Origin of the sequence: Microbacterium sp. NPDC091382 (assembly GCF_044757025.1) — a bacterium.
Lineage (GTDB): Bacteria > Actinomycetota > Actinomycetes > Actinomycetales > Microbacteriaceae > Microbacterium.
This window is the reverse complement of record NZ_JBIVUD010000001.1, coordinates 1,179,139-1,534,149: the sequence shown is the minus strand read 5'-3', so window position 1 is coordinate 1,534,149 and position 355,011 is coordinate 1,179,139. Positions and strand designations below refer to the sequence as shown.

The following is a 355,011-nucleotide window of genomic DNA, read 5'->3' as shown; positions in this document are numbered from 1 at the left end:
CGAGGTTATTTGGCATTTGACAAGTGCACGCTGTTGAGTTCTCAAGGATCGGATGCTCCCACACCACCCCCGCAAGGGCTTCGTAGTGAGGCAACGTCACACTCTTCGCTCGACTCCCGAACGAGACGGCACGCAACGATCGGAAGATCGTTGTCGGGCTCATCACCACGGGGCTTCGAGGTGGAGTACCCATCCTAGACCACAAGGTCTTGTTCTCTCTAGGAGAGGTTTGGGATGGAGGTGGTTCTCCGCTTGAGGGGGCCGGAGGCCTTTCGGTCTCTCGCTCTTCCCTGTGGGGCGAACAAGTAATAAGTTACGCGGCTCCTGCGGGTCGGGCAAATCACGCTCGCATCCCGGGCGTGTCGCCCGGGTTTCCGCAGGAGACGGCAGAGGCCGCCCGCCCCTCGTCGGGGTGGGCGGCCTCTGCAGACGTCGGTGATCAGGAGACGAATACGCCGGCCATCGTCTTCTTGCCGCGCCGAAGGACGGAGACCCCGCCGGGCAGGGACCCCGTGATGACGTGCGCTTCGTCGATGACCTTGACGCCGTCGACGGACACACCGCCCTGAGAGATCGCTCTACGGGCTTCGCTCGCGCTCGAGACCAGACCGGTGTCCAGGAGCGCCTGCACTACCGGGGTCTCCCCCACGGTCTCGACATGCGGCAGCTCCTCCAAAGCGGATCGCAGCGTGGGTGCGTCCAGGGACGTGAGATCGCCCTGGCCGAACAGCGCATCGGACGCAGCGGCGACCGCGGTCGCGGCATCCACTCCGTGCACCGTCGTCGTGACCTCCATCGCGAGACGACGCTGCGCTGCGCGGCGGAAGGGCTCGGCGGCGACGAGGCTCTCGTACTCCTCGATCTCGGCGCGCGTGAGGAAGGTGAACACCTTCAAGCGAGCGATCACGTCGGCGTCATCCGTGTTCAGCCAGAACTGGTACATCCGGTACGGGCTGCACATGTCGGCATCCAGCCACACCGCGTTGCCCTCGCTCTTGCCGAACTTCGTGCCGTCGCTGTTGGTGATCAGCGGTGTGCCGATCGCGTGCACGGACTCCCCCTCGACGCGATGGATCAGATCCGTGCCGCTCGTCAGGTTGCCCCACTGGTCGCTGCCCCCGGTCTGCAGGACGCATCCGTACTGGCGGTACAGCTCGAGGAAGTCCATCCCCTGCAGGATCTGGTAGCTGAACTCGGTGTAGCTGATGCCCGCGTCGGAGTTGAGGCGCGCGGCGACGGCATCCTTCTTCAGCATCGTGCCGACCCGGTAGTGCTTGCCGACCTCCCGGAGGAAGTCGATCGCGCTCATCGGCGCCGTCCAGTCGAGGTTGTTGACCAGTCGAGCTGCATTCTCGCCCTCGAAACTCAGGAACCGTTCGACCTGACCGCGCAGTCGCTCCACCCACTCCGTCACCGTCTCGCGGGTGTTGAGTGTGCGCTCCGCTGTCGGCCGGGGATCGCCGATCAGGCCGGTCGACCCGCCGACCAAGCCGAGCGGCTTGTGGCCGGCGAGCTGCAGACGCCGCAGCAGCAGGAGCTGCACGAGGTTGCCGAGGTGCAGGCTCGGAGCCGTCGGGTCGAAGCCGCAGTAATACGTGATCGGGTCCCCGGAGAGCAGGTCGCGAAGCGAGGCTTCGTCCGTCGACACGTGCACGAGGCCACGCCACACGATCTCATCCCACACGTTGCCGAAGGACGGGTCGTTGGCGGGCGCGAGCGCCGTCAGATCAGCACTCGATACGGATTCAGACACGTCTTCCAGGCTACCAGCGGGGCTTCGGCCGATCAGTCCGCCGCTACCTCGTCGTAGAGACCGATGACGTTGCCCTCGGAATCGCGGAGGTACACCCAGCGCGAACGCTCATCCAGGGGTTGGATCTCCCCCATCTGCTCTCCGCCCGCGGCAACGGCGAGAGCGATCGTGTCCTCGATGCGGTCGACGGTGAAGACGACGGTCGGATGCGGCAGTACGCCCCGGATGTGGAGGTCGCCGTTCGCGCCCTCACCATCGGGCTGCACGATCGTGCCCATGTCATCGCCCCACGGGGTGTAGTCGAAGCCGAGGACGTCCTTGTAGAAGGCCTGCGCACGCAGGATGTCGTCGACGGGGATCTCGAAGTGCTCCATTTTCGCCATGATCAGAGACAAGCAGTGGGCCCGGCTGACGGCAAGCGTCAGGTCGCCGTGCCCCACCACAGGAGGAAGGCCGCGCCCAGGGCCGTCGCCCAACTGACGAGGCTGCCGATGAGGAAGTATTCGGCACGGGTTCCGAGGTCGGTGTCGCGGGAGATCTCGGGGAATCGGACGATCCCCTTCGCCGCGAGGACGGCGGCGAGGAGCGTGAATGCCCCGGTGACCGTGAGCGCGAACACGAGGACGCGCTCGAGCGGACCGATCAGGCGTCCCCCCTTGAGGACAGTCGGGCCGTCGGCGGTGACCTCCCCGCCGCGCAGTGCGGACCGGACGACGACATTGCCCGACTCCGTCAGGAACGTCAGTGCACCGAGCACGAAGACGCCGACGTCGAGGCTCACCGCGCCGAGCGGGGAGTCTCCCGGCCACATCGCTCCGAGCGGTCCCTGATCCGGACGCACGCCCGTGAGGGCGACCGAGCCGAGCGCCACGAGCGCGACGGCGATCAGCGGCCACAGTCCTGCGCGATCACCCGACGACCCGGGTGTGGCGACCACCCAGATCGCGGCGACCCCGGTGCCCATGAAGGCCCAGACAGCGGCATCCGCTCCCGCCGATCCGAGGAGGACGACCAGGAAGGCTGTGACGTACAGCGCGGCCTTCGCTCGAGACGGCGCATGCCGTCGGATCAGGTCCGCTAACCCGACGGCGAGCAGAACGATGCCGGCACCGATCACGACGCATCCTTCGAGAGTTCGGTGAAGCCTGCGACCAGGGCTGCGGAGCCCGCGGCCGAGAGCGCCTGGGACACGGCGGGCTGGGTGATCCCCTCGGCGTCCGCCAACTGCCGCTGTGTCCGGCCGAGGCACCTGCCGTACGTGAGCCGACGGGTCCGCTCACTCATGGCGGACACCAGTTCGTCGCGCGTGAGGAGGTAGGCATTGGCATAGGCGATGCGTTCGGTCATGGCGGCATCCTGTCCCGCTTCGGCCGCGATCCGTGTACGCGCGTGCGGCACGGTGCGGTCCTGCAGCCGGTGAGCGTCGTCGATCGCGGCGCGCGCCGCCCACCATCCCGGCCCATCGGTGATGGTTTCGTCGATGGGCTCGATCGCGCCGACTCCGAGACCGAATCGAAGCTCGATCCCTTCGGGGAGATGGAGTTGGATGAGCAACAGCGAGGTCAGCGCCCTGGAGAGGTCGGGGTAGACCGCCTGGAATTCGTCGCCGACGGTCGGGCTGAGGGGGGATGCCGCAACACGGTGGTCCGTGTGCGCCTGGTGCGACGAGCCGACGATCGCCCGCTGCGCGCCCGCACGGTCCGGAAGAGAACGAGACCCGACGATGTCGGCGATGACGGCGACGCGGGGAGACATGAGGGAATGCTACGACGCTGATGACCGACAATCAATAAGCCGTTTGCTTATTCAATCCGAAATATAAGCAGGGAAGATCACACCCGCAGGTCGCGAGCGAGATCCTGCACCCGCGACACCAGCGCTGCGCGCTGCTCCCCCACCCGCTCAGGAGCGGTGCCGCCGACACCGTCCCGGCTCGCAACCGAACCCTCGACCGTCAGGACCTCCCGCACTGCCGGCACGAGATGCGGCGACACGTCCGCCAGAAGCGCATCATCCGCATCCTCGAGCCCGATCCCCCGCTGCTCGCAGATCTGCACCAAGGCTCCGGAGATCTCGTGGGCGTCGCGGAACGGAACACCCTGCTTGACCAGCCAGTCGGCGACATCGGTCGCCAACGAGAAGCCCTCCGGGGCGGATGCCGCCATCCGATCGGTGTCGAAACGGAGAGTCGCGATCATCCCCGCGAACGCCGGGAGCAGGACCTCGAGCGTGGTCACCGAATCGAAGATCGGCTCCTTGTCCTCCTGCAGATCGCGGTTGTACGCGAGCGGGAGGGCCTTCAGCGTGGCGAGCAGGCCGGTGAGGTTGCCGATGAGGCGTCCGGACTTACCGCGGGCGAGCTCGGCGATGTCGGGGTTCTTCTTCTGGGGCATGATGCTCGACCCCGTCGAGAAGCCGTCGTCGAGGCGCACGAAGGAGAACTCCCGCGTGTTCCAGATGATGATGTCCTCCGCGAAGCGGGAGATGTCGACACCGATCATCGCGGCGATGAAGGCGAACTCCGCCACCACGTCGCGCGCGGATGTGCCGTCCATGGAGTTCTCGGCCGGTCGCGCCAGCCCGAGATCGTTCGCCACAGCGTGGGCGTCGAGTCCGAAAGTCGCACCCGCGAGCGCTCCCCCGCCGTAGGGCGAGACCGACGCGCGAGCCGTCCAATCCCGCAGTCGCTCGAGGTCGCGGACGAGTGGCCACGCGTGAGCCTGGAGGTGGTGCGCGAGAAGAACGGGCTGAGCGTGCTGGAGGTGCGTCCGCCCCGGCATGATCGCCAGAGGGTGCGCCTCGGCCTGCGCGACGATCGCGTCGACGACGCGGACGATGTCGCGTGCGATCACCCGGGAGTGGTCGAGGAGGAACAGTCGCACCAGGGTCGCGATCTGATCGTTGCGGCTCCGGCCCGCGCGCAGCTTGCCACCCAGCTCCGGGCCGACCTCACGGATGAGGGCCGCCTCCAGTGCGCCGTGCACGTCCTCGTCCGATTCAGTGGCGACGAGGTCACCCGACCGCACGGCGTCGCCGAGCGCGTCGAGCCCGGCGTGCATCCGGCTCTCCTCTTCCGCCGTGAGGTATCCGGCGGCGGAGAGCGCACGAGCGTGGGCGTGGGAACCGGCCAGGTCGTAGTGGGCCAGAGCCCAGTCGAAATGGGTGGATCGACTCAGCTGGACGAGCTCCGGAGACGGGCCGGTGGCGAAGCGCCCGCCCCACAGCGCACCCTGATTCGTCGCGTCGCTCTTGCTCTCACTCACGAGACCACCCTATCGGCGGGGTCGAGGTGCCAACCGGGCACCAGCTTGCGCGAGAGGAAGGCCAACGCCCGTTCCAGCGGGCCCTGGCCGTTCAGGAGCGCCCACGACGTGCAGAAGACGATCGCCCCCAAGCAGAACCACCAGAAGGGGTCGAGGTCGCGGAACGCCTGCAGGTCCGTCGTGTCATCGAACACGCCGAGCGCGACCACCGCCCAGACGACGACCTGCCCCACGTAGGCGGTCAGTGGCATGGAGCCGACGGCGCGCAGCGGCGCGACGAGCCACGTGAACGGGGTGCGACACAAGAGGAGGCAGGCTCCGATGACCGCCAGAGCGAATCCTCCGGACCCGATGACCTCCGCGAGACCGCCGCTGTGAGCCTGGGCGGAGAACACCGCCTCCCCGTAAGTGCCCGGCAACGCCGTGCCGGACGCCTCGGCAACGATCGAGACGAGCCCGCCGACGACCGCGGCGGCCACTCCCGCCGCGAGGATCGTGACCTGCACCGTCGTGCTGCGCAGATCGGTGCGCCCGACGGCGATGCCTGCCACGATGAACGCGATCCACAGCGGGAAGGGGTACGCCCACCCCGTGAACAGGAACAGGTCCCGCCCCGATTCACCGTCCCAGACCGCGAGCGCATCGAGGAACGGCAGGAGCCACGGCATCACGAGCGCGACGGAGGCAGCGATCACCCAGAGCATCCGGATCGACGAAGCGAGGAGCGGGATCGCGAGGAGGAAGAGGATGCCGTAGGCCTGGAGGATGACGTAGATCGGCACCCCGGTCTGCGTGAGGAGGACCCCGATCAGCCAGAGCGCGACGGCGCGGACGGCGAGGCGTCTGCGGCTCACCCCGAGCCGTGCACCGCGATGCGGCATCCGCCCGCCGGTCATGAGCGCGATGGAGACGCCGGCGAGCGTGGCGAAGAGGATCGACGATCGCCCGTTGACGAGGTCGGCCCAGGTCGACGGCTCCGTCAGCGAGACGGGTTCTTCGATCGTGAGCAGGTGCGCGGCGAGCATGCCGAAGACGGCGAGTGCCCGCGCGAGGTCCAGGCCGTGGAGCCTGGCGGGGCCGTTCCAGCTGCGCCAGGCGCGGGTCAGCTCTGCCGCAGCAGCCACACCAGCAGCGCCTTCTGCGCGTGCAGGCGGTTCTCCGCCTCGTCCCAGACGACGCTCTGCGGCCCGTCGATGACCTCGGCGTCCACCTCGTACCCGCGATCGGCGGGGAGACAGTGGATGAAGATCGCGTCGTCCTGAGCGAGCGACATCGTCTCCTGCGTGACCTTGTACGAACCGAGGTCCCGCAGGCGTGCGATCTTCTCCTCTTCCTTCCCCATCGACACCCACGTGTCGGTGACGATCACGTCCGCGCCGGCGGCCGCCTCGTTCGGGTCGGTGTAGAGCGTGAGGGAACCGCCCGTCTCCGCGGCACGGCGGTCTGCGTCGGCGACGACGTCCTCGCGGGGTGCGTAGTCGTCGGGTGAGGCGATGCGCACGTGCATGCCGGCCGTGACGCCGGCGAGCGCGTAGGAGTGCGCCATGTTCGAGAGTCCGTCGCCGAAGAACGCGAGGGTCAGACCCTTCAGCTGCCCCTTGTGCTCGCGGATCGTGAGCAGGTCGGCAAGCAGCTGGCACGGGTGGAAGTCGTCGCTCAGGGCGTTGACGACGGGCACGCGCGTGCCCTTCGCCATCTCCTCGAGCCCTGTCTGCGCGTACGTGCGCCAGACGATCGCGGCGACCTGGCGCTCGAGCACACGCGCGGTGTCGGAGGGGGTCTCCTTGCCGCCGAGCTGACTGTTCGCGGTCGAGATGATGAGCGGGGAACCGCCCAGGTCGGCGATGCCGACGGCGAAGGACACCCGCGTACGCGTCGACGACTTGTCGAAGATGACGGCGACGGTCTGCGGACCCGCGAGCGGCTTCTCCTTCCAGCGGTCGGCCTTCAGCTCGACGGCGAGGTCGAGGATCTCGGCCTGTTCGGCGGGGGTCAGGTCGTCGTCGCGGAGCAGGTGGCGGGTCATGCAGAGGCCTCCGGTGTGTCGTGGGTCGTGTCGTCGAGCAAGAGGGCGTCCTCGACGGTGGCGAGGGCGCGGGCGAAGAGCGTCTGGAACTCATCGATCTCGACGTCGCCGATCGTGAGGGCCGGGGCGAGGCGGATCGTCGAGTCGTTGGCGGCGTTGATGATCAGCCCGTGCTGCTGGGCCGCGGCGACGACCGCACCCGCGACGGGATACCGGAGGGCGACGCCGATCAGCAGTCCCTGGCCGCGGCATCCCGCCACCAGGTCGGACCCGATCGCGGTCACCGCGTCGCGGACCTGCCGACCGCGCTCGGTGGCCGCCTCGACGAGGCCTGCGCTCTCGATCTCGTCGAGCACCGCCGAGGCGACGGCGGTTGCCAGCGGGTTGCCGCCGAACGTGGAGCCGTGGGTGCCGGGGTAGAAGAGGTCGCTCGCGGCGCCGAAGGTGATGAGCGCGCCGATCGGGATGCCGTTGCCGATCCCCTTGGCGACGGTGATGGCGTCGGGGGTGATCCCGGTGTGTTGGAACGCGAACCACGCCCCGGTGCGCCCGGCACCGGTCTGGATCTCGTCGATGATCAGCAGCGCGCCGTGCCGGCGGGTGATCTCCCGGGCCGCAGCGAGATACCCCTCGGGCAGTTCCAGGACTCCCGCTTCGCCCTTGATCGGTTCGACGAACAGCGCCGCGACGCGATCGTCGATCGCCTCCTCGAGCGCGTCGATCGTGGAGTCGAGGAACTCGACGCCGGGGACCATCGGCTCGAACGGCTGCTGCATGGCGGGCTTGCCGGTGAGGGCGAGGGTCCCCATCGTGCGGCCATGGAAGGCGTTCTTCAGCGCGAGGATGCGGGGCCTGTCCGTGCCGCCGTGGAGACGGGCGAGCTTGAAGGCCGCCTCGTTCGCCTCGGCACCGGAGTTGCCGAAGTAGACCCGGCCGGACTCGCCCGTCCCGGCGAGTCGCTTCAGTCGTGCCGCCAGACCCAGCTGGGGCGGCGTGGCGAAGTAGTTCGAGACGTGTCCCAGCGTGGCCGCCTGGTCGGCGACGGCTTGGACGAACACGGGGTGGGCGTGGCCGAGGGAGATCACGGCGATGCCGCCGAGGAAATCGAGGTAGCGGGTGCCCTCGTCATCCCACAGGTGCGCGCCTTCGCCGCGCACGAGCAGCGCGAATCGGTCCCCCGAGTTGAGGACGAGGTCGCGAGACGCGTCGTCCTTCCAGCTCACCGTCGTCTGCACGGTCATCCCGCCACCACCTCTGTTCCGATTCCGCGTTCTGTGAAGAGCTCGACGAGCACCGAGTGGGGCTGACGGCCGTCGATGATGGCCGCGCGGTCGACGCCGCCGTCGACCGCATCGAGGCACGCCTGCATCTTGGGGATCATCCCCGACTCGAGGCTCGGAAGCATCGTGCGCAGCTCCGTCGCGGTCAGGTGCGAGACGAGGGAGTCGCGGTTGGGCCAGTCGGCGTAGAGGCCCGCGACGTCGGTGAGGATGACGAGCTTGACCGCGCCGAGAGCCACGGCGAGCGCGGCAGCCGCAGCATCCGCGTTCACGTTCAGGGAGCTGCCGGGCTGATCGACATCCGGCGCGATCGAGGAGACGACGGGCACCCGGTCGGCGGCGAGATGGTCGAGGATCGCCGTCGGGTCGACTCCCACGACGTCGCCGACGTGCCCGAGATCGTGTTCGGCTCCATCGACGACGACGCCCCGTCGACGCCCCTCGAAGAGGCCCGCGTCCTCGCCTGACATCCCGGTGGCGAACGAGCCGTGCGCGTTGATCCGCGAGACGAGCTGCGGGTTGATCTGGCCCGCGAGCACCATGCGGACGACGCCGATCGCCTCGGTGCTCGTCACGCGGTAGCCGCCTTTGAACTCGCTCGGGATGTCGAGCCGGTCGAGCATCTTCGAGATCTGCGGCCCGCCGCCGTGCACGACGACGGGCTTCACCCCGACGTGGTGCAGATAGGCGATGTCCTCCGCGAACGCAGTCTGCAGCTCCTCGCTGACCATCGCGTTGCCGCCGTACTTGATGACGACGATCTGGTCGCGGAAGCGCTTGAGCCAGGGGAGGGATTCGACGAGGACTGCGGCTTTGCCGGCGGCCTCTTCGGGCGTGGTCTGCTGGATGTCGGTCATGACGAGTAGGCGCTGTTCTCGTGGACGTAGTCGTGCGTGAGGTCGTTGGTGAGGATGGTCGCCGCGGCCTGCCCGACCCGCAGGTCGACGAGGATGTGCGTCGCGCGCGGAGTCAGGTCGACCTCTTCGCGGGGGCGATCGGGGCCGCCCGCCGTGCAGACCCGGACCCCGTTGAAGGACACATCGACGTCGTAGGGGTCGAAGGCCGCGTCGGTCGTCCCGATCGCGGCGAGCACGCGTCCCCAGTTGGGGTCGTTGCCGAAAATGGCGGCCTTGAAGAGGTTGTTCCGCGCAATCGACCGGCCGACCGTGACGGCCTCGTCCTCGCTTGCGGCGCCGACGATCTCGATCGTGATGTCGTGGCTGGCGCCCTCGGCGTCGCCCTGCAGCTGTGCCGCGAGGTCGAGGCAGAGCTCCGTGAGGGCGAGCGCGAACGAGGCCGGCTCGGGACGGATGCCGCTGGCTCCGCTCGCGAGCAGCGTCACCTGGTCGTTCGTCGACATGCACCCGTCGGAATCGAGCCGGTCGAAGCTCACCCGAGTGGCCTGCCGCAAGGCGGCGTCGGCAGCGACGGCATCCAGGTCCGCATCCGTCGTGATGACGACGAGCATCGTGGCGAGGCCCGGCGCGAGCATGCCGGCCCCCTTGGCCATACCGCCGATCGTCCAGCCGTCGCGAGAGACGACGGCCCGCTTCGGCCGCGAGTCGGTGGTCATGATGGCGAGGGATGCCGCGTCTCCCCCGTCGGCGGAGAGGGCGGCGACACCCTTCTCGACACCGTCGAGGACCTTGCCTCGGAAGACCTCGTCACCGGTGCCGATGAGGCCGGTCGAGCAGACGAGCACGTCACCTGCGCCGATGCCGAGCAGCTCGGCGGCCTTCTCGGCGGTCTGGTGCGTGGTCTGGAATCCGAAGGTTCCGGTGAAGCAGTTCGCTCCGCCGGAGTTCAGGACGATCGCTTCGACGACGCCGTCGCCGATGACCTGCTGGGACCACAGGATCGGGTTGGCCTTGGCCCGGTTGGTCGTGAAGACGGCCGCTCCGACCTTCTTGGGTCCGCGATTCACGACGACGGCGACGTCGCTCGCGCCTGTCGACTTGAGGCCTGCGGCGACGCCCGCCGCCTCGAATCCCTGTGCTGCCGTGACGCTCACGGTGCCACTCCGTTCACACTCAGAGCCGTCGTCTCGGGGAGACCGAGGGCGATGTTCATCGATTGGATCGCGGCACCGGCGGTGCCCTTGACGAGGTTGTCCACGGCCGCGACGACGACGACGCGGCCGGCGGCCCGGTCGATCGCGAGACCGAGGAGGGCCGCGTTGGCGCCGAGGACGTCCGCCGTCCGGGGGAAGGATCCCTCGGGAAGCAGGTGTACGAACGGCTCGTCGGCGTACGCCGACTCCCACGCGTCCCGGATCTGCGCGTCGGTGACGCCCGGCGCGATGGGAGCGGTCGAGGTGGCGAGGATGCCGCGGGCCATGGGGACGAGCACCGGCGTGAACGAGATGCGGATGTCGGCCGTGGCCGGGGCCGCGGCGGCGAGCGCCTGCCTGATCTCGGGGATGTGCCGGTGGGTGCCGCCGACGGCGTACGGGTTGGCGGTACCGAGGATCTCCGACGCGAGGAGGTTCGTCTTGAGGCTCTTGCCCGCTCCGGAGGGTCCGACGGCAAGCACACTCACGATGTCGCCCGCATCGATGACGCCGGCCGCGAGGCCCGGGGCGAGGCTCAACGAGACAGTGGAGGCGTTACAGCCGGGTGCCGCGATGCGCCTGGCGCCGACGAGGGCGTCGCGTTGCTTCGCGCTCCCGACGGGGAGCTCGGGCACGCCGTAGGCCCACGGCTCGGAGAAAGCACCGCCGTAGAACGCGTCCCATGCGTCGGCATCCGTGAGGCGGTGGTCCGCCCCGGCGTCGATGACGAGCGGAACGCTCTCCAGCATCTCGGTGTACTGCGCCGACTGCCCGTGCGGCAGGGCCAGGAACACGATGTCGTGGCCCGCGAGGACCTCGGGGGTCGTGTCCTGCAGTGTCAGGTGCGCGAGCGAGCGCAGATGCGGCTGGTGGTCGATGAGCGGCTGTCCGGCGTTCGAGTGCGCCGTGACGGTGCGGATCTCGACGTCGGGGTGCGATGCGAGGAGGCGGAGGATCTCTCCGCCCGCATAGCCGGAAGCGCCGGAGACGGCGACCGAGAAGGTCATGAGTCAACCTTATTGTCTGGGGTGAACGGAGCCGGAGACGGCGACACCTGCGGCTCGATCCGACCTGCGCGGAGAGCGGGAGGGGTCGCCTAAAGTCGGCGGTCGCCCAGACGTCGACGCGCGCGGACCACCGTCGAAACGGTGAGGGTCACGGGCGAGGACATACCGCGACGGTATCGCCGCGGCATCCGTCGTCGCAAATCGACCTCACCGCTGGGCGCGCAGCGCCTCGATCAGCGCCAGCTCTTCGGCGCGCTCGAGCCCCGCCGTGCGGGAGCGGGCGAGACCGCGTCGGCGTTCGTCTTCCAGGACACAGGCGATGGTTTCGGCGAGTGGACGGATGCGGCCGCCCGCCGCACGGTACGCCGCGCCGCTGCGCGTCGCGAACCCCGGCATGTCGGCCGGCAGCCACAGAGGCAGCGACCGCGGTCCCGCCCAGTGGGCGACCCCGTGGCGCTCGAGCCAGTCGGCGGGCGCAGTCACCACCTCGCCGGTGTGGCCCGCGCCCTCCCTCGCGAGGGTCAGGACCTCGGCGAGCGGGTGGGAGTGGCCGACCGCGTCGACGGTTCCGTCGAACCCGCGCGCGCCCGAGGCGACGACGAAGGACACCAGATCGTCCACGTCGATCACCTGGGCTCGAAAACCCGTCGTCTCGGGGACGAGCACCGCCTCTGCGACCGCTGCCGCGAACCGCGCCGGCCAGTAGCCGAAGCGGTCCGTCCTGTCGCCCGGACCGACGATGAGCCCGGGCCGGATCACCGAGGCACGGGCGCCGAGGGCCGCTGCCGCGCGCTCGGCGGCCACCTTGGCGCGCGCGTAGTCGTAGGGGTCCGCGTCACTCAGGGGCTCGACGAGCGCCGCCCGCTCGTCGGCGCCCGTCCGGGTCGCGTCCGCGTAGACCGACACGCTCGAGATGTAGGTCGCGTGCGCCGCGCGATCGCCGAGAGCGGCTGCCGCCTGAGCGACATGCGCGGGCTCGGAGGAGACGTCGACGACCTCGTCCCATTCGGTCGCGGCCAGCGCGAAGTACGCCCCCGGACGGTCCCGCTCGGTGACGACGAGATCCGCGCCGGCGGGGGCTGATCTCGTGCCGCGCGCCGTCACGGTCACGCGAGCGCCCCGCTCCAGCCACGCCTCGGCGATCCGGCGGCCGACCCACCCGGTGCCGCCGAGGACGAGGATGCGGTCGGTCATGAGGGAAGCGCCCGGATCCTCTGGAGCAGTTCCGGCCCGGACCGGTCGAGGGTCCGTCCGCCGAGGTGGACGCCCAGCACGGCGAGGCCGCCGCCGACCACCACCCCCGTGGCGAGCGTCGGCCAGCCCCACGCCGCGGGACCCTGGACCATACCCGTGACGGCGAGGAGGAGAACGGGAAGCGACAGCACCGCGATGACCGCCCAAACGACGAACACCAGGAGACTGCCCACGAAGGTCTGTCCCGGAACGCTCTTGAACGGGCTGTCCCCCGGCGCGGCGACGGGCGCGATGATCATCGCGGACGTCACGGCCGCCACCCCGTACCCGGTGAGCAGGACTCCGAGGGCGGTGCCGAGGACGAGCGGGAGACGCCCGGCATCCGCACTCAGGACGCTGGTGACGACCGAGAGGACGACCACCAGTGGGATGCCGAGACACGCCGCTCCCAGGAGCCGGCCGAGACGGTCGTCGCTACCCCGAACGCCGGTCGCGAGCACCGTCGCGTACGCCGTCCCGTCGTAGGAGACGTCGCTGTAGCAGGCGATGGCCAGCACGAATGCCACGAGCACCGGCGACGCTGCGAAGAGGAAGCCGTCGACGCCGCTCACGAAGGCGAACAGGATCGGGAAGACCGGGACCACGAGGAGCTGGCGGAGGTACCGCGGGTCGCGAAGCCACGCACTGAGCGAGCGCGCCCAGGTCGCGCCGACACCACCGGTCGGCATGACCCCGAACAGTCCGAGCTTGCCCGCGGCGACCTGCCGGCTCGCCTGGCGCGGCGGGGAGGACGTGGCGCTCGCGACGATGCGCGCCCAGGCCCACCACAGGGCGACGAGACTGGCGAGCGCGATCGCGATGCGGGCGAGGGCGAGGAGCCCGTCGCCGGCAGCGAGTGCGGGCGCCACCGCCCATGCGGCTCCGAGCGGCGTCCACGGCAGGACCGCCGCCGCGGCTCCGAGCCGCGCACCGAGCGATCCGTCGCCACCGTCGAGCAGGGTCAGGATGCCGGTGGTGATCGGCCCCGCGAGCATCACGACGACGAGGACGAGCGTCCCGATCAGCTCACGCCCGCGGCGGTTGCCGCCGACGCCACCGGAGAGCTCCCCGACCAGGCGGGAGGCGACGACGCAGATGGCCACCCCGATGAGCACCGACGGGATCCCCGCCAGGGCGGCCAGGGGCCAGCGCACCCAGAGGATGAGGGAGATCAGTGCCACGAGGGTCGACACGATGCCGGGGATGCCGGTGGCGCCCGTTCCGGCGAGCGCGAGCATCGTCTGGCGACGGCTGAACGGGTAGGGCGCGAGGCGGCGCGCGTCGATGGACGTGTCCATCCCCGCCACGACGATCGGCCCGACGACCCACCCGAGCACGAGCGCGCTGCCGCCGACGATACTCACCGCCGCCGAGACTTCGAGCGATCCGAACAGGCTCAGCGACACGATCCCAGCGGTGAGCGAGACCAGGATGCCGAGCCCCCACAGCGCACCGGCGATGAACCCGACCAGCTGCCACGGACGTCGGGCGAGGGTGTTGAAGAGGGCCCGATATCGGAGCTTCAGGACTGTCGCAACCACTGCGGCCCCTCGCTCGTGTGGCGGCCGCCGACGAGGTCGACGAAGCGGTCCTGCAGGCTCTGTCCTGCGCGGACCTCGTCGACCGTACCGGCGGCGAGGACGCGTCCGGCCGCGATGACGGCGACGTGATCGCACATGCGCTGGACGAGGTCCATCGAGTGGCTCGAGACGATGACCGATCCGCCGGATGCGGTGTAGCTGCGCAGGACGTCCTCGATGTTCGCTGCGGAGACAGGGTCGACAGATTCGAATGGCTCGTCGAGGACGAGGAGGCGGGGCGCGTGCACCAGTGCACAGGCCAGCGCGACCTTCTTGGTCATGCCGGCCGAGTAGTCCGCGACGATCGTCCCGGCCGCGGGACGCAGGTCCATGAGATCCAGGAGGTCCGAGACGCGCGGTGCGATCTCGGGGCGGGGGAGCCCGAACATCATGGCCGTGTAGGTGATGAGCTGCTCACCGGTGAGGCGGTCGAAGAGGCGGATGCCGTCGGACAGGTTTCCGATGACCCGTTTCGCGGCGACCGGGTCTCGCCATACGTCGATCCCGTGCACCCAGGCGCCGCCCGCGTCAGGACGTAGCAAGCCGGTCGCCATCGACAGCGTGGTCGTCTTGCCGGCCCCGTTCGGGCCCACGAGGCCGTAGAACGAGCCGGACGGCACGACCAGATCGATGCCGGCGACCGCCGGGACCGATCCGAAGTGCTTGACGAGGCCGGAGAGATGGAGGGCGGGGACGCTCTGTTGCTCGCTCACCCGGCGAGCCTAGCGAAGGGCCGTGTCGCGATGTCGACCCCACCTGCCAGGGTGAGGGGATGCTGCGCACGCTCGCCGTCTCCGGTTACCGGTCCCTCCGCGACATCGTCCTGCCCCTCGAAGAGCTCACGGTCGTGACGGGCCCCAATGGCTCGGGCAAGTCCAACCTCTACCGCGCGCTGCGCCTGTTGGCATCCGCTGCGCGCGGCGACCTCGTCGGTGCCGTTGCGCGCGAGGGCGGTCTGCCGTCCCTGCTGTGGGCGGGCCCGGAGGACGGCGGCGATCAGGGCACCGTGCGTCGGGGCCCGATCGCCGTGCAACTCGGCTTCGCGTCGGACGAGCTCGGATACCTCGTGGATCTCGGCATCCCTCAGATCTCCCAGGAGAGCGTCTTCGCCCGCGATCCCGAGATCAAGCGGGAGCAGGTCTTCGCCGGTCCCTTGGCCAAGCCGGCGACCCTTCTGATCGACCGGCTCCGGACGCAGACTCGGGTGAGGGACGGATCGTGGGTGAGCCTCGATCAGAAGCTCGCTCCGTTCGAGAGCATCATCACCGACCTCGCCGACGGCGACACCGCTCCGGAACTGCTCGGGCTCCGGAGAAGCATGAACAGCTGGCGCTTCTACGACCACTTCCGGGTGGACGCGGATGCCCCGGCTCGACGTCCGCAGGTCGGCACGCGCTCGCCCCTCCTCGCCCACGACGGGTCGAACCTCGCGGCGGTCTGGGCGACGGTGCACGACATGGGCTTCGGACACCAGCTCGATCGCGCCGTCGACGAGGCGTTCCCGGGCACCCGGGTACGCGTCGAGGCGGCCGACGGCGTCCTGCGACTCACGGTAAGGCAGCCGGGACTGCTCCGGCCCCTGGACGCAGCCGAGCTGTCGGACGGAACTCTCCGGTACCTGCTCCTGTGCGCGGCGCTCCTGCCGGCCAGGCCGGCACCCCTCACGGTTCTCAACGAGCCCGAATCGAGCCTTCACCCGAGCCTGCTGGAGCCGCTGGCGCATCTCGTGCGAGCGGCTTCCGAGCAGACGCAGGTCATCCTGGTGTCGCACGCGTCTGGGATCGTCGACGCGATCCCCGATGTGAACCGGGTCTCTCTCGAGCGGCACGGCAACGGCACAGCCATCGAGGGCCGGGGCCGGCTCGACGGCCCGCCGTGGAACTGGGGCAAGCGCTGAGACCGGGCACGGCGAGCCCCGGACGGCCGACACCGGCCATCCGGGCAGCCGGCTCAGTCGCGGATCGCTGCTCCGTGCCGCTCGGCCGCGACCGCGACGCCGGCGAGCTTCGCATCCGTCGCCTCCGCCGCGGTCAGCGTGCGGTCGTCGGCGCGGAAGCGCAGGGCGAATGTGAGGCTCTTGGACCCGTCGGGCAGGCCGGCGCCCCGGTAGTCGTCGACGAGGCGGATGTCCTCGAGGAGGGGGCCGGCCCCGTCGGTGAGCGCGTCGCGCACCTCGCCGGCAGCGAGGTCGGTAGGCACGACGAGCGAGACGTCCTGCGTCGCCGCCGGATAGGTCGCGAGTGAGGCCGCCGCGTCCGGTGCGGGCGTGAGCGCCAGCACCGCGTCGAGGTCGAGCTCGGCGACGAAGACGCGACCGTGCAGGTCCGCGGCCTCGGCGACGGCCGGGAGCAGTTCGCCGACGTAACCGACCTCGGACTCCCCGGCGAAGAGTGAACCGGCGCGTCCAGGATGGAGCGCCGAACGCTGCGACTGACGTACCTCGATCGCGACCCCGGCCGCGGCGGCGACCGTCTGGACCGCACCGAGCGCGTCCGCGAGGTCGAAGGCGACCGCCGGCTGGCCGGGACGCTTCACCAGGGAGTTGCCGTGCAGCAGGACGGCGACGTGCCGCGGCTGCGGGGGAATCGATGCGTGCAGCGCGGCCAGGGTCGCCTCATCGGGCAGCTGCGCGAGCGGCGGCACGGTGGCGGTGCCGTACTCGACGCCGTCGACCGGTGCGAACACCGTGCCGGTCTCGAAGAGGGCGATGTCGGTGAACCCGCGCGACACGTTCCGGTGCGCGATCTGCAGGAGGCCGGGAAGAAGAGAACGACGCAGGAAAGGTGCCTGACCGTCGAGAGGGTTCGCGAGACGGATCGACGGGACGTGCTCCCCCGACGGCGAGCCGTGAAGGTCGTTCTGGTCCTCCGTCGTGAACGGGAACGCGACGACCTCGACATGCCCGGCGGCAGCCAGGGCGTTCGCGACGCGACGGCGTCCCCGCTGGAGGGCGGTCAGCCCGCGCCCGGAGGGAGGAGTCGGCAGGATCGAGGGGATCCGGTCGAGCCCGTGCAGACGCGCGACCTCCTCCGCGAGCGTCCAGCGGTCGGTGAGGTCGGGGCGCCAGGACGGCGGGATGACCTCCCAGCCGCCCTCACCGTCGATGACCTCGCACCCGATGGTCTCGAGCGCGCCGACGATCTCGTCGCGCGTGTACTCCACGCCGATGAGGCCCCCAACGAACTCGTCGGGGAGCTCGACCGACGGGACGAACACCTCAGCGAACAGCGCGCCGCCCGTGGTCGTGTCGAGCGTGCCGCCCGCGAGCTCCACCATCAGATCGGCGACGCGACGCGCGGCGACGAATGGGATGAGCGGGTCGACGCCACGCTCGAAGCGACGGGACGCCTCACTGGGCAGCTTGTGCCGACGGGCGGTGCGCGCAATCGACACCGGGTCGAAGATGGCCGCCTCGATCAGGACGTTGCGCGTGGCATCCCCCATCTCGGTCTTGCCGCCGCCCATGACACCGGCGAGGCCGATGGGGCCGGACTCGTCGGTGATGAGCAGATCCTCGGCGCGGAGCGTGCGCTCCTTGCCGTCGAGGGTCGTGAGCTTCTCCCCCGCCGCCGCGCGGCGCACCGTGATTCCGCCGGTGAGCGTGTCGAGGTCGTAGCCGTGGATCGGGTTGCCGAGCTCCAGCATCACGTAGTTGGTGATGTCGATCAGGATGCCGAGGGAGCGGATGCCGGCGAGCGACAGGCGCGCGGTCATCCAGGGCGGCGTCGGCCGAGACGGGTCGACGTCGCGGACGATGCGCACGACGAACTCGCTCGCGCCGGGCGTGCCGTGGATGGGCGCCGCGTCGTCGACGGCGATGTCGAACCCACCGGTGGGCTGCTCGAGCTCCTCGAAGGGGCGCAGACCGGGGTCGGTGAACGATCCGCCCGTCGCATGCGCGTACTCGCGCGCCGCGCCGCGGATCGAGAGCGCATACCCGCGGTCGGGCGTGACGTTGATGTCGACGGCGACGTCATCGAGGCCGAGGAGGGCGATCGCGTCGGTCCCCACCTCGGGGTCGAGGCCGAGTTCCATCAGGCGCAGGATGCCGGAGTGCTCGTCGCCGAGGCCGAGCTCCTTCGCCGAGGCGATCATGCCGTCGGAGACGTGCCCGTACGTCTTGCGCGCAGCGATCGGGAACGGGCCGGGGAGGACGGCACCCGGCAGCGTCACGACGACCTTGTCGCCTTCGAAGAAGTTGCCGGCGCCGCAGACGATGCCGCGGACCCCGCCGTTCGCCTCGCCGACGTCGACCTGGCACCACCGGATGGTCTTGCCGTTGGACTGCGGCTCGGCCTCGAACGAGACGACACGTCCGACGACGATCGGGCCCGTGAGGTCGAACGCGTGCACGTCCTCCTCTTCGAATCCGACGGAGACGAAGGAGGCGAGGACGTCCTCGGGGGTCGTGCCTTCGGCGACCTCGACGTACTCGCCGAGCCAAGAGAGCGGGACGCGCATCAGACCACCATTCCGAACTGCTCGCTGAAGCGGACATCGCCCTCGGCCATGTCGCGCATGTCCTGCACGTCGCTGCGGAACATCAGGGTCCGCTCGATTCCCATACCGAACGCGAAGCCCGAGTAGACCTCGGGGTCGATTCCGGCCGCGCGCAGGACATTGGGGTTGACCATGCCGCATCCGCCCCACTCGATCCAGCGCGCACCGCCCGGGAAGGTGGGGTGCCACAGGTCGAGCTCGGCGGAGGGCTCGGTGAAGGGGAAGTAGTTGGTGCGGAACCGGGTCTTCGCCTCGGCGCCGAAGAGGACCTTCGCGGCGTGGTCGAGTGTGCCCTTGAGGTGCGCCATCGTGATGCCCTTGTCGATCACGAGGCCCTCGAACTGCGTGAAGGCGGGGAGGTGCGTCGCATCGAACTCGTCGGTGCGGTAGACCCGTCCCGGGCAGAGGATGTAGATCGGCACGTCGCGCTCGAGCATCGAGCGGACCTGCACCGGGCTCGTGTGCGTGCGCATGACGAGGTGGCGGGCAACGGGGTCGACGAAGAAGGTGTCCTGCATCTGCCGCGCCGGGTGGTCCGGCGCGAAGTTGAGGGCATCGAAGTTGAACCACTCGTGCTCGAGTTCGGGTCCCTCCGCGATCTCCCAGCCCATGCCGACGAACAGGTCGGCGATCTCCTCCTGCAGGAGCGAGATGGGATGCCGCGCCCCGACGCGCCCGCGCGGGGCGATCGACGTGATGTCGACGCGCTCGGCCTCGAGCTTCGCCGCGGTCTCGGCGGCGGCGAGCTCGGCTTCGCGGGCGGCGAGGGCCTGGTTGACGCGTCCGCGAGCCTGGCCGACCAGCTTGCCCAGGGCGGCCTTCTGGTCGTTCGGGACGTTGCGCAGCTGCGCGTTCAGACCGGCGAGGGGTGACCCCTCCGCGGTGTGAGCCGATCGCGCCGCCTTGAGGGCGGCGGTGTCGGGTGCGGCGGCGAAGGCTGCCAGCGCGTCAGCGACGGCGGCATCCACCGCCTCGGGGGTGATCTCGGGTGCGTCGGACACGAGAGACGAGTCTACCGGCGGGCCGGAGTGCGGCCCGCCGGTGAGTCGTCAGACGGCGCGGCCCGTGCCCGCGTCCTTCGAACTCGCCTTCAACTGAGTGGCGATGAGCTCGGTGTCGGTGGTCTCCTGAAGAGGCCGGGCCGGCGCCGCGCCAGGGGTGCTCGGCGATCGCCGGAGCCGCTTCTCGACGAGCTTCGCCACACCGGACAGCGCAAGACACAGACCGATGTAGATCACGGCGGCGACGATCGTCGCCTGCACGATCGGGCGGTCGAGCGAGTTCTGAGAGCCGAGGTACTTCGCGTAGAAGAGGAGCTCCTCGTACGTGATGATGAACCCGAGCGCCGTGTCTTTGAGGGTGACGACCAGCTGAGCGATGATCACGGGCATCATCGCGCGGATCGCCTGCGGCAGGAGCACGAGACGCATGACGCCGGCCTTGCGTAGACCGAGCGCGTATCCCGCCTCCGACTGACCCCGTGGCAGCGACTCGACGCCGGCACGGATCACCTCGGCGAGCACTGAACCGTTGTAGACGATGAGGGCGATGACGACGACCCAGTACCCCTCGATACGAACGCCGATCACCGGCATCCCGTAGTAGAGGAGGAACATCGTCACGAGCACCGGCACCGCACGCAGGAACTCGACGACGGCGGCGACCGGGACACGAACCCAGGCGTGATCCGACAGACGCCCGATCGCGAGGATGAATCCGAGCGCAAGAGCACCGACGGCAGCGACGGCGAAGGCCGCCAGCGTCCGACCTGCCGCCATCAGGAACTGCTCCCAGATGCGCGTGTAGGTGAAAGCATTCCACTTCTCCGCCGAGAACTGTCCGGTCACGGCGAGGCGCCAAACAAGGAAGCCGATGATGGCCGCCACCACGAGGACAACGACCACACCGATGATGCGGTTACGTGCGATCGCGCGGGGACCGGGGACGTCGTAGAGGACGCTGCTGCTCATCGCGCCACCTTCCATCGGTTCTCGAGTGTTCGCTGACCCCACGAGAGAAGCAGGACGAGGGCGACGAAGATGACCATGACGCAGATGATCACCACGAGTTGGTTCTCGCCTCGTTCGCTCAGCCAGTCGCGGGCCGACCCGAGGTTCATGACCGAGAACCCGGCGGCGACGGTCGTGTTCTTCAGAAGGGCGATGAAGACGCTCATCATCGGGGGGATGACGGAACGGAACGCCTGAGGGAGGACGACGAGGGACATGACCTGCCCGAAGGTCAACCCCAGCGCGCGAGCGGCTTCCGCCTGCCCCACGGGCACGGTGTTGATTCCCGACCGAACCGTTTCTGCGACATAGGTGGCCGTGTAGATCCCCAGGGCGGCGACGGCGAACGCCACCTGAACGCCTCCGCTCGACCTGATGTCGAGCAGAGGCGGAAGCGTGAAGGCGAAGCCGAAGAAGACGAGCGTGAGGGGGGTGTTGCGGATGGTGTTGACGTACGCCGTGCCGACCGCGCGCGCGATGGGCACGGGCGAGACTCGCATCGCTCCCACGATGATCCCGAGGATCAGCGCGATAAGCCCTCCTCCGAAGAACAACACCAGCGTGCCCCGGAGGGCCTCGCCCCAGAAGTCGAGGTTGTCGGTGATGACGCCCATGCGGTCCTTTCGAACGTCTACAGAAGGGAAACCCCGGGAGGCGGATCGACGCCGCCTCCCGGGGTGGGAGGTCAGTCGACCTGCGGCTGCGTGGCCTTTACGCCGGCCGGCTCGAGGTACTTCTCGTAGAGCGCGGTCCACACGTCGCCGCCGTCTGTGAACAGCTTGTTGATGTGATCCTTCAGAACGGTGTCGCCGTCGGCGAGGCCGACGCCGTAGCGCTCCTCGCTGAAGGGCTCACCGGCGAGCTTGAGCTTGTCCTTGTCCTCTGCGACGTAGCCGGCGAGGATCGCCTCGTCCGTCGTGATGGCGTCGACCTGACCGTTGAGGAGCTGCTCGACGCACTCGGAGTAGGTCTGACGCTCGGTGACCTCACCGTTGTACTCGTCGCGGATGCGCTGCAGCGGCGTGGAGCCCGTCACGGAGCACGTGACCTTATCCTTCAGGTCGTCGGGACCGTTGATCGAGTCGTCGTCGGCGGCGACCAACAGGCCCTGGCCCGTGATGAAGTACGGTCCCGCGAAGTCGATGACCTCGTCGCGGGCAGGCGTCATCGAATAGGTGCCCACGTAGTAGTCGATGTTGCCGTTGACGATCTCCTGCTCGCGGTTGGCGGAGGGGATCGTCTGGAAATCGATCTGGTCCTCGTCGAAGCCGAGGGATGCCGCGATCCACCGAGCGATGTCGACGTCGAAGCCCGTGCGCTCACCCGAGACAGCATCTTCGTAGCCGAGGCCCGGCTGGTCGCTCTTGACGCCGACGACGATCTTGTCGGCCTTCGAGGCGCGGTCGAACGTCGGGCTGCCGTCGAGCTTCACGTCGCTCGCGACCTCCCAGAGGCCCTCCGTGTTGTCGTCGCCGCCGGCGGCGCCGCCGGGGCTGGCGGGGCTGCCGCTGTTGCAGCCTGCGAGTGCGAGTGCCGCGATCGCGATGCCGGCGAAGGCGCCGGCGAGTCGTGTCTTACGCATGTGATCCTCCTGGTTTCGTGTCGTTCGTCGTTCGTCGCGCCGGTGCAGGGCGCGGACGTCTCAATGGGTGATGAGCTTGGACAGGAAGTCCTTCGCGCGGTCGCTCTTCGGGTTCGTGAAGAACTCCTGCGGAGCCGCCTCCTCGACGATCTGTCCGTCGGCCATGAAGACCACACGGTCCGCCGCCTTACGGGCGAAGCCCATCTCGTGGGTGACGACGATCATCGTCATCCCGTCCTGCGCGAGGCCGACCATGACGTCGAGGACCTCGTTGATCATCTCGGGGTCGAGGGCAGAGGTCGGCTCGTCGAAGAGCATGACCTTCGGCTTCATCGCAAGAGCGCGGGCGATCGCGACGCGCTGCTGCTGACCACCCGAGAGCTGGGCCGGGAGCTTGTCGGCCTGGTGGCCGACGCCCACGCGGTCGAGCAGCTCACGGGCGAGCTTCTCGGCATCCGCCTTCTTCATGCCCTTGACCTTGATCGGGCCGAGGGTGACGTTCTCGAGGATCGTCAGATGCGAGAAGAGGTTGAAGGACTGGAAGACCATGCCGACATCGGCACGGAGCGCGGCGAGCGCCTTGCCCTCGGCCGGGAGGTCGGCGCCGTCGATCGTGATCGAGCCGCTCGTGATCGTCTCGAGGCGGTTGATCGTGCGGCAGAGCGTCGACTTGCCAGACCCGGACGGGCCGACGACGACGACGACCTCGCCTCGGTTGACCGACAGGTCGATGTCGGTGAGGGCCTGGAAATCGCCGTAGTGCTTCTGCACGTTCGTCAGGACGACGAGCGGCTCGCCTCGGCGGACGTCGATGTTCGACGTGCGCGGCGCAGGGTCGGCAGCAGGAGTGGTCATGATCCGACCCTACGGGGCGGGACCGCCCGGAACCGCTCTGGCTGCGCGGGGTTTACAGTTCCGTAATGATTCGGGCTCAGTTGCCCGAACGCTGCGCGAACGCTGATTCGTACAGGCATACGCTCGCCGCCGTCGCGAGATTCAGCGACTCCGCCCGGCCGTAGATCGGGAGCCGGAGCGACAGGTCGACGAGGGCCAGCGCGTCATCGTCGAGGCCGCGGGCTTCATTGCCGAAGACCCAGGCGGTCGGTTCGGCGAGCGTCGCGCGGTGAGCGACGAAGTCCTCTCCCCCGACATCGGCGGCGACGATCCGCAGGCCCGCCGAGCGGGCGCGACCCGCAGCATCCGCCAGTTCGATGCCGACAGCTACGGGAAGGTGGAAAAGCGAACCGGTGGTCGCGCGGACGACCTTGGGATTGAAGGGATCGACGGTACGACCCGTGAGGATGACGGCGTCGGCACCGACGGCATCCGCTGCTCGGATGATCGTGCCGAGGTTGCCGGGGTCGCGCACCTCCTCGCAGATCACGATGAGCTTCGGGTCGTCGGCGAAGATGTCTCGCACCGACGTCGGCAGCTGCCGGGCCACCGCGATGATGCCCTGCGGGGTGACCGTGTCGGCCATCGCCTCGATGACGGCCTCACTCGCGAACTCGACCTCGACGTCCGCGTCGGATGCCGCATCGCGAATGTCCTGGTGCTTCTCCCATGCCGACGGAGTCGCATACAGCTCGATGAGCGTGTCGGGCCGCCACACGAGGGCCTCTCGCGCAGCCTGCGGACCTTCGAGGAGGTACAGCCCGGTCTCTTGCCGGGCTGCGCGCTTGGTCAGCTTCGCAACGGCGCGGACACGCGGCGATCGGGGGTTCTCGAGCACGTTCTCAGTGTAGGGCGCGGGTACGGCGGGTACGCGAAAGGGCGCCCTCCGAAGAGGACGCCCTTTCTGAAAGGTGACGCGATCAGGCCTTGGGGGCGTTGACGTCAGCCGGCAGCGCAGCCTTGGCGGTCGCGACGAGCGACGCGAAGACGGCGGGCTCGTTCACCGCGAGCTCGGCGAGCATACGACGGTCGACCTGGACACCCGCGAGGCCGAGGCCCTGGATGAAGCGGTTGTACGTGACACCGTTCTGACGGGCAGCGGCGTTGATGCGCTGGATCCAGAGGCGACGGAAGTCGCCCTTGCGCTTGCGCCGGTCGCGGTATGCATAGACGAGCGAGTGGGTGACCTGCTCCTTCGCCTTGCGGTACAGGCGCGAACGCTGTCCGCGGTAACCGGAGGCGCGCTCGAGGATGACGCGACGCTTCTTGTGGGCGTTGACAGCCCGCTTGACTCTAGCCATTTCTTCTACTTCCTAATGTGCGTCGGCGATCAGAGGCCGAGGAGCTTCTTGGCGACCTTGGCGTCACCCTTGGCCAGGACCTGCTCCTGGTCGAGGCGACGGGTACGACGGGTCGCCTTGCCCTCGAGGTTGTGGCGGAGGTTGGCCTGCTGCTTCATCAGCTTGCCGCTGCCCGTGACCTTGAAACGCTTCTTGGCACCCGAGTGGGTCTTCTGCTTCGGCATATCTCTTCCTTCGTTGGGTGTCCCGCGAACGGGAGTCTGTGTGCGCTTACTCCGCCGGGGCGGGAGCGGGGGTCTTCTCGTCGGTCTGACCGGTGCGCGCATCACGCGCCGCCTGCTTCGACGCCGCGCGAACGGCGTTCTGCTCGGTCTTGACCTCGGACTTGTTCTTGTGGGGCGCAACGACCATGACCATGTTGCGACCGTCGATCGTGGGGTTGGATTCCACGGTGCCGAACTCGGCGACATCCTCGGCGAACTTGCGGAGGAGACGGACGCCCTGCTCGGGACGCGACTGCTCGCGACCGCGGAAGAGGATCATCGCCTTCACCTTGTCGCCCGCCTGGAGGAATCCCTCGGCGCGCTTGAGCTTGGTGATGTAGTCGTGCGCCTCGATCTTCAGACGGAACCGGACCTCCTTGAGGACGGTGTTCGCCTGATTGCGCCGCGCTTCCTTGGCCTTCTGCGCAGCCTCGTATTTGAACTTGCCGTAATCCATGATCTTGACCACGGGGGGCTTCGAGTTCGGGGCTACCTCGACGAGATCGAGGTCGGCCTCCTGGGCCAGGCGCATGGCCACCTCGATGCGGACGACGCCGACCTGCTCACCCGCGGGTCCGACGAGGCGGACCTCGGGAACGCGGATGCGGTCATTGGTGCGGGGATCGCTGATGCGGAACTCCTCTTCGTGCGGTGGACGGCCTCCGGAGACACGGAAAATGTGTCGCCGGGCGGAAGATCGTCACGTCCACCCCGCACGATGCGCACATCGGCGTTCTGTTCTGCACCCTGGACAACCTCGGCGGCCGAGGCGGAGTGCGAGACCCGGTAGCCTGGAGCGGCAAGCGCGGGTGGGATGTGATCCTCTTTCGACACGGAGCAGAACACTCCGGTGCCCGCAGAAGTCTAGCAGAGAGCAGCACGTGAGCACTATTCCGGCCGACCACAGCGATCACGACCCCGAGCGCCTCTCGCGCTGGGAGGAACAGGAACGGGTCGCGCAGTCCGCCACCCGGGACATCGCGGACGTTCCCGCGGTCGAGGTGATCACGACCACCTCGGTCCACCTCATGAGCGCAGCAGCCGTCAAACTCGGCCTCGCCGACGACCCCGATCAGCAGAAGGACCTCGACGAGGCCCGCAAGCTCATCAACGCCCTCGCCGGTCTGATCACCGCCGCCGCCCCCGAGGTCAGCGACATGCACGCCCGGTCGCTCCGAGACGGCCTGCGGACACTCCAGCTCGCCTTCCGCGAAGCGTCCTCGATCCCCGACCCGATCGGCAAGGGGCCGGGCGAGAAGTGGACAGGACCCGTCAACTGAGACGCTGAGAGGGGGATGCCGGGCGGCATCCCCCTCCCCCGTTCCCGCGCATGCGCATCAGGCGCGAACGAGTTTGACCGTCAGCGAGTCGACGAGGACCGCGACACGGTCGTCGGTCGCCCATCGCGAGGCGAGGCGCTGGAGGATGGCGTCGAGCGCCGTCTGATCGAGACCGCTCACGAGGTGCAGGCTCACTACGAGCTCGGGGCCGCGCAATCGGGACTGGGGGTCCCCCGTGGTCACCGACAGATCCACCACCCCGAGCTCCGTGCCGATCGACTCCTGCAAGCCGGCGAAGACCTCGGGCGAGACGTGCGGCGGCTCCCACGCCTGGCCCTGTCCGATCGCCCAGACCGCCGGTCGACGGAGGACGAACTCCGTGTCGCTCCCCGGGTCGATGACGATGAGGTCCGTGTCGTCGGCCGCCGCCGACAACGCCGTCCGGACGCCGTCGGCGGGGACCGGACGGGCGGAGGCATCCCATCGAGACATCGTCGCGACCGACGTGAACACGGGTAGCACACGGCGCCCGTCGGGAGCCGCGACCGTCACGATGGACAGCTCCTGCGTTTTGTCCACGGTGAGTCCCGTCGGACCGACACCCTCGTCACCCTTATCTGCGACGAGAGGGATCAGCAGGCGCGCCGCACGGTAGGCGTCGACGACTGCTGCCGCCGAGCCCTCGCCGGCGTGGAACGCGGTCAGCGCTGCGTGCAGGGCAGGATCGGCACTACCGTCGTCACCGCTGTGCGGGTTCGCTTGGAAGCTGCGCCCCTCCCAGGGGACACCAGCCGAATCGGCCGCGTGGCCGGAGTGCGGGTCAGTGTCCGGCGACATCCAGCGCCTCGGCCAGCGTGAACGCCCCGGCATAGAGAGCCTTGCCCACGATCGCTCCCTCGACGCCGAGCGGGACGAGTTCACGCAACGCCGCGATGTCGTCGAGGCTCGAGATGCCACCCGAGGCGACGACGGGCTTGTCGGTGCGGACGGCGACCTCGCGCAGCAGCTCGATGTTCGGGCCTTGGAGCGTGCCGTCCTTCGTGACATCGGTCAGCACGTAACGGCTGCATCCGGCGTCCTCGAGACGGTCGAGGACCTGCCAGAGGTCGCCGCCGTCGCGGGTCCAGCCCCGCGCGGCCAGCGTCGTGCCGCGCACGTCGAGACCGACGGCGATCGCCTCGCCGTAGCGCAGGATGACGTCGGCGGCCCACTCCGGGTTCTCCAGGGCCGCCGTGCCGAGGTTGATGCGGGTCGCACCCGAGTCGAGCGCGGCGTCGAGCGATTCGTCGTCGCGAATGCCCCCGGAGAGCTCGACCTTCACACCGCGGAGGGACTTGATCACTTTGCGCATGAGGGACGCGTTCGTGCCGCGGCCGAAAGCCGCGTCGAGGTCGACGAGGTGGATCCACTCCGCACCCTGTCGCGCCCACTCCTGGGCGGCATCGACGGGGTCCCCGTAGCTCGTCTCGGTTCCGGCCTCACCCTGCGTCAGTCGGACGGCCTTGCCGTCGGCGACGTCGACAGCGGGCAGCAGGGTCAGTTCGGGCGTGGATGCGAATTCGTTCATGGCTCCGGGTGGGACAGTGTGCTCGCCGGGCGCGCGCACAAGGGGACAGATTACTCCGACGCGGGCAGCGAGGAGATCCAGTTCGACAGCAGACGGATGCCGGCGGCCCCCGACTTCTCGGGGTGGAACTGCGTCGCGGACAGCGGACCGTTCTCGACGGCGGCGAGGAAGGGCCGCCCGTAGTCGCACCAGGTCAGCACCGGCTCGCGGAACGGCTTGATCACATCGAGCGTCCAGTCCTGCGCGCCGTAGGAGTGGACGAAGTAGAAGCGCTCGTCCTCGAGACCCGCGAAGAGGGTAGAGCCCTCGCCCGAACGAACGGTGTTCCAGCCCATGTGCGGCAGGACCGGAGCCTGGAGCTCGGTGACCGAACCCGGCCACTCCCCCAGACCCTCCGTGTCCACGCCGCGCTCGACGCCGAGTTCGAACATGACCTGCATCCCGACGCAGATGCCGAGCACCGGCATCCCGCCTGCCAGGCGGCGGCCGATGAGTTCGTCACCGCGGCTGGCGCGCAACGCCGACATGACAGCGGAGAAGGCTCCGACACCCGGAACGAGCAACCCGGCGGCGTCGGCGATCAGGCCGCGGTCTTTGGTCAGGCGGGCGTCCGCACCCGCCTCGACGAGGGCCTTGACGGCGGAGTGGACGTTACCCGATCCGTAGTCGAGTACCGCGACCAGCGGCGGTGTCGTCACAGCGCGCCCTTCGTGCTCGGGATGCCCCGGACGAGCGGATCGAGCGCCTTGGCCTGCCGGAACGCGCGGGCGAACGCCTTGTACTCCGCTTCGGCGATGTGGTGCGGATCGCGACCGGCGACGAGCGTGACGTGGACGGTCAGTCCCGCGTGGAAGGCGATCGCTTCGAAGGTGTGCCGGACGAGCGAGCCCGTGAAGTGACCCCCGATGAGATGGAACTCGTATCCCTCCGGCTCACCCGAGTGAACGAGGTACGGGCGACCGCTGATGTCGACGACCGCCTGCGCGAGCGCCTCGTCGAGGGGCACGAGGGCATCCCCGTATCGGGAGATCCCCGCTTTGTCGCCGAGCGCCTGCCTGATGGCCTGCCCCAGAACGATCGCGGTGTCCTCGACGGTGTGGTGCGCGTCGATGTGCGTGTCGCCGGTCGCTGTGACGGTCAGGTCCACGAGCGAGTGCTTGGCGAAGGCGGTGAGCAGGTGGTCGAAGAACGGCACCGTCGTGTCGATCGTGCTCTGGCCGGTGCCGTCGAGATCGAGCTCGAGCTCGATGGTCGACTCGCTGGTCGCCCGCCGGAGGGAGGCGGTGCGGGACGCGGGAGTGCTCATGCGTCGAGTCTATCGACGCACGGCTTGCGCCCCGCGCCCGTGACGACGCCGTCCGACTCAGAGCGAGGCGAGTGCCTCGAGGAACGCGGTGGACTCCTCTTCGCTGCCGGCGGAGACCCGCAGCGTGTGAGGCAGACCGACATCGCGGACGAGGATGCCACGGTCGTACAGACCCCGCCACGTCGCCTGCGGGTCCTTCACACCGCCGAAGAGGACGAAGTTCGACCAGCTCTCGTACGGCGAGTAGCCGAGCGCGGACAGCGTCGCCGAGATGCGGTCGCGCTGGGCGACGATGTCGTCCACCATCCCCAGCATCGTGGGGGCGTGACGAAGCGCGGCAGTCGCCGCCGCTTGCGTGAGCGCGCTCAGGTGGTACGGCAGGCGGACGAGCCGCAGCGCGTCGATGACCGCGGGATCGGCGGCGAGATACCCCACGCGCGCCCCGGCGAACGCGAACGCCTTGCTCATCGTCCGGGAGACGACGAGGCGCTCGCGCCCAGGGAGGAGGGTGAGCGCGGACGGCTCCTCACGCGGAGCGAACTCCTGGTATGCCTCGTCGACGATGACGATCCCGCGGGACGCCTCGTAGACGGCCTCGACGACGTCGAGCGAGAGCGGCGTACCGGTCGGGTTGTTCGGTGCGCACAAGAAGACGACGTCGGGCTGCGCACGGTCGATCTGCTCGGCGGCATCCGTTGCCGTCAGCGTGAAGTCCTCACCCCGCGTCCCGCTCACGTACGTCGCACCCGTTGCGCCGGTGAGCAGCGGGTACATCGAGTAGGTTGGCGTGAAGCCGAAAGCGGTGCGTCCCGGGCCGGCGAATGCCTGCAGGATGTGGTGGAGCACCTCGTTCGACCCGTTCGCCGCCCAGATCTGCTCCGCCTCGAGTCCGTGACCGAGGTAGTCGGCGAATCCTTCACGGAGCCCGGTGAACTCCCGGTCGGGATATCGATTGATGTCGCGGAGCGCCTGTGCGACGGCATCGAGGATGTCGTCGGCGACGTCCTCGGGGACCGGATGGGTGTTCTCGTTGACGTTCAGTGTCACGGGGAGCGACGCCTGCGGAGCTCCATAAGGGATCTGTCCCCGCAGGTCGTCACGAAGGGGTAGGTCGTCGAGACTCGCACTCACCCCGCCATCGTAGGGCGTCGCGACGGTCTACTCGGTCGCCTGAGCCGTGTACGTCGCGGGGATGGCGAGCGACTGCCCTGCGTCCACCACGGACGACGGCAGCGCGTTCAACCGCACGATGTCGTCGATGACGTCACGGGGGTCGCTCTCGGGGGCGACGTCCCGCGCGATCGTCCACAGAGAGTCGCCGGGGTGGACAGTCACCGTCTTGAACGTGCCCGCCGCAGACCCCGCCGCGCCGCTGGCGAGCGCGCCACCGCCGGAGAGGATGCCGACCCCCAGCGCCACGACGACCGGCAGCGCAGCGAGCGTCGCCACGACGCGGCGACCACGCGTCGTGAGACGCAGTCGCGTGCGGACGATGGGGCGGGCAGGTGCGGGGGTGATGGTGGTGATCGAGTTCATGGTGTCCTCCTCGGGGTGGCCCCGGTCAGATGAGATCTTCGCCCCCGCCCGTCGGCCGGGACGAGCGGGTGCGAAGTTCTCTTCCGAATCTATCTTCGATGTTCGTACACTGTCAAGAGAGCGGTTATCCGCAGATCGATCGAAGACGACACGCGGTCGGCTGCGGCACGATCTCATCGACACCGGATACGGTTTCGATGACCAGAGCCCATCACCAACCTCCGACATTCGAAGGCGAGTGCCCCCGGCCGGACGTTCAGAACCCGCGAAACAGGCGGAGAAGACGGGCCGCGAAAGGAACCACATGAGCGACAAGCCGCAGACCCGCCGGCGCAAGAGCCTCAGCGACAAGCAGCTCGCGATCCTCGAGGTCATCCAGCGCTCCATCGCCCGCTACGGGTACCCGCCGAGCATGCGTGAGATCGGGGACGCGGTCGGCCTGAAGTCGCTTTCGAGCGTCACTCACCAGCTCAACCAGCTCGAGCTCAGCGGATACCTTCGGCGCGATCCCGGCAAGACCCGCGCGATGGAAGTCCTCATCGATCTCCCGGGCGCCGCTGGTGAGAACCCGGCCGACGCCGCTCCGGCTGTCGGCGACGCCGCCATGGTGCCGCTCGTGGGCCGCATCGCCGCAGGGGTGCCGATCACCGCCGAGCAGCAGGTGGAGGAGATCTTCCCGCTTCCCCGTCAGCTCGTCGGCAAGGGAGACCTGTTCATGCTGAAGGTCTCGGGCGACTCCATGATCGACGCCGCGATCTGCGACGGCGACTGGGTCGTCGTGCGGTCGCAGGCCGATGCCTCCAACGGCGAGATCGTCGCGGCGATGCTCGACGGCGAAGCCACGGTCAAGACGTTCCGACAGCGCGACGGTCACACGTGGCTCCTGCCTCGCAACTCGGCCTTCGAGCCGATCCTCGGTGACGACGCCGTCGTGCTCGGGAAGGTGGTCGCGGTCCTCAGAGCCGTGTGATCCACAGCCCGTGTGATCCTCGAACGGCCCACCGCGTAGCGTGAGGGCATGACGACGATCGCCCCCTACGGTTCGTGGACCTCGCCCCTGTCCGCTGTGGACGCTTCGGCTGCGGCGGCGCGCTACGACGGTGCACGCTTCGCGGGGGACGAGATCTGGTGGGGCGAGACGCTCCCGGACCAGGGCGGCCGCTGCAGCGTGCGTCGGTCGGCCGGGGGCGCGGTCGAAGACCTGCTGCCCGCCCCCTGGAGCGCCCGTTCCCGCGTGCACGAGTACGGCGGCGGGGCGTGGACGACGGACGACGACGGCCGCCTGTTCTTCGTGGAGAAGACCGATCAGCGGATCTGGTCGATGCGGCCCGGCGAACAGCCCCTCCCTCTGACCCCCGAGGATCCGGCCGCCCGTCACGGCGGCCTGCGCTGGCAGAGCGGGATGCTGCTGGCCGTCCGCGAAGTGTACGACGGCGGCGCGGTGCCGCGACGTTCGATCGTCGCCGTCGCCCTCGACGGCGGTTCACCCCGCGAGCTCGTGGCGGGAAGCGACTTCCTCGCGCAGCCCGCGCTCTCCCCCGACGGGCTCCGGCTCGCGTGGGTGGCTTGGAACCACCCCGACATGCCGTGGGACCGCACCGAGATCCGCGTCGGCGACCTCGCGGATGGCGTCATCACGACCTGGCACCCCGTCACCTCCGGTGACACGGCGGCGCTCCAGCCGGAATGGGATGCCGCGGGTCGCCTCTTCTACGTGGACGACGCGACCGGGCGATGGAACATCCGGCGGTGGGAGGCGGCATCCGACCGTCCTGCCGTGCCGATCGCACCGGCGGATGCCGACACGGGCGGCGGACTGTGGGTCCTCGGCGCCAAGTGGTATGCCCTGCGCGGGGACGGCGACATCGTGGCCATCCGGACGAACGGCTCCGACGAGGTGGTCCGAATCGGCGCCGACGGCATCGTCCGGCCCGCCGACGTCCCCCCGCGGTCACGCGCCGTCATCGAGGACGTGCGCGGCTCCCGGGTCCTGGTCTCGGGAGCCGCCCCCGGAACGACGGGGATATGGGAGGTCGCGGCGGACGGCGAGAATTCGCTCGTCGTCGGCACCCCGTCCGGCCTCGGCGACGAGTGGGTCCCGGTCGCCCGCCCGTTCACTGTCTCGGGGGTGCACGGCGACGTTCACGCCTTCGACTACCCACCCACCAACCCGGGATTCGCCGCTCCTGACGGCGAACGTCCGCCGTACGTCGTCTACGTCCACGGGGGTCCGACCGCCCACACGAGCGGCGTCCCCGACAGCCGGATCACCTTCTTCACGAGCCGGGGCATCGGCATCCTGGAGGTGAACTACGGCGGCTCCACCGGCTACGGCCGCGCCTACCGTGATCGGCTCCGCGGGCAGTGGGGCATCGTCGATCGCGACGACGTCGCTGCGGCGGCGTCCGGCCTCGCCTCCGAGGGACGAGCGGATGCCGCGCGTCTGGCCATCGCCGGCGGATCCGCCGGCGGGTGGACGGTCCTGGCTGCCCTGGTCGGCACCGACGTGTTCGGTGCCGGGATCTCGCGATACGGCGTCGGCGACGCACGTCTCCTCGCGACCGACACGCATGATTTCGAGGCGCGATACCTCGACGGCCTCATCGGACCGCTCCCCGAGGCCGAGTCGCTGTACCTGGACCGGTCCCCGCTCAGCCACACGGAAGGCTTCCGCGTGCCGGTGCTGCTCCTGCAGGGCGCCGAGGACGCGGTCGTGCCGCCCACACAGGCCGAGGCGATCCGTGACGCCCTCGCCGAACGGGGTGTGCCCCACGCCTATGTGCTCTACGAGGGCGAAGGCCACGGCTTCCGACGCGCGGAGACCGTCGCCCATGCCCTCGAGACGGAACTCGCCTTCCTCGGCCGGGTGTTCGGGTTCGAGACGCCCGGCGTGCCGAGGATCACCCTCGACTGAACGCCGGGCCGGTCACCGGGCGTACGGCGCCAGCTCCGCAGCCAGACGCTCGGACACGTGCGCGTGGACGGCAGTACCGCCCTCTTCGTGACGGGTGGACAGGATGTGACCCGACTCGTGGACCGCGCTCACCAGATCACCGCGGTCGTACGGCACGAGCGCGTGGACCTCGACGGCCGGAAGTGGCAGCGCATCCTCGATCGTGGCGCGCAGCTCCGCGATCCCCTCGCCTGTGCGGGACGAGACGAAGTGCGCCTTCGGCTCGAGGCCCCGGAGGACGAGACGCGTATCCGGATCGATGAGGTCGGCTTTGTTGAACACCACGATCTCGTTCGTGGAGCGCGCGCCCACGTCACCCATGACGTCGCGGACCGTCGCCAGCTGTGCGGCCGGATCAGGATGGGATCCGTCGACGACGTGGACGATGACGTCGGCGTCGCCGACCTCCTCGAGCGTCGAGCGGAACGCCTCGACGAGCTGGTGCGGGAGGTTCCGCACGAAGCCGACCGTGTCGGTGAGCGTATACACGCGACCGTCAGCAGCCTGCGCACGGCGGACCGTGGCGTCCAGTGTCGCGAAGAGTGCGTTCTCCACGAGCACACCGGCGCTGGTCAGCTTGTTGAGCAGACTCGACTTGCCGGCGTTCGTGTACCCCGCGATCGCGACGGAGGGGATCGTGTTGCGCTTGCGCTCGGCACGCTTGGCCTCACGGGCGGGCTTGTAGTCGCGGATCTGACGTCGCAGCATCGCCATACGGGTCCGGATGCGGCGGCGATCCAGCTCGATCTTCGTCTCACCCGGACCGCGGGAACCCATGCCCGCGCCGCCTGCACCCACCTGGCCACCCGCCTGCCGGCTCATCGAATCACCCCAGCCGCGCAACCGCGGAAGGAGGTATTCCAGCTGGGCGAGCTCGACCTGCGCCTTGCCCTCACGGCTCTTGGCATGCTGGCTGAAGATGTCGAGGATGACGGTGGTGCGGTCGATGACCTTGACCTTGACGACGTCCTCGAGCGCGCGCCGCTGGCTGGGGGCGAGCTCGGTGTCGGCGATGACCGTGTCGGCGCCCACGGCGACGACGAGATCGCGGAGCTCCGACGCCTTGCCGCGGCCGATGTAGGTGGCGGGATCGGGATGCGGGCGCCGCTGAAGCACACCATCGAGGACGACGGCGCCGGCGGTCTCGGCGAGTGCGGCGAGCTCGCGGAGCGAGTTCTCGGCGTCCTCCGTCGATCCCTGCGGGTACACGCCCACGAGGACGACGTTCTCCAGGCGGAGCTGACGGTACTCGACCTCGGTGACGTCCTCGAGTTCGGTGGACAGCCCGGGGACACGGCGGAGCGCCGCGCGCTCCTCACGATCCCACTGGTCGCCGTCCGTGTCGCCGTAGGCGACGGTGCTCTCGTCCTGCAGCGCCTGTGCGGCGCCGAACACGCGCACCCCCGAACGCGACTCGGCTCGCGCGAGCACGCGGTCGACCGGATCCACCGGCTCGTCCGTCGCGGCAGGGGTGGTGGTGTCTGTCATGTGTTCCTTTCGCGGCCTCGCGGCCATCCGTGCACTCTAGCTTCCCGCGGCTCGCACCGCCTCCGCTACGCTCGTCGCATGGGGAGCGACCATTACTTCAGCGCGTCCCCGTCCAGCTCCGAGAACCTCCGTCGCATCCGTGTGTCCCTCGCCGGTCGCGACGTCGAGGTGACGACGGCGGGCGGGGTGTTCAGTCCCGACCATGTGGACGGCGGGACGGCGGTGCTTCTGGCGAACACTCCCCCGCCCCCGGCGGGCGGTCATCTGCTGGATCTCGGATGCGGCTGGGGCCCCATCGCGCTGTCGCTCGCCATCGACGCCCCTCACGCAACGGTCTGGGCCGTCGACGTCAACGAGCGAGCACTCGACCTCGTCCGCCGCAACGCCGCGGAACTCGGCCTCGACAATGTCAACGCTGTGCTCCCCCAGGATGTTCCAGAGGACGTGTCGTTCCGCACGATCCGGTCCAATCCGCCCATCCGCGTCGGCAAGGACGTCCTCCACGGGCTTCTCGAGACCTGGATCCCGCGACTGGCCGAGCGCAGCGACGCCTGGCTCGTCGTGCAGCGCAACCTCGGTTCCGACTCGCTGCAGCGGTGGCTCGCGGCATCCCTGGACCGCGGCTACTCCGTCACGCGCGCGGCGACCGGTCGCGGCTTCCGGGTGTTGAAGGTGCGGCGGCACGGCACGCCTGCGACGGGGACGATCCCCGTCATCTGACGCGCGTCAGGCGAGTGCGATCTCGCCCGAGAAGACGAGCGACGCGGGACCCGAGAGCAGGACCCGTTCGCCGGCATCGGTCCGGACGACGCGGACGCCGAGGCGCCCGCCGGGAACGTCGACGGTCCAACGGTCCGGCGCGCCGGGACCGGCCCAGTGCCGGACGGCGAGAGCGGATGCCGCTACCCCGGTTCCGCACGAGAGCGTCTCGCCGACGCCTCGCTCGAACACCCGCATCCGGATCGCACCGACGCCGTCCGTCACGAGAGGCTCCTCGGGGACGACGAACTCGACGTTCGCGCCGGCCGAGGGTGCCGGATCGAGGATCGGCTGAACGGTCAGGTCGACCCCCTCGAGTTCGTCGACGCTCGACAGAGCGACGACGACGTGGGGGTTCCCGACGTCGATGCCCAGCCCGGGGCGCGCGACCTTCACACCGTGGGCGCGCACGAGAACCTCGTCGGACGTCGGGCGCCACAGGCCGAGGTCGACCTCGAACCCGTTGTCGGCGAGCGTCACGGCCTTCGTGCCGGCGCGTGTGCCGATGCGCAGCGTCTCGCCGGCGGCGAGCGTCGCGTAACCCGCGCTCAGGAGGTATTTGACGAACACGCGGACCCCGTTGCCGCACATCTCCGCGATCGAGCCGTCGGCGTTCCGATAATCCATGAACCACTCGGCGTCGGGGGTGTCGGCACCTGCATCGATGGCGGCCGAACGAACGACCCGCAGCAGCCCGTCCGCTCCGATCCCGAAGCGACGGTCGGTGAGCGCGGCGATCTGCTCGCCGGTCAGGCGGAGCGAGCCGTCGGGGTCGGCGACCACGACGAAGTCGTTGCCCGTCCCGTGGCCTTTCGTGAATGCGATCGTCGACACCCGCCCAGTCTAGGCGCGGGTCGATGCCGCTTCGCCGGTCAGCGCGCCTGTCGCGCTGACCGGAGCCCGGCGTCCATGAGATCCAGCGACCACGCGACGCTCGCGTCCACGTCGACGTCGATCCGGAAGCCGCGCGCGGCGTCCAAGACGGCGAATCCGTGAAGGACGCTGCGCAGCATGCGGATGGCATGAACGTGCTCCTGGCGTGGCAGACCGTACCGGTCCAACACCCCGGCGAGAGCATCGAGACTGTCATGGAGCGCGATCGCGAGCGGATCGTCGTCACCGGTCGGTTCCGCGGCGCTCGTGGCTGCATACCGGCCGGGATGAACCGTGACGTATCGCCGGAACTGTGCGGCGACGTCGGTGAGAGACGGTGCACCGCCCTGCGTCGATCGCGCGTCGCGGAACAGCGCCGCGAGCTCTTGCGCCGCCAGGGTCGCCACCCGGTGGATGAGATCGGGCAACCCACCGGGGACGTGCTTGTAGAGCGACGGCGGGCGCACACCGACCCGCTCCGCCAGCGCCGTCATCGTGAGGGCGGAGAGTCCCTGCTCGTCGATCAGCTCGGCCGCGGCGCGGGTGACGGCATCGACGTCGAGGCCCGCCCTAGGCATCCGCCGCTCCCGTCCGGGCCTGGAGTGCCGAGCGGAGGAACGGGACCGCCAGCTCGAGGACTTCCTCGGGGCGTTCGACGTGCGGGTAGTGTCCGGCCCCGTCGATGACCGCCAGCCGACCGATACCCGAGGGGAGCGCGGCGACGATTCCCTCGCCCTCCGCGCGCGGGTCCGCCCAGTCCGGGTCGGCGGTTCCCATGACCACGAGGACCGGCACGGTCACGTGGGGAAGCTGCTCCCCCGCGTCGGTGGGACTCGTCTTCCCCATCGCCCGGAGGCCGGCCATCCGCGCGGGGTCCTCGAGCCGTCGGGCGATGTGCGCCTGCTCCTGCGTCCAGTCCGCGGGCTTGAGCGGAATGGCGAGGTCGAGGTAGCGCAGCCACGCGGTCACGCTCCCGCGGAGCATCATCGTCATCAACCGCGTCATGCCCCGCCGGTGTCGGGCGCGCCGGATCAGTCCGACCGGATCGACCTTCTGCGTGCGCGTGAACGGGGCGAGCTCGATGACGCCGACGACATCCTGAGGGGCTCGAGCTGCGGCGATCGTCCCTGCTCCGCCGCTGATCGACTGCCCGATGATCACCGCGGGACCGCCGAGACGACGGATGACGGCGAGGAGGTCTCCCGCGATGTCGCTGCGCGCGTAACTCCCCCAGGCGGCGCTCGACTCGCCGCATCCCCGTATGTCGACGTTCGCGACGCGGAACCCCGCCTCGACGAGGGCCGGCACGACGAAGCGATAGGAACGCCGCGAGTCGCCCATGCCGTGCGCCAGGACCACCAGCGGTCCGCTCCCGGAGACCTCGAAGGCGATCTCGCCTCCTTCGACCTGTAGCTTCTCGACCATCGCCGCCACCTTCCACATCGTGTTCGGTACGAAAAAGCTACGGCTATTAGCTTTAGCTTGTCAAGGCCGGAGCAGCGCGGATGCCGGGGTCCCGGCATCCACCCAGAGCAGACCGGGATATCTCTTGAACCACGAGACCTGGCGCCGCGCGTAACGACGCGTGAGCGCCTGGGTCTCGGCGACGGCTTCCTCTTCGCTCATCCGGCCCGAGAGCTGAGCGAGTGCCTGTGCGTATCCGATGGCGCGGGGCGCGGTCGGCCCCTCCTCGAGCCCCCTGGCGCGGAGTGCGTCGACCTCGGTGAGCAGACCGTCCCGCCACATGGATCGGACCCTCTCATCCAGACGCTCGACGAGGTGCGTGCGATCGAGATGAACGCCGATGAGTTCCGTATCGGGATGCCACAGCGCCGGGGCTTCTGGGAGGGCAGCCCCGTGGGTGTCCGCCCCCTGGAGGAGCACCTCGAGAGCACGGGCGACCCGCCTGCCGTTCCGGGGATCGAGGCGGTCGGCAGCCCCCGGATCCACCGCGCGGATCCGCTCGATCAGCGCACCCGCCCCGAGCGCCTCGAGGTCCGCCTCCAGTCGTGAGCGGAGGGCCGGATCACGAGGCGGGAAGCGGAAGTCGAAGACGACGCTCGAGACGTAGAGCCCCGATCCCCCGACGAGGATGGCGTCAGCACCCCGGTCGAAGATGTCACGGATCGTCGCGCGCGCCCGCTCCTGATACACGGCGACGGCGACGTCCTCGGTCACCTCGAACTCATCGAACAGATGGTGCGGGATGCCGCGGCGCTCCGACACGGCGATCTTCGCCGTCCCGATGTCCATGCCGCGATAGAGCTGCATGGCGTCGGCGTTCACGATCTCCGCCGGCCGACCGACCCCGGCCAGCTCCTCTGCGAGGTCGAGGGAGAGGGAGGTCTTCCCCGTGCCGGTCGCCCCGACGATCGCCCAGAGGCGCCCCGCGCCCACGGAGTCAGAGTCCGGGCGTCGCGGTGCGGATCGTCGGCAGGCCGAGCGACACAGCGCGTGGACCTGCGTCGCCGGCTGGGACGGGAACGCCGCAGGAATCGGCCTGTGCGCGATCCCATGCGTCACCCGATCGCGTCCGACGGATGCTCAGCGGCGCTCCGTCCGGGCTGTCGGCGAGCAGGTGGAACGGGGCGGCGTGCGTGATCACCGTCGTGACGACATCGCCCGGCCGCGGCGTCGGAGAGCCCTCGGGGACCTCGAAGTGGACGAGGCGGTTGTCCTCGGCTCGTCCGGTCAGGCGCCGGGTCGCGGCATCCTTCTTCCCCTCACCCGTGGAGACGAGGACTTCGACGGTGCGGCCGAGCTGAGCCTGGTTCTCCTCGAGCGAGATCCGCTCCTGGAGGGCGACGAGTCGGTTGTAGCGCTCCTGGACGACCTCTTTCGGGACCTGGCCGGGCATGGTCGCGGCGGGGGTGCCCTCACGGATCGAGTACTGGAACGTGAAGGCACCGGCGAAGCGAGCCTGCTCGACGACCCGCATCGTGTCCTCGAAGTCCTCGTCGGTCTCGCCGGGGAACCCGACGATGATGTCGGTCGAGATGGCGGCGTGCGGCATCTTCTCACGCACGCGATCGAGGATGCCGAGGAACCGCTCGCTCCGATAGGACCGCCGCATGGCCTTGAGGACACGGTCCGACCCGGACTGCAGCGGCATGTGCAACTGCGGCATGACGGCGGGGGTCTCGGCCATCGCGTCGATGACGTCGTCGGTGAAGGCCGCGGGGTGCGGGCTGGTGAACCGGATGCGCTCCAGGCCGGGGATCTCCCCCGCGGCGCGCAGGAGCTTGCTGAACGCCTGACGGTCGCCGAACTCGACGCCGTAGCTGTTGACGTTCTGGCCGAGCAGGGTGACCTCGATCGCCCCGTCGTCGACGAGCAGTCGGATCTCGTTGAGGATGTCGCCGGGACGGCGGTCCTTCTCCTTGCCGCGCAGGCTCGGGACGATGCAGAACGTGCAGGTGTTGTTGCAGCCGACCGAGATCGAGACCCAGCCGCTGTGCGCGGAATCCCGCTTGGTCGGGAGCGTCGAGGGGAACACCTCGAGCGACTCGAGGATCTCGAGCTCCGCTTCGCCGTTGTGGCGCGCTCGCTCGAGCAAACTCGGGAGGGACCCCATGTTGTGCGTGCCGAAGACGACGTCGACCCAGGGGGCCTTCTGCTGGACGGCATCCTTGTCCATCTGCGCCAGGCACCCGCCCACGGCGATCTGCATGCCCTCGTGCTTGTCCTTTCGGCTCTTCAGGTGCCCGAGGGTGCCGTAGAGCTTGCCCGCCGCGTTGTCGCGGACGGCGCACGTGTTGATCACGACAACGTCGGCTTCGACGCCCGCGTCGGCCCGGACATAGCCGGCCGACTCGAGGGAGCCGGACAGACGCTCGGAGTCGTGGACGTTCATCTGGCACCCGAACGTCCGCACTTCGTAGGTGCGAACACGACCGTCGACCGTGACGGCGGCGTCGGACGGGGCGATGAGAGTGGGGGCAGCGGAAGGGCTGGACATGATCAGGCCATTCTACGAGTCGCTGTCCTCCGGGAAGCCGCGTGCCGTCTCAGCGCAGAAGCGAACGGATGCGGGCGGCCGAGATTCCGGTGAAGACGACGGCGATCGCGATGAGGACAGCAACGGCAACCCCTGCCGGGACCACGCTCGACCCGACGAGAAGATCGATGCCATAGGTCTCCTTGAGGTCGCTGATGGCAACCGCGTCCCCGTCCGCAAGAGCGCGGACGGTGTCGTCGGTGAACGGCAGCCGCAGGAGCATGGCTCCTTGGGCGAACGGGAGTGCGTTGATCGTCGACGCGACACCGTCCGGCAGGGAGCCGACGGGGATGTAGGACCCCGCGACGAAACCGAGGACGGTGCCGACGACCGTCGAGAACGCGGAGTAGGCCCCGGTGGTTCTCAGGAAAGAGGCGCCGAATGCCCCGAGCGACGTGAAGGCGACGCAGCAGAGCATCATCGCGCCGACCGCCCTCATGATCTCGAGCGGGCCGAGCCAGCTCCCGCGGACGAACCCGAGCTCGAGCACGGTGAGGGCGAGGATGATGCCCGACATGGTGACCGCCACGCAGACCGAGGACAGCAGGTAGCCGAGTACCAGCTGCGCGCGACGGATGGGGGCGACGAGGAAGTCGGCGAACCGGCCGGAGGCGCGGTCGTCCACGAACACCGAGACGGCTCCGATCCCCGAAGTGACGGTCGTGAGGAGCACGATGCCCGACAGCATCCAGCTGTCCACGAACGCCTCGATGTCGCTCCGGGACGCGCGGGGCAGGGAGCGCTCCAGCCCGTCGACCTGCAGCTTGGCCAGGAACAGCGTGTAGAGGAAGAACAGGATGAGACCGCTCAGCAGCGAGAAGAAGACGTTCATCCGGTCGCGGAAGAAGAGCGTCAGGTTGCGGCGCACGATCGCCGAAACGACCCTCACGCGGCGTCCTGATCGAGCATGCCTCGGCCGGTCAGCGCCAGGAAGACATCGTCCATCCGGCCGTGCCGGAACTCGAAGTCCAGGACGTCGTCGCCGTGCGCAACCAGCAGATGGCGCGCTGCACGCGCATCAGGGACCTCGATCGTGAGGATGCCGCCGTCGCGACGCGCGCTCAGGCCGCCCCGAGCGGCGAGACCCGTCATCGCGTCGGGGTCACGCGTCGTGATCGTGAGGACGCTCGGGCTGTGTCGCGCGCGCAGCTCGGTGGGCGTTCCGCTCGCGACGACGCGACCCGCGTCGATGATCGTGACCTGATCCGCATCCTCGGTCTCGGCCATGTAGTGGGTCGTGAGGAAGACGGTGAGCCCGCGCTCGGAGCGCAGGCGGTCGATGGCCGCCCACACCGCGACACGGCTGGCGGGGTCGAGACCCGCGGTCGGCTCGTCGAGGAAGAGGATCGATGGCTCATGCATGAGCGCACGGGCGATGTCGGCTCGACGACGCTGTCCGCCCGACAGCCGACCGTAGGGACGGTCGAGGACGTCCTCGAGCTCGATGAGGAGGGAGAGTTCGCCGAGTCTCCTCGAGAAGCGCTGTCGATCGATGAGGGACAGCGTCGCACGGAGTGCCAGGTTCTCCCTGACCGTCAGGTCGTCATCCAGCAGCGAGCGCTGGAAGACCACCCCGATACGCGCCCGCACCTGCTCGCTGTGCGTCGACACGTCGTGACCCGCGACACGGACGGTCCCCGCGTCGGCGCGGAGAAGGGTGGTGAGGCAGCCGATCGTCGTGGACTTGCCGGCCCCGTTCGCGCCGAGGAATGCGAACAGCTGGCCGTCGGGCACCTCGAAAGAGACGCCGTCCACTGCGGTGACGGTCTTGTAGGACTTCACGAGACCGTCGACCTCGATCGCCATGCGCACACTCCTCCGCCCGCCCCGTGCGGGGTAGGGCGAGTCTGTCAGAAGGACGCGTCGAGAGTCACGGTTCGAAGCGAACCCCATGCCGGGCCGGAGCAGCAGTCTCGTCCAGCGCCCGGCGGGCGACGGACAAGGCGACCGAGCCGTAGCCCCGCCGAGCCAGCTGCCCGGCCAGACGTCGGAGCGCGGTGTCTCGGTCGAGTCCCTCGAGCCCGCGCACCTTCGAGCGCGCGAACTCGAGCGCTCGTTCGGCCTCATCGTCGGGGAGCTGGGCCATCGCCTCGTCGATGACCTCGCGGGGGATGCCGCGCTGCGAAAGGCTCTGCGCGATCGCCATGCGTCCCTGCGCTTTGCGCGAGGTCGCCTTATCGATCAGTTGCTCGGCCAATGCGGCGTCGTCGAGGTATCCCAGCGAGAGGAACCGTTCGACGATGCCCTCGCGCTCCGCATCGTCGAGCTCGTGCTCGCCGAGCACGGAGCGGGCTTCACGTATCGACAGCGACCTCGTCCGGAGCTTGCGCAGCAGGACTCGTTCGGCGGCCGCCGCCTGTGTGTCCTCGCCAGCCGGGGCGACGACCGGCACCGTACCCGTCGACGGGTGCGCGGCGCGTGCCGCGGACCGCTCCGATGCGGTGCGTTCCGCGATCCAGGTGGCGTGCCACGGTTGAGAGTCGTCAGCGTCGGAGCGGACCGGATCAGTGGTCTCGCTCCGCTGGCCGAAGAGTGGGATGACGGGGGCGAGCGACTCGCGCTCGCCCCCGTTCGAGTCCGTCATGATCAGGCCGGACGGCGAGCCGCCAGCTCGTCGGACGTTGCGGCATCCTCTGTCTGCTTCGACTGGCCGATGCCGAGCTTCTGCTTGATCTTCGTCTCGATCTCGGCAGCCACATCGGTGTTCTTCAGCAGGAAGTTGCGCGAGTTCTCCTTGCCCTGCCCCAGCTGCTCACCCTCGTAGGTGTACCAGGCGCCCGACTTCTTGACGATGCCGTGCTCGACGCCGAAGTCGATGAGGCTTCCCTCACGGGAGATGCCGACGCCGTAGAGGATGTCGAACTCGGCCTGCTTGAAGGGCGGGGCCATCTTGTTCTTGACGACCTTCACGCGGGTACGGTTACCGACAGCCTCGGATCCGTCCTTCAGGGTCTCGATGCGGCGGATGTCGAGTCGCACAGACGCGTAGAACTTGAGCGCCTTGCCACCGGCGGTGGTCTCGGGCGAGCCGAAGAACACGCCGATCTTCTCGCGGAGCTGGTTGATGAAGATCGCCGTCGTCTTGGTCTGGTTCAGACCACCGGTGATCTTTCGGAGAGCCTGCGACATCAGACGAGCCTGGAGACCGACGTGGGAATCACCCATCTCGCCCTTGATCTCGGCCTCGGGGACGAGGGCGGCGACGGAGTCGATCACGACGAGGTCGATGGCACCGGAACGGATCAGCATGTCGGCGATCTCGAGTGCCTGCTCACCCGTGTCGGGCTGCGAGACGAGGAGCGCGTCGATGTCGACGCCCAGCTTCTCGGCGTAGCTCGGGTCGAGTGCGTGCTCGGCGTCGATGAAGGCCGCGATGCCACCGGCACGCTGCGTGTTCGCGATGGCGTGGAGCGTCAGCGTCGTCTTACCCGAGGACTCCGGACCGTAGATCTCCACGACGCGGCCGCGCGGGATACCGCCGATGCCGAGAGCGACGTCGAGCGCGATCGAACCGGTCGGGATGACCTCGACGGGAGCGCGCTCGTCGCTTCCCAATCGCATGATCGATCCCTTGCCGAACTGACGATCGATCTGGGCGAGGGCCGATTCGAGGGCCTTCTCGCGGTCGGCAGGTGATGGCATGTCGTGCTCCTTCGTGCTCGCGGTTCCGTCGCCCGTAGGCTGTCGCGCTCGTCACCGACGGATCGGATGCTGCGACAGGGCGGGGGTGTCATCTGACGTCGTTCACGCTAGGGGCGACCTCCGACATTGCCGGCGGAACACCCGCTCTCGTGGATGACGTGCATACGACACCCGCTGTGTAGGAGACTACGCCGCTCTCGAACGCATCTTCGATGCGACACGCCGTGTCAGCGGCGCGGATCCAGCCTGCCGGCACCATGACGGCGCGCCACCGGCACGTCGGTCTCCGCGCACAGCGCGTGCCAGACCTCTCGCGGCGCGACACCGGCGGCGAGGGCCTCCCGCGCCGTGCGGTTGCCGACGTCGGTCAGCACGAGATCGGACACGAGGGCCGCACCTCCCGCTCCGAACTCGTCGGCGACGGCGCGATCGAATTCGCTATGACGCATCGGGTGGTCAGCGCAGCGACAGCTCAGGTGCGGGGATATCGTCGCCCAGTGAAGCGAGGTCGTCCGGAACGACGTCGGTGAGGGAATGCAGACCCTCCAAGACCGAGATGCGCTCGCCCACCTCGCGCATGATGGCCGAGATCGGCACATCCAGGGCTTCCGCTACCGCCGCGAGGATCTCGCTCGATGCTTCCTTCTGACCGCGCTCCACCTCGCTGAGGTACCCGAGAGCGACGCTCGCCTTGCCCGACACCTGCCGGAGGGTGTGACCCTTCTGCAGACGGAAGTCGCGAAGCACGTCACCGATCTCTTGACGAACCAGGATCATGCGTGGGCCCTCCCTCTGCTGCGATCCACCGAAGCCCTTGCGGGGGAACCACGGTACAACACGTTCGCTGTCACCCTAGACCCCGGGCGCTGGGGAATGGATGGGAATCACGGAGACGTAACGTGCTCGGAACACAGGCTATTCCCCGGTCACAGCGCCTCGACTGCAAGGGCGATCGCGCGTGCAGCTGCCGCCGTGCGGATCTCATCGCGGTCGCCGTCCAGCGCGAGCGACTCGACCCGCGAACCCAACGGCGTGGACACCGCGATGTGGACGGTGCCGACGGGCTGCCCATCGGAGGAGACCGGACCCGCGATCCCCGTCGTCGCAATACCCACGTCTGCGGATTCGTCCTCTCCGACGGCACGACGGACGCCCTCGGCCATCTGACGCGCGACGCGCGGATGCACAGGGCCATGAGCATCCAGCAGTGTCTCGTCGACGCCGAGCAGACGCGCCTTGAGATCCGTCGCATACGCGACGATCCCGCCCCTGAACACTGCGGAGGCCCCCGAGACCGACACGACGGATGCCGCCACGAGACCGCCGGTCAGCGACTCGGCGACGCCGAGGGTCCAGCCCAGTTCCTTGAGGCGTTCTACGAGTCGCTCGGAATCGGACCGGGGCCCACGCGCAACGGCCGTCTCTTCGAGCTCGTCCGGCAGCTCCGACGGCGTCCGGTGCATCATGCGCTGCGGACCCGGCGCGCTCGGACGGCGGTCACGACGTAATCGATCCCGCTCGCGACCGTGAGGAGGACGGCGACCGTCATGACGAAGGCGTCGACCACGTGGATCCACTCCCCCACGACGGTCCACAGCGGCAGCAATGCGAGCGACAGGGCGACCGCCTGTGCGACGGTCTTCAGCTTGCCCATCCACGCCGCCGCGACGACGTGGTCGGTGGCCACGACGAGGCGGTGGACGGTGATTCCGACCTCGCGCACGAGCACGAGAACGACCACCCACACCGGAAGCTCGCCGATGATCGAGAGGACGACGAACGCGCACCCCGTCAGAACCTTGTCGGCGATGGGGTCGAGCAGCTTCCCGAGATCGGTGACGATCTCATAGCGGCGGGCGAGGTAGCCGTCGATGCCGTCCGTGGCGATCGCGACGATGAAGAGCACGCCCGCCCACCACCGCAGGGCCCCGTCCGCGCCGCCGTCGGCGAGGAGGAGCCACACGAACACGGGTGCGCAGAGGATGCGCACGATCGTGATGGCGTTGGGCAGCTGCCGCGGGATCGTCACGGGACGAGCCTACCGACCCGCACGAGCGGCATCAGTCGCGACCCGTGAGACCCCAGGCATCCTCGTCACCCTCTGCCTCGGCGACCTCGTAGCCCTCGAACTGCTCCGTCACCGCGTCGGGGCCGTACGGGTCGGTGGCAACCGCCGTCGCGGGGGAAGGGGCGGCGGGCGCGGCATCCTCGGGGGGCTCTTCGCCCCGCAATCGGGCGAGGACGGCGGGAAGCTCATCCGGCGTCACGAGCACATCACGCGCCTTGGAGCCTTCGGACGGCCCGACGATCTCGCGCGCCTCGAGGAGGTCCATGAGCCGGCCGGCCTTCGCGAAGCCGACGCGGAGCTTGCGCTGCAGCATCGACGTGGAGCCGAACTGGGTCGTGATGATCTGCTCTGCCGCCGCGAGGAGGAGCTCGAGATCGTCACCGATGTCGGCGTCGATCTCCTTCTTCTCGACGATCGCCTCGACGTCCTTGCGGTACTCGGGACGCGCCTGGTTCTTGACGTGGCTGACGACCTTCTCGATCTCCTTCTCGGCCACCCACGCACCCTGGACGCGGACCGCCTTGGACGCACCCATGGGGAGGAAGAGGCCGTCACCCTGCCCGATGAGCCGGTCGGCACCGGGCTGATCGAGGATGACCCGTGAGTCGGTGACGCTCGTCACGGCGAACGCGAGACGGGACGGCACATTCGCCTTGATGAGACCGGTGACGACGTCGACCGAAGGTCGCTGGGTCGCGAGGACGAGGTGGATGCCGGAGGCGCGGGCCAACTGCGTGATGCGGACGATCGAGTCCTCGACGTCGCGCGGGGCGACCATCATGAGGTCGGCGAGCTCGTCGACGACGACGAGGAGGTAGGGGTAGGGCTTGAGAACCCGCTCGCTGCCCGCGGGGAGCTGGATCTCGTTCGCGACCACTGCCCGGTTGAAGTCGTCGATGTGGCGGAAGCCGAACGACGCGAGGTCGTCGTACCTCATGTCCATCTCCTTCACGACCCACTGCAGCGCCTCGGCCGCCTTCTTCGGGTTCGTGATGATGGGCGTGATGAGATGCGGCACGCCCGCGTAGGACGTGAGCTCCACGCGCTTCGGGTCGATGAGGACCATGCGGACATCGGACGGCTTCGCGCGCATCAGGAGGCTCGTGATCATCGAGTTCACGAAGCTCGACTTGCCCGAGCCCGTGGAGCCGGCGACGAGCAGGTGGGGCATCTTCGCGAGGTTCGCGACGACGTATCCGCCACCGACGTCCTTGCCGATGCCGATCGTCATCGGGTGCGTCGCCTGCTGAGCGTTCGGGGACCGCAGGACGTCGCCGAGCGTGACGATCTCGCGGTCGGTGTTCGGGATCTCGACGCCGATGGCGCTCTTGCCCGGGATGGGCGCGAGGATGCGGACCTCATTGGAGGCGACGGCGTAGGCGATGTTGTTCGTGAGGGCCGTGATCCGCTCGACCTTGACGCCGGATCCGAGCGCGATCTCGTACTGGGTCACTGTCGGACCGCGCGAGAAGCCGGTCACCTTCGCGTCGATCGAGAACTGCTCGAACACGCCCATGATCGCGCGGACCATCGCGTCGTTCGCCTCGGAACGGGCCTTGTGCGGGGTTCCTGCCGCCAGAGCGTCGGCGGACGGGAGCAGGTAGTCCGCGGCATCCGGGTCGACGGAGTCGAGGTTCGCGGCGACGAAATCGGGGACGGGAGGGACAGGAGGGGCGTCCGGCGCTGCGTCGCGCTTGCGGCCCGGTGTACGCGGGGCAGGGGGCGCGATGATCTCCGTGACCGCGTCGGGCATGACGGCGGGAGTCGGCGTGGTGACGGGGTTGTCGAAGCTGCCGTCGCCGCTCGCCTCGAGCAGCGCCGTGAGGTCGTCCGCCCCGAGACCACCGTCGGCGTCCTCCTCGCGGCCCGACTTGTTGCGACGCCACCACGGCAGCGAATCGCCGTCGTCGTCCGCCGCGTCGAAGGCGACCGTGGGGCCGGTGTCGCCCTTCGCGGCCCGTGCGTCGTGCTCCGGACGCTCCGCGCCGAACATCCAGGCGTAGAGATCTCCCAGGCGCTGGCCGATGCGATTCGGCGGCGTCTTCGTGAGGATGAGGACGCTCAGGAGCGCCAGCAGACCGAGGACGACGCCGGCGCCGATCTCCGTCAGGACCGTGAGGGGTTCGCCGATCGCCCACCCGAAGAGTCCGCCCGCACCGCTGAGGGCGACCAGACCCTCGCTGGGCTGGGGGCGGCCTCCGGCGACGTGACAGAACCCCGCGACCACGAGGACGAAGAGCCCTGCACCGATGCCGATCCGACCGTTGTCGTGAACGGACGGCGGATGCCGGAACAGCCAGCCTGCGAGCAGGAGGAGGATGACCGGGAAGACGAAGGCCTCGCGGCCGATGAGCGCACCGACGCTGTAGGCGCTGATGTTCGTACCGACGTCGGTCCCGATGAGGAACCACTCGACGACGGCACCGGCGACCGCCATCAGGACGAGCAGGAAGGGGAATCCGTCGCGTCGCTGATCCTTCTCGAGGGACTCCGACCCGAAGGCCCGGAACATGCCGCCCGCGACGTGCGCGAGACCCAGCCAGGCACGGACGGCGACGGGCGGACGGTCGACGTCGTCGACGTACCGACGCGGGGCCGGCTCGGCCTTGCGCTTCGCGGTCGGTTCGGCTTTCTTCGTCCGCGCCGAGGAGCCCGACGCGGACGCGCGGGGTTTGCTGGTCGGACTGCTGCTCCTGGGCATAGCTTCCACGGTATGCGGCATCCCCGACATGTCGGCGGATTGACGCGGGTTTCGGCCTCAGCCGAGGCGCTTGACCATCGTGTCGCGGCCGATCCCGCTCCGCGTCACGGCGAAGCCCTCAGAGCGGTACAGCACCTGCGCGAAGTTGCCGCGCTCCACCGAGAGGCAGATCCGCGCCCGACCCTCCGCGCGTGCGGCGTCGCACAGCCGGCGCAAGAGGGCGCGGCCGACGCCGTGGGAGCGCCAAAGCGGTGTGACGCCGATGATCAGCTCGGGTACGCCGCTCCCCACGTAGCCGAAACCCGGGTCGTCCGGAGCGAGGGTCCGGTACCAGGCCGCCCCGATGTCCTGAGGCCCGGCGGCGGCGACGAAGCCGACGTCCCCGGGTCGCATCCACCCCGCGAGGTAGCGGCTGTGGTCGGGGTCCGCGAGCACCTCGTGACGCGGACGCGGCGGGCCCGGCCGCCAGTTGGCGGCCTCGACGACCATCTCGCCCAGGAAGACGCCGTCGGCCTGCACGGCAGGGCGGACCGTCCAGGATGCGGGCATGCCCGAATCGTAACGGGCGGGGCGATGCTCGAGGGGATCAGGCCTCGATGACCATCGGCACGATCATCGGGCGACGGCGCAGAGACTGGTTCACCCAACGACCGATCGTGCGACGCACGACCTGCTGCAGGGCGTGCTGGTCGCGCACGCCCGACTGCGCGGCCTCGGTCAGCGCCTGCGCGATCTTCGGCTTGACCGAATCGAACACGGCGTCGTCCTCTGCGAACCCTCGGGCGTGGATCTCGGGACCCGTGACGATACGGCCAGACGCGGCATCCACCACCACGATGACGGAGATGAAGCCCTCCTCGCCGAGGATGCGCCGGTCCTTGAGGTCGGCATCCGTGATCTCGCCGACGGACGATCCGTCGACGTAGACGAAGCCCAGGTCGAGCTGTCCGACGACGGTCGCCACGCCGTCCTTCAGGTCGATGACGGTGCCGTTCTCGGCGATGATCGTGTTCTCTGCCGGGATGCCGCTGTCCTGGGCGAGCTTCGCGTTCGCCATCAGGTGGCGGTACTCGCCGTGGACCGGGAGCACATTCTTCGGCTGCAGGATGTTGTAGCAGTAGAGGAGCTCGCCCGCCGCGGCGTGGCCCGAGACGTGGACCTTCGCATTGGCCTTGTGGACGACGTTGGCTCCGAGCTTCGTGAGCCCGTCGATGACGCGGTAGACCGCGTTCTCGTTCCCGGGGATCAGGCTCGAGGCGAGGATGACGGTGTCGCCCTCCCCCGGCTCGATCGCATGATCGAGGTTCGCCATGCGCGACAGGACGGCCATCGGCTCGCCCTGGGAACCGGTCGACATGTAGACGATGCGGTCGTCGGGGAGGTCCTTGGCCTTCTTGTAGTCGATGAGTACGCCGTCGGGCACGTTCAAGTACCCGAGCTGCTCGGCGATCGTCATGTTGCGGACCATCGACCGGCCGAGGAAGGCGACGCGGCGGCCGTGCGCGGCGGCAGCGTCGATGACCTGCTGGACGCGGTGCACGTGGCTCGAGAAGCTCGCGACGATCACGCGGCGCGGCGCCTTGCCGATCACCTGGTCGAGCACCGGCCCGATGGCACGCTCCAGCGGCGTGAATCCGGGGACATCGGCGTTGGTGGAATCGACGAGGAAAAGGTCGACCCCCTCCTCGCCGAGACGCGCGAACGCGCGGAGGTCGGTGAGACGGCCGTCCAGCGGCAGCTGGTCCATCTTGAAGTCGCCGGTCGCCAGGACGAGGCCTGCGGGGGTCCGGATGCCGACGGCCAGGGCGTCGGGGATGGAGTGGTTGACCGCCACGAACTCGAGGTCGAAGGGCCCGACCTGCTCGCGCTGCCCCTCCTTCACCGTGAGCGTGTACGGCTTGATCCGGTGCTCCTTCAGCTTCGCCTCGACGAGCGCGAGGGTCAGCTGAGATCCGATGAGGGGGATGTCGCCCTTGCGCTTGAGCAGGTACGGGACCGCCCCGATGTGGTCCTCGTGGCCGTGCGTGAGGACGACGCCGACGATGTCGTCGAGGCGACCGCGGATCGCCTCGAAGTCGGGCAGGATCAGATCGACGCCGGGCTGGTGCTCCTCGGGGAAGAGGACGCCGCAGTCGACGATCAACAGCTTGCCGTCGAACTCGAAGACGGTCATGTTGCGACCGACCTCACCGAGCCCGCCGACGGGAGTGACCCGGAGGGTTCCGGGATCGAGCGGGTTCGGGGCGGAGACGGTGTTGCTCATCGAGTGGTTCCATGCACCTTCGGAAGGGCGCCGCCGGCGGCGGCATTGCGATCAGGTCGGAAATTGGAGAAGTCGGCGCCGTCGACGTCCTTCACGAGGGCGAGCTCGTCCTCGATGAGGGCGGCCTCCCACTCCTCCGGGCCGACGAGCGGCAGGCGCACCCGAGGGCTCGAGATCCGGCCGAGGCCGTGAAGGATGTACTTCGCACTGACGGTGCCCGGGACGTGCGTCATGACGGCGCGGACAAGGGGTTCGAGCTTCCGGTGCGCGGCGGTCGCGGTCTTCAGGTCACCGCGGTTCACGGCATCCACGATCACGCGGTACGGAGCGGACGTGATGTTCGCCGTGACGCCGATGAGGCCCGCAGCGCCGATGGAGAGGTGCGGCAGGACGTTCGCGTCGTCGCCGGAGAAGTAGAGGAGGTCGGTCTGGTTGAGCACGCGACTCACCTCGCTGAAGTCGCCCTTCGCGTCTTTGACGGCGAGGATGTTCGGGTGCTTGGCGAGGCGCAGGATCGTCTCGTAGGTGATGGGCACACCCGTGCGGCCCGGGATGTCGTAGAGGATGACCGGCAGGTCCGTCGCGTCGGCGACGAGGCGGAAGTGCGTCAGGATGCCGGCCTGCGTGGGCTTGTTGTAATACGGCGTGACGATCATGATGCCGTCGGCGCCGGCCTTCTCGCTCGCCTTGTAGAGCTCGATCGCGTGGGCGGTCTCGTTGGAGCCACCACCCGTGATGATCTTGGCGCGACCCGAGGAGACGGACTTGCCCACCTCGACGAGCTTCAGCTTCTCGGCATCCGTCAGCGTGCTGGTCTCCCCGGTCGTCCCGGTCACGACGATGCCGTCGGCGCCGCCGGTGATGACGTCGTCGATGTGCTTCTCAACGGCCTTCCAATCGACCTCGCCGTCGGCTGTCATCGGAGTGACGAGCGCGACGAGCACCTGACCGAACGGATTGGCGGAGTGCGTCATGGTTCCCAGGGTACCGGTCGGGGTCCGTCGGCCGTGCTCGATGTGGTCGGTGGTGCGGCGTCGGGCGTCGCGGAAGACCGGCCGGGGTGGCGGCACGCCGGGGTCGACGACGCCGTGACGGGGTGTCGGTGACGACGATCGGTCTTCTGCGACCGCCGGTGCGTCAGGAGGACGCCCGGACGCGCCGGCCGACGTCGGACTCGTGATCGCCTCGCTTCAGGACCGCGAGGATGGCGGCTTCGACGGTGGGCCAGTCGTGCAGGATCAGAGCGGCGTCGAACCTGAGCGTCGTGAAGCCGAGCGTCGCCGCGGCGCGGCGCACGCCGGAACGGGCTTTTCCGTCAGCGGCCGCGGGAGGCGGCGGCGACCACGAGACGGTCGGGCAGCAGCCGCGATGCGGCGACGAGCAGCTTGTACCGCAGGGAGGGGATGCTGACGGATCGGCCGCGCGCGGCATCCGCCAACGATTCGCGCACCACCTGCGGGGCCGTCAGCCACATCCACGGAGCGACGCCCTCCTCCCCCGGCGGCAGACCGAGGCGCTCGTGGAAGTTCGTGTGCACGAAGCCCGGGCAGACGGCCGTCACCGTCACGCCCTTCGGGGCATAGACCGCGTTCGCCCAGCGGCTGAAGCTCACGACCCAGGCTTTCGCCGCACCATAGGTCCCCCGCGGGATCAGGCCTGCGACCGAGGCCATGTTGAGGATGCGGCCGCGGCCGCGCGCGAGCATCCCGGGAAGCGCCGCCCGGGTCAGCCGCATCGTCACCTCGACGTGCAGCTCGAGATGACGGGCCTCGTCCTCGACGTCGCTCGACGCGAACCCCAGGGACAGCCCGTATCCCGCGCTGTTGACGAGGAGGTCGACGCCCCGCTCGAGTCGCTCCTCGACACGGCGGCGCTGATCGGGGTCCAGGAGATCCGCGACGAGCACCTCGGCCCGGCCGCCGCGATCCTCGATCTCCGCAGCCAGCGCAGCGAGAGCCTCGTCGTCGCGCGCCACCAGGACCACGTCGGCGCCACGTGCGGAGAGCTGGCGGGCGTACTCGGCTCCGATGCCGGAGCTCGCGCCCGTGACGAGTGCGGTGCGTGTCATGCGCGTCAGCCTAGGACGCGTCGACGGTCAGGGGGCGACGCGGCCGTTCTTGTTGAAGGCGGCGTACGTCAGGGGCATGAGCTCCTGCCACACGTTCTCCATCTTCTCGGCGCACATCTCGATCTCGCGCTGCGGGAACGACGGGAAGTGCGTCCCCTCGCGCATGGTGCGCAGGGACAGGAAGTTCATGAGCGAGCGGGCGTTCACCGTCACGTACATCGACGACATGATGTTCAGCGGCAGGACGATGCGGGCGACCTCGCGCGCGATGCCGGAATCGAGCATCCGCTGGTAGCTCTCGAAGGCGGCGATGGATGCCTCGCGCGTCTCGCGGGCGACGAGATCGACCTGCTCCTGGGAGCCGGGGAGGAACTGGTACGCGCCGGGCTTGCCGACCTGGACCAGGTTCCGCTCGGGGGCCGGCACGTAGAAGACGGGGCGGAGCTCGCGGTAGCGGCCCGACTCCTCGTTGTACGACGCCATCCGGTGGCGCATGAACTCACGGAAGACGAAGATCGGCGCCTGCACGTAGAAGGTCATCGAGTTGTGCTCGAACGGCGAGCCGTGACGATCGCGCATCAGGTAGTTGATGAGCCCGCGGTCGCGGTCGGTCGCCTCGGAGCCGTCGGCGGCCGCGGCGAGCGTCTGCTCGCCCTGGGTCGAGACGCGTGCCGCGAACAGCACGTCACTGTCGGATGCCGATGAGCGCACCAACTCGACCGTGACATCGCTGCGGAACTCGATCTCGGGGCCTTCGGGTCGCTCACTCACGGCTCACACACTACCCGCCGGGACCGTCACACATGACCCCGCGCCACCCGTGCCCGAGCGCGCGGGACTACTGTGGAGCGGTCATGGATCTCCTTCCCGCCATCCTCTTGTTGAGCGCGCTGCTCGCGGCCACCGTCGGCATCGGTCTGGTCCTGCGGTGGCGGCAGAATCGGCCGCGCCCCTTCGACCCGCGCGAGGTCGTGGAGCCGACCCGCCTCGGGGCCGAACGGCTCGGCGAAACGGCCACACTGCTGCAGTTCAGCACCGAGATGTGCAGCCGGTGCCCCGGCGTCCATCGCACGCTCCGCGAGATCGCCGATGACCGCGACGGTGTCCTGCACCTGAACGTCGATCTCACGCACCGTGTGGACATCGCGCAGCATTTCTGCGTCCTGCAGACCCCGACGACCCTCATCCTCGACCGACACGGCCAGGTGCGCTCGCGCTTCGGCGGTGTGCCCGGACGTCAGGTCGTCGAGATGGAGCTCGACCGCGTGACGGCGGGGGCGGAGCGTGCCTGAGGCAGGCGGGATCGATCCCCGGGGGCCGCGCTTCGCGGCATCCATCACGGCTGTTCTGCTGCTCATCGCGACGCTGCTCGCTCTCTTGGGCATCTCGACTCGGGCCTCGGCGTCGTTCGGCTGGTTCGCCTATCAGCCCCTCGGGGACTTCGCCTTCGTCGGCGGGACGGCCTGGGCGATCGAGATGACGCCGGTCGGAGCCCGCGTCGCAGACCCCGGCTTCATCGCCGTCCTCATCGTCGCGCTGCTCTTCCTCTGGGGTGTCGCCTCACCGCGCACCGCGCCGTGGGGAGCGCTCTACCGGCGGGCGGTCCAGGCGCGGCTCGCTCCCCCGACCGACCTCGAGGACCCGCGCCCACCGCGCTTCGCACAGGGGGTCGGGCTGTTCGTCACGGCCGTCGGGCTCATGCTGCACGTCCTCGGTGTCCCGTTGGCGCTGCCGATCGTGGCGGGATTGGCGTTCATGGCCGCGTTCCTCAACGCGGTCTTCGGCCTGTGCCTCGGATGCCAGTTGTGGCTGCTCCTGCAGCGCGTCGGGCTCGTGGGCCGTACCGCCTGACGCTCCTCGGCCGCTGCGTCAAGACATATCCCGCTCCGAACCGGGCGGCTTATGCTCGGCAGCGTTCCGTCACGACCACGACAGAGGAGACACCATGAGCGTCACGAGCGAAGCCACCACCAGCTGGAAGGGCACCCTGTTCGAAGGGTCGGGCGAAGTCGCCCTCGAAAGCTCCAACCAGGGCCCTCTCCCCGTGAACTGGAAGGCCCGCAGTGAGGGGTCGACCTCGGTGACCACGCCCGAAGAGCTCATCGCCGCGGCCCACTCGTCGTGCTTCAGCATGGCTCTCTCGAACGCGCTGGCCGAGAACGGCACCCCGCCCGAGAGCGTCGAGACGACGGCATCCGTCACCTTCATCCCCGGCACCGGCATCACCGGCTCGCACCTGAACGTCAGCGCGTCCGTCCCCGGCCTCTCGGCCGAGGACTTCACCCGCATCGCGAACGAGGCGAAGACGGGATGCCCCGTCTCGGCCGCTCTCTCGGGCATCGAGATCACGCTCGAGGCGACGCTTGCCTGAGCGTCGCGTCGTCGTCTCGGGCGCGTCCGGCCTCATCGGGCGCGCCCTCATCGACTCGCTCACCGCCGACGGGTACAGCGTCACGCGCCTCGTCCGCCACCCCGCGCAGGGACCGGACGAGGTCACCTGGGCGCCGGGTGAGAAACCGCTCGATCCCCGGGTGCTCACCGGAGCGGAGGCCGTCGTGAATTTCAACGGCGCGACCATCGGACGGTTCCCGTGGACGGCCGCCTACAAGAAGCAACTGGTCTGGTCGCGACTGCACCCGACGCAGACGCTGGCCCGCGCGCTGCGGGAACTCGGCCACGACGCACCCCTGTTCGTCAGTTCATCGGCGTCGGGCTACTACCCGCCTGATGGTCGTGGACGCACATTCGACGAGACCGGGCCGCGCGGCGATGCGTTCCTGTCGGAACTCTGCGGCGAGTGGGAAGCCGCCGCGGTGGCATCGGGCGCTCGTACGGCGCTCCTGCGCACCGCGCCCGTCGTGCACCGCGACGGCGTGCTGAAGCCGCTTCTGCTCCTCACCAAGCTCGGCCTGTCGGGACCGCTCGGTCGCGGCACCCAGGTCTGGCCGTGGATCTCGCTCGACGATGAGATCCGCGGCATCCGTCACGTCATGGATCGCGGCATCACGGGGCCCGTGAACCTCACCGGGCCGGAACGCGCCACGGCGAACGACCTCGGGTTCGCGCTCGCTCGGCGCCTGAACCGCCCGTACCTGCTCCGTGCGCCCCTGTGGGCGATCCGGCTGGTCCTCGGAAAGGACGCGGTCGACGCGCTTCTTGCCACGGACTCGCACGTCGTGCCGGCGGTCCTCCTCGAGTCCGGGTTCGAGTTCCACCACCCGACCGTTGAGGATGCCGTCGCCGCAGCCGTCTGAGCCGCGCGCGATCGTTCAGCGGCGGCGCTCGGCCCGCTCGCGCGAGATCGCGCTTCGGATCGCCCCACGGGCGCGCCGACGATCGCCCGCGCCGTCGTAGAGCAGCCCGAGCCGGTACCAGGCCCGCCAGTCCGCCGGGTCGGCCTCGACCGCGTCGCGGTAGGAGGGGAACAGCGCGTCGACGTCGGACTGGACCGGCCTGCCGCTGGGTCGGAGCGCCAGTTCCTCCGTCGGCAGGCCGCCTTCCGCCTCGAGCCGCCGGCCGAGACGCTCGGCACCGGCGCCGAAGCTCAGCTCGCGCCACAGAGCCCACACCGCGACGACGGGCAGCAGCACGAGGGCGACCCCCATGGCGACACCCACGGCGTCGCCGCTCGTGACCAGCAGGACGGCGCGCTGCGCGACGAGGGCGATGTAGAGGACGAGGACGACGGCGACGATCGCGACACCGATTCGCGTCCTCATCGGGCTGTCGCCGTCGCGGCCTGGTCCGATGCGTCGCCATCGGCGACGGGGGCGGTCCGGGCCGGTTGCGGCAACCGCAGCCCGATGTCGATCATCGAGTCCAGCCCCACGACGACGCCCGACGCATCGCGCGCCGCGGCGAGGGCGACACGGATGCCGGGAGCATAGGCCGCGGCGGGATCGATCGTGTCGTGGATGATGCTGAGGGACTCGCCCGGGCCGGACAGGATCGTCTCCTGCCGCGCGACGACACCGGGCCGGCGGAGGGAGTGCACGGGGACGCTCGCGATCTGCTGGCCGCGGGCGCGCTGATCGACGTGAGGCGCCTCGACAGGACCGGCCTCCGAACGGGCGGCGGCGATCAGCTCCGCCGTGCGGACGGCGGTGCCGCTCGGCGAATCGACCTTGGTCTCACGGTGCGTCTCGACGATCTCGATTGAGGGGAAGAACGGGGCGGATGCCGCGGCCAGAGCGGTCCCGATGACGGAGCCGAGCGAGAAGTTCGGAATGAAGACGGCGCCGGTGCCCGCGGCATCCACCAGGGGACGGACGAGCGCGATGCGCTCCGCGGACCAACCGGACGTCCCGACGAGGACGTTCTTGCCGCGCTCGATCGCGGCGCGGACCACGTCGATCGACACAGCCGGGGTCGACGCGTCGACCACGAGGTCGGCGGCGTCGATCTCGGAGAGATCGCTCGACGAACCGAGGACCGCGACCGTCTCGAAGCCGTCCGTCGCGTCGAGGACCTCGGCGATGATGCTGCCGAGCTTGCCGGTCCCGCCCACGAGGGCCACGCGCGTCGTCATGCCTCCAGCCTATGCGGGGAGGAACCCGGCGACCGTGTCCCACGCGAGCTTGACGACGAGGAGTCCGAGGACGACGAGGAAGACCACGCGGACGAAGCCGTTGCCGCCCCGGGTCGCCATCCGCGCTCCGATGAACCCGCCGGTGATGTTCGCACAGGCCATGACGAGACCGAGCGCCAGGATGATCTCCCCGTGGACGCCGTAGACGATCAGCGCGGCGAGGTTCGTGGTGAGGTTCGCGATCTTCGCGTTGACGCTGGCCTGCAGGAAGCCGAACCCGAGCACGCCGACGAGCAGGATGACGAAGAACGATCCGGTGCCGGGACCGAGGATGCCGTCGTAGAACCCGACGCCGAGGCCGATGACGCCCGAGCGCCACACGACGGCGTGTCGTTCGTTGTGGCGCGGCTCATGGTGCAGGCCCATCTTCGGACGGAGAAGGGTGTACACCCCCACCGCGACGACCGCGACGAGGACGACCGGCGTCAGCACCTCTCGGGGGACGTACCTCGAGAGCGCAGCGCCCACGGCGGAGCCGGCGAAGGCACCGAGGACGAGCGGGATCAGGAGGACGAGATGGACCTTGACGCGGCGAAGGTAGACCCAGCTCGCCGACAGGGTGCCGAAGAACGAGCTCAGTTTGTTGGTGCCGAGGATGAAGGGGGTCGCGACGTCCTTCGGCACACCGATGACGAGGGCGGGGAGCTGGATCAGGCCGCCACCGCCGACGACGGCGTCGACCCAGCCGGCGACCCCGGCCGCAACGACGAGGAACAGCAGCGCGCTCGCGGAGACGGGGAGCCATTCGGCGAGGAGAGGACCGGTCAGCACCTCACACCGAGAGGATGTCGGGAAGGCCCGTCCGGAGCTCCACCGGAAGGTGTGCGAGGTCGTTGTGGGACACGAGGGACCACGGTCGCCCCGGACGCTGTGCGAGGACCGTGAGACCGCAGTGCGCCTGGTTGACGGTCAGCCAGCGCCACTCCGGCGCTTGGAGCACCTCACGGACGAACCAGGCGATCACGAAGTTGTGCGTGATGAGCAGCTCGTGCGCGTTCGGGCGGTGCGCGAGGAACTCCGCCCCGGCATCCGCCATCTGCGCCGCGCCGGCGTCGGCCTCGGCCTCGGTCACTCCCCCGAAGAACGGCTCGTACACGCTCGGCGTGTCGGGCGTCATCCCGCTCGGCACACAGTCGAACAGCAGAGCGGTCGGCTCGGGATCGACGGCGGGGAGCCGCTCCGAGACCGCACGCGCCGTCTCGGCGGCACGCAGCAGAGGCGAATGCCATACGGCCGTCAGCGGGACCCCGGACAATCGGTCGGCGAGGAGCTCCGCCTGCCGCCGGCCGCGAGGCGACAGCGGCCCATCGGCGAGACCGTGCTCGGCGTCGAGATGCTCGCCGTGCCGCACCAGGTAGAGATAGTGCGTCACGTACTCACTCGTTTCCCCGGGGATGCCCCGGAGGATCCCGAGGTCTCCTCCAGCGTAACCGAGGCTCAGTCGGTCGCCCGGGCGATCTCGGCGAGATGCGCGCGACTGAGGTGGACGCCGACGCCCTGGACGAGCTCCTCGACGTGCGCGACCGCGTAGGCGTTGACGACGGGAGCGACGACGACGCGCTGCGCGAGGAGCCAGGCGATCGCGACCGCTGCGGGAGGGACCGCGAGCTCGCCCGCGATGCGATCGAGCGCACGCAGGGTGCGGGCGCCGCGACGGTTCATGCTGGCAGCCAGCTGGCGACCCCGTACCGAGCCGCCGACGCGGTCGCGAGCCCGGTGCACGCCCGAGAGATACCCGTGCTCGAGCGCCTGCGAGGGCGTGACGGCGATTCCTTGAGCTCCGGCAACGAGCCGGAGGTCACCGTCGAACTCATCCCGCCGCAGGACGTTGTAGGGGACATCCAGGACGGTGACCCGCGGGTATCCCGCGGCCGAGAGGATGCGTGCTTCGACGAGCTGAGCGGCGCGGTAGCCGGCGGCGCCGACGGCCCGGACCTTGCCGGACTCCACGAGCCACTCCGCCGTGGCGAGGGTGTCCTCGAGGATCGTCGTGCGATCGGAGGTGCCGTCGAGCGAGAGGACGTCGATCCGATCCGTCCCGAGACGGGTCAGGGACGCCTCGACGGCGCGGATGAGGTTCACCGATCCGAGTCCCGGATTGTCGGCTCCGCGGCCGACCTTGACGGTGAGGACGATGTCGTCCCGATTGCGACGCGCGGCCATCCAGCGACCGATCGCGTGCTCGCTCCGGCCCGCCGCGTAGCTGTCCGACGTGTGGAGAGCGTTGCCGCCCCGCTCGACGTAACGATCGAGGATCGCGTGCGCGGAGGCGAGGTCGACGTGCCACCCGAACTCGGCGCCGCCGAGGATGAGCGGGAACACCGAGAAGCCGGTCTCTCCGAGTGGGACGCGGATGCGGCGCCCCACGGGTGCACCGTGGACGGGAAGCGGGCCGGAGGGGTGGATGCCGGGCGCATCGGTCGTCGACGCGTGATCCGCCCTCTCGAAAGCTGCCATACCCGTCTCCTTGCAGAGCGCTGGAGGGTTCGTGGCCACGCACCCTCCGATGCGCTCATTCCGAGGGTAGAACAGCCCTCAGACCCGACGCGGATGCGCGCAGGTCAACGGGTGACGTTTCGATAACGGTTCGATCGCGCGGACCGGGGCGGGGTGCCGGGACACGGCGAACGCCCGCCCTCCGAAGAGGACGGGCGTTCGCGCGATGCAGGATCAGGCCTCCGCGGGAGCCTCGGCTGCCGCGTCGCCGGCGGGAGCCGACTCCTCGACCACGGGCTCGAGCGACAGCTTGCCGCGGTCGTCGATCTTCGTGATACGCACGAGGATCTTCTGGCCGACACCGAGGACGTCCTCGACGTTCTCGACGCGCTTGCCGCCGGCGAGCTTGCGGACCTCGCTGACGTGCAGCAGGCCGTCCTTGCCGGGAAGGAGCGAGACGAACGCGCCGAACGTCGCGATCTTGACGACCGTGCCCAGGAACTGCTCGCCAACCTCGGGGTTGGTCGGGTTGGCAATCGCGTTCACCTGCGCGCGAGCCGCCTCGGCGGACGGTCCGTCGACGGCGCCGATGTACACGGTGCCGTCGTCCTCGATCGAGATCTGCGCGCCGGTCTCGTCCTGGATCGCATTGATCGTCTTGCCCTTGGGGCCGATCAGCTCGCCGATCTTGTCGACCGGGATCTGGACGCTGATGACGCGGGGCGCGGTGGGCGCCATCTCGTCGGGGGCGTCGATCGCCGAGTTCAGGACGTTCAGGATGGTGAGGCGAGCCTCCTTGGCCTGGGTCAGCGCGGCGGCGAGCACCGACGACGGGATGCCGTCGAGCTTCGTGTCGAGCTGGATCGCCGTGATGAACTCGTTCGTGCCGGCGACCTTGAAGTCCATGTCGCCGAGCGCGTCCTCGGCGCCGAGGATGTCGGTCAACGCGGCGTAGCGCGTCTGGCCGTCGACCTCGTCGGAGACGAGACCCATCGCGATGCCGGCGACGGGGGCGCGCAGCGGCACACCCGCGTTCAGCAGCGACAGGGTCGAGGCGCACACCGAGCCCATCGACGTCGAGCCGTTGGAACCGAGCGCCTCGGAGACCTGACGGATCGCGTACGGGAACTCCTCGCGGCTGGGCAGCACCGGCACGAGGGCGCGCTCGGCGAGGAAGCCGTGCCCGATCTCGCGACGCTTGGGGCTGCCCACACGGCCGGTCTCACCGGTCGAGTAGGGCGGGAAGTTGTAGTGGTGCATGTAGCGCTTGCTCGTCGTGGGCGACAGCGAGTCGATCTGCTGCTCCATCTTGAGCATGTTCAGCGTGGTGACACCCATGATCTGGGTCTCGCCGCGCTGGAAGATCGCCGAGCCGTGGACACGCGGGATGACCTGCACCTCTGCGTCGAGCGGGCGGATGTCGGCCAGCCCGCGGCCGTCCATGCGGACACCCTCGGAGAGGATGCGGCCGCGGACGACGACCTTGGTGACGGACTTGTAGGCGGCGGAGAACTCCAGCGGCGCGCCGGCGGGAAGCTGGTCGGCCTCGACGGCGGCGATGAGGTCGGCCTTGACGCGGTCCTTGACGACGTCGTCGGCGGCCTGACGCTCCTGCTTGTCGGCGATCTGGTAGACGTTCACCAGGTCGTCGTAGGCGCGGCCGGCGACGAAGTCGTAGACCTCGGAGCTGTACGGCGCGAAGACCGGGTAGACGCCGGGCTCGCGCGACGAGGACGCGGCCATCTGCGCCTGCGCCTCGACGAGCTGCTTCAGGAACGGCTTGGCGGCCTCGAGGCCACCGGCGACGATCTCCTCGCTCGGCTTGACGGCGCCGCCCTTGATGAGGTTCCAGCTGTTCTCGGTTGCCTCGGCCTCGACCATCATGATCGCGACGTCGCCGTCGGGAAGGACGCGACCGGCGACCATGAGGTCGAAGACGGCCTCCTCGACCTGAGCCTGGTTCGGGAACGCGACCCACTGGTCGGCGTGCTCGCCGTGGCCGGGGATGAGCGCGAGGCGCACACCGGCGATCGGGCCCGAGAACGGCAGACCGGAGATCTGCGTCGAGGCGGAGGCCGCGTTGATCGCGAGGGCGTCGTAGTACTCGCCCGGAGCGATCGAGAGGACCGTGACGACGATCTGGACCTCGTTGCGGAGGCCGTCGACGAACGACGGACGCAGCGGCCGGTCGATGAGGCGGCAGACGAGGATCGCCTCGGTGGAGGGGCGGCCCTCGCGACGGAAGAACGAGCCGGGGATCTTGCCGGCGGCGTACGAACGCTCTTCGACGTCGACGGTCAGCGGGAAGAAGTCGAAGCCCTCGCGCGGGTGCTTGCCGGCGCTGGTGGCCGACAGGAGCATCGTCTCCTCGTCGAGGTAGGCGGCAACGGCGCCCTGCGCCTGCTGTGCCAGTCGCCCGGTCTCGAACCGGACGGTGCGGGTGCCGAAACGGCCGTTGTCGAGAACGGCTTCGGCGGCGGTGATTTCTGGACCTTCCAAGAGGTCTCTCCTTCTTTGTTTAGACTCGCACGCGCGTTTCGCGCACGAGATCGTGCGAAGGAGCAGGAACAGGCAGATATGGGCGCGCGGAGACATCCGCGGAGTCCGCCTGCGCTGGCCACCAGTCGAAGACCACCATCCGCCAGAACGGGATGGGGATCCACCACAGGGGACCAGCTTCCTGCCGGGCCTGCTCCATGAGCTCACTGTGAAGTTGAGCGGATGCCGCGGACAGAGCCGCGGGCAACCCGAGCCAGCCTATCAGCGCACCCCCTCCGGTGCGTATCGTGGCGGGATGAGCGACGACGAGAAGACCGCGGACGCGGCATCCGATGACATGAAGCGGAAGTTCCGCGAGGCGCTCGAGAAGAAGAACTCGCAGAGCCGGAAGGGCGAGGCGCACCTCGACGGGGACTCCTCCGTCCACGGCACGCACGGCGCCGTCACCAAGCGCGAGTTCCGACGCAAGAGCGGCTGAGCACGACACGACGCAGGCCCGGATACCGAGTGGTGTCCGGGCCTTCGTCGTGCCGGTCGTGTATCAGCTGCCGAGCTCGGCGCGCCGGGCGCGGGCCCGCTCCTCCTTCGCCTCCGCCTCGGGGAGCGCGGCGTCGTTCAGCCCCGAGGTGTCGACGGCACCGGTGTCGTCCGAGACGCCGTGGGCGGTCAGCGTCGACTCGTCGAAGGGGCGGCGCCCTGCGAGCACGGCCGCCACCTGTTCGCGGTCGATCTGCTTCGTCCAGGTTCCGATGAGCAGGGTGGCCACCGCGTTGCCGGTGAAGTTGGTCAGCGCACGACCCTCGGACATGAACCGGTCGATGCCGACGATGACGCCGACGCCGTCGACCAGGTCGGGGCGGTAGGCCTGGAGGCCGCCAGCCAGGGTCGCGAGGCCTGCCCCGGTCACGCCCGCGGCACCCTTCGAGGCGATGATCATGAAGACGAGGAGGCCGATCTGCTCGGGGATCGACATCGGGGCACCGAGACCGGTCGCGATGAACAGCGACGCCATCGTCAGGTAGATGGCCGTGCCGTCGAGGTTGAAGGAGTACCCGGTGGGAACCGTGATGCCCACGACCGGCTTGGAGACGCCGAGGTGCTCCATCTTCGCGATCAGGCGCGGCAGGGCCGACTCGCTCGACGACGTTCCGACGATGAGCAGGTACTCGCGCCCGAGGTACTTCATGACCTGGAAGATGTTGACCCGGGCGACGGCGTAGAGCATCGTGCCGAGCACGCCGACGATGAACACGATGCACGTGATGTAGAACGCGATCATCAGGATGCCGAGGCTCACGATCGCCGCGAACCCGGTTTTCCCCACCACAGCGGCGATGGCGCCGAAAGCGCCGATCGGGGCGAGCCACAGGATCATGCCGAGGATGCGGAACACCAGGGCCTGCAGGTTCTTCACGGCGTTCATGATGGGCTCGGCCTTGGCGCCCATCTTCTGCAGGGCGAACCCGACGAGGAGGGCGATGAAGAGGACCTGCAGCACGCTCTCGCCGGTGAAGGCCGAGAAGAACGTCGTCGGGATGATCCCGAGGATGAACTCGGTCGTGGTCTTCGCTTCGCTGGTGTCGCCGGCGTCGTACTGGGCGTTCTGCATGTTGAGGCCCTCACCCGGGTGGATGATGTTGCCCACCACGAGGCCGATCGCCAGCGCGAAGGTCGACATGGCCATGAAGTAGAGCAGCGCGAGACCGCCGATCCGACCGACCGTCGCCGCCTTCGCGATCGACCCGACGCCCACGACGATCGTGCAGAAGATGATCGGCGCGATCATCATCTTGATCAGGTTGACGAACGCCTTGCCGACCGGCTCGAGGGACTCGCCGAAGGCCGGCCAGATCAGCCCGACCACGCAGCCGAGGACCACGGCGATGATGACCGAGACGTAGAGCCATGTGTGTTTGTCCCACGCCTGCTTGCCCCTGCGCGGGTTGTATCCGGGAAGCCGGAACGAGGATGTGAGGGCCATGATCTCTCCTGGGTGACAGTCGTTGTCGGAGTCGACGGCGATGTCGACGAGGATCAGCGTGCCCGTGCCCCCACGAGGGCGGCAGTTGTGGTCGTATTGGTCGCAGATCGAGGAGAGGAGCGCACCGTGGCGCAGACAGGCGGGGCGAGCGCGGCATCCCGCGTGTTCGTCGCGGTCGCCGCCGCCGTGGTCGTGCTGTCCCTGACGATCGCCGCGATCCTGCTCTGGGACGGGCAGCGCTCTGCTCGCGCCGAAGCCGAGCGGGTCACGCGCGCCGTCGCCGAGACGATCGCCGACAACACCGGCGTGGTGGACGCGCTCTCCCGGGGCGACCGCGTCGACGCCACCCGTGTTCTGCAACCCGAGATCGAGGCCGTCACCGCCGACGCGGACATCGACTTCGTCACGATCATGGACCCCGGCGGCATCCGCATCACCCACCCGGACCCGGCCCGCATCGGCGAGCGCTACATCGGGACGATCCCCGCCGGGGACGCGACGCTCACCGAGGAGGTCACGGGAACCCTGGGGCCGTCGGTGCGGACGATCGTTCCCGTCGTCTCCGACGGCGAGGTCGTCGGCCGCGTGTCCGTCGGTGTGACGATCGGGTCGATCACGGAGGCGCTCGGCCCCCGCATCCTCAGCGCGGTCGCGATCGCGCTCGTCCTCTCGCTGGCCGGGCTCGCCGGGGCGGTGTACGCCCGCCGGGCGACGCGCCGGGTCGCGGGCGACCTGCCCGCCGGGGCCGTCCGCGACGCCGTCTCGTCGTACGAGTCGATGCGGACCCTCGGCGACGCGCTGCGGGCGCAGACCCACGAGCACGGGAACCGCCTGCACACCGCCATCGCCCTGCTCGAACTCGGGCGCACGCGCGAGGCGATCGACATCCTCTCCGAGGATGCGCGGCAGAGCCAGCTCCTGGTCGACCAGGTCGCGGCGCGGCGAGAGGGAGACCCCACCGTGGGAGCGCTGCTGCTCGGAAAGGCCTCCCAGGCCGCCGAGCGCGGCGTGGAGTGGCGCGCGCGCATCGATGCCGACGCCCCGAGGTCGGTCCTCTCCCCCGTCGACGCGGTCTCGGTCGTCGGCAACCTCATCGACAACGCACTGGACGCGGCGGCATCCGCTCCCCCGCCGCGGTGGGTGGACGTTCGGATGACGCGCACGACCGAGGACGAACTCGCTCTCGAGGTCTCCGACAGCGGAGCCGGGATCCCCGCCGACATCACGGACCGGGTATTCGAGCACGGCTTCTCGACGAAACCCGGGGGCGCAGCCGGCCGCGGCGTCGGGCTCGCCCTCGTCCGTTCGATCGTCGACGAGGCCGAAGGGACGGTCTCGCTGCGCTCCGACCCGACGACCTTCCGCGTCATCCTCCCCCGGAGGGACGCATGATCGGCGTCCTGATCGTCGACGACGACGCACTGACCCTCGAGCTCCACCGCCGATACGTCGAGCGACTCGACGGCTTCGAGGTCGTCGCCGAGTGCACCGGGGCACGAGCGGCCGTCGCCGCGCTCCTGGACGGCACGCGCACGACCCAGATCGATCTGGTCCTCCTGGACATGACGATGCCCGACGGCTCCGGCCTGGACGTGCTCCGGCATCTGCGGGCGCACACGGGAGCCGTCGACGTCATCGCGATCACCTCTGTCCGGGACTCGGACGTCGTCCGTCAGGCGATCGCCCTCGGCGCGGCGCAGTACCTCGTCAAGCCGTTCACCTTCGGTGACTTCCGGGACCGGATGATGCAGTACCTGCGCTTCCGCGAGCAGGTGTCCCGCGCTGCGGGAGCAGCGACGCAGGCCGAGATCGACGCCATGGTCGGTGCCCTCCGCACCTCTCCGACGCCGACGCTGCCGAAGGGGCTGTCTGCAGAGACGCTCGACCGGGTGAGCAGCCTCCTGCGGGCGGGCCCCGCCTCCGCACGGGAGGCCGCCGACAGTCTCGGGATGTCGCGGGTGGCCGCGCGACGCTACCTCGAGCACCTGACCGACGCGGGACGCGCCGAGCGCGCGCAGCGGTATGGAACCCCGGGACGCCCGGAGACGGAGTACCGCTGGGCGCTGTGAGCGGTCGTCACCTCCGGACGTCGGCGCGACCCGCCGGTCGACCGACGAGGACGTAGTCGGGGAGCTTCGCGATTCGTCCGTCGCCCGCAGTGCGGCCACGCAACCGCCGCCACACCCACGGCAGCGCGTCTCGTCGAAGCCAGCTGCCCCGCGACGGCGGGTCCTCGTCGACGTGGAACGCCTCGTCGAGATCCGCGAGGGCGTCGGCGTGCGGCACGCCGAGGGCTTCCGCGGCGCGGTACGCGACGTAACGATGACCGCGCGAACGCAGGTGCACCTTGTCGTCGGCCCACAGATCGATCCTCGCGAGTTCGGCTTCGGCAGCGAGATCGACGAGGGTCGCGCCGGTGCGGGCGGCGATCGCGCGGAGGCGCGCGTTGTAGATCGCGAAGCGCCGCGTGAACACGCGGGCCGCCACCCGGTCGGGCAGGAAGATCGTCGCCAGGAGCACGTCGCAGCCGACGCTCCGGAGCCGCACCACGGCATCCTCCACATTCGCCGCGAGGGAGATGGGATCGCACACCGGCTGCACGAGGTCGTTGGCTCCGATCAGGATCGACACGAGGTCCGGTCGCAGCGCCAGGCATCGCGGGAGCTGCTCGTCGACCAGGTGGGACACCCGACGACTGCGGACGGCGAGGTTCGCGTACCGGAAGGGGCGGGTGTTCCCGCCGCTCAACGCCAGGAGGTGCGCCAGCCGATCCGCCCACCCGCGGAACGACCCCGCCGGCATCCGCGAGGTGTCGCACAGGCCTTCGGTGATCGAGTCCCCCAGCGCGACGTAGCGGGACCACCGACGCGTCGGCGCGGCCGTGACGACCATGTCCGGCCGGGGCCAGGCGATGACGCGGCGCCCGGCATCCCGTCTATGGAGGACCCCGGCACGGTCGTAGTGCTCGAGGAGGCGCTCGGCGAGCGCATCCCACGTGCGTCCGGCGACGGCGGTCCGTGCTGCGTGGGCGAAGGCGCGGCGCTTCGCCTCGTCGCCGACGAGGTCGACGACACGGGCCCGCAGGTCGCCGGCGTCGCCGGGACGGTAGAGCCACCCGTCCACGCTGCTGCGGACGAGATCGACGGGGCCGCCCACGCCGGTCGCGACGACCGGGACACCGCTGGCCTGCGCCTCCTGGATGGTCTGCCCGAAGGTCTCGCTCTCGCCGGGGTGCACGAAGACGTCGAAGGATGCGAGAGCCGTGGCCAACGCATCCCCCTCGAGGTGCCCGAGGAACACCGCGTCGGGGAGGAGCTGTTGGAGTGCAGGCCGGGCGGGACCGTCACCCACGATCACGAGACGGATGCCGGGTGTCCCCCGAAGGGCGACGAGATCCTCGACCTGCTTCTCGGGCGCCAGCCGCCCGACGTACCCCACGATGACCTCGCCGGGGGCGATACGGGCACGCCAGGCGTCGTCGCGTCGACGAGGAGAGAACCGCTCCCCGTCGACGCCGCGTCCCCACAGCCCGACGCGGTCGACGCCGAGCGCCGAGAGCTGAGCGCGCGCGGCCTCGGAGGGGGCGAGGGTGAGGGTGGCCCGCCGATGGAGACGTCGCACCTGCGCCTCGGCGAGCGCGGCGGCCTGCGGCAGGCCGTACCGACTCGCGTAGGCGATGACGTCGGTCTGGTAGACCGCGACGCTCGGCAGACGGCGTGACTCCGCAGCGATGACACCCTGCCACCCCAGCAGGAAGGGGGAGGCGAGATGCACGACGTCCGCATCGAACCTCGCGAGGTCCCGCCCGATCGATGCCGCCGGCGGGACCGCGACGCGGACGGCCGGGTACCGCGGCAGCGGGAACGAGGTGACGGCGCGCCCCGGCATCCCGAGATCGTGACGCCTCACTCCGGGAGCGACGACGAAGACGTCGTGCCCGCGGCGCTGCAGGTGCTCCCGGATCTGGAGGACCGATCCGGTGACCCCGTTCATGTGCGGGAGGAATGACTCGGTGACTACCGCGACTCTCACACGACCAGGGTGCCTGTGCGCGCGCGGCGGACGCGGTCCCGGACCGCTCGATCGCGGACTGTTCATTCACCTCTCGCCCGCCGGTCACCGTCGCGTCGCCGGCCGGCTTCGCGTTCTCCTGGCGTTCACACGTCGCTGGTACGCAGGGGCCGTGATCGGTGACCTCCTGACGAGCCTGGCCTCGAGCCCCTGGGCGCTCCCGGCGCTGTTCGTCCTCGTCCTGGCGGACGCGGTGCTCGTCGTCGTCCCGGGCGAGGTGGCGGTGACCGTGATCGGGGCTCTGGCCGCCGCCACGGGGACTCCCCCGCTGGCGGCCGTCGTCGCCGTCGCGGCCATCGCCGCCATCTGCGGCGACGCCCTCTGCTACGGGGTCGGCAGGACGGCGGGCATCGACCGATGGCGGTGGATGCGGCATCCCCGCGTCCATGCGGCGTTCGCGTGGGCCGGCGCCCGCCTCGCCCGTGGTACGGCGACCGTCGTCTTCACCGCGCGGTTCATCCCGTTCGCGCGGCTCGCGGTCAACCTCACCGCCGGCGCCACCCGGGTCCCGCCCGGTCGCTACTTCGTTGCGGTCGCGGTCGCCGCGACCGCGTGGGCCTTCTACCAAGCCGTCATCGGCGCCGCGATCGGCACACTGCTGCCGTCGAACCCCATGGCGGCGGTGATCGCCTCGATCGTCGTCGCGGTCGCCCTGGGGCTCGTGATCGACGTGGCGGCGGCCCGGCTGGCGGGCCGCCGCACGCGGTGATCGACTACTCGCCGGTCAGGCCGCCCAGGAGGTGGCCGAACGACCCGCCCTTGCCGAGGTAGGCCTCGGGATCGAACGGGTCCAGGGCCTGCTCGACCGGACGGCGGGTGACGGCATCCGCCAACTCCCGTGCGCCGCGCTCGATGCGCGCCGACAGCGGCGACACGTCGTCGGCACGCGCGCCCCAGTCGGAGGACGCCGCGAACACGCCCGTCGAGACGGCCTCGGCGTGCAGGTAGGCGAACAGCGGCCGGATGGCGTAGTCGATCGCGAGCGAGTGGCGCGCCGTGCCCGCGTTCGCTCCGATCAACACGGGCTTGCCCTGCAGCGCATCCGGATCGAGCACGTCGATGAACGACTTGAACAGTCCCGAGTAACTCGTCGAGAAGATCGGCGTCACGACGATCAATGCGTCGGCGGAGACCACCGCGTTGATCATCGTCTCGAGCGCCGGCGGTGCGAAGCCGGTCAGCAGGTTGTTCGTGATGTCGTGCGCGTACTCGCGCAGCTCGAACGTGTCGACGGATGCCTCGACGCCCCGCTCGCGCAGGTCGGCGAGCACTGCTCCTGACAGCTTGTCGGCGAGCATGCGGGTCGACGAGGGGTTCGACAACCCCGCCGAGACGACGGCGATGCGCCGGGCGGTCATCGCGCACCGCCCAGGCCGAACGCGGCACCGACGGGGGCCGGGGTGTCCTGGTACGGGCTCGGACCGGACAGGTTGTCGCCGCGGTTGGCGCGGGGGCGCGCCTCGCGGACGGGCCCGTCGCCGTACGTGGCGGCGACGCGCGCGGCGTGCGTCGGTGCGTCGGGAACGATGGCCGGGCGATCCTTCGCGAGCTCCTTGCGCAGGACGGGGACGACCTCACCGCCGAGGAAGTCGAGCTGCTCGAGGACCGTCTTGAGCGGGAGGCCCGCGTGGTCGACGAGGAACAGCTGACGCTGGAAGTCGCCGAACAGGTCGCGCATGCCGGCGTAGCGGTCGATCACCTGCTGCGGCGACCCGACGGTGAGCGGGGTCATCTCGGAGAAGTCCTCCATCGACGGGCCGTGTCCGTACACGGGGGCGTTGTCGAAGTACGGGCGGAACTGCGCCTTGGCGTCCTGCGAGTTCTTCGCCATGAACGCCTGGCCGCCGATGCCGACGATCGCCGTCTCGGGGACGCCGTGACCGTAGTGCTCCCAGCGCTGGCGGTAGAGGCCGATCAGGCGCTGGTAGTGCTCAGCGGGCCAGAAGATGTTGTTCGCGAAGAAGCCGTCACCGTAGTAGGCGGCCTGCTCGGCGATCTCCGGAGTCCGGATCGAGCCGTGCCAGACGAAGGGCGCGACCCCGTCGAGGGGACGCGGCGTCGAGGTGAAGCCCTGCAGGGGCGTGCGGAACTTGCCGTCGAAGTCGACGACGTCCTCGCGCCACAGCTTGTGCAGCAGTGCGTAGTTCTCGATCGCGAGGGGGACGCCCTGACGGATGTCTTTGCCGAACCACGGGTAGACGGGACCGGTGTTACCGCGGCCGAGCATGAGGTCCATGCGTCCACCCGAGAGGTGCTGCAGCATCGCGTAGTCCTCGGCGATCTTCACGGGGTCGTTCGTCGTGATCAGCGTCGTCGAGGTCGAGAGGATGAGCCGCTCGGTCTGCGCGGCGATGTAGGCCAGCGTCGTCGTCGGCGAGGACGACCAGAACGGCGGGTTGTGGTGCTCGCCGATCGCGAACACGTCGAGGCCGACCTCCTCGGCGTGCTTGGCGATCTCGACGGTCGCCGAGATGCGCTCACGCTCGCTGGGCGTGTGACCCGTGGTCGGGTCCTGCGTGATGTCGGTGACGGTGAAGATGCCGAACTGCACCCCGGGCCAGCTGGTGGTGCTGTTGGTGTCGCTCACGATGTCTCTCTCGATTCCCGGACGGATCGCGCCCGATTCATGCAAGTGAATGTACCCGAGTCAACGTCTCAGCGTCCACGTTATTCCCGCAGGTACCCTGGCCCGAATGAGCACCCCCGGCCACTCCCGCCGCGTGCCCATCTGGGACAACGCCCGGGCCGCATGCATCCTTCTGGTCGTCCTGGGACACGCGATCCAACGCCTGACCTACGACTCCGACATCGCGCAGAGCCTCTACTACCTGATCTACGCGTTCCACATGCCCGCGTTCGCGCTGATCTCGGGGTACTTCTCCCGGTCCGATCCGCCGAGCCGTCGCCGGATGGTCCGCATCCTCACCGATATCGTCCTCCCCTACGTCGTCTTCGACGGGCTCTGGACGCTGACGAAATTCCTCGTCGAGGGACGCTCCGACCCCAATCTGACACAGCCGTCGTGGACGCTGTGGTTCCTTCTCGCCCTCGCGATCTTCCGACTCGTGCTGCCCTACCTCGCACTTTTCCGGATGCCGCTGCTGTGGACCCTCGTCGTCTCGATCTCGGTGGGATACCTTCCGAACGTCGATTCCACGCTGTCCCTGTCGCGGACGCTCGGCCTGCTCCCCTTCTTCACGCTCGGCTGGTGGCTGCACCACCATCGCGTCCTGGAGCGACACGGCATCCTGCAACGGCGCCGGGCGTCGCTCCGGCTGGCCGCCGGGGCCACCCTGATCGCCGCGGGCGTCTGTGCGTGGCTCGTCGTCGACGACCTGAAGACGATGCACCTCGGACAGTGGCTGTTCTACGAAGAGGACTACGCCGACCTCGGCGGGACGCAGTGGTGGGCCGGCGGCATCCGTCTGCTCCTCATGGCCGTCGCGCTCGTTCTGAGCGTCGCATTCTTCCTCCTCATGCCACGCCGGGAGTACCGCTGGACGGCCATCGGTCGCTACACGATGTACGTGTACCTCCTGCACTCCTTCGCGCTGTACCCGCTTCGCGAATCGGGCATCCTGCGCGGCCTCGATCCCACCTGGCTGTGGCTGCCGCTGGTCGCGCTCCTATCGGTGGCGATCACGGTCGTCCTCTCCTCGAAACCGGTTCGCCGCCTCTTCCGTCCGCTCATCGAACCGCGCCCGCGGTGGCTCTTCGCACAGCCCGACATCATCGGTCCGGGCGGCACACGCGCCGACCCGACCGGGTCGAGGCGCCCTCAGACGCCGACGACGGCAGGCTCGTAGGACAGTCCGAACGCCGCCGCGACCCCTTCGTTCGCGACACGTCCAGCGCGCACGTTGAGACCCCTCGCCAGCGCAGGGTCTGCGGCCGCGGCGGCATCCCATCCCCGGTCGGCGAGCGCCGTGACGTAGGGGAGAGTCGCATTCGTCAGTGCGCGCGTCGATGTCTCGGGAACGGCTCCGGGCATGTTCGCGACGCAGTAGTAGACCGCGTCATGGACAGCGAAGGTCGGGTCGTCGTGGGTCGTGGGCCGGGAGCCCTCGAAGCAGCCACCCTGGTCGATGGCGATGTCGACGAGGACCGCGCCGGCCTTCATACCGGCGACCATGTCGAGAGTCACAAGTTTCGGCGCCGCCGCTCCCGGGATGAGCACCGATCCGATGACGAGATCGGCGGATGCCACCTGTTCGGCGATCTCGAAGCGGGTGGACGCGCGGGTGTGCAGTCCGGCGTAGCGCTTCTCGAGCTCGCGCAGCCGCGGCAGCGAGACGTCCAGCACGGTGACGTCCGCGCCCATGCCGAGGGCATTCGCCGCGGCGTGCTCTCCTGCCACACCGCCGCCGATGACGACGACCTTCGCCTTGGGCGTTCCGGCGACACCGCCGAGGAGGGTGCCGCGACCGCCTGCCGCACTCATGAGGGTGTGCGCGCCGACCGTGATGGAGATGCGTCCCGCCACCTCGCTCATCGGCGACAGGAGCGGGAGGGCGCGATCGGGGGTCTGCACGGTCTCGTATGCGACCGCGGTGGTGCCAGCCTCGATGAGCGCGTCGGTGAGCGGACGATCCGCGGCGAGGTGGAGGTAGGCGAACAGCGTGAGATCGTCGCGCAGATGCGGATACTCCGCCGCAATCGGCTCTTTGACCTTGACCACCAGTTCCGCCCGACCCCACGTCGATTCCGCGTCGGGGATGATCTCGGCACCGGCGGCGGCGAAGGCCTCGTCCGCGATCCGGGACCCGGCGCCTGCCCCGGACTGCACCAATACCTCATGGCCCCGCGCCACGAGCGCATCGACACCCGCGGGGGTGATGGCCACGCGGTTCTCGTTGTTCTTGATTTCGGTGGGGATGCCGATACGCATGGCGTCACGCTCCTCGTCAGCGAGTGATGTGCGAATCATCCTGCAGAAGATTCGTTACGACCACGTGACAGTCGAAGATCCTTCGATCACACTGAGTCGAGACCCCCGAAACGAGGAACAATGACCGTCAACGCGTCCGATGCACCGAAGAATCATCGGCCGGTCGTCGATCTCGACGACGTCGACCGCGCCATCGTCGAGTCGCTGGCCTCCGATGCCCGGCTCACCAACGCCGAGATCGCCGCGCGGGTCGGAGTCGCGGCATCCACCGCGCACGCCCGGACCCGCTCGCTCGTGGACCGCGGCGTCATCACCGGGTTCCACGCGAGCGTCGATCAGCGCGTCGCCGGCGCAGGCCTGCAGGCGATCGTGCACGTCACGCTCCGCCCGGGATCGCGACACGAGAGCATCACGGAGTTCGCGCACGAGGTACGCGGCCTGCCCCAGGTCATCCAGATGTTCTTCCTCGGTGGGTCCGACGACTTCCTCATCCATATCGCCGTCGCCGATTCCAGCGAGGTCCGCACCTTCGTCGTCGAGCATCTGTCGGCACAACGCAGCGTCGCCAGCACCCGGACGAGCATCATCTTCGACTATCACCGCAACCGCGTCGCGGCACCGTTCCACTGATACGGTAACCGGTTGAAACATTGGCCGGGACCGCACCGAGACGTGCTTATCCTCGGACCATGTCCGTGCAGAATCTCCCCGTCCTCGACCTTTCGCTCCTCGACCAGGGACCGGATGCCGCGGAGTGTTTCCGCACCGAGCTGCGTCGAGCCACCCACGAGGTCGGCTTCTTCTACCTCACCGGCACGGGGGTCTCCCCCGACCTGGAGAGCCGCCTGCACCGAGCCGCGCGCACCTTCTTCGAGCTCCCCGACGAGGCCAAGCTCGAGATCGAGAACGTCAAGAGCCCGCACTTCCGCGGCTACACGCGGATCGGCGGTGAACGCACGCAGGGACTCGTGGATTGGCGTGAGCAGATCGACATCGGGCCCGAGCGTCCCGCGGTCGACGACCCGGACGCACCCGCGTACTCCGCCCTCGTGGGGCCGAACCTGTGGCCGAGCGCCCAGCCCGAGCTCCGCGAGGTGGCCGAGGAGTGGACGACGATCCTGTCCGAGGTTGCACGCAAGCTCCTGCGAGCCTGGGCGGAGGCCCTCGGCGCCCCCGCGACGTACTTCGACGACCACTTCGGTGAAGCGCAGACGCTCCTGAAGATCGTCCGCTACCCAGGCTCCAACGCGCCCGAGCCGCAGCAGGGGGTCGGCGCCCACAAGGATGCCGGCGTCCTGACGCTGCTGTGGGTCGAGCCGGGAAAGGGCGGCCTGCAGGTCGAGAAGGACGGCGAGTGGGTCGACGCCCCAGCCGTGCCGGGGTCGTTCGTCGTGAACATCGGGGAGCTTCTCGAACACGCGACCGGCGGCTACCTGACGGCGACCAATCATCGGGTCGTCTCGCCGCGCGCCCCGGAGGACCGCATCTCTGTGCCGTTCTTCTTCAACCCCTCGCTCGACGCGGAACTCCCCGCGATCGACCTGCCCGCCGAGCTCGCTGCGCAGGCACGCGGGATCTCGCAGGACCCCCGGAACCCCATCCACGGCCTCCACGGCGAGAACGCGCTGAAGTCACGGCTGCGGGCTCACCCGGACGTCGCCGAGATCTGGCACCCGCACCTCGTCACCGCGCGCGTCTGACGCACACCGACGACGACGAAGGCCGCCCCACACCGTGGGGCGGCCTTCTCAAGAATGTTCTGCGCGATTGAACGCTGGCAGCGATGCCTTATCGACGGAGGCCGAGGCGCTCGATGAGCGAGCGGTAACGGTTGATGTCGACGTCCTGGAGGTAGCCCAGGAGACGGCGGCGCTGACCGACGAGCAGGAACAGCCCACGACGCGAGTGGTGGTCGTGCTTGTGCTCCTTGAGGTGCTCGGTGAGGTCCTTGATGCGCTGCGTCAGCATCGCGACCTGCACCTCGGGGGATCCGGTGTCACCGGGGTGCGTCGCGTACTCTTCGATGATCGCCTTCTTGACGTCTGCTTCCAGTGCCATAGGTGATCCCCTTCCTCTTCGTTGCGCGGCGCCCGACGCCTGATGCGTGGGCTCTCTTTATCCGCGGCCGATCGAACGGCAACCACAGGAGTCTACAGGACGAGCCGCCCTGCGGACGACCGAGGGCCCGGCCGCCGAAGCGACCGGGCCCCCGGGTGCGATGCGTCTCAGCCGACAGCGAGCAGATCGATGATGAAGATCAGCGTCTTGCCGCCGAGGAAGTGACCTCCGGCAGGGCCGTAGGCCAGGTGCGGCGGGATGACGAGTTCGCGTCGTCCACCGACCTTCATCCCCGGGATGCCGTCCTGCCAGCCCTGGATGAGGCCACGCAGCGGGAACTGGATGCTCTCGCCGCGGTTCCACGACGAGTCGAACTCCTCGCCGGAGACGTACTCGACACCGACGTAGTGGACGGTGACGGTGTCGCCGGGCTTCGCCTCGGCGCCGTCGCCCTCGATCAGGTCGCGGACGACGAGGTCGGCGGGGGCGGCTCCCTGCGGAGCGTCGATCTCGGGCTTGGTGCGGTCTGCAGTCATGAGTCCATCCAAACCGAGCGGCATCCCCTGGTCAAACGCGACTCAGGCCTGGATCGAGCCCTGGAGGTCGAGCTCGATCGTGACGTCCTTGCCGACGAGCACGCCACCGGTCTCGAGCGCGGCGTTCCAGGTGAGGCCGAAGTCCTCGCGGTTGATGACGGTCTTGGCGGTCGCGCCGGCCTTGTAGTTGCCCCACGGGTCCGTGCCGAAGCCGCCGAAGTCGACCTCGAAGGTGACGGGCTTCGTGACGTCCTTGATGGTCAGGTCGCCGTCGACGAGGAAGTCGCCGTTCTCGATGCGCACACCCGTCGACGCGAAGGTGATCTCGGGGTAGGTCTCGACGTCGAAAAAGTCGGCGCTGCGGAGGTGACCGTCGCGGCCCTCGTCCTTCGTGTCCAGCGACGCGGCGTCGACCTTGGCCTCGAGCTTCGCCTCGAGCGGGTTCTCGGGGGCGACGAGGGTGGCCTCCTTGACGTTGAAGTGGCCGCGGACCTTGGAGATCATCATGTGGCGGACGCTGAAGCCCACCTCGCTGTGCGACGCGTCGAGGATCCAGGTGCCGGCCTTGTAGCCGGGGATGTCGAGGGTGGCGGTGGAGTCGGTCATGATCATCCTTCGTGGAGGGGTTCCGGCACGCGCCGGCGGTCAAGGGGGCAAAACGTCACCGCGACCGATCCTATTCCCGTGAATGCAGATTCGATCCCGCGCGACCCCTCTTGACACCGCACGAGGGCAGCGGGATCATTTCTGTACACCAACTCAGCGCCCGGAAGACTCGCAGGCATCGCCGCGGCACCGGGCGCTGAGTCTTTTCGCCGGAGCCCGCCGCATCAGAGCGCGAGGACGTCCGAGCGCGCGCGAGTGGCACGCTCGAGGTAGACGCGTTCGTCCGCGGCGGCACGCGGGTCCCGGCCGCTGACGACGCGCTGCCGCGCGGCGGCGAGGGACGTCGCCTCGGCGATGAAGCGTCGCATCGCCGCGGCGCGATCGCCCGGCAGCGAGCGCGCCCAGGCGATCGCACGGGACCGCCCGCTGCGGGTGGCGAGCATATCGACCTCGGCCGGTGAGAACCATCCCACGGCCGCGTAGTCGGCGAGGCGCTCACGCGTCAGGCGCGCCTCCTCCCTGCGCAGGAGGATGATCCCGACGACGAACGCGAGGAACAACGGCACCTGCAATGTCACGTACAGGGCGAAGAAGTCCGCGACGACGGCGGAGCCGTTCCACAGGGCGTGCAGGCAGATGGCGACCATAACCCCGACCACCCACCTGCCGAGCGCGGCGCCGCCCTTCGCACCCGAGCGCGCGGCGAGACCGAGGGCGAAGCCCGTAGCGGCGGTGAACATGACGTGGGCGAACGGCGAGAGGATGCCGCGCAGGAAGAACGTGAACGCAGCACCCTCCGCGCCTCCCGTGATGAGGCTGTCGCCGAAGTAGAGGATGTTCTCGGTGAAGGCGAATCCCGCTCCGACGAGGGCGCCGTAGACGACGCCGTCGACGGGACCGTCGAACGCCCGACGCGCAGCGACGAACACCAGAAGGACTCCTGCGCCCTTGGCGATCTCCTCCACGATCGGCGCCTGCACCACGGTCGACACCGCCTCGGGGAGCCACGGCGCGGCGAGCGTGACCGCCAATCCGACGGCCAGCGCGACGGCGACCGCCGCGACAGCACCCCACAGGAGCGCGAAGACGACAAGGCCCCGTGGCTCCGGCTCCCACCGATCGATGACCCGGATCGCGGTCAGCACGAGGGCGAACGGGATCAGCGCGAGCGCAGCCGAGACGATCGAGGCAACGGGGCCCAGGAACGCGAGGAAGTAGAGGATCAGGCCCACGGCCACGATCCCGAGGAGGGCCGCCACGACCCAGAGGACGATGCGCCCGCCCGAAGCCGCGGGCACCGGCAGATCGCGATGAGGTGTTGCCTGGGGTGGCGTCGACGCGGTCGCGCGGACCGGCTGCGCGAGCGGCGAGGGGAACGACATGGGGTCAGCCTAGGGCGGCGTGGATCGTGCCGCGGAGCGGCGGGACGATAGCCTGGACCAATGCGCTTCGCCCACGTTGTCCCCGACGGAGTCGACGAGCCGCAGCTGGTTCTCGTCGAAGACGATCGCGCAGCCATCGTGTCGCGCATGTTCGATGGGGCTCCCTCCCGGCTGCAGCACCTCATCGTGGGCGGCGACGCCCTCCTCGATCGGGTGCGCCGGAGCGCACCCTCTGCAGAGTGGATGCCGCTGGGCACCCCTGTCTTCGCGTCGGCGGTCCTGGACACCCCCATCACCATCGCCATCGGCCTCAACTACTCCGCGCACTCCAGCGAGCTCGGGCTCAAGGCGGATGCGGCACCCACGGTCTTCATCCTCTGGCCGGGCTCGCTCTCGGGCCATCGACAGACGACGTCCTGGCCCCGGTCGCTCAGCCAGTCCGTCGACTACGAGGCCGAGCTGGGTGTCATCATCGGACGGCCCGCCCGCGACGTGGCGCTCGAGAACGCCCTCGACCACGTCTGGGGCTACACGGTTGTCAACGACATCACGGCGCGGGACATCCAGTTCTCCGAGGCCCAGTGGTCGCGGTGCAAGTCGTTCGACGGCTTCACCCCGACCGGGCCGTTCGTGGTCACCGCGGACGAGGTCCCCGACCCGCAGGATCTCCACATCTGGGCGATCGTCGACGGGAAGATGGTGCAGGACGCCTCCACCAACCAGATGATCCACCCCGTCGCGAAGCTCGTGTCGTTCCTCTCCCAGTCCGCGACGCTGCTGCCCGGCACGCTGATCTCGACCGGGTCCCCCGGGGGCGCCGGCTACTCCCGCGACCCGCAGATCTTCCTCCGCGACCGGTCGACCGTCACCGTCGGCGTCGACGGCATCGGCGAACTGACCACGTTCTGCCGCATCCTCGACTGACGCGACGCCGGAACGACGAAGCGGCGACCACCCGAGGGCGGTCGCCGCTTCGTGTGTGTCAGATCAGTTGTTGAGCTGGCTCTGGTCGAACTGCTCGCAGGCGATCCGCTGGCCGAGGTAGTCGACGAAGCCCGAGCCACCCGGGGTCAGGCAATTGGTCTGATACTGCTGGTAGAGATCCGTCGTCGAGTTGGCGAAGGCCGCAACGAGCGCGATGATGACGATGATCGCGATGATCATCAGCACGACGCTCACGATGATCGCCGCGATCGCGAGACCGTTCTTCGCGCCGGCCTTACGGCTCTGCACGAGCGCGACGATGCCCAGGATGAGACCGATCAGCTGCGTGCCGGGGATGATCGCGAGGATGAGAGCGACGATCGCCATGGTCCGGCCCGGAACCGGCGCATTGGCGGGCGCACCCGCGTTGTACTGCGGCGCGTTCCCGTAAGCGGGCGCCTCGTACGCCGGCGGCGCGGGCGGGATGTTCTGGGAGTTCGGCTGGTTGGGGTCGGTCATGGGGTGTCCTTCACATCGCAGATCGGCCGAGATACGACCCCGACGCTAGCGTTCATGGTTCTCCCAGACAACCTGGAATCAATTCTGGTCCGCGGTCCCCGGTTTCGTGACAACGGGAATGGCTCGCGTCACCGCCTGCAGCCCCGACAGCCGCGCCGGCGACAGCTGCTTGTCGACCTCGTCGCGTGACATCAGGCCGGCCTCGACGACGAGGTCTCCCACGTTGCGCTTGGTCAGCAGAGCCGTCTTCGCGAGGGCGGCCGCCGCCGTGTACCCGATGAAGGGCGTCAGAGCGGTGATCACACCCACCGATGACCCCACCATCGTGCCGAGTCGTTCGCGATTGGCGGTGATGCCGTCGACGCAGTTGACGCGGAGCGTGCGCATGCCGCGCCGCATCCACGTGATCGACTGGAAGATCGAGTGCGCGATGACCGGCTCGAAGGCGTTCAGCTGCAGCTGACCGCCTTCGACCGCCATCGTCACCGTGAGGTCGGCGCCTGCGACGGCGAAGGCGACCTGATTCACGACCTCGGGGATGACCGGGTTCACCTTGCCGGGCATGATGCTCGACCCGGCTTGGCGCGGCGGCAGGTTGATCTCGCCGAAGCCCGCCTGGGGACCGCTGGAGAGCAAACGCAGGTCGTTGCTGATCTTGGACAGCTTGATCGCGTTGCGCTTGAGCGACGACGAGAACGACATGAAGGCACCCGTGTCGCTCGTGGACTCGACCAGGTCCTCCGCCGTCTCGAGGTCGAGCTCGCTGATCTCCCGCAGGTGCCGCAGCACGGCGCCGGAGTAATCCGGGTGCGTGGTGATGCCCGTGCCGATCGCCGTCGCACCCATGTTGATCTCGTACAGCAGGTGCGCGTTCTCGCGGAGCCGGTGATAATCCTCCCCGAGCGTCGTCGCGAAGCCGTGGAACTCCTGTCCGAGCGTCATCGGGACGGCGTCCTGCAACTGGGTGCGCCCCACCTTGAGGACGTCGTGGAACTCGTCGGCCTTCTTCAGGAACGACTGCCGGAGGAGGTCGAGCTCCTCGAGGAGGGACTGCAGATCCAGACCGAGTCCCACCTTGATGGCCGTCGGGTAGACGTCGTTGGTGGACTGACTGCGGTTGGTGTGGTCGATGGGCGAGAGGAAGGCGTAGTCGCCCTTCTCGCGACCCGCCATCTCGAGCGCGACGTTGGTGATGACCTCGTTCGCGTTCATGTTGGTCGAGGTGCCCGCCCCGCCCTGGATGACGCCCACGACGAATTGATCGTGGAACTCGCCGTCGATGACACGCTGCGCCGCCTGGTCGATGAGGTCGGCACGGGATGCCTCGAGGACGCCGATCTCCCTGTTGGCTCGCGCGCTGGCCTGCTTGACCATCGCGAGGGCGACGACGAGGTCGCGATAGACCGAGATCGGGCGCATGGAGATCGGGAAGTTCTCCAGAGCCCTCGCCGTGTGGATGCCCCAATAGGCGTCGGCGGGGATCTCCATCGATCCCAGGGAGTCGGTCTCGGTACGCGTCGTCGCGTCAGGTGCCATTGCGGTGTCCTTGTGGGTCACAGGGTGCGGGGATGGAACGAGCCTATCCCCGGACCCCGTGTCCTCAGCGGTTCACACTGGACATGTCGGCATAACGATCACCGACCGCCGGAGCGACCTCTCCGAGACGCTGCAGCTGATCGGCGGTCAGGCTCAGGTCGACGGCGCCGATGTTCTCCTCGAGCCGTTCGAGCTTGCGCGTGCCCGGGATCGGGACGATGTCCTCGCTCTGGGCGAGGAGCCACGCGAGAGCCACCTGAGCCGGGGTTGCGTCGGCTTCGGCCGCGATCCCCTCGACGACCTCGACGATCCGGAGGTTGGCGGCGAGGGCGTCGCCCTCGAACCGCGGGTTGCTGCGACGGAAGTCGTCCTTGTCCAGCTGGTCGACCGATCGGATCGCGCCGGTGAGGAAGCCGCGTCCGAGGGGCGAGTACGGGACGAATCCGATGCCGAGTTCGCGCAGCGCCGGCAGCAGCTCCGCCTCGGGATCGCGGGTCCAGAGGGAGTACTCCGTCTGGACGGCTGTCACCGGGTGCACCGCGTGCGCGCGGCGGATCGTGACGACGGATGCCTCCGACAGCCCGTATCCGCGGATCTTGCCCTCCTGGACGAGCTCGGCGAGCGCGCCGACCGTGTCCTCGATGGGGACGGCCGGGTCCATCCGGTGCTGGTAGTACAGGTCGATGCGATCCGTCCGCAGGCGCTGCAGCGACCCCTCGACCGAGCGGCGGACGTTCTCGACGCTGCCGTCGACTCCGGAGCGACCGTCCGCGTGGCGCACGATCCCGAACTTGGTCGCGAGCACGACCTCATCCCGGCGCCCCGATTCCGCGAGCGTCTTCCCGAGAAGCTCCTCATTCGTGTGGGGGCCGTACATCTCGGCGGTGTCGAGCAGGGTCACGCCGCGATCCAGGGCGCCGAGGATCGTCCGCTCCCCGCCCGCGTCGTCCTGACCGGCTCCGGTGTAGAACGCACTGATCCCCATGAGGCCGAGGCCGATGCGGCCGACCTGCGGACCATGGGCTCCGAGTGTGGTGGTCTTCATGATGGGCCGATCTCCTTGTCGTAGATGTCGATCTTGCGGTCGATGGCGGCGAGGCTCAGGGTGACCTCGTCGAGCTGGCGGCGGACGACCTCACGGTGCTCGACGAGCAGCCGGCGTCGCTCGGCGACCGTCGCCTCTCCCCCGCGGACGAGCTCCGTGTAGCGCTTCATGGTGGCGATCGGCATCCCCGTCCAACGCAGCCGCGCGAGGAAACGGATCCAGGCGAGGTCCGTGTCGGAGTAGCGACGGTGGGACGAGGACGCCCGGTCGACCGGGTGCAGCATCAGCCCTGCTCGTTCGTAGTAGCGCAAGGTGTGCGCACTGACGCCGGTGGCCTCGGCAGCTTCGGCGATCGATGCGCCTGCAGAACCGGAGAGGAGGGTCATGTCTTCACGGTAGAACTTCGAGCGCGCTCGAAGTCAAGAGCCTGCTCAGGAAGGTTTCCGCGAGAACGCCTCGAGGCGCTCCTGCGGGGTGAGCGCCGCCATCCTCTCGACCCATTCGGCGGAGAAGTAGTCGCCGGTGGGCGCCTCGACGACGGGCACGACCGTATGGGTGATGGTGTCGTCGTACACGTGGACCAGGTGGAACGATTGGCCGGCATCCATCCCGTTCACCTCGGTCGCAGGTCGCTGCAGATTCATCGTGTAGCAGGTGGCCGATGCCACGCTGACCGGGATACCCGCGAACGTGCCGCTCGTCGAGTAGTGCAGATGTCCGGCGAGGATGCCGCGCACGTCGCTGCCCGCGAGGACGTCCGCGAAAGCGTCCTGATCGCGCAGTTCGAGGATGTCGAAGAACGGGATGTGGCTCGGAAGCGGCGGGTGGTGCAGCGCGAGCAGGGTGCCGAGCGGTGCAGGCTCGGCGAGGACGCCGCGGAGCCAGTCGAGCTGCGCGGCGTCGATCTCGCCGTGGTGCCAGCCCGGGACCGTGGAGTCCAGGACGACCAGCCGCAATCCGTCGAGGTCGTGCACGGCCGTGACCGGCTCGAGGGAGCCGGGTTCGTCGAAGAGCCCCTCGCGCATGGCGGGCCGTTCGTCGTGGTTGCCCGCGACCCAGACGATGGGCGCGTCCAGTCGCTCCGCGACGGGCTCGACGATCTCGCGCAGCCGCCGGTAGGCCTCGGGCTCGCCCAGGTCGGTGAGATCCCCCGTCACGATGAGGGCGTCAGGACGAATGCCGGTGCGCTCGATCGCGGCGAGAGCGGCCACCGCTCGCCCGGTCGAGTCGTACGCACCGCCGAGCCGTCGATCGCCAGCGAGCAGGTGGGTGTCGCTGAGGTGGACGATCGAGCGGAGGGCGGGCGCGTGCCGGCCGAAGGAGACGGACTGCATGCCGTCAGCCTATTGACGGTGTCCGACGGCGGCGATCAGTGGTTGAAGAGAATGAGGAGCAGTCCGCCGAGGACGACGAGCCCGCAGACGGTGAACGAGGCGTACGCGCTCACGAGGGCGAAGCGCTTCTGCGCGGGGCTGAGCGGGTTCTTCTTCGCGGCCTTCTTCGCGGCCTTGGCGGCTCGCTTCTGCTCCTTCGGCGTCATGACTGTCAGGGCGTCCGTGAATGTCGCCGGAATGACGACGGGCACCCGCCCGGCGCGGACGAGCAGACGAAGGCCGGCGGCGTAGAAGAACACGACGACCGATGCGGCGAGGATCGCGGCGACGAAGACCTGGACGAAAGCGAGCCAGTCGATGCTGACGCTCATCGGGCGCCCTCCTCGTCGGATGCGGCCGCGGCCTGTGCGACGCGCTGCTGACGGCGTGTGGGCGGCGGCTCCTCGGTCAGGTCGACCGCGGCGCCGGAGTCGGCGACCTCGCTCATGGCGTTCGCCGCGGTGATCTCGTTGCGACGGGAGCGGAGGAAGATAGCCAGAACGATCGCGACCGCGATGACCGCGCCGATGATGACCCCGATGAGCTCACCGACGCCCTGGCCGAACAGGTGCTCGAAACCGACGATGAGGAACGCCGCGAGTGCGCCGACGATTCCGGCGGCCGGGAGGGTCAGCACCCAGCCGACGGTGATGCGCCCGACGGTGCCCCACCGCACGGTCGCACCGCGGCGGCCGAGTCCCGACCCGATGACCGACCCCGAGGCGACCTGCGTCGTCGAGAGCGCGAACCCGAGGGCGCTCGAGGCGAGGATCGTCGAGGCGGTGGATGCCTCCGCAGAGAACCCCTGCGCGGGCTTCACGTCGGTGAGTCCCTTGCCGAGGGTGCGGATGATGCGCCAGCCGCCCATGTAGGTGCCGAGGGCGATCGTGAAAGCACAGGCGAAGATCACCCAGAGCTGCGGGTCGGACTGGGTCTGCCAGCCGACCGTGATGAGGGCGAGGGTGATCACACCCATCGTCTTCTGCGCGTCGTTCGTGCCGTGCGCCAGCGCGACCAGCGAGGACGTGAAGATCTGCCCCCAGCGGAAGCCGTCGCGCCCGTCGGGCTTGTTGTCATATCGACGGGTCACGACGTAGGCGATCTTGGTCGCCACGAAGGCGATGATCCCGGCGGTCAGCGGCGCGATGAGGGCCGGGAGGACGACTTTCGAGAGCACGACCCCGGTATCGATGGCGCTGATGGACGCGCCGACGATCGTCGCGCCGATCAGGCCGCCGAACAGGGCGTGCGACGAGCTCGAGGGCAGCCCCAGCAGCCATGTCAGCATGTTCCAGGTGATGGCGCCGATGAGGCCGGCGAAGATGATGGCCGGGAAGATCGACTGGGAGAGCTGATCCTCGCGGATCATGCCGCCCGAGATGGTCTTGGCGACCTCCGTCGACAGGAACGCGCCGACCAGGTTGAGGACGGCCGCCAGCAGGACGGCGACCTTCGGCTTCAGGGCACCCGTCGCGATGGGTGTGGCCATCGCGTTGGCGGTGTCGTGGAAGCCGTTGGTGAAGTCGAAGAACAGTGCCAGTGCGATGACTAGGACGACGATGAGTGCTGCGGTCTCCACAGTTCGCTTTCCGTCGGGAATCGGGGGAACGGGCGCCGCGGCGATCGGCAGTGCGAACGAAAAGTTCACCCAGACGTCAGCGAGTGTTCAGTCGGGCCTGAGAAATCCTCGCACACGTTGCGCCATGGCATAACCCGCGCGCGCCCGCGAGGGTCGGTTAGCGTGGTCGGGTGACCTCCGAAGCCGTGACACCGCCCGTCGCCGACCGCCGCCCCTTCACCCGGACCCACCACGGCGACGCCGTGTCGGATCCGTACGAATGGCTGCGGGCGAAGGAGGATGCCGATGTCGTCGGCCACCTCGAGGCCGAGAACGCCTACACCGACCAGCGCACGGCACACCTCGAGGGTCTCCGGAACCGGATCTTCGACGAGATCAAGGGACGCACGCTGGAGACGGACCTCTCGGTCCCGTCGCGCCGCGGTCACTGGTGGTACTACGGGCGCACCCTCGAAGGCAAGCAGTACGGCATCAACTGCCGCGCCCCGATCGCCGACCTCGACGACTGGACTCCGCCGGTGCTCTCGCCGGACAGGGACGTCCCCGGCGAGGAGGTCCTGCTCGACGGCAACGTCGAGGCCGACGGTCACGACTTCTTCTCGCTCGGGAGTCTCGACGTCTCGAACGACGGCACCCGCCTGCTGTACGGCGTCGACATCGCCGGCGACGAGCGCTACACGCTCCGCATCCGCGACCTCGCCAGCGGCGAGGACCTGCCCGACGTCGTGGAGAACACCTCCTCCGGCGCAGTGTTCTCCCCCGACGGTCGCCACGTCGTCTACACGACGGTCGATGACGCGTGGCGTCCCGACACCGTCTGGCTGCACGAGGTGGGGACGGATGCCGCCTCCGATCGCATCCTCTTCACCGAGCCCGACGAGCGCTACTGGGTCGGCGCGGGATTCACGCGCAGCGACCGCTTCCTCGTGATCGGCGTCGGATCCTCCATCACCTCCGAGGAGTTCCTGGTCCCGGCCGAGGACCTGACCGCGGAGCCCCGCTCCGTCTGGCCCCGCCGCGAGGGCGTCGAGTACTCCCTCACGCACGCGGTCGTGGACGGCGAGGACGTCCTGTACATCCTTCACAACGACGGCGCGCTCGACTTCGAACTCGTGCGGGTCGCGGCATCCGATCCGACCGGTGCGCGCCACGTCGTCCTGCCGCACCTGCCCGGACGTCGCCTCCTGGACGCGTCGGCGTATCGGGACTGGGCGGTCGTCGAATATCGACGCGAGGGGCTCGCCCGTGTCGGGATCCTCGACTACGCGACCGACGAGGTCCGCGAGATCGCCTTCGAAGAGCCGCTGTACGCGGTCGGCGCGAGCGGATCGTCCGAGTGGGCCCCTCCCGTCATCCGCCTCGGCTACGCCTCGTTCGTGACCCCGGGAACGGTCTTCGACTACGAGGTCGCGACCGGTGAGCTCCTGCATCGCAAGAGCCAGCCGGTGCTCGGCGGCTACGACGCTGCCGACTACGGACAGGAACGGGTGTGGGCTGTCGCCGACGACGGCACGCGGATCCCCGTCTCGCTCGTGTGGAAGCGCTCGTTCGGAGAGCCGGGCGCCTCGCCGCGCCCCATCCACCTCTACGGCTACGGCTCCTACGAGCACTCGATCGAGCCGGGCTTCTCCGTGGCGCGCCTGTCACTCCTCGACCGCGGCGTCATCTTCGCCATCGCGCACGTGCGCGGCGGCGGCGAGATGGGCCGGCAGTGGTACGAGGAGGGCAAGCTCCTCCACAAGCGCAACACCTTCACCGACTTCGTCGCCGTCGGCCGCCACCTCGTCGCGGAGGGGTACACCTCGCCCGACCGTCTCGTCGCCGAGGGCGGATCCGCCGGTGGGCTCCTGATGGGCGCGGTCGCGAACCTCGCCCCCGGCCTGTTCACGGGCATCCTCGCCGGCGTGCCGTTCGTCGATGCGCTGACCACGATCCTCGACCCGTCGCTGCCGCTCACCGTCATCGAATGGGACGAATGGGGCGACCCGCTGCACAACGCGGACGTGTACGCCTACATGAAGTCGTACTCGCCGTACGAGAACGTGCAGGAAGGCGTCTCGTATCCGCGGATCCTCGCCGTGACCTCCCTGAACGACACCCGCGTCCTCTACGTCGAGCCGGCGAAGTGGGTGGCGCGACTGCGCGAGGTCGGCGCCGACGCTCTCCTGAAGTGCGAGATGGTCGCCGGTCACGGCGGGGTCAGCGGCCGGTACAACTCCTGGCGGGAGCGCGCGTTCGAGCTCGCGTGGCTGCTGGACGTGCTGGGACTCGCCGACAGCGAGTGACCGTCGCGATCTCGTCACGCCGCTGGGTACGATGCCGCCATGGCCTCTGATCCTCGCTACCGCGCGTCGGTCCGCATCGATCTCGACCTGGTCTGCGCGCATCCCGACGACCTCCTCGCCGGCATCGACGATGCGTCTCGCATGTCGGCATCGACGATGGATGCCGAAGACGCCCTTCTGTCGCTTTTCGACGTCGCGGTCACCCCGGGGGCGGAGCGCCTCGTCCGTATCGAATCGACCAGCACGACCATCGTCGATTCGGAATGGGAGGGGACGTCCGGCGCGGTGCCGGAAGGCTCCTCCGACACCGCCCGGGTGGCTCGCGCCGGTGCGCGACTTGCGGGGATCGACTGGGCGCTGGACGAACTGTTCGGCGGCGCGACGGGTGACGCCTCGGCATCCGAGCTGCGGCAGCGCACCATCATCAAAGGCCTCGTCTGGAACGCCTCGGTCATGGTCGTGGACTGCCTGTTCGACGACGTCCTGCATCTGGCGGATGCCTCGGGCGACCACTCCGCGTGGCGGAACACCCACGTCATCTCGCAACTCCCGCCGCAGTACGCGACGCATTACGACCGCGGGTTCGCGCAGAAGTTCCTCGCGGCCACGATCGAAGTCACCTCCCGCCTCAGCGCGTCGCCCGTGTACCCGCCGACCGTCGCGCACGAGCTGGCGCTGAAGCTGGTCCTCGATGAGGCGCAGCGCAACGCCGACCGGCTGGGCGGCGACCTGCCCGGGGGGTGGCGGGAGCACCTCGACACGGTGCTGTTCCAGGATCTCGACGTCGACTCGCTGTTCGCCGAGCAGGACGCGACGTCGAAACGGGATGCCGCGACCGCGACTCCTCCCCTGGACTTCGCGAGCTGGTTCATCCCTTATGCCCACGCTCCGGCGCCCGCGCCGTATGCGAGCGACGACATCAAGGAGCCCGCGGGGCGCTAGCACGACCGGTCCCGTCGAGGCAATTGTCAGTTTTCGCGTCCGGCATCCCATAAAATCGGTACTCCCCAGGGGGAGTACTCCGATACGGTCGGTTCGTCATTACGGATGTGAAGGCGCATCCCGGACCACCGGTCTCGAGACATCGAGATGGAGAAGACTCTGGCGTCATTCGTTCACGCCATTGAGGAGACTCCTGTGGAAATCACGCCGCTCGTCTGGGGCATCACGATCGCTGTCACGATCGCGTTCTTCGTCTATGAATTCTTCGCGCACGTCCGCAAGCCGCACGAACCGTCGATCGGAGAATCGGCTCGGTGGTCGGCGTTCTACATCGGCCTCGCGCTTCTGTTCGGTGTCGCGATCGGCATCATCCCGGGATGGGGCTGGGTCTACTCGGGCGAGTACTTCGCCGGGTACCTGACCGAGAAGGCCCTGTCGATCGACAACCTGTTCGTGTTCCTCATCGTCATGACCGGGTTCGCGGTCCCGAAGAAGTACCAGCAGAAGGTGCTGATGATCGGCATCGTGATCGCCCTCATCATGCGCGGCGCATTCATCGCGGTCGGCGCCGCCCTCATCGAGAACTTCTCCTGGATCTTCTACGTCTTCGGCGCCCTCCTGCTGTTCCTCGCCTACCGTCAGGCGTTCTCGCACGGCGAGTCGGACCCGGCGAACGGCAAGTTCATGCAGTTCGTCCGCCGTATCCTCCCCGTGAGCGACGAGTACAACGGCGACAAGCTGACGGTCAAGAAGGCGGGCAAGCGCTTCGTCACCCCGATGCTGCTCGTCATCGTCGCGATCGGCTTCGTCGACCTGATCTTCGCGGTCGACTCGATCCCGGCGATCTACGGCCTCACGAACGAGGCGTACATCGTCTTCACCGCCAACGCCTTCGCCCTCATGGGCCTGCGCCAGCTGTACTTCCTCATCGGCGGCCTGCTGGAGCGCCTCGTCTACCTCGCACAGGGCCTCGCCGTCATCCTCGCTTTCATCGGCGTGAAGCTCGTCCTGCACGCCATGCACGTCAATGAGCTGCCGTTCATCAACGGCGGAGAGCCGATGCTGTGGGCTCCCGAGATCCCGATCTGGTTCTCGCTGCTGTTCATCGCCGCCACGATCATCGTGGCCACCGTCGCGAGCCTCGCCAAGACGCGGCGCGACGACGCCAGGGCGCTGGCGACCGGCACCCCCACCACCACTCCGGAACAGAAGAAGGAGCACAGCTGACGATGATCAGCGACCATACGCGGCAGCCCGCCGCTGAGGCCGACCGCATCGAGGACACCCGATGAACGACCTCGCTCTGAACATCGCGCTCGTCGTGCTGTTCGTCCTGGTGGGCGGAGTGTTCGCCGCCACCGAGATGGCTCTCGTCACGCTTCGCGAAAGCCAGATCAACGCGATCGCCGCGCGCGGCAAGCGGGGTGCCAAGGTGGCGGGGCTGGCGCGCAACCCCAACACGTTCCTGTCGGCTGTGCAGATCGGCGTGACCGTGGCGGGCTTCGCCTCGGCCGCCTATGGCGCCACGTCTATCGCCCCCTCGGTCGCCCCGCTCATCGAGTCGGCCGGGGCGGACCCCGGGCTGGCGCTGACCCTCGCGACGCTGATCCTCACCCTCGTGATCGCCTACCTGTCGCTCGTGCTCGGCGAACTCGTGCCCAAGCGTCTGGCCATCCAGCGGAACGCTCAGTTCGCATACGCCGTCGCGCCCGTCCTCGACGGGTTCGCGAAGGTCATGCGGCCGGTCATCTGGCTGCTGTCCGTCTCCACGAACGCCCTTGTGCGTCTGCTCGGCGGCGATCCCCACAAGACCGGTGAGGAGATGACCGACGAGGAGGTCCGAGACATCGTGGCGAGTCACGAGGGCCTGCCCGAGGACGAGCGTCGCATACTCGAGGACGTCCTCTCGCTGCGGGGCCGCCAGCTCAGCGAGGTCATGCGTCCGCGTCCCGAGGTCACGGCCCTCGACGACACCGCTACCATCGGCGAGGCCGTCGCCGAGGCGCGTGAGCTGCCGTTCTCGCGCTACCCGGTCGCCGACACGTCGATCGACGACATCGTCGGCTTCGTCCACGTCCGCGATCTCTTCGAAGCGGTCGTCGAGGGACGGGATGCCCCGCTGTCGGGCATCGTGCGCCCGATCCCCTACTTCCCCTCGACCGCCCGCGTCCTTCCCACCCTCACGAAGATGCGGGCAGAAGGGCATCAGATCGCGGTGGTCGTCGACGAATACGGCGGGACGGACGGCATCGTCACCCTCGAGGACCTCGTGGAGGAGGTCGTCGGCGAGATCTTCGACGAATACGACGCGGCGGTCCCCTTCACCGGGGATCGCGAGATCATCGACGGTCGCCTGAACCTGCAGGACTTCTCGGAGGCGACGGGCATCGTCCTCCCGCGCGGCGCGTCGGACACGATCGCGGGCTTCGTCACGGAGCGCCTCGGCCGCCTCGCGGTCGTCGGTGACCTGATCGAGGTCGACGGCGCGACGATCGAGGTCACGGCGCTCGACCGCCGCCGCATCTCCGAGGTGCGTGTGACCGCGCGCGACGGTGTCGAGCTCGATCCGAGCTGACGCGGGGGCGCCTGCCTCGAGCAGATGCGGGCCGCGATCATGAGATCCACCGTGAGCTATCGTCACGTCATGGAACCTGAGGACGGCGAGCGCGTGGGAGTGAAGACCTCCGCGCTGGTGTGGGGTTCGCTCTGGATTCTCCTTACCGCCCTCGCGGCGATCTTCCTCGCTGCCGTCGCCGTCCAGGAGTTCAGCGAGTCCATAGGGCGATGGTCCGAGGTCACCGCGAGCGGCGGCAAAGACATTCCGATGCCGCGCTGGATGAGGTTCACGACGCACGTGGGCACCGCCGTCCTCTTCACGGTCTTCAGCTCGGTCATGGCCCGGCTCATCGTCCGAGAACTTCGCCGGCGTCGTGGGAGCTGAGCTCCCGAGCGCTGTCAGCGAAGCGAGGAGTTCGAACCACCCGCACGCGCAACGAGGCTTGCCACCTCAGCCACCGCTGAGAGCCCGAGCTCGAGACTCTCCTCCTGTTCCCGCCTCACGTCGGGGTGCAGCTCGTCCTCCGCCAGGATCTCGACCGTGACCGCGTTTCCTTCTTCCAGTCGATCGAGGACGAACGACAGATCATCCTCGATCAGCGGCACATCGAACGGCGCGTCATCGGGCAACGGTGAGACATCAGGCTGATCGTCGGCGGTCTCCTGGGCCGGCTCGATAACGCGCCGAGCGTCATCGATGACGTTCCGGATGCGTTCGAGTTCGCCGAGGATTCCTCGCGGATCCATTTCGACGCCGTCGCCCGAAGACTGATTCTCCATCTCGGCGCTGATCGTCAACGCGGTTCGGTAGGTCAAGATCACAGGGCGCACACTACATCGGTCGTCACGCGAATCGATGCGCAGAGAGTGGTGCCGGCACTGGACGCGAACCTCCGCCCGCGATCTGACCGGGCGCAACTGGAAAGGGCTCGTCGAGAGTGGGGATTCCCCACGAGACTCCGCAGCGTTCGGACGATCGAGGCGATCTCGACTGGTGAGGATCACGGAGGGGCTGGTGGCTCAAAACACGCTCGAGCCGACCGAACAGCGTCTCTGTCAACCCCCTCCGAGCGGGCCGTGACCCGGCGTTGCATGGGCACGTCGAAAGGAGACATCATGAGCGATTCCATCCCCGACAAGCCGAGCCAGGCTGAGGGCGACGTCGGCGACGACGACATCACGGCCGCCGAGCAGGAGCCCGACGAGCAGGACGACTAAACTCCGAACGGAGGAGAGCCCCCGCATCCGGTACGGGAACGGGGGCTTCTTCATGCCTACGCATCGCGGTGCCGGCGACACGTACGGGTCGACGCACATCTGACGGTGCCGGCTACAGGACTTGAACCTGCAACCCCCGTATTACAAGTACGGTGCGCTACCAATTGCGCCAAGCCGGCAGATGGCCCAGTCTAACCGGGCCGCGACGCTCACTCCGCGGGCGGGGTGGGCGTCGGCGAGGCGGTCTGGTCGGTGTAGAACTTGTCGCTTGCGCTCGTGAGCACGAACTGCGAGAACTCCGCGGCATCCTTCAGCGCACCCATGTACGGCTGGCCGTTGACGAGGATCATCGGAGTGCCGGTGAGCTGCAGACCATCGGTGTCGGGGATGCCGGCGATCGCGCGCTCCGTGGCGTCCTTCGTCCATTCGATGTAGTCGCTGTCCTCGATGCACGAACGGACCTTGTCGGGGTCCTTGGCGCCGACGGCCTGGGCGAGGTCCGCGAGTTCCGTATCGGAGAACCCGTCGGTGTCCATCGCCGGCTGACGACTCAGCAACTCGGTGTTGTAGGCGAAGAAGACGCCCTCGTCGTGGGTCGCGACGCAGGCCGCCGCGGCGGCGGCGCGCAACGAGTACTTGGTTCCGTTCGACTTGGCGGTGAGCATTGACACGGGGTGGTAGCTGAGGGTCGCAGCCCCTTCATCGACCCACGTCTTGAGCTGGTCGACGTTCGCGAGCTGCCACTCGCGCGCACCCGGCGAGAGGTAGTCGACGTAGACGCGGATGTCGACGGGAGCAGCGGATGCCGTCGGTGCCGGCTCCGCCTTGTCCGACTCCGGAGTGGCCTCGACCGCACTGTCGTCGATCGGGGCCTGGTCGCCGGACACGCCGGCGACGTCGCTGACAGCGAAGCCGTCGGAACTCGCGGTGTCCGGGGTCAGATCCCGCCCGCCCATCGTGGAGGTCACGGACCAGACGACGACGGCAGCGACGGCGGCGACAGCACCCGTGGCCAGGACGCCGAGCGAGATGCGACGCGCGAGACGCGCACGCGACTGTCGGACGTGGACGCGCTGCGCTTTCTCGCGCACGGCCTCGCGACGATCGGTCGCGGATGACGGGGTGTCGCCGGAATCGGTGGACATGAAACCTCGGAAGATCTGTGGTGCGGCCAGAGGGCCAGGCGCCCGGGTGTGGCGCACGGTCCGATGTTAGTCAGACGCGCTGGAAAAAGGCTGACGAGGCGGCATCCCTCTGCTCCCCTCAGCCGTGGCATACTGAACACGCACCCGATGGCGGGTGTGCGGGGTGTCCCCCGCTCGCTTCACAACGGATCGTCCGGCACGTACCTGCCGGTGAAGGAGAAGAAAACATGGCGTCCGTCACGTTCGACAACGCAACCCGTCTGTACCCCGGTGGCACCCGCCCGGCGGTCGACAAGCTCAACCTCGAGGTCGCCGACGGCGAGTTCCTCGTCCTGGTCGGCCCTTCCGGTTGCGGTAAGTCCACCTCGCTCCGCATGCTCGCGGGCCTCGAAGAGGTCAACTCCGGCTCTATCCGCATCGGCGACCGCGACGTCACCGACGTGCCGCCGAAGGACCGCGACATCGCGATGGTGTTCCAGAACTACGCGCTCTACCCGCACATGACCGTCGCCGAGAACATGGGCTTCGCGCTCAAGATCGCCGGTGTCGGTAAGGAGGAGCGCGCCTCGCGCGTTCTCGAGGCAGCCAAGCTCCTCGACCTCGAGGAGTACCTGACCCGCAAGCCGAAGGCCCTCTCGGGTGGTCAGCGTCAGCGTGTCGCCATGGGCCGTGCGATCGTCCGCCAGCCCCAGGTCTTCCTCATGGACGAGCCGCTGTCGAACCTCGACGCCAAGCTCCGCGTCCAGACCCGTACGCAGATCGCATCGCTGCAGCGTCGCCTCGGCGTCACCACGGTCTACGTCACCCACGACCAGACCGAGGCCCTCACGATGGGTGACCGCATCGCGGTCCTCAAGGACGGTCTCCTGCAGCAGGTCGGCACGCCGCGCGACCTGTACGAGAAGCCGAACAACGTGTTCGTCGCCGGCTTCATCGGTTCGCCCGCCATGAACCTGTTCCCGGCCGACCTGGCCGAGGGCGGCATCCGCTTCGGCTCCGAGATCGTCCCGCTCGACCGCGACACCGTCGGCCGCGCGAACGGCAGCCAGGTCACGGTCGGTGTCCGCCCCGAGGACATCGAGGTCGGCCCCGCGGACGGCAAGGGCCTCGCGGTCCAGGTCGACCTCGTGGAGGAGCTCGGCGCCGACGGCTACCTGTACGGCCACGTCGACATCAACGGCAAGCGCACCGACATCGTCGCTCGCGTCGACGGCCGCAACCACCCGAACGCGGGCGAGACGGTCACCCTGGCCGCCAAGCCGGGCCACGTGCACGCGTTCGACATCGAGTCGGGCGACCGCCTCAACGACAAGCCGGTCGTCTCGGCCTGATCGTCATCATCAGCAGGACCGCGGCGCGGGAAGGTCTCCGGACCTCCCGCGCCGCGGTGCGTGAGACAGAGGTTCCCGCGTGGTTCATTCCCTGAGCATCACCGCCAGCAGCGTCGACGCGGGGCTCCTGGCCCTGCCCTGGTCGACGCCCCTCGGCGAGTGGCCAAGCGACGCGATCGTCTCGCTCCCCAAGGGACTCTCCCGCCACCTGGTGCGGTTCGCGAGCCTGTCGGGACGCGTCGTCGCGGTGAAGGAGACGACCGCTGAGATGGCGCGTCGAGAGTACGAGATGCTCGGCTCGCTGGCTCGGCTCGACGTCCCCTGCGTAAGCCGCGTGGCCGTCATCGACGGCCGCCGCACCGGCAAGGGCGAACCCCTCCCCGCCGCTCTGGTCACCGCGCACCTGCGCTTCTCGCTGCCCTATCGCGCGCTGTTCACCCAGGTCCTGCGACCCGACACCGCCACTCGCCTCGTGGACGCGCTGGCGGCGCTCCTCGTCCGCCTGCACAACGTCGGCTTCTTCTGGGGTGACGTGTCGCTGTCAAACACGCTGTTCCGACGGGATGCCGGGGCGTTCGCGGCCTACCTCGTCGACGCCGAGACGGGCGAGCTCCACGAGGGCGGTCTCACGCGCGGTCAGCGCGAGCACGACCTGGACGTGGCACGTACCAACATCGCGGGCGAGATCATGGACCTCGAAGCCGGCGGGCGCCTGGAGGGCGGGGTGGATGCCGTCGCGATCGCCGACGGCATCATGTCGTCGTACCGGTCGCTGTGGAGCGCCCTCACCGAGACCGAGACCTTCGCCGCGAACGAGACGTGGCGCATCACCGAGCGCGTACAGCGCCTGAACAGCCTCGGCTTCGACATCGGCGAGATGTCGATCGACGAGACCTCCGACGGAACGAAGGTCCTCATCCAGCCGAAGGTCGTCGACGCCGGGCACCATCAGCGTCGTCTGCTGCGTCTGACGGGTCTCGACGTCGAAGAGAACCAGGCACGACGCCTGCTGAACGACATGGACGAGTTCGCCGCCCGCGTATCGCGCCTCGGCAGCGACGAGGAGATGGTCGCCCACGAGTGGCTGACCCGCGTCTTCGAGCCCGTCGTCAAGGCGATCCCGTGGGAGCTGCGCAGCAAGCTCGAGCCGGCCGAGGTGTTCCACCAGGTGCTCGAGCACCGGTGGTACATGTCGCAGGCGCGCGGACGGTCGATCCCGATCGCCGAGGTCCTGTCGTCGTACATCGACGGCGTGCTCCGTCACCGTCGGGACGAGGCGACCGTCATGGGTCCGCCGACCGAGACGACGGCGCTGCCGGTCGTCACCGCCGACGTGCCCGTCAGCGACGACGACGAGGACGAGGTCGACTGGCGCGACCTCGTCTGACCGGACCGTCAGTACCCGACGGTGAACCGCTCGCGCACGTGCGCGGGCGAGTCGATCTCGTCGAGGACGGCGATCGCGAAGTCGGCGCCGGAGATGAACGACTCACCCTCGTCGTCGGTGACGATGACGTCGCCGCCGGTGCGGTAGGAGCCGGTGCGCTCCCCCGGCGCCCAGGCGCCGAAGCCGCCTGCCGGGTGGATGTAGAACCAGTCACGCCCGCTCGTGCCGGCCTGGAGGTCCTCGAGGATGCCGATGGCCTCCATCGCCTCGGGCTTGATCTCCTCCGGGAAGCCGCTGTCGACGACCCGGGGTCCTCCCGGGGCGACGAGGCTGCCGCCGGCACCGCCGACGACCCCGACGCGCACGGACAGTGGAAGGGCCGCGATGACGTCGGCGACGGCATCCCGCATCTTGCCGACCATGTCGCCGCGGGGCGACGTGGCGAACACGACGACCTCGACGCCGTCGATCTCCGCGGCCAGTGCGGGAGCCTCGAGGATCGAGCCCTCGACGTAGGTCGCGCCCTCGACGCGGTCGGCGGGGACCTTGCGGGCCACGGACAAGACGGTGTGGCCCCGACGTACGCCCTCGGCGACGATGTGGGCGCCGGCGTAGCCGGTCCCTCCGATGACAGCGATGCGGGTCATGATGATTCCTCTCACTCCATCGACGCGCGCAGCGTCGACACCTGGTAGAGCGCGACGGATGCCGCGATGCCGGCGTTCAGGGATTCGGTCGCCGCGTTGATCGGGATCGACACGATCTGGTCGCACGTCTCGGTCACGAGGCGAGACAGCCCCTTGCCTTCGGAGCCCACGACGATGACCACGGGACGGTCCGCGAGCTCGAGCGCGGGCAGCGACACGTCGCCGCCGCCGTCGAGGCCGAGGATGAAGACGCCCTGCTTCTTGAACTCCTTGAGCGTCGTCGTCAGATTCGGGGCGATGGAGACGGGGATGCGGGCGGCCGCGCCGGCGCTCGTCTTCCAGGCGGCGGAGTTGACACCCGCCGAGCGGCGCTGCGGGAGGATGATCGCCTGACCGCCGAAGGCAGCGGTGGACCGGATGATCGCCCCGAGGTTGCGCGGATCCGTGACGCCGTCGAGAGCGACGAACAGCGGCAGCTGACCGCGGTCGATGACCTGCTCGAGCAGATCCTGCGGGTGCGCGTACTCGTACGGCGGGACCTTCAGTGCGACGCCCTGGTGAACGCCGTCGAAGCCTGCCATGCGGTCGAGCTCCTGCCGCGTGACCTCGAGGACGGGGATGTCGCGGTTCGTCGCGATCGAGAGCATCTCCTTCACGCGGTCGTCCATCTCGACGCGCTGAGCGATGTAGAACGCCGTCGCCGGGATCTTCGCGCGCAGGGCCTCGAGGACGCTGTTGCGGCCGGTGACGGTCTCGGTGTCGTCGCCGGACTTCGCCTTGGGTGCGCGACCGCCGGTCGTCTGGCGGATCTGCGGCTTGCCGCCGGCCGCGACGAAGCGCTCCTTGGCGGCCTTGCGCTTGCCGGCGGGGTGCCAGGCGCGGTCCTCGGCCTTGGGGGTCGGTCCGCGACCCTCGAGCGAGCGCTTGTTCTTGCCGCCGGACCCCTTCGTGGGGCCTTTCTTGCCGCGTCCCGCCGAGGGGTTGCCGAACTTAGCCATTGTTCATACTCCAATGGGTCCCGGAGGGACCGTCTTCGAGGACGACGCCGGCCGCCGCGATCGCGTCGCGGATGCGGTCGGCTGCCGCCCAGTCCTTGGTCGCGCGGGCCTCCGCGCGCTGGTCGATCATGGTGGTGACGAGGCGGTTCAAGGCCGTCGCCATGGACTGCGCCGTCGCGGCAGACCATTTCGCATCCAGGGGGTCGATGTCGAGGAGACGCGTCATCGCCATCACCTGACGGATGGCGTCGTCGGCGACAGCGGGATCTCCCGCGTCGAGGGCGGCGTTGCCCCGGCGCACCGTCTCATGGAGGACGGCGAGCGCCTGCGGCACGCTGAGGTCGTCGTCGAGCGCCGTTGCGAACTCGCGCGGCACATCCGCCCCGGCGGACCAGCCGACCGATGGGTCACCGGCGCGGAGCGCCCGCTGCAGGAACGAGCGGATGCGGCCGAGCGCGGCATCCGCCTCGGCGAAGGTGGACTCGCTGATGTCCAGGTTCGAGCGGTAGTGCGCCGAGATGAGCGCGTACCGGACCACGAGCGGATCGGTGTCGCGCAGGACCTCGTCGGCGAGGAGGAAGTTGCCGAGCGACTTCGACATCTTCTGGTCGCCGACCGTGACGAGACCGTTGTGCACCCAGTACCGAGCGAATCCGTCACCGGCGGCCGTCGACTGAGCCAGCTCGTTCTCGTGATGCGGAAAGCGCAGATCGAGTCCGCCGCCGTGGATGTCGAACTCGGGACCGAGGTAGCGCCGACTCATGGCGGAGCACTCGATGTGCCAGCCCGGGCGGCCGGCGCCCCAGGGCGAGTCCCACGAGGCGTCCTCGGGCTCGTCCGCCTTGGCACCCTTCCACAGCGCGAAATCGCGGGGGTCGCGCTTGCCGCGCGGATCGGCGTCCGTCGCGGACTCCATGGCGTCGACCGACTGACGCGTCAACGCGCCGTATTCCGCCCAGGACCGCACGTCGAAGTAGACGTCGCCGGCGGACGCGTAGGCGTGCCCCGCCTCGATCAGTCGCGCGATCAGCTCCTGCATCTGCGGGACGGATGCCGTCGCGCGCGGCTCGTACGTCGGAGGCAGGATGCCGACCGCGGCATACGCGCGCGAGAATTCGAGCTCCATGCGGTACGCCAGCGCCCACCACGGCTCCGACTCCGTCGCGTTGGCGAGGACCTTGTCGTCGATGTCCGTCACGTTGCGCACGAAGGTGACCCGACCGAACCGGTGCTCCAACCAGCGGCGGAGGATGTCGAAACTCAGCGCGGCCCGGACGTGACCGATGTGCGGACCGGACTGCACGGTCGGCCCGCAGACGTACATCGTGACGTTCTCGGGGTCGGCGGGCGCGAAGTCGCGCAGTGCCTGAGCCTGGGAGTCGTAGAGCCGAACCGTCACCGGTCCATGCTACCGGCGGGCGGCTTCGGCGCCCGCTCCGAGACGATAGAAAGGACGGGTGCTGCACGTGTTCGCCGTCCTGGCCGCCGCCCTCCTGTTCGGGACGACCGGCACGGCTCGCGCCCTCGGGCCCGACGAAGCGTCGGCGCTGTCGGTCGGGGTCGTCCGCTCGGTCGTCGGAGGCACCGCCCTGGCGCTTCTGGCCTTCACTCTGGCCGCAGCGCATCGTCGGCGCGCACCGGAGCGACCGCGGTCGACTCTCACGCGGCGACCGTTCGCCCTCATGGCCGTCACCGGCGTCGCGCTCAGTCTCTACCAACCGCTCTTCTTCCTCGGCACGCAGACGAACGGCGTCGCGGTGAGCACCGTCATCGCGCTGGGGTCGGCTCCCGTGCTGGCGGGCATCCTCGAGTGGGTCCTGTCCCGTCGCGCACCGTCCGTGCTGTGGATGGCCGCAACCGCCCTCGCCGCGATCGGTGTCGTCCTGCTCGGAATCGGAGGCGGTGCCGGTACGGGCGGCGTGAACGGGCTGGGGCTCGCCGCCGCCGTCGGCGCGGGCGCCTGCTTCGCGGTCATCGCCAACGCGCAGCGCCGTCTGCTCGACGCGGGCTGGGACGCCTTCACCGTCGTCGGTGCCATGGGTGTCGGCTCGGCGGTGGTCTGCGCCGCCGTCATCCCGTTCGTGGACGTGTCATGGGTCGTCTCGTCCTCGGGCGTCGCCATGGCGTCATGGCTCGGCTTCGCGACCATCGCCGCCGCGTACGCGCTCTTCACCTGGGGGCTGCAGGGACTCACGGCGGCGACCGCTGCGACGCTGACGCTCGCCGAACCGCTCACCGCGACGATCCTGGGCGTGAGCGCACTCGGCGAAACGCTGTCCCCTCTCGCGCTCGTCGGGCTCGCGATCCTCGCCGCCGGCCTCGTGACGCTCGCGTGGGGTTCCCGTAGAACCCGCGACCCCCGACCCTTCGCCGTGGAGGCCTGAGATGCCCCGACCCGACGACCTCGAGATCCGCGTCGACGATCTGACCGACCAGGCGACCATCGCCCTCGTGCGCCGGCACCTGGCGGGGATGCACGAGCTCTCCCCCGCCGAAAGCGTCCACGCGCTCGACGTCGCCGCCCTTCAGGTCCCGGCCGTGACGGTGTGGTCGGCCTGGCGAGGCGACGATCTGGCCGGAATCGGCGCACTGGCGCGGTTGAGCGAAACCGACGGCGAACTGAAGTCGATGCGCGTCCCCGACGCCCATCTGGGCACGGGCGTGGGCCGCGCGATCCTGCGTCACATCCTCGCGGCCGCGGCGGCGGAAGGACTCACGCGGGTGTGGCTCGAGACGGGATCGGATGCCGGGTTCCTGGCCGCACGCACGCTCTACGCCAGTGAGGGGTTCACCGAATGCGACCCCTTCGGCCACTACCTACCGGACCCGGCCTCGACGTTCATGACCCGTTCGCTCTGACGAAGACTCAGGCCCGGAAGACGACCGCGACCGCGAACGCCGCCACACCGTCCCCGGTTCCGGTGAACCCGAGCCCGTCGGTCGTCGTCGCCGACACGGTCACGGGCGCGCCGAGCGCGTCCGACAGCACCTGCTCGGCTTCGATGCGGCGGGCGGCGAAGCGAGGGCGATTGGCTTGGACCTGGACGCTGACGTTGCCGATCACCCACCCGGCCTCCCCTGCGAGCGCGCGAGTCCGCGCCAGGAACGCGGCGGCGTGAGCGCCGGCGTACTCGGGCTGATCCGTTCCGAAGTGGGTGCCGATGTCGCCCAGCCCGGCCGCCGCGAGGACCGCGTCCACGATCGCGTGGGCGACGGCATCCCCATCGGAGTGGCCCTTCAGCCCGGGCTCCCCGGGCCATTCCAGACCGGCGAGCCAGAGGGTGTCGTCGCCACCGAAGGCATGCACGTCGGTCCCGACGCCGACGCGCGGGATCGCCGGTGCGGGGACCGGGACGACCGGCGGGATCGGCGCGACGAGCATCCGCGCGCGCTCGAGATCTGCGGGGGTCGTGATCTTGAAGGCGCGTTCGTCGCCAGGAACCGTCCGCACGACGGTGCCCGCGGCCTGGAGGAGCGCAGCATCGTCGGTGTGGTCGGCCGCGGCGTCGCGATACGCCCCGACGAGGACCTCGCGCCGGAACCCCTGCGGGGTCTGCGCTGCCGCCAGCCTCGAGCGGTCGACCGGCTCGATGACCGCGTCGGCCTCGACGCGCTTGAGCGTGTCGACGACGGGGAGGACCGGGATGACGGCATCCGACCCGCTCTCGACGGCGTCGATCACGCGGCGGAAGACCTCCGGCGGAGTGAGGGCCCGCGCGGCGTCGTGGACGAGGACGGTCTCGACGTCGGCCCAGACCGCCGCCAGACCCGCGGCGACCGACGTCTGGCGGGTATCGCCGCCGGCGACGACCGAGACGAGGTCCCTGCGCTCCCCCGCGGCTTCGAGCACCTCGGTCTGCGCGTCACCGAGCCGGTCCGCCGGTGCCACCACGATCACTTGCGCCTCAGGGCCGGCGAACACACCCCGGAGCGCGTGACGCAGGATCGTGTGCGCGTCGATCCCGACGAACGCTTTCGGGGATCCGCTGCCGAGGCGTGTGCCCGAGCCGGCGGCGACGACGATGACGGCTACACGCGGAACGGGGACGAGACTCATGCCTCCGAGCGTACCGAGCCGTCCCGAGCCGGGCTGCGCCGCAGGAGGAGGACGGCGAGCCCCAGGAGGAGAGTGCCGACCACCGCGATCGGCAGGTCGAGGAACCACTCCATGACAGCGAAGGGCGGCATGAACGCGCACACCCAGGCGACCGCCACGATGCCCGTGGCCGGTGCGCGGCCGAGCGTGCCCAGCGCCTCCCACTTCGCGAGCACGAGCGACAGCGCGAGCAGCACGCCCAGCACGAGCACGAACAGGATCGGACGCGACCACCACCACGCGAGTGACGCGGGCACGGGGGCGGCGCCCGGGATCAGGAGGCTCACGCCCGTGAGGGCGAGCATGACCGGCAGGTGCCAAAGATAGATCGTCATGAGCCGCGAGCCGAGCACGAAGACGACACCCTGCATGACCCGGAGCGACATCAGCCGGGCGAGCACCGGCTTCAGCAGCCGCAGCAGGCATGCCTGCGCGACGCCGAGGATGACGAGGGGCAGCGTCGGCGGGTTGAGGTTGCCGAGCATGCTCATCGAATACGGTCCCAGCGCGGTGAGCGGCCAGAGGAGGACATAGCTCGCCGCCGCGATGGCGACGAGCGAGAGCGGATGCCGCCGATCGAACCATCCGTCGGCGTACCAGAACCCGAACTGCTGGACGAGGGGCCACACGAACAGGAGGTTCAGCAGGCCGATCTCCGTGATTCCCGAGGCGAAGCGGGCGACGTCGACCAGGACGACCCCGGCTGCGAGGATGAGCAGAGTGAGCACCGGCCGACGCGCGTGGCATGCCGAGAGGAACGGCACCGCCGCCTGGCAGAGCAGATACGCAGCGAGGAACCAGAGCGGCGATCCCGCGCCGACGGCGGCGTCCCCCACGAGCTGCTCAGGCAGTCCCGCCGCCGCCGCGACACCCAGGATCACCGCGAAGAAGATGAACAGCGGCAGAGCCGGCTGAGCGAGGCGGAGCGTGCGGGTGCGCACGAACCCGGCGGCGCCTCCGCCCTTGGCGGTCCAGGAGCGCCAGCCGGTGGCGGACGCGAACCCGCCCACGACGAAGAACAGCGGCATGATCTGCCCCACCCAGGTCGCCGCGTTGAACCAGGGCTGTCCCTCGGCGGGACGGGACGCCACGAGACCCCCATCCGGGCCGGGACCGATCCCCACCTGAACGAGGTGTACGACGATCACGAACAGGACGCACACCACCCGCGCGAGGTCGAGCGTGAGATCGCGGCGCGAGAGATCGACGGCGGCGGGCGCGGAGCGGGTGGTCACGGCCACATCATGCCGTACCGCGTCGCCGGACCGCGGCATCCGCCCGCACAACGAAGAACGGCCGGCTGTTCAGCCGGCCGTTCTGTCGATGTGTCAGGAAGCGAGGACCTCGTCGAGGACGGTCGACGCCTTCTCCTCGTCGGCCTTCAGAGCCAGAGCGATCTCGGAGATAAGGATCTGCCGGGCCTTGGCCAGCATCCGCTTCTCGCCCGCGGACAGACCGCGGTCCTGATCGCGGCGCCACAGGTCACGGACGACCTCGCTGACCTTGATGACATCGCCCGACGCGAGCTTCTCGAGGTTCGCCTTGTAGCGACGCGACCAGTTGGTCGGCTCCTCGGTGAAAGGTGCGCGCAGGACATCGAAGACCTTCTCGAGCCCGTCCTTGCCGATCACGTCGCGGACGCCCACGAGATCGACGTTGTCCGCAGGGACCTCGATGATGAGGTCACCCTGGGTGACGTTGAGCTTCAGGTATTTCTTCGTCTCGCCCTTGATGACGCGATCCTTGACCTCGATGATGGTCGCAGCGCCATGGTGCGGATAGACGACGGTTTCGCCAACCTCAAAAAGCATGCAGTTGTGTCCTTTCGGCAACCTCCAGAATACCACAGGCGACATACGCTAAGGTTCGCCGCCCGCCTGCCCGACGCCACCCGCGCGACCGCATAGGATGAGAGGGTCGCCGTCCGTGTCATCTGGAGGATCCGTGAAATCGCGTCTCATCGCGTCCCTGGCCCTGGGCGCAGCCGTCGTCCTGGGCACCACCGGCTGCAACATGCTGGCGCCGCAGGCGACGACCATCCAGTACTCCGCCTCCGACGGCGTCAACATCCCCGACTCCGGCCCTCTGAAGGTGCGCAACGCCCTCATCATCGCCGACGAGGAGGGCACGCTGGGCAACCTCGTCGCCTCGATCGTGAACCCCACCGACGACGCCCTGGCCCTGAACGTCTCGATCGACGGGCAGCCGCAGAGCGTGCAGGTCGAGGGGAACTCCTCCGTCACCCTCGGCGTCGACATGGCGAACATGACCTTCGACAACGTCGGCAAGCCCGGCTCGGACGTGCTCGTCTCGTTCCAGTCCGGTGAGGGCGAGGGCGTGCGCGTCCACGTTCCGATCATGGACGGCACCCTGCCCTACTACACGCAGTTCGTGCCGACCCCCGCCGCGACGGCGACGCCCGCCGGCTGATCCCCCACCTCACGACGAAGGCCCCCACCGCGACGGTGGGGGCCTTCGTCGTGAGGGCCGTCAGGCCTCGAAGCGGTAACCGAGTCCGCGCACCGTGAGCAGCATGCTCGGGTCGCTCGGGCTCTTCTCGATGCGCGATCGGATGCGCTTGATGTGGACGTCGAGGGTCTTCGTGTCGCCGAAGTAGTCGCTCCCCCACACCCGATCGATGAGCTGGCCACGGGTCAGAACACGGCCGGCGTTGCGCATGAGGAGCTCGAGCAGCTCGAACTCCTTGAGCGGCATGGAGATCTCCTTGCCCTCGACCGAGACCGTGTGCCGGTCGATGTCGAGCGTGACCCGTCCGCCTTCGATGATGCGGTCGTCGACGTCGAGGTCGTCGTTCTCGCTGCGGCGCAGGACGGCGCGCATGCGTGCGAGCAGCTCCCGCGACGAGTAGGGCTTGGTGATGTAGTCGTCCGCGCCGAGTTCGAGGCCCACGACGATGTCGACTTCGCTGTCCTTCGCGGTCAGCATGATGATGGGCACCTTCGAGGTGGACCGGATGACACGGCACACCTCGGTCCCCGGCATCCCGGGCAGCATGAGGTCGAGCAGCACGATGTCGGCACCGCGCGAGGTGAACGAGTCGAGGGCGATCCCGCCGTCTTCGGCGATCTCGACCTCGAACCCCTCCCTGCGCAGGAGGTAGGCGAGCGGGTCGGCCAGGTCGGGTTCGTCTTCGACGATCAGGACGCGGGTCATGGTGTCTTCCTTTTGGCGGGCGCCTTCGCGCCGGTCTTCTTGGGCTTCTTCTTGCGGATGTGCGTCTCGGCACGGTCTGCGGCGGCGACGAGCGGGAGACGGATCGTGAACGTCGACCCGCGGCCCGGGCGGGACCACAGCTCGACCGAGCCGCCGTGACGCTGCACGGCGTGCTTCACGATCGCCAGCCCCAGACCGGTCCCGCCCGTGCGTCGCGATCGTGCCTGATCGGCACGGTAGAACCGCTCGAAGACGCGCTGCTGGTCGTCCTCGGGGATGCCGATGCCGTGGTCCGCGACGGCGATCTCTACGGCGCCGTCGGCCTCGCGCACCCCGATCCCCACCTGTGCCCCGGCGGGCGAGTAGGCGATGGCGTTGGCGAGCAGGTTGCTGACCGCCTCGGTGAGGATCTGCGGGTCGCCACGGACGAACAGCCCGTTCTCGCCTCCTCGGGCGACGGTGATCTCCGCCGACTCGGCGGCGATCGCCTGCGACTCGATCGCCGACCGGACCACCTCGTCGACGGCGACGTCGCGCATCTCGGCGATCTCGTCGGCCGACTGCAGGCGCGACAGGTTCATGATGCGAGAGGTCAGCTGCCCGAGGCGGGTCGCCTCCCCGCTCAGGCGTCGCACGAAGTGGCGCACCTGATCGGGGTCGTCGGCGGCGGACTCGATGGCCTCGGCGAGGAGCGTGACCGCGCCCACCGGCGTCTTGAGCTCGTGGGAGGTGTTCGAGACGAAATCGCGCCGCATCTGCTCGACGCGCTCGCGCTCGGTGATGTCGCGGATCACGATGAGAGTGAGCCTCGGGGTGATGACGCTCGCCCGGGCGGCGACGACGCGCGGCTCGACACCGCGATTGAGGGTCATGTTCTCAGCGGCCGGGAGGCCCGTCTGGCGGGCGTTGCGCACGAGGTAGCGCAGGCGCTCCGCGTCGAGCGTCTCGTTCACGGTCAGCGAGAACACCTCCGCCGTGGCGGATGCCGCGAGCACGAGCATGGACGGATCGACGACGACCGCCGCGTCATCCATCGCCTGCAGGACGGAAGCCGTCCCCTCCGGCATGTCCAGAGACGTGACGAGCCGGGTGCGAGCCCGCTCCTGCATCGCGTAGACCACGAGTCCGACCGCACCGGCGCCCACGAACAGGCCTACGACGAGCGCCAGCAGCTCGAGCTGCGTCGAATCCATGACCCCAGCGTAAGGTGGTCGCACCCCCGCAATCGGACGGAAATCGGCCCGTGCGCCGCGCACCGCCGAGTGTTCACCATGTCGGCACCGACCGTTAACCTGAGCGCGGGAGGATCGCCGAGGTCTCTGCGCGACAGGTCGCGCCCCTCACCCGCCCCGCCCGAAGAGAAGGTGCTCCATGCGCGAAGTTTTCCACCAGTCCCTCGAGGACGTGCAGACCCGTCTCGTCGAGATCTCCGACCTCGTCGCCGTCGCCATCGAGCGGGCGACCCGCGCGTTCGCGACGAGCGACGTCGCGCTCGCCGAGGACGTCATCGACAACGACAAGGTCATCGACGACAAGGCCATCGAGCTCGATGAACTGGCGATCGAGATCCTCGCCCGTCAGCAGCCGGTCGCCCGCGACCTGCGCATCGTCGTCGCCGCCCTGCGGGTGAGCGCATCGCTCGAGCGGATGGGCGACATCGCCGAGCACATCGCGCAGCTGACGCGCATGCGCTTCCCGGAGCGCGCAGTGCCGAAGGGCCTGAAGAACACCTTCACGAAGATGGGCGAGATCGACACCGAGGTGGCGCGCACCCTCGCCGACCTCCTCCGCACAGAGGACCTGTCCCTCGTGAGCCGCCTGCACGAGCTGGACGACGAACTGGACGCCCTCCACCTCGCGGTGTTCGAGAAGGTCCTCAGCGACAACTGGCAGGGCGAGGCCTCGGCCACCGTCGACGCGACGCTCGCCTCCCGCTACCACGAGCGCTTCGGCGACCACGCCCTCTCGGTCGCCAAGAAGGTCTCGTACCTGGCGACGGGCACCTGGTCTGCCGACACCGAGAGCCTCGACGCCGAGGTGTGACCCGGCCCGGGCGAGCCCCGGACGACGAAGAGCGGATGCCGCGAGGCATCCGCTCTTCGTGTTCCCAGTGGCGTGCGGGGCTACTTCTTGCCCTGCGAGGCGACCGCGGCGGCGCCTGCGGCTGCGGCCTCGGGGTCGAGGTACTCGCCCGGCCCGAGGGGCCGGAGGTCCTCGTCGAGGCGGTACACGAGCGGGATGCCGGTGGGGATGTTCAGCTCGGCGATGTCGTCGTCGCTGATGCCGTCGAGGTGCTTCACGAGCGCGCGGAGCGAGTTGCCGTGAGCGGTGACCATGACGGTCTTGCCGGTCTTCAGATCGGGGACGATCTCGCTCTCCCAGTACGGGAGCAGACGGTCGATGACGATCTTGAGTGACTCGGTGCGAGGCACTTCACCATCGATGTCGGTGTAGCGGACGTCGCCGACCTGCGTGTACGGGTCGCTGTCGGAGATGTCCGGCGGCGGGACGTCGAACGAGCGGCGCCACAGCATGAACTGCTCCTCGCCGAACTCGTCGAGCGTCTGAGCCTTGTCCTTGCCCTGGAGGGCGCCGTAGTGACGCTCGTTGAGACGCCACGAGCGCTTGACCGGGATCCAGAGGCGGTCCGCGGCGTCGAGGGCGATGTTCGCCGTCTGGATCGCGCGCGACAGCACCGAGGTGTGGAGGATGTCGGGCAGCAGACCCGACTCCTTGATCAGCTCGCCGCCGCGCTGGGCTTCGGCCTTGCCCTGGCCGGTGAGACGGACGTCCACCCACCCGGTGAACTGATTCGACTTGTTCCACTCGCTCTGGCCGTGCCGGAGGAGGATCAAGGTGTAGGGGGCTGTCATGCTCGCAATCCTACCGGCGCGGCGGGTGCGATCATGGGGGCATGACGCGTTCCGATCCGGTCGTGGGACAGGTGACCCGGGGAACGACGAACACGAATCGGCTGCGCCGGGTGGACCGCTGGATCGCGCGGCATCCGATCCTGCGACGGACCGCGGACCCGCTCGTGGTCGACCTCGGCTACGGGGCCAGCGGCGTGACGGCCTTCGAACTCGAAGCGAGGCTCAGACGGGCACGCCCCGACGTGGAGGTGCTCGGGCTCGAGATCGAACCGGCGCGGGTCGCTCGGGCGCGCGAGCAGCTCGCGCAGGTGCGCGCCGGCGAGGCGAGCTTCGCCGCGGATGCGCGCGTGTCGTTCGCGCGCGGGGGATTCGAGGTGCCGGTGCCGGGAGGCCGGCGCCCGGCCGTCATCCGCGCCTTCAACGTGCTGCGGCAGTACGACGAGCACGAGGTCGCCGAGGCGTGGACCCGGATGGCGTCGCGCCTGCGCCCCGACGGCATGCTCGTCGAAGGGACGTGCGACGAGCTCGGACGCATCTCGACCTGGATCGAGGTGGGACCGGATGCCGCACCCCGAAGCCTCACGATCTCGCTGCGGCTCGAAGGGCTCGACTCCCCCGCGATCGCCGCAGAGCGCCTGCCGAAGGCGCTCATCCACCGCAACGTGCCCGGGGAACGGGTGCACGACGCGATCGGAGCGCTCGATCGGGAATGGACGCGGGCCGTCGCGGCCTCGTCGTTCGGCCCCGTGCAGCGGTGGCGTGCAGCCCTCGACGCGCTCGTCGCGACGGGGTGGCCGGTCGGCGGGCGCGCGCGATGGCGGCTGGGCGAGCTGACCCTGCCGTGGGAGGCCGTCGCGCCGCGATGACGCCGGGGGGAGACCGGGTCAGACCCGAGGCAACCGTGCCCGCGCATCCTCGGCGCTGAGGCCGGTCGCGCACAGCAGATCGGTGGCGAGCGGTCGGAGCGCTGTGATGAGCGTCTGGTCGCCGAGCGAGCCGTCGGGGACGAGGGCGATCGGATCGAGCCGCGCGGCGACCGCGGTGAGCACTTCGCGCGCCGCGGGTTCGTAAGTGATGTCGGTGAGGGATGCCTGGACGAGATCCGCCCCACGGATCAGCTCGACGAGCAGATCGGCGGCGACGTCGCGCTCCCGTCCGTCGTCGACGAGGTAGGCGGCGCGACGGGCGACGACGCGGAGGTTCCGCACCGCGAGGTCCATGCTCGCCCGCATCCGCTCGTAGCGTTCCAGCTCGAATCGCTGGCGGCGCAGGAACGGCGAGATCCGGGCGATCGCCGCGCCGGATTCGACGGACGTCTTCCAATCGTCGACGAGGCCCTGCAGCTCACGGGCCTTCTCGAGGCCGCGCTCGGTACGCACCCGGCTGCCACGACGCAGCCCTTGCGCGACGGTGCCGGCGGCTCCCTGGAAGGCGGCGAACAGGCGCCCGGCATCCGTCAGCACGGTCCGCACCGGACTGCGCGGGATGAGGGCGGTCACGAGCAGCGCCATCGCACCGCCGATCAGCGCGTCGAGCAGGCGGAGGAAGGGCACCTGAGCCGGCACGACGACGACGATGATCGACTGGATCGCGGCGGCGATGGCGAAGCCGGCCTGCGGCGACACGAAGCGGGCGATGGAGAGACTCACTCCGAGGGTGAGAGCGAGCTGCCACCAGCCGTTGCCGGCGAGGAACACGACGAGCTCGGCGACGAAGACGCCCAGCGTCATGCCGATGACGGTCTCGAGGACGCGCCACGGCCGCGCGTCGCGGACGAGTCCGAGACTCGAGATCGTCACGGTGGCCGCGATCAGCGGGGCGGGGTGCCCCAGCCCGTAGTGCGCGATCGAGAACGCGGTGCTGGCCGCGACGACGAGCTGAACGATGGCGACGGCCGAGCCCTTCAGCCGGGCCCAGCCCTCCCGCGGGTACCGGCGGGCGGTGGGCACCAGAGCCGTGGCCGTCGGTTCCCCCGTCATCGTCAGCGGCGCTGGGACAGCCGCGGAAGGCGCGGGACGGATGCCGCGCGTCCCGCATCCGGCGGCACGATGACTTCTTGGGCCGCGGCGATCTCGCCGCCGTCGACGTCGACCGTCAGCGCGGCGTCGACGGGGACGGAGCGCTTCACGATGGCGAGGGCGATGGGGCCCTCCTCGTGGTGTCGGGCGACGGAGGTGACGGCGCCGACCTCGGCCCCGTCGACCCGGACCGCGGCGCCGGATGCCGGGAGTTCGGCATCCGATCCGTCCAGCTGCAGCGACACGAGCCGCCGCGGCGGATGACCGAGGTTGTGGACCTTCGCGACCGTCTCCTGCCCGCGGTAGCACCCCTTGTCGAGGTGGACGGCGGTGCGGAGCCAGTCGACTTCATGCGGCAGCGTGCGACCGTCGGCCTCGGACGACGCGCGCGGACGCCAGGCGGCGACGCGGAGGGCGTCGGCGGCGAGGTATCCGGCGAGATGCGCGTCGCCACGGCTCGCGGCGGCGGCCAGGTCGTCGAGAGCGGTGCGCGGCACGACGGCCTCGGCCCAGTCGCGATCCGTTCCCGGGTGCGGGTCGACGGCGGCGTACCCCCAGCCGCCAATGCCGACGTTCGGCCACGGGTCACGCCAGATCACCTCGGCGCCGAGCGCATCGACGGCCGAGTTCGTTCCGGCGACGACGGCGAAGGCGTCGGAGACGTCCTGCGGGTCGACCCGCAGGCGGAACCGCATGCGCGTGAGCCAGGTGAGCAGGCCGCCGGCGCGATCGAGATCGACGATGAGCCAGGTGCGCTCCCCGTCATCGACGACGGATGCCGCGTGCTCCACGTGTCCCTGCGGATCGAGCACCAGCAGCTCGGTGCCGACGCCCGGTGCGAGTGAGGTGAGCGCCTGCGATGTGATGGAGTCCAGCCACGACAGCCGGTCCTCGCCCGCGACGGTCAGCACCGCGCGGTCGGACAGCGGCGCAAGCGCCGACCCTGCGGCGAGATCACGCTGCTCCCGGACCGGGTTGCCGAGGTGCGCCAGTCCCCGCTCGTCAACGACGGCGCCGGGAACGCCGGCGAAGACGTCGGCGGTCACTGGACCCTCGCCAGGCGGGCGGAAGCGTGCGACGACAGTGCGGTGCCGAGGGCGGCGATGTCCCACGCCCAGAGCAGGTCGCCCTCGACGAGGCCGTACATCCGCGTCGCGGACGAGTAGTCCTTCGCGCCGGCCGGGCGCACGATCGCGTCAGTCGCGATGTCGATCCGGGGGCCGCGGACCTGTCCGAGGTAGAGCTCGCTGATGCCGTCCGAGTGGACGAGCGCCACTTCGATCTCGAATCCGCCGCTGTCGGCACGGAGGGCTTCGACATCGTCCGCGGTCCGGGCCTCGTCGCGCGGGGCGAGGGCGGGCAGGAGGGCGGGCCCGGCATCCTGCTCCGTCGCCGGTCGCGAGAGACGCCAGTAGCCGGTCTCGGCGACGAGGTCTCGGCGGGTGCCGTCGGCATCCTCGAACCAGGCGGTCGCCGCGTAGTTGAGTGCGTTCCCGCCGTCGTGGCTGAAGCTCACCCGGTGCGAGAACTCGCCGGACATGGTCCGACCCTGCGCGTCATATTCGAGGACGCCGGTGCCCTCCCAGACGCCGAGCAGCCAGGAGAGCGGGACCAGATCAGCCGGGAGGTCGGTCGGCAGATCGATCACGATGTCAGCGCTGACCGCGGTAGAGGTTCCACACCACGACGCCGGACACGAACGCGATCGCGAGCGATGCGAGGCCGAGCAGCCCGACGAAGAAGAGTTCGAGTGCGACGAGATCCATGCCGTCCACTTTAGCGGCCGCCGACGACGGTGCGGTTGAGGGATGCCGCCGGGTCAGGCGGCGGCGAGGAGCTCGGCGAGCCCGAAGCCCGCACCGAGCAGACCCATGACGACGAGGGCTCCGAGGACGCTGGCCGAGATGCGGATGATGAATCCCTGCGAGCGGCCCGACGCCAGCTGGATGGCGAAGGCGATGAAGAAGCACACACCGAAGCCGACGAGCAGCCACGCGCCGCGCCAGTCCGGGTCGACGAAGACGCCGACGGCGAGCGCGACGACAGCCGCGACGACCCAGACCGCGACGACACCGGCGATCCGACGACGGGGCAGGAGCTCGGGCGCGGTCATGGTCCCATTGTTGCGTACGCAGCAGGCGGGTGCACCGGCGGCGACACGGGGCGCGGCGGGGGTACCCCTAAGATGAAACGCGTTTCCGAGTCTGCACCGGAGGGTCCTCCTTGGCACAGCTGCTCGTCCTGAGCTCCGCCCCCGGCGGCGATGCCGTCCTGCCCGCCCTCGAACTCCTGAGCCACCGCGTCCGGCAGATCCCCGCCGAGGCCGCGCAGCTGGTCAACGCCCCGAACGCGGACGTCGTCTTCGTCGACGCGCGCAAGGATCTCGTGGGGGCGAAGTCCCTCTGCAAGATCCTCACCACGACCGGGCTCGACTCCCCGCTCGTCCTCGTGGTCACCGAGGGCGGTCTCACGGCCGTCTCGCCGGACTGGGGCATCGACGACGTCATCCTCGTCACGGCGGGTCCCGCCGAGGTCGACGCCCGCATCCGTCTCGCCGTCGGGCGCGTCTCCAAGGAGCAGGTGTCGACGCGCATCCAGACCTCGGGCATCAGCATCGACGAGTCCTCGTACTCGGCGAAGGTGCACGGCCGACCGCTGGACCTGACCTACAAGGAGTTCCAGCTCCTGCACTTCTTCGCGACGCACCCGTCGCGCGTCTTCACCCGCGAGCAGCTGCTCAGCGAGGTGTGGGGCTACGACTACTTCGGCGGCACACGCACGGTGGACGTCCACGTGCGACGCCTTCGCGCAAAGCTCGGAGATCTCGAGCAGCTCATCGGGACCGTTCGCAACGTGGGCTACCGCTTCAACGTCTACGAGGACGATCAGCTGCCGGGCGCGCCCGCCTGAGGCCGACACAGCGGCATCCGTCCGTCGCGTTCACGCACGCGACACGTCCCCCTGCAATGATGTGGGGATGATCGACACCCAGGTTCACGACTCCGGACTGGGCGACGCGGACGACGACGACTTCGACGACGTCGTCGAGGCGTACGACTCGCAGCTGCCCGACAACCGCTACCTCGACCGCGAGCTCAGCTGGCTCGCCTTCAACCAGCGCGTGCTGGAGCTGGCGGAGGATCCGAACCTGCCCACGCTCGAGCGCGCGAACTTCCTGGCGATCTTCGCCAGCAACCTCGACGAGTTCTTCATGGTGCGCGTCGCGGGCCTGAAGCGCCGCATCCTCACGGGACTCGCCGTCCCCACCAACGTCGGCCGCGCTCCCCTCGACGTCCTCACCGACCTCGCGACGGCGGCGCACGCCCTGCAGGAGCGCCACGCGGCGGTCTGGTCCGAGCAGGTGCGGCCCGCGCTGGCCGAGTCCGGCATCGAGGTGGTGTCGTGGGCCGACCTGTCGGACGAGGAACGCGGCATCCTCTACGACTACTTCTCCTCGCAGGTGTTCCCGGTGCTCATGCCGCTCGCGGTCGACCCGGCGCACCCGTTCCCGTACATCTCGGGACTCTCGCTCAACCTCGCGATCCGCATCCGGAACGCGCGGACCGGACGCCAGGAGTTCGCTCGTCTGAAGGTCCCCCCGATGATGCCGCGCCTCGTCGAGGTCCGGAAGGACGGGAACACCGTCCGCTACCTCCCGCTGGAGGAGCTGATCTCCGAGAACCTCGGCGACCTCTTCCCCGGCATGGAGATCCTCGAGCACCACACGTTCCGCCTCACCCGGAACGAGGACGTCGTCATCGAGGAGGACGAGACCGAGAACCTCATCCAGGCTCTCGAAGCGGAATTGCTGCGGCGCCGATTCGGACCGCCGATCCGCCTCGAGATCACCGAGGACATGGACGACGTCACGCTGTCGCTCCTGCTCGACGAACTCGACATCACCGAGAACGACGTCTACCGTCTGCCCGCTCCGCTCGACCTGCGCGGCCTGTTCTCGTTGTCGCAGATCGAGCGCCCCGACCTGCGCTACCCGGCCCACGTCCCGAAGACGGCGACGCCCTTCCAGCCGGCGGAGCAGAACGGTCGCGCGGACCTGTTCGCGGCGATCCGCAAGGAGGACATCCTCGTCCACCACCCGTACGAGTCGTTCACGACCAGCGTCGTGTCCTTCCTGCAGCAGGCCGCCCGCGATCCGCACGTGCTCGCGATCAAGCAGACCCTGTACCGGACCTCCGGCGACAGCCCGATCGTCGAAGCCCTCATCAATGCGGCCGAGAACGGCAAGCAGGTGCTCGCCCTGGTCGAGGTCAAGGCGCGCTTCGACGAGGCCGCGAACATCGGCTGGGCGCGCACGCTCGAGAAGGCCGGTGTGCACGTCGTGTATGGTCTCGTGGGTCTGAAGACCCACTGCAAGCTGCTGCACGTCATCCGCGAAGAGGACGGCGCGCTGCGCAGCTACAGCCACATCGGAACGGGCAACTACAACCCGAAGACGAGCCGCATCTACGAGGACTACGGCCTGTTCACGTCGAACGAGCAGGTGGGTCGCGATCTCACCCGCCTGTTCAACGAACTCAGCGGATATGCCATCGAGAAGAAGTTCAAGCGCCTTCTCGTCGCTCCCCTGCACCTGCGCAAGGGCCTGCTCCGCCTGATCGACGCAGAGCGCCGCAATGCCCTCGACGGCAAGCCCGCCTACGTTCGCATCAAGGTCAACTCGATGGTCGACGAGCAGATCATCGACGCGCTGTACCGCGCGAGCCAGGCCGGTGTGAAGGTCGATGTGTGGGTGCGCGGCATCTGTTCGCTGCGCTCCGACCTGCCCGGGGTGAGCGACAACATCACGGTCCGCTCGATCCTCGGCCGCTACCTCGAGCACTCGCGCATCTTCGCGTTCGCCCACGGCGGCGAGCCGCAGGTCTACATCGGCAGCGCCGACATGATGCACCGCAACCTCGATCGCCGCGTCGAAGCCCTCGTCCGCGTCACGGAGCCTGCGCACGTCGCTGAGCTGCTCTCACTGTTCGACCTCGCGATGGACGACGACACGAGCTCGTGGCACCTCGGCGCCGAGGGCGAGTGGACGCGTCACCACCTGGCCGCGGACGGCACGCCGCTCGTCGACCTGCAGGAGAAGACGATGTCGGACGTCCTGCGGCGGCGGCGCCAGCGGGCGGTGCGATGACGGAAACCGCGGTCTACGCCGCCGGCGGCGTGGTGTGGCGGATGCTCGACGGCAAGCTGCTCGTGCTCGCCATCCATCGCACCAAGTACCGCGACGTCACGCTGCCCAAGGGCAAGGTCGATCCCGGCGAGACGCTCGCCGAGACGGCCGTGCGCGAGATCCACGAGGAGACCGGCATCCGGGTCCACCTCGGTGTTCCCGTCGGGATCTCGAACTACCGCCTGCCGAGCAAGCGAACGAAGATCGTGCACTACTGGAGCGCGCAGGCGACCGAGAAGGCCATCCGCGAGTCCGCGTTCGTCCCGAACCGTGAGATCGCGGCGCTGGAGTGGATGCCGGCGCGCAAGGCGCTGGGCAAGCTCAGCTACCCGGTCGACGTCGAGATCCTCGAGAACTTCCTGCGCCTCGTGGACGACGGCGTGCTCGAGACGTTCCCCCTCGTCGTGCTGCGTCACGCGAAGGCGACGCCGCGTGAGGAGTGGTCAGGAGAGGATGCCGCCCGCACCCTGACCCCTCGCGGCAAGAAGCAGGCGAAGGCGATCGTCGGACCGATCCGGGCCTTCGGCGTCCGCCGGATCTACTCGAGCGATGCCGTCCGGTGTGTGGACACGGTCGCACCCCTCGCGAAGGCGCTGCGCCGCGACATCCGTCGCACCTCCGCCGTCTCGCAGGATGCCTGGGATGCCGGCACCGCGGACGCGCGGACGCTCGTCGGCAAGCGCGTGCGGGCAGGGAAGCCCGCCGTGATCTGCTCACACCGGCCCGTGCTCCCCGACGTCATGCACGAGATCGCGCTGGCCACGGGCACGGTGAAGGGCTCGTACCTCGGCGACGCCTCGGCACTGGAACCGGGCGCCTTCTCGGTCGTCCACCTCTCGGCCACGAACCCCGGATCGGGGATCGTGGTGATCGAGACGCACTCGCCGAAGGTGTGATCCGACGGGCGAATCCGATCGGACCGGGTTCGTTCACCTGTCGTTCACCTCCGGAGCGGAACCTGGTCACCGGCAGCTCTTAGCGTCGAGCCAGCCCCGCACCGGGGTGTCCCGATCACCCGAAGGAATTCACACGTGAAGCTCAACCGCATCGCCCGCGTGGGCGCTGTCGCAGCCGTCGCCGTCCTCTCCCTGTCGGCCTGCGCCGCCAACGAGGGCACCCCCGCTGGCAGCAGTGGCCAGCCCTCCGATGGCGGTTCGTCGCTGTCAGGCACCGTCAAGGCGACCGGCGCCTCGTCGCAGGGCGCCGCCCAGCAGGCGTGGACCGCAGCGTTCCAGAAGGCGAACCCGGACGTCACGATCAACTACCAGCCCACCGGCTCGGGCACCGGCCGCGACAACTTCATCGCCGGCTCCAGCAACTTCATCGGTTCCGACCGCGCGTACAAGACGGACGAGATCGCCGCAGGCACCTTCGGCGCCTGCGCGACCTCCGACATCATCGAGGTCCCCGCCTACATCTCGCCCGTCGCCGTCGTCTTCAACCTCGACGGCATCAAGGAGCTGAACCTCACCCCCGAGGTCATCGGCAACATCTTCAACGAGAAGATCGAGAAGTGGAACGATCCGGCGATCGCCGACCTCAACGAGGGCGTCGAGCTTCCGGACCTGGCCATCACGCCCGTCTTCCGCGGTGACGAGTCGGGCACCACCGGCACCTTCACCGCCTACCTCGCGGCGGTTGCTCCGGACGCGTGGCCCTACGAGGACGACGACGCCTGGCCCGTCAAGACGAAGCGCTCCGAGGCTGCACAGCAGACCTCCGGCGTCGAGGCCACCGTCAACGGCGGAAAGGGCACCATCGGCTACATCGACGCCTCGCGCGTCGGCGAGCTGGGTTCCGCCGCCATCAAGGTCGGCGACGACTTCGTGCCGTTCTCCTCCGAGGCCGCCGCCGAGCTCGTCGCGTCGTCGCCGCTCGAAGAGGGGCGCGCCGATGGCGACCTCGTCTTCGACGTCGACCCCGCCAAGGCACCCGCCGGTTCGTACCCGATCGCTCTCGTGAGCTACCTCATCGGCTGCGCCCAGTACGAGAAGCCCGAGACGGCCGACATCGTCAAGGCGTACTTCTCCTACATCGTCAGCGAAGAGGGCCAGAAGGTCGCCAACGAGGCTGCCGGCTCCGCTCCGCTGTCGACCGAGGTTGCCGAGAAGGCTCAGACCGCGATCGACATGATCAGCGCCAAGAAGTAAGACCCTCGCTGCTGGTGGCTCCCGTTCGTCGGGAGCCACCAGCAGCACTCACGTCCGCCCCGCTTCCGACCCGAGGACTGCGATGCCCCCCACCACCGACCTGGTCGCCGACCAGGACACCGCCCGGCGACCGATGCGTCGACGCGGAGATCTCGTCTTCTCCAGCACCGCGCTGGGCGCGGGCATCATCATCCTCATCGTCCTTGCCGCCGTCACGCTCTTCCTCATCGTCGAGAGCATCCCGGCATTCACAGCGGACCCCGACGAGACGCAGTTCCTGAACGGTGAGCCGTTCTGGCAGTACGTCTGGCCCTTCGTCTTCGGCACCCTGTGGGCCTCGGTGATCGCGCTCGTCGTCGCGACCCCGCTGGCGATCGGGATCGCCCTCTTCATCTCGCACTACGCACCCCGCAAGCTCGCCGCAGTGCTCGGCTACGTCATCGACCTCCTCGCCGCGATCCCCTCCGTGGTCTATGGCCTCTGGGGCGCTCTCGTGTTCTCGCAGCTCCTGCAGCCCTTCTACGTCTGGCTGAACGAGAACTTCGGCTGGATCCCCTTCTTCGCCGGCGCTGTCTCCCCCACCGGACGGACGATCCTCACGGCATCCCTCGTCCTCGCCGTGATGATCCTGCCGATCATGACCGCGATCACGCGCGAGGTCTTCCTGCAGACGCCCGTCCTCCACGAAGAAGCGGCCCTGGCCCTTGGCGCGACGCGCTGGGAGATGATCCGGATGGCCGTCTTCCCCTTCGCCCGCGGCGGCATGGTCTCGGGTGCGATGCTCGGCCTGGGCCGCGCCCTCGGAGAGACGATGGCCGTCACGATGGTCCTCTCGGCGACGGGTGCGGTGACCTTCCAGGTGCTCAACTCGAACAACCCGACGCCCATCCCCGCGAACATCGCCCTGAACTTCGGTGAGGCCTACGGCGACGGCGTCAACGTCCTCATCGCGACGGGCCTCATCCTCTTCATCGTGACCTTCGCCGTCAACGCGATCGCCCGGTGGGTCGTCAACCGCCGTGCCGAGTTCTCTGGAGCGAACTGATGACCACCCTTACCCGCTCCGAAACCCGCACGCCCGTGGGCAACTCGCTCACCGCGGGACAGCTGCCCAAGTGGATGCCGTGGGTGCTGCTCGTCGGCGCGCTCGTGCTGTCCGGCATCCTGTTCGCCATCATGAACAGCGGCAGCGACGTCGCCGACTTCAACGTCGCCGGTGCCACCTTCGTGGGCGTCGTGCTGTTCGCAATCGTCCTCGTGGTCCTGTCGAGCGTCGTCGAGACGCGACGGCGGGCAGCGGACCGCCTCGCGACCGTGCTGGTGTCGATCGCCTTCACGATCGCGCTGCTGCCGCTCATCTCGCTGCTGTTCACGGTCGTCGTCAACGGCATCGCGCGATTCGACCCGATGTTCTTCTCCTACTCGATGCGCAACATCGTGGGCGAGGGCGGCGGCGCCATCCACGCCATCTGGGGAACCCTCATCGTCACCGGCTGGGCGACCGTCATCTCGGTGCCGATCGGTCTCATGACCTCGATCTACCTCGTCGAATACGGCCGCGGCCGCGTGGCGAAGCTCATCACCTTCTTCGTGGACGTGATGACCGGCATCCCGTCGATCGTCGCGGGCCTGTTCATCGTCGCCGTCTGCGCGCTGCTGTTCGGCCCGGGTCTCAACACCGGCTTCATGGGCTCGCTCGCCCTGTCGGTGCTGATGATCCCGGTCGTCGTGCGCTCGAGTGAGGAGATGCTGCGGCTGGTTCCGAACGAGCTGCGCGAGGCGAGCTACGCCCTGGGTGTGCCGAAGTGGCTGACGATCGTCAAGGTCGTCCTCCCCACCTCGATCGCCGGCATCACGACGGGCATCATGCTGTCGATCTCGCGCGTCATCGGTGAGACCGCACCCCTGCTGCTGACGGCCGGGTTCACGCAGTCGCTCAACATGAACGCGTTCGACGGCCCCATGATGACACTGCCGGTGTTCGTCTACGACCAGTTCCAGAACCCGGGCACGAACATCCCCGCCGCACTCGAGCGGGCCTGGGCCGGGGCGCTCACCCTCATCATCATCGTCATGGCGCTGAACCTCATCGCACGCTTCGTCGCGAAGAAGTTCGCCCCCAAGTTCGGCCGCTGACCCGCGGCATCCGACAGAAAGCACCCCGAAGTGTCCAAGAGCATCGAAGTCAACGACCTCAACGTCTATTACAGCGACTTCCTCGCCGTAGAGGGCGTCTCCCTCGACATCGAGCCCCGCAGCGTCACCGCCTTCATCGGGCCGTCCGGATGCGGCAAGTCCACGTTCCTGCGCACGCTTAACCGCATGCACGAGGTCATCCCCGGCGCGCGCGTCGAGGGCGAGGTGCTGCTCGACGGCGAGGACCTGTACGGCCCCGGCGTCGACCCCGTGCTCGTACGCCGTCAGATCGGCATGGTCTTCCAGCGGCCGAACCCGTTCCCCACCATGTCGATCCGCGACAACGTGCTCGCCGGGGTGAAGCTGAACAACTCGCGCATCTCGAAGTCCGACGCCGACGCCCTCGTCGAGAAGTCGCTGCGCGGCGCGAACCTCTGGAACGAGGTCAAGGACCGGCTCGAGAAGCCCGGCTCCGGCCTCTCGGGCGGTCAGCAGCAGCGCCTCTGCATCGCGCGCGCGATCGCCGTCTCGCCCGACGTGCTCCTCATGGACGAGCCCTGCTCGGCTCTCGACCCGATCTCGACCTTCGCGATCGAGGAGCTCATCCAGGAGCTCAAGAGCGAGTACACGATCGTGATCGTCACGCACAACATGCAACAGGCCTCGCGCGTCTCGGACAAGACCGCGTTCTTCAACATCGCCGGCACCGGCAAGCCCGGCAAGCTCATCGAGTACGACGAGACCGGCACCATCTTCACCAAGCCGTCCGTGCAGGCCACCGAGGACTACGTCTCGGGCCGCTTCGGGTGAGCCTGCGGTAGGGACGAGGGATGCTGTGCGGGAGCGCGGTGTCCCTCGTTCTGGTTTTGGGGCGTGGTGCGTGTGGGCGTGTGTGTGTGGCGTGCGTGTGTGGATGCAAGAGATCGCCGGCGACACGCGGCATCCCGGGCCTGAACTACGGGGTGTCGCGGCGGATCTAATGCAACCGCTGACGCTGTAACCGGGTGAGCCGCTCGCCAGGTGGGGTGCATGGGGCGTGTGCGGATGCAAGAGATGGCGGGCGACACGCAGCATCCCGAGTCTGAACAGCGGGGTGTCGCGGCGGATCTCTTGCATCCGTCGACTTCTCCCCCGCGGGGGTGGGATGCCGGTTGTCCCCCACCACCGCCGGGTGCGTGGCGGGCGGGTCGTGAGAGGGCGAGGCTCGCGGGTATGTGCGAGCTCCGGCATCCGATCGTCCGTCTGCGACAGCTGCTGGATGCCGGGTGGTCGCAACGGCGGGTGCAGCGAGCACTGCGGTCCGGAGAGCTCGCGCGGGTGCGCATCGGGGTGTACGCGTGGCCCGAGGCGTGCACGGAGGCGCGGCTCGCCGCGAAGCACGGCGGGGCGCTGGCGTGCGTGACGGCGGCGCGGCACCGCGGGCTCTGGGTGCTGGAGGGTGATCGGATGCCGCATGTATGGATGCGTCCTGGCCAACGCACGTACGACCATCCCTGCGAGTGCACGGAGCACTGGGATGCCGCCGGTCCCGGGGAGGATCGGCGGGAGCCGACGCTGGCGCGGATTCTGCGGCAGATCCTGACCTGCCTCGGCGGTGAGGCGTTCTTCGTCGCACTGGAATCCGCACGGCGGCAGGACCTGCTCGACGGCGACGACATGCGCTGGCTGAGCCGGAACGTGAACGCGGACGGACGTGACGCTCTCGCCCTCAGCCGGGACGACGCCGACAGCGGGCTCGAGTCTCTGCTGCGGTGGCGGCTGCGAGATCTCGGACTTCGCGTGCAGCCCCAGGTGCGCATCGCCGGCGTGGGCGTGGTCGATGCGCTGATCGGCGACCGGCTGATCGTCGAGGTGGACGGACGCGACAACCACGACGGTCCGTCGCTGAGACACAAGGACCTCGTGCGCGACGCCAACGCGGCGATGTGGGGGTACGTCACCCTGCGCTTCGACTACGCGCTCATCGTGCATGACTGGGACATGGTCGAGCGCGCGATCCTCGGTGCGCTCGCGCGGATGTGAGGGCTGGGTGGCATGCGCGTGCGAATGCAATAGTTCGGCGGCGGCGCGCGGCATCCCGAGGCGGGTGGGCGGGGTGTCGCGGCAGGACTATTGCACCCGCTGACGGAGCGTGGGATGCCGGGCCGCGACCGCGGTCCGGGGCTGACCAGTCTCACCACGAGCGCCGCGCGGCGCCTCGCGCGTTCGCCGATGCAATGGTTCGGTGGCGACACGCGGCATCCCGACCCCAATGGACGGCATGGCGTGGCAGAACTATTGCATCCGCGAACGCCGGCGACGGCTCAGTCGCGCGGGCTGAGCAGGTACTGGTTGAAGGATGCCGTGAGCTCAGCGTCCACGGGCAGGGATCGCCCGTCGACGGCCGTGATCGGCGCGGCGAGACGGACGCTCGAGACGAGCCAGGCGGCATCCGCCTCGGAGAGCGCCGAAACCGGCAGGGTCTCGTATGCGGCCTCGAAGCCGCGCTCGGCGAGGTGGTCGAACAGACTGAGCTGCGTGGTCCCATGAAGGATGCCGCCGTTCGGCGCCGGGGTCACGAACGTGTCGCCGCGCCGGATGATGAGCGACGCGGTCGGCGCCTCGAGCACGAACCCGTCGGAGCTCACGAACACCGCGTCGTCGGCGCCGCGGCGCTTCGCCTCGCGGATCGCGGCCATGTTCACGGCGTACGAGAGCGTCTTCGCGCCCAGCAGCAGCCACGGCGCGCGGCCGGGCAGATCGATGCTGTAGCCCCGGTCGAGGACGGCGACGGCGATCCCTTCGGTGCGCGGCTTCGTGAAGTCGGCCGCCGGCGCGACCGTCACCCACGCGGTCGGTGTCGGCCCGTGCTCCACGCCCCGGCTCAGGATCAGCTTGATGACCGCCTCGCCCTTCCCCGACGCGGCCTGCGCGCGAACGATCGCCTGGCGCCACTGCTCGAGGTTCGGCGCCGGCAGCTCGCAGATCTCTGCGGAATGCGCAAGCCGCGCGAGGTGGGGCTCGACTTCCTGCGCGTGGCCATCCACGACGCCGATCGACTCGAAGATCCCGTCGCCGCGCTGCGTGCTCAGCTCCCCCACGGTCAGCGCGGGAGCAGACGGGTCGATCTCGCTGAACGTGTCGGCGAAGTCGGTGCGCGCATCGTCGGATGCCGCAGGGTCGATCATGAGTGCGAAGCGCCAAGCCATGCTCCGAAGCCTACGCGGCGGCATCCCCCGTCAGCGGATGCAATAGTCCGCACGCGACACGCCGCCCACTAGGCCCAGGATGCCGGGTGTCGGCGTCGATTTATTGCATCGGCACACGCGCATCCCCGACACGCCCGACCATCCCCGAATCTCCACAGGACCGGAATACCTCGGGAGCCCCTCCGTTACACTTTTCTAGCCGGGCCGCAGTAACCCCGGGCTCCATCTTCAGCCGCTGCGAGCGGCCACGCGCCGAGAGGCGTTCTGCGGTCCGGCACTTTTTATGCCTATGTGAGGCCGTCGCGTCGCCACAGTGCTGCGGCCGCGACGAGATCCCCCGCGTACGTGTCGAGGCGCAGCGCCCGCGTCGTGAACGTCGACGCCCGCACCGGCTCGCTCTCGTCGTAGTCGTCGGCGAGATCGGTCGCCCCCGCGGCGACCACGCGAGAGAAGGATGCCGCCCGCTCGAGCGCGAGCGCGAAGTCGCCCGCGAACACCCCGCGCAGGATCAGGTCGATGAGCGAGACGAGCTCGTCGGGGCTCGCCGGAGCCGGCGCACCGGCGATGACGACGTCCGCCGACGATAGCCGCGTCCGTCCGCGCTCGTAGAGCAGCGCGGCGGTCGCCGCGTCGTCGTGGATCATCAGCTGCAGCAGGTACAGCCGCCACAGCGCGCCCGGCAGGGATCGTGCCGGCGAGTGCGCCCACAGTTCCGCGATCGTCGCGATCCCGTGCGCGTCGGTGAAGGTGACGAGCCGGTCGATGACCTCGTCGTGCGGCTGCTCGCGCACGCGCGACAGCAGAGCGGATGCCGTGGCGTGAGCGACCCGGCTGGCTTCGGCGGGATCGTCGGCGGCGAAGTGGCGATCGAAAGAATCGGGTGAGCGGCGGACCGGCTTGTGGAAGTCGCGGGACGCGTCGGACATCGTTCCAGGCTACTCCGGGAGCAGCGCACCCCGCCCGGCCGGCGCCGAAGCGGGGTGCGGAGCGAAAGCCGTCAGGCGGTGGGAATCGCGACGATCGGGTCGGTCGTCGGCTTGCCGTCGGGCGAGCCGCCGGCCTGTTCGACCGTGATCGCGATGACGTCGCCCGGCTGGAAGTCGCCGTCGAGAAGTGCGGTGACCTCATCGGACGGGTTGAACGTGCCTGCTGCGATCGGCTGGTCGCCGCGGACGAACCAGAGCTCGAACGTGCGGTCGTCGGCGATCTTCGGCGCGTCGTCGGTGGTCAGGACGACCTTGCCGAGCGAGGGCGACCAGTGCACCTCCGCCTCGCCGCCGTCGGTGAACTGCCCCGTGGCGCTTTGCGCATCGGGCGCGGACTCGATCTGCTCGAGAGCCTGCACCTGCGCCGGTGTGCGGACCTGTTCCATGATCGATCCGACCCCCCAGCCGATGCCGACGAGGAGAGCGGCCGAAGCGACGAGGGCGAAGAGCCCGCGCGTCCAGTTGCGACGCTGGACTGCCTGGATCGCCTCGGTGGGCGGTCCGGCGACGACGGGCTCCGGCTCGCGCTCGGCTACCGGCTCGACAGCGGATGCAGGCGTGGGTACGGGAGCGGATGCGGGGGCCACCGGCATCCGCTGCGGGAGGGAGCCGATCTGCGCGAGGAGACGATCGCGGACGTCGGCGGGCGGCGCCTCTTCTCCTGCGCCTTCGGCGAGGAAGCCGGCGACCTGCGCATCGGCGTCGACGATCTCCTCCCATTCGGGGTGAGCGGCGAGGGCCTGCTCATACGCATGCTCGTCTTCGGCGGACAACGCATCGATCGCGTGTCCGGCCGAGAGCTCGGCGAAGTCTTTCTCGTTCACAGCGTCACCCCCATCTCCTGTCGTAGGCGGTTCAATCCATCACGCATCCGTGTCTTGATCGTTCCGAGCGGCGCTCCGAGGAGGGCCGCGATCTCACTTTGGCTGTATCCCCCGAAATACGCGAGGGTGATTGCCTCGCGTTGCGCGTCGGGAAGCGTGCGAAGCGCGCGTACGACGCGACGACCTTCGATCCGCAACTCGACCTGCTCGGCGATGCCTTCTTGTTGTGTGTACGCGTCGCGGGTTCCGACGCGTACGTCCCGGTCCACGCTGGACTGCGATGCACGAACCCGGTCCACTGCCCGACGATGAGCCATCGTCAGGATCCAACTTCTTCCTTGCCCCTTGTTCGGAGCGAACCCAGAAGCGGATTGCCAGATCTCCAAGAAGACCTCTTGTAGTACTTCCTCGCTTTGGGAGGGGTCGACAAGGACCCGTCGGATCAGACCGAACACCCGCGAGGACAGCATGTCGTAGAGCTCTGCGAAGGCTCCCTGATCGCCGTCGGCGATGCGGACGAGGAGGTCACCGGCGTGATCCGCCGACTCCCCGTCGTCAGGAACTTCTACACCGTCGATAACCATTGCCCCCAGCATGCCATCCCGGCGCCCTCGAACTCGGATGACGGGGCGGGAATCCCTGGTGAGCGGGGCGGATCGAAAGCGATTCGTGACCCTTGTGAGCCCGCGGAGGAAGCGCGTCCAAAAAAATCTCGACAGATGTGCAATCCGTTTGCCTAGCGGTTCCGAAGACCTGACATCGCCGCCGCAGAGGGCGGTCCCAACACATGGAGGAAATCATGCTCAGCACGAAGAAGAAGATGACCGCAGCGCTCTCTCTGACGCTGGCCGGCGCTTTCGCACTCGCCGGATGTTCGTCGAACTCGATGGACAGCGGTAGCGGTAGCGGCTCGAGCGAGGCTCCGTCCTCGCAGGCTCCCATGGAGTCGCCCGAAGCCACCGACGGTGGCATGGACACCGCCTCGAACCTCGTCGGCCCCGGCTGCGCGGACTACGCGAAGGCTGTTCCGGACGGCGCCGGCTCGGTCGAGGGCATGTCGAAGGACCCGGTTGCGACCGCGGCGTCGAACAACCCGCTCCTCAAGACGCTCACCGCTGCTGTCAGCGGCCAGCTGAACCCCGACGTCAACCTCGTCGACACGCTGAACGGCGACAAGTTCACCGTTTTCGCTCCGGTTGACGACGCGTTCGCCAAGATCCCCGCCGAGACCATCGAGGGTCTGAAGACCGACTCGGCCACGCTGACCAAGATCCTCACGTACCACGTGGTTCCCGGCGAGATCGCTCCGGCCGACATCGACGGCACCCACAAGACCGTCGAGGGCCAGGACCTCGAGGTCACCGGCTCGGGCGACGAGCTCATGGTCAACGACGCCAAGGTCATCTGCGGCGGCGTCGAGACCGCGAACGCGACTGTGTACCTCATCGACACGGTGCTGATGCCCCCGATGTAATTCACGGTCTTCCTGACCGGCGGCGTCGTCGAAGCTCTGCGGGCTTCGGCGGCGCCGCCTCCTTTTGTTTCCGCCTTCCGGGGGATGCCGGGAGCCGGCGCCCTGCGTAGCGTCAAGGTATGGCGAACAACAACATGCGCGGAATGTCGTTTGGTCTGTCGATCGCGTTCGGCATGCTCGGCGGCGCGCTCGTGGGGATGCTCTTCCTCGACAACATCGGCCTCGGCACCGCCTTCGGACTCTCGTTCGGGATCATGCTCGGCGTCATCTTCGGCTCGCAGAAGAGCACGAAGTGACGGATGCCGCCGCCCTCGCCCATTAGGCTGGGTCGCTGAGGGCCTCTAGCTCAGTCGGTAGAGCATCGGACTTTTAATCCGCGGGTCGTGGGTTCGAGCCCCACGGGGCCCACCTTTGCGGGACAGTGTGCGACATGGCGCTGCGATCGAACGCACGTGGTCGAGGCACAACGACTCCCGCGTTCGTCATCGTGCTCGGGCTCGTCGCCGGCTGCGCGCCAGCCGAGCCGACCGAGGAACGCGGGATCCAGCCGATCGTCGGATGGGCCAATGGCGGCGACATCCAGTCTGTGACGGTCGGCACGTGTCACGGTGATCCGGTCGCGACCGTCGAGGAAGACGACCGGACGGCGACCATCACCGTAACGTCGACGAAGCGTTCGCCAGGTGATTCGTGCCTCGACGCCCTCCAGGTTCCGCCGGATCGGCCCCTCGAAGACCGTGCAGTCATCGACGGCGCGACAGGCGAAGTGCCACCCGGGATCGAGGGCTGAGCAGAATCGATCCCGCGTCCGCCTGAGTATGAAAAAGCCCCGACTGTTACCACACAGCCGGGGCGAGACGAATGAGAAGTCCGCCTATCGATGTCGACGATACCGCGGGAACCTGAGAGCTGACCCGGCGCAACCGGCTTCAGCCGACTGTCTCCGCCGCGTCCCGCGTCACATACCAATCGGTGAACGACCTCGCGCGGCCGTCGTCCGCCAGACGGATGACCATGAGGTTGTCGTACAGCCGACTCTTCGTCGTTGCGCTCGGGTAACTGGTCCGGCCGCGGATGATCGCGATGTCGCCGTCGACCGCCGTGAGCTCGTGCTCGAACGACCACGTGCCGGGCTCATCCTTCTGACCGAGCCACCCCGCGAGGATGGCGTCATGGCCGATCCATGGTTCGGTCGAGGGGCCGTCACGGTACTCCGCGTCTGGCGTGAACAGGGACCGGATGTCGTCCGGGTCGTTGGTCCCCCACGCACGGACGTATCGGCCGATCCAGTCGTTGGCTGCTACCGCCGCTGCCTCGCGATCCCACATGGCCTCAGGGTCGCTGACGCGTCCGCCGAGCGCAAGGGCGCGTCGCGAGTTCTGCGCCCCGGGGCGCACCCATCGTCGCAGTCCACCGCGCCCCTAGCCGACGCGCACAACGCCAGCTGACGTCGAACCTCGCGAGGAAGGGCTCAACCGACCCCGGCAATACGCTCGTGGGTCGCCCGCACGAACGCGGCGTACCCCCCGGGCGTGCGACCCCAGAAGCGGCCCGACGTGACCACCTCGTTCTCGTCCGTCGCGACCACGCGTGCTTTGAGCGAGCGCGCAGCGCGGACGAGCTCGACGTCCTCGTGCTGATCGAGGTCGGCGAACTCCCCCGCCCCGACGTACACGTCGGCGCGCAGCCCGAGGTTCGCGCCGTGCACGTTGCCCGCAGGACGACCCCGCGGATGCGTCCGCAGCCAATGCTCCGCGTGATCGAGAGTGAGGTCGTCGAAATCCGGCCGAACGGTGCCGAGGACGACATCGGCCCCCGCCGCGCGGAGGTCGAGCTGATGGCTGAGCCAGGTGACCGGCACGGCCGAGTCTCCGTCCGTCGTGCTGATCCAAACGTCTTCCGGCGACCCCAACTCGGCGAGCGCTGCGGCCACGCCGAGACGTCGAGCCGTCCCCACGTTCCGCGCATCGATCTCGATGGCGCGCACCGGCCACGACTGCGCGATCCGGGCCGAGGCATCCGTGCACGCATCGAGGACGACGACCGTCGCGATCCGCACTCCCGGGTGCGTCCGCCGGGTGTGCTCGACGGCCTCGGTGAGCGCGGCGAGGCAGTCGTCGAGGAGCTCGGCTTCGTTGTGCACGGGGACGACGATCGCCACCGCAGGCACGCCGCCCGCCATCAGATGAGCCCCGTCTCGGCGGCGACGGACCGGGCGCCCTCGATTCCGTAGACCTCGAGCATGAAGTCCTCCTCTTCGTGCAGCACGAGGCGGACGAACCCGGCGGCTGTACGCAGTGCCGCATGCACGGCATCACCGGACTGCGGGTACTCCGTGACGGGATGCCGCCAGTGGCAGGCGACGAGGTGGCCACCGGCATCCATCGCCTTGCGGATGCGGTCGATGGCGAGGATCAGGTCGGCGGCGCTCCAGTAGTAGCCGACCTCGGAGAGCACGACGAGGTCGAAGGTGCCGGCGGGCCACTCACCCGGCAGCGCGAGACGCTCGAGCCGGACGCTCTCCCGATCGCCGAGGCGACGGCGGGCGATCTCGAGCGGAGCGTCGGCGATGTCGACCGCGAGCAGGGCGTCGCACCGGTCGGCGAGAAGCTCCGTCAGGACGCCGGTCGAGCATCCCAGTTCGAGGGCGGAGGCGTATCGCTCGCGAGGCAGGCCCGCCAGAGTCAGAGCACGCTTGCGCTGCTCGTACCACCGCGACTCGAAGCCCCACGGGTCGTCGCCGTTGCGGCGGTAGAAGTCCTCGAAGAAGGTGTCTGCCAGGCTGTGCCCGGCTGGACGGATGAAGACCTCGAACGGCCGATCGAAGTGCGCTCGCATCCTTTCGTGGAGCATCACCTCGTCGCCCGGTGCCGACGACAATGGGGCGATCTGACTGCGATGGTGATGCATGGCGGCGCGCTTGAGCTCGACCGTCGACTCATCGAGCTGGGCCACCTCGAGGTCGCCCCACGGCACGTCCTCCGTCGACCCCCAGTGCCAGAGCCAGATCGGATACTCCCGCCACGGGACGCCGAGGCCCGCACACACCTCGGCGGTCACCTCCGCGGCGACGCGATGATCGCGATGGCTGTCTCCCACCCACGGGACCACGAAGAGATGCGCTCCCTGTCGCTGCACCAGCGCACGGAGCGCCTCCGCGATCTCGTCACGGTGGTCATCCGTGCCGCCGTCCGGCAAGCCGAGGAACCGGACGTCGATCGACGGGCTCAGCTGGTCGAGGGCCGCCGTCACCTCCCGCCGTCTCACCGCCGCAAGGTCGACGGGGGTATGGGACCGCGAATCGGGGTGGGAGCCCTCGCCGTCGGTCGCGACGAGAACGGTGACGCATGCGCCACGACGAACAGTGCGGGCCATCAGCCCCGCGACACCGAGGGTTTCGTCGTCGGGATGGGCCGCGACGACGACGAGGTGTTCGAACGTCTCGTCCAGGGACGGCAGCGGGCGGCCGGCGAACGCCTCGCGCCAGACCGCTTCGTCGGCTCCCGGGTCTCGGTGGCTGAAGCTCACCATGCGCCGCGCCCCTCCGCGACGTCGGCGCCGATGCGCGCCAGGTCGCGTTCGCCGTGGTGCTGACGCAGATAGGTCCCGAGGTCGGCCACCCGGCGTGCGTGAGCCTCGTCGGCGACGAGGGGCAACGGCCCGAGTGCCCGCGCCGACTCGGCGAGCGCCGTCTCGACCGCACCCGCGACGATCGTCCGGACGCGTGCGGCGAGGGCCCCGGGGTGGGATGCCGTCGCCAGCCCCTCCGTCGGGTGCGACGCCGAGCGCAGAGCCAGCCTCGCAGTCCAGAGCGCGGCATCCACTCTTCCGAGGTGGACGCGCGACAGTTGGTCGGCGCCGTCGCCCTGCGCGGCCTGAACGAGGGCCTCCCGCAGCGGCAGAGCGCCGCCCCACCAGCATGCGGCGACCCCGATGCCGCCGGCCGCGAAGCCGGGACGACGCAGGTACCACCCCGGCTCACCGACGGGCACGGCCGGAGCCGTATGGAAGTCGACGGGCGCGCTGACGACCTGTTGGAGTCCCCGTGCGTGCCACGGTCCCGGGTGAGGCGTCACCTCGGGTGCCTGCAGGGCCACCGCGAAGAGTCGACGCTCGTCACCGACCCAGGCCGTCACGAGCGCGTGCGTCAGGTGCTGCGCGAGCGAACACCAGGGCTTCGTCCCCGTCAGCATCCATCCGGAGCCGTTCTCCCGTGCCTCGAGCCGCGTCCCCGCCCCCTCGGCGGCGAACACACCCCACGAGGATTCGGAGTCCGCCTGGATGGAGGCGAGGTCGACGTCGTCCCCGTCGCGACTCGCCTGGTCGAGGATGTCGAGCGCGTCGAGGTGAGGTTCGAGGATGCGCGCCGCACCCACATCCCGACTCGCGACCGCAGCGAGGAACGCCCAGTCCTCGGCGAGCGAACGCCGGTGCCCGCGTGCGGCGCCCGCGCCGACGGCCCAGGCGAGCGTTGCTGCAACGTCTGCCCCGAACGCGTCGAGCCGGTCAGCCTCGTCGAGCGACGCCGCGGCCGCACCGTCGAGCCGATTGTCTCCTATGAACACCACCGATAGGTCTGCCTGCACGCCAGTCACTCCCGGAGTGTCCCCTCGACCCGCATCCGCCGTTAGAGGCTTGCGGTCTCCCTAATCTCTCGGATAACACCCCGTAACGGATGCCGCATGTCTGGTGCGCGGCGACCCCGCCCGATAAACAGACGTCGTGACCACTTCCAATCACGCCCCCGGCCCTCGGATCAGCGGCGCGGCGCTCATCCTCGTCGGCGTCGGCGGAGGAATCGGGGCGGGCTGGCTGATCGCGCGAGCCCCGTGGTCGCTCCTGGCGGCCGGTCTTCTCACGCTCTCGACGATCGCCATGGCCATCGGCGTGCTGTGGACGATGCGGTCGAGCTGGGACGACAAGACGTGGCCACCGAGCGGCCGCGATCTGCCACCGGACGCCCGGCTCCGACGGAGCTTCCGGATCCTGGGCATCGTCCTTCTGACGCCCGCCCCGATCATCGTGGCCCTGCTTGTGTGGGTGACGGTAGAGGGAACCACGACGTGGAACGACGTGCTGCTGCTCATCCTCCCTGCGGTCGTGTACGGGGCGACGGGCGTCTGGCTCCTCCGTCGTTCTCGATGGGAAGCGGTTCACGCAGCGTCGACGGGCACGAGCGATCAACGGCCGGAACAGCGCGGTCACCAGCACAGGGATGATGAGTGGCGGGCGCTCGGCGGGCCCATGAAAGGGACTTTCCCGAACACGGCCACGGTCCCGGTCGTCGTGATGGCGGTGATCGCCACTCTTCAACTGCTGCGCATCGCAGATGAGTTTCCCTGGGGCGGGGTCGTCTGGGCCGCCGTGGTTGCGATCGGTCTCGTTTGCTGGTTGATGTTCCTTCGGCGCCAGCGGCGACCGCTCGAGGTCCTGCCGGCCGAGGAGCAGATCCGCTTCCGCGGGCGAACCTTGCGATGGTCCGAGGTGGCCCGAGCGGAGCTGTCCGCAGACCCACCGTGGACGGGAGCTCGGCGCACGCTCATCCTCAGCATCGGGAGCGACTCGCCTCATCGGGGACGTGTCGTCCTGCGCCGGAAAGGCGACCTCGAACTCAGCGATGACGAGACGGATCTGCTGACACGTGTCATCGACGCTTCGGCGATCGAACTGCCGCACGACAAAGATGACCCGCACGGGAGATTCTCACGACAGCTGTACCCCAACAATCTCACCAAGGCGGAGGCTTCTGCTGTGGTCGCGGATCCCCCTGGTGCCGATGTGGGCCTGCCGATCTCGGCACCCGTGTAAGCCCGCGCGATCGACGGCGACGGGCCCATTGACGCCCAACTTGCATTTTGCAAGTATCGCGACATGAGCCTCTTCATCACCTGCCCGGTCGCCGACGTCGCCCGGGCCACTGCTTTCTACACCGCCATCGGCTGGACCCTCAACGCGGAGATGTCCGACGACAACGTCTCGTGCTTCGCGATCGCCCCCGACCAGTACGTCATGCTCGGAAGCCGCGAGATGTACGCGAGCGTCGGCGGCACCGAGGAACTCATCGGCGGCCCGGATACCCCGTCCAAGGTCACGGTCTCATTCGACATGAACAGTCGCGAAGAGGTCGACGCGCTTGTCGAGCGGGCCGAGGCCGCGGGCGCGCGCATCGGCGACGTCGATGACTACCCCTTCATGTACCAGAGGCAGTTCGATGACCTCGACGGTTACCACTACTCCCCGTTCTGGATGAAACCAGACACCGACCAGACCTCGTGAGCGACCTCGCGGCCGCCCTGGAGGTCGTCGGGGCGCGCTGGGCTCTGCTCATCGTGGAGCAGCTGCTCGAGGGGGCGCAGCGATACGGCGACCTGCAGCGCCAGCTCGGGGTCCCGACGAACGTACTGGCGACTCGACTGAAGGAGCTGGAGGCAGCCGGGGTCTTGCGCAGGCTGCCTCTGAAGCACAACACCCGGGCCTATGTCCTGACCGACCGTGGGCTGGCGCTCGCCGACGCGATCGCAGCGCTCGGTCGGTGGGGCGCCGAGCAGCCAGGAGGGTGATCTCCGCACGGCTTCGAATTCGGCCCGCATGCTCGTTGCGGACGGCGGAGGGATCCTCCTCATACCCCCTCCCCTCGCATGTGTCCGCTGCGTATGGTCGTGCGTGAGGGTCGTGGATCGTGAACGATTCGCGCGCCCGACGGATCGCTGCGATCGCCGCGCTGCGCTGTGGTCGCCATCTCGACAGGAGGAGACGACGATGCCGAACTACCTGATCGCGTTCAACAACGAGTGGGTTCCCCCGCAGACCGCAGAGCAGCTGCAGACGAAAAGCCGGGCATCGATGGCTGTGCTCGAAGAGATGAAGCAAGCGGGTGTGTTCGTCTTCGCCGACGGCGGTATCGACGCGTCGACGGCGCTGTTCAGTGTGGAGGTGGCCGACGGCGAGCCGGTGTTCACCGACGGTCCCTTCACCGAGACCGCAGAGCACCTCGGTGGCTTCACCGTGATCGACGTGCCCACCGACGAGGATGCACGTCACTGGGCCGGACGCCTGGCGATGAGCCTCGATTGGCCGCAGGAGGTCCACCGTTTTCCGAGCGGCGTCGTGGAGATCATCGACCGGCAGAGCACCGACGCGGAGTAACCGGTGAGGGCAACGACCGCGCCGCCCGTGAACGCTCGAACGCGCTCAGCCCCCGATGGCGTTCATCCCGCGCGCGGGCTGCAGGAACGACGGGTCGTTGATCGCGTGGCCGGGGAGCTTCCCCCGCACGCAGGCGTGCAGCGTTTGGGCGATGACACGCTGACGATCCTCAGAGGTGGCGGCCACCGGCATCCCGCGCACAGCGCTCGTGACGTCATATTCCGTCAGCGAGAAGAGACAGTTGCGGAACTGGCCGTCGGCGGTCAGGCGCAGTCGGTCGCACGCGCCGCAGAAGGGTGCGGTCACCGACGCGATGACACCGACCTCGTGCGGGCCGCCGTCGATCCGCCACTTCTCGGCGGGCGCGCCGCCGCGGCCGGGAACCGGCTCGAGCGTCCACCGCTCCGACAGCGCCTCGAGGATCTCCTCGCGCGTCACCATCGCGCTGCGATCCCACGTGTGTCCGGCATCCAGCGGCATCTGCTCGATGAACCGCAGCTGCGCCCCGACCTCCATCGCGAAGGCGACGAGGTCGGCGAGCTGGTCGTCGTTCACGCCGCGCATCGCGACGGCGTTCAGCTTCAGGGGCTTCAGATCGGATGCCGCGGCTGCCGCGATCCCTTCGAGCACGTCGTCGAGCCGGTCACGGCGCGTGAGCGCAGCGAACCGCTCCCGGTCGATCGTGTCGATGCTGATGTTCAGCCGCGTCAGCCCCGCAGCGATCAGATCGGGCAGCACCTCGGCGAGACGGATGCCGTTGGTCGTCATCGCGACCTCGACCGGTCCGTCGGGTCCCGAGATCGCGGCGACGCGGCGCACCACGTCGACGATGTCGGTGCGGAGCAGAGGCTCCCCGCCGGTGAGCCGGAAGGTCCGGATGCCGAGACTCGCCGCGACCTCCGCGATCTCGACGATCTCATCCGTCGTCAGGATGCTCGTGCGCGCCAGCCACTCGTTGCCCTGCTCCGGCATGCAATACGTGCAGCGCAGCGAGCACCGGTCGGTGAGTGAGATCCGAAGGTCGCGGTGGACGCGTCCGTGCGTATCGACGAGGCCGATCGCCGGGTCAGGAAGGGCGGCGGATCCGGACCGCACCTGCGGCGCACGGCCGAGTGGAATCGGGATGGCCGTCACCGGCTCGTCCGCTCTCGTCGCCTCATCTTCTGAGCCTAATCGGCGACGGCTAGGCCGGGGCGTGTGAGTCGCCCTCTGACAGGATGTAGCGATGACTGGACTGATCGCAGTTACGGGCGGCTCGAGGGGCATCGGAGCGGCAATCGTCGAACGGCTCGCCGCCGCGGGGAATGACGTCCTCATCGGATTCCGTCAAGACGAGGAGTCGGCGCGCGCCGTCGCCGAGCGAGTCCAGGCGGCAGGGCGCCGTGCCGAAACAGCTCACGTCGACGTCACGGATGCGGAGTCCGTAGACGCGTTCTTCCGAGCCGGAACGAGCCTCGGACCGCTGATTGGCATGGTTGCCTCTGCCGGCGCGGTCGGCGCGGTCGGTCGCTTGACCGATCTCGACCCGAAGCAGATCAAGCGTGACCTCGAGGTGAACCTCATGGGGACGATTCTGACTGCACGCGCGGCGATCCCACCCCTGTCCGAGACGGGAGGGGCGATGGTGCTCATCGGATCTGCGGCATCCACTCTCGGAAGCCCCGGGTCATACGTGCACTATGCCGCAGCGAAAGCAGGCGTCTCCGCACTCGCCAGCGGCCTGTCGAAAGAGCTCGCGAGCGCGGGAGTCCGCGTCAACTGCGTCGAGCCCGGAACGATCTGGACGGACTTCCACCAGGATCCACAACGGCCGGCGAAAGTCGCGCCGACCGTGCCGATGGGCCGCGCAGGCCGCCCCGACGAGATCGCAGGAGCTGTGGCCTGGCTGCTTTCTCCCGAGGCCGGATACACCACCGGCGCGACCCTTCGCGTGGCCGGAGGGCTCTAGCCCCGACGTGAGGCTCCCGGCGATCACCGCACCGCAGCCAGAACGAGCGGGTCGGTGCAGCCTCTCGCGAAGCCTTGGATGCGCCGGTCCATGTCGCGCTGCAGCACGAATGCGCCGATCCGTTCGGCGAGCGGTGCCAGCCACCGAGGGCGGCACGCGAAATTGTAGCGCCAGACGGCGAGGGTGCTGCCGGGGTCGTCTGCGACAGGCGTGAACTTCCATCCGCCGGCGAGACGTTCGAAGAACCAGGAGCCTTTCGTCATCTTCATCCCGACATTGGACGGCGGGTTGTAGGAGACGTACTCGCTCTCCATCCGGAAGCCGAAGCGCTGCACGGTGTAGGTCCGCACCCCCTTACCCGGGTTGGTCGCGCCGTCGACGAAATACTGACGGCGGATGAAGGGATCCCAGCGCTTGCGGGTCTCACCCGTGGCCTGAGACACCGCGAACGCGACCTCCACCGGGACCGGCACGACACAGCGGGACTCGATGACGGGCATGGACTCATCGTGGCAGGTTCGCCGGTCCTTCCCGTGCGACGTCGCGACCTCCTGCCAGGATGAGCGCATGAACACGCTCGCAGGGTCTCGATGGGTCGTCACCGGCGCTGCCGGCAACATCGGGGTCGCTCTCCGTCGCGAGCTCCGAGCAGCGGCCGTCGCGCTCGTCTCGACCGACGTGAGGTACGTCGAGCCCGTAGACCGGACCGGTGACCGCACCCTGGTCGCCGACCTGGCCGACCTCGCCGCGCTTGAGGAGATGTTCGCGGGCGCCGACGGCGTGATCCATCTGGGCGGGTTGTCCGACGAAGCCGACTTCCACGACCTCGCACAGGTGAACGTCGTCGGCACGTACCACGTGCTCGAAGCCGCTCGTCGGTCGGGTGTCCCCCGGGTCGTCTATGCGAGCAGCAACCGGGTCACCGGGATGTATCCCACCGACGCGCTCGTCGATCCGGACATGCCCCCTCGCCCTGACGGCTTCTACGGGGTCTCGAAGGTGGCGGGAGAGGCACTCTGCCGTCTCTACTCCGACAAATTCAGCCTCAGCACCATCGCGCTTCGGATCGGCAGCTACGAGAAAGAGCCCAGCAACCCGCGCGAGCGCTCGACGTGGCTGAGTCACCGCGACGCTATCGCCGCTGTCACCGCCGCGATGACGACCGACGAGCACCACGCCGTCTTCTACGCGGTGTCGGCGAATACGGAAGCCTGGTGGGACCGGGCCGCCGGCGAGCGGGTCGGCTTCCGCCCCACGGACGACGCCGCGGACTGGGACATCCCCGGTGACACCGTCGAGCCGCAGGGCGGGCCGTTCGCGACGGCGTCGTACTCGCTCGACCGCATGCGCGACTGACACCGCCTCACGCCACCGGCACGAACCGCACCCGCGACGGCTCGATGCGCAACCACACCGTCTCACCGGGCGACCACGGCGCAGCCGCGTCCGCGACGTCGACGACGCCCGCCGAGGTGTGCAGTCGCGTCCCCGCCACCGTCGGCTCCACGCGGACGACCACCGCCTGCCACGCGTTCACCCCCGCCCCACCTCCGATACGCGCATCGCCGGGCCTAAACACGGCGGCGAGCGCGATACCGTCTTCAGCGGCGAGCGCCGTCGACCCGGCATCCGCACTCACCAGCACCCGGCCCGCACCATCGGTCCATCCGCCGCGAGCAGAGACCCCCGGCATCCGATTCATGTCGGCAACCGACGCGACGAAGGCGGATGCCGGAGCTCCCAGCACCTGCCGCACCGGACCGCTCTGCACCACGGCACCCGCCTCCAGGACGAACAGCCGCCCCGCCAGCGCGACCGCGTCCCCGGCATCGTGGGTGACGGCGACCGTCGTCACCCCGACGAGCTGCTCGCGCAGCATCCCGCGGATGTCGGATGCCGTCACGGGATCGAGCGCGACGAGCGGCTCGTCGAGCAGCACCACCCGCGGCGAGGCCGCCAGCGCCCGCGCGATCGCGACGCGCTGCTGTTCTCCGCCCGACAGTTCGCGCGGCATGCGCGATCCCAACCCGCCCAGGCCGACGCGGTCGAGCCACGCCTCGGCGTCGGCGCGCGCCTGCGGGGCGGGTGCGCCGGTGGCGCGCGGCCCGAAGGCGACGTTCTCGCGCGCGCTCAGATGCGGGAAGAGCCGCGGATCCTGACCGAGCAACACGACCCCGCGTCGCATCGGCGGCGTGTGCACGCGGGGTGCGGCCACGCGCTCCACGGTCCGCCCGGCGACAGCGACCTCGCCGCCGTTCAGCGGCACGAGTCCGGCGAGCGCGTCGAGCAACGTCGACTTGCCGGCTCCGCTCGGACCCATGATGGCGACGGTCTCGCCCGCCGCCGCGTCGAGGGCGACATCCACGCGAAAGCGCGGCCGGTCGACGACGACGTGCGCCCGCAGCCCGCTCATCGTGCGGCCCCCGGTCGCCAGCCGCGCACCAGCATCAGGACGAGGATCGCGGTGGCGAGAAGCAGCAGGGCGAGCGCGACCGCGGTCCCCTGCTGCACGCCCGCGCCGTTGAAGGCCGTGTAGATCGCGAGCGGCATCGTCTGGGTCACGCCGGGGCGGTTGCCGGCGAACAGCGCCGTCGCACCGAACTCGCCTATCGCACGCGCGAAGCAGAGCACGACCCCGGCGACGATCCCGGGTCCTGCGAGCGGCAGGGTGATGCGCCGGAGGATCGTCCATCGTCCCGCTCCGAGGGCGGCGGCGGTCCGCTCGAAGTCCGCCCCTGTCGATCGGACGGCACCCTCGACGGCCAGGACGAGGAAGGGCAATGCCACGAACGTCTGCGCCACGACGACGGCCGGCGTCGTGAACGACAGCCCCCAGCCGCCGAGCCACCCTTGCCGACCGAACAGGTACAACAGCGCGATGCCGCCGACCATCGGGGGCAGCACGAGGGGGATGGTCACCGCCGCCCGCAGCACCGCTGCCAGGCGCGGACCCGATCTCGCGATCAGCAGGGCCAGCGGCACACCGATCACGACGCACACGGCGGTCGCGGCCAGCCCGGTGCCGAACGACAGCCCGAGGGCCTCCACGGCCGCGGGCGAGGTCACATCGGCGACGAACGTCGACCAGTCCACCCGGGCGATGAGCGCCAGCAGCGGGAGGATGAGGAAGGCGAGCCCGACGACCGCAGGCAACGCGAGGCTCCGCGGGACGTACCCGCGCCCCGCGCTCACGGGGCTCCGAAGCCGTGATCCGCGAGGATCTTCTGGCCGGCGTCGGAGCGCACGAACGCCACGAACACCGCGGCCGCGTCGGGATTCGCGGCATCCTTCAGCGCGGCGATCGGATACCGGTTGACGACGTCATCGGCCCCCTCGGGCACGACCGACGCGACGTCGCTTCGCCCGACCACGTCGGTCGCGTAGACGAGCCCCGCGTCAGCCTCACCCGCGGCCACCTTGGTCAGCACGGCCGTGACGTTCTGCTCGAGGCTCGCGGCGTCGACTGTCACGTTCGCAGCGCTCAGGAGCTTCGCGGATGCCGCTCCGCACGGCACCTCGGGAGCGCAGAGCACCGTGACGACCCGGGTCAGGTCGGCCAGCGTCTCGACCTTCTTCGGGTTCCCCACCGGCACAGCGATCACGAGCGTGTTGGACGCGAACACCGCGGGGTCGAGCGAGAACTCCGACACCTTCGCCATGGTGGCCTCGTCAGCCGACGCGAACACGTCCGCCGGCGCCCCCTCGGCGATCTGCGTCGCCAGCGTCGACGATCCGTCGTAGACGGGACTGATGGTCACCCCGGGATACTCCGCGGTGAACGCCTCGTCGATCTCGTCGAACGAACTCTCGAGGGATGCCGCGGCATAGACGGTCAGCGACCCTGTCACCGCCTCGCCCGACGACAACGGAGACGGCGCCGGTGCCGCGCACCCCGTCAGCAGGAGAGCGAGCGCACCGACAGCGAGCGGGCGGAACAGGGACCGTCGCATGTCACTCCCCCGCCAGCTCGACGACGACGTTCGTCGCCTTGACCGAGGCCCGAGCAAGGGTGCCGACCTCGAGCTCCAGCTCGCGCACCGCCTCGGCGGACAGGAGCGAGACCACGCGGTGCGGACCCGCCTGTATGTCGACCTGCGCCATGACGCCGTCGACCTGCACGCGCGTCACGATCCCGATGAAGCTGTTGCGCGCGCTGGAGCGATGCTCGTACCCGTCGCCGGGGTCGTTCGCCATCGAGACCGCGAAGGCGGCGAGGGCCTCGCCCGGGATCTCGGCGGGCACCGCGTCGGTGACCGGCAGCAGGTCCTGGTCGATCCAGCGCCGCACCGAATCGTCGCTCACCCCGAGCAGGCGGGCGGCTCGCGCCACACGGTAGGTCGTCATAGGTCGATCATGCCGCATGCGCGGGCTTATCGGCCCGTACGGATCCGCTTCTGCGGATCGAGCGTGCGCAACGAGTCCGATCCCGCGGCATCCCCGTCCGCGTAAACTCGGGTCATGCGCCCCCTGGTCGATCCCGTGCCCGAGTTGGATCCCGACGAGCGCAGGCGGACCGCGCGGCACACGGTGCTCAAGGGCATCGGCGACGAGGGGCAGCGTCGGCTCGCGAACACGCGCGTCGCCGTCGTCGGCGCCGGAGGCATCGGGTCCCCCGCGATCCTCGCTCTGGCAGCCGCGGGCGTCGGCGCCATCAGCGTGATCGACGACGACACGGTCGAGCTCCACAACCTGCAGCGCCAGATCGCGCACCGCATCGAGGACATCGGCGTCCACAAGACCGAGAGTGCCGTGCGCGCCGTCGCGGCGCTGTCACCCGTCACCGTCGTCACGCCGATCACAGCGCGCCTCGACGACCAGAACGCTCAGGACTTCTTCGCGGATGCCGACATCGTGATCGACACGAGCGATTCCTTCGCCACGCGTCGCGCGGTCGCGGCCGCCACCGAAGCGCTCGGACTCCCCCTCGTCTGGGGAGCCGTCCGCGAATGGCACGCGCAGATCACCGTGTTCTGGTCGCAGCCGTCCGAAGGCGATCCGGTCGTCCTGAACGATCTCTTCGCCGTCGGTACCGAGGGCGACCCGCCCACCTGCGCGCAGGTCGGCGTCCTCGGCGCCCTGTGCGTACAGGTCGGCGGCATCCTCGCTACCGAGGTCGTGAAGCTCGCGATCGGCGTCGGGTCGCCGCTGCTCGGGCGCATGCTCGTCCTCGACGCGCTCTCGAGCCGGCAGCACGAGATCCCGCTGCGATCGGCCGCGACCGCGGCGGCGAGCGCATGAGCGGACTCCGCAGCGTCGAGGAGCAGCTCGCGCGCGTGCTCGCCGCAGTCCGCACGCTCCCCACGGAGGCCATTCCCGTCGGCGAGGCAGCCGGACGCACACTCGCGGCGCCGGCCGTCGCCGCCCACGACATCCCCCTCTTCGACAACTCCGCGATGGACGGCTTCGCCGTGCGCGCCGCCGACGTGGCGTCGGCAGGGACGGGGCATCCCGTCTCGCTGCGTGTCGTCGCCGACCTTCCCGCCGGAGTGTCGGACGACCCCGCGCTGTCGGAAGGTGAGGCGGCCCGGATCATGACGGGATCGCCCGCACCCACCGACGCGGACGCCATCGTGCCGTTCGAGAGCACCGCGGGCGGGCTCGCCGACTCTCTCGATGTCGTCGAGGTACTCGAGGCTCCCGTGCCGGGCGCGTTCATCCGCCGCCGCGGCGCGGACCTGCGCGCCGGTGACGTCGTGGTCGCGGCCGGCGAGCGGATGGGACCGTTCCAGGTCGCCGCAGCCGTCGCCGCCGGCATCGGCGAGGTGACGGTCGCGCGTGCGCCGCGCGTCGCCGTCGTCTCGACCGGCAGCGAGCTGACCGGCCCGGGCGAACCTGTGCGCCGCGGGCTCATCCCCGACTCGAACGGACCGCTGCTCGCTCAGCTCGTCCCCCAGGCCGATGCCGACGTGGTGATGGTCGTGCGCGTCGCGGACGACGGTGCCGCCGTCGCGCAGGTCACCGCCGACGCGCGCGCCGCAGGTGCCGACGTCATCATCTTCACCGGCGGCGTGAGCGCCGGTGCCTACGAGCCCGTGCGCGCCGCGTTCGACGGGCACGGCGAGGTCGAATTCGCGAAGGTCTCGATGCAGCCCGGCAAACCGCAGGCCTTCGGAACGGTGGGAGACGGATGCCTCGTGTTCGGGCTTCCCGGAAACCCGGTCAGCGTCGCCGTGTCGTTCGAGGTGTTCGTGCGTCCCGCACTTTTGGCGCTGCAGGGGCGGTCGGTCATCCACCGCGCGCACCTGACGATGTCGGCCGCGGAGTCGTGGACCACCCCGCCCGGACGACGCCAGTACCTGCCGGCCGTGATCGATCTCGCGGCAGGCACCGTGCGCCCCGCGACGGCGGGCGGATCGGGCTCGCACCTGGCCGGCGGGCTGGCACAGGCATCCGCCTTCGCGATCGTCCCCGCCGAGATCGCGAGCGTCGCCGTGGGCGACCTCGTCGATGTCATGCTGGTCTGATGAGCTTCCCCCATCTCGATTCGGCCGGCCGCGCGCACATGGTCGACGTCACGGCGAAAGCCCCGACGGTCCGCACCGCCACGGCGCGCGGCTTCGTCCGGTGCAGCGCAGAGGTTGTCGCCGCCCTCCGCGACGGCACCGCCCCGAAGGGCGACGTGCTGGCTGTCGCTCGCATCGCCGGCATTCAGGCGGCGAAGTCGACCGCCACGCTGCTGCCCCTCGCGCACGTGATCGGTGTGCACCGCGCATCCGTCGAACTCGACATCACCAATGACGGCGTCGAGATCGAGGCGACCGTGGGAACCGCCGACCGCACGGGCGTCGAGATGGAGGCGATCACCGCCGTGTCCGTCACCGCCCTCGCCGTCGTCGACATGATCAAGGGCCTCGACCGCGCCGTCGTGATCGAGAACGTCCGCATCGTCGCGAAGTCCGGCGGCCGCTCGGGCGACTGGGTCCGGCCCGGCGAGGAGGACCCGTCATGACCCTCGTGCGCTACTTCGCGGCCGCCGCCGAGGCTGCCGGAACCGAGAGCGAGGAACGCCCCGAGGCGACCCTCGCCGAGCTCCGCACCGCGATCCTTGATGAGCACCCGCAGCTGTGGTTCGTGCTGCCCGACTGCGCCGTCCTCGTCGACGGCGTGCGCACGGACGGCGACGCCCCGCTCGCGGACGCGCGACTGATCGACGTGCTGCCGCCCTTCGCCGGCGGCTGAGCTCAGCCGCCGATGCCCTTCCAGGCCGTCGTGCCGTCGACTTCGAGCTGACGCTTCCAGACCGGCAGGTCGGTCTTGATCGTCTCGATGACGGCGCGGCACACCTCGAACGCCTCGGCACGGTGCTCCGACGCGACGGCGATCACGACCGCTGCGTCTCCGACCGCGAGATTGCCGACGCGGTGGCTCACCGCGACGACCGCATCCGAGGCCTCGCCGGCCTCCGCGGCGATCCGGTGCAGGGTTGACTCGGCGTCGGGGTGCGCGCTGTACTCCAGCCCGACGACGGTGGTGGCGGCATCCGGGTCGTTGTCGCGCACCCGCCCGACGAACGTGGTCACGGCACCGTACTTCGGGTCCTCGACCGCGCGCAGATGCGCATCGATGTCGAGGGCGGTCTCTTCGAGCCGGGCGATCCGAACGATGTTCACGAGTGGTCTCCGCCTCTCACCTGGTCGACCACGTGCGTGGCGACCGACACGATCAGGGGGATGCCGGAAACCACCGCACGCGGCGATCCCGGCAGGTTGACGACGAGCGCTCCCTCGGGGTCGACGACGCCCGCGACGCCGCGGGAGATCACCGACAGCGCGGTGTCGGCGAGGCCGACGCGGCGGAGCTCCTCGGCTATGCCCGGGAGCGGCCGGGTCACGACGCGCTCGGTGCCCTCGGGCGTCTGATCGCGCGGGCCGACTCCCGTGCCGCCGGTGGTCACGATGAGGCGCGCCCCGCCGGCGAGAGCGCCGCGCAGGGCGGACTCGACCGAGTCGGCACCGTCGGGGACGACCTCGAGGCCCGCCACGTCGATGCCCGCGTCCGCGAGCAGCTGCACCGCGAGCGGGCCGCCACGGTCCTCACGCTCGCCCGATGCCGAGCGGTCGGAGACCGTGATCACGACGGAGCGAAAGGAGGTCACGTGCTCACCCTAGGCCGTCGAGAACAGCGCCGTGCGTCACGAGACGGTGACGAGCGAGCGCTGCCACCCCGACGATCCGTTCGGGGCGATCGCGGCGCGCTCCTCAATCTGCATGTCGCCGTTCTTGTTGATCGCGCGGACCGCCACGTAGTGCGTACCGGGCTCGGCATCCCACTCGAGGACCCACTGCACCCAGGTGTCCTTGTTGATGGGGTTGGAGAGTTTCGCCGGCATCCACTCGCCGTTGTCGATGCTGACCTCGACGCGTTCGATCCCCACGGTCTGCGCCCACGCGACGCCGGCGATCGGGACCTTGCCCGCCTTCACCGGGCTGCCGCTCTTCGGGGTGTCGACGCGCGACGAGAACTTGATGGGTGCCTCGGCGCTGTACCCGCGCGGAGTCCAGTAGGCCTCGTCCTTTGCGAACGTCGTGATCTTGAGCTCGGTGACCCACTTGGTCGCCGAGACGTATCCGTAGAGGCCGGGGATGACCATGCGGACGGGGAAGCCGTGCTCAGGCGGGAGCGGTTCGCCGTTCATCGCGACGGCGAGGATCGCGTCGAGGTTCTCGTCGGTGCCGGCCGAGAGCGGTGTGCTCGCGGTGTAGCCGTCGACGCTGGTCGAGAGGATCATGTCGGCCCCGTCTTTGGGGCCCGCCATCTTCAGCACCTCGCGGAGGGGCACACCCTGCCAGATCGCGTTGCCGACCAGGTTGCCGCCGACCTCGTTCGAGACGCACGTGAGGGTGATGGCGTACTCGTCGAGGCCCATGTCGAGCAGGTCCTGGAAGCTGAGCTCCACGCGCTGGTCGACCATGCCGTCGACGACCAGGCGCCAGGTCGCGGGGTCGACGTTGGGAACCGTGAGCGCCGTGTCGACGCGGTAGAAGTCGGCGTTCGGGGTGATGAGCGGGCTGATCCCCTTCACGTCGAGCTCTGCACCCGACGGGATCGTCACCTTCGTTTTCGGGGCGGGCAGCTTGAGCGCCCGACGGATGGCGTCGGCCGACGCCGTGGCGGCGCTTGCGGCGCGGGCCGCGATGCCGACGACAGCTGCGGATGCCGCGGCGATGCCCGCCATCACGAGGAAGCGTCGGCGGTCGAGGCCGTCGTCGCGCGTCTCTGCTTCTGACGAGTGCGCGTCCCGCCAGGCGCGGAGCCGGCGACCGAGCAGGAAGAGGATCGCGCCGCCGGCGAGCGTTCCGAGGAGCGGCGGCAGGAACGCGAGTGCGGTGGCCTCGGCGCGGGTGATGATCGCTGCGCCCGATAGGATGCCGGCGACGACGAGCGCGATCACGCCGAGCGGGGGCCGGACGTATTCGAGGATGCCGGCGATGGCAGATGCGATGACGACGGCGAGGCCGAGCCCTGCGAGGAGCGCGATCTTGTCGTATTCGCCGAACGTGGAGATCGCGAACTCCTTGAGCGGCCGCGGGACGATGTCGATCACGAACGCGCCGACCGCGAGGATCGGGCTGGCCGTTCGCGCGAAGATCAGCGCAGCCAGCTCGGCGACCGCGAGGAAAACCCCGCCTCCGACCAGGCCCGAGAGGGCGGCCCAGAAGTAGAACCGCTTGCCTGTGGTGTGAGTGCTCATGTCATCCCTTCCGAGCTTGTTCGTAGCGAACACCGATTCGGATGCACCGGGCTGCGGCGATGACATGCGTGACGGGCTTGCGCGTCCCACTCTGCCGCAGACGGCGGCAGGAATCTGCCTCTTGCGGATGCGGGACGGATGACCTTCACCCCGCGAACGGCCAGGCCACCGTAAGCCGAAGCGGCTCGTCGTCGCGCGGCGAGTTGTGCCAGATCTCCCGCGGCGGGCCGATGGGGGTACGCCCGGCATCCATCAGCCAGGCGTGCACCTCGTCGTAGAGCGCGAGGATCTCGGGGAAGTCGGTCTCGCGGCCCTCGGCGTGGCGAAGGGCGACCTGGCCGCCCGTCATCCGATAGCTGCGGACGTCCTCGTCGCCGTCGATCAGCCCGTCGACGGGCAGCACGATCTCGAGCGGACCGTTCGAGTCGTCGGTGACAGGCGCGTGGAAGACCCCGAAGGCATCCCCCGTCACCTGCAGGCCCGCACCTTCGGCCATCTGGCGCAGGTGGTGGACCTCGTCGTGGATGACCTGGTCCATCTCGTGAGGCGCCATGCGTCGCATCACGCTCAGGACCGGGCGATCGCCCTCGATGGCAGTCTCGACAGCGGACATCTGGGTCTCCTTCGTGAGATGAAGCCGCGCCCGAGCGAGCACGACATGGTGAGCCTGCGTCCGACGATCCATCGCTGCCGTCGCCTCGTCGAGCAGGGCGACAGCGGCATCCGGATCCTCCTCGGCGAGATCGACGATCGCCGCGATCTGGTCCAGCGACAGGTCGGCCGAGCGCAGGAGCGCGATCAGCCACCCCGTCTGAACCTGGTCGGACGAGTAGTAGCGGTACCCGGTCTCGGCATCCACCCGGCGCGGCGCGAGCAATCCGCGCTCCGCGTAGATCCGGAGCGCCTTCGCCGACAGCAACGTCGACGCGCCGAACCGGCCGGCGGTCATCCACTCGTCGTCTCGTGCAATCACAGGTTCACTCTCAGCCCTGCCCCAAGGGCGAGGTCAAGCGCCCTTTCGATACTCGGAGCATGGCACGGGGTCGGTGCGATGCGCACGGGTAACGTGGGGTCGCGGCGACCCAGCCGCACGGTACCGCGCGGGGGGCGTAGGACATGCAGACGGACGAACGACGCGTCGCACGAGACCGGCTCACACGGCTGCTCCTCGTCGGCGCAGCACTGATCGCGGTCGTCGCGATCGTCTACATCGCCGGCCGCGAGCTCGGCTTCCTCGCGCGCTGGTGGCTGTTCAGCGGCGCGCTCGCCTTTCCCGGGTTCGTCTTCGCCGGGATGCTCGTCGGTTCCCTGATCCTGACATTCGTCGCGCTGATCTTTCGGCGACGCGGCAGAGCCGCGGTGCTCGGCACCGGCGGTGTGAGCCTCGGCCTTCTCGTCGCGCTCCTCGTGGTGGCGGTGTCGATGCCCGCCACCGTCGCATCCGACGCCGTCCCGGCTCGCCAGGACGGTCAGCTGCGAGTGCTGGGCTGGAACGTCCTCCAAGGAGCGGAGGATGCGGCATCCCGCGCGGCCCTCATCGGTGCACTCCATCCCGACATCGTCGTCCTCAGCGAGCTCTATCAGGGCAACCTCCTCCGGGACGGCGAAGTACCACCGGGGTACGTGAGCTACGGCGTGCGCGGCATCGCAGTGACTGTGCTCGTCGCAGACGACCTGCCGCGCTACCGGGTCGCCGACGCGGACGAATCGGGCCGCACGTCCGGCTTCGTCCTCGCTCCCGAGGTCGACGGTGCTGCGCCGCGCATCGTCGCCGCGCACCTCGTCGCCCTCAGCTTCCGCGGCGATTCCTCGGGGCGGGATTTCGGGCTCGACTGGATCGCCTCGCACTGCAACTCCCCCGACACGATCGTCGCCGGCGACCTCAACGCCGTCCCCGCGAACATGCCCGGCGGCCGGCTCGGCTCGTGTCGCACGGTCGGGACCTTCGCGCCGACCTGGCCGTCGATGGTCCCGCCGCTGTTCGGCGCCGCGATCGACAACGTCCTGACAACATCGGAGTGGGATGCCGCCAGAGTCTCCACGCTCGACATCGCCGGCATCGCGACCGATCACCGGCCCATCGTCGCGGACCTCGTCCGCCGCTGACCCCTCACACGGGCATAGCCTCGAACGGTGCCCGATCTCGACATCCTCCGCTACGCCGCCTTCACGACTCACCCCGAGGGCGGCAACCCCGCGGGGGTCGTCCTCGACGCGTCCACCCTCGAGGACGCGGCGATGCAGCGGATCGCCGCCGACATCGACTTCTCCGAGACCGCGTTCATCACGGGCATCGACGCCGACGGCGCCCTGACGATCCGCTACTTCTCCCCCATCGCCGAGGTGCCGTTCTGCGGACACGCGACGATCGCCACCGCGGTCGCGCTCGCCGACGCCGGTCGCGCCGGCACGGGCGTGATCCGGTTCGCGACGCCCGTGGGCATCGTCGAGATCCAGGTCAGTACGGATGCCGCGGGCACACGCGCCTCGTTCACGAGCGTCGAACCGTCCGTGTCGCCGCTCGCCGCGGACGACCTCGCGGCGATCCTCCACGAGGTCGGGCTCGACCCGGCATCCCTCGATGCGGACCTGCCGCCTCGCATCGCACACGCGGGCAACCCGCATCCGGTCATCGTCGTCGCCGGCCGCGATGCTTTCGACGGCTTCACGTTCGACGCGGAGCGCGTGCGAGCGCTCATGGATAACCAGGGCTGGCCCGCGACGATCACGATCGCCCACCGCGTGGCGCCGAGCCGGTTCGTCGCTCGCAATCTCTTCCCCGTTGGGCGCATCACCGAGGATCCGGCGACCGGGTCGGCGGCGGCCTCGTTCGGCGCGTACCTGCGATCGCTCGGTGCGGTCGCACCGCCGCACGAGTCGTCATCGAGCAGGGTGCACACGTCGGCCGACCCGGCGAACTGACCGTGGACATCCCCCCGGCGGGCGGCATCGTCGTCTCTGGAACCGCCGTTCGCATCGACGCCTAGACCACGGAGCGGCGGAGCAGCCGCAAGACCTCAGCAGGTCGCTCGACGGCCGCGAAGTGACCGGCGTCCGGCAGGACCGTCTCGGCGAAGTCGGCGACCAGAACTGACAGTCCTCGTGCGTCATCCCGGCCGACGAACACGTCGCGCGCGCCGCGGACCGACCGCACCGGGCAGCGGATGCCGCGCCACGCCGACTCGTCGTAGGCGGCTGCCGCCCGCGACGCGGCCACGAACGATCCCGGCCGTATCTCGTCGGCGAGCGCGTGGACCACCGAGCGGTCGATCCGGCGCGGCCGCGCGAACAGCGGCGCGCTCAAGAGCCGAAGCAGACCAGTCCGGTCGAGTCCTCGCAGCAGCGGTGACGCCGCGTCGCCGAGACCCCGGAGGACGCGCATGGCCAGGAGCATTCCCGCGAAGCCGGGCAGGCGGAAACCCCCACGCAGCGGTCGTCGCACGGCGTCGAGGACCGCGGGTCCGGACGGCGAGACGAGGAACACCGACTCGGTGCGATCGGGGAAGCGCGCGGCCAGGTCGAGGGCGAGCGCACCGCCGAGCGAGTGCCCGAGGACGTTCCATCGGGCGTATCCGAGGCGCATGACGACATCGTGGATCGCTTCGCTGAGCTCCCCGACATCGATTCCGGCCTGAGGGAACGGGCTCTCCCCCCACCCGGGCAGGTCCACGGCGACGACGTCCGGCAACGGATCGCCGGAGCGGACTGCGGCTCGCAGCAGCGGGGTCCAGGTGGTCCACGATCCCGCTGCGCCGTGCAACAGGACCGTTGCGACCGGGCCGATGGCGGCACTCGCGCGCGCGACGACCGCGCCGAGGCCGGTGCAGACTTCGACGCGCCGCAGCCCGAGGGCGCCGGCATCCGTCTCGAGCCGAGGGCGCCCGAGGGGCGCGCTGGGCTGCCGAGTGATCGTCACGAACCTTGTTCGGCACCGACGGCGCGTCGGATCGAATCGACGGTCACCGCCGCGCGGCCCGCGCCGGAGCCCTCAGCCGATGCGCGTGCGGAGCGCCTCGGCATCCGTCTCGCCGTCGACGAGCACGGCGCGCGCGAGGTCGCGGGCGTCCTCCACGTTCCAGAGCAGCACACCGACGGGCGCACCGGATTCGTCGCGGTAGTAGACGACCGTGCGGTCCTCGTCGAGGTCGACGACGAGCGGATCCTTCTCGGGATCGAGCGTGCCGACGGCCTCCCATCGCACTCCGAAGACAGCCGAGTAGAAGTACGGGGTGTGGGTATACGGCAGCCGCTCCCCCGCCATCGACCGGCCAACAGCCACGCCCTGTTCGTTCGCGTTGTCGACGTGCTCGACGCGCGTGCGTCCGAGGATCGGGTCGGGGTACGAAGCGATGTCGCCGGCTGCCCAGATCGACTCGTCGCTGGTGATGAGGTTCTCGTCGACGATCACGCCCTCGTCGACCTCGAGCCCCGCCTGCTCGGCGAGATCGGTGACGGGATCGACGCCCAGCCCCAGCACGACCATGTCGGCGGGACGTTCCTCGCCGCTCTCGAGGACGACGTGCAGGCGGTTGCCCGCGGTCCGGACCTCCTCCACCCGCGCACCCGGGACGAGTTCGACGCCGCCGTCGCGGAAGAGCTGCTCGTATCGCTTCGCGAGCGCGGGCGGGAACGTGCCGTCGCCGAGCACCTCGGACGGGAACACGAGTTCCGTCTCGACACCGTTCTGCACGAGCGCCGCGGCGATCTCGGCGCCGATGTAGCCGCCGCCGATGACGACCGCGCGGCCGCCGTTCGCCGCGAGGTCGCGGAGGCGCCGGTAGTCTTCGGCGGACCGGAAGAACAGGATGCGGTCATCGTCGGGCACCGGGATCTCGCGGGGCTTCGAGCCGGTCGCGAGCAGCAGTCGCCGGTAACCGAGGTCGTTGCCGTCGCCGATCGACACGGTCTTCGCCTCGCGATTGATCCCGGTCACGAGCGTCTCGAGGCGGATCTCGGCACCGGTCTCGTCGGTGCCCAGCGGAACCTGATCCCACGTGAAGTCCGGGTCGGTCCACAGCTTCTTCGACAGCGCCGGACGCGTGTACGGTGGGTCGACGTCTGCGCTGAGGATGCCGATCGTGCCGTCGGGGTCCAGTTCGCGGATGCCGCGGGCCGCCGCATCCGCCACCATTCCGCCACCGACGATCAGATAGTCGTACGTCCGCATCACACGCTCCGTTCGTATCGTTTCGGCCACCGTATGCGGCTGCGCTGAGGCGATGCGCGGGGTTGCGGGATGCGGCCGCGGCCGTTAGATCGGGAGGATCGTGTGCCTTCGGAACCCCTGGATGTTGTCCGCTCAGTAGATGAGCGATTTCTCATCTCGAGCATGTTCGTAACGTGTGATCTCCGGGGTTTTGGGGGTCGTGATGTCGGAGGTCGGTGCGAGAGTGCAGGTATGACAGGAGCGATGGGAACCCCCGATGGTGAGGCGTATCTCGCCGCCATCGCGGGCATCGTCGCGGACGTCGAGAACGTGGGAATCGAGTTGGCGCGCGTGCAGATCCGGGAGCTCCGCGTGCTCGCCGCCGCGGGACGGCTCGCAGACGTGCAGACCGCACCTCGGAACGCGAGAGTCCAGGTGCACGACATGGTCCTACGCTCGATCGCCGCCGAGGTCGGCGGGGTGATGCGGATCACCGACCGGACCGTGCAACGCCGCATCGGGGAAGCCCGGCTGATCATCGAAGGGTTCCCCGCGGCGGTGGCGGCGTGGGAGGCGGGGCGGATCGTGCGTGGGCATGTCATGGCGATCGTGGACGCCGGTGCGAACCTGCCCGGAGAACTGTGGGCGGAGTTCGAGACCATCGCGATCGAACGCTGCGACGGTCAGACACCGAACCGGGTTCGAGGTGAGCTCGAGATCCTCGCCCACCGGATGCACCCACGATCCTTCGCCGAACGACACGAAGAGGCTGCGGCGGGGCGGTGCGTGCGGTTGATTCCGGGGCGGGACGGGATGTCGGATCTGATCGCCACGCTGCCGACGGTGATCGCGGAGGGGATCCACGACCGGCTCACTCAGCAGGCACGAGCGATCGTCGACACGCGGGAGGAGCGCTCGTCTGGGGCGAACGCCGATGTGGTCGCGACCGACGCTCGCACGACAGATCAGGTCCGCGCCGACGTGTTGGCGGACCTGCTGCTCGCCGGAACACCCGCGCTCGACGACACCGGCGACACCACCGCCGGCCCGCTCGGCGCGATCCGGGCACGGGTGCAGGTCCTCGTCCCGGCCGCGACACTCACCGGGGCAGACGACGGACCGTGCGACCTCGCCGGACGCTCCCCCATCGATCCCGCCACCGCGCGGACACTCGCCGGCGGCACCGGGGTTTGGGAGCGCCTCTTCCACGAACCCACTACCGGGGTCACCATCGCGACCGACTCATACCGGGTCCCGTCCGGCACGCGACGGTTCCTGCAAGCGCGCGACCAGCACTGCCGGTTCCCCGGATGCCGCGTCGCCGCGATCCGCTGCGAAGTCGACCACACCCACGACCATGCGCTCGGCGGCAAGACCGAACTCTCGAACCTCGCCCACCTGTGCCAACGGCATCACTCGATGAAGCAGTTCACCGCCTGGAGAGTCCGACAACTGAAGGGTGGCGTCCTGGAATGGACCTCACCCCTTGGCAGAACGTATCGCGAAGACGCACCCACCCCGGCCGTCGCCTTCACCCCTGCCACCACCACACCCGGATCCCCTGCACCCTTCTGAAGCTCGCCGCCGCGCCCACGAACACGCAGACACGCAGACACGCAGACACGCAGACATGCAGGCACGTAGGCACGTGGGCGCGCAGGAAGGCACGCAAGCCTGGCGAATCGAGACCGGACGGAACGCATAAATGACGCGCGGGCCGACGTGCCCGTGCGATCGAACACCGTGCCCCTTCGACAGGCCAGCACCCACCGAGCAACGGCGCCTACTCGGGCCCCTTCAGCGCATCCGCTTTGTCACGCAGGACGCGGCGCTGCACATCGTTCGTCGACAGCTCTGCGGCTCGAATCAGTTCCGCCCAAGCCGCATCCTTCCGGCCCAACCGCGCCAGCAGTTCGCCCCGCACGCTGGGAAGCACGTGCGACCCCTGCAGAGCACCCAACCGGTCCAGCTCATCGACGATCGTCAGCGCCTCCGCCGGACCGACCGCCATCGATACCGCCGCGGCGCGGTTCAGCTCGACCATCGGGCTCGGCGCCACCCGACCCAGCATCTCGTACAGCACCACGATGCGCTCCCAATCCGTCTCGTCGACGCTCGCCGCCACCGCATGGCACTGCGCGATCGCAGCCTGCAACGCGTACGGACCACGGCCCCGGCCCTGCGCGGCGGCCGCGGCATCCGCTCGTCGCAACTCGTCGGTTGCTCGCGCGATCTGGCTGTGATCCCACCGGGTCCGGTCCTGGTCGCCGAGCAGCACCGGCGCACCTTCCCGGGTCTCGCGCGCGGCGAACCGCGCCCGCTGGAAGTCCATCAGCGCCAACAGCCCGAGCACTTCGGGTTCCCGCGGCAGCAGCCCCGCCACGACCCGCCCCAATCGGATCGCCTCGTCGGCGAGGTCCGGCCGTACCCAGCGCTCCCCCGAGGTCGCCGCGTAACCCTCCGTGAAGACCATGTAGACGACGCTCAACACGGCGCCCAGCCTGCCCGGCCACTCCGACGGGTCCGGCGTCTCAAATGGGATGCCACCGGCCGCCAACGTCTTCTTCGCCCGGGTGATCCGCGCCTGCACCGCCGGTACGGTCGCCAGCAGCATCCGCGCGATGTCCTCCGTCGTGAGCCCCGCGACCACGCGCAGCGTCAACGCGACCTGCGATTCCCGTGACAGGGAGGGATGGCACGCAGTGAACACGAGCCGCAGCATGTCATCGGCGATCGGCACCCACTCCGCCTCGACCACGTCGGTCAGCTCGTGCGCGATCCCGGCGTACCGGTCGTCCAGCGCCGTCCGCCGCCGCCACACGTCGATCACCCGGCGCTTCGCCACGGCCGTAAGCCACGCGCCCGGATTCCCCGGCATCCCGTCGCGCGGCCACGCCGACAGGGCCTCGACCAGCGCCTCCTGAGCGACGTCCTCGGCGAGCGCGAGGTCGCGCGTCACCTTGGCGAGGGATGCCACGATCCGCATCCCCTCGATCCGCCAGACCGCCTCGATCTCGCGCCGGACGTCGCTCATCGACTCACGCGCCCTGCTGCTCGCGCCAGCCCTTCTCCTTCTCGATGTACTCGTTGTCCGCGAAGTCCGTGAAGTCGGACTCGTCGGTCACCCGACGCACCTCGAGCTTGCTCCCCGGCGTCAGCGGCGCACGCTTGGCCCACTCCACGGCCTCTTCGGCGGTCGCCGTCTGCACGATCCAGAATCCGTTGAAGAGCTCGTGGACCTCGCCGTACGGGCCGTCACTGACCACCGGCGTCTCACCGTCGAAGTCGATGACGTAACCCGGCTCGGGCGCGAGGCCGTCGCCACCGACGAGAACGCCCGCGGTCATCATCGACTCGTTGTACGCGCCCATCGCGTTGATGACCGCCTCGAAGTCGGTCTCGGCGAACTTCTCCGCCGCAGCCTGCGTGCTCCGCATGATCAGCATGTGCTTCATGGTCATCTCCTGACTTCCGGGGGCCGTGTCTCGTCCCTCTCACTATCGCGTCGAACGAGCGTGACCGGAATCGACACCCGGACGGAAAAGAATCTCAGGCGGGCTCTGCCAGCACGGACGGACGCGGCTCGATGACCGCGGCGACGATCGCCTCGATCGCGAACTCGGACGCGCGTCCCAGATCGACCGCCGCCGGGTCGAGCAGCCACTGCACCTGCAGTCCGTCCATCACGGCGAGGATCGCGGCCGACCCATGCGCGATCGAGCCGGGATCGGTGATGTCCCGTTCCGCGCACACGCGCTCGAACGCCTCGCGCAGGTCCTTACGCAGCACGGTGTACCGGTGTTCGAAGTACTGCCGTCCCGGATGGTCGTCCGTGACCGATTCCGCCGACAGCACGGCGTACGCCTGCACGATCCCGGCACGCTGCATGTTCATGATCGCCGTGTGCACCAGGTGGCGGAACAGCTCCATCCCACCCGGGATTCGACCGCCGTCCAGATCGACGACGTCCGTCTGATCCCGGTGCTCGAGCACATCGAGCAGCAGTTGATCCTTCGAACCGAAGTGATGAAGGATGCCGGCGTGCGTCATCCCGACCTGCTCGGCGATGTCCTGCAGGGTGCCGTTCGCGAAGCCCTTGGATCCGAAGATCTCCTGCGCCGCGTCGAGGATCTCTCGACGACGGACGAGGGTCGCCGGACGCGACTTCGTCTGGTGTCGGCTATCGACCATGATCTGCCTTCTTCCCCAGATGCGGATGAGATTTTACGCGGATCGCGTCGTCCGCATCACTGGAGGGTTGTGAACTTACTTACTTGATTGTAAGTTTTCCCATGCAATCACACTCAGCGCCGAGTGGCACTCCTTCGGAGGTCTTTTCGCGGCGCCGGGACCACAGATGAAGGAGAAGCAATGAGGCTGAAGACCTCCCTCGCCGCCGCCGGTCTCACCGCGGCACTCATCCTCACCGGCTGCGCCGCCGGTGGGGGCACCGACACCTCCAGCGGCAACGGCTCTGGGGCGGCGCTCACGATCGCGAAGCCCGACGGCGCGATCACCACCGAATCCCACAACCCGTACCTCGGCGACTCGGCCGGCTCGCGCTACGGCTACTCGAAGGTCATCTTCGAACCCCTCGCGCTCGTCAACCCCACCGGCGACCTCGGCACCACCCCGTGGCTCGCCGAGAAGGTCGAGTGGAACGACGACTACACGCAGCTCACCGTCACGCCCCGCAGCGGCGTCAAGTGGAGCGACGGCGAGGACTTCACCGCCGACGACGTGGTCTTCACGTTCAACCAGTACCTCAGCGGAAAGCTGACCGACACCGGCGCGCTCGGCGTCACCGACGTCAAGGCCGACGGCGACACGGTCGTGCTGACCTTCTCGAGCTCGAAGTTCACCTCGCAGGGCCGCGTCCTGCACACCCCGATCGTCCCGGAGCACATCTGGAAGGACATCGAGGACCCGAACACCGACCCGCTCACCGACGAGGGCAAGCTCGTCGGCACCGGCCCGTACGTCATGTCGAACTGGTCGACCGAGTCGGTCTCGCTCAAGGCGAACCCCGACTATTGGGGCGGCGACCTCGCCGTTCCGCAGCTGAACTACGTCTCCTACGGCGACAACGCCGCCCTCACGACGGCCCTCGCCACGGGAGATGCGGACTGGGCGCAGGCCTTCATCCCGCAGGTCCAGCAGAGCTACCTCGACGCAGACCCCGACAACGTGTTCCTGGTCTCGCCCACCCCGGGTGCCGGCACGCTCTTCATGAACCTGCAGAAGAAGCCGTTCAACGACCCGGCGCTGCGCGAGGCGCTCGCGTGGACCATCGACCGCGAGGCCTACGTCGACATCGCCCGCGAAGGCGCGAGCGAGGCGATCTGGAACAAGACCGGCCTGAGCTCCGTGCTCCAGGACGAGATCATCGACGAGTACAAGGACGACAACTACTCGGTCGACGTCGACAAGGCCAAGGACATCCTCACCGACGCGGGTTACACCTGGAACAGCGGAAAGCTGACCGACCCCGACGGTGAGGCCGTCGAGTTCTCGGTGTCGGTGCCCGCCGGCTGGAGCGACTGGAACACCGAGCAGCAGCTCATCTCCGAGGAGCTCGACAAGGCGCTCGGCATCAAGGTGAACGTCGACCAGCCCGACTTCGGCGGCTGGGACGCCGGCAAGCAGGAGGGCAACTTCGACGCGATCATCCACTGGCTCGAGGACACCGGCAACGCGTACGGCCTGTACACGTCGACGATGGACCCCAAGTGGATCGTCGACGACAAGGCTTCCTTCAACTTCGGTCGCTTCGACGATCCGAAGGTGACCGAGGCGCTGAACACCTACGCCAACGCGGCATCCGACGACGAGCGCGCCGAGGCCGGTGCCGTTCTGCAGAAGGCGTTCGTCGAGAACGTCCCCGCCATCCCGCTGGGCGCACACCCGCTGCTCGGCGAGTTCAACACCCGCAACTACGTCGGCTGGCCCTCGGAGGACGACCAGTACGCCGCGGGCGACCCGACGCAGGCCGGCGTCGTTCAGATTCTCGCGAAGCTGAAGCCCAAGGAGTAATCCGACCGACAGTGGGGCGGATGCCGCAAGGCCCGCGGCATCCGCCCCACCACTCCCCTGCTCACCTCCACGAAAGCGAGCACGCACCGATGCGCGATTCGTTACTGTCCGTCGACGACTTCTCGGTCGTCTACGATGTCGACCCGCCGGTCGAAGCCGTCAGCCACGTCAGCCTCGAACTGCGCCGCGGCGAGATCCTCGGACTCGCCGGCGAGAGCGGGTGCGGCAAGACCACCCTCGCCTACGGCATCCAGCGCCTGCTCAAGGCACCCGCCGTCATCTCGAGCGGATCCGTCACCTTCCGTGACATCTCCGGCGAGGACATCGACGTCAACTCGCTCGGCCAGGAGGAGATGCGCCGCTTCCGCTGGGACAAGATCTCCATGGTCTTCCAAGGAGCGATGAACGCCCTCAACCCCGTCGCCACGATCGGCTCGCAACTCGCCGACGTCTTCGAGGTGCACCGGCCCGACATGAACCGGGCCGCGCGTCGCGACGCCGTGAACGAGCTGCTCGAGATCGTCAAGGTCGGCGCCGCCCGCGCCCGCTCCTACCCCCACGAACTCTCCGGCGGCATGCGCCAGCGCGTCATGATCGCCATGGCGCTCGCGCTCCGTCCGCAGCTGATGATCATGGACGAACCGACCACCGCCCTCGACGTCCTCGTGCAGCGCGAGATCCTCAAGCAGATCTCGCAGCTGCGCCACGAGTTCGGTTTCTCCGTCATCTTCATCACGCACGACCTGCCGCTGCTCCTCGAGATCAGCGACCGCATCGCCATCATGCGCAAGGGCGAGATCGTCGAGATCGACACCGCCGAGCGCATCTGGACCACCCCGCAGCACGAGTACACGCGCACGCTGCTGTCCTCGTTCCCGCGACTTACCGGTGAAAGGGGGGTCGTCGTCCGATGACCACACTCGAATTCGACAGCGTCACGAAGATCTACCACGTCCGCGGCGCCGGTCAGATGAAGGCCCTCGACGACGTGTCGTTCACCCTGACGTCCGGTCAGACGATCGGCCTCGTCGGCCAGTCCGGCAGCGGCAAGTCGACGATCGCCAAGATCCTCACGCAGCTCGAGACGCCCACAACCGGCGAGGTCCGCCTCGACGGCACGCCCATCCCCCGCCGCGGCAAAGGCCTGCGCGACTACCGGCAGCAGCTCCGCATGGTGTTCCAGGACCCGTTCGCGTCGCTGAACCCCTACCACTCGATCCGTCACCACGTCGAACGCCCTCTTCGCCTGGACAACGTCGTCCCCAAGAAGGACGTCGAAGACGAGGTACGACGCCTGCTCGACCGCGTCCGCCTCGACCCCGACTCGGTCATCGACCGCCGTCCCCACGAGCTCTCGGGCGGACAGCGGCAACGCGTCGCGATCGCCCGCGCCCTGGCATCCCGCCCCCGGCTGCTCGTCGCCGACGAGCCGGTGTCGATGCTCGACGTGTCGATCCGCATGGGCGTCCTGAACCTCCTCGCCGACCTGCAGCGCGAAGAGGGCCTCGGAGTCCTGTACATCACCCACGACCTCGCGACCGCGCGCCACTTCAGCGACGAGATCCTCGTGCTCAACCAGGGCAAGGTCGTCGAGAGCGGCACCGCCGACGACGTGATCCTGCGTCCCCAGAACCCGTACACGCAGGAGCTCCGCGCTGCGTCCCCCGACCCCGAGAGCCACTTCGCGTCGGCTCCCGGACTCTCCGGAGGTGCCCGATGACCGCCGTCGAACCCCAATTGCCCGTCGAAACACCCGACGCACTCGAGGTAGGCACGACCGCCACGACCGCCGTCAAGGGGCGCTCCCGCATCCCGTGGCGCTTCCTCGGCAGCCGCGCCCTGTTCTACCTCTTCACGCTGTGGGCGGCGATCACGATCAACTTCTTCCTGCCTCGCCTGATGAAGGGCGACGCGGTCGACCAGTACCTCGCCCGCAACCGCAACGTCACCCCCGAGGCGGCCGACGCGCTGCGCGCTCTGCTCGGCATCGACACCGACAAATCGCTCTGGCAGCAATACGTCGATTACTGGGGCCTCATGCTCCGCGGCGACCTCGGCGTCTCGCTCCTGCACGGCCTGCGCCCCGTCGGCGAGGTCATCAGCCAGTCCCTCCCCTGGACGGTGGGACTCGTCGGCTTCGCCACGATCATCTCGTTCCTCATCGGCACGATCGGCGGCGCCGTCATCGGCTGGCGTCGCGGCAGCCGTTCCGAGGTCTTGATCCCGATCACGACCTTCCTCAGCACGATCCCCTACTTCTGGCTCGGGCTGCTCGCCATCGCGCTCTTCTCGGTCAACCTCAAGTGGTTCCCGATCGGCAAGGCGTACGGCGTGGGCTACTCGCCCGAATTCACCCCCGAGTTCATCGGGCAGGTCATCCACCACGGCACGCTCCCCGCGGTGACGATCATCATCGCCTCGCTCGGCGGGTGGATGCTCGGCATGCGCAACATGATGCTCACGGTCCTCGACGAGGACTACATCACCGTGGCGCAGGCCAAGGGCATGCCCAACTCACGGGTGCTGTGGCGCTACGCCGCCCGCAACGCGGTCCTCCCCCAAATCCAGAGCTTCGCACTGTCGATCGGCTTCATCGTCGGCGGCACGATCGTGATGGAGATGGTCTTCAGCTACCCCGGCGTCGGAAAGCTGCTGCTGGATGCCACCAACGGCAAGGACTACGCGCTCATGCAGGGCGTCTTCCTCGTGATCACGCTGTCGGTGCTGGTGGCGAACATCCTCGCCGACATCGCCTACGCGTTCCTCGACCCGCGCACCCGCCAGACGGAGGCCTGACATGACCACCACCGCCACGATCCGCATGGCCCGCACCGAGGACCCGACGCCGAACACCTTCTGGGCCCGGCTCGGATCGGCGTTCGCGATGTTCCGGAACGCGAAATCCCTCACAGGCCTCGCCATCCTCGCCTTCTTCGTCCTCATCGCGATCTTCGCCGACGTCCTCGCGCCCTTCTCACCCACGCAGGTCGACAACACGGCGCGGTTCCAGCCGCCGTCGGCCGAGCACTGGCTCGGCACCACCCACATCGGCGAGGACGTCCTCAGCCAGGTCATCTACGGGACGCGCGGCGTCATCGTCGTCGGCTTCCTCGCCGCGATCCTCGCGACCGTCATCGCCATCGTCGTGGGTGTCGTCTCGGGCTACGTCCGCGGGTGGAAGAGCGAGAGCCTCTCGGCGCTCACCAACGTGTTCCTCGTGATCCCGGGCCTGCCGCTCATCATCATCGTCGCGTCGATGTTCGAGGAGCCGCCGCTCGTCCTCATCGCCGCCGTCCTCGGCATCACCGGCTGGGCCTGGGGCGCGCGCGTCCTGCGCGCGCAGACGATGTCGCTCCGCAACCGCGACTTCATCCAGGCCGCACGGGCCAACGGTGAGCCGCTCCGTCGCATCATCACGGTCGAGATGCTGCCGAACCTCATGGCCCTCATCGCTGCGAGCTTCGTCGGCACCGTGACCGCGGCCATCCTCGGCCTCACGACCCTGTCGTACATCGGCGTGATCCCGGTCAACACCTACAACTGGGGCACCATCCTCAACTGGGCGAGCGCGCAGGGCGCGTTCCGCCAGAACCAATGGTGGTGGTACCTGCCCCCGGGCCTGTGCATCGCCGCCATCGGCGTCGCGCTGTCGCTCATCAACTTCGGCATCGACGAGTACGTGAACCCCCGCCTGCGCTCCGCCGGCGAGCGCGCCCGCGCGATGAAGAAGAAGGGCCTCGACGTCAACGACGCCGTCACCGTCGTCCGCAGCGTCGAGGTCCCCGCCACCCGACAGGAGAGCCGCGGATGACGAGCGTCGACACCGCCGAGGCCGCCTACCGGGATGCCACCCTGTCGGTCGACGATCGCGTCGCCGATCTGCTCGGGCGGATGACCCTGCCCGAGAAGGTCGGTCAGATGATGCAGTTCGACGCCCGCGAGGAACTCGAGCACATCGTGCTCGAGCGGCACGCCGGGTCGATCCTGCACACCTCGCCCGAAAAGGTGCTCCGCGCCGCGGAACTGACGTCGCAGACGCGTCTGCGGATCCCGCTCCTCGTCGCCGAGGACTGCATCCACGGACACTCGTTCTGGGAAGGCGCGACGATCTTCCCGACGCAGCTCGGCATGGCCGCGTCGTGGGACGCGGACCTCGTCCAGCGCGTCGCGAAGGCGACGGCCGCCGAGGTGGCGGCCACCGGCATCCACTGGACCTTCTCGCCCGTCCTCTGCATCGCGCGCGACCTCCGCTGGGGACGGGTGGGCGAGACGTTCGGCGAGGACCCGTTCCTCATCGGCGAGCTCGCCTCGGCGATGGTCCGCGGCTACCAGGGCGACGGGCTCGACGACCGCGACGCGATCCTCGCGACCGCGAAGCATTTCGCCGGCTACTCCGAGACCCAGGGCGGTCGCGATGCGAGCGAGGCCGACATCTCCCGCCGCAAGCTGCGCTCCTGGTTCCTGCCGCCGTTCGAACGCGTCGCACGGGAGGGATGCCGCACCTTCATGCTCGGCTACCAGACCACCGACGGTGTGCCGATCACGGTGAACGACTGGCTGCTCAGCGACGTGCTGCGCGGCGAGTGGGGCTATACGGGCACACTCATCACCGACTGGGACAACGTCGGCCGCATGGTGTGGGAGCAGAAGGTGCAGCCGGACTACGCCAGCGCCGCCGCCGCGGCCGTGAAGGCCGGCAACGACATGGTCATGACGACGCCCGGCTTCTTCACCGGCGCCCTCGAGGCCGTCGAGCGCGGGATGCTGACCGAGGCCGACATCGATCAGGCGGTCTCGCGGATCCTGTCGCTGAAGTTCCGTTTCGGCCTCTTCGAGAACCCGCGCCTGCCCGATCGGGAGCGCATCGAGACGGTCATCGCGCGAAGCGCCCACACCGACCTCAACCTCGAGGTCGCGCGCCGCTCGCTCGTGCTGCTGCGCAACGACGGCACGCTTCCGCTGGCGTCCGACACCCGGCGGATCGCCGTCGTGGGTCCCCTCGCCGACGACGCGCAGACGCAGCTCGGCGACTGGGCGGGCTCGTCCGGACAGGTCGATTGGATGCCGGAGGGCCACCCGCGTGCCCAGATCACGACGGTCCTCGACGGGCTGCGCGAGCTCGCGGGCGCGACGGTCGAGTGCGCCCGGGGCGCGGACATCCTCCGCCTGACCGACGACCCGGCGGGTGTCTTCCCCGACGGTCAGCCGCGACCGCCGATCGTCGCCCCGAGCGAACCGGACGCTGCGCAGATCGCCGAGGCCGTAGCCCTCGCGGAGCGATCCGACGTGACCGTCGCCGTCGTCGGGGACCGCATCGAGCTCGTCGGCGAAGGTCGCTCCACCGCGACGCTCGACCTCATCGGCGGCCAGCGGGCACTCCTCGACGCGCTGGCGGCGGCCGGCACACCGCTCGTCATCGTTCTGATGGCGTCGAAGCCGCTGATCCTGCCGGAGTCGGTGCGCGAGGCATCCGTCATCTGGGTCGCGAACCCCGGCATGCAGGGCGGACGAGCGATCGCGGAGCTGCTGCTCGGCGAGATCGAACCCACCGGACGCCTACCCATCTCGTTCGCACGGCACGCCGGTCAGCAGCCGACGTACTACAACCAGATCCGGGGCCAGCACGGCGACCGCTACGCCGACCTCACGCAGCAGCCGGCGTTCGCGTTCGGCGACGGCCTCTCGTACACGTCCGTCGCGTACGGCGAGGCGGAGGTCCTGACGTCCGTCGCCGCAGCCGGTGACACGGTGCACGCCCGGATCACACTGCGGAACACCGGTGGGCGCCCCGCGCACGAGATCGTCCAGGTCTACGTCCGCGACACGGTCACCTCGGTCAGCTGGGCCGACAAGGAACTGAAGGCCTATCGCCACGTCGACGTGGCAGCGGGCGCGACTGTGACGGTCGACATCGAGTTGCCGGCATCCGAGTGCACGATCGTGGATGCGGCCGGCCGCCGCATCGTGGAACCCGGGGAGTTCGAGCTCCTCATCGGGCCGTCGTCCCGCGACGAGGTGCTGCGGGCGGTCTCGTTCGAGATCCGCTGACGCGACGGGAACAGCGAGGGGCGGGTGTCGTGGTGTCACCCGCCCCTCGCTATCGTCGAGGCATGCGTGCCATCCCCGCCGTCCTCGATCCGGACGTCGTCACCGAGATCGATCGTCGACTCGCCGGGGTGGCGCGCGAACACGACGTCGAGATCCCCTGGGCGATCGAGAGCGGCAGCCGCGCGTGGGGGTTCCCCTCCCCCGACAGCGACTACGACTGTCGTTTCGTCTTCGTGCGGCCCCGCGAGCGATATCTGTCGCTCTGGCCCGAGCGCGACGTGATCGAGACTCCTTTGGACGCCGTGTTCGATGTCAACGGCTGGGATCTCGCCAAGTCCGTGCGGCTGATCGCGAAGGGGAATGCGACGGCGGTCGAATGGCTGCGCTCCCCCATCGTCTACACGGGAGACCCCGCGTTCCGCGACGGCCTGCTCGACCTCGCTGATCGGATCGTCGAGCGCGGATCGATCGGTCGTCACTATCTGCACGTCGCCCGTCAGCAGCGCGCGGGGGCACGCTCGCTCAAACGGTTCTTCTACGTTCTCCGCCCCGCCGCCGCCCTCAGATGGCTCGAGGTCCATCCGGCGCAGGCGGTCCCGCCGATGGACCTCCCGACTCTCATCGATGAAGGAGACGTCGCCGACCACGTGCGGACGGCAGTGCACGATCTCATCGCGCTCAAGGCGCAGACCCGGGAGCTCGGTTCCGGCACGCCGCCGACGATTCTCGAGAGCTTCGTCACCGCGCAGCTCGAGCGTGCCGAGGTGTACGAACACGCCGCGCCCGAGCGGCGGGCCGACGACGTGCGAGCGATGGCCGACGAGTACTTTCTCTCGTTGCTTCGCTGACCGAGTTCGCCCGACTCTGGCTGCACGCCGTAACACCGCGACGCCGCGGCCGAGTTGCGCCGGTCATTCCCGGGTGAGCACCTCGGGGGACGCATCGTCGAGTCCGTCGGACAGTTCGACGCGCGTCCACGGCACCGGGGCGTCCGCGAACACCGGCTCCAGCACGCGCCACATCTCGGCGGTGTCGTCGCCGACGAAGTACAGGTCGTAGCCGCCGACACCGGCACCGTTGCCGTCGATCTGACCAGCGCCGGCATCGAGCAGCGCCTCGTCGGCGGCGAGCTCGGTCTCGAAGAGGGCGTCCATGAGGTCGACGTCGAACTCCTCCTCGTTCACCTCGAACGAGACGGTCACCCAGGCGTCCCCGGCCCCCGGGTCCGACTCCTCGATGATCTCGGCGGACGTGTCCGGATCCGATTCGCCAGTGACGTCCGAGAGCCGCATCTGCAGCAGGGACATCGGCGAGCATGCACTCAGCGCCGCGCCTGCGGCCAGGAACAGCATCGCGGCGGGCAGACGCAGGGCACGAGGGCTCATGTCGCGATCGTATCGGCCACGGTGGCCTCGGGTCTCACCCCGGGGCGAGGCGATAGAGCACCTCGGGACGACCCCGCTTGCCGTACCGGTGAGACACCGCGATCGCGCCGGACTCGGAGAGGTGCGCGAGGTAGCGATGCGCGGTCGCTCGAGACATCTCGCAGGCAGCGGCGACGTCGACGACGGAGCGCCCGGTACCGGCGTCCAGCGCCGCCAGTACGCGTTCCAGCGTCGGGGCGGCGAGCCCCTTCGGCAGCGCCCGAGCCCCGCCGGCCGACGACGTGACGGTGCGGATGCCGCCGGTCGCCAGGAGGCGGTCGATCTCGGCCTGTGCGAGCGGACGTTCACGCCCGGCATCCGCTGTCGCGTCGCGCTCTTCGCGATACCGCTCGAGCCGCTCCTGCAGCGCGTGTTCGGTGAACGGCTTCACGAGATAGCCGACGACCCGACCGGCGAGTGCCTGGCGGACGGTCGTCTGATCCTGGGAGGAGCTGATCACGAGGACATCGGGACCGCCTCGCGCGATCGTCCGCAGCCGGTGCAGCACCTCGACGCCGCTGATGTCGGGCAGACGCATGTCGAGGAGGACGAGGTCGACCCCCGCGGCTCCCTGCGCCAAGGCCTCCCGTCCCGTTCCGGCCACCCCCGCCACGACGAACCCGGGCACGCCGTCGACGAACCGGGCGTGCAACGCGCGTGCCCCTCGGTCGTCGTCCACGACGAGCACTCGGATCGCCTGCCCGGTCACACCCGCTCCATCTCGAACGCGAAGCGCGCTCCGCCGAGCGCGGACGAACCGACCTCGATCGTTCCGCCGCGAGACGTCACCGTGCGTCGCACCGTGTCGAGTCCGTACCCCCGCCCGAAACCCGTCGCGTCCGCCTTCGTCGAGAATCCCTGGCCGAAGATGCGACCGACCACCGCCGGATCCACTCCCGGGCCGTCGTCGTCGACCGCACCGATGAGACGGCCGTCGGCGTCGCGGAGAACGCAGCGCACGCGTCGGGCTCCTGCCTCGCCGGCGTTGCGGCACAGGTTCGCGACGACCGAGACGGCACCGTCGTCGAGATCCCCCTCGAGCGAGAGGTCGAATTCCGCCTGCGCGCCGAACTCCAGGAGCTCGGCCCGCACGGCGTGCACGGTCGCGGCCACGACCGGCTCTCCGGTGTGGTCGGGCCCGTCGGCGGTGCGGACGGGCGCGACGTCCTCGATGTAGTCGAGCGCCTCGGCGGTGTCGCCGCGCGAGACGAGCCCGTGGACGACGTGAAGTCGGGTGCCGAACTCATGCGCCTGCTCACGGAGTGCCGCGGTCGTCCGTCGCATCTGCGCGTTCTCGGCCAGTGCGGCATCCGTCCGGCGGAAGCGACGCTCGACCGCTGCCGTCAACGCCGAGCTCGCGAGCGACGCGACGACGAGCGCGCCGATCCCCCAGGGCAGCAGCGCGGCGAGCGCTGCATCCCGGTCGGCGGCGATGCTCGACTCGAGCACGCCGACGGCGACCATGCCGACGATCGACCCGCCGTCACCGCGCACCGGCACCTTCGCCCGCAGCGACGGACCCGACGCGCCTCGCTCCGTGCCGAGGAAGGTCTCGCCCTCAAGCACCGGCGCGTTCGTGGTCTCGACCTGCACGCCCCGCTCCGAGGCGAGCGGATGGGTGATGCGCACGCCCTCGTCGTCGGTGATCACGACGTAGTAGACGCCCGCGGACTCCGCGACGAGCTCGGCGAGCGGCTGCAACGCCGCCGTCGCCGAGGCGAGGTCGGCGGCGTCGGCGAGATCGCCCGGGCGACCGGCATCCGTCACGGTCGACAGGGTCGCGCGCACGTCGGCGAGATCCGCGAGGCTCTCCGCGACGTCCATGACCCGCTCGGCCGTCGCGTCGCGGATCGTGCGCTCCTGCACCGTCATCGCGACCGCGACCGTCGCCGACAGCGCCGCGAGCGTCACCACCGACGGCAGGACGAGCAGCGCGAGCCGAAGCGCGCGGGGCCGCCGCGGAGACGCCATCGTTCACCACTCCCGTCCGTGCACGGTGCGTGAGCGTTTATGAGAACAAAAGCCGGAGAATGCCGCTGCCGCACCGCGCGCTGTCATCCTATTTCGATCTCGCGGAGACGACGATGTCCGCGCGAATGGAGCGATGATGACCCAGACAGATACCCCTGCACCGCCGCCCAGCAGGCGGCGTACCCTGATCGGCCGCGTCGTCGGCGGGGTGATCGCCGCAGCCGCGATCGGAACCGCCGCCGCCGGCTCGATCGCTTCGGCGAGCACCGGCAGCGACATCAACGCGTCGATGACGATCGTCGCGCCCGCCGCCGCCGGCGGCGGCTGGGACGGCGTCGCTCGAGAACTCCAGCAGGCTCAGAAGGCCAACGGCCTCGTGAACAACGTGCAGGTCGTCAACATGCCGGGCGCCGGCGGCACGATCGCCCTCGGCAACGTCTCCGTCCTCGAGGGCCAGCCGAACAACATGCTCGTCGGCGGTACGGGTCTGCTCGCCGCGACGATCCAGTTCAACTCCGCTGCGACGCTCGACGATGTCACCCCGCTCGCGGTGGTCGTCGAGGAGTACGACGTGATCGTCGTCCCGGCCGACTCCCCTTACGAGACTCTCGACGATCTCGTGGCGGGCTGGAAGGAGGACCCGAAAGCCCTGCCGTGGACCGGCGGCGGCTCGTTCGACCAGCTCGTCGTGACCGACCTCGCCCTCTCCGCCGGAATCGAGCCGGTCGACACCACGTATATCTCCTCGGACGGGGGCGGCGAGGCGATCCAGGCGCTTCTCAACGGCACGGCGAAGGCCGCGGCCGGCGGGTACCCCGACAACATCGACCAGATCGAGGCGGGCCGCCTCCGCGCGCTCGCCTTGGTGGCGAAGGAACCGGTCGAGGGCATCGAGATCCCGACCGCCGCCGAACAGGGCTACGACGTCTCGCTGACCAACTGGCGCTCGCTCTCGGCGCCGTCCGGTCTGGACGACAGCGAGCGCGAGGCGCTCACCCAGCTCGTCCTCGACAGCGTCGCGACCCCCGAGTGGGCCGACGCGATGGACCGCTACTACTGGACCGAACGCATCATCACGGGCGACGAGCTCGACACGTTCCTGAAAGACGAGGAGACGCGCATCCGCGCGCTGTACGAGGAGATGGGCCTGTGACGTTCCCCGCCAACCCCACATCGGCATCCGCCGTCGTCGGCCAGCGTCTGCGGCTGGTCTCCGGCCCCGGTGCCGCAGCGCTCCTCAAGGGCCTCACGATGCCGGCGATCCTCGTGGCCTTCGCGACGTACCTGGTCGTCGGCATCGTCACGATGCGCGTACCGGAGGGCACGGCGTTCCCCGGGCCGCAGTTCTTCCCCGGCATCATCGCGGCCGGCCTGTGCGTCTTCGCCGCCGCTCTCGCCGTCGGCGCCATCCGCGAGGTCCGCGCGACGCCCGATGCGCTCACCGCCGAGATCGAAGCGGCGCGCGCCGAAGCTGCCGGCGAAGAGCCCGCGGCCACGCCCGTCCGCGTCGACCTCCGCTCGTTCGCGTGGGTCGTCGTCTCGTTCCTCGCCTTCGCCTTCCTGCTCGAGATCCTCGGCTGGATCATCGCGGCGGGTCTGCTCTTCTGGTGCGTCGCCCGGGCATTCGGCGCGACGAAGTGGCTGCAGAGCCTCGTCGTCGGGTTCACCCTCAGCTCGCTCGCCTACATCGGTTTCGACATGGCCCTCGGGATGCCCCTCCCGTCCGGCATCCTCGGAGGGTTCTGACATGGACGTCCTGACACTTCTCGGCGAGGGCTTCGCCGGCGCGCTCACCCCCGCGAACCTGCTGTGGGTCCTCATCGGATGCCTCCTCGGCACCGCCGTGGGAGTCCTGCCCGGCCTCGGGTCGTCGATGGCGGTCGCACTGCTGCTGCCCATCACCTTCTCCCTCGACCCGACTGCGGCGTTCATCATGTTCGCGGGCGTCTACTTCGGCGGCCTGTTCGGCGATTCGACGATGGGCATCCTCATGAACACGCCGGGGCAGGCGTCCGCCATCGCCTCGACCTTCGAGGGTCACAAGATGGCCCTGAACGGTCGGGCGGCACAGGCGCTCGCCACCGCCGCCATCGGTGCGTTCATCGGCGGCATGGTCGCCTCCGTCGTCGTCGTGTTCCTCGCCCCCGCATTGGCGGACTTCTCGAGCCGCTTCGGCCCCGCCGAGTTCTTCGCCCTCGCCGTGTTCGCCTTCGCGGCCACGTCGTCGGTCGTCGCCGACAGCGCGATCAAGGGCCTGACGTCGCTGTTCATCGGTCTCGGGATCGCCGTCATCGGCATCGACGGCGTCTCGGGCGCACCCCGTTTCACGATGGACTCGCCGAACCTGTTCGACGGCATCTCGCTCGTCACCGTCACGGTTGCCATCCTCGCCCTCGGCGAAGTCATCTACGTCGCCTGCCTCGAACGGCACATGACGAACAAGGCGCTCATCAAGCCGACCGGCCGACCGTGGCTGAGCCGGCGGGAGCTCAAAGAAGCCGCTCCGGCGTGGCTGCGCGGAACGGCGATCGGCCTGCCCTTCGGCGTCGTGCCCGCCGGCGGCTCCGAGATCCCGACCTTCCTCGCCTACGGCCTCGAGAAGCGCCTCGACAAGCGGCGCAAGAACCCCATGTTCGGCAAGGGCGCCATCCGAGGCCTCGCCGCCCCCGAGGCAGCCGGCAATTCGACCACCGGTATGGCGATGGGCGCTCTGCTCGCCCTCGGCCTCCCGATCTCGGCGACCGCTGCGATCATGCTCGCCGCCTTCCGTCAGTACGGTCTGCAGCCCGGCCCCCTCCTGTTCGACCGTGCTCCCGACCTCGTCTGGGCGCTGCTGGCGAGCTTCTTCATCGCGATGATCGTCCTCCTCATCCTGAACCTGCCGTTCGCGATGCTGTGGGCGAAGCTCCTGCTGATCCCCCGCCCGTACCTGTACGCCGGCATCACGCTCTTCTGCGGGCTCGGCATCTACGCCACGTCGGGGTCGACGTTCGATCTCGTGATGCTGCTCGCCATCGGTCTGCTCGGGTTCCTCATGCGGGCGCTCGACTTCCCCCTCGCCCCGCTCATCATCGGCATGGTCCTCGGCCCGCTGGCCGAGACGAGCCTGCGGGATGCCGCGATGAGCACGAACGGCGATTTCACCGTCCTCGTGCACGGCCCGATCTCCATCACCCTGTACGCGCTGCTCGCGGCAGTGCTCGTGTTCTCGGTACGCAGCAAGGTCGTGGCCCGGAAGCGCGCGAAGGCGGAGGAGAACGAGCTCGTCGACGCCTGACCCGAACATGACGACGGCCCCGGTGCGCGATGCGCCCGGGGCCGTCGTCATGCGATCATCAGGGGGTCGGCATCCCGCCGTTGACGTTGAGGGTCTCACCGATCACATAGCTGGATTCGGCCGACGCGAGGAACACATAGGCCGGGGCGAGCTCGGCGGGCTGGCCCATGCGCCCGAGCGGGGTCTCCTCACCGAACGACTCGATCTTCTCCTGCGGCTGACCGTCCGACACCTGCAGCGGTGTCCAGATGGGGCCGGGAGCGACCGCGTTGACGCGGATGCCCTTGGGCGCCAACTGCTGCGCCAGCGCCTTGGTGAACGCGTTGATGGTGGCCTTGGTCGACGCGTAGTCGACCAGGGTCTCCGACGGCGAATAGGCCTGGATCGACGTCGTGTTGATGATCGTCGCGCCCGCGGGGAGGTGCGGCAGAGCGGCCTTGGTGATCCAGAACATCGCGTCGACGTTCGTCGTGAAGGTGTCGTCGAACTGCTGGTCGTCGAGCGTCGTCAGGTCCTTGTTGAAGAGCTGCTTCCCGCCGTTGTTGACGACGATGTCGAGGCCGCCGAGCCCCTCGACCGCCTGGGCGACGAGCCCCACGCAGTAGTCCTTGTCCTTCAGGTCGCCCGGCAGGGTGAGGACGGTCGCGCCGGCCTCGCGGAGGATGCCGGCGATCCGCTGCGCGTCCTCTTCTTCCTCCGGCAGGTAAGACAGGGCGACGTCGGCGCCTTCGCGGGCGAACGCGATCGCGGTCGCCGCTCCGATGCCGGAGTCGCCGCCCGTGATCAGCGCCTTGCGCCCCTTCAGGCGATCGGTGCCGCGATAGCTCTCTTCGCCGAGGTCGGCCTTCGGGGTGAGGTCCGCATCGAGACCGGGCTCGCTCTGGTACCCCTTCTGAGGCTCGATCTCCGAGTAGAGCTCCACCGGATTCATGAACGTGTACTGGTCGCGTGCCATCGTGCTCTCCTTCTTCGTGGTGGTCTGGGTGGTGGTCTGGGGGGTCGTCAGCGGCCGTCGGCGTCGTCGCCGACCAGCTCGCGGATCGTGAGGGCCGCGCGGATGAGCGCCAGGTGGCTGAGTGCCTGCGGAAGGTTGCCGAGGAACGCGCCGTCCTCCGGGTCGATCATCTCGGCGTACATGCCGACGTCGTTGCCCGCGGCGACGAGCTCGTTCATCGCAGCGATGCCCTCGTCATGGCGTCCGACGCAGACGAGCGCCGCCGCACGCCAGAAGCTGCAGGCGACGAAGGTCGCCTCCTCGGCGCGCATCCCGGTGTAGCGGAACAGGTGCGGTCCCTCGCCGAGCTCTCCCGTGAGCGCGTCGATCGTGCGCGACATCCGCTCGCCCCGGTCGAAACCGCTCAGCGAGTGCAGGAGGACGGAGGCGTCGAGGTCTCGACTTCCCTGCGCCATGACGTAGGCACCGCGGGACTCCGACCATCCGTGCTCTTCGACCCACGCGCGTACGAGCGCCGCCTCGGCCGCCCAACGTTCGCTGCTGCCGGGGATCTGACCGAGCTCGGCGAGTCGGACCGCGTCGTTGAGGGCCTGCCAGCACCCCATCTTGGACGAGGTGTAATGGCGTTCCTCGGGCAGCTCCCACATGCCCGAATCGGGGTTCCGCCAGGAGTCGCACACCTTGTCGGCGTACATCGAGAGCATCCGCCCCGTCTCGACGTCGAGAGCGTTCCCCGCCTCGACGTACGCGCGGCAGATCGCGAACAGGTCGCCGTAGACGCCCAGCTGAACCTGCTCACGCGCGGGGTTCCCCGTGACGACCGGACCCACTCCGCGCCAGCCCGGGACGTCGTACTCGGTGACGTGCCCGTCGAGTTCGCCGTCGAGGGTGTACATGACGTGCAGTTCCGGGCCGTGCCGGCGGATCGTCCGCAGCAGCCACGAGATCGCGGCATGGGTCTCTTCGCGGAGGCCGAACCCGATGAGCGCGTCGACCGTGTACGCGAGGTCGCGCACCCAGGCGAGCCTGTAGTCCCAGTTCTTGCCGCCGCTGAGGTCCTCGGGGAGGGAGGTGGTCGCTGCGGCTGCGATCGCGCCCGTCGGGCTGTGGATCAGCATCTTGAGCATGAGCGCACTGCGCTGTACGTCGTTCGACCAGGGGCCCTCGTACGAGAACTCCCGCGACCACGCGCGCCACGCCTCGATCGTCCGATCGATGCCGCGATCGACGTTGTCGGGGTCGGGGAAGTGGATCGGCTCGTCGTGGGTACCGACGATGATCAGCAGGTGCCGGCTCCCCTGCGAGGTCGTGAAGCCGCCCGCGAGACCCGTCGCGATGCCGTCCGCCGACGCGGCGGGCTCGGGACCGTAGTCGCGTCCCGTGACGCCGATCGTGGTGAGTCCGGAGCGGAGGATGCTGCGGTCGTTCGCGCGGTCGTGCCAAGGTGCGGCGGTCTTGAGCGAGGTCCCCGGCTGCACGCGCCATCGGAAGGCGACCTCACCTTCGACGCCGTCGACACGACGCGCGAGCTCGGCCCACGGCAGGCGTCCCGCGACGCCCGTCACGAGCGCGTCGGTCACGGTCGCTTTGCCCGACGCCGTCATGAACGTCGTGACGAGGACGTTCGTGCGAGGCAGGTATCGCCGACGCACCTGGTACTCCTCGACCGGCTCGAGCTCGATGCAGCCGCCCGCGTCGTCGTCGAGCAGTCGCCCGAAGATCGGCAGGTCGTCGATGCCGGGAATCGGCATCCAGTCGATCTGCCCGCGGAGCCCGATCAGTGCGATCGTGCGTCCATCGCCGATCGGGGCGTAGCTGCGCAGATCCTGACCGGGGGCGGTGTCGTCGAGGTGAGGCACCGCTCGAGTCTCGCCGGGGAGGACGGCGAGCGGATGCCGGTTGACACCCTGGCCGCGGTGTGGGAGTCAGGCCGCGACGTCGGCGCGCTCCGCGAGTCCGTCGATCGCGCTCCGGTAGGCGTCGAGCATGCGGTCCGACCCGAGGCGATCGCGCGCAGCCAGTGCCGCGGCGCGGTAGTCGGGGCGCCGGGCGATGACCTTCGCCCATGCTGCCGCGATCGTCTCGGCGTCGTGCGGGGTGACCAGCCCGATCCCCGAGACGACCTGCGCCGCATCGCCGACAGCGGTCGTCACGGGTGTCGCGCCGCACGCCGCACCCTCGATGAGGCACAGCGGCGACGCCTCGCCGAAGGCGCTCGTGAGGGCGACGATGTCTGCCGCGCGGTAGATCCGCGGCATGTCGTCGCGGATCCCCAACAGGTGGATGCGGTCGGCGGGCGCGCCGGCATCGGCGATGGTCGCGATCAGCGCCGCGTTGTCTGCCGTCATCCCCGCGCCGCACATGACGTACTGCGCTCGCGCATCGCGAGCGGCGTGCGCGGCGACCGCGCGCAGGAAGAGCCCGGGATCCTTCATCGCATCGAAGCGCGCCGCGAAGACGACGACGGGCGCGGTAGCGGCGATGCCGAGGTGGGTGCGCAGCGGCATCCGCTCATTCGGCTTCGGCCGGTAGCGGGCGAGGTCGACGCCGTTGGGGATCACGAACCGCTCGACCGCGGGCGTCAGGAACCGCGAATAGGCGTCGCTCGTCGACTCGGCGCACGAGAGGGTCGACGTGAGACGTCCGGATGCCGCTAGCTTCCCCAGCCAGCGAACGGCGGCACCCGAATGGGTCGGGTCGGACCGGTGCAGGCACGCCGCGATGGGCACGTCGGGCAGGAGTCCGTGTCCATCGAGAGCGAGCAGCAGCCCGAGCGGTTGCTCTTTGAGGCTCAGGATGGCGTCCGCGCCCGAGACGGCTTCCGCGGCGACCTCGAGTTCTGCGGCGGTGTAGCTCTCGGGCGCGGGAGCGACGGCGCCCGCCTCTCGCCCGAGATCGGACACCGCGATTCCGGCCTCGCGGAGCCACCGGTATCTCGTGTCATCCGCCATGCGCTGAACGGTGCCCTCACGCCGCGCCCGCGAAGCGATCGACAGGACGGCATGCTCCTGCGAACCGTCGACGTGGAGTCCCGTGATGACGTTCGTGTGCAGCACGCGGGCGCCGCCGGCGAACAGGCCTTCGTAGAGCGAGAGGATGCGGGGACGACTCATCCCCCCATGCTCGGGCGGCCCGGTCAGGGGCCGATGAACCCCGGATGACCATCGCGTGAAGTTCAGCGCGCGGTCGTCACCGCGTTCCACGCGGCGTCGGAGAACGTCGTCACCCATGCCGCGAAGACGACCAGGCCGACCAGGGTCAGGGCGAGCCAGACCCAGACCGGCGCCAACCCCCGGCCGGTGCGCCGGTGCACGACGACCGAGCGGCCGATGACGTAGACGCCGAGCGTGGCGACGAAGGCGAGCGCCGCCCATACCCACGCGAATGGAGCCTCGATCCCGCGGCGACGGAGGGCGCGTCGGTCGAGCCAGGCGAACAGGACGGCGAACGCGACGAGCACGAGGTCGAGGGCGATCAGGAGCACGAGCCCCGCGGTGATACCGCCGGACGGCGTCAGTCCCTCGATCCGGCCGAGGGATCCCGCGTCGAAGAACACCTCCGCATAGAGCGGGAGGACGGCTGCCGCGATCGCGAGCCAGATCCACACCGTACCCGCTCCCCCGCGCGAGGTCCTCGACGTGGGGGCGGGCGGCGGAACCGGCGCGGGCGCCGCGGCGGGGGCGGGCGCGGCGTCCTGCGGTGCGACAGTGTCGGTCGCCCACTCCGTGCCGTTCCACCAGCGCAACTGGCCCGGCTCACCCGGGTCGGCGTACCAGCCGGCGGGTGCCTGGCGGGTCACGGAGTGCCGTCGTGATCGTCGGCGGTGACGGCGAGTTCCGCTCCGGCGTGGGCGAGCTCGGCGAGCGCGGCCTCACTGGGAGCGGGCGCGACACCGGCGATGAGGTCGGTGAGGATGCGCACGCGGCGTCCGTGTGCGATCGCGTCGAGGGCCGACGCGCGCACGCAGTGGTCCGTCGCGATCCCGGTGACGTCGACCTCGACCACCCCGTGCGCCGTGAGGATGTCGGCAACCGTCTCACCGGCATCCGTCACTCCTTCGAACAGCGAATAGGCGGGGACGCCCTGCCCTTTCTTCACGTGATGGGTGACGGCGGTCGTGTCGAGGCCCGGGTCGTAGTCGGCACCCGGCGTGCCGGCCACGCAATGGACCGGCCACGAGTCGACGAAGTCCGGTGTCGCCGAGAAGTGCCCGCCGTTGTCTCCGTCGCCGTCGTGCCAGTCGCGCGAGGCGACGACGACGTCGTAATCGGCGGCGTGCGCAGCGAGGTGAGCGGTGATCGCCTCGGCGACCGCGTCACCCCCCTCGACGCCGAGGGCGCCGCCTTCGGTGAAATCGTTCTGCACATCGACGATGAACAGCGCTCGAGTCATGAGTCGAGGGTACGACGGGCGGCGCCCCCGGCGCGCGCCGACGACGGGACTACCCTGACGTCATGGCTTCCCCCGACCGCACCGCCCACACGACCGGGCAGATCCTCGCCGCGTTCGGCATCGACGTCGTCCTCGTCGTGGTCTTCGCCGCGGTCGGGCGGGCCAGCCACGACGAGGCGCCGATCAGCGGGCTCGCCACGACGGCAGGGCCGTTCGCCGCAGCCCTGGTGGTCGGGTGGATCGTGTCGCTCGCATGGCGATCGCCCCAGGCGGTCGTCCGCACCGGGATACCCGTCTGGATCGTCACGGTCGCCGGCGGCATGATCCTCCGCGCCGTGACCGGTCAGGGCGTGCAGGTCGCCTTCGTGATCGTCGCGGCATCCGTCCTGCTGCTCATGATCGTCGGATGGCGCGTCGCCGCGACGCTCGTCGCGCGTCGCCGCGCTCGCTGATCACTCCGCGACGCGCGAGAGCTTCGACGGCCACCAGATCTTCTTCCCGATGTCGTAGGCGAGCGCGGGCACGAGGAGCGACCGCACGATGAACGTATCGAGCAGGACGCCGAACGCGACGATGAAGGCGAGCTGCACGAGGAACAGGATCTGGATCACGCCGAGCGCGGCGAATGTGGCGGCGAGCACGAGCCCTGCGGAGGTGATGACCCCGCCCGTCGCGACCAGCCCGCGCAGGATGCCTCGCCGTGTGCCGTGGTGGATCGACTCCTCGCGTACCCGCGACATGAGGAAGATGTTGTAGTCGATGCCAAGCGCGACGAGGAAGACGAACCCGTAGAGCGGCACCGCGGGATCGCCGCCGGGGAATCCGAACACCTCGTTGAAGACGAGCGCGCTGACGCCGAGCGCCGCCGCGAACGACACGATCACGCTGAGGATCAGCAGCACCGGGGCGAGGATCGACCGGAGCAGCAGCATCAGGATGATGAGCACGACCCCGAGGATGACGGGGATGATGACGGTCCGGTCGCGGATCGACGTGTCGTTCGTGTCAAGGTCGACAGCGGTCGTGCCACCCACGACGGCATCGAGCGTCGTGCCCGAGATCGCCGCGCGCAGGTCTCGGACGGTGTCCTCTGCGGCGAGGGAGTCGGCGGCATCCGACAGGGTCGCGACGAGCATGACGTCGCCGCCGTCGACGGTCGGTGCCGGCGCGGGCGTCCCGGGGGGACCCTGCGCGGTGAGGACCAGCGCGCCGTCCTCGACGGAGACGTCCGCCTGGCCGGCGGGCGCGTCGGCGGAGACGATGGCCACCGACTCGACCCCCGCCTGGTCGGCGACGAGTTGCGCGGTGTCGGGTGCCTCGGCTTCGGGGACGATCACGTACAGCGGGCTCCCCGAGCCGGCGGGGAAGTGCTCGGCGAGCACCGTCTGCCCGTCGCGGGCCTGGGAGGCGCCCAGGACCAGCTCGCTCGCGGGAACCCCGTCTGCCTTCAGCTGCGTCACACCGACGGATGCCGCGAGCAGCACCACCGTCGAGAGAATCCAGACGATCCGCGCGCGGCGCGCGACGAAGCGCGCGAGCGTCGCCCACAGACCGCGGGTCGGCTGGGCCGGGTCGGCGGGGAGCTCGGTCATGCCGGACTTCGGGATGAACGGCCAGAAGGCCGCCCGTCCGACGAGCGCGAGGAGCGCCGGCAGGAAGGTGAGGGCCGAGAGCATCGCGAACGCGATGCCGATCGAGGCGATGGGTCCCAGCGCCCGGTTGCTCGCGAGGTCGCTGAGCAGAAGGCACAGCAGCCCCGCGATGACGGTCCCGCCCGACGCGAGGATCGGCTCGACGGATCCCTTCCAGGCGACGGTCGCGGCATCCCATCGGCGTCGTCCCGCGCCGATCGCCTCGCGGAACCTGGCGACGTACAGCAGGGCGTAGTCGGTCGCGGCGCCGATCACGAGGATGAAGAGGATGCCCTGCACCTGGCCGTTGAGGACGACGATCTCCGCCTTCGCGAGCCACCACACACTCAGCAGCGCGACGCAGAGAGCGAACACCGACGTCAACAGAACGAGGATCGGCAGCAGCGGCGACCGGTAGACGACCACGAGGATGACGAAGACGGCGCCGAGCGCGACGAGCAGCAGGAGGCCGTCGATCCCCGTGAACCCTGTCGCGAGGTCGGCGGTGAAACCGGCGGGTCCCGTCACCCACGATTCGACCCCCTGCGGGACATCGGCGGCGACGAGGTCCCGGACCTCCCCGACGATGTCGGTCACCTCGCCCGAGGCGTCGATCGACACGACGATCTGCGCTGCCTCGCCATCGTCGGACGGGATGGCTGGCGACACCTCCTGCACGCCGTCGAGGTCGCTGAGCTCCACGGCGACAGCCTGGATACGCTCCAGCTGCGCGCGGTCGAGCCCGCCGTCCGCATCGAACACGACGAGAGCCGGAATTGCATCCCCGCCGAGGAAGTCACCGAGACGCTCCTGCACCTGCGTCGATTCCGCACTCTGCGGCAGGAAGCTCGACTGGTCGTTCGTCGAGACCTCGTCGACCTTGCCGAAGTACGGGCCGCCGAGCGAACCGCCGGCGAGCCAGATGACGACGAGGACGAGCGGTAGCGCGATGCGCAACCAGCGGGAGGGCGTCGATGCGGGAGACATGTACCTAGATTATCTAGATACACGCTTTTTCAGCAATATGATCCTCAGGCGGGCGCGACCCGGACGAAATAGGCCACGAGTGAGAGGCCCGAGGCGAGGACGCCGAGGGCGAGCGCCCCGACAGCCAATCCGGTGAGAAGCCTCAGGACCGGCGGCCGGCGGGTGAACCGCATCCGGTCGTGCCATCCGTGCCGGTACCAGATGCGCCCCGTGCGCTCCGCGCTGACGCGGTGGTGATCCTCCTCGGCCAGCGGAGCGGAGTTGACCTCGCCGTCGCTGTCGATCCAGCGGATGGTTCGGCCGTCCTCGTCGAGGTACGCGTCAGCGGGGAGCCAGCTGCCATCGGATGCCCACACGATGACGGCGACGACGCCGAAGGCGACAGCCGCGCCGAATCCGACCCACGTGAAGATCTCGAGAATCGCATCAAGGGCTTGTGTCACCCGTGTGTCCTCTGTTCTGGAGCCACCTAAGGGAATCGAACCCTTGACCTATTCATTACGAGTGAATCGCTCTGCCGTCTGAGCTAAGGTGGCGCGCTTCGCTCGCGCGTTGCACGATCATCGATCCTACAGGGTCCGGAGCCATGCTGCGAACGCGCGCCTCACGGCGCTTCGCAGCGGAGGTCTCCGTCCGGCACCGTGTCGTTCTCGAAGTAGGCCACGACCGCGTCGTCGATACACGCGTTCCCCTTGTTGAAGCCCGTGTGGCCCTCCCCCACGCGAGTGAGCAGGATGCCGGAGCTCAGCTGTTCCGCCAGGGCAGCGGACCACTCGTACGGGGTCGCGGGGTCGTTCGTCGTGCCGATCACGAGGATCGGCGCAGCGCCGTCGGCGTGGATCTCGTCGCGAGTTCCCGTCGGCGGATACGGCCACGCATCGCAGAGGCTGACGTCAGAGGACCAGTAGGGGGCGAACGTCGGCGCCTTCTGCGCAACTTCGGCGTTCGCCTCCGCCACGACGTCCTCCGGGTCGGCGGGGTAGTCCATGCAGTTGTACGCGGAGAACGCTTCGGTCGAGTTGTCGAGGTACTGGCCGTCGTAACGGTTGTAGTACCGGTCGACGAGCTCGAACATGTCGTCCGCGTCCCCCTCGAGGACGCCGGTCAGCGCCGAGGAGAGCGTCGACCAGTTGCCCTCGCTGTAGAGAGCCGAGACGATGCCGGTGACGAGGGAGTCGGCGCCCAGTTTCCTTCCGTCGGTCGCCGTCAGCCGGCGGGCATCGACCGCCGTCAGCGCGTCGGCCATCTGCTGTCGGGCGTCGGCGACCGTGCCGGTGAACGGACAGTCCGAACCGGTGAGGCAGCGCTCGAGATAGGCGTCGAACGCCGATTGGAATCCGGCTGCTTGGCGGGCGCCGACGATGGCGCTCGGGATCGACGGGTCGAGACCGCCGTCGAGGACGACCCGCCCCACGTTCTGCGGGAACAACTCCGCGTACGTCGCGCCGAGGAACGACCCGTAGGAGTAGCCGAGGTATGAGAGCTTCTCGTCACCGAGGACACCGCGCAGCAGGTCGAGGTCGCGTGCGGCGCTCTCCGTCGTCACGAACGGGAGGAGGCCGTCGCTGTTGACGTCGCACGCACGCGCGAACGACTCCGCCGACGCCTGCTGCTCGGACGCCCTCTCCTTCGACCCGCGCGGCGCGGAGGGGATGTCGAAGAGGTACCGGTCCATCGCGTCGGAATCGAAGCACCGCACGGCGGTGGAGCGCCCGACGCCGCGCGGGTCGAACCCGACGACGTCGTAGCTGTCGAGGAGATCGTCGCCGACGGCGAAGTCCGCCGCCTGCTGCACCATGTCGACCCCGCTTGCTCCTGGGCCGCCCGGGTTGACGAAGAGCGACCCCTTCGCGGTGCCGCTCGAGGCCAACCGGACGATGACGGAGAGCTCGATGTCATCGCCACCGGCATCCGCCCAATCCTCCGGGGCTGTGATCGACGCGCAGTAGTACGTGCCGTCGTCGATGCCGCGGCAGCTCTCCCAGTCGATCTCCTGCCCGTAGTAGCGCTCGAAGCCCGCGGGTGCGCCCTGGGTGACCGGGGTGCGGTGCGGCGCCGGCTGCTCCTGCGACGACTGCTTCGGGGTGCAGCCGGCCACGAGGGCGACGGCCACGCCGGCCGCCAGGACTGCAGCGGCGGCGCGACGCAAAACTCCGCGGATCACTGCGGGCGTCCCGTCGCGACCGTGATGAGCATGCTCTCGAGGGCGAGCGCCGGAGCTGCGTTGCCCTGGAGATTCGTCCGGGTGAGCGCGATCGCGTCGAGCACGGTGAGCGTGTGCTGCGGCGTCCAGGCGGTCGCGAGCGACTCGATCTCGGTCGCGAGCTCGCGGTTGATGAGGTCGGTGTCGCGCCCGAACTGGCGCATGAGCGTGTCGCGGTACAGCGACTCAAGGTCGGTGAGCACACGGTCGATGCCGTCGCGGAGGCTGCGCGTCGAACGACGCTTCTGCTCGTCTTCGAGGGCGCTGACCTGGCTCCGAACCGCGGGCGGCACCGCGCTTCCCGGCGGGACTCCGAGGGTCCGCAGGAGAGCTTCGCGCTCGCTCTCGTCGCGCTCGGCCGTCAGCGCCTTGGCGTCCTCGGTCGCGGACTGCACGATCGTGGCCGCGACCTCGACCGCGTCGCCCACGCCGCGGACGCCCAGCACACCTCGGAGAGTCCGCTCGCGCCGTTCTCGGGACGCGGCATCCGTCGCCAGTCGCTGCGCCATGCCGATGTGGCGTTGCGCCAGTCGCGCCGACTGCTCGGCGACCCGCTCGTCGACACCCGTGCGCTGCACGATGAGCCGGGCGACGTCGTCGACGTCGGGCTCGCGCAGACGCAGGATCCGCACCCGCGAGCGGATCGTGGGCAGCAGGTCGGCGTCGCTGGGTGCGCAGAGGATCCAGACCGTCTGCTCGGGTGGCTCTTCGAGCGCCTTCAGCAGGACGTTGCTGGTGCGTTCGACCATGCGGTCGGCGTCCTCCATCACCATCACCCGGTACCGGCCGAGCGAAGGCGAGAAGTATGAGCGCTCGACCAGCGAGCGGGCGTCCTTGATCGAGATGATGACGCCTTCGGTGCGGAGGGCCGCCAGGTCGGGGTGCGTCCGGGCCATGACCTGACGCATCGCGTTCTCGTCGCCGGGCTCGGCGATGAGCGCCGCCGCGAAGGCGTACGCGAGGGTCGAGCGCCCCGAGCCGGGCGGACCGGTGATGAGCCACGCGTGCGCGAGCTGGGAGGGGTCGGATGCCGCGGCCCGCAACTGCGCGACGGCCTCGTCCTGGCCCCAGACCTCGCCCCACGGGAGCGTGTCGACGGTGGTGGAGGTCATGCGGTTCAGCCTACGAGGTGGCGGCGACGCTCAGGACGCGCGTGTGGACAGGCGCTCCGCCACTCGCTCGCGGATCGACTCGGCGATGGCATCGATCGGCTGCCTCGCGTCGACGACCAGGAATCGGCGCGGCTCGGCATCCGCCAACGCGAGGAAGGCCGCACGGACGCGCTCGTGGAACGCGCCCTTCTCGGCCTCGAGCCGGTCGAAGGGTTTGTCGGCGGCATCCAATCGCTCGCGCGCGGTCGCCGGGTCGACATCGAGCAGGACGGTGACGTCCGGCAGGGCGCCCTCGGAAGCCCAGAGCGACAGGTCGCGGATCTCCGTCCCGTCGAGCACCCGTCCAGCCCCCTGGTAGGCGACGGAGCTGTCGAGATAGCGGTCCTGGATGACGACCTCGCCGCGCGCGAGCGCCGGTCGCACGAGGGACGCGACGTGATGCGCTCGGTCGGCGGCGTAGAGGAGTGCTTCGGCGCGCGGCGCGATGTCGCCGCGGTGGTGCAGGACGATGTCGCGGATCAGCGCCCCGACCTCGGTGCCGCCGGGTTCGCGCGTACGGACGACACTGCGGCCCTGCTCGCGGAGCCACTGCTCCAGCAAGGCCGCCTGCGTCGTCTTGCCCGAGCCGTCGCCACCCTCGAGGGTGATCCAGAGCCCGGAGGTCACTTCTTCTTCGCCGCCGGCTTGCGTGCCGCGGGCTTGCGGGTCGTGCGCTTGGGCGCCGGTCCCTTGGCCCTCTTGTCGGCCAGCATCTGCACCGCCACCTCGAACGTGATGTCGTCTGCCGTCTGTCCACGCGGGATCGTGACGTTGGTCGTCCCGTCGGTGACGTACGCGCCGAAGCGGCCGTCCTTGATGCGGATCGGCTTGCCGCTGACCGGGTCGGCCTCGAACTCCTTGAGGGAGGTCGCCGCGCGGTTGGCGTACTTGGGCTGCGAGTAGATCTCGAGAGCCTGCTCGAGCGTGATGTCGAAGATCATGTCCTCGCTCGCGATGCTCCGCGAGTCGGTGCCCTTCTTGATGTAGGGACCGTAGGGACCGTTCTGCGCCGTGATGACGGTGCCCGATTCGGGGTCGACACCCACTTCGCGCGGCAGCGACAGGAGCTTCAGGGCCGTCTCGAGGTCGATGGTCTCGGGCGACATGCTCTTGAACAGCGATGCCCGCTTGGGTTTGGGCGCGACCGCCTTCTTCGCGCCTCGCTTGGGCTTGACCTCTTCGGCCGGCGCCTCCTCCTCGGGGAGCGCCTCCTCGAGGTAGGGACCGAAGCGGCCGTCCTTGATCACGACGTCGCGGCCGTTCGTAGGGTTCTGGCCGAGGACCCGGTCGCCGCCGACCGGTGCGTCGATGAGCTCCCCCGCCTTCTCGGGCGTGAGCTCGTCGGGCGCCAGGTCGTCGGGCACGTTGATGCGGCGCGGCGTCTCGGGGTCATCGCCCGGGACCTCGAGATACGGTCCGTACCGGCCGAAGCGGAGCACCGCGACGTCGCCGATCTTCGTGGAGTTGATCTCACGCGCATCGATGTCGCCGAGGTTGTCGACGATGTTGCGCAGGCCCACGTGGTCTTCGGAGCCGAAGTAGAACTCGCGCAGCCACGCGGCACGGTTCTGCTCGCCGCGGGCGATGGCGTCCAGGTCGTCTTCGAGAGCCGCCGTGAAGTCGTAGTCGACGAGGTCGGCGAAGTGCTCCTCGAGGAGTCGCACGATGCTGAACGCGAGCCAACTCGGGACGAGCGCCTGGCCGCGCTTGGACACGTACCCGCGGTCCAGGATCACGTCGATGATGCTCGCGAAGGTCGACGGGCGGCCGATGCCGCGCTCTTCGAGCGCCTTGACGAGCGAGGCCTCGGTGTAGCGGGGCTTCGGGCTCGTCGCGTGACCCTTCGGCTCGACATCCGTCAGCGTGAGGGCGTCGCCGACGGCGAGCGCGGGCAGCGACTGGTCGTCGGTGCGGTCATTGTCGTGACGCTTCTCGTCCCGGCCCTCCTCGTAGGCCTCGAGGAAGCCCTTGAAGGTGTAGACGGTGCCGGACGCCGTGAACGTCGCCGTCTTGCCGGCGGCATCCGCGTCGATCGTGACGGTCGTCGTCTCGTACTTCGCATCGGCCATCTGGCTGGCGACGGTGCGCTTCCAGATCAGCTCGTAGAGCCGCAGCTCGTCGCGGTCGAGGCCGGAGGTGACCTCCTTGGGCGTACGGAAGTGCTCGCCCGAGGGACGGATCGCCTCGTGCGCCTCCTGCGCGTTCTTCGCGTTGTTCCGGTAGCTGCGCGGGTTGGCCGGCACGGCCTTGTCGCCGTAGAGCGCGACCGCCTGCGTGCGGGCGGCCGTGACCGCCTGCGCCGACAGAGCCGTCGAGTCGGTGCGCATATAGGTGATGTAGCCCTTCTCGTAGAGACGCTGCGCGACGCCCATGGCGTGCTTGGCGCTCATCGAGAGCTTGCGACCGGCCTCCTGCTGGAGGGTCGAGGTCGTGAAGGGCGGCTTGGGGCTGCGCGTGCCGGGCTTGGCCTCGACGCTGACCACGGATGCCGCACCGGACGCTTCGAGCGCTGCAGCCAGCTCGCGGGCCTGGTCCTCGGTGAGGACGACGACGGCCTTCTTCAGCGCGCCGGTGTCGTCGAAGTCGGTGCCTCGGGCCAGCGGTGCGCCGTCGAGACGGGCGAGACGGATGGCGAAGGCATCCGATCCCTTCACGGCGGTGGAGTCGACGTCCCAGTACGAGGCGGAGACGAACGCCATGCGCTCGCGCTCGCGCTCGACGACCATGCGGGTCGCGGCGGACTGGACGCGGCCGGCGCTCGTACCCTGGCCGACCTTGCGGCGTGTGACGTCGGAGACGTCCCAGCCGTAGAGGCGGTCGAGGATGCGGCGGGTCTCCTGCGCGTCGACGAGGGCGTGATCGAGTTCGCGGGTGTTCTTCACCGCGGCCTGGATCGCGTCCTTCGTGATCTCGTGGAAGACCATCCGCTTGACGGGGACCTTCGGCTTGAGGGTTTCGAGCAGGTGCCACGCGATGGCTTCGCCTTCGCGGTCCTCATCAGTGGCGAGGAGGAGTTCGTCGGCGCCCTTGAGCGCCCGTTTCAGCTCGGTGACCGTCTTCTTGCCGCGGTCGCTCTCCACATATAGAGGGGTGAAGTCGTTCTCGATGTCGATGGAGTACTTCCCGACGGAGGTCTTCTTCAGATCCGCGGGGATGTCCTTCTTGTCGGCGAGGTCGCGGATGTGCCCGACCGAACTCATGACCTCGTATCCATCACCCAGGTACCCCTGGATCGAGCGCATCTTCGTCGGAGACTCGACGATGACGAGCTTCTTGCCCTGTGCCACGTGGCGTCCTTTCTTCGTTGCACACCATACACACCGCGTTGTCAAGAGTGCGCTGAGAGGGCGGCCCTGCGGTTGCTCAGCCGGGCGGCGGCCCCGCGCGAGCACGGGCACGGGCATCCCACGCGCCGAAGGCGATCGATACCTCGACGGTTGCGACCAGTCCGTCGAGCCGGCACGCGGTGACGGACGCGCCGACGCGGGCCGCCACGTCCGCCGCCTGTGCGCACGGCTCGCCGACGACGAGTCCCGACGCGGTGTCGGCGGCCGCCAGCGCGGCGGCATCGGCGGCACCGGACGCGCGGGCTGCGGTCGAGGCGGCCGCGCCGGCAGCGACGAAGCCGACGGCGAGGGTCGCGGTGACAGCGAGCACGCCGACTGTCGTCGCCGTCCCGGCCATCAGTCGTCCTCCGGCGCGGCGAGTGCGCACGATGTCGCCCGCAGGTCCGGCAGCGGCAACGGCACCCCGACGCCGCTCGCCAGATCCGCACACACGAGGTCTCCCTCTCGCCGCGTCAGCACCGTGGCGCCCGCAGCCAGGGCGGATGCGGCGGCCCGCACCCGGTCGGGGGACTCCTCCCGTGCCGCCAGGCGCGCTGCCTGCGCCGCAGCGTGCTCCAACCGCACCTGTCGCGCACCCACCGAGAGGGCGGAGACCGCCAGGACGACGACGAGGACGACGGCGGGGACCGTCACGGCGAACTCCGCCGCGACCGATCCCCGCTCGTCCCGCCTCATGAGACGGTGAGGGCGCGCCGGACCAGATCGGTGAGGATGCCGCGCACCTCGTCCGAGCGCATGATGATCACCAGCAGTCCCGCGAAGGCCACGGCGGCCATCGTGGCGATGGCGTACTCGGCGGTCGCCGCACCGGACTCGTCGGCGAACAGCTCCGCCGCGCGACGGCGGGTCAGGGTGGGCAGATCGTGGGTCGTCATGATTCTCCTCCGGAGGGTTGTGAATGGTGGGCACGTCGGGGCTCACAGGGTGAGCGGAGTCGTGGTGAGCACGGACAGCAGCATCGGTCCGACGCCGAGCAGCAGGAACGCGGGAAGCGTGCAGACGCCCAGCGGGATCAGCAGCCTGCCCGAAAGCGTCGCGGCCCGGAGCCGTCCCTCGGTGCGTGCCGCCTGGCGCCGGGCTGCGGCATCCGCTCGCAGCAGCTCCACCGCGGGTGCACCGGCCGATCGCGACAGGGCGAGCACCGCCTGAGTCGCCTCGGACGGTTCGCACCCCGAGGCGGCTGCCGCCACCTCGATCGCGCGCGGGATGGACACGCCGCCGGACAGCGCGATGGCGATCACCTCGGCGTCGAGGCCCGGGATCTGCTCCCCCGGCTGCGCCCTCGCGACCAGAGCGCGCGTCCACCGGTGAGTCACCAGCATGAGGAGCCCTCCACCCCCGATGCAGACGGCACCGGCAGGGGTCGCGAGCGCCGAGAACGGGTCGAACCCGAGCGCCGCACCGAGCCCCAGCGCAACGAGCGGCAGCCAGGAGATGAGCCGCGCCGTGGTCTGCGGCTCGGCGAGCGCCGTCCGCACGTCGTCGCGGGCCTGATGCGCATCGCGGAGCGCCTCGGCGAGGCCTCGCAGGCTCATCGCGAGCGGCGCTCCCACCACCGTTGCGACCTGCCACGCGATCCCGATCTGCCGCCAGGCATCCCCACGTTCAGAGAGAGCGGATGCCGCCGAGCCGCCGGCATCCCATCGGTCGCATACGGCGATCGCGGCCGGGTCTCCCGCGTCGGCGAGATGTCGCCAGGCGGCGTGCGGTGCGATCCCCGCCTGCAGCAGCACCGCCAGGCGCTGGATGACAGCGGCGACCTCGGACGTGTCGGCCGACGCCGCGCGCGTGCCCGCTCGCCGCCTCACGACAGCGCCTCGATCCCGAGCCGGTCCTCCGTCACGACCGGACGGGCGAGCCCGACCACGCGGCGCACGCCGTCGGACCCGCGTTCCACGTGGACGACGGCGCCGATCGCGCTGGCGGTCTGTCTCGCGAGCGCGCGATCGTCCATTCCGGCGAGCGCCCCCAGTGCCTCGAGCCGCGCCGGCACGTCGGCGAGACCGCTCGCGTGGACGGTCCCGGCGCCGCCGTCATGGCCGGTGTTCAAAGCCGTGAGGAGTTCACGGACCTCCTCACCGCGGCACTCCCCCACCACCAGGCGGTCGGGCCGCATGCGGAGGGCCTCCCTGAGGAGGCGGCCGAGCGGGATGGCTCCGACTCCTTCGAGGTTCGCCTGTCGCGCCTCGAGCCGGACATGGTGCGGGTGAGCGATCCGGAGCTCCGCGACGTCCTCGATCGTCACGATCCGCTCCGAGACCGGTACACGCCCGAGCAGCGCCGCGAGCAGCGTCGTCTTGCCCGCGCCCGTCGCCCCCGTGACCAGGATGTTGCTGAGCCGGTCCACGAGCCGCTCCAACCGGGAGCCGGTCGCGGCATCGAATGCGCCGCGCCGGCCGAGGTCGTCGAGATCCGGCATCCCCATCCCCGGCAAGCGAATCGAGATCGTGGCCCCCGCGCACGAGATCGGCGGCAGGACGGCGTGCACGCGGACCCCGTGCTCCCACCGGACGTCCGCGCACGGCGTGGCGTCGTCGAGGTGGCGTCCCCCGAGCGCGATGAGGCCGACCGCGAGGTCGCGCACGGCCTGCTCGTCGAGATCCCAGCCCGGCATGCGCTCCGCGCCCCCGCCCCGGTCGATGTAAAGACCGTCGGACCCGTTGACGAAGACGTCCGTCACGTCCGGGTCCGCCAAGTAGCGCCGAAGCGGTGCGACAACCGGATGCCGCGGCACCGGGCGCAGATCCGCGGCAGCGCGGGCGCCTCGACGAGCGACGATGAACGGGTGCGGCATGCCTGCGACGTTAGGCAGCTCCGCCCACGGAGCGAACGCCGGCGACCGCAGGCGTGTATGACGACCAGCCCGGCTGAGGTGTGCAGAAGCCGGCGGAGCCCTCGCGCGGAAAAAGAGAAGGGCGGCACCCAGTGGGGGGAAAGGGTGCCGCCCACGCGATCGCGCATCAGGGGGGATCAGTGCGATCGCGAAGCCGAATCGATGTTCGGGCAGTAAGTATCTTACGCTCCTCGCGCCCACGGCTGCGCTTTCCACCCTATGAATCCGCCCTCACCCACTAACGGCGGTAGTCGGTCATCCGCGCCGAAAATTAGAGTGACCGCATCGCCGCACGAGGCCACGACGGCCGGCACGCAAAGGAGCGCCGCATGAGCAGCCAGATCGACCACCTCCTCACCGAGTCCCGACGCTTCGCGCCGTCCGGCGAATTCTCCTCGCAGGCGAACGCGCACGCCGACCTCTACGACGCTGCGGCCGCCGACCGCGAGGGGTTCTGGGCCGAGCAGGCCCGCGCGCTCCACTGGAACACGCCCTTCACGAAGACCCTCGACTGGTCGAACCCGCCGTTCGCCACCTGGTTCGAGGACGGCGAACTCAATGTCGCGTACAACTGCCTCGACCGTCACGTGGAATCGGGCAACGGCGACCGCGTAGCCCTGCTGTGGGAGGGCGAGCCCGGCGACGAACGCCGTGTCACGTACGCCGAACTCACCGACGAGGTGAAACGCCTCGCCAACGTGCTGACGGACCTCGGCGTCGAGGCCGGCGACCGGGTGGCCATCTATCTGCCGATGATCCCCGAAGCCGTCGCCTCGATGCTCGCCGTCGCCCGCATCGGCGCGATCCACTCCGTCGTCTTCGGCGGCTTCTCCGCCGACAGCCTGCGCTCCCGCATCGACGACGCCGGCGCGAAGCTCGTCATCACGAGTGACGGCGGCTACCGGAAGGGCAAGGCCTCGCCGCTCAAGCCCGCGGTCGATCAGGCACTCGGCGACCGCGGCCACGGTCCGCAGGAGACGGTCGAGCACGTCCTGGTGATTAAGCGAACCGGGAACGAGGTGAGCTGGCAGGAGGGTCGCGACCTCTGGTGGCACGACCTCGTACCCGCGGCATCCGCAGATCACGTCGCGCAGCCCTTCCCCGCCGAGAACCCCCTGTTCATCCTGTACACCTCGGGAACGACCGGGAAGCCCAAGGGCATCCTGCACACGAGCGGCGGTTATCTCACGCAGGCGGCGTTCACGAACAAAGCCGTCCACGACCTCCACCCCGAGACCGACGTCTACTGGTGCACCGCCGACATCGGCTGGATCACGGGGCACACGTACGTCACCTACGGGCCGCTGGCCAACGGGGCGACCCAGGTCATCTACGAAGGCACCCCCGACACCCCGCATCCGGGCCGATGGTGGGAGATCGTCGCGAAGTACGGGGTGACGATCCTGTACACGGCGCCCACCGCCATCCGCTCCTTCATGAAGCTCGGTCGCAGCATCCCCGAGCAGCACGACCTGTCGTCGCTCCGGCTGCTCGGCAGCGTCGGCGAACCCATCAATCCCGAGGCCTGGATGTGGTACCGCCACGTCATCGGCGGCGACCGTGCACCCATCGTCGACACGTGGTGGCAGACGGAGACCGGGGCGATCATGGTCTCCGCCCTGCCCGGCCTCACCGAGACGAAGCCGGGCAGCGCCCAGGTCCCGCTCCCCGGCGTCAGCCTCGACGTCGTGGACGACCAGGGCCACGAGGTCGGCAACGGCAATGGCGGCCTCCTCGTCCTGACCGCACCGTGGCCGAGCATGCTGCGCGGCATCTGGGGCGACCCGGAGCGGTTCCGGGAGACCTACTGGGACAAATTCGCAGATCAGGGTTTCTACTTCGCGGGCGACGGCGCACGCCTCGACGAGGACGGCGATGTCTGGTTCCTCGGTCGCGTCGACGACGTCATGAACGTCTCCGGACACCGCCTGTCGACGACCGAGATCGAGTCCGCGCTCGTCGGGAACGAAGCGGTCGCCGAAGCGGCCGTCGTCGGCGCGTCCGACGAGACGACCGGTCAGGCGGTCGTGGCCTTCTGCGTCATCAAGGAGTCGTACATGAAGGCGAACTCCCTCGACGGCCTCGTCGAGACGCTGCGCGCGTGGGTCGGCGATCAGATCGGTCCGATCGCACGCCCCCGCGACGTGTACATCGTCACCGAGCTTCCCAAGACCCGCAGCGGCAAGATCATGCGACGTCTCCTCCGCGACGTCGCCGAGGGACGCGAGGTCGGAGACACGACGACACTCGCCGACACGATGGTGATGTCCACCATCGAGGGCCAGGTGACGAAGAAAGGCTGAGCGTACCCCCGGCAGCCGTCAGGAGAGGGAGAAGACGACCTCTACCTCGACCGGGCTGTCGATGGGCAGCGCCGCGACGCCGACGGCGGAACGGGCGTGCCGGCCCGCGTCGCCGAATATCTCGCCGAGCACGGTGCTCGCACCGTTGATCACGGCGGGGTGTCCGGTGAACTCGGGCGCGGATGCCACGAAACCGGTCACCTTGACCACTCCGGTCAGCCGATCCACGCCGCCGACCGCGGCGGCAGCGGCGGCGACCGCATTCAGCGCGCACTGACGCGCGAGCGACGCGGCATCGTCGGCGGACACGCACCCCTCGCCGTCGCCGACCTTGCCCGTCGTCGGCATCGCACCATCGACCATCGGGAGCTGGCCGGAGGTGTAGACGAGATCGCCGTGCACCTTCGCGGGGATGTAGGCCGCGAGCGGGGGGACGACGGAGCCCAGCTCGATTCCGAGTTCAGCCAGCCGCGCGGTGACCGACATCAGCCCTGTCCGAACTGACGTGCGGCAACGGCTGCGGCATCCAGTCCGGCGTTGGCGGAGCCCTCGCCGCCCGACGGTCGCTTGAAGTAGCCGACCAGGCCGCCTTCGGGACCGGTCACCACCTGCACCAGCTCCCACCCCTGCTTACCCCAATTGTTGAGGATTGCGGCGGTGTTGTGGATCAGCAGCGGGGTCGTCATGTACTCCCACGTGGTCATTTCGGGTCTCCCGGAGGTCGTCGCGGCGCGGCCCTGACGGGCTCGACAGACGGAGCGTCACCGAGGCATCGCCCAGCTATCTCCCTTACGATCAGCCTATGCCCCACTCGAAACGCACGGCCACCGGTGTGCTCGGAGGCCTGATGGGCCTCGTCGGCCTCAGCGCCGTCGCCGGCCTCCTCGTCTCGGCGACCATCACTCCCGCGATCGCGGTGTCCGGGTACGCGGCCTCGAGCGCGATCCAGATGTTCGAGGACATGCCGAGCTACCTCAAGATCGAGAAGCTCATGCTCCCGACGACGGTCTACGCCAAGAACGACGAGGGCAAGGACGTCAAGCTCACCGAGTTCTACGACCAGAACCGCATCCCGGTCACCTTCGACCAGGTGGCGCCGGTCATGTACGACGCCATCCTCTCGAGCGAGGACAAGAACTTCTACACCCATGGCGGTATCGACCTGATCGGCACGCTCGGCGCCCTCGCGCGGAACGCGAGCTCCGGCTCGAACCGCGGTGGATCCTCGATCACCCAGCAGTACGTGAAGAACGTCCTGCAGCAGGCCTGTGAGGCGAAGGCCACCGATCAGGACCAGGTGTACGCCTGCTACAAGGAGACCACCGCCAACCAGGGCACCTCGGGTTACCAGCGCAAGATCCAGGAGATGCGCTACGCGATCCAGCTCGAGAAGAAGTACTCGAAGGACGAGATCCTGATCGGGTACCTCAACATCGCCCACTTCGGCGGCTCGGTCTACGGCATCGGCGCCGCTGCCCGCCACTACTTCGACACGACGCCCGACAAGCTCACGATCGCCCAGGCCGCGGTGATCGCCGGCATGGTGCAGGAGCCGAACACCCTGCGCATCGACAAGCCCGGGGGCTCGATCACCAACAAGGCCGGCGAGCTCGTCAACAGCAAGGACGACGGCTACCGCTTGACGAAGGTGCGGCAGGACTACGTCCTCAACCGCCTGTTCGAGGACAAGAAGATCACCAAGGCCGAGCGCGACGAGGCGATCGACGCTCCGATCACACCCAAGATCACCTCGCGTCCGCAGGGCTGCTCGGTGGCCAAGGGGTCGGAGTTCTTCTGCGCGTACGTCACGTCGATCATCCGGAAGGACGAGGCGTTCGGCAAGACGGAGAACGACCGACTCGCCACGCTGCGCCGCGGGGGTCTCAAGGTCTACACCACCCTGGACACCGGCCTGCAGAAGAAGGCGAACGAGGCGATCTCCGTCGTTCCGGCCAGCGTGAGCTACATGGACCTCGGTGCCTCGGGCGTCCAGGTCGAGGTGGGAACGGGTCGCGTCCTGTCCATGGTGCAGAACCGGCCGTGGAGCGATCAGGTCGGCGAGAAGGGAACCACCCAGGTCAACTACAACGTCCCCGTGGCGAACGGCGGCGGCGGCCACTCGGCCGGATCGACCTACAAGGTCTTCAGTCTCATCAACTGGATGCAGCAGGGCCACTCGGTCAACGAGATCCTGAACGGCCGCATCGGCAAGAAGACGGTGGAGACCTGCGACGGCAACACGCAGACGGTGTGGACCGGTCCGGGCAAGGCCCCCGACGGCACCAACAAGATCGGCAACTTCGAGCGGAACCCCGGATACAGCGGAACGGTCGCCCGGTTCACGAAGGACTCGCTGAACTCCGGCTTCCTGACCATGGCCGAGAAGATCTCGGTCTGCTCCACGAACCGCGTGGCGATGGACCTCGGCGTCACCACCGGCGGCGGTGGACCGCTCGACGAACTGAACCAGCCGTACGACGTGCTCGGGTCACAGGCCGTGGCGCCCGTCGACATGGCCAACGCCTATGCGGCGATCGCGTCCAACGGCACGCTGTGCGCGGCGAAGGCCATCGATCGCGTCGTGGACGCGGATGGCAAGGAACAGCCCATCCCCGACACGAAGTGCGAGCGGAAGCTGAGCGAGGACGTGGCTGCCACGGCGGCGTACGTCCTGCAGAGCGTCATGTCCGCCAGCGGCACCGGCAGCGGCGCCCGGACGTTCGACGGCGTTCCCGTCTTCGGGAAGACCGGCATCCACGAGTTCATCCACACGTGGATGATCGGGTCGAGCTCGAAGGTCACGACCGCCGTCTGGGTCGGGAATGTCAACGCGGTGAAGAAGAAGGGCGAGTGGGTGAACGAGCGCCTCGACGAGCACGTCGTGAGCGGGTACCGCCTCTCGCGCATCCGTAACGCCATCTGGCCCGCCATGCAGCGCGCGGCGAACGCCGAGTTCGGCGGCTCCGCCTTCCCGAAGCCGTCCCAGGAGCTGACCAAGCGTTCCTACGCCCAGCTGCCCAATGTGGTCGGCTTGGACGTCGACTCCGCCACGAAGCGCATCCAGGAGGCCGGCTTCAGTGTCACCGTCGGCAACCCGGTCGCCTCGCCCGAGGCGGAGGGAACGATCGTCGCCCAGAGCCCCGGCGCCGGTCGCGTCGTCTCCGGCGCGACGGTCACGATCAGCCCCAGCGACGGCAAGGGCGTCGTGGTGCCGGGCGTGAGCGGAACCCCGCAGCAGGCTGCGGCGGCGCTCAACGGCGCGGGGTTCACGAACCTGGCGCAGAGCTGCACGCAGAACGACGGCGCACCGCCCGAGGGCGTGGTGACCGGGACCGATCCCGCCGCCGGCCAGACCGTCGGACGGGACGACACCATCACGATCCAGTTCCAGGCCAAGGACTGCGGCGGAGACGACGGCGGTCCCGGCAACGGCGACGACGGCGGCCCCGGAAACGGGAACGGCAACAACGGCAACGGCAACGGCCCGTGAGTCCGGCGTCTCGGACCGCCCTCACCGCGCTCGGCGCGGTGGGGGCGGCCGGCGTCTCGGCGACCGTGTGGGGCATGGGCATCGAGCGATACCTGTTCACGGTGCGTCGTCACGAGCTCGCCGTCCTGCCCGAGGGCTCCGCGTCGCTGACCGTCCTGCACCTGTCGGACGCGCACATGGCTCCGTGGCAGCACCGCAAGCAGCGGTGGATCGCCGACCTCGCGGACGCCGTGCAGCCTGACCTCGTCGTCAACACCGGCGACAACCTCGGGCACGACGACGGGATCCGCGGCATCCGTGCGGCCTTCGAACCCCTCCGCGGCGTGCCCGGCTTCGTCGTCCATGGCTCGAACGACAAGGTGGCCCCCAGCGGACGTAATCCGCTGAAGTACTTCACCGGGCCGTCCGATCACCCCGTGCAGGCCCGCGCGCTCGACACGGCCGCGCTGGACGCGTACCTGAGCGACCTCGGGCAGACCATCCTCGACAACACAGCCGCGAGCATCCGCGCGGCCGGCCTGCGCGTGGACGCGCTCGGCGTCGACGACGCGCACCGGGAGTGGGACGACCTCGAGGCGGCCACCGCGGCCTTCGAGGCGCTCCCGGGAGACGACTCCCCCCGCCTGCGTCTGGGCGTGACGCACGCGCCGTACCAGCGCGTGTTGAACGCGTTCACGGATGCCGGCGCCGACCTGCTCCTGGCCGGTCACACGCACGGGGGCCAGGTCCGCATCCCGTTCGCGAAGAAGGCGCTCGTCGCCAACTGCGACATCCCGCTCGACCAGGCCCGAGGTCGCAGCATCTGGACCCACGGCGGACGCTCCGTGCCGCTGAACGTCAGCGCCGGGCTCGGCCACTCCATCTACGCGCCCGTCCGGTTCGGGTGCCGGCCCGAGGCATCCGTCCTCGTCCTGCGCGCTCGACGCGCCGACGATTCGCCCGAGAGGCGGTCGGCAGGGTAAGCTTGGAGGGTTGCCACGGGGTGTGGCGCAGCTTGGTAGCGCGCGTCGTTCGGGACGACGAGGCCGCAGGTTCAAATCCTGTCACCCCGACCGCAGAGAGGCTCCGCCGGATTCCGGCGGGGCCTTTCGCATCCCTCCTCGGAGGGGCCATCGCACCTTCCACGGAACCGGAGCACCATGACCTCTCCCCGCCTCGTCGCCTTCGACCTCGACGACACGCTCGCGCCGTCCAAGACCGCGATCGACCCGCGAATGGGTGAGCTCCTCCTGCGCCTCGCCGCGCGCGTCGAGGTCGCGATCATCTCGGGCGGGCAGCTGCAGCAGTTCCAGACGCAGGTGGTGCAGAAGCTGCCCGACGCGGATGCCGCGACCCTCGCGCGCCTGCACCTGATGCCCACCTGCGGCACGCAGTACTACCGGCTCACCCCGGACGGCATCGAGACGGTGTACGCGCTCTCGCTGACCGACGACGAGAAGTCGCGCGCCCTCGCTGCGGTCGAGGAGGAGGCCAGGCGCCTCGGCCTCTGGGAGAGCGAGACGTGGGGCCCCATCCTCGAGGACCGCGGCTCCCAGATCACGTTCTCGGCCCTCGGCCAGTCCGCTCCCCTGGACGCCAAGACCGCGTGGGATCCGACGGGCGAGAAGAAGAACGCACTTCGCGACGCCGTGGCCGCCCGCATCCCCGACCTCGAAGTCCGCTCGGGCGGATCGACGTCGGTCGACATCACGCACCGGGGGATCGACAAGGCGTACGGCATGCGCAAGCTCGCCGAGCAGACCGGCATCCCTCTGGACGACATGCTCTTCGTCGGCGACCGTCTCGACGAGCACGGCAACGATTACCCCGTCCTGGCCATGGGTGTCACCTGTCACGCCGTCGAAGGCTGGGAGGACACCGCGGCCTTCCTCGACGACCTGATCCCCACGCTCTGAGACGTCAGCGCAGGCGGTCGCCCGATTCGCGCAGGTAGCACCGGGCGCACATCGACTCGTAGGTGACGCGGTCGGGTGAGAGCTCGTCGATCGCGACCTGGTCACCGTCGAAGACGAACCGCCCGCCCACGAGGCGCGCGTTGAACAGCGCCTTGCTGCCGCAGCGGCAGATCGTCTTGAGCTCCTCCAGGCTGTGCGCGAGTTCCATGAGGCGCGCCGATCCCGGGAAGGCCCGGGTCTGGAAGTCGGTCCGGATGCCGTAGGCGAGGACCGGGATGCCGTCGCTCACCGTGATCCGGAGCAGATCGTCGATCTGCTCCGGCGTGAGGAACTGGGCCTCGTCCACGAGCAGGCAGGCCACGTCCGTCCGGACATCGGGGACGAGCGCCGCCTCCGCCTCGCGCTGGACGCGACGCCGGTGCTCGGCGAACAGTTCCCGGGCGTCGTCGTCCGGCCCGATGAGGAAGTCGACCGTGCGCTCGACGCCGAGACGGCTCGAGATCTGGTCGGCGCCCTTCGTGTCGATCTCGGGCTTGGCCAGCAGCACATGCTGTCCGCGCTCCTCGTAGTTGAAGGCCGCCTGCAGCAGAGCCGTCGACTTGCCCGAGTTCATCGCGCCGTAGCGGAAGTACAGCTTCGCCACGGGCGCGTCTCAGACGTTGATCTGCAGCGCGGCTGCGGTCTTCTGCAGCACCTCGTGAGCGGTCTCGGGGGACGTGTTGAGCGTCTGACCGTAGGTGGGGATGAGCGCCTTCAGCGCGGGCTCCCACGCGGCGAGACGGTCGGGGAAGCACGTCTTCAGCAGCCCGAGCATGATCGACGCACCCGTCGAGGCGCCCGGAGACGCCCCCAGGAGGCCTGCGATCGATCCGTCGGCGGAGCTGACGACCTCGGTGCCGAACTGCAGCACGCCGCCCTTCTTCGGGTCCTTCTTCATGACCTGGGCGCGCTGACCGGCCTGCAGCAGCTCCCAGTCCTCGTCGCGGGCGCTGGGCATGAAGTCGCGGAGAGAGTCCACCTTCTTGCCGTGACCCTTGAGCAGCTCGCCGATGAGGTACTTGATGAGGCCGGGGTTGTCGATGGCGACCTTCAGCATCGGCAGGATGTTGCCGGGGCGCACCTGGGCGACGATGTCGGTCATCCGGCCGTTCTTCAGGAACTTCGGGCTGAACGTCGCGAAGGGACCGAACAACAGGGACGCCTCACCGTCGACGACACGCGTGTCGAGGTGCGGGACCGACATGGGCGGCGCACCGACGGATGCCTGCGAGTAGACCTTGGCCTTGTGCTGCGCGACGAGCTCGGGCTTCGAGGTCTTCAGCCACTGACCACCGATCGGGAACACGCCGTAGCCGGAGATCTCGGGAATACCGGAGCGCTGCAGCAGCTTGATGGCCCAGCCGCCGGCGCCCACGAAGACGAAGCGCGCCCGGACCTTGCCGGGCGTGCGACCGACCGTGTGGCGGTAGGTGACCTCCCACGTGCCGTCCTTCTGACGCGTGAGGTTCCGGACCTCGCGGTTCGTCTCGACGTCCACGCCGGACGCCGCCAGGTGCTCGAAGAGCTGACGCGTCAGCGAGCCGAAGTCGACGTCGGTGCCGGCGGGAACGCGCGTGGCCGCGAACGGCTCGCCCTTGCGGCGCTGCTGCATGAGCAGCGGCGCCCACTCGTTGATGACGCGGGAGTCCTCGGAGTACTCGATCCCGGCGAACAGCGGCTGCTCCTTGAGCACCTCGTAGCGCTTCTTGAGGAACGCGACATCCTTCTCGCCTCGGACGAACGTCATGTGCGGCGTGGCGTTGATGAAGGTGGACGGCTCATCGAGGATCCCACGCTCGATGAGCGCACTCCACAGCTGACGCGACTGCTGGAACTGCTCGTTGATCCCGATCGCCTTCGCGGGGTCGATCGTGCCGTCCGGGCCCTCGGGCGTGTAATTCAGCTCGCAGAGGGCGGCGTGGCCCGTGCCGGCGTTGTTCCACGCGTTGGAGGACTCCTGCGCGACCTCGGAGAGGCGCTCGAAGACGCCGATCTTCCAGTCCGGCTCCAGCTGCTGCAGGAGGGTGCCGAGGGTGGCGCTCATGATGCCGCCGCCGATGAGCAGCGCGTCGTACGTGTCCGTCGGACTCACTGCGGCGGGGCCGGTTGCCGCGGCGTTCTCTGCGGCCTGATCGTCTGCTCCGGGATTGTCAGTCACGGTCATCCAGTCTACGTCTCCGGCGCGCCCCGGGTCGCCGCCCACCACCCGCCGAGGCGGCAGGAAAGCGGGATCTTTCCCCAGATGAAAGGCGGATGCCGGGTGCCCGACCGCGAGCGGCGGGACCCGGCATCCGTCCTCAGACGCGGGCGGCGAGGTCTGCGGCGACGAGCTCGGCGATCTGGACGGCGTTCAGCGCGGCGCCCTTGCGGAGGTTGTCGTTGCTGATGAACAGCACGAGCCCCTTGCCCTCCGGTGCGGACTGGTCGGCGCGGATGCGACCCACGAGGCTCGGGTCGGCGCCGGCGGCGGCCAGCGGCGTGGGCACGTCGGCGAGCGCGACGCCGGCGGCATCCGCGAGGATCTCACGCGCGCGATCGGGCGTGATGTCCTGTGCGAACTCGGCGTGGATCGAGAGGGAGTGACCGGTGAACACCGGGACGCGGACGCAGGTGCCGGCGACGCGGAGGTCGGGGAGCTCGAGGATCTTGCGGCTCTCGTTGCGGAGCTTCTTCTCCTCGTCGGTCTCGTTGTCGCCGTCGTCGACGAGGCTGCCCGCGAAGGGGATGACGTTGAACGCGATGGGCGCGACGTACTTCTGGGGCTCGGGGAACTGCACCGCGTCGCCGTCGTGGACGAGCCCGATGGCCCCGCCCTGCGCGACGGCGGACTCGACCTGGCCGAGGAGCTCTTCGGCTCCGGCGAGGCCCGAGCCCGAGACCGCCTGGTAGGTGCTGACCGTGAGTCGGACGAGGCCCGCCTCGACGTGCAGCGGCTTCAGCACGGGCATCGCGGCCATCGTCGTGCAGTTCGGGTTGGCGATGATGCCCTTGGGCAGGTCGTGGATCGCGTGCGGGTTGACCTCGCTGACCACGAGGGGCACCTCGGGGTCCATGCGCCAGGCGCTCGAGTTGTCGATGACGACGGCCCCGGCCTCGACGAAGCGCGGAGCGTGCGCGCGCGACCCCGTGGCACCCGCCGAGAAGAGCGCGATCTGGATGCCGGTGGGGTCCGCCGTCGCGACGTCCTCGACGACGACCTCGCGACCGTCGACCGCGATCGTGGAACCCGCCGAACGTGCCGTCGCGAACAGGCGGAGCTCGCGGATCGGGAACGCACGGTCGACGAGGATGTCGCGCATCACCGTCCCGACCTGGCCGGTGGCGCCGACGACGGCGACGGAGAATCCCGATTCGGAGAAGACGGTCATGGTGCGGTTCCTCGGGGGTGCGGCGCCGCGCGACGGCACGTCGCGACAGGGCGCAGGAGAGCGGGTTCCGGCGATTCTACCGGCGCGCCGGGTACCGCCATCCGCATGTGTCGCCGCGGGACGTCACGCCCACGCGCGGAGCTTCTCGGGATTGCGCATCATCCACACGTCGGTGATCCGCTCGTCATCGGTCGCGAAGGTCACGGCGGCGGCGACGACCCCATCGATCCGGATCGCGAACCCGAGCCCGTCTCCGGTGACGGCAGGCTCGTATTCCGCCGTCGGCTGCTTCGCCGCCAGCCCCAGGAGGAACCGCGCGACGTGGTCCGCTCCCCGGACCGGTCGCCGCGCGGCCGACACGACGCCGCCGCCGTCCGAGATCAGCACGACCTCGGGGGCGAGCACGCGGACGAGGGCGTCGAGGCTTCCCGTCGCGCTGGCGGCTGCGAAGGCTGCGACCAGTTCGTCGTGACGGCTCCGCGGGACGCCTGCTCCGGCGCGGCGTCCGACGTGACGACGTGCGGATGCCGCGAGCTGTCGGCAGGCGGCCGCGGACCGCCCGAGCACCCCGGCGACATCCGCGAACGACATCGCGAACGCCTCGTGCAGCACGAACGCCACACGCTCGGCGGGGGTGAGCGTCTCCAGCACCACCAGGAGAGCGGTGGATACCCCCTCCGCCATGACGACGACGTCGGCGGGGTCGTCGCTGTTCGTGCCGACCGGCACCGGCTCGGGCAGCCACTCCCCCACGTACGTCTCGCGCCGCGCCCGCGCGGAGCCGAGGACGTCGAGGCAGATCCGTCCCGTCACGCGCATGAGCCAGCCCCCGGGGTTGACGATGGTCGCTCGCTCGTCCTCGCTCATCCGGATCCACCGCACGTAGGCCTCCTGCACGGCATCCTCGGCGTCGGCGAGCGTCCCGAGCATGCGGTAGGCCGCCGCGACGAGCGTGCGACGGTGGGCGTCGACGTCGTCGACCGGGCGGGTTGCGGCATCCGTCATCGCGATCTCCGTCCTCGGCCTCACATCCGGGGAGGCTGCTTCGTCACCACAGTGACACACCTTCGGAAGGGGCGACATGAAGATCGCAGTGGCAGGCGGGACGGGAACGGTCGGACGACTCGTCGTGGAGCAGGCGCGGGCAGGCGGGCACGAGGTCGCCGTCCTCTCGAGAGCGGTGGGGGTGGATCTGCGGGACCGAGCGAGCGTCGAGCGCGCCCTGGCGGGAGCGGAGGCGGTCGTGGACGCGTCGAGCGTCGGGACGACCAGCGCGGCGACCTCGACGGAGTTCTTCCGGGCGGCATCCGGCACCCTCCTCGCTGCAGCGGCGAGTGCCGGAGTCGGCCATGCGGTGCTGCTCTCGATCGTCGGCATCGACCGGAACCCCAACGGGTACTACGCCGGCAAGCTGCTGCAGGAGCGACTGTTCCAGGAAGGTGCGGTGCCGTGGAGCATCCTGCGAGCGACGCAGTTCCATGAGTTCGCCGGCCAGGTCGCCTCGCAGGCCCGTCTCGGACCGGTGCAGCTGGCACCGCGGGCGAGGGTGCAGCCGGTGGCGGCGGCCGACGTCGCGAGGCGGCTCGTCGATCTTGCCGCCGCGAATCCCCAGGGACGGGTGGCGGACCTTGCGGGCCCGCGCGAGGAGCGACTGGACCGGATGATCCGGACCTGGGTGCATCGGGACGATTCGCGGCGCCCCGTCATCGCGGTGAGCATTCCGGGCCCGCAGATGCGCGGCATGCGTGAGGGCCTGGCGCTTCCGGGGCCGGACGCGACGATCGCCGGACCGACGTTCGACGAGTGGCTCAGCGCTCGGCGGTGACCATCAGCGACCGGTGCCGGCGTGGACGACGGCTTCGGTGTCGCCGTCGAGACCGTAGGCGGTGTGCACGACGCGCGCCGCCTCGGCGAGGTCGTCCCCGCGGACGACGACCGAGATGCGGATCTCCGACGTCGAGATCATCTCGATGTTGACGCCCGTCGTCGACAGCGCCTCGAAAAGGGTGGCCGAGACGCCGGAGTGGGTGCGCATGCCGGCGCCGACGACCGACAGCTTGCCGATCTGGTCGTCGTGGACGAGCTTGTCGAAACCGACGGTGCCCTGCTCGACCGACAGCGCACGCAGCGCCGTGGACGCTTCGGCCTTGGGGAGCGTGAAGGAGATGTCGGTGCGACCGGTCGCGGCGGCCGACACGTTCTGCACGATCATGTCGACGTTCGCTCCGGACTTCGCCACGATCTTGAAGATGTCGGCGGCCTTGCCGGGGACGTCGGGCACACCGACGACGGTGATCTTGGCCTGGCTGAGGTCGGTGGCGACACCGGTGACGATGGGCTCTTCCATCTCTTCTCCCTCTTCGTGGTCGGGGGCGGTCATCCCCGCACCGAGAACATAGGTGCCGACGCCCGAGCTGAAGGTCGAGCGGGCGTGGATCATGACGCCGTGACGGCGGGCGAACTCGACGGCGCGGATGTACAGCACCTTCGCGCCGTTCGCGGCGAGCTCGAGCATCTCCTCGGAGGTGACGGTCGCGAGCTTGCGCGCCTTCGGCACGACGCGGGGATCGGCGGTGAAGATGCCGTCGACGTCGCTGTAGATCTCGCAGACGTCGGCGTTCAGCGCGGCGGCGAGCGCGACGGCGGTCGTGTCGGACCCTCCGCGGCCGAGCGTCGTGATGTCGCGGGTGTCGCGGCTGAAGCCCTGGAAGCCGGCGACGATGACGATCGCCCCCTCGTCGAGCGCCTCGCGCACGCGGACGGGGGTGACATCGACGATGCGCGCGGCGCCGTGCGAGCTGTCGGTGATCATGCCGGCCTGGCTGCCCGTGAACGAGCGGGCTTCGAAGCCCATCGAGTTGATCGCCATCGCCAGGAGCGCCATCGAGATGCGCTCACCGCTCGAGAGCAGCATGTCGAGTTCGCGCGGCGCCGGCAGCGGCGAGACCTGGGAGGCCAGGTCGAGCAGCTCGTCGGTCGTGTCGCCCATCGCGCTGACGGCGACGACGACGTCGTGACCGGCACGTCGCGCGTCGACGATCCGCTTCGCGACGCGGCGGATGCTCTCGGCGTCGGCGACGGACGAACCGCCGTACTTCTGGACGATCAGGGCCATGTCGGATACTCCCGGGTGGATGCCGGACGCAGCCGGCGGGCGGTGACGCACGCCCGTGCACCATCCTACGGAGCGCCTCGTACCGCGACCGCCATGTGACGTCGGCGCTACGACGAGGGCGGCTCATTTAGGCTGGCAGGCATGGGACGACGCCAGTTCTTCACGTCGCTGCAGGCGCTCGTCCGGTCCCCCGAGAACTCGGCGCCGCACACCGAGATGCTGCCGGTGATCGACGACGCCTTCGCCGTCGGAGTCCTCGATCTCAGCATCCGCATCGGAGAATCGATGCTCGCCTCGGGTGCGCCCGCGAGCGAGGTCACGCTCACGATCGTGCGGGTCGCCGGCGTCTACGGGCTCGATCCCGTGCACGTCGACGTCAGCTACAACTCGATCACCGTCGCGCATCACCGAAGCGGCGCCGACAAGCCGATCACCCTCATGCGCGTCGTCCGCAGCCAGGCCCCCGATCATGCCCGCCTGCAGCGTCTGCAAGCGCTCGTCGCGCAGATCCGAGGCGGGATGCCGGTCGACGCCGCCCGTGCCGAGTTCCGCATCGTGCGCCGCACGCCGTTCGCGTACCACCCGCCCGTCATCGTCACCGCCCAGGCGCTCCTCGCCGTCGGCGTCGCGCTCATGTTCGGGGCGAACTGGCTCGTCATCCTGCTCTCCTTCGTCGCCGCGGGCGGCGCCGCGATCACGCAGTTCCTGCTCGGCCGGGTGCACGTCCCGTTCTTCTTCAGCCAGGTCGCCGGCGCCTTCGTGCTGACGCTCATCGCCGCCGTCGCGCCGAGCCTCGAGGCGACCGGATGGCCGGTCGCGCAGGACATCAGACCGACGGTGATCGTGGCGTCGGGGATCGTCCTGATGCTCGCGGGCCTGACGGTGGTCGGCGCCGCACAGGACGCGATCGACGGGTTCGCGCTGACGGCGACGGGCCGCATCCTCGAGCTCATGACGCAGACCCTCGGCGTCGTCCTCGGCATCCTCGCCGGTCTCGAGACCGCCCGCGTGGTCGGCGCCGGGATGGACGTCCCGAACGATCCGCTGCCGTTCGGACCGCTGCCGCTGCAGTTCGTGGGCGCCGCCCTCATCGCCGTCTCGGTGACGATCTACAACGGCGCGGGTCTTCGAGTCGTCCTGGTCAGCGTCGCTCTGAGCGTCGTCGCCTGGGCGGGGTACACGGCGGCATCCGCTCTCGGATTCGAGACGGCGGCCGCCAGCGGCGTCGGGGCCTTCGCGGGCAGCCTCGTCGGCATCCTGGCGGCGTACCGCCTGCACGTGCCGTCGGTCGCGATCACGACGGCGGCGATCCTCCCGATGGTTCCGGGTGCCGCGGTCTTCCGCGGGCTCCTCGGAGTGGTGGAGTCCGGGAGCAGCACCGCCTTCCTCCTGGAGGGGTTCACCACGCTCGCCTCGGCGGCGACCATCGGGATCGCCCTCGCTGTCGGCGCGTCGCTCGGCATCTACGTCGGCCAGCCGCTGCGCGCCTCGCTCGGCACCGTCATCCGGGCCCGTGCGCGCGAGCGCTCCTGAGCTCCCCTAGGCTCGCCGCATGAGCTCTGCGAGTGACGCGATCTGGAACCGTGCCGTCGACCTCGACGAGCCCATCTCCCTGCCGGGCGACCTCGCTGTCCGACGTGTTCTGACCTTCCACGCCACGGTCCAGGGCAGTGGCTTCTGGAACGCGATCGACGCGCACTCCGCCGAAGAGGACTTCCCGCTCGACCTCGTGGCCGAGGGGTATCGCACCCTGGGCCTCGAGCCGACCGCCGAGGCCGTCGATCGCGCCGCCGCGGAATACGAGGAGACTGCCGGCATCGGCGACGAGGACGCATGGAACGAGGCCGAGGAGCGCGTCGACGACGAGTACCGGATCGAGGACGACGACATCCTCGCGGCCATCGGGCGAACGCTCGCGCAGGAACCGGAGCTCTTCGCCCCGATCGACTGATTCAGACCGCGCGACGGCCTTCGAACGCACGGCCGAGGGTGACCTCGTCGGCGTACTCCAGATCGCCGCCGACCGGCAGCCCGGACGCCAGCCGCGTGACGCTGATCTCGAGGGTGCGAAGCAGCCGACTGAGGTAGGTCGCCGTGGCCTCGCCCTCGAGGTTCGGGTTGGTGGCGAGGATGACCTCGGTCACCGTGCCGTCGGCGAGGCGCTGCATGAGCTGCGCGATGCGCAGGTCGTCGGGTCCGATGCCCGCCATGGGACTGATCGAACCCCCGAGCACGTGATAGAGCCCGCGGAACTCACGGGTCCGCTCGATCGCCGAGACGTCCTTCGCGTCTTCGACGACGCAGATGAAGGTGCGATCACGGCGCGGATCGCGGCAGATCGAGCACTGGGTCTGCTCGGAGACGTTGCCGCAGATCTCGCAGAATCGGACGCGCTCACGGAGTTCCGAGAGCAGCTGCGCCAGTCGGGACACGTCGAACGAGGGTGTCTGCAGGATGTGGAATGCGATGCGCTGCGCCGACTTCGGGCCGATGCCGGGAAGGCGCCCGAACTCGTCGATCAGGTCTTGGACGATGCCGTCGTACATGGGTCAGTTGAACCTCGTCGGAGGGGTGTACGGCTCTTCGCGGACGAAGCGCGCGCCGAGGAGCTGGCGGACGGCTGCCTCACCGACCCGCTCGATCCCGCCCGGGCGGGGCCCGCGGGGCGGCTCCGGCGCGAGACGCGGCGGCGGCGGCGAGTGGACGGGCACCGGAGCGTCGGCGTCCACCGGCGGGGGCACGTCGTCTTCGTCGTCGTCGGGTGCCTCGGCGGGGAGGACATCTCCCTCGCGCTGCACCGTGAGCGTGCGAATCGGCGCGGGGGCGGCGTCCTCTGGCTCCTCGTCGACGGCGAACTGCGCCGAGGGCGCACCGTCCCCGGACGGGATCGGCGCAACCGCCCACTCGGTCACGGGCGCTGCCGCGGCCGGCGCGGACCGTGGCGCGGCGGTGGGACGGGATGCCGCGACGGGAGTGACGCCGTAGCCGCCCTCGGGCGCGTCGGGCTCCGGCGGCGCGTCGGGTCCGACGCCTCCCGGCGGCGGCGGGGTCGGGTCGGTGTCGTGGCGCGTGAGGTACTTCACGCGCACGCCGAGCACCGACAGGATCGCGCTGCGCAGGTCCTCGCTCGGGCCCTTGCCGGCGGAAAGCTTCTTGAACGACTGCACGTCGGAGTGGCTCTGGAAGGACAGCGTCAGGATGTCCCCCTCGGCGTAGGCGACAGGGCGCGAGGCCGTGGCGATCATCCAGGAGGTGCGGCTGATGTCCTCGAGCCGGCGCAGGATCTCGGGCCACGAGTCGCGGATCTGCTCGAAGGTGACGGGCCCGGTGGGCACCGGCGGCTCGGGAGCGGCAGCAGACGCGGGCGAGGAAGCCTGCGCGGCAGCGGGAGTCTGCGCGGCAGCGGGAGTCTGCGCGGCCGCGGGGGCGGACGCCGGCGACGCGGCCGGAGCCTGAGCGCGGGCCGGTCCAGCCGCCGGCGGCTGGGCAGCCGGCGCCGCCGCCGAGACGGCCGCCGCGGGAGCGCCGGCATCCGTCGCCGCGAGGACGCGAGCCACGAGCAGTTCGAGCTGCAGGCGGGGCGAGGTCGTGCCCGTCATGTCGTCGAGCGCCGTCACCACCAGGTCGGCGATGCGCGAGAGCCGGTCGGTGCCGAAGGCGGACGCCTGACGCGCCATGCGCTCGAGCTCGTCGACGGGAACGCCCCGCAGCACCGCGCGCGCGCCCTCGCCGGTCGCGGCGACGATGATGAGGTCGCGCAAGCGTTCGAGGAGGTCGTCGACGAAGCGTCGCGGATCCTGCCCGGTCTGCACGACGCGGTCGACGGCGCCGAACGCGGCCGCCGCGTCGTGCGACGAGAAGGCGTCGACCACCTCGTCGAGGAGCTCCGCGTGCGTGTACCCCAGGAGCGCGACGGCGCGCTCGTACCCGACGGCGCCGTCCTCGGACCCGGCGATGAGCTGATCGAGCAGCGACAGGGTGTCGCGCGGCGATCCGCCGCCCGCGCGGACGACGAGGGGCAGCACGCCCGGCTCGACCGACACCCCCTCCGTCGCACACAGCTGCTCGACGTACTCGAGCATCGCGGCCGGTGCGACGAGACGGAACGGGTAGTGGTGGGTGCGCGAGCGGATCGTGCCGATGACCTTCTCGGGCTCGGTCGTCGCGAAGATGAACTTGACGTGCGCGGGCGGCTCCTCGACGAGCTTCAGGAGCGCGTTGAAACCCTGCGCCGTGACCATGTGGGCCTCGTCGAGGATGAAGATCTTGAACCGGTCGCGGGCGGGCGCGAACACGGCGCGCTCGCGCAGGTCGCGCGCGTCGTCGACGCCGTTGTGGGATGCCGCGTCGATCTCGACGACGTCGAGCGACCCGCCGCCGCCGCGACTGAGCTCGACGCACGAGTCGCACGTGCCGCACGGGGTGTCGGTGGGGCCCTGCGCGCAGTTGAGGCAGCGCGCCAAGATGCGCGCGGACGTCGTCTTGCCGCAGCCGCGGGGGCCCGAGAAGAGGTACGCGTGACCGACACGGTCGCTGCGCAGCGCCGTCATGAGCGGCTCGGTCACCTGGCTCTGACCGATCATCTCGCCGAAGGTCTCCGGGCGATAGCGGCGGTACAGAGCGGTGGTCACCACAACAGACTACGGCGTGGCACCGACATCCGATCCGGTGCTCGTCCCTGAACCGCGGCGGCGATCGCCTCGCGGTCGGCGCCCGCCGCCAGCATCGCCGCAAGCAGGATGCGCGCCTGCCCCGGACGCAGGGTCGGCGAGTGCAGCGCCCCCGCCGCGGCGAGGTCGGCTCCTCCCCCTCCCCCGCCGTACGACGGGACGAGCAGTCCCCGCGGCACGCGGCTCGAGACGACGACCGGGATGCCGTCGGCGACCGCGTCGCGCACGGCGTCGACGACCGTGGGGGTCGTGTTCCCCGACCCGAGCGCTTCGAGGACGACGCCGGCGGCGCCCGCCGCGAGGCTCGCCCTCAGGTGGACGTCGTCGGCGCCCGGAGGCAGCGCCACGACGTCGACCCGCAGGCGTGACACGTCGCCGACGGCGTGCGGGGGCGTCGCGGCATCCTTCCGGGCGTGGCCGAAGGCGTCGGCGCGGTCCGTGGTCAGTTTCGAGAGACCCCAGGTGGAGAGGATGCGCCCGCCGAACGCGACCCACACGCCGGGGACGGCGGCCCGGGTCGCTGCGAGCGCGACGCGTATGTTGTCGGGACCGTCCGAGGCGGGGTCATCCGCGGTGAACTGGGCACCCGTGAAGACGACGGGGATCCGCGGAGTGCCGACCTGGATCGCCGCCAGCAGAGAGGTCTCCTCGAGAGAATCCGTCCCGTGCAGGACCAGGATGCCGCGGACCGCCTCATCGGCGACGGCGTCCGCCACCGCGTCGACGATGTGCTGCATGTCGGCGAGGGTGAAGGTCGACGAGTCGGCGGCGAGAGCATCGACGACGCGGACGTCGTCGTCGGGCGCCAGCCCGTGGAGCAGAGCGCCCCCGCCGAGGACGGGAGCGCTCGATCCGTCCGGGGACCGGCGGCTCGCGATGGTGCCGCCGGTCGCGATGACGACCAGGTGCTGCGTGCTCACGCGCCGCTCTCGTCGGTGCGCTGCAGGGCGGCGATCGTGCCGGTCTGCTCGGCCGCCAGCATCCTGATGCGGTCGCGCAGCAGGAACCAGCCGCCGATGAGCGCCGGCACGATGACGATCAGCGAGCCCACCGTGAACGTCCCGATCGGGAAGTCCAACGCCATGAGGACGATGACCGAGGCGAGGAAGGCGAGGGTGATCCAGCCCGTGTAGGGCGCCCCCGGCATCCGGAACGAGGGGCGCTCCATCACGCCCGCGCTCGCCAGCCGCTGCAGTTTGATCTGGCACAGGATGATGACGCCCCACGCGCTGATGATGCCGAGCGCCGACACGTTCAGGGCGATCTCGAACGCCTGCGAGGGGACCACCGCGTTGAGCACGACGCCGAGCAGGGTGACGGCCGCGGTGACCGCGATGCCCATGTAGGGTACACCGGCGCGGTTCATGCGCATGAGGGGCGCGGGCGCCGATCCGGTGACGGCCATCGAGTGCAGGATGCGGCCGGTCGAGTACAGCCCGGCGTTCAGCGACGACACGACGGCGGTGAGGACGACGAGGTTCATGATCACGTCGGCGCCCTCGACGCCGATGGAGCCGAAGAAGGTCACGAACGGGCTCTCGCCCGACTTGTAGCTCGTGAACGGCATCAGCAGCGTGAACAGCAGCACCGAGCCGACGTAGAAGACCGCGAGGCGGAACACGACCGCGCGGATGGCCTTCGGCATGATCGTGCGGGCGTTCTCGGTCTCGCCCGCGGCCGTGCCGACGAGCTCGATCGACGCGTAGGCGAAGACGACGCCCTGGACGACGATGAGGGCGGGGAGGATGCCGTTCGGGAACACTCCGCCGTTGTCGGCGATCAGGTGGAAACCGGGCGTGGTCCCCGCGACGGGGGTGCCGGTGACGACGAAGAAGATGCCGACGACGAGGAACGTGACGAGCGCGGCGACCTTGATGATCGCGAACCAGAACTCGAGCTCGCCGAAGACCTTGACCGAGAGCAGGTTCATAGCGAGGACGAGGACGAGCGCGACGAGCGCGAAGACCCACTGCGGGATGCCGGCGAGCACGGGTACGTACTGCTTGAAGAAGTTCATGTAGAGCGCGACGGCCGTGACGTCGGCGACGGAGGTCATGGCCCAGTTGAGCCAGTACATCCACCCGGCGGCGAAGGCCATCTTCTCGCCGTAGAACTCCCGAGCGTACGAGACGAAGGACCCGGTCGAGGGGCGGTGCAGGATCAGCTCGCCGAGTGCGCGCATCACGAGGAACGCGAAGACGGCGCAGACTGCGTAGACGAGGACGAGCGCAGGGCCAGCCGTCGCGAGTCGTCCGCCGGCGCCCATGAACAGGCCCGTCCCGATCGCGCCGCCGATCGCGATCATCTGGATCTGGCGCGGCCGAAGACCCTTGTGGAAGCCCGCACCCTCGGCCTGCGCGATCGAGGCGGTGCGCAGCATCGCCGCATCCGTCTTCGGGGAGGTCGACTCCGTCGTCATGGGAACCCACTTTCTCGACCGCGGGCGTCATCGCCGCACGGGATGTGATATCTGCCTTACAGGTTTGGTCAACTGAACACCGCAAACACTCTTCTCGTCAAGTCGCCGCGGTGAAGAATGTCTAATCTGTCTGATAGGTTTGCCGCGTTCGCCCCTCAAGGAAGAGATCGACATGACCACGACGCGCACCGAGAACGACCTGCTGGGACCGGCTGAGATCCCCGCCGACGCGTATTGGGGGGTGCACACCTCGCGCGCCCGTGACAACTTCCCGGTGACGGGCGTGCCGATCGGCACCTACCCGTTCCTGCTGCGCGGCCTCGCATTCGTCAAAGAGGCCGCCGCCCTCGCCAACCGCGACCTTGGCCTGCTCGACACCGCTCGCGCCGACGCCATCGCGGCGGCCTGCCGTGAGATCCGCGGGGGCGCCCTCGCGGACCAGTTCGTCGTCGACGTCATCCAGGGCGGTGCGGGCACCTCGACGAACATGAACGCCAACGAGGTCATCGCGAACCGCGCGCTCGAGATTCTCGGGCATTCGAAGGGCGAGTACGCGCATCTGCACCCGAACGATCACGTGAACCTCAGCCAGTCGACCAACGACGCGTACCCCTCGGCGATCGACGTCGCGCTCGCGGAGGGCGTCGACGGTTTGGATGCCGCCATGGGCGTCCTCCACGATGCCTTCGCCGCGAAGGCGGCCGAGTTCGGCGGGTACGTGAAGATCGGTCGGACGCAGCTGCAGGACGCCGTACCGATGACGCTCGGTCAGGAGTTCGGCGCGTTCGCGGTCATGCTCGACGAGGACCGGGAGCGCCTGCGCGAGTCAGCACGGCTCCTGCTCGAGGTCAACCTCGGTGCGACGGCCATCGGCACGGGACTGAATGCGCCCGCAGGGTACGGGCCGCTCGCCGTCTCGCACCTCGCGCGACTCACCGGCCGCCCCTTCACGCCCGCGACCGACCTCGTCGAGGCGACGCAGGATCCCGGCGCCTTCGTGCACCTGTCGGGCATGCTCAAGCGGATCGCGGTCAAGCTCTCCAAAACCTGCAACGACCTGCGACTGCTGTCGTCGGGACCCCGTGCCGGCCTCGGCGAGATCACCCTCCCCGCCCTTCAGGCGGGGTCGAGCATCATGCCCGGCAAGGTGAACCCCGTCATCCCCGAGATGGTGACACAGGTCGCGTACACGGTGATCGCCGACGACCTCGCCGTCACCCTCGCCGCCGAGGCCGGCCAGCTGCAGCTCAACGCCTTCGAGCCGGTCATCGTCCGCGCCCTGTCGCAGAGCATCGCGCACCTGACCGCCGCCTGTCGCCTGCTCGCCGAGCGCTGCGTCAGCGGCATCCAGGCCCGTCCCGAGGTCATGGCCGCACGCGTCAGCGATTCGATCGGACTCGCGACCGCACTGAACCCTCTCATCGGCTACCGCGCCGCCACCGAGGTCGCCGGCGAAGCCCTGCGCTCGGGTCGCTCGGTTCCCGACGTCGTGCTCGAGCGCGGGCTGCTGGACCCGGCATCCCTCGCGGCGGCGCTCAGCCCCGAGAAGCTGGTTCCGACGGCGTCAGCGGGCTGACGACGCGCTCGACGGCTCCGAGGTGCGCGCGCATGGCCTCGCGGGCCTCGATCGCCGACCCGATGCCGATCGCCTCGGCGATGGCGCGGTGCTCGCGGGACGACGGCTCACGGCGGTGCGCGATGAGGTTGACGACGCCCGACTGGTGGCTGAGGGCGTCGCGGATGTCGCCGACCGCGCGCGCGAAGACCGCGTTGCCCGATGCCTCGGCCACGAGCACGTGGAAGCGCGAATCGAGCTCGACCCACTTCCCCGGGTCGGTCGTGGCGTCCATGCGGTCGCACAGGGCGACGAGCTCCGCGCGCTGCTCGTCGGTGCGCCGCTCCGCGGCGAGACCCGCGGCGGGAACCTCGATGTGCGGACGGGCTTCGCTGAGATCGCGCGACGAGAAGTCGCCGTATCCGAGGGAGAGAGCAGGACGGTCCGAGACCACGTACGTCCCGCTGCCGGTGCGCGTGCGGGTGAGGCCGAGTGCCTGCAGCGAGCGGATGGCCTCGCGCACGCTGGGGCGGCTGACGCCGTACTGCTCGGCGAGCGCTGCCTCGGAGGGAAGCCTGTCGCCCACCGCGAGACGTCCCGCGACGATGTCCTCGCGGAGCCCGTCGAAGACACCGTCGGCGGCGCGGGCACCGACGGACGGCGAGCTCATCGAACTCCCCCGGTCCGCCTCGTCACGCATGCCATCCGGTCAGCCTAACGGGCGCTCGATCGACGCGGTCACGCCGGGGAACACCGCGTCGCGGATCGCTGTTGCAGCGAGCATGCCCCCCGCCTCCGTCGACGTCCTCGTCATCGGTGCGGGACAGGCGGGGCTCAGCGCGGCGTATCACCTGCGGCGCCGCGGCTTCTTTCCCCTCGGCGAGGAGGACGACTCCCCGACGTTCGTCGTGCTCGATGCGGAGTCCGAGCCCGGCGGCGCGTGGCAGCACCGCTGGCCGACGCTGCGCATGGGCACGGTGAACGGCATCCACGAACTGCCGGGGTACGCGGTGCCACCCGCCGATCCGCGAGCCCCCAGCCGCGAGGTCCTGCCGGCGTACTTCGCCGCGTACGAGGACCGCTACGACCTGCGCGTGCAACGCCCCGTCCGCGTGCGCGCCGTCCGACGCGCCGACGATGATCCGCGCGGACCCTTGACGGTCGACGCGGAGGACGCCGACGGCCCGGTCCCATGGTCGGCCCGGTACGTCGTCAACGCGACCGGGACGTGGCGGAAGCCGTTCTGGCCGACCTACCCCGGTCAGCGCTCGTTCGCCGGGCGGCAGCTGCACGTCCACGACTACCGGTCGGCCGAGGAGTTCCGCGGGCGGCGCGTCGTGATCGTGGGCGCCGGTGTCTCGGCGATCCAGCTGCTCGACGAGATCTCGCAGGTGACCGACACGTTCTGGGTGTCGCGCACCGAGCCGCAGTGGGATGCGACCGGCTTCGACACCGCAGCGCGCATCCAGGCGATCGCCGGTGTCGAGGAGCGCGTGCGCCAGGGGCTTCCGCCCGGAAGCGTCGTCTCGGTCACGGGCGCGCACTGGTCGCCCTGGGCGGAGGCGGCGGAGGACCGCGGCGCCCTTGTGTGGCACCCGGTGTTCGACGCCATCGAACCGGCTGGGGTGCGGATGCCGGACGGCACCCTCGAGCCGGCGGACGTCATCCTGTGGGCCACCGGCTTCCGCGCCGACATCGCGCATCTCGCGCCGCTGCGGCTGCGCACCGCCGCCGGCGGCGTCCGCGTGCGCGACACGCGAGCAGTCGACGAGCCGCGCCTGTTCCTCATCGGGTACGGCCCGTCCCAGTCGACGGTCGGTGCGAATCGCGCCGGACGCGACGCGGTGCGGACGATCGTCCGCGACCGCGCCGCGGGCTGAGGTCAGACGCGGACGGCGGCGTCTCCGGCGCCCTGCGTCGGGATCTGCTGCGTACGGGTGTCCGCGTCGGCTGCGATCTCCTCCGCGGCATCCGTCCCCGCGGACTCGACCGTCACGACAGGGATCGTGCCGGTGTGGACGGGCACAGAGGTTGCGGCGGTCGCATCGGGCACGGAGGCCGAGAGGAGCGTGCCGTCCTCTCGGAGCTGCTCGCCGATCTGCTGCAGCGTCGGCCGGCCCGGGATGACGGGGCCCTGGCCCTCGAGCGGGACCGTGACCGTCTCGCCGCCGGCGACCGTGTAGCCCGCGCCGCGCACGGTGAACGACACCGCGTCGCCCTCGCCGGCGCCGACGGTCATCTCATCGCGGCGGACGGTGATGCGCAACCGGGTGCCGTGCCAGTGCAGCGTGTACGACAGCGACGGCCACTGCGCCGGCAGGCGCGGGTCGAAGCTCAGGGCGCCGCGGTGATCCCGCATGCCGCCGAAGCCGGCGACGAGCGCGGTCCACACGCCGCCCGCCGATGCCACGTGCACGCCGTCCGACGCGTTCTGGTGCAGGTCGCCGAGATCGACGAAGGCCGACTCGCGGAAATACTCCAGCGCCAGGTCCTGGTAGCCGACCTCCGCCGCGAGGATGGCCTGGACGACCGCGGACAGGGTCGAATCCCCCGTCGTCAGGGCGTCGTAGTACTCGAAGTCCGCCAGCTTCTCGGCGGGCGTGAACTGGTTGCCCTGCAGGAAGAGCGCGAGGACGACATCGGCCTGCTTGAGCACCTGGTACCGGTAGATGACTAGCGGGTGGAAGTGCAGCAGCAGCGGGCGCTGCTCCGGCGGGGTGTTCTCGAGGTCCCACACCTCCCGCTCGAGGAAGATCGCATCCTGCGGGTGGATGCCGAGGGCTTCGCTGTACGGGATGTGCATGGCCTCACCGGCGCTCTGCCAGGCGACCGGCTCGGCTTCGTCGAGGTCCAGGCGCTCGACCATGGCGCGGTAGGCCTGCGGCTGGTCGACGGCCATCTCGCGCACGACGCGGGCCGCGTACCGGAGGTTGTAGCGCGCCATGACGTTCGTGAACAGGTTGTCGTTGACGACCGTCGTGTATTCGTCGGGCCCGGTCACCCCGTGGATGTGGAAGCTCTCGGGCTCGCCGGTCTCGGTGAAGCGCCAGAAGCCGAGAGTGGCCCACAGGCGCGCGGTCTCGACGAGGATGTCGACGCCCTCGCGGTAGAGGAAGTCGGTGTCCCCCGTCGCGCGCACGTACTTGCCGAGCGCGAAGGCGATGTCGGCGTTGATGTGGTACTGCGCGGTGCCTGCGGCGTAGTAGGCCGAGGCCTCCTCGCCGTTGATCGTGCGCCACGGGAAGAGGGCGCCCGCCTCGTTCAGCTGACCGGCCCGCTTCCGGGCCGCGGGGAGCATGAGGTATCGCATGCGGAGCGCGTTCCGCGCCCAGAGCGGCGTCGTGTAGGCCAGGAACGGGAGGACGTAGACCTCCGTGTCCCAGAAGTAGTGGCCGCTGTAGCCGGAACCGGTGACGCCCTTCGCGGGCACGCCGAGCGAGTCGGCACGGGCTGCCGCCTGCGCGAGCTGGTACAGGCACCAGCGCGTCGCCTGCTGCAGGTCGTCGTGTCCCTCGATGACGACGTCCGATCGCTCCCAGAACGCCGAGACCCACGCCTCCTGGCGATCGAAGAGTGCCTGGATGCCCTCGTGCTCGACGCGGTCGAGGGTGCGACGGCCGCGCTCGACGAGCTCGCGCGCGGGGACGCCGCGGGACGTGTGGTAGGCGACGGCCTTCGTGATCGTGACCGGGACGCCCTGGCGCGCCTGCACCCGGAAGACGTTCTTCGCGATGTCCGGCTCGACGAGCGAACGTGAGGAGAACTCGTTGTCGGTCTCGACGAGGTGGTCGGCCACCACGGCGACCGTCATGCCTGACGCGGTCACCTTGTACGACAGCGCGGAACGGTCGCCGTCCTGCCAGTACTCCTCGGGCTGCAGGACGCGGCCCTGGAAACCGTCGGCCTTGCGCGGGTCGAAATCGGCCTGGGACTTCGCGCCGTGAGCGGCACCGCCGTAGACGTCCTGACCGTCCTGGCGGTTGATCAGCTGGCAACTGACGGTGACGGGTGCGTCGGCGTTGAGGACGGTCACCGAGATCCGCATGACGGCGACGTGCCGCTCCTCGAACGAGACGAGCCGCTCGTAGTCGACGACCACGTCCTTGCCGCTCGGGGTCATCCAGCGCACGTGCCGTGTGAGGACGCCCCGGCGCATGTCGAGAGCGCGTTCGTATTCGCGCAGGTCGGCGATGTCGAGCGAGAGCGGCTCGTCGTCGACGTACACGCGCATGACCTTGCTGTCGGGGGCGTTGATGATCGTCTGCCCCACTTCGGCGAACCCGAAGGCGCGCTCCGCGTGGCGGATCGGGAACACCTCGTGGAAACCGTTCAGGAAGGTGCCGTGCTCCTGCGCGTGACGGCCCTCGGGGTGGTTGCCGCGCAGGCCCAGGTAGCCGTTCCCCTCCGCGAAGAGTGTCTCGGTGACGCCGGGGTCATCGAGCGAGAACGACGTCTCGACGAGACGCCACGGGTCCACGGGGAAGCGCTGACGATCGATCATGGAGGTCCTTTTCGGGAGACAGGACGGGGACGTGAAGGGGATGCCGCGGGTGTTGCGCGTCAGACGAAGACGGCGAGGTCGTCGACGACGACGTGAGCCCCGGCCTCGAGCAGCGCGTCGGCGCCGGCGCCGCGGTCGACACCCACCACGAGACCGTATCCGGCGGCGGCGGCGGAGCGCACACCGGAGTGCGCATCCTCGACCGCGGCGCTGCGGGCGGGATCGACGCCGAGCATCTCGGCGGCACGGGAGAAGACATCGGGCGCCGGCTTGGAGGACAGGTGCTCGGCCTCGGCGACGACGCCGTCCATGATGACGGGGAAGCGGTCGACGATGCCGGCCGCGGTGAGGACCTCGCGGGCGTTCTTCGAGCTCGAGACGACCGCGATCGGGATGCCGGCGGCCTGGAGCTTCTCGACGAGCGCGAGCGAGCCGGGGTAGGCCGCGATCCCCTCGGCGCGGAGGACCCGTTCGAACACGAGGTTCTTGCGGTTGCCGATGCCGCACACCGTGTCCGCCGACGGATCGTCGGAGGGGTCACCCCACGGGACCTCGACGTCGCGGGAGCGCAGCAGGCTGGCCACGCCGTCGTATCGCTTCTTACCGTCGAGGTGCTCGAAGTAATCGCCTTCGGCGTAGGCGGGTTCGATGCCCCACGCCGCGAAGAGCTCGGTGAACATGCTCTCCCACGCGTGCATGTGGACCTCGGCGGTGGGTGTCAGCACGCCGTCGAGGTCGAAGAGGACTCCGTCGAAGCGGGTGAGGTCGGGGAGGTCGGCCATCGTCACCGGACCAGCGTAACGGTCACGCCGTCGCCACTGCGTGGGCTTGGCGGGCGATCTCGAGTTCCTCGTCGGTGGGGACGACGAGGACGGTCACGGGCGAATCATCGGTCGAGATGACGCGGATGCCGCGATCGCCCGACTCGTTGCGCTCGGCGTCCAGTCGCACCCCGGCGAATCCGAAGGTCTCGAGCGCCGCGGCACGCACGACGGCGGAGTTCTCCCCCACGCCGGCCGTGAACGAGATGACATCGGCGCCGCCGAGCTGCGCGAGGTAGGCGCCGATGTACGCGCGGAGGCGGTGGATGTAGACGTCGAAGGCGAGCGTGGCGTCGGCATCCCCCTGTCGGCGTCGCGCGTCGATGTCGCGCATGTCCGAGGCGCCGGCGAGGCCGAGCAGGCCGCTCCTCTTGTTCAAGAAGCCGTCGAGCTCACCCGGGGTCATGTCCTCGCGGCGGGCGAGGACACCGAGGACGGACGGATCGATGTCGCCCGACCGCGTTCCCATGACGAGACCTTCCAGCGGCGTGAGCCCCATGGAGGTGTCGACGGATTCACCCCCGCGGATGGCGGTCGCCGAGGCGCCATTGCCGAGGTGGAGCACGATCTGCGAGAGCTCTGAGAGGGGACGACCGAGGAAGTCGGCGGCGGCCTCGCTGACGAATTTGTGGCTCGTGCCGTGGAACCCGTATTTGCGGATGCGGTGCTTTCGAGCCGTCTCACGGTCGATCGCATAGGTGTACGCCGCCGCGGGCATCGTCTGATGGAAGGCGGTGTCGAACACCGCGACGTGCGGGACGTCGGCGAACGCCTTCCGGGCGGCCCGGATGCCCTGCAGGGCTCCCGGGTTGTGCAGCGGTGCGAGAGCGGACAGCTCATCGATGTTGATCTCGACGAGCGGCGTCACGAGGGTCGGCTCGAAGAAGCGCGCACCTCCCTGGACGACGCGATGGCCGACGGCGACGGGCCGGGCCCGATCGAGCGACGGGCCCTGCGCGCCGAAAGCCTCGAGCATGACGGCGAAGCCGGTCGTGTGATCCGGGATCGCGCGTTCGACGCGGGTCGTCGCCTTCGTCGCGGCGACACCGGCTTCGTCCCCCGCGAAGAAGACGGTGTGCGTGGCGACACCGACGTCCTCGCCGATCCGCTCCACGAGCCCCGAGGCCAGAGCCCGTTCGGTCTCGACGTCGACGAGCTGGTACTTGAACGACGACGAGCCGCTGTTGATGACGAGGACGGGGGTCATGCGCGAGTCTCCGGGGCTGCGGCATCCGCCGCGTTCTGGGCCTGGATCGCGGTGATCGCGATCGTGTTGACGATGTCCTCGACCAGGGCGCCGCGGGACAGGTCGTTGATGGGCTTGTTGAGCCCCTGCAGGACCGGCCCCATCGCGACGGCTCCCGCCGAGCGCTGCACCGCTTTGTAGGTGTTGTTGCCGGTGTTGAGGTCGGGGAAGACGAAGACCGTCGCACGGCCGGCCACATCCGAGCCCGGCATCTTCGTCGCGGCGACGGCCGCGTCGGTCGCCGCGTCGTACTGAATGGGACCCTCGACGAGGAGCTGCGGCGCACGCTCGCGCACGAGGGCGGTCGCCTCGCGGACCTTCTCGACGTCGGCGCCGGATCCGGACTCCCCCGTCGAGTACGAGAGCATCGCCACGCGCGGCGAGATCCCGAACTGATCCGCCGTCGCAGCCGAGGAGACCGCGATGTCCGCGAGTTGCGGGGCCGTCGGATCCGGGATGACGGCGCAGTCGCCGTAGACGAGCACCCGATCGGCGAGCGCCATGAGGAAGACGCTCGAGACGACGTCGACGCCCGGCTTCGTCTTGATGATCTCGAAGGCGGGTCGGATGGTGTGCGCGGTCGTGTGCGCGGCACCCGACACCATTCCGTCGGCGAGCCCCAGATGCACCATGAGCGTGCCGAAATAGGAGACGTCCGTGACGGTGTCGGCGGCCTGGCGGAACGTGATCCCCTTATGGGCGCGCAGCCGCTCGTACTCGCGGGCGAACTTGTCCACGTGGACGGCATCGAACGGGCTCAGCACCTCGGCGGCCTGGATGTCGAGCCCCAGCTCGAGTGCGCGGGAGCGCACCTCGATGGGCTCGCCGAGGATCGTGATGTCGGCGATCCCGCGCGCGAGCGCGGTCGCGGCCGCGCGCAGGATGCGGTCGTCGCCGCCCTCGGGGAGGACGATGCGACGACGCTCGCTGCGGGCACGCTCGATGAGGCCGTACTGGAACATGAGGGGCGTGACGACGTTCGAGCTCGCGAGTCCGATGCGACGCAGCAGGTCGTCGGTGTCGACGTGCTGGTCGAAGAGCGACAGCGCGGTGTCGTAGCGGCGCTGCGAATGCGCCGCGAGGCGACCGCGCGCACTCATGATCCCGCGCACCGTCTCGTACGTGCCCTGATCGGTCGCGAGGATCGGAAGGTTCGAATCGAGACCGTCGATGAGCCGTTCGACGTGTTCGGGCAGCTCGAAGGGTCCGTAGAGGACGATGCCGGACAGCGAGGGGAACGTCCCGGAGGCATTCGCCAGCAACGCTGCCAGGAGCACCTCGGTACGGTCGGCCGCCACGGCGAGGATGGCTGCCTCCTCCAGGCGCGGCAGGACGTTGTTCAGCGACATGCCCGCCACGACGACGTGGAGCACTTCGCGCTCGAGAAGGTCCTCGTCCCCCTTCATGAGGGTCGCTCCGAGTGAGCGGGCGACGTCACGGACCGACGGGGCGACGAGGTAGGCGTCCTCCGGGATCGCCCAGACACCGATGTCCCCGTCGGCTGCGGGAACCCCTCGGACGGCGGCGACGATGTCGTCGAGACGGTCGGGGTCGGCGCGGTTCACGACGACGGCGAAGATCCCGGCGCGCTCGTGCTTGAGCTCCGCCAGGGCGAGGGTGGCGAGATTGCCCACTTGCTCGGGCGACAGACCACCGGCATCCGTCGACCGCTCACCGTCGGTCGGCTGACCCGACAGGACGACGAGGACCGGGGCACCGAGGTTCGCGGCGATGCGCGCGTTGTAGCCGAGCTCGGCGGGGCTTCCCACGTCGGTGTAGTCGCTGCCGATGATCACCACGGCGTCGCACTGCGCCTCGACCGCCTTGTAGCGCTCCACGATGCGGCCGAGGGCGGCTTCAGGGTCGGCGCGCACCTCGTCGTACGTGGCGCCGATGCACTCGTCGTACCCGAGGTCTACGCCGTCGTGGTCCAGGAGCATCTCGAGCACGTAGTCGCGCTCCTCGGTGGAGCGGGCGATCGCGCGGAACACCCCGACGCGCGGCGATCGGCGGCTCAGGGTGTCGAGGACACCCAGGGCGATCGTCGACTTGCCGGAGTGACCTTCGGCGGAGGTGATGTAGATGCTCTGAGCCACGGACCCAGCCTAGGCTCGCGGGCTGATGCACCGGCTGGATGCAGCATCATCGCGCCGAGCCGCTCCGGGAAAAGAAAGACTCTCCGCGAACCCGGCAGAGCCTGGTTACCCTTGCTACGTTTCCGTCCTGGGGGAGTTGGCCTGGATGCCGTCTCGCGGAGAGCTGCTGCAAGTCTACCCGACGTCGGCCGCCGCCCAGCGACGCCGGGTTAGCATCGGTCCTGGCGCGCTGCTGCGCCCACCGCGTGAGGGGGACGGATGACCGACGACCAGACGACCATGACGGCGCCGGGAGCCACGGCTCCGGCGCACGAGGCGACCCGGGTCGACGCATCCGTCTTCTCGGAGACGACCGCCGCCCTCGTCGACTCGGTCTCGAAGGTCATCGACGGCAAACCGCACGCCGTGCGCGCCGCACTCGTCTGCCTTCTCGCCGAAGGTCACCTGCTCATCGAGGACGTCCCCGGAGTCGGCAAGACGATGCTCGCCCGGGCGCTCGGCAACTCGATCCGGGCGACCGTCCGACGCATCCAGTTCACCCCCGATCTGCTGCCCAGCGACGTGACGGGCGTGAGCGTGTACGACCAGTCCGAGGGCCGGTTCGACTTCAAGCCCGGCGCGATCTTCGCCCACATCGTCATCGCGGACGAGATCAACCGTTCCTCGCCCAAGACCCAGTCCGCCCTGCTCGAGGCGATGGAGGAGCGCCAGGTCAGCGTGGACGGCACGAGCCGCCCCCTCCCCGACCCGTTCCTGGTCGTGGCGACCCAGAACCCGCTCGAGATGGAGGGCACGTATGCCCTGCCCGAAGCGCAGCGGGACCGCTTCATGATGCGCATCTCGATGGGGTATCCGGATGCCGAGAACGAAGCGCTCATGCTCCGCCAGCGCGACACCGGCAACCCGCTCGACGCCGTCCGCCCGGTCATCACGGCGGAGCGCGTCGCGGCCCTCATCGCCTGGGCCCGGACGGTGCACGTCTCGCCCGCCGTCGAGGAGTACGCCGTCGCGCTGTCGCGGGCGACGCGCGAGCACGGCGATCTGCGACTCGGGGCGAGCCCCCGCGCGACACTGCAGCTCATCCGCGCGGCGAAGGTGTGGGCGGCGTTGGAGGGCCGGGAGTACGTCATCCCCGACGACGTCGTGACGCTGCTCGAGCCCGTCTTCGCCCATCGCCTGATCGCCGCGCGCGGCGCCGCCGTCTCGCGCGGGCGGGGCGGCGTGGACCTCGTCTCCTCGGCACTCGAGCAGATCGTCGGCTCGGTCCGCGTCCCCGTCGCCGCCCGCTGAGCGGCGCGTTCCCCATGTCCCGGTGGCCGCTCACCCCGCGAGGTACGGGCGCGATCGTGCTCGCGCTCGCGTCGTTCGTCCTCGCCCCGGTACTCGGTGTGCCGGCGCTCGTGTTCTTCGGCGTGCTGCTGGTCGCGGCGGTCGCCCTCTCCTTCGCCTCGCTGTGGCTCGGGCACCGAGCCGACGGCGTCCGCCGCTCGTTCGCGCCCCCCGTCGCCTCGGTCGGAGCCGACGTCGATGTGCGCGTGCGCGTCGAGTCGCGCTCGGTCCTGCCGACGGTCGTCGGCACCTGGCGCGATCGCCTGCCCCGCGGCATCGACGGCGAACCCACAGGCGTTTACCCCGCCCTGCGCTCGGGACTCGCGTCGGGAAGTCACCGCGTCGACATCGCCTACCGGGTGCGCGCCCGCCGCCGAGGAGTGCGTCCCGTCGGCCCGCTCGTGGTCGAGACCACCGATCCGTTCGGTCTGTCGCGTCGCCGCCAGGAACTCGGGAGCGCCGTGCCCCTCACGATCGCCCCCGCGGTGGCACCGCTGGACATGTTCGACGACCTCCCCGGTGCGGCCGGCGGGACGATGCAGTCGGTCACCGACAAGCTGGGCCAGGGCGCCGACAACCTCATCCCCCGCGCGTACGCTCCCGGCGATTCGATGCGCCGCATCCATTGGCGGGCGAGCGCCCACCGCGGCGAGCTCATGGTGCGGCAGGAGGAGCGCGAGTCGAACCCGGAGGCGGTCATCGTCTTCGACCGCGCCGTCGCGAGATGGAGCGCCGACGCGCTGCGTTCGCCCGGTGAGGACCCCGACTTCGAGGCCGCTCTGTCGATCGTCGTGTCCGCCGCCGCGCGCTTCGTCCGTGAAGGGTACGGCGTCGCTGTCGTCGACGTCGACGGAACGGAACTGGTCCCTCCCATCGACGGCGGCGACTCCGCGGCGCTCGAGTCGATGACGACCGCCTTCGCGACGCTGACGGCTCGGCGCGAGGGCGCGCTGACCGAACTCGCCCCGCTGTTCGCCGGCGCCACGGTGGGACCCGTCGTGGTGGTGACCGGCGAGGTCGATCCCGCGGATGCCGCGTCGCTGGCCCCCATCGTGGGTCACAGCAGCATGCCTGTCCTGTTCACGCTCGGCGGGGCGGGCGACGCCCTCCGCATCGCCCGAGAGTCCGGATGGCGCGTCCAGCGCCTCGAGCCCGAGGACGAACTCGAGTCGCTCTGGTCGGGCGTGGAAGGGTTCCGCGGTCGTGTCGGCTGAGCGTGTCGATACGACCCGACCCCGGCACGACGGCCTGTCGACGACGGCGCTGCTGCTGGCCCTGACGGCATCCCTCGTCCCCCTCTTCTCGGTGATCGCCGGTGGGGCGTGGGCGGCACTCGCGTTCGTCCTCGCGGCGATCCTGCTCGGTGCGGGCTACCTCCTCCGCCGCCTCGGGGTGAGCGCGGTCCTCGTCACCGTCATCCTTGTCGCACTGTGGACCGCGATCATGACGGCGGTCTTCTTCTCGGACGTCGCGTGGCTGTTCGTCATCCCTTCGGGCGAGGCGTTCGCCCGCGTGCCCCGACTGGTCGAGATCGCGAGCAACGACATCGCGGTGGGGGTCGCCCCGCTCGAGGCGTCCGCCTCCCTGACGTTCCTCATCGTGGGCGCGGTCGGACTGCTCACCGTCGCCCTCGATCACGTCGTCCTGACGGCGCGGATGCCGCTGCTCGCCGGTGTGGCACTGATCGCCGTCTGGCTCATCCCGACCCTCGCCGTGCCGCAGCCGGTCGATCTGTGGGCGTTCGCCCTCCTCGCCCTCGCGCTCCTGTGGCTGCTGCGCACCGAGACTCGCGGGCGCGACCGGACCCGGACGGCGTCGTCGCCGCGCGGAGGAGTGGGCGCCGTCGCGGCTGTGATCGCGGCCTCCGCCGTCGTCATCGCCCTCGTCGCCGCACCCGCGCTGCCGACCCCCGCCGCACCCACCGGCGGACTGGGCGGCGGCACGACGATCGACGCATCCCTGAACCTCGGAGACGACCTGCGGCGGCCCGCCGAGGTGCCCGTGGTCACGCAGTGGAGCGAGGCCGCCGCCCCGGCCTATCTCCGGGTCGCCACCCTGACCGAGCTCGAGGGCGACTCGTGGCAGCCCGATCGGAGCCGCTCCGTCCCCCTTCAGGAGTGGGCTCCGGAGGACGCGGCCGCCGCGGGAATAGAGGTCGTCGAGGACCGGCGGACCGTCCAGGTGCTCGATCTGTCCTCAGCACAGCTGCCCGTGCCCGCCGATGCCGTCTCGATCGACGGGGTGACCGGCGTCTGGCGCATCGCGCCGGACAACGGGACGGTCGTCTCCCCTTCGACCGCCGCGCGCGGCCAGAAGTTCGAGGTCGTCAGCCGTACACCGCGGCCAACCCTGGAACAGGCCCGCGCCGCCGAGGCGCGTGGTGGCCCCCGCCAGTCCCGCGAGCTGCCCGGCGACACCCCGCCCGAGATCGCCGACCTCGCCGCTCAGGTGACCGCCGACGCGTCCAACGACTACGACCGGCTGCTCGCCCTGCAGACCTGGTTCCGCGGACCCGACTTCGACTATTCGCTCGAAGCGCCGGTCGAGGACGGGTTCGACGGATCGGGGATCGAGGCCGTGTCCACCTTCCTCCAGGTCCGATCGGGGTACTGCGTGCACTTCGCCTCGGCCTTCGCCATCATGGCCCGCACCCTCGACATGCCCTCACGAGTCGTCGTGGGGTTCCTGCCTGGCCTGCCCACCGGTGACGTCGTCGACGACGACCGGGTCTATCAAGCCACGACTGCCCAGCTCCACGCCTGGCCCGAGGTCTTCTTTGACGGCATCGGCTGGGTTCCGTTCGAGCCGACCAAGAGCCTCGGAGCAGCACAGCGGTTCGCGTCCGAGGAGAACACGTCGAACGAGCCCGAGCCGACGCCGACCCCGACGGCCGCAGCGGAGCCGACCCCGACGGCGTCGTCGGCGCCCCGCCCCGAGGACGACCCCACGGCGCAGACGCCGGAGGCGACGACGTTCTCGATCATGCGCGTGCTCCCGGCGATCGGCATCGCGCTCGGTGCGCTGGTCGTGCTCTCGCTGCCCGCCTTCGTGCGCGGAGCGCTCTCCCGTCGGCGTATGTCGCAGGCGCGTCGTGGCAGCGCCGGCGCGGCGTGGCGCCTCGTCCAGGACGCGGCGATCGATCTCGGCATCCCGGTTCCGGAGTCCGAATCCCCGCGTGCCTTCGGCGAACGGCTGCGTGAAGATCACGGCGCTCCGGCGTCCGCCGTGGAACGCCTGGTGCACGCGGTCGAGAGATCGAGTTACGGCCCGCCGGAGTCGTTCGGCGACAACGACGGAACCGAGCTGACGACGGATGCCGCGGCGGTCCGCACGGGGCTGTTCGCCGGCGTGTCCGCGCCGCGGCGCCTCGTCAGCCGGCTGCTCCCCCGATCCCTCGTCATCCGCCCGGGGTCGACTTTCGCCGAGGCATTCCCACTCGGACGCTGACGTCCGCGACGACCGGAACGACGAAGCCCCGCACCTCGAGGTGCGGGGCTTCGTTCTGGCGGAAGCGACAGGATTTGAACCTGCGAGACGAGTTACCCCGCCTACATGGATTCCAGCCATGCTCCTTCGGCCGCTCGGACACGCTTCCAACGGGAGAGCCTACCACGCAGGCTCCCTCCGCCTCGCGCGTCGACTGCACCCGCGGCATCCGTCCCGCCGGGCTCAGTTGAGTGCGCGGGTGCTCTCGGGGATCACGCCGTCGCCGTACAGGTCGGCGGCGAGGTCCTGGTACGCGGTCAGGGCGACGCGCTGCGTGAGGGGGCCGTACGAGATGCGCGCGACGCCGAGCTGCTCGTACTCCGCCGCGCGGAGGGCGCCCGGCACGCCGATGACGCTCACTCGGCCGATGCCCTCCACCAGCCGAGCCGTCGTCTCGGCATCGAGCTGACCCGGGACGAAGACGACGTCGGCGCCGGCGTCGAGGAAGGCGCGGCCGCGGGCGATGGCGTCGGCGATCGATTCCTCGAACGGACGATCCCCGCCGCGGACGATCGCGTCGGTCCGGGCGTTGAGGGCGAACGGGACGCCCTCCGACTCGGCGGCGCGAACGGCTGCGGCGACCCTGGCAACCGCCTCGTCGAAGGGCCGGAGCCGGTCCTCCATGTTCGCGCCGGCGATGCCGGCGCCGATCGCGCGGCGGACGGTGTCGGCCGTGTCCGCGTAGCCGTCGTCGAGGTCCGCCGATACGGGGACGTCGCCGGCGGCGGCGACGATGCGCCCCACCATGTCGAGGGTCGTCTCGAGAGGTATGGTGCCGTCGTCGTATCCGAAGGATGCTGCGATGGAGTGCCCCGCCGTGGCAATTGCTCGCGTCTCGGGGAGCGCGAGCACCGCCTTGGCGGATACGACGTCCCACACGTTGACGACGCGCAGGATCTCGGGGGCGGCGTGGAGGTCGCGAAGGCGGCGAGCGCGGCCTTCGAGGGAGAGGGTGGTCATGCTCCCACCGTGCCACGGCGGCCCGGTGGAATGCACCACCGGGCCGCCGCGAGCAGTCGGACACGCCGACCGCTCAGCCCACGTCGCCTCTCCAGGCACCGGTTTCAGCGCCGCGGGATTCGATGAACTCCTTGAACTTCTGCAGGTCCTTCTTCACCGCGTGGTCATCGATGCCGATCGCGGCGCCGACGGTCTCGACGAAGCCCTCGGGCTTCCAGTCGAGCTGGACGGTGACCCGCGTCTCCGTGTCGCTGAGGCGGTGGAAGGTCACCACGCCGGCGTGATCCTCGTCGACGCTCTTCCAGGCCACGCGCTCGTCGGGATGCTGCTCGGTGATGTGCGCGGTGAACTCCCGCTCCACGCCGCCGATCTTCACGTTCCAGCGATTCGTCGTGTCGTCGATCTGCGTGATCGACTGCACGTAGCTGAGGAAATGGGGGAAGGACTCGAACTGGGTCCACTGGTTGTAGGCGGTCGACACGGGCACGCTGACGTCGACGGTCTCGATGATGCTGGCCACGGTTCTCCTCTCGTCGGAATGTGCCACCCATCTTCGAGCGGACCCGCCGTCATCATCAGGGGCTTGCGCCTCCCGCATGGGACCGATAGGTGCCGGGTAGGCTCGTGCGCGTCCTCGCCATCCCGATGCAAGGAGCCCATCGTGCGCACCTCTGCCCTGCCCTCCTCCGTCGCGGCGGTCGCGCTCAGCCTCGCCCTGGCCGGATGCACGGGGACGAGTGCACCCGCTCCCGACGTGTCCTCCGCCCCCGGCACACCCACCCCGACGACGACGACGCAGCCGCCTTCTCCGTCGGCCACGGACGCGTCCGCCGACACCCCACCTGAGTGCGAGACCCTCGACCTCACCGCGGGAACACTCGCCGGAAGCGATCTGGGCCCCTGCATCCAGGCCACCCTGATGCGCGACGACACCGGCACTCTGACCGTCGAGGGCGACGAGCTGGCCGGGACGGTCGTCTACCGCTACGACCCCGCGTTCGAGTTCCGCGGAGACCTCGAGACCGGGGGCGGCCCCGTCTCGATCAGCTTCGTCGGCGGAGTCATGATGCTCGACGAGGGCGATGGTCCTGTCGTCGCCGACGTCGGGGCGTCCGAGCCCGCATCGCGGGCCGCCGGCTCCACCGCCGAGGCGTACCGGGTCTTCGCCGACCCCGGCTTCATCGGCGACCTGGTCGGCGCCGGCGAGAGCTGGACGGTGTCGGATGCCCCGGAGGAGGTCGAGTCCGCGGACGGCGGCTCGGTCGAGGCCTACCGCATCCAGAGTCCGGCCGCGTACTCCTGGTACGACATCCCCATCGATTCCTACACGCTGTGGATGACGGCCGACGGGCTCCCCGTCGCCACCGAATCCACATCGGATCTCCTCGGCCGTACGGCGACCCTGACGCAGCGTCTCACGGGGTTCGGCGAGCCCGTGACGGTCACTCCGCTGTCGTAGGACAGCTCGCCGGGTCGAGCGGGACTCAGCGCGCCGCGAGAGAGGCGAGCGCGTCCCCGCTCATCCGCTGCGTCGTCCACTCCTCCAAGCCTTCGGCACCGATCGAGCGGTAGAAGCCGACTGCCGGGGCGTTCCAATCCAGCACCGTCCACTCGAGCCGCGGGTACCCGCGCTCGAGAGCGACGCCGGCGAGCGAGGCCAGCAGTGCGGTGCCGTAGCCACGGCCGCGATCGGACTCGTCGACGAAGAGGTCCTCCAGCCAGATGCCGTGGCGTCCGGTCCACGTCGAGAACGTGAGGAACCAGACCGCGATCGCTCGGATCCCGCCGTCGCGCTCGATGACGTGCGCGAACACCTTCGGGTCGTCGCCGAACAGCGCGGCAGTGAGATCGGCGATCGTCGTGCGGACGGCATCCGGCTCACGTTCGTAGACGGCGAGGGCATGGATGGCAGCGAGGATGCCGTCCTCGTCGCCGGGTGCCGCAGAGCGGAGCACGGCGCCGTCGGCGAGAGCGGGGGGAAGGGGCGTGGACGCGGCGGACATGGATCGAATGTAGCCGGATCGCGGCCGATCGCGGCGGCGCGCTAGTCTCGATCAACCGCCCTCGGAGCAAAGCAGGTTCACTCATGGCCAGACGCGGCGCCAATCAACCCAGCGTCGGTGGATACAACGAGGCCGTCGTGCTGGACCAGATCCGCCGATCGCACGGCTTCAGCCGCGTCGAGCTGGCAGGCGCCACCGGGCTGTCGGCGCAGACGGTCTCGAACATCGTGCAGCGACTGCTGGACGCCGGGATCGTGGAAGAGGCCGGGCGGACGAGTTCGGGACGCGGGAAGCCCCGGACCACGCTGCGCCTCGTCGGCAGCAGCCGATACGCCGTGGGGGTCCACCTCGATCCGGGCCTCATCACCGTGGTCCTGCTGTCGATCGACGGCGAGGTGATCGCACGGCACGCGCGCGCGACCCCCCTGGCGCAGGAACCCGCCGACACCGTCGAGGTCCTCACCCGGGACATCGAGACGACCCTCGCCGACTCCGGGATAGACCGCAGCCGGATCGTCGGCCTCGGAATCGCAGCCCCGGGGCCCATCGATGTCGAGCGCGGCATCGTCCTGGATCCGCCGAACCTCACCGGGTGGGACCGCGTACCCCTGCGCGACGCAGTCGCCGGCGCCACCGGCCTCCCCGTCCTCCTCGAGAAGGACGTGACCGCCGCAGCGGTGGCGGAGAAGTGGATCGCCGCCCCGGGCGGAGCGCAGAACTTCGCCTTCCTGTACATCGGCACCGGCCTCGGCGTAGGACTCGTCATCGGCGACGAGGTCGTCCGCGGCGGGTCCGGCAACGCCGGCGAGATCGGACACATCGTCGTCGATCCCGACGGTCTGCCCTGCGCATGCGGGATGCGCGGCTGCATCGCGGTGAGCTGCGCGCCTCTGCCCCTCATCGAGGAGGCCGAGCGGCGGGGAGTCATCGACGCCGAGCGCACGGGCGACGATCCGACCGAATTGGATGCCGCCCTTGCCCGCCTCGTGCGTCGCGCCGACGAGGGCGATGACGACGCGCAGGCGCTCGTCGCGCAGTGCGGTGAGCACATGGCACGAGCGCTCGCGGTCGTCTCGAACCTGCTGGACGTCGATCGGATCGTCATGGGCGGACCGCTGTGGAACCGGCTCGAGCACGCCCTCGCCGAGACGGTGCCGCCCCGACTCGAGGAGCTGCGCGCGGCGCGCGGCGTGCACCCCGTGACCGTCTCGGGGACGGCGCTCGGATCTGACGTGGGGGCCATCGGGGCGGCGTGTCTGATCCTCGACGAGGCGCTGACTCCCCGGCCGACCTCGCTGCTGGTGCCGACCGCCTGATGTCATTCGCGTCACGGTCGTCGGAGCACCTTGACTCCGCTATCTCCACTGGTTTGACTTACTGTGTCCGGACACGGAGTGCGGACGTCCTGGTTCGGAGCAAGGGGGCCCCGTGAGAGTTCGCATCGCCGTCACGTCCATCGCAGCCGCAGCAGCCGCCGTCCTCGTCCTGGGCGGTTGCTCCGCCGACGAAGGCGACACGGGCGACACGGTCACGGTCGTCTACTCCAAGACCAACTCGTTCACCGTCCTCGACGATCTCATGCAGACGGCGAAGAAGGAGTTCGAGGCATCCCATGAGGGGATCACCGTCGAACTGCAGCCGATCACCGCGACGGACGACGACTACAAGACCCGTCTCCAGCTCTCGCTGGCCTCGCCCGACACGGCGCCGGACGTCTTCTACGAGGACACCTTCAACGTCCGCAGCGACATCGAGGCGGGGTACCTCCTCAAGCTCGACGACAAGCTGGGCTCGTGGGACGACTGGAAGATGTTCGACGACGCGGGTCGCACCGCCGGCCAGGGCGAGGACGGCAGTACCTATGCGCTGCCACTGGGCACCGACACGCGCGTCATCTGGTACAACAAGGACGTCTTCGAGAAGGCCGGGATCAGCACGCCCTGGCAGCCCGAGAGCTGGGACGACATCCTCGCGGCGGCGGCTCAGATCAAGAGCAGCCAACCGGACGTCGTGCCCTTCAACATGTACGCGGGCACCGGTACCGGCGAGGGCACCGTGATGCAGAGCTTCTACGAACTGCTGTACGGGACGGGCGACGGCACCGGGCTGTACGACGACGACGCCGGCAAGTGGGTCGTCGGATCGCAGGGCTTCGTCGACTCGCTGAGCTTCCTCGAAAAGCTCTACGACGAGGGGTACGCCGTCAGCCCCGACAAGGCGCTCGACCCCAACGTGTGGCAGGCGGTCTTCGGTGAATGGTTCCCGAAGGGCACCCTCGGCGCCACGGTCGAAGGCTCGTACACCCCGTCGTTCTGGGCGGAGGGCGGCGACTTCGCCTGGCCCGAGTACGCCGACACGATGGGCGTGGCGCTCTTCCCGACGCAGGACGGCCAGGAGCCCGGCGGCGTCAGCATGTCCGGCGGATGGACCCTCGCCGCCTCCGCGCAGACCGATGTCCCCGATCTCGCTTTCGAGTTCATGACCACCGTCGTCAACAAGAAGAACGCGCTCTGGTACGCCATCAACAACGCGCAGATCGCGGTCCGCACGGACGTCGCTCAGGAGCAGACCTACCTCGAGGCCAATCCCTTCGTCGAGGCGGTGACGGATGCCGTCTCGGTCACACACTTCCGCCCCGCCAAGAGCGACTACCCCCAGGTGTCGGTCGCCGCGCAGGAGGCGACCGAGGCCGTGATCACCGGGCAGAAGTCGCCCGCTGAAGCGGCGGCCGCGTACGACGACGCCGTCCGCGAGATCGTCGGTGACGACGGGGTCGTCACCGGGTGACCGCATGACCACGACCCTCGCGCGGAGTTCGGAACGGGCCGCATCGGAGCCACGACGCGCCCGCACGCGGGTGGGCACGCGCGTCACTCCCGTGCGGGCGCTGCCGATGCTGCCCGCGATCGGGCTGCTGCTCGTGTTCCTCGCCGGCCCCATCGCGTGGGCGGTCGGCGGCTCGCTGACCGATCGAGCCCTCACCGGCGTGAGTGCGGCGAAGCCCGAGTTCGTCGGGCTGGAGAACTTCGAGAGACTTTTCGCCGATCCCGTCCTGCCGCTCTCCGTGCTGCTGACGGTGCTCTTCGTGGTGGGGTCGGCGATCATCGGACAGAACGTGCTCGGCCTCGTGCTCGCGGTGCTCTTCCGGGCCGGGAGCCGCGCAGTGGCGGGCACCGTCGGGGTCGTCGTCGTCACCGCATGGGTGCTCCCCGAGATCGTGGCGGCGTTCGTCGGCTACGCCTTCCTGTCGGCCGACGGAACGCTCAACGGCGCCTTGGCGCTGCTCGGCGTGGACGGCCCGAACTGGCTGTACAGCCTGCCGATGGTCGCGATCGTCCTCGCGAACACCTGGCGGGGCACGGCGTTCTCGATGCTGATCTATCGCGCCGCCCTCGACGACGTGCCGCCGGAGATCACCGAATCGGCGATGATCGACGGCGCGGGCGCGTGGCATCGCCTGCGATTCATCACCCTGCCCATGATCTCGGGAACCATCTTCACCAACCTGCTGCTGACCACGTTGCAGACCCTGTCGGTCTTCACTCTCATCTGGGTGATGACCAAAGGCGGGCCGGGCGAGCTGTCCACCACGCTCCCGGTGTTCGCCTATTCGCAGGCGTTCTCGTTCGGCGACATCGGCTACGGGAACGCGATCGCCATCGTCATGCTGGCTCTCGGCGCGGTGTTCTCGCTCGCGTACGTCGTGTCGCTCCGCCGCCGCGGGGGCGTCTCATGACCGTCGCGTCGACGCGGAGTCGGTCCCGCCGCGGCCTCAGCGTCGCCTCGCCGCAGCGGCGCGCGACGCGCTTCTGGGCGAACGTCGTCCTCATCGTGATCGGGCTGATCTTCGCCGCGCCGCTCGCCTGGGTCGTTCTCGCCGCCATCGACTCCGCCGCGACCTATCAGGTCGCGTGGCCGACCGAGCCGACGCTCGACAACTTCGCCGACGTCCTCACGCCCGAGCTGACCCTGCGCCCGCTCCTGAACAGCCTCCTGCTGTCGACCGGTGCGGCCGCGGTGACGGTCGTGGCATCCGTTCTCGCCGCCTACCCGCTCTCGCGGTGCCGGTCCCGCTTCAACGCCCCCTTCCTCTACTCCGTCCTGTTCGCGAGTTGCCTGCCCATCACGGCGATCATGGTGCCGGTCTACAGCCTGTTCGTGCAGATGCGACTCATCAACCAGCCGTGGGCGGTCGCCCTGTTCCTTGCGGCGAGCGCGCTGCCGATGGCGCTGTGGATGACCAAGAACTTCATGGACTCTGTCCCCGTCAGCCTCGAAGAGGCCGCCTGGGTGGACGGGGCGAGCGCGATGCGCGCGCTGCTCGCCGTCGTCGTCCCGCTCATGCGCCCGGCGCTCAGCGTCGTCTTCGTCTTCGTCTTCCTACAGGCGTGGGGCAACTTCTTCGTGCCGTTCGTACTCCTGCTGACCCCCGACTGGCAACCCGCCGCGGTCTCGATCTACTCGTTCTTCGGTCAGTACGGCACCGTCGCCTACGGACGCCTGGCCGCATACTCGCTGCTCTATTCGATCCCGGTCCTCGGTCTCTACCTCATCGTCACCCGCGGTCTCGGGGGCTCCTTCGCCCTGTCCGGTGCCGTCAAAGGCTGACCCGCGCAGCCTCCCCTCCCCCGCCGAACCTCTCCCGAAAGACGTTCCCATGCATCGCAACGACCGACTCGCACTCCAGCGGATCGACCGACTCGCCGGCGACCGTCTGCGTCCCGCCCTGTACCGCGAGACCGCGCCCCTGCAGATCACCGGGTGGGAGGTACCCGGCGAGCCGGTCCCCTTCGCCGAGGCGATCGCGCAGAGCTATACGCCCGCGCCTGTGGGGACGGCGTGGGGACGGCCGTGGGGCACGGTCTGGTTCCACGTCACCGGCAGCGTTCCGACATCCTGGCGGGACGGCTCCGCGACCCGTCCCGAGATCGTGGTCGACCTCGGGTTCGACGGCTCCGGACCCGGGTTCCAGGCCGAGGCCCTCGTCTTCCGCCCCGACGGGTCGATCGTCAAGGCGATCGAACCCCGGAACGCGGCCGTCCCGATCGACGGCGACGAGATCGACATCTGGATCGAGGCGGCCGGAAACCCGAGCGTCGCCGGCACGTTCACCTTCGCCGCGACTCCCCTCGGCGACCGGGCGACCGCCGGCGACGAGCCGATCTACCGGCTCCGGCGGCTCGAACTGGGGCTCCTCGACGAGACCGTCTGGGAACTGCAACAGGACATCTGGACGCTGCGCGGGCTCGTCGATCACCTCGAACCGGATCGCACGCGTCATGCGCGCGTGCTCGCCGCCCTCGGCCGCGCCGTCGACGCGGTGGACCCCGACGACGTCGCCGGCACCGCCGCGGCGGGACGGGCCGAGCTGCGCGAAGTGCTGGGAGCCCCGGCATCCGTCTCGTCGCATCAGGTGACGGCCGTCGGACACGCCCACATCGACTCCGCGTGGCTCTGGCCCATTCGCGAGACGGTCCGCAAGGTCGCACGCACGTTCTCGAACGTCCTCGACCTGATGCGCACCGAGGACGACTTCGTCTTCGCCGCGTCGTCGGCCCAGCAGTACGCCTGGATAAAGGAGCACTACCCCGAGCTGTTCGCACGGATGAAGGATGCCGTCGCGGCCGGACGCTTCGCCCCGGTCGGCGGAATGTGGGTCGAATCCGACACGAACATGCCGGGCTCCGAAGCCCTCGCGCGCCAGTTCGTGGAGGGCAAGCGGTTCTTCCTCGAGGAGTTCGGCGTGGAGCCGCTGGAGGTGTGGCTCCCGGACTCGTTCGGCTACTCCGCCGCGCTCCCACAGATCATCACCGCCGCAGGCTCGCGCTGGTTCCTCACGCAGAAGATCTCGTGGAACGAGACCAACCGTATGCCGCACCACACCTTCCTGTGGGAGGGCATCGACGGCACCCGTGTCTTCACGCACTTCCCGCCCGTCGACACGTACAACTCCGAGCTGTCGGGGGCCGAGCTCGCGCTGACCGAGCGTCAGTTCGCCGAGAAGGCGGATGCCTCGCACTCCCTCGTCCCGTTCGGCTGGGGCGACGGGGGCGGCGGACCGACGCGGGAGATGATCGCAGCGGCGCGGCGCACCGCCGACCTGGAGGGCTCACCGCGCGTGCGTCTCGGGTCGCCGTCTCAGTTCTTCAGCGACGCCGAGGCGGAATACGTCGATCCGCCGGTCTGGTCGGGCGAGCTCTACCTCGAGTACCACCGGGGGACCTACAGCGCGCAGGCCCGCACGAAGCGCGGCAACCGCCGCAGCGAGCACCTCCTGCGCGCCGCCGAGCTCTGGGCAACCCTCGACACCGTCCGCACGGGAGCCGCATATCCGGCCGAACGACTGCGATCACTGTGGCAGACGGTCCTCTTGCACCAGTTCCACGACATCCTCCCCGGCACCTCGATCGCCTGGGTCCACCAGGAGGCCGAGGCGACGTACGCGCGCGTGGCCGCCGAGCTGCAGGAGATCATCGACACCGCGATGCGCTCGCTCGCCGGTGAGGGCGAGCGAGCCCTGACGGTGAACGCCGCGCCGATCGGGCTGGCCGGCGTACCGGCGCTCGGCATGGCGGACGCAGCATCCGTCCTCCCGGTCACGCCGGAAAGAGACGGCGACGGATGGACGTTCCGTCACGAGCGGTTCCACTGGGCGATCGACTCCCGCGGCCTGATCGTGGGCGCCGTCGACCTCGCCACGGGTCGGGAACTCGTCGACGCGGCGTTCCCCGCCGGCGCTCTGCAGCTGTTCCGCGACACGCCCCGCGAGTGGGACGCCTGGAACATCGACGCGGAGGACGGCGCCCTCGGGACGACGCTCACCGACGTCATCGAGATCGCCCCGGGCGGCGCCGATCTCGTGGTGCACCGCCGCTTCGGCGCGTCGCAGCTCGAGCAGCGCTACCGCGTCGACCCGTTCTCAGGGGCTCTCGAGGTCACCCTCCGCCTCGACTGGCACGAGCGCCAGAAGATGCTGAAGATCGCCTTCCCCCTGCGGGTGCGGGCCGAGCGAACCGAGTCCGAGATCCAGTTCGGTCATGTCTCCCGCCCGGTCCACGCGAACACGACGTGGGATGCCGCGAAGTTCGAGACCGTCGCACATCGGTGGATCCGCGTCGTCGAAGGTGACTACGGGGTCGCCGTCGCCAACGACTCGTCCTACGGCCACGACGTGCAGCGCGCGCCCGGCCCGGACGGCGGCGCGCGCACCGTCGCCCGCGTGACGCTCGTCCGGGCTCCGCTGTTCCCCGATCCCGAGGCCGACCAGGGCGCGCACGAGTTCCGGGTCTCGCTCCTGCCCTCCGCGACGGTCGCCGCCGCGATCGGCGAGGGGCTGCGACTCAACCTGCCGCCCGTCTCGCTGCGGGGGGCGCGGGAGGTGGCCCCGGTGCTGACGGTGGACGATCCGGGCGTGATCGTCGAGGCGGTCAAGCTGGCGGACGACGGCTCCGGCGACGTCATCGTCCGGCTGTACGAGGCGCTGGGATCAGCCCGCACGGCCCAGCTGGCGGCGGGGTTCGCCGTTCGGGCGGTCACGCAGACCGATCTGCTGGAGCGCGAGATCGAGTCGACGGCGCTCCGCAGGTCGACGGATACGATCCGCCTCGAACTGTCGCCGTTCCAGCTCGTCACCCTGCGCCTGACGCGCTGACCCGCGTCACTCCAGCCCGCGGACCGGGACCCCGAGCCACTCGCCGAGGTCCCGGATCTCGGCGTGGATCATCTCGCGCTCGTCGTCGTCGATCGGCGCCAGCTCGTGGACCGCGGCCACGACGAGGGTCTCCTTCTTCTTGTCGAGAGCCGCGTCGAGCAGCGCGACGAATCGGTCGCCGACGAGGATCGGGTGCGCGAAGTAGCCGTAGACCCGCTGATGCTTCGGCTTGAACTGCTCGAGGACGAAGGTGAAGTCGAACAGCTCGGTCAGCCGCGGCCGATCGAACAGCATCCGGTCGTACGGGTTGAGGATCGCCGCGCGGCCACCGGGGTCGTCGTCCAGGGCCGCGACGGCTTCGGGGTCGACGCGCCAGCGCCACGAGCTCCCCTCGACCGCCGCCTCGTCACCGGCGGTGCCCACGCCCGACCACGGGGACTTCTGCCGTGCGATCCCGAGCGCCTGCAGACGCCGCGCCGCCAACGACTCCTCCGCGTCGGCCGGGCTCATCGCGGCATCCGTCTTCTTGTAGACGCGGTCCGGCAGGTCCCACACCCGCTGCCGTCCGATGCGCCCGCTGATCGCGACGTCGCCGAGGTACGACATCAGCTCGAGCATGCGCGGCACCTGGTTCGCGCCGTACCAGCCGCTCTCGTTCTTCGCCTGGACCGCGCTCGTGTCGGGGATCTCCGAGGCCGGCAGCGGGCCGTCCTGCTCGAGGCGCCGCAGGATCTCCGCGCGGAAGACGGCGTTCGCCTCGAGGTACGTCGCCGTCGAGGCGCTCAGCCGACGATTCGGCATGAGGGCGCGGAGGGCCGGAAGGAGGGATGCCGGGCGGAAGTGCCCGTCGTATTCGAACAGCAACCGGTCGACCTCGACGGCTTTCGAGAGCTGCCCGGGCTCGTACGCCCACCCGATCCGCGACCAGCAGATCGACTGCTCGCTGGGGGCGATGACGGCAGTGGGGTCGATCTTGATGGCGGCGATCTGCTCGGCCACCTCGACGACGTCGCCGGGCCGGTCGGCGTCGAGCAGCTGCGCGCGCACCGCGATGCGGCGGGCCTCGTCCCTGGTGAGCCGGTGCATGGCACGAGGCTAGCGGGGACGACCGACGCCGGTCAGCCCGTCGGCTGCAGCGATGCGTCGACCGTCCGACGCTCGTCGAAGACGAAGCAGTCGCCGTCGAACCCGGTGCCGCCGACGTGTTCGAAGTAGCCGAGGATGCCGCCCTCGAGCTGGCGCGCGTCGATCCCGTCCTCGCGCAGGACGAGCGCCGCCTTCTCGCACCGGATGCCGCCCGTGCAGAAGCTGACGACGGTCTTGCCGACGAGCTCGTCGCGGTGCGCCGCCGCGGCCTGGGGGAACTCGGTGAACTTCTCGATCCGCCAGTCGAGGGCGCCCGAGAACGTGCCGTGGTCGACTTCGAACGCGTTGCGGGTGTCGAGCAGGACGACCTCGCGCCCGTCGTCGTCGAGACCGGTCTCGAGCCACCGGTGCAGCGTCGTCGGGTCGACGGCGGGAGCCCGGCCGGTATCAGGGCGGATCGCGGGACGGTCCATCCGGATGATCTCGCGCTTGTGCTTGACGAGCATCTTGCGGAACGGCTGCTCGTCGGACCAGCTCTCCTTGGTCGTCAGCGCCGCGAAGCGATCCTCTGCGCGGAGCTCGTCGACGAAGCCGCGGACGTCGCCGGCCGGCCCCGCCAGGAAGAGGTTGATCCCCTCCTCCGCGACGAGGATCGTGCCGCGGAGTCCGCGCCCGTCGGCCCGCTCCTGCAGCACGGGACGCAGTGACGCGGGGTCGGCGATGCGTGTGAAGAGGTAGGCCGAGATGTTCAGGACGGATGCCACCCCACCAGCGTAGAGGGAGGCGGCATCCGTCCTGCGAGCGTCAGCCCGCGAACGGAGCGGACGCGGCGTCGAGCGCGGCGACCTCGTCGGCCGTGAGCTCGAGCGTCGCCCCCGCGATCAGGCTGTCGACCTGGTCGACGCGCGACGCCGAGGCGATCGGGACGGCGCCCTTCGCGCGAAGCCAGCCGAGGGCAGCGGATGCCGGTGAGACGCCGTGCGCGGCGGCGACGTCGGCGAGCGCGTCGAGGACCGCGAGACCGTCGGGCGTCGCGTACTTCGCGGCCGCGCCGGCCCGGGGCGAGGACTGCCCGGCGGTGTCGGTGGAGCGGTACTTGCCGGTGAGGAAGCCGCTCGCGAGGGCGAAGTAGGGCACGACCGTCAGCCCGAGCTCCTGCGCGGTGGGGACCACGTCGCGCTCGACGGCGCGGTCGACGAGGTTGTAGGCGGGCTGGATCGCAATCGGCTCGGCGACGTTCTTCTCGCGAGCGATGCGGATCCATTCCCGGGTGTTCTCGGCCGAGAAGTTCGAGATCGCCGGGTAGCGGATGAGCCCGTCGGCGACGAGGGCGCCGAACGCCTCGACGGTCTCCTCCAGCGGGGTGTCCTCGTCCTCGGCGTGCGCGTAGTAGACGTCGATCGTCTCGACGCCGAGTCGCTGCAGCGACGCCTCGGCGCCGGCACGGACGTTGTCCGCGGACAGACCGGGGAACTCGGGGTGCTTCGACACCTTCGTCGCGACGACCACGCCCTCGGGCTTACGCGAGGCGATCCACTCGCCGATGATCGACTCGCTCTCGCCGCCGGAGTGGCCGGGGACCCAGGCACTGTAGACGTCGGCTGTGTCGATGAAATCGCCGCCGGCCCCGACGAACGCGTCGAGGACGGCGAACGAGGTGTCGCGATCGGCCGTCCATCCGAAAACGTTGCCGCCGAGCGAGAGGGGGAACACATCCAGGTTGCTGGTACCGAGAACAGTCATGATCTCGATCCTGACACGGCGACGGATGCCGGGGGCCGACGCGGACTCAGCGCGAGACGATCTCCTCGGCGTTGGCCTGGATCCAGGTCATCAGCGGCATGACCCGCTCCATCAGCTCGACGCCGAGCGGCGTCAGGGAGTACTCGACCCGCGGTGGGACTTCTGGGTAGGACGTCCGCTCGACGATGCCGTCGGCAGCGAGGGTGCGGAGGGTCGTGGCGAGCATCTTCTCGCTGATGCCGTCGACGCTGCGCCGCAGCTCACCCCAGCGTCGGGTCCCGTCGGTGAGCGACAGCAGCACGAGGACGCCCCACTTGCTCATCACGTGGTCGAGGACCGTGCGCGACGGACACGCTTCGGTGAAGACCCCAGGCGTCTCCTGCTGCATCTGCGCGAAACTGACCGACATGTCAGCAGCTTACCTGAAAGTGGGTACCCCCGATCTGGAATGTTTCGTTACGGCGCGGGGGTTCTCCCCGGTGTCGCGCATCTCGCTCGATCATCGAAAGGACTCGCCATGACCATCCTCGTCACCGCCGCCAGCGGCCAGCTCGGCCACCTCGTCGTCGACGCGCTCCTCGCACGCGGCGCCTCTCCCGACAGCATCGTCGCCGGCGCACGCACGGTCGCGAAGGCCGCCGACCTCGCCGACAGGGGCGTGCGGGTCGTTCCGCTCGACTACACCGCACCGGCGTCGATCGACGCCGCCCTCGAGGGCGTCGACAGCGTCCTGCTGATCTCGGGTTCGGAGCCGGGCGGCCGAGTGGCCGGACACGTCAACGTCATCGACGCCGCTACCAGCGCCGGTGTGACGAAGCTCGTCTACACGAGCGTGTCGCACGCCGACACCGTGGACCTCGTCCTCGCGCCCGACCACAAGGCGACCGAGGAGGCCATCGCGGCCAGCGGCATCCCGGCCGTCCTGCTGCGCAACAACTGGTACATCGAGAACTACGCGGGCGACCTCGCCGGCGCCGCCCAGACCGGCGTGATCTCGGCCGCCGTCGGCGACGCCGCCGTGTCCGCCGCCGCCCGCGCCGACTACGCCGAGGCGGCTGCGGTCGTGCTGCTGGAGGACGGCCACATCGGGCGGACCTACGAGCTCGCCGGCCCCCGCGCGACCTATGCCGACATCGCCGCCGCCATGGGCGAAGTCCTCGGTCGCGACGTCGCCTACGTCCCCGCGACGCCGGAGGAGCTGGCGGCCCGCCTCGCCTCCTTCGGCCTCGACGAGGGCACGGTCGGCTTCGTCGTGGCGCTCGACGCCGGTATCGCGGCCGGTGCGCTCGACGTGACCGAGACGGACCTGAGCGATCTGATCGGCCGGCCCGCCACGTCGTGGGTCGAGGCCCTGCGCGCGGTGGCTCCCGCGAACTGACCCTCGCCCCGCACGACGCGACCGCGGCATCCATATTCATCGGAATGGATGCCGCGGTCGCTGCGTTGACTCCGGTATGCAGAGCTTCGGAACACTGTCCTTCGGCCACTACGGCCCCCTCGGCGGGGGTCGCGAACTCACCGCCGGCGATTCCCTGAAGCAGGCGATCGACCTCGCACAGGGGATGGACGAGCTCGGCGTCAACGGCGCCTACTTCCGCGTGCACCACTTCGCCCGGCAGCAGGCCTCGCCCATGCCGCTGCTCGCCGCGATCGCCGCGCGCACCTCGCACATCGAGGTCGGGACCGGCGTCATCGACATGCGTTACGAGAACCCGCTCTACCTCGCCGAAGAGGCTGCAGCGGTGGACCTCATCAGCGACGGCCGGCTGGCCCTCGGCGTCAGCCGTGGCTCACCCGAGAGCGTCGTCCGCGGGTACGAGACGTTCGGCTATACCGGTTCGCAGGATCCCCGCGGCGCCGACATCGCCCGCGAGCACTTCGACGTGTTCCTGCGCGCGATCGACGGCGAGGGTTTCGCCGAGAGCGACCCGCACAGCCCGTTCGGCAGCGGTCAGGGGCTGCAGCGGATCGAGCCGCACTCCCCCGGGCTGCGCTCACGCGTCTGGTGGGGCGCGGGCAACCGGGACTCCGCCGAGTGGGCAGGCCGCATAGGGGTCAACCTCATGTCCTCGACGCTCCTCACCTCGGCGGACGGTCGCCCCTTCGACATCCTGCAGGCCGAGCAGATCGACGCGTTCCGCGCCTCGTGGCGCGAGGCCGGGCACGCCGGCACGCCCCGGGTGTCCGTCAGCCGCAGCATCTTCCCGATCACGACGGCCGAGGACGCCATGTACTTCGGCGGACGCTCGGACGGAGACCAGATCGGCGTCATCGACGGCATGCGGTCGACCTTCGGCAAGACCTACGCCGGGACGCCCGACGAGCTCGTCGAGCAACTGCAGCACGACGCCGCCGTGCGCGAGGCCGACACGCTCATGCTGACGATCCCGAGCCAGCTCGGCGTCGCCTTCAACCTGCGCCTCGTCGAGTCGTTCGCGCGTCATGTGGCACCGTCGCTGGGCTGGGCTCCGACGAACGCGGTCGCGACGGCCTGACACCGGCCCGCCGGATCGAGGCTCGACGCGGAAGACGGTGCTGCGGGACACTGATCCCACCGGCGCCCGCCGGGAACGGCGGAAGGCACAGTATGACCCGGGTCCGCGTCGACCTCAACATCTCCCTGGACGGTTTCGCGACGACGACCGACCAGACCGCGGAGAACCCGTTCGGCGACGATTGGGGCCGGCTGACGCGTGACTACACCGCCACGCGGACGTTCCGGGAGCGCGTGCTCCACGACACCTCGGGTGAGGGGACGACAGGAGTGGACGACGCGTACGCCGAGCGCTACTTCGACGCTCTGGGTGCGGAGATCATGGGTGCGGGCATGTTCGGACTGCACGAGCACGGAGAGGACCCGGACTGGCGCGGGTGGTGGGGGGACGAACCGCCGTTCCGCATCCCGGTCTTCGTCCTGACGAACGCGACGAGACCCCCGATCGAGTTCGCGAACGGAACGGTCTTCCACTTCGTCACCGCGACACCGCGCGACGCCCTCGACCTCGCTGTCGCCGCAGCTCATGGTGGGGACGTACGCATCGGAGGTGGCGCCGAAACCGTCCGCAGTTTCTTGCGAGAGGGCCTGGTCGACGACCTCCATGTCGCGATCGTGCCGATCGTGCTCGGGCGCGGCATCCGCCTCTGGGACGACCTGCGCGGCCTGGAACAGGGGTACAGCGTGACCTCCGAAGCCGCACTGAGCGGCGTCGTGCACACCACCTTCCGGCGCGAGACGGTCTGAGCGGAGGACGCTCCCCCGCCCAGCCGAAGAACCGGACCGGTTCACCCACACACACACACAGGGCCGGACACCGACGCGGGCGTAGTCTGGGGGCATGCGGACCCGCGCGGACATCGAGTGCTGGCTCACCGACATGGACGGCGTCCTCGTTCACGAGAACACGCCGATTCCGGGCGCGGCCGAGCTCTTGGAGCAGTGGCGAGACGACGGGACCCCGTTCCTCGTCCTCACGAACAACTCGATCTTCACGCCGCGCGACCTCAGCGCGCGGCTTCGAGCCTCGGGCCTCGTCGTCCCGGAGGAGTCGATCTGGACGTCGGCCCTGGCCACCGCGGACTTCCTCGCCTCCCAGAAGCCGGGGGGCACGGCCTTCGTCATCGGCGAAGCGGGTCTGACGACGGCGCTCCACGAAGCCGGGTTCATCATGACCGAGACGAGCCCCGACTACGTCGTCGTGGGCGAGACGCGGAACTACTCGTTCGAGGCCATCACCAAGGCGATCAGGTTCATCGGCGCCGGGTCGCGTTTCATCGCCACCAACCCCGACGCCACCGGGCCGTCCATCCAAGGCGTCCTCCCGGCGACGGGAGCCATCTCGGCGCTCATCACGAAGGCGACCGGTAAGGAGCCCTACGTCGTCGGCAAGCCCAACCCGATGATGTTCCGATCGGCGCTCAACCGCATCGGCGCCCACTCCGAGAACACCGGCATGATCGGCGACCGCATGGACACCGACGTCGTGGCAGGCATCGAGGCGGGGCTCCACACCGTGCTGGTGCTCACCGGCATCAGCGACGCGACCGAGATCGAGCGCTATCCGTTCCGACCCGACGAAATCCTGGGCTCCGTCGCCGATCTCGTCCGCGAGGAACCCCTCGAGAGCGACTCCCCGGACGTCAATCCATCGCTCGGGCTCTGACGAGCCCGCACCTCATCGGCTCGGGGTCACCACCCCATCGAGCCCGGGACACCCTTGAACGGCCCCACCACCTGCGACGTGATCCACCCGCCGTAGAAACGGCCCGGCTGCGGCGTGACGACCTCGCCCGCGACAGTGCACTCGTCCATCTGTTGCGCGTACACCGCCACGCGATCTGCCAGCTCCTCGTAGCCCGGCTCGGGATTCGGGTAGTTCCATGCCGCGGCCTCGCGCGTCAGACCGCCGCCGTGGACGTCGAGGTAGCGCGCGCCGCCCTTGAACTCGCAGAACGACGCCCCCTGTCCGCGCGTCAGCGCTCCCGGCACGAAGTCCGCGATCGGCAGGTAGTAGACCGGCGGGTGACTCGTTTCGAGCACCCGCAGAGCACCGGTCGTCGCCACGATCCGCTCGCCGCCGAGGGTGATGGTCACGGTGCCGTGGACCGCTTCGACGCGAGGGGGTCGTGGATAGTCCCAGACGCTCTCCTGTCCGGGTCCGACCGGTTCGGGAGTGGGATGCCGCATGCGTCCAGATTAAGGGCGGAATCTCACCCAGGGGCCGCTCCCGGGGCCCCGGCATCCCGCGATAATGGACCCATGACGGCCCGGCGCCCGACGGCCTACAACGCGATCTCCACGTCCTCGCGCGTGGAGATCCTCCACCTGCTGCAGACGACTCCGCAGCAGACCGTCGGCGAGCTCGTGGCCGCGACGAAGCTACACCCGAACACGGTTCGCGAGCACCTGCAGCGCCTCATCGAGCGCGGCTTCGTCGCGACCGAGGTCGAGAAGCGCACCGTCCGGGGCCGCCCCCGCGTGTTCTATCGCGCCGTGGACGGGGTGAGCGTGTCGAGCCCCGAGCACCGCCGCAAGGTGCAGGCCGCGGCCGAGCGCGGCGACCTCATGCGCCGCATCATGCCCGGCACCGCCGGCTCGCTCACCGGTGAGGAGCAGCACCAGCTCGATGCCCTCGTCGAGCAGCTTCTCGACGGAGGGTTCGATCCGGAGATCGACGAGGACGCCCTCACCATCGATCTCACGCCCTGCGCTCACGCCGCCGACCAGGCGGACAACCGCGAGACGCTCTGCGATGTGCACCTGGGCCTCATGAGAGGCGCCCTGGGCGAGGCCGGCGGTCCGCTGGAGGTCGCGGGGATGCGCACGTCGTGCGACCCCCAGCAGTGCGTGATCCAACTGATGCGTCGACGCAACGACGCCTGATCCGACACTCCCTTCCACACCTCCTGACCAGGGGATTCTTCGGCCGACCATTTTGCACGGCCCGTCCTCGTACGCCGCCGGGCGCGTCGTTCTACCGTGAGAGAACACCCGTGGAAGGACCGAACCCGTGGACTTTCTGGACCCGCTCATCCTGGCTCGCTGGCAGTTCGGCCTGACGACGCTCTACCACTACCTGTTCGTGCCGCTGACGCTCGGCATGGCGCTCACCGTGGCGATCTTCCAGACGATCTGGCACCGCACCGGCGACGTGAAGTGGCTGCACCTCACGCGCCTGTTCGGCAAGATCTTCCTCATCAACTTCGCGATGGGCGTGGTCACCGGCATCGTGCAGGAGTTCCAGTTCGGCATGAACTGGTCGGACTACTCCCGGTTCGTCGGCGACGTGTTCGGCGCTCCCCTCGCCTTCGAGGGCCTCATGGCGTTCTTCTTCGAGGCGACGTTCATCGGGCTGTGGATCTTCGGCTGGGACAAGCTGCCCCGCCGCATCCACCTGCTCACCATCTGGGCGACCGCGTTCGGCTCGATTCTGTCGGCCTACTTCATCCTGACCGCGAACGCGTTCATGCAGAACCCGGTCGGATACCAGCTGAACCCCGAGACCGGCCGGGCGGAGCTCACGAACTTCTTCGAGCTCCTCACCAATCCGGTCGCGCTCGCCGCCTTCCCGCACACGATCTTCGCGGCGTTCATGTTCGCCGCCGCCGTCATCATCGCCGTCGCCGCGTGGCACCTGCGCCGCGGGCAGCACGTCGAGACGATGCGACCCGCACTCCGGTACGGCATGTGGTTCATGATCATCTCCTTCGCCGGGACCGCGATCAGCGGCGACCAGCTGGGGCTCGTCATGGTCGAGACGCAGCCCATGAAGATGGCGGCCGCCGAGGCGCTCTGGAACACGGCGTGCGGGGCCGACGCATCCTTCTCGATCTTCTCCATCGGCACGCCCGACGGCACCGCCGAGGTCTGGTCGCTCCGCGTCCCGTACCTGCTCTCGTTCCTCTCCACGCACAGCCTCGACGGCTGCGTCGAAGGCCTGAACAACCTGCAGGCCGACTACACGGCGCGCTTCGGCGCGGGCACCGACTACATGCCCGAGATCTGGGTCACCTACTGGTCGTTCCGCTGGATGATGGGCTTCGGCGGCATCGCGACCCTCATCTCGGTCGCCGGTCTCTGGGTCACACGGAAGAAGGCCGCGCGCCCCGTCGCCGGCTGGATGTGGCGCGTCGCCATCTGGTCCGCACCGCTGCCGCTGTTCGGCAGCCTGGTCGGCTGGATCTTCACCGAGATGGGCCGGCAGCCCTGGATCGTCTTCAGTCTCATGCACACCTCCGACGGCGTCTCGCCGAACGTCCCCGCCTGGGCGGTGCTGATCTCGCTCGTCGCCTTCACCGCGGTATACGCGTCGCTCGCCGTCGTCGAGTTCCGCTTGATCCTGAAGGCCGCGCAGAAGGGTCCCGATCCGCTGCCCGGTCCCGATGACCCCGACCCGCGCGACTTGCCGATCGACCAGACCCCCTCGACGGTCTACTAGGAGCACGCCATGGATCTCGCCTACCTCTGGTTCTTCATCGTCGGTGTGTTCTTCGTCGGCTACTTCGTGCTCGACGGCTTCGACTTCGGCGTCGGGATGAGCCTGCCGTTCCTCGGCCGCGACGAAGTCTCGCGCCGCCAGGTGATCAACACGATCGGCCCGGTGTGGGACCTCAACGAGACCTGGGTCATCGTCGCCGGCGCCTGTCTGTTCGCCGCGTTCCCGGAGTGGTACGCGACCCTCTTCAGCGGGTTCTACCTGCCGCTGCTGCTCATCCTGCTCGCGCTCATCCTGCGCGGCGTCTCGTTCGAGTACCGCCACCAGCGCGAGGGCCTCGCCTGGAAGCGCGGCTTCGACCGGATGATGGTGATCGGCTCGGTCGTCCCGGCGCTCCTGTGGGGCGTCGCGTTCGGCAACATCGTCCAGGGCGTCCCGATCGACGGCGACAAGAACGTCACGGGCACCCTCTTCGACCTGCTGAACCCGTACGCCCTGTGCGTCGGGATCACGACGCTCCTGCTGTTCTTCCTCCACGGCGTCTACTTCGTGGGGCTGAAGGCCGACGGCCGGGTGAAGGAGGATGCGCACCGACTCGCACGCCGCGCGGCGCTGCCGACGATCGTCTTCGCCGCCGCGACCGTCGTCTGGACGACCCTCATCGCGATGGATCGCGACGCCCCGATGATCGCCGCGGTGATCGGATGCGGCGCGGCCGCCGCGATCGCTCTGCTCGCCTCCGCGGTCGCCAACGTCCGGCGGCGGGACGGCTGGGCCTTCGCTCTCGGCGCCGTCACGATCGTCACCGCGGTCCTCACACTGTGGTTCGCCCTGTTCCCCTACGTCATGCCGTCCTCCACCGACCCGGCGTACTCGCTCACGATCGAGAACGCGTCGAGCACCGACTACACGCTGACGGTCATGACCTGGGCCGCGGTCGTCTTCCTGCCCGGCATCCTCGCCTACCAGGCCTGGACCTACTGGGTGTTCCGCAAGCGCATCACCCGGGTGGAGATCGAGAAGGCGGATGCCGCGGCTGCTCACTGAGCGCGCGGAGGGAGCGAGCCATGTCAGACGACGCCACGCCGCGGCAGCCGCCCGTCGACCCGCGGCTGTGGCGGTACGCGACGGCATCGCGCTGGTTCTTCGTCGCCGTCGCCCTGCTGTCGCTCCTGCAGACCGCGGCGATCGTCGGCTTCGCCTTCTTCACGACGCGCGCGATCGTCGACGCGATCGCCGGCGAGGATGTCGTGGGAACCCTCACGGCACTGGCCGGGGTGGTGCTCGCCCGGTCCGCTCTCTCGCTCCTGCGTGAGCGGGTCGCGGCGCGTGCCTCCGCCCGCGTCGAGTCGCAGCTCCGGGACGCGGTGCTCGACGCCGTCGCACGGTTGGGTCCCGGCTGGACGGCGACGCGCAGGACCTCGCATCTCGCACTCATCGCGGGTCGGGGACTCGACGCGCTCGAACCGTACGTGGGCCGCTACCTGCCGCAGCTCGTCCAGACCGTGATCGCGACGCCGATCCTCGTCGCCGTGATGTGGTCCGCCGACGCGATCTCGGGGCTCACGGTCCTTCTCACCCTCCCCCTCATCCCGATCTTCATGATCCTCATCGGCCTCGCCACCCGCTCCGTGCAGCGACGGCAGTGGGAGACCCTGACGCGACTCGCGACACGGTTCTCGGAGACCCTCCAGGGGCTGTCGACGCTGACCGTGTTCGGCAGGCAGCGTCGCGCCGCCGACGCGATCGAACGCGTGACCGACGACTACCGTCGCGAGACGATGACGGTGCTGCGCGTGTCGTTCCTTTCAGGGTTCGCCCTGGAGTTCCTCGCCTCGATCTCGGTCGCGATCGTCGCGGTGGCGATCGGATTCCGCCTGATCGACGGCACGCTGACGCTGAGCGTCGGGCTGTTCGTCCTCCTCCTCGCCCCCGACGCGTTCCTGCCGCTGCGTCAGGTCGGTGTGCAGTTCCACGCCTCGAGCGAGGGCGTCGCGGCAACGCGCGACGTCTTCGCCGTGCTCGATGAAGCGGGTGCAGCATCCTCAGCGCCCGCCTCCGGCGTCGCACCCACCGGAACGGATCACGTCCTCCGCGTGCAGGGCCTGCGAGTGCGGGACCTGCCGCCCGTGGACGTCGAGGCGCGATCCGGCGAGATCGTCCTGATCGAGGGTCCCAGCGGCGCGGGCAAGTCGAGCGTCCTGCACGCACTCCTGGGATTCGCTCCCTCGACCGGGCGCGCCGAGATGGACGGTGCCGCCGTCGCCTCTCTCGCACCGTCGTCATGGCTCGCATGGGCGGGCCAGCGCGCAGGCCTCGCCGGCGGCACCGTCGCGCAGAACATCCGCCTCGGCGACGACGGCATCCCCGACCAGATCGTGCGGGAGGCGCTCACCCTCGTGGGCCTCGACGACCTCGATCCCGACCGGGTTCTCGGCGTGCAGGGGGCGGGGCTGTCAGGCGGTCAGGCGCAGCGCGTCGCGGTCGCCCGGGCGCTCGCCCGCCACCTGCACGACCGTGTGCCCGTGCTCGCGCTCGACGAGCCGTCGGCCGCGCTCGACGCTGCCGCGGAGACCCGCCTCTGGCGCTCCCTGCGTCAGGTCGCGGATGCCGGAGCCCTCATCCTCCTGGTCTCGCACCGGGAGAGCGCCCGGAGCATCGCCGACCGGGTCGTCCGCCTGAGTCCCGCGAAGGTGACGGCGTGACCACCACGAGCGACGTGCTGCGCGAAGCGGTCCCGTCGCCTCGGCGATTCTGGCACGCGCTCGCGTCGGGATTCCTGTCGGAGGCTTCGGCCGTGGCACTGCTCGCGGTGAGCGCGTGGCTCATCGTCCGCGCCTCGGAGCAGCCGCTAATCATGTACGTCACGACGGCGGTCGTCGGCGTCCGGGCGTTCGCCCTCTCGCGGGCGCTCTTCCGCTACACCGAACGTCTGTCGAGCCACGACGCCGTGCTCCGGCAGCTCGCCCGGACGCGCACCGATCTCGTCCGGCGGCTGCTCCCCCATGCTCCCGCAGGCCTCGCGTCATCGTCGCGCGGCGGCGCCTCGACCGCCCTCGTCGACGACGTCGACGAGTTGCAGAACCTGTCCCTTCGCGTGATCCTGCCGCTCGTGTCCTCGGCGACCGTCGCGGCGGGCTCCGTCGTCCTCGTCGCCGTCGTGTGGTGGCCGGCCGCGATGACCCTCCTGGGGTGTCTGATCGCCGCCGCACTCGCGTCACTGGCGTGGGGCTGCGCGGCGGGCGCCCGCGCCGAGCGGTCGATCGCACCCCTGCGCGCGCACCTGCGCGACGCGGTCCTCGACCACGTCTCGCGGCTCGACGTCCTCGTCGCCTTCGGTGCCGAGGCCACCTCGCGTGCCGCGATCCGTGATGCGGATGCTGCCCTCCGCCGCGCCGTCTTCCGTCGGGCGGGTGCACAAGCAGGCACCGCCGCGCTCGTCTCGCTCGCCGCGGGGGCCGCGACGATCGCCGCTCTCCTCATCGCCGCTCCGGCAGCGGGACCCGGTGGAGCCCTCTCGGGCCCGGCGCTCGGCGTCGCCGTCCTCGTCCCGATGGCGGTGTTCGAGGTGTTCACGGCCGTGCCCCAGGCCGCATCCGCCTGGCGGCAGGTGCGGGCCGCGGCATCCCGAGTCGTCGGCGTCGTCCCCGAAGACGTGCCCGACGAGATCCCCGCGGAAGGCACGCCCACAGGCGTGGCTCCGCCCCTCGGCGACGGTCTCCGGTTGCGCGGCGTCGACGTCCGCTGGCCGGGCGCCGCGTCGCCCGCGCTCACCGGCGTCGACCTCGACGTCCGCCCCGGCGAGCGCCTGCACGTCGTTGGTCCGAGCGGTGCGGGCAAGTCGACACTCGCGCAGGCCCTCGTGAGGTTCCTCGCGGTCACCGGCGACTACACGGTCGGCGGCCGCACGGTCGACGACATCGCGCCCGACGATCTGCGTCTGACCGTGGGGCTCTGCGAGCAGCATCCGATGCTCTTCGACGAGGACATCCGGCAGAATCTTCTCTTCGCGCGCGACTCCGCGACCGACGCGGAACTCGAGGCCGTCCTCGAACGCGTCGGGCTCGGCGACTGGCTCCGTGCCCGGGGCGGTCTCGACGCGCGGGTCGGCGAGCGCGGCTCGCTGGTCTCGGGCGGCCAGGCGCAGCGCATCTCGCTGGCGCGGGCGCTCCTGCGCGACTTCCCTGTCCTGATCCTCGACGAGCCGACCGCGGGCGTGGACCCCGACGCGGCGGACGCGCTCCTCACGGATCTGCTGGGAGCCGTCGATGCCTCGCGCGCTGTTGTCCTCATCTCGCATGCCGGGGTCCCGGCATCCCTCGTGGACCGCACCGTTCGGGTCACCGGCGGACGTATCACGGCCGCGTGACCTCAGCCGATCGGGACTCAGCTGGTCACAGATTCACTGGTCGGCGCTTCGCGTTCCGCGGCCGCGGCGATGCGGTTGGCCATGCCCTTGAAGATGAACCCGTGGAAGGGCAGGACGGCGAACCAGTAGAGCCGGCCGGCGAGCCCGGTCGGGAAGAACACCGCGCGCTGATCGTAGCGGGAGCCCGAACCGTCGGGCGTCGCGCGCAGCTCGAGCCAGGCGAGCCCGGGCACCTTCATCTCCGCCCGCAGCCTCAGCAGCCGCCCCTCCTCCACGGCCTCGACGCGCCAGAAGTCGATCGCATCGCCCGCGGCGACCTTTCCGCGGCTTCGGCGACCGCGCTGCAGGCCGACGCCGCCGACGAGGCGATCCATCCAGCCGCGCACGGCCCAGAGGAACGGTGACGAGTACCAGCCGTTCTCCCCGCCGATCCCGACGATCACACGCCACAGCTGCTCGGCGCTGGCCGACGTGGTCGCGGACTGCTCGTCGGTGAACACGAGCCGCCCCGCCCATTCCGGGTCGCTCGGCAGCGGATCACTCGGCACGGAGGAGACCTCCGCATCCTGCCAGCTGGTCTCGACGGCATCCGCTTCGACCTTGCGGAGCGCGAGTCGCACGGCTTCGCGGTACGGCGTCAATCCGCCCTCGGGCCGCGGCAGCAGGTCGTCGACGTCGTGGTCGTCCATGATGCACTCGTTCTGCAGCGAGGCGATGAGCGGACGGGCGATCGCGCGCGGCACGGGGGTGACGAGGTTCACCCAGTGCGACGCGAGTCCCGGGGTCAGGACGGGCAGCGCCGCGATCGCCCGCTGGCGGAGTCCGGCTTCGACCGCATAGCCGTTCATCATCTGCCCGTAGCGCAGCACGTCGGGGCCGCCGATGTCGACCGCGCGGTTCACGTCCGGATCGACGTGAGCCGCAGCCAGGAGGTAGTGGAGGACGTCGCGGACGGCGATCGGCTGGATGCGGTTGCGCACCCACTTCGGCGCCGGCATGTAGGGCAGCACATCGGTCAGGTGCCGGACCATCTCGAACGATGCCGACCCCGACCCGATGACGACGCCCGCCTGCAGCACGAGGGTCGGAGCTCCGCTGTGCAGCAGCGTCTCGCCCACCTCGACACGAGAGCGCAGGTGGGGACTCAGCGAGACGCCGGCCGGGTGCAGACCGCCGAGGTAGACGATCCGACCGACGGATGCCTCCGCCGCCGCGTCGGCGACGGTCTCGGCCGCGCGCAGATCCTTCGTCTCGAAGTCGTCGCCGCCGCCCATCGAATGGACCAGGTAGTACAGCACGTCGACGTCCTCGACCGCCCGCGAGACGGCATCAGCATCCTCCGCCGCGCCCTCGACGACCTCGACGTCGTCACCCCAGACGAAGGCCGCGAGCCGATCCGGGGTACGGGCGAGGACACGTACCCGGTACCCGGCCGACAGGAGCCTCGGGACGAGTCGCCCACCGAGGTATCCGGTGGCGCCGAGGACGAGAGCACGAGGTGCGGACCCGTCGGATCGAGGGCGTGCGACGAGGGCCGGTTCGCGGCCGGTGGGGGCGGAGAGCTCGCTCATGTCGCCACGATAGACCGGTCGACAGAGGGGCCGGCCCCCGCTCAGCAGGCCGCATTTGTCAAGAGACCCGGCCCCGGATGCGCGGTGCCCGTCGACTGCGTACCGTGGAGAGATGGCCAGGTCATCTCGCCCCTCGGTACCCCCTTCCTCCGACGCGCTGACCCGCTCCGCGCCGTCTCCCCGGCTGGCGGTGGACGACGTGGTCGTCGTCGACACCAAACGCGTCCGGACGGCGATCGGCGGAACCGTCGTCGGGAACTTCATGGAGTGGTTCGACTTCGGGATCTACGGCTACCTCGCCGTCACCATAACCGCGGTGTTCACGGCAGACCTCCCTGAGCCGTGGGGTCTGCTGGCCACGCTCTTCGGGTTCGCGATCTCGTTCCTGGTCCGCCCCATCGGCGGCCTCGTGCTGGGGCCGCTCGGTGACCGCATCGGACGCCAGAAGGTGCTGTTCTTCACCATGGCGATGATGGCGCTCGCTACAGCGCTCATCGGTGTTCTTCCCACCAGCGCGCAGATCGGACTGTGGGCGATCATCCCCCTCTACGTCCTGAAGATGATCCAGGGCTTCTCGACCGGCGGTGAATACGCGGGAGCGACGACGTACGTCGCGGAGTTCTCACCCGACAAGCGGCGCGGCTTCTGGTCTTCCTGGCTCGACCTCGGCTCCTACGTCGGTTTCGCCGCCGGCGCGTCCGTCGTCGCAGTCACGACGGTCATCACCGAGTCGGTCTGGGGCGAGACCGCGATGACCGACTTCGGCTGGCGGATCCCGTTCCTCGTCGCGATCCCCCTCGGAATCGTGGCGATCTGGTTCCGCCTCAAGATCCCCGAGACCCCCGCATACGAGAACACCGCCGGGTCCGACGGCGAACCCGATCGCGACGATCCGCTCGCCCGTCACGGTGTTCTCGGCATCCTCCGTCACCACTGGCGCGAGGTCCTCATAGGAATCGCCATCGTGGCCGCGACCAACACGGCGGGTTATGCGCTCACCAGCTACATGCCGACGTACCTCGAGAAAGAGGTCGGCGTCTCGAACCTCGGCGCCGCGGTGGCCACCGTTCCCGTCCTTCTCGTGATGTCGGCCTGTTTGCCGTTCATCGGCCGGTTGAGCGACCGGATCGGTCGCCGACCGGTCTACATGATCGCCGCCGGATCGACGATCGTCCTCATGGTCCCGGCCTTCGCCATCATGCAGATCGGTCAGGAGTGGGCGGTCTTCATCGCGCTCGGGATGGTCGCCATCCCCGTGGCTTTCTACGTCGCCGTGTCCGCGTCGACACTCCCGGCGCTCTTCCCGACGGCGTCGCGCTTCGGCGCCATGGCGATCGCCTACAACGTCTCGGTCTCGCTGTTCGGCGGCACGACGCCGTTGTTCAGCCAGGCGCTCATCGACCTCACCGGCAACACCTACATGCCGGCGTTCTACATCATGTTCTTCGCACTGCTCGGCGGCCTCTCACTGCTGTCCATGAAGGAGACCGCGAAGCGGCCGCTCCTCGGTTCGGTGCCCACCGTCGAGACCCACGAGGAGGCCGTCGAGGTCGTCGCTCGCCAGGACGAGGACCCGCTCATCGACACGTCGACGATGCCGATCCCTGTCCACCGGTCAGAGGTGGATTCCGTACGCCCGTGACCCGGGCCCAGAGGGCAACGCAGTGAAGCCCAATCGGGTGTAGAACGCCATCGCGCCGGTGTTCTCGGCCGACGCGACGAGGTGCAGGCCGGTGACCCCTCGCGCGCGGAGCGCGGCGCGCAGAGTGTCGATCAGACGGCGCCCCGCCCCGCGCCCCTGGGCCTGCGGCAGGAGATCGATGTGCAGATGCGCGGGGAACTCGGCCGCGTACCGTTCGGGCTTCTCGCCTCGCCCATAGGCGTAGAGGAGCGTGCCGTCCTGCCGGGTCACCTCGGTCTCGGGCTTGGGCCACCGGTCCGCGAATCGCGGCCACCAGTCGCGCTGGAACCACGTCTCGAACGCGTCCGTGTCGTCCGTCGCCACGACGTAGCCCACCGGGACACCGTCCTCGTCTTCGACCACGAAGGCGAGGTCGGGATGGCGTTCCGCGTAGGGCAGCGCCCAGATGTGTCCCCAGATCGCGTCATCCTCGAAGATCCCGGTCGCGTCGCCCCCGGCATCCGCCGTCCGCAGGCAGATCTCCGCGAGGGCCGGTTCGTCGCCGGAACGGAACGGACGGATGCCTCCCACCCCGGTCACCGGCGACGTCCGTTCCCGAACACTCCACGGATGACGCTCCCGATGATGGACTGCGTCGTCTTCGACCCGAGGATTTCCTCGAGGGGCGATGACTGACGCGTGCGGTTCGTGCGGGTGCTGCCACCGGTGGTCCGGAGGATCCGCTCGTACTCGCGTTGCGCGTCGCGCTCGGCCTTCTGCTGCGCCTTGTCCGCAGCGGCCTTCTGCTTCGCGTACTCCGCGTCGGTCTTCGCCTTCTCGGCGGCCGCCTTGGCCGCATCCGCTGCGGCGTCCGCCGCCGCCATCTTGGCGCCGAGGATCTCACGCGCGGATTCCCGGTCGACGGCGGTCCCGTACGTCGCGAGAAGAGGCGAGGCGGCGACCACCGCCTGCACCGCGGCCTCGGGCGTCGGCGACATGAGGCCCTGGGGTGCGCGCAGCCGCGTCCACGCGACGGGTGTCGGGGCGCCCTTCTCGTTGATCACCGTGACGATCGCCTCGCCGGTGCCGAGCTCCTGCAGGACCCGTTCGAGGTCGTAACCGGACGCCGGGTACGTGCTGACCGTCGCGCGCAGAGCCTTGGCGTCGTCGGGTGTGAAGGCTCGGAGGGCGTGTTGGATGCGTGAACCGAGCTGGCCGAGGACGTCGGCGGGGACGTCCTTCGGTGTCTGCGTGACGAAGAAGACACCGACACCCTTCGACCGGATGAGGCGCACCGTCTGCACGATCGCGGCTGTGAACGCCTTCGACGCGTCACGGAACAGCAGGTGCGCCTCATCGAAGAAGAACACCAGCTTCGGCTTGTCGGCGTCCCCCACCTCGGGGAGGATCTCGAAGAGCTCCGCCAGCAGGTACATGAGGAACGTCGAGAACAGCTCGGGCTTGTCCGCGATGCCGGGAACCTCGAGCAGCGAGATGACGCCGCGGCCATCGGGAGCCGTCCGCAGGAAGTCGTGGACGTCGAACTCTGGTTCCCCGAAGAAGACGTCGGCGCCCCCGTCGGCGAAGGTGATGAGCTCGCGCAGGATCACTCCCGCCGTCGCCGACGACAATCCGCCGAGCTTCTTCAGCTCGGGCTTGCCCTCGTCGCTCGTCAGGTACGTGAGCACCGCCCGGAGGTCCGGGAGGTCGACGAGCGGGAGCCCGTGGGCGTCGGCGTAGTGGAAGACGAGCCCGAGGCTCGACTCCTGCGTCTCGTTGAGTCCCAGCACTCGGCTCAGCAGCAGCGGACCGAATCCGGTGACCGTGGCTCGGACCGGGACCCCGGTGCCGATCCCGCCGAGGGCGAAGTACTCCGTGACGGATGCCGCGGGTTCCCACGCCTGCCCGATCGCCTCGGTGCGGGCCAGGAGCTTGGGGTTCGACTCCCCGGGCGTGGCGACGCCGGTGAGGTCGCCCTTGATGTCGGCGGCGAAGACGGGCACGCCCTTCGCGGCCAGTTGCTCCGCGAGCCCCTGCAGCGTGCGGGTCTTGCCGGTGCCGGTCGCTCCGGCGACGAGGCCGTGACGGTTGGTCATCGCGAGCGGGATGCGGATCTGCGCGTCCCGGACCGGGTCGCCGTTGACGAGGGCGCCGAGGTCGAGCGTCGCCTCGTCGAAGGTGTACCCGTCGACGATGCGGCGGACCTCCGTGTCGTCGAGCGGCCCCGTCGTGAGGGTCGGTGCCACGGCGACGGATGCCTCGGGCGACGCTGCGGCCGCTGCGACGGGTGCCTCGGCAGGCTCGGCGACGGGTGTCTCGGCGGGTTCCGCGACCGGTGCCTGGGCGGATGCCGCTCCCGCGGGCGCGGCATCGGTCTTCGCCGCCTCGGCTCGAGCAGCCGCGAGGGCGGCCTGGGCGCGGGCGAGCTTCAGTTCCGCCGCAGCGGCGGCGGCCTCCGCTTCGAGACGGGCGAGTTCGGCGGCGGCTTCATCGGCGCTCATGCCGTCAGCCTAGCGAGAGGCGGCGCTCGCGCTCCCGGACGATGGGGATCGTGAGCGCAGCCGCGACCAGGAGCGTCGTCGCGACCCCGAGCACCATCGCTCCGAGCGTGTCGGTGAGCCAGTGAGCGTGCACCTGAGTACGACTGAAGGCCATGAGCAGGGTCCACGCGATCCCCACCACCGCCACCCAGGCTCGCGGGAACAGGATGACCGCGACGGTCGCGATCACGGCGGCATTGGCGGTGTGACCCGAGGGGAAGGAGCCGTGGTCCGAGATGACGAGCATCTCCTCCGGGCGCACCCGCCCGAACAGTCCTTTCAGGAGCTGGACGAGGAGGGCACCGACGATGGATGCCGCGAGAAAGAAGACCGCACCCCACGGCCGTTTCGCCAGCGCGAGCAGAGCGGCGCCGACGAGCGGGACGACGTAGGTGCCGACCACTCCCGCACCGAGGACGTTCATGAGGAACGACACCGGACGGATGCCGGGCAGGAACGTCGTCACGTAGGTGTTCCACCACGCGTCGAGGTCGATGAGTTCGGAGTCGGTCGCTTCGACGGCGATGCCCGTCGCGACGGCGATCACGAGCAGGATCGCGCCGACGACCGCGAGCCGCAGGCCGATTCCGATCTCGTGTTCATGCGTGGGCACTGTCGTCATGGGTTCATCCTGGCCGACATCGGGCCGAAGAACCTGGCCCTTGCGCACGGGCACCGGGGTGCTTCCACGTCACGAGAGGCTATGAACAAGGCTCCGTCAGGACCCCCGCAGATGCAGGCGAATACACTCGAATCGGCGCGCCCGCGCCTCCCTACCCCGACCGACGAGGCCACTCCATGACCCCGAACGATCCCGCCGGAAAGCGGAAGAGCGGCAACCCCGCGACGCAGGCACAGCTCAACCTGAGCGTCAAGCAGCAGCGCGAGCAGCAGAAGCAGCAGAAGCTCGCCGAGTACCAGCGCCAGCTCGCGAAGCGCCGCCGCACCAAGGCCACGTGGTGGATCGTCGGTACGACCGCCGCCATCGTCGTCATCGGGCTCGTCGCCGCCTCCTACTTCCTCACCCCCCGTCCCGTCTCGATCGCGCGCGGCGACGGCGACGGCGCCGGCATCAGCGGGGTGCAGACCTTCGAGCACACCGCGAACCACGTCGAGGGTGCCGTCGACTACGAGCAGACACCGCCGGCCGGCGGCGACCACAACGCCGTCTGGCTCAACTGCGGCGTGTACACGCAGCCGGTCCCCAACGAGAACGCGGTCCACGCCCTCGAGCACGGCGCCATCTGGATCACCTACGACCCGGCGAAGGTCGACGACGCCGGCGTCGCCGCCCTCAAGGCGGAGCTCCCCCGGGATTACACCGTCCTCTCGCCCTACGAGGGCATGGACACCCCGATCACCGTCAGCGCGTGGAACGCGCAGCTGAAGGTCGATTCGCCCGATGACGAGCGCATCGGCGAGTTCATCAAGGCCTACTGGCGCAACACCAACGGTCCGGAGCCGCTGGCAGCGTGCACGGGCGCCCTGGACGCCCCCGGCAAGCAGTGATGAGCGAGACCGTCGGCGACGAGCCGGGCACCGAGCGCACCCTGCCCCCGTGGTGGGCGGTTCTCCTCGTGGCCCTGGCCGTCGCCGCGGTCGCGTTCGCCATCGGACGCTTCTCGACGTTCGGGATCGCGGGCTCCACGCCCGCGGAAGGCTCGGCCGACGCGGGCTTCGCCCGCGACATGCAGGTCCACCACGCCCAGGCGGTCGACATGGCGATGACGATCTACGCCGAGACGGACGACGCTGAGCTCCGCGCCCTGTCCTACGACATCGCGACCGGCCAGTCGTCGCAGCGCGGTGAGATGTTCGACTGGCTCGTGAAGTGGGGCCTGCCGCAGTACTCCGATCAGCCGATGGCGTGGATGGCGGCATCCGGGTCCGGGCACGCCCACGGCGTCGCATCGAGCGCACCGCAGACCGACGACGAGGTCCGGGCGGCGATGGGCATGGCCTCCGACGAGGAGATGTCGGCCCTGCACGATGCCACCGGCAAGAAGGCTGACTGCATGTTCCTCGGGCTCATGATCCGCCACCACGAGGGCGCGATCCCCATGGCCGATGCTGTCCTCGAGCTCGGATCCGACGAGCGTGTGAGGGTCTTCGCCGAGAACATGAAGAAGGGACAGACCTTCGAGATCGAGGCGATGACCTCGATGCAGCAGCGCCTCGGCTGCAGCTGACACGCACGAACAGAAAGAGGGGGATGCCGGTGGCCACCGGCATCCCCCTCTTCGTCGTCCCGGGCGATCAGCCCTTCGTCGCCCCGGCCAGCAGGCCGCGGACGAAGAAGCGCTGCAGCGCGAAGAACACGATCAGCGGGACGAGGATCGAGATGAACGTACCCGCCGACTGCAGGAACCACTTGTTCCCCCAGGTCCCCGACAGCGAGTTCAGGGCCTGCGTGATCGGCAGCGCACCCGGGGAGGCGAAGATCGTCGCGACGAGCAGGTCGTTCCACACCCAGAGGAACTGGAAGATGCCGAACGACGCGATAGCGGGGGCGGCCAGCGGCAGGATGATCCGGAAGAACACCTGACCGTGACCGGCGCCGTCGACGCGGGCGGCCTCGATGATCTCGCCCGGGATCTCGGCGATGAAGTTGTGCAGCATGAACGTCGCCAGCGGGAGAGCGAAGATCGCGTGGGCGATCCAGACGCGGGCGAAGCTGTAATCCACCTCGTTGAGACCGAAGCCGGGGAAGATGGGCACGTCGTTGATGCTGAGGCCGTCCGAGAACAGGCTGAGCAGGGGCACGAGAGCCATCTGCAGCGGCACGATCTGCAGTGCGAAGACGAACACGAACAGGGCGCTGCGTCCCTTGAAGTCGATCCACGCGAACGCGTAGGCCGCGAGAGCCGCCATGACGATCGGGAAGACGGTCGCGGGGATCGTGATCGCGAGCGAGTTCACGAACGCCGAGGCGAGGGTCGTGGACGTCCCGCCCGAGTTCAGCGCCTGCAGGTAGTTGTCGAGCGTGAAGGACGGATCCGTGAAGGCCGTCCACCATCCGCTCGTCTGCGTATCGCTGCCGGGACGGAACGACGTCACGAACAGGCCGAAAGTCGGGATCGTCCAGAAGATCGCGATGATGGCGGCCGCGATCGTGGCGCCCTTCGACGTGAGCTTCTTGTGGGCGATCGCCTCGTTCTTGCGCGTGTCGCGCGCGACCTGGCGGGCGGTGCGGTTGTCGACCGGAGTGGTCGGGGCTGCGACGGTCATCAGCGGATCTCCCTCTGCTTGGCCATCGATCGGGCGTTGTAGATGATCAGCGGCAGGACGAACAGGAACAGCACGACGGCGAGCGCGGACGAGTGCCCGAAGCTCTGGAACCGCTGCTGCTGGTTGACCATCTCGAACCCGAGGACGGTCGTCTCGTCGCGACCGCCGGTCATGACGGCGACGATGTCGTAGACCTTCAGCGACGCGATCGTCACCGTCGTGAGGACGACGATGAGCGACGAGCGGATGCCGGGCACCGTGACGTTGCGGAAGCGCTGCCACGCGTTGGTGCCGTCGAGCTCGGCGGCCTCCATCTGCTCGACGGGCACAGCCTTGATCGCCGCCGACAGGATCACCATCGCGAAGCCGGTCTGGGTCCAGATGAAGACCACGAGGAGCATGAGCGTGTTGATGATCGGCTTGATGGCGAGCCATTGCACGGGATCGCCCCCGAAGGCCGTGACGATCGCATTGAGCAGACCGATCTGGTCACCCTGACGGGCGTCGTACATGAACTTCCAGATGATGCCGGCGCCGACGAACGAGATGGCGACCGGCATGAAGACGAGGACCTTCAGCAGTTTCTCACCGCGCGCGCGGTCGATGAAGACGGCGTAGGCGAGACCGATCGCCACCGAGATCGTCGGGGCGAGCAGTGCCCAGAGGATCGTGTTGACGATCGAGGCGGTGCCGGTCGGGTTCGTGAAGACCCAGATGTAGTTCTCGAGGCCGACGAACTCGTCGCCCGTCTTGTTGAAGAACGACTTGAAGATCGTGGCGATCGCCGGGTAGACGAGTCCGAGGATGAGCATGATGCTCGCGGGCGCCATGAACAGGATGAGCTGGAACAGGTATCCCGCGCCCTGACGGGAGCGGAAGTCCGCGAAGAAGAGCAGAGCCCCGACGAGGAGGGCGATGGCCACGACGTAGACGACAGCGTTGGCGTACGGACGCAGCAGCAGGAAGGCGAGCACCGGGATCACGAGGCACGCGACCAGCCGCATGATGAAGTAACCGCGACCGGGGCGGGGGGCGAACTCGATGAGGACGAGGATGATCCCGACGACGATCCCGAATACCACGAGGATGACGGGGATCTGGATGAGGGGGTTCAGCGCTCCGAGCCACAGGAAGAAGCTGTTGAGCGAGAACCCGATCGTGATGCGCGAGGACTCTTCACTCGAGGCGGTGAAGGCGAGCAGGAACGCGACGAGCGCGATGAGGATGAAGCCCGCGACGACGACGATCCGCGTGATCGATCGCCCCTTGGGGTCTTGAGCGTGGGTGGTGACGGCAGGTTCGGTGTCGACAGGCCTGTCGACGGTCGTCTGCGACATGCGGGTTCCCTTCTGGGTACAGCGGCGTACCCGTGCGGTACGGACGGGAGAAGCGGGGCCGGGCTTGTGCAGCCCGACCCCGCTCGGCTCAGCCGATCGTCAGGCGACGATCAGTTCTCGTAACCGGCCTGGATGTCGGAGAGCACCGTGTCGGTGTCCTTGCCGTCGATCCAGTCGACCATGCCCTTCCAGAAGGAGCCCGAACCCACGGTCGCGGGCATCAGGTCGGAGGCGTCGAAGCGGAAGACCGTCGAGTCGTCCTGCAGCGTCGTCATCGCTTCCTTCAGGAACTCGCTCGAGGCGAGGCTGGGGTCGGCGTTCTTGTTGGCCGAGATGACGCCGCCGAGCTTGACGCGGGCGTCAGCGAACTCGGGCGATGCCATGAACTCGAGGACCTTCTGAGTGGACTCGTCGTCCGAGAAGCCTGCGACGAACTCGCCGCCGCCCTCGACCTGGAGCTCACCCTCGGTGTAGCCGGGCATGATGAACGCGTAGACGTCGCCGTCGGGCGCGACCTCGGGGGTGTTGCCGTCCGCGGTCTTCACGTCGAGGAAGTTCGCCGACAGGAACGACGCCTGGTGCGTGAGGGCGCAGTCGCCGCTCGCCACGGCAGCCGCGACGTCACCGAAGGCGGTCGAGTTGATGCTCTTCACGTCGCCGTAGCCGGCGTTGACGTAGTCGGGGTTGAGGAGGATCTCACCCACGGCGTCGAACGCCTGCTTGATCTTCGCGTCGGTGAACTTCACGTCACCGGCGACCCACTGGTCGTAGACCTCGGGGCCGGACTGACGGAGGACCAGGTCCTCGATCCAGTCGGTGCCCGGCCAGCCGGATGCCGCCTCGGACGAGAAGCCGGCGCACCACGCGGGCTTGCCGGTGGTCTCGACGATCTTGTCGGTGAGCGCGATCATCTCGTCCCACGTCTTCGGGGCCTCGACGCCCCACTCGGCGAACTGCTTCGGCGAGTACCAGACGTAGCCCTTCAGGTTCGCGAGCATCGGTGCCGCGTAGAAGGTGTCGTCGAAGGTCCCGTACTTCTTCCAGTCGGGCGACCAGTTCGCGTCGACCGCCTTCTCGACGGCCTCGGAGCCCTTCATCACCTTTCCGGTGTCGACGAGCGTCTTCAGCAGACCCGGCTGCGGAACGATCGCGATGTCGGGGGCGTCGCCACCGGTCACCTTGGTGACGATGTTGCCCTCGAACGACTTGTCGCCGACGTACTCGACAGTGATGCCCGTGTCCTTCGTGAACTGGTCGAAGGATTTGTTCAGGGCGTCTGCCTCGCCGCCCGTGATGCCGCCGGAAATGCGGACGGTCTTCTTGGCCTCTCCGCCGCCGTTCCCGCTGCCGCCTTCCGCGCACCCTGCCAGCATCAGTGCGGCTGCACCGAGAAGTGCGACGGGGGCAAGAAGACGGTGTCGCTGTGACAATGCCATGTACTTCTCCTCTTTCGGGATCATCGTCCGCCCAGAGGAGCCTTGGCCGCATCCTTGGGGAACCGATTCCAGGACAACCTACTGGCGCGAGAGGCCCGGACACAACAGCGAAATATCAAGGTTCTGCAACCATTGTCCCGTGGGCTATGATCCGCATGGGAGCGGTACCACGCGTTCGACGTGGAACCGGTTTCCTCTCGGCATCCCACCGGCTACGCTGGTCCGCGTTCTGCAGTGTCGTCGAGAACCGGGTCGAGGAGGACCGATGAGCACCATCGCCGACGTTGCGCGCGAGGCCGGCGTCTCGAAGGCGACCGCGAGCCGCGCTCTCAGCGGCAGTCCGCAGGTGTCCCCCGCCACCCGCCAGCGCGTCCTCGACGTCGCGCTGCGCCTCGGCTACGCGCCGTCGACGAGCGCCGTCAGCCTCGCTACCGGGCGCACCCGGAACATCGGGGTGATCCTTCCCCACGTCGACCGGTGGTTCTTCGCCGAGGTCCTGGAGGGCATCCAGGAGGCACTTCTGGAGCGCGGGTTCGATCTCACTCTCTACGATGCGACGCCGGGCAGCATCGGCCGGCAACGCGTGTTCACCGATCTGCTCTCCCGCAAACGGTTCGACGGCCTGATCGCGGTGGGGCTCGAACCCGCCGTCACCGAACTGCAGGACCTCCTCTCCCTCGGGAGGCCCGTCGTCAGCGTGATCGGGACCGAGGAGAGAACGAGCCTCGTCGCCCTCGACGACGGCCACGCCGCCGGGCTCGCCACCTCGCACCTGGTCGCGCTGGGTCACCGGCGCATCGCTTTCCTCGGCGGCACCTCCTCGACGCACTGGCCGCATGTCGAGTCGGCCCGGTACGAGGGATACGAACGGGTCATGCGGGAGTACGGTCTGGGCGAGTACGTCACGAGGACTCCCGCGGAGCTGTCGATGCCCGCGGGGTACGAAGCCGCCGTCGACCTCCTCAGCGACTCGTCGCACCGCCCGACGGCCGTGGTGGGCGCCTGCGACGAGGTCGCCATCGGCGCCATCATCGCCGCCCGACGCCTCGGACTGCTCGTCCCGTCAGAGCTCAGCGTCATCGGCATCGATGACCACGTCAATGCCGAGATGTTCGCCCTCACCACGCTGCGCCAGGTACCGCGTGAGCAGGGCGCGACGGCCGTGGAGCTGCTCATGCGCCACCTCGACGATCCGACACTCGAGCCGATCACCGTCTCCATCCGACCCCGGCTCGTCGTGCGCAACTCGACCGCCGCGCCGTCGGGGGCGACCCCCGCCGCCGTTCGGGATTCCGGGCTCTCCCGCGCCGCGAACGCCTGATCACGGCTCGCGCCGCGCATCGTTAACGCCGGAAGGCTCCGGATACCGCGGCATCCGGAGCCTTCCAGTGAAGGGAATCGCCTTACTTGACGGAAACCGTCGCGCCGGCAGCCTCGAGGGCCTCCTTGGCCTTGTCGGCAGCTTCCTTGTTCGCGCCCTCGAGCACGGCCTTGGGAGCACCGTCGACGACGGCCTTGGCCTCGCCGAGGCCGAGCGAGGTGAGCTCGCGGACGACCTTGATGACCTGGATCTTCTTGTCGCCGGCAGCCTCGAGGATGACGTCGAAGGAGTCCTTCTCCTCAACCTCTTCAGCAGCAGCGCCACCGCCGGCACCGGCAACGGCGACGGGGGCAGCAGCGGTGACGTCGAACTTCTCCTCGAACGCCTTCACGAACTCGCTGAGCTCGACGAGGGTGAGGCCGGCGAACTGCTCGAGCAGCTCCTCGGTGGAAAGCTTCGCCATGATGTATCTCCTAGATAGATGGGGTGTGTGTAAAAGAGCTCGCCCGTCGCTTACGCGGCGTCAGCGGTCTCCAGCTTTTCGCGAAGCGCGTCGATGGTGGCGGCAGCCTTGCCCATCGTCGCCTTCATCATGCCCGCAGCCTTCGCCAGCAGAACCTCACGGCTCTCGAGCGAGGCGTACTTGTTGACCTCGTCGGCAGTGAGGGCGTTGCCCTCGAAGATGCCGCCCTTGATCACCAGAAGCGGGTTGGCCTTGGCGAAGTCACGCAGAGCCTTGGCGGTGGCGACGAAGTCACCGTGCACGAAAGCGACGGCCGAGGGACCCTTGAGGTCCTCGTCCAGAGCCGTGATCCCCGCGTTGTTCGCGGCGATCTTGGTCAGCGTGTTCTTCACCACGGCGTACTGCGCGTCCTGACGGATGTTGTTGCGCAGCTGCTTGAGCTGGGCAACCGTCAGACCGCGGTACTCGGTCAGCAAGACGGCGTTCGAGTCCTCGAAGTTCTTCGTGAGCTCGGCGACCGATGCATCCTTCTGCGCCATGGTCACTCCTTGATGTGTACGAGACGCTCCGCGGTGGCGGAGCATCGACCTCGACGGTCGGGCTGCATGAGAAAAGCTCCGGCGCAAGCGCACGGAGCTTTGGGCCCGGTCTCCCGGAAGTCTGTCGTACACCTGCGTGGGCCCCTGCGATGCAGAGCTTCGATCGGGTGCGCATGCGCACGACGATGACCGACGGTCTTTGGCTTGACTCCAGTGTATGCCGCGCCGCGGCGCGTGCCAAATCCCGGCATCCGAGCCTCCGGGGGCGTCGCCGCGCTGTCGCCGCGCCGTCGCCGCGCTGGCGCCGCGCTGGCGCCGCGCTGGCCAGGCCGTCGCCGCGCTGGCCAGGCTGGCGCCGCGCTGGCGCCGCGCCGGCGCCGCGCTGGCCAGATCATGTGCTCGCAACGAGAGCCCATGATCTGGACGGTTCACAAGATGCGTCATCGTCCGGAGGACATGATGTGGAATACGGAGGACGCGAGGATGCCGGGGGCTCCGCGCTCAGCGGCGAGGCGAGACCCGGAAGGCGGCCATCCGCGCCGCGAGCACCTCCGGAGTGTCGAGGTCCGCCCACCCGATGCGCACGAGACGCTTCTGCGTCACACCTCGGATCCAGTCCTCCCGCTGCTTCTCCTGGAGCAGGATGTCGTCCAGGTGCCGACCGGCGCGGAGCTCACCGTCGCGGTATTTGACCGCACCGTCGAACTCGACCAGGACTCCCTCGTCCTCCAGCTCGATGTCAACGCGATAGTCCGAGCCCGCGGGCCCGCGCACGGGGACCTGGAGCCGGAATCGGGCGAATCCGATCTCGGCCAACATCCAGCGCGCGATGCTCTCGCCCGTGCTCTCGGCGAGACGGTTCGCGAAGGCGATGGCCGCCTCGGCTCGGGCCGCTCCGCGGGAGCCGCGCTTGCGCCGACCGATGGCGAGCACGCCCTGACGCCAGCGCTCGACCGCCTCCGGATCGCCGCCGGAATCGGCCGCCACGATGCGCAGCGCTGCGTCCGCTGCGGCGACACCGCTTGACGGCGGGAGGACTCGACACACATCCCAGAGCGTGCGAGCCAACGTCGTGCACGGCACACCGAATCGGGCCGTGATCTCGGAGGGCTCGAGTCGATCCGCATGTCGGCGTAGCGCCGGACGGCTGGTCATCCGGTCACCCGACGGCATGCTCATATGAACCGCATCAGGGACGTGCCTTGCGAGCGGCAGCCCCCACAGCACCGCTGCAGATTGATACGAGAACACACTCGTCCCGTCATGCCGTTCGCCGTCGGCGGCGGCGATCTCGACGAGGTGGCGCGCTTCGGGCCACAGATCATCAAACGGCTCGGCGAGGACGTAGCGGTTGCGTTGGATCCTCCGCATCCGACCGTCCTTCACCGCCTCCGTGATGTCACGCGACCGCCACCCGGCGCGTTCCAGAGTGGCGCGATCCAGAACCAGCCGGCGCGCCTCGGCGAAGGAGATATGACGGGGCATGCAGCGAGCCTCGCCGCTCCGACTCGGCCCGAGGGACACGCCTGCCGGATCGGGGAGGCAGCGGGATCCCCGAGGCGCAGTGGAGGAAAGAACGACAGTTCCACATCATGTGAACTGTTCGAGGGCGCATGTTCTGCGCAGTCGACGACGTGTGATGTCGACCGGAGAACATGATGTGGACGACAGAGCGGATGCCGGGCGGCAGGGCGCGCGCTCGGCGCGGGGCGGCGCGGGGCGCGATCAGCGCGTGCTGAAGGCGGCGTCGAAGGCGGCGGCGGACGGCTCGTAGGTCGACAGGCGGCGGACGAAGGCGAGGGCCTCGGGGGCTCCGACGAGGCGATCCATGCCCGCGTCCTCCCACTCGACCGACAAGGGTCCCGTGTAGCCGATCGCATTCAGCATGCGGAAGGCGTCCTCCCACGGAACGTCGCCGTGCCCGGTGGAGATGAAGTCCCAGCCGCGACGCGGGTCGGCCCACGCGAGGTGCGACGACAACCGGCCGTTCCTGCCGTTGCCCAACCGCTTCTTCGTGTCCTTGCAGTGGACATGGATGATGCGGTCGCGGAAGTCCCAGAGGAACGACACCGGGTCGAGGTCCTGCCACACCATGTGGCTCGGGTCCCAGTTCAGCCCGAACGCCTCGCGGTGACCGATCGCGTCGAGGGCTCGGTGGGTCGTCCAGTAGTCGTAGGCGATCTCGGACGGATGCACTTCGTGCGCGAACCGCACGCCGACCTCGTCGAAGACGTCGAGGATGGGGTTCCACCGCCTGGCGAAGTCTTCGTAGCCGGCATCCACCATGTCCTGGGACGCCGGCGGGAACATCGCGACGTACTTCCAGATCGACGACCCCGTGAACCCCGTCACGATCTTCACTCCGAGCTTCGCCGCCATCCGCGCCGTGTCCTTCATGCCCTCCGACGCGCGCTGCCGGACGCCCTCGGCGTCGCCGTCGCCCCACACCCGGTCGGACAAGATGTCGCGGTGCCGCTGGTCGATGGGATCGTCGCACACCGCCTGGCCGCCGAGATGGTTGGCGATCGCGTGCACCTGAAGGCCGTTGCGGTCGAGGATCTCCTTGCGACTGCGGACGTACTCCGCGTCGTCCCAGCGGGAGACGTCGAGGTGATCGCCCCAGCAGGCGATCTCGAGACCGTCGTACCCCCAGCCTCCTGCGAGTCGTGCGACCTCTTCGAACGGGAGGTCGGCCCATTGGCCGGTGAACAGCGTGATGGGTCGCGCCATTGCGATTCCTTTCTCGGATGCGGGTCTCCCCGCGCGTCAGTCTGTGGTCGAGGTCCAGCGGCTGTCGGCCGCGGAGCTGCGCTCCACCGCGTCGAGGACCCGCTGCACGTGGAGACCGTCGGCGAAGGACGGTCGAGGCGCGGAGCCCGCGGCGATCGCCGTCGTGAAGTCCAGGACCTGGTGCGAGAAGCCGTGCTCGTAGCCGAGCATGTGTCCGGTCGGCCACCACGGCGCCAGATAGGGGTGATCGTGCTCGGTCACGAGGATGCGACGGAAGCCGAGCTCGGTCTCGGCCGCGGTCGCGTCGTAGAACTCGAGCTCGTTCAGCCGTTCGAGGTCGAACGCCAGCGCGCCCCGGGTGCCGGACACCTCGACGCGGAGGGCGTTCTTGCGCCCGGTCCGGTAGCGCGTGGCCTCGAAGGATGCGAGAGCACCGGAACGGAGTCGGCCGGTGAAGAGAGCGACGTCGTCGACGGTCACGCGGCCGCGCTCGGCGCTCGCGGTGCCCGACAGTCCGATGCCCTCGCCGAGGAGCGGCCGCTCGTCGACGAGCGTCTCGACGATGCCCGAGACGCTGTCGACCGTCTGCCCCGTGATGAACTCGGCGAGGTCGACGGCGTGCGCTCCGATGTCGCCGAGGGCGCCGGATCCCGCCTTCTGCTTGTCGAGTCGCCACGTCATCGGCGCCTCGGCATCCATCAGCCAGTCCTGCAGGTATTCGGCACGGACCTGGCGGATCTCGCCCAGCCGGCCTGCGGCGACGAGATCGCGGGCGAACGTCGCCGCGGGCACCCGGCGGTACGTGAAGCCGACCATCGAGCGGGTGCCGCGCGCCTCGGCGCGGGCCGCGGCCTGCGTCATCGCCTCGGCCTCGGCGACGGAGTTGGCCAGCGGCTTCTCGCACAGGACGTGCTTGCCCGCCTCGAGCGCGGCGATCGCGATCTCGGCATGCGTGTCGCCGGGCGTGACGATGTCGACCACGTCCACGTCGTCGCGGAGGATGGTCGCCCGCCAGTCGGCTGAGGACTCCGCCCAGCCCCACTTGGCCGCCGCAGCGGCGGCGCTGTCGGCGTCACGACCCGTCACGACGTGCAGCACCGGGTCGAGCGGGAGGTCGAAGAACCTCGGCGCGACCCGCCATCCCTGGGAATGAGCGGCTCCCATGAAGCCGTGGCCGATCATCGCGACCCGGAGCTTCTCCGTCATGTCGGTGTCCTCTCGGAAGTCGTGTGGGGGCGCCCACGCACCGGGCGCCCCCGGGGTGATCACTCGAAGGCGAGGTCGATGTACTGGTCGACGTTGTCCTTCGTGACGACCGGCGCGTCGAGGACGATACGGTTCGGGATGCCGGGGGTCACGATGTCACCGAGCGTCTTGCTCTGCGCGATCAGGCGCGCGAGTGCGACACCGTCGGCCGCCTGCGTCGACGGGTAGATGACGGTCGCCTTCAGCACGCTGTCGTCGTCCTTGATGGCTTCCATGGCGGCCTTGCTGCCCGCGCCTCCCATCATGAAGAACTCGTCGCGGCCGGCGGACTCGATGGCCGCGAGGACGCCGATGCCCTGGTCGTCGTCGTGGTTCCAGATGGCGTCGATCTTCGGGTTGGCCGAGAGCAGCTGGGATGCCGCGGACTCACCGCCGGCGACGGTGAAGTCAGCCGCGACACGCGCCGAGACGTCCAGCCCGCAGTCCTTCAGGGCATCGGCGAACCCCTGCGACCGGTCCTGCGTCAGCGGAAGCGAGTCGATGCCGGCGATCTCGGCCACCACTGCGTCGGACTTCCCGTCGAGCTGTTCGCAGATGTAGGTGCCCGCAGAGACGCCCATGCCGTAGTTGTCCCCGAGGATCGTCGCACGCGCGGCGAAGGGGCTCGAGAACTCCCGGTCGACGTTGATGACGGGGATGCCGGCGTTCATCGCGGCGATCGCGGCTTCGGTGAGAGCAGCGCCGTCGGTCGGAAGGAGGACGATGGCGTCCACCTTGTCGTTGACGAACGTCTCCACGGCTGCGATCTGGGCGATGGGGTCGTTCGTCCCCTCCGCCGTCTTCAGTTCGACGTCGTCGAAGCTCGCGGCGGCGTCGGCCGCACCCGAGTTGATGGCGCCCAGCCAGCCGTGGTCGGCTGCGGGACCGGAGAAGCCGATCGTGACGGTGTCACCGCTGGCGGCGTTCTCCTCCGTGGTGGTGCCTTGCCTCTCGGCACCGTTCTCGTCGGCTCCCGTGCCCGTACAGCCGACCAGCAGGCCGACCGAGGCGGCGGCGGCGACGCCGGTCAGGACGAGGCGCGTCCGCGCCGTCATGCGTGAGCGCATGTTTCCTCCTTGAATGTGATGCAGCTCTGGTGTGAAGCGACCAGCGCGCCTCTCGGCGTCGAGTACGCACCTGAGGAGGGTCAGCGCTGACGGGATGAACATAACAGAACGCACGCGCACGCCGTCAACTTTTGTTTTCTTTTCGACATAAGTCCGGTGACCTCAAAGTGCCGAGAATCAGCGCTTCCTCCAGGAGAATCGCGCTCAGCCACGCCGCGAGCGGTCCGGAGATGCACGTCGCGCAACTGGAATCGGTCGTGTTATGTTCGCCGCGTGATCAAAGTCGACCATGAATCGTCATTACTCGACGTCCGCGGCGTGACGAAGTCCTTCGCCGGCGTGCGCGCTCTGCGAGGAGTGGATCTCGCGGTCCGAGCCGGCGAGGTGCACTGCATCCTCGGTCAGAACGGTGCCGGCAAATCGACGCTCATCAAGACGCTCGCGGGTGTGCACCGACCCGACGACGGCGAGATCCGCTGGAACGGCGAGGTCGTCGAGATCGCAGACCCGGACGCCGGGCTCGCCCTGGGCATCGCGACGATGTATCAGGAGCTCGATGTCGTCGACGGGCTCAGCATCGCCGAGAACATCTTCCTCGGCCACGAACTCTCCCGCGGAGGGTTCACGCGACGCGGCGAGGCCGCCGCCCGGACGAGGGACCTTCTGACACGCCTGGGACACGGCTCGCTCTCTCCGAACACGGAGGTCGGCCAGCTGAGTGCAGCCAACAAGCAGATCGTGGCGATGGCGCGGGCGTTGTCTCACGACGTGAAGTTGATCATCATGGACGAGCCGTCGGCGGTCCTCGACGCCCACGAGGTGCAGAACCTCTTCGGCGTCGTCCGAGAGCTCACGTCCGCGGGCATCGCCGTCGTCTACATCACGCACCGCCTCGAGGAGATCCGACAGATCGGTGATCGCATCACGGTCCTCAAGGACGGTCGGACCACGGCGACCGGACTCCCCGTCGCCGGGACCTCGACGGCGGAGCTGATCCGGCTCATGACCGGCCGCGAGGTCGCCAACGTCTTCCCCGCCCCGGTCCCCCTCCCGGTTGACGCTCCCGTGGTCCTCGACGTCGAGGGTCTCTCGCTCCGGGGCGTCTTCGACGACGTCTCGTTCCGCGTGCGCGCCGGCGAGGTGGTCGGACTGGCTGGGCTCGTGGGATCGGGACGATCGGAGATCCTCGAGACCGTCTACGGCGCGCGACGAGCCACGTCCGGGTCGGTGACCGTGTCGGGGCGCTCGCTCCGGCGCGGCTCCGTCGTCGACGCGGTCGCTGCCGGCGTCGGGCTGTCGCCCGAGGAACGCAAGAGCCAGGGACTGGTTCTCGATGAACCGATCGCGATGAACGTGACGCTCCCGTCCATTCCGAAGTTCGCCCGCGGCGGCTTCGTCGACTTCCGGGCCGAGCGAGCGGCTGCCCGTTCTCAGATCGACGCGCTCGAGCTGCGACCGCCCGACCCCGACCGACCGGCGCGCACGCTCTCCGGCGGCAACCAGCAGAAGATCCTGCTGGCGAGGTGGCTCGTGCACGGCACCCGCGTCCTCCTGCTCGACGAACCGACGCGCGGCGTCGACGTCGGCGCCCGCGCCGAGATCTACGCCCTCATCCGGCGTCTGGCTGCGGAGGGGAACGCCGTCGTGGTCGTCTCGAGCGAGATCGAAGAGGTGATCGGTCTGTCCGACACCGTCCTGGTGATCGCGGAGGGCCGCATCCTCTCCACTCTCCCGTCCTCCCAGATCGACGAGCACGGAGTGCTCGACCTCGTCATGAAAGGAACCGCCGCGTGAGCGAGCAGACCACCACGGGAGCGGACGCACCGCTGACCCCGAGCGAGCCCCCGACGACCACGTCGACCGTCACTGCCCCCGACGCCCCGATGTGGCGACGCATCCTGTCCGGCTCGGTGGGACGCAATCTCGGCCTCGTCCTCGCCCTCCTCGTGCTCGTCATCGTGGGCGCCGCGACCGCACCCGACACTTTCCTCGGCCTGTCGAACATCATGGTCATCCTGCGCCAGGCCTCCATCGTGGGCGTCATCAGCATCGGGATGACGCTCGTCATCATCGCGGGCGGGATCGACCTCTCCGTCGGCTCCGTTCTGGGGCTCGCGTCCGTCGTCGGTGCGCTCGCGGCCGTGCAGGATCTCGCCGATCAGACCCACTGGATCGTCATGGTCGTCATCGCGATGGCCGTCGGCGTCTTCGCCGGACTCGTGAACGGCATCGTCATCGCCTACGGCAACGTGGTCGCCTTCATGGCGACTCTCGCCATGCTCGTCGGGGCCCGCGGGCTGGCCGAGATCCTGGCGGACCGACGGACCCTGCAGGTCGGCGGGCAGCGCGAGTTCATCACGTTCATGAACCTCGACATCCTCGGGGTCGACATGCTGATCTGGATCTTCCTCGTCGTCTCGGTCCTCGGATGGGTCCTGCTGAACCGGACCACCTTCGGCAGGCGGACGGTCGCGATCGGCGGAAACCGTGAGGCTGCGCGTCTGGCCGGCATCAACGTGAAGCGACACGTGCTCTATCTCTACGCGCTGTCGGGACTGTGCGCGGGAATCGCGGGCGTGATGATCCTCGGGCGCACCACGGCGGGCACATCCGTCAACGGGCAGCTCTACGAGCTGGACGCCATCGCCGCGGTCGTCGTGGGCGGAACCCTCCTGATCGGCGGACGGGGGACGATCACCGGCACGGTCCTCGGCGTCCTGATCTTCCAGACCCTCACCAACGTCTTCATCCAGAACAACCTGACCTCGTCGGTCCAGGCCGTGGCGAAGGGCGTCATCATCGTCGTCGCCGTGCTGCTGCAGCAGAGGTTCGCCCGTCCGGCCGGTCGATCGTCCTGACTCCGCGTTCCCGGGCGCGTCACATGCGGGGCGGCCATACGGACACGGGGGACAATGGACGCGCGTCGAGCCGAGCCGTCGGCGGCAGGACCTGGAAGAAGTGACCCGATGACAGACACCACCACCCTCGCCTCCGGCGTCGGCGAACTCTTCCAGCTGTTGCGGGACGGGGTCCCCCGCACCCGCGCCGAGCTCGCCAAGTCGACGGGGCTGGCGCGCTCGACGATCGCGGCGCGCGTCGACGAACTCATGCGGATGGGCCTGGTGACCGCGGTCGCGGACAAGGTGTCGACCGGCGGGCGACCGCCCTCGCAATTCGCGTTGAACCCCGGGGCGAGAGTCGTCATCGCCGCCGACCTCGGGGCCTCGCACGCGACGGTGGCCGTCGCCGATCTCGCCGGGACGATCCTCGCGGAGTCCTCGGAGCGCATCGACATCGCCGATGGGCCGGATGCCGTGCTGTCATGGCTCCTCGACGGCGCCCGTCGTCTGCTGTCCGAGGTCGGCCGCGACGACTCATCCGTCGCCGCCGTCGGTATCGGCGTCCCCGGTCCGGTGGAGCATTCCAGCGGGCGGCCGTCCACTCCCCCGATCATGCCGGGATGGGACGGCTTCGACATCCCCGGGTGGCTGCAGGAGCACATCGACGTCCCCGTCCTCGTCGACAACGACGTGAACACGATGGCTCTCGGCGAGCGCGCCGTCGCCTGGCCCTCCGTCGACAACCTCCTCTTCGTGAAGATCGCCACCGGTATCGGCGCGGGTCTCATCTCGGACGGCCACCTTCAGCGCGGCGCTCAGGGCGTCGCGGGCGACATCGGACACGTACATGTCTCTCGCGGCGGAGAGGTCCCCTGCACCTGCGGCAATCGCGGCTGCCTCGAGGCCCTCGCCTCCGGGCCCGCCATCGCCCGGAGCCTGCGCGCGATCGGGGTCGAAGCCCACACCAGCAACGACGTGGTCGACCTCGTCAAGAGCGGCAACGTCGATGCCATCCAAGCCGTGCGGCAGGCGGGGCGCGACATCGGCGAGGTCCTCACGACGTGCGTCAGCCTGGTCAACCCGTCGGTCATCGCCATCGGCGGATCCATGGCCCGGGTCGGTGAGCACCTCATCGCCGGGGTGCGCGAAGTGGTCTATGCGCGGTCCGCCCCGCTGGCCACGGCGCACCTCTCCATCGTGCAATCCGCCACGGGAGCCGAGGCCGGCGTTCTGGGCGCCAGCATCCTGGCGGTCGAACACGCCCTGTCCCGCGACGTCCTCTCGGCCGCGGCTGCGCCGTCGTCGTGAGCCGGCGACGGCGGGTCTGAGCCGTCGTGCGGGAGGGGCGACTTAGGATCGACGGGTGACCCCCGAACTCGCCGCCCGGATCGTCGCGGACTCCCGCGACCGGGTCGCGTGGATGCGGGCACGCTCCCGCGGGATCACCGCCACCGACGTCGCAACGCTCACCAGCGAGCGGGCGATCGCCCGCGCCGCCGAGGCGAAGCTCAACGGGTCGGGCTTCAGCGGAAACGCCTACACCGACCACGGCCGACGCCGCGAGCCCGAGATCGCCGCGTGGGTCGCGGCGACCCACGGCATCCGTCCGTCCTCCGCCCTCTTCCACGCCGAGGTCGAGAAGCGTCACCTCGCGACCCCGGACGGGATCATGGTGGATGCCGGGGGTCGCGTGGTCCTGGCCGAGATCAAGACGACCAACAAGACGTGGAAGTCCATCCCCCGGACCTACCTGCGTCAGGTGTGGTGGCAGCAGCACGTTCTTGGCGCCGAGCGCACGCTCGTCGTGTGGGAGGAGCATCAGGACTTCGTGCCGCTCCGTGACGAACCGCGATGCGCGTGGATCGACCGCGACGAGGCCGAGATCGGCTCGCTGGTCCGTCTCGCGACGGCACTGATCGACGAGCTGTACCACCGCACGACCGGCAACACCCCGCCCCGGCGAGAGCCCGCGGCACCGGTCAGCCGTCGCGAGCAGCTGCGCGAGCGCGACATCTTCCGCGCGCTCGCCCTCGCCGACTGAGTCGCAGGATCATGCCCGGCCGCGTCCGGCCCCTTTCGCGTGCCCTCGCGCCGATTCGACCGATAGTTGACACGGATCAAACATCCACATATAGTTGACCTCTCTCAATCTTTGACGCGTGTCAACCATCTGGAGCTGTACATGACCACCACCACTCCGACTCGTCGTCGGGTGCTCGCCCCGCTGTCGGGCCTTCTTCTCGGCATGTTCGTCTCGATGATCGCCTCGACCGTCGTGTCGACCTCGCTGCCGGTGATCATCCACGACCTGAACGGTGACCAGAGCGCCTACACCTGGGTCGTCACCGCCACCCTGCTCACCACCGCCATCTCGACGCCCATCTGGGGCAAGCTCGCCGACCTCATGGGCCGTAAGACGCTGTACCAGATCGCCCTCGTGATCTTCGTCCTCGCAACGGCAGCCGCCGGCTTCGCGCAGGACCCCGGCACTCTCATCGCCTTCCGCGCCGCACAGGGCGTCGGCGCCGGAGGCCTCGCCGCTCTCAGCCAGGTGCTCATGGCCGACATCATCAGTCCTCGCGAGCGCGGTCGGTACATGGGCCTGTTCGGGGCCGTCATGGCCGTCGCCACCGTCGGGGGACCACTCCTGGGCGGCGTCATCACCGACGGATTCGGGTGGCGCTGGAACTTCTTCGTCTCCCTCCCTGTGGCCGTCGCGGCGCTCATCATGGTGCAGCGAACGATCCCCGCATCCGCGCCGTCCAGCCGGCGTCCGAAGATCGACTACATCGGGATCGTGCTGCTGTCGACCGCCGTCTCGCTCCTACTCATCTGGGTCACCAGCGCCGGTCGCGACTACGACTGGTGGAGCACCGAGACGATCCTCATGGTCGGCGGCGCCGTCCTCGCCGCGATCCTGTTCGTCATCGTCGAACTGCGCACCTCGGAGCCCCTCGTCCCGCTGACGCTGTTCCGCGACCGCACCTTCACCCTCGCCGTGGTCGCCTCGATCGCGACCGGCATCGCGATGTTCGGCGCATCGGTCTTCCTCGGTCAGTACATGCAGATGGCCCGCGGCGCGACGCCGACGGAAGCCGGCCTCATGACGATCCCGATGATCGCCGGCCTCCTGCTCTCGTCCGTGGGAGTCGGCGCTCTCATCACCCGCTACGGGCACTGGAAGCCGTACCTCGTCGTCGGCAGCATCCTCTTGACCGCGGGCGCCGCGCTCCTGTCGACGATCCACTACGACACCGACTTCTTCCTCGTCTCGGTCTACATGTTCCTGCTCGGCGCCGGCGTCGGCATGACGATGCAGAACCTCGTCCTGGCCGTCCAGAACAGTGCCAAGCCGAGCGAGATCGGCGTCGCCAGCTCGGGCGTCACGTTCTTCCGCAGCCTCGGCGGCACGATCGGCGTCTCGCTCATGGGCGCCGCTCTCGCGTCGCGCGTCGCGGACCTCTTCACCGGCGCGCATGATCGCCTGATCGAGACCCTGACCGCTCTCGGCCCGTCCGGGGCCGCATGGGGCACGCAGCTCAGCTCGGGCACGCTCCCCCGCGTCTCCGAGATGCCCGAGCAGCTCCGGGTCATCGTCGAGGACATCTACGCCCAAGGCATCTCGTCCGCGTTCCTGATCGCCGTGCCGTTCGGCATCCTGAGCATCCTCGCGGTGATCTTCCTGCCGAACCGGTCGCTCAGCACGATGACCACCTCGGAGCGTCGCAACGCCTCGGAGGCGGATCTGGCCACGGTGTCGGTCCCCGCCGGCATGGACGGCATCACCGCGACCGGCGCCGTGCCCGTCGCCGACGCTGATGCGGGCCCCGACGCTCAGGCCGAGGCGACGACCCGCCGATAACATGGGCGAGATGTCCACGCAGTCCGATCGAGAGGCGCGCACCCTGGCGGTGCGCGCCCTCGAGGGCGAATTCAGCGATCTGATCGCCCTGTTCCGCCGAAGGATCATCGAGAACGCCAACAGCGTCAGCCCCGGCATGCTGCCGGGTGCCTACAAGGTCTTCACGACGATCGCCCGCCACGAGCCGATCACGCAGTCCGCCCTCGCCGAGATGCTCATCCTCGACAAGGGGCAGCTGAGCCGCACGGTCCGCGAGCTCACCGATCTGGAGCTCATCGAACGCACCCCCGACCCGACCGACGGTCGCTCCAGTCTCTTGACGGCGACCGATCACGGCCGCGAGCGGCTGGCCGCGGCCCGCGGTCCGCAAGAGGGTGCCCTGCTCGAGGCTCTCAGCGACTGGCGCGTCGAGGACATCGAGAACCTCGCGCACCTGCTGCACGCCCTCGTCGCCGGATCGCGGCCCGACGGCGGCCCCACGACGTAGGCCACGCCGGACACGACGACACGCGTTTCTCGACCCGGTGATGCCGACGTAACACCGCCGAGACAATCGCGCGATTGACTGGTCGTCCACCGAGCACCCCCAGCGTCCGCCGTCGAGCGCTGGTGAGAAGGAGCAGCCGATGCGATTCCGGCCGCTGCGATCCGCAGCCCCCACCACGAGCGAGGTGGTCGAGGTGACCGCCCCTCCCACGGACATGCGCGCCATCGTCTACGACGCGCCCGGCGCAGCCGACGTTCTGCGCGAGGAGCAGATTCCGGTGCCCGAGCCCGCAATGAGCGAACTCCTGGTGCGCGTGGTCGCCGCCGGAGCCAACCCGATCGATGCGAAGACCCGCTCCGGCCGCGGGGTCACGGGGCAGATCCCCGGCTACCCGACCACACTCGGCTTCGACTTCAGCGGCATCGTCGTGAAGAGCCCGTTCGAGGCGCACCCGCTGCAGCCGGGTGAGCAGGTCTTCGGCATGGTGCCGTTCCCCCGCTCGGGTGGCGCCTACGCCGAGTACGTGGTCGTCCCCAGCCTCTCCGTCGCCCGTAAGCCGACATCGCTCTCGCACGTCGAAGCCGCGGGGGTCCCCCTCGCCGCACTGACCGCGTGGGGGCTCGTCGTCGAGACGGCTCACGCTCACGAGGGTCAGCGTGTGCTCATCCATGCCGGGTCCGGTGGCGTGGGGCACTTCGCCGTGCAGCTGGCCGCCTACTTCGGCGCGCACGTCACGGCGACCGGGTCGGCGGCCAACCTCGCCTGGCTCCGGGAACTCGGGGCATCCGTGGTCGTGGACTACTCGACGACACGGTTCGAGGACGTCGTGGGCGAGATGGACGTCGTCATCGACCTCGTCGGCAATGTGCACGACGACACGGGCACGCGGTCGCTGACGGTCCTGCGCCCCGGCGGTCTGTACGTCATGGTCCCGACGGGGGCGTGGCCAGGATATGCGGATGCCGCCGCAGCTGCCGGTGTGCGCGCGACGACGTACAAGGTCGTCCCCGACGGATCGGTGCTCGCGACGCTCGGGCGCCTCCTCGACTCGAGATCGATCCAGGTCTTCATCGACCGCGTGTTCGACCTCGCCGACGCCGCCGCCGCCCACCGCGAGATCGAGCGGGGCCACGTACGCGGCAAAGTCGTGCTGACGGTGGCGGACGCGTGATGCGGCGGGTCAGGCTGGTGATCCGCGGCGTCGTCCAGGGCGTCGGGTTCCGCTACTCGATGCAGCACGTCGCCCGCGGCGCCGGTGCCACGGGCTGGGTCCGCAACCTCGCAGGCGGCTCCGTCGAAGCAGAGGTGCAGGGGGGTGCCGCCGTGGTGGAATCCGTCGTGGACTGGGCCGCGACCGGACCTCGCGGCGCCGTCGTCGACGACGTCGCCGGGACCGAGATGCCGCCGGTGGATGACGAGGACGGATTCGAGATCCGCCGGGACGCGTGAGGGGGTCAGTCCTCGAGGGGCCGGAGGATGCGGTCGAGGAAGCGACGCGTGCGCTCGTTCTTCGGCGCCGTGAAGATGTCGCGCGGACGCCCCCGCTCGACGATGACGCCGTCGTCGAAGAAGACCACTTCGTCGGCCACCTGGCGGGCGAACTGGAGTTCGTGGGTGACGATGACCATCGTCCATCCCTCGTCGGCGAGCTCTTTCAGGACGAGGAGCACCTCGCCGACCAGCTCCGGGTCGAGGGCACTGGTCGGCTCGTCGAACAGCAGGACGTCGGGTGTGAGAGCGAGAGCCCGGACGATTCCGACGCGCTGCTGCTGTCCGCCGGAGAGCTCGTGCGGGTACGCGTCGCGCTTCTCGGCCAGACCCACGCGAGCCAGCAGCCGCTCGGCCTCGGCGACTGCGGCATCCTTCGCCGCACCGTGGGCGTGAACGGGGCCTTCGATCACGTTCTCGAGCACGGTGAGGTGCGGGAAGAGGTTGTTCTGCTGGAAGACCATGGCGGACCGATCGCGGAGGGCCGCGCGCTGCTGCTTCGCCGCCTTGCCCCGCACCGGCTCCGCGAAGTCGTGACGCTGACCGTCGGAGAAGACGACGACACCGGCGTCGGGGGTCTCGAGGCCGTTGAGGCATCGCAGGACCGTGGTCTTGCCCGATCCGCTCGGGCCGATCAGGCAGACGACCTGCCCCGGTGAGACCGAGAAGTCGACCCCGTCGAGGACGACGTTCTCGCCGAACGATTTGCGGAGCCCGGTGACGGTGAGCAGGGGTGCGTCAGTGTGCGACACGGCGGTCGAGCCTCCGTTCGATGCGGCCCTGACCGAAGGACAGGACGAGGCAGAAGAGCCAGTAGATGAACGCCGCCTCGATGTAGATGATGAGGAACTCCGAGCTGAACGCGGCGATGCGTTGGGCGGCGAGGAACATCTCGGCCACGGTGATCGAGGCGACGAGCGAGGTGTCCTTCACGAGCGAGATGAACGTGTTCGACAGCGGCGGGACCGAGACGCGCGCCGCCTGCGGGAGGATGATGCGCCGCAGAGCCGTCGACCGCGAGAGGCCGACGGTGAAGCCCGCTTCCCACTGCCCCTTCGGCACCGACAGGATCGCCGCCCGCACCACCTCCGCGGCGTAACCGCCCACGTTCAGCGACAGGGCGATGACCGCCGCCAGGTACGCGTTGATCAGCACACCTATCTGGGGCAGACCGTAGAAGATCACGAAGATCTGCACGAGGAGCGGGGTGCCTCGGATCGCCGAGATGTAGAACCGGGCGATCCCCGAGAGGATCCGGCTGCCCGAGATGCGCATGAGTGCGGCGGCGATCGCGAGGACCAGACCGATCGCGAAGGAGATCAGCGCGAGCGGGATCGTGACGGTGATCCCCGCACTGAACATGGGCCAGAACGAGGTCAGGATCAGGTGCCATGTATCGGTGTCCACCGGCATCCTTTCGCAGAACGTGGAACGGGCTCGGCGGTCGCGTTTCCGCGCTCCGCCGAGCCCGCCGGGGCCGGTGTCACTCGGTGACGTCGGCTCCGAAGTACTTGTCGCTGATCTTGGCGAGGGTTCCATCTTCGCGCAGGTCGGCCAGCGCATCGTCGATCTTCTCGATGAGCGCCTTCTTGTTCTTCGTGGTGACGACCGCGCTCTCGGCGGGGTCGGTCTCCGCCGCGATCTTCAGGCCCGTCGGCCCGTCGGTCTTCTCGTAGTCCAGGAAGGTCAGCTTGTCGTTGACGGTCGCCTCGACGCGGCCCTGACGAAGCAGCTCGACGGCCTGAGCCCAGCCCTCGATCGGGGTGACATCGGCGCCGGCCTCTTCGGCGAGCTTGTAGAAGTTGCTCGTCAGGGACTGCGCGGTCTTCTTGCCCTTGAGGTCGGCGAAGCTCGAGATCGAGTCGTCGTCGTCCTTGACCACGACGACGCTCGGCGAGACCGTGTACGGCTCGCTGAAGAGGTACTTCTGCTCACGCTCGGGGTTGATCGAGACCTGGTTCGCGATGACGTCGACGCGACCCGCGTCGAGACCCGCGAAGATGCCGTCCCACTGCGTCTCCTGGAACTCGACGTTCAGGTCGAGCTTCTTCGCCACGGCTTCGATGATCTCGACGTCGTACCCGACGAGCTTTCCGCTCTCGTCGTGGTACGTGAAGGGACGGTACGTGCCCTCCGTCGCGACGGTCAGGGTCCCCGCCTTCGCAAGACCGAGGTCATCGCCGGCGCCCGATCCGTTCGAGCTCGAGGAGCAGGCGGTCAGTGCCAGGGCGGCGCTGAGGGCGAGGGCTCCGAGGGCGGCGGTACGGCGACGGGACATGGGTCTCCTTGGTGAGGGGGTGAGGATCGGCACGCAGGCGCGGTGGCGCGCGCGGCCCCTCAGTACAACACGCATCCGCGTGAATGATTCCCGTGGGTGACGGACTGTTTCAGCGCGAGCGGGCCGGAACCCCTGCGGCGAGCTCCGCGAAGACCTCGTCCGCGTCGTCCGAGCGCGACAGCCCCGCCGCCTGGCCCGCCCACAGCGAGATCAGGTCCGCGTCATCCCGCGCCGCCGCGCGGAATGCCCCGGTCAGCCAGTTCTGCGCGGGGAAGGGCGCGACGGCATCCGTCTCTTCGATGGTGCGGACGGCCCGATTCGGGATGCCGCGGGCCAACCGCCCGCTCATCGCACGGGTGAGGATCGTGTCGGTGTCCGCCGCCGTCCGCAGCGCGTCGCGGTGGGCATCGGAGGCCGCCGACTGCCGAGTGCGCAGGAACGCACTCCCCACCTGCACGCCCGAGGCACCGAGCGCGAATGCCGCCGCGACGCCCCGGCGGTCGGCGATCCCGCCCGCCGCGACGACCGGCACGTCGACCGCGTCGACGACCTGCGGGACAAGGGCGAGGGCGCCCACGAGCGAGTCCTCCGCCCGCCGCAGGAAGCTCACGCGATGCCCGGCGGCCTCCGCGCCGCTCGCGACGATCGCGTCCACTCCCCCGGCCGCCAGCGCGACGGCCTCCGCGACGGAGGTGGCCGTCCCCACGACGCGGATGCCGCGGCGATGAGCCTCGGCCACGACGTCGGCCGCGGGGACGCCGAACACCACACTGAGGACCGCGGGCGCGGCATCCCATACCGCGTCGAGCTGCTCGTCGAGCGAGGGCAGAAAGACGTCCGGCAGCGGCGGCGGGGTCGCCCCGGCGCTGGCGAACAGCGGTGCCGTCGCCGCACGGGCGGCGGCGAGGTCCGCGTCCCCGGGCTCGACCTCGTCACCGGTGGGCAGCCAGAGGTTCAGCGCGAACGGCCGGCTGGTCGCGTCGCGCAGGGCCGCCGCCGTCTCGCGGATCCGATCACCCGAGTACGCGTAGAGCCCGAACGATCCGAGACCGCCCCCGCGGCTCACGCTCGCTGTCAACGCGATCGAGGAAAGCCCGCCGAAGGGCCCCAGCACGATCGGTGCGTCGATGCCGAACAGCGTCAGGATGTCGCGGGCCACGCGACGACGCTACCAAGGCGGGGACGACGAAGGGGCCCCACCCGGAGGTGGAGCCCCTTGCTGTGTCTGCGACTCAGACGAGAGCGTTGACGTCCAGCGGGATGCCGGGACCGAACGTGGTCGAGATGGCGCCCTTCTGGATGTAGCGGCCCTTCGAGCTCGACGGCTTCAGACGCACGATCTCTTCGAGAGCTGCGGTGAAGTTCTCGTTGAGCTGCTCGGCCGAGAACGATGCCTTGCCGACGACGAAGTGCACGTTGGCGTGCTTGTCGACACGGAACTCGATCTTTCCGCCCTTGATCTCCTCGACGGCCTTGGCCGGGTTGGGGGTCACGGTGCCGGTCTTCGGGTTCGGCATGAGGCCGCGGGGTCCGAGGACCTTTCCGAGGCGACCGACCTGGCCCATGAGCTCGGGGGTCGAGACGGCCGAGTCGAACGCGGTGTAGCCACCGGCGACCTTCTCGATGAGCTCGGCGCCACCGACCTCGTCCGCACCAGCGGCGAGAGCGGCTTCAGCGGCAGGACCGGTCGCGAACACGATGACGCGGGCGGTCTTGCCGGTGCCGTGGGGCAGGATGACCGTGCCACGGACCATCTGGTCCGCCTTGCGCGGGTCGACGGCGAGCTTCAGCGCGACCTCGACGGTCGAGTCGAACTTGGCCGAACCGGTCTCCTTGGCGAGGGCGACAGCCTGCTCGGAGGAGTAGAACGTGGAGCGGTCGATCTTGGCCGCTGCTGCTTCGTAAGCCTTGGACTTAGCCATTGTTCTGTTCCCCTCAGCTCTCGACCGTGATGCCCATGGAACGGGCGGTGCCGGCGATGATCAGCGAGGCGGCCTCGATGTCGTTGGCGTTCAGGTCGGGCATCTTCGTCTCGGCGATCTGGCGGACCTGATCCTTGGTGAGCTTCGCGACCTTGGTGGTGTGCGGGGTCGCAGAACCCTTCGCCACACCGGCGGCCTTCTTGATGAGCTCCGCGGCGGGCGGGGTCTTCAGGATGAACGTGAAGCTGCGGTCCTCGTAGACGGTGATCTCGACGGGGATGACGTTGCCGCGCTGCGACTCGGTCGCGGCGTTGTACGCCTTGCAGAACTCCATGATGTTGACGCCATGCTGACCGAGCGCGGGGCCGATCGGCGGCGCCGGGTTGGCTGCACCGGCGTTGATCTGAAGCTTGATCAGGCCGGTCACCTTCTTCTTCGGTGCCATTTCCTTTTCCTTTCACGAGCGAGACGGATGCCTCGTTCTCCCACGGCCCCGGCGGATCCGGGACGTGGTGGTGTCCGCGCGCACGACGAAACGGCGCACAAACCACATGAGTCTACCGCATCCGGCATCCCCTCGGCACGACGAAGGCCCCGCCGGAGCGGGGCCTTTGCAGCGCGGGCAGCGCTTACTGCTTGGTGACCTGATCGAAGCTGAGCTCGACCGGCGTCTCGCGCTCGAAGAGCGAGACGAGGACGGTGAGCTTGCCGCTCTCGGGCTTGATCTCGGAGATCGATCCGGGAAGGCCGGCGAACGAGCCCTCCTTGATCGTGATGGTCTCGCCGATCTCGAAGTCGACCTCGGTGATGACCGAGCGCGCCTGCGTCGCGGAGCCCTTCGTGGCGGTGGCGCCCTTGGCCGGCGCGACCTCCTTGGCCTCGACGAGCGGCTTCAGCATGTTGAACGCCTCTTCGAAGCGCAGCGGCGTCGGGTTGTGCGCGTTGCCGACGAAGCCGGTGACACCGGGGGTGTGGCGCACGACCGACCAGGTGTCCTCGTTGAGCTCCATGCGCACCAGCACGTAGCCCGGGATGCGCACGCGGTTGACCATCTTGCGCTGGCCGTTCTTGATCTCGACGACGTCCTCCATCGGGACCTCGACCTGGTAGATGTCGTCCTCGACTTCGAGCGTCGACTTGCGCTGCTCGATGTTGGCCTTCACCTTGCGCTCGAATCCGGCGTAGGAGTGGATGACGTACCACTTGCCCTCGAGCGAGCGGAGCTCCTGGCGGAACGCCTCGTAGGGGTCGTCCGGGGTCTCGTCCTCGTCGTCGCCGAGCTCGGGACCGTCGTAGGGGGCGACCTCGTCGGCGGCAGCCGCGGCCCGCTCCTCCTCTTCGTCGGCGAGCGACTCGGTGAGCACCTCGGCGGCGGCTTCGGCTTCATCGGCCTGGTCGATCTCGAGCGCGTCGTTGACGATGCGGTCGGCCTCGGGGTCCTCGATCACGACGGCGTCCTCTCCGGTCGGCTCGTCCTCGACGGGCTCGTCCTCTTCGATGTGCAGGGCGGCGTGCTCGGCGGACTCGGCGGAACGCTCCTGGCCCGCCAGGACGTTGCCCTCCTGCGCCTCGTCGTCCTCACTGGACTGCTCCGCGGCGGTCGACCAGTCGGCGTCGTCGACATATCGTTCGGTCACGTCATTCACTTCCCTGCAGGTTCGGCTTCGATGTTCGGCGGCAACGCGGCGGGCGGTTCCGATGATCCGGGATGCCGTCCGTCACCGCGACGGCTGATCGCCCGGCGTCACCTGGGAACGTCGAAGACGACGTTGGTGATCCAGGTGAAGAACAGGTCGAGCCCGTAGACGATGGCCATGACGACCACGACGAACCCCAGAACCACGAGGGTGAACTTCACCAGCTCCTGCCGGGTCGGAGTCACGACCTTGCGGAGCTCGGCGATCACCTGGCGGATGAAAAGGGCGATCCGCTGGAAGAAGTTGAGCTTCTTCTCACGGGTGGCGCCGCTGCTGGCAGCGACGACCTCGCCGTTCGGCTCATCCTGGACCATTCAACCCACCTGTTGCTCGGTTCGAGTCAGCTGACGCTGACGCGCAGGGCGGACAGGAATCGAACCTGCAACCTGCGGTTTTGGAGACCGCTGCTCTGCCAATTGAGCTACCGCCCTAAGGTCTTGCGACCCGGGGATCCACATCCTGTCCGACCCATGGGCACGGCAAAAGAATGCAGACAACTGCGTGGACAAGCATACGGCATGGCTCGGAGGGTGGCGAACGCGCGGCATCCCTCCTCGTCGTCCGCCGCCCTGGCTAGGCTGGATCGGCCGCTCCGCGGCGGGTGCTGCAGGGGGTGCGGCATCGGATGATCGACGACTACCGAGGAGCGCGGTGACCGACAGTACTGCCGCCCGACAGTTCCAGGTCGACCTGCGCGGGGTCATCGACCTGCTGAGCCGCCACATCTACTCGAGCCCGCGGGTGTTCCTGCGCGAACTGCTCCAGAACGCGGTGGACGCGATCGCCGCGCGACGCGCCGTGGACGGCCGCGGCGGCCGCATCCGCATCACCCCCGTCAGCGACCGGTCACCCGAGTTCGTGATGCGCGACGACGGCGTCGGGCTCACCGAGTCCGAGGTCGCCGACCTCCTGGCGACGGTGGGGCGCAGTTCCAAGCGGGACATCTTCGACCTGCCGCGCGAAGACTTCCTCGGCCAGTTCGGGATCGGCATGCTGTCGTGCTTCATGGTGTGCGACACGATCGTCATCCGCTCCCGGAGCGCTGCGGGCTCGCCTCCGGTCGAGTGGACCGGCCATTCGGACGGCACCTTCACCGTCACGCCCTACGCCGAGGACATCCCGGTCGGCACGAGCGTGCACCTCACGCCGCGCGCGGACACACCATCCCTGCTCGGGACGAGCACCGTCATGCAACTCGCCGAGACCTTCGGACGGTATCTGCCGCACACGGTCGTCGTCGATCTTCCCGGCGGCGGCGAGACGATCGTCACCGAGCCCGCCCCCTTCCTCGACGGTGATCTGGAGCAGCGGCTCGCCTACGGGCGGGAGCTCATCGGCGCTGAGCCCCTCGACGTCATCCCGCTGCACGTCCCGGGGACGCAGACGCGAGGGGTCGCCTTCGTCCTGCCCTTCGCCCCTCCCCCGTCTACGCGTCAGAGCACGCGCGTCTACCTGCGGCGGATGCTGCTGACCGAGCGTGCTGACGAGCTCCTGCCCGCGTGGGCGTTCTTCGCGCGAGCGGTCGTCGACTCCGGCACACTGCACCCCACCGCCAGTCGCGAGTCGCTCGTCGACGACGATGCGCTGGAACAGACCCGCGAGGAGATCGGAGAGGCGATCCGCCGCTGGATCCTCGAGCTCGCACTGCAGGACCCCGTGCGGCTGGCGCAGTTCGTGTCGATCCACGAGATCGCCCTCAAGTCCCTCGTCCGCCACGACGACGAGCTCGCCCGATTCGTCGCCCGATGGCTCTCGGTCGAGACGACCGCGGGGCATCTGCGCGTCGAGGAGCTGGCTCGCCGGTTCTCCACCATCCGCTACGCCGAGACGGTGGACGAGTTCCGCCAGGTGGCCGGCATGACCTCCGCCGGCGGCGTCCTCGTCAACGGCGGGTACCTCTACGACGCCGACCTCGTCCGCCGCATCCCCGAGCTGTTCCCCGGCGTGGAGGTGGAACGGGTCGACGTCGTCGGCGAGGTCGACCGACTCGATCTCGCGCCCCTCGACGACCGCGCCGCCGCGACGAGCCTCGAGGAGCGCGCGAAGGCGGCCCTCGAGGACGTCGACGTCGCGGTGCGAAGGTTCGACCGCCCTGATCTGCCGGGGCTGTTCGTCGCCGACCCGGACGTGCTCCGGGCGCTGGACCGCGGCCGCGCGCGCAGCGCGGGCGGGGCGTTGTGGGGCGGCGTCCTCGACCGCGCCGCGAACATCGCCTCGGGTGGTCGCAGCGCGGATGACCTCGCCGCCCGGCTCTGCCTGAACTGGACCAACCCGATGATCCGCAAGCTGGCCGCAACGCCGCCGGGTCGTGTCTTCGACCTGAGCGTCGAGTTGCTCTACGTGCAGTCGCTGCTCGCCGGCCATCACCCTCTCGGACCTCGCGACCGCACGATGATGTCGGACGCGCTGTCGGAGCTCGTCGACCGCGCCATCGACACCGACGCCCCTCCCGCGACAGAAGGAGTCTCATGACCGGCTACGCATCCCGCATCCGATCCCTCTTCGACGAGATCGACAACACCCCGTGGGGTCCGCAGGAGCAGGCGCTGGTCGCGCAAGCGGTCGCACTGGCGCAGGAGAGCGGCGACGAGCGCCTCGAGTACGAAGCCCGCCTGCGGCAGACCTCCAGCGCCAACATGGGCGGCGATACCGACCTCATGCTGACCTCGTTCGCGTGGTGTCTGGCACACCACGACGCCGACCCGGAGCGGTTCCCGGCCGAGGTCGAGGGCGCCGGCGACGTGCTGTGGCAGTACAAGTGGATGGCCAGCGCCCTCGCCAGTTCGCCGGAGTTCGCGTCGGAGCAGATCGCGGCTGTCCTCGACGACATGGAGGCGCACTACCAGCGCGCCGGCGTCGGCCCGAGCGGTGTCCTCATGGCCCGCTTCGAGGACGCCTGGGCCGCCGGTCGGATGGACGAGGCCGCGGAACTGCAGCGCACACTCGAGGCGACGCCGCGCGATGATTACAGCCACTGCGATGCGTGCGTGCGGAGCGAGTTCGCCGGCTTCTTCATCGAGACCGGCCGCGAAGAGGAAGCCATCCGCCTCGTCGGCGAGATGATCGAGAACGGCTTCTCGTGCGGCGAGGAGCCCGAGCACGCCCTGGCGCGCATCCTCCTCCCCTACCTGCGCGCCGGGATGCTCGATGAGGCGCGCACCGCGCACCTGCGCAGCTACCGTCTGGCGAAGGACAATCCCGACAACCTCTCGATCGTCGCGAAGAACGTCGTGTTCTGCGCGGTGACCGGCAACGAGGCGCGCGCGCTCGCTCTCGTCGAGCGACACCTGCCGTGGCTCGTCCACGACGGACTCGACGCCGACGCCCACGCGACGGCCCTCGGAGCCTTCGCGCTCGCCCTCGACGCCGTCGCCGCCGCCGGTCACCCCGAGCTCACCGTCCGCGGCTCGGACGCCGAGGCGCTCGCGCCCGTCTTCGGCCCGCACGACGGCCCGTGGCGCGTGGACGAGCTCGCCGGTGCTTCCTGGCGTGCCGCCGGCGACATCGCCGCGGCGTTCGACCGTCGCAACGGCACCGATGCGCACACCCGGAACCTCCAGCGGCTGCGCGAGGTCGGCGCCGAGCGCTACGACGTGCCGATCCGCTCGCACGATTTCTCCACGGTCGTCGCGCCCGCGCCGGCCCTGACCCGCGAGGAGCGGGCCGCACGCGCGGTCGCGCTCGCGCACGCCGGCTCCTCCGCAGCGATCGGCCCGCTCCGGGAGCTGCTGACGGATGCCGCCCCCGCAGAGGGCGTGGTGCTGTCCTCGCACCTGCTGGGCGGCCTCGTCGCCACCGACCGGATCTCGGAGGCCGAGGCGTTCCTGCCGCAGCGGCTGTCCATCCTCCGCGCCGCCGGACAGTCGGAGCAGGCGGATCTCGAGGAGCGCCTCGGGCTCGTCCTGTTCGGGAAGGACCTGGCAGGGGCCGGCGATGCCCTCAGTGCTGAGCTGGCCGCGGTCGCGGCGGCCCCCGCGGCGGTCCGGGGCGACCTCGTCGCGACGCTCGCGGTGGCGAAGATGTACGAGGGGTCACCTGCCGAAGCCCACGACCATGCGCGCGAAGCGGCACGCCTGTTCTCCGACGCGGGCGACGCGGTGCGCGCTCAGGGCGCCCGGCTGCTCGCGATCGATGCCGCCGCATCCGCTTCGCGGTTCGACGACGCTCGCGCGGACCTCACCTCCCTCCTGGCGGAGCCGATCAGCGACGGTCGTCGCGCCCGGGCCCTTGCGTCGCAGGCACGCTTGCACGGCGTGGCCGAGGAGTTCGCCGAGGGCGCGGCTGCGGCCGATGAGGTGGCGCGGCTGCTCCTCGCGCTCGGTGCGGACGACGTGCGCATCGCCGAGGCGTTCGTGCTGGCTGGAGCTCTGCACGAGGATGCCGGCGAGGCGTCGGTCGCCGCCGGCCGCTACCGCACGGCGGTCGAGCGGTACGAGTCCGCGGGTGCCCCCACGTCGGATGCGCGCTACCGACTCGGTCGGGCTATGATCGCGGCCGGGATGCCGGAGGAGGCCGTCGACGCGCTCCATCAGGTCCTCCAGGACGAGGTGGCCGCCGACGTGCCCGCCGGCTCGCGCGGCATCACCGTGGGACTGCTCGCGCGGGCGTACGAGGACGCGCGCGACTTCGGCAACGCCGTGGGCGCGTGGGGCTTCGCCGCCGACCTGCACGAGGAGGCGGGCGAGCCCGAGGGCCAGGCCTTCGCCCTCGTCGCGCAGGGGCGCCACCTCGGGAACTTCGGCGAGTACGACGAATCCGTCGTCGCGATCGAGACCGCCCTCGGCTTGACCGACGGTCGCGAAGATCAGATCGGTCTGCACGCCGAAGCGCTCCACCTGCTCGCTCAGGCGAAGATGCAGCGCGGCGACGACGACGCCTTCGAGGTGATCGACCGGGCGCTGGCCCTCGGCCGCGCGAACGAGGCCCACTGGTACGTCGCCGACGTGCTCGACACCCGCGCCCGGCTGCTGGCAGCCCGCGAGCGCGTCGACGAAGCCATGGCGACCGCCCTGCAGGCCGCGGACGGCTTCGCCGAGGCCGGCGACCCGGGCTCGGGCGCGGGGTCGGAGCTGCTGGCCGCCCGGCTGCTGGTCGGCGTCGATCGACCGGCCGATGCGGTCCTGCTCTACAGGTCCGCGATCGACCACGCGACCGAGGGCGGAAACGAGCCGCTCCGACAGCAGGCGGCGCTGGAACTGGGCGACCTTTACGAGGGTCTCGGCCGTCACGGCGAGGCCGCGGACATCCGCGCGACGACCTCGGCCTGATGCGCGAACGGTGAGGGGCGGCATCCGATCGGATGCCGCCCCTCACCGTTCGTTCAGCCGATGCGGACGAGCTTCTTGTTGACGAACTCGTCGGCGGCCAGGAGACCCAGCTCGCGCCCGGTGCCGCTGCGCTTGATGCCGCCGAAGGGCAGACCCGGCTCGTCGGCGAGGACGAGGTTCACGTAGACCATGCCGGCCTCGATCCGGTCCGCGACGCGAGCCGCCTGTTCGGGGTCGGTCGTGTAGACGTACGAGCCGAGGCCGAACGGGGTGTCGTTGGCGACGCGGATCGCCTCGTCCTCGTCGGCCACGCGGTACACGACGCCGGCGGGGCCGAACAGCTCCTCGCGATACACGTCCATCTCGGGCGTGACGCCCGTGAGGACGGTCGGGGTGAAGAACGCGCCGTCGCGCGTGCCGCCGGTGACGATCGTCGCGCCCTGGGCCGCGGCATCCCGGATCTGCTTCTCGAGGCGCTCCGCCGCGGTGACCGAGGAGAGCGGTCCGAGCACCGTGTCGGAGCTCCACGGGTCGCCGACGGAGGCGGCCGCCATCCTCGCCGTGAACGCCTCGACGAACGCGTCGTAGAGGTCGTCGACGACGATGAACCGCTTCGCGCCGTTGCAGGACTGACCGGTGTTGTCGAGGCGCGCATCGACGGCGGCCTGGGCTACGGCGTCGAGGTCGTCGGCCGACAGCACGATGAACGGGTCCGAGCCGCCGAGCTCGAGGGCGACCTTCTTGAGGTTGCGTCCGGCGACCTCGGCGACGGCGGCGCCGGCGCGCTCCGAGCCGGTCACCGATGCGCCGTGCACACGCGGGTCGGCGATGACGTCGGCGGCCTGCTCGTTGGTGAGGTACACGTTCGTGTAGACGCCCACGGGGAAGCCCGCATCACGGTAGATGGCCTCTATCGCGGCCGCCGACTCGGGGCACTGAGGTGCGTGCTTGAGCAGGATGGTGTTCCCGACCGCGACATTGGGGGCCGCGAACCGGGCGACCTGGTAGTAGGGGAAGTTCCAGGGCATGACGCCGAGGAGCACCCCCAGGGGGGCCTTGCGGATGACCGCGGTCCCCTCCCCCTCGATGGGGATCGGGGTGTCGGCGGTGATCTCGTCGATGTGGTCGGCGTAGTACTCCGTGATGTCCGCAGCGAAGTCGACCTCACCGAGGGCGCCGTCGATCTGCTTGCCCATCTCGCGGACGATGATCTTCGCCAGGTCCTCGCGACGCTCGCGGTGCAGCTGCGCGACGCGGCGCAGCAGGTCGGCGCGCTCAGCCGGGGTCGAGGTGCGGCCCCAGCCCCGCGCCGCGTCGTCGGCGGCGGCGAGGGCGCGTTCGACCTCATCGGCGGTGGCGGTCGGGTACGTCGCGTGGGTCTCGCCGGTGGCGGGGTCGACGACGGCGTAATCGCTCATGATGCTCCTCAGTGGTTCCGGTCAGGCCGGGATCAGGGTGTACTTCACGTTCAGATACTCGTGGATGCCTTCGAGGCCGCCCTCGCGACCGATCCCCGACTGCTTGACGCCGCCGAACGGCGCTGCGGCGTTCGAGACGACACCGACGTTGAGCCCCATCATCCCGGTCTCGAGACGGTCGATCATCCGGTGGCCGCGAGCGAGATCCTGCGTGAAGACGTACGACACGAGTCCGTACTCGGTGTCGTTCGCGAGGCGGACGGCCTCGTCCTCGTCCGAGAACGTGCTGATGGCGAGAACGGGTCCGAAGATCTCCTCGCGCAGGATGGCGCTGCCGGGCACGACGCCTTCGACGACGGTCGGCTCGTAGAACGTGCCCGGGCCCTCGACGGGGTTGCCGCCCACGAGGACGCGCGCGCCGCGCTGTACGGCGTCTCCGACGAGCTCGGACGCCTTGGCGACCGCGCGGTCGTCGATGAGCGGACCGATCTGCACGCCGTCCTCGGTCCCGCGACCGATGTTCATCCCCCGCACGCGGTCGGCGACCCGGCGAGAGAACTCGGCGGCCACCGACTCGTGGACGATGAAGCGGTTCGCGGCCGTGCAGGCCTGGCCGATGTTGCGGAACTTCGCGAGCATCGCCCCGTCGACCGCCCTGTCGAGGTCCGCGTCTTCGAAGACGACGAACGGGGCGTTCCCGCCGAGTTCCATCGAGACGCGGAGCACCCCCTCGGCGGCCTGCGCGATGAGCTTCTGGCCGACGGGCGTCGAGCCCGTGAACGAGAGCTTGCGCAGTCGCGGGTCGGCGATGATCGGCGCCGACACGGCGCCGGACGAGGCGGTCGTGATGACGTTGACGACGCCGGCGGGGACCCCCGCCTCGGCGAGCAGCTGCACGAAGAAGAGCGTGGTCAGCGGCGTCAGCTCTGCGGGCTTCACGACGACCGTGCACCCGGCGGCGAGTGCCGGGGCGATCTTGCGGGTCGCCATCGCGAGCGGGAAGTTCCACGGCGTGATGAAGAACGACGGTCCGACGGGACGCTGCGAGACGACGATGCGCCCGGTCCCCTCAGGATTCATGCCGTATCGCCCCGAGATGCGGACCGCCTCTTCGCTGAACCAGCGGAGGAACTCGCCGCCGTAGGCGACCTCGCCGCGCGACTCGGCGAGCGGCTTGCCCATCTCGAGCGTCATCAGGAGGGCGAGGTCCTCCTTACGCTCCTGCACGAGGTCGAACGCCCGGCGGAGGATCTCGCTGCGCTCACGGGGAGCGGTCGCCGCCCACGCGTCCTGCGCCGCGACGGCTGCATCGAGGGCCCGGATGCCGTCGGCCGGTGAAGCGTCCGCGATGCGGCGGATGACCTCGCCCGTCGACGGGTCGAACACGTCGAGAGTCTTGCCGCCCTCGGCATCCACCCACTCCCCGCCGATGAAGAGCTGGTTCGGGATGGCGGACAGGAGGTCGGACTCGCGGGAGGCCATCGGTGGTTCTCACTTTCTGCGCGCAGCTTTCGCGCGCTGGGGGGTGCGTCGAGGGACAGGGTCTGTCCACGGAAGAAGGCCGGACGGACGATGCGCATCACGATCATCAACACGATCCCGAGCAGGATGATGCCCAGCCCGAGGAAGAACACGATGCCGATGCCGAAGATGTCGGTGCCGCTCTCGGAGTACTCCGGGTCGGCGGAGTCGATGAGCGTGGTCACGAACAGCACGGCGAGGATGATCCCGCCGACCAGCGGGAACAGGAACGTGAAGAACACGTTCCGCACCGAGTCGAACCACTGTTTGCGGAAGTACCAGACGCACGCGAACGCTGTGATGCCGTAGTAGAAGCAGATCATGAGACCGAGGGTCAGGATCGTGTCCCAGAGCGCATTCTCGCTCACCGCCCGCATGACGGCATAGAAGACCGCGGCCACGATCGCCGAGACGACCGTCGCGAAGCCGGGGGTGAAGAAGCGGGGGCTCACTCGCGCGAACTGCCTCGGGAGGGCGCCGTAGTGCCCCATCGCGAGGAGGGTCCGGGCGGGGCTCACGAACGTCGACTGCAGCGACGAGGCCGAGCTCGTGAGGACCGCCAGCGAGACGAGGAACGCCAGCGGGCCGAGGACGGGGCCCGACAGGAAGAAGAAGACGTTGTCCTGGATGTCGGCGTTGCCGAGTCCCAGCTCACCGTCGCCGGTGCCGGCGTACATGAGCATCGCGATCGCCAGCAGCAGGTAGATCGTCACGATCGTGATGACAGTGATCGTCGCCGAGCGCCCGGGCGTGCGCTCAGGATCCTTCGTCTCCTCGTTCATCGTGAGGGTGACGTCCCACCCCCAGAAGATGAAGATCGACAGCGACAGGCCCGCCGCGAGCGCGCTGAACGACGAGACCGCGAACGGGTTGAACCACGCGAGGTCGAAGGGCTGGTAGTCGAAGCCGCCGCCGTCCACGGCGTTCCAGATCGCGGCGACGGCGAAGAGGACGAGCACCACCACCTGGAAGCCGACCAGCACGTACTGCAGCTTCTGGGTCGTCTGCATGTCGCGGTATGAGATGAAGGTCGCTCCCGCGATGAACAGCAGGCAGACGACGATGTTGACCCACGGGATGCCGGCCAGATCGGCGATCGACGCGTCACCGGTGACCTGCGACACGAGCAGGAAGAGGAAGTCGACGGCGACGCCGGCGAGATTGGAGAGGACGAGGACGGTGGCGACGATGAGCCCCCACCCCGCCATCCATCCGATCCACGGTCCGAATGCGCGCGTCGCCCATGTGAAGGACGTGCCGGCATCCGGCATCCGATTGTTCAGTTCGCGATACCCGAAGGCGACCAGCAGCATGGGGATGAAACCGACGAGGATGACCGCCGGGATCTGCGCTCCGACCGCCGATGCCGTCGGGCCGATCGCGGCGGTGAACGTGTAGGCCGGGGCGATGCACGAGATGCCGATGACGACGGCGCCGAGCAGACCGATCGTCCCGGCGCTGAGGCCCTTCTTCGAGAGGCCGCCGTCGGCGACGGGGACCTTCTCTGCGGCGTGCTGGCTCATCGTCGAGCTCCTTCGGGTCAGCGGGACGAGTCCGTGGTGCGGGTACGGGGGACGACGACCATCGGAACCGGGATCTCGCTCAGCAGCTTCGCCGCGACGGAACCGAGGAAGAGCCGCCGCGGCTGCGCGAGACGGCTCGAGCCGACGAGGATCATCTCGCCCGGCAGCCAGTCGAGGTGCGTGACGGCGTCCTCGATGCTGTCGCCCTTCGCGGTCACGATGTCGGCGCGGACCCCCTCGGGGATCGCGGCGAGCACGTCGGTGAGCACCTTCTCGGCGTGGGCGGCTCCGGCGAGGCGGATCACGCCGGTGTCGACGGATGCCGGCAGGTCCACCGTGACGAGCGACACCAGACGCAGCGACGCCCCGGTCGCCGACGCGAGGGCGATCGCCTCGTCGAGCAGGACGTCGGCACCGGCGCGCGTGCCGACGGCGACGGTGAGTCGCGGGACACCGGCATCCGTCACCCGTTTTCGGGCCCCTCGAGGGACGAGCACGACCGGGACGTCGGAGGAGTGGAGCAGCTGACTGGTCGTCGATCCGAGGCGGTGACGCCCGCGTGCGCCGCCGTCGGCCGCCCCGACGACGAGATGCGTCGCACCGAACTCGTCGGCGGTCTCGACGAGCCCTTCGGCGAAGGACTCCGCGTAGCGCGCGTGCTCGCGGTGCACGACGCCCTCGGGCACCGACGCCGCCGCGTCGGCCAGCCAGGACTCGGCCTGACCGAGCAGGTACCGGTCGTACGAGGCGTCGGGCGGGGTGATGACGCTTCGCCCCTCCCCCGGCAGGACGAGGACGATGTCGAGCTCGGCTCCGGATGCCGCCGCCAACCCGCTCGCGACCGCCACCGCATCGCGGCCGGTCTTCGTCGCGGTGTAGCCGACGACGATACGGCTGGTCACGCCCGACCGTCCGCGAGGATGTTGCGTGCGGCGAGACGGCCCATGCGGATCGCCCCGTCGACGTGCTGGTATCCGGCTCCGGCGATGTCGCTGCAGGCGAAGTGGATGGGGCCGACGGGGGTGCGCACGTCCGCGCCGTAGCGGTGCAGACCGCCGAGGTCGAAACTCGCCGCGTACGCGCCGCGGGTCCACTCCTCGGTGCCCCAGTCGCTCTCGTAATACACGACCGGATCCTTCGCCTCGGGACCGTAGTAGTGCGACAGCGACTCGAGGATGCGCTCCTTGCGCTCTTCGGCGGTGAGGCGGAACATGTCGTCGGCGTTCCGGTCGGACACGAAGCCGACGAGCGTCCCCCGCGGGTCGTCGTGGTTGGTGTTGTCGTAGGCCTCGTGGCAGATCTCGTACGGGCTGAAGGCGGTGCCCGAGAGCCCGTTCTCACGCCAGAACGGCGTCTCGTAGACCGCGTGCACCTTGATGACGAAGCCCATCGAGATGTGCTGGTGCATCTGGTGCTGCAGCCGCGGCATGGGCGGGACGAACGAGATCCGGTTGTAGAGCACGGGCGCCAGCGCGAGGATCGCGCTGCGGGCGCGGACGGTCAGACCGTCGGCGTGCGCCGTGACACCGGCATCCGACCATTCCAGCGTGCGGACGGGACGGTTCAGGAAGACGTCGTCGCCGAGACGTTCGGCGAGCAGCACCGGCACCTGCTGCAGCCCGCCGACGACTCGCTTGTCGAGGATGAAGTCGGCGTCGACGAGGTGCGAGTAGCTGCCGGCGCTGGCGGCCATGAGGAGCGACTGCAGCAGCGAGAACGCGTGCGTCGGCTTCGTCAGCATCGCCGAGCCCGTCGCGAAGGCGAGGTTGCGGACCGCCTCGTCGTCGTCCGTCTGCTGGCGCAGCCAGGCGTCCCACGTGATCGTGTCCCACTCGGCGGCCTTGGGGTGCGCGTACGGTCGGTCGGGGTCGATCTCGGCGACCATCGCATCGAGACGTCGGGTGATCTCGTCGATCGTCCGCTCGGTCTCGGGGCTGACCGGGAACATCTCCCCCGTGAAGCGCGAGACGGCGCCGTCGGGGCCGACGTAGACGCTGTCTCCCTCTCGGTAGCGGCTGAAGGTGTCGAGGCCCAGCTCTGCCACGGTGTCGATGAGCGCGTCCTGGTCGGGCGAGACCCACTGGCCGCCGAGCTCGAGCATCGCGCCGTCGATGACGTCGGTCCACAGGCGGCCGCCGACGCGCTCGCGCGCCTCGAGGACGGCGACCGAGAGCCCGGCCTTGCGGAGCTCGTTCGCGGCGGTGAGTCCGGCGGCGCCGGCCCCCACGATCACGACGTCACGGGTGATCTCAGTCATTCACGACTCCTTCGTTGGAGGGGATGCGGTCGCCGGACGCGTGGTCGGAGCGGCGACGGAGGTTGCGCCGCACGAGCGGCCAGAACACGAGCAGGACTGCGGTGGCGATGAGGCTCGTCCACACCTGGGCGCGGCCGGACTCGGACGTCAGCATGACGGCCACGACGGCGGCGATGGCCGCGATCAGGAGGATGTTCAGCCACGGATGCAGCCACACCTTGAGCTTCAGGTTCGCCTCCTCGTCGGGCGTCATCTTCTGGCGCAGCCGCATCTGCGTGAGCGCGATGAAGACGTAGACGAAGAGGGCCACGAGACCGGCCGAGTTCATGATGAAGTCGAAGATGCCCGAGCTCGGTGCGACGAAGTTGACGAGCGTCGCGATGAGCCCGCCGATCGTCGAGGCGAGGAGCGCGATGACGGGGACGCCGGTCCGCGAGCGGGTCGCAACGACCTTCGGCGCGAACCCCTTGTCGGCGAGGGCGGCGAACATACGCGACGCCGAGTACAGGCCGGAGTTGAGCACCGAGATGACGGCCGTGAAGATCACGAGCTGCATGATGACGTCGGCGAACGGGATGCCGAACTTCGACAGCGCGATCGTGAACGGCGCGTTGGCGACGTCGGTCGGTACCGGGAGCTCGTCCCAGCGGACGACCGTCACGATGACGAGGACCGAGCCGACGAAGAACAGGAGGATGCGCCAGATGATCGTGCTCGTGGCCTGCCGGATGCCCTTCGCGGGGTCGACGGATTCGGCCGAGGCCATGACGGCGATCTCCGTGCCGAAGTAGGAGAAGATCACGAGCGCGACGCCCGTGAAGGCGACACCGATGCCGTTGGGGGCGAAGCCGCCGTGCTCCCACAGGTTGGGGACGGCGAACGTCGCGCCCGGCCAGAGCCCGAGGGCGAACAGGATGCCGGCGCCCAGGAACACGACGATGGCGAGCACCTTGATGCTCGCGAGCCAGAACTCCACCTCGCCGAACGTCCGCACCGAGATGACGTTCGTCCCCACGAAGATCGCGATGAGGATCAGCGACCAGGCCCAGGACGGCAGCGCCGGGATCCACGTGTGCATGGTCTCGCCGCCGAGCACCGCCTCGTAGGCGAGGACGCCGACCCAGAAGTACCAGTACAACCAGCCGACGAGGTAGGCGGCCCAGTCGCCGAGACCGACGCGGGCGTACTCCATGAACGAGCCGATGGCGGGACGGGATGCCGCCATCTCGCCCAGCATGCGCATCGCGAAGAAGACGAGCAGCCCGCCGATGAGGTACGAGACGATCGCGGCGGGACCGACCTCGCGGATCACGTTGCCGGATCCGACGAACAAGCTGGCCCCGATGATCCCGCCGAGGGTGATCATCGTCACGTGTCGCGAGCGCAGCTTGTTCGAGCGAGCCTTCGTGACCGCACCGAGTCCCGCCGACGTCTCGGGCGAGACCGGGTTCGACCAGTTGTCCGTACCTGCCATACTCAGGCCTTTCCGAGCGCCTCGGCGACGACGTCGAGGCCCTCCGCGAGAAGCTCGTCCGAGATGGACAGCGGCGGGAGGAACCGGATGACGTTGCCGTAGGTGCCGCAGGTCAGGACGATGACGCCCGCCGCGATGCAGGCCTTCGCGATGGCGCCGGTGAGCGCGGCGTCGGGGGCGCCCGTGGTCGGGTCGACGAACTCGGCCGCGATCATGGCGCCGAGCCCTCGCACCTCGCCGATGCGGGGGTCGGAGGCCGCGAGCTCGCGCAGTCGCCTCGTGAGCACGGTCTCGATCTCCTGCGCCCGCTCGATGAGGCCGTCGTTCTCGAAGGCGTCCATCGCGGCGAGGGCGGCGGCGCACGCGACCGGGTTGCCGCCGTACGTCCCGCCGAGGCCGCCGGTGTGCGTGGCATCCATGATGTCGGCGCGTCCGGTGACCGCGGCCAAGGGCATTCCCCCAGCGATGCCCTTGGCCGTGGTGATCAGGTCAGGCACGATGCCGAAGTGCTCGCTCGCGAACATGGCGCCGGTGCGGGCGAAGCCCGACTGCACCTCGTCGGCGATGAAGACGACGCCGTTGTCACGGCACCAGTCGACGACGGCGGAGAGGAAGCCGTCGGCGGGGACGACGAAGCCGCCCTCGCCCTGGATCGGTTCGATGATGACGGCCGCCAGGTTGTCGGCGCCGACCTGCTTCTCGATCATCGAGATCGCGCGGGCCGCGGCATCCGCCCCCGACAGGCCGTCGCGCAGCGGGTAGGACCCGGGCACGCGGTAGATCTCGGAGGCGAAGGGACCGAAGCCGCTCTTGTAGGGCATCGACTTGGCCGTCAGAGCCATCGTGAGGTTCGTGCGACCGTGGTACGCGTGGTCGAAGGCGACGACGGCTTGCTTGCCGGTGAACTTGCGGGCGATCTTGACGGCGTTCTCGACGGCCTCGGCGCCGGAGTTGAACAGCGCGCTCTTCTTGGCGTGGTCGCCGGGGGTGAGACGATTGAGGGTCTCGGCGACCTCGACGTACGACTCGTACGGCGAGATCATGAAGCAGGTGTGGGTGAGCTGCGCGGCCTGCGCGGCGATCGCCTCGACGACCTTCGGGTGCGCGTTGCCGACCGTCGTGACGGCGATGCCCGAGCCGAGGTCGATGAGCGAGTTGCCGTCGGCGTCGAGGACGACTCCGCCGCCGGCGGCGACGGCCGCGATCGGGACGGTGTGACCGACACCGGCGGCGACCGCGTCGGCCTTGCGCGAGAGCAGCTCCTGCGAGCGCGGTCCGGGGATCGCGGTCTCGAGACGGCGTTCCTGGGGAAGGGACGGTCCACCGAGGGGCGTGCTGACGGAGGCGATCGAGGTGCTCATGCGGCGAGCGTAGAGGCGTCGGTGCGTGCGGTCACTCGCCATTGCGTCTATTCTCGGCGCAGGGCTGTACGCAGCGTACAGAGACGGGGTGCGGAGGCGGGGTGCGAATGGTTGCTCGGGATGCCGACCCCACCCTGCGCGCCCTCCTCGGCCGCCGGGAGCTGCGGATGCGGCTCGCGGGCGAGGAGAAGGATCTGCCGCCGGGCGCCCTCGACCGCCCGACCCGCTGGGTGCACAGCTCCGACCTCGACGACCCGACCCCGTTCCTCGCCGACGATCTCGTCCTCCTCACCACGGGCACGCAGTTCCCGACCGGCAGCAGCTACCCCTTCGACACCTACGTGCGCCGACTCGTCGACCGGGGCGTCGCCGCGCTGGGGTTCGGGACGGAGGTGGCGCGCGACGGCATCCCAGCGGGACTCGCCGTCGCCTGCCGACGAGCGAACCTGCCGCTGTTCGAGGTGCCGTACGACACGCCCTTCATCGCCGTCGCGCGCGCCAACGCCGAGGCCGTCGCGGCGCAGGCGTACGCCCGGCGCAGCTGGGCCCTGTCCGCGCAGCGCGCGATCGCCCTCGCGGCGCTGCGGCCCGACGGACTCGACGCGACGATCGCCGAACTCGCCAAGCAGCTCGACACGTGGGTGGGGATGTACGACGCGGCCGGCGAGCTGGTCCGCGAGCACCCCGCGGGGACGCTCACGTCCGAGGCGTCGTCGGTCCTGCGGATCGAAGTCGATGCGGTCCTGCGCCGCGGCGCCCGCGCCGGCTCGTCGCTGCGGTCCGACACCGACGCGTTCACGCTGCAGACCCTGGGTCGGGGCGGGAGCCTCCGCGGCGTCCTCGCCATCGCGGCGAGCGAGCTCGATCAGGCGGGCCGGGACGTCGTCACCGCCGTCATCGCGATGGCAGGCCTCGCGCTCGAACAGCACCAGCGCCTGTCCCGCGCCCGCACCGCCCTGCGATCCGGGATGGTCCGCTCCCTTCTGACCGGCGATCCCGCCCTGGCCCGGCAGATCTCGCGCGACGTGTGGGGACCGCTGCCCGCGGCGCCGATCGTCGCCGCGGTGACGGATGCCGCGGGTCCCCGCACGCACGCGCTCATCGACGTCCTCGAACTCCGCGCCGATGAGCGTCACGGCGCCCTGCTGTACGGGACCCTGGACGACGACGTCGTGATCGTGGTGCCCGCCTCCGCCGCCGCGACGCTCGAGGAGCTCCCGACCCGATTCGCCGTGCGCGTCGGGGTCTCGGAGCCGGTGGGCTACGCCGAGGCCGGCCGGGCACTCGCCCAGGCACGCGCCGCGCGCGACCGCGCCGCGGGTCCGGGGTTGTCGCACTTCGCGGAGGTCCAGAACCGCGGCATCCTGTCGGCCCTGACATCTGCGGATGCCGCGACCGTCGCCTCCGGATACCTCGCGCCGCTGCGTGCGCACGACCGCGAGACGGGCGGCCGGCTCGAGGACACGCTGCGCGCCTGGCTCGAGGCGGACGGCTCGAACGAGCGCGCGGCGACCGCCCTAGGGGTGCACCGCCACACCGTCCGCACGCGGCTCGCCGCGGCCGAGAAGGTGCTCGGGACGGACCTCGGGTCCTTCGCGGCCCGAGCCGAGCTGTGGACGGCGTTCCACCTCGGAGGGTGAGGGGCGCCCGAGGTCAGCCCAGAGCAACCTCCGCACGCCCCTGCTCGAGGCTGAGCGGGGCGGTGTGCAGACCGCGGTAGATGTACTGCTCGTCCCACCCGTGGAAGACGAGGACGTCGCCGTCCGGCGTCGCCACCACATCCTGGCCGCCCGGGCCGCGGAATGCGCCATCGCTGCCCGACGTCGACAGGATCGGGCCCTCCTGTTTCGCATACGGGCCGGTCAGCGTGTCGGACCAGGCCGCTCCCACGGCGTAGGAATCGCCGCCGTAGTCGTTCGCGGAATAGAGGAGGGCGTAGCCGCCGTCCCTCGCGACGAGAGTCGGCGCCTCGACGAGGTCGCCCTCCCACGGCTGATCCTGCGTCAGCAGGGTCACCGGGTCTGCCGTCAGAGACAGTCCGTCCTCGGACAACGGCGCCATCATCAGATGCGTGTCGAGGGCGCAGCAGTTGCCGTCGGTCTTCCACAGCAGGTATCGCGTGCCGTCCTCGTCGTCGAACGTGGCTGCGTCGATGGCACCGCCCTCGTCGACGGGACAGACGAGCGGTTCGTCGGACGCCGGAGAGAAGGGCTCATCGAGAGACGCCGCCGTGGCCACTCCGATGCACTGCCGTCCGGACGCCGTGTGCTCCGCCGTCACATACATCACGTACCCCTCGCCCAGAGGTGCGACCTCCGGCGCCCACGTGCGTCCGGCCGAGGCCCAGGCGGGCAGGGTCGGGAGCGCATCGCGCCTGTCGACCGTCCACTTGCCGAGATCGGGCGAGGTCGCGACCCGGATGTTCAGCCCGTGGCTCCCGGTTGCGAAGGCGACGTAGCCGTCGTCCGTCGAGACGACATCGGGATCGGGGAAATCCTCGTCGATCACGAAACCGGTCGCGGCCGACTCGGACGGCGTCGAAGGAGCGGATGCCGCGGCTCCGCATCCGCTCAGGAACACCGCCCCCGCGAGCGCGAACACGGCCGCGACGACACGCCTCATCCCTTCACCGCCGCGCCTGCCACGGAGTCAACGATCTGACGCTGAGCGAACGCGAACAGGACGAGCACGGGGATCGACGCGATCGCGGCGCCCGCCATGACGATGCCGAAGTGCGTGCGGAAAGCCCCCTGCAGCATGGCGAGGCCGGGCTGCAGCGTCATGTTCTCAGGCGAGAGCAGCACGTACACGGGCCAGAGGAAGTCGTTCCAGTTGCCGAGGAACGACAGCACCGCCAGGGTCGCGAGTGCAGGGCGCGCGAGGGGCAGGGCGACCTGGAAGAAGATCCGGAAGTCCCCCGCACCGTCGATGCGAGCCGCCTCTTCGATCTCGGGTGGGATGCCGAGGAAGAACTGGCGCAGGAAGAACACCCCGAATGCGCTCGCCGCCCCGGGCACCGTGATCGCCAGGATCGAGTCGAGCCAGCCGAAGTTCTCGACCAGGAGGTAGTTCGGGATGAGGAAGACGACCGGCGGAACGAGGAGCGTCGCGATGATGAGACCGAACACGATGCTGCGGCCCGCGAACTCGAGCCTGGCGAGTGCATAGGCGGCCATCGACGCGGTGACGAGGATGAGGACCGTCTGCAGAGTCGCTGCCGCGAAGCTGTTCCACAGCCAGAGGAAGATCGGCTGCTGACCGCTGAGAAGCAGCGTCTGGTATGCCTCGAGCGAGGGCGGGTCCGGAAGCGCATAGGGGTTGCGCACGGCATCCGCATCGGTCTTCACCGAGGTCAGGAGCATCCAGATGAGAGGGAAGATCACGACGAGGGCGAGGGCACCGAGGATCGCGTAGGCGGTGAGGTCGCCCGCTCGGCGAGGGGATCGCCGGCGCACGGGAGGCGCCTGCGTCGCGGCGGGACGGACGGCGGTGTCGGTCATGAGACGGCTTTCTCGCTGCGCTCGCGCTGCAGACGGAAGTTGACGACGCTGATGATCGCCAGGAAGGCGAAGAGGACGTAGCTCATCGCCGAGGCCGGCGCCATGTTGTTCTGAGACAGGCCCTGATCGGCGATGTACATGATGGCCGTGCGGGTCTCGTTCCCGGGACCGCCGTTCGTCAACAGGAACGACTGTCCGAACATGTTGGCCGAGGCGAGGATCGTGGTCGTCGTGATGAAGATCATCACGGGGCGCAGTCCGGGCAGCGTCACGCTGTAGAACGTGCGCGCGGCTCCGGCACCGTCGAGCGCCGCGGCCTCGTAGAGGTCCGTGTTGATGCCCTTGAGTCCGGCCAGGAAGATGACGGTGTTGAGTCCGGCGGTCCACCAGACGGTGACACCGACGAGCGAGACCCACACCCACGGCGTGTCGACCACCCACGGAGTGTCGCTCGGGAGACCGAACAACCCCAGCAGATGGTTCAGGATGCCGGACTGCGTGTCGAAGACGTAGCTCCAGATCACGCCGACGATCGCGACACCCAGCACGTAGGGCGCGAAGAACACGGTGCGGAAGAACGTGGCTCCCCGGAGCTTGCGGTTCAGGAGGACGGCGATGAACAGCGGCACGACCACGAGGAACGGAACGCTCAGGACGACGAACAGTCCCGTCGCCCGCATCGAGTTCCAGAAGTCCGCAGACGTCGTCGATCCGGCGGTGAAGAGGTCGAGGTAGTTCTTCAGGCCGATGAAGTCCTGGCTGTCGCGGAACGGGGACCAGTTGGTGAGGCTGATCCAGACGCCGAACAAGGCCGGCACGATGACGAACGTGACGAACAGCGCCAGGAACGGCGCCAGGAACAGATAGGCGATGAGGGTGCGCCGGCGACGTGCGGCCGGACGACGGCCACGACCGCCCGGCCGACCGACGATGCGGTCGGCCGGGACGGCCGTCGTGGCGGCGAGGTCACTCGCCATACTTCTGCTGGTTCTGTTCGATGATCGCGTCCGCCTTCGCCTTCGCGTCGTCGAGCGCGGCCTGCGGCGTCTTCTTGCCGGTCAGCGCCTCATTGATCGCGGTGGTGATGAGCGCGTTGGCCTCGTTGATGCCGGGCGACACGGTCTCGTAGTGGGCGTAGTCGAGCTGCTGCATGAACGGCTCGAGGTTGGGGTACTTCTCGAGGATGGCCGGGTCCTCGCGGACGGTGTTGGCCGCCGGCAGCTCGCCCGTCTCCGCCCAGCCGGCCGAGTTGTCGTTCATCCACTTCACGAAGGTCGCGGCGGCCGAGGTCTCGTCGGCGCTCTGTCCCTTGTTCGCGGGGAACACCCAGTGGGTGGAGCTCGACCAGACCGCTTTCTCGTCTCCGATCTGCGGCACGGGGGCGGCTGCCCAGTCGAGGTCACCGAAGGCGGTGTTGGTGGTCTGCCAGACGCCGTTCCAGTTGAAGGCGGTGTCGCCGGCGAGGAGCGCCTTGATGTTGCCGTCCTGGGCGACGTTCTTCGGGCTGTAGCCCTTGTCGACGAGGTCCGTCATCCAGGTGAGCGCCTCGACCCCGGCTTCCGAGTTGAAGGTCGCCTCGGTCACGTCGTCGTTGTACAGATCGCCGCCGAACTGCCAGAGCAGACTCTGGAACTCGAACGTCCCCGTGAAGACGTAACCGTCGACCCACTCGCCCTGGACGCCGGCCGCCTTCAGCTTCTCCAGCGCGTCTAGGTAGCCCTGGCGGTCGGTCGGCACCTCGGTGAGGTCGGCCTTCTTCATGACGTCCTTGTTCGCGAACAGTCCGAGCGGGGTGACGCTCCACGGCACGGCGTATTGCGCGTCGCGGAAGTCACCCATCTCGAACACATCAGGCGGGAAGTCGCCCTCGCCGTAGCCGAGCCCGTCGATGATGTCGTCGGCGGGCTGCAGCAGGTTCTGCGCGGCGTAGGTGGCCAGGTCGTCGCCGTGGAGGACGGCGACGTCGGGGCCCTTGCCCGCCTTCACGGCGAGCGGCATCTTCGAGTTGATGTCGGCCCACTCCTGCGGGACGTTCTTGACCTTGATGTTGTCGTGCTCGGCGTTGAACTTGTCGATCAGCTTCGGGACGATGGTCGGCGCGGCACCGCCTGTCCAGCCGTGCCAGAAGGTGACTTCGACGGCGGGACCGTCGTAGTCCTCACCCGACACCCCGCCCTCGCTGGAGTTCGATGCGCCGCAGGCGCTGAGTGAGACGGCGAGCGCCGCAGCGACGCCGAGACCGAGGCCCCGCGAAAGTCGCGTAATCATGTGATTGCTCTCCTTTGAGTACTCCCCGCCCGGAGCCCGGGCGCGCTGTGTGAGTGCCGTCGAATTTACAGCGCTAGAAATTTCATGTCAACGGGGTCGCCTGACACCTGCCCGGGTGAGCGGGTCCGGCGTTGTACTGTGGCCCGCGAGCCGTTGAAGGGAGTCCCCATGCGAGGACCGCGCTTGCAGGACGTCGCCGAGCGGGCGGGCGTGTCGATGAAGACCGTCTCCAACGTCGTCCGCGATTACCCCCACGTCTCAGCCGCGATGCGCGAACGGGTGCAACGAGCGATCGACGAACTCGGCTACCGTCCGAATGTCGTGGCCCGGCGCCTGGCGACCGGCCGGACCGGCTTCGTCGCCGTCGCCTTCGCCGACGTCGCGATCCCCTACTTCGCCGAGCTCGCGCACGTCGCCTCGCGCCGCGCCCAGGACTTCGACTACCGCGTCCTGCTCGAGGAGACCGACGACACCCTCGAGGGTGAACGTGCGCTGATCGCGAGCTCCGAGGCGGGTCTCGTCGACGGCATGCTGTTCCAGCCGTCGAAGATGAGTCCCTCCGAGATCGCACAGCACCGATCGCAGATCCCCATCGTGCTCCTCGGCGAGATCCCCGCTCCCCTCACGATGGACCACGTCATGATCGACAACGTGGCCGCCGCCCGCGAGATCACGACGCACCTGCTGGATTCCGGCCGACGTCGCATCGGGTTCGTCGGCCACGAGACGACCGCTCTGAGCGAGACGTCCCGCCAGCGCATCCTCGGCTATCAGGAGGCGCTGGCCGCAGCCAGCCTCCGCGCCGATCCGCGGATGCTCGTGGCCACGGCATCCATCGACGCCGCCGATACGGCCGCCGCCGTCCGTGAGGCGCTGCAGAAGGGGTGGGACGTCGACGCCGTCGTCTGCCGCGACGACCTCGCCGCGATGGGAACCCTGCGCGCTCTGCACGAGCGCGGCATCCGCGTACCGGAGGACGTGGCGGTCACCGGTTGGGACGACACGCGACTGAGCGCCGTCACCTTCCCGAGCCTGACGAGCGTCAGCCCCGACGTCGACGCGCTCTTCACCCGCGCGATGGAGCTCCTCCTCGAGCGCGTCGCGGGCTACGACGGTGTCGGTCGCCACGAGATCGCACCCCACCGGATCGCCGTCCGCGAGAGCGCCCCGACGGTCCCGCCCTCTTGAACCTCCGAGCGATTCCAGGTTTACAGCGCTGCATGCCATAAGGCATGCTGGTCGCCATGATCGATGACGACCACGGCGCCGTGCGTGCCAGCACGCAGGACGGCACCTACCCGAGGCCTCAGCTCGCCCGGCCGGCGTGGGCCGACCTCACCGGCACGTGGGCCTTCGCACACGACGATGCCGACGAGGGCGTCGCCTCGGGGTGGCCGGCATCCGGCGTCAGCCAGGGAGAGATCGTCGTCCCCTTCCCGCCCGAGTCGGCGGCATCGGGCGTCGCGGACACCGGGATGCACCGGGTCGTCTGGTACTCCCGCGACGTGACCGATTCCGACCTCGAGGCCGCCGGTCACGAGCCCGGACGACGCCTCCTCCTGCACTTCGGCGCCGTCGACTACCGCTGCGACGTCTGGGTCGACGGTGCCCTGGTCGGATCGCACGAAGGAGGGCACACGCCTTTCGCCCTCGATGTCACCGATATCGCCCGCGCGGGGTCGCGCCTGGTCGTGCGCGTCGAGGACGACCCGCTCGACATCGCTCAACCGCGCGGCAAGCAGGACTGGCGCGAGGATCCGCACGTCATCTGGTACCACCGGACCACCGGGATCTGGCAGCCGGTGTGGCTCGAGAGCGTGCCGCCCCTCCATGTCACGGCGCTCCGGTGGACGGCGGACCCCCGCGCCGGGATCGTCACGGCCGACCTCGAACTGTCGGGACGGCCCGCGACCGCGACGGACGCCGCGATCTCGTTGTCGTTCGAGGGCAGGCAGCTCGCGGTCATCCGGACCGTCGTCACCGAGAACGAAGCGACCGTCGTCCTGCCGATCCCCGAGCTCCGCAACGGCCAGTCGTACGAGGAGCTTCTCTGGTCACCCGAGCACCCCCGCCTCATCGACGCGACGGTCACGGTCGGCGACGACCGCGTGGCCTCGTACCTCGGCATCCGCACCGCCCACGTCGCCCGCGGACGGTTCTGGCTCAACGACCGCCCGTACTACGTTCGGTCGGTCCTCAACCAGGGCTATTGGCCCGACACCCACCTCGCCGCCCCGTCGGCGACGGCGCTGCGCGACGAGGTCGAACTGATCCGCTCGCTGGGGTTCAACGCGACGCGCGTGCATCAGAAGTTCGAGGACCCTCGCTTCCTCCTCGCCGCCGACCAGCTCGGCCTGCTCGTCTGGGGCGAGGCGCCGGGGAGCTACACGTTCACGCGGACCGCCATCGAGCGGACGACGCGGGAGTGGCTCGAGGTCGTCCGGCGCGACGCATCCCACCCCTCGATCGTGACGTGGGTGCCTCTCAACGAGAGCTGGGGCGTGCAGCACATCGCGAGCGACCCGCGCATGCAGCACTTCGCGCGTGCGCTCGTCTCGATGACGAAGGCCCTCGACCCGACCCGGCCGGTCGTCTCGAATGACGGCTGGGAGCAGGTCGACACCGACATCGTCGCTATCCACGACTACGAGTGGCGTCCCGAGGTGGTGCGGGAGCGCTACCTGACGGATGCCGGCATCCGTCGCCTCATCGACACCACCGGCCCGGCGGGTCGAGACCTGATCCTCAGCGGCGACGTCTCGGACGCGCCCGTGATGCTCACCGAGTTCGGCGGCATCTCGTTCGACACCGATGCGGCGGAAGGCGCGTGGGGGTACTCCTCGGCGACCTCGCCGGACGACTTCGCGGAACGGTTCGAGGGTCTGATGGCCGCCGTGCACGCCAGCGAGGCGCTGGCGGGCTTCTGCTACACCCAGCTCACCGACACCCTGCAGGAGACGAACGGCCTCGTGACCGCCGACCGCACGCCGAAGATCCCGGTCGACCGCATCCGCGCCGCCATCACCGGGGCTGCCGGCGACTGAGGTGAGGTGTCGCGCGCAGCGTTCGCGGCTGCAATAGTTTCGGCGCGACACGCCGCGGGATCCGGCCCGTGACCGGCGCGTCGCCGGCGATCACTTGTATCCGCGAACGGCGGGCAGCGGCATCCGCTCGGCTGCAGTGGCCGGGAATTCGGCCCGACGTGACCTGCAGCCGACAGCGGATGCCGGTGCGCCCGGCCTGCAGGCGTCAGCCGGCGCCGATGCGCCCGGCCCTGCAGCCGTCAGCGGACGCAATAGTCCGTGCCCGACACGCCGCGGGACCCGGCCCGTGAGCGGCGCGTCGCCGGCGATCACTTGCCTCCGCGAATAACGGGCCGCGGCATCCGCTCGGCGGCGGGCGCCCCGGGGAGACCGACCCGACCTGACTGCAGCCGTCAGCGGACGCAATAGTCCGTGCGCGACACGCCGCGGCATCCGGCCGATGAGCGGCGTGTCGCGCGCGATCCATTGCATCCGCGAACGGCGGGCAGCGGCATCCTCTCGGGCGCGGGTGCCCGTGGGCCCCGCCCAACGTCAGCCGTCAGCGGACGCAATAGTCCGTGCGCGACTCGCCGAGGGATCCGGCCCCCGGGCGGCGCGTCGAGCGCGATCCATTGCATCCGCGAACGGCGGGCAGCGGCAGCGGCCCTCGCCCGACGCGGCGAAGGGACCGACGCCGAACGAGCGGATGCAACGGCACCCCGCCCGGTCAGCGGATGCCGTCAGTCGCGGCCGTGGCGCGGCTTGCGAGCCGGCCGGTCGTCGTACGAGCGCTGCGGCCGGTCGTCGTAGGAGCGCTTCGGCCGCTCGCCGCCGGGACGGCCGCGGTCGGGGCGGATCTCGATGAGCTGACCCGAGATGCGGGTGCCCTTCAGTCGCTCCAGGACCGAGGCATCCATCGACGTCGGCAGTTCGACGAGCGAGAAGTCGGGACGGATCGTGATGGCCCCGAAGTCGTCGCGGCCGAGGCCGCCCTCGTTCGCGAGCGCGCCGACGATCTGGCGCGGCTCGACGCGCTGACGACGTCCCACGGCGATGCGGTAGGTCGTGAAGTCGCCCTTGCCGCGGCGCTCGCGCGGCCCGTCAACGCGAGCAGGTCGGTCCTTGCGGGTGCCGCGTTCGGCGTCTGCGGCGAGGGTCTTCGCGAGCTGGTCCGACGCCGGGTCGAGCAGCAGCGGCGTCTCGCCCTGCGCGACGACGGCGAGGGCGGCGGCGACGTCCTGCTCGGGCACATCGTGGTTGCGGACGTAGTGCGCGATCACATCGCGGAAGCCGGCGATCCGGTCGGTCTCGGCGAGCGCCGCCGTGATCGCGTCGTCGAAGCGCGCGAGACGCGTCGAGTTGATGTCCTCGGTCGTCGGCAGCTGCATCTGCGTCGGCGCCTGTCGGGTCGCGCGCTCGATGTGCGCGAGCAGGTAGCGCTCGCGCGGGGTCACGAAGCTGATCGCGTCGCCCTTGCGACCCGCACGCCCCGTGCGGCCGATGCGGTGCACGTACGACTCGGTGTCGGTCGGGATGTCGAAGTTCACGACGTGGCTGATGCGCTCGACGTCGAGACCGCGGGCAGCCACGTCGGTCGCGACGAGGATGTCGAGCTTGCCGTCCTTGAGCTGCTGGATGCTGCGCTCGCGCTGCGGCTGCGGGATGTCGCCGTTGATCGGCGCCGCACTGAAGCCGCGGGCGCGCAGCTTCTCGGCGAGGGTCTCGGTCTCGTTCTTCGTGCGGACGAAGATGATCATCCCGTCGAAGTCCTCGACCTCGAGGATGCGCGTGAGGGCGTCGACCTTCTGCTGATACGACACGATCAGGTACCGCTGCGTGATGTTCGTGTTCGTGGAGGTCTTGGTCTTGACCGTGATCTCCTCCGGGTCGCGCAGGTACTGCTGCGCGAGACGACGGATGGATGCCGGCATGGTCGCCGAGAACAGGGCGACCTGCTTCTCCTCCGGGGTCTTGGCGAGGATCTGCTCGACGTCCTCGGCGAAGCCCATCTTCAGCATCTCGTCGGCCTCGTCGAGGACGAGGTTCTTGAGCTGCGAGAGGTCGAGGGTGCCCTTCTCGAGATGGTCCATGATGCGGCCGGGGGTACCGACGACGATGTGCACCCCGCGACGGAGGGCGGACAGCTGCACGCCGTAGCCCTGGCCGCCGTAGACGGGGAGCACGTGGACGTTCTTCATGCGGGCGGCGTAGGACTCGAACGCCTCGCACACCTGGAGCGCGAGCTCACGGGTCGGGGCCAGGACGAGCGCCTGCGGCGTCTTCTGCGTCAGGTCGAGGTTCTCCATGATCGGCAGGGCGAACGCGGCGGTCTTGCCGGTACCGGTCTGCGCCATGCCGACGACGTCGCGGCCGCCGAGGAGGACGGGGATGGTCGCGGCCTGGATCGCGGAAGGCGTCTCGTAGCCGAGGTCCTTGATGGCGGCGAGGACGGAACCGGTGAGGCCCAGCTCGTCGAAGCCGGGAAGGGCGGGGGTCTCTGCGGATTCGGTCGGGGTCTGGGGGTCACTCACCTACCCACAGTAGTGGAGCGGCCTGGGAAGCGCCCGGGCCGCTCAGCCGGCAGCGCTGCGGTACCGCCTCGGCTTGCCCTCGCCGAGCTCGATCAGACGATCGCGCCGGGTCACGACGACGCGTCTGTCGAGCAGCGCGGAGAGGGCGCGCTCGACGGCATCCGCGTCACCACCGACGATCCGCGCGTCGACGGCGCCGTCCGCCGTCTGCTCGACGCTCCACCCCCGCGCACCGTGGGTCTGCAACTGCTGCGTGAGATCGACGCAGGGGACGCGGCGCCCGTCGCCGGCGAGGAACACCGTGTTCTCGCGTCCCTCGAGGTCGGCGATCCCGACGCCGCCGTCCGCGAAGCGCACGAGCCGCCCCGTGTCGCCCGTGCGGTAGCGGACGAGCGGCAGCAACGGGTTCTCTCCCGCCGTCACCGTGACCTCACCCATCTCCCCGTCCGGCACGGGGTCCCCGGCGGCATCCAGGATCTCGACGTGCACCCGCCGGTCGAGCACGCGGAAGGGCCCGTCATCGGTGCGGACCGCGATGGGCCGGGTCTCGTGCAGGCCGTAGACGTCGATGACGGAGCATCCGAACGCGTCCTCGAGGTCGGCGCGCAGCGGCGCGGACAGCGCCATCGCTCCCGAGAAGAGCGCGAGCGGTCGCACCGCCGTGCGCAGGTCCGGGTGGAGGAGCTCGGCGAGGCTCGTCGGGTGACCCGAGATCACCTGCGGGTCGGCGTCCCGCAGGAACGCGCCCCGGTCCCCGGCCCGCCGCCACGCGCCCGGATCCAGGTTCAGCCGCGCCATCGCGCGGTGCGCGAATCCGCTCACGAGCGAGACGTACGTGAACGCCTGCCGCTGCAGGACGACGGATGCCACGGCGAACCGCTCGCCGTCGGGAGCCCAGTCGATCCCCTGCGCCCGGACGAGCGAGACCATGAGGTGGAAGCCGCGGGCGACCTCTTCGACGTCGTCGGGGATCAGGAGGGCGGCACCGGTCGACCCGGAACTGGTCCCGTGCAGCATCCGGTCGAGATCGGCGTCGAGCGGGACGAAGGAGGCGAGGTCGTCGACCAGGTGCTGGCGCGTGATCGGCGGGAAGTCCGTCAGCGCCGTGAGGCCGCCGCGGCCCCGGTACGCGAGCAGGTTCCGCGCCGCCTCGAGGTGCGCCTCGAGCCAGCCGTCCGTCGGGAGCGGGACGCGGGTTCGCTCGACCATCTCGGCCGTCAGCCGATCGCCCGTCGCGTGCACCCAGTCCGGTGCGGCGGGATGCCGGCGCCACCGGCGCAGGCGTGCGGCACCGGAGGCATCCATCGTGGGCCAGCGTTCCGCGTCGGTCAGGACGGCCGCCGAGCCCGGGGCGTATTCGGCCAGCGCGAGGGGGTCGTCGGGGTCACTCACTTGAGTACCTCGCCGCCGCCTCCTTCGCGCGCGCCTCGGCGAGCCGGCGGGCGATCTCGTCGCGATGCCGGTGGGCGGCGTAGGCCTGTGCGAGCGCCTCGTTGCGACGGAGCGAATCGCGGGCCTCGAGCAGACTGCGCGCGGTCGCGACGTCCTCGCCCGCCGGGCGCAACCCGGCCCAGAGGAGGAACGTCCGGACGGCCTCCTCGCGGCGCTCGTCGTCGGAGAGCCACTCCCAGGGGTCGACGACCGGCGCGAGGCGGAGAGCGAGCGCGTCGACGGCGCGTCCGATCCCCGGCGCTGCCGCGACGGCAGGAGCGAACGGCTCGACGAGGTCTTCGCTGGCGACGAGCCACAGACCGATCGCGGCCCCGCGGCGGACCCGCCCGTCGTCTGCGTGATCGATGGCCAGCAGCCGGGGCCGCAGGACGTCGCCCGCCAGCGCCACGAGCGACACCCGCCCGTCGAGGAAGGGGCGCGGTACGCTCGCCATCCGCGCGGCGACCGCCGCGAGCGAGGGACCGGGGACGGTGGCCTGCCAGGCGCGGTCCTCGGGCGGGGCCGACGCCGACCACGCCGACAGCAGGGCTTCGGAGTCAGCCATGGAGGGCCTCCGCCAATCGGGCGCACGCGGCGGGTGCGTCATCCATCGTCCGGACGTGGAGGACCTCGTACCCGGCAGCCTCTGCCTGCGCGTCGACCCGCGAGGAGCGGACGGTGAGCAGAAGCGTGGCCGTCGTCAACAGGGGCCGCACACGCTCGGCGACGTCGGCGTGACCCGCGTTGCCGTCGCCGAACATCGAGACCAGCCCGTCGTCCGAGAGGACGAGGAGGTGCCGTCGCTCATCGGGTCCAGGGGGACGGAGCCCGGCGTAGCGCCGCTCGAGCAGGTCGAGCGGGAAGGTCGTCCCCCCGCCGAAGTAGCAGGCCAGGTCACGGACGACGCCGCTCACCGTGCGCTGGAAGTCCTCGGATCCGGCGACCTGCCCGGGTCCCGAGAAGCTCGTCACGCGTACGCGGCCACCTCCGCGGAGCACCGACAGCGCGACGATCATGCCGGCGAGGACCGCCGGCGATCCCCGATCGGGCCGCGACATGGAACCCGAGGAGTCGATGAAGACATCCAGCGCGATGCTCGCCTCGCGCGGCGCCGGCTCGTCGGGCAGGAACGACCTCCGGCGCGTCGTGACGCCGGGGAGGACGGTGGCCCCCGCCTGGAGCGTGGCCGACCAGTCGAGATCCGCGAGGTCGTCGCCCGCCTCCCAGACCTCGAGGGGGCCGGGCAGTTCCGGAGCGGGGACCGCCGGCATCCGCTGCGTCAACGACCGCACCCACGGCGCCGCCTCGGCGCGGTACCAGGCGGCCATGACCTCATCGGGGTCGCTCGCCCCGTACAGCTCGAGCGTGCGGGCGAGCCCGAGGGCTTGACCCTTGCCCTGCCCGATCCCGTCGCCGTCCCGATCCAGGGTGAGGCCGCCGGGAGTGTTGCCGGGGTGATCGGGGATGCCGCCGTGCAACCGCCGGTCGGAGAGGATGCGTCCGAGCTCCTCCGACGTGGCGGGCGCGTCGTCGGCCGCGCATCCGGCGCCCTGCTCGGACGTCGGTCCGGGCTTCGCTGAGCGCTGCCGCTCGACGATGTAGGGCGCGGTGAGCACGCCGAACCGGAGCGCGCCGAGCACCGGATCGTGGGCGAAGGACCGCACGACGCGCGCGAGCTGGTCGGCGTCGGCCGCGGGCTGCGTCGTGATCGCACCCGAGAGCTCGGCGGCGATGCGATCGCGCTCACGCCGGGCTTCGCGGAGGGCCCGCTCCTTCTCGCGGTGCTTCTCGGGGATGCTGTCCAGCGGCGGCTCGTTCCGAGCCCCGGGTGCCGCCCGCGGGGTCGGAGCCGGCGGGGCGGGGGGGCAGAGGCGACCGGCGGGGAGTCCCCACACGAGCTCGAACGTGCGCAGGTAGACCCACCAGAGGCGGTCGGCGCTGCCCGGCGCGGGGAGCGTCGCCTGCACGAGACGTACGATGCCGACCGGTGCGGTGTCGCCCCGACGGTGCTGCAGCAGCGCGACCCGGGCGTTGACCAGCAGGTCGGTCCAGAGGTTGGACAGGAGGGCGAGGTCCTCACCGCCGACGGGGTCGGCACCCGCAGCGGCGAGCGCGCGGGCGAGCTGATGCCGGATCTTCAACGCATCCGTCCGCGTCGCGGGGGCGAGCACGTGGTGGCCGATCTCGTGGGCGAACAGACTCTCCACCTCGTCCTCGACGCCCCAGGCCCGGATCACCTCGGGGTCGACGGTGACCGACGGCGGGAAGGAGAACCACGCTGCGGTCCCCTTGGCGGCACCCTCGCCGGGAGCGAGGCGCACGTCGCGCAGGTGCACGCCCCAGAGCTCCAGCGCGCTCTGCCAGGCCTGCAGGGTTCCGCCCTCGGGCGACACCGTGGCGGCGGCGCTCACGCTGCGTCCCTCACATGGACCCAGGCGAGGTAGGAATCCGGGAAGGACACGATGCTCGCCGCTCCGCCGGAAGCGGCCTCGGGAGCATCGTCGAGCGGTCGGAGCCGCGACCCCCACACGTCGGCGTCGAGACGCCACCACTGCTCCCCCGTCCGGATGCCGAAGGCCCCCGCATCGGCGAGCGCGACCGCCTCGACCGGCGGCTCGATCCACGCCCCGCCCAGGCCGACGAAGCCTCCGACGGCGCAGACGTAGCCGCGGGATGCCTCCCGGCCCGGCCACCAGAACCGGTCGTCGTGCTGCGCCTCGAGGAATCTGCCGAGGTCCGCGGAATCGAGCGCGAGTGCGGCGGCCGCGGCATCCGGATGCGTCTGTGACAACCGCGCCAGACGCTGCAGGGCGTCGGCCCGGAACGCGAGCGCCCCGGCCCGCCAGGCGGCGACACCGGCGAGATCGACGACGTCGACGTCGGATGCCGCGGCGAACCCCGCAGCGAGCGAGGCGGCGAAGCGCGCGGGATCCCCGCCCGCGGCCGCGGTGTTCCGCGCTGCGAGGTCGACGTCGACACCCTCGACGTGCGGCATACCTGCGGCCGGCGGTGGAGCCGCGAGGTGGCCGGGGCGCCGGATCACGCGCGGCGCTCCGCCCACCGCAGGTAGGCGGTGTAGCGCTGGTGGAGGTACTTCAAGGTGACGAGGTCGTCGAAGTCGCGACCGTAGACCTTGCCGGTCGCCGCGACGGCACGGATGCGCGCCTCGATCGCAGTGAGGCGGCGCGAGGCGTCGACGGCGCTGACACCGTCGAGCCCACGGTCGAGCTCGGCGAGCAGCGTGCGGACGGGATCGTCCTGGCCTCGTCCGAGCGCCTCGAACTGACGGCAGGACTGCGTGAACATGTCGCTCAGCCAGCTCGACAGGTCGCTGGCGAGCTCGCGCTCCGCCCCGATGTCGAAGCGCGGGTGCGTCGGGTTCGGCAGCAGTTTGCCGCGGAGGACGAACGGCAGGATCGCGGCGACGTCGGCGACCTCGACCGCCGGCCGCCCGCGGAACCACGCCATCGCCTTCGCGTACAGGATGAGCGTCTGGAGGGCGCGCACCGAGAGTCCGTTGAGCGTCTGCGCCCCGAGGTCGGCGTAGAGGTCCGCTCCGGAGTTGGATTCGATGACCTCGGGGACACGCCCGCCCGCGGTCGTCACGGTGTCCTTCGTCCGGTACTCGAACCGACGCCCGCCGCCCTGGACGAACTCGAAGTGGCTGAAGAAGAACTCGAGGCGGCGACGCACGGCATCCGGAACGGGAACGGCCCGCACCTCGGCTCGCACCCTCCGCTGCTCGTCACCGTCGAAGACGAGCTCGTCGGGCACGTGCTCCTCGGGCTTCTCCCCCGCCTCGACACGGGCGACGAGCTCGTCGAAGAAGCGGCTGTTGAACCCCGCCGCCGGCACGGTCACGTCCATCCGGTCCCGCAGCGCCTGGATCACCGGGAAGGTCCCGCCGCCGGCGTCGTCGTTCGCCGTGAAGAACCAGCTCTCGACGCCCGACTCCGGTGCCGTCCGGCGCATCTGGTCGTGACTCTCGACGTACCCTTCGGCCACCATCGTCAGAAGCGCCGACTGGGTCTTCGTCGGGATGCGGTTGTACTCGTCGACGATCTTGACAGGACGCGTGAGCCACTCGCGCCACGCGATGCCGATCTCGGCCAGCGACCCGGCCTGCACGAGGTCGCGGGGCAGCGGGATGCCGACCAGATCGCTGATCGTGAGCTGCGGCTGACCCTGTTGCACCCCGCGCCGGACCTCCTCCGCCGTGGAGCCCGCGAGCACTCCCATGAGGACGGCGACCGTGGTCTTGCCGCGCCCGGGTCCGCCGATGAGCAGGCACTTGCCCCCGACGAGGAACGACAGGAGCGGGAGCAGGACGTTGGACGAGAACGAGGGCTGCGTCGGCAGGCTGATCTGCGCCCCGGCATCCCCCACCCCGAAGGTCAGCGGATCGCCGTCGGAGAACTCGATGTCGTAGTACGGCGAGATGACCGCGCGGTTGACGATCCAGTAGTACGCGCGACGCGCTTTCTCATCGAGCGCGGGAGCCTCGGCGCGGCCGGGCGCCCGGAAGAGGTCGTCCGCCGTGAGGGGTGCGACGCCGGCGTCCGCTCCGGTCGTCGTGGGTGACTCCGAGAGCTTGTGCCAGCGGTCCGCCATCGCGCCAGCCTAACGGGAGGCGCCGCTCCCCCGGCGACCGCGGAGGGCCTCCTGCTCGGCGAGGGGTCGCCCCTCGAGAGGCGCCGCGAACGAGGTCGCCCGGGCGATCGCCTCGCGCACGACGGGCAGGGCTGCGGCGACCCGTTCGGGAACGGACCCCCGCACCTCCAGCCACGGCACCGGCTGCTCGGCGAGCACCTCGCGGAACCGGTCCTGCATCGCGTGCCGGATGTGCTCGCCGTCGCGCATCCCGTCCTGCACGAACGGGATTTCGTCGCCCGTGAGGACGTACAGAGCGGGCTGATGCTGCTCGGCGCGACGACGGATGCCGGGGGCCGCCGACCCGACGTAGCGCTCGTGCCAGAGCGCGGTGGCGAGCACGTCGGTGTCGCAGATCAGCATCGGCGCGGGGACGCGGCGGAGCGCGGCATCCTCCATCGCGATCTGCCGATCCACGATGAGATCGAACTCGTCGCTGCGCCAGGGGGCGTCGAGTCCCCCGACGCGGATCTCGGAGTACTCACGGCCGTATTCGGGTACCCAGGTCGTGCCGAGCTCGGCGGCGAGTGCTTCAGCGAGAGTGGTCGACCCGGTGGACTCGGCGCCGAGGACGACGATGCGGGCTGCGAGCGAGGCCCGCGACGCCGGGGCGAGCTCGTGCCAGTGCGCGGCGATGTCCGCGCGGATGGCCGTCCCCGAGACCGGATTGTGGACGCGTCCCGGATCGACCTGCACCCAGGTCGCGCCGAGGCGTCGGGCGAGCTCCTCGCCGTAGGCGTCGGACGTGAAGACCGCGTCCGCCGGGGCGTCGAGCAGGCCCGCGATCGTCGCGGTGTGCGCCTGCCACGCGGTGTCGGAGGCGAAGTCGACGGGGGTGTCGTCGAGGTGGTCGACCACCCGTGTCGTCGGGTGCTCCTCGCGGATCCACGCGGCGCGCTCGGCGAGCGGGATGGACTCCACGGAGGCGGCGATGACCTCGACGGTCACGCGTTCGCACTCCCGCACGGCGGAGCGGATGAGGTGGGCGTGACCGGCGTGCAGGGGGTAGAACTTCCCCACCACGATGCCGTGGCGGAACCGCTTGTCAGACACGCGCGGCCGCGACCTCGTCGGGAGCGAGGGTCTGCTCCACGCGCCGCCAGCCGACGAACCCTCCGACGCAGAGTGCGATGAAGAGGACGTAGAGCGCCGCGACGATCCACAGGCCCGTCACGATCGACAGCGCGACGAAGGCGATGTCGACCCCGATCCAGACGAACCAGTTCTCGATCCACTTGCGGTTGAGCATGTACTGGGCGACGAGGCTCGCCGCGGTGGTCGCGGCATCCGCCAGCGCCACCTGCGAGTCCGTGAACGTCGCGAGGAACCAGGCCAGCAGCGCCGTACCGCCGATCCCGGCGACCACGAGCCACGGGACGGCGCGACGCGGCGTGCGGGCGATGTACCCCTTGTCCTGCTCGACGCCGCGCGCCCAGCGGACCCAACCGTGAACGCCGAGCACGAGGTACACGACCTGAAGGGCGGCTGCGGCGTACAGCCCCGCCGGCACGAAGACGGCGAGGAAGACGATGTTGTTGGCGATGCCGAGGGGGTAGGTCCAGATGTTCCGACGCGCGGCCAGGAACACGCACGCGGCCCCCGTCGCGAATCCGACGATCTGCATCCATTCGGCCAGGATCCACTCGAGCACACGATGAGCCTAGGCGCGCGTCGACCCGGTCCCGACCACGGCGATGCGCGCGGACGTATGATTGTCCGTTGCGCCTGCCGACCGAACGGACTGCCTCGTGATCGAGATCCTCACCCCTGACCAGATCGACCGTGCCCGCACGACGGGTGGACTCGTCGGCGACATCCTGCACGGCATCAAGGAGCGGGTGAAGCCGGGGACGAACCTCCTCGAGATCGACGCGTGGGCGAAGGACATGATCCTGGGCGCGGGCGCCGAGTCCTGCTACGTGGACTACGCGCCGTCGTTCGGTCGCGGGCCGTTCGGCCACTACATCTGCACGGCGGTCAACGACGCCGTGCTCCACGGACGGCCGCGCGATCAGCGCGTCGTCGCGGGCGACCTGCTCACCCTCGACCTCGCGATCAAGACCAGCGGCGTCGCCGCGGACGCCGCGATCAGCTTCACGGTCGGCGGCGGCGCCCACGCCGAGAACGACCCGCTCATCACCGCAACCGAACAGGCACTGGCCGCCGGCATCGAGGCGGCGCAGCCCGGCGCGCGGATCGGCGACATCTCCGCTGCCATCGGCGACGTGCTCACCGCGGCCGGCTACCCCGTCAACACGGAGTTCGGGGGGCACGGCATCGGCACGACGATGCACCAGGACCCGCACGTGTCGAACATCGGCCGCGCCGGTCGTGGCTACCGGCTTCGCCCCGGCCTCATGCTCGCGATCGAGCCGTGGGTCATGGTCGACACCGACGAGCTGAAGATCGACGACGACGGCTGGACGCTCCGCAGCGCCACGGGATGCCGCACCGCCCACACCGAGCACACGGTCGCGATCCTCGAGTCGGGTAACGAGATCCTCACGCGCCCCACCCGTTGACGCGCGACACACCCCTCGCCGCGGGGGCCCGCGACGCTACGCTCGGAGGGTGACCGAACGCGCCCCCGTCTCCGCCAAACTCTCCGCCATCGCCGAGTCCGCGACCCTCAAGGTCGACGCCAAGGCGAAGGCCCTGCAGGCCGCCGGTCGCCCGGTGATCTCGTACGCCGCCGGAGAGCCCGACTTCGCGACGCCGCAGTTCGTCGTGGATGCCGCGGCCGAGGCCCTCCGCGATCCCGCGAACTTCCGCTACACGCCCGCCGCCGGCCTGCCGGTCCTCCGCGAGGCGATCGCCGCGAAGACCCTGCGCGACTCGGGCCTCGAGGTCGCGCCCTCGCAGGTCATCGTCACCAACGGCGGCAAGCAGTCCGTCTACCAGGCCTTCCAGGCCGTCGTGAATCCGGGCGACGAGGTCCTCCTCCCCGCCCCCTACTGGACCACCTACCCCGAGGCGATCGCCCTCGCCGACGGTGTGCCCGTCGAGGTGTTCGCCGGCGCCGACCAGGAGTACAAGGTCACCGTCGACCAGCTCGAAGCCGCCCGCACCGACAAGACGACGGTGCTCGTGTTCGTGTCGCCGTCGAACCCGACCGGCGCGGTCTACACCCCTGACGAGACGAAGGCCATCGGCGAGTGGGCCCTCGCCCACGGCATCTGGGTCATCAGCGACGAGATCTACCAGAACCTCGTCTACGAGGGCGCCCGGGCCCAGTCGATCGTCGAGGCCGTGCCGGGGCTCGCCGGCCAGACGATCCTCGTGAACGGCGTCGCGAAGACGTACGCCATGACCGGCTGGCGTGTCGGCTGGATGGTCGGCCCCGCCGACGCCATCAAGGTCGCCGGCAACCTGCAGTCGCACCTGTCCTCCAACGTCAACAACATCGCCCAGCGTGCCGCCCTGGCCGCCCTCACCGGACCGCAGGACGAGGCCGAGAAGATGCGGCAGGCGTTCGACCGTCGTCGCGGCCTGATCGTCTCCGAGCTCGCGAAGATCCCCGGTGTCACCGTCCCGAACCCGCTGGGCGCGTTCTACGTCTACCCCGACGTGACCGGCCTGCTCGGCCGTGAATGGGACGGTGTCCGCGTCGACACGTCGCTCGAGCTCGCCGACCTCATCCTCGAGCGCGCCGAGGTGGCCGTCGTCCCGGGCGAGGCGTTCGGGCCGTCGGGCTACCTGCGCCTGTCGTACGCACTCGGCGAGGACCAGCTCCTCGAGGGCGTGCAGCGCCTGCAGCGTCTCTTCGGCTGAGTCCGACGGGCTCCGCCGACGATCACCGACGTCCCACTCCGGCCGGGAATGAGCGCGCTTTTCCCGGCCGGATCGGGACCTCGGCGTCAGGGCTCGATCAGAGCTCGACGTCGAAGAGCACCGGCTCGGGCTGCAGGAGCACACCGAACTCGGACTGCACGCGCTGCTGGATGAGCCGCGCGAGCGCGGCGACCTCTTCGGCGGTCGCGCGCCCGCGGTTGGTGAGCGCGAGCGCGTGCTTCGTCGACAGCGACGCCTGGGAGCCCGGCAGCCGGAACCCCTTGCGCATGCCCGCGTGCTCGATGAGCCACGCGGCGCTGATCTTGACGGGCGCGGGTCCGTCTGCACGCGGCGGGATGAAACCGTCGAACCGGTCGAGCGGGATCACCCGGTCCGCGTCCATCGCGGGCGCCATCGACCATCGGGGGGCCTCGGCGGGGAGGGTCGCCGCGAACTGCGCCGACACCACCGGGTTCTGGAAGAACGAGCCGGCGCTCCAGGTGTCGTGATCGTCCTCGTCGAGCACCATCCCCTTGCGGGCGCGGATCTCGAGGACCGTCTCGCGGATCCAGGCGAGCGGGACTGCGGCATCCGCTTCCAGTCCCAGCGCGGAGCGCAGCTGCGGGCCGCGCACGGGAACGGCGCCGTGACCGACCTGCGCGAGCTCCAGGGTGACCGACAGGATGACGGCGGAGCGCTCGGGCACCGACCCGTAGTGCCTCTTCAGAACCGAGGTGCGAAGTCCGAGACCCAGATCGGATGCCGGGACCACCGACACGTCACCGGTGGCCTCGTCGATGAGCTCCACCTCGACGAGGGTCTCGACGATCTCCTGACCGTAGGCGCCGACGTTCTGGATGGGGGCCGCTCCCGTGGTGCCGGGGATGCCGGCCATCGCCTCGATGCCGCTGAGTCCGGCCGCGACCGTCTGCGCGACGAGGTCGTCCCACGAGTGGCCCGCCTGCACCTTGAGTCGCACGTGACCCGGGTTCGGCGACGGCAGCCGCTCGATGCCGGTCGTACGCATGAGGATGACGGTGCCGTCGAACTCCTCGTCGGCGAAGAGCAGATTCGAGCCGCCGCCGAGGACGAGCCATCGCTCCCCCGTGGCCCAGACGTCGCGGAGCGCATCGACGAGCTCCGCGGTCGAGTGCGCCTCGACCATGCGGTGCGGTGTTCCGCCGACCCGCAGCGTCGTGAGCTGCGCGAGCGGGACGGGCGTGATCTCGGGCATCAGGATGCCGAGCGGACGCGCACCTGCGCTTTGCCGAGGACCGTCGTGCCGTCGTGGCTGACGGTCAGATCGATGCGCATGCCGTCGTCGTCGACCGCGCCGACCTTGGCGACGACGGTGACGTCGGCACCGCTCTCGGTGTCGACGACGACGGGCCGCGTGAAGCGGACGCCGTACTCGAGGATGCGGCCGGAGTCCCCCAGCCACTCGACGATCGTCTCGACGGCGAGCCCCATCGTGAGCATGCCGTGGGCGAGGACGCCCGGGAGGCCCACGCGCTCGGCGACGGCGTCGTTGTAGTGGATGGGGTTGAAGTCGCCCGACGCTCCCGCATAGCGCACCAGGGAGGTCCGCGTGAGGTGGACGGTGCGCTCGGCGACGACCTCGCCGATATCGAGATTCGTCATTCGTCTCCTCCGACCAGCAGGACGGATGTGGCTGTCACGACGTGGTCGCCACCGGCATCCGTGATCTCGGCCTCGCTCGTCACCATCGCACCCTTGCCGAAGGCGCGGATGCCGGTGACCGTGAGACGTCCGGTCAGCTCGTCGCCGGCGACGATGGGCCGCGTGTACCGGAACCGCTGCTCGGCGTGGACGACGCGCTCGAGGACGATGCCCGACTGCGGTTCGCTCAGCAGCTGCTGCAGCGTGATGTCCTGGACCACCATCGCGAAGGTGGGCGGCGCGACGACGTCGGCGTACCCGAGGGCCTGGGCGGCGGCGGGGTCGTCGTGCTGCGGGTCGGTGGCGAAGACGGCGCGGGCGAACTCGCGCACCTTCTCGCGTCCGACGAGATACGGGGCGGTCGGCGGGAACGCGCGACCGAGCAACTCGGGATTCACAGGCACCGGACGATCCTACCGTCCGGCTCCCGAGCCGGCTCAGCGCGAACGGTGCGCGCGGACCGCTTTGACGCCGAGCTGGATCGCGATGAAGGTGAGATAGACGGCGAAGAGGACGTTGGCCGTGAACGGGTCGACGAGCGTTGCGAGCCAGGCGCCCAGCGCGGTCGTGGTGCAGGCCGCCACGCCGATGACGGCGGCCGCGACGAGATCGACGTTGTGCCGTCGGAGATTGCCGATCGTTCCCGAGATCGCGGTGGGGATCATCATGAGAAGCGAGGTCCCCTTGGCGACGAGATCGCTCGTGCCGAAGAGGAACATGAGCGCCGGCACGACGATGACGCCGCCGCCGACGCCGAGCAGGCCCGCCATGATCCCGGTGAAGACACCGAGCGCCGCCAGGCCGGCACCGGTGCCCCAGGTCAGCGGCAGCTCCGCGTCCCGCGACGGGACGACGATGAAGAGCATCACGATCACCACGACGAGGAAGGCGATGAAGCCCCAGCGGATCACGTTCTGCGACAGTCGGGCGAGCAGCCACGTGCCGATCTGCGCGCCGACGACGGCTCCCACGGCGAGGATGACCGCCGGGATCCACGCCACCGCGTCGACGACGGCGTAGGAGATGACGCCCACGGCCGCCGTCGGCACGATCGCGGCGAGCGACGTGCCCGCGGCCCGGCGCTGGTCGAACACGAGCAGTGTCAGCAGGAGCGGCACGATGACGGTGCCGCCGCCGACGCCGAACATGCCCGACATGAGGCCGGCGAGGAGGCCGATCGCAAGAGCGCTCAGGTAGTAGCGCGGCGTGCGGTCGATGGTCGGGAGCGCGGTCACGAGGGCAGATCCGACACGAAACGCATGCGTCGACCTTACTCCCGGGCGGACACGGCGCCGATCGAGGGGTGCGGCCTACGATCGATCCATGTCCTCTTCGCTCGTCCTCGTGGCCAATGCCGGTGACTCCTCGATCAGCACCTTCCGTGTGACGGACGCCGGACTCGATCGCCTGTCCGTCACGACGGGGACCACCGGCTGCTCGAACTTCGCCGTCGACGTCGATCGCGGTCTCGTGTACGCGTCCGTGAAAGCGGACGACGACACCGCGGATCCCGGCATCCTCACCCTCTCGCTGGATCGCGGGACCGGGGAGCTGACGCCGCGATCGCGCGTCGCCCTGCCCGGCGGCGCGATGAACTACCTCTCGCTCACCCGGGGCGGATCCGTGCTCCTGGGCGCGGCGTACTCGGGCGGCTACGGCATCGTGTGCGCGGTCGACGACGACGGCGTGGTCTCCGCGCCCGCGGCGGAAGTGCAGTTCCCGCGACTGCACTCCGTGCTCGCGAGCGGCGACGGCCGCCACGCCTACTTCGTCTCGCTCGAGACCGACCTCATCGCACAGTACGAGCTCGGCGACGACCTGACCCTGTCGCCCCTCGAGCCTGCGACGGCTGCCGCCCCGTCCGGCAGCGGGCCACGGCACCTCGCCTTGAGCGACGACGAGCGGACTGTCTACGTCCTCACCGAGTTCACCGGCGAGGTCCTGCGCTACCGCCGCGACCCGTCGACCGGTGCGCTGGACCTCATCGACGCCACACCGGCTCACGATCCGTCCGAGAAGCTCCGCCACAGCGTCATCGACGAGGACCCTCGTGAGAACCACTACGTGTGGGGTGCGGACCTCCACCTCACGGACGGAGTCGTGTGGGCCTCGGAGCGTACGGCGAGCACCCTGGCCGCGCTGCGGATGCACGACGACGGCTCGCTGGCCGAACCGGAGGGGTTCGTTCCGACCGAGACGCAGCCGCGCGGGTTCGCCGTGAGCCCCGACCGCCGACTGCTGGTCGCGGCCGGCGAAGGATCGACGACCGTCTCCTTCTACCGCGTCGAGGGTGCCGACCTGCACCTCCAGGGCCGGTACGAGACCGGCCGCGGAGCGAACTGGGTGCGGTTCGCCTGATCCCGCTCAGCGCAGGAACTGCTCGGGGTCGAACTCGTCGATGGGGATGATCCGCACGCGCGGCAGCTGCGCGTCGAACGCTCCCGCGTCGTACTCGAGGTCGAAGAAGCGGATGCCGGGGATCTGAGCGAACCCGGCGTTGCGGAACTCCTCGAATGCGAGCACGCCCACGCGGCGCGAGCCGTCGGCGAGGACGCCGAGATCGTCGACGAAGTCGCCGTCGTGGCTGACGAGGACGACGTCGTCGCCGTGCTGCCGGAGCGCCTGCAGGGTCCGCTGGATGGCGAGGTCGACGACCTTCTCGTCCGCGTCGCCCGACAGCGGCACCGGCTGGTAGCCGAGCGCGAGCAATGCCTGCACGAACGACATCGGCAGGTTCGTGGAGGCGTTGAGGAAGAACAGGCCGCGCGCGTCCTGTTTCCACTGATCGGCGACGAAGGAGAGGATGCGGTCCCACCGGGGACGCTCATCGGGCTGCGGGCGTCGACCCAGGATCGACCCCCCGAGCGTCGCGTCGATGTTCTCGCCGTCGACGAGAATCCAGGTCCTGCGATTGCCGGCCATGCCGCCTCCTCCGCGCACCGTCCGAGCTGGGCCGGTGCGCCCGACTCATCCTAGGCGGCGCGCCGGCTCAGCCTCGGAGTCACCAGCGTCGACCACGGAGTCACCAGCGTCGACCGAACACCCCCGCCAGGAGCGCGTGCCCGAGCGGCAGCAGGGACCCCGTCATGAGCACCCCGCCGAGCACCGGATCCTCGGGGCGGAGGGTCGCGCCGCCGATCAGGAGTGCGGCGAACAGCAGACCCAACAGCGTCCGCCTGCCCAGCTGTTCGAGTCGGGCGACGCGGCGCTCGAGCGCGGGATCGGGGAATGACACCCGCCGATCCTCGATGCGGGTGAGGAAGCCGTCCACCCGTCCCGGGAGCTGCGCCGCCGTCGTGACACCGGTGACGGCGCGGCGCAGGACATCGGTGACGGCGTTGCGGCCCTCCTCGCGGACGAGCCGCGAGGCGTAGGGCTCGACGGCGTCCCACAGGTTGAAGGCAGGGTCCAGGGCGCTGCAGACACCCGAGGTCAGCGACATCGCGCGGACGATGAGGAGGAAGTTCTCGGGCAGCTGGAACGGCAGCGACCGCACGACATCCTGGAACTCGATCGCGAAGGCACGGAACTCCCGCGGGTCGACCTCGCGGAGTTCGGCGAACCCCATGCCCCCGAAGCGGGCGAACAGCTGCGTCATGGCGCGCTCGAGCTCGGTCGTGTCGGCGCTGGGCAGGAGCACGCCCACGTCGCGGATGCTCTGGACGAGGGCGACCCCGTCGCGTGCGGCGACAGCGATCATGAGGCGGCGCAGGCCGTTGCGCAGGCTCGGCGGGACCTCGCCCATCATTCCGAAGTCGATGAAGGTGAGTCGCCACGGCGGGGTGTCGGCACCGGCGGCATCCGTTCCCGTCAGCGGCGTCACGAAGATGTTGCCCGGGTGCGGGTCGGCGTGGAAGAACCCGTGCGTGAAGACCTGATCGAACATGACCGAGGCGAAGACCTGCGCGACCTCCGCCGGATCGATGCCCGCGGCCAGGAGCGCGTCGTGATCGGTGATCTTGATCGCCGTCACGTCTTCGAGGGTGAGGGTGCGTCGGGACGTCCGTTCCCAGACGACGGCGGGGACACCCACACGCCGGTCGCCGGCGAAGTCCGCGGCGAACCTCTCGCCGTTGACGGCCTCGTGAAGGTAGTCGATCTCCTCCAGGCTGGTCTCGGCGAACTCCTCCACGAGCTGCGGAGCATCGACGCGGTCCGACACGATCCGGACGTGGCTGAGCCAGCGACCGACACGGCGGAGCGCCGCGAGATCGGTGTCGACGATGCCTTGAATACCGGGGCGCTGCACCTTGACGACGACGGCGTCGAGCCCGGTGAGGGCGGCATCGTCCTCCGCCAGGCGCGCGCGATGAGCCTGACCGAGGGATGCCGCGGCCACCGGCACGGTCTCGACGGCGGCGAAGGCACGCTCGAGCGGAACCCCCAGCTGCCCTTCGGCCTCGGCGCGGATCTCGGGGAAGGGGACCGCCGGGACCTCGTCCTGAAGTCCCTCCAGTTCCTTCGTGATCTCGGGCGGCAGGACGTCGAGACGCGACGACATGAACTGACCGACCTTGATCATCAGCCCGCCGAGATCGATCGCGAGCCCGTGGAAACGGCGCGCGATGCGCTGCATGCGTGCCGAACGCCCCCGCACGCCGATCCAGCCCAGGCCGATGCGCGGCAGGAAGAGCTCGAACCACCATGTGACGACGAGGGCTCTGGCCGCGAACCGGAGGATGCGTCGGTAGCGCGCTCGCGCGTCGCGGTCGTCGGGAAGGTTCTCGCCTTCCCGACGCCGTTCTGCCACGCGGGTCAGCCCTGCGCGAGGAGGGCGTAGAGCCGGCGGCGAGCCTCATCGAGGATCTCCACGGCTTCGGCCACCTGTTCGGGCGACCCGGAACGAGCCACCTGCGCGGCCGCCTGGGCGAGTTCGACTCCGGCCTTGGGCAGCGCGGTCGCGCGGTGGTGGTGCTCCTTCGTGGGCGACGCCGTCTCCCACGGGGCCGATCCCGCCGCCTCTTCGGCGACCATGCGCCCGGCGTCGGTGAGGGAGTACGTCTTGCGACCCCCGGCTTCCTCGGCGACGATGAGGCCTTCATCGGCGAGCAGCTGCAGCGTGGGGTAGACCGAGCCGGCGCTGGGCTTCCACGATCCGCCACTGCGGGAGTCGATCTCCTGGATGATCTGGTACCCGTGCATGGGCTTTTCGGCCAGGAGCGCGAGAACGGCGGTGCGCACGTCTCCTCTGCTCATCCGCGACGGACCGGGACGCTGATCGAACGACGTCCGGAACTGTTCGAAGGCCTCCATGAGTCCGGCGCCGAGGTTGCCGAGATCGAAGCCCTGCGACCCCGATCCGAACCCGCGGCCGCTGCCGCCGAAGCCGTTCGAACCGAAGCCCTGCGAGCCGAATGAGCTGTTCATGATGTCTCCTTCAGATGGTGACCGATACCCAACGATATATCGTTCGGAAGAGGCGGCGGCGGACCTCAGGAAGTTGCCAGGCTTCGTGATCAGGTCTTTTACCGGCGGGGGTCTCGCCGCGGTCACGTAGGTAACGTTCGGGTAACGCTCAGGTTCGTGCACCAGGGTGGTGGACTCGTGCCCGCCCGAACGGTCACGCACGCTCTTCCAGGGCGTGTCCCCGCTACACGGAACCACTACTTCTGCATGCCTACTGATTCGACTTCTCCCGCCACCCGCCGATCGATCCGCTCCACCCGAACCGAAGAACGCCGACTCCGGCGCCGCCCGGTACTCGTCCTCTCCACGATGACGACCGCCTTCGTGATCGCCGCCAGCGCGACGGCCATGGCACCCGCTCCTCAGGCTGCACAGGCCGAGACGCCGACCCCCGCGATCGCCCTGGCCTCGTTCTCACGGACGCTTCCCGACTCCCTGACCGACGGGGTGGCGACCTCCGCGCCGGAGTCCGAGATCCGCTCGACGCTCGCTGAGGCGAAGGCCGCCGTCGCGGCGTCCACCGACGTGACCGCCGACATCGCCGCGTCGAAGCTCGACGTCGGAACGAAGGACACGACCGTCTCCACCGACGGCCTGGCCACGGCGGTCGACGAGTTGGAGTCCGTCTCCGCACTCCCGCTCCTGCTCGACACCCGCGACGCCACCGAGGCCGTGGACGCCGAGATCGCGACGGTCACCGAGAAGACCAGCGCACTGCGCGGCCGGCTCGACGCTGCCGTCGAGAAGGAGAAGGAGCGCGTCGCCGAGGAGAAGCGCAAGCAGGAGGCCGCCAAGAAGGCCGCCGCTGAGAAGGCCGCCGCGGAGGAGGCCGCCCGTGTGAAGGCCGCTCAGTCGACGTCCTCGTCGTCGGGATCGTCCTCGTCCGGTTCGTCGTCGTCCAGCTCCTCGTCGTCCAGCTCCGGCCCCGCCAGCGGCGGGACATCGGCCGCTGCCGCCAAGGCGACCGCGCGCGCGATGCTCGGCGACTACGGCTGGGGCGACGACCAGTACTCCTGCCTCGTGTCGCTGTGGAACAAGGAGTCCGGCTGGAACTACCGCGCATCGAACCCGTCCAGTGGTGCCTACGGCATCCCACAGGCCCTCCCCGGCAGCAAGATGGGCAGCGTCGCGTCCGACTGGCGCACCAATCCCGCCACGCAGATCGCCTGGGGCTTCGGGTACATCGACGGTCGCTACGGCAGCCCCTGCGGCGCCTGGGGCCACTCGCAGTCGGCCGGCTGGTACTGATCGCGCACTGACGCACAACCTCTGACACCGCGGATGCCGCGGGTCCCCGACACCTCGTCGGCGGGCCCGCGGCATCCGTCGTTCCACCCCGATCAGACGGTGAAGAACGCCTCCGCCACACGAGACAGGTCGTGCAGGTCGCTCACCCCGGCGAGCTCGCGTGCGGAGTGCATCGACAGGATCGGGATGCCGACGTCCACCGTCGCGATGCCGAGGCGGGTCGCCGTGATCGGACCGATCGTCGAGCCGCACGGCACGGCGTTGTTCGACACGAATTCCTGCGAGCCGACACCCGCGACATCGCACCAGCCGTGCCAGGCCGCCGCTCCTGCGCCGTCGGTGGCGTAACGCTGGTTGGCGTTGATCTTGAGGATCGGCCCCGACCCGAGACGCGGCTGCACCACGGGGTCGTGCTTCTCGGCGTAGTTGGGGTGAACCGCGTGCCCGACGTCGCTCGAGACGCACCACGAGTCGGCGAGGGAACGCAACTGCTGCTCGCGGTCGGCCCCGAGCGAAAGCTGGATGCGCTCGAGCACATCGGCCAGGAACGGCCCGGCGGCGCCCGAGCGGGTCGCGGAGCCGACCTCCTCGTGATCGAACACGGCGAGCATCGCGATCCGGGTCGCGTCGAACCCGTCGGCGGCGCGCTCGAGGGCGACGACGCCGGCGTGGACGGAGGCGAGATCGTCCAGGCGACCCGACGCGAAGAACACGTCGCCTTTGCCGAACACCGCGCCGCGCGCGGCATCGGCCGTCACGACGTCATAACCGCGGATGCGTGCCGCGTCGACGCCGGCCTCGGCGGCGAGCTCGGCGAGAAGGTCGGCCGAGTCGGCGTCTCCGAGTCCCCACACGGGCTGGGTCTGGCGCTGCTTGTCGAGGGCGAGGCCCTCGTTGACCTCGCGGTCGAGGTGGATGGCGAGCTGAGGCAGACGAAGGAGAGCACCCGTCGCGGCGAGGACGCTCGAGCCGTCGTCGAGGACGAGCCGACCGGCGAGGCGCAGCTCGCGGTCGAGCCACGAGTTCAGCAGCGGACCGCCGTAGACCTCGACGCCCGCCTGCAGCCAGCCGAGGCTCCCCGTCGTGGGACGCGGCTTGAGCTTCAGTGCCGGGGAGTCGCTGTGCGCACCGAAGACATGGACGCCGGTCGCGGCATCCGCTCCCTTCGGGACGACCCACGCCAGAACCGCACCGTCGCGCACGACGAAGAACCGCCTGCCGGGCTGGGCGGGCCACGCGTCGCGCTCGTCGAGTTCCTGGAAGCCCGCCTCGCGGACCCTTCGGGCGACCTCCGCCGCGGCGTGGTAGCTCGAGGGTGAGGCGGCGACGAAGTCCGCGAGGTCGGCGGCGTGCTCGTGGGCTGCCGAGCCGGTCGAAGGCGTGGACATGGGTGTACCTCCAGAGAAGGATGCCGGGCGGGACCCTCTGATCGTAGTTCGACCCCGTCGGCGCAACCCCGTGGCCCGCGTGCCCGCTGCCCGGTAGACCGGGCGCATGGCGAAGAAGGACGATGCGGTGACCCTGACGGTCGACGGGCACGAGGTGCGGCTCTCGAGTCCCGAGAAGGTGGTGTTCCCCGAGCCCGGGATCACCAAGCGCGACCTCGCGGAGTACTACCTTGCAGTGGCGGATGGCGCTCTCCGTGGCGTCACCGACCGGCCGATGGTGTTGAAGCGCTTCGTGAAGGGCATCGATCAGGAGGCCTTCTTCCAGAAGCGCGTCCCGGAGAACCGGCCGGGGTTCGTCTCGTCTGCGACGCTCCGCTACGCCTCGGGGACAAGCGCCGAAGAGGCCGTCATCCGGGACGCCGCGGGACTGGTCTGGGCCGTCGGCGTGGGATGCCTCGACCTCAACCCCCACCCCGTGCGCGCCGACGACCTCGATCACCCCGACGAGCTGCGCATCGACCTCGACCCGATGCCCGGCGTGGAATGGTCGCAGATCGTCGACGTCGCCTTCGTCGCGCGCAATCTGCTGGCGGACGTGGGACTCGTCGGGTGGCCGAAGACGTCGGGCTCTCGTGGCGTCCACATCCTGGTCCGCACCGATCGCGCGCACGACTACGCGCAGGTGCGGCTGGCGGCGCAGGCGTTCGCGCGCGAGGTCGAGAACCGCGCGCCGGGACTGGCGACGGCGCACTGGTGGAAGGAGGAGCGCGGCGAGAGCGTCTTCGTCGACTTCAACCAGAACGCGAAGGACCGTACCGTCGCCTCGGCGTACTCCGTCCGCCCCCTTCCGGATGCGCGTGTCTCGATGCCGCTCGAGTGGGACGCGCTGCGCACGATCCGGCCTGAGGAGTTCACGGTCCGCACCGTGCCGGGTCTTTTCGCAGAGCGGGGCGACGCCCATGCCGGCATCGACGACGCTCCCGGGTCTCTCGAGAGGCTGCTGGCGCTCGCGGACGAGCTCGGTCCGGCCGAACGTGCGCCGCGCAGCGGCGACGGATCGGGACGGCGGCGATCGACGATGCCCCTCATCGAGATCTCCCGCGCGGCGACGAAGGACGAGGCTCTCGGCGGTCTCGACCGGTGGCGCGCGCGGCACCCCGAGGTCGCTGCGCATCTCTCCCCCGCCGATGTGATGGTCGACGGCATGCGGGGGTCGAGCTCGCTCTGGTACCGCGTCCGCGTGAACCTGCAGCACGTCCCCGAGGCCGAACGCCCCACCCAGGAGCCGCTCGAAGTGGACTACGACCCGTGGACGCGCCCCGCCGCTCGCGACTCCTGAGCCCCGTCATCACGGCGCCGGCCGGCTCCGAGGGCGAACGTCGCACCCAGACCGATCACGAGGAAGCCCGCCGCCGTCAGAGCGGATGCGCGGGTGCCGTCGGAGAAGGCGGTGCGCGCGGCATCCGCGACCTGCGCCTGCGAGGGGTCCGCTTCGAGACCGGCGATGGCTGCTCCCGCGGAGTCGACGACGGCGGTGACCACCTTGTCCGCGGCGGCGGACGGGACGCCGGCATCGTCGAGGGACGCCGTCAGCACACCGCCGGTGGTGGTGAACAGCACCGTCCCGAGGATCGCTACGCCGAGTGCCGAGCCGACCTGGCGAGCGGTGGACTGCATGCCCGAGCCCTGCCCGGACTTCTCGACGGGGACGTCCCGCAGGATGACACCCGTGAGCTGCGCGGTCGCGAGCCCCACGCCGAACCCGTACACGGCGAGCGCGGGGATGAGCCAGCCCCAGGCGGCATCCGGTCCGATGATGAACCCGGCCCAGGCGATGCCGATGATCTCGGCCAGGATGCCGACGCGTACCACCACGACTGCGGGCACCTTCCCGCTGAATGCGCCCGCGGCGCCGCTGGCGACGAACGATCCGCCGGCGAGCGCGAGGAGCAGGAGACCCACCTGGAGCGCGTCGAAGCCGAGGACGAACTGCAGCCAGAGAGGCAGCGCGAGAATCAGGCCGAACTCGCCGAGCGAGACGACGAGGGCGGCGATGTTGCCGTTCCGGAACGACGAGATGCTCAGCAGCGAGAAGTCGATGAGCGGATCCTGGCCCCGGCGACCGCGACGCAGGCCCCACCAGACGAACAGCACGAGCGCGACGAGGGTGATCCCGAAGGCGAAGGGAATGGGCGAGACGGAGAGCGGCCACTCCCAGCCGCCGATCGTGAGCCCGTCCTCCGCGGTCCACCAGCCGAACGTCCGCCCCTCGATCAGACCGAAGACGAGCGAGCCGAACAGGATGACGGACAGCAGCGCGCCCACCCCGTCGATCGACCGCTTCCGGCTCTCGCGCGATTCGGCGACCGTCAGCAGCACGCCGATCACGATGATGATGCCGAGAGGGATGTTGATCCCGAAGGCCCAGCGCCATGAGAACGCCGTCGTCAACCAGCCGCCGAGGAGCGGGCCGACCGCGGCCATGCCGCCGATGGTCGAGCCCCAGACGGCGAACGCGATACCGCGCTCGCGGCCGCGGAACGTGGAGTTGATGAGCGAGAGCGTCGTCGGAAGGATCATCGCCCCGCCGACGCCCTGCACGAAGCGGGCGAGGATCAGCAGCTCACCCGTCGGGGCGAAGCTCGCCAGCACCGAGGAGGCGGCGAAGATCGAGACGCCGAGAAGCATGATCCGCCGCCGCCCGAAGCGGTCCGCGAAGGCACCGAAGAGCAGCAGGAGCGAGGCGAAGACGAGGGTGTAGACCTCCTGCACCCACTGGACTTCGGTCGAGCTGATCTCCAGCTCTTCGACGATGGACGGGACCGCCACGTTGACGATGGTCGAGTCGACGATGATGAGCGACACCGCGACGCTGATGAAGACCAGCCCCAGCCACCGACGGGAATCCTTCGCCATGAGATTTACCTCGCTTTTCTAGCAATCCGACAGCGATAGTACTCCTCCGACGACGGGGTGCAACCCGTCAGATGCTGCGGAGTTCGACAGTGCGGATGCCGCCGTCCGCCACCTCGACCACCATCAGCGTGTGATCGGGCTGCCGCCTGCGGTCCGTGGGCGATCCTGGATTCAGCAGACGCATCCCGCTCATCGCGGTCGTGTCCCAGGGGATGTGGCTGTGGCCGAACACGAGCAGGTCGGTCTCAGGGAAGGCGGCATCCATCCGCTCCTCACGGCGCTGCTTCTGACCGGTCTCGTGCACGACCGCGATGCGGACTCCCTCGACCTCGCGCCGGGCCACCTCCGGCAGGACCGACCGCAGATCCTCGCCGTCGTTGTTCCCGTACACCCCGAGGACGTCGCCGTGCTGCTGCAGGTCCGCGAGGACGGATGCCGCGACCCAGTCCCCCGCATGGATGGTGAGGTCGGCGGCATCCGCTTCGCGCCGGACCGCATCCGGCAGGGTCCGCGCACGGCCCGGGATGTGCGTGTCGGAGATCAGCAGCAGTCGCGTGGTCACCGCGGCAGGGTAGCCCAGCCGGGCCCGGGGCGACAGCCCGTGCGCGAGGTGGACCGACGGAGCGAAAGTGGATGTCCATCACCTGGCGCCCCGTGACCCCCGGGCGCAGCCATCCGACGGAAGGAACCCCATGAGCACTCCCGATCAGCCCGCCGACGACGGCATCCGCCTCGACCCGAGCGACGCGCCCACCGAGGACACGACGGTCGGCGACACTGAGGCCGCCGACGCCGAGTTCGAGGGACGCCTGCCAGACGACGCCGAGCCCGCCGCGGACCCCGGCGAGACGTATGCCGATTCGGGCATCCAGCCGGAGTCGCAGGGTGAAGACCCGGTCGTGGTCGAGCTCGGCGAGGAGGGCGAGGGCGACCTCTCCCCCATCGACGTCTGACACTCGTCGCGCGGCGTTCGTCCGCCACGGCAAGGTATCGCGCGCGACACGCCGCCCACCGGCTCGGTGAGGCGGCGTGCCCCGCGTGATTCCTTGCACCCGCTGACTGATCAGGATGCCGCGGCTCCGCTCCCCTCTTCAGCCCGCGGCACGATGACCAGTCCCCCGAGTCCGATCGCCGCCGCTGTGAGGAAGGCGGACGGCAGACCCCAGGCATCCCCTATCGCCCCCAGCGCAGGGGCCCCCACGGCCTGACCGACGGCCAGCGCGAGGAACACGATCCCGACACCGGTCGAGGGACGATCCGGCAAGACCCGCGTGCTCCATACGAGGAGCACGCCAGTGAGGGCGATGTAGACCGGACCGAACACGCCGCTCGCGACGAGGGCGAGCGGGAACGACCCCGGCCAGAGGGCGAGCGTCGCCGTTCCTCCCGCGGCGACGACGACCATGACGCGCCACGAGGTCGCGATGCCGAGTCTTGTGACGGTGTCCCCTGCAGCCGCACCTGCCAGCCCGCAGGCGCCCAGCACGATCCACGCCCAGGTGGCGGCACCGGTGCTCTGCGAACCCGCCGTGCGCAGATGATCCTGCCCGAACGTCCACACCGCTGCCGTCGCGAGGCCCATGACCGCGGCGGCCGCGACCAATCAGACCGCACCGGGAGGCAGTCGCCGCCCGCGACCCTGACGTGGAGACCGCTCCCGCGCCACCGGCACGGCGAGGGAGACGGCGAGAGCTGCAGCGGCGGAGAGGATGGCGAACGCCGCCCACGCCCATCGCCAGTTCTCGGCGGCGATGAGTGCAACCGGCCCCGACACCAGGACGCCCAGCCCGGTGCCGGAATCGACGATCGTCTGGACCCGGTCCCGGCGGTCGCTGGCGACGGTCCGCGCGATGGCCTGTGCCAACGGCGGGGATGCGACGCCCGTGCTCGCTCCCGCCAGGGCGACGCCCGTCGCGAGCCATACCGCGTCCGGCGCGGCGGCGACCGCGGCCGTTCCGGCGGCTGCGAGAGCTCCAGCGAGCACGGCGACAGCGCGCGCGCCCAGCCGCGGACTGAGCGCGGTGGCGACGACGATTCCCGCGCAATAGGCGAGGTAGCTAGCGGAGGCGATGGCGCCCGCCGTCGCCGCATCGAGGTCGAACTCGCCACGGAACGAGGGGACGAAGAGTCCGGAGGCGAAGCGGGCGAGGCCGTAGCAGACCGCGATCAGCCCGAGCCCGCTCGCTGCGAGCGCAGCCGTACGTCGCCGAGACAGGGGGTCGTCACGCATGTCAGGATCCTCGAACTTCACCGATCTGTGAAGTAGCATAGGTGCATGTCGAACCCCATCGCGCCCGAGCCGGCGCTCACGCGCGGGGCGCAGAAGGTGCTCGCCGCAGCGAGCGCCCTCTTCTACGAGCGGGGTATCGCCTCTGTCGGTGTCGATGCGATCGCCGAGCGTTCCGGCGTCACGAAGCGCACCCTCTACGACCGGTTCGGATCGAAGGACGCGCTCGCGCTGGCCTATCTCCGGGATCGGGATGCCGCGTGGTCGGCACGGTGGGAGGAACGCGTCGCGTCCTCCCCCGCACCACGGACCCTCACGGTGTTCGACTCCTATGCCCACGACGTGGATCCGGCCGGCTTCGGCTGCGCGTTCCTCAACGCTGCCGCGGAGCTCCCTCCGAGCCACACCGGCTGGACCGTCATCCGCGAACACAAGAAGCGAGTCGCGGATCGCATCGGCGAGCTGGTGGCTGAGGACCTCGGGGCGCAGGCGCCCGAGGTCGCCGAGATGATCTTCCTGATGCTGGAGGGCGCCATCGCGCATCAGCGCGTAGACGGCGACTCCCAGCGACTCGAGGATGCGCGCCGGCTCGCTGGCGCGCTCCTCACCGGGCCCCAATGACACCGTTCCCGGCCGATTTGTGGCAGATTCAGGCCATGCAGCCGCCAGCCGGACGCCAGGTCTCCTTCACTTTCGTCGACGTCACCGTGCACACGCTCGCAACGTGGGCACTCGCGTCGATCCTCGTGAGCGCCTACTGGGTCGCGGAGTTCACAGCGACCGGGAGCGGAGCGAACTACCTCGGCGCCTTCATCGCTGCCGGCATCCTCGCGGTGTTCGTCTTCGCGTGGTTCGGATCCCCACTCGCCTGGCTGACAGGTCTCGCTCTGCGGAACGTCGCCCAGAGGTGGGTGCATGTCGTCGTATTCGGGGCGCTGGGGGCGGTCGCGTCCGTACCCGTCATGTGGCTCATGATCCCGTGGACCGGGCTCGACGGCGAACCTCGTCTCGAATACCGGATCCTGGGAGTAGCCGTTCTCGCCGGTCTTTTCGCTGCGGCAGGGCGTGCCCTCGCCTTCGCCGCCCGCGCGCGCCGGGAGCAGCGACCCCCGCGCCCCGCCGACCCGGAAGATGTGATCCTGGACGCCCTGGAATCGGGGCGCTGACTCCGATCGCCGGAGACAACAAAACCCCCGGGTGGAGCCGGGGGTTTTGCGTAGCGGGAGCGGGGCTTGAACCCGCGACCTCACGATTATGAGTCGTGCGCTCTCACCAACTGAGCTACCCCGCCACGAGCATCGAAGAGATGCTGCGAGCCCCGAGTCAGGATTGAACTGACGACCCCTTCCTTACCATGGAAGTGCTCTGCCACTGAGCTATCGGGGCGTGCTGCCCGCATGCGGGCAACTAGAAGAGGATACCAGAGTCGCGGCATCCCTCTGTAACCGGGTCAGCCTCGCGTGTGCTCCTTCAACCACGGGAGCGGGTCGATGCGCGTGGTACCGCCCAGCAGCACCTCGAGGTGCAGGTGCGGGCCGGTGGACTTGCCCGTGCTGCCGACCTGGCCGATGACCTGACCGGCCTTCACGGTCTCGCCGGGCGAGACGCGGAGGGAGCCGTACTCCATGTGTCCGTAGCGGGTCGACACGAGCTGGCCGTCGATGATGTGGTCGATGACGACGGTCACGCCGTAGTCGCCGCCGGCCTCGGTCGCGATGCGGACGGTTCCCGCGGCGACCGCGTGGATCTCAGCGCCGCGGCCGGGGGTGAAGTCCGTCCCGTGGTGAGCGCGAGAGAACTTCGACAGGTAGGACGTCGAACCGAACTGCGCCGAGATGGGCACGCCGACCGGGAAGGGCCACTGCACGGCAGCCGTCGCGTCGTTCACCCAGGTCCCCGCGAACTTTGTGACACCGGAGTCCGCGGCGACGTCTGCCATCGACTCGATGTCGTACTCGTCGGAACGCGCGAGGTCTTTCGCCGCCGTCGCGGACCCGGCCACGTAGGCCTGGATCTCGGGGGCGTCGGTGTCGGTCGCATCGCTGGCGAGAGTCATGTCGCCGCGCACCTGCTGACCGAAAGCGCCGACCGCGGCGACGGGCGTGGTGGTCCCGATGGCGAGAAGACCGACGACTCCGACCACACTGACCGAGAAGGATGCCGCGGCGAGACGCTTGAACACGACGCGCCCACGGCGGGGGCGCGCAGGCTGGTCGGCCATGCGCACGCGGGTCGTGGGCTTCGGCTGCTCGTCGGCCTCTGCCGCCGCACGGGCGACCTGGATCGGGGTCTCACCCGTGAAGGAGAACACCTTGGCGGCGAGCTCGAACTCGTCGATGCTCGGGGCCGCCTCACGATCGGACGCGTGGACCGAGTCCGCGGCGGGGAGGACGATGGTCTCGTCGAGAAACTCGCGGACGGGAACCTCGGGGACCGGAACGGCGGGGGCGGCCGGCCGGGGTGACCGGCGTCGACGCGGCAGGACGGCTGCGGCTGCCTCTGCGACGACGGACTCGGCGATCGCCGTCGGCGCCGCCGGGACGGTCTCGGGCTCGACCGCGGCGGATGCGGCGACCGTCGGCTCGACAGCAACAGCCTCAGCAGCAGAAACCTGCACGCCGGGCGTCGCAACGGTCGAAGACGTGTCGCGCGTGCGGCGACGGCGCATGACCGGAGCCTCCGCCACCCGATCCGACGTGTCGCCGCTCCTCTCGACGACGGTCCCGTCAGCCTGACGGCGATACTCCGCACGGGTCAACGGCGCGGGGCCGGACACAGCGGGTCGCCGGCTGCGACGCGCTGCGGGCGCGTCGGTCGGGGTGGCATCGAAAGTCAAACGTGCGGGCTCTCGCGTCGAGCGGCCAGGGGCCGCGGGGCTTCAGGGCTTTGGGGGTCGATCCGCTCCGCTCGGGCAACGAAGGTAACGATCGGATAAACACGCTACACGACGGAGCCTGGGAATGGGGTGCCCGTCCCCACACCGATCGTCGCGGCGAGCCGCGCGAAGAGCTCAGGACCGGCCGCGATGGTCATCTCGCGGCCCGGTGCCCCGTCGGGCGCACCGCCGAGCAGCCCGCCCGCCTCGGTGACCAGCAACCCGCCTGCGGCGTGATCCCAAGGGTGCAGGCCCCGTTCGAAATATCCGTCCAGCCGACCGGCGGCCACGTAGGCCAGGTCGAGCGAGGCAGCGCCCGCCCGTCGCAGGTCGCGCAGGAGCGGCATCACGGCGGCGACCCGAGCAAGGTCTTCCGCGTGGTGCTTCGGGTCGTATCCGAACCCCGTGGCGACGAGCCCACCGGCCGCGCCGACGCTCGACACCCAGAGCCGGCGCTCGCCCAGCCACGCACCACCTCCTCGGATCGCGTGGAAGGTCTCGCCGACAGCGGGGTTGTGCACGACCCCCGCCTGGGCAGTCCACGTCGGCGGCGTCGGCTCCCCCGAGACAGCGGCGATGCTGACGGCGTAGTGCGGCATCCCGTAGGCATAGTTCACCGTGCCGTCGATCGGGTCGACGACCCAGGTGATGTCGGAGGTCCCGCGCTCCGCGCCGGACTCCTCACCGAGGAAACCGTCGTCGGGCCGCTCCGCCGCGAGACGGTCGCGGATGAGCGCTTCGACCTCGCGGTCGGCCTCGGTCACGATGTCGGCGAGCGCCGACTTGGTCGCGGCGATCGCCACGCCTTCCGCGCGGCGCACGCGGGCGAGTGCGCCCGCTTCACGGGCGATGTCGAGAGCGAGGTCGGCGAGCGCGGCGGCATCCATTCCTCCACGGTACGCGCCTGCACAACGACGAACCGCCCGAGACGGCGTCGCCACGGGCGAGCGTCTCGGGCGGTCCGAAGATGCAGACTCAGTAGCGCGGCGGCGGCGGGACGTCCGGCGTGCCGGGAGCCGGCGGCATGGGCGGGGCGGGCTGGTCCGGTTGTGCCGGAGGCGCGGGCTGGGCCGGTGCGACGGGCGGGGCGGGCTCGCCGGGAACGGGCGGCGCCGACGTCTCACTGTGCGGGGGAACCGGAGGCGCCTGCGGCACGTCGACGCTCGCACCGTAGGGCTGCTGAGCGTAGGTCGGCTGGCCCGTGTAGTAGGCGTTCCAATCCGGGCTGCCGTCGGGCATCACGGGGAGCGGGGTGCGACCGTCGGCGTACGTCGGCCAGGCCTGGACAGGTGCCGGGGGCGCAACATCCTGCGGAGCGTACGCCGCCTGCGAGGCGTACGCCGGTGCGCCGTACCCGGCAGTGCCGTAGCCGCCGTGCTCGGGGCGCTCCTTCTTCGGGGCGAAGAGGGCGTTCACGAGCGGAACGAGCGCCGTACCGACGGCGGCGAGGATGGCGACCGAGACGAGCACGCGCCAGTAGATGTCGCGGAAGTCGACGAACTCCCCGAGCATCAGCGGGATCACGAGCATGAACGCGAGGATGACGACGAGGCCCATCGTCACGTAGGCCACGATGCTGGTGAAGGTCGTCTGATGGCGCGTGAACGACTTCACGTAGAGACGGATGTGAAGGAGTGCGCCCTGCAGGACGAGCAGGATGACGACGTACTTGAAGAAGCGCTCGACGCCGACGCCGTAGTTGTCGCCCGCATCCGGCATCCAGATCAAGAACGCGCCGATGATGAGCGCAATGACCCACGACACGATGCTGGCGAGTGCGAACCACGCCGGTCGACGACTCGCGAGGGATGCCTCGAGGATCGACAGCCCCGCAAAGGCGGCCAGCAGCAGGATCGTGAGGAACGCCCGCCCGACGATGCCGGCGGAGTCGCCGATGATCACCCAGACGACGCACACGATCGCGGCAGCGATCAGTGCGCCGATGGCGACCCAGATCGCGGCTCTGAAGATCTTGCTCGAACTGGGGGCGGTGATCGGTTCGCTCATCCTCGACATCCCTTCGGCGGAGGCCTCCCCCGCCCTCGCGTCCATCCTGTCAGACCGGGCCATGCGGCAACGGGATCTCCACAGGGGTTGCCGGAGCCGTCGGGACAATGAGAAAGAGCCACGGATCGCTCCGCGGCTCTTCATGTGATGGTGGGTTGTTCGAACTTCTCCAGAGGACCACGGTTTCCGCGGGAGTTTCGCGTGCAGCGGATCTCAATCCTCCGAGGCCGAGGAGATAATCCTCTGGCATAGCGGTTCCTACCGCGGCTCTGCTCAGCGCAAAGCTTTCAGGGCGGCCGCTGCCGCGGCCTTCTTCTCACTAACCCGCCAGTTTCGGGCAGCCGGGCTGCGCGCCGCAGAGCGCGACCTCTTTCCTCCGCGCACAGAAGCCGCCAAGGCCGCAGCGACTTCTGCAGCGGGCTCATCGGAGATCCAGTAGAGCATCACCTTCCCAATGTTCTTCGCCACGATTTGGTCGAGCTCGTCATCGGCACCCGTCGCTGCAAGAACGATGGCTGCGGCTGACGCTTCCTGTGCGGAGGAAGTCAGCCTCGACTCGACCTCCGCCCAAACCTCCGCACGTTCGGCCGCCCGGAGCGGAATCGTGATGAACGCCCACAAATGCTGATCGCCCGCCCCTCCGACGTCGAGAGTGTCGGCAAGCAGGAGACGAACGGCGCTCGCGTAGACGTCGTAGTCGGCCGCCGCGAGCGCATAGGCGAACGACGATCGCGCCGGAACTGGCGGTTGCAAGACAGCAATCTTGTGCAGCAATCCAGCGACAGCCGGGTCCGCTTCGCTTAGGTCGAGCGTACGGGTAGCGACAGCGGTCATCGCGTCTTCCGATTCGGCGGATAGCGCGAGCTCCATCGCATTTTCGAGCGAAAGCACGCGGGACAACGGGTTGGCGCGTGTCTTCATTGCTTCCGTCGGCTCAGCATCCTCCAGGAGGCCGTCAACGTGCGCGGTGAGGTTTGGATCCACGAGTCCGCGGCTGTCGAAGAGGTCGAACAACGCCCAGTAGACCGCTTCGGGCGCCTCCTCAACGTATGACGTGACCGTCGTGACTACCGCGGGTGACAGTTCTTTCGACCACGGCAGCTGGGAAAGTGAGGTCAGTGCTCGCACCCGGTGCGCCCCGCCGTAAGGAAGGATCGCTCCGAGCGCGTTAAGCAACTCACGCTCGCAGTCGAGGGAGACGCGCCCGGTCGCCATAAGGAGGGCTGCCGCTTCTGTAGCGTCGGCGCTGTAATCGATGGAGCGTTGGAACAGCGGTACAAGCTCCGCCATCGCCTTGTCGCCCCAGTCAGTTGGCGCCCCTGCCGTCAAGATATGCGGGGCGAGACCTGCGACGAACGCTCGCGTGTCCTGGTCTCCAAGCGCAGCAACCCAGGACGATACAACAGCGGTGGACGCAGAGTCTTCCATCTGTGGAAGAAGCGCGGACATATGTGATGCTCGGTCGGACTGTTCGGTTCCGACCCGCAGCCTGCTGCGGTCTCGATCACCCTTGGCCAGCAGCCACTGCCTTCTTCATCGCGTGGTGGCGCAACGCGGGTCGGTCGCGCCATCACTTAATTTGGCGCTACGAGCTCACCTCCGACCTGTAGGCGAATAGTCACGGCGTCACCGGATCAGCTCAAATGATTAGCTATGAGAAATCAGAGCGTAGTTGCTCCAACCACCGTCAATGGCATGCGCGATTAGGTCTGACGAATGGCACCTACGATGGCCCCGGCTGTATTCGGGTCGAACTGCAGCATTCCCCTTCTCTGCAGCGTTCCCTCAACTGCGTCGGCGAGGACGTGCGCAGACTCCCGGTCGCGGATGAAGTCTGCGACTAGGCCGGAGGCGACGCCAGGTCCGTTTGCGCGGACGACCTCCGTGAGCCTTTCGACCGTGGAGGCTGCGTCGGCGATCGACACGCGCGACTCAGCAGCGTCGACCGATCGGTACCACTCGCGTGGCACAGTATAGGGATCTGGGGTGTTCGCGACTTCGACTGTGAGATACCGGTCGACTAATGCACCTCCCCCAAGCGCCGCGGTACGAAGCGCCGCAAGGAATCGAGAGGCTTGAGTGACCGGATTCAAGATGGCAACATCGAGCGCTGCACGCTGACGTCGATGAGAAGGTGAAATGCCCGCGCGCGCGACAATGACGTCGGCGGCGATCAGCGCAAACCAAGGATCCGTCGCCGCCATCACGTCTTCAGCAATGGAGGCCAGATACTCTGCGATCCTCGGTCGTTTCGCATCAGCCACCATCAGAGGAACTATCTCACCGGAGCGTCGAGCAATCAGAAAATCGAGCGCTCCTCCGGCCAAATCGTCGGACTCGTCCTCCGTCAGTGGATACTCCATACAGGTTCGAACGATAGACCAGAATGTGTCCGCGGGCGCGTTTTCGATCAACTGAACGAGATCGACGCCACGGTACCTATGCGACCCGCCCTTCAGCCAATAGCTGATCAACCGATCAGCTATTTTGTCAACCCCACCCAGGGCCGAAATTGTCACATACGTGCGCTCGTTTACCACGGCACTCTCCATGGGTTAGGTACCAGATCCCACCCGTAGGCTTTCGAAGCCCCGACAATGTAATTCTTGGCGCGTTCTGGGCTGATATTGGGGGCCTTCGTCGACCATTTTAATAGCCCTGCCAAGGGCGAAGAAAACGCGCGTACAACCGCTGCGCCGCGTTCCCCTTGACGTTGATGTGGCGAAGATAATCGACGAACCATCTACCAAAGACCAGCAGGAGTAGGCCGACGGCGATGGTCGCTGACGGGACGCCGACCCCGACTTCAGCACACACAAAACAAGCCTTCATTTCCAGTAGAGGTCGTGGACTTGAGCGGCCAAATCAGCGAGCGGAATCGCGAGGCGCACGCGGAACTCGATCTGCGTCTTGTCGCTGCAAGACAGCGGTTGAGGATGCGCAACATGCGTCCGCCTTCGCTCCTTTGAACGATGAGCAGCGCCGGGCTGCGAGCGAATGGTCTCGACACAGATCGACTCCGCACTGACGCTGAATTGGGCGCGACCGAAAGTTTCAGATGTGGCTGTCGGTCGCCAGCTCGGCAATTGCGCCTATGCACCGGCGGCAGAGTCGCTGCCTGACGTCAAAGTGCTCGCGAGGGTTCGTACGTCGGACTCAGGCAGTGAGCCTGAGTAGAAAGCCAATCCTTCCCGAACCCCGCTCAACGATGTCTGAATCTGGCCGGCGCGAATGCCAAGGGCGTGGTGTGTGCCGTAAAGGGTCGAGGCCGGCTTGACAAAGAATTCGGCATCCTTCAAGGATCCCAACATCTCACTCGAGCTTTTCCAAAACTCAACGCCGCCCCGCGTGCCGACGATGTGGACGTAGCCCGCCCTCACAGGCTTGCCGACGAGGCGGCTGAAAGAATCCACTTCATCAGCACGCAGCACCGTCGTCGCAACCACAACAGCATCCCCGCGCGATCGGCGGAGCGCGCGAGCTTGCAATGTCAGGCGCAAGCCCATGAAGAGGATGATGGCTAGCACAACTGCTACCCCGGGCAGAATGCCCAGGAGCACAGCGTCTAGAGCAGACGCGCCGATGCGCTCCAAACTAGACCCAGTGATGACAAAGCGAGCCAGAACCGCCAAAAGGCAGATCGCGAAAAGTGACGCCAGAAAGAATCCTGGCCATCTGCCCGGCTTGTTCGTTGTTATGGTCACTCGCCGTTCCAGCTAGGTAGATTGCCAAGGAAGCCTGCCGCTCCCGCTGGCGCAAGCCCTGCGTCGGCCGCGCCGCGAAGAAGAGTGTACGTCGCGATGGCGGCGGGATGGGTGTTCTCGAACTCGAGCGGTGAGACGTCGCCGATGCCGGAGTGGCGGCGTTTCGGGTTGTACCAGACTTCGATCCATTCGAAAATCGCCCGCGCGAGTTCGTCAGGGCTCTGCCAGGCGGGTTGGTCGAGAAGCTCGGGTTGCATCGTCGACCAGAACGACTCCATAAGGCCGTTGTCGACGCTGGACGCGACCCTGCCCATCGATCCGAGCAGCCCTGCTTGGCGGAGCCGGTGCCCGAACACCAACGAGGCGTATCGGGACCCGCGGTCCGAATCGACGACCGAGTGACCGATCCTTGGCCGCGCATAGAGATTGCTGTGAACCCCACATCTCATTTCATGATTCTCACGAATGGCGTTACAGTTATTTCAGATAGGGAGATCCGCATGAACATTTCCGTTCTCAACACTGCTGTGGCCGTCCCCGCCACCGAAGTTCAACAGCTCAGCACCGCAGTCCAGGAACTGCCTGACACCAGCCCCCTCCGCGAACTGGTCAGCGAACTGCTCGACGCCGTAGCGCGTGGTGCCGGCATCTCACTAGTGGAGCAGGAAAAGGAGTTGAGCCCCAACGACGTCGCCTCACTACTCCAGGTGAGTCGTCCTCACGTCATGAAGATGATCCGCGAGGGCGTCCTCATCGCGCACCCCGTCGGAAAGCACCATCGCGTCCGCTACAGCGACTTCATCGACTTCGCCGAACGCCGTGAGCTCGCGTCTAAGCACGTTGCGGAGATCATTGCCCACGCGAACACGCCAGCGCCCGTTCCCCTCACCGAGGAAGAGATGGAGGACTTGCGTCAACTGTGAGCACGGAGCCTCAGTTGATCGAGGACTTCTTGCGCGAACGGCTTGATGCGCTCGCAGTGATCACACACTGGTAGGCCTGCACCCTCATTCTCGGTGGCGACGAACCAACCACCGCAGAGGCTTCGGACTGCACTACCGGTCACCAGTCCCTCGATGTGCTGCGTCGATCTCACCCAGTGCAACCGGTCCGGCCGGTCGGCACTGGGTGGGAACGACGCCTCGTCGACATCCGCGTCGGAAATCAACTGCGTGAGCTTCGCGTGAGTCACGACGATGTCTAGGCGCATTTCGTTGGAGGGGGTGTAGACCGACTCCCGGTACTGCGGGTCCGGCTGCACGTATACGGCGCCACATCCGATCAACATCTCGTACACACGGTGCGGTTGAACGCCCATCGCGACCAGGATGGTGACCTCGGAGGTGGAGTTGTGAGCGTCCGCGTGCTCTTCTGCAGGAGGATCGTGTTCGACCTTGATCGTGTACTCGAACTGGCCCGATCCCGTAGGCGCCTTGTGGTCGACGGGGGTCGCCACGGTGACCGCTTCACCTTCACGGAACGCCTGCCTCAACCCCTCCCGGAGCCCCTGGACGAGATCGAGCCTGAGGTGGAGGTCACGAAGACGCTCCTCTTCGTTCTCCCTGACCTTCACATCAAGCTTGGTCGGTAGATGGTCCACTGCAGGGCCTGCGATGCGGCCCTTGTCGAGCTCACCCTTGTCTCGCTTGAGCGCGCTAGCAACGGTCGCATGGAAGGTGTTGTGCCGGTCCGCGTACACCAACCACGGGTCTGATTCGGCGTCCTGGATGACCGCGCCCCGCCAACCCGCGCCGTCGTGATCGCGAACCTCGTAGACCGTGCCGTGATAGGTCCGTGACGCCTCCTCATGTCGACTGGGAGCGCCCGAAGCGAAGCCTCGGTTTGCGTCCTCGAGGAGAGTGCTGTCTACAGTTTCCAGCCGTAGTTCCTCCAGGATCTGCCCCGCCTCGGTCGGGTTTGCCTTCGCGCGAGCAATGACCTCACACGCCGCCGCCAGTTCGGGGGTAGTGGGCAATTTTGCCACCACTCGCAAGGTCGGTCTGGTACGCCTCATGAAGTTCCTCCTCGGTCGACTCTATCGAGCGTCGAACCACCCCCCTCGACGGCGGCGGACAACTCGGTGCGAGCGACCTGACGCCGCAGCCCGAAGGCAGCGACGAGTTCGCTGTTGTTGACCTCGAGGTCACCTACAGCGGCGCGTCTTCGGGCTCGCGCATAGACATGAAGCGGCACCCGCCCGCGACATCGCCGCAACACCCCACCTACCCGGAGCAGTTCATGAAGACCACGACAGACCTCATCGAGCACCTGCAGCGCGCCTACCCCGACATCCCGGTCCGCCGGCTCGATGCAACCGATGCGGCGAGCTGGGAGCATTACCTGTGCGGTTGGCCGGGCCGGTCCAAAAGCGGCGGGTTCATTCTGCGAGTGAAGGACATCAACTGGGAGGACCGCTTCGAACGGGCCGAACCTGCCTACGAGGAGATCGCTCGGCAAGCCGATCACGCGCTCGCCCAGCATGAGGGAAGCGTGGACCAGATCGCAGTCGCCTCCCATTTCGCCTTCGGCGGCCTGACCTCAATCCTCGTGGTGGAGACGCTTCGCGCGAACGCCGGGTGACACGGATGGGGCGGCCCCTGTGGTTGCAAACGCGCGACCGGAGTCTTGTCTCCTGCGGCGGGACGAGAGTCCAGGTGGGCCGATGATCGGAGGATCGAAAGGACTATTTGTCCCGACAAAGAGCTCCCCACGTTCGCGCGGGCGTCGCTAGAAATCGACCACCACTCGGTGCTCGGGCCGCTCGGCGGCATACCACCGCCCTGCGTATCCAGATACCCATGGTCGCTCGTCGCCACGTCCGACCCCGCGGACGCCTAGCGAACGAGGGTGAGGTGTGGCCGGTCGGTCTCCACACCGGCGAGCCGCCGCACATGTCGAACAGTCATCTGCAGACTGTTTGCGATGTCGCTCAGGGCCACATCGACGGTCTCAAGCAGTTCGATCGCTCGGCGAAGCATCTCGGGGGTCTCTCCGGGGTAGTCCGAAATGGGGCGGGCACGTCCCGGCAGCGAGTTGAGGGTGATGTAGGCCCGACGGGCTGTTGAGTCCGAGAACCGCTCCAGGTCCTTCGACCGTCGTACGAGCATATGGGGCGATACACCCCACTCGTCACTCAACTCGTGCAGTACTCCTAGGTTCAGCCGGGGCGGCAGCTCAGGGCGCAAAACGTCTCGTGGTGTTAGGAACTCGGCGGCGAAGATGTCGGCCTGACGTTCCATCTCAACATCGGTGCCGTGTCGGTCATGGTGCAGAACGATGTGCCCCAGTTCGTGCGCGGCGCTGAAGCGGTGGCGAAGGACGTCGTTCGCTTTGTCTGGCGTGAGAACGATGAGGGGGCGGGGAAGTGACGTAGTGGAGAACGCGTCGATACGGCTCTTGTCAGGGAGCGTCGGGTCCTGCTTCATCGAGAAGAAAACTGTGAGGATGCCCCGCTGCTCCATTTCTGCCACGAGGTGAGGGATGGGGTCGACGCCCAGACCCCAATGCGCGCGCAGTTGCTGGGCTGCGGTGATCGGGTCCGGGACATCCCCGTTATCTGGATATGCCCATCCGGGAAGGTCCAACTCTGGGAACTCAACCCGCTCCTCCAGGTAGAGGCTGAGCTCCCAAGCCTGCTCGACGTAGGCGGTGGCCTGCTGCTGTTGAGCCACCGTCGTCGAACGGAGACGACGAAAAGACGCCTCCGCGACTTCGACGGCAGCACGCGGTCGACCATGCGCAAAAAAGCCCGCTGGCACGTCGAGCGCAGATGCGAGAGCTTCGATGGTGTCGGGCCGAGGCCGCACCTCACCGCGCTCATACTGTCCGATTGCCGCCGCGGAGACCTTCACCTCTCTGGCGAGCTCGGTCTTCGTCATCGCTTTGATGCGGCGAGCTTGGGTCAGCCGCCCTGAGTCGAACGCGCGGGCTACGTCAACGAGGCCCATCAGGCTCCTGCGGACGGCGTAACTTGGGCGTGCTCTTGGGTCGCTCGCCCACCGCGAAGCGGCGCTTCGTCGGCGTTGCCTGCTGGCCGGAGGGGGCGGCGGCGTCCCCGGTCCGTCGGTACACGAGCGGCTCGGGGTCGGTGAATTCGAGGTAATTACCGGCCAGGACAGCCGGAGCCAGGAACATCTGCCCGACGCCGGCCGGTGTGCTGCTGTAGTACGGCACAAGCAGCATCCCCCTTTTCGACTTGCTCGATGCTTCCACGGCTTCAGCGATGTTGGCGTGCCCCTCCCCCGCCTCTCCGAGGTCGAAGAGTGTCTCCGGCACGTAGGCGAACCGCGGGTTGCTGGCTTCGGCGAGCGTGTCGCGGCGCGTGTCAGAGAGCTGACGAAGATTCAGTCGACGGTGGTTGCGGGGCATCTTCTTCCCCACCCGCTGCACATGCACAACGTGGTCTCCAACTCGCATCAGCATGCGAGGAGACCGCGGTACCTTCTCTTCGGAGTAGTTCGCGAGGCCACGTAGTTGCGCCTGGCACTCCTTTTGGGCGGCGTGAGCCATTCCGACCCCGTACACGAACTCGTGCTGGTCGGGGTCGTCGTATTCGGTGTGGGCTCGCGCGGACCGCACTTGCCCGAGGTGGATGCCCATGGGCACTAGCGACCGGATGACCTGCAAGTGCTCCGGCGCGAACTCCGCGCGCCAATCCTCAACCATCTGCTGCATTCTGATCCCCGCCTCTCTGAAGCCAGGGTAGCAGGGCGCTTCAGATCTAAACACCGTTTCGTCACTTACGTTGGAATCTCAACCCCGAAATGTCCAAACGGCGATTTCAGACACCCGAGATGAGCCCTTCGATACTTACAGGAGTCGGGCCGGGGGCGTTCGAATAGATCCGAGGGGGTGTCCATGTGGCCTTGAGCTTGCGAGATCCCTGATGGCTCGGGCCGAGCGTGAAGCTGTTGACCCGCCCGGCGACCCCTTCCACCATCAGCCGTTCCGCGAACAGCAAGCTCGCAACCGGCCGGAGGATGGCGTCGTCCAGCGACGCCCCACGCAGCTGCTCCAAAGGATCTATGGGTCGCGCCATACCGAACATCTGTTGACGGAGCTCCTGAGTGCCGATGAGCCCGTCGGAGAGAGCTCTGCGAGCCACTTCCTCCGCAGGGATGTTGTTGATTGTCATGGCCCCGCGGCCGAGCCCGTTCCGCTCGGACAACGACAACGTGATGCGCTCTTCGTATCGAGAACTGGACACGACGCGGGTGGCCAGTGCTGACACCGTCGCGTTCCGCGCATCGCTTGCCGAGGCGTACGGCACGCTTGAGCGCTGATCGCGCATCCTGACCAGCTCGTCGTGCACGACCGCGCTGCGAATATCCGCCTGGATCGTGACACTGCGGTCGTCGAAAGTGAACTCCTTCGCCCGGAACACCGCTCGACCTACTCGCACCCACGGCGCGAGTTCTTCACCAGCCAGATCGACCAGGCGCCGGCGGACACGGCGCCCGAGGTCGGCCGCGTCGGACCATGAGCTCGTCGTGTAGAGGTTGCGCGCGCCATCGACGAGGTCCCTCTGAGCCCGGTCCATCTCCCCCGATGATTCACCGTTGACGAAGAGGCACAGCCGCAAGCCTTCACGCTCGGCTTCGAGGAGCTCGGCATGCGTGGCGGAACTGCCGTCGCTCATCCGCACGCCATATCTCGCCCCGAACAGACCCACGTAGATCTCCGAGCTGCGAACGCCTGCAAGGTAGGCCTGCTCTGCCGAAACGTCCTGCGCGCCGAGCTCTTCCTCAAACATCACCGGCGTGGCACCGAGGCCCTCAATAGCTGATCGCACAGCTGCGCGCTCAGCCGCGAAGCCGGTAATCACGCTGGAAACGAACACCCGGCGCCCGCTCCCCCACGCCGACAGTTCGCTCTCGGGAAGGGCGAGCGACGCCGAGCGCTGGTCGATCAGAAGTGAGTCCGCCATGGAGTCAGTTGATCACATGCCTCCGACACTCGTCGGCTTAATTCGCACTGGCAGCGGACGCCTCGCGGCCGGTGCTGGCCCCTCAGCCCGCTACCTCGCCTTTGGGTACCCTTTGAAGGACCTCCGCTACTGCGGGTGCTGCGTCAGTTCTCGACGATTGCACCTTCCATTGCAGCCCACCGGAACTCGTCAGTTCGAGATTGCCGTACATCATGATGGGCAGCACTGGGTTGTTGGCGTAGCGCCGATCGGGCCCGCCCTTCTTGTTGACGTACTGCCATGTCTGGTCGACCTGAACTGCGTCCCTTGGCGTGTGGCCGGGCGACTCGATAAACCGCGCCTGATACCCGGTAGCACGGACGTTCGGGTAACTCACGTCAGAGTAAGTCTTGCCGTCTCTGACGAGAATGCGGTCAGGGAGAAAGTGGATACTCGTTTTGCCGACCACTATCGACGGCACCGCCACGTTGGTCGCCAGGTGTTTCGGCCCAGCCAGGCCAGCAGTCGCGTCGGCTCGCTGGACGAGGTTGCTCGCGCCGGCGTTGGTCTTGTGCTGATACAGCGTGTTCACCTGTCCCGACGCGACGGTCCGCCACAGCTTCTTGGTCTCACTGAGCCGCAACCAGTGTTCGACGAGGCTGTCGAACCAGGAGGCGGCGGCGTCGTTCACGTCGTAGAACAGAACAACCTTGCTCTTCGCCGCGTCGCGTAGGAAAAGCCAAACGCACAGCGGGGCCGCCAGCGCCCACACGAGAGGCCCCCAGGGCATCACGGCTCCACCGAGGATGAACGCAACTACCGAGACCAGCCACCCAAGCCGGAAATGCCGCGCGGCTGCATTGAGTTGCTCCACGATGTCACCCCCGCCCGTCGGCGCCATCTCGAGAGCCGTGGCGCCGGTGACGTCTTCCATCAACACTGAACTGGTGTGCACCGGCGACGGCACTGCGGGTGTCGCATGCGGCGTCGGCCCCTTCAGCGATGTCCGGTAGTAAACGCCGCCGCGACCAAGGTGGACATAGTTCCCGCGGGGACCCGTGCCCACACGGAAGCCCGGCACCCCGGCGCTCACTCCGACTCCTGATTTGCTCAGGTTGAAGCGGAACGGCCCAGCTTTCACGCTCTTGCGTACGTAGAACCCCATGGCACGCATCCTTTGCGGCGTCGCCCTTCAGGCGACTGTGCGGGCGTAAGGGGCCTGTACCGAACCGGCGATCAGGCTCAACGGCTGGCCGCGTCCTCATCGCCCGCCACCCCGCGACCAAGCCGAACACTGACGCGCCTCGCGTCGCTCGCCGGATACTCCCTTCCCGACATAACTCCCCAATCTCCCGGTCACTTCGCTAGTCGCGAGGCGTTCCGAGTCGTGATGTCCGCCTCCCGCGGTTAGTTCCTTCTCTTCTGGACAGACTTTTCACAGCGACCGCGCATGGAGGTGTTGAGCGCGAACACGTCGCGCACGAATGGAGATCGTGATGGAAAAGAGCTTGGGTTGGTACGGAGGCTACGTGTTGGCGTTGGCTCACCGTGCAGAACGCGAACTGACGGACGAAGAACGAACGGTGCTTTCCGAAGTAGCAGTGAAGCTGCAGTCACTGCACGCTTCCGCGTGGCACGAGGGGAACATGGCAGCGGCCGATTAGGCGATCGCTTACGCGCTAGGCACCGTTGGACGAAGCACTGAGCGCGTCGTGCCGGGAGCTTTGGGCTCTGAGACCCCGTCACCGACCCCGCCTCTCGCCTCTCTATCGGCCGGCCTCCATTCGTCGGGATGCGATAATCGAACGAACACGACGGGGGACGTGAGATGGGTGATGGTGAGCGTGTCCGATGAGACTGACGCCGCGCTTCTGTTTCGCCTGTCCCGCGGGGACGCAGATGCGTACCGTGATCTCTTTCGTCGCCATGAGCGCGCCACGTATCGAGTCGCCTTGCTCCTGACGCATTCCGCCTGGGACGCCGAGGAAGTGGTCGCATCTTCCTTCCTTGAGCTATGGCGCAAACGCGACAAAGTTCGACTCGTCGATAATTCTGTTCTGCCGTGGTTGCTCACGGTGGTGTCGTTTGTGGCCAAGAATCACCTTCGTGGTACGCGTCGATACCGACGCCTCCTGGCGAAGATCCCTCATGAGGGCATCGAGCCCGATCACGCAGACGAGGTAGCTCGCACGGTCGATGCTCTGCCCGTCGCTGCCGAAGTCCGGGTGGCTCTCGGGGAGCTCAACGCGCGAGATGCAGCGGTACTGCTTCTCTGCGTCGTGCAGCAGTTCAGTGCCCGAGATGCATCCATCGCCTTGGCCGTACCCGAGGGGACCGTTAAGTCACGCCTGTCTCGAGTCAAGGCGAGACTTCGTACGAGACTGAGCGCGTACGCTCCTACTGCGGAGGAGCATTATGAGCGGCTCAAATCGGATGCCCCACGCGCAAGAAGTGGAGAATCTCCTCGTCGACCACATGCGCCACGATCTCACTCGGCCAAAGTGGTGGAGTACGCTCCGTGGCCGCCTCGCAATTGGCGGCGCTGGCGTACTCGTTGTGAGCACGGGCATAGCGTCGGTCGCCCTGCTCGACTCGCAACCGGTGAGCGAGACGTCGGTTGTGCACTGCTTGGACACTGCTAGTCGCAACCTTGACGGCACGCTCCCCGGAAAAGCCGTCAGCATCGGAACGCCGGACGGCGTACTCGCGGTCACCGATGCAGTGCGCGTGTGCGAGCAGATGTGGGCTTCGGGAGCCTTCGCGTCGGAGGACCCACTGAACGCGACACCGAGCGCTGGAAACGTTCCCGAGCACTTCACGACATGCGTGACCGAAGATGGCGCCGCCGCCGTCGCTCCCGGGCGATTCGAGTGCTCCGCCATCGGTTTGAGCCCGTACTCCGGCTGAACCACCGCCTTCCGGGCGCACCTAGAAGCGCTTACTCACATCAGGCTACGTTCGCTCGCGATCGAGCCCTCTCGGTCCCGCCTGGGGGTCGCGTTCGCGTGCGCGGGTCGACGTCCGGATCGGTGTGGCCGCGCGCTGGAGCTCGGAACCGATGAGCTGATTCCGGACAGCACGGGAAGACACCGACCAAGGAGGTCTTCCCATGAAAGTCCGCACTCTCATTGTCGTGACGGCAAGCCTGCTCACTCTCGCACTCCCCTCGGGCGCGCAGGCCAACGAGCTCCCCCCGACAGAGGTTTGCACGGTGGGTGCGCTGGCAATCCCCGAGGGCGATCCAGCACCGGAAGCGGTTCCTCTAGTCATCTCATGCTTCGAAACCGCTACGGAGGCAGAAGCATTCATCGAGGAAGGTGCCCCCGGAGACTACGAACAGCTGGTCGACGGGGGGAGCCCACAAGGGCGGGTCGCAGCTGCCGCAACAGTGACTATTGGGCGCGTCTGGACTGGTACGTCCCGCGGCGGTTCCGAACTCATCCATTGGGGAACAGGAAGCGGCTGCAACGGAGTGACCTATGGTTTTCCGACGTTGCCGAGCGGATGGAACAACAACATCCGATCGGCGCAGGGCTACAGCAACTGCTGGGCGTCGCACTACGACAGCACTTCATACAAAGGGCAAGTGCTGACTTGCGCGCCCTATTGCTCCACGATGGGGTTCCTTGCCGCCAAGTCGTCGTCGATCGTTTACCGTCCCGTCGGTACTTTTGGCTGAGGCACTCTAGACGATAGTGATTCCCACGCCGTTGGCCTTCGCCGTCACTCGGCCATGTCCTCGTCGCGTTCGCTCTCGATGTGAGCCGCGGAGTCAGGTTTTCTGCGGCACCGCTCTCGATCGTGTGGAAGCCAACTTGGACTCGACGGCAGAAGGGGCCGACGATGTCGGCACCTCGCTCGGTCGGATCTTGGAACGGGTCTTGCAAAGCGCCGGTTGGGCCGTGAGAAGGGCAAAGCCACACGAGCCAAAGGGTCGCGTCTACGTGCCTAGGCTCAAGCGGTTCCGCGCAATCGAGACAATCACGCCCCGGAGGATATCCGTCGTCACGCACGTCTTGAGCGCCCATTTTCACGTACCCCGCTGCGGCTCGTTGGTGGCGTCGCATGACGCTTCGGGCGCTTCCGAGACCCCGGGGCGGAATGTGTTTCTCAGAAGGCCGGCGTACGTCACCGATCTTTCGACCACGACTGCATCCGTCGAGAAGAGATAGTGAGCGTCGCGGCCGTCGCTCCGATGAGCGAGAAGAGGAACACGACCGCCACATTCAGCGTCAGCACTTCGAGGACCCATTCGACCTCGCGAGCTGTGAGAGAAGCAGTTGCGAACGGTGTCATTACCGCGAAAGCGGCGAGCGTCGTTACCAGTGCCCAGGTCGCGGTTTCGATGAGCAATTGACCGACTTGACCTCGCGCTGACTGTCCGAGGTGGCGAGCCACGGACAGCTCGACTCGCCGACTACGAATCATGAGAAACGTGAGGACGAAGGCAAGCAATGCGCCAGCAGGAGGAAGGTATCTCGTCGTCCGGGTCTGCATGAGCTCGTCAGTCGTGGTTGCACGTCCAAATGTCTGATTTAGCTGGCCTATTGAGACCGATGACGCGTCGACGCCGGGCATCACGACCAGGGAGGCAAGTCCCGCCAGTTCTTCGCTGGGCGGCCACAGAGAAAACCAGCATGAATCGAATGCCCCGGACGCTGCGGTCGAGGCGAGAAATGCAGCCGCGAGCTGAGAGTTCCGGCCGTCGTCGGGGTAGTTGAATACTCCATCGACTCTTACCGGCTCGACCTCATTCGCGACCGAGAGAAGGGGCCGGTCTGCCGCCGCCAAGAGCGTGGATATCTGACTGGACATCAACAACCCGTCGCTCGTGGAGCGCCCGCCGAGTACAGCTACCGGATCACCGGTCGTCTCGTACAAGGCGAAGCTTGTGTCGGGCATCGCATCGAGGGTGAGCCGGGCTGGCGCTTCCCGAAGCGCAAATGCACCGACTACTCCGTGCACTCTCGCCAACGAAGCGCAGCGCTCACCGTCAATGCCGCCCAACGCCGAAACCGTCACGACGCTCGCTCCAGAGGCTCGGACCGCTCTCTGACTCGAGAAGATGTCGCTTGCTGCAAGCCCGTCTGAGGCGACCGTTCCGAGCAGGATAGAAAACAGGGCGACCACGCCGAGAAGGGCTCGCGTGGTCCCGGAGCGGACATTGCGAAAACTCTCCCCGAGGAGCTGACTCGTCCGCATCAGCGCAGACCCAGATCGACAACGTGGTCACACTCATCGCGGAGCTGAGGATCATGAGTCGCGACGAGCACTAACCGCTCTGGCGAAATGAGCCCGCGAATTACCTCTCGGATCGTCTGCGCCGTTCGTGGATCAAGTTGGGCGGTCGGCTCATCAATCAGCAAAGCGTCGAAGCCTGCAGCCGTGGCTCTCGCAAAAGCCAACCGCTGGGCTTCACCACCTGAGAGCTTCCGAAAGGGTCTATCCGCGACGTCTGTGAGCAGGAAGCGGTCCAGGAGTTCTCTCGCCATCGGTTCTGCGCTGCGCCGAGTGATGCCACGCAGAAGCAGCGGGAAAACGACATGATCTATAGCCGTCCGACGAGGCGACCCGACGGGATTTTGCAGGATCCATCCGATGCGCGTTATGCCCTCAACACGACGCTCGCCGCTTACAGGCGAGATCTGTCCCGCCAGCAGCGAAAGTAGGGTGCTTTTCCCCGAACCGGATGGCCCCACCAGCGCGGTCAGTTCCCCGGGACGCAAAGTGAAGGAGACATCATCAAAGAGCAGAGGTTGGTCGCGAAACCCGAACGAAACTGCCTTCACGCTCAGCTGCACGGGAGCGAACTCTCGGGTCGAGACTCGACCTGATCAACGGACGCACCCGCTTCGAAGGACACGTACGTCACGCCCAGGCTCGAAGCCACGACCGTCACAGGTATCGCCCTCCCATCGGTCACCACACACGCTGAGGAGGCTCGAACGCCGATAAGAGCGCTCGGAGGGACGCCGTAGACGGTCTCCGGATCCACGAGCTCAAGGCGTGCCACGACGTCCGAAGACTCGGCTGAGGCTTCGTCACGCTCCAGGAATGAAGCGACCGTCGGCTCAGCGATGAGGGTTCGAATCGCTTCAGGATCGGTGATGCGTCCGCTTTCGTCGGCGGCGATGACAATACCGCCGACGGAAAGCTGACGGGCCCCCTTTTGGAGGTCATTTGGTTGAGGGTAGGTCACTGCCGTCACCCCGCCTCCAATGCTCAGAATGGTTGCGCCGTCCGTGACCTGAGCCCCGAGGGTTGCGCCGCAAGCAGTCACCGTTGACGGGGACGACGGCAACCACACGATGTCGCGGAGCCTGACCGAACCGTATGACCTGTCCGTGGAGTCTTTCAGCCCGCGGTCCGCGAGCATCTTCGCGAACGCCTCTCGGGTCTTCCAGTCGAACCGCCCCGAATCGGAACTGGCGTACCCGAGTTCTCGGAGCACGCGCTGGATGCTGGCCACATCATCGCCGCGCTCACCGCCGGTGAGGTCCCTATAGATAGGAGTCGATGTTGCCAACGCGACAATCGGCATCCCATCGACCGACAGGGGCGCGTCGCCAGTTCGCAGTTCGGCGCCCCGCTGACACGCCCACCTCGTGATGGTTCCCGAGACTCGTACGTGAACGTCTGACGGCGCTCCGCGTTCAAACGAAAGAGTGACGTTGCGTGGATCTGCAAACTCAGTCGAGGTCAGCGGAATTATCGCCGGGCGGAATGCCGCCGACTCGTCAGCAGCGGGGAGCGGCCGGAAGGCAAGAAACCATCCGGCGAGGGCGGCGATGGATGCGATCGCGACCCAAGATAGGACGAGGCCTGTCCACCCGAAAGATCGTGCGGGGGATGGTCCATTCCTCCGCTCGGTCCCAGATGCCCTTTCTGTCATCGGCTGCCCTCGAGGTCTCCGTCGATACTCGGGTTCGCCATACACTGGTCGGCTTCCTTTGTCGCGAGCAGGTCTTCTGCCGCCTTGTCGATGACTTGATCCGAGTCGGCAGTTTGCCCTGCGTTTATGGCTCCTGCGCGTGTCAGGAGCTCCTGAAGGTCGGACTTGGTAAATGGTGCAGCCACAAGTCCAGCCTTTACGAAGCATTCGGCGATCAACTCGTCGTAATCACGATTGTTCGGGTTGGTCAGCATGTCCACATACAGACCTTCGATGAGAGCCTTGGTTCCTGGGGCGCATTTGTCGGCGGCCTTGTCGTACAGCGCAACGTCTCCTTCGATGGCGTAGACGTAGTAGCCGGCCTGATCTTGAGGCTTCACAGTTGCACCTTCGTCGGCCACGCAAGTCACGAAGCGTTGTATCGCTTCCTCGTACTCCGCTCGCGTTATCTCGCCGTCGGCCAGAACGTCCCGCTCGAATTGGGAGGTTGCTTGATCCCGCGCCTGAGCGATCAGGTCAGCGTAAGGCCCAGTAGCGAGGTTCTGCTGAGGCCCAGTGCACGACACAAGCCCCACGGCGACTCCTACGAGGACGGCCATGATCGCAAGCCTCTTCATCATTGCGATACTCGCTCTCTATCTCGATAGACCTCGAGTTACGGGAACCGAGAGTCCCAGGACGCTGAACGCCCGTGGCCGACGGGCAGAGGAGCCCGTGCGCCGCGGACGCTCAGCGATCACATCCTGGACCTTACTTTGACTTCAGCTTGTCGGGTCAGAAGCTAGACCACCCAGCCCAACCTCCGCCGGATGAGATCTGCACCCGCAACGCGTGACCGGCCGCCGTACCGCCGGACGCTGAGATGTAAGAGTTCCTGCTCTGCGCTCCGTCGTATGCCGTCGGGTACGTCGAGACGTATCGGTACACGCGCGCTTGCACGTTTCCTTCGCAGTCGTTGCTCTGGGCGCGGGTCCAGCTCGTGGTTGTGCCGCCCTTCTGCCCGACCGCCTGACAGGCTGCGTGTGCGGCATCGGCGGAACCGACGGACGCGACTCCGATCCCGCCGATCACGAGGGCAACTGCCGCGCCGAAGACCGCGATCTTCCGGAGACCGTTCGCGCGGGCGGATTCGTTCACAACACTGTGGCTCATGATTATCCTTCGATGTCGACTACTCACCACCTGGCGTGGTGACACTCCGACATGTCCGTCGACCGACATCGGTTCCCGCCAGAAGGCTTCTCCGACGCGTCGAGGCCCTGAGGGGCTCGACGCGTCGGGGTTCAACAGAGATCGTCAAGCTCCGCAAGCGGTCTTGATCAGTCGGGCAGTGCGGCGAAGACGGCGTTCCCGTTGAGACCGACTCCTTCCGGAGCGAGCGGGCCCGGGCGGATCAAATGCGACGGTGGCGTTTGCCTTTCTGCTAAAAAGAGCGCAGGAGGCCGCTTGGTCACCTGTCGCGCACCGCACTGGTGCACCTCGCGGGATCGGGGGATTCCGCGTCGAGGGGGGAATGTTGTTCATGCACGCCAAGAAACGGAAAAACGGGAGCACGCTGCGAACCACCGCGGTCACCACGATCGTCTTCGCGTTGACATTCGGTGGCTCTGCCACCGCTTACGGGAATGAGCCGAGCGTCGGCGAGGATCTGGTCGAGGCCACGGTCGCGACTGTTGCCGAGCACTATGAAGACCTGCCTGCCGCCCCAGAACTGATTCAAGGCGGCGAGAGCGACAAGATTGTGATCGGCGGCGAAAACGAAGGAGAACGATCCTTCACTGTGGTCGCCCCGGAGTCGGATTTCGTTCAGGACAAGTTCGGCAATGTGACAGAAGTGGGCGACTCAGCCGGGTCCGCGACCTTCGTCGACATCATGCCGAGCGAGACCCGGATCATCACCACAGTGACAACCGCCGGCGCGGCACAGGATCTGGACTTCAAGCTCCAAGGGATCCAGGAT

342 protein-coding genes, 8 tRNA genes, 1 other RNA gene and 1 pseudogene (1 of these 352 only partly in view) are annotated in these 355,011 nt (G+C 69.3%); 123 read left to right on the top strand and 229 right to left on the bottom strand.

The window, feature by feature from the left end; genetic code table 11:
* Window positions 1-439: 439 nt before the first annotated feature.
* From tyrS to ACIQLK_RS07405, 14 genes are all read right to left on the bottom strand, one after another.
* Window positions 440-1,753: a tyrosine--tRNA ligase gene (gene tyrS, locus ACIQLK_RS07470; RefSeq protein WP_400363823.1), complete on the bottom strand. Its 1,314-nt coding sequence runs from the start codon at window positions 1,751-1,753 to the stop codon at window positions 440-442.
* 32 nt (window positions 1,754-1,785) lie between these two features.
* Complete coding sequence (locus ACIQLK_RS07465) at window positions 1,786-2,136, bottom strand: VOC family protein (protein WP_400363822.1); 351 nt, start codon at window positions 2,134-2,136, stop codon at window positions 1,786-1,788.
* A gap of 38 nt (window positions 2,137-2,174) precedes the next feature.
* A complete protein-coding gene (locus tag ACIQLK_RS07460; RefSeq protein WP_400363821.1) occupies window positions 2,175-2,870 on the bottom strand; it encodes a hypothetical protein in 696 nt (231 codons plus the stop codon).
* Entirely contained in the window at window positions 2,867-3,508 is a 642-nt protein-coding gene (locus tag ACIQLK_RS07455; protein WP_400363820.1) for a SatD family protein, read from the bottom strand. Before ACIQLK_RS07455 ends, ACIQLK_RS07460 begins: the two co-directional genes overlap by 4 nt.
* Window positions 3,509-3,585: 77 nt before the next feature.
* On the bottom strand, window positions 3,586-5,016 hold the full coding sequence (gene argH / locus ACIQLK_RS07450) for an argininosuccinate lyase (RefSeq protein ID WP_400363819.1): 1,431 nt from the start codon (window positions 5,014-5,016) through the stop codon (window positions 3,586-3,588).
* Window positions 5,013-6,140, bottom strand: a complete 1,128-nt coding sequence (locus ACIQLK_RS07445) for a heparan-alpha-glucosaminide N-acetyltransferase domain-containing protein (RefSeq protein ID WP_400363818.1) — start codon at window positions 6,138-6,140, stop codon at window positions 5,013-5,015. The genes argH and ACIQLK_RS07445 overlap by 4 nt, the downstream gene beginning before the upstream one ends.
* Complete coding sequence (argF, locus tag ACIQLK_RS07440; protein WP_400363816.1) at window positions 6,119-7,042, bottom strand: ornithine carbamoyltransferase; 924 nt, start codon at window positions 7,040-7,042, stop codon at window positions 6,119-6,121. The genes ACIQLK_RS07445 and argF overlap by 22 nt, the downstream gene beginning before the upstream one ends.
* Window positions 7,039-8,283: an acetylornithine transaminase gene (locus ACIQLK_RS07435; RefSeq protein WP_400363814.1), complete on the bottom strand. Its 1,245-nt coding sequence runs from the start codon at window positions 8,281-8,283 to the stop codon at window positions 7,039-7,041. Before ACIQLK_RS07435 ends, argF begins: the two co-directional genes overlap by 4 nt.
* Window positions 8,280-9,179 carry an acetylglutamate kinase gene (gene argB / locus ACIQLK_RS07430; protein ID WP_400363813.1) on the bottom strand — a complete coding sequence of 300 codons (900 nt, stop codon included), beginning with the start codon at window positions 9,177-9,179 and terminating at the stop codon, window positions 8,280-8,282. Before argB ends, ACIQLK_RS07435 begins: the two co-directional genes overlap by 4 nt.
* Window positions 9,176-10,333 carry a bifunctional glutamate N-acetyltransferase/amino-acid acetyltransferase ArgJ gene (gene argJ, locus ACIQLK_RS07425; RefSeq protein ID WP_400363811.1) on the bottom strand — a complete coding sequence of 386 codons (1,158 nt, stop codon included), beginning with the start codon at window positions 10,331-10,333 and terminating at the stop codon, window positions 9,176-9,178. Before argJ ends, argB begins: the two co-directional genes overlap by 4 nt.
* A complete protein-coding gene (argC, locus tag ACIQLK_RS07420) occupies window positions 10,330-11,379 on the bottom strand; it encodes an N-acetyl-gamma-glutamyl-phosphate reductase (protein ID WP_400363810.1) in 1,050 nt (349 codons plus the stop codon). The genes argJ and argC overlap by 4 nt, the downstream gene beginning before the upstream one ends.
* Before the next feature lie 207 nt (window positions 11,380-11,586).
* The gene (locus tag ACIQLK_RS07415) at window positions 11,587-12,573 is read right to left on the bottom strand and encodes an NAD-dependent epimerase/dehydratase family protein (protein WP_400363809.1); all 987 of its coding nucleotides are present in this window, start codon (window positions 12,571-12,573) and stop codon (window positions 11,587-11,589) included.
* The gene (locus tag ACIQLK_RS07410; protein WP_400363808.1) at window positions 12,570-14,153 is read right to left on the bottom strand and encodes a hypothetical protein; all 1,584 of its coding nucleotides are present in this window, start codon (window positions 14,151-14,153) and stop codon (window positions 12,570-12,572) included. Before ACIQLK_RS07410 ends, ACIQLK_RS07415 begins: the two co-directional genes overlap by 4 nt.
* Window positions 14,135-14,905, bottom strand: coding sequence for an ABC transporter ATP-binding protein (locus tag ACIQLK_RS07405; protein WP_400363807.1), 771 nt, complete (start codon window positions 14,903-14,905; stop codon window positions 14,135-14,137). The genes ACIQLK_RS07410 and ACIQLK_RS07405 overlap by 19 nt, the downstream gene beginning before the upstream one ends.
* A 59-nt stretch (window positions 14,906-14,964) precedes the next feature.
* On the opposite strand from ACIQLK_RS07405, the gene ACIQLK_RS07400 reads away from it, so the two are divergent.
* Entirely contained in the window at window positions 14,965-16,089 is a 1,125-nt protein-coding gene (locus tag ACIQLK_RS07400; protein WP_400363806.1) for an AAA family ATPase, read from the top strand.
* 53 nt (window positions 16,090-16,142) lie between these two features.
* Here the strand turns inward: ACIQLK_RS07400 and pheT are convergent, their stop codons facing one another.
* The 10 genes from pheT to infC form a co-directional block, all read right to left on the bottom strand.
* Entirely contained in the window at window positions 16,143-18,653 is a 2,511-nt protein-coding gene (gene pheT / locus ACIQLK_RS07395) for a phenylalanine--tRNA ligase subunit beta (RefSeq protein ID WP_400363804.1), read from the bottom strand.
* Window positions 18,653-19,693, bottom strand: coding sequence for a phenylalanine--tRNA ligase subunit alpha (gene pheS / locus ACIQLK_RS07390; RefSeq protein WP_400363802.1), 1,041 nt, complete (start codon window positions 19,691-19,693; stop codon window positions 18,653-18,655). Before pheS ends, pheT begins: the two co-directional genes overlap by 1 nt.
* 48 nt (window positions 19,694-19,741) lie before the next feature.
* Window positions 19,742-20,662, bottom strand: coding sequence for an amino acid ABC transporter permease (locus ACIQLK_RS07385; RefSeq protein ID WP_400363799.1), 921 nt, complete (start codon window positions 20,660-20,662; stop codon window positions 19,742-19,744).
* Window positions 20,659-21,315 (bottom strand): amino acid ABC transporter permease, encoded by a 657-nt coding sequence (locus tag ACIQLK_RS07380; protein ID WP_400363798.1) that lies wholly within the window; start codon window positions 21,313-21,315, stop codon window positions 20,659-20,661. Before ACIQLK_RS07380 ends, ACIQLK_RS07385 begins: the two co-directional genes overlap by 4 nt.
* A gap of 71 nt (window positions 21,316-21,386) precedes the next feature.
* Window positions 21,387-22,283: a glutamate ABC transporter substrate-binding protein gene (locus ACIQLK_RS07375; protein ID WP_400363797.1), complete on the bottom strand. Its 897-nt coding sequence runs from the start codon at window positions 22,281-22,283 to the stop codon at window positions 21,387-21,389.
* A gap of 60 nt (window positions 22,284-22,343) precedes the next feature.
* Window positions 22,344-23,138, bottom strand: coding sequence for an amino acid ABC transporter ATP-binding protein (locus ACIQLK_RS07370; RefSeq protein WP_400363796.1), 795 nt, complete (start codon window positions 23,136-23,138; stop codon window positions 22,344-22,346).
* 76 nt (window positions 23,139-23,214) lie between these two features.
* Entirely contained in the window at window positions 23,215-24,015 is an 801-nt protein-coding gene (locus ACIQLK_RS07365; protein ID WP_400363794.1) for a TrmH family RNA methyltransferase, read from the bottom strand.
* Between the two features lie 82 nt (window positions 24,016-24,097).
* Window positions 24,098-24,478, bottom strand: coding sequence for a 50S ribosomal protein L20 (rplT, locus tag ACIQLK_RS07360; protein ID WP_018187229.1), 381 nt, complete (start codon window positions 24,476-24,478; stop codon window positions 24,098-24,100).
* Window positions 24,479-24,507: 29 nt separating this feature from the next.
* A complete protein-coding gene (gene rpmI / locus ACIQLK_RS07355; protein ID WP_248175183.1) occupies window positions 24,508-24,702 on the bottom strand; it encodes a 50S ribosomal protein L35 in 195 nt (64 codons plus the stop codon).
* 46 nt (window positions 24,703-24,748) lie between these two features.
* Window positions 24,749-25,372, bottom strand: a complete 624-nt coding sequence (gene infC, locus ACIQLK_RS07350; protein WP_400363897.1) for a translation initiation factor IF-3 — start codon at window positions 25,370-25,372, stop codon at window positions 24,749-24,751.
* Between the two features lie 250 nt (window positions 25,373-25,622).
* On the opposite strand from infC, the gene ACIQLK_RS07345 reads away from it, so the two are divergent.
* Window positions 25,623-26,021 carry a DUF1844 domain-containing protein gene (locus ACIQLK_RS07345; RefSeq protein WP_018187226.1) on the top strand — a complete coding sequence of 133 codons (399 nt, stop codon included), beginning with the start codon at window positions 25,623-25,625 and terminating at the stop codon, window positions 26,019-26,021.
* Between the two features lie 57 nt (window positions 26,022-26,078).
* On the opposite strand, the gene ACIQLK_RS07340 is transcribed toward ACIQLK_RS07345, so the two are convergent.
* The 6 genes from ACIQLK_RS07340 to ACIQLK_RS07315 are packed head-to-tail and all read right to left on the bottom strand — an operon-like array spanning window position 26,079 to window position 30,430.
* Window positions 26,079-26,858: an SseB family protein gene (locus ACIQLK_RS07340; RefSeq protein ID WP_400363792.1), complete on the bottom strand. Its 780-nt coding sequence runs from the start codon at window positions 26,856-26,858 to the stop codon at window positions 26,079-26,081.
* Entirely contained in the window at window positions 26,842-27,588 is a 747-nt protein-coding gene (gene priA / locus ACIQLK_RS07335; RefSeq protein WP_400363791.1) for a bifunctional 1-(5-phosphoribosyl)-5-((5-phosphoribosylamino)methylideneamino)imidazole-4-carboxamide isomerase/phosphoribosylanthranilate isomerase PriA, read from the bottom strand. Before priA ends, ACIQLK_RS07340 begins: the two co-directional genes overlap by 17 nt.
* A 50-nt stretch (window positions 27,589-27,638) precedes the next feature.
* Window positions 27,639-28,286 (bottom strand): imidazole glycerol phosphate synthase subunit HisH, encoded by a 648-nt coding sequence (gene hisH, locus ACIQLK_RS07330; RefSeq protein WP_400363789.1) that lies wholly within the window; start codon window positions 28,284-28,286, stop codon window positions 27,639-27,641.
* Window positions 28,283-28,894 carry an imidazoleglycerol-phosphate dehydratase HisB gene (gene hisB, locus ACIQLK_RS07325; RefSeq protein WP_400363787.1) on the bottom strand — a complete coding sequence of 204 codons (612 nt, stop codon included), beginning with the start codon at window positions 28,892-28,894 and terminating at the stop codon, window positions 28,283-28,285. The genes hisH and hisB overlap by 4 nt, the downstream gene beginning before the upstream one ends.
* 57 nt (window positions 28,895-28,951) lie before the next feature.
* Window positions 28,952-30,025 (bottom strand): histidinol-phosphate transaminase, encoded by a 1,074-nt coding sequence (locus ACIQLK_RS07320; protein ID WP_400363785.1) that lies wholly within the window; start codon window positions 30,023-30,025, stop codon window positions 28,952-28,954.
* A 27-nt stretch (window positions 30,026-30,052) separates the two neighbouring features.
* On the bottom strand, window positions 30,053-30,430 hold the full coding sequence (locus ACIQLK_RS07315; RefSeq protein WP_400363784.1) for a LysM peptidoglycan-binding domain-containing protein: 378 nt from the start codon (window positions 30,428-30,430) through the stop codon (window positions 30,053-30,055).
* A 304-nt stretch (window positions 30,431-30,734) separates the two neighbouring features.
* On the opposite strand from ACIQLK_RS07315, the gene lexA reads away from it, so the two are divergent.
* Both lexA and ACIQLK_RS07305 read left to right on the top strand, forming a co-directional pair.
* The gene (lexA, locus tag ACIQLK_RS07310; protein WP_400363782.1) at window positions 30,735-31,400 is read left to right on the top strand and encodes a transcriptional repressor LexA; all 666 of its coding nucleotides are present in this window, start codon (window positions 30,735-30,737) and stop codon (window positions 31,398-31,400) included.
* Between the two features lie 48 nt (window positions 31,401-31,448).
* Window positions 31,449-33,344 carry a prolyl oligopeptidase family serine peptidase gene (locus tag ACIQLK_RS07305; RefSeq protein WP_400363781.1) on the top strand — a complete coding sequence of 632 codons (1,896 nt, stop codon included), beginning with the start codon at window positions 31,449-31,451 and terminating at the stop codon, window positions 33,342-33,344.
* 12 nt (window positions 33,345-33,356) lie between these two features.
* Here ACIQLK_RS07305 and hflX read toward each other — a convergent pair whose 3' ends face one another.
* Entirely contained in the window at window positions 33,357-34,871 is a 1,515-nt protein-coding gene (gene hflX, locus ACIQLK_RS07300; protein ID WP_400363779.1) for a GTPase HflX, read from the bottom strand.
* 78 nt (window positions 34,872-34,949) lie between these two features.
* Here hflX and ACIQLK_RS07295 point away from each other — a divergent pair, with 78 nt between their 5' ends.
* Window positions 34,950-35,591: a class I SAM-dependent methyltransferase gene (locus tag ACIQLK_RS07295; RefSeq protein ID WP_400363778.1), complete on the top strand. Its 642-nt coding sequence runs from the start codon at window positions 34,950-34,952 to the stop codon at window positions 35,589-35,591.
* A gap of 6 nt (window positions 35,592-35,597) precedes the next feature.
* Here ACIQLK_RS07295 and dapF read toward each other — a convergent pair whose 3' ends face one another.
* From dapF to thyX, 20 genes are all read right to left on the bottom strand, one after another.
* Window positions 35,598-36,464 (bottom strand): diaminopimelate epimerase, encoded by an 867-nt coding sequence (gene dapF / locus ACIQLK_RS07290; RefSeq protein ID WP_400363777.1) that lies wholly within the window; start codon window positions 36,462-36,464, stop codon window positions 35,598-35,600.
* Between the two features lie 38 nt (window positions 36,465-36,502).
* Window positions 36,503-37,081 (bottom strand): TetR/AcrR family transcriptional regulator, encoded by a 579-nt coding sequence (locus ACIQLK_RS07285; protein ID WP_400363775.1) that lies wholly within the window; start codon window positions 37,079-37,081, stop codon window positions 36,503-36,505.
* Entirely contained in the window at window positions 37,074-37,928 is an 855-nt protein-coding gene (locus ACIQLK_RS07280) for an alpha/beta fold hydrolase (RefSeq protein WP_400363773.1), read from the bottom strand. Before ACIQLK_RS07280 ends, ACIQLK_RS07285 begins: the two co-directional genes overlap by 8 nt.
* A 60-nt stretch (window positions 37,929-37,988) precedes the next feature.
* Complete coding sequence (gene miaA / locus ACIQLK_RS07275; RefSeq protein WP_400363772.1) at window positions 37,989-38,900, bottom strand: tRNA (adenosine(37)-N6)-dimethylallyltransferase MiaA; 912 nt, start codon at window positions 38,898-38,900, stop codon at window positions 37,989-37,991.
* Between the two features lie 4 nt (window positions 38,901-38,904).
* Entirely contained in the window at window positions 38,905-40,461 is a 1,557-nt protein-coding gene (gene miaB / locus ACIQLK_RS07270; protein ID WP_400363771.1) for a tRNA (N6-isopentenyl adenosine(37)-C2)-methylthiotransferase MiaB, read from the bottom strand.
* A gap of 49 nt (window positions 40,462-40,510) precedes the next feature.
* On the bottom strand, window positions 40,511-41,389 hold the full coding sequence (locus tag ACIQLK_RS07265; protein WP_400363769.1) for an ABC transporter permease: 879 nt from the start codon (window positions 41,387-41,389) through the stop codon (window positions 40,511-40,513).
* On the bottom strand, window positions 41,386-42,306 hold the full coding sequence (locus ACIQLK_RS07260) for an ATP-binding cassette domain-containing protein (protein ID WP_400363767.1): 921 nt from the start codon (window positions 42,304-42,306) through the stop codon (window positions 41,386-41,388). Before ACIQLK_RS07260 ends, ACIQLK_RS07265 begins: the two co-directional genes overlap by 4 nt.
* A 64-nt stretch (window positions 42,307-42,370) precedes the next feature.
* Window positions 42,371-43,084 (bottom strand): regulatory protein RecX, encoded by a 714-nt coding sequence (locus ACIQLK_RS07255; RefSeq protein WP_400363765.1) that lies wholly within the window; start codon window positions 43,082-43,084, stop codon window positions 42,371-42,373.
* Between the two features lie 2 nt (window positions 43,085-43,086).
* On the bottom strand, window positions 43,087-44,142 hold the full coding sequence (recA, locus tag ACIQLK_RS07250) for a recombinase RecA (protein ID WP_400363763.1): 1,056 nt from the start codon (window positions 44,140-44,142) through the stop codon (window positions 43,087-43,089).
* Between the two features lie 227 nt (window positions 44,143-44,369).
* A complete protein-coding gene (locus ACIQLK_RS07245) occupies window positions 44,370-44,591 on the bottom strand; it encodes a DUF3046 domain-containing protein (protein ID WP_400363762.1) in 222 nt (73 codons plus the stop codon).
* A gap of 7 nt (window positions 44,592-44,598) precedes the next feature.
* A complete protein-coding gene (locus ACIQLK_RS07240) occupies window positions 44,599-44,919 on the bottom strand; it encodes a helix-turn-helix domain-containing protein (protein WP_400363761.1) in 321 nt (106 codons plus the stop codon).
* 149 nt (window positions 44,920-45,068) lie between these two features.
* On the bottom strand, window positions 45,069-45,605 hold the full coding sequence (locus tag ACIQLK_RS07235; RefSeq protein ID WP_400363895.1) for a CinA family protein: 537 nt from the start codon (window positions 45,603-45,605) through the stop codon (window positions 45,069-45,071).
* On the bottom strand, window positions 45,605-46,171 hold the full coding sequence (gene pgsA / locus ACIQLK_RS07230) for a CDP-diacylglycerol--glycerol-3-phosphate 3-phosphatidyltransferase (protein ID WP_400363760.1): 567 nt from the start codon (window positions 46,169-46,171) through the stop codon (window positions 45,605-45,607). Before pgsA ends, ACIQLK_RS07235 begins: the two co-directional genes overlap by 1 nt.
* 31 nt (window positions 46,172-46,202) lie before the next feature.
* Window positions 46,203-48,911 carry a DNA translocase FtsK gene (locus ACIQLK_RS07225; protein ID WP_400363758.1) on the bottom strand — a complete coding sequence of 903 codons (2,709 nt, stop codon included), beginning with the start codon at window positions 48,909-48,911 and terminating at the stop codon, window positions 46,203-46,205.
* A gap of 57 nt (window positions 48,912-48,968) precedes the next feature.
* Window positions 48,969-49,460, bottom strand: coding sequence for a GNAT family N-acetyltransferase (locus ACIQLK_RS07220; RefSeq protein WP_400363757.1), 492 nt, complete (start codon window positions 49,458-49,460; stop codon window positions 48,969-48,971).
* Window positions 49,461-49,497: 37 nt separating this feature from the next.
* Complete coding sequence (locus ACIQLK_RS07215) at window positions 49,498-51,174, bottom strand: ribonuclease J (RefSeq protein WP_400363756.1); 1,677 nt, start codon at window positions 51,172-51,174, stop codon at window positions 49,498-49,500.
* The gene (dapA, locus tag ACIQLK_RS07210) at window positions 51,171-52,148 is read right to left on the bottom strand and encodes a 4-hydroxy-tetrahydrodipicolinate synthase (RefSeq protein WP_400363755.1); all 978 of its coding nucleotides are present in this window, start codon (window positions 52,146-52,148) and stop codon (window positions 51,171-51,173) included. Before dapA ends, ACIQLK_RS07215 begins: the two co-directional genes overlap by 4 nt.
* A 163-nt stretch (window positions 52,149-52,311) precedes the next feature.
* Window positions 52,312-52,470 carry a hypothetical protein gene (locus ACIQLK_RS07205; protein WP_400363754.1) on the bottom strand — a complete coding sequence of 53 codons (159 nt, stop codon included), beginning with the start codon at window positions 52,468-52,470 and terminating at the stop codon, window positions 52,312-52,314.
* A gap of 19 nt (window positions 52,471-52,489) precedes the next feature.
* Window positions 52,490-53,242 (bottom strand): SDR family NAD(P)-dependent oxidoreductase, encoded by a 753-nt coding sequence (locus ACIQLK_RS07200; RefSeq protein ID WP_400363752.1) that lies wholly within the window; start codon window positions 53,240-53,242, stop codon window positions 52,490-52,492.
* 27 nt (window positions 53,243-53,269) lie between these two features.
* The gene (thyX, locus tag ACIQLK_RS07195; RefSeq protein ID WP_400363751.1) at window positions 53,270-54,013 is read right to left on the bottom strand and encodes an FAD-dependent thymidylate synthase; all 744 of its coding nucleotides are present in this window, start codon (window positions 54,011-54,013) and stop codon (window positions 53,270-53,272) included.
* An 83-nt stretch (window positions 54,014-54,096) separates the two neighbouring features.
* Here thyX and ACIQLK_RS07190 point away from each other — a divergent pair, with 83 nt between their 5' ends.
* The 4 genes from ACIQLK_RS07190 (at window position 54,097) to ACIQLK_RS07175 (ending at window position 56,496) form a co-directional block, all read left to right on the top strand.
* The gene (locus tag ACIQLK_RS07190) at window positions 54,097-54,534 is read left to right on the top strand and encodes a TlpA family protein disulfide reductase (protein ID WP_400363749.1); all 438 of its coding nucleotides are present in this window, start codon (window positions 54,097-54,099) and stop codon (window positions 54,532-54,534) included.
* On the top strand, window positions 54,527-55,093 hold the full coding sequence (locus ACIQLK_RS07185) for a DUF4395 domain-containing protein (RefSeq protein WP_400363747.1): 567 nt from the start codon (window positions 54,527-54,529) through the stop codon (window positions 55,091-55,093). Before ACIQLK_RS07190 ends, ACIQLK_RS07185 begins: the two co-directional genes overlap by 8 nt.
* A 94-nt stretch (window positions 55,094-55,187) precedes the next feature.
* Window positions 55,188-55,613, top strand: coding sequence for an OsmC family peroxiredoxin (locus tag ACIQLK_RS07180; protein WP_400363745.1), 426 nt, complete (start codon window positions 55,188-55,190; stop codon window positions 55,611-55,613).
* A complete protein-coding gene (locus ACIQLK_RS07175) occupies window positions 55,606-56,496 on the top strand; it encodes a TIGR01777 family oxidoreductase (RefSeq protein ID WP_400363743.1) in 891 nt (296 codons plus the stop codon). The genes ACIQLK_RS07180 and ACIQLK_RS07175 overlap by 8 nt, the downstream gene beginning before the upstream one ends.
* Before the next feature lie 15 nt (window positions 56,497-56,511).
* Here the strand turns inward: ACIQLK_RS07175 and ACIQLK_RS07170 are convergent, their stop codons facing one another.
* From ACIQLK_RS07170 to ACIQLK_RS07145, 6 genes are all read right to left on the bottom strand, one after another.
* Window positions 56,512-56,961 (bottom strand): tetratricopeptide repeat protein, encoded by a 450-nt coding sequence (locus ACIQLK_RS07170; protein WP_400363741.1) that lies wholly within the window; start codon window positions 56,959-56,961, stop codon window positions 56,512-56,514.
* On the bottom strand, window positions 56,958-57,770 hold the full coding sequence (dapB, locus tag ACIQLK_RS07165; RefSeq protein WP_400363740.1) for a 4-hydroxy-tetrahydrodipicolinate reductase: 813 nt from the start codon (window positions 57,768-57,770) through the stop codon (window positions 56,958-56,960). Before dapB ends, ACIQLK_RS07170 begins: the two co-directional genes overlap by 4 nt.
* A 9-nt stretch (window positions 57,771-57,779) precedes the next feature.
* A complete protein-coding gene (locus ACIQLK_RS07160) occupies window positions 57,780-58,601 on the bottom strand; it encodes a TSUP family transporter (protein WP_400363738.1) in 822 nt (273 codons plus the stop codon).
* A 1-nt stretch (window position 58,602) separates the two neighbouring features.
* Complete coding sequence (locus ACIQLK_RS07155; RefSeq protein WP_400363736.1) at window positions 58,603-59,202, bottom strand: histidine phosphatase family protein; 600 nt, start codon at window positions 59,200-59,202, stop codon at window positions 58,603-58,605.
* 65 nt (window positions 59,203-59,267) lie between these two features.
* Window positions 59,268-60,287, bottom strand: coding sequence for an aldo/keto reductase (locus ACIQLK_RS07150; RefSeq protein WP_400363735.1), 1,020 nt, complete (start codon window positions 60,285-60,287; stop codon window positions 59,268-59,270).
* Between the two features lie 213 nt (window positions 60,288-60,500).
* Entirely contained in the window at window positions 60,501-62,765 is a 2,265-nt protein-coding gene (locus tag ACIQLK_RS07145) for a polyribonucleotide nucleotidyltransferase (protein WP_400363734.1), read from the bottom strand.
* Between the two features lie 295 nt (window positions 62,766-63,060).
* On the opposite strand from ACIQLK_RS07145, the gene ACIQLK_RS07140 reads away from it, so the two are divergent.
* Window positions 63,061-63,243 carry a DUF5302 domain-containing protein gene (locus tag ACIQLK_RS07140; RefSeq protein WP_065571193.1) on the top strand — a complete coding sequence of 61 codons (183 nt, stop codon included), beginning with the start codon at window positions 63,061-63,063 and terminating at the stop codon, window positions 63,241-63,243.
* A 63-nt stretch (window positions 63,244-63,306) separates the two neighbouring features.
* Here the strand turns inward: ACIQLK_RS07140 and ACIQLK_RS07135 are convergent, their stop codons facing one another.
* The gene (locus ACIQLK_RS07135; RefSeq protein ID WP_400363732.1) at window positions 63,307-64,746 is read right to left on the bottom strand and encodes a cation:dicarboxylate symporter family transporter; all 1,440 of its coding nucleotides are present in this window, start codon (window positions 64,744-64,746) and stop codon (window positions 63,307-63,309) included.
* Window positions 64,747-64,872: 126 nt separating this feature from the next.
* Here ACIQLK_RS07135 and ACIQLK_RS07130 point away from each other — a divergent pair, with 126 nt between their 5' ends.
* Both ACIQLK_RS07130 and ACIQLK_RS07125 read left to right on the top strand, forming a co-directional pair.
* Entirely contained in the window at window positions 64,873-66,138 is a 1,266-nt protein-coding gene (locus tag ACIQLK_RS07130; protein ID WP_400363731.1) for an ATP-binding protein, read from the top strand.
* The gene (locus ACIQLK_RS07125) at window positions 66,135-66,815 is read left to right on the top strand and encodes a response regulator (RefSeq protein WP_400363730.1); all 681 of its coding nucleotides are present in this window, start codon (window positions 66,135-66,137) and stop codon (window positions 66,813-66,815) included. The genes ACIQLK_RS07130 and ACIQLK_RS07125 overlap by 4 nt, the downstream gene beginning before the upstream one ends.
* Before the next feature lie 7 nt (window positions 66,816-66,822).
* Here ACIQLK_RS07125 and ACIQLK_RS07120 read toward each other — a convergent pair whose 3' ends face one another.
* On the bottom strand, window positions 66,823-68,778 hold the full coding sequence (locus ACIQLK_RS07120; RefSeq protein ID WP_400363729.1) for a GDSL-type esterase/lipase family protein: 1,956 nt from the start codon (window positions 68,776-68,778) through the stop codon (window positions 66,823-66,825).
* Between the two features lie 151 nt (window positions 68,779-68,929).
* On the opposite strand from ACIQLK_RS07120, the gene ACIQLK_RS07115 reads away from it, so the two are divergent.
* Complete coding sequence (locus ACIQLK_RS07115; protein ID WP_400363728.1) at window positions 68,930-69,526, top strand: DedA family protein; 597 nt, start codon at window positions 68,930-68,932, stop codon at window positions 69,524-69,526.
* A 4-nt stretch (window positions 69,527-69,530) separates the two neighbouring features.
* Here ACIQLK_RS07115 and ACIQLK_RS07110 read toward each other — a convergent pair whose 3' ends face one another.
* Both ACIQLK_RS07110 and ACIQLK_RS07105 read right to left on the bottom strand, forming a co-directional pair.
* Window positions 69,531-70,175 (bottom strand): FMN reductase, encoded by a 645-nt coding sequence (locus tag ACIQLK_RS07110; protein ID WP_400363726.1) that lies wholly within the window; start codon window positions 70,173-70,175, stop codon window positions 69,531-69,533.
* Window positions 70,172-71,368 carry an LLM class flavin-dependent oxidoreductase gene (locus tag ACIQLK_RS07105; protein ID WP_400363894.1) on the bottom strand — a complete coding sequence of 399 codons (1,197 nt, stop codon included), beginning with the start codon at window positions 71,366-71,368 and terminating at the stop codon, window positions 70,172-70,174. Before ACIQLK_RS07105 ends, ACIQLK_RS07110 begins: the two co-directional genes overlap by 4 nt.
* A 142-nt stretch (window positions 71,369-71,510) precedes the next feature.
* On the opposite strand from ACIQLK_RS07105, the gene ACIQLK_RS07100 reads away from it, so the two are divergent.
* Window positions 71,511-72,623, top strand: a complete 1,113-nt coding sequence (locus ACIQLK_RS07100; protein WP_400363724.1) for an acyltransferase family protein — start codon at window positions 71,511-71,513, stop codon at window positions 72,621-72,623.
* Here the strand turns inward: ACIQLK_RS07100 and ald are convergent.
* Complete coding sequence (ald, locus tag ACIQLK_RS07095) at window positions 72,596-73,705, bottom strand: alanine dehydrogenase (protein ID WP_400363893.1); 1,110 nt, start codon at window positions 73,703-73,705, stop codon at window positions 72,596-72,598. The two genes, ACIQLK_RS07100 and ald, sit on opposite strands and share 28 nt — an antisense overlap.
* Window positions 73,706-73,825: 120 nt before the next feature.
* Between ald and ACIQLK_RS07090 the strand changes: the two genes are divergently transcribed.
* Window positions 73,826-74,335 carry an Lrp/AsnC family transcriptional regulator gene (locus ACIQLK_RS07090; RefSeq protein WP_400363722.1) on the top strand — a complete coding sequence of 170 codons (510 nt, stop codon included), beginning with the start codon at window positions 73,826-73,828 and terminating at the stop codon, window positions 74,333-74,335.
* 59 nt (window positions 74,336-74,394) lie between these two features.
* Complete coding sequence (locus tag ACIQLK_RS07085) at window positions 74,395-75,405, top strand: isopenicillin N synthase family dioxygenase (protein WP_400363721.1); 1,011 nt, start codon at window positions 74,395-74,397, stop codon at window positions 75,403-75,405.
* A gap of 88 nt (window positions 75,406-75,493) precedes the next feature.
* Here ACIQLK_RS07085 and rpsO read toward each other — a convergent pair whose 3' ends face one another.
* The 4 genes from rpsO to ACIQLK_RS07065 form a co-directional block, all read right to left on the bottom strand.
* Complete coding sequence (gene rpsO / locus ACIQLK_RS07080) at window positions 75,494-75,763, bottom strand: 30S ribosomal protein S15 (protein ID WP_018187174.1); 270 nt, start codon at window positions 75,761-75,763, stop codon at window positions 75,494-75,496.
* Between the two features lie 167 nt (window positions 75,764-75,930).
* Window positions 75,931-76,299, bottom strand: coding sequence for an FKBP-type peptidyl-prolyl cis-trans isomerase (locus tag ACIQLK_RS07075; RefSeq protein WP_400363719.1), 369 nt, complete (start codon window positions 76,297-76,299; stop codon window positions 75,931-75,933).
* A gap of 42 nt (window positions 76,300-76,341) precedes the next feature.
* A complete protein-coding gene (locus tag ACIQLK_RS07070) occupies window positions 76,342-76,905 on the bottom strand; it encodes a YceI family protein (RefSeq protein ID WP_400363717.1) in 564 nt (187 codons plus the stop codon).
* Between the two features lie 224 nt (window positions 76,906-77,129).
* Window positions 77,130-78,287 (bottom strand): PrsW family intramembrane metalloprotease, encoded by a 1,158-nt coding sequence (locus tag ACIQLK_RS07065; RefSeq protein WP_400363715.1) that lies wholly within the window; start codon window positions 78,285-78,287, stop codon window positions 77,130-77,132.
* 60 nt (window positions 78,288-78,347) lie between these two features.
* Between ACIQLK_RS07065 and ACIQLK_RS07060 the strand changes: the two genes are divergently transcribed.
* Window positions 78,348-79,211 carry a fumarylacetoacetate hydrolase family protein gene (locus ACIQLK_RS07060; RefSeq protein WP_400363713.1) on the top strand — a complete coding sequence of 288 codons (864 nt, stop codon included), beginning with the start codon at window positions 78,348-78,350 and terminating at the stop codon, window positions 79,209-79,211.
* Between the two features lie 63 nt (window positions 79,212-79,274).
* Here ACIQLK_RS07060 and ACIQLK_RS07055 read toward each other — a convergent pair whose 3' ends face one another.
* From ACIQLK_RS07055 to ACIQLK_RS07025, 7 genes are all read right to left on the bottom strand, one after another.
* A complete protein-coding gene (locus ACIQLK_RS07055; RefSeq protein WP_400363712.1) occupies window positions 79,275-79,730 on the bottom strand; it encodes a DUF4190 domain-containing protein in 456 nt (151 codons plus the stop codon).
* Between the two features lie 78 nt (window positions 79,731-79,808).
* Window positions 79,809-81,266 (bottom strand): aspartate ammonia-lyase, encoded by a 1,458-nt coding sequence (locus ACIQLK_RS07050; protein ID WP_400363710.1) that lies wholly within the window; start codon window positions 81,264-81,266, stop codon window positions 79,809-79,811.
* Window positions 81,267-81,330: 64 nt separating this feature from the next.
* Window positions 81,331-82,311 (bottom strand): aldo/keto reductase, encoded by a 981-nt coding sequence (locus tag ACIQLK_RS07045; RefSeq protein WP_400363709.1) that lies wholly within the window; start codon window positions 82,309-82,311, stop codon window positions 81,331-81,333.
* The gene (locus tag ACIQLK_RS07040) at window positions 82,308-82,697 is read right to left on the bottom strand and encodes a MerR family transcriptional regulator (protein ID WP_400363708.1); all 390 of its coding nucleotides are present in this window, start codon (window positions 82,695-82,697) and stop codon (window positions 82,308-82,310) included. Before ACIQLK_RS07040 ends, ACIQLK_RS07045 begins: the two co-directional genes overlap by 4 nt.
* A gap of 45 nt (window positions 82,698-82,742) precedes the next feature.
* A complete protein-coding gene (locus ACIQLK_RS07035; protein WP_400363707.1) occupies window positions 82,743-83,645 on the bottom strand; it encodes a phosphodiesterase in 903 nt (300 codons plus the stop codon).
* Window positions 83,646-83,680: 35 nt separating this feature from the next.
* Entirely contained in the window at window positions 83,681-84,016 is a 336-nt protein-coding gene (locus ACIQLK_RS07030; RefSeq protein WP_400363705.1) for a peptidase, read from the bottom strand.
* On the bottom strand, window positions 84,013-85,263 hold the full coding sequence (locus ACIQLK_RS07025; protein WP_400363891.1) for an anion permease: 1,251 nt from the start codon (window positions 85,261-85,263) through the stop codon (window positions 84,013-84,015). Before ACIQLK_RS07025 ends, ACIQLK_RS07030 begins: the two co-directional genes overlap by 4 nt.
* A gap of 185 nt (window positions 85,264-85,448) precedes the next feature.
* On the opposite strand from ACIQLK_RS07025, the gene ACIQLK_RS07020 reads away from it, so the two are divergent.
* The 5 genes from ACIQLK_RS07020 (at window position 85,449) to ACIQLK_RS07000 (ending at window position 91,431) form a co-directional block, all read left to right on the top strand.
* Window positions 85,449-87,548, top strand: coding sequence for a S9 family peptidase (locus ACIQLK_RS07020; RefSeq protein ID WP_400363889.1), 2,100 nt, complete (start codon window positions 85,449-85,451; stop codon window positions 87,546-87,548).
* A 39-nt stretch (window positions 87,549-87,587) separates the two neighbouring features.
* Complete coding sequence (locus ACIQLK_RS07015) at window positions 87,588-88,490, top strand: hypothetical protein (RefSeq protein ID WP_400363703.1); 903 nt, start codon at window positions 87,588-87,590, stop codon at window positions 88,488-88,490.
* A 195-nt stretch (window positions 88,491-88,685) separates the two neighbouring features.
* Window positions 88,686-89,717, top strand: coding sequence for a TerC family protein (locus ACIQLK_RS07010; RefSeq protein WP_400363701.1), 1,032 nt, complete (start codon window positions 88,686-88,688; stop codon window positions 89,715-89,717).
* Window positions 89,718-89,778: 61 nt separating this feature from the next.
* Window positions 89,779-91,065, top strand: coding sequence for a hemolysin family protein (locus ACIQLK_RS07005; RefSeq protein ID WP_400363699.1), 1,287 nt, complete (start codon window positions 89,779-89,781; stop codon window positions 91,063-91,065).
* 69 nt (window positions 91,066-91,134) lie between these two features.
* Complete coding sequence (locus ACIQLK_RS07000; protein WP_400363697.1) at window positions 91,135-91,431, top strand: hypothetical protein; 297 nt, start codon at window positions 91,135-91,137, stop codon at window positions 91,429-91,431.
* 14 nt (window positions 91,432-91,445) lie between these two features.
* Here the strand turns inward: ACIQLK_RS07000 and ACIQLK_RS06995 are convergent, their stop codons facing one another.
* The 3 genes from ACIQLK_RS06995 to ACIQLK_RS06985 all read right to left on the bottom strand — a co-directional run bounded on the left by ACIQLK_RS06995 (window position 91,446) and on the right by ACIQLK_RS06985 (window position 93,409).
* Window positions 91,446-91,844 (bottom strand): hypothetical protein, encoded by a 399-nt coding sequence (locus ACIQLK_RS06995; RefSeq protein WP_400363696.1) that lies wholly within the window; start codon window positions 91,842-91,844, stop codon window positions 91,446-91,448.
* Between the two features lie 526 nt (window positions 91,845-92,370).
* Window positions 92,371-92,443, bottom strand: a tRNA-Thr gene (locus ACIQLK_RS06990).
* Window positions 92,444-92,473: 30 nt separating this feature from the next.
* The gene (locus tag ACIQLK_RS06985; protein WP_400363694.1) at window positions 92,474-93,409 is read right to left on the bottom strand and encodes a DsbA family protein; all 936 of its coding nucleotides are present in this window, start codon (window positions 93,407-93,409) and stop codon (window positions 92,474-92,476) included.
* Window positions 93,410-93,636: 227 nt separating this feature from the next.
* Here ACIQLK_RS06985 and ACIQLK_RS06980 point away from each other — a divergent pair, with 227 nt between their 5' ends.
* Both ACIQLK_RS06980 and ACIQLK_RS06975 read left to right on the top strand, forming a co-directional pair.
* Window positions 93,637-94,740 carry an ABC transporter ATP-binding protein gene (locus ACIQLK_RS06980; protein ID WP_400363692.1) on the top strand — a complete coding sequence of 368 codons (1,104 nt, stop codon included), beginning with the start codon at window positions 93,637-93,639 and terminating at the stop codon, window positions 94,738-94,740.
* A gap of 79 nt (window positions 94,741-94,819) precedes the next feature.
* Complete coding sequence (locus ACIQLK_RS06975) at window positions 94,820-96,127, top strand: DUF4032 domain-containing protein (RefSeq protein WP_400363690.1); 1,308 nt, start codon at window positions 94,820-94,822, stop codon at window positions 96,125-96,127.
* A gap of 8 nt (window positions 96,128-96,135) precedes the next feature.
* Here the strand turns inward: ACIQLK_RS06975 and ACIQLK_RS06970 are convergent, their stop codons facing one another.
* The 3 genes from ACIQLK_RS06970 to cysS are packed head-to-tail and all read right to left on the bottom strand — an operon-like array spanning window position 96,136 to window position 99,171.
* Window positions 96,136-96,774, bottom strand: a complete 639-nt coding sequence (locus tag ACIQLK_RS06970; protein WP_400363689.1) for an NAD(P)-dependent oxidoreductase — start codon at window positions 96,772-96,774, stop codon at window positions 96,136-96,138.
* A gap of 11 nt (window positions 96,775-96,785) precedes the next feature.
* Window positions 96,786-97,772 carry a 23S rRNA (guanosine(2251)-2'-O)-methyltransferase RlmB gene (gene rlmB, locus ACIQLK_RS06965; protein WP_400363688.1) on the bottom strand — a complete coding sequence of 329 codons (987 nt, stop codon included), beginning with the start codon at window positions 97,770-97,772 and terminating at the stop codon, window positions 96,786-96,788.
* On the bottom strand, window positions 97,765-99,171 hold the full coding sequence (gene cysS, locus ACIQLK_RS06960) for a cysteine--tRNA ligase (RefSeq protein ID WP_400363687.1): 1,407 nt from the start codon (window positions 99,169-99,171) through the stop codon (window positions 97,765-97,767). Before cysS ends, rlmB begins: the two co-directional genes overlap by 8 nt.
* A 58-nt stretch (window positions 99,172-99,229) precedes the next feature.
* On the opposite strand from cysS, the gene ACIQLK_RS06955 reads away from it, so the two are divergent.
* Both ACIQLK_RS06955 and ACIQLK_RS06950 read left to right on the top strand, forming a co-directional pair.
* Window positions 99,230-100,156 (top strand): EamA family transporter, encoded by a 927-nt coding sequence (locus ACIQLK_RS06955; RefSeq protein ID WP_400363686.1) that lies wholly within the window; start codon window positions 99,230-99,232, stop codon window positions 100,154-100,156.
* A gap of 1 nt (window position 100,157) precedes the next feature.
* On the top strand, window positions 100,158-100,631 hold the full coding sequence (locus ACIQLK_RS06950) for a GNAT family N-acetyltransferase (RefSeq protein ID WP_400363685.1): 474 nt from the start codon (window positions 100,158-100,160) through the stop codon (window positions 100,629-100,631).
* Between the two features lie 7 nt (window positions 100,632-100,638).
* On the opposite strand, the gene ispD is transcribed toward ACIQLK_RS06950, so the two are convergent.
* The 3 genes from ispD to ACIQLK_RS06935 form a co-directional block, all read right to left on the bottom strand.
* Window positions 100,639-101,829: a 2-C-methyl-D-erythritol 4-phosphate cytidylyltransferase gene (gene ispD, locus ACIQLK_RS06945; RefSeq protein WP_400363684.1), complete on the bottom strand. Its 1,191-nt coding sequence runs from the start codon at window positions 101,827-101,829 to the stop codon at window positions 100,639-100,641.
* A complete protein-coding gene (locus tag ACIQLK_RS06940; protein WP_400363681.1) occupies window positions 101,826-103,103 on the bottom strand; it encodes an acyltransferase in 1,278 nt (425 codons plus the stop codon). Before ACIQLK_RS06940 ends, ispD begins: the two co-directional genes overlap by 4 nt.
* Before the next feature lie 93 nt (window positions 103,104-103,196).
* Entirely contained in the window at window positions 103,197-103,679 is a 483-nt protein-coding gene (locus ACIQLK_RS06935) for a CarD family transcriptional regulator (protein WP_065571227.1), read from the bottom strand.
* A gap of 133 nt (window positions 103,680-103,812) precedes the next feature.
* On the opposite strand from ACIQLK_RS06935, the gene ACIQLK_RS06930 reads away from it, so the two are divergent.
* Window positions 103,813-104,298: a DNA modification methylase gene (locus ACIQLK_RS06930; protein WP_400363680.1), complete on the top strand. Its 486-nt coding sequence runs from the start codon at window positions 103,813-103,815 to the stop codon at window positions 104,296-104,298.
* Window positions 104,299-104,358: 60 nt separating this feature from the next.
* Here the strand turns inward: ACIQLK_RS06930 and ACIQLK_RS06925 are convergent, their stop codons facing one another.
* Both ACIQLK_RS06925 and ACIQLK_RS06920 read right to left on the bottom strand, forming a co-directional pair.
* Complete coding sequence (locus ACIQLK_RS06925; RefSeq protein ID WP_400363677.1) at window positions 104,359-105,042, bottom strand: winged helix-turn-helix domain-containing protein; 684 nt, start codon at window positions 105,040-105,042, stop codon at window positions 104,359-104,361.
* Window positions 105,039-106,235 (bottom strand): sensor histidine kinase, encoded by a 1,197-nt coding sequence (locus ACIQLK_RS06920; RefSeq protein ID WP_400363675.1) that lies wholly within the window; start codon window positions 106,233-106,235, stop codon window positions 105,039-105,041. The genes ACIQLK_RS06925 and ACIQLK_RS06920 overlap by 4 nt, the downstream gene beginning before the upstream one ends.
* A 178-nt stretch (window positions 106,236-106,413) precedes the next feature.
* Between ACIQLK_RS06920 and phoU the strand changes: the two genes are divergently transcribed.
* Window positions 106,414-107,085, top strand: a complete 672-nt coding sequence (gene phoU / locus ACIQLK_RS06915; protein WP_400363674.1) for a phosphate signaling complex protein PhoU — start codon at window positions 106,414-106,416, stop codon at window positions 107,083-107,085.
* An 80-nt stretch (window positions 107,086-107,165) separates the two neighbouring features.
* Here the strand turns inward: phoU and ACIQLK_RS06910 are convergent, their stop codons facing one another.
* Window positions 107,166-107,915 carry a phosphoglyceromutase gene (locus tag ACIQLK_RS06910; RefSeq protein WP_400363673.1) on the bottom strand — a complete coding sequence of 250 codons (750 nt, stop codon included), beginning with the start codon at window positions 107,913-107,915 and terminating at the stop codon, window positions 107,166-107,168.
* A gap of 41 nt (window positions 107,916-107,956) precedes the next feature.
* Between ACIQLK_RS06910 and ACIQLK_RS06905 the strand changes: the two genes are divergently transcribed.
* A complete protein-coding gene (locus tag ACIQLK_RS06905; RefSeq protein WP_400363672.1) occupies window positions 107,957-108,781 on the top strand; it encodes a class I SAM-dependent methyltransferase in 825 nt (274 codons plus the stop codon).
* Between the two features lie 18 nt (window positions 108,782-108,799).
* On the opposite strand, the gene ACIQLK_RS06900 is transcribed toward ACIQLK_RS06905, so the two are convergent.
* The 4 genes from ACIQLK_RS06900 to ACIQLK_RS06885 form a co-directional block, all read right to left on the bottom strand.
* Window positions 108,800-109,894, bottom strand: coding sequence for an aromatic acid exporter family protein (locus ACIQLK_RS06900; protein WP_400363671.1), 1,095 nt, complete (start codon window positions 109,892-109,894; stop codon window positions 108,800-108,802).
* 2 nt (window positions 109,895-109,896) lie between these two features.
* Window positions 109,897-110,979 (bottom strand): YgfZ/GcvT domain-containing protein, encoded by a 1,083-nt coding sequence (locus ACIQLK_RS06895; protein ID WP_400363669.1) that lies wholly within the window; start codon window positions 110,977-110,979, stop codon window positions 109,897-109,899.
* Entirely contained in the window at window positions 110,976-111,581 is a 606-nt protein-coding gene (locus ACIQLK_RS06890; protein ID WP_400363667.1) for an FABP family protein, read from the bottom strand. Before ACIQLK_RS06890 ends, ACIQLK_RS06895 begins: the two co-directional genes overlap by 4 nt.
* 171 nt (window positions 111,582-111,752) lie before the next feature.
* Window positions 111,753-112,046, bottom strand: coding sequence for a hypothetical protein (locus ACIQLK_RS06885; protein WP_400363666.1), 294 nt, complete (start codon window positions 112,044-112,046; stop codon window positions 111,753-111,755).
* A 110-nt stretch (window positions 112,047-112,156) separates the two neighbouring features.
* On the opposite strand from ACIQLK_RS06885, the gene ACIQLK_RS06880 reads away from it, so the two are divergent.
* The 8 genes from ACIQLK_RS06880 to ACIQLK_RS06845 all read left to right on the top strand — a co-directional run bounded on the left by ACIQLK_RS06880 (window position 112,157) and on the right by ACIQLK_RS06845 (window position 121,426).
* On the top strand, window positions 112,157-112,843 hold the full coding sequence (locus ACIQLK_RS06880) for a winged helix-turn-helix domain-containing protein (RefSeq protein ID WP_400363665.1): 687 nt from the start codon (window positions 112,157-112,159) through the stop codon (window positions 112,841-112,843).
* A 67-nt stretch (window positions 112,844-112,910) separates the two neighbouring features.
* Entirely contained in the window at window positions 112,911-115,079 is a 2,169-nt protein-coding gene (locus ACIQLK_RS06875; RefSeq protein ID WP_400363663.1) for an RNA degradosome polyphosphate kinase, read from the top strand.
* Complete coding sequence (locus tag ACIQLK_RS06870; protein WP_400363661.1) at window positions 115,076-116,014, top strand: NUDIX domain-containing protein; 939 nt, start codon at window positions 115,076-115,078, stop codon at window positions 116,012-116,014. Before ACIQLK_RS06875 ends, ACIQLK_RS06870 begins: the two co-directional genes overlap by 4 nt.
* Before the next feature lie 135 nt (window positions 116,015-116,149).
* Entirely contained in the window at window positions 116,150-117,268 is a 1,119-nt protein-coding gene (locus tag ACIQLK_RS06865) for a phosphate ABC transporter substrate-binding protein PstS (protein ID WP_400363659.1), read from the top strand.
* Between the two features lie 82 nt (window positions 117,269-117,350).
* Window positions 117,351-118,313, top strand: a complete 963-nt coding sequence (pstC, locus tag ACIQLK_RS06860) for a phosphate ABC transporter permease subunit PstC (RefSeq protein ID WP_400363657.1) — start codon at window positions 117,351-117,353, stop codon at window positions 118,311-118,313.
* Window positions 118,313-119,404, top strand: coding sequence for a phosphate ABC transporter permease PstA (pstA, locus tag ACIQLK_RS06855; RefSeq protein WP_400363655.1), 1,092 nt, complete (start codon window positions 118,313-118,315; stop codon window positions 119,402-119,404). The genes pstC and pstA overlap by 1 nt, the downstream gene beginning before the upstream one ends.
* 30 nt (window positions 119,405-119,434) lie before the next feature.
* The gene (pstB, locus tag ACIQLK_RS06850; protein WP_064003118.1) at window positions 119,435-120,214 is read left to right on the top strand and encodes a phosphate ABC transporter ATP-binding protein PstB; all 780 of its coding nucleotides are present in this window, start codon (window positions 119,435-119,437) and stop codon (window positions 120,212-120,214) included.
* A gap of 402 nt (window positions 120,215-120,616) precedes the next feature.
* Window positions 120,617-121,426, top strand: coding sequence for a type IV toxin-antitoxin system AbiEi family antitoxin domain-containing protein (locus ACIQLK_RS06845; RefSeq protein ID WP_400363654.1), 810 nt, complete (start codon window positions 120,617-120,619; stop codon window positions 121,424-121,426).
* Window positions 121,427-121,707: 281 nt separating this feature from the next.
* Here the strand turns inward: ACIQLK_RS06845 and ACIQLK_RS06840 are convergent, their stop codons facing one another.
* The 4 genes from ACIQLK_RS06840 to sigK all read right to left on the bottom strand — a co-directional run bounded on the left by ACIQLK_RS06840 (window position 121,708) and on the right by sigK (window position 124,986).
* Window positions 121,708-122,592 carry an aminodeoxychorismate lyase gene (locus ACIQLK_RS06840; protein WP_400363652.1) on the bottom strand — a complete coding sequence of 295 codons (885 nt, stop codon included), beginning with the start codon at window positions 122,590-122,592 and terminating at the stop codon, window positions 121,708-121,710.
* A gap of 287 nt (window positions 122,593-122,879) precedes the next feature.
* Entirely contained in the window at window positions 122,880-123,518 is a 639-nt protein-coding gene (locus ACIQLK_RS06835; protein ID WP_400363651.1) for a DNA-directed RNA polymerase subunit beta, read from the bottom strand.
* A gap of 71 nt (window positions 123,519-123,589) precedes the next feature.
* A complete protein-coding gene (locus tag ACIQLK_RS06830; RefSeq protein WP_400363649.1) occupies window positions 123,590-124,402 on the bottom strand; it encodes an anti-sigma factor domain-containing protein in 813 nt (270 codons plus the stop codon).
* On the bottom strand, window positions 124,399-124,986 hold the full coding sequence (gene sigK / locus ACIQLK_RS06825) for an ECF RNA polymerase sigma factor SigK (protein WP_400363647.1): 588 nt from the start codon (window positions 124,984-124,986) through the stop codon (window positions 124,399-124,401). Before sigK ends, ACIQLK_RS06830 begins: the two co-directional genes overlap by 4 nt.
* Before the next feature lie 215 nt (window positions 124,987-125,201).
* Between sigK and ACIQLK_RS06820 the strand changes: the two genes are divergently transcribed.
* From ACIQLK_RS06820 to ACIQLK_RS06805, 4 genes are all read left to right on the top strand, one after another.
* Window positions 125,202-125,876 carry a fasciclin domain-containing protein gene (locus ACIQLK_RS06820; RefSeq protein WP_400363646.1) on the top strand — a complete coding sequence of 225 codons (675 nt, stop codon included), beginning with the start codon at window positions 125,202-125,204 and terminating at the stop codon, window positions 125,874-125,876.
* 119 nt (window positions 125,877-125,995) lie between these two features.
* Window positions 125,996-126,172: a hypothetical protein gene (locus tag ACIQLK_RS06815; protein ID WP_400363645.1), complete on the top strand. Its 177-nt coding sequence runs from the start codon at window positions 125,996-125,998 to the stop codon at window positions 126,170-126,172.
* 39 nt (window positions 126,173-126,211) lie between these two features.
* A tRNA-Lys gene (locus ACIQLK_RS06810) sits at window positions 126,212-126,284 on the top strand.
* Between the two features lie 22 nt (window positions 126,285-126,306).
* Window positions 126,307-126,666: a hypothetical protein gene (locus ACIQLK_RS06805; RefSeq protein ID WP_400363644.1), complete on the top strand. Its 360-nt coding sequence runs from the start codon at window positions 126,307-126,309 to the stop codon at window positions 126,664-126,666.
* Window positions 126,667-126,805: 139 nt separating this feature from the next.
* Here ACIQLK_RS06805 and ACIQLK_RS06800 read toward each other — a convergent pair whose 3' ends face one another.
* The 4 genes from ACIQLK_RS06800 to ACIQLK_RS06785 all read right to left on the bottom strand — a co-directional run bounded on the left by ACIQLK_RS06800 (window position 126,806) and on the right by ACIQLK_RS06785 (window position 130,471).
* A complete protein-coding gene (locus ACIQLK_RS06800; RefSeq protein WP_400363642.1) occupies window positions 126,806-127,204 on the bottom strand; it encodes a nuclear transport factor 2 family protein in 399 nt (132 codons plus the stop codon).
* 143 nt (window positions 127,205-127,347) lie between these two features.
* The gene (locus ACIQLK_RS06795; protein ID WP_400363641.1) at window positions 127,348-128,058 is read right to left on the bottom strand and encodes a glycosyltransferase; all 711 of its coding nucleotides are present in this window, start codon (window positions 128,056-128,058) and stop codon (window positions 127,348-127,350) included.
* The gene (locus ACIQLK_RS06790) at window positions 128,058-129,407 is read right to left on the bottom strand and encodes a PIG-L family deacetylase (protein ID WP_400363639.1); all 1,350 of its coding nucleotides are present in this window, start codon (window positions 129,405-129,407) and stop codon (window positions 128,058-128,060) included. Before ACIQLK_RS06790 ends, ACIQLK_RS06795 begins: the two co-directional genes overlap by 1 nt.
* On the bottom strand, window positions 129,401-130,471 hold the full coding sequence (locus ACIQLK_RS06785; protein ID WP_400363638.1) for an acyl-CoA dehydrogenase: 1,071 nt from the start codon (window positions 130,469-130,471) through the stop codon (window positions 129,401-129,403). The genes ACIQLK_RS06790 and ACIQLK_RS06785 overlap by 7 nt, the downstream gene beginning before the upstream one ends.
* A 127-nt stretch (window positions 130,472-130,598) precedes the next feature.
* On the opposite strand from ACIQLK_RS06785, the gene ACIQLK_RS06780 reads away from it, so the two are divergent.
* The 4 genes from ACIQLK_RS06780 to ACIQLK_RS06765 all read left to right on the top strand — a co-directional run bounded on the left by ACIQLK_RS06780 (window position 130,599) and on the right by ACIQLK_RS06765 (window position 133,022).
* Window positions 130,599-131,684 carry a hypothetical protein gene (locus tag ACIQLK_RS06780; RefSeq protein WP_400363636.1) on the top strand — a complete coding sequence of 362 codons (1,086 nt, stop codon included), beginning with the start codon at window positions 130,599-130,601 and terminating at the stop codon, window positions 131,682-131,684.
* 63 nt (window positions 131,685-131,747) lie between these two features.
* The gene (locus tag ACIQLK_RS06775; RefSeq protein WP_400363634.1) at window positions 131,748-132,152 is read left to right on the top strand and encodes a VOC family protein; all 405 of its coding nucleotides are present in this window, start codon (window positions 131,748-131,750) and stop codon (window positions 132,150-132,152) included.
* Window positions 132,149-132,436, top strand: coding sequence for a winged helix-turn-helix transcriptional regulator (locus ACIQLK_RS06770; protein ID WP_400363633.1), 288 nt, complete (start codon window positions 132,149-132,151; stop codon window positions 132,434-132,436). The genes ACIQLK_RS06775 and ACIQLK_RS06770 overlap by 4 nt, the downstream gene beginning before the upstream one ends.
* A 199-nt stretch (window positions 132,437-132,635) precedes the next feature.
* Window positions 132,636-133,022 (top strand): YciI family protein, encoded by a 387-nt coding sequence (locus ACIQLK_RS06765; RefSeq protein ID WP_400363632.1) that lies wholly within the window; start codon window positions 132,636-132,638, stop codon window positions 133,020-133,022.
* Between the two features lie 45 nt (window positions 133,023-133,067).
* Here ACIQLK_RS06765 and moaA read toward each other — a convergent pair whose 3' ends face one another.
* Window positions 133,068-134,156, bottom strand: coding sequence for a GTP 3',8-cyclase MoaA (gene moaA, locus ACIQLK_RS06760; RefSeq protein ID WP_400363631.1), 1,089 nt, complete (start codon window positions 134,154-134,156; stop codon window positions 133,068-133,070).
* Window positions 134,157-134,247: 91 nt separating this feature from the next.
* Here moaA and ACIQLK_RS06755 point away from each other — a divergent pair, with 91 nt between their 5' ends.
* Window positions 134,248-134,970, top strand: a complete 723-nt coding sequence (locus ACIQLK_RS06755; RefSeq protein ID WP_400363630.1) for an SDR family NAD(P)-dependent oxidoreductase — start codon at window positions 134,248-134,250, stop codon at window positions 134,968-134,970.
* Window positions 134,971-134,993: 23 nt separating this feature from the next.
* Here the strand turns inward: ACIQLK_RS06755 and ACIQLK_RS06750 are convergent, their stop codons facing one another.
* Complete coding sequence (locus ACIQLK_RS06750; RefSeq protein ID WP_400363629.1) at window positions 134,994-135,470, bottom strand: SRPBCC family protein; 477 nt, start codon at window positions 135,468-135,470, stop codon at window positions 134,994-134,996.
* 67 nt (window positions 135,471-135,537) lie between these two features.
* Between ACIQLK_RS06750 and ACIQLK_RS06745 the strand changes: the two genes are divergently transcribed.
* Complete coding sequence (locus ACIQLK_RS06745) at window positions 135,538-136,326, top strand: NAD-dependent epimerase/dehydratase family protein (protein ID WP_400363628.1); 789 nt, start codon at window positions 135,538-135,540, stop codon at window positions 136,324-136,326.
* A gap of 7 nt (window positions 136,327-136,333) precedes the next feature.
* Here the strand turns inward: ACIQLK_RS06745 and ACIQLK_RS06740 are convergent, their stop codons facing one another.
* The 4 genes from ACIQLK_RS06740 to ACIQLK_RS06725 are packed head-to-tail and all read right to left on the bottom strand — an operon-like array spanning window position 136,334 to window position 139,314.
* Entirely contained in the window at window positions 136,334-137,383 is a 1,050-nt protein-coding gene (locus tag ACIQLK_RS06740; protein WP_400363627.1) for an ABC transporter ATP-binding protein, read from the bottom strand.
* Entirely contained in the window at window positions 137,380-138,162 is a 783-nt protein-coding gene (gene modB / locus ACIQLK_RS06735; protein ID WP_400363625.1) for a molybdate ABC transporter permease subunit, read from the bottom strand. Before modB ends, ACIQLK_RS06740 begins: the two co-directional genes overlap by 4 nt.
* A complete protein-coding gene (gene modA, locus ACIQLK_RS06730) occupies window positions 138,159-138,920 on the bottom strand; it encodes a molybdate ABC transporter substrate-binding protein (RefSeq protein WP_400363623.1) in 762 nt (253 codons plus the stop codon). The genes modB and modA overlap by 4 nt, the downstream gene beginning before the upstream one ends.
* A 1-nt stretch (window position 138,921) precedes the next feature.
* The gene (locus ACIQLK_RS06725; RefSeq protein WP_400363621.1) at window positions 138,922-139,314 is read right to left on the bottom strand and encodes a molybdopterin-binding protein; all 393 of its coding nucleotides are present in this window, start codon (window positions 139,312-139,314) and stop codon (window positions 138,922-138,924) included.
* A 114-nt stretch (window positions 139,315-139,428) separates the two neighbouring features.
* Between ACIQLK_RS06725 and ACIQLK_RS06720 the strand changes: the two genes are divergently transcribed.
* The 4 genes from ACIQLK_RS06720 to ACIQLK_RS06705 are packed head-to-tail and all read left to right on the top strand — an operon-like array spanning window position 139,429 to window position 142,149.
* On the top strand, window positions 139,429-140,208 hold the full coding sequence (locus ACIQLK_RS06720; RefSeq protein ID WP_400363620.1) for a HesA/MoeB/ThiF family protein: 780 nt from the start codon (window positions 139,429-139,431) through the stop codon (window positions 140,206-140,208).
* On the top strand, window positions 140,205-141,434 hold the full coding sequence (gene glp, locus ACIQLK_RS06715; protein WP_400363619.1) for a gephyrin-like molybdotransferase Glp: 1,230 nt from the start codon (window positions 140,205-140,207) through the stop codon (window positions 141,432-141,434). The genes ACIQLK_RS06720 and glp overlap by 4 nt, the downstream gene beginning before the upstream one ends.
* A complete protein-coding gene (gene moaC / locus ACIQLK_RS06710; protein WP_400363618.1) occupies window positions 141,434-141,919 on the top strand; it encodes a cyclic pyranopterin monophosphate synthase MoaC in 486 nt (161 codons plus the stop codon). The genes glp and moaC overlap by 1 nt, the downstream gene beginning before the upstream one ends.
* On the top strand, window positions 141,916-142,149 hold the full coding sequence (locus tag ACIQLK_RS06705) for a MoaD/ThiS family protein (protein WP_400363617.1): 234 nt from the start codon (window positions 141,916-141,918) through the stop codon (window positions 142,147-142,149). Before moaC ends, ACIQLK_RS06705 begins: the two co-directional genes overlap by 4 nt.
* A 2-nt stretch (window positions 142,150-142,151) precedes the next feature.
* Here ACIQLK_RS06705 and ACIQLK_RS06700 read toward each other — a convergent pair whose 3' ends face one another.
* The 4 genes from ACIQLK_RS06700 to ACIQLK_RS06685 form a co-directional block, all read right to left on the bottom strand.
* Window positions 142,152-142,580 (bottom strand): molybdenum cofactor biosynthesis protein MoaE, encoded by a 429-nt coding sequence (locus ACIQLK_RS06700; protein WP_400363615.1) that lies wholly within the window; start codon window positions 142,578-142,580, stop codon window positions 142,152-142,154.
* Window positions 142,577-143,065: a molybdenum cofactor biosynthesis protein B gene (locus ACIQLK_RS06695; RefSeq protein ID WP_400363613.1), complete on the bottom strand. Its 489-nt coding sequence runs from the start codon at window positions 143,063-143,065 to the stop codon at window positions 142,577-142,579. Before ACIQLK_RS06695 ends, ACIQLK_RS06700 begins: the two co-directional genes overlap by 4 nt.
* Before the next feature lie 36 nt (window positions 143,066-143,101).
* Complete coding sequence (locus ACIQLK_RS06690) at window positions 143,102-144,661, bottom strand: molybdopterin-dependent oxidoreductase (RefSeq protein WP_400363612.1); 1,560 nt, start codon at window positions 144,659-144,661, stop codon at window positions 143,102-143,104.
* 145 nt (window positions 144,662-144,806) lie between these two features.
* Entirely contained in the window at window positions 144,807-145,634 is an 828-nt protein-coding gene (locus tag ACIQLK_RS06685) for a MerR family transcriptional regulator (RefSeq protein ID WP_400363610.1), read from the bottom strand.
* Between the two features lie 143 nt (window positions 145,635-145,777).
* On the opposite strand from ACIQLK_RS06685, the gene ACIQLK_RS06680 reads away from it, so the two are divergent.
* Both ACIQLK_RS06680 and ACIQLK_RS06675 read left to right on the top strand, forming a co-directional pair.
* Window positions 145,778-146,767, top strand: coding sequence for an endonuclease/exonuclease/phosphatase family protein (locus ACIQLK_RS06680; RefSeq protein ID WP_400363608.1), 990 nt, complete (start codon window positions 145,778-145,780; stop codon window positions 146,765-146,767).
* Window positions 146,768-146,794: 27 nt separating this feature from the next.
* Window positions 146,795-147,583 carry a PhzF family phenazine biosynthesis protein gene (locus ACIQLK_RS06675; RefSeq protein WP_400363606.1) on the top strand — a complete coding sequence of 263 codons (789 nt, stop codon included), beginning with the start codon at window positions 146,795-146,797 and terminating at the stop codon, window positions 147,581-147,583.
* A 61-nt stretch (window positions 147,584-147,644) separates the two neighbouring features.
* On the opposite strand, the gene ACIQLK_RS06670 is transcribed toward ACIQLK_RS06675, so the two are convergent.
* The gene (locus tag ACIQLK_RS06670) at window positions 147,645-148,577 is read right to left on the bottom strand and encodes an alpha/beta fold hydrolase (protein ID WP_400363605.1); all 933 of its coding nucleotides are present in this window, start codon (window positions 148,575-148,577) and stop codon (window positions 147,645-147,647) included.
* Between the two features lie 72 nt (window positions 148,578-148,649).
* The gene (locus ACIQLK_RS06665) at window positions 148,650-149,828 is read right to left on the bottom strand and encodes an NAD(P)/FAD-dependent oxidoreductase (protein ID WP_400363604.1); all 1,179 of its coding nucleotides are present in this window, start codon (window positions 149,826-149,828) and stop codon (window positions 148,650-148,652) included.
* A 231-nt stretch (window positions 149,829-150,059) separates the two neighbouring features.
* Between ACIQLK_RS06665 and ACIQLK_RS06660 the strand changes: the two genes are divergently transcribed.
* Window positions 150,060-151,382: a DUF222 domain-containing protein gene (locus ACIQLK_RS06660; protein ID WP_400363603.1), complete on the top strand. Its 1,323-nt coding sequence runs from the start codon at window positions 150,060-150,062 to the stop codon at window positions 151,380-151,382.
* A gap of 208 nt (window positions 151,383-151,590) precedes the next feature.
* On the opposite strand, the gene ACIQLK_RS06655 is transcribed toward ACIQLK_RS06660, so the two are convergent.
* The 3 genes from ACIQLK_RS06655 to ACIQLK_RS06645 all read right to left on the bottom strand — a co-directional run bounded on the left by ACIQLK_RS06655 (window position 151,591) and on the right by ACIQLK_RS06645 (window position 153,998).
* Entirely contained in the window at window positions 151,591-152,841 is a 1,251-nt protein-coding gene (locus tag ACIQLK_RS06655; RefSeq protein WP_400363601.1) for an RNA polymerase sigma factor, read from the bottom strand.
* Between the two features lie 4 nt (window positions 152,842-152,845).
* Window positions 152,846-153,262 (bottom strand): YciI family protein, encoded by a 417-nt coding sequence (locus ACIQLK_RS06650; protein ID WP_400363599.1) that lies wholly within the window; start codon window positions 153,260-153,262, stop codon window positions 152,846-152,848.
* A 94-nt stretch (window positions 153,263-153,356) separates the two neighbouring features.
* Window positions 153,357-153,998, bottom strand: coding sequence for a TetR/AcrR family transcriptional regulator (locus tag ACIQLK_RS06645; RefSeq protein WP_400363597.1), 642 nt, complete (start codon window positions 153,996-153,998; stop codon window positions 153,357-153,359).
* 180 nt (window positions 153,999-154,178) lie between these two features.
* Between ACIQLK_RS06645 and ACIQLK_RS06640 the strand changes: the two genes are divergently transcribed.
* The 7 genes from ACIQLK_RS06640 to ACIQLK_RS06610 all read left to right on the top strand — a co-directional run bounded on the left by ACIQLK_RS06640 (window position 154,179) and on the right by ACIQLK_RS06610 (window position 162,736).
* Window positions 154,179-155,840, top strand: coding sequence for an ABC transporter substrate-binding protein (locus tag ACIQLK_RS06640; protein ID WP_400363596.1), 1,662 nt, complete (start codon window positions 154,179-154,181; stop codon window positions 155,838-155,840).
* 89 nt (window positions 155,841-155,929) lie between these two features.
* Complete coding sequence (locus tag ACIQLK_RS06635; RefSeq protein ID WP_400363595.1) at window positions 155,930-156,754, top strand: ABC transporter ATP-binding protein; 825 nt, start codon at window positions 155,930-155,932, stop codon at window positions 156,752-156,754.
* Window positions 156,751-157,560: an ABC transporter ATP-binding protein gene (locus tag ACIQLK_RS06630; RefSeq protein ID WP_400363594.1), complete on the top strand. Its 810-nt coding sequence runs from the start codon at window positions 156,751-156,753 to the stop codon at window positions 157,558-157,560. The genes ACIQLK_RS06635 and ACIQLK_RS06630 overlap by 4 nt, the downstream gene beginning before the upstream one ends.
* Entirely contained in the window at window positions 157,557-158,636 is a 1,080-nt protein-coding gene (locus tag ACIQLK_RS06625) for an ABC transporter permease (RefSeq protein WP_400363593.1), read from the top strand. Before ACIQLK_RS06630 ends, ACIQLK_RS06625 begins: the two co-directional genes overlap by 4 nt.
* A gap of 1 nt (window position 158,637) precedes the next feature.
* Window positions 158,638-159,651, top strand: coding sequence for an ABC transporter permease (locus ACIQLK_RS06620; protein WP_400363592.1), 1,014 nt, complete (start codon window positions 158,638-158,640; stop codon window positions 159,649-159,651).
* Window positions 159,648-161,888 (top strand): glycoside hydrolase family 3 N-terminal domain-containing protein, encoded by a 2,241-nt coding sequence (locus ACIQLK_RS06615; protein ID WP_400363590.1) that lies wholly within the window; start codon window positions 159,648-159,650, stop codon window positions 161,886-161,888. The genes ACIQLK_RS06620 and ACIQLK_RS06615 overlap by 4 nt, the downstream gene beginning before the upstream one ends.
* Before the next feature lie 62 nt (window positions 161,889-161,950).
* Window positions 161,951-162,736: a DNA polymerase beta superfamily protein gene (locus ACIQLK_RS06610; protein WP_400363589.1), complete on the top strand. Its 786-nt coding sequence runs from the start codon at window positions 161,951-161,953 to the stop codon at window positions 162,734-162,736.
* Window positions 162,737-162,799: 63 nt separating this feature from the next.
* Here ACIQLK_RS06610 and ACIQLK_RS06605 read toward each other — a convergent pair whose 3' ends face one another.
* Genes ACIQLK_RS06605 through ACIQLK_RS06595 form a run of 3 tightly spaced genes read right to left on the bottom strand, consistent with a single transcriptional unit; the run spans window position 162,800 to window position 165,283 of the window.
* Entirely contained in the window at window positions 162,800-163,273 is a 474-nt protein-coding gene (locus tag ACIQLK_RS06605) for a hypothetical protein (protein WP_400363587.1), read from the bottom strand.
* A 34-nt stretch (window positions 163,274-163,307) separates the two neighbouring features.
* Window positions 163,308-164,021, bottom strand: coding sequence for a response regulator (locus ACIQLK_RS06600; RefSeq protein ID WP_400363586.1), 714 nt, complete (start codon window positions 164,019-164,021; stop codon window positions 163,308-163,310).
* Window positions 164,018-165,283 carry an ATP-binding protein gene (locus ACIQLK_RS06595; RefSeq protein WP_400363584.1) on the bottom strand — a complete coding sequence of 422 codons (1,266 nt, stop codon included), beginning with the start codon at window positions 165,281-165,283 and terminating at the stop codon, window positions 164,018-164,020. Before ACIQLK_RS06595 ends, ACIQLK_RS06600 begins: the two co-directional genes overlap by 4 nt.
* Window positions 165,284-165,419: 136 nt before the next feature.
* Between ACIQLK_RS06595 and ACIQLK_RS06590 the strand changes: the two genes are divergently transcribed.
* The 3 genes from ACIQLK_RS06590 to ACIQLK_RS06580 are packed head-to-tail and all read left to right on the top strand — an operon-like array spanning window position 165,420 to window position 168,560.
* Window positions 165,420-166,436, top strand: coding sequence for a tripartite tricarboxylate transporter substrate binding protein (locus tag ACIQLK_RS06590; protein WP_400363582.1), 1,017 nt, complete (start codon window positions 165,420-165,422; stop codon window positions 166,434-166,436).
* Window positions 166,433-167,029 carry a tripartite tricarboxylate transporter TctB family protein gene (locus ACIQLK_RS06585; protein ID WP_400363580.1) on the top strand — a complete coding sequence of 199 codons (597 nt, stop codon included), beginning with the start codon at window positions 166,433-166,435 and terminating at the stop codon, window positions 167,027-167,029. Before ACIQLK_RS06590 ends, ACIQLK_RS06585 begins: the two co-directional genes overlap by 4 nt.
* Window position 167,030: 1 nt before the next feature.
* Complete coding sequence (locus ACIQLK_RS06580; protein ID WP_400363579.1) at window positions 167,031-168,560, top strand: tripartite tricarboxylate transporter permease; 1,530 nt, start codon at window positions 167,031-167,033, stop codon at window positions 168,558-168,560.
* 58 nt (window positions 168,561-168,618) lie between these two features.
* On the opposite strand, the gene ACIQLK_RS06575 is transcribed toward ACIQLK_RS06580, so the two are convergent.
* From ACIQLK_RS06575 to ACIQLK_RS06555, 5 genes are all read right to left on the bottom strand, one after another.
* The gene (locus ACIQLK_RS06575; protein WP_400363578.1) at window positions 168,619-169,515 is read right to left on the bottom strand and encodes an SDR family oxidoreductase; all 897 of its coding nucleotides are present in this window, start codon (window positions 169,513-169,515) and stop codon (window positions 168,619-168,621) included.
* A 47-nt stretch (window positions 169,516-169,562) separates the two neighbouring features.
* Window positions 169,563-171,374, bottom strand: coding sequence for a glycoside hydrolase family 15 protein (locus ACIQLK_RS06570; protein WP_400363577.1), 1,812 nt, complete (start codon window positions 171,372-171,374; stop codon window positions 169,563-169,565).
* A 66-nt stretch (window positions 171,375-171,440) separates the two neighbouring features.
* Window positions 171,441-172,628 carry a glycosyltransferase gene (locus tag ACIQLK_RS06565; RefSeq protein ID WP_400363575.1) on the bottom strand — a complete coding sequence of 396 codons (1,188 nt, stop codon included), beginning with the start codon at window positions 172,626-172,628 and terminating at the stop codon, window positions 171,441-171,443.
* Between the two features lie 62 nt (window positions 172,629-172,690).
* Window positions 172,691-173,314, bottom strand: coding sequence for a DUF2510 domain-containing protein (locus ACIQLK_RS06560; RefSeq protein ID WP_400363573.1), 624 nt, complete (start codon window positions 173,312-173,314; stop codon window positions 172,691-172,693).
* Window positions 173,311-173,907 carry an isochorismatase family protein gene (locus ACIQLK_RS06555; RefSeq protein WP_400363572.1) on the bottom strand — a complete coding sequence of 199 codons (597 nt, stop codon included), beginning with the start codon at window positions 173,905-173,907 and terminating at the stop codon, window positions 173,311-173,313. The genes ACIQLK_RS06560 and ACIQLK_RS06555 overlap by 4 nt, the downstream gene beginning before the upstream one ends.
* A gap of 62 nt (window positions 173,908-173,969) precedes the next feature.
* On the opposite strand from ACIQLK_RS06555, the gene ACIQLK_RS06550 reads away from it, so the two are divergent.
* The gene (locus ACIQLK_RS06550) at window positions 173,970-174,359 is read left to right on the top strand and encodes a DUF3054 domain-containing protein (protein WP_400363571.1); all 390 of its coding nucleotides are present in this window, start codon (window positions 173,970-173,972) and stop codon (window positions 174,357-174,359) included.
* Here ACIQLK_RS06550 and ACIQLK_RS06545 read toward each other — a convergent pair whose 3' ends face one another.
* From ACIQLK_RS06545 to ACIQLK_RS06490, 12 genes are all read right to left on the bottom strand, one after another.
* Window positions 174,360-176,525 carry an MMPL family transporter gene (locus ACIQLK_RS06545; protein ID WP_400363569.1) on the bottom strand — a complete coding sequence of 722 codons (2,166 nt, stop codon included), beginning with the start codon at window positions 176,523-176,525 and terminating at the stop codon, window positions 174,360-174,362.
* 44 nt (window positions 176,526-176,569) lie between these two features.
* Window positions 176,570-176,968 (bottom strand): hypothetical protein, encoded by a 399-nt coding sequence (locus tag ACIQLK_RS06540; RefSeq protein ID WP_400363567.1) that lies wholly within the window; start codon window positions 176,966-176,968, stop codon window positions 176,570-176,572.
* Window positions 176,969-176,985: 17 nt separating this feature from the next.
* A tRNA-Thr gene (locus ACIQLK_RS06535) sits at window positions 176,986-177,061 on the bottom strand.
* 68 nt (window positions 177,062-177,129) lie between these two features.
* Window positions 177,130-178,689: an alpha/beta hydrolase gene (locus ACIQLK_RS06530; protein ID WP_400363566.1), complete on the bottom strand. Its 1,560-nt coding sequence runs from the start codon at window positions 178,687-178,689 to the stop codon at window positions 177,130-177,132.
* Window positions 178,686-179,840 (bottom strand): DNA polymerase III subunit delta', encoded by a 1,155-nt coding sequence (locus ACIQLK_RS06525; RefSeq protein WP_400363564.1) that lies wholly within the window; start codon window positions 179,838-179,840, stop codon window positions 178,686-178,688. Before ACIQLK_RS06525 ends, ACIQLK_RS06530 begins: the two co-directional genes overlap by 4 nt.
* A gap of 30 nt (window positions 179,841-179,870) precedes the next feature.
* Window positions 179,871-180,506 (bottom strand): dTMP kinase, encoded by a 636-nt coding sequence (gene tmk / locus ACIQLK_RS06520; protein ID WP_400363562.1) that lies wholly within the window; start codon window positions 180,504-180,506, stop codon window positions 179,871-179,873.
* Entirely contained in the window at window positions 180,503-183,166 is a 2,664-nt protein-coding gene (topA, locus tag ACIQLK_RS06515; RefSeq protein WP_400363561.1) for a type I DNA topoisomerase, read from the bottom strand. The genes tmk and topA overlap by 4 nt, the downstream gene beginning before the upstream one ends.
* 76 nt (window positions 183,167-183,242) lie before the next feature.
* Window positions 183,243-183,563 carry an Rv3654c family TadE-like protein gene (locus ACIQLK_RS06510; RefSeq protein ID WP_400363560.1) on the bottom strand — a complete coding sequence of 107 codons (321 nt, stop codon included), beginning with the start codon at window positions 183,561-183,563 and terminating at the stop codon, window positions 183,243-183,245.
* A complete protein-coding gene (locus ACIQLK_RS06505) occupies window positions 183,563-183,859 on the bottom strand; it encodes a TadE family type IV pilus minor pilin (protein WP_400363559.1) in 297 nt (98 codons plus the stop codon). Before ACIQLK_RS06505 ends, ACIQLK_RS06510 begins: the two co-directional genes overlap by 1 nt.
* A gap of 38 nt (window positions 183,860-183,897) precedes the next feature.
* The gene (locus ACIQLK_RS06500) at window positions 183,898-184,101 is read right to left on the bottom strand and encodes a DUF4244 domain-containing protein (RefSeq protein WP_307468277.1); all 204 of its coding nucleotides are present in this window, start codon (window positions 184,099-184,101) and stop codon (window positions 183,898-183,900) included.
* Window positions 184,102-184,143: 42 nt separating this feature from the next.
* Window positions 184,144-185,034 carry a type II secretion system F family protein gene (locus tag ACIQLK_RS06495; RefSeq protein WP_400363557.1) on the bottom strand — a complete coding sequence of 297 codons (891 nt, stop codon included), beginning with the start codon at window positions 185,032-185,034 and terminating at the stop codon, window positions 184,144-184,146.
* Window positions 185,031-186,020 (bottom strand): TadA family conjugal transfer-associated ATPase, encoded by a 990-nt coding sequence (locus tag ACIQLK_RS06490; RefSeq protein WP_400363555.1) that lies wholly within the window; start codon window positions 186,018-186,020, stop codon window positions 185,031-185,033. The genes ACIQLK_RS06495 and ACIQLK_RS06490 overlap by 4 nt, the downstream gene beginning before the upstream one ends.
* Window positions 186,021-186,388: 368 nt before the next feature.
* On the opposite strand from ACIQLK_RS06490, the gene acs reads away from it, so the two are divergent.
* Window positions 186,389-188,362, top strand: a complete 1,974-nt coding sequence (acs, locus tag ACIQLK_RS06485; protein ID WP_400363553.1) for an acetate--CoA ligase — start codon at window positions 186,389-186,391, stop codon at window positions 188,360-188,362.
* Between the two features lie 18 nt (window positions 188,363-188,380).
* On the opposite strand, the gene ACIQLK_RS06480 is transcribed toward acs, so the two are convergent.
* Window positions 188,381-188,848 (bottom strand): RidA family protein, encoded by a 468-nt coding sequence (locus ACIQLK_RS06480; protein WP_400363552.1) that lies wholly within the window; start codon window positions 188,846-188,848, stop codon window positions 188,381-188,383.
* Window positions 188,848-189,066, bottom strand: a complete 219-nt coding sequence (locus ACIQLK_RS06475; RefSeq protein WP_065571304.1) for a DUF4177 domain-containing protein — start codon at window positions 189,064-189,066, stop codon at window positions 188,848-188,850. The genes ACIQLK_RS06480 and ACIQLK_RS06475 overlap by 1 nt, the downstream gene beginning before the upstream one ends.
* Window positions 189,067-189,164: 98 nt before the next feature.
* Here ACIQLK_RS06475 and ACIQLK_RS06470 point away from each other — a divergent pair, with 98 nt between their 5' ends.
* The 4 genes from ACIQLK_RS06470 (at window position 189,165) to ACIQLK_RS06455 (ending at window position 193,747) form a co-directional block, all read left to right on the top strand.
* Complete coding sequence (locus ACIQLK_RS06470; protein ID WP_400363551.1) at window positions 189,165-191,852, top strand: transglycosylase domain-containing protein; 2,688 nt, start codon at window positions 189,165-189,167, stop codon at window positions 191,850-191,852.
* Entirely contained in the window at window positions 191,849-192,814 is a 966-nt protein-coding gene (locus ACIQLK_RS06465) for a metallophosphoesterase (protein WP_400363550.1), read from the top strand. Before ACIQLK_RS06470 ends, ACIQLK_RS06465 begins: the two co-directional genes overlap by 4 nt.
* Window positions 192,815-192,830: 16 nt before the next feature.
* Window positions 192,831-192,904: transfer RNA gene (locus ACIQLK_RS06460), tRNA-Pro, on the top strand.
* Between the two features lie 87 nt (window positions 192,905-192,991).
* On the top strand, window positions 192,992-193,747 hold the full coding sequence (locus ACIQLK_RS06455; RefSeq protein ID WP_400363548.1) for an HAD-IIB family hydrolase: 756 nt from the start codon (window positions 192,992-192,994) through the stop codon (window positions 193,745-193,747).
* A 4-nt stretch (window positions 193,748-193,751) separates the two neighbouring features.
* On the opposite strand, the gene ACIQLK_RS06450 is transcribed toward ACIQLK_RS06455, so the two are convergent.
* The 4 genes from ACIQLK_RS06450 to sigJ form a co-directional block, all read right to left on the bottom strand.
* A complete protein-coding gene (locus ACIQLK_RS06450) occupies window positions 193,752-194,390 on the bottom strand; it encodes a thymidine kinase (protein WP_400363547.1) in 639 nt (212 codons plus the stop codon).
* A 9-nt stretch (window positions 194,391-194,399) separates the two neighbouring features.
* On the bottom strand, window positions 194,400-195,950 hold the full coding sequence (locus ACIQLK_RS06445; RefSeq protein ID WP_400363545.1) for a malate:quinone oxidoreductase: 1,551 nt from the start codon (window positions 195,948-195,950) through the stop codon (window positions 194,400-194,402).
* A 133-nt stretch (window positions 195,951-196,083) separates the two neighbouring features.
* Window positions 196,084-197,154 (bottom strand): aspartate-semialdehyde dehydrogenase, encoded by a 1,071-nt coding sequence (locus tag ACIQLK_RS06440; RefSeq protein ID WP_400363543.1) that lies wholly within the window; start codon window positions 197,152-197,154, stop codon window positions 196,084-196,086.
* Between the two features lie 123 nt (window positions 197,155-197,277).
* Complete coding sequence (gene sigJ / locus ACIQLK_RS06435; protein ID WP_400363542.1) at window positions 197,278-198,159, bottom strand: RNA polymerase sigma factor SigJ; 882 nt, start codon at window positions 198,157-198,159, stop codon at window positions 197,278-197,280.
* 76 nt (window positions 198,160-198,235) lie between these two features.
* Between sigJ and ACIQLK_RS06430 the strand changes: the two genes are divergently transcribed.
* Window positions 198,236-198,979, top strand: a complete 744-nt coding sequence (locus tag ACIQLK_RS06430; protein WP_400363541.1) for an SDR family oxidoreductase — start codon at window positions 198,236-198,238, stop codon at window positions 198,977-198,979.
* A 3-nt stretch (window positions 198,980-198,982) separates the two neighbouring features.
* On the opposite strand, the gene ACIQLK_RS06425 is transcribed toward ACIQLK_RS06430, so the two are convergent.
* On the bottom strand, window positions 198,983-200,269 hold the full coding sequence (locus ACIQLK_RS06425) for an aspartate kinase (protein WP_400363540.1): 1,287 nt from the start codon (window positions 200,267-200,269) through the stop codon (window positions 198,983-198,985).
* Window positions 200,270-200,410: 141 nt separating this feature from the next.
* Here ACIQLK_RS06425 and ACIQLK_RS06420 point away from each other — a divergent pair, with 141 nt between their 5' ends.
* Window positions 200,411-201,802: a threonine/serine exporter ThrE family protein gene (locus ACIQLK_RS06420; protein ID WP_400363539.1), complete on the top strand. Its 1,392-nt coding sequence runs from the start codon at window positions 200,411-200,413 to the stop codon at window positions 201,800-201,802.
* A 19-nt stretch (window positions 201,803-201,821) separates the two neighbouring features.
* Window positions 201,822-202,220: a hypothetical protein gene (locus tag ACIQLK_RS06415; RefSeq protein ID WP_400363538.1), complete on the top strand. Its 399-nt coding sequence runs from the start codon at window positions 201,822-201,824 to the stop codon at window positions 202,218-202,220.
* Between the two features lies 1 nt (window position 202,221).
* On the opposite strand, the gene recR is transcribed toward ACIQLK_RS06415, so the two are convergent.
* The 4 genes from recR to ACIQLK_RS06395 are packed head-to-tail and all read right to left on the bottom strand — an operon-like array spanning window position 202,222 to window position 207,358.
* Complete coding sequence (recR, locus tag ACIQLK_RS06410; RefSeq protein WP_065571315.1) at window positions 202,222-202,815, bottom strand: recombination mediator RecR; 594 nt, start codon at window positions 202,813-202,815, stop codon at window positions 202,222-202,224.
* Window positions 202,816-202,818: 3 nt separating this feature from the next.
* Window positions 202,819-204,900, bottom strand: coding sequence for a DNA polymerase III subunit gamma and tau (locus ACIQLK_RS06405; protein ID WP_400363537.1), 2,082 nt, complete (start codon window positions 204,898-204,900; stop codon window positions 202,819-202,821).
* The gene (locus tag ACIQLK_RS06400) at window positions 204,897-205,859 is read right to left on the bottom strand and encodes an asparaginase domain-containing protein (protein WP_400363536.1); all 963 of its coding nucleotides are present in this window, start codon (window positions 205,857-205,859) and stop codon (window positions 204,897-204,899) included. Before ACIQLK_RS06400 ends, ACIQLK_RS06405 begins: the two co-directional genes overlap by 4 nt.
* A complete protein-coding gene (locus tag ACIQLK_RS06395) occupies window positions 205,856-207,358 on the bottom strand; it encodes an amino acid permease (RefSeq protein WP_400363535.1) in 1,503 nt (500 codons plus the stop codon). The genes ACIQLK_RS06400 and ACIQLK_RS06395 overlap by 4 nt, the downstream gene beginning before the upstream one ends.
* Window positions 207,359-207,530: 172 nt before the next feature.
* On the opposite strand from ACIQLK_RS06395, the gene ACIQLK_RS06390 reads away from it, so the two are divergent.
* Window positions 207,531-208,934 carry an aspartate ammonia-lyase gene (locus ACIQLK_RS06390; RefSeq protein WP_400363534.1) on the top strand — a complete coding sequence of 468 codons (1,404 nt, stop codon included), beginning with the start codon at window positions 207,531-207,533 and terminating at the stop codon, window positions 208,932-208,934.
* On the opposite strand, the gene ACIQLK_RS06385 is transcribed toward ACIQLK_RS06390, so the two are convergent.
* On the bottom strand, window positions 208,894-209,583 hold the full coding sequence (locus ACIQLK_RS06385; RefSeq protein ID WP_400363533.1) for a FadR/GntR family transcriptional regulator: 690 nt from the start codon (window positions 209,581-209,583) through the stop codon (window positions 208,894-208,896). The two genes, ACIQLK_RS06390 and ACIQLK_RS06385, sit on opposite strands and share 41 nt — an antisense overlap.
* A 112-nt stretch (window positions 209,584-209,695) precedes the next feature.
* On the opposite strand from ACIQLK_RS06385, the gene ACIQLK_RS06380 reads away from it, so the two are divergent.
* On the top strand, window positions 209,696-210,793 hold the full coding sequence (locus ACIQLK_RS06380) for an NAD(P)-binding domain-containing protein (RefSeq protein ID WP_400363531.1): 1,098 nt from the start codon (window positions 209,696-209,698) through the stop codon (window positions 210,791-210,793).
* Between the two features lie 2 nt (window positions 210,794-210,795).
* Here the strand turns inward: ACIQLK_RS06380 and ACIQLK_RS06375 are convergent, their stop codons facing one another.
* The 5 genes from ACIQLK_RS06375 to ffs all read right to left on the bottom strand — a co-directional run bounded on the left by ACIQLK_RS06375 (window position 210,796) and on the right by ffs (window position 217,745).
* Window positions 210,796-213,414, bottom strand: coding sequence for a glycoside hydrolase family 65 protein (locus tag ACIQLK_RS06375; protein ID WP_400363529.1), 2,619 nt, complete (start codon window positions 213,412-213,414; stop codon window positions 210,796-210,798).
* A 59-nt stretch (window positions 213,415-213,473) separates the two neighbouring features.
* Window positions 213,474-214,196, bottom strand: coding sequence for an HAD family hydrolase (locus ACIQLK_RS06370; protein WP_400363887.1), 723 nt, complete (start codon window positions 214,194-214,196; stop codon window positions 213,474-213,476).
* A 22-nt stretch (window positions 214,197-214,218) separates the two neighbouring features.
* The gene (locus ACIQLK_RS06365) at window positions 214,219-215,442 is read right to left on the bottom strand and encodes an acetate kinase (RefSeq protein WP_400363528.1); all 1,224 of its coding nucleotides are present in this window, start codon (window positions 215,440-215,442) and stop codon (window positions 214,219-214,221) included.
* The gene (gene pta, locus ACIQLK_RS06360; RefSeq protein WP_400363527.1) at window positions 215,439-217,577 is read right to left on the bottom strand and encodes a phosphate acetyltransferase; all 2,139 of its coding nucleotides are present in this window, start codon (window positions 217,575-217,577) and stop codon (window positions 215,439-215,441) included. The genes ACIQLK_RS06365 and pta overlap by 4 nt, the downstream gene beginning before the upstream one ends.
* Before the next feature lie 71 nt (window positions 217,578-217,648).
* Window positions 217,649-217,745: signal recognition particle sRNA small type (gene ffs / locus ACIQLK_RS06355), an RNA gene on the bottom strand.
* Between the two features lie 90 nt (window positions 217,746-217,835).
* On the opposite strand from ffs, the gene ACIQLK_RS06350 reads away from it, so the two are divergent.
* Genes ACIQLK_RS06350 through ACIQLK_RS06340 form a run of 3 tightly spaced genes read left to right on the top strand, consistent with a single transcriptional unit; the run spans window position 217,836 to window position 222,353 of the window.
* Window positions 217,836-218,867, top strand: a complete 1,032-nt coding sequence (locus tag ACIQLK_RS06350; RefSeq protein WP_400363526.1) for an AAA family ATPase — start codon at window positions 217,836-217,838, stop codon at window positions 218,865-218,867.
* Between the two features lie 14 nt (window positions 218,868-218,881).
* Window positions 218,882-220,120 carry a DUF58 domain-containing protein gene (locus tag ACIQLK_RS06345; protein ID WP_400363525.1) on the top strand — a complete coding sequence of 413 codons (1,239 nt, stop codon included), beginning with the start codon at window positions 218,882-218,884 and terminating at the stop codon, window positions 220,118-220,120.
* Complete coding sequence (locus ACIQLK_RS06340) at window positions 220,110-222,353, top strand: transglutaminaseTgpA domain-containing protein (RefSeq protein WP_400363523.1); 2,244 nt, start codon at window positions 220,110-220,112, stop codon at window positions 222,351-222,353. The genes ACIQLK_RS06345 and ACIQLK_RS06340 overlap by 11 nt, the downstream gene beginning before the upstream one ends.
* Before the next feature lie 56 nt (window positions 222,354-222,409).
* Here the strand turns inward: ACIQLK_RS06340 and ACIQLK_RS06335 are convergent.
* The 3 genes from ACIQLK_RS06335 to ACIQLK_RS06325 form a co-directional block, all read right to left on the bottom strand.
* Window positions 222,410-222,501 (bottom strand) — tRNA-Ser (locus tag ACIQLK_RS06335).
* 74 nt (window positions 222,502-222,575) lie between these two features.
* Window positions 222,576-223,352 carry an isocitrate lyase/phosphoenolpyruvate mutase family protein gene (locus ACIQLK_RS06330; protein WP_400363521.1) on the bottom strand — a complete coding sequence of 259 codons (777 nt, stop codon included), beginning with the start codon at window positions 223,350-223,352 and terminating at the stop codon, window positions 222,576-222,578.
* A gap of 73 nt (window positions 223,353-223,425) precedes the next feature.
* Entirely contained in the window at window positions 223,426-223,872 is a 447-nt protein-coding gene (locus tag ACIQLK_RS06325) for an SRPBCC family protein (protein ID WP_400363519.1), read from the bottom strand.
* A 141-nt stretch (window positions 223,873-224,013) separates the two neighbouring features.
* On the opposite strand from ACIQLK_RS06325, the gene ACIQLK_RS06320 reads away from it, so the two are divergent.
* Window positions 224,014-224,811, top strand: a complete 798-nt coding sequence (locus ACIQLK_RS06320) for a hypothetical protein (protein WP_400363517.1) — start codon at window positions 224,014-224,016, stop codon at window positions 224,809-224,811.
* Window positions 224,812-224,836: 25 nt separating this feature from the next.
* Here the strand turns inward: ACIQLK_RS06320 and ACIQLK_RS06315 are convergent, their stop codons facing one another.
* Window positions 224,837-225,355: a GNAT family N-acetyltransferase gene (locus tag ACIQLK_RS06315; protein ID WP_400363515.1), complete on the bottom strand. Its 519-nt coding sequence runs from the start codon at window positions 225,353-225,355 to the stop codon at window positions 224,837-224,839.
* 83 nt (window positions 225,356-225,438) lie between these two features.
* Between ACIQLK_RS06315 and ACIQLK_RS06310 the strand changes: the two genes are divergently transcribed.
* From ACIQLK_RS06310 to ACIQLK_RS06290, 5 genes are all read left to right on the top strand, one after another.
* Window positions 225,439-226,671, top strand: coding sequence for an ROK family transcriptional regulator (locus ACIQLK_RS06310; RefSeq protein WP_400363513.1), 1,233 nt, complete (start codon window positions 225,439-225,441; stop codon window positions 226,669-226,671).
* 112 nt (window positions 226,672-226,783) lie between these two features.
* The gene (locus ACIQLK_RS06305; protein ID WP_400363511.1) at window positions 226,784-228,142 is read left to right on the top strand and encodes an extracellular solute-binding protein; all 1,359 of its coding nucleotides are present in this window, start codon (window positions 226,784-226,786) and stop codon (window positions 228,140-228,142) included.
* A 4-nt stretch (window positions 228,143-228,146) separates the two neighbouring features.
* Window positions 228,147-229,091, top strand: coding sequence for a carbohydrate ABC transporter permease (locus tag ACIQLK_RS06300; protein ID WP_400363510.1), 945 nt, complete (start codon window positions 228,147-228,149; stop codon window positions 229,089-229,091).
* The gene (locus tag ACIQLK_RS06295; protein ID WP_400363508.1) at window positions 229,088-229,963 is read left to right on the top strand and encodes a carbohydrate ABC transporter permease; all 876 of its coding nucleotides are present in this window, start codon (window positions 229,088-229,090) and stop codon (window positions 229,961-229,963) included. The genes ACIQLK_RS06300 and ACIQLK_RS06295 overlap by 4 nt, the downstream gene beginning before the upstream one ends.
* A 49-nt stretch (window positions 229,964-230,012) precedes the next feature.
* Window positions 230,013-233,006 (top strand): alpha-mannosidase, encoded by a 2,994-nt coding sequence (locus ACIQLK_RS06290; RefSeq protein ID WP_400363507.1) that lies wholly within the window; start codon window positions 230,013-230,015, stop codon window positions 233,004-233,006.
* Between the two features lie 6 nt (window positions 233,007-233,012).
* Here ACIQLK_RS06290 and ACIQLK_RS06285 read toward each other — a convergent pair whose 3' ends face one another.
* Genes ACIQLK_RS06285 through ACIQLK_RS06270 form a run of 4 tightly spaced genes read right to left on the bottom strand, consistent with a single transcriptional unit; the run spans window position 233,013 to window position 236,244 of the window.
* On the bottom strand, window positions 233,013-234,092 hold the full coding sequence (locus ACIQLK_RS06285; RefSeq protein WP_400363506.1) for a DNA glycosylase AlkZ-like family protein: 1,080 nt from the start codon (window positions 234,090-234,092) through the stop codon (window positions 233,013-233,015).
* Window positions 234,093-234,124: 32 nt separating this feature from the next.
* Window positions 234,125-234,856 (bottom strand): sulfurtransferase, encoded by a 732-nt coding sequence (locus ACIQLK_RS06280; protein WP_400363504.1) that lies wholly within the window; start codon window positions 234,854-234,856, stop codon window positions 234,125-234,127.
* A gap of 40 nt (window positions 234,857-234,896) precedes the next feature.
* Complete coding sequence (locus tag ACIQLK_RS06275) at window positions 234,897-235,835, bottom strand: aldo/keto reductase (RefSeq protein ID WP_400363503.1); 939 nt, start codon at window positions 235,833-235,835, stop codon at window positions 234,897-234,899.
* Window positions 235,836-235,881: 46 nt separating this feature from the next.
* On the bottom strand, window positions 235,882-236,244 hold the full coding sequence (locus ACIQLK_RS06270) for a winged helix-turn-helix transcriptional regulator (RefSeq protein ID WP_400363501.1): 363 nt from the start codon (window positions 236,242-236,244) through the stop codon (window positions 235,882-235,884).
* A 108-nt stretch (window positions 236,245-236,352) separates the two neighbouring features.
* Here ACIQLK_RS06270 and ACIQLK_RS06265 point away from each other — a divergent pair, with 108 nt between their 5' ends.
* From ACIQLK_RS06265 to ACIQLK_RS06250, 4 genes are all read left to right on the top strand, one after another.
* Window positions 236,353-237,213, top strand: a complete 861-nt coding sequence (locus tag ACIQLK_RS06265) for an SDR family oxidoreductase (protein ID WP_400363499.1) — start codon at window positions 236,353-236,355, stop codon at window positions 237,211-237,213.
* A gap of 76 nt (window positions 237,214-237,289) precedes the next feature.
* On the top strand, window positions 237,290-238,330 hold the full coding sequence (locus ACIQLK_RS06260; protein ID WP_400363497.1) for an LLM class flavin-dependent oxidoreductase: 1,041 nt from the start codon (window positions 237,290-237,292) through the stop codon (window positions 238,328-238,330).
* Window positions 238,331-238,422: 92 nt separating this feature from the next.
* Complete coding sequence (locus tag ACIQLK_RS06255) at window positions 238,423-239,076, top strand: dihydrofolate reductase family protein (protein WP_400363495.1); 654 nt, start codon at window positions 238,423-238,425, stop codon at window positions 239,074-239,076.
* 94 nt (window positions 239,077-239,170) lie between these two features.
* Complete coding sequence (locus ACIQLK_RS06250; protein ID WP_400363493.1) at window positions 239,171-239,995, top strand: HAD-IIA family hydrolase; 825 nt, start codon at window positions 239,171-239,173, stop codon at window positions 239,993-239,995.
* Window positions 239,996-240,021: 26 nt separating this feature from the next.
* Here the strand turns inward: ACIQLK_RS06250 and ACIQLK_RS06245 are convergent, their stop codons facing one another.
* Window positions 240,022-240,519 carry a DUF427 domain-containing protein gene (locus ACIQLK_RS06245; protein ID WP_400363491.1) on the bottom strand — a complete coding sequence of 166 codons (498 nt, stop codon included), beginning with the start codon at window positions 240,517-240,519 and terminating at the stop codon, window positions 240,022-240,024.
* Window positions 240,520-240,591: 72 nt separating this feature from the next.
* On the opposite strand from ACIQLK_RS06245, the gene ACIQLK_RS06240 reads away from it, so the two are divergent.
* The 5 genes from ACIQLK_RS06240 (at window position 240,592) to cydC (ending at window position 247,136) form a co-directional block, all read left to right on the top strand.
* A complete protein-coding gene (locus ACIQLK_RS06240) occupies window positions 240,592-241,215 on the top strand; it encodes a helix-turn-helix transcriptional regulator (protein WP_400363489.1) in 624 nt (207 codons plus the stop codon).
* Window positions 241,216-241,342: 127 nt separating this feature from the next.
* A complete protein-coding gene (locus ACIQLK_RS06235; RefSeq protein ID WP_400363487.1) occupies window positions 241,343-242,770 on the top strand; it encodes a cytochrome ubiquinol oxidase subunit I in 1,428 nt (475 codons plus the stop codon).
* A 9-nt stretch (window positions 242,771-242,779) separates the two neighbouring features.
* Window positions 242,780-243,814, top strand: a complete 1,035-nt coding sequence (gene cydB / locus ACIQLK_RS06230) for a cytochrome d ubiquinol oxidase subunit II (protein ID WP_400363485.1) — start codon at window positions 242,780-242,782, stop codon at window positions 243,812-243,814.
* Between the two features lie 20 nt (window positions 243,815-243,834).
* Window positions 243,835-245,472 (top strand): thiol reductant ABC exporter subunit CydD, encoded by a 1,638-nt coding sequence (gene cydD / locus ACIQLK_RS06225; RefSeq protein ID WP_400363483.1) that lies wholly within the window; start codon window positions 243,835-243,837, stop codon window positions 245,470-245,472.
* Window positions 245,469-247,136, top strand: a complete 1,668-nt coding sequence (cydC, locus tag ACIQLK_RS06220; protein WP_400363481.1) for a thiol reductant ABC exporter subunit CydC — start codon at window positions 245,469-245,471, stop codon at window positions 247,134-247,136. Before cydD ends, cydC begins: the two co-directional genes overlap by 4 nt.
* Window positions 247,137-247,153: 17 nt before the next feature.
* On the opposite strand, the gene ACIQLK_RS06215 is transcribed toward cydC, so the two are convergent.
* A complete protein-coding gene (locus ACIQLK_RS06215) occupies window positions 247,154-248,707 on the bottom strand; it encodes an SDR family oxidoreductase (RefSeq protein ID WP_400363479.1) in 1,554 nt (517 codons plus the stop codon).
* Between the two features lie 190 nt (window positions 248,708-248,897).
* Here ACIQLK_RS06215 and ACIQLK_RS06210 point away from each other — a divergent pair, with 190 nt between their 5' ends.
* Complete coding sequence (locus ACIQLK_RS06210; protein ID WP_400363885.1) at window positions 248,898-250,349, top strand: MFS transporter; 1,452 nt, start codon at window positions 248,898-248,900, stop codon at window positions 250,347-250,349.
* On the opposite strand, the gene ACIQLK_RS06205 is transcribed toward ACIQLK_RS06210, so the two are convergent.
* From ACIQLK_RS06205 to ACIQLK_RS06195, 3 genes are read right to left on the bottom strand one after another with little or no spacing between them, the layout of a single operon-like run.
* Window positions 250,323-250,928 (bottom strand): GNAT family N-acetyltransferase, encoded by a 606-nt coding sequence (locus ACIQLK_RS06205; protein ID WP_400363477.1) that lies wholly within the window; start codon window positions 250,926-250,928, stop codon window positions 250,323-250,325. The genes ACIQLK_RS06210 and ACIQLK_RS06205 overlap by 27 nt on opposite strands.
* A complete protein-coding gene (locus ACIQLK_RS06200) occupies window positions 250,925-252,829 on the bottom strand; it encodes a helicase HerA-like domain-containing protein (RefSeq protein ID WP_400363475.1) in 1,905 nt (634 codons plus the stop codon). Before ACIQLK_RS06200 ends, ACIQLK_RS06205 begins: the two co-directional genes overlap by 4 nt.
* Window positions 252,830-252,833: 4 nt before the next feature.
* Entirely contained in the window at window positions 252,834-253,490 is a 657-nt protein-coding gene (locus ACIQLK_RS06195) for a phosphatase PAP2 family protein (protein ID WP_400363473.1), read from the bottom strand.
* Window positions 253,491-253,666: 176 nt separating this feature from the next.
* Between ACIQLK_RS06195 and ACIQLK_RS06190 the strand changes: the two genes are divergently transcribed.
* Together ACIQLK_RS06190 and ACIQLK_RS06185 are read left to right on the top strand one after the other, a co-directional pair.
* On the top strand, window positions 253,667-254,377 hold the full coding sequence (locus tag ACIQLK_RS06190; protein ID WP_400363472.1) for a DUF3105 domain-containing protein: 711 nt from the start codon (window positions 253,667-253,669) through the stop codon (window positions 254,375-254,377).
* Window positions 254,374-255,057, top strand: coding sequence for a DUF305 domain-containing protein (locus ACIQLK_RS06185; protein WP_400363470.1), 684 nt, complete (start codon window positions 254,374-254,376; stop codon window positions 255,055-255,057). Before ACIQLK_RS06190 ends, ACIQLK_RS06185 begins: the two co-directional genes overlap by 4 nt.
* Window positions 255,058-255,124: 67 nt before the next feature.
* On the opposite strand, the gene ACIQLK_RS06180 is transcribed toward ACIQLK_RS06185, so the two are convergent.
* The 3 genes from ACIQLK_RS06180 to ACIQLK_RS06170 all read right to left on the bottom strand — a co-directional run bounded on the left by ACIQLK_RS06180 (window position 255,125) and on the right by ACIQLK_RS06170 (window position 258,869).
* On the bottom strand, window positions 255,125-256,096 hold the full coding sequence (locus ACIQLK_RS06180) for a carbohydrate ABC transporter permease (RefSeq protein ID WP_400363468.1): 972 nt from the start codon (window positions 256,094-256,096) through the stop codon (window positions 255,125-255,127).
* Entirely contained in the window at window positions 256,096-257,433 is a 1,338-nt protein-coding gene (locus ACIQLK_RS06175) for a carbohydrate ABC transporter permease (protein WP_400363466.1), read from the bottom strand. Before ACIQLK_RS06175 ends, ACIQLK_RS06180 begins: the two co-directional genes overlap by 1 nt.
* Before the next feature lie 110 nt (window positions 257,434-257,543).
* Window positions 257,544-258,869: an ABC transporter substrate-binding protein gene (locus ACIQLK_RS06170; protein WP_400363464.1), complete on the bottom strand. Its 1,326-nt coding sequence runs from the start codon at window positions 258,867-258,869 to the stop codon at window positions 257,544-257,546.
* A gap of 265 nt (window positions 258,870-259,134) precedes the next feature.
* Between ACIQLK_RS06170 and ACIQLK_RS06165 the strand changes: the two genes are divergently transcribed.
* Complete coding sequence (locus ACIQLK_RS06165) at window positions 259,135-260,190, top strand: LacI family DNA-binding transcriptional regulator (protein ID WP_400363462.1); 1,056 nt, start codon at window positions 259,135-259,137, stop codon at window positions 260,188-260,190.
* A gap of 82 nt (window positions 260,191-260,272) precedes the next feature.
* On the opposite strand, the gene rplL is transcribed toward ACIQLK_RS06165, so the two are convergent.
* The 6 genes from rplL to ACIQLK_RS06135 form a co-directional block, all read right to left on the bottom strand.
* Window positions 260,273-260,653 carry a 50S ribosomal protein L7/L12 gene (gene rplL / locus ACIQLK_RS06160; RefSeq protein WP_018186979.1) on the bottom strand — a complete coding sequence of 127 codons (381 nt, stop codon included), beginning with the start codon at window positions 260,651-260,653 and terminating at the stop codon, window positions 260,273-260,275.
* Window positions 260,654-260,703: 50 nt separating this feature from the next.
* A complete protein-coding gene (rplJ, locus tag ACIQLK_RS06155) occupies window positions 260,704-261,192 on the bottom strand; it encodes a 50S ribosomal protein L10 (protein ID WP_091351904.1) in 489 nt (162 codons plus the stop codon).
* A gap of 501 nt (window positions 261,193-261,693) precedes the next feature.
* Complete coding sequence (locus ACIQLK_RS06150; RefSeq protein ID WP_400363459.1) at window positions 261,694-262,677, bottom strand: hypothetical protein; 984 nt, start codon at window positions 262,675-262,677, stop codon at window positions 261,694-261,696.
* A gap of 240 nt (window positions 262,678-262,917) precedes the next feature.
* Complete coding sequence (locus ACIQLK_RS06145) at window positions 262,918-263,922, bottom strand: sugar phosphate isomerase/epimerase family protein (RefSeq protein ID WP_400363457.1); 1,005 nt, start codon at window positions 263,920-263,922, stop codon at window positions 262,918-262,920.
* 36 nt (window positions 263,923-263,958) lie between these two features.
* Window positions 263,959-265,104, bottom strand: a complete 1,146-nt coding sequence (locus ACIQLK_RS06140) for a Gfo/Idh/MocA family protein (protein ID WP_400363882.1) — start codon at window positions 265,102-265,104, stop codon at window positions 263,959-263,961.
* A gap of 83 nt (window positions 265,105-265,187) precedes the next feature.
* Complete coding sequence (locus tag ACIQLK_RS06135) at window positions 265,188-266,234, bottom strand: substrate-binding domain-containing protein (protein ID WP_400363455.1); 1,047 nt, start codon at window positions 266,232-266,234, stop codon at window positions 265,188-265,190.
* 318 nt (window positions 266,235-266,552) lie between these two features.
* On the opposite strand from ACIQLK_RS06135, the gene ACIQLK_RS06130 reads away from it, so the two are divergent.
* The 8 genes from ACIQLK_RS06130 to ACIQLK_RS06095 all read left to right on the top strand — a co-directional run bounded on the left by ACIQLK_RS06130 (window position 266,553) and on the right by ACIQLK_RS06095 (window position 274,872).
* On the top strand, window positions 266,553-268,028 hold the full coding sequence (locus tag ACIQLK_RS06130; RefSeq protein WP_400363879.1) for a sugar ABC transporter ATP-binding protein: 1,476 nt from the start codon (window positions 266,553-266,555) through the stop codon (window positions 268,026-268,028).
* A complete protein-coding gene (locus tag ACIQLK_RS06125; RefSeq protein ID WP_400363453.1) occupies window positions 268,025-269,092 on the top strand; it encodes an ABC transporter permease in 1,068 nt (355 codons plus the stop codon). The genes ACIQLK_RS06130 and ACIQLK_RS06125 overlap by 4 nt, the downstream gene beginning before the upstream one ends.
* A gap of 108 nt (window positions 269,093-269,200) precedes the next feature.
* Window positions 269,201-270,382, top strand: a complete 1,182-nt coding sequence (locus tag ACIQLK_RS06120) for an ROK family protein (RefSeq protein WP_400363451.1) — start codon at window positions 269,201-269,203, stop codon at window positions 270,380-270,382.
* A 55-nt stretch (window positions 270,383-270,437) separates the two neighbouring features.
* Entirely contained in the window at window positions 270,438-271,115 is a 678-nt protein-coding gene (locus ACIQLK_RS06115) for a YqaJ viral recombinase family protein (RefSeq protein ID WP_400363449.1), read from the top strand.
* 141 nt (window positions 271,116-271,256) lie between these two features.
* The gene (locus tag ACIQLK_RS06110) at window positions 271,257-272,936 is read left to right on the top strand and encodes an MDR family MFS transporter (RefSeq protein ID WP_400363448.1); all 1,680 of its coding nucleotides are present in this window, start codon (window positions 271,257-271,259) and stop codon (window positions 272,934-272,936) included.
* A gap of 1 nt (window position 272,937) precedes the next feature.
* The gene (locus ACIQLK_RS06105) at window positions 272,938-273,423 is read left to right on the top strand and encodes a MarR family winged helix-turn-helix transcriptional regulator (RefSeq protein ID WP_400363447.1); all 486 of its coding nucleotides are present in this window, start codon (window positions 272,938-272,940) and stop codon (window positions 273,421-273,423) included.
* A gap of 139 nt (window positions 273,424-273,562) precedes the next feature.
* A complete protein-coding gene (locus ACIQLK_RS06100; protein ID WP_400363445.1) occupies window positions 273,563-274,594 on the top strand; it encodes an NADP-dependent oxidoreductase in 1,032 nt (343 codons plus the stop codon).
* Window positions 274,595-274,611: 17 nt separating this feature from the next.
* Complete coding sequence (locus ACIQLK_RS06095; protein ID WP_400363443.1) at window positions 274,612-274,872, top strand: acylphosphatase; 261 nt, start codon at window positions 274,612-274,614, stop codon at window positions 274,870-274,872.
* Between the two features lie 5 nt (window positions 274,873-274,877).
* Here ACIQLK_RS06095 and ACIQLK_RS06090 read toward each other — a convergent pair whose 3' ends face one another.
* From ACIQLK_RS06090 to ACIQLK_RS06050, 9 genes are all read right to left on the bottom strand, one after another.
* On the bottom strand, window positions 274,878-275,663 hold the full coding sequence (locus ACIQLK_RS06090) for an amino acid ABC transporter ATP-binding protein (protein WP_400363441.1): 786 nt from the start codon (window positions 275,661-275,663) through the stop codon (window positions 274,878-274,880).
* Window positions 275,650-276,324 (bottom strand): amino acid ABC transporter permease, encoded by a 675-nt coding sequence (locus ACIQLK_RS06085; protein WP_400363439.1) that lies wholly within the window; start codon window positions 276,322-276,324, stop codon window positions 275,650-275,652. Before ACIQLK_RS06085 ends, ACIQLK_RS06090 begins: the two co-directional genes overlap by 14 nt.
* A 70-nt stretch (window positions 276,325-276,394) precedes the next feature.
* The gene (locus ACIQLK_RS06080; RefSeq protein WP_400363437.1) at window positions 276,395-277,189 is read right to left on the bottom strand and encodes an amino acid ABC transporter substrate-binding protein; all 795 of its coding nucleotides are present in this window, start codon (window positions 277,187-277,189) and stop codon (window positions 276,395-276,397) included.
* Window positions 277,190-277,298: 109 nt separating this feature from the next.
* Window positions 277,299-278,348: an NAD(P)H-dependent flavin oxidoreductase gene (locus tag ACIQLK_RS06075; RefSeq protein ID WP_400363435.1), complete on the bottom strand. Its 1,050-nt coding sequence runs from the start codon at window positions 278,346-278,348 to the stop codon at window positions 277,299-277,301.
* Between the two features lie 73 nt (window positions 278,349-278,421).
* Complete coding sequence (rplA, locus tag ACIQLK_RS06070) at window positions 278,422-279,111, bottom strand: 50S ribosomal protein L1 (RefSeq protein WP_400363434.1); 690 nt, start codon at window positions 279,109-279,111, stop codon at window positions 278,422-278,424.
* Window positions 279,112-279,124: 13 nt separating this feature from the next.
* Window positions 279,125-279,556 (bottom strand): 50S ribosomal protein L11, encoded by a 432-nt coding sequence (rplK, locus tag ACIQLK_RS06065; RefSeq protein WP_018186960.1) that lies wholly within the window; start codon window positions 279,554-279,556, stop codon window positions 279,125-279,127.
* 184 nt (window positions 279,557-279,740) lie between these two features.
* Window positions 279,741-280,748 carry a transcription termination/antitermination protein NusG gene (nusG, locus tag ACIQLK_RS06060; protein WP_400363432.1) on the bottom strand — a complete coding sequence of 336 codons (1,008 nt, stop codon included), beginning with the start codon at window positions 280,746-280,748 and terminating at the stop codon, window positions 279,741-279,743.
* A gap of 107 nt (window positions 280,749-280,855) precedes the next feature.
* Window positions 280,856-281,122, bottom strand: a complete 267-nt coding sequence (gene secE, locus ACIQLK_RS06055) for a preprotein translocase subunit SecE (protein ID WP_400363430.1) — start codon at window positions 281,120-281,122, stop codon at window positions 280,856-280,858.
* A 44-nt stretch (window positions 281,123-281,166) separates the two neighbouring features.
* Window positions 281,167-281,239 (bottom strand) — tRNA-Trp (locus tag ACIQLK_RS06050).
* Between the two features lie 220 nt (window positions 281,240-281,459).
* On the opposite strand from ACIQLK_RS06050, the gene ACIQLK_RS06045 reads away from it, so the two are divergent.
* Together ACIQLK_RS06045 and ACIQLK_RS06040 are read left to right on the top strand one after the other, a co-directional pair.
* Window positions 281,460-283,280, top strand: coding sequence for an HSP90 family protein (locus ACIQLK_RS06045; RefSeq protein ID WP_400363429.1), 1,821 nt, complete (start codon window positions 281,460-281,462; stop codon window positions 283,278-283,280).
* Window positions 283,277-286,075 (top strand): hypothetical protein, encoded by a 2,799-nt coding sequence (locus ACIQLK_RS06040; protein ID WP_400363427.1) that lies wholly within the window; start codon window positions 283,277-283,279, stop codon window positions 286,073-286,075. Before ACIQLK_RS06045 ends, ACIQLK_RS06040 begins: the two co-directional genes overlap by 4 nt.
* A gap of 53 nt (window positions 286,076-286,128) precedes the next feature.
* Here ACIQLK_RS06040 and ACIQLK_RS06035 read toward each other — a convergent pair whose 3' ends face one another.
* The 7 genes and pseudogenes from ACIQLK_RS06035 to gabT all read right to left on the bottom strand — a co-directional run bounded on the left by ACIQLK_RS06035 (window position 286,129) and on the right by gabT (window position 295,629).
* On the bottom strand, window positions 286,129-287,493 hold the full coding sequence (locus ACIQLK_RS06035; RefSeq protein ID WP_400363425.1) for an NAD-dependent succinate-semialdehyde dehydrogenase: 1,365 nt from the start codon (window positions 287,491-287,493) through the stop codon (window positions 286,129-286,131).
* Window positions 287,494-287,514: 21 nt separating this feature from the next.
* Window positions 287,515-288,975: an NAD-dependent succinate-semialdehyde dehydrogenase gene (locus ACIQLK_RS06030; protein WP_400363423.1), complete on the bottom strand. Its 1,461-nt coding sequence runs from the start codon at window positions 288,973-288,975 to the stop codon at window positions 287,515-287,517.
* Between the two features lie 26 nt (window positions 288,976-289,001).
* Window positions 289,002-290,537 (bottom strand): annotated as a pseudogene (locus tag ACIQLK_RS06025) (APC family permease); the annotation flags it as partial.
* A gap of 17 nt (window positions 290,538-290,554) precedes the next feature.
* Window positions 290,555-291,439 (bottom strand): universal stress protein, encoded by an 885-nt coding sequence (locus tag ACIQLK_RS06020; protein ID WP_400363421.1) that lies wholly within the window; start codon window positions 291,437-291,439, stop codon window positions 290,555-290,557.
* Window positions 291,436-292,794, bottom strand: a complete 1,359-nt coding sequence (locus ACIQLK_RS06015) for a flavin monoamine oxidase family protein (RefSeq protein WP_400363420.1) — start codon at window positions 292,792-292,794, stop codon at window positions 291,436-291,438. Before ACIQLK_RS06015 ends, ACIQLK_RS06020 begins: the two co-directional genes overlap by 4 nt.
* Window positions 292,787-294,268: an amino acid permease gene (locus tag ACIQLK_RS06010; protein WP_400363419.1), complete on the bottom strand. Its 1,482-nt coding sequence runs from the start codon at window positions 294,266-294,268 to the stop codon at window positions 292,787-292,789. The genes ACIQLK_RS06015 and ACIQLK_RS06010 overlap by 8 nt, the downstream gene beginning before the upstream one ends.
* A gap of 2 nt (window positions 294,269-294,270) precedes the next feature.
* Entirely contained in the window at window positions 294,271-295,629 is a 1,359-nt protein-coding gene (gene gabT, locus ACIQLK_RS06005; protein WP_400363418.1) for a 4-aminobutyrate--2-oxoglutarate transaminase, read from the bottom strand.
* A 107-nt stretch (window positions 295,630-295,736) separates the two neighbouring features.
* On the opposite strand from gabT, the gene ACIQLK_RS06000 reads away from it, so the two are divergent.
* Window positions 295,737-297,269, top strand: coding sequence for a PucR family transcriptional regulator (locus ACIQLK_RS06000; protein WP_400363417.1), 1,533 nt, complete (start codon window positions 295,737-295,739; stop codon window positions 297,267-297,269).
* A gap of 13 nt (window positions 297,270-297,282) precedes the next feature.
* Here ACIQLK_RS06000 and ACIQLK_RS05995 read toward each other — a convergent pair whose 3' ends face one another.
* The 4 genes from ACIQLK_RS05995 to ACIQLK_RS05980 are packed head-to-tail and all read right to left on the bottom strand — an operon-like array spanning window position 297,283 to window position 301,397.
* On the bottom strand, window positions 297,283-298,251 hold the full coding sequence (locus ACIQLK_RS05995; RefSeq protein WP_400363416.1) for a glycoside hydrolase family 43 protein: 969 nt from the start codon (window positions 298,249-298,251) through the stop codon (window positions 297,283-297,285).
* Window positions 298,248-299,129, bottom strand: coding sequence for a carbohydrate ABC transporter permease (locus ACIQLK_RS05990; protein ID WP_400363415.1), 882 nt, complete (start codon window positions 299,127-299,129; stop codon window positions 298,248-298,250). The genes ACIQLK_RS05995 and ACIQLK_RS05990 overlap by 4 nt, the downstream gene beginning before the upstream one ends.
* Window positions 299,126-300,106 (bottom strand): carbohydrate ABC transporter permease, encoded by a 981-nt coding sequence (locus ACIQLK_RS05985; protein WP_400363414.1) that lies wholly within the window; start codon window positions 300,104-300,106, stop codon window positions 299,126-299,128. Before ACIQLK_RS05985 ends, ACIQLK_RS05990 begins: the two co-directional genes overlap by 4 nt.
* Window positions 300,096-301,397 carry an ABC transporter substrate-binding protein gene (locus ACIQLK_RS05980; RefSeq protein WP_400363412.1) on the bottom strand — a complete coding sequence of 434 codons (1,302 nt, stop codon included), beginning with the start codon at window positions 301,395-301,397 and terminating at the stop codon, window positions 300,096-300,098. The genes ACIQLK_RS05985 and ACIQLK_RS05980 overlap by 11 nt, the downstream gene beginning before the upstream one ends.
* 216 nt (window positions 301,398-301,613) lie before the next feature.
* Here ACIQLK_RS05980 and ACIQLK_RS05975 point away from each other — a divergent pair, with 216 nt between their 5' ends.
* Window positions 301,614-302,585, top strand: coding sequence for a LacI family DNA-binding transcriptional regulator (locus ACIQLK_RS05975; protein WP_400363878.1), 972 nt, complete (start codon window positions 301,614-301,616; stop codon window positions 302,583-302,585).
* Between the two features lie 56 nt (window positions 302,586-302,641).
* Window positions 302,642-304,441 (top strand): glycoside hydrolase family 2 protein, encoded by a 1,800-nt coding sequence (locus ACIQLK_RS05970; RefSeq protein WP_400363410.1) that lies wholly within the window; start codon window positions 302,642-302,644, stop codon window positions 304,439-304,441.
* 719 nt (window positions 304,442-305,160) lie between these two features.
* Here the strand turns inward: ACIQLK_RS05970 and ACIQLK_RS05965 are convergent.
* The 8 genes from ACIQLK_RS05965 to pnuC are packed head-to-tail and all read right to left on the bottom strand — an operon-like array spanning window position 305,161 to window position 314,683.
* Window positions 305,161-306,951, bottom strand: a complete 1,791-nt coding sequence (locus tag ACIQLK_RS05965) for a DEAD/DEAH box helicase (protein WP_400363408.1) — start codon at window positions 306,949-306,951, stop codon at window positions 305,161-305,163.
* 42 nt (window positions 306,952-306,993) lie between these two features.
* A complete protein-coding gene (locus tag ACIQLK_RS05960; protein WP_400363406.1) occupies window positions 306,994-308,343 on the bottom strand; it encodes an AMP-binding protein in 1,350 nt (449 codons plus the stop codon).
* The gene (locus tag ACIQLK_RS05955; protein WP_400363405.1) at window positions 308,336-308,947 is read right to left on the bottom strand and encodes a phosphohydrolase; all 612 of its coding nucleotides are present in this window, start codon (window positions 308,945-308,947) and stop codon (window positions 308,336-308,338) included. Before ACIQLK_RS05955 ends, ACIQLK_RS05960 begins: the two co-directional genes overlap by 8 nt.
* Window positions 308,940-310,793 carry a VWA domain-containing protein gene (locus ACIQLK_RS05950; protein WP_400363404.1) on the bottom strand — a complete coding sequence of 618 codons (1,854 nt, stop codon included), beginning with the start codon at window positions 310,791-310,793 and terminating at the stop codon, window positions 308,940-308,942. The genes ACIQLK_RS05955 and ACIQLK_RS05950 overlap by 8 nt, the downstream gene beginning before the upstream one ends.
* On the bottom strand, window positions 310,790-311,377 hold the full coding sequence (locus ACIQLK_RS05945; RefSeq protein ID WP_400363403.1) for a potassium transporter Kef: 588 nt from the start codon (window positions 311,375-311,377) through the stop codon (window positions 310,790-310,792). The genes ACIQLK_RS05950 and ACIQLK_RS05945 overlap by 4 nt, the downstream gene beginning before the upstream one ends.
* A gap of 44 nt (window positions 311,378-311,421) precedes the next feature.
* Entirely contained in the window at window positions 311,422-312,993 is a 1,572-nt protein-coding gene (locus tag ACIQLK_RS05940; protein ID WP_400363402.1) for an AAA family ATPase, read from the bottom strand.
* Between the two features lie 9 nt (window positions 312,994-313,002).
* Window positions 313,003-314,085: an AAA family ATPase gene (locus ACIQLK_RS05935; protein WP_400363400.1), complete on the bottom strand. Its 1,083-nt coding sequence runs from the start codon at window positions 314,083-314,085 to the stop codon at window positions 313,003-313,005.
* Window positions 314,078-314,683, bottom strand: coding sequence for a nicotinamide riboside transporter PnuC (pnuC, locus tag ACIQLK_RS05930; RefSeq protein WP_400363399.1), 606 nt, complete (start codon window positions 314,681-314,683; stop codon window positions 314,078-314,080). The genes ACIQLK_RS05935 and pnuC overlap by 8 nt, the downstream gene beginning before the upstream one ends.
* Window positions 314,684-314,780: 97 nt before the next feature.
* On the opposite strand from pnuC, the gene map reads away from it, so the two are divergent.
* Window positions 314,781-315,554, top strand: a complete 774-nt coding sequence (map, locus tag ACIQLK_RS05925) for a type I methionyl aminopeptidase (protein WP_400363398.1) — start codon at window positions 314,781-314,783, stop codon at window positions 315,552-315,554.
* 49 nt (window positions 315,555-315,603) lie between these two features.
* Entirely contained in the window at window positions 315,604-316,803 is a 1,200-nt protein-coding gene (locus tag ACIQLK_RS05920) for a pyridoxal phosphate-dependent aminotransferase (protein ID WP_400363397.1), read from the top strand.
* Between the two features lie 97 nt (window positions 316,804-316,900).
* On the opposite strand, the gene ACIQLK_RS05915 is transcribed toward ACIQLK_RS05920, so the two are convergent.
* Genes ACIQLK_RS05915 through ACIQLK_RS05900 form a run of 4 tightly spaced genes read right to left on the bottom strand, consistent with a single transcriptional unit; the run spans window position 316,901 to window position 319,718 of the window.
* Complete coding sequence (locus tag ACIQLK_RS05915) at window positions 316,901-318,037, bottom strand: UDP-N-acetylmuramate dehydrogenase (RefSeq protein WP_400363396.1); 1,137 nt, start codon at window positions 318,035-318,037, stop codon at window positions 316,901-316,903.
* Window positions 318,037-318,444: a MaoC/PaaZ C-terminal domain-containing protein gene (locus ACIQLK_RS05910; protein ID WP_400363395.1), complete on the bottom strand. Its 408-nt coding sequence runs from the start codon at window positions 318,442-318,444 to the stop codon at window positions 318,037-318,039. The genes ACIQLK_RS05915 and ACIQLK_RS05910 overlap by 1 nt, the downstream gene beginning before the upstream one ends.
* Window positions 318,441-318,887, bottom strand: a complete 447-nt coding sequence (locus tag ACIQLK_RS05905) for a MaoC family dehydratase N-terminal domain-containing protein (RefSeq protein ID WP_400363393.1) — start codon at window positions 318,885-318,887, stop codon at window positions 318,441-318,443. The genes ACIQLK_RS05910 and ACIQLK_RS05905 overlap by 4 nt, the downstream gene beginning before the upstream one ends.
* A 33-nt stretch (window positions 318,888-318,920) precedes the next feature.
* Window positions 318,921-319,718: a sulfite exporter TauE/SafE family protein gene (locus tag ACIQLK_RS05900; RefSeq protein WP_400363391.1), complete on the bottom strand. Its 798-nt coding sequence runs from the start codon at window positions 319,716-319,718 to the stop codon at window positions 318,921-318,923.
* Between the two features lie 88 nt (window positions 319,719-319,806).
* On the opposite strand from ACIQLK_RS05900, the gene ACIQLK_RS05895 reads away from it, so the two are divergent.
* Window positions 319,807-320,841 carry a lactonase family protein gene (locus ACIQLK_RS05895; RefSeq protein ID WP_400363390.1) on the top strand — a complete coding sequence of 345 codons (1,035 nt, stop codon included), beginning with the start codon at window positions 319,807-319,809 and terminating at the stop codon, window positions 320,839-320,841.
* A 6-nt stretch (window positions 320,842-320,847) separates the two neighbouring features.
* Here ACIQLK_RS05895 and ACIQLK_RS05890 read toward each other — a convergent pair whose 3' ends face one another.
* The 3 genes from ACIQLK_RS05890 to ACIQLK_RS05880 all read right to left on the bottom strand — a co-directional run bounded on the left by ACIQLK_RS05890 (window position 320,848) and on the right by ACIQLK_RS05880 (window position 323,850).
* Window positions 320,848-321,405: an NYN domain-containing protein gene (locus ACIQLK_RS05890; protein WP_400363388.1), complete on the bottom strand. Its 558-nt coding sequence runs from the start codon at window positions 321,403-321,405 to the stop codon at window positions 320,848-320,850.
* 100 nt (window positions 321,406-321,505) lie between these two features.
* Window positions 321,506-323,233: an ABC1 kinase family protein gene (locus ACIQLK_RS05885; RefSeq protein WP_400363387.1), complete on the bottom strand. Its 1,728-nt coding sequence runs from the start codon at window positions 323,231-323,233 to the stop codon at window positions 321,506-321,508.
* 5 nt (window positions 323,234-323,238) lie between these two features.
* A complete protein-coding gene (locus ACIQLK_RS05880) occupies window positions 323,239-323,850 on the bottom strand; it encodes a PadR family transcriptional regulator (protein WP_400363386.1) in 612 nt (203 codons plus the stop codon).
* A 348-nt stretch (window positions 323,851-324,198) separates the two neighbouring features.
* On the opposite strand from ACIQLK_RS05880, the gene ACIQLK_RS05875 reads away from it, so the two are divergent.
* Window positions 324,199-325,137, top strand: coding sequence for a hypothetical protein (locus ACIQLK_RS05875; protein ID WP_400363385.1), 939 nt, complete (start codon window positions 324,199-324,201; stop codon window positions 325,135-325,137).
* A gap of 92 nt (window positions 325,138-325,229) precedes the next feature.
* Here ACIQLK_RS05875 and ACIQLK_RS05870 read toward each other — a convergent pair whose 3' ends face one another.
* Window positions 325,230-326,525: a M18 family aminopeptidase gene (locus ACIQLK_RS05870; RefSeq protein ID WP_400363383.1), complete on the bottom strand. Its 1,296-nt coding sequence runs from the start codon at window positions 326,523-326,525 to the stop codon at window positions 325,230-325,232.
* Window positions 326,526-326,631: 106 nt separating this feature from the next.
* On the opposite strand from ACIQLK_RS05870, the gene ligD reads away from it, so the two are divergent.
* Window positions 326,632-327,864, top strand: a complete 1,233-nt coding sequence (gene ligD, locus ACIQLK_RS05865) for a non-homologous end-joining DNA ligase (RefSeq protein WP_400363382.1) — start codon at window positions 326,632-326,634, stop codon at window positions 327,862-327,864.
* On the opposite strand, the gene ACIQLK_RS05860 is transcribed toward ligD, so the two are convergent.
* A complete protein-coding gene (locus ACIQLK_RS05860; protein ID WP_400363380.1) occupies window positions 327,825-329,441 on the bottom strand; it encodes a DHA2 family efflux MFS transporter permease subunit in 1,617 nt (538 codons plus the stop codon). The genes ligD and ACIQLK_RS05860 overlap by 40 nt on opposite strands.
* Before the next feature lie 67 nt (window positions 329,442-329,508).
* The gene (locus tag ACIQLK_RS05855) at window positions 329,509-330,003 is read right to left on the bottom strand and encodes a metallophosphoesterase (RefSeq protein ID WP_189318450.1); all 495 of its coding nucleotides are present in this window, start codon (window positions 330,001-330,003) and stop codon (window positions 329,509-329,511) included.
* Between the two features lie 130 nt (window positions 330,004-330,133).
* On the opposite strand from ACIQLK_RS05855, the gene ACIQLK_RS05850 reads away from it, so the two are divergent.
* A complete protein-coding gene (locus tag ACIQLK_RS05850; RefSeq protein ID WP_400363378.1) occupies window positions 330,134-330,394 on the top strand; it encodes a hypothetical protein in 261 nt (86 codons plus the stop codon).
* A gap of 110 nt (window positions 330,395-330,504) precedes the next feature.
* Here ACIQLK_RS05850 and ACIQLK_RS05845 read toward each other — a convergent pair whose 3' ends face one another.
* Both ACIQLK_RS05845 and ACIQLK_RS05840 read right to left on the bottom strand, forming a co-directional pair.
* Window positions 330,505-331,044 (bottom strand): hypothetical protein, encoded by a 540-nt coding sequence (locus tag ACIQLK_RS05845; RefSeq protein WP_400363376.1) that lies wholly within the window; start codon window positions 331,042-331,044, stop codon window positions 330,505-330,507.
* On the bottom strand, window positions 331,045-331,671 hold the full coding sequence (locus ACIQLK_RS05840; RefSeq protein WP_400363375.1) for an MFS transporter: 627 nt from the start codon (window positions 331,669-331,671) through the stop codon (window positions 331,045-331,047).
* A gap of 45 nt (window positions 331,672-331,716) precedes the next feature.
* Here ACIQLK_RS05840 and ACIQLK_RS05835 point away from each other — a divergent pair, with 45 nt between their 5' ends.
* Window positions 331,717-332,289: a TetR/AcrR family transcriptional regulator gene (locus ACIQLK_RS05835; RefSeq protein ID WP_400363373.1), complete on the top strand. Its 573-nt coding sequence runs from the start codon at window positions 331,717-331,719 to the stop codon at window positions 332,287-332,289.
* A 35-nt stretch (window positions 332,290-332,324) separates the two neighbouring features.
* Window positions 332,325-332,834, top strand: coding sequence for a hypothetical protein (locus ACIQLK_RS05830; RefSeq protein ID WP_400363371.1), 510 nt, complete (start codon window positions 332,325-332,327; stop codon window positions 332,832-332,834).
* Between the two features lie 51 nt (window positions 332,835-332,885).
* Here the strand turns inward: ACIQLK_RS05830 and ACIQLK_RS05825 are convergent.
* From ACIQLK_RS05825 to ACIQLK_RS05785, 9 genes are all read right to left on the bottom strand, one after another.
* Window positions 332,886-332,959, bottom strand: a tRNA-Met gene (locus ACIQLK_RS05825).
* Between the two features lie 23 nt (window positions 332,960-332,982).
* Window positions 332,983-333,054 (bottom strand) — tRNA-Thr (locus ACIQLK_RS05820).
* Between the two features lie 64 nt (window positions 333,055-333,118).
* Entirely contained in the window at window positions 333,119-334,336 is a 1,218-nt protein-coding gene (locus tag ACIQLK_RS05815) for a M23 family metallopeptidase (RefSeq protein WP_400363369.1), read from the bottom strand.
* A 272-nt stretch (window positions 334,337-334,608) separates the two neighbouring features.
* Window positions 334,609-335,430: an inositol monophosphatase family protein gene (locus tag ACIQLK_RS05810; RefSeq protein ID WP_400363367.1), complete on the bottom strand. Its 822-nt coding sequence runs from the start codon at window positions 335,428-335,430 to the stop codon at window positions 334,609-334,611.
* An 88-nt stretch (window positions 335,431-335,518) separates the two neighbouring features.
* A complete protein-coding gene (locus tag ACIQLK_RS05805; RefSeq protein ID WP_400363365.1) occupies window positions 335,519-336,550 on the bottom strand; it encodes a hypothetical protein in 1,032 nt (343 codons plus the stop codon).
* Window positions 336,551-336,823: 273 nt separating this feature from the next.
* On the bottom strand, window positions 336,824-337,999 hold the full coding sequence (locus ACIQLK_RS05800; protein WP_400363364.1) for a hypothetical protein: 1,176 nt from the start codon (window positions 337,997-337,999) through the stop codon (window positions 336,824-336,826).
* 254 nt (window positions 338,000-338,253) lie between these two features.
* Window positions 338,254-339,090, bottom strand: a complete 837-nt coding sequence (locus ACIQLK_RS05795; protein ID WP_400363362.1) for a hypothetical protein — start codon at window positions 339,088-339,090, stop codon at window positions 338,254-338,256.
* Window positions 339,091-339,642: 552 nt separating this feature from the next.
* Entirely contained in the window at window positions 339,643-340,077 is a 435-nt protein-coding gene (locus tag ACIQLK_RS05790; RefSeq protein WP_400363360.1) for a hypothetical protein, read from the bottom strand.
* 173 nt (window positions 340,078-340,250) lie between these two features.
* Window positions 340,251-340,568: an integrase core domain-containing protein gene (locus ACIQLK_RS05785; protein WP_400363358.1), complete on the bottom strand. Its 318-nt coding sequence runs from the start codon at window positions 340,566-340,568 to the stop codon at window positions 340,251-340,253.
* A gap of 186 nt (window positions 340,569-340,754) precedes the next feature.
* Between ACIQLK_RS05785 and ACIQLK_RS05780 the strand changes: the two genes are divergently transcribed.
* Window positions 340,755-341,177 (top strand): helix-turn-helix domain-containing protein, encoded by a 423-nt coding sequence (locus ACIQLK_RS05780; RefSeq protein ID WP_400363356.1) that lies wholly within the window; start codon window positions 340,755-340,757, stop codon window positions 341,175-341,177.
* On the opposite strand, the gene ACIQLK_RS05775 is transcribed toward ACIQLK_RS05780, so the two are convergent.
* Complete coding sequence (locus ACIQLK_RS05775; RefSeq protein ID WP_400363354.1) at window positions 341,168-342,238, bottom strand: DUF3039 domain-containing protein; 1,071 nt, start codon at window positions 342,236-342,238, stop codon at window positions 341,168-341,170. The genes ACIQLK_RS05780 and ACIQLK_RS05775 overlap by 10 nt on opposite strands.
* Window positions 342,239-342,492: 254 nt before the next feature.
* Here ACIQLK_RS05775 and ACIQLK_RS05770 point away from each other — a divergent pair, with 254 nt between their 5' ends.
* A complete protein-coding gene (locus tag ACIQLK_RS05770; protein WP_400363353.1) occupies window positions 342,493-342,834 on the top strand; it encodes a hypothetical protein in 342 nt (113 codons plus the stop codon).
* A gap of 254 nt (window positions 342,835-343,088) precedes the next feature.
* Here the strand turns inward: ACIQLK_RS05770 and ACIQLK_RS05765 are convergent, their stop codons facing one another.
* The 4 genes from ACIQLK_RS05765 to ACIQLK_RS05750 all read right to left on the bottom strand — a co-directional run bounded on the left by ACIQLK_RS05765 (window position 343,089) and on the right by ACIQLK_RS05750 (window position 347,324).
* Window positions 343,089-344,201 (bottom strand): XRE family transcriptional regulator, encoded by a 1,113-nt coding sequence (locus tag ACIQLK_RS05765; protein ID WP_400363352.1) that lies wholly within the window; start codon window positions 344,199-344,201, stop codon window positions 343,089-343,091.
* A complete protein-coding gene (locus ACIQLK_RS05760) occupies window positions 344,188-344,919 on the bottom strand; it encodes a hypothetical protein (RefSeq protein ID WP_400363351.1) in 732 nt (243 codons plus the stop codon). The genes ACIQLK_RS05765 and ACIQLK_RS05760 overlap by 14 nt, the downstream gene beginning before the upstream one ends.
* 115 nt (window positions 344,920-345,034) lie before the next feature.
* Window positions 345,035-346,180, bottom strand: a complete 1,146-nt coding sequence (locus ACIQLK_RS05755; RefSeq protein ID WP_400363350.1) for a DUF4062 domain-containing protein — start codon at window positions 346,178-346,180, stop codon at window positions 345,035-345,037.
* 82 nt (window positions 346,181-346,262) lie between these two features.
* Window positions 346,263-347,324: a DUF4236 domain-containing protein gene (locus ACIQLK_RS05750; RefSeq protein ID WP_400363348.1), complete on the bottom strand. Its 1,062-nt coding sequence runs from the start codon at window positions 347,322-347,324 to the stop codon at window positions 346,263-346,265.
* A 670-nt stretch (window positions 347,325-347,994) separates the two neighbouring features.
* On the opposite strand from ACIQLK_RS05750, the gene ACIQLK_RS05745 reads away from it, so the two are divergent.
* Window positions 347,995-348,801 carry an RNA polymerase sigma factor gene (locus tag ACIQLK_RS05745; protein WP_400363347.1) on the top strand — a complete coding sequence of 269 codons (807 nt, stop codon included), beginning with the start codon at window positions 347,995-347,997 and terminating at the stop codon, window positions 348,799-348,801.
* 467 nt (window positions 348,802-349,268) lie between these two features.
* Window positions 349,269-349,838 (top strand): hypothetical protein, encoded by a 570-nt coding sequence (locus ACIQLK_RS05740; protein ID WP_400363346.1) that lies wholly within the window; start codon window positions 349,269-349,271, stop codon window positions 349,836-349,838.
* Between the two features lie 449 nt (window positions 349,839-350,287).
* Here ACIQLK_RS05740 and ACIQLK_RS05735 read toward each other — a convergent pair whose 3' ends face one another.
* The 4 genes from ACIQLK_RS05735 to ACIQLK_RS05720 all read right to left on the bottom strand — a co-directional run bounded on the left by ACIQLK_RS05735 (window position 350,288) and on the right by ACIQLK_RS05720 (window position 353,671).
* The gene (locus tag ACIQLK_RS05735; protein ID WP_400363344.1) at window positions 350,288-351,361 is read right to left on the bottom strand and encodes a hypothetical protein; all 1,074 of its coding nucleotides are present in this window, start codon (window positions 351,359-351,361) and stop codon (window positions 350,288-350,290) included.
* Window positions 351,361-351,960 (bottom strand): ATP-binding cassette domain-containing protein, encoded by a 600-nt coding sequence (locus tag ACIQLK_RS05730; RefSeq protein ID WP_400363343.1) that lies wholly within the window; start codon window positions 351,958-351,960, stop codon window positions 351,361-351,363. The genes ACIQLK_RS05735 and ACIQLK_RS05730 overlap by 1 nt, the downstream gene beginning before the upstream one ends.
* Window positions 351,951-352,610, bottom strand: coding sequence for a hypothetical protein (locus tag ACIQLK_RS05725; RefSeq protein ID WP_400363342.1), 660 nt, complete (start codon window positions 352,608-352,610; stop codon window positions 351,951-351,953). Before ACIQLK_RS05725 ends, ACIQLK_RS05730 begins: the two co-directional genes overlap by 10 nt.
* Window positions 352,611-353,047: 437 nt before the next feature.
* Window positions 353,048-353,671, bottom strand: a complete 624-nt coding sequence (locus ACIQLK_RS05720) for a hypothetical protein (RefSeq protein WP_400363340.1) — start codon at window positions 353,669-353,671, stop codon at window positions 353,048-353,050.
* A gap of 902 nt (window positions 353,672-354,573) precedes the next feature.
* On the opposite strand from ACIQLK_RS05720, the gene ACIQLK_RS05715 reads away from it, so the two are divergent.
* A protein-coding gene (locus ACIQLK_RS05715; RefSeq protein WP_400363339.1) for a hypothetical protein crosses the window boundary here: on the top strand, window positions 354,574-355,011 show its 5' portion. The gene runs 648 nt beyond the window's last position; only the first 438 of its 1,086 coding nucleotides appear in the window; it begins with the start codon at window positions 354,574-354,576; its stop codon lies off the right edge, out of view.

What these genes read in the sequence shown, in the direction of transcription:
- ACIQLK_RS07005 (WP_400363699.1), top strand. Translation starts at nt 89,779, where the DNA reads ATGAACGACCTCGCTCTGAACATCGCGCTCGTCGTGCTGTTCGTCCTG.
- ACIQLK_RS06775 (WP_400363634.1), top strand. Translation starts at nt 131,748, where the DNA reads ATGAGCCTCTTCATCACCTGCCCGGTCGCCGACGTCGCCCGGGCCACT.
- ACIQLK_RS06705 (WP_400363617.1), top strand. Translation starts at nt 141,916, where the DNA reads ATGACCCTCGTGCGCTACTTCGCGGCCGCCGCCGAGGCTGCCGGAACC.
- ACIQLK_RS07370 (WP_400363796.1), bottom strand. Translation starts at nt 23,138, where the DNA reads ATGACCACTCCTGCTGCCGACCCTGCGCCGCGCACGTCGAACATCGAC.
- ACIQLK_RS06820 (WP_400363646.1), top strand. Translation starts at nt 125,202, where the DNA reads ATGCTCAGCACGAAGAAGAAGATGACCGCAGCGCTCTCTCTGACGCTG.
- pstC (WP_400363657.1), top strand. Translation starts at nt 117,351, where the DNA reads ATGCCCCCCACCACCGACCTGGTCGCCGACCAGGACACCGCCCGGCGA.
- ACIQLK_RS05870 (WP_400363383.1), bottom strand. Translation starts at nt 326,525, where the DNA reads ATGTCCACGCCTTCGACCGGCTCGGCAGCCCACGAGCACGCCGCCGAC.
- ACIQLK_RS06015 (WP_400363420.1), bottom strand. Translation starts at nt 292,794, where the DNA reads ATGACTGAGATCACCCGTGACGTCGTGATCGTGGGGGCCGGCGCCGCC.
- ACIQLK_RS06105 (WP_400363447.1), top strand. Translation starts at nt 272,938, where the DNA reads ATGGGCGAGATGTCCACGCAGTCCGATCGAGAGGCGCGCACCCTGGCG.
- ACIQLK_RS05760 (WP_400363351.1), bottom strand. Translation starts at nt 344,919, where the DNA reads ATGGTTGAGGATTGGCGCGCGGAGTTCGCGCCGGAGCACTTGCAGGTC.
- modA (WP_400363623.1), bottom strand. Translation starts at nt 138,920, where the DNA reads ATGCGACGGTCCCTGTTCCGCCCGCTCGCTGTCGGTGCGCTCGCTCTC.
- ACIQLK_RS06250 (WP_400363493.1), top strand. Translation starts at nt 239,171, where the DNA reads ATGCGGACCCGCGCGGACATCGAGTGCTGGCTCACCGACATGGACGGC.
- ACIQLK_RS06635 (WP_400363595.1), top strand. Translation starts at nt 155,930, where the DNA reads ATGCGCGATTCGTTACTGTCCGTCGACGACTTCTCGGTCGTCTACGAT.
- ACIQLK_RS07380 (WP_400363798.1), bottom strand. Translation starts at nt 21,315, where the DNA reads ATGGGCGTCATCACCGACAACCTCGACTTCTGGGGCGAGGCCCTCCGG.
- sigK (WP_400363647.1), bottom strand. Translation starts at nt 124,986, where the DNA reads ATGGTTATCGACGGTGTAGAAGTTCCTGACGACGGGGAGTCGGCGGAT.
- ACIQLK_RS07455 (WP_400363820.1), bottom strand. Translation starts at nt 3,508, where the DNA reads ATGTCTCCCCGCGTCGCCGTCATCGCCGACATCGTCGGGTCTCGTTCT.
- ACIQLK_RS06245 (WP_400363491.1), bottom strand. Translation starts at nt 240,519, where the DNA reads ATGCGGCATCCCACTCCCGAACCGGTCGGACCCGGACAGGAGAGCGTC.
- ACIQLK_RS06195 (WP_400363473.1), bottom strand. Translation starts at nt 253,490, where the DNA reads ATGACGACAGTGCCCACGCATGAACACGAGATCGGAATCGGCCTGCGG.
- ACIQLK_RS07055 (WP_400363712.1), bottom strand. Translation starts at nt 79,730, where the DNA reads ATGACCGACCCCAACCAGCCGAACTCCCAGAACATCCCGCCCGCGCCG.
- ACIQLK_RS05995 (WP_400363416.1), bottom strand. Translation starts at nt 298,251, where the DNA reads ATGAGGCGTGTCGTCGCGGCCGTGTTCGCGCTCGCGGGGGCGGTGTTC.
- ACIQLK_RS06755 (WP_400363630.1), top strand. Translation starts at nt 134,248, where the DNA reads ATGACTGGACTGATCGCAGTTACGGGCGGCTCGAGGGGCATCGGAGCG.
- ACIQLK_RS06110 (WP_400363448.1), top strand. Translation starts at nt 271,257, where the DNA reads ATGACCACCACCACTCCGACTCGTCGTCGGGTGCTCGCCCCGCTGTCG.
- ACIQLK_RS06720 (WP_400363620.1), top strand. Translation starts at nt 139,429, where the DNA reads ATGCGCCCCCTGGTCGATCCCGTGCCCGAGTTGGATCCCGACGAGCGC.
- ACIQLK_RS05800 (WP_400363364.1), bottom strand. Translation starts at nt 337,999, where the DNA reads ATGTCCGCGCTTCTTCCACAGATGGAAGACTCTGCGTCCACCGCTGTT.
- ACIQLK_RS06655 (WP_400363601.1), bottom strand. Translation starts at nt 152,841, where the DNA reads ATGAGCGACGTCCGGCGCGAGATCGAGGCGGTCTGGCGGATCGAGGGG.
- ACIQLK_RS06080 (WP_400363437.1), bottom strand. Translation starts at nt 277,189, where the DNA reads ATGTCCCGTCGCCGTACCGCCGCCCTCGGAGCCCTCGCCCTCAGCGCC.
- ACIQLK_RS06925 (WP_400363677.1), bottom strand. Translation starts at nt 105,042, where the DNA reads ATGACCCGCGTCCTGATCGTCGAAGACGAACCCGACCTGGCCGACCCG.
- ACIQLK_RS06030 (WP_400363423.1), bottom strand. Translation starts at nt 288,975, where the DNA reads ATGGCCTCCCGCGAGTCCGACCTCCTGTCCGCCATCCCGAACCAGCTC.
- rpmI (WP_248175183.1), bottom strand. Translation starts at nt 24,702, where the DNA reads ATGCCGAAGCAGAAGACCCACTCGGGTGCCAAGAAGCGTTTCAAGGTC.
- ACIQLK_RS05980 (WP_400363412.1), bottom strand. Translation starts at nt 301,397, where the DNA reads ATGATTACGCGACTTTCGCGGGGCCTCGGTCTCGGCGTCGCTGCGGCG.
- ACIQLK_RS07060 (WP_400363713.1), top strand. Translation starts at nt 78,348, where the DNA reads ATGCGCTTCGCCCACGTTGTCCCCGACGGAGTCGACGAGCCGCAGCTG.
- ACIQLK_RS07375 (WP_400363797.1), bottom strand. Translation starts at nt 22,283, where the DNA reads ATGCGTAAGACACGACTCGCCGGCGCCTTCGCCGGCATCGCGATCGCG.
- ACIQLK_RS05880 (WP_400363386.1), bottom strand. Translation starts at nt 323,850, where the DNA reads ATGAACAGCTCATTCGGCTCGCAGGGCTTCGGTTCGAACGGCTTCGGC.
- ACIQLK_RS06430 (WP_400363541.1), top strand. Translation starts at nt 198,236, where the DNA reads ATGAAGATCGCAGTGGCAGGCGGGACGGGAACGGTCGGACGACTCGTC.
- ACIQLK_RS07215 (WP_400363756.1), bottom strand. Translation starts at nt 51,174, where the DNA reads ATGAGCAACACCGTCTCCGCCCCGAACCCGCTCGATCCCGGAACCCTC.
- pstA (WP_400363655.1), top strand. Translation starts at nt 118,313, where the DNA reads ATGACCACCCTTACCCGCTCCGAAACCCGCACGCCCGTGGGCAACTCG.
- ACIQLK_RS06805 (WP_400363644.1), top strand. Translation starts at nt 126,307, where the DNA reads ATGGCGCTGCGATCGAACGCACGTGGTCGAGGCACAACGACTCCCGCG.
- ACIQLK_RS07200 (WP_400363752.1), bottom strand. Translation starts at nt 53,242, where the DNA reads ATGACACGCACCGCACTCGTCACGGGCGCGAGCTCCGGCATCGGAGCC.
- ACIQLK_RS06595 (WP_400363584.1), bottom strand. Translation starts at nt 165,283, where the DNA reads ATGGCGTCTCCGCGGCGGCCCCGCGCGCTTCGGCTCGCGCTGCTCGTC.
- ACIQLK_RS07285 (WP_400363775.1), bottom strand. Translation starts at nt 37,081, where the DNA reads ATGCCTAGGGCGGGCCTCGACGTCGATGCCGTCACCCGCGCCGCGGCC.
- ACIQLK_RS06690 (WP_400363612.1), bottom strand. Translation starts at nt 144,661, where the DNA reads ATGAGCACTCACACCACAGGCAAGCGGTTCTACTTCTGGGCCGCCCTC.
- secE (WP_400363430.1), bottom strand. Translation starts at nt 281,122, where the DNA reads ATGGTCCAGGATGAGCCGAACGGCGAGGTCGTCGCTGCCAGCAGCGGC.
- ACIQLK_RS05735 (WP_400363344.1), bottom strand. Translation starts at nt 351,361, where the DNA reads ATGCGGACGAGTCAGCTCCTCGGGGAGAGTTTTCGCAATGTCCGCTCC.
- ACIQLK_RS07400 (WP_400363806.1), top strand. Translation starts at nt 14,965, where the DNA reads ATGCTGCGCACGCTCGCCGTCTCCGGTTACCGGTCCCTCCGCGACATC.
- ACIQLK_RS06265 (WP_400363499.1), top strand. Translation starts at nt 236,353, where the DNA reads ATGACCATCCTCGTCACCGCCGCCAGCGGCCAGCTCGGCCACCTCGTC.
- ACIQLK_RS06725 (WP_400363621.1), bottom strand. Translation starts at nt 139,314, where the DNA reads ATGACGACCTACCGTGTGGCGCGAGCCGCCCGCCTGCTCGGGGTGAGC.
- ACIQLK_RS06295 (WP_400363508.1), top strand. Translation starts at nt 229,088, where the DNA reads ATGACCGTCGCGTCGACGCGGAGTCGGTCCCGCCGCGGCCTCAGCGTC.
- ACIQLK_RS06470 (WP_400363551.1), top strand. Translation starts at nt 189,165, where the DNA reads ATGCCCCACTCGAAACGCACGGCCACCGGTGTGCTCGGAGGCCTGATG.
- ACIQLK_RS07070 (WP_400363717.1), bottom strand. Translation starts at nt 76,905, where the DNA reads ATGACCGACTCCACCGCCACCCTCGACATCCCCGGCTACAAGGCCGGC.
- ACIQLK_RS06475 (WP_065571304.1), bottom strand. Translation starts at nt 189,066, where the DNA reads ATGACCACGTGGGAGTACATGACGACCCCGCTGCTGATCCACAACACC.
- ACIQLK_RS07180 (WP_400363745.1), top strand. Translation starts at nt 55,188, where the DNA reads ATGAGCGTCACGAGCGAAGCCACCACCAGCTGGAAGGGCACCCTGTTC.
- ACIQLK_RS06085 (WP_400363439.1), bottom strand. Translation starts at nt 276,324, where the DNA reads ATGCCGGTGGACACCGATACATGGCACCTGATCCTGACCTCGTTCTGG.
- ACIQLK_RS07305 (WP_400363781.1), top strand. Translation starts at nt 31,449, where the DNA reads ATGACGACGATCGCCCCCTACGGTTCGTGGACCTCGCCCCTGTCCGCT.
- ACIQLK_RS07255 (WP_400363765.1), bottom strand. Translation starts at nt 43,084, where the DNA reads ATGACGGACTCGAACGGGGGCGAGCGCGAGTCGCTCGCCCCCGTCATC.
- lexA (WP_400363782.1), top strand. Translation starts at nt 30,735, where the DNA reads ATGAGCGACAAGCCGCAGACCCGCCGGCGCAAGAGCCTCAGCGACAAG.
- rplJ (WP_091351904.1), bottom strand. Translation starts at nt 261,192, where the DNA reads ATGGCGCAGAAGGATGCATCGGTCGCCGAGCTCACGAAGAACTTCGAG.
- ACIQLK_RS06275 (WP_400363503.1), bottom strand. Translation starts at nt 235,835, where the DNA reads ATGACTGTTCTCGGTACCAGCAACCTGGATGTGTTCCCCCTCTCGCTC.
- ACIQLK_RS05805 (WP_400363365.1), bottom strand. Translation starts at nt 336,550, where the DNA reads ATGAGCGAACCGATCACCGCCCCCAGTTCGAGCAAGATCTTCAGAGCC.
- ACIQLK_RS06480 (WP_400363552.1), bottom strand. Translation starts at nt 188,848, where the DNA reads ATGTCGGTCACCGCGCGGCTGGCTGAACTCGGAATCGAGCTGGGCTCC.
- ACIQLK_RS06525 (WP_400363564.1), bottom strand. Translation starts at nt 179,840, where the DNA reads ATGACCTCCACCACCGTCGACACGCTCCCGTGGGGCGAGGTCTGGGGC.
- ACIQLK_RS06300 (WP_400363510.1), top strand. Translation starts at nt 228,147, where the DNA reads ATGACCACGACCCTCGCGCGGAGTTCGGAACGGGCCGCATCGGAGCCA.
- ACIQLK_RS06445 (WP_400363545.1), bottom strand. Translation starts at nt 195,950, where the DNA reads ATGACCGTGACTGACAATCCCGGAGCAGACGATCAGGCCGCAGAGAAC.
- ACIQLK_RS06255 (WP_400363495.1), top strand. Translation starts at nt 238,423, where the DNA reads ATGACCCGGGTCCGCGTCGACCTCAACATCTCCCTGGACGGTTTCGCG.
- ACIQLK_RS07220 (WP_400363757.1), bottom strand. Translation starts at nt 49,460, where the DNA reads ATGCCCGCATCCTGGACGGTCCGCCCTGCCGTGCAGGCCGACGGCGTC.
- ACIQLK_RS05810 (WP_400363367.1), bottom strand. Translation starts at nt 335,430, where the DNA reads ATGGATGCCGCCGCGCTCGCCGACCTCGCTCTCGACATCGCCCGTGAA.
- glp (WP_400363619.1), top strand. Translation starts at nt 140,205, where the DNA reads ATGAGCGGACTCCGCAGCGTCGAGGAGCAGCTCGCGCGCGTGCTCGCC.
- ACIQLK_RS06985 (WP_400363694.1), bottom strand. Translation starts at nt 93,409, where the DNA reads ATGTCCACCGATTCCGGCGACACCCCGTCATCCGCGACCGATCGTCGC.
- pheT (WP_400363804.1), bottom strand. Translation starts at nt 18,653, where the DNA reads ATGCGCGTCCCGCTCTCTTGGCTCGGCGAGTACGTCGAGGTCGCCGAA.
- ACIQLK_RS06650 (WP_400363599.1), bottom strand. Translation starts at nt 153,262, where the DNA reads ATGAAGCACATGCTGATCATGCGGAGCACGCAGGCTGCGGCGGAGAAG.
- ACIQLK_RS06640 (WP_400363596.1), top strand. Translation starts at nt 154,179, where the DNA reads ATGAGGCTGAAGACCTCCCTCGCCGCCGCCGGTCTCACCGCGGCACTC.
- ACIQLK_RS06455 (WP_400363548.1), top strand. Translation starts at nt 192,992, where the DNA reads ATGACCTCTCCCCGCCTCGTCGCCTTCGACCTCGACGACACGCTCGCG.
- hflX (WP_400363779.1), bottom strand. Translation starts at nt 34,871, where the DNA reads ATGACAGACACCACCACCCCTGCCGCGACGGACGAGCCGGTGGATCCG.
- ACIQLK_RS07135 (WP_400363732.1), bottom strand. Translation starts at nt 64,746, where the DNA reads ATGGCCCTCACATCCTCGTTCCGGCTTCCCGGATACAACCCGCGCAGG.
- ACIQLK_RS06935 (WP_065571227.1), bottom strand. Translation starts at nt 103,679, where the DNA reads ATGCTTTTTGAGGTTGGCGAAACCGTCGTCTATCCGCACCATGGCGCT.
- ACIQLK_RS06310 (WP_400363513.1), top strand. Translation starts at nt 225,439, where the DNA reads ATGGCCAGACGCGGCGCCAATCAACCCAGCGTCGGTGGATACAACGAG.
- ACIQLK_RS07280 (WP_400363773.1), bottom strand. Translation starts at nt 37,928, where the DNA reads ATGGTCGAGAAGCTACAGGTCGAAGGAGGCGAGATCGCCTTCGAGGTC.
- ACIQLK_RS06845 (WP_400363654.1), top strand. Translation starts at nt 120,617, where the DNA reads ATGTGCGAGCTCCGGCATCCGATCGTCCGTCTGCGACAGCTGCTGGAT.
- ACIQLK_RS06500 (WP_307468277.1), bottom strand. Translation starts at nt 184,101, where the DNA reads ATGACGACCCACGATCTGCCCACCCTGACCCGCCGTCGCGCGGCGGAG.
- ACIQLK_RS06605 (WP_400363587.1), bottom strand. Translation starts at nt 163,273, where the DNA reads ATGAGCCCTCGTGCCCTGCGTCTGCCCGCCGCGATGCTGTTCCTGGCC.
- ACIQLK_RS05765 (WP_400363352.1), bottom strand. Translation starts at nt 344,201, where the DNA reads ATGGGCCTCGTTGACGTAGCCCGCGCGTTCGACTCAGGGCGGCTGACC.
- gabT (WP_400363418.1), bottom strand. Translation starts at nt 295,629, where the DNA reads ATGAGCACCTCGATCGCCTCCGTCAGCACGCCCCTCGGTGGACCGTCC.
- ACIQLK_RS05745 (WP_400363347.1), top strand. Translation starts at nt 347,995, where the DNA reads ATGGTGAGCGTGTCCGATGAGACTGACGCCGCGCTTCTGTTTCGCCTG.
- ACIQLK_RS05955 (WP_400363405.1), bottom strand. Translation starts at nt 308,947, where the DNA reads ATGGCTGACTCCGAAGCCCTGCTGTCGGCGTGGTCGGCGTCGGCCCCG.
- ACIQLK_RS06555 (WP_400363572.1), bottom strand. Translation starts at nt 173,907, where the DNA reads ATGACTCGAGCGCTGTTCATCGTCGATGTGCAGAACGATTTCACCGAA.
- ACIQLK_RS06885 (WP_400363666.1), bottom strand. Translation starts at nt 112,046, where the DNA reads ATGACCGCGCCCGAGCTCCTGCCCCGTCGTCGGATCGCCGGTGTCGTC.
- ACIQLK_RS07035 (WP_400363707.1), bottom strand. Translation starts at nt 83,645, where the DNA reads ATGCAGTCCGTCTCCTTCGGCCGGCACGCGCCCGCCCTCCGCTCGATC.
- ACIQLK_RS05915 (WP_400363396.1), bottom strand. Translation starts at nt 318,037, where the DNA reads ATGCCCGAGATCACGCCCGTCCCGCTCGCGCAGCTCACGACGCTGCGG.
- ACIQLK_RS05985 (WP_400363414.1), bottom strand. Translation starts at nt 300,106, where the DNA reads ATGGCGAGTGACCTCGCCGCCACGACGGCCGTCCCGGCCGACCGCATC.
- ACIQLK_RS06375 (WP_400363529.1), bottom strand. Translation starts at nt 213,414, where the DNA reads ATGATCGATCGTCAGCGCTTCCCCGTGGACCCGTGGCGTCTCGTCGAG.
- ACIQLK_RS05750 (WP_400363348.1), bottom strand. Translation starts at nt 347,324, where the DNA reads ATGGGGTTCTACGTACGCAAGAGCGTGAAAGCTGGGCCGTTCCGCTTC.
- ACIQLK_RS07240 (WP_400363761.1), bottom strand. Translation starts at nt 44,919, where the DNA reads ATGATCCTGGTTCGTCAAGAGATCGGTGACGTGCTTCGCGACTTCCGT.
- ACIQLK_RS06370 (WP_400363887.1), bottom strand. Translation starts at nt 214,196, where the DNA reads ATGGCCGACCTCCCCGACCTCACCCGCTTCGACGGAGTCCTCTTCGAC.
- argC (WP_400363810.1), bottom strand. Translation starts at nt 11,379, where the DNA reads ATGACCTTCTCGGTCGCCGTCTCCGGCGCTTCCGGCTATGCGGGCGGA.
- recA (WP_400363763.1), bottom strand. Translation starts at nt 44,142, where the DNA reads ATGCCATCACCTGCCGACCGCGAGAAGGCCCTCGAATCGGCCCTCGCC.
- dapA (WP_400363755.1), bottom strand. Translation starts at nt 52,148, where the DNA reads ATGACGCACTCCGCCAATCCGTTCGGTCAGGTGCTCGTCGCGCTCGTC.
- ACIQLK_RS06800 (WP_400363642.1), bottom strand. Translation starts at nt 127,204, where the DNA reads ATGTGGGATCGCGAGGCAGCGGCGGTAGCAGCCAACGACTGGATCGGC.
- rplK (WP_018186960.1), bottom strand. Translation starts at nt 279,556, where the DNA reads ATGGCACCGAAGAAGAAGGTGACCGGCCTGATCAAGCTTCAGATCAAC.
- ACIQLK_RS06575 (WP_400363578.1), bottom strand. Translation starts at nt 169,515, where the DNA reads ATGGCACGCGACCAGTACACGTTCATGAATCCGGTGGAGCTCTACTCG.
- priA (WP_400363791.1), bottom strand. Translation starts at nt 27,588, where the DNA reads ATGAACGAATTCGCATCCACGCCCGAACTGACCCTGCTGCCCGCTGTC.
- ACIQLK_RS07040 (WP_400363708.1), bottom strand. Translation starts at nt 82,697, where the DNA reads ATGACCCTCCTCTCCGGTTCTGCAGGCGCATCGATCGCCGAAGCTGCC.
- ACIQLK_RS06120 (WP_400363451.1), top strand. Translation starts at nt 269,201, where the DNA reads ATGACAGACACCACCACCCTCGCCTCCGGCGTCGGCGAACTCTTCCAG.
- ACIQLK_RS06385 (WP_400363533.1), bottom strand. Translation starts at nt 209,583, where the DNA reads ATGAGCTCGCCGTCCGTCGGTGCCCGCGCCGCCGACGGTGTCTTCGAC.
- moaC (WP_400363618.1), top strand. Translation starts at nt 141,434, where the DNA reads ATGAGCTTCCCCCATCTCGATTCGGCCGGCCGCGCGCACATGGTCGAC.
- ACIQLK_RS07090 (WP_400363722.1), top strand. Translation starts at nt 73,826, where the DNA reads ATGACCGTCAACGCGTCCGATGCACCGAAGAATCATCGGCCGGTCGTC.
- ligD (WP_400363382.1), top strand. Translation starts at nt 326,632, where the DNA reads ATGGCGAAGAAGGACGATGCGGTGACCCTGACGGTCGACGGGCACGAG.
- ACIQLK_RS07000 (WP_400363697.1), top strand. Translation starts at nt 91,135, where the DNA reads ATGGAACCTGAGGACGGCGAGCGCGTGGGAGTGAAGACCTCCGCGCTG.
- ACIQLK_RS06750 (WP_400363629.1), bottom strand. Translation starts at nt 135,470, where the DNA reads ATGCCCGTCATCGAGTCCCGCTGTGTCGTGCCGGTCCCGGTGGAGGTC.
- ACIQLK_RS07315 (WP_400363784.1), bottom strand. Translation starts at nt 30,430, where the DNA reads ATGAACTCGATCACCACCATCACCCCCGCACCTGCCCGCCCCATCGTC.
- ACIQLK_RS07125 (WP_400363730.1), top strand. Translation starts at nt 66,135, where the DNA reads ATGATCGGCGTCCTGATCGTCGACGACGACGCACTGACCCTCGAGCTC.
- ACIQLK_RS06350 (WP_400363526.1), top strand. Translation starts at nt 217,836, where the DNA reads ATGACCGACGACCAGACGACCATGACGGCGCCGGGAGCCACGGCTCCG.
- ACIQLK_RS07030 (WP_400363705.1), bottom strand. Translation starts at nt 84,016, where the DNA reads ATGAGCGTCAGCATCGACTGGCTCGCTTTCGTCCAGGTCTTCGTCGCC.
- ACIQLK_RS06395 (WP_400363535.1), bottom strand. Translation starts at nt 207,358, where the DNA reads ATGACGACGGAGTCGACCTCCCCGAAGACGGATGCGGCGATGCTGCGC.
- ACIQLK_RS06980 (WP_400363692.1), top strand. Translation starts at nt 93,637, where the DNA reads ATGGCGTCCGTCACGTTCGACAACGCAACCCGTCTGTACCCCGGTGGC.
- ACIQLK_RS06765 (WP_400363632.1), top strand. Translation starts at nt 132,636, where the DNA reads ATGCCGAACTACCTGATCGCGTTCAACAACGAGTGGGTTCCCCCGCAG.
- rpsO (WP_018187174.1), bottom strand. Translation starts at nt 75,763, where the DNA reads ATGGCACTGGAAGCAGACGTCAAGAAGGCGATCATCGAAGAGTACGCG.
- ACIQLK_RS06345 (WP_400363525.1), top strand. Translation starts at nt 218,882, where the DNA reads ATGTCCCGGTGGCCGCTCACCCCGCGAGGTACGGGCGCGATCGTGCTC.
- ACIQLK_RS06270 (WP_400363501.1), bottom strand. Translation starts at nt 236,244, where the DNA reads ATGTCGGTCAGTTTCGCGCAGATGCAGCAGGAGACGCCTGGGGTCTTC.
- ACIQLK_RS06390 (WP_400363534.1), top strand. Translation starts at nt 207,531, where the DNA reads ATGACCACGACGCGCACCGAGAACGACCTGCTGGGACCGGCTGAGATC.
- ACIQLK_RS06795 (WP_400363641.1), bottom strand. Translation starts at nt 128,058, where the DNA reads ATGGCGGGCGGCGTGCCTGCGGTGGCGATCGTCGTCCCCGTGCACAAC.
- phoU (WP_400363674.1), top strand. Translation starts at nt 106,414, where the DNA reads ATGCGCGAAGTTTTCCACCAGTCCCTCGAGGACGTGCAGACCCGTCTC.
- ACIQLK_RS06835 (WP_400363651.1), bottom strand. Translation starts at nt 123,518, where the DNA reads ATGTCCGACGCGTCCCGCGACTTCCACAAGCCGGTCCGCCGCTCACCC.
- ACIQLK_RS06285 (WP_400363506.1), bottom strand. Translation starts at nt 234,092, where the DNA reads ATGCACCGGCTCACCAGGGACGAGGCCCGCCGCATCGCGGTGCGCGCG.
- ACIQLK_RS06840 (WP_400363652.1), bottom strand. Translation starts at nt 122,592, where the DNA reads ATGGCTTGGCGCTTCGCACTCATGATCGACCCTGCGGCATCCGACGAT.
- ACIQLK_RS07245 (WP_400363762.1), bottom strand. Translation starts at nt 44,591, where the DNA reads ATGCGTCATAGCGAATTCGATCGCGCCGTCGCCGACGAGTTCGGAGCG.
- ACIQLK_RS06815 (WP_400363645.1), top strand. Translation starts at nt 125,996, where the DNA reads ATGGCGAACAACAACATGCGCGGAATGTCGTTTGGTCTGTCGATCGCG.
- ACIQLK_RS07435 (WP_400363814.1), bottom strand. Translation starts at nt 8,283, where the DNA reads ATGACCGTGCAGACGACGGTGAGCTGGAAGGACGACGCGTCTCGCGAC.
- ACIQLK_RS06630 (WP_400363594.1), top strand. Translation starts at nt 156,751, where the DNA reads ATGACCACACTCGAATTCGACAGCGTCACGAAGATCTACCACGTCCGC.
- ACIQLK_RS06170 (WP_400363464.1), bottom strand. Translation starts at nt 258,869, where the DNA reads ATGGCATTGTCACAGCGACACCGTCTTCTTGCCCCCGTCGCACTTCTC.
- ACIQLK_RS07225 (WP_400363758.1), bottom strand. Translation starts at nt 48,911, where the DNA reads ATGCCCAGGAGCAGCAGTCCGACCAGCAAACCCCGCGCGTCCGCGTCG.
- ACIQLK_RS06900 (WP_400363671.1), bottom strand. Translation starts at nt 109,894, where the DNA reads ATGACGGGGGAACCGACGGCCACGGCTCTGGTGCCCACCGCCCGCCGG.
- ACIQLK_RS05840 (WP_400363375.1), bottom strand. Translation starts at nt 331,671, where the DNA reads ATGCGTGACGACCCCCTGTCTCGGCGACGTACGGCTGCGCTCGCAGCG.
- ACIQLK_RS07260 (WP_400363767.1), bottom strand. Translation starts at nt 42,306, where the DNA reads ATGGCGATCGAGGTCGACGGTCTCGTGAAGTCCTACAAGACCGTCACC.
- ACIQLK_RS06425 (WP_400363540.1), bottom strand. Translation starts at nt 200,269, where the DNA reads ATGGCCCTGATCGTCCAGAAGTACGGCGGTTCGTCCGTCGCCGACGCC.
- ACIQLK_RS06215 (WP_400363479.1), bottom strand. Translation starts at nt 248,707, where the DNA reads ATGAGCGAGCTCTCCGCCCCCACCGGCCGCGAACCGGCCCTCGTCGCA.
- argB (WP_400363813.1), bottom strand. Translation starts at nt 9,179, where the DNA reads ATGACCGACATCCAGCAGACCACGCCCGAAGAGGCCGCCGGCAAAGCC.
- ACIQLK_RS07235 (WP_400363895.1), bottom strand. Translation starts at nt 45,605, where the DNA reads ATGCACCGGACGCCGTCGGAGCTGCCGGACGAGCTCGAAGAGACGGCC.
- ACIQLK_RS06510 (WP_400363560.1), bottom strand. Translation starts at nt 183,563, where the DNA reads ATGGCCGGGACGGCGACGACAGTCGGCGTGCTCGCTGTCACCGCGACC.
- ACIQLK_RS06910 (WP_400363673.1), bottom strand. Translation starts at nt 107,915, where the DNA reads ATGACAGCCCCCTACACCTTGATCCTCCTCCGGCACGGCCAGAGCGAG.
- ACIQLK_RS06905 (WP_400363672.1), top strand. Translation starts at nt 107,957, where the DNA reads ATGACGCGTTCCGATCCGGTCGTGGGACAGGTGACCCGGGGAACGACG.
- ACIQLK_RS06620 (WP_400363592.1), top strand. Translation starts at nt 158,638, where the DNA reads ATGACCACCACCGCCACGATCCGCATGGCCCGCACCGAGGACCCGACG.
- ACIQLK_RS06135 (WP_400363455.1), bottom strand. Translation starts at nt 266,234, where the DNA reads ATGCGCTCACGCATGACGGCGCGGACGCGCCTCGTCCTGACCGGCGTC.
- ACIQLK_RS07295 (WP_400363778.1), top strand. Translation starts at nt 34,950, where the DNA reads ATGGGGAGCGACCATTACTTCAGCGCGTCCCCGTCCAGCTCCGAGAAC.
- miaB (WP_400363771.1), bottom strand. Translation starts at nt 40,461, where the DNA reads ATGTCCAGCCCTTCCGCTGCCCCCACTCTCATCGCCCCGTCCGACGCC.
- ACIQLK_RS05990 (WP_400363415.1), bottom strand. Translation starts at nt 299,129, where the DNA reads ATGACCGACACCGCCGTCCGTCCCGCCGCGACGCAGGCGCCTCCCGTG.
- ACIQLK_RS07140 (WP_065571193.1), top strand. Translation starts at nt 63,061, where the DNA reads ATGAGCGACGACGAGAAGACCGCGGACGCGGCATCCGATGACATGAAG.
- ACIQLK_RS06380 (WP_400363531.1), top strand. Translation starts at nt 209,696, where the DNA reads ATGCCCCCCGCCTCCGTCGACGTCCTCGTCATCGGTGCGGGACAGGCG.
- ACIQLK_RS07085 (WP_400363721.1), top strand. Translation starts at nt 74,395, where the DNA reads ATGTCCGTGCAGAATCTCCCCGTCCTCGACCTTTCGCTCCTCGACCAG.
- ACIQLK_RS07465 (WP_400363822.1), bottom strand. Translation starts at nt 2,136, where the DNA reads ATGGCGAAAATGGAGCACTTCGAGATCCCCGTCGACGACATCCTGCGT.
- ACIQLK_RS06290 (WP_400363507.1), top strand. Translation starts at nt 230,013, where the DNA reads ATGCATCGCAACGACCGACTCGCACTCCAGCGGATCGACCGACTCGCC.
- ACIQLK_RS06035 (WP_400363425.1), bottom strand. Translation starts at nt 287,493, where the DNA reads ATGAGCGATTACGCCGTCGTCGACCCCGCCACCGGCGAGACCCACGCG.
- argF (WP_400363816.1), bottom strand. Translation starts at nt 7,042, where the DNA reads ATGACCCGCCACCTGCTCCGCGACGACGACCTGACCCCCGCCGAACAG.
- ACIQLK_RS05890 (WP_400363388.1), bottom strand. Translation starts at nt 321,405, where the DNA reads ATGGCCGGCAATCGCAGGACCTGGATTCTCGTCGACGGCGAGAACATC.
- ACIQLK_RS06165 (WP_400363462.1), top strand. Translation starts at nt 259,135, where the DNA reads ATGAGCACCATCGCCGACGTTGCGCGCGAGGCCGGCGTCTCGAAGGCG.
- ACIQLK_RS06870 (WP_400363661.1), top strand. Translation starts at nt 115,076, where the DNA reads ATGACGGAAACCGCGGTCTACGCCGCCGGCGGCGTGGTGTGGCGGATG.
- sigJ (WP_400363542.1), bottom strand. Translation starts at nt 198,159, where the DNA reads ATGACGGATGCCGCAACCCGCCCGGTCGACGACGTCGACGCCCACCGT.
- ACIQLK_RS06565 (WP_400363575.1), bottom strand. Translation starts at nt 172,628, where the DNA reads ATGAGTCGTCCCCGCATCCTCTCGCTCTACGAAGGCCTGTTCGCCGGC.
- ACIQLK_RS06440 (WP_400363543.1), bottom strand. Translation starts at nt 197,154, where the DNA reads ATGACCGTCTTCTCCGAATCGGGATTCTCCGTCGCCGTCGTCGGCGCC.
- ACIQLK_RS06180 (WP_400363468.1), bottom strand. Translation starts at nt 256,096, where the DNA reads ATGACCGTCGCAGCCCCGACCACTCCGGTCGACAACCGCACCGCCCGC.
- ACIQLK_RS06545 (WP_400363569.1), bottom strand. Translation starts at nt 176,525, where the DNA reads ATGTCTCCCGCATCGACGCCCTCCCGCTGGTTGCGCATCGCGCTACCG.
- ACIQLK_RS07075 (WP_400363719.1), bottom strand. Translation starts at nt 76,299, where the DNA reads ATGACTGCAGACCGCACCAAGCCCGAGATCGACGCTCCGCAGGGAGCC.
- ACIQLK_RS07385 (WP_400363799.1), bottom strand. Translation starts at nt 20,662, where the DNA reads ATGAGCAGCAGCGTCCTCTACGACGTCCCCGGTCCCCGCGCGATCGCA.
- ACIQLK_RS05945 (WP_400363403.1), bottom strand. Translation starts at nt 311,377, where the DNA reads ATGCCGCACGTCGAGGGTGTCGACGTCGACCTCGCAGCGCGGAACACC.
- ACIQLK_RS06665 (WP_400363604.1), bottom strand. Translation starts at nt 149,828, where the DNA reads ATGCGGACGTACGACTATCTGATCGTCGGTGGCGGAATGGTGGCGGAT.
- ACIQLK_RS06740 (WP_400363627.1), bottom strand. Translation starts at nt 137,383, where the DNA reads ATGAGCGGGCTGCGGGCGCACGTCGTCGTCGACCGGCCGCGCTTTCGC.
- ACIQLK_RS06100 (WP_400363445.1), top strand. Translation starts at nt 273,563, where the DNA reads ATGCGATTCCGGCCGCTGCGATCCGCAGCCCCCACCACGAGCGAGGTG.
- ACIQLK_RS05785 (WP_400363358.1), bottom strand. Translation starts at nt 340,568, where the DNA reads ATGGGCAGGGTCGCGTCCAGCGTCGACAACGGCCTTATGGAGTCGTTC.
- ACIQLK_RS06150 (WP_400363459.1), bottom strand. Translation starts at nt 262,677, where the DNA reads ATGCCCCGTCATATCTCCTTCGCCGAGGCGCGCCGGCTGGTTCTGGAT.
- ACIQLK_RS05740 (WP_400363346.1), top strand. Translation starts at nt 349,269, where the DNA reads ATGAAAGTCCGCACTCTCATTGTCGTGACGGCAAGCCTGCTCACTCTC.
- ACIQLK_RS06580 (WP_400363579.1), top strand. Translation starts at nt 167,031, where the DNA reads ATGGACGTCCTGACACTTCTCGGCGAGGGCTTCGCCGGCGCGCTCACC.
- ACIQLK_RS06040 (WP_400363427.1), top strand. Translation starts at nt 283,277, where the DNA reads ATGACCGGCTACGCATCCCGCATCCGATCCCTCTTCGACGAGATCGAC.
- ACIQLK_RS06610 (WP_400363589.1), top strand. Translation starts at nt 161,951, where the DNA reads ATGCGTGCCATCCCCGCCGTCCTCGATCCGGACGTCGTCACCGAGATC.
- ACIQLK_RS05970 (WP_400363410.1), top strand. Translation starts at nt 302,642, where the DNA reads ATGATCGATGACGACCACGGCGCCGTGCGTGCCAGCACGCAGGACGGC.
- ACIQLK_RS06590 (WP_400363582.1), top strand. Translation starts at nt 165,420, where the DNA reads ATGACCCAGACAGATACCCCTGCACCGCCGCCCAGCAGGCGGCGTACC.
- ACIQLK_RS06260 (WP_400363497.1), top strand. Translation starts at nt 237,290, where the DNA reads ATGCAGAGCTTCGGAACACTGTCCTTCGGCCACTACGGCCCCCTCGGC.
- ACIQLK_RS07190 (WP_400363749.1), top strand. Translation starts at nt 54,097, where the DNA reads ATGGATCTCCTTCCCGCCATCCTCTTGTTGAGCGCGCTGCTCGCGGCC.
- ACIQLK_RS07050 (WP_400363710.1), bottom strand. Translation starts at nt 81,266, where the DNA reads ATGGCACCTGACGCGACGACGCGTACCGAGACCGACTCCCTGGGATCG.
- ACIQLK_RS07170 (WP_400363741.1), bottom strand. Translation starts at nt 56,961, where the DNA reads ATGAGGACGCGAATCGGTGTCGCGATCGTCGCCGTCGTCCTCGTCCTC.
- ACIQLK_RS05860 (WP_400363380.1), bottom strand. Translation starts at nt 329,441, where the DNA reads ATGGCGAAGGATTCCCGTCGGTGGCTGGGGCTGGTCTTCATCAGCGTC.
- recR (WP_065571315.1), bottom strand. Translation starts at nt 202,815, where the DNA reads ATGTACGACGGCATCGTCCAAGACCTGATCGACGAGTTCGGGCGCCTT.
- ACIQLK_RS07015 (WP_400363703.1), top strand. Translation starts at nt 87,588, where the DNA reads ATGGCCTCTGATCCTCGCTACCGCGCGTCGGTCCGCATCGATCTCGAC.
- ACIQLK_RS07150 (WP_400363735.1), bottom strand. Translation starts at nt 60,287, where the DNA reads ATGGCAGCTTTCGAGAGGGCGGATCACGCGTCGACGACCGATGCGCCC.
- ACIQLK_RS06415 (WP_400363538.1), top strand. Translation starts at nt 201,822, where the DNA reads ATGAGCTCTGCGAGTGACGCGATCTGGAACCGTGCCGTCGACCTCGAC.
- acs (WP_400363553.1), top strand. Translation starts at nt 186,389, where the DNA reads ATGAGCAGCCAGATCGACCACCTCCTCACCGAGTCCCGACGCTTCGCG.
- cydD (WP_400363483.1), top strand. Translation starts at nt 243,835, where the DNA reads ATGTCAGACGACGCCACGCCGCGGCAGCCGCCCGTCGACCCGCGGCTG.
- ACIQLK_RS06615 (WP_400363590.1), top strand. Translation starts at nt 159,648, where the DNA reads ATGACGAGCGTCGACACCGCCGAGGCCGCCTACCGGGATGCCACCCTG.
- ACIQLK_RS05835 (WP_400363373.1), top strand. Translation starts at nt 331,717, where the DNA reads ATGTCGAACCCCATCGCGCCCGAGCCGGCGCTCACGCGCGGGGCGCAG.
- ACIQLK_RS06745 (WP_400363628.1), top strand. Translation starts at nt 135,538, where the DNA reads ATGAACACGCTCGCAGGGTCTCGATGGGTCGTCACCGGCGCTGCCGGC.
- dapB (WP_400363740.1), bottom strand. Translation starts at nt 57,770, where the DNA reads ATGACGACGCGCGTGGCCCTCGTGGGCGGGACCGGCAAGCTCGGCAGC.
- rplA (WP_400363434.1), bottom strand. Translation starts at nt 279,111, where the DNA reads ATGGCTAAGTCCAAGGCTTACGAAGCAGCAGCGGCCAAGATCGACCGC.
- rlmB (WP_400363688.1), bottom strand. Translation starts at nt 97,772, where the DNA reads ATGGCTAAGTTCGGCAACCCCTCGGCGGGACGCGGCAAGAAAGGCCCC.
- ACIQLK_RS06330 (WP_400363521.1), bottom strand. Translation starts at nt 223,352, where the DNA reads ATGACCACCCTCTCCCTCGAAGGCCGCGCTCGCCGCCTTCGCGACCTC.
- ACIQLK_RS06645 (WP_400363597.1), bottom strand. Translation starts at nt 153,998, where the DNA reads ATGGTCGATAGCCGACACCAGACGAAGTCGCGTCCGGCGACCCTCGTC.
- ACIQLK_RS06000 (WP_400363417.1), top strand. Translation starts at nt 295,737, where the DNA reads ATGGTTGCTCGGGATGCCGACCCCACCCTGCGCGCCCTCCTCGGCCGC.
- ACIQLK_RS07415 (WP_400363809.1), bottom strand. Translation starts at nt 12,573, where the DNA reads ATGACCGACCGCATCCTCGTCCTCGGCGGCACCGGGTGGGTCGGCCGC.
- ACIQLK_RS06190 (WP_400363472.1), top strand. Translation starts at nt 253,667, where the DNA reads ATGACCCCGAACGATCCCGCCGGAAAGCGGAAGAGCGGCAACCCCGCG.
- ACIQLK_RS06365 (WP_400363528.1), bottom strand. Translation starts at nt 215,442, where the DNA reads ATGACCCCCGTCCTCGTCATCAACAGCGGCTCGTCGTCGTTCAAGTAC.
- ACIQLK_RS05895 (WP_400363390.1), top strand. Translation starts at nt 319,807, where the DNA reads ATGTCCTCTTCGCTCGTCCTCGTGGCCAATGCCGGTGACTCCTCGATC.
- ACIQLK_RS06420 (WP_400363539.1), top strand. Translation starts at nt 200,411, where the DNA reads ATGGGACGACGCCAGTTCTTCACGTCGCTGCAGGCGCTCGTCCGGTCC.
- ACIQLK_RS06790 (WP_400363639.1), bottom strand. Translation starts at nt 129,407, where the DNA reads ATGGTGAGCTTCAGCCACCGAGACCCGGGAGCCGACGAAGCGGTCTGG.
- ACIQLK_RS06175 (WP_400363466.1), bottom strand. Translation starts at nt 257,433, where the DNA reads ATGTCGCAGACGACCGTCGACAGGCCTGTCGACACCGAACCTGCCGTC.
- ACIQLK_RS06970 (WP_400363689.1), bottom strand. Translation starts at nt 96,774, where the DNA reads ATGACCCGCATCGCTGTCATCGGAGGGACCGGCTACGCCGGCGCCCAC.
- ACIQLK_RS06490 (WP_400363555.1), bottom strand. Translation starts at nt 186,020, where the DNA reads ATGCCGCACCCGTTCATCGTCGCTCGTCGAGGCGCCCGCGCTGCCGCG.
- ACIQLK_RS06950 (WP_400363685.1), top strand. Translation starts at nt 100,158, where the DNA reads ATGCCCCGACCCGACGACCTCGAGATCCGCGTCGACGATCTGACCGAC.
- ispD (WP_400363684.1), bottom strand. Translation starts at nt 101,829, where the DNA reads ATGAGTCTCGTCCCCGTTCCGCGTGTAGCCGTCATCGTCGTCGCCGCC.
- ACIQLK_RS06660 (WP_400363603.1), top strand. Translation starts at nt 150,060, where the DNA reads ATGACAGGAGCGATGGGAACCCCCGATGGTGAGGCGTATCTCGCCGCC.
- ACIQLK_RS07065 (WP_400363715.1), bottom strand. Translation starts at nt 78,287, where the DNA reads ATGTCGTTCCCCTCGCCGCTCGCGCAGCCGGTCCGCGCGACCGCGTCG.
- ACIQLK_RS06875 (WP_400363663.1), top strand. Translation starts at nt 112,911, where the DNA reads ATGATCGACACCCAGGTTCACGACTCCGGACTGGGCGACGCGGACGAC.
- cydB (WP_400363485.1), top strand. Translation starts at nt 242,780, where the DNA reads ATGGATCTCGCCTACCTCTGGTTCTTCATCGTCGGTGTGTTCTTCGTC.
- hisB (WP_400363787.1), bottom strand. Translation starts at nt 28,894, where the DNA reads ATGAGCACTCCCGCGTCCCGCACCGCCTCCCTCCGGCGGGCGACCAGC.
- ACIQLK_RS06680 (WP_400363608.1), top strand. Translation starts at nt 145,778, where the DNA reads ATGCAGACGGACGAACGACGCGTCGCACGAGACCGGCTCACACGGCTG.
- ACIQLK_RS05815 (WP_400363369.1), bottom strand. Translation starts at nt 334,336, where the DNA reads ATGCGCCGTCGCCGCACGCGCGACACGTCTTCGACCGTTGCGACGCCC.
- ACIQLK_RS07100 (WP_400363724.1), top strand. Translation starts at nt 71,511, where the DNA reads ATGAGCACCCCCGGCCACTCCCGCCGCGTGCCCATCTGGGACAACGCC.
- ACIQLK_RS07340 (WP_400363792.1), bottom strand. Translation starts at nt 26,858, where the DNA reads ATGTCGCCGGACACTGACCCGCACTCCGGCCACGCGGCCGATTCGGCT.
- ald (WP_400363893.1), bottom strand. Translation starts at nt 73,705, where the DNA reads ATGCGTATCGGCATCCCCACCGAAATCAAGAACAACGAGAACCGCGTG.
- ACIQLK_RS06550 (WP_400363571.1), top strand. Translation starts at nt 173,970, where the DNA reads ATGGCTTCCCCCGACCGCACCGCCCACACGACCGGGCAGATCCTCGCC.
- ACIQLK_RS05780 (WP_400363356.1), top strand. Translation starts at nt 340,755, where the DNA reads ATGAACATTTCCGTTCTCAACACTGCTGTGGCCGTCCCCGCCACCGAA.
- ACIQLK_RS05850 (WP_400363378.1), top strand. Translation starts at nt 330,134, where the DNA reads ATGAGCACTCCCGATCAGCCCGCCGACGACGGCATCCGCCTCGACCCG.
- ACIQLK_RS05770 (WP_400363353.1), top strand. Translation starts at nt 342,493, where the DNA reads ATGAAGACCACGACAGACCTCATCGAGCACCTGCAGCGCGCCTACCCC.
- ACIQLK_RS06240 (WP_400363489.1), top strand. Translation starts at nt 240,592, where the DNA reads ATGACGGCCCGGCGCCCGACGGCCTACAACGCGATCTCCACGTCCTCG.
- ACIQLK_RS06140 (WP_400363882.1), bottom strand. Translation starts at nt 265,104, where the DNA reads ATGATCGGCCACGGCTTCATGGGAGCCGCTCATTCCCAGGGATGGCGG.
- ACIQLK_RS06920 (WP_400363675.1), bottom strand. Translation starts at nt 106,235, where the DNA reads ATGGATTCGACGCAGCTCGAGCTGCTGGCGCTCGTCGTAGGCCTGTTC.
- ACIQLK_RS06200 (WP_400363475.1), bottom strand. Translation starts at nt 252,829, where the DNA reads ATGAGCGCCGATGAAGCCGCCGCCGAACTCGCCCGTCTCGAAGCGGAG.
- ACIQLK_RS05975 (WP_400363878.1), top strand. Translation starts at nt 301,614, where the DNA reads ATGAAGACCGTCTCCAACGTCGTCCGCGATTACCCCCACGTCTCAGCC.
- ACIQLK_RS05720 (WP_400363340.1), bottom strand. Translation starts at nt 353,671, where the DNA reads ATGATGAAGAGGCTTGCGATCATGGCCGTCCTCGTAGGAGTCGCCGTG.
- ACIQLK_RS06625 (WP_400363593.1), top strand. Translation starts at nt 157,557, where the DNA reads ATGACCGCCGTCGAACCCCAATTGCCCGTCGAAACACCCGACGCACTC.
- ACIQLK_RS07045 (WP_400363709.1), bottom strand. Translation starts at nt 82,311, where the DNA reads ATGAAGACCACCACACTCGGAGCCCATGGTCCGCAGGTCGGCCGCATC.
- rplT (WP_018187229.1), bottom strand. Translation starts at nt 24,478, where the DNA reads ATGGCTAGAGTCAAGCGGGCTGTCAACGCCCACAAGAAGCGTCGCGTC.
- ACIQLK_RS06145 (WP_400363457.1), bottom strand. Translation starts at nt 263,922, where the DNA reads ATGGCGCGACCCATCACGCTGTTCACCGGCCAATGGGCCGACCTCCCG.
- ACIQLK_RS05875 (WP_400363385.1), top strand. Translation starts at nt 324,199, where the DNA reads ATGACGACCGCCTTCGTGATCGCCGCCAGCGCGACGGCCATGGCACCC.
- ACIQLK_RS06010 (WP_400363419.1), bottom strand. Translation starts at nt 294,268, where the DNA reads ATGGCAGGTACGGACAACTGGTCGAACCCGGTCTCGCCCGAGACGTCG.
- ACIQLK_RS07110 (WP_400363726.1), bottom strand. Translation starts at nt 70,175, where the DNA reads ATGACCGCCCGGCGCATCGCCGTCGTCTCGGCGGGGTTGTCGAACCCC.
- ACIQLK_RS05755 (WP_400363350.1), bottom strand. Translation starts at nt 346,180, where the DNA reads ATGGCGGACTCACTTCTGATCGACCAGCGCTCGGCGTCGCTCGCCCTT.
- rplL (WP_018186979.1), bottom strand. Translation starts at nt 260,653, where the DNA reads ATGGCGAAGCTTTCCACCGAGGAGCTGCTCGAGCAGTTCGCCGGCCTC.
- ACIQLK_RS06315 (WP_400363515.1), bottom strand. Translation starts at nt 225,355, where the DNA reads ATGTCCGCCGCGTCCACGCCCCTTCCCCCCGCTCTCGCCGACGGCGCC.
- ACIQLK_RS05940 (WP_400363402.1), bottom strand. Translation starts at nt 312,993, where the DNA reads ATGGCGGACCGCTGGCACAAGCTCTCGGAGTCACCCACGACGACCGGA.
- ACIQLK_RS05910 (WP_400363395.1), bottom strand. Translation starts at nt 318,444, where the DNA reads ATGACGAATCTCGATATCGGCGAGGTCGTCGCCGAGCGCACCGTCCAC.
- ACIQLK_RS05830 (WP_400363371.1), top strand. Translation starts at nt 332,325, where the DNA reads ATGCAGCCGCCAGCCGGACGCCAGGTCTCCTTCACTTTCGTCGACGTC.